The organism is Rhizobium sp. BK289 (genome assembly GCF_014193575.1).
Lineage (GTDB): Bacteria > Pseudomonadota > Alphaproteobacteria > Rhizobiales > Rhizobiaceae > Rhizobium > Rhizobium tropici_C.
In genome coordinates this window covers 1-359,058 of the sequence record NZ_JACHZO010000008.1, presented here as the reverse complement: position 1 = coordinate 359,058, position 359,058 = coordinate 1, and the positions used below count along the sequence as shown (strand labels likewise).

At 60.7% G+C, this 359,058-nt stretch carries 344 protein-coding genes, 3 tRNA genes, 1 pseudogene and 1 riboswitch; of the genes and pseudogenes, 142 read left to right on the top strand and 206 right to left on the bottom strand.

Annotated elements, in window-relative coordinates:
* Positions 1-137 precede the first annotated feature (137 nt).
* Positions 138-869, bottom strand: a complete 732-nt coding sequence (locus FHT84_RS18275) for a L,D-transpeptidase (protein ID WP_112340300.1) — start codon at positions 867-869, stop codon at positions 138-140.
* A 162-nt stretch (positions 870-1,031) separates the two neighbouring features.
* A complete protein-coding gene (locus FHT84_RS18270; protein WP_169644769.1) occupies positions 1,032-1,835 on the bottom strand; it encodes a L,D-transpeptidase in 804 nt (267 codons plus the stop codon).
* A gap of 173 nt (positions 1,836-2,008) precedes the next feature.
* Here FHT84_RS18270 and FHT84_RS18265 point away from each other — a divergent pair, with 173 nt between their 5' ends.
* Positions 2,009-3,367, top strand: coding sequence for a methylmalonyl-CoA mutase family protein (locus FHT84_RS18265; protein WP_183763321.1), 1,359 nt, complete (start codon positions 2,009-2,011; stop codon positions 3,365-3,367).
* Between the two features lie 240 nt (positions 3,368-3,607).
* Complete coding sequence (gene scpA / locus FHT84_RS18260) at positions 3,608-5,752, top strand: methylmalonyl-CoA mutase (protein WP_113251060.1); 2,145 nt, start codon at positions 3,608-3,610, stop codon at positions 5,750-5,752.
* On the opposite strand, the gene FHT84_RS18255 is transcribed toward scpA, so the two are convergent.
* The 4 genes from FHT84_RS18255 to FHT84_RS18240 form a co-directional block, all read right to left on the bottom strand.
* Positions 5,749-6,735 carry an alpha/beta fold hydrolase gene (locus FHT84_RS18255; RefSeq protein WP_113251061.1) on the bottom strand — a complete coding sequence of 329 codons (987 nt, stop codon included), beginning with the start codon at positions 6,733-6,735 and terminating at the stop codon, positions 5,749-5,751. The genes scpA and FHT84_RS18255 overlap by 4 nt on opposite strands.
* A gap of 88 nt (positions 6,736-6,823) precedes the next feature.
* Positions 6,824-8,461 (bottom strand): cisplatin damage response ATP-dependent DNA ligase, encoded by a 1,638-nt coding sequence (locus tag FHT84_RS18250; protein WP_183763319.1) that lies wholly within the window; start codon positions 8,459-8,461, stop codon positions 6,824-6,826.
* Positions 8,461-9,471 (bottom strand): ligase-associated DNA damage response exonuclease, encoded by a 1,011-nt coding sequence (locus FHT84_RS18245; protein WP_183763317.1) that lies wholly within the window; start codon positions 9,469-9,471, stop codon positions 8,461-8,463. The genes FHT84_RS18250 and FHT84_RS18245 overlap by 1 nt, the downstream gene beginning before the upstream one ends.
* 28 nt (positions 9,472-9,499) lie before the next feature.
* The gene (locus FHT84_RS18240; RefSeq protein ID WP_113251064.1) at positions 9,500-10,270 is read right to left on the bottom strand and encodes a carbon-nitrogen hydrolase family protein; all 771 of its coding nucleotides are present in this window, start codon (positions 10,268-10,270) and stop codon (positions 9,500-9,502) included.
* 205 nt (positions 10,271-10,475) lie between these two features.
* Here FHT84_RS18240 and FHT84_RS18235 point away from each other — a divergent pair, with 205 nt between their 5' ends.
* The gene (locus FHT84_RS18235) at positions 10,476-11,846 is read left to right on the top strand and encodes a TIGR03808 family TAT-translocated repetitive protein (protein ID WP_113251065.1); all 1,371 of its coding nucleotides are present in this window, start codon (positions 10,476-10,478) and stop codon (positions 11,844-11,846) included.
* On the opposite strand, the gene FHT84_RS18230 is transcribed toward FHT84_RS18235, so the two are convergent.
* From FHT84_RS18230 to FHT84_RS18200, 7 genes are all read right to left on the bottom strand, one after another.
* Positions 11,843-12,631, bottom strand: coding sequence for a crotonase/enoyl-CoA hydratase family protein (locus FHT84_RS18230; protein ID WP_113251066.1), 789 nt, complete (start codon positions 12,629-12,631; stop codon positions 11,843-11,845). The genes FHT84_RS18235 and FHT84_RS18230 overlap by 4 nt on opposite strands.
* Entirely contained in the window at positions 12,628-13,497 is an 870-nt protein-coding gene (locus FHT84_RS18225) for a hydroxymethylglutaryl-CoA lyase (RefSeq protein ID WP_112340291.1), read from the bottom strand. The genes FHT84_RS18230 and FHT84_RS18225 overlap by 4 nt, the downstream gene beginning before the upstream one ends.
* Positions 13,494-15,482, bottom strand: coding sequence for an acetyl/propionyl/methylcrotonyl-CoA carboxylase subunit alpha (locus FHT84_RS18220; RefSeq protein WP_112340290.1), 1,989 nt, complete (start codon positions 15,480-15,482; stop codon positions 13,494-13,496). Before FHT84_RS18220 ends, FHT84_RS18225 begins: the two co-directional genes overlap by 4 nt.
* Positions 15,483-15,491: 9 nt before the next feature.
* Positions 15,492-15,875, bottom strand: coding sequence for a RidA family protein (locus FHT84_RS18215; RefSeq protein WP_112340289.1), 384 nt, complete (start codon positions 15,873-15,875; stop codon positions 15,492-15,494).
* 10 nt (positions 15,876-15,885) lie between these two features.
* Positions 15,886-17,493, bottom strand: coding sequence for a carboxyl transferase domain-containing protein (locus tag FHT84_RS18210; RefSeq protein WP_112340288.1), 1,608 nt, complete (start codon positions 17,491-17,493; stop codon positions 15,886-15,888).
* Positions 17,494-17,528: 35 nt separating this feature from the next.
* The gene (locus FHT84_RS18205; protein WP_112340287.1) at positions 17,529-18,692 is read right to left on the bottom strand and encodes an isovaleryl-CoA dehydrogenase; all 1,164 of its coding nucleotides are present in this window, start codon (positions 18,690-18,692) and stop codon (positions 17,529-17,531) included.
* Between the two features lie 86 nt (positions 18,693-18,778).
* Entirely contained in the window at positions 18,779-22,261 is a 3,483-nt protein-coding gene (locus FHT84_RS18200; RefSeq protein ID WP_113251067.1) for an indolepyruvate ferredoxin oxidoreductase family protein, read from the bottom strand.
* Positions 22,262-22,601: 340 nt separating this feature from the next.
* Between FHT84_RS18200 and FHT84_RS18195 the strand changes: the two genes are divergently transcribed.
* Entirely contained in the window at positions 22,602-23,261 is a 660-nt protein-coding gene (locus FHT84_RS18195) for a glutathione S-transferase family protein (protein WP_112340285.1), read from the top strand.
* 6 nt (positions 23,262-23,267) lie between these two features.
* On the opposite strand, the gene FHT84_RS18190 is transcribed toward FHT84_RS18195, so the two are convergent.
* Entirely contained in the window at positions 23,268-24,164 is an 897-nt protein-coding gene (locus FHT84_RS18190) for a LysR substrate-binding domain-containing protein (protein ID WP_112340284.1), read from the bottom strand.
* A gap of 151 nt (positions 24,165-24,315) precedes the next feature.
* Here FHT84_RS18190 and FHT84_RS18185 point away from each other — a divergent pair, with 151 nt between their 5' ends.
* Together FHT84_RS18185 and FHT84_RS18180 are read left to right on the top strand one after the other, a co-directional pair.
* On the top strand, positions 24,316-24,501 hold the full coding sequence (locus tag FHT84_RS18185; protein WP_112340283.1) for a hypothetical protein: 186 nt from the start codon (positions 24,316-24,318) through the stop codon (positions 24,499-24,501).
* 27 nt (positions 24,502-24,528) lie between these two features.
* Positions 24,529-24,885: an MmcQ/YjbR family DNA-binding protein gene (locus FHT84_RS18180; RefSeq protein ID WP_112340282.1), complete on the top strand. Its 357-nt coding sequence runs from the start codon at positions 24,529-24,531 to the stop codon at positions 24,883-24,885.
* 6 nt (positions 24,886-24,891) lie between these two features.
* On the opposite strand, the gene FHT84_RS18175 is transcribed toward FHT84_RS18180, so the two are convergent.
* Entirely contained in the window at positions 24,892-25,512 is a 621-nt protein-coding gene (locus FHT84_RS18175) for a glutathione S-transferase N-terminal domain-containing protein (RefSeq protein WP_112340281.1), read from the bottom strand.
* 154 nt (positions 25,513-25,666) lie between these two features.
* Positions 25,667-26,023 (bottom strand): DUF4406 domain-containing protein, encoded by a 357-nt coding sequence (locus FHT84_RS18170; protein ID WP_112340280.1) that lies wholly within the window; start codon positions 26,021-26,023, stop codon positions 25,667-25,669.
* Between the two features lie 126 nt (positions 26,024-26,149).
* Here FHT84_RS18170 and FHT84_RS18165 point away from each other — a divergent pair, with 126 nt between their 5' ends.
* A complete protein-coding gene (locus FHT84_RS18165) occupies positions 26,150-26,905 on the top strand; it encodes a DeoR/GlpR family DNA-binding transcription regulator (RefSeq protein WP_112340356.1) in 756 nt (251 codons plus the stop codon).
* Positions 26,906-27,044: 139 nt separating this feature from the next.
* Positions 27,045-27,533 carry a DUF2127 domain-containing protein gene (locus tag FHT84_RS18160; protein WP_112340279.1) on the top strand — a complete coding sequence of 163 codons (489 nt, stop codon included), beginning with the start codon at positions 27,045-27,047 and terminating at the stop codon, positions 27,531-27,533.
* Between the two features lie 109 nt (positions 27,534-27,642).
* Here FHT84_RS18160 and FHT84_RS18155 read toward each other — a convergent pair whose 3' ends face one another.
* Together FHT84_RS18155 and FHT84_RS18150 are read right to left on the bottom strand one after the other, a co-directional pair.
* A complete protein-coding gene (locus FHT84_RS18155) occupies positions 27,643-28,650 on the bottom strand; it encodes an asparaginase (protein ID WP_112340278.1) in 1,008 nt (335 codons plus the stop codon).
* 99 nt (positions 28,651-28,749) lie between these two features.
* On the bottom strand, positions 28,750-29,376 hold the full coding sequence (locus FHT84_RS18150) for a MarR family transcriptional regulator (protein WP_112340277.1): 627 nt from the start codon (positions 29,374-29,376) through the stop codon (positions 28,750-28,752).
* A 99-nt stretch (positions 29,377-29,475) separates the two neighbouring features.
* On the opposite strand from FHT84_RS18150, the gene FHT84_RS18145 reads away from it, so the two are divergent.
* Positions 29,476-30,900: an MFS transporter gene (locus FHT84_RS18145; protein ID WP_112340276.1), complete on the top strand. Its 1,425-nt coding sequence runs from the start codon at positions 29,476-29,478 to the stop codon at positions 30,898-30,900.
* On the opposite strand, the gene FHT84_RS18140 is transcribed toward FHT84_RS18145, so the two are convergent.
* The 4 genes from FHT84_RS18140 to FHT84_RS18125 all read right to left on the bottom strand — a co-directional run bounded on the left by FHT84_RS18140 (position 30,881) and on the right by FHT84_RS18125 (position 35,000).
* Positions 30,881-31,879, bottom strand: a complete 999-nt coding sequence (locus tag FHT84_RS18140) for an NAD(P)H-quinone oxidoreductase (protein ID WP_113251069.1) — start codon at positions 31,877-31,879, stop codon at positions 30,881-30,883. The genes FHT84_RS18145 and FHT84_RS18140 overlap by 20 nt on opposite strands.
* 79 nt (positions 31,880-31,958) lie before the next feature.
* Positions 31,959-33,764, bottom strand: a complete 1,806-nt coding sequence (locus tag FHT84_RS18135) for an EAL domain-containing protein (protein WP_112340274.1) — start codon at positions 33,762-33,764, stop codon at positions 31,959-31,961.
* Between the two features lie 210 nt (positions 33,765-33,974).
* Complete coding sequence (locus FHT84_RS18130; RefSeq protein ID WP_112340273.1) at positions 33,975-34,226, bottom strand: type II toxin-antitoxin system ParD family antitoxin; 252 nt, start codon at positions 34,224-34,226, stop codon at positions 33,975-33,977.
* A gap of 225 nt (positions 34,227-34,451) precedes the next feature.
* Positions 34,452-35,000 (bottom strand): HdeD family acid-resistance protein, encoded by a 549-nt coding sequence (locus FHT84_RS18125; RefSeq protein WP_112340272.1) that lies wholly within the window; start codon positions 34,998-35,000, stop codon positions 34,452-34,454.
* A 154-nt stretch (positions 35,001-35,154) separates the two neighbouring features.
* On the opposite strand from FHT84_RS18125, the gene betI reads away from it, so the two are divergent.
* From betI to betA, 4 genes are all read left to right on the top strand, one after another.
* Positions 35,155-35,742, top strand: a complete 588-nt coding sequence (gene betI / locus FHT84_RS18120) for a transcriptional regulator BetI (RefSeq protein ID WP_112340271.1) — start codon at positions 35,155-35,157, stop codon at positions 35,740-35,742.
* Positions 35,743-35,746: 4 nt separating this feature from the next.
* Positions 35,747-36,388 carry a glutathione S-transferase family protein gene (locus FHT84_RS18115; RefSeq protein ID WP_112340270.1) on the top strand — a complete coding sequence of 214 codons (642 nt, stop codon included), beginning with the start codon at positions 35,747-35,749 and terminating at the stop codon, positions 36,386-36,388.
* Positions 36,388-37,851: a betaine-aldehyde dehydrogenase gene (gene betB / locus FHT84_RS18110; RefSeq protein WP_113251070.1), complete on the top strand. Its 1,464-nt coding sequence runs from the start codon at positions 36,388-36,390 to the stop codon at positions 37,849-37,851. Before FHT84_RS18115 ends, betB begins: the two co-directional genes overlap by 1 nt.
* A 167-nt stretch (positions 37,852-38,018) precedes the next feature.
* The gene (betA, locus tag FHT84_RS18105) at positions 38,019-39,668 is read left to right on the top strand and encodes a choline dehydrogenase (protein ID WP_113250054.1); all 1,650 of its coding nucleotides are present in this window, start codon (positions 38,019-38,021) and stop codon (positions 39,666-39,668) included.
* 12 nt (positions 39,669-39,680) lie between these two features.
* Here the strand turns inward: betA and FHT84_RS18100 are convergent, their stop codons facing one another.
* Together FHT84_RS18100 and FHT84_RS18095 are read right to left on the bottom strand one after the other, a co-directional pair.
* Positions 39,681-39,980 (bottom strand): type II toxin-antitoxin system RelE/ParE family toxin, encoded by a 300-nt coding sequence (locus FHT84_RS18100; protein ID WP_113250055.1) that lies wholly within the window; start codon positions 39,978-39,980, stop codon positions 39,681-39,683.
* Positions 39,977-40,249 carry a YlcI/YnfO family protein gene (locus tag FHT84_RS18095; RefSeq protein WP_112340266.1) on the bottom strand — a complete coding sequence of 91 codons (273 nt, stop codon included), beginning with the start codon at positions 40,247-40,249 and terminating at the stop codon, positions 39,977-39,979. Before FHT84_RS18095 ends, FHT84_RS18100 begins: the two co-directional genes overlap by 4 nt.
* 192 nt (positions 40,250-40,441) lie before the next feature.
* Here FHT84_RS18095 and FHT84_RS18090 point away from each other — a divergent pair, with 192 nt between their 5' ends.
* Positions 40,442-41,803: a chloride channel protein gene (locus FHT84_RS18090; RefSeq protein ID WP_113250075.1), complete on the top strand. Its 1,362-nt coding sequence runs from the start codon at positions 40,442-40,444 to the stop codon at positions 41,801-41,803.
* Positions 41,804-41,832: 29 nt separating this feature from the next.
* Here FHT84_RS18090 and FHT84_RS18085 read toward each other — a convergent pair whose 3' ends face one another.
* Complete coding sequence (locus tag FHT84_RS18085; RefSeq protein ID WP_112340265.1) at positions 41,833-42,279, bottom strand: Rrf2 family transcriptional regulator; 447 nt, start codon at positions 42,277-42,279, stop codon at positions 41,833-41,835.
* Between the two features lie 490 nt (positions 42,280-42,769).
* Between FHT84_RS18085 and FHT84_RS18080 the strand changes: the two genes are divergently transcribed.
* The 3 genes from FHT84_RS18080 to cysN all read left to right on the top strand — a co-directional run bounded on the left by FHT84_RS18080 (position 42,770) and on the right by cysN (position 46,093).
* Complete coding sequence (locus tag FHT84_RS18080; RefSeq protein ID WP_112340264.1) at positions 42,770-43,507, top strand: phosphoadenylyl-sulfate reductase; 738 nt, start codon at positions 42,770-42,772, stop codon at positions 43,505-43,507.
* 128 nt (positions 43,508-43,635) lie between these two features.
* Positions 43,636-44,589 carry a sulfate adenylyltransferase subunit CysD gene (gene cysD / locus FHT84_RS18075; RefSeq protein WP_112340263.1) on the top strand — a complete coding sequence of 318 codons (954 nt, stop codon included), beginning with the start codon at positions 43,636-43,638 and terminating at the stop codon, positions 44,587-44,589.
* Position 44,590: 1 nt separating this feature from the next.
* Complete coding sequence (gene cysN, locus FHT84_RS18070) at positions 44,591-46,093, top strand: sulfate adenylyltransferase subunit CysN (RefSeq protein WP_112340262.1); 1,503 nt, start codon at positions 44,591-44,593, stop codon at positions 46,091-46,093.
* Between the two features lie 146 nt (positions 46,094-46,239).
* Here the strand turns inward: cysN and hisC are convergent, their stop codons facing one another.
* Together hisC and FHT84_RS18060 are read right to left on the bottom strand one after the other, a co-directional pair.
* Positions 46,240-47,298, bottom strand: a complete 1,059-nt coding sequence (hisC, locus tag FHT84_RS18065) for a histidinol-phosphate transaminase (RefSeq protein ID WP_112340261.1) — start codon at positions 47,296-47,298, stop codon at positions 46,240-46,242.
* Between the two features lie 171 nt (positions 47,299-47,469).
* A complete protein-coding gene (locus FHT84_RS18060) occupies positions 47,470-48,393 on the bottom strand; it encodes a LysR family transcriptional regulator (RefSeq protein ID WP_112340260.1) in 924 nt (307 codons plus the stop codon).
* 180 nt (positions 48,394-48,573) lie between these two features.
* On the opposite strand from FHT84_RS18060, the gene FHT84_RS18055 reads away from it, so the two are divergent.
* The 4 genes from FHT84_RS18055 to FHT84_RS18040 all read left to right on the top strand — a co-directional run bounded on the left by FHT84_RS18055 (position 48,574) and on the right by FHT84_RS18040 (position 53,678).
* On the top strand, positions 48,574-50,136 hold the full coding sequence (locus tag FHT84_RS18055) for an MFS transporter (protein ID WP_145646016.1): 1,563 nt from the start codon (positions 48,574-48,576) through the stop codon (positions 50,134-50,136).
* Positions 50,137-50,360: 224 nt separating this feature from the next.
* Positions 50,361-50,726: a hypothetical protein gene (locus FHT84_RS18050; protein WP_245430240.1), complete on the top strand. Its 366-nt coding sequence runs from the start codon at positions 50,361-50,363 to the stop codon at positions 50,724-50,726.
* 426 nt (positions 50,727-51,152) lie between these two features.
* Entirely contained in the window at positions 51,153-52,214 is a 1,062-nt protein-coding gene (locus tag FHT84_RS18045; protein WP_112340259.1) for a porin, read from the top strand.
* Between the two features lie 405 nt (positions 52,215-52,619).
* Complete coding sequence (locus FHT84_RS18040) at positions 52,620-53,678, top strand: 3-deoxy-7-phosphoheptulonate synthase (protein WP_112340258.1); 1,059 nt, start codon at positions 52,620-52,622, stop codon at positions 53,676-53,678.
* A gap of 6 nt (positions 53,679-53,684) precedes the next feature.
* Here FHT84_RS18040 and FHT84_RS18035 read toward each other — a convergent pair whose 3' ends face one another.
* The 6 genes from FHT84_RS18035 to FHT84_RS18010 form a co-directional block, all read right to left on the bottom strand.
* Complete coding sequence (locus tag FHT84_RS18035; RefSeq protein ID WP_112340257.1) at positions 53,685-54,098, bottom strand: DUF6314 family protein; 414 nt, start codon at positions 54,096-54,098, stop codon at positions 53,685-53,687.
* Positions 54,098-54,625, bottom strand: a complete 528-nt coding sequence (msrA, locus tag FHT84_RS18030; RefSeq protein WP_112340256.1) for a peptide-methionine (S)-S-oxide reductase MsrA — start codon at positions 54,623-54,625, stop codon at positions 54,098-54,100. The genes FHT84_RS18035 and msrA overlap by 1 nt, the downstream gene beginning before the upstream one ends.
* Positions 54,622-55,071 (bottom strand): peptide-methionine (R)-S-oxide reductase MsrB, encoded by a 450-nt coding sequence (msrB, locus tag FHT84_RS18025; protein ID WP_069613810.1) that lies wholly within the window; start codon positions 55,069-55,071, stop codon positions 54,622-54,624. Before msrB ends, msrA begins: the two co-directional genes overlap by 4 nt.
* A gap of 178 nt (positions 55,072-55,249) precedes the next feature.
* Entirely contained in the window at positions 55,250-55,747 is a 498-nt protein-coding gene (locus tag FHT84_RS18020; RefSeq protein WP_112340255.1) for a GAF domain-containing protein, read from the bottom strand.
* Positions 55,748-55,782: 35 nt separating this feature from the next.
* Complete coding sequence (locus FHT84_RS18015) at positions 55,783-56,493, bottom strand: pentapeptide repeat-containing protein (RefSeq protein ID WP_245430239.1); 711 nt, start codon at positions 56,491-56,493, stop codon at positions 55,783-55,785.
* 441 nt (positions 56,494-56,934) lie between these two features.
* Positions 56,935-57,011: transfer RNA gene (locus FHT84_RS18010), tRNA-Pro, on the bottom strand.
* A 303-nt stretch (positions 57,012-57,314) separates the two neighbouring features.
* Between FHT84_RS18010 and FHT84_RS18005 the strand changes: the two genes are divergently transcribed.
* Positions 57,315-57,734 (top strand): hypothetical protein, encoded by a 420-nt coding sequence (locus tag FHT84_RS18005; protein ID WP_112340253.1) that lies wholly within the window; start codon positions 57,315-57,317, stop codon positions 57,732-57,734.
* A 171-nt stretch (positions 57,735-57,905) separates the two neighbouring features.
* On the opposite strand, the gene FHT84_RS18000 is transcribed toward FHT84_RS18005, so the two are convergent.
* The 3 genes from FHT84_RS18000 to FHT84_RS17990 all read right to left on the bottom strand — a co-directional run bounded on the left by FHT84_RS18000 (position 57,906) and on the right by FHT84_RS17990 (position 61,466).
* Complete coding sequence (locus FHT84_RS18000; RefSeq protein ID WP_112340353.1) at positions 57,906-59,570, bottom strand: hypothetical protein; 1,665 nt, start codon at positions 59,568-59,570, stop codon at positions 57,906-57,908.
* A gap of 38 nt (positions 59,571-59,608) precedes the next feature.
* Positions 59,609-60,682: a glycosyltransferase gene (locus FHT84_RS17995; RefSeq protein ID WP_112340252.1), complete on the bottom strand. Its 1,074-nt coding sequence runs from the start codon at positions 60,680-60,682 to the stop codon at positions 59,609-59,611.
* A gap of 190 nt (positions 60,683-60,872) precedes the next feature.
* Positions 60,873-61,466 (bottom strand): hypothetical protein, encoded by a 594-nt coding sequence (locus FHT84_RS17990; protein WP_112340251.1) that lies wholly within the window; start codon positions 61,464-61,466, stop codon positions 60,873-60,875.
* Between the two features lie 138 nt (positions 61,467-61,604).
* Here FHT84_RS17990 and FHT84_RS17985 point away from each other — a divergent pair, with 138 nt between their 5' ends.
* From FHT84_RS17985 to FHT84_RS17975, 3 genes are all read left to right on the top strand, one after another.
* Positions 61,605-61,907, top strand: coding sequence for a hypothetical protein (locus FHT84_RS17985; protein ID WP_113250057.1), 303 nt, complete (start codon positions 61,605-61,607; stop codon positions 61,905-61,907).
* 73 nt (positions 61,908-61,980) lie between these two features.
* On the top strand, positions 61,981-62,739 hold the full coding sequence (locus tag FHT84_RS17980; RefSeq protein ID WP_112340249.1) for a DUF4393 domain-containing protein: 759 nt from the start codon (positions 61,981-61,983) through the stop codon (positions 62,737-62,739).
* Positions 62,740-62,982: 243 nt separating this feature from the next.
* Positions 62,983-64,146, top strand: a complete 1,164-nt coding sequence (locus FHT84_RS17975) for an integrase core domain-containing protein (protein ID WP_113250058.1) — start codon at positions 62,983-62,985, stop codon at positions 64,144-64,146.
* A gap of 38 nt (positions 64,147-64,184) precedes the next feature.
* Here the strand turns inward: FHT84_RS17975 and FHT84_RS17970 are convergent.
* A tRNA-Gln gene (locus FHT84_RS17970) sits at positions 64,185-64,259 on the bottom strand.
* A 158-nt stretch (positions 64,260-64,417) separates the two neighbouring features.
* Here FHT84_RS17970 and FHT84_RS17965 point away from each other — a divergent pair.
* Together FHT84_RS17965 and FHT84_RS17960 are read left to right on the top strand one after the other, a co-directional pair.
* Positions 64,418-64,720, top strand: coding sequence for a cupin domain-containing protein (locus FHT84_RS17965; protein WP_112341239.1), 303 nt, complete (start codon positions 64,418-64,420; stop codon positions 64,718-64,720).
* Positions 64,717-65,625, top strand: coding sequence for an MBL fold metallo-hydrolase (locus FHT84_RS17960; RefSeq protein WP_112341238.1), 909 nt, complete (start codon positions 64,717-64,719; stop codon positions 65,623-65,625). Before FHT84_RS17965 ends, FHT84_RS17960 begins: the two co-directional genes overlap by 4 nt.
* Positions 65,626-65,925: 300 nt before the next feature.
* Here FHT84_RS17960 and FHT84_RS17955 read toward each other — a convergent pair whose 3' ends face one another.
* A complete protein-coding gene (locus tag FHT84_RS17955; protein ID WP_113250059.1) occupies positions 65,926-66,858 on the bottom strand; it encodes a DUF1499 domain-containing protein in 933 nt (310 codons plus the stop codon).
* Positions 66,859-67,099: 241 nt separating this feature from the next.
* Between FHT84_RS17955 and FHT84_RS17950 the strand changes: the two genes are divergently transcribed.
* Both FHT84_RS17950 and FHT84_RS17945 read left to right on the top strand, forming a co-directional pair.
* Positions 67,100-67,516 (top strand): hypothetical protein, encoded by a 417-nt coding sequence (locus FHT84_RS17950; RefSeq protein WP_183763329.1) that lies wholly within the window; start codon positions 67,100-67,102, stop codon positions 67,514-67,516.
* Between the two features lie 91 nt (positions 67,517-67,607).
* Positions 67,608-67,883 carry a hypothetical protein gene (locus FHT84_RS17945; protein WP_112341236.1) on the top strand — a complete coding sequence of 92 codons (276 nt, stop codon included), beginning with the start codon at positions 67,608-67,610 and terminating at the stop codon, positions 67,881-67,883.
* An 11-nt stretch (positions 67,884-67,894) separates the two neighbouring features.
* Here the strand turns inward: FHT84_RS17945 and ppdK are convergent, their stop codons facing one another.
* From ppdK to FHT84_RS17910, 7 genes are all read right to left on the bottom strand, one after another.
* Positions 67,895-70,561 carry a pyruvate, phosphate dikinase gene (gene ppdK, locus FHT84_RS17940; RefSeq protein ID WP_113250061.1) on the bottom strand — a complete coding sequence of 889 codons (2,667 nt, stop codon included), beginning with the start codon at positions 70,559-70,561 and terminating at the stop codon, positions 67,895-67,897.
* A gap of 168 nt (positions 70,562-70,729) precedes the next feature.
* Positions 70,730-72,055: a hemolysin family protein gene (locus FHT84_RS17935; protein WP_113250062.1), complete on the bottom strand. Its 1,326-nt coding sequence runs from the start codon at positions 72,053-72,055 to the stop codon at positions 70,730-70,732.
* 139 nt (positions 72,056-72,194) lie between these two features.
* Entirely contained in the window at positions 72,195-75,656 is a 3,462-nt protein-coding gene (locus tag FHT84_RS17930; protein ID WP_113250063.1) for a chromosome segregation SMC family protein, read from the bottom strand.
* Positions 75,657-75,842: 186 nt separating this feature from the next.
* Positions 75,843-76,532, bottom strand: a complete 690-nt coding sequence (locus FHT84_RS17925; RefSeq protein ID WP_112341232.1) for a DsbA family protein — start codon at positions 76,530-76,532, stop codon at positions 75,843-75,845.
* A gap of 161 nt (positions 76,533-76,693) precedes the next feature.
* Complete coding sequence (locus tag FHT84_RS17920; protein WP_112341231.1) at positions 76,694-76,999, bottom strand: type II toxin-antitoxin system RelE/ParE family toxin; 306 nt, start codon at positions 76,997-76,999, stop codon at positions 76,694-76,696.
* The gene (locus FHT84_RS17915) at positions 76,989-77,264 is read right to left on the bottom strand and encodes a type II toxin-antitoxin system ParD family antitoxin (RefSeq protein ID WP_112341230.1); all 276 of its coding nucleotides are present in this window, start codon (positions 77,262-77,264) and stop codon (positions 76,989-76,991) included. Before FHT84_RS17915 ends, FHT84_RS17920 begins: the two co-directional genes overlap by 11 nt.
* A gap of 73 nt (positions 77,265-77,337) precedes the next feature.
* On the bottom strand, positions 77,338-77,832 hold the full coding sequence (locus FHT84_RS17910) for a DUF721 domain-containing protein (RefSeq protein ID WP_113250064.1): 495 nt from the start codon (positions 77,830-77,832) through the stop codon (positions 77,338-77,340).
* 95 nt (positions 77,833-77,927) lie between these two features.
* Here FHT84_RS17910 and mutY point away from each other — a divergent pair, with 95 nt between their 5' ends.
* The 3 genes from mutY to FHT84_RS17895 are packed head-to-tail and all read left to right on the top strand — an operon-like array spanning position 77,928 to position 80,022.
* Positions 77,928-79,016 (top strand): A/G-specific adenine glycosylase, encoded by a 1,089-nt coding sequence (mutY, locus tag FHT84_RS17905; RefSeq protein WP_113250065.1) that lies wholly within the window; start codon positions 77,928-77,930, stop codon positions 79,014-79,016.
* A 21-nt stretch (positions 79,017-79,037) separates the two neighbouring features.
* A complete protein-coding gene (locus FHT84_RS17900; protein ID WP_112341227.1) occupies positions 79,038-79,652 on the top strand; it encodes an HAD family phosphatase in 615 nt (204 codons plus the stop codon).
* Between the two features lie 4 nt (positions 79,653-79,656).
* A complete protein-coding gene (locus FHT84_RS17895) occupies positions 79,657-80,022 on the top strand; it encodes a nuclear transport factor 2 family protein (RefSeq protein WP_112341226.1) in 366 nt (121 codons plus the stop codon).
* 131 nt (positions 80,023-80,153) lie between these two features.
* Here the strand turns inward: FHT84_RS17895 and FHT84_RS17890 are convergent, their stop codons facing one another.
* From FHT84_RS17890 to FHT84_RS17880, 3 genes are all read right to left on the bottom strand, one after another.
* Positions 80,154-81,284 (bottom strand): site-specific DNA-methyltransferase, encoded by a 1,131-nt coding sequence (locus FHT84_RS17890; RefSeq protein WP_112341225.1) that lies wholly within the window; start codon positions 81,282-81,284, stop codon positions 80,154-80,156.
* A 157-nt stretch (positions 81,285-81,441) separates the two neighbouring features.
* Positions 81,442-81,789 carry an antibiotic biosynthesis monooxygenase gene (locus FHT84_RS17885; protein ID WP_112341224.1) on the bottom strand — a complete coding sequence of 116 codons (348 nt, stop codon included), beginning with the start codon at positions 81,787-81,789 and terminating at the stop codon, positions 81,442-81,444.
* Positions 81,786-82,115 carry an NIPSNAP family protein gene (locus tag FHT84_RS17880; RefSeq protein ID WP_112341223.1) on the bottom strand — a complete coding sequence of 110 codons (330 nt, stop codon included), beginning with the start codon at positions 82,113-82,115 and terminating at the stop codon, positions 81,786-81,788. The genes FHT84_RS17885 and FHT84_RS17880 overlap by 4 nt, the downstream gene beginning before the upstream one ends.
* A 72-nt stretch (positions 82,116-82,187) precedes the next feature.
* Between FHT84_RS17880 and FHT84_RS17875 the strand changes: the two genes are divergently transcribed.
* Entirely contained in the window at positions 82,188-82,928 is a 741-nt protein-coding gene (locus FHT84_RS17875) for a helix-turn-helix transcriptional regulator (protein ID WP_112341222.1), read from the top strand.
* On the opposite strand, the gene FHT84_RS17870 is transcribed toward FHT84_RS17875, so the two are convergent.
* From FHT84_RS17870 to FHT84_RS17860, 3 genes are all read right to left on the bottom strand, one after another.
* A complete protein-coding gene (locus tag FHT84_RS17870; RefSeq protein WP_112341221.1) occupies positions 82,925-83,350 on the bottom strand; it encodes a DUF1284 domain-containing protein in 426 nt (141 codons plus the stop codon). The genes FHT84_RS17875 and FHT84_RS17870 overlap by 4 nt on opposite strands.
* Entirely contained in the window at positions 83,347-83,937 is a 591-nt protein-coding gene (locus FHT84_RS17865; protein WP_113250066.1) for a biotin transporter BioY, read from the bottom strand. The genes FHT84_RS17870 and FHT84_RS17865 overlap by 4 nt, the downstream gene beginning before the upstream one ends.
* 263 nt (positions 83,938-84,200) lie before the next feature.
* A complete protein-coding gene (locus FHT84_RS17860) occupies positions 84,201-84,869 on the bottom strand; it encodes a GntR family transcriptional regulator (RefSeq protein ID WP_112341219.1) in 669 nt (222 codons plus the stop codon).
* Positions 84,870-85,129: 260 nt separating this feature from the next.
* On the opposite strand from FHT84_RS17860, the gene FHT84_RS17855 reads away from it, so the two are divergent.
* The gene (locus FHT84_RS17855; RefSeq protein WP_112341218.1) at positions 85,130-85,822 is read left to right on the top strand and encodes an HAD family hydrolase; all 693 of its coding nucleotides are present in this window, start codon (positions 85,130-85,132) and stop codon (positions 85,820-85,822) included.
* A 117-nt stretch (positions 85,823-85,939) separates the two neighbouring features.
* On the opposite strand, the gene FHT84_RS17850 is transcribed toward FHT84_RS17855, so the two are convergent.
* A complete protein-coding gene (locus FHT84_RS17850) occupies positions 85,940-86,560 on the bottom strand; it encodes a hypothetical protein (protein ID WP_112341217.1) in 621 nt (206 codons plus the stop codon).
* A gap of 314 nt (positions 86,561-86,874) precedes the next feature.
* Between FHT84_RS17850 and thrC the strand changes: the two genes are divergently transcribed.
* The 4 genes from thrC to FHT84_RS17830 are packed head-to-tail and all read left to right on the top strand — an operon-like array spanning position 86,875 to position 93,165.
* Positions 86,875-88,272 (top strand): threonine synthase, encoded by a 1,398-nt coding sequence (thrC, locus tag FHT84_RS17845; RefSeq protein WP_112341216.1) that lies wholly within the window; start codon positions 86,875-86,877, stop codon positions 88,270-88,272.
* Between the two features lie 20 nt (positions 88,273-88,292).
* The gene (locus FHT84_RS17840) at positions 88,293-89,591 is read left to right on the top strand and encodes a pitrilysin family protein (RefSeq protein WP_112341215.1); all 1,299 of its coding nucleotides are present in this window, start codon (positions 88,293-88,295) and stop codon (positions 89,589-89,591) included.
* 50 nt (positions 89,592-89,641) lie between these two features.
* Positions 89,642-90,256, top strand: a complete 615-nt coding sequence (locus FHT84_RS17835) for a GNAT family protein (protein WP_112341214.1) — start codon at positions 89,642-89,644, stop codon at positions 90,254-90,256.
* A 26-nt stretch (positions 90,257-90,282) separates the two neighbouring features.
* Positions 90,283-93,165 carry an EAL domain-containing protein gene (locus tag FHT84_RS17830; RefSeq protein WP_246698558.1) on the top strand — a complete coding sequence of 961 codons (2,883 nt, stop codon included), beginning with the start codon at positions 90,283-90,285 and terminating at the stop codon, positions 93,163-93,165.
* A 39-nt stretch (positions 93,166-93,204) separates the two neighbouring features.
* Here the strand turns inward: FHT84_RS17830 and FHT84_RS17825 are convergent, their stop codons facing one another.
* The 3 genes from FHT84_RS17825 to FHT84_RS17815 all read right to left on the bottom strand — a co-directional run bounded on the left by FHT84_RS17825 (position 93,205) and on the right by FHT84_RS17815 (position 95,290).
* Positions 93,205-94,260, bottom strand: a complete 1,056-nt coding sequence (locus tag FHT84_RS17825; protein ID WP_112341212.1) for a putative zinc-binding metallopeptidase — start codon at positions 94,258-94,260, stop codon at positions 93,205-93,207.
* Between the two features lie 137 nt (positions 94,261-94,397).
* Positions 94,398-94,589 (bottom strand): CsbD family protein, encoded by a 192-nt coding sequence (locus FHT84_RS17820; protein WP_112341211.1) that lies wholly within the window; start codon positions 94,587-94,589, stop codon positions 94,398-94,400.
* Positions 94,590-94,684: 95 nt separating this feature from the next.
* Positions 94,685-95,290: a YqgE/AlgH family protein gene (locus FHT84_RS17815; RefSeq protein ID WP_112341210.1), complete on the bottom strand. Its 606-nt coding sequence runs from the start codon at positions 95,288-95,290 to the stop codon at positions 94,685-94,687.
* 233 nt (positions 95,291-95,523) lie between these two features.
* On the opposite strand from FHT84_RS17815, the gene FHT84_RS17810 reads away from it, so the two are divergent.
* Positions 95,524-96,258 carry a protein-disulfide reductase DsbD domain-containing protein gene (locus FHT84_RS17810; RefSeq protein WP_245430285.1) on the top strand — a complete coding sequence of 245 codons (735 nt, stop codon included), beginning with the start codon at positions 95,524-95,526 and terminating at the stop codon, positions 96,256-96,258.
* A 144-nt stretch (positions 96,259-96,402) separates the two neighbouring features.
* Complete coding sequence (locus tag FHT84_RS17805) at positions 96,403-96,888, top strand: peroxiredoxin (RefSeq protein WP_112341209.1); 486 nt, start codon at positions 96,403-96,405, stop codon at positions 96,886-96,888.
* 46 nt (positions 96,889-96,934) lie between these two features.
* Here FHT84_RS17805 and FHT84_RS17800 read toward each other — a convergent pair whose 3' ends face one another.
* Positions 96,935-97,243: a type II toxin-antitoxin system RelE/ParE family toxin gene (locus FHT84_RS17800; RefSeq protein ID WP_112341208.1), complete on the bottom strand. Its 309-nt coding sequence runs from the start codon at positions 97,241-97,243 to the stop codon at positions 96,935-96,937.
* On the bottom strand, positions 97,244-97,489 hold the full coding sequence (locus tag FHT84_RS17795) for a type II toxin-antitoxin system ParD family antitoxin (protein ID WP_112341207.1): 246 nt from the start codon (positions 97,487-97,489) through the stop codon (positions 97,244-97,246).
* A gap of 178 nt (positions 97,490-97,667) precedes the next feature.
* Between FHT84_RS17795 and FHT84_RS31685 the strand changes: the two genes are divergently transcribed.
* The 6 genes from FHT84_RS31685 (at position 97,668) to FHT84_RS17770 (ending at position 101,692) form a co-directional block, all read left to right on the top strand.
* The gene (locus FHT84_RS31685; protein ID WP_281023982.1) at positions 97,668-97,796 is read left to right on the top strand and encodes a hypothetical protein; all 129 of its coding nucleotides are present in this window, start codon (positions 97,668-97,670) and stop codon (positions 97,794-97,796) included.
* A complete protein-coding gene (locus FHT84_RS17790; protein ID WP_112341206.1) occupies positions 97,793-98,575 on the top strand; it encodes an ABC transporter ATP-binding protein in 783 nt (260 codons plus the stop codon). Before FHT84_RS31685 ends, FHT84_RS17790 begins: the two co-directional genes overlap by 4 nt.
* The gene (locus FHT84_RS17785) at positions 98,572-99,444 is read left to right on the top strand and encodes a metal ABC transporter permease (RefSeq protein WP_112341205.1); all 873 of its coding nucleotides are present in this window, start codon (positions 98,572-98,574) and stop codon (positions 99,442-99,444) included. The genes FHT84_RS17790 and FHT84_RS17785 overlap by 4 nt, the downstream gene beginning before the upstream one ends.
* Positions 99,445-99,463: 19 nt before the next feature.
* Complete coding sequence (locus FHT84_RS17780) at positions 99,464-100,366, top strand: zinc ABC transporter substrate-binding protein (RefSeq protein ID WP_113250068.1); 903 nt, start codon at positions 99,464-99,466, stop codon at positions 100,364-100,366.
* A gap of 148 nt (positions 100,367-100,514) precedes the next feature.
* Positions 100,515-101,009: a MarR family transcriptional regulator gene (locus FHT84_RS17775; RefSeq protein ID WP_112341203.1), complete on the top strand. Its 495-nt coding sequence runs from the start codon at positions 100,515-100,517 to the stop codon at positions 101,007-101,009.
* Positions 101,006-101,692 carry a GNAT family N-acetyltransferase gene (locus FHT84_RS17770; protein WP_112341202.1) on the top strand — a complete coding sequence of 229 codons (687 nt, stop codon included), beginning with the start codon at positions 101,006-101,008 and terminating at the stop codon, positions 101,690-101,692. Before FHT84_RS17775 ends, FHT84_RS17770 begins: the two co-directional genes overlap by 4 nt.
* Positions 101,693-101,726: 34 nt before the next feature.
* On the opposite strand, the gene FHT84_RS17765 is transcribed toward FHT84_RS17770, so the two are convergent.
* Both FHT84_RS17765 and FHT84_RS17760 read right to left on the bottom strand, forming a co-directional pair.
* On the bottom strand, positions 101,727-102,035 hold the full coding sequence (locus tag FHT84_RS17765) for a Dabb family protein (protein ID WP_112341201.1): 309 nt from the start codon (positions 102,033-102,035) through the stop codon (positions 101,727-101,729).
* Between the two features lie 125 nt (positions 102,036-102,160).
* Positions 102,161-103,060, bottom strand: coding sequence for a LysR family transcriptional regulator ArgP (locus FHT84_RS17760; RefSeq protein ID WP_113250069.1), 900 nt, complete (start codon positions 103,058-103,060; stop codon positions 102,161-102,163).
* Positions 103,061-103,223: 163 nt separating this feature from the next.
* On the opposite strand from FHT84_RS17760, the gene FHT84_RS17755 reads away from it, so the two are divergent.
* The 3 genes from FHT84_RS17755 to FHT84_RS17745 all read left to right on the top strand — a co-directional run bounded on the left by FHT84_RS17755 (position 103,224) and on the right by FHT84_RS17745 (position 105,665).
* Positions 103,224-103,832 (top strand): LysE/ArgO family amino acid transporter, encoded by a 609-nt coding sequence (locus tag FHT84_RS17755; protein WP_112341199.1) that lies wholly within the window; start codon positions 103,224-103,226, stop codon positions 103,830-103,832.
* A gap of 81 nt (positions 103,833-103,913) precedes the next feature.
* Positions 103,914-104,804 carry a dihydrodipicolinate synthase family protein gene (locus FHT84_RS17750; RefSeq protein WP_113250076.1) on the top strand — a complete coding sequence of 297 codons (891 nt, stop codon included), beginning with the start codon at positions 103,914-103,916 and terminating at the stop codon, positions 104,802-104,804.
* Between the two features lie 195 nt (positions 104,805-104,999).
* A complete protein-coding gene (locus FHT84_RS17745) occupies positions 105,000-105,665 on the top strand; it encodes a YiiX/YebB-like N1pC/P60 family cysteine hydrolase (RefSeq protein WP_112341198.1) in 666 nt (221 codons plus the stop codon).
* Positions 105,666-105,751: 86 nt separating this feature from the next.
* On the opposite strand, the gene rnhA is transcribed toward FHT84_RS17745, so the two are convergent.
* The 5 genes from rnhA to FHT84_RS17720 all read right to left on the bottom strand — a co-directional run bounded on the left by rnhA (position 105,752) and on the right by FHT84_RS17720 (position 109,530).
* A complete protein-coding gene (rnhA, locus tag FHT84_RS17740) occupies positions 105,752-106,192 on the bottom strand; it encodes a ribonuclease HI (RefSeq protein ID WP_112341197.1) in 441 nt (146 codons plus the stop codon).
* Positions 106,189-107,154: a homoserine kinase gene (locus FHT84_RS17735; protein WP_113250070.1), complete on the bottom strand. Its 966-nt coding sequence runs from the start codon at positions 107,152-107,154 to the stop codon at positions 106,189-106,191. The genes rnhA and FHT84_RS17735 overlap by 4 nt, the downstream gene beginning before the upstream one ends.
* 33 nt (positions 107,155-107,187) lie before the next feature.
* Positions 107,188-108,195: a 4-hydroxy-3-methylbut-2-enyl diphosphate reductase gene (gene ispH / locus FHT84_RS17730; protein WP_112341249.1), complete on the bottom strand. Its 1,008-nt coding sequence runs from the start codon at positions 108,193-108,195 to the stop codon at positions 107,188-107,190.
* 161 nt (positions 108,196-108,356) lie between these two features.
* Entirely contained in the window at positions 108,357-109,118 is a 762-nt protein-coding gene (locus tag FHT84_RS17725) for an SURF1 family protein (protein ID WP_181592299.1), read from the bottom strand.
* A complete protein-coding gene (locus FHT84_RS17720; RefSeq protein ID WP_112341195.1) occupies positions 109,111-109,530 on the bottom strand; it encodes a DUF983 domain-containing protein in 420 nt (139 codons plus the stop codon). Before FHT84_RS17720 ends, FHT84_RS17725 begins: the two co-directional genes overlap by 8 nt.
* Before the next feature lie 149 nt (positions 109,531-109,679).
* On the opposite strand from FHT84_RS17720, the gene FHT84_RS17715 reads away from it, so the two are divergent.
* The 3 genes from FHT84_RS17715 (at position 109,680) to FHT84_RS17705 (ending at position 111,879) form a co-directional block, all read left to right on the top strand.
* A complete protein-coding gene (locus FHT84_RS17715; RefSeq protein ID WP_112341194.1) occupies positions 109,680-110,330 on the top strand; it encodes a chloramphenicol phosphotransferase in 651 nt (216 codons plus the stop codon).
* A gap of 215 nt (positions 110,331-110,545) precedes the next feature.
* Entirely contained in the window at positions 110,546-111,412 is an 867-nt protein-coding gene (locus FHT84_RS17710) for an rRNA adenine N-6-methyltransferase family protein (protein ID WP_246698554.1), read from the top strand.
* 107 nt (positions 111,413-111,519) lie between these two features.
* Entirely contained in the window at positions 111,520-111,879 is a 360-nt protein-coding gene (locus FHT84_RS17705; protein WP_112341192.1) for a VOC family protein, read from the top strand.
* Between the two features lie 154 nt (positions 111,880-112,033).
* Here FHT84_RS17705 and FHT84_RS17700 read toward each other — a convergent pair whose 3' ends face one another.
* The 6 genes from FHT84_RS17700 to coxB all read right to left on the bottom strand — a co-directional run bounded on the left by FHT84_RS17700 (position 112,034) and on the right by coxB (position 117,349).
* Complete coding sequence (locus tag FHT84_RS17700; RefSeq protein ID WP_183763311.1) at positions 112,034-112,912, bottom strand: cytochrome c oxidase subunit 3; 879 nt, start codon at positions 112,910-112,912, stop codon at positions 112,034-112,036.
* Between the two features lie 61 nt (positions 112,913-112,973).
* Positions 112,974-113,585, bottom strand: a complete 612-nt coding sequence (locus tag FHT84_RS17695; protein WP_112341190.1) for a cytochrome c oxidase assembly protein — start codon at positions 113,583-113,585, stop codon at positions 112,974-112,976.
* A 9-nt stretch (positions 113,586-113,594) separates the two neighbouring features.
* The gene (locus FHT84_RS17690) at positions 113,595-113,735 is read right to left on the bottom strand and encodes a hypothetical protein (protein WP_169644670.1); all 141 of its coding nucleotides are present in this window, start codon (positions 113,733-113,735) and stop codon (positions 113,595-113,597) included.
* Positions 113,732-114,691 carry a heme o synthase gene (locus FHT84_RS17685; protein ID WP_112341189.1) on the bottom strand — a complete coding sequence of 320 codons (960 nt, stop codon included), beginning with the start codon at positions 114,689-114,691 and terminating at the stop codon, positions 113,732-113,734. The genes FHT84_RS17690 and FHT84_RS17685 overlap by 4 nt, the downstream gene beginning before the upstream one ends.
* A 58-nt stretch (positions 114,692-114,749) precedes the next feature.
* Positions 114,750-116,444, bottom strand: a complete 1,695-nt coding sequence (gene ctaD, locus FHT84_RS17680; protein ID WP_112341188.1) for a cytochrome c oxidase subunit I — start codon at positions 116,442-116,444, stop codon at positions 114,750-114,752.
* A 14-nt stretch (positions 116,445-116,458) separates the two neighbouring features.
* A complete protein-coding gene (coxB, locus tag FHT84_RS17675; protein WP_112341187.1) occupies positions 116,459-117,349 on the bottom strand; it encodes a cytochrome c oxidase subunit II in 891 nt (296 codons plus the stop codon).
* 336 nt (positions 117,350-117,685) lie between these two features.
* On the opposite strand from coxB, the gene FHT84_RS17670 reads away from it, so the two are divergent.
* Both FHT84_RS17670 and tldD read left to right on the top strand, forming a co-directional pair.
* Entirely contained in the window at positions 117,686-118,309 is a 624-nt protein-coding gene (locus FHT84_RS17670; RefSeq protein ID WP_112341186.1) for an invasion associated locus B family protein, read from the top strand.
* Positions 118,310-118,371: 62 nt separating this feature from the next.
* Positions 118,372-119,787 (top strand): metalloprotease TldD, encoded by a 1,416-nt coding sequence (gene tldD, locus FHT84_RS17665; RefSeq protein ID WP_183763309.1) that lies wholly within the window; start codon positions 118,372-118,374, stop codon positions 119,785-119,787.
* A gap of 25 nt (positions 119,788-119,812) precedes the next feature.
* On the opposite strand, the gene FHT84_RS17660 is transcribed toward tldD, so the two are convergent.
* Positions 119,813-120,118, bottom strand: coding sequence for a pyrophosphatase (locus tag FHT84_RS17660; protein WP_183763306.1), 306 nt, complete (start codon positions 120,116-120,118; stop codon positions 119,813-119,815).
* A gap of 107 nt (positions 120,119-120,225) precedes the next feature.
* Complete coding sequence (locus FHT84_RS17655) at positions 120,226-121,524, bottom strand: D-alanyl-D-alanine carboxypeptidase (RefSeq protein WP_112341183.1); 1,299 nt, start codon at positions 121,522-121,524, stop codon at positions 120,226-120,228.
* Between the two features lie 227 nt (positions 121,525-121,751).
* Between FHT84_RS17655 and FHT84_RS17650 the strand changes: the two genes are divergently transcribed.
* Entirely contained in the window at positions 121,752-122,816 is a 1,065-nt protein-coding gene (locus tag FHT84_RS17650; protein WP_113250073.1) for a polysaccharide deacetylase family protein, read from the top strand.
* Here the strand turns inward: FHT84_RS17650 and pdxH are convergent.
* Positions 122,813-123,433, bottom strand: coding sequence for a pyridoxamine 5'-phosphate oxidase (gene pdxH, locus FHT84_RS17645; protein ID WP_112341181.1), 621 nt, complete (start codon positions 123,431-123,433; stop codon positions 122,813-122,815). The genes FHT84_RS17650 and pdxH overlap by 4 nt on opposite strands.
* A gap of 65 nt (positions 123,434-123,498) precedes the next feature.
* Here pdxH and FHT84_RS17640 point away from each other — a divergent pair, with 65 nt between their 5' ends.
* The 4 genes from FHT84_RS17640 (at position 123,499) to FHT84_RS17625 (ending at position 126,995) form a co-directional block, all read left to right on the top strand.
* Positions 123,499-123,957, top strand: a complete 459-nt coding sequence (locus FHT84_RS17640) for an RT0821/Lpp0805 family surface protein (protein WP_112341180.1) — start codon at positions 123,499-123,501, stop codon at positions 123,955-123,957.
* Between the two features lie 316 nt (positions 123,958-124,273).
* The gene (locus tag FHT84_RS17635; protein ID WP_183763303.1) at positions 124,274-125,440 is read left to right on the top strand and encodes a DnaJ domain-containing protein; all 1,167 of its coding nucleotides are present in this window, start codon (positions 124,274-124,276) and stop codon (positions 125,438-125,440) included.
* Between the two features lie 122 nt (positions 125,441-125,562).
* Positions 125,563-126,381: an enoyl-ACP reductase FabI gene (fabI, locus tag FHT84_RS17630; RefSeq protein WP_112341178.1), complete on the top strand. Its 819-nt coding sequence runs from the start codon at positions 125,563-125,565 to the stop codon at positions 126,379-126,381.
* Between the two features lie 17 nt (positions 126,382-126,398).
* Positions 126,399-126,995 carry a histidine phosphatase family protein gene (locus FHT84_RS17625; RefSeq protein WP_112341177.1) on the top strand — a complete coding sequence of 199 codons (597 nt, stop codon included), beginning with the start codon at positions 126,399-126,401 and terminating at the stop codon, positions 126,993-126,995.
* A gap of 112 nt (positions 126,996-127,107) precedes the next feature.
* Here FHT84_RS17625 and FHT84_RS17620 read toward each other — a convergent pair whose 3' ends face one another.
* Positions 127,108-127,368, bottom strand: a complete 261-nt coding sequence (locus FHT84_RS17620; protein WP_112341176.1) for a DUF1344 domain-containing protein — start codon at positions 127,366-127,368, stop codon at positions 127,108-127,110.
* A 414-nt stretch (positions 127,369-127,782) separates the two neighbouring features.
* Between FHT84_RS17620 and aroC the strand changes: the two genes are divergently transcribed.
* Together aroC and ribB are read left to right on the top strand one after the other, a co-directional pair.
* Complete coding sequence (gene aroC, locus FHT84_RS17615) at positions 127,783-128,880, top strand: chorismate synthase (RefSeq protein ID WP_183763300.1); 1,098 nt, start codon at positions 127,783-127,785, stop codon at positions 128,878-128,880.
* Positions 128,881-128,890: 10 nt separating this feature from the next.
* The gene (gene ribB, locus FHT84_RS17610) at positions 128,891-129,994 is read left to right on the top strand and encodes a 3,4-dihydroxy-2-butanone-4-phosphate synthase (RefSeq protein WP_112341174.1); all 1,104 of its coding nucleotides are present in this window, start codon (positions 128,891-128,893) and stop codon (positions 129,992-129,994) included.
* Positions 129,995-130,110: 116 nt separating this feature from the next.
* On the opposite strand, the gene FHT84_RS17605 is transcribed toward ribB, so the two are convergent.
* Positions 130,111-130,641, bottom strand: a complete 531-nt coding sequence (locus tag FHT84_RS17605) for a GNAT family protein (protein ID WP_112341173.1) — start codon at positions 130,639-130,641, stop codon at positions 130,111-130,113.
* A gap of 42 nt (positions 130,642-130,683) precedes the next feature.
* On the opposite strand from FHT84_RS17605, the gene FHT84_RS17600 reads away from it, so the two are divergent.
* A complete protein-coding gene (locus tag FHT84_RS17600) occupies positions 130,684-130,833 on the top strand; it encodes a hypothetical protein (protein ID WP_181592298.1) in 150 nt (49 codons plus the stop codon).
* Positions 130,834-130,963: 130 nt separating this feature from the next.
* On the opposite strand, the gene FHT84_RS17595 is transcribed toward FHT84_RS17600, so the two are convergent.
* Positions 130,964-132,016, bottom strand: a complete 1,053-nt coding sequence (locus FHT84_RS17595) for a dipeptidase (protein WP_112341172.1) — start codon at positions 132,014-132,016, stop codon at positions 130,964-130,966.
* Positions 132,017-132,101: 85 nt separating this feature from the next.
* Entirely contained in the window at positions 132,102-133,292 is a 1,191-nt protein-coding gene (locus FHT84_RS17590) for a winged helix-turn-helix domain-containing protein (protein ID WP_112341247.1), read from the bottom strand.
* A 107-nt stretch (positions 133,293-133,399) separates the two neighbouring features.
* Between FHT84_RS17590 and FHT84_RS17585 the strand changes: the two genes are divergently transcribed.
* The 3 genes from FHT84_RS17585 to FHT84_RS17575 are packed head-to-tail and all read left to right on the top strand — an operon-like array spanning position 133,400 to position 135,265.
* The gene (locus FHT84_RS17585; protein WP_112341171.1) at positions 133,400-134,077 is read left to right on the top strand and encodes an energy-coupling factor ABC transporter ATP-binding protein; all 678 of its coding nucleotides are present in this window, start codon (positions 133,400-133,402) and stop codon (positions 134,075-134,077) included.
* A complete protein-coding gene (locus FHT84_RS17580) occupies positions 134,077-134,679 on the top strand; it encodes an energy-coupling factor transporter transmembrane protein EcfT (RefSeq protein WP_112341170.1) in 603 nt (200 codons plus the stop codon). The genes FHT84_RS17585 and FHT84_RS17580 overlap by 1 nt, the downstream gene beginning before the upstream one ends.
* Positions 134,680-134,707: 28 nt before the next feature.
* Entirely contained in the window at positions 134,708-135,265 is a 558-nt protein-coding gene (locus FHT84_RS17575) for a biotin transporter BioY (RefSeq protein WP_183763297.1), read from the top strand.
* Positions 135,266-135,324: 59 nt separating this feature from the next.
* Here FHT84_RS17575 and FHT84_RS17570 read toward each other — a convergent pair whose 3' ends face one another.
* The gene (locus FHT84_RS17570; RefSeq protein WP_112341168.1) at positions 135,325-135,726 is read right to left on the bottom strand and encodes a thioesterase family protein; all 402 of its coding nucleotides are present in this window, start codon (positions 135,724-135,726) and stop codon (positions 135,325-135,327) included.
* Between the two features lie 167 nt (positions 135,727-135,893).
* Between FHT84_RS17570 and FHT84_RS17565 the strand changes: the two genes are divergently transcribed.
* From FHT84_RS17565 to dxs, 4 genes are all read left to right on the top strand, one after another.
* Positions 135,894-136,835 carry a histone deacetylase family protein gene (locus FHT84_RS17565; RefSeq protein ID WP_112341167.1) on the top strand — a complete coding sequence of 314 codons (942 nt, stop codon included), beginning with the start codon at positions 135,894-135,896 and terminating at the stop codon, positions 136,833-136,835.
* A 2-nt stretch (positions 136,836-136,837) separates the two neighbouring features.
* On the top strand, positions 136,838-137,089 hold the full coding sequence (locus FHT84_RS17560) for an exodeoxyribonuclease VII small subunit (RefSeq protein WP_015339025.1): 252 nt from the start codon (positions 136,838-136,840) through the stop codon (positions 137,087-137,089).
* Positions 137,090-137,160: 71 nt separating this feature from the next.
* On the top strand, positions 137,161-138,084 hold the full coding sequence (locus tag FHT84_RS17555; RefSeq protein ID WP_112341166.1) for a pirin family protein: 924 nt from the start codon (positions 137,161-137,163) through the stop codon (positions 138,082-138,084).
* Positions 138,085-138,209: 125 nt separating this feature from the next.
* Entirely contained in the window at positions 138,210-140,126 is a 1,917-nt protein-coding gene (dxs, locus tag FHT84_RS17550; RefSeq protein ID WP_112341165.1) for a 1-deoxy-D-xylulose-5-phosphate synthase, read from the top strand.
* Positions 140,127-140,164: 38 nt separating this feature from the next.
* Here the strand turns inward: dxs and FHT84_RS17545 are convergent, their stop codons facing one another.
* The 3 genes from FHT84_RS17545 to FHT84_RS17535 all read right to left on the bottom strand — a co-directional run bounded on the left by FHT84_RS17545 (position 140,165) and on the right by FHT84_RS17535 (position 144,714).
* Positions 140,165-141,202, bottom strand: coding sequence for a sensor domain-containing diguanylate cyclase (locus FHT84_RS17545; RefSeq protein WP_112341164.1), 1,038 nt, complete (start codon positions 141,200-141,202; stop codon positions 140,165-140,167).
* Positions 141,203-141,490: 288 nt separating this feature from the next.
* Complete coding sequence (locus FHT84_RS17540; RefSeq protein ID WP_112341163.1) at positions 141,491-143,449, bottom strand: methyl-accepting chemotaxis protein; 1,959 nt, start codon at positions 143,447-143,449, stop codon at positions 141,491-141,493.
* Between the two features lie 263 nt (positions 143,450-143,712).
* Positions 143,713-144,714, bottom strand: coding sequence for a DUF4424 domain-containing protein (locus tag FHT84_RS17535; RefSeq protein WP_183763294.1), 1,002 nt, complete (start codon positions 144,712-144,714; stop codon positions 143,713-143,715).
* Positions 144,715-144,825: 111 nt separating this feature from the next.
* On the opposite strand from FHT84_RS17535, the gene FHT84_RS17530 reads away from it, so the two are divergent.
* Positions 144,826-145,566 (top strand): TlyA family RNA methyltransferase, encoded by a 741-nt coding sequence (locus tag FHT84_RS17530; protein WP_112341161.1) that lies wholly within the window; start codon positions 144,826-144,828, stop codon positions 145,564-145,566.
* A complete protein-coding gene (locus FHT84_RS17525; RefSeq protein WP_113251058.1) occupies positions 145,563-146,813 on the top strand; it encodes a class I SAM-dependent RNA methyltransferase in 1,251 nt (416 codons plus the stop codon). The genes FHT84_RS17530 and FHT84_RS17525 overlap by 4 nt, the downstream gene beginning before the upstream one ends.
* Positions 146,814-146,980: 167 nt before the next feature.
* Here the strand turns inward: FHT84_RS17525 and FHT84_RS17520 are convergent, their stop codons facing one another.
* Entirely contained in the window at positions 146,981-147,733 is a 753-nt protein-coding gene (locus FHT84_RS17520; RefSeq protein ID WP_112341159.1) for a crotonase/enoyl-CoA hydratase family protein, read from the bottom strand.
* Positions 147,734-147,742: 9 nt separating this feature from the next.
* Positions 147,743-149,521 (bottom strand): acyl-CoA dehydrogenase, encoded by a 1,779-nt coding sequence (locus FHT84_RS17515; RefSeq protein WP_112341158.1) that lies wholly within the window; start codon positions 149,519-149,521, stop codon positions 147,743-147,745.
* Positions 149,522-149,806: 285 nt separating this feature from the next.
* Between FHT84_RS17515 and FHT84_RS17510 the strand changes: the two genes are divergently transcribed.
* Complete coding sequence (locus tag FHT84_RS17510) at positions 149,807-150,808, top strand: transporter (protein ID WP_112341157.1); 1,002 nt, start codon at positions 149,807-149,809, stop codon at positions 150,806-150,808.
* A 67-nt stretch (positions 150,809-150,875) separates the two neighbouring features.
* Here the strand turns inward: FHT84_RS17510 and FHT84_RS17505 are convergent, their stop codons facing one another.
* Positions 150,876-151,346 carry a BA14K family protein gene (locus FHT84_RS17505; protein WP_112341246.1) on the bottom strand — a complete coding sequence of 157 codons (471 nt, stop codon included), beginning with the start codon at positions 151,344-151,346 and terminating at the stop codon, positions 150,876-150,878.
* Between the two features lie 245 nt (positions 151,347-151,591).
* Between FHT84_RS17505 and FHT84_RS17500 the strand changes: the two genes are divergently transcribed.
* Positions 151,592-152,602, top strand: a complete 1,011-nt coding sequence (locus FHT84_RS17500; RefSeq protein ID WP_112341156.1) for a GH25 family lysozyme — start codon at positions 151,592-151,594, stop codon at positions 152,600-152,602.
* A 109-nt stretch (positions 152,603-152,711) separates the two neighbouring features.
* Here the strand turns inward: FHT84_RS17500 and FHT84_RS17495 are convergent, their stop codons facing one another.
* From FHT84_RS17495 to FHT84_RS17485, 3 genes are all read right to left on the bottom strand, one after another.
* Entirely contained in the window at positions 152,712-153,800 is a 1,089-nt protein-coding gene (locus tag FHT84_RS17495) for a hybrid-cluster NAD(P)-dependent oxidoreductase (RefSeq protein WP_112341155.1), read from the bottom strand.
* 2 nt (positions 153,801-153,802) lie between these two features.
* The gene (locus FHT84_RS17490; protein WP_112341154.1) at positions 153,803-155,047 is read right to left on the bottom strand and encodes an aromatic ring-hydroxylating dioxygenase subunit alpha; all 1,245 of its coding nucleotides are present in this window, start codon (positions 155,045-155,047) and stop codon (positions 153,803-153,805) included.
* A gap of 96 nt (positions 155,048-155,143) precedes the next feature.
* Positions 155,144-155,348, bottom strand: a riboswitch (cobalamin riboswitch).
* A gap of 218 nt (positions 155,349-155,566) precedes the next feature.
* A complete protein-coding gene (locus FHT84_RS17485) occupies positions 155,567-155,968 on the bottom strand; it encodes an ACT domain-containing protein (RefSeq protein ID WP_112341153.1) in 402 nt (133 codons plus the stop codon).
* 101 nt (positions 155,969-156,069) lie between these two features.
* Here FHT84_RS17485 and FHT84_RS17480 point away from each other — a divergent pair, with 101 nt between their 5' ends.
* Genes FHT84_RS17480 through FHT84_RS17470 form a run of 3 tightly spaced genes read left to right on the top strand, consistent with a single transcriptional unit; the run spans position 156,070 to position 159,185 of the window.
* Positions 156,070-156,687 carry a DUF6656 family protein gene (locus FHT84_RS17480; RefSeq protein ID WP_112341152.1) on the top strand — a complete coding sequence of 206 codons (618 nt, stop codon included), beginning with the start codon at positions 156,070-156,072 and terminating at the stop codon, positions 156,685-156,687.
* 59 nt (positions 156,688-156,746) lie between these two features.
* The gene (locus tag FHT84_RS17475) at positions 156,747-157,721 is read left to right on the top strand and encodes an L-threonylcarbamoyladenylate synthase (protein WP_112341151.1); all 975 of its coding nucleotides are present in this window, start codon (positions 156,747-156,749) and stop codon (positions 157,719-157,721) included.
* Positions 157,722-157,754: 33 nt separating this feature from the next.
* Positions 157,755-159,185 (top strand): FAD-binding oxidoreductase, encoded by a 1,431-nt coding sequence (locus FHT84_RS17470; protein ID WP_183763291.1) that lies wholly within the window; start codon positions 157,755-157,757, stop codon positions 159,183-159,185.
* Positions 159,186-159,188: 3 nt separating this feature from the next.
* Here FHT84_RS17470 and phnF read toward each other — a convergent pair whose 3' ends face one another.
* A complete protein-coding gene (gene phnF / locus FHT84_RS17465) occupies positions 159,189-159,923 on the bottom strand; it encodes a phosphonate metabolism transcriptional regulator PhnF (RefSeq protein ID WP_169644643.1) in 735 nt (244 codons plus the stop codon).
* A gap of 72 nt (positions 159,924-159,995) precedes the next feature.
* Between phnF and FHT84_RS17460 the strand changes: the two genes are divergently transcribed.
* Positions 159,996-160,547, top strand: a complete 552-nt coding sequence (locus tag FHT84_RS17460) for an MOSC domain-containing protein (RefSeq protein WP_112341148.1) — start codon at positions 159,996-159,998, stop codon at positions 160,545-160,547.
* A gap of 298 nt (positions 160,548-160,845) precedes the next feature.
* On the opposite strand, the gene FHT84_RS17455 is transcribed toward FHT84_RS17460, so the two are convergent.
* Both FHT84_RS17455 and FHT84_RS17450 read right to left on the bottom strand, forming a co-directional pair.
* Entirely contained in the window at positions 160,846-163,824 is a 2,979-nt protein-coding gene (locus FHT84_RS17455) for a DNA translocase FtsK (RefSeq protein WP_183763288.1), read from the bottom strand.
* A 221-nt stretch (positions 163,825-164,045) separates the two neighbouring features.
* Entirely contained in the window at positions 164,046-166,553 is a 2,508-nt protein-coding gene (locus FHT84_RS17450; RefSeq protein ID WP_183763285.1) for a DUF1217 domain-containing protein, read from the bottom strand.
* Between the two features lie 318 nt (positions 166,554-166,871).
* Here FHT84_RS17450 and FHT84_RS17445 point away from each other — a divergent pair, with 318 nt between their 5' ends.
* On the top strand, positions 166,872-167,438 hold the full coding sequence (locus FHT84_RS17445) for a DUF6101 family protein (protein WP_112341146.1): 567 nt from the start codon (positions 166,872-166,874) through the stop codon (positions 167,436-167,438).
* Between the two features lie 121 nt (positions 167,439-167,559).
* Here FHT84_RS17445 and ubiA read toward each other — a convergent pair whose 3' ends face one another.
* Positions 167,560-168,522, bottom strand: coding sequence for a 4-hydroxybenzoate octaprenyltransferase (gene ubiA / locus FHT84_RS17440; protein ID WP_183763282.1), 963 nt, complete (start codon positions 168,520-168,522; stop codon positions 167,560-167,562).
* 177 nt (positions 168,523-168,699) lie between these two features.
* Positions 168,700-169,482, bottom strand: a complete 783-nt coding sequence (locus FHT84_RS17435) for a MipA/OmpV family protein (RefSeq protein ID WP_285166310.1) — start codon at positions 169,480-169,482, stop codon at positions 168,700-168,702.
* 297 nt (positions 169,483-169,779) lie between these two features.
* On the opposite strand from FHT84_RS17435, the gene FHT84_RS17430 reads away from it, so the two are divergent.
* Entirely contained in the window at positions 169,780-170,214 is a 435-nt protein-coding gene (locus tag FHT84_RS17430) for an Ig-like domain-containing protein (RefSeq protein ID WP_183763275.1), read from the top strand.
* Between the two features lie 100 nt (positions 170,215-170,314).
* Here FHT84_RS17430 and FHT84_RS17425 read toward each other — a convergent pair whose 3' ends face one another.
* Entirely contained in the window at positions 170,315-171,574 is a 1,260-nt protein-coding gene (locus FHT84_RS17425; protein ID WP_169644637.1) for a cyclopropane-fatty-acyl-phospholipid synthase family protein, read from the bottom strand.
* A 144-nt stretch (positions 171,575-171,718) separates the two neighbouring features.
* Entirely contained in the window at positions 171,719-174,028 is a 2,310-nt protein-coding gene (locus FHT84_RS17420; RefSeq protein WP_112341140.1) for a Tex family protein, read from the bottom strand.
* Between the two features lie 245 nt (positions 174,029-174,273).
* Between FHT84_RS17420 and purD the strand changes: the two genes are divergently transcribed.
* The 3 genes from purD to FHT84_RS17405 all read left to right on the top strand — a co-directional run bounded on the left by purD (position 174,274) and on the right by FHT84_RS17405 (position 178,264).
* Positions 174,274-175,542 (top strand): phosphoribosylamine--glycine ligase, encoded by a 1,269-nt coding sequence (gene purD, locus FHT84_RS17415; protein WP_183763272.1) that lies wholly within the window; start codon positions 174,274-174,276, stop codon positions 175,540-175,542.
* Positions 175,543-175,654: 112 nt separating this feature from the next.
* Positions 175,655-176,074, top strand: a complete 420-nt coding sequence (locus FHT84_RS17410) for a plant virulence effector HPE1-like domain-containing protein (RefSeq protein ID WP_183763267.1) — start codon at positions 175,655-175,657, stop codon at positions 176,072-176,074.
* 375 nt (positions 176,075-176,449) lie between these two features.
* Positions 176,450-178,264 (top strand): methyl-accepting chemotaxis protein, encoded by a 1,815-nt coding sequence (locus FHT84_RS17405; protein WP_183763264.1) that lies wholly within the window; start codon positions 176,450-176,452, stop codon positions 178,262-178,264.
* 75 nt (positions 178,265-178,339) lie between these two features.
* Here FHT84_RS17405 and FHT84_RS17400 read toward each other — a convergent pair whose 3' ends face one another.
* The 13 genes from FHT84_RS17400 to FHT84_RS17340 form a co-directional block, all read right to left on the bottom strand.
* Complete coding sequence (locus tag FHT84_RS17400) at positions 178,340-178,834, bottom strand: DUF523 domain-containing protein (protein ID WP_112341136.1); 495 nt, start codon at positions 178,832-178,834, stop codon at positions 178,340-178,342.
* A gap of 14 nt (positions 178,835-178,848) precedes the next feature.
* A complete protein-coding gene (gene glyS, locus FHT84_RS17395; RefSeq protein WP_183763261.1) occupies positions 178,849-181,074 on the bottom strand; it encodes a glycine--tRNA ligase subunit beta in 2,226 nt (741 codons plus the stop codon).
* A gap of 1 nt (position 181,075) precedes the next feature.
* Positions 181,076-181,531 (bottom strand): DUF559 domain-containing protein, encoded by a 456-nt coding sequence (locus FHT84_RS17390; protein ID WP_183763259.1) that lies wholly within the window; start codon positions 181,529-181,531, stop codon positions 181,076-181,078.
* Positions 181,532-181,713: 182 nt separating this feature from the next.
* Positions 181,714-183,654 (bottom strand): DUF2207 domain-containing protein, encoded by a 1,941-nt coding sequence (locus tag FHT84_RS17385; protein WP_183763256.1) that lies wholly within the window; start codon positions 183,652-183,654, stop codon positions 181,714-181,716.
* Between the two features lie 93 nt (positions 183,655-183,747).
* Positions 183,748-185,004: a 3-phosphoshikimate 1-carboxyvinyltransferase gene (locus FHT84_RS17380; protein ID WP_183763254.1), complete on the bottom strand. Its 1,257-nt coding sequence runs from the start codon at positions 185,002-185,004 to the stop codon at positions 183,748-183,750.
* A gap of 87 nt (positions 185,005-185,091) precedes the next feature.
* Positions 185,092-185,643 carry a LemA family protein gene (locus FHT84_RS17375; protein ID WP_183763251.1) on the bottom strand — a complete coding sequence of 184 codons (552 nt, stop codon included), beginning with the start codon at positions 185,641-185,643 and terminating at the stop codon, positions 185,092-185,094.
* 128 nt (positions 185,644-185,771) lie between these two features.
* Complete coding sequence (locus FHT84_RS17370) at positions 185,772-186,731, bottom strand: glycine--tRNA ligase subunit alpha (protein WP_112335445.1); 960 nt, start codon at positions 186,729-186,731, stop codon at positions 185,772-185,774.
* 120 nt (positions 186,732-186,851) lie between these two features.
* Positions 186,852-187,253: a PIN domain-containing protein gene (locus tag FHT84_RS17365; RefSeq protein ID WP_112341130.1), complete on the bottom strand. Its 402-nt coding sequence runs from the start codon at positions 187,251-187,253 to the stop codon at positions 186,852-186,854.
* Positions 187,253-187,483, bottom strand: a complete 231-nt coding sequence (locus FHT84_RS17360) for an AbrB/MazE/SpoVT family DNA-binding domain-containing protein (protein ID WP_112341129.1) — start codon at positions 187,481-187,483, stop codon at positions 187,253-187,255. The genes FHT84_RS17365 and FHT84_RS17360 overlap by 1 nt, the downstream gene beginning before the upstream one ends.
* 63 nt (positions 187,484-187,546) lie before the next feature.
* On the bottom strand, positions 187,547-187,738 hold the full coding sequence (locus tag FHT84_RS17355) for a hypothetical protein (protein ID WP_095434098.1): 192 nt from the start codon (positions 187,736-187,738) through the stop codon (positions 187,547-187,549).
* 16 nt (positions 187,739-187,754) lie between these two features.
* Entirely contained in the window at positions 187,755-188,615 is an 861-nt protein-coding gene (locus FHT84_RS17350; protein ID WP_112341128.1) for a S49 family peptidase, read from the bottom strand.
* Between the two features lie 108 nt (positions 188,616-188,723).
* A complete protein-coding gene (locus FHT84_RS17345) occupies positions 188,724-189,500 on the bottom strand; it encodes a methyltransferase (protein ID WP_183763246.1) in 777 nt (258 codons plus the stop codon).
* Positions 189,501-189,508: 8 nt separating this feature from the next.
* Positions 189,509-189,739, bottom strand: coding sequence for a DUF2007 domain-containing protein (locus FHT84_RS17340; RefSeq protein ID WP_112341126.1), 231 nt, complete (start codon positions 189,737-189,739; stop codon positions 189,509-189,511).
* 108 nt (positions 189,740-189,847) lie between these two features.
* On the opposite strand from FHT84_RS17340, the gene FHT84_RS17335 reads away from it, so the two are divergent.
* From FHT84_RS17335 to moaB, 4 genes are all read left to right on the top strand, one after another.
* Positions 189,848-190,864 carry a polyprenyl synthetase family protein gene (locus FHT84_RS17335; RefSeq protein ID WP_112341125.1) on the top strand — a complete coding sequence of 339 codons (1,017 nt, stop codon included), beginning with the start codon at positions 189,848-189,850 and terminating at the stop codon, positions 190,862-190,864.
* A 124-nt stretch (positions 190,865-190,988) separates the two neighbouring features.
* Positions 190,989-192,848 (top strand): tetratricopeptide repeat protein, encoded by a 1,860-nt coding sequence (locus FHT84_RS17330; RefSeq protein ID WP_112341124.1) that lies wholly within the window; start codon positions 190,989-190,991, stop codon positions 192,846-192,848.
* An 8-nt stretch (positions 192,849-192,856) separates the two neighbouring features.
* Positions 192,857-193,771: a 4-(cytidine 5'-diphospho)-2-C-methyl-D-erythritol kinase gene (locus FHT84_RS17325; RefSeq protein ID WP_112341123.1), complete on the top strand. Its 915-nt coding sequence runs from the start codon at positions 192,857-192,859 to the stop codon at positions 193,769-193,771.
* Positions 193,771-194,325 carry a molybdenum cofactor biosynthesis protein B gene (gene moaB, locus FHT84_RS17320; RefSeq protein ID WP_112341122.1) on the top strand — a complete coding sequence of 185 codons (555 nt, stop codon included), beginning with the start codon at positions 193,771-193,773 and terminating at the stop codon, positions 194,323-194,325. Before FHT84_RS17325 ends, moaB begins: the two co-directional genes overlap by 1 nt.
* Before the next feature lie 21 nt (positions 194,326-194,346).
* Here the strand turns inward: moaB and FHT84_RS17315 are convergent, their stop codons facing one another.
* Complete coding sequence (locus tag FHT84_RS17315; protein WP_112341121.1) at positions 194,347-194,661, bottom strand: hypothetical protein; 315 nt, start codon at positions 194,659-194,661, stop codon at positions 194,347-194,349.
* 178 nt (positions 194,662-194,839) lie between these two features.
* Positions 194,840-195,358 (bottom strand): glycosyl transferase, encoded by a 519-nt coding sequence (locus tag FHT84_RS17310; RefSeq protein WP_112341120.1) that lies wholly within the window; start codon positions 195,356-195,358, stop codon positions 194,840-194,842.
* Between the two features lie 240 nt (positions 195,359-195,598).
* Here FHT84_RS17310 and FHT84_RS17305 point away from each other — a divergent pair, with 240 nt between their 5' ends.
* On the top strand, positions 195,599-196,756 hold the full coding sequence (locus tag FHT84_RS17305; RefSeq protein WP_112341119.1) for a PA0069 family radical SAM protein: 1,158 nt from the start codon (positions 195,599-195,601) through the stop codon (positions 196,754-196,756).
* Between the two features lie 104 nt (positions 196,757-196,860).
* On the top strand, positions 196,861-197,520 hold the full coding sequence (locus tag FHT84_RS17300; RefSeq protein ID WP_112341118.1) for a ribonuclease HII: 660 nt from the start codon (positions 196,861-196,863) through the stop codon (positions 197,518-197,520).
* A 4-nt stretch (positions 197,521-197,524) separates the two neighbouring features.
* Here FHT84_RS17300 and FHT84_RS17295 read toward each other — a convergent pair whose 3' ends face one another.
* From FHT84_RS17295 to apbC, 10 genes are all read right to left on the bottom strand, one after another.
* On the bottom strand, positions 197,525-198,289 hold the full coding sequence (locus tag FHT84_RS17295) for a phosphotransferase (protein WP_112341117.1): 765 nt from the start codon (positions 198,287-198,289) through the stop codon (positions 197,525-197,527).
* Between the two features lie 303 nt (positions 198,290-198,592).
* Complete coding sequence (locus tag FHT84_RS17290; protein WP_112341116.1) at positions 198,593-199,084, bottom strand: F0F1 ATP synthase subunit B; 492 nt, start codon at positions 199,082-199,084, stop codon at positions 198,593-198,595.
* A gap of 3 nt (positions 199,085-199,087) precedes the next feature.
* Positions 199,088-199,681, bottom strand: a complete 594-nt coding sequence (locus FHT84_RS17285; RefSeq protein WP_112341115.1) for a F0F1 ATP synthase subunit B — start codon at positions 199,679-199,681, stop codon at positions 199,088-199,090.
* 78 nt (positions 199,682-199,759) lie between these two features.
* Positions 199,760-199,987: a F0F1 ATP synthase subunit C gene (locus FHT84_RS17280; RefSeq protein WP_015338972.1), complete on the bottom strand. Its 228-nt coding sequence runs from the start codon at positions 199,985-199,987 to the stop codon at positions 199,760-199,762.
* Positions 199,988-200,053: 66 nt separating this feature from the next.
* Entirely contained in the window at positions 200,054-200,806 is a 753-nt protein-coding gene (locus FHT84_RS17275) for a F0F1 ATP synthase subunit A (RefSeq protein ID WP_112341244.1), read from the bottom strand.
* A 78-nt stretch (positions 200,807-200,884) separates the two neighbouring features.
* Positions 200,885-201,229 carry an AtpZ/AtpI family protein gene (locus tag FHT84_RS17270; RefSeq protein ID WP_112341243.1) on the bottom strand — a complete coding sequence of 115 codons (345 nt, stop codon included), beginning with the start codon at positions 201,227-201,229 and terminating at the stop codon, positions 200,885-200,887.
* Between the two features lie 309 nt (positions 201,230-201,538).
* Positions 201,539-202,717 (bottom strand): cell wall hydrolase, encoded by a 1,179-nt coding sequence (locus FHT84_RS17265; protein WP_112341114.1) that lies wholly within the window; start codon positions 202,715-202,717, stop codon positions 201,539-201,541.
* A gap of 192 nt (positions 202,718-202,909) precedes the next feature.
* Positions 202,910-204,811, bottom strand: coding sequence for a potassium transporter Kup (locus FHT84_RS17260; RefSeq protein ID WP_112341113.1), 1,902 nt, complete (start codon positions 204,809-204,811; stop codon positions 202,910-202,912).
* A 17-nt stretch (positions 204,812-204,828) separates the two neighbouring features.
* Positions 204,829-205,806 (bottom strand): magnesium transporter CorA family protein, encoded by a 978-nt coding sequence (locus FHT84_RS17255; protein WP_112341112.1) that lies wholly within the window; start codon positions 205,804-205,806, stop codon positions 204,829-204,831.
* Positions 205,807-206,220: 414 nt separating this feature from the next.
* Complete coding sequence (apbC, locus tag FHT84_RS17250; RefSeq protein ID WP_112341111.1) at positions 206,221-207,369, bottom strand: iron-sulfur cluster carrier protein ApbC; 1,149 nt, start codon at positions 207,367-207,369, stop codon at positions 206,221-206,223.
* Positions 207,370-207,881: 512 nt separating this feature from the next.
* Here apbC and FHT84_RS17245 point away from each other — a divergent pair.
* Positions 207,882-208,046 carry a hypothetical protein gene (locus FHT84_RS17245; RefSeq protein WP_162737087.1) on the top strand — a complete coding sequence of 55 codons (165 nt, stop codon included), beginning with the start codon at positions 207,882-207,884 and terminating at the stop codon, positions 208,044-208,046.
* Here FHT84_RS17245 and FHT84_RS17240 read toward each other — a convergent pair.
* Together FHT84_RS17240 and FHT84_RS17235 are read right to left on the bottom strand one after the other, a co-directional pair.
* Positions 208,023-208,760 carry a LuxR family transcriptional regulator gene (locus FHT84_RS17240; RefSeq protein ID WP_183763327.1) on the bottom strand — a complete coding sequence of 246 codons (738 nt, stop codon included), beginning with the start codon at positions 208,758-208,760 and terminating at the stop codon, positions 208,023-208,025. The two genes, FHT84_RS17245 and FHT84_RS17240, sit on opposite strands and share 24 nt — an antisense overlap.
* A 324-nt stretch (positions 208,761-209,084) precedes the next feature.
* Complete coding sequence (locus FHT84_RS17235; RefSeq protein ID WP_112341110.1) at positions 209,085-209,894, bottom strand: IclR family transcriptional regulator; 810 nt, start codon at positions 209,892-209,894, stop codon at positions 209,085-209,087.
* A gap of 127 nt (positions 209,895-210,021) precedes the next feature.
* Here FHT84_RS17235 and FHT84_RS17230 point away from each other — a divergent pair, with 127 nt between their 5' ends.
* The 5 genes from FHT84_RS17230 to FHT84_RS17210 all read left to right on the top strand — a co-directional run bounded on the left by FHT84_RS17230 (position 210,022) and on the right by FHT84_RS17210 (position 214,247).
* Positions 210,022-210,792, top strand: a complete 771-nt coding sequence (locus FHT84_RS17230) for an SDR family oxidoreductase (protein ID WP_112341109.1) — start codon at positions 210,022-210,024, stop codon at positions 210,790-210,792.
* 23 nt (positions 210,793-210,815) lie between these two features.
* Positions 210,816-211,748 carry a 2-dehydro-3-deoxygalactonokinase gene (locus tag FHT84_RS17225; protein ID WP_112341108.1) on the top strand — a complete coding sequence of 311 codons (933 nt, stop codon included), beginning with the start codon at positions 210,816-210,818 and terminating at the stop codon, positions 211,746-211,748.
* A complete protein-coding gene (locus FHT84_RS17220) occupies positions 211,748-212,383 on the top strand; it encodes a 2-dehydro-3-deoxy-6-phosphogalactonate aldolase (RefSeq protein WP_183763243.1) in 636 nt (211 codons plus the stop codon). Before FHT84_RS17225 ends, FHT84_RS17220 begins: the two co-directional genes overlap by 1 nt.
* Positions 212,384-212,385: 2 nt before the next feature.
* Positions 212,386-213,273: an SMP-30/gluconolactonase/LRE family protein gene (locus FHT84_RS17215; RefSeq protein ID WP_112341106.1), complete on the top strand. Its 888-nt coding sequence runs from the start codon at positions 212,386-212,388 to the stop codon at positions 213,271-213,273.
* Between the two features lie 353 nt (positions 213,274-213,626).
* On the top strand, positions 213,627-214,247 hold the full coding sequence (locus FHT84_RS17210; protein ID WP_112341105.1) for a PRC-barrel domain-containing protein: 621 nt from the start codon (positions 213,627-213,629) through the stop codon (positions 214,245-214,247).
* Positions 214,248-214,464: 217 nt separating this feature from the next.
* Here FHT84_RS17210 and FHT84_RS17205 read toward each other — a convergent pair whose 3' ends face one another.
* Positions 214,465-215,820: an EAL domain-containing protein gene (locus FHT84_RS17205; RefSeq protein WP_112341104.1), complete on the bottom strand. Its 1,356-nt coding sequence runs from the start codon at positions 215,818-215,820 to the stop codon at positions 214,465-214,467.
* Between the two features lie 126 nt (positions 215,821-215,946).
* Positions 215,947-217,680, bottom strand: a complete 1,734-nt coding sequence (locus FHT84_RS17200) for a response regulator (protein ID WP_183763240.1) — start codon at positions 217,678-217,680, stop codon at positions 215,947-215,949.
* A 342-nt stretch (positions 217,681-218,022) separates the two neighbouring features.
* Here FHT84_RS17200 and mutL point away from each other — a divergent pair, with 342 nt between their 5' ends.
* Together mutL and FHT84_RS17190 are read left to right on the top strand one after the other, a co-directional pair.
* On the top strand, positions 218,023-219,855 hold the full coding sequence (gene mutL, locus FHT84_RS17195) for a DNA mismatch repair endonuclease MutL (RefSeq protein WP_183763324.1): 1,833 nt from the start codon (positions 218,023-218,025) through the stop codon (positions 219,853-219,855).
* A gap of 207 nt (positions 219,856-220,062) precedes the next feature.
* Positions 220,063-220,293 (top strand): DUF2093 domain-containing protein, encoded by a 231-nt coding sequence (locus FHT84_RS17190; RefSeq protein ID WP_069612411.1) that lies wholly within the window; start codon positions 220,063-220,065, stop codon positions 220,291-220,293.
* A 26-nt stretch (positions 220,294-220,319) separates the two neighbouring features.
* On the opposite strand, the gene lpxK is transcribed toward FHT84_RS17190, so the two are convergent.
* The 6 genes from lpxK to FHT84_RS17160 form a co-directional block, all read right to left on the bottom strand.
* The gene (gene lpxK / locus FHT84_RS17185; protein ID WP_183763237.1) at positions 220,320-221,366 is read right to left on the bottom strand and encodes a tetraacyldisaccharide 4'-kinase; all 1,047 of its coding nucleotides are present in this window, start codon (positions 221,364-221,366) and stop codon (positions 220,320-220,322) included.
* Between the two features lie 83 nt (positions 221,367-221,449).
* On the bottom strand, positions 221,450-222,181 hold the full coding sequence (locus tag FHT84_RS17180) for an HAD family hydrolase (RefSeq protein WP_112341101.1): 732 nt from the start codon (positions 222,179-222,181) through the stop codon (positions 221,450-221,452).
* 12 nt (positions 222,182-222,193) lie between these two features.
* A complete protein-coding gene (waaA, locus tag FHT84_RS17175; RefSeq protein WP_112341100.1) occupies positions 222,194-223,513 on the bottom strand; it encodes a lipid IV(A) 3-deoxy-D-manno-octulosonic acid transferase in 1,320 nt (439 codons plus the stop codon).
* Positions 223,514-223,690: 177 nt separating this feature from the next.
* Entirely contained in the window at positions 223,691-223,936 is a 246-nt protein-coding gene (locus FHT84_RS17170; protein ID WP_112341099.1) for a DUF4170 domain-containing protein, read from the bottom strand.
* 61 nt (positions 223,937-223,997) lie between these two features.
* Entirely contained in the window at positions 223,998-224,807 is an 810-nt protein-coding gene (locus tag FHT84_RS17165) for a 3'(2'),5'-bisphosphate nucleotidase CysQ (protein WP_112341098.1), read from the bottom strand.
* A gap of 26 nt (positions 224,808-224,833) precedes the next feature.
* A complete protein-coding gene (locus FHT84_RS17160; protein ID WP_112341097.1) occupies positions 224,834-226,186 on the bottom strand; it encodes a TldD/PmbA family protein in 1,353 nt (450 codons plus the stop codon).
* Between the two features lie 150 nt (positions 226,187-226,336).
* Here FHT84_RS17160 and FHT84_RS17155 point away from each other — a divergent pair, with 150 nt between their 5' ends.
* Positions 226,337-228,157, top strand: coding sequence for a monovalent cation:proton antiporter-2 (CPA2) family protein (locus tag FHT84_RS17155; protein ID WP_113251697.1), 1,821 nt, complete (start codon positions 226,337-226,339; stop codon positions 228,155-228,157).
* A 56-nt stretch (positions 228,158-228,213) separates the two neighbouring features.
* Here FHT84_RS17155 and FHT84_RS17150 read toward each other — a convergent pair whose 3' ends face one another.
* Genes FHT84_RS17150 through FHT84_RS17140 form a run of 3 tightly spaced genes read right to left on the bottom strand, consistent with a single transcriptional unit; the run spans position 228,214 to position 231,606 of the window.
* Positions 228,214-229,080 (bottom strand): patatin-like phospholipase family protein, encoded by an 867-nt coding sequence (locus tag FHT84_RS17150; protein WP_112341096.1) that lies wholly within the window; start codon positions 229,078-229,080, stop codon positions 228,214-228,216.
* 18 nt (positions 229,081-229,098) lie between these two features.
* Positions 229,099-229,665 carry a 16S rRNA (guanine(966)-N(2))-methyltransferase RsmD gene (gene rsmD, locus FHT84_RS17145; RefSeq protein WP_113251701.1) on the bottom strand — a complete coding sequence of 189 codons (567 nt, stop codon included), beginning with the start codon at positions 229,663-229,665 and terminating at the stop codon, positions 229,099-229,101.
* 6 nt (positions 229,666-229,671) lie between these two features.
* Positions 229,672-231,606: a pseudouridine synthase gene (locus FHT84_RS17140; protein ID WP_169644597.1), complete on the bottom strand. Its 1,935-nt coding sequence runs from the start codon at positions 231,604-231,606 to the stop codon at positions 229,672-229,674.
* A gap of 72 nt (positions 231,607-231,678) precedes the next feature.
* Between FHT84_RS17140 and FHT84_RS17135 the strand changes: the two genes are divergently transcribed.
* Entirely contained in the window at positions 231,679-232,137 is a 459-nt protein-coding gene (locus tag FHT84_RS17135) for a nucleoside deaminase (RefSeq protein WP_112341093.1), read from the top strand.
* Positions 232,138-232,174: 37 nt separating this feature from the next.
* Here the strand turns inward: FHT84_RS17135 and FHT84_RS17130 are convergent, their stop codons facing one another.
* The 6 genes from FHT84_RS17130 to FHT84_RS17105 form a co-directional block, all read right to left on the bottom strand.
* A complete protein-coding gene (locus FHT84_RS17130) occupies positions 232,175-232,804 on the bottom strand; it encodes a hypothetical protein (RefSeq protein ID WP_113251695.1) in 630 nt (209 codons plus the stop codon).
* A gap of 134 nt (positions 232,805-232,938) precedes the next feature.
* Positions 232,939-235,821, bottom strand: coding sequence for an isoleucine--tRNA ligase (ileS, locus tag FHT84_RS17125; protein ID WP_113251694.1), 2,883 nt, complete (start codon positions 235,819-235,821; stop codon positions 232,939-232,941).
* Between the two features lie 299 nt (positions 235,822-236,120).
* Positions 236,121-237,596 (bottom strand): sodium:solute symporter family protein, encoded by a 1,476-nt coding sequence (locus FHT84_RS17120; RefSeq protein ID WP_113251693.1) that lies wholly within the window; start codon positions 237,594-237,596, stop codon positions 236,121-236,123.
* The gene (locus FHT84_RS17115; RefSeq protein ID WP_034488324.1) at positions 237,586-237,783 is read right to left on the bottom strand and encodes a DUF3311 domain-containing protein; all 198 of its coding nucleotides are present in this window, start codon (positions 237,781-237,783) and stop codon (positions 237,586-237,588) included. Before FHT84_RS17115 ends, FHT84_RS17120 begins: the two co-directional genes overlap by 11 nt.
* Before the next feature lie 133 nt (positions 237,784-237,916).
* The gene (locus FHT84_RS17110) at positions 237,917-238,900 is read right to left on the bottom strand and encodes a bifunctional riboflavin kinase/FAD synthetase (RefSeq protein ID WP_145644324.1); all 984 of its coding nucleotides are present in this window, start codon (positions 238,898-238,900) and stop codon (positions 237,917-237,919) included.
* Between the two features lie 15 nt (positions 238,901-238,915).
* Positions 238,916-239,764 carry a TIGR01459 family HAD-type hydrolase gene (locus FHT84_RS17105; RefSeq protein ID WP_112341088.1) on the bottom strand — a complete coding sequence of 283 codons (849 nt, stop codon included), beginning with the start codon at positions 239,762-239,764 and terminating at the stop codon, positions 238,916-238,918.
* Positions 239,765-240,188: 424 nt separating this feature from the next.
* Between FHT84_RS17105 and groES the strand changes: the two genes are divergently transcribed.
* The 3 genes from groES (at position 240,189) to FHT84_RS17090 (ending at position 243,228) form a co-directional block, all read left to right on the top strand.
* Complete coding sequence (groES, locus tag FHT84_RS17100) at positions 240,189-240,485, top strand: co-chaperone GroES (RefSeq protein WP_004109735.1); 297 nt, start codon at positions 240,189-240,191, stop codon at positions 240,483-240,485.
* A gap of 74 nt (positions 240,486-240,559) precedes the next feature.
* Positions 240,560-242,200 carry a chaperonin GroEL gene (groL, locus tag FHT84_RS17095; RefSeq protein WP_145644325.1) on the top strand — a complete coding sequence of 547 codons (1,641 nt, stop codon included), beginning with the start codon at positions 240,560-240,562 and terminating at the stop codon, positions 242,198-242,200.
* Positions 242,201-242,781: 581 nt separating this feature from the next.
* Positions 242,782-243,228, top strand: a complete 447-nt coding sequence (locus tag FHT84_RS17090) for a hypothetical protein (RefSeq protein WP_210260522.1) — start codon at positions 242,782-242,784, stop codon at positions 243,226-243,228.
* Between the two features lie 308 nt (positions 243,229-243,536).
* Here FHT84_RS17090 and FHT84_RS17085 read toward each other — a convergent pair whose 3' ends face one another.
* Positions 243,537-244,244, bottom strand: a complete 708-nt coding sequence (locus FHT84_RS17085) for a glutathione binding-like protein (RefSeq protein WP_112344403.1) — start codon at positions 244,242-244,244, stop codon at positions 243,537-243,539.
* Between the two features lie 213 nt (positions 244,245-244,457).
* Here FHT84_RS17085 and FHT84_RS17080 point away from each other — a divergent pair, with 213 nt between their 5' ends.
* Positions 244,458-244,901 carry a DoxX family protein gene (locus FHT84_RS17080; protein ID WP_112344402.1) on the top strand — a complete coding sequence of 148 codons (444 nt, stop codon included), beginning with the start codon at positions 244,458-244,460 and terminating at the stop codon, positions 244,899-244,901.
* 76 nt (positions 244,902-244,977) lie between these two features.
* On the opposite strand, the gene hisG is transcribed toward FHT84_RS17080, so the two are convergent.
* Genes hisG through hisS form a run of 3 tightly spaced genes read right to left on the bottom strand, consistent with a single transcriptional unit; the run spans position 244,978 to position 248,344 of the window.
* On the bottom strand, positions 244,978-245,673 hold the full coding sequence (gene hisG, locus FHT84_RS17075) for an ATP phosphoribosyltransferase (protein WP_112344401.1): 696 nt from the start codon (positions 245,671-245,673) through the stop codon (positions 244,978-244,980).
* The gene (locus tag FHT84_RS17070) at positions 245,673-246,791 is read right to left on the bottom strand and encodes an ATP phosphoribosyltransferase regulatory subunit (RefSeq protein WP_112344400.1); all 1,119 of its coding nucleotides are present in this window, start codon (positions 246,789-246,791) and stop codon (positions 245,673-245,675) included. The genes hisG and FHT84_RS17070 overlap by 1 nt, the downstream gene beginning before the upstream one ends.
* On the bottom strand, positions 246,791-248,344 hold the full coding sequence (gene hisS / locus FHT84_RS17065) for a histidine--tRNA ligase (RefSeq protein ID WP_113250969.1): 1,554 nt from the start codon (positions 248,342-248,344) through the stop codon (positions 246,791-246,793). The genes FHT84_RS17070 and hisS overlap by 1 nt, the downstream gene beginning before the upstream one ends.
* 126 nt (positions 248,345-248,470) lie before the next feature.
* Here hisS and FHT84_RS17060 point away from each other — a divergent pair, with 126 nt between their 5' ends.
* The 3 genes from FHT84_RS17060 to FHT84_RS17050 all read left to right on the top strand — a co-directional run bounded on the left by FHT84_RS17060 (position 248,471) and on the right by FHT84_RS17050 (position 249,888).
* Entirely contained in the window at positions 248,471-248,998 is a 528-nt protein-coding gene (locus FHT84_RS17060; RefSeq protein WP_113250970.1) for a 2'-5' RNA ligase family protein, read from the top strand.
* Between the two features lie 69 nt (positions 248,999-249,067).
* Positions 249,068-249,445, top strand: a complete 378-nt coding sequence (locus FHT84_RS17055; RefSeq protein WP_112344422.1) for a hypothetical protein — start codon at positions 249,068-249,070, stop codon at positions 249,443-249,445.
* A 74-nt stretch (positions 249,446-249,519) separates the two neighbouring features.
* A complete protein-coding gene (locus FHT84_RS17050) occupies positions 249,520-249,888 on the top strand; it encodes a DUF305 domain-containing protein (protein ID WP_112344397.1) in 369 nt (122 codons plus the stop codon).
* Between the two features lie 40 nt (positions 249,889-249,928).
* Here FHT84_RS17050 and FHT84_RS17045 read toward each other — a convergent pair whose 3' ends face one another.
* Entirely contained in the window at positions 249,929-250,810 is an 882-nt protein-coding gene (locus FHT84_RS17045; RefSeq protein ID WP_245430450.1) for a LysR family transcriptional regulator, read from the bottom strand.
* A 78-nt stretch (positions 250,811-250,888) separates the two neighbouring features.
* Between FHT84_RS17045 and FHT84_RS17040 the strand changes: the two genes are divergently transcribed.
* Entirely contained in the window at positions 250,889-251,191 is a 303-nt protein-coding gene (locus FHT84_RS17040) for a YciI family protein (protein WP_245430449.1), read from the top strand.
* Positions 251,192-251,210: 19 nt separating this feature from the next.
* Here FHT84_RS17040 and FHT84_RS17035 read toward each other — a convergent pair whose 3' ends face one another.
* Positions 251,211-252,110: a LysR family transcriptional regulator gene (locus FHT84_RS17035; protein WP_112344394.1), complete on the bottom strand. Its 900-nt coding sequence runs from the start codon at positions 252,108-252,110 to the stop codon at positions 251,211-251,213.
* A gap of 111 nt (positions 252,111-252,221) precedes the next feature.
* Here FHT84_RS17035 and FHT84_RS17030 point away from each other — a divergent pair, with 111 nt between their 5' ends.
* Entirely contained in the window at positions 252,222-253,247 is a 1,026-nt protein-coding gene (locus tag FHT84_RS17030) for an NAD(P)-dependent alcohol dehydrogenase (protein WP_112344421.1), read from the top strand.
* Between the two features lie 50 nt (positions 253,248-253,297).
* Here FHT84_RS17030 and FHT84_RS17025 read toward each other — a convergent pair whose 3' ends face one another.
* Positions 253,298-254,347 carry an aldo/keto reductase gene (locus FHT84_RS17025; protein ID WP_112344393.1) on the bottom strand — a complete coding sequence of 350 codons (1,050 nt, stop codon included), beginning with the start codon at positions 254,345-254,347 and terminating at the stop codon, positions 253,298-253,300.
* 301 nt (positions 254,348-254,648) lie between these two features.
* Here FHT84_RS17025 and FHT84_RS17020 point away from each other — a divergent pair, with 301 nt between their 5' ends.
* On the top strand, positions 254,649-255,353 hold the full coding sequence (locus FHT84_RS17020) for an HAD family hydrolase (protein ID WP_113250998.1): 705 nt from the start codon (positions 254,649-254,651) through the stop codon (positions 255,351-255,353).
* A gap of 3 nt (positions 255,354-255,356) precedes the next feature.
* Here the strand turns inward: FHT84_RS17020 and FHT84_RS17015 are convergent, their stop codons facing one another.
* Both FHT84_RS17015 and FHT84_RS17010 read right to left on the bottom strand, forming a co-directional pair.
* Entirely contained in the window at positions 255,357-255,851 is a 495-nt protein-coding gene (locus FHT84_RS17015) for a hypothetical protein (RefSeq protein WP_246698555.1), read from the bottom strand.
* Between the two features lie 23 nt (positions 255,852-255,874).
* A complete protein-coding gene (locus FHT84_RS17010; RefSeq protein WP_112344392.1) occupies positions 255,875-256,504 on the bottom strand; it encodes a DNA-3-methyladenine glycosylase I in 630 nt (209 codons plus the stop codon).
* Positions 256,505-256,803: 299 nt separating this feature from the next.
* Here FHT84_RS17010 and FHT84_RS17005 point away from each other — a divergent pair, with 299 nt between their 5' ends.
* The 4 genes from FHT84_RS17005 to FHT84_RS16990 all read left to right on the top strand — a co-directional run bounded on the left by FHT84_RS17005 (position 256,804) and on the right by FHT84_RS16990 (position 259,916).
* Entirely contained in the window at positions 256,804-257,586 is a 783-nt protein-coding gene (locus FHT84_RS17005; protein ID WP_112344391.1) for a L,D-transpeptidase, read from the top strand.
* Between the two features lie 216 nt (positions 257,587-257,802).
* The gene (locus tag FHT84_RS17000; protein WP_112344390.1) at positions 257,803-258,504 is read left to right on the top strand and encodes a L,D-transpeptidase; all 702 of its coding nucleotides are present in this window, start codon (positions 257,803-257,805) and stop codon (positions 258,502-258,504) included.
* Between the two features lie 315 nt (positions 258,505-258,819).
* Positions 258,820-259,491, top strand: coding sequence for a porin family protein (locus FHT84_RS16995; RefSeq protein WP_183763233.1), 672 nt, complete (start codon positions 258,820-258,822; stop codon positions 259,489-259,491).
* 77 nt (positions 259,492-259,568) lie between these two features.
* Positions 259,569-259,916: a hypothetical protein gene (locus FHT84_RS16990; protein ID WP_112344388.1), complete on the top strand. Its 348-nt coding sequence runs from the start codon at positions 259,569-259,571 to the stop codon at positions 259,914-259,916.
* Positions 259,917-259,964: 48 nt separating this feature from the next.
* Here the strand turns inward: FHT84_RS16990 and glcF are convergent, their stop codons facing one another.
* The 3 genes from glcF to FHT84_RS16975 form a co-directional block, all read right to left on the bottom strand.
* Positions 259,965-261,284, bottom strand: coding sequence for a glycolate oxidase subunit GlcF (glcF, locus tag FHT84_RS16985; RefSeq protein WP_112344387.1), 1,320 nt, complete (start codon positions 261,282-261,284; stop codon positions 259,965-259,967).
* A gap of 228 nt (positions 261,285-261,512) precedes the next feature.
* A complete protein-coding gene (locus FHT84_RS16980) occupies positions 261,513-262,712 on the bottom strand; it encodes an FAD-binding protein (RefSeq protein ID WP_112344386.1) in 1,200 nt (399 codons plus the stop codon).
* Positions 262,709-264,148: an FAD-linked oxidase C-terminal domain-containing protein gene (locus FHT84_RS16975; RefSeq protein ID WP_112344385.1), complete on the bottom strand. Its 1,440-nt coding sequence runs from the start codon at positions 264,146-264,148 to the stop codon at positions 262,709-262,711. The genes FHT84_RS16980 and FHT84_RS16975 overlap by 4 nt, the downstream gene beginning before the upstream one ends.
* A 120-nt stretch (positions 264,149-264,268) precedes the next feature.
* Between FHT84_RS16975 and FHT84_RS16970 the strand changes: the two genes are divergently transcribed.
* Together FHT84_RS16970 and FHT84_RS16965 are read left to right on the top strand one after the other, a co-directional pair.
* The gene (locus tag FHT84_RS16970; protein WP_112344384.1) at positions 264,269-265,165 is read left to right on the top strand and encodes a LysR family transcriptional regulator; all 897 of its coding nucleotides are present in this window, start codon (positions 264,269-264,271) and stop codon (positions 265,163-265,165) included.
* Between the two features lie 22 nt (positions 265,166-265,187).
* On the top strand, positions 265,188-265,778 hold the full coding sequence (locus tag FHT84_RS16965; protein WP_113250971.1) for an O-acetyl-ADP-ribose deacetylase: 591 nt from the start codon (positions 265,188-265,190) through the stop codon (positions 265,776-265,778).
* Between the two features lie 74 nt (positions 265,779-265,852).
* On the opposite strand, the gene FHT84_RS16960 is transcribed toward FHT84_RS16965, so the two are convergent.
* Complete coding sequence (locus FHT84_RS16960; protein WP_112344382.1) at positions 265,853-267,016, bottom strand: adenosylhomocysteinase; 1,164 nt, start codon at positions 267,014-267,016, stop codon at positions 265,853-265,855.
* 125 nt (positions 267,017-267,141) lie between these two features.
* The gene (locus tag FHT84_RS16955) at positions 267,142-268,047 is read right to left on the bottom strand and encodes a LysR substrate-binding domain-containing protein (protein ID WP_112344381.1); all 906 of its coding nucleotides are present in this window, start codon (positions 268,045-268,047) and stop codon (positions 267,142-267,144) included.
* A 263-nt stretch (positions 268,048-268,310) separates the two neighbouring features.
* Here FHT84_RS16955 and FHT84_RS16950 point away from each other — a divergent pair, with 263 nt between their 5' ends.
* The 3 genes from FHT84_RS16950 to FHT84_RS16940 all read left to right on the top strand — a co-directional run bounded on the left by FHT84_RS16950 (position 268,311) and on the right by FHT84_RS16940 (position 271,246).
* Positions 268,311-268,808: an NUDIX hydrolase gene (locus FHT84_RS16950; protein ID WP_181592416.1), complete on the top strand. Its 498-nt coding sequence runs from the start codon at positions 268,311-268,313 to the stop codon at positions 268,806-268,808.
* A gap of 96 nt (positions 268,809-268,904) precedes the next feature.
* Complete coding sequence (locus tag FHT84_RS16945; RefSeq protein WP_112344379.1) at positions 268,905-270,440, top strand: inorganic phosphate transporter; 1,536 nt, start codon at positions 268,905-268,907, stop codon at positions 270,438-270,440.
* Between the two features lie 68 nt (positions 270,441-270,508).
* Positions 270,509-271,246, top strand: a complete 738-nt coding sequence (locus tag FHT84_RS16940) for a 16S rRNA (uracil(1498)-N(3))-methyltransferase (protein ID WP_112344378.1) — start codon at positions 270,509-270,511, stop codon at positions 271,244-271,246.
* Positions 271,247-271,250: 4 nt separating this feature from the next.
* On the opposite strand, the gene FHT84_RS16935 is transcribed toward FHT84_RS16940, so the two are convergent.
* Entirely contained in the window at positions 271,251-271,865 is a 615-nt protein-coding gene (locus FHT84_RS16935; protein WP_112344377.1) for a LysE family translocator, read from the bottom strand.
* A 243-nt stretch (positions 271,866-272,108) separates the two neighbouring features.
* On the opposite strand from FHT84_RS16935, the gene FHT84_RS16930 reads away from it, so the two are divergent.
* From FHT84_RS16930 to FHT84_RS16920, 3 genes are all read left to right on the top strand, one after another.
* Positions 272,109-273,482 carry a glutamate--cysteine ligase gene (locus FHT84_RS16930; RefSeq protein ID WP_113250972.1) on the top strand — a complete coding sequence of 458 codons (1,374 nt, stop codon included), beginning with the start codon at positions 272,109-272,111 and terminating at the stop codon, positions 273,480-273,482.
* A gap of 135 nt (positions 273,483-273,617) precedes the next feature.
* On the top strand, positions 273,618-274,487 hold the full coding sequence (locus FHT84_RS16925; protein WP_183763230.1) for a DUF937 domain-containing protein: 870 nt from the start codon (positions 273,618-273,620) through the stop codon (positions 274,485-274,487).
* 124 nt (positions 274,488-274,611) lie between these two features.
* Positions 274,612-275,490, top strand: coding sequence for an aldo/keto reductase family oxidoreductase (locus FHT84_RS16920; protein WP_112344374.1), 879 nt, complete (start codon positions 274,612-274,614; stop codon positions 275,488-275,490).
* A 9-nt stretch (positions 275,491-275,499) separates the two neighbouring features.
* Here the strand turns inward: FHT84_RS16920 and FHT84_RS16915 are convergent, their stop codons facing one another.
* The 3 genes from FHT84_RS16915 to FHT84_RS16905 all read right to left on the bottom strand — a co-directional run bounded on the left by FHT84_RS16915 (position 275,500) and on the right by FHT84_RS16905 (position 278,313).
* Positions 275,500-277,098, bottom strand: coding sequence for an ABC-F family ATP-binding cassette domain-containing protein (locus tag FHT84_RS16915; RefSeq protein ID WP_183763225.1), 1,599 nt, complete (start codon positions 277,096-277,098; stop codon positions 275,500-275,502).
* 150 nt (positions 277,099-277,248) lie between these two features.
* Positions 277,249-277,830: a dienelactone hydrolase family protein gene (locus FHT84_RS16910; RefSeq protein WP_113250973.1), complete on the bottom strand. Its 582-nt coding sequence runs from the start codon at positions 277,828-277,830 to the stop codon at positions 277,249-277,251.
* Between the two features lie 186 nt (positions 277,831-278,016).
* Entirely contained in the window at positions 278,017-278,313 is a 297-nt protein-coding gene (locus tag FHT84_RS16905) for a DUF1127 domain-containing protein (RefSeq protein WP_113251000.1), read from the bottom strand.
* A gap of 200 nt (positions 278,314-278,513) precedes the next feature.
* Between FHT84_RS16905 and FHT84_RS16900 the strand changes: the two genes are divergently transcribed.
* Positions 278,514-279,467, top strand: coding sequence for a LysR substrate-binding domain-containing protein (locus FHT84_RS16900; RefSeq protein ID WP_112344372.1), 954 nt, complete (start codon positions 278,514-278,516; stop codon positions 279,465-279,467).
* Positions 279,468-279,503: 36 nt separating this feature from the next.
* Here the strand turns inward: FHT84_RS16900 and FHT84_RS16895 are convergent, their stop codons facing one another.
* The 5 genes from FHT84_RS16895 to guaB all read right to left on the bottom strand — a co-directional run bounded on the left by FHT84_RS16895 (position 279,504) and on the right by guaB (position 284,016).
* A complete protein-coding gene (locus FHT84_RS16895; RefSeq protein WP_112344371.1) occupies positions 279,504-280,136 on the bottom strand; it encodes a TetR/AcrR family transcriptional regulator in 633 nt (210 codons plus the stop codon).
* 206 nt (positions 280,137-280,342) lie between these two features.
* Positions 280,343-281,224, bottom strand: coding sequence for a dienelactone hydrolase family protein (locus tag FHT84_RS16890; protein ID WP_112344370.1), 882 nt, complete (start codon positions 281,222-281,224; stop codon positions 280,343-280,345).
* A 144-nt stretch (positions 281,225-281,368) separates the two neighbouring features.
* Entirely contained in the window at positions 281,369-281,791 is a 423-nt protein-coding gene (locus FHT84_RS16885) for an MAPEG family protein (protein ID WP_112344369.1), read from the bottom strand.
* A 42-nt stretch (positions 281,792-281,833) separates the two neighbouring features.
* Complete coding sequence (locus FHT84_RS16880; protein ID WP_112344368.1) at positions 281,834-282,406, bottom strand: hypothetical protein; 573 nt, start codon at positions 282,404-282,406, stop codon at positions 281,834-281,836.
* A gap of 125 nt (positions 282,407-282,531) precedes the next feature.
* Positions 282,532-284,016, bottom strand: a complete 1,485-nt coding sequence (gene guaB / locus FHT84_RS16875; RefSeq protein WP_112344367.1) for an IMP dehydrogenase — start codon at positions 284,014-284,016, stop codon at positions 282,532-282,534.
* Positions 284,017-284,383: 367 nt separating this feature from the next.
* On the opposite strand from guaB, the gene FHT84_RS16870 reads away from it, so the two are divergent.
* Positions 284,384-284,755: an NIPSNAP family protein gene (locus FHT84_RS16870; RefSeq protein WP_112344366.1), complete on the top strand. Its 372-nt coding sequence runs from the start codon at positions 284,384-284,386 to the stop codon at positions 284,753-284,755.
* A gap of 15 nt (positions 284,756-284,770) precedes the next feature.
* Positions 284,771-285,436: a glycerol-3-phosphate 1-O-acyltransferase PlsY gene (plsY, locus tag FHT84_RS16865; protein ID WP_112344365.1), complete on the top strand. Its 666-nt coding sequence runs from the start codon at positions 284,771-284,773 to the stop codon at positions 285,434-285,436.
* A 53-nt stretch (positions 285,437-285,489) separates the two neighbouring features.
* Here the strand turns inward: plsY and FHT84_RS16860 are convergent.
* Together FHT84_RS16860 and FHT84_RS16855 are read right to left on the bottom strand one after the other, a co-directional pair.
* Positions 285,490-285,762: pseudogene (locus tag FHT84_RS16860) on the bottom strand (MBL fold metallo-hydrolase); the annotation flags it as partial.
* 42 nt (positions 285,763-285,804) lie between these two features.
* Positions 285,805-287,247 (bottom strand): MFS transporter, encoded by a 1,443-nt coding sequence (locus FHT84_RS16855; protein WP_112344416.1) that lies wholly within the window; start codon positions 287,245-287,247, stop codon positions 285,805-285,807.
* A gap of 130 nt (positions 287,248-287,377) precedes the next feature.
* On the opposite strand from FHT84_RS16855, the gene FHT84_RS16850 reads away from it, so the two are divergent.
* Positions 287,378-288,307, top strand: coding sequence for a LysR family transcriptional regulator (locus FHT84_RS16850; protein ID WP_112344415.1), 930 nt, complete (start codon positions 287,378-287,380; stop codon positions 288,305-288,307).
* A 175-nt stretch (positions 288,308-288,482) separates the two neighbouring features.
* Here the strand turns inward: FHT84_RS16850 and FHT84_RS16845 are convergent, their stop codons facing one another.
* Positions 288,483-289,355 (bottom strand): MBL fold metallo-hydrolase, encoded by an 873-nt coding sequence (locus FHT84_RS16845; protein WP_112344364.1) that lies wholly within the window; start codon positions 289,353-289,355, stop codon positions 288,483-288,485.
* 444 nt (positions 289,356-289,799) lie between these two features.
* Between FHT84_RS16845 and FHT84_RS16840 the strand changes: the two genes are divergently transcribed.
* Positions 289,800-291,230, top strand: coding sequence for an MFS transporter (locus FHT84_RS16840; RefSeq protein WP_113250974.1), 1,431 nt, complete (start codon positions 289,800-289,802; stop codon positions 291,228-291,230).
* A gap of 80 nt (positions 291,231-291,310) precedes the next feature.
* Here FHT84_RS16840 and FHT84_RS16835 read toward each other — a convergent pair whose 3' ends face one another.
* From FHT84_RS16835 to FHT84_RS16815, 5 genes are all read right to left on the bottom strand, one after another.
* Positions 291,311-292,048, bottom strand: coding sequence for an RlmE family RNA methyltransferase (locus FHT84_RS16835; RefSeq protein ID WP_112344362.1), 738 nt, complete (start codon positions 292,046-292,048; stop codon positions 291,311-291,313).
* Positions 292,045-293,625 (bottom strand): Ppx/GppA phosphatase family protein, encoded by a 1,581-nt coding sequence (locus FHT84_RS16830; protein WP_112344361.1) that lies wholly within the window; start codon positions 293,623-293,625, stop codon positions 292,045-292,047. The genes FHT84_RS16835 and FHT84_RS16830 overlap by 4 nt, the downstream gene beginning before the upstream one ends.
* Positions 293,626-293,769: 144 nt before the next feature.
* Positions 293,770-294,573, bottom strand: coding sequence for an anti-sigma factor (locus tag FHT84_RS16825; RefSeq protein WP_245430447.1), 804 nt, complete (start codon positions 294,571-294,573; stop codon positions 293,770-293,772).
* A complete protein-coding gene (locus FHT84_RS16820) occupies positions 294,566-295,210 on the bottom strand; it encodes an RNA polymerase sigma factor (RefSeq protein WP_112344413.1) in 645 nt (214 codons plus the stop codon). The genes FHT84_RS16825 and FHT84_RS16820 overlap by 8 nt, the downstream gene beginning before the upstream one ends.
* Positions 295,211-295,272: 62 nt before the next feature.
* The gene (locus FHT84_RS16815) at positions 295,273-295,815 is read right to left on the bottom strand and encodes a tetratricopeptide repeat protein (RefSeq protein WP_112344360.1); all 543 of its coding nucleotides are present in this window, start codon (positions 295,813-295,815) and stop codon (positions 295,273-295,275) included.
* Between the two features lie 198 nt (positions 295,816-296,013).
* On the opposite strand from FHT84_RS16815, the gene FHT84_RS16810 reads away from it, so the two are divergent.
* From FHT84_RS16810 to FHT84_RS16800, 3 genes are all read left to right on the top strand, one after another.
* Positions 296,014-297,066, top strand: coding sequence for a type III polyketide synthase (locus tag FHT84_RS16810; RefSeq protein ID WP_112344359.1), 1,053 nt, complete (start codon positions 296,014-296,016; stop codon positions 297,064-297,066).
* Positions 297,066-297,563, top strand: coding sequence for an isoprenylcysteine carboxylmethyltransferase family protein (locus FHT84_RS16805; protein WP_112344358.1), 498 nt, complete (start codon positions 297,066-297,068; stop codon positions 297,561-297,563). Before FHT84_RS16810 ends, FHT84_RS16805 begins: the two co-directional genes overlap by 1 nt.
* A gap of 131 nt (positions 297,564-297,694) precedes the next feature.
* Positions 297,695-298,942: an FAD-binding oxidoreductase gene (locus tag FHT84_RS16800; protein ID WP_112344357.1), complete on the top strand. Its 1,248-nt coding sequence runs from the start codon at positions 297,695-297,697 to the stop codon at positions 298,940-298,942.
* 9 nt (positions 298,943-298,951) lie between these two features.
* Here FHT84_RS16800 and FHT84_RS16795 read toward each other — a convergent pair whose 3' ends face one another.
* From FHT84_RS16795 to FHT84_RS16745, 11 genes are all read right to left on the bottom strand, one after another.
* The gene (locus FHT84_RS16795; RefSeq protein WP_113250975.1) at positions 298,952-299,479 is read right to left on the bottom strand and encodes a gluconokinase; all 528 of its coding nucleotides are present in this window, start codon (positions 299,477-299,479) and stop codon (positions 298,952-298,954) included.
* Between the two features lie 74 nt (positions 299,480-299,553).
* Complete coding sequence (locus FHT84_RS16790) at positions 299,554-300,507, bottom strand: peptide ABC transporter ATP-binding protein (protein WP_112344355.1); 954 nt, start codon at positions 300,505-300,507, stop codon at positions 299,554-299,556.
* Positions 300,504-301,520 (bottom strand): ABC transporter ATP-binding protein, encoded by a 1,017-nt coding sequence (locus FHT84_RS16785; RefSeq protein WP_112344354.1) that lies wholly within the window; start codon positions 301,518-301,520, stop codon positions 300,504-300,506. The genes FHT84_RS16790 and FHT84_RS16785 overlap by 4 nt, the downstream gene beginning before the upstream one ends.
* Complete coding sequence (locus FHT84_RS16780) at positions 301,520-302,428, bottom strand: ABC transporter permease subunit (protein WP_112344353.1); 909 nt, start codon at positions 302,426-302,428, stop codon at positions 301,520-301,522. Before FHT84_RS16780 ends, FHT84_RS16785 begins: the two co-directional genes overlap by 1 nt.
* Positions 302,429-302,438: 10 nt before the next feature.
* Complete coding sequence (locus FHT84_RS16775) at positions 302,439-303,443, bottom strand: ABC transporter permease subunit (RefSeq protein WP_112344352.1); 1,005 nt, start codon at positions 303,441-303,443, stop codon at positions 302,439-302,441.
* An 89-nt stretch (positions 303,444-303,532) separates the two neighbouring features.
* Positions 303,533-305,128 (bottom strand): ABC transporter substrate-binding protein, encoded by a 1,596-nt coding sequence (locus FHT84_RS16770; protein WP_113250976.1) that lies wholly within the window; start codon positions 305,126-305,128, stop codon positions 303,533-303,535.
* Between the two features lie 339 nt (positions 305,129-305,467).
* A complete protein-coding gene (gene rirA / locus FHT84_RS16765; RefSeq protein WP_112344350.1) occupies positions 305,468-305,956 on the bottom strand; it encodes an iron-responsive transcriptional regulator RirA in 489 nt (162 codons plus the stop codon).
* 117 nt (positions 305,957-306,073) lie between these two features.
* The gene (locus FHT84_RS16760; protein ID WP_162737040.1) at positions 306,074-307,159 is read right to left on the bottom strand and encodes a M48 family metallopeptidase; all 1,086 of its coding nucleotides are present in this window, start codon (positions 307,157-307,159) and stop codon (positions 306,074-306,076) included.
* Positions 307,149-308,210, bottom strand: a complete 1,062-nt coding sequence (locus tag FHT84_RS16755; RefSeq protein WP_112344349.1) for a DUF898 family protein — start codon at positions 308,208-308,210, stop codon at positions 307,149-307,151. Before FHT84_RS16755 ends, FHT84_RS16760 begins: the two co-directional genes overlap by 11 nt.
* A 227-nt stretch (positions 308,211-308,437) precedes the next feature.
* On the bottom strand, positions 308,438-308,785 hold the full coding sequence (locus FHT84_RS16750; RefSeq protein WP_112344411.1) for a VOC family protein: 348 nt from the start codon (positions 308,783-308,785) through the stop codon (positions 308,438-308,440).
* Positions 308,786-308,928: 143 nt separating this feature from the next.
* Positions 308,929-310,425: a CoA-acylating methylmalonate-semialdehyde dehydrogenase gene (locus tag FHT84_RS16745; protein WP_112344348.1), complete on the bottom strand. Its 1,497-nt coding sequence runs from the start codon at positions 310,423-310,425 to the stop codon at positions 308,929-308,931.
* A 125-nt stretch (positions 310,426-310,550) separates the two neighbouring features.
* On the opposite strand from FHT84_RS16745, the gene FHT84_RS16740 reads away from it, so the two are divergent.
* Complete coding sequence (locus FHT84_RS16740; protein WP_112344347.1) at positions 310,551-311,432, top strand: LysR family transcriptional regulator; 882 nt, start codon at positions 310,551-310,553, stop codon at positions 311,430-311,432.
* Positions 311,433-311,444: 12 nt separating this feature from the next.
* Here FHT84_RS16740 and FHT84_RS16735 read toward each other — a convergent pair whose 3' ends face one another.
* On the bottom strand, positions 311,445-311,654 hold the full coding sequence (locus FHT84_RS16735; RefSeq protein ID WP_113250977.1) for a hypothetical protein: 210 nt from the start codon (positions 311,652-311,654) through the stop codon (positions 311,445-311,447).
* Between the two features lie 194 nt (positions 311,655-311,848).
* Between FHT84_RS16735 and FHT84_RS16730 the strand changes: the two genes are divergently transcribed.
* Complete coding sequence (locus tag FHT84_RS16730; protein WP_169643943.1) at positions 311,849-311,995, top strand: hypothetical protein; 147 nt, start codon at positions 311,849-311,851, stop codon at positions 311,993-311,995.
* A 47-nt stretch (positions 311,996-312,042) separates the two neighbouring features.
* Here FHT84_RS16730 and FHT84_RS16725 read toward each other — a convergent pair.
* Positions 312,043-312,119, bottom strand: a tRNA-His gene (locus FHT84_RS16725).
* A gap of 221 nt (positions 312,120-312,340) precedes the next feature.
* The gene (locus FHT84_RS16720) at positions 312,341-312,787 is read right to left on the bottom strand and encodes a phasin (RefSeq protein WP_112344345.1); all 447 of its coding nucleotides are present in this window, start codon (positions 312,785-312,787) and stop codon (positions 312,341-312,343) included.
* Positions 312,788-313,010: 223 nt separating this feature from the next.
* Between FHT84_RS16720 and FHT84_RS16715 the strand changes: the two genes are divergently transcribed.
* Positions 313,011-316,664, top strand: a complete 3,654-nt coding sequence (locus FHT84_RS16715; RefSeq protein ID WP_112344344.1) for an ATP-binding protein — start codon at positions 313,011-313,013, stop codon at positions 316,662-316,664.
* A gap of 20 nt (positions 316,665-316,684) precedes the next feature.
* Here FHT84_RS16715 and FHT84_RS16710 read toward each other — a convergent pair whose 3' ends face one another.
* From FHT84_RS16710 to FHT84_RS16700, 3 genes are all read right to left on the bottom strand, one after another.
* Positions 316,685-317,086, bottom strand: a complete 402-nt coding sequence (locus FHT84_RS16710) for a GFA family protein (RefSeq protein WP_112344343.1) — start codon at positions 317,084-317,086, stop codon at positions 316,685-316,687.
* Positions 317,087-317,212: 126 nt separating this feature from the next.
* On the bottom strand, positions 317,213-318,616 hold the full coding sequence (gene chrA, locus FHT84_RS16705) for a chromate efflux transporter (protein WP_112344342.1): 1,404 nt from the start codon (positions 318,614-318,616) through the stop codon (positions 317,213-317,215).
* A gap of 6 nt (positions 318,617-318,622) precedes the next feature.
* On the bottom strand, positions 318,623-319,435 hold the full coding sequence (locus FHT84_RS16700) for a sulfurtransferase/chromate resistance protein (protein WP_112344341.1): 813 nt from the start codon (positions 319,433-319,435) through the stop codon (positions 318,623-318,625).
* A 336-nt stretch (positions 319,436-319,771) separates the two neighbouring features.
* Here FHT84_RS16700 and FHT84_RS16695 point away from each other — a divergent pair, with 336 nt between their 5' ends.
* Positions 319,772-320,794: a class I SAM-dependent methyltransferase gene (locus tag FHT84_RS16695; RefSeq protein WP_112344340.1), complete on the top strand. Its 1,023-nt coding sequence runs from the start codon at positions 319,772-319,774 to the stop codon at positions 320,792-320,794.
* 86 nt (positions 320,795-320,880) lie between these two features.
* On the opposite strand, the gene FHT84_RS16690 is transcribed toward FHT84_RS16695, so the two are convergent.
* Positions 320,881-322,800, bottom strand: coding sequence for a DEAD/DEAH box helicase (locus FHT84_RS16690; protein ID WP_112344410.1), 1,920 nt, complete (start codon positions 322,798-322,800; stop codon positions 320,881-320,883).
* A gap of 354 nt (positions 322,801-323,154) precedes the next feature.
* Positions 323,155-325,107: an acetoacetate--CoA ligase gene (locus tag FHT84_RS16685; protein ID WP_112344339.1), complete on the bottom strand. Its 1,953-nt coding sequence runs from the start codon at positions 325,105-325,107 to the stop codon at positions 323,155-323,157.
* A gap of 166 nt (positions 325,108-325,273) precedes the next feature.
* Between FHT84_RS16685 and FHT84_RS16680 the strand changes: the two genes are divergently transcribed.
* The gene (locus FHT84_RS16680) at positions 325,274-327,178 is read left to right on the top strand and encodes an AsmA-like C-terminal region-containing protein (RefSeq protein ID WP_112344409.1); all 1,905 of its coding nucleotides are present in this window, start codon (positions 325,274-325,276) and stop codon (positions 327,176-327,178) included.
* Positions 327,179-327,206: 28 nt separating this feature from the next.
* On the opposite strand, the gene FHT84_RS16675 is transcribed toward FHT84_RS16680, so the two are convergent.
* The 5 genes from FHT84_RS16675 to FHT84_RS16655 all read right to left on the bottom strand — a co-directional run bounded on the left by FHT84_RS16675 (position 327,207) and on the right by FHT84_RS16655 (position 332,359).
* The gene (locus FHT84_RS16675) at positions 327,207-328,022 is read right to left on the bottom strand and encodes an ABC transporter permease subunit (RefSeq protein ID WP_112344338.1); all 816 of its coding nucleotides are present in this window, start codon (positions 328,020-328,022) and stop codon (positions 327,207-327,209) included.
* A 3-nt stretch (positions 328,023-328,025) separates the two neighbouring features.
* Positions 328,026-328,937 carry an ABC transporter permease subunit gene (locus FHT84_RS16670; protein WP_112344337.1) on the bottom strand — a complete coding sequence of 304 codons (912 nt, stop codon included), beginning with the start codon at positions 328,935-328,937 and terminating at the stop codon, positions 328,026-328,028.
* A gap of 2 nt (positions 328,938-328,939) precedes the next feature.
* The gene (locus tag FHT84_RS16665) at positions 328,940-330,082 is read right to left on the bottom strand and encodes an ABC transporter ATP-binding protein (protein WP_112344336.1); all 1,143 of its coding nucleotides are present in this window, start codon (positions 330,080-330,082) and stop codon (positions 328,940-328,942) included.
* Between the two features lie 122 nt (positions 330,083-330,204).
* Entirely contained in the window at positions 330,205-331,293 is a 1,089-nt protein-coding gene (locus FHT84_RS16660) for a polyamine ABC transporter substrate-binding protein (RefSeq protein ID WP_245430451.1), read from the bottom strand.
* 193 nt (positions 331,294-331,486) lie between these two features.
* Positions 331,487-332,359 carry a LysR family transcriptional regulator gene (locus tag FHT84_RS16655; protein ID WP_113250979.1) on the bottom strand — a complete coding sequence of 291 codons (873 nt, stop codon included), beginning with the start codon at positions 332,357-332,359 and terminating at the stop codon, positions 331,487-331,489.
* 87 nt (positions 332,360-332,446) lie between these two features.
* Here FHT84_RS16655 and FHT84_RS16650 point away from each other — a divergent pair, with 87 nt between their 5' ends.
* Positions 332,447-332,704 (top strand): hypothetical protein, encoded by a 258-nt coding sequence (locus FHT84_RS16650; protein WP_112344333.1) that lies wholly within the window; start codon positions 332,447-332,449, stop codon positions 332,702-332,704.
* Here FHT84_RS16650 and FHT84_RS16645 read toward each other — a convergent pair.
* From FHT84_RS16645 to FHT84_RS16630, 4 genes are all read right to left on the bottom strand, one after another.
* Complete coding sequence (locus tag FHT84_RS16645) at positions 332,680-335,217, bottom strand: methyl-accepting chemotaxis protein (RefSeq protein WP_183763222.1); 2,538 nt, start codon at positions 335,215-335,217, stop codon at positions 332,680-332,682. The two genes, FHT84_RS16650 and FHT84_RS16645, sit on opposite strands and share 25 nt — an antisense overlap.
* 328 nt (positions 335,218-335,545) lie before the next feature.
* Positions 335,546-335,689 (bottom strand): hypothetical protein, encoded by a 144-nt coding sequence (locus FHT84_RS16640; RefSeq protein ID WP_183763219.1) that lies wholly within the window; start codon positions 335,687-335,689, stop codon positions 335,546-335,548.
* A gap of 153 nt (positions 335,690-335,842) precedes the next feature.
* Positions 335,843-336,355 carry an ankyrin repeat domain-containing protein gene (locus FHT84_RS16635; RefSeq protein WP_112344331.1) on the bottom strand — a complete coding sequence of 171 codons (513 nt, stop codon included), beginning with the start codon at positions 336,353-336,355 and terminating at the stop codon, positions 335,843-335,845.
* 72 nt (positions 336,356-336,427) lie between these two features.
* The gene (locus tag FHT84_RS16630; RefSeq protein WP_183763216.1) at positions 336,428-337,609 is read right to left on the bottom strand and encodes an NAD(P)/FAD-dependent oxidoreductase; all 1,182 of its coding nucleotides are present in this window, start codon (positions 337,607-337,609) and stop codon (positions 336,428-336,430) included.
* Positions 337,610-337,746: 137 nt separating this feature from the next.
* Here FHT84_RS16630 and FHT84_RS16625 point away from each other — a divergent pair, with 137 nt between their 5' ends.
* From FHT84_RS16625 to edd, 5 genes are all read left to right on the top strand, one after another.
* Positions 337,747-339,183, top strand: coding sequence for a glutamine synthetase family protein (locus FHT84_RS16625; protein ID WP_112344329.1), 1,437 nt, complete (start codon positions 337,747-337,749; stop codon positions 339,181-339,183).
* Between the two features lie 11 nt (positions 339,184-339,194).
* Complete coding sequence (locus FHT84_RS16620; RefSeq protein ID WP_183763213.1) at positions 339,195-340,493, top strand: FAD-binding oxidoreductase; 1,299 nt, start codon at positions 339,195-339,197, stop codon at positions 340,491-340,493.
* A gap of 131 nt (positions 340,494-340,624) precedes the next feature.
* Positions 340,625-342,100 (top strand): glucose-6-phosphate dehydrogenase, encoded by a 1,476-nt coding sequence (gene zwf, locus FHT84_RS16615; protein WP_112344327.1) that lies wholly within the window; start codon positions 340,625-340,627, stop codon positions 342,098-342,100.
* A gap of 15 nt (positions 342,101-342,115) precedes the next feature.
* Complete coding sequence (gene pgl, locus FHT84_RS16610; RefSeq protein ID WP_112344326.1) at positions 342,116-342,814, top strand: 6-phosphogluconolactonase; 699 nt, start codon at positions 342,116-342,118, stop codon at positions 342,812-342,814.
* A gap of 169 nt (positions 342,815-342,983) precedes the next feature.
* Positions 342,984-344,807, top strand: coding sequence for a phosphogluconate dehydratase (gene edd / locus FHT84_RS16605; RefSeq protein WP_183763211.1), 1,824 nt, complete (start codon positions 342,984-342,986; stop codon positions 344,805-344,807).
* Between the two features lie 41 nt (positions 344,808-344,848).
* Here edd and FHT84_RS16600 read toward each other — a convergent pair whose 3' ends face one another.
* A complete protein-coding gene (locus FHT84_RS16600) occupies positions 344,849-345,769 on the bottom strand; it encodes a DUF3313 domain-containing protein (RefSeq protein WP_183763209.1) in 921 nt (306 codons plus the stop codon).
* Positions 345,770-345,973: 204 nt separating this feature from the next.
* Here FHT84_RS16600 and FHT84_RS16595 point away from each other — a divergent pair, with 204 nt between their 5' ends.
* Positions 345,974-346,570, top strand: coding sequence for a TetR/AcrR family transcriptional regulator (locus tag FHT84_RS16595; RefSeq protein WP_112344323.1), 597 nt, complete (start codon positions 345,974-345,976; stop codon positions 346,568-346,570).
* Positions 346,571-346,617: 47 nt separating this feature from the next.
* Here the strand turns inward: FHT84_RS16595 and FHT84_RS16590 are convergent, their stop codons facing one another.
* The 6 genes from FHT84_RS16590 to FHT84_RS16565 all read right to left on the bottom strand — a co-directional run bounded on the left by FHT84_RS16590 (position 346,618) and on the right by FHT84_RS16565 (position 353,720).
* Positions 346,618-346,971 carry a hypothetical protein gene (locus FHT84_RS16590; RefSeq protein ID WP_112344408.1) on the bottom strand — a complete coding sequence of 118 codons (354 nt, stop codon included), beginning with the start codon at positions 346,969-346,971 and terminating at the stop codon, positions 346,618-346,620.
* 294 nt (positions 346,972-347,265) lie between these two features.
* Complete coding sequence (ugpC, locus tag FHT84_RS16585; RefSeq protein WP_112344322.1) at positions 347,266-348,354, bottom strand: sn-glycerol-3-phosphate ABC transporter ATP-binding protein UgpC; 1,089 nt, start codon at positions 348,352-348,354, stop codon at positions 347,266-347,268.
* A 21-nt stretch (positions 348,355-348,375) separates the two neighbouring features.
* Positions 348,376-350,028: an alpha-glucosidase gene (locus FHT84_RS16580; RefSeq protein ID WP_113250984.1), complete on the bottom strand. Its 1,653-nt coding sequence runs from the start codon at positions 350,026-350,028 to the stop codon at positions 348,376-348,378.
* Positions 350,029-350,062: 34 nt separating this feature from the next.
* Complete coding sequence (locus tag FHT84_RS16575) at positions 350,063-351,217, bottom strand: carbohydrate ABC transporter permease (RefSeq protein WP_112344320.1); 1,155 nt, start codon at positions 351,215-351,217, stop codon at positions 350,063-350,065.
* 1 nt (position 351,218) lies between these two features.
* Positions 351,219-352,235, bottom strand: coding sequence for a sugar ABC transporter permease (locus FHT84_RS16570; protein WP_183763207.1), 1,017 nt, complete (start codon positions 352,233-352,235; stop codon positions 351,219-351,221).
* 123 nt (positions 352,236-352,358) lie between these two features.
* Entirely contained in the window at positions 352,359-353,720 is a 1,362-nt protein-coding gene (locus tag FHT84_RS16565; protein WP_112344407.1) for an ABC transporter substrate-binding protein, read from the bottom strand.
* A 306-nt stretch (positions 353,721-354,026) separates the two neighbouring features.
* Between FHT84_RS16565 and FHT84_RS16560 the strand changes: the two genes are divergently transcribed.
* On the top strand, positions 354,027-355,058 hold the full coding sequence (locus FHT84_RS16560; protein WP_113251003.1) for a substrate-binding domain-containing protein: 1,032 nt from the start codon (positions 354,027-354,029) through the stop codon (positions 355,056-355,058).
* Between the two features lie 85 nt (positions 355,059-355,143).
* Here the strand turns inward: FHT84_RS16560 and folD are convergent, their stop codons facing one another.
* Positions 355,144-356,043, bottom strand: coding sequence for a bifunctional methylenetetrahydrofolate dehydrogenase/methenyltetrahydrofolate cyclohydrolase FolD (gene folD, locus FHT84_RS16555; RefSeq protein ID WP_183787576.1), 900 nt, complete (start codon positions 356,041-356,043; stop codon positions 355,144-355,146).
* Between the two features lie 116 nt (positions 356,044-356,159).
* The gene (locus tag FHT84_RS16550; RefSeq protein ID WP_246698692.1) at positions 356,160-357,773 is read right to left on the bottom strand and encodes a succinoglycan biosynthesis transport protein; all 1,614 of its coding nucleotides are present in this window, start codon (positions 357,771-357,773) and stop codon (positions 356,160-356,162) included.
* 497 nt (positions 357,774-358,270) lie between these two features.
* Between FHT84_RS16550 and FHT84_RS16545 the strand changes: the two genes are divergently transcribed.
* The coding region (locus FHT84_RS16545; RefSeq protein ID WP_183787575.1) for an IS110 family transposase at positions 358,271-359,058 on the top strand (788 nt) is incomplete at its 3' end.

The window sequence follows — 359,058 nt, the reverse complement described above, 5'->3', positions numbered from 1 at the left end:
GGGCCACCCCAGCGGTTCAAGCAGGAGGTCTCTCAACTACCGTGTAGAACTCGTCCAGTCCTCCACCGTAGGTGGAGGTTTATTTATCGATATAATCAAAGGGGCGCCGAATAGGCGCCCGTTTCAATGATATTCAATCAGGCCGTCACGAGGATCGGCGCGCGCTCCGGCACACGATCGTATAGATCGATGACATCCTGGTTCAGCAAGCGGACACAGCCGGAGGATACGGCCTTGCCTATGGAGCGCCAGTCGGGATTGCCGTGCAGGCGGTAAAGCGAATCCTGCTTGTCTTCGAAAATGTAAAGCGCACGCGCGCCGAGCGGATTCTTCAGACCCGGATCCATGCCGCCATTGGCGATGGAATACTTCACAAGCTCCGGCTGACGGGCGACCATTTCGTCCGGCGGGTTCCAGCGCGGCCACTTCTTGCGCCACTGAATGACGCCTCGGCCCTGCCAGGCAAAGCCCTCGCGGCCGACGCCGATGCCATAGCGCATTGCCGTGCCGCCCTGTTCGGTGACGTAAAGCATACGCTCCGTCGTATTGACGACTACGCTACCCGGCGCTTCCCCGGTCGGATCCACGACGCGCTGACGATAAAATCGCCGGTCGATCTGCTCGTAGGGAACCGCGGGGATATGGAAACCGCCATCATCCATGGCTGCATAGATGACGGCCGGATCGGGCTGCTCGCCATCATAGCTGGAGAACCAGGTGCGGAACGGCCTTGGCGAGCCGGTATATTGCACCGGGCTGACGACCGGGCCGTTATCGATGGTGGAGGCGCAGCCGGCGAGCGTCGAAACGGCGCCGATGCCAGCAAGGGCGAGAAAATTACGTCGGGATAGTGATGAAGGCAGACTCATGTCGACAGCATCGTTCCTATTGAAGGGGAGCCAAGAATCCGCAGCACGCGAGCTGATTCGGCTTCCCGAGAGGTTCGCAGAGACAGGAGCAAAACTAAAGAGCGTAGCCGGAGCCCGCTATCGCACTTATGCAACATCACGAAAATTTGTGGTAAATTATCCCTACAGAACGACGATTTCCGTCTTATCAGGCACCCGGTTGTAGAGATCAATCACGTCCTGATTGAGCATGCGGACACAACCCGAGGACGCTGCCTTGCCGATCGATTGCCAATCCGGCGTGCCGTGAACGCGATAAAGCGTGTCCCGCCCATTCTGATAGATATAAAGCGCCCGCGCGCCGAGCGGGTTGGTCGGCCCGGGATTCATGCCGCCGCGCTCCGCCGCCAGCGACTTCATCTGCGGGTCGCGCGCAACCATCTCGGCCGGCGGCGTCCAGCGTGGCCACTTCTGCTTCCACTGGATCATGCCCCTGCCATGCCAGGCATATCCCGCAGCGCCGAGGCCAACACCATAGCGCATGGCCCTGCCGCCCGGCTCGACGAAATAGAGGAAGTGGTTTCGCGTATCGACGACGATGGTGCCGGGCCGCTCATTGGTCTGGTAGTCGACCTCCTGCCGCAGGAAGCGCGGATCGATGCGCTTGTAGGGCACGGCCGGCAGCATGAAATCATCTTCGTTTCGCTGGGCATACATGGCCTGATGCACCGGATTGAAAGTCGGCAGGCCGTAGGTCTGATGGAACTGGGTGCGGAAGAGATCACGCGCCTGCGGCACGGGTTGCACCGGCAGACGCTGCACCTTCTGCGGGTCGATGCCTTCGGGGCGATAGAAGATCGGCGCTGTCTCCTGTGCGAACCGGTCCGGATCTGTCGCACCGGTATCGGGAATGATGCTGCAGGCGGACAATGCCGCCAGAGCGGCAGAGGCGAGCAGGTGACGGGAGGCGGGCAGCAGATCGGCCATCATCGGAAACCAGTTGGGACATATTGGGTCGGCCGCATGATGACTGTTGCGGCTGGAGCGAAGCTGGCGTCATCGTCGAGATATTATCCGGGGCGAGATATTGTCCGGATCGGCCAAACTTCTGTTTTCCCTTGCGCCGTCATGGGTTAGACCATTGCAGGACGGAGGATCGCATGAATATCGACAGTCTCGACCCGGCCATTTTCGATCAGACCGACCGCAAGGGTTGGCTGAAGCTGGTGGAACGGGCGCTGAAAGGCCAGGATTTCGAAGAGACGCTGGTGTCGCGGACCGATGACGGCATTGCCATCGAGCCGCTTTATCAGCGGCGGACCGATGGCACGCCGCTTTCCCGCCAGCAGGCCGATATGCCCTGGACGGTGATCCAGCGCATGGATGATCCAGGCACCGAGCGGGCGCTGGCGCAGCTTGATGACGATCTCGCCAATGGCGCAACCGGCATCTGTCTCGTCTCCAAAACATCCGCTTCCGCCTTCGGCACCGGCATCGACGTGCAAGGCCCAGGCTTTTCCCGCTCACCAGCGGCGATATGGGACAAAGCCGCTGTCCTGCGCTTCGACGGCTTCTCCTCCGGCGCACTCGACGCCCTGGTTTCAGCGACTGCAAATCCGGCTGCCAGAACATTGCATCTCGGTTTCGATGCCTTTTCCTACGATGGAGGACAGGCTTCCTTTGCAAAGGATATCAAGCGCTTCGCCGAGCGCGGCCTCCGTGGCACGATAGTCAACGCCGACGGTCGCGTGGTTCACAATGCCGGCGGCACCGAAGCACAGGAACTGGCTGTCATGGCTGCAAGCCTCGTCGGCCATTTGCGACTGCTAGAGGAGGCGGGCCTTTCGCTGGAGGCAGCGCTTGCGGCAACCAGCCTCTGCCTTTCCGCCGATCAGAACCAGTTCACGACGATGGCAAAGACACGCGCGGCGCGGCTGATCTTCACCCGGATCGCCAAGGCCTGTGGCGTCCCCAATCCGCAGCCGGCGCATCTCTTCGCCGAGACGAGCTATCGCATGCTCACCCACCGCGATCCCGAGACGAATATCCTGCGCAATACGATTGCGGTCTTTTCAGCCGGCGTCGGCGGTGCTGACGAAATCTCCGTCCTGCCGCACAGCCTGACGCACGGCATTCCCGATCCGCTGGCGCGGCGCCTGGCGCGCAACACGCAGACGATCCTCATGGCCGAGAGCCATCTCGATCATGTCGTCGATCCTGCCGTCGGAGCCGGCGGCATCGAGGCATTGACCGATGCACTGGCCGAGCGGGCATGGGATATTTTCACCGATATCGAAAGCAAAGGTGGATTGGCGAAGGTGATCACCAGCGGCGAGCTTGCGGCGATGATTACCGAGGCGCGAGCCGATCGCATCGCCAAGCCGATCGTGGGAACGACGCTGTTTGCGATGAAAACGGAGCGGCCGGTGGTTGTTTTGGGGGCGTCGGGGCCGGTTGCTGGCGGGATGGGGTTGATGCCGGTACGGCTGGATGAGGGGGTGTCATATGGCGACTGCTGAATTCGCGGAGAATGCCCACCCCTCTCTGTCACTTCGTGACATCTCCCCCACAAGGGGGGAGATCGTTTCGTGCCAGCATTTGACCCCAGCGGGAATGCCAACCCGCGCTGCCGCAGGTGCGGTATCTGTTTGGGGCAGAAAGGCCCCGCAAGTTTCTAATCTCCCCCCTTGTGGGGGAGATGTCGCGAAAGCGACAGAGGGGGGTATCAGACTTTCGACGTCCACGGAGGCTTCGAACCCATGACCAAGATTCCCGACTTCGCCACCATCCCCTGGATCAAACCGCAGGCAACCGCGCCGACAACCAACGCCCCAGCCTGGGAAACCCCTGAAGGCATCGCCGTCAAACGCGCCTACGGTGAAAGCGACCTCACCGGCCTGAACTTCCTTGAGACCTATCCCGGCGCGGCACCCTTCGTGCGCGGCCCCTACCCGACGATGTATGTCCAGCAGCCCTGGACCATCCGGCAATATGCCGGCTTCTCGACGGCCGAGGAATCCAATGCCTTCTATCGCCGCAATCTCGCCGCCGGCCAGAAGGGCCTCTCCGTCGCCTTCGATCTTGCTACTCATCGCGGCTATGACAGCGATCACCCGAGGGTATCAGGCGATGTCGGCATGGCGGGCGTCGCAATCGATTCCATCCTCGACATGCGCCAGCTCTTCGACGGCATTCCCCTCGATGAAATGAGCGTGTCGATGACCATGAACGGCGCAGTGCTGCCGATCATGGCGCTCTATATCGTCGCGGCCGAGGAACAGGGCGTCTCCGAGGACAAGCTATCAGGCACGATCCAGAACGATATCCTCAAGGAATTCATGGTCCGCAACACCTATATCTATCCGCCACAGCCCTCCATGCGGATCGTTTCGGACATTTTCAGCTATACCAGCCAGCGAATGCCGAAGTTCAACTCGATCTCGATCTCCGGCTACCATATGCAGGAGGCAGGCGCGACGGCGGATCTGGAGCTCGCCTACACGATCGCCGACGGCATCGAATATGCGCGGGCCGGCGTCGCAGCCGGGCTCGATATCGACAGTTTCGCCCCTCGCCTCTCCTTCTTCTGGGCCGTCGGCATGAATTTCTTCATGGAAGTCGCCAAGATGCGCGCGGGACGGCTGATCTGGGCGGCGCTGATGCAGAAGAATTTTGCGCCGAAGGACCAGAAATCCCTGGCGCTCAGGACCCACAGCCAGACCTCCGGCTGGTCGCTGACGGCACAGGACCCGATGAACAATATCATCCGCACCATGGTCGAGGCGATGGCAGCAACGCAGGGGCATACGCAATCGCTCCATACCAATTCCTTCGACGAGGCGCTGGCCCTGCCGACCGACCATTCCGCCCGCATCGCCCGTAACACGCAGATCCTGCTGCAGAAGGAATCGGGCACGACAGGGATCATCGACCCCTGGGGCGGCTCGGCCTATGTCGAAAGGCTGACTCATGATCTTGCCGCGCGCGCCCTTGCCCATATCGAGGAGGTGGAGGCGCTCGGCGGCATGGCGAAGGCGATCGAGAAGGGCATTCCGAAGCTCAGGATCGAGGAAGCGGCCGCCCGCACGCAGGCACGCATCGACAGCGGTCATCAGACCGTCGTCGGCGTCAATTTTTCCAAGCCGGAGCAGGATATCGAAGTCGATGTGCTGAAGGTCGAGAATTCCGAGGTGCGGGCACGCCAGCTTTCCAAGCTGCAGCAGCTGAAGGGCACCCGCGAGACGGCTGCCGTCGAAACAGCCCTGGATGCCTTAACGGATGCCGCGCGAAACGGCACTGGCAATCTGCTCGATTTTGCCGTCAAGGCGGCAAGAGCGAGAGCCACCGTCGGTGAAATCTCGCTGGCGCTTGAAAAAGCCTATGGCCGTCATGTCGCAGAGATCAGGACCATTTCCGGCGTTTACCGCAAGGAGGTCGGCTCCGAAGATCCCGTCTTCAATGCGGCCGTGGCCAAAGTCGAGGCGTTCCGTAGGGCGCGGGGCGAGAAGCCGCGCATCCTGATCGCCAAGATGGGCCAGGATGGGCACGATCGCGGCCAGAAGGTCATTGCCACGGCCTTTGCCGATCTCGGCTTCGATGTCGTCGTCGGCGCGATGTTCCAGACTCCGGAGGAAGTGGCCGACGTCGCCGTGCGCGAGGGGGTCGACATCGTCGGCGCATCGTCGCTTGCCGCCGGTCATCTGACGCTGGTGCCGGAATTGAAAACTGCGCTCGCGCGCCGCCATGCGGGCAAGGTGCTCATCGCCGTCGGCGGCGTCATTCCGCCACAGGATTTCGCAGCCCTCGAAGCGGCCGGCGCAGACGCGATCTTTCCGCCCGGAACCGTGATCGCGGAGGCGGCAGCGGCGCTGATAGAGAAACTGATGGCGTCAGCGGTTATTTAGACAGCGACACTCCTGAAGAATTCGATGCTCTGCTCGATTTCGCCCGGCAGAGCCGAATTATGGCTGCCCGGCACCGTTGCCATCTCCATCTTTACGCCGGCGGCCGTCGCCCGCTTCGAAAGCAGCGCCAGACGTGAGTCGAAATGGGCTTCCTCGGTGCCATGGAACAGCTTGATCGGGCTCTTGAAGCTGTGCGCATAGCAGAGTGGCGAGCGCATCTGGAATTCGCGCGGGTTCTTGGTGTTGAAGCGGATATCCTGCGGATAGCGGCCGAAGAAGGCATAGGCATCCGGGTTGCCTGATATCGGCGCGACCGCGCGAAAGCGCTTTGTCGACATGGCGGTCAGCATGGCCAGCGTGCCGCCGATACTGTGTCCGGCCAGGAACAGGCGATGTGGATCGACGCCCGGCAGGTGCCGCAGCCGGTTGGAGGCCGCCAGCACATCGGCAACTTCGTCGTAAAAGCCCGAGAAATTGCCCCTCTGCCCGTTCTCCCCGCGCATGGACGGGATCATGACGACATAGCCGGCATCGATATACGGCTTCATCAGCTGCCAGTGCCCTTGGCCGATGGCGTTACCGCCATGCAGGAAAAGCACGGCCGGCTTCGGCTTTGCCGAGCGCGTGTAGCGGGAGACCCAGGCGACGAGTTCCAGCTCGTCACCAACGCCGCTGCGATAGAAAAGCCGATCGGCGGTCGATGGCGTGGCCAGCGGCTCGTAGATATCGGGAGCCGGCCCCTTGCTTAACAGGTCGGTCCGGAACAGATGGCGCTCCTTGGCATAATCGCCGGCAAGCTGCGGCGGCGCATCGGACGCCTTTTCATCGCTGCGGGCAATCTCGCCCTTGGTCTCGGCCGGCTTGCTTCCGGTCGTGCTGTCATCGGCCGCTCTGACGATAGGGGGTGCGAAAAGGGTGGAAGCGATGCCGGCCAGAACCGCACGGCGATTGAGACGGAATAGGTGGTCGTCAGACGTGGTCATAGCTCTGTCCAAATATCCCGGCGCAGCCCAAATCTGCACGGGTCGAAAGGCAAGGCCAACTCACATTGTGGTGAGGAATCGCCCTGCCCTATTCATCGACAACAGGAGCCTTGGCGTCAATCATCGCGATCAAAGTTTCCAGCCTGTCCGCCTCGTAGGGCGGCTTGTCGGGCCGTAGCCTTGCAATGCGGGGAAAACGCATGGCGACGCCCGATTTGTGCCGGCTGGAGCGGTTGATGCCTTCAAAGGCCACTTCGAGCACGAAGCCGAAATCGCGATCGGCGCGCACGGCCCGCACCGGGCCGAAACGATCGACAGTATTGTTGCGCACGAACTTATCGAGCACCTCCAGCTCGGCATCGGTGAAGCCGAAATAGGCCTTGCCGACAGGCACGAGCTGCTCGCCCTCCGACGTCGTCGCCCAGACGCCGAAGGTGAAATCGGAGTAGTAACTGGAGCGCTTGCCATGGCCGCGCTGCGCGTACATCAAAACGGCATCGACATTATAAGGATCCCGCTTCCACTTGAACCAAGGCCCCTTGGCCCGGCCGGCGAGATAGGAACTGTCCTTGCGCTTGATCATTACGCCCTCGATCACCGGATCGGGCGGCGCGGTGCGCAATCGGTCGAGCTCCTCCCAGGAGGAGAAATCGACGAGCGGCGACAGATCGAAACGATCATGCGGTGCCGCGTCGATGATGTCAGTCAGCCGCTCGCGCCGATCGAGGAAGCCGCGGGCACGCACATCCTCGGCGCCATCGAACAGAAGATCGTAAGCACGGATGAAGGCCGGAAACTCCTCCAGCATCTTTGCGGTGACGGTCTTGCGGTTGAGGCGCTGCTGCAAGTCGGAAAAGCTGCGTGTCGGGCTATTGGAGCGAACGGTGCCGCCGACCAGCAGCTCGCCATCCATGACGCCCTCGAAATTCATGGCGTCCACAACGTCGGGAAAGGCGCCGGATATGTCGTCGCCGGAGCGCGAATAGAGCTTGCTCGTCTCCCCGGAGCGTGAAAGCTGGACGCGGATGCCATCCCATTTCCATTCGGCGGCGAAATCCCGCGAGTCGAGCCCATCGAGATCGCCAGGTTCCACCGGGTTGGCCAGCATGACGGAATGGAAGATCGCCGGCGTCGCCAGGATCGGCTTCTCAGCCTCCCCCGCAAGCCAGCGAAACAGGTTTTCATAGGGCGGCTGCAGGCCGTGCCACAGCGTTTCGATCTCGGTGACGTCCTTGCTGCCAAGCTCGGCGAGCGCCTGCTTGGCGAGGCGTGCCGAAACGCCGATGCGCAGCGCACCGGTCGCGAGCTTCAGGAAGGCGAAACGGCCCGACGTATCCAGCCGGTCCAGTAGATCGCGGACGAAACTGCGCACCTCGGTCCGCCCCAGCGCGTTCATGCTGCGAACGACGTCGCCGAGCTTCGGCTGCTCGCCGGCAGGGCGCTCTATATCGCTCTCCCTATCCCAGACCAGCGAGATCGTCTCGGCAAGATCGCCGACATAATCGTAGGAATAGCGGAACAGCACCTCGTCCATGCGCTCGAGAACGAGCTCGCGCAGCATTGCGGGCTTGACATTGCGCACTTCGAGCGTGCCGGCGATGGCGGCCAGACCATAGCCGCGGTCCGGATCGGGCGTGTCGCGAAAATAATCGGTCAACAGCTTCAGCTTGCCGTTGCGGCTCGGCGTCAGCACCAGGCGGTCGAGAAGGTCGGCAAAGGCTTTCATCAATCGCCCTCGTCTTCATAGCCGATGAGATGCAGCGGCTTGGCGGCGATGCCCTGCAGCTCGCACCAGCGCACGAGCGCCTCTTCGCGGCCGTGGGTGACCCAGACCTCGCTCGGCTTCAAGTCGGAGATCGTCTCGGTCAGTTCGGGCCAGTCGCAATGATCGGAGATCACAAGCGGCAGCTCGACGCCGAGCTGCTTGGCGCGCTGGCGCACCATCATCCAGCCGGAGGCGAATGCCGGCAGCGGGTCATGGAGCCGCCTCGCCCAGCGATCCTGGAAAGCGGAGGGTGGGCCGACGACGACGGCGCCATGGAAGATCGACTGATCCCGGCTTTCTATGGTGGCCGGTTTGAGTTCGCCGAGTTCGATGCCCTGGCTGACATAGTAGTCGCACAGCGTTTCGAGCGCACCGTGAATATAGATCGGCTTGTCATAGCCGGCATCGCGCAGCAGACGGGTGACGCGCTGTGCCTTGCCGAGCGCATAGGCACCGATCAGATGCGTTCGTTCGGGGAATTGGCAAAGCGAGGCCAGAAACTTCCGCGTCTCGGCCATGGGATCGGGATGGTGGAAGACCGGCAGCCCGAATGTCGCCTCGGTGATGAAGACGTCACAGGGAACCGGCACATAGGCTGCACAGGTCGGATCCGGCCGGCGCTTGTAATCCCCCGAAACGACGATGCGCAGCCCATCCTTCTCCACCGCGATCTGCGCGGAGCCGAGCACATGGCCGGCAGGATGGAACTGCACCTTGACGCCGTTGATCGTCACCTCCTCGCCGAAGCCGATCGCCTGTTCCGAGCCGGCAAAACCGTCGCCATAGCGAATACGCATGATATCGAGCGTCTGCCGAGTGGCGAGCACATGCGCGTGGCCGGAGCGGGCGTGATCCGAATGGCCATGCGTGACGAGTGCGCGACCGACCGGCTGCACGGGATCGATATAGAAGCCGCCAATCGGACAGAACAGGCCCTCTGGCGCCGGATAAAGCAGTTGATCGGGTCTCATGACTATGAGGATAGCGCGATTTGCACGATTAGGTAGCGACGACGGCAGCTTTTTGATCGAATCCGCGTGTCGGTTGCCGATCCGGAAGGTCGAAAACCAGGACATCCTCGCAATAGGGCTTCGCCTTCGCCACGACGACACCGTTCGGATCGACGATGGCGCTGCTGCCATAGCTCACCCAGCCGTCGTCGTTGCTGCCGACCACATCCGACGCCATCACCCAGCAGCCCGTATGCCTGGCACATATCTGCAGGCCCGAAATGCCCGGCTTGTGCCACAGCTCGGCTTTGTGAGGTCGGAGCATGAGATTGATGGGGTTGCAGATGATCCCCGCTCCCTTTCTGGCCAGTCGCGCCGCGGTATAGGGATATCTGAGATCGGCGCAGATATTGATGCCGAAGCGCCAATGCCCTTCCTCCCACACGGGGAAATCCTTTCCGGGGGTGCAGCCCTTTTCAAGCGGATGCGCCTTGGCATAGACCCCGATCGTCCGGCCCGACTTGGCGACGATGGCGCTATTGTAGATCGCATCGCCTCTCCTCTCGAAAAGGCCAACAATCGCCGTCGTCCCCCCGGCAGCGAAGCGGGCGACAAGAGCGTTCAGATACGGATCATCCAGAGAAAGCGCGCGGCGTTTGGCAACGGATTTATCATAGCTATGCCCCTGCAGATAACATTCGGGAAAAAGGGCGAGATCGATGCCCTGCTCTTCCGCCCAGGCCAGATCGCGCGCCAAAACCTCGGCCGCCTGCTCGACGGCGTCGAAGAGTGCCAGACGTTGAAAGGCCGCGATCCGCATGCCGCAGGGGTAACATGCGCGGCGAGTCGCCCCTAGCGCGAATGGATCGGACGCAGGGCATCGTCCGTGCCGGACCGGTAAATAAAATAGAAAAACGACGGGGCCTAGCCGGCCGAAAACATTTGAAGAGCGGCCTCTGTATCAAAACGACACAGACAGGCCTGGCATGATTTCTGCTTCATCGGCATAATTCCCGGAGCTCACAATGATCCAACGCCGCGCCTTCATCGCTTCCCTCGCCGCTTCGGCAGCGGCTGGCCTGCTTGCGCCCCGCGTTGTTGCCGCGTCGCTGGCCAAGATGACGGGTGCCGAGCTGCGGGGGCCGATCGATGCCATTGCGCTGAAGACGACGCCGGGAACCAGCGACGTCATGAGCGGCAAGCTGCAGGCGATGATCGACAATGCGGCGCGCAACAACATGCCGCTTTTCCTGCCACCAGGCACCTACAACATCTCCAACCTGACACTCCCTAATAATACGTGCATCAGAGGTGTTCCCGGCGCTTCGCGGCTGGTCTATAGCGGCGACGGCCATTTGATGAATGCGGACAAGGCCAGACGCATCGAGCTTTCCGGCCTTGTGCTCGATGGCGGCAATCGCTGGCTTGCCGATTATGCAGGCGGCCTCCTGCAATTTACCGGTGTCGACGAGGTGCTGATCGACAATTGCGAAGTTACCGGCAGCCGCAAGCATGCGCTGCAGCTCGAACGCTGCGGCGGCCGGATCGAGCGCAGCCGCATCTCCGGAGCGGCGGAAGCCGGGATCTATTCCGTCCAGTCGGCCGGTTTGACGGTGACAGGCAATCGCGTCGAGGATTGCGGCAATGGCGGCATCCTGATCCATCGCTGGGAAAAGGCCGAGGATGGCAGCAGCGTCACCGGCAACCGCATTGCCCGCATTCGCGCCAATGGCGGCGGCACCGGCCAGAACGGCAACGGCATCAATGTTTTCCGCGCCGATGGCGTGACGGTTTCGGGTAACCAGATCGCGGATTGCGCCTTCACCGCCGTCCGCGCCAACTCGGCATCGAATGTGCAGATCTCGAACAATCAGTGCCTGCGCTCAGGCGAGACGGCCATCTACTGCGAATTCGAGTTCATTGGCGCCACGATCGACAACAACCTGATCGATGGCGCCGCCAACGGCATTTCGGTCACCAATTTCGATAGGGGCGGCAGGCTCGCCTCGGTGACGGGCAATGTCATCCGCAACCTCTCGCTCACCGCACCCTACGCGCAAGATGGCGGCTTTGGCATCGGCATCTCGGCCGAAGCCGATACGCTTGTTGCCGATAATGTCATCGAGAATGCACCGCTCTGGGGCTTGAGGCTCGGCTGGGGTCAATATCTCCGCGACGTCGTCGCGACAGGCAATATCGTCCGACATGCCGGCATCGGCTGCGTGGTCTCGGTCGCCGACGGCGCCGGCTCCGCGGTGATTGCTGGCAATCTCTTTCAGGAGATGCAGCACGCCGCGATCATGGGCTTCCGCTGGGACAAGCCGGCATCGAGCGAGCTGATCAAGGGAAGCATGCAGTTTCCGCAGCTGACCATCGAAAACAACAAACTCGTTTAGGCCGACCGCCAGTTCGGCTGCCGCTTTTCGAAGAAGGCGGTGACGCCCTCCTTCGCCTCCTCGGTCTCCCAGGCATCGGCCAATTGCTCGACGACGTGATCGATCATGCCGTCGGTGATCGGCCTGCCGACGGAGCGAGCCAGGGCCTTGGCGCGGGCGGCCGCCTGCGGCGACGCCGCCAGGAAATGGCGGACCTCCGCTTCCACGGCTTCATCCAGCGCCTCTTCCGCCACGACCCGCGACAAGAGGCCGGCGGCATGCGCCTGCCAGGCATCGATGATCTTGCCGGAGAGGAAGAGCGGACGGGCATTCGTCTCGCCGATCCGGGCGATGATATAAGGGCTGATGGTGGCGGGAATGATGCCAAGGCGCACCTCAGTCAGGCCGAAGCGGGCGGTCGATGCCGATATCACCATGTCGCAGACACTGAGGATGCCGATGCCGCCACCGAAGGCATTGCCATGGACACGGGCGACCAGTGGCTTGGGCAGCTCGTTCAGTGCCTTGAACAACGTGGCAAGCCGCCGCGCCTCGACCATGCGTCCGGCGCGCGTTGTGTCGAATTGGTCGCGCATCCAGCCGAGGTCGCCGCCTGCGCAGAAGCTCGCACCCTCGCCGGTGAGCACGACGACCCTCACCGCCTTGTCGCGGGCGAGATCGTGCGTTGCCGCCGTCAAGGCATCGATCATTTCAGCCGACAGGGCGTTGTGCTTTTCGGCGCGCGCCAACGTGAGATGGGCAACACCGCGGTCATCGGTAGTGATGCGGATCGTTTGCGATGTCATGAGGTGCTCCTGAGGCTGCGGGCAAAGGCGGCGGCGCGGGCAAGTTTTTCATCGTCGAGGCCGGTCTCGAAGCCGTGCAGCGCCAGATAGTGGTGAACCGCCACGGTATCGACATTGCCCTTCGCGCCGGGGGCGAAGGGGCAGCCGCCAAGACCGCCGGCGGCAGCGTCGAACACCCGCAGACCCCGGTCGAGAGCGACACCGATATTGTCCAATGCCCGGCCTGACGTATCGTGAAAATGGCCGGCCAGCATGGCGGCGGGGAGTTCGGCAAGAACGGCCTCCAGCATTCTGTCCACGGCCTCCGGTTCGCCTCTGCCGATCGTGTCGCCAAGGCTGATCTCATGGCAGCCGAGCGCCTGCAATTGCCGGGCAACGCTCACGACGTTTTGCGGCGGCACGGCGCCCTCATAGGGGCATTCGGCGACGCAACTGACATAGCCCCGCAACGGAATGCCGCGATCCCTGCTGGCTGCCGCGACCGGCCGGAAGCGTTCGATGCTTTCGGCGATCGAGCAATTGATATTGCGCATGGAGAAGGCTTCGGATGCTGAGGCGAAGATCGCCACCTCATCGGCACCGGCGGCAAGTGCTGCCTCAAAACCCTGCATGTTGGGTGCCAGCGCTGCGTAGCGGACACCGGAATGCCGCTTTATCCCGGCCATGACCGCGGCGGCATCGGCAAGCTGCGGCACCCATTTCGGACTGACGAAGCTGGTGACCTCGATGCGCTCGAAACCGCAATCGGAGAGCAGATCCACCAGCTCGATCTTGCGCGCGGTATCGACCGGCTTTTTCTCATTCTGCAGGCCGTCGCGCGGCGCCATTTCGACGATGGTGACCTGATTGGAAAGCTTCTCGGTCATGCCGCGTCCTCCGGTCGAAGCGAGAGAAGCACGGCGCTTTCGCTGGTCTGATCCCCCTCGCCGACATGCAGGCTTTCGACAATGCCGTCGCGCGCCGCCGAAAGCGTCAGCTCCATCTTCATGGCTTCCATGATGATCAGCGCCTGCCCCTTCGCCACCGCGTCGCCCTCGCGCACGCGGACGATCTTGACGAGACCGGGCATCGGCGCAATGACGCGATCATCGCCGCTAGCAGCCTCCTCCGCGCCGTCAAGCGGATCGAGCCGGTGGAAATGATGGGTGTGCCCGTCGAGGAACAATGTCAGGCCCGCCGATGTTGCGAAGATATCGACATGGGTCTGCCGGCCGTCGATTTCGACACGCCGGGCAACATCATCGTCTTCGAAGAGACGGACGAGAATGGAGCGATCTTCGAAGGCGACACTGAAAAACATCCGACCCTTTGCAGTCACCCGGCAATTCTTATGGCTGCCGGCAAAGTGCAGCGTAACTGGACGGCTTGCTTCGCCCCAAAGCTGCCAGGCGCCGAGCGAATGCCAGGGATCGTTGCCAGCGGTTTCAGCAAAGCCGCCCGCCTCGACAACGGCGGCGATGGCAAGGGCTGCGTCATCGGGCTGCTGCGTCGCGGTCAGCGCTTCCGCGTTTCGGTCGATCAGTCCGGTATCCGGACGGCCGGCGGCGAAATCCGACTGGCGGCTGAGCCGTATGAGAAAATCCAGATTGGTCGTGGTCCCGGCGACCTGCGCCTGCTCCAATCCGCGCGTGAGCTTCGCCAAAGCAGCGGCGCGATCCGGGGCGTGCACCGTCAGCTTTGCGATCAGCGGATCGTAGTGCGGAGTGATGCTGTCGCCCTCGCGCACGCCCGCGTCGATGCGGACATCGCCTTCGGGAAAGCGAAGGCGGGAAAGCGTGCCGGTTGCCGGCAGGAAGCCGCGCGAGGGGTCTTCGGCATAGATACGGGCTTCGACAGCCCAACCGTTTATGGTGAGCTCACCTTGCGTTTTCGGCAGCGGCTCGCCGCTCGCCACGCGCAATTGCCACTCCACCAGATCGACGCCGGCGATCGCCTCGGTGACGGGGTGTTCGACCTGCAGGCGGGTATTCATTTCCATAAAGAAGAAGCGATCCGGCGACAGACCGTCGGAAACATCGGCGATGAATTCGACGGTACCGGCGCCGCGATAATCGATGGCGCGGGCGGCGCGAACCGCCGCTTCGCCCATGGCGCTACGCATCTCCTCTGTCATGCCGGGCGCCGGCGCCTCCTCGATCACCTTCTGGTGCCGGCGCTGCAGCGAACAATCGCGCTCGAAGAGGTGCACGACATTGCCCTGGCTGTCGCCGAACACCTGGATCTCGATATGGCGCGGCTTGACGAGATATTTTTCGATGAGCACGGCATCGTCGCCGAAAGCGGATTTCGCCTCGCGCTTTGCCGCCTGCAGCGAGGCGTCGAAATCCTCCAGCCGGTCGACGCGGCGCATGCCCTTGCCGCCGCCGCCCGCCCGCGCCTTGATGAGAATGGGAAAGCGGATGTTATCAGCTTGCTCGGTAAGAAAGCCGGGATCCTGCCTATCGCCATGATAGCCGGGAACGACGGGCACGCCGGCCCGCTCCATCAGCGCCTTGGCCGCATCCTTGAGCCCCATGGCTCGGATCGAGGCCGGCGACGGACCGATGAAGACGAGACCAGCGGCCTCGACCGCCCCGGCGAAATCGGCATTTTCCGAGAGAAAGCCGTAACCAGGATGGATGGCCTCTGCGCCGGCCCGCTTTGAGGCGGCAATGATCTTCTCTTTCGAAAGATAGCTTTCGCTCGCAGCCGCCGGGCCGATATGAACGCCCTCGTCGGCCAGCGCCACGTGCAGCGCATCCCGATCGGCGTCGGAAAAGACGGCGACCGTGCGGATGCCCAGGCGCCTTGCGGTGTGGATGACCCGACAGGCGATTTCCCCGCGATTGGCGATCAGTATCTTCGAAAACATCGGCTGACCCTATTGCGCGGCAATGACTTCGACTTCAAGCAGCCAGGCCTTGTCGAAAATGCCGGCAATCACGACAGTCATCGCCGGCGCGAGCGAGCCGAGATATTCGCTGCGGATCTCGCGGTTCTCCATCGTGTGATGACGGTCGGCGAGAAAAGTCGTGACCTTGACGATGTCGTCCTTCGTCATGCCGGCCGCCTTCAATTGAGCGTCGATATTGTGCCAGACCTGGCGGGCCTGCGCCTGAAAGCCTTCCGGCAGGGTGTCGTCGACATCGGTCGGAATCTGGCCGCTGATGAAAAGCAATCGCTCGAAATTCTCCAGCTTCACGGCCTGTGCGTAGCCGCCGCGGGGCTGCGGCGCATTCTTGGCATTGATGGCATCGCGTTTCATCTCCATCTCCTCACATCCTGAACAGACCGAAGCGTGTGTCTTCGATCGGCGCGTTAAGTGCTGCTGAAAGCGAAAGAGCCAGCACATCGCGGCTCTTGCGCGGATCGATAATGCCATCGTCCCAGAGGCGGGCCGATGCATAGAGCGGGTGGCTCTGGGTCTCGAACATCCTGAGTGTCGGCGCCTTGAAGGCGGCCTCTTCCTCTTTCGTCCAGGGCTTGCCGGCACGGGCCAGCGCCTCGCCGCGTACGGTGGAGAGCACGCCCGCCGCCTGTTCCCCGCCCATGACCGATATGCGGCTGTTGGGCCAGGTCCAGAGGAAGCGCGGTGAATAGGCGCGACCGGCCATGCCGTAATTGCCAGCACCGAAGGAGCCGCCGATCAGCATGGTGATCTTCGGAACCTTGGTCGTAGCCACGGCCGTCACCAGCTTGGCGCCGTTCTTGGCGATGCCCTCGGTTTCGTATTTGCGGCCGACCATGAACCCGGTGATGTTCTGCAGGAAGACCAGCGGGATCTTGCGCTGCGAGCAAAGCTCGACGAAATGCGCGCCCTTCAGCGCCGACTCCGAGAAGAGAACGCCGTTGTTGGCTATGATGCCGACTGGGATGCCATGGATGTGAGCGAAGCCGCAGACCAGCGTCGTACCGTAGCGCGCCTTGAACTCATCGAGGCAGGAGCCGTCCACCATACGGGCGATGACCTCGCGTACGTCATATGGCGTGCGCAGGTCGGAGGGGACGATGCCGAGAATATCCTCGGGATCGTAGAGTGGTGCCTCGGGCGTCCGAAGCTCGACACTCTCGGGTTTGCGGCGGTTGAGATTGGCGACCGCCTGCCGGGCCAGCGCAAGCGCATGGGCGTCGTCACGCGCCAGATAATCGGCAACCCCGGAAAGGCGCGTATGCACATCGCCGCCACCGAGATCTTCGGCCGAGACCACTTCCCCGGTCGCCGCCTTGACCAGCGGCGGACCGGCGAGAAAGATCGTACCCTGCTTCTCGACGATGATGGCTTCATCCGACATGGCCGGTACATAGGCGCCACCCGCGGTGCAGGACCCCATGACGACGGCGATTTGCGGAATGCCCGCCGCTGACATATTGGCCTGATTGTAGAAGATGCGGCCGAAATGATCGCGATCGGGAAACACCTCGTCCTGGTTCGGCAGGTTGGCGCCGCCGGAATCGACGAGGTAGATGCAGGGCAGATTGTTCTCGGCCGCGATCTCCTGCGCACGCAGATGCTTCTTCACCGTGATGGGATAATAGGTACCACCTTTGACCGTGGCATCGTTGCAGACGATCATGCAATCGCGGCCGGAAACGCGGCCTATACCGGCGATCAGGCCGGCACCCGGCGCCTCGCCGCCATAGAGACCATGAGCGGCAGTCGTCCCGATTTCCAGAAACGGCGTGGCGGGATCGATCAGGCCGGCGACGCGATCGCGCGGCAGCATCTTGCCACGGCTGACATGGCGCTCGCGCGCCTGCGCCCCTCCGCCTTCCGCCGCCTGCGACGCCGCAGCCTCAGCGACGCCGATCGCCTCCAGCATGGCGGCGCGATTGTCGCGGAAGCGATCCGTATGCGTCGATATCTCTGACTTCAGGACGGTCATGCGGCCTCGCGGATCGAGTAAAATGGAATTCGAAATCAGGCCGTTTCGCCGAACAACTCGCGGCCGATCAGCATGCGCCGGATTTCGGATGTACCGGCGCCGATCTCATAGAGCTTGGCGTCGCGCAGCAGCCGTCCGGCGGGATAATCATTGGTATAGCCATTGCCGCCGAGCGCCTGGATGCATTCGAGCGCCAGCGCCGTCGCCTTTTCAGCGGAGTAGAGAATGCAGCCTGCGGCATCCTTGCGGGTCGTCTCGCCGCGATCGCAGGCGGCGGCCACCGCATAGACATAGGCGCGCGCGGCATTCATCGTCACATACATGTCGGCGAGCTTGCCCTGCATCAGCTGGAATTCGCCGATCGATTGGCCGAACTGCTTGCGCTCATGCATGTAGGGCAGCACCACATCCATGCAGGCGGCCATGATGCCGATGGGACCGCCCGAGAGCACGACGCGCTCGTAATCGAGACCCGACATCAGCACGCGCACGCCGCCATCCACCTGACCTAGAACATTCTCCTCCGGCACTTCACAATCGAGGAAGATCAGCTCCGAGGTGTTTGAACCGCGCATGCCGAGCTTGTCGAGCTTCTGGCCCACGGAGAATCCGGGGAAGCCTTTCTCGACGATGAAGGCGGTGATCCCTCGCGGGCCGGCATCCGGCGAGGTCTTGGCGTAGACGACGAGAACATCCGCATCCGGACCGTTGGTGATCCACATCTTGCTGCCGTTCAGCACATAGCGGCGGCCGCGCCTTTCGGCACGCAACTTCATGGAGACGACATCGGAGCCGGCGTCGGGCTCCGACATCGCCAATGCACCGATATGCTCGCCTGAAATCAGCTTCGGCAGGTAGTGCTCCTTCTGCGCCGTCGTGCCGTTGCGATGGATCTGGTTGACGCAGAGGTTGGAATGGGCGCCGTAGCTCAGGCCGACGGAGGCGGAAGCGCGGCTGATTTCCTCCATCGCCACCGTATGGGCGAGATAACCGAGGCCCGCTCCGCCAAAGGCTTCGTCGACGGTGATCCCAAGCAGGCCGAGATCACCCATCTCCCGCCACAGATGCATCGGGAAACTGTTGTTGCGGTCGATCTCATCGGCAAATGGTGCGATACGGTTGGCAGCAAAACGGCGCACCTGTTCGCGCAACGCCTCGATGTCCTCGCCAAGCGCAAAGTTCAATCCCCCTGCAAACATCCGGCTTCTCCTCCCGATCGTCCCGAACGCGCGATCCTTACGAACCTATATCTCTTCATACCCGCTTCAAGTTTCGGCCGGCGCCGTCATGCAGCATCGGCAGGCATAGGCTGTTTGCCCTGCTTCTCCTGCGGCGACTCATAGGCCTTCAGCTTGTCAGCGATTTTCACGGTGATCCTGCGGGCGGCCTCCTCCTTGACCGGTCCGAAGCCCCTTATCTCATCAAAGAGCGAGAGGATGGCAAGGGCCTCGGCCTCGTTGTCGTGGCGCAGACCGGCGAGCACCCGCTCGGCAACCCCTTCATATTCAGCAATCAGGCGACGCTCCAGCCGGCGTTCCGCCATATAGCCGAAGGGATCGAAGGGCGTGCCGCGCAGACGCTTCATCGGCGCAAGCGCCCGCAGCACCGGTAGGATCCATGCGCCGAACTCCCGCTTCTTCGGCCGGCCGTTCGGATCCTTGCCGCCAAGGATGGGCGGCGCGAGATTGAGGGCCAGCTTGAAGTCGCCTTCCATCTCCTCGCGCAGATGCGCCTCGAAAGCGGGATCCGTCAGCAGGCGGGCGACCTCGTATTCATCCTTGTAGGCCAGAACGCGTGCATAGGTGACGGCAACGGCAAAGGGCACCTTATCCGAAAGCCGCTCTTTTGCGGCCAGCGCATTGGCGCGGGCGACAAAAGCGGCATAGCGTTCGGCAAGGGCTGCATTCTGATAGGCCGTCAGGTGAGCCTTGCGATGCTTGATGAGCTCGTCGAGGCTCATCTCCGCCAGGGTCCTGCCCTTCTCCGGCTCGGCCATCATGGCATGCACGGCCTGCGGATCGTGCGCCAGAAGCCGTCCCCACTGGAAGGCGGAAAGGCTGGCCTTGACCGCGACGCCGTTCAGTTCGATCGCCTTTTCGATCGCCTCGAGCGACAGCGGCAGTAGGCCGCGCTGCCAGGCAAAGCCGGTCAGCAGGATATTGGTCGATATGGCATCGCCGGTCACCTCGGTCGCGACGTGGTTGAAATCGAGGAAGACGGACTTCTCGCTGACGGTCTTTGCGATGGTGTGCTGTATCGAGCCGGTCTTGAAATCGAAATCGCGGTTGCGGACGAAATCGGCGACCGGCATGAGCCCAGTGTTGACGATGGCTGTCGTGCGCCCCGGCGAGCAGAGCGTGATCGCATCCTTGGAGGCACCCACCACCTCGTCCGCGGCAAACAGGAGATCCGCGCCGCCATTGACGATGCGCGAGGAGGTGACATCGGCCTGATTATGGCCAATGCGCAGATGGCTCATGACCGCGCCGCCCTTCTGGGCAAGGCCGGCCATGTCGAGGATCATCGGCACCTTGCCGTCCAGATGCGCAGCCATGCCGAGGATAGCGCCGATGGTCAGGATGCCCGTGCCGCCGACGCCGGCAATCGCAATATTCCAGGGCCGATCGCCAATGACGGGAATTTCGGGCATCGGCACATCGACATCGGCATGATCAAGTGCTTTGCGCTTGCGGCGCTTGCCGCCATGAACCGTCACGAAGGACGGGCAGAAGCCTTTTACGCAGGAGAAATCCTTGTTGCAGCTCGACTGGTTGATCTGGCGCTTGCGGCCGAATTCGGTTTCCAGCGGCTCGACGGAGATGCAGTTGGACTGCACAGAGCAATCGCCGCAGCCCTCGCAGACAGCCGGATTGATGAAGACGCGCTTCGCCGGGTCTTCCATCAGCCCGCGGCTGCGGCGACGGCGCTTTTCGGCCGCGCAGGTCTGGACATAGACGATCGCCGAACACCCCTCGGTCTCGCGCAGCGTCAGCATTACCTGATCGATATGGTCGCGATGCAGCACCTTGACGCCGGGCGCGAGTTCCGAAGCGCGATAGGCGGCGGGATTGTCCGAAAGCAGATAGATCGGCTTGACGCCCTCGTCATGCAGCTGCTTCGTCACCAGCTGCGGCGTCAGATAGCCGTCGATCGGCTGGCCGCCGGTCATGGCGACGGCATCATTGTAGAGCAGCTTGTAGGTGACGTTGACCTTGGAGGCGACGGACTGGCGGATGGCGAGAATGCCGGAGTGAAAATAGGTGCCGTCGCCGAGATTGACGAACATGTGCTTTTCATCGGTGTAACGCGCAATCGCTGTCCATGGCACGCCTTCACCGCCCATCTGGGTGAAGGTCTCGGTGTTGCGGTCCATCCAGGTGACCATGTAGTGGCAGCCGATGCCGGCAATGGCGCGGCTGCCTTCAGGGACGCGGGTCGACGTATTGTGCGGACAGCCGGAGCAGAAGAAGGGTGTGCGGTTCAGCGGCGCGACATGGCTGCGGCTGATCTGGCCGCGCTCGGCAAGATAGGCAAGCTTGGCGGCGATGCGGTCATGCAGGCCCTGATCGAGATCGAGCTTGACGATGCGCCCTGCGATCGCTCGCGCCACTGCGCCCACCGTCAATGCCGCCGATAGGCTGAGATAGGGCTTGTCGTGCTCATCGAACTTGCCGACGATGCGCGGACGGACATCGGCACGCCAGTTGAAGAGTTGCTGCTTGATCTGGTTTTCGATGATCTCGCGGCGCTCCTCGACGACAAGAACCTCGTCGAGCCCTTCCGAGAAATGTCTGACAGCCTCGGGCTCCAGAGGCCAGGGCATACGCACTTTCAAGATACGCAGGCCGATCGCGGCCATTTCCTGAGGGCCGATCTCCAGCTCGCGCAGCGCCTGCAGCACATCCTCATAGGCCTTGCCGGACGAGATGATGCCGAGGCGGGCGTTCGGCACATCATGCGTGATTTCATCGACGCGATTGGCACGGGCAAAGGCGATGGCCGCATAGGCCTTATAAGTCTGCAGCCGATCGTCCTGCACCAGCGGCGGATCGGGCCAGCGTAAATTCAAACCACCGGGCGGCATTTCGAAATCGGTCGGCAGGACGAATTGCCGCCTTTCCCCCGAGAGATCGATGGCAGCCGTCGTTTCTATGGTGTCGGCGATGAACTTCATGCCGACCCAGCAGCCGGAATAACGCGACATGGCGATGCCGAGCAGGCCGTATTCGAGGAATTCGTGGATGGACGATGGATAGATGACCGGGATGACCGCAGACATGAAATCATGGTCGGTCTGGTGCGGCATGGTGGAGGATTTGGCGGAATGATCGTCGCCGGCGAAACAGAGGACGCCGCCATGCTTGGAGGTGCCAGCGGCATTGCCGTGCTTCAGCACATCACCGGAGCGGTCGACGCCGGGGCCTTTACCATACCAGATGCCGAGCACACCATCCTTGCGGGCGCCGGGCGAAAGGCCGACCTGCTGTGAGCCCCAGACGGCCGTCGCGGCAAGATCCTCGTTGATCCCGGGCTGGAAGGTGACGTCGTGGGCGTCGAGATAAGTCTTGGCTTTCAAGAGCTGCTGGTCGTAACCGCCGAGCGGCGAGCCGCGATAGCCTGAAATGAAGGCTGCCGTATTGAGGCCGGCAGCGCGGTCGCGCCGCATCTGCGTCATGGGCAGGCGTACCAGCGTCTGCAGGCCGGTCATGAAGACGCGGCCTTCCTCTGCGGTATATTTGTCGTCTAGCGATACACTGGTCGCAAGCATCTGCTCTCCTCCCGAGATCGCAGTCATCGAATGCGCATGTTTAATTTCGCCGGAAGCCTCCTACCGCTTCCGATGAAAATCATGCTGGAATTCTAGCATGCGCCGACGCTAATTTCCGAACGAAGGCGAAGCATCAACAGCATGATTTGCAAAGAATTGGGGGACTTGTCTGATATTTTCGTGCTTGTCCTATGCCAGCCATCAGCCCTCGGAGGACGAGGCGGCCCAGCTATCTATACACCATTCCATCACAAGCTTTCATCGAGATATCAGCGGCAAGGCCTTCCGCTCCTCCCAAGCGACCAATAATGTCGCGCCGACTCGAATCTGGGAGACCCATATGCTGACGATCTACGGTGTCTATCGCTCGCGCGCTTCGCGCAACTATTGGATGGCTAATGAGCTCGGCGTCGAGTTCAAATCCGTGCCTGTCATCCAGGCGAGCCGGCTGCCCAACCCGCTTGCCGCCGATGCGCCGATCAATACGATGTCGCCGGAGTTCCTGGCCGTCAATCCGATGGGCATGATCCCCTGCATCAAGGACGGCGATCTCGTCCTGCATGAATCGCTCGCCATCAACCTTTACCTCGCGCGCAAGTATGGCGGTCCGCTGGCCGGCAAAACGATCGAGGAAGAAGGGCAGATGTCGATGTGGACCATGTGGGCGGCAACCGAAGTCGAGCCCTACAGCGTCGCGCTCGTCCGCATCTATGACAATGCCCAGGAAAACAGCGAGGCCGGCAAGACGGGGATCGCAGTCGCCTGCCGCTCACTGAAGAAACCGCTCGACGTGCTGGAAAAGCACCTGCAAAACCAGGACTATCTCGTCGGCAATCGCTTCACCGCCGCCGATCTCAATCTCGCGGAAGTACTGCGCTACGCCCAGACCGAACAGGAATTGTTCGATGCGCGTCCGAAGATGAAAGCCTGGATCGAGCGTTGCCAGTCGCGCGATGCTTACAAGGCCATGCAGGCGACGCGCGCTCAGGAGCCGATCTGATAGCTTCTATCGGAAGAGACGCATGCTCTCTTCCATCTCTTCGCGAATCCAGGCCTTGAAGGCGGTCACCTTCTTAGGTTCGCGCACGCCTTCGGCGGTGACGAAATAATGGCCGAAGCCCGTCTTTACACGGATGCCGAAGGGATCGACGAGGCATTTCTGCTGAAGGGCATAGGCAGCCAGCGTCTGCCAGGCGAGCATCACCCCCTGCCCCGCTATAGCCGCATCCAGACAGAGCGACGCGTCATTGAAGATGTGCCGCTCTTCCATGCAATGGCCTGAAAGCCCGGCTTTGCGCAGCCAGACCTCCCAGCCGAACATCGCGTGTCCGTCGATCACGGCGGGGACTTTCAGGAGATCGGCCGGTTCCCGCAGCGTGGCGGCGATCTGCGGCGTAACCACCGGGAACACTTCCTGCGCCAGCAGCAGCTCGGCTTTGACATCGGGCCATTGCCCACTGCCGACGCGAATGCCGATATCGACATCCGACGTCGCCGGATTGATGAGCCGCGTGGTGGCATCGATGCGCAGGCGGATATCCGGGTGGCGGCTGGCGAAGCGGTCGAGCCGATAAACCAACCAACGGGCTGCAAAAACCGGCGCGACCGAAATCGTGAGGATATTTTCATCCTTGTGCTGCGCAAGCGCGACTGCGGCCGCAAGCGCCTGAAAGCCCTCGCCAAGCCTCGTCAATACCGCCAGCCCCGATGCCGTGGCCGTCATGCCTTTTGGAGTTCGCTCGAATAGTGGCCGCCCGAGCTGCGCCTCCGCCTTGATGACCTGCTGACTAACCGCGCCGACCGTTACGCCAAGTTCGTCGGCGGCCGCCTGCAGCGAACCGAGCCGCCCGACCGCCTCAAGAGCGCGCAAGCCATTCAGATGAACGTTGTTGAGATTTCTCATTATAGAATATCTATATCAGCATCTCGGCATTCTCAATTGCGCAAAGCGGGAATACGCGCGATTATTGCAATATGAAATTGAAAAGTGCCGCTACCCCGCCGGCCGATGCTCCTTGGGTTGCATCGATGCGGGGATCCAAGGAGGCAATCACATGTCGATCTTGAAGCTTTTCTTCAATCATCTACAGGAAGAGGATCGCGAACAGGAAAACGATCCGCTGCAGCACCCAATGCTCGCGAGCATGTCGCTGGAAGAACTGGCCGACCTGCCGCTCATGCCGGAAAATCTCGGGCGGCCTATAGACAAACGGTGCGTTCAGCCGGAAGAATGCGCCTGACAGAGACCTGCTCTATATCCGTAAAACATGACATCGGTCATCGATATGGACGTCATCGCCCAACGATTGCAGCGGCTTATCGCGCAAGCCCGGCTGCCGGCGGTTGAACCCGGCCTGCATTACGGCCTACCGGCTTTCAAGGTCGGCGGCAAGGCATTCGTGACGGTGAAGAATAACGAGACCATCGTGCTGTCGCTGCCGCTCGACCGCAAGGAGCAGCTGATGGAAATGGCGCCGGAGATCTATTTCCAGACCGATCACTATGTCGGCTGGCCATCCCTGCCGCTGCGCATTGGTGCGATCGATGACGAGGAACTAGAGCTACGCTTGATCGAGGCGTGGCGATACCGCGCCCCGAAAAAACTTCTGGCAACGTTCGGCTGATCCACATCAGCCCTGTTCGACGGCAAGCGCCTTCTGAACGGCCGGGCGCTCGAGCATGCGCTGATAATGCGCGCTGACCTTGGGGAACTGTTTGATATCGACACCGTCTCCCGGCAGCCACTTCTCCATGGTGAAGAGATAGCCGTCTGCGACGGTATATTGCTCTCCCATTACCCAAGAGCCTTTCAGCATCTTGTCCTCGATCAAGGCGAAGCTTTCGGTCATGGTCTGCGGCACCTTGGCCTTCATTGCCTCGATGGCAGCGGGATCGTCGGTCCAGCGGTAGCCGCGTCCCTTGTGTGAATGGTTCACGTGAACGGTGGTCGCGATATAGCTGTTGAAGGATTGCATCTGCGCGAATTCGAAGGGATCGTCGAGCGGTGCCAGCTTGGCGGCCGGTGCGATCTGGGCGATATAGGCCATGATCGCGATATTCTCGGTGATGACGCCTCTGTCGGTCACCAGGGCCGGAACGCGACCTTTGGGATTGATGGCCAGATAGTCCGGCTGGCGCTGATCGCCATTGGCGAGGTTGAGGCGACGGTGCTCATATGCGAGACCAGATTCTTCCAGGGCGATGAGACTGGCGAGCGCGCAGCTTCCGGGCGCAAAATAGAATGTCAGCATGTTCCGTTCCTCGATTGAATTCCGCGAGGAAGCTAAAGCGAACCCGGCCGATACGGAAGTGGGTGATGCTGATGGGCGCCACAAAAGGTTTTGATCGATCGGCCATGCACGCCCATCCCCATGGGCTGGCTCAATGGGGATGGGCGGCTCGCGTTCAGGCGCAGCCGGGCACGTCTTCCAGCCTGTGCCAGACGGGAATGCCGCGCTCGCGGGCGATACGGACATCATTGTCGGCGCCCTTGGAGTCGCCGGGCAATCTCAGCACACCCTCGCAAAGCTGCAGCAGGCGGCCAGCTGTCGGGTGGAAGATCTCTTCATAGAGATCGTCCCCGACGCGCTTGCCGCCGGCGGCGTGCCAGACCGGCAGCGCAACCCACTCGCCGATCATGGGAAGATGGCCTGCCTTGAACAGAGCATAGGACGGCTCCTCTAGGCGCTTGAGGTTTTCTGCCATCTTTTTCGGATCATCGCCGGTGCCGGAGCGATACGGGCCTGCAATCAGGATCAACATGTCATGTCTCCATTCTGAACACCTGCTTCCTGCAGGAATTTGCACGAATATGCGCATATTTCCTTGAATGTCGAATCGATTCTGATAAATTCGTGATCATTCGTGATATATCGTGCAGAGATGGACATGCTGACCAGCCAACGCAAAGCCCTCATCCTCGACAGATTGCGCTGGGACGGCCAAGTGATCGCCAAGGTTCTGGCCGATGAACTCGATCTGTCCGAAGACACGATCCGCCGGGATCTGCGAGAGATGGCAGCGGAGAAGCTGCTGAAGCGCGTGCATGGCGGCGCACTGCCGCTGTCACCTGAGCTACCCGATTTCACCGCTCGGCAGACAGTCTCCTCCGATGCGAAGCGACGGCTCGGCACCTATGCGGCCAAGATGATCCAGCCGGGCCAGACGGTGTTTCTCGATGGCGGCACCACCAATGCCGAGATCGCTCGTCAGCTCCCGAAGGATCTTGCCGCCACCATCGTCACCCACAGCCCGACGATCGCTGGCGAACTGGAGCATCATCCCGCCGCCGAGGTGATCCTCATTGGCGGCAAGCTCTACAAGCATTCGATGGTGGCGACGGGTGCGGCCGCCATGGCGATGATCGCCTCCATAAGGGCTGACATCTTCTTTCTGGGGGTCACAGCTATCCATCCCGCCCGCGGCTTTTCGACCGGCGATTTCGAGGAGGCGGCTATCAAGCGGCATATCGCCCATTGCTCGGCCGAAACCTATGTACTGGCGACGGGCGAAAAGCTTGATGCGGCCTCCCCATACCAGATCCTGCCGATGAAGGATGTGTCAGGCCTCGTTGTGCCGTCCGATATTGCGGAAGAAAGCCTGGCACCCTATCGGGAGACCGAGCTTGCACTCTTGCTGGCCTGACGTCGGTTGCGAGTCCGCTTTACGCAATTTGCATTATCATCATCATACGGCCGAAGATTGATCCTATGCCGCTCACACATCGGCCTGCCTTGCCGTTGTTGCCGATCAAGCCTGCATCACCATGCCCAAGAGATCGCCCGTGAACGAACGCCGCATTCATCAGCTCTTCGAAATCAGTGTTCTCCTGAAGGGCGCGCATGCCTTGATCGAATGCATCGGCGGCATCGTGCTTGCGCTCGTCAGCACCGAGTCCATCCTTCGCCTGGCAAACAGGATCACGCAGCCCGAGCTGCTCAACGATCCCAAGGACTTTATCGCGACACACTTGCTCGCGTGGGCGCAGGATTTCTCGGTCGGCACAAAGGACTTCTATGCCTATTATCTGCTCAGCCACGGGCTGGTGAAGGTGCTGCTCGTCATCGGGCTGCTCAAGGGCAAGATGTGGGCCTATCCGGCTTCACTGGTCGCCCTGGGGCTTTTCATCGTCTACCAGCTCTACCGCTTCACCGAAACGCACGGGATCGGGCTTGTCATTCTCACCGTCTTCGACCTGGTGGTGATGATCCTGATCTGGAAGGAATACAGGATCGTCCGGCAGCATGCGCCCGCCCGGCAGACGATCGGCTGAACCGAAGAACGGAGGCTAGAGCAATTCCAGGAAAAGTGCGCAGCGGTTTTCCGTCCGGAATTGCGTGAAAACAAAGAGATAGAGCGGTTCGGGGATTCCGTGAACCGCTCTAGGCAGTCAATGCAGCTGCCGGCATGATATTGCCGACATGGATGCCGTTCCAGTTCCTGAAAGACCTGTCGGCCATCGCCATGAGGCCGGCATGTACTGCGTCGTCTTTCTCGAAGAAACGGGCCAGCACCGCCGCGACCATGACCTCCGCGGCACGAGTCGTGCCATCGTCGCATTTGAGCGCGATGGCAATACCCTGCTCGGGGATCGCGGCACAAAACACGCCTTCGGCGCCGGTCTTGGCGAAAATACGGCCGGGAGCGATCTGCATGAGTTTGGTGCAGGCGCGATCGGTGCCGGCGACGTAAAACGGTTCGGCCATGCAGGCCTCCAACAGCCGGCGGGACGCCTTGGCGCGCAGCGGCTCCAGGCCGGCGCCCGTCGCCATCCTGGCAAAGCCATGTGCCAGTCCCTTTAGCGGCACCGCATAGGTCGGGATCGAGCAGCCGTCCGTGCCGCAATTGTCATGGGCAAGAACGGTGCCGGTCAGGCTCCGCATGGTGTCGCGGATCTGCTGCTGCAGCGGGTGATCGTAGCCGACATAGCCCCTGGGATCGATATCCTGATGGCAGCAGGCGCAGACGAAGCCGGCGTGTTTGCCGGAGCAATTGTTATGCAGCGCCGTCGGCTTGTCGATGGTGCGGGCCTGATGGATGAGGGTCTTCTGGTCGAAGGACCAATGGGCGCCGCATTCGAGCGTGCCGACATCGCGACCGGCTCGCGCCAGCATCGAGGCGGCGAGCGCCACATGCTCGTCCTCGCCATTGTGGGATGAGCAGGCGAGTGCCAATTCCTTGTCACCAAAGCCATAGGCATCCGCGGCACCGCTTTCGACCAACGGAAGCGCCTGCATCGCCTTGCAGGCAGAACGCGGAAAGACGCCGCTTTCGATATCGCCGAGCGAGAAGACCAGCTTTCCATCGCCATCGACGACAACGACCGAGCCACGGTGATGGCTTTCGACCTGGTTGCCACGGGTGACATCGACGCAGACGGGATTGGACATGATGGAAGCTGCCTTTAATTTGCCAGACGGGCAGTGATAGCCGCTGCACCATTGATTGCCAATCGCCGATGCCGGCGGCCAGCATCAAAAAGCGATCTCTCAGGCCGCGTCGCGGATCCTGTAGGCGCAACGCCGGGCGCCGAGCAGAATATGCTCCTCCCGTTCGACATCAGCGCCGAGCACCATGCGAAAAGTCTCCAGCTCGGATCGGCAGAAGCCGGCACAGGCAGATGCGGCCGCGCAGATGGGGCAATGGTTCTCCACCAGCACCAGCGAACCGTCCTCGTCCTGCCAGTGATCGGCCATATAGCCTTCCCGCGTGCGGATAGCTACGAGGCTTGCGACGCGCGACGGCAGATTGGCCGCCATATCGATCTCGCTGCGGTAGCGCCGAAGCGTTTCCGTTTCGCGGGCGGAGATGACGGTGTCGACGGCGCCCTGTCCCAACTGGCTGGCCATGGTCGCAAGCAACGTGGCGGTCAGATCCGCGTGGCCATCGGGAAATCGCTTGTTGCCGTCAGCCGTCAGATGCCAGAGCTGGCGCGGTCTGCCCCTGCCGGCTGCCGCCTCCGCCACCGGCTCGACCAGTCCCTCCTCCGCCATCTTCGTTAGCTGCTGACGGGCCGCCTCCGACGATATGCCGAGCGCATCGCCGATGGCGGCTGCCAGCTGCGGCCCGTCGGTTTTCAACAGGATCAGAATTCGATTGGCGGGTGACTGACGCATTTTTCCAAGTTTTCTCTTGTTTTAATCTGGCGAGGATGTAATTTCCAAATTATAACTTGGAAAATAATCAACCGCTAGGGAAATACCGAGGATCGCCCGATGTCCAGCATCGAAACCACTGTTCCCCTCAAATCAGCCTCCATCTTCACGCTGTTCTCGCCAAGACTTCTGCCTGCGACACTGATGCTGGGCGGGGGCGTCACGCTTTATGCCGTTGAATCCTACATCACCGCCACGATCGCCCCCTCGATCGTGCGCGACATCGGCGGCCTCGAATTATTCTCATGGATGACGACGCTTTTCGTCGCCGCAGGCGTGCTTGGCTCCATCACGGTTGCGACCAGGCCGAAGGGAATAGGCTTGCGCGCCGTCTATGTTGCAGCGGCACTCGCCTTTGGCGTCGGCAGCCTCGCTTGCGCTATCGCGCCCACCATGCCCGTGCTGCTGATCGGGCGCGCCGTTCAGGGCTACGGCTCCGGCATGTTGTCCGGACTTGCCTATGCTTTCATCCGCTTCATCTATCCGGAACCCCTGTGGCGCAGGGCCTCGACGCTCTACGCCGCCATCTGGGGCGTAGCGACGGTACTTGGACCGACGCTCGGCGGCCTCTTCGCCGCGGGGAGCGCCTGGCGGGAGGCCTTTCTCATCCTCGTGCCGGTGGCTGTCCTCATGGCGCTCTCGGGGCGCTGGCTGCTGCCCGATGTCGCGGACGATCGGATCGACACCAGAACGCCGCTGATCCAGATCATACTTCTGCTTGCCGCAGTTTTATTCGTCAGCATTGCCGGCACGATCGAACATGGATCCTACAAGGCCACGCTGATTGCGGTTTCGGTCGCTCTTGTTGCAACGATGGTGCTGATCGAGCGCAAGAGCGAGGTGCGCCTCCTGCCCTATGGGGCAGTCATGCTCAGCAACCCCATCGCGCGGCTCTATCTGACGATATTCACGATGATGCTGGTGCTGACGAGCGACATCTATATCCCCTACTTCCTGCAGACGCTCCATGGCGTAACGCCGCTGGTCTCGGGCTATCTCGTGGCGCTGGTGGCGCTCGGCTGGACCATTGCGGCCTTCTTCAGCAACTCCTTCTCGGGGAGGCCAGCGGCGGTCGCCATCATTGCCGGCTGCCTTCTGGAAACCGCAGCCACGGCATCGCTGATCCCATTCCTGGCGACCACAATGCCTTTCTCCGAACTCACGGAATTCACGCCGGCCGTGATCGCCATGTTCCTGATGGGCTTCGGCGTCGGCTTGGGATGGGCGCATCTCGTGACCAGAATCATCGGCATCGCTCGCAGGACCGAACAGGACAAGGCCTCGGCGGCGATCTCGATGACGCAGTCGCTGGGCGGCGCATTCGGTGCCGCGCTCGCGGGCGTCATTGTCAATGGCGCAGGCCTGACCCATCCGGGTGGCATTGCCGGCGGCCTCTCTGCCGCAACATGGCTCTATACGCTGATGGCCATACCTGGCCTCGTCGCCATCGCCCTGTCGCTGACGATCAAGCCAGCTTCAGCATGATCTTGCCGATGTGGTCGCTGCTTTCCATCAAGCGATGCGCCTCGACCACGTCGTCGAAAGAGAAGGTCCGATAAATGACCGGGGCGACGGTGCCTTCGTCCAGCAGCGGCCAGACCTGGGAGAGAAGGTCGTCGCGGATGGCACGCTTTTCCTCGGCCGTGCGCGGACGCATGGTCGAACCGGTCACGGTCAACCGCTTGACCATGATCGGCGCAAGGTTGGCCTTCTCCGCCACCGCACCGCCAAGGAAGGCAATAATGGAAAGGCAGCCGTCACGGGCAAGCGAAGCGAGGTTCTTTTCCAGATAGGCGGCGCCGATCATGTCGAGGATGATATCGACGCCATGTTCCGTCTCGGCCCTGATGACCTCGGCGAAATCCTCTTCTCTATAATTGATCGCCAGCTTGGCGCCGAGCTTCTCGCAGGCCTCGCATTTTTCCTTAGAACCGGCCGTGGTGTAGACCGTCGCGCCGAAGGCGCGGGCAAGCTGGATTGCCGTCGTGCCGATGCCGCTGGAGCCACCATGGATCAGCACGCTTTCACCTTCCGTCAGGCCGGCCATCTGGAAGAGATTGGCCCAGACCGTGAAGAACGTCTCAGGCAAAGCCGCTGCACGCACGGCGTCATAGCCATTCGGGAAACGAAGCGCCTGGCCGGCGGGCAGGACGCAATATTCGGCATAGCCGCCGCCATTGGCGACGCCGCAGACCTTGTTGCCGATGGCAAACTCCGTCACGCCCGGCGCGACGTCGACCACTTCGCCTGATATTTCGAGACCCAGGATGGGGCTTGCATCCTTCGGCGGCGGATAAATGCCCTGCCGTTGCGCCACATCCGGGCGGTTTACACCGGCAGCCTCGACACGGACGAGGATCTCGCCCGGTTTCAGGACCGGCAAAGGCCGGCGGCCGATGGTCATGACCTCCGGTCCGCCAAAGGATGGCAAATCCACGAAACGCATTTCAGATGGCAAGGGCATGGCGCTATCTCCTCTCCCAGCAAAGCAGTGGAGATAGTTTAGCGCAGAGCGCTTGAAAAGGAGCTGTCATGGGAGGGCGTCAATTCGTCTCGGCCAGACCGAGAAATGCGATGCCGATATCGCTTTCCTTTGCCTTCGTCTTGATGCCGGCAATGGAGGTGCTGACGCGGTTGATATTGTCGATCACCAGTCCCTCGGGCAATTGCAGGATACCGATGGAGCAACGCATCAGCGGGAATTCCGCCTTGGCGCCGCTGCGGTCATGCCCGCGAATGCGGCCGGCCGCCCGATCCTCGGCCGAGTAAAGATCGAGGACGTCGGCATGAAAATCGACAAGAAGCCGATCCAGAACCTCGCGCAGCTCCTGCATGCTCCAGCCGGTGACGCCGATGAAGAAATCGTCGCCGCCGACATGACCGAGGAAATGGCGCTCGGCAAAGAAATAGCGGCGCATCAGTGCCGCGAACAAGGAAATGGCATGGTCGCCGAGATGGAAGCCGTAGGCATCGTTGAACGGCTTGAAATTGTCGAAGTCGCAATAGCAGAAATGCCTGATCTCATCGCCATCGCGGCCGGCGCTCTGCATGAAATCGTGGATCGCCCGGTTACCCGGCAGGCCGGTCAGCGGGTTCTGATCCTGAGCGATCTTCAGCTGCTTCTCGTTGATGACCTTGATGAGCGAGGCGGCCGAGACGATACCGGCATAATGCGTGCCTTCGGTGACGATCAGGCAATCGCTGCTTTCCATGTTGGCGAAGATCGCCATCAGCGTATCGGCATCGGAATCGAGGCCGACGATCGGCGCCATTTCGACGAAATGCGAGATCGAACGCTCATAGACCTTGTTCTTCAAGAGATCGCGGCCGAAGGGCTGATAGATATATTCCTTCAGCTGATATTCATGGATGATGCCGCGCGGCTCGTCATTGGCATTCACGACCGGAAAATAGGCCCGGCGCGGATTGCGGCGAAAAAGCTCGAAGACGCTGTCGATGCTGTCGCTCTCGCGGATGGTCGGCAGCACTTCGATCTGCTTGCGGATGAGGATTTCATCGAGCGACTGACTGTTGCGGGCGACCTTACCGAGCTCCTGCAGATGCGGAAAGCTTGGCTTGAGCTCGTTGACGAGCACTGTCGGGCGGGCAATGAACCAGCCCTGGACGAGATCGACACCGAATTCGCGGCAGGTCAGGAATTCCGCCTCGGTCTCGATACCCTCGGCGATAACGCGCGTGCCGAGCACATGGGCGATATTGACGAGATGCCGGAGAATATGGCGCTTGCGGGCGCTGCGGTCGATTCCGACAATGAAGTGCCGGTCGATCTTCAGATAGTCGATCGGGTAATCGGATAGGAGCTTCATTTCGCCGTGGCCGACACCGAAATCGTCGATCGCCAGCTTGAAGCCGGCATTTCGCATCCGGGCGACCAGATCGCGAAACCCGGGTACGATGGTGTTGTCGAAGCGCTCGGAGAATTCGAAGCAGACGGACGAAGGCGCGATCCCGGCCTTCCGCATGTGCTGCAGCAGGCCATCCATCAATGCTGCACCTTGCGGGATCAACCGGACATCCAGATTGAGAAAAAGGGTAGCGGCAGCGATATTGGGCAAAGTGGCGAACTTCGCCAGCGCCCGGCTGGTGACCATCTGCTCCAAACCGAGAAGCTGGCCAGTGCGCTCGGCCTCGTCGAGGATATCGACCGGGCTCGCAAAACCGATGCGTTCCTGTCCGCGCATGAGGGACTCGTAACCGAAAACGGCGCCGGTGCCCGCCTCGACGATCGGCTGAAATGCATTCTCGATAACGAGCTTGGCGAGAGTGACAATCTGGTCGCTGGCATATCGGCGCAATACGCCCGGCTCGACCGCGGCAGTCAGTGACATGCCCATCTCCACTTGCGGATTCTGTTCTAATTTATTTAAGTAAAACTTTGGATTTACCGCGTTTTCGCCCCAAGATGCGCCATAAGCGTCAACGAAACCTTTCCCGCATGTGAAAGTTTCATGAATGGTAAAGCAATGTTAACCATTCGTCAGGACGGGAGGCAGACGGTGCGCCGGCACGCGCCGCTGCTATCGCCAGCAGCTTGTGAACTAATTGTGCGTGTGCCGTTCCGCGTCGTAATCGGCAAACATATCGGCGACGCAACGGCTGCCTTTTGCCGTGTCTCCGCCATCGTTGGCCGCATGCGGCACGTCGCAAATGTCATCGCGTTTGCGGGCTGCATCCCACATGCGCAAAGCTTCCCGCACGACTTCACTGCTTGAGGCATAGGTGCCGGTATCGACCGCTGCACGGATGCCGGCAGCCTGAAGCGGGGAGATGGAAACCGTTACCATTGGCATGATATTCCTCCCTTGACGTTGTTATGCGGAAACTTGGCTGAAAGCATGTTCCGCGGCCTCGACAGTGCCTTCAGGGCATGTCCCGGACATGCGTGTTTCCAAATGAAGGTACCGCCGTCACAATAACTCAACGCCGCTCCGCCTTATTAGCGGAGGGACAAAGAGTAGCGCCGCTCACGCTCCTTGTCAAAAAGTAGCAGTTCGTTACCCCTTTTGGAAGATCGCCTACCGCCTGAGCACAAGACCGAAGGCCACCAGCGTCCAGCCTTGGAAGATCAGATCGAGGGCCAGGAAAAGGCCGAGGATCCAGAGGCTGTTGACCGGCCAGCCGACCGCGATGGCGATGCCGGCGGCGGCGGTCGCAAGGCCGCTGATGACGATCCAGACCCAGCCGCGCTCCGGCTTCAGCTTGCGGCCGACCCAGACACGAAACGTTCCGGCAATGAGCAGCGCGATGGCGAGGAACAGCGTCAAAGCTTCCGAGGCCAACAGCGGATTGGCGAAAGCAAGCACGCCGGCAATCGTATAGAGCAGGCCGCTGAGAACCCAGAACAGGATGTGCTCCCAGCCCCGCACCTGAAAGGCATGGGCCAGATGCACAATGCCGCCGATCAGCATCAGCATGCCGACATAATAGACCGAGGCGACGGTGGCCAGGAACAGATTGCCGAGCGCGATGCCGCCACAGATCAGAAGCAATATGCCGAGCCCGACAAACCAGCCCCATTTGTTACGCATTGCGGATGACGGGACTTCATCAAGAATATCGACCATGACTGCACCTCCTCCTAAGAGGAAGTATGGCACAGAAATGCTTGGCGGAAAGAGGTTGCGGATTTTTTGCCATGGAACGCTTTTCGTGTAATTTTTTTATTGATTGATCAGTCAATCAAAAATACACTCTAGTTCCCAGACTGGAGTTTGACGCATGCCGAAAGTCGGAATGGAACCCGTGCGCCGCAAGGCGCTGGTGGATGCCGCGATGCGCGTGATCGGCGATCACGGCTCGCTGACCGTCACCATGTCCGAAATCGCCAAGCAGGCCGGCGTTTCTCCTGCCCTTGCGCATCACTATTTCGGCAGCAAGGAACAGCTGCTGATCGAGACCGTCCGCGTGCATCTACAGCGGCTGCGCGACGGCGTCGTGACGGCGCTGCAAGCCGCGAAAACGCCGCGCGAAAAGCTCTCGGCCGTCATCCGCGTCAGCTTCCAGGCCGACCAGTTCGCGCCGGAAACGATCGCTGCATGGCTCGCCTTCTATGCCGAGGCGCAGCGCTCGGAAGAGACGCGGCGCTTTCTCGTCATCTACGCACGCCGCCTGCATTCGAATCTGGTCGCCAATCTCAAGGCTCTGTGCCCGGCCGGCGACGCTGGGCGGATCGCCGAGGGCGCGGCTGCCATGATCGACGGGCTCTATATCCGCCAAGGCCTTCGCTCCGCGCCGATCAGCACCGAGGCCTCGATCGCGCTGACGGAAGATTACCTGACGACCCATCTCAACGCGTTGAAAGGCTGAAGCCATGCTGACCGTTTGGGGCCGCAAATCGTCATCGAATGTGCAGGCGCTGATGTGGTGCATCGGCGAACTCGGTCTTGCCTATGAGCGCATCGATGCGGGCTTCACCTATGGCGTCAACGACACTCCTGAATTCCTGGCGATGAACCCGAACGGCACCGTTCCGGTGCTGCGCGACGGCGACGACGAGCCGCTCTGGGAAACCGGCGCCATCCTGCGCTATCTCGCCACGCAATATGGCGAGGATGCCTTTTGGCCGAAGAATGCGCGCCATCGCGCCCAGATCGACAAATGGGCCGAATGGGCCAAGATCAACATCGCCTTGAATTTCACCGGCCCGGTATTCTGGCGTGCGGTGCGGACTGCCCCTGCCCTGCGCGATGAGAAGGTGATCGCTACGGCTATAACTGCCCTCGGTGCGAAGCTTGACATCGCCGAGTCGCAGTTCGGACGGCATCGCTTCCTAGCCGGCGATAATCTGACGCTGGCCGACATACAGTTCGGCCATGCGCTCCATCGCTATTTCGACATAGACATCCAGCGCCCCGCCCATCCACGGCTGCAGCGCTATTACGAAAACCTCACCGAGCGGCCTGCTTTTCAAGAGCATGTCATGGTGTCCTACGAAGAATTGAGGGTTCTATAATGCGCGCACAACCGAAAGCCTCGCATTTCATCGACGGGGAATATGTCGAGGACACCGACGGCACTCTTATCGAAAGCATCTATCCGGCGACCGGCGAGGTGATCGCCCGTTTGCACGCGGCAACGCCTGCCATCGTCGAAAAGGCGATCGCCAGTGCCAAGCGTGCGCAGCCGGAATGGGCGGCCATGAGCCCAACGGCGCGCGGCCGCATCCTGAAGCGAGCGGCCGAGATCATGCGCGAACGTAACCGCGAGCTTTCGGAACTGGAAACGCTGGATACAGGCAAGCCGATCCAGGAAACCATCGTGGCCGACCCGACCTCCGGGGCCGACAGCTTCGAATTCTTCGGCGGCATCGCGGCGGCCGGTCTCAACGGCTCCTACATCCCGCTCGGCGGTGATTTCGCCTATACCAAGCGCGTGCCGCTCGGCGTCTGCGTCGGCATCGGCGCATGGAACTATCCGCAGCAGATCGCCTGCTGGAAGGGTGCACCGGCCCTCGTCGCCGGCAACGCCATGGTGTTTAAGCCTTCGGAAAACACGCCGCTCGGCGCGCTGAAGATCGCCGAAATCCTTATTGAGGCAGGCCTGCCGAAGGGTCTCTACAACATCATCCAGGGCGACCGCGAAACCGGGCCGCTGCTGATCAACCATCCGGATGTGGCGAAGGTATCGCTGACCGGCTCGGTGCCGACCGGCCGCAAGGTGGCGGCTTCGGCGGCCGGCACCCTCAAGCATGTCACCATGGAACTCGGTGGCAAGTCGCCGCTGATCGTCTTCGACGACGCCGATATCGATAGCGCGGTCGGCGGGGCCATGCTCGGCAATTTCTATTCGACCGGCCAGGTCTGCTCGAACGGCACGCGCGTCTTCGTCAACAGCAAGATCAAGCCCGAATTCCTGAAGCGCCTGAAGGCCCGCACAGACGCCATGCTCATCGGCGACCCGATGGACGAGGCAACGCAGATCGGCCCGATGGTCTCCTGGGCGCAGCGTGAGAAGGTACTGTCCTACATCGAAAAGGGCAAGGCTGAGGGCGCAACGCTCGTAACTGGCGGCGGCATCCCGAACAATGTCTCCGGCGAAGGCTACTATATCCAGCCTACCGTGTTTGCCGACGTCACCGACGAGATGACGATCGCCCGCGAGGAGATTTTCGGGCCGGTCATGTGCGTTCTCGATTTCGATGACGAGGCCGAGGTGATTACCCGCGCCAATGCCACCGAATTCGGCCTTTCCGGCGGCGTCTTCACCGCCGACCTTACCCGCGCCCACCGCGTCGTCGATCAGCTCGAAGCCGGCACGCTCTGGATCAACACCTACAATCTCTGCCCGGTCGAAATCCCCTTCGGCGGCTCCAAGCAATCCGGCTTCGGCCGCGAGAACTCGCTGGCGGCGCTGGAGCATTATTCAGAACTGAAGACCGTCTATGTCGGCATGGGGCCGGTACAGGCGCCTTATTGATCCACCTCCCCTTTGAGGGGGAGGTCGCCGCAAAGCGGCGGGTGGGGGTGACCAGCCGCAACGCGTATAGCAGCAATCGCCCCACCCCGGCCTGCGGTCGACCCTCCCCCTCAAGGGAGGGTGTAGACCCTTCGATTTACGCCCCTTTCCACCTGGAGCACATCGTCATGCAAGCAGATTTCGTCGTCGTTGGCTCGGGTTCGGCCGGCTCCGCCATGGCTTACCGCCTGTCGGAGGACGGCAAGCATTCGGTCATCGTTCTGGAATTTGGCGGCAGCGATTTCGGCCCATTCATCCAGATGCCGGCGGCCCTTGCCTGGCCGATGAGCATGGACCGTTACAATTGGGGCTATCTTTCCGAGCCTGAACCGCAGCTCAACAACCGACGCATCACCGCGCCGCGCGGCAAGGTGATCGGCGGTTCCTCCTCGATCAACGGCATGGTCTATGTGCGCGGCCATGCGGAAGACTTCAACCGCTGGGAGGCGCTCGGTGCGCAGGGCTGGGCCTATGCCGACGTACTGCCCTACTTCAAGCGGATGGAGCATTCGCATGGCGGTGAAGAGGGCTGGCGTGGCAAGGATGGTCCGTTGCATGTGCGCCGGGGCGATGCCCGCAACCCGCTGTTCCACGCCTTCATCGAGGCCGGCAAGCAGGCGGGCTTCGAGGCGACGGAGGATTATAACGGCAGCAAGCAGGAAGGCTTCGGCCTGATGGAGCAGACGACATGGATGGGCCGACGCTGGTCTGCGGCGACAGCCTATCTCAAGCCTGCGCTGAAGCGGCCGAACGTAAACCTCATCCGCTGCTTCGCCCGCAAGGTCATTATCGAAAACGGCCGCGCGACCGGCGTCGAAGTCGAGCGGGACGGCAAGATCGAGATCATTAAGGCAAACCGCGAGGTCATCATCTCCGCCTCCTCGTTCAATTCTCCGAAGCTGCTGATGCTGTCCGGCATCGGGCCTGGGCAACATCTGCGCGACATGGGGATCGAGGTGAAGGCCGACCGGCCGGGCGTCGGCGCCAACCTGCAGGACCATATGGAGTTCTATTTCCAGCAGACGAGCCTGAAGCCGGTATCGCTCTATTCCTGGCTGCCCTGGTACATGCAGGGGATCGTCGGCGCGCAATGGCTGTTCTTCAAGAAGGGCCTCGGCACCTCCAACCAGTTCGAAGCCTGCGCCTTCCTGCGCTCCGCACCCGGCGTCAAACAGCCCGATATCCAGTACCACTTCCTTCCCGTCGCCATCAGCTATGACGGCAAGGCGGCCGCCAAGAGCCATGGCTTCCAGGTGCATGTCGGCTACAACCTCTCGAAATCGCGCGGCAACGTCACGCTGCGCTCCCCCGATCCGAAGGCGGATCCCGTTATCCGCTTCAACTACATGAGCCATCCGGAAGACTGGGAGAAATTCCGCCACTGCGTGCGCCTTACCCGCGAAATCTTCGGGCAGAAAGCTTTCGACGAATATCGGGGACCGGAAATCCAGCCCGGACCGAACGTTCAGACCGATGATGAGATCGACGCCTTCCTGCGCGAACATCTGGAAAGCGCCTATCATCCCTGCGGCACCTGCAAGATGGGTTCGAAAGACGATCCGATGGCGGTGGTCGATCCCGACACGCGCGTCATCGGCGTCGACGGCCTGCGTGTCGCCGACAGCTCGATCTTCCCGCATGTCACCTACGGCAACCTGAACGGTCCTTCGATCATGACAGGCGAAAAGGCGGCCGACCACATCCTTGGCAAGCCGAGGCTGGCACGCTCGAACCAAGAGCCCTGGATCAATCCGCGATGGGAGACGAGCGATCGGTAGGATGGGCGCGCATCAGTGGTAATCCTCCTCTCGCTGATGCCTGATCGCTAGTATCGTCACCGTCTCGCTATCCTCGATTTCGAATAGAGCGACATAACCTGACGAGCCGAAAGGAATGACGAGTTCGCGGAGAAATGCGTCGTCCGCCGACGCTTTGCGGCAACTGAACGGAAAATTCTCCAGAAACTCCGTTGCCTTGGCGATCGCCTGATAGGCTTTTTCCGCAAGCTCGATGTCTCTTACCAAGAGATAGTCATAGAGTCGTTCGAGATCATCGAGCGCGCCTTGGGTGTAACGCACTACAAAGGTCATTTTCGTCCGGACGCTTTTGCAGCTTCAAGTTTGCGCTTCAGCATTCCCAGCACGTCGTCAGCGCTATGATACACGCCTGTTTTCCTCGCATCCTCCCGCGCAGCAAGGCCGCGAGCGATGAATTCGGCCCTCGTTCGGCGGTGTTCAATCTGCGCACGCAGCGAACTTTCCACAAATGCTGACAATGACTCACCCTCTCGCAGCACGCTTTCAGCAGCGGCGCGCAAGGCGGGATCAACCCTCAAGGGGGGTATGGAAGCGGATTTCATTCATCGGCTCCTTTGCATTGCAATTGCGATACATTCTATTCGATGGCTCGAAACGGTCAACACGTGGATTAAGCCTTGGCCGCAAAAGGAAATTCTGTAAGAAAGATCGATATCGCAATTCTCCCCACGAGGTGAGCGGCCCGGAAAATGCCTCCAAAGGGCATGCCGGCCAGCATAACGGTCACACGTCCCATGCCCCCTATCTACCGCAAGTCCAAGCTGCTCCGCCGTTCCCGTGTTTTCTGGGGGTCTTTCAATCTCTGGCGACCGCGTTTGGTGTTCTGGACAGGTGCCCTGGCGATCGGCGTCATCAGCGTCGGCTTCGCCAAGCTTGCCGATCTGGCGCAGCGGGCTTTTACCGGCGTGACGCAATCCGGCGAATGGATGTGGCTGCTGCCGCTCCTGCTGACGCCACTCGGCTTCGTGCTATCTGCCTATCTCGCAGCGACGCTGTTTCCCAATTCGCAGGGGAGCGGCATCCCGCAGGCGATTGCCGCGCGACATCTGCATCATGAAGAGGATCGCACCAAGCTGTTGTCGCTGCGGCTCGCCTTCGGCAAGATCGTGCTGACCATATTGGGCCTTTTGAGTGGCGCCTCGATCGGCCGCGAGGGGCCGACGGTGCAGGTCGGCGCCTCCTTCATGCTGGCCGTTGCCCGCTTCGGCGGCATGGCGCAGGCCAAGGGGCTGATCCTCGCCGGCTCTGCTGCGGGCATCGCGGCCGCCTTCAACACGCCGCTTGCGGGTATCGTCTTTGCCATCGAGGAGATGAGCCGCACCTACGAGTCCCGCGCCAATGGCCTGGTATTGACGGCCGTCATCCTCTCCGGCCTTGCCGCACTCGGCCTTTCCGGCAGCTACAATTATTTCGGCACGGCCGACGCCGCGCCGACGATGCTTCGGGACTGGATCGTCATGCTGATCTGCGGTGTCGGCGGCGGCGCGCTTGGCGCCACTTTCAGCGGGTTGGCGCTCTATGCCGGCATCCGTATCCGCCGCTGGGCACAACCGCAGCCGTTGAAACGCATGCTGATCCTGGCCGGTCTCTGCGGTCTTGTCGTTGCCGCCGTCGGGGTGCTCTCCGGCGGCCAAACCTTCGGCACCGGTTACGAGCAAGCCCGCGGAGCGGTGGAAGGACATGCCCTGCCCCTGCTCTTCTTCGTCGAGAAGCTACTGGCAAGCTTCCTTTCTATGATTTCAGGCATTCCCGGCGGCATCTTTGCCCCATCGCTTGCTGTCGGCGCTGGTTTCGGCAGCACAGTCGGCACGCTGGTCGGCGGCAGCATCGCACTCGCTGCGATCCTCGGCATGGCCGGTTATTTCGCCGGCGTGGTGCAGGCGCCGATGACGGCCTTCGTCATCATCCTGGAAATGACGGGCGATCATCAGGCCGTCATCCCGATCATGGCGGTATCGATGATCGGCTATGTGACGTCCCGGCTGCTCTCGCGCGAGCCGCTTTATCACGGCCTGTCGCGCGTCTTCATCGCAGCGGCCATCCGCGCCCGGCGGGCCATGGAGAAGGAAGGCAGCGAGGAGCATGCCGCCGGTTGAGGCCCAGGGCCTGCCATTCCGATTCTTGATTAGGCCATCAACCTCGTGACCTCAGCCCCATCGGGCTGAGCAATGGCATCGGCGATCGTCGTCGAGAACAACACCTTGCGGGTCGCATCCGCCACCCGGGCGAAGACATGGCGGATTTCGCAGTTTTGCTCACCGTCGCAATCGTCGCAGCGGCGATAGGCTGTCAATGACAGACAGGGCAGCGGCGCCAGAGGCCCATCGATGACCCGCAGGATTTCGCCGAAGGTGATTTCGTCTGCCGGCTTGCGCAGGAGATAACCGCCCTGCTTGCCACGACGGCTTATGACGATACCCTGATGCTTCAGGTCGAGAAGGATCTGTTCGAGGAACTTCTTCGGAATCTTCTGCTGGGCGGCGATGTCGGAAATCATCATCGGCTCGCCCGCCTCGGATTGGGCCAAGGCAGACAGCGCCCGCAGCGCATATTTTGCTTTCTGAGTAATCATTTCGAACCGCTTCACACACACATGCGATACGTCCGGTCGAGCGATTCGCCCGGTCCGCTACAGAACTCCTCAGCCCTCGTCCCCGGGGCAATTTCGAAGCACTCACACCCTTGGCGCACGGCCAGGAAACGTTAGCAACCCAGACTTGTTGTCATTCTTTGTCGCTATGCCAATAGTTTAGCGCAAAATCCACCGCAGCGCATCATTTTGGGCATCACTTCCGATTTCCATTTGACAAGCTATGTGTAACTCTACTATTTCTATAGACATTAAAGCAAGCACTTAAACATGGCTCGCCATATCAAGTGCTTCCGAAGGGCCGCTTCCCGCGGCAAATCGCCTTGGTTAACAGCCGGGGCGGTCGCTTTTCCTTATCGGTGCTGCTTCATGGAGATATTTACTCTCCAGCCGCTCCCTTTCGAAATCTATTTTTCTGTCCGCAAACGTCACGAGCTGCGATACTCCTGCCAATATCAGGACAGGATCCCCCATGACTGCCATTACATCCATTGAAGACGCCGCGACGCTCAACAGCCAACTCGCATCGCTCGATCTTGCTGGCCGTCTGTCTCTCGTGGCCGGCCTCGGAGGTCGCACCGTGTTCACGACGTCGCTCGGGATCGAGGATCAGGTGATCACGGCGGAGATCGGCAATCACCGTCTGCCGATCGAAGTGGCGACCCTGCAGACAGGTCGTCTCTTCCCGGAAACGCTCGCCCTGATCGGCGAGACCGAAAGCCAATACGATATCAACATCGTCCGTTACGAGCCGGAACAGGCCGATATCGATGCCTATGCGGAAAAATACGGTCTGAACGGTTTCTATGAGAGCGTCGAAGCCAGGCACGCCTGTTGCGGCGTGCGCAAGCTGAAGCCGCTTGCGCGGGCACTCTCGGGCGCCACCATCTGGATCACCGGCCTGCGCCGCGGCCAGTCCGCCAACCGCGCCGATACGCCCTTCGCCGAATTCGACCCCGAGCGCAACCTGATCAAGATCAACCCGCTCGCAGACTGGGACATCGATGCCATCCGCGCCTATGTCGCCGATAACAGCGTTCCGGTGAACCCGCTGCATGCCCGCGGCTATCCCTCGATCGGCTGTGAGCCCTGCACGCGGGCGATCAAGCCGGGCGAGCCCGAGCGGGCCGGCCGCTGGTGGTGGGAAAACGACGAAAAGCGCGAATGCGGTCTGCACGTTCATGAAGAGATCACAGCCGCCGCACAGTAAAATACCCGCCGGCTCCCGGCTTTCGATCCAAGGCGCGTTTCCTACGCCGCCGATATCTAGGGAGCCAAAGCATCCATTCTTTCCGGTCCATATTCCGGCCGGCACATTTGAAAGTTCTGGAGTCATCAATGCCCGATAGCCGTCCGGATACGGAAATCTCCAATCCGCAAAGCGTCAAGCCGCCCCTCGATCCGCATCTGAAGGCACTCGAAAACGAGGCGATTCATATCTTCCGCGAAGTTGCCGCCGAATTCGAGCGTCCTGTCATGCTCTATTCGATCGGCAAGGATTCGTCGGTACTGCTGCATCTGGCGCGCAAGGCCTTCTATCCCGGCCGCGTCCCCTTCCCGCTCCTGCATGTGAACACCGGCTGGAAATTTGCCGAGATGATCACCTTCCGCGACGAGATCGTGAAGAAGTATGATCTCGACCTGATCGAGCACATCAATCCACGCGGCAAGGCGGAGAATATCACGCCCTTCACCTATGGCTCGGCCCGCTATACCGACATCATGAAGACCGAAGCGCTGCGCCATGCGCTCGATGCCGGCCAGTTCGACGCCGCTTTCGGCGGCGCTCGACGCGACGAGGAAGCCTCGCGTGCCAAGGAGCGCATCTATTCCTTCCGCACGCCGGACCATCGCTGGGATCCGCGCAACCAGCGCCCGGAACTCTGGAACATCTATAACGGCCAGATCCGCAAGGGCGAAAGCGTTCGCGTCTTTCCGCTTTCCAACTGGACCGAAGTGGATATCTGGCGCTACATCCAGGCCGAGGAAATCCCGATCGTGCCGCTCTATTTCGCGGCCAAGCGCCCGGTTGTCGAGCGCGATGGCATGATGATCATGGCCGCGGACCCGCGGCTGGAATTGCTGCCGGGCGAAACCAAGCGCGAGGAAGTGATCCGCTTCCGCACCCTCGGCTGCTTCCCGTTGACCGGGGCCATCCGCTCCACCGCCACGACCCTTGAAGACATCATTGCAGAGCTGGAAATCGCCACGGTTTCCGAACGTCAGGGACGCGCTATCGACCGCGACCAGTCCGGCTCCATGGAAAAGAAGAAGCGTGAAGGATATTTCTGAGATGACCGCAAACGCCAACGTCGTCACGATGCCTGTTGTGGGGCCCGCTGTTGGGTCTGCCGCCGAACCGGCCAAGGCTCTCCGCGATTCGCGCCCGCTTCGCCTGATCACCTGCGGCAGTGTCGATGACGGCAAGTCCACGCTGATCGGCCGTCTCCTCTGGGATACCAAAGCGGTCAAGGAAGACCAAGCCGCCACGCTGCAGCGCGATTCCACCGGCAAGCAGAATGACCTCGGCCTGCCCGACTTCGCACTGCTGCTCGACGGTCTGCAGGCCGAGCGCGAACAGGGCATCACCATCGATGTCGCCTATCGCTATTTCTCGACGGACAAGCGCTCGTTCATCGTCGCCGACACGCCCGGTCACGAGCAGTACACCCGCAACATGGCAACCGGTGCCTCTACCGCCGATCTCGCCGTGTTGCTGGTCGATGCGCGCATGGGCATCCTCGAGCAGACCCGCCGCCACGCCACAATCGCGTCGCTGCTCGGCATCAAGCAGTTCGTGCTCGCAGTCAACAAGATCGACCTGACGAACTACGACCGTGCCGGCTTCGAGAAGATCTCCAACGACTTCCGCGAATTCGCCCTTTCGCTCGGCGTCAAGCAGATCACGGCCATCCCGATGTCGGCGCTGAAGGGTGAAAACGTCGTCTATTCCGGCCAGGCTGCCATGCCGTGGTATACCGGCCCGACGCTGGTCGAAACGCTGGAACTGGCGACCGTTCGCTCCGCGCAGACGGTCGGCTTCCGTCTTTCGGTGCAACGCGTCTCCCGCCCCGGCGAAAGCTTCCGCGGCTATCAGGGTACGGTTGCCGGCGGCTCGGTGAAGCCGGGGGACAGCGTCATGATCCTGCCGTCGGGCATGGTGGCCAATGTCTCGAAGATCGTCACCTTCGATCTCGTGCGCAATGCCGCGGTCGCAGGCGACGCCATCACGCTCGTCCTCGACCGCCAGGTGGACGTGTCGCGCGGCGACATGATCGTCGCCATCGACAGCCAGCCGCAGACGGGCCTTTCCTTCGATGCCCAGATCGTCGCGCTGCAGCCGGAAGGCATCGAACCCGGCAAGCGCTACTGGTTGAAGAGCGGCAGCCGCCGCCAGCGTGTTCAGGTACAGCCGATCGCGCAGCTTGAGCTGAAGACCGGCGCCTGGGCTCCGGCGCAGGCGCTGTGGATGAATGCTATCGGCAAGGTTCGCCTGACCTTCGACGAGAGTGCCATCTTCGATCCCTATGAGCAAAACCGCTCGACCGGCTCCTTCATCCTGATCGATCCGGAAAGCAACAACACGGTTGCGGGCGGCATGATCACCGGCAAGCGTTCCGATGTCGGCGGCATCCACAAGGATGGCCAGCGCGTTCTCCTGTCGCTGCCGGCCGATCTTGCCGAGCAGATCATGGCAAGCGAACTCTTCGCCAACCGCCGCGATGAAACGGATGTGCGCCGCGTCACCGCCGCACAGGCAGCGGAAATTTGGGCAAACGCGGCAAGCGACATCTGATCGCTATCGCATGTGATGACAGAAGGCGGCGGGCTTGGCTCCGCCGCCTTTTTCATTTGCCGCTTTGCGGTGACAGCACGACTGCGGTTGAGGCAGCTCCTGGTCTTTTTAAGGCCCTGAAGCAAATTCTTCCGAGACAGCCAGTGTTACTGCAATATTTCACCGAGAACCGCTACCAGCCGATCGCACTCATCATCCGTACCGATGGTAATACGCAGGAAATCGTCGATACGCTCGCCGGAAAACCGTCGTACCAGAATGTTCCTGCTCCGCAGCTCTGCCGCCAGTTCCGCGCCTGAACGGCTCGGATGCCGTGCGAACAGAAAATTCGTGGAGGACGGGAGGACGTGGAAGCCGAGTTCCTTGAGCCCGACGGCCAGGCGCTCACGGCTGGCAATGATCAAGGCGCGATGACGCTCGAACCAGTCCCGGTCTTTCCAGGCGGCTACAGCACCTGCCTGCGCAAGCTGATCGAGGGGGTAGGAATTGAAGCTGTCCTTCACCCTTTCCAAGGCCTCGATCAGCGGCCTTTGCCCGACGGCGAAGCCCACTCGCAAGCCGGCAAGCCCGCGGGACTTCGACAGGGTCTGGATCACCAAGAGGTTTGGGTATGTCCGGACAAGCGGGACGGCGCTCTCGCCGCCGAAATCGACATAGGCTTCATCGATGACGACGACCTGATCGGGATGATTCCTAAGAAGATTTTCGATATCGACTAGAGGCAGGCCAATCCCTGTCGGCGCATTGGGATTGGGCAGAATGATTGCGCCGCAGGGCTGGCGATAATCGTCAATGCGGACGCACATTTCGGCATCGACCGGAACCCGCCGGAACTCGATTCCGTAAAGGCGGCAATAGGTCGGATAGAAGCTGTAGCTGATGTCGGGGAAAAGCAGTGGCTCCTCATGATTCAGCAGTGCCTGGAACGTATGGGCCAGAACCTCGTCCGATCCGTTGCCGACGAAGACCTCGTCCTTGTCGATCCCGAAGCTTTCGGCGATCACGCTGCGCAACTCCCGCGCCGTCGGATCGGGATAGAGCCGAAGCCTGTCGGACGTCGCCTTCGAAATTGCCTCCAGCGCAAGCGGAGAAGGCCCGTAAGGGCTTTCATTGGTGTTCAGCTTGATCATGCCGCCCATCGTCGGCTGCTCGCCGGCGACATAGGGGGTCAGGGTGTGAACAATGGGGCTCCAGAAACGGCTCATCGTGATTTCCAAATTTGGCGGCCGCCAATCCTTAAATCGGCGCGGCAAATTAAAACGTAGATGTCTACCGTTGCAAAATCGAATGCCGCCGACAACCGTTTCGACGGCAATTCGGGGAAATATACCGCCTGGCCAGCATGCAGGCTTCAAACCGGCTGCCGGGCCTCTTTTTCAAACAGCAGCCGTGGCCGGCAAAACATCGCAGCTTTTCGCGAAAAGCCGCTCGCTCAGGAAATCGACGAAAACCCGAACCTTGGGCGACATATGGCGATTGGACGGCCAGAGCAGATGGAAATGGCCGGGTTCATCGATGAAATCGTCGAGAACCGTTTTGAGCTTTCCTTCCGCAAGCGTGCTGCGCACGAGGAAATCGGGCATGCAGCCGATGCCGAGGCCGGCGATCGTCGCGCCGCGCACAGCCTCCATATTGTTGCAGGAAAAGGCCGTTCGCATGCGCAACTCCGGCTCGCCTTCCGGCATGGTCAGCGGCCAATCCTGCAGCTTGCCGCTGTTGGGGAAGCGAAACCTGACGGCCAGATGCTCGTTGAGCGCGCGCGGACAATCGGGAATGCCGAAGCGTTCAAGATAGCTGGGCGCGGCACAGAGCAGCATCTGAAACGGCCGCAATGTCCGCGAGATCAGCCGCGAGTCGGGCAGCTGGCCGCTGCGGATCGCGACATCGACCCCTTCCTCGATCATGTCGACGATGCGGTCGTTGAAATCGATGTCGAGTTCTACATCCTGGTAGCGGGCGACGAATTCCGGCACAACGGGCAGCAGGAAATGATAGCTGACGATCGGCACGCTGACGCGCAGCCGTCCGCGCGGAACGGCAATAGCTTGAGCGAGCGATGCCTGCGCATCGTCGAGATCGTCGAGCACGCGCCGGCAGCGCTCATGAAAGAGACGCCCCTCCTCGGTCAGCCGGATGCTGCGGGTAGAGCGCTGCAGCAGCCGAACGCCGAGCTGGCGCTCCAGATTGCTGACCGCCTTGCCGACGGCCGATGCAGAAAGGCCGAGCACACGCCCGGCGGCCGCGAAGCTGCCGAGATCCGCCGTGCGAACGAAGGCCGTCAATCCGCTCAAGCGATCCATAGGTATATCCTCATTCGAGAGTTTTATTCCGGTATATATGGAGCTATAGCGGTATTATCATTCGATTGCAGCAAAACTATCCTCTTTGGGTCATTTCAGGTTCGTGGGCGGCCTTTCCGGCCAGCATCACTCCCAGCATAGCCCGCGGCCTTCTCCTTGCTCGAACCCAATGGTAATCCGATGATTTCATCTCAGACAAAGGTCGCAAGCGCGACCGAGAAATTCTTCGTGCTCGTCGCCGTCTGCTGCGCCGCAGCGGCAATGCCGCTCACATTCACCGGCCCGGCCGTCGCCCTCCCCGCCATCAGCCGAACGCTCGGCGGCAGCCCGATTGCGCTTAACTGGGTCACCAATGCCTTCATGCTGACCTTCGGCAGCTGCCTGATGGCATCAGGCGCGCTGGCGGACAGTTTTGGCCGGCGCCGCATCTTCCTGACCGGCGTCGCCTGCTTCGCGCTGTTCTCAGCCGGACTGGCGCTCGCCGGTAACATCGTCTGGTTCGACATATTGCGGGCATTGCAGGGCCTTGGTGCCGCCGCCGCTTTTTCCGGCGGCATGGCCTCGCTCGCCCAGGAATTCGACGGGACGGCGCGCATGCGGGCCTTCAGCATCGTCGGCTCCAGCTTTGGCGTCGGGCTGGCTTTCGGGCCGATCGCCTCCGGCTTGATGATCGATGCCTTCGGCTGGTCATCGATCTTCGTTCTCGTGGTTGCCCTGGCATTGCTCGCCCTCGGACTTGGCGCCTATTTTCTGCGCGAATCACGTGATCCGGATGCGGCGGGACTGGATTGGCCCGGTGCGCTGAGCTTCACCCTTGCCTTGACGCTGTTCACCTATGGTGTCCTGCGCGCACCCGAAACCGGCTGGAGCGATCCGCTCGTCATCGGCCTGCTGATTGGTGCGGCGTTGCTTTTCCTGGCCTTCGGTATCATCGAGCGCATCGTGAAGCGGCCCATGCTGGATCTCAGCCTGTTTCGCTATCCGCGCTTCGTCGGCGTGCAGCTGCTGGCGGCGGCACCCGCCTATGCCTTCGTCGTGCTGCTGATCCTTTTGCCCGTGCGGTTCGTCGGCATCGAAGGCATGAGCGAGATCGCAGCAGGCCGGATGATGGTCGCGCTATCAGCGCCGCTGCTCATCCTGCCGATCGTCGCCGGGCTTCTGACCCGCTGGTTCAGCCCGGCAACGATCTGCGGCACCGGCCTTGTCATCTCGGCCTCAGGTCTGTTCTGGCTCAGCCATGTCACGGCGGGTTCGGCTCCTTCCGCGCTCATCGGTCCGCTGCTTGCGATCGGCGTCGGCATCAGCCTGCCTTGGGGCCTGATGGATGGACTTGCCGTCAGCGTCGTTCCCAAGGAGCGTGCCGGCATGGCAACCGGCATCTTCAGCACCACCCGCGTCGCCGGCGAAGGCGTGGCACTCGCGGTCGTCAGCGCCGTTCTGTCCGCTCTTATCCAATCGAAACTCGGGGCCTCGGCAGCAGAGCATGCTTCGGCCGCGGCGCAACAGCTCGTCACCGGCAATCTGGCGGCGGCGGCCTCGAATGTGCCGGCGATCGGGCATGACGTCCTCATTCAAGACTATGGCCACGCCTTCAGCGCACTGCTCTGGCTGCTGACGGCCATCACCCTCATCACTGCAATCGTCGTCTTTTCTTTCCTCGGCCGGACGTCATCGGCCGTCAGCACTGAAGACACGGATCAATTGCAAGAGGACGAAGAGATGCTTCGCGCATCGAAAGGGTAAGGCAGCATCAGCAACCGGCCCGGGGCTTCGGTCCCGGCGATCCGGCCGGCGATCGCGGCACAGCAAGGCGGCAAATCAAAGGCCGACAAGGATCGAACACCATGGAGCGACGCAACATTATGTTTCGTCGCCACATAAAATGTGCGCGCCGAATCGGCACTCGGACAATCGGCCGAACGGCACGAGACTGGCGTTCATATACGCTGCTGCTATATGATATCCCCATGATATCAGACCGGTTTTTGAAAACTATTGCCTGGACCTACATAGCGGCGCTCATCGGCGTAACGCTTGCGCATTTCAATTGGCAGGCCGCATTTGGCAATCCGTTCGATATCTTTCGTGCCGGCGCTCTCTGCATAGCGGGCATGCTTGCCCGCCTCGCCTACCCGCAATCCCCCTCCTTCACATGCCTTCTGATGATCGGCAGCGTGCTTGCGCTTTCCGTGTCGCATTTCGTGGCAGACGGCAACTATGGCTCGACATTCGATATCATCGTCGGGATGACCAGCGGGCTCTGGGGCATCATGATCGGCTCTGCACTCAGCAGGCTGATCGTTTCCGCCTCGAAGCGGCCTGCATCCTCCTGAAACAACCAACGGTTCTTTCGACGGAGCACTTTCTGCTGCTGGTCGAGTATAATTGCCGCGGCCAAAACGCAAAATGGCCACTAGCCGCTGCCGTCCGATCTCATCTCATAGTATCCGCAAGAAGACTGAAATCACGATGGCGGCCATTTCGTACCTCGAAATGATTATTACGCAGCCAATATTATGCGTTACTTACTATCTGCATTTGCAAATGTGGCTTTCCTGCAACTGAAATTTAAAAACCACGGAAAAGGCATTTTGAGAAAAATATATCATATAACTTTATAGGAATTCGTCTCTAATAAGGACCAGAAGCGGGTGGGGCCCGTTTCTCCCGAGTCGGGGTTTTTAAACAGGGATAGGGAAAGGCACGTCGATTTTTCGGCGCGATAGCCTATGCCCAATCTATATTGGATTGGAGTTTTTATGAACATCAAGAGCCTTCTTCTCGGCTCCGCTGCTGCTCTGGCAGCAGTTTCTGGCGCTCACGCGGCTGACGCTATCGTTGCTGCTGAGCCGGAACCGCTCGAATATGTCCGCATCTGCGACGCATATGGCGCTGGCTACTTCTTCATTCCGGGCACGGAAACCTGCCTCAAGATCGGCGGCTATGTCCGTACCGAAGGCAAGTGGTACGATGCCTACAACCCGACCAGCCGGAACGGCACGCTGTGGCACACGCGCGCTCATCTGAGCCTCGACACTGCGACCGACACCGAATACGGCCCGCTGAAGACCAACACGGTCATCCGTTGGGACTGGCAGGAAGGCGGCGCGACCACCACGAAGCTGCTGTTCGCAAACATCAGCCTCGGCGGCTTCCTCGTCGGTAAGGCTGACTCCCAGTACAACTCGTACATCGGTTACGCCGGCAACGTCATCAACGACGACGTGGTCAATGACGGTCCGTACGAACTCAACCAGTTGACCTACAACTACGACGCGGGCAACGGCTTCACGGCTGTGATCTCGGTTGAAGACACGAACTCCGGTTCGGGCGCTACGGGCGTCAACGGCGAAGACAGCTCCGACCACTATGCTCCGGACGTCGTTGCCGGTGCTGGTTACAAGGCTGGCAACTTCGGCTTCAAGATCGTCGGCGGTTATGACTCGATCGTCGAAGAAGGCGCCATCAAGGCTCGCGTCGATGCCGACTTCGGCGTCCTCAAGGCCTTCGTGATGGGCGGCTGGAACACCGACGGCGACAAGCTGAACAAGTACGCAAACGCCAACGGCGGCGGCGCTGCCAAGGGTATCGGCTGGGGCGACTGGGCTGTCTGGGGCGGCGTCACCGTTCCGATCAACGAAAAGCTGCAGGCTAACGCTCAGGTTGCCTACACCGACTCGAAGATCTTCGCGGCAACCGCAAACGTCCGCTGGAACCCGGTCAAGAACCTCCAGATCACCCCGGAAGTTTCCTACACCAACTGGGACTCCATCAATCAGGACCAGTGGGCTGGTGTCCTGCGCTTCCAGCGTAGCTTCTAATACCACTTTACTGAGATCTGATCTGACTTGACCCCTGATCGGATGGGGACCGGTCCGACTTCCAGCGAAGTCGGGCCGGTCTTCCCGAGAAGGGGTCGATTCATTTGCGGATGGCGTGCGTCGGCCGCCATGCGCGGGCGCATCGATTGCCGAGCGAATAACCGCGCTGCCAATTGCCCGGATTTCCCTATCATCAACGCATCGACATCCAGCATTTTTTGTCGTAGAGACATCCCATGTCGTTCGCCCATGCATATGCCTCGCGATTTTATTCGTACCGCTGCTCTCAGCGGAGGCGGGCCTGTGCGTAGTTAGAAAAGACACGACAGCAAAGACCCGAACAGCCGCTAGTCTACCTGGCGGCTTTTTTGTCGCTACGGTATGACCCTTAAAGGAACCGATACCGTGTTGAATTCCACTGATGACTTGCGCATTGTCGAGATCACGGCGCTGACGCCGCCCTCTCGGATCATTGACGAAATCCCCCGCGACGAGGCGGTGACGGCGACCGTCACCGGGGCGCGCAACGCCGTCCACAACATCCTGCGCGACGAAGACGACCGGCTGATCGTCGTCATCGGCCCCTGCTCCATTCATGATCCGGTCGCAGCGCTCGATTATGCCGCGCGGCTGAAGGAACAACGGGATCGCTTTGCCGATGATCTCGAAATCATCATGCGCGTCTATTTCGAGAAGCCGCGCACCACAGTGGGATGGAAGGGCCTGATCAACGACCCGCATCTCGACGGCAGCTACCGCATCGAGGAAGGGCTGCGCATCGCCCGCAAGCTGCTGTTCGACGTCAATGAGATCGGCCTGCCGGCAGGCTGCGAATATCTCGATACGATCACGCCGCAATATATTTCCGACCTGGTGAGTTGGGGTGCGATCGGCGCAAGGACGACGGAAAGCCAGGTGCACCGGCAGCTGGCATCAGGCCTCTCCTGCCCCGTCGGCTTCAAGAACGGCACGAATGGTGATGTGCGAATCGCGCTCGACGCGATCGTCGCGGCATCGCAACCGCATCACTTCCCGGCGGTGACCAAGGAAGGCCTGGCGGCGATCGCCTCGACGCGCGGCAATGAGGATTGCCACATCATCCTGCGTGGCGGCAAAGAGCCCAATTATGACGCAGCCAGCGTGCAGTCGACGGCGGAGCAATCCCTCAAGGTCGGGCTCGAGCCGCGCATCATCATCGATGCAAGCCATGCCAACAGCAGCAAGAACCCGGAAAACCAGCCGCTCGTCGTCACGTCAGTCGCGGAACAGGTCGCAGCCGGCGACCGGCGGATCAAAGGCATGATGATGGAGAGCAATCTCGTTGCCGGCCGCCAGGACCTCGTGCCGGGCAAGCCCCTGGTCTATGGCCAGAGCATCACCGATGGCTGCATCGACTGGCCGAGTTCGGTGCGCACGCTGGAAGATCTGGCAAAGGCCGTTCAGGCACGGCGACGGGTACGTTAACTCGGCTCAAACACGGCAATAGTGTGCGAGGCTCAGATAGTTTTTTCTGGGCCCGCGCACATGCCACATCTCCGCCCAGGCATCGGATGTCCGAAAGAAGAAACGGCCTCGATAAAGATCGGGACCGCAAAGATGAATGACGCGTTGTGACGCACCCTCACCGAGGCGAATGAATTCCGAAAGATTGGGAAAACGCACGACGAGATCGTCGTGCGCGTCATCGAGCCGATAGGTGCGGCTGCTTCTCAGCGTCGCGTGCTCGCTTCGCGTATCGCCATGTTCCTCGAACTGGACAGGCGTCACGAACGCCTGCCCCTCGAATGTAATCACGGAGCGATTGAAGCGGTCGATGATCCGCCGCTTCACCTCCCATGTGCCGAGATAGAGGTTCAGCCGGCCGATGCCGGCCGATCCTTCCATCAGGAGGCCGCGCGCTGCGCTGCGTCAGCCTGCCGGCGCGGCAACTTCCAGCCCGGCCGGACGAAATGGCACGTATAGCCGTTCGGATAGCGCTCCAGATAATCCTGGTGCTCCGGCTCTGCCTGCCAGAAATCGCCGGCCGGCGCGACCTCGGTGACGACCTTGCCAGGCCACAGGCCGGAAGCGTCGACATCGGCGATCGTATCGAGCGCGACCTGCTTCTGTTCTTCGCTGGTGTAGAAGATCGCCGAGCGATAGCTCAAGCCGACATCGTTGCCCTGGCGGTTGCGCGTGGACGGATCGTGGATCTGGAAGAAGAATTCCAGCAGATCGCGATAGCTGATCTTCTGCGGATCGAAGATGATCTCGATCGCCTCGGCATGGGTGCCGTGGTTGCGGTAGGTGGCATTAGGAACATCGCCGCCGCTATAGCCGACGCGCGTCGAGATGACGCCATTGTAACGGCGGATAAGATCCTGCATGCCCCAGAAGCAACCGCCGGCGAGAACTGCACGTTCCGTTGTCATCTTACATCCTCCACTTGATCGATATAGGCACCATAGCCCTCTGCCTCCATGCGGTCACGCGGCACGAAGCGGAGGGAAGCCGAATTGATGCAGTAGCGCAGGCCGCCGCGGTCGATCGGTCCATCCGGGAAAACATGACCCAGATGGCTGTCACCATTGGCCGAGCGCACTTCGACGCGCACCATGCCATGCGACATGTCGGTCAATTCGCTGACATTGGCGGGTTCGATCGGCTTGGTAAAGCTCGGCCAGCCGCAGCCGGAATCGAACTTGTCCGCAGAGGCAAAAAGCGGCTCGCCGGAGACGATATCGACATAGATACCCGGCTGCTTGTTATAGAGATATTCACCGGAGCCGGGACGTTCCGTGCCGCTCTGCTGCGTCACGCGATATTGTTCAGGGGTAAGCTTGGCGATGGCCTCTGCCGTCTTGCTGTATTTGCCCATTGTTGTTCTCCATGTCCCTCGGCACGCATTCCGAGCTGGGCCGGGTCCTCTAGGGGACGCGAGAAGGCCGGATGAAGCTCGATCAGCGCTAAGGGAGTGTTTGCAGAGCCAATATAGGCATCGCATGAGCGATTTGCCATATCGATCACGACGGCGTGACGTTCGGCCTTTCCCGGCCTCAGCCATTCCCCTTGCATGAAGCGACATAAATTGCAGCCAGCGCCTCGATGCCGGCCTGATCGTCACTGTCGAAACGGCCTGGAAGCGGGCTGTCGAGGTCGATGACGCCGAAGACTTTTCCATGGCGGAAGAGCGGCACGACCAGCTCCGATCGCGAGGCCGCATCGCAGGCGATGTGACCGGGAAAGGCGTGCACATCCTCGACGAGGATCGACTGCGCCCTTTCGAGCGCCGTCCCGCAGACGCCGCGGCCGACCGCAATGCGCACGCAAGCCGGCTTGCCCTGGAACGGCCCGAGCACCAGCTCGTCTTCCCGCTGCAGAAAATAAAATCCCGCCCAGTTGAGATCCGGCAGCATCTGGAAGATCAGCGCGGAAGTATTGGCGGCGTTGGCGATCGGATCCTGCTCGCCATCCAGCAAAGCCTTCAGCTGATCGGCAAGCTCGCGATAGAATTCGGTCTTGCTGTCGTTTCGGATCGCTTTTTCCACGAACATGAACTGGCCTTTCGAAGATGCCGTTTGGAGAAATGTCAGTCCTTCTCGTCCGGCGGGCAAGGCCAGCTGGACGGCGCCTTCAGCCATGAGGGCAATATGGTCGTATTGTTCCCGCAGGCCAGATTGATCTGCGCCTGCTGCAAGCCGCTTGCCTTCGACAGATCGAGCCCCTCAACGCGGGTGAGATACATGAAGGCTCCGCTGAAGGAGGTCGCGCCATCAATCACGGCGCCGTTCAGCGTCGCCCGGGATAGATTGGCGAAAGAGAAATTCGCGCCCGTCAGCACAGCCTTGTCGAAATCGGCGCGTCCGAGCTCGGCCTTCTGAAAATCGGCATTGTTGAGCTGCGCACCGGCAAATTCGGCTCGCTGCAATTCGGCATTGGCAAAGGAAGCGCCACTGGCGGAGGCGTTGGTGAAATCGGAGCGATAGGCTTCGATCTTCGCGAAGTTCGCGCCGTCGGCCTTGGCATTCTTCAGCCAGGCGCGCACCAGCGTCGCCTTTTCGAGATTGGCGGAAGTCAGGTTGGCATCGCTCAGATCGGTGCTGTCGAAATGGGCGCCCGCGAGATTGGCGCCATGCAGATCGCTGCTCGGCAGCATGATGTTGGTCTTGCTGCAGCCGCTCCAATCAAGGCCCGGTGCTGCGACATTCCCGCAATCGGCGGCACGCAGCGAATTGGTGCTGGGGCCGAGGAGAAACACCGCGCTCAGCGCCAATACGCCGAGGCCCGTAGCTATCCCCATTCTCCGCCCCATGGCGCCCGAGCCCACGGCACGGCGCCTTTGCTTACCTGCAAATTTCTCCCCGGCCACTCGGGCCGCCCCGTCAACAAGATCCATTCCGTCACTCCGCTTCAGCACCGCCAGCCGAACTCTTGCCCGAGTCGGATGCACGTCCCTCTTCCTTGTATATAGTGCTTCGGGCGACAAAAAGAGCCGGTTTTACAAAAGCAGGCCTGATGCGTGGATTGATGTTAGCCGCAATGCAGACGGAGGCGCATGTCCAGGCTCCAAGCCAGCCGTGCGGCGGCTGAAGATGATCTCAGGCAAGCCGATCTCCAGGCCGCATGTCGCGGAACAGAAGGAGCAAGTCTATATCAGACGATAGCCACGCGGCCTTCGGGCAAGATTTCAGATTACATTTTTGTGGGAGATTTTTTCGGGAGGAAGATCAGTGTTTTAAGCTGGTCGGAGTGGAGTGATTCGAACACTCGACCCCCACGTCCCGAACGTGGTGCGCTACCAGACTGCGCTACACTCCGTGACCAGCGGCGCTTCTATAGACCAGCCATTTTTGATGCACAAGCACCAATCTCAAAAAACCTTTTGATTTTTGACGAAAAAATTACAGCTGCGTCTGCCTAGAAAATCGGCAGGAAACGAGGCACGGAATTGCCGGCGTGCAAAAGACGCAACAGATCAAGTAAAATCCCGCTTGTACACGCGGATGGGAATTTTCTTTTGCCGGCTTTGGCGCTAAAGCCCTAAGCGGGACAGGTGGAAAATGCCGTGGGACAGCGGCCTTTCCGCAACCTTATGCGTGACAGAAGCTCAAGGACGACACGATGAATATCCGCATGATCACCGCGGCTGGACTGTTGCTGGCGCTCGCCGGTTGCAGCACCACGACGACGACAACGACGGCAGCCCTTCCGCTGCTTGCGAAGAACCCCGTTCAGGATCGCTGGCAGGGCCAATCCGCAGGCCGCTTCTTCGCGGCCTATGGCCCGCCGATCTCCGACCGCGACGAAGGCGGCAACCGCGTCTACACCTGGCGCGGCGGCTACAAGAACGTGACTATCGTCAACAAGGATGGCAAGAAGGCCGGCAAGCGCTCCCTCAGCTGCAAGGCCGATATCGTCACCAACCAGAGCTACGAGATCCGCTCGGTCAAGATTCTCGGCGACCAGCCGGGTGTCAACGGCTCGTCCTATTGCACCGAGCTTCTGGCTCCGCCGGAAAAGGCAGAAGCAGCGGAAAGCTGAGGCTGCCGCATAACTCCTTGAACCGGAATCGATTTAAGGGACAATTATGCAGCATTTCAAAGTATTACAGCGATCTCGGCGCGTCTTGAAACGCGCGGTGCTGTAAAGCTTCATCACGAGACGATGCCAGCGGGCGGCCCTGAGAGGGCCGCCCGTCTGCGTTTTGAGGCTTTATCCGTGTGCTGCGGCAAGCTCGGCGCAGCTTTTGCGCGGTGGTGCATCTGCCACCGGCGTGAAGGCCCTATCGATGGCATAGAGTTTCGCAAAGGGCGTTTCGGCGGCGAGCTTCACGCCTTGCGGCACGGCACCGCCGAAGCGATCCCTAACATCCGCATTGACGAGCAGAATGAAATCGAAATGCTGCCGCCAATCGCCGAGATAGGGCGCGATGGCGCTGACGGCCCTGACTTCATCGGGGCAATCCAGCAGGCCTATGGAGAATAGATTGCCTTCCGGTACGGCGATGCCGCTCCAGGGCGGCAAGACCGTCAACGGCTGCTTGCCTTTAGCAGTGAAGACCGTCGGCACGAAGGCATGGGCGTAGGGGACGGCAAGCGTCGGCAGATGCCGGAACGTATCCTGATTCCAGGCGAAGTAGCGATGATCCGCAAAACCGTGCCCATCCGGCTGCCGCATGACCGGCAGGACCGCCGCGCCTTCCGGCACCGACGCCAGCACAGCCCGAACGGCGGCCGCATCTGCATCCCCCTGCCACCAGTTGAAGCCGATCCAGGCGGTTCGGCCGAGCACGACCGTCGAGAGCACGAGCATGACGATCAAAGCCTGGCGGCGCGGCAGACGCGGCAAGGGGCAGATCATCACCATGGCCGCAAGCGCCGTCATGATCGGGAAGCGCCAGCTGATCCAGCCGGTGCCGAGCATGTGGCGCGGCGCGATGCAGGACAGAAGCAGCAGGCCGGCGGCGGCGATCGCCATGCCAACATGAATAGTCAGACGGCGCGTGCGCATCGCATAGGTGCAGAGGAGGATCAGCGGTATCAGGAGCAGCATGTCGGCCAGCAGCGCATAGCTCCACAGCGCGGACATCAGGTTGGCCAGGATCAGCACGAGTGAATCGTTCCAGGAGGCATCCAGGCCGCCGCCGCCATCCGGCAAGACGGGCTGGTAGAGAAACAGGCAGATCGCCGGCAGCGTGCAGGCGAGCATCGCGATCAGAAGCCTGCCCCCCAGGCGCAGGAATGTACCGGGTGATCTCAAGGCCGCCGCCGTCGGCGAGAATTCGAGACCGCAGACGAGCGCCATGTAGAAGCCCAGCGAAAAGATATGCATGACCGTCAGCAGCAGGCCGGCGAACAGGCGCCAAACGAACAGCACGGCCGGATTGCGCGATTGCAGGGCGTGGTCGGCGTTTGCGAAAAGCAGCGCCATGCCGAGTCCGATCTGGAAATTGATGAAGCCGCCGATCAGCGTCGCGCACCAGGCGAAATATAATATGCCGATCTGCCAATAATAGCCGCCGCCATGCAGGCGCCGGTGCAGGGCGATCGCGCCGAGCGGCGGCAGAACGATCGCCAGGAAAAGAAGGCTGCGCGCCAGCAGCGAAACGCCGATCAGCGGCCCCAGCCAATAGGCGGCGAGATCGATGCCGACATTGGTGAAGGTCCTGTTCCAATCGAGCGCATAGATCTGATGAAATGGCGGCGTGTCGATGCCGCCGGCGAGCAGCCACATGCGAGCATAATGATTGGGATAATCGAGGATCGGCGGGAATTTGAAAACGGTGACGAAAATCGCGACCAGAATCAGAAAGGCTGAAATCGCCAGACCCGGCCTCTGCCTGACGATGGCGGCATCCGTATCGGCTGTTTCGCGCATGGTCGCGGAAACAGCCGCATTTTCCGGTGGCTGCGGCATCAGCGGACCGCCCTCACCTGCTCCGCATTGTCAGCCATCTCGCCGGAGCCGCTCAAGGCACGGTCAAGCGCGCGCCGCTTGCCCGCTGCGTCCAGATCGGAGAAGTCGCTGGGGATTTCAAGCGAGCGGCCACCCTGCAGCAGGCTTTCGATCATGAACATTGGGCGCCGCTTGTTTTCCTGCACCAGGCGGCCGACATATTCGCCGATGATACCGATACAGATGAGCTGGATGGCGCTGAAGGCCGTGATTGCCGCCATGATGCTCGACCAGCCGACGATCGTCTCGCCGGCGAACCAGCGGATAAGCGTATAGACGAGCAGCAGGGCCGCGCAGCCGGCGCTGGCAAGGCCGAGCCAGGTGCTGATGCGCAGGGGTACGGTGGAGAAGCTGGTGATGGCGTCGAGCGCGAAATTGATCATCTTGCGCAGCGGATATTTGGTCGTGCCGGCAAAGCGCGCATCGCGCTCATAGGGCAGTGCCACCTGCTTGCCGCCGATCCAGCTTACCATGCCGCGGATGAAGCGATCCCGCTCCGGCATCGCGAGCAGAATATCGACGACGCGGCGGCGCATCAGCCTGAAATCACCGACATCGCGCGGGATCGCCACCGAGGCGAGCCGCGACAGCAGCCGATAAAAGAGCGAAGCCGAAGCGAGCTTGAACCAGCTCTCCCCCTGCCGGCGCACACGCTGGCCATAGACGACATCCGCGTCGCGATCCATGATCGGCATCATCATCAGCAACAGTTCCGGCGGATCCTGCAGATCGGCATCGATCAACAGCACCCGCTCGCCGCGCGAGGCGGCAAGACCGGCGGTCGCCGCAAGCTGATGACCGTGATTGCGCATCAGGCGCACGCCCAGCACCTGCGGCGTCTCAGCCGCGGCCGAGGCAATCACCTCCCAGGTGCCGTCGGTCGATCCGTCATCCACCAGGATGATCTCAAAGGCCTCACCGGCAATCCCCCGCGCCGTCGCCACCGCCCGTCGGCAAAATTCCCCGAGCCCCTCCTCCTCATTGTGGCAGGGGGCAACGATGGAAAGCAGCAGTTCCTGGGAAGCGTGGTTCATGATCGCCTGTATCGAGATGATGGCGAACAAGATGGAGGAAAAAGGTCAAACAATATTTAAGTGTTGGAATAACAATCGCCGCGGCAGAGTTTTCTCAGACAATACTTGGAGGAAGCCAGTCACTTAACGGCACAATGCCCGCCAGGGGAGATCGGCGGGCGTTTACATACCTCAAACAGATAAACAGTCATCATCTTCCGTGATTTTTGTCCGGATTGGGTGGTCTCTTTGCTAGATCATCAATACCTTGATCGACCTGTTCGCATGACAATTTAACAGAAGAAATCACAAAATCAACTTGATCATTGGTTTGTTGAATAGAATCTTTTATGTATTTTCTCAACGCGTCCGACTGCTTAACGTTAATATTATCTAACTTTACTGTATCTATGAAATCTTTTCGCTTATTCGCTAAATTGGGATTTTCGGTTTTCATCTGATCAAGCGCAGAGCTAATATTATAGCAATACATCCCCTTATTTTTGTTTAAGATAGGGCCAACAATTAATGCATATAGCTTTGCCTTCTCGGCATCCATGTCTGCCTTAGGGGAGTTATTTTTCTCCATATAAGATAATACCTCGGACAACGCCCAATTCTTCAACTCTGTCGTAGATTTGTCATTTGATAATATTTCGCTAGCATATCGAAAGCGTTCGAAGTCATCTTTACCTGTCTCAAGGAAGTGAGAAAAAAATATCGTCAAGAACGGGATAAGTATGAGTGATATCAGTGGAATAACTCTGTTCACGCGTTGACCCTTGTTATCTTGGCTATTTTCCATGGCATCCTTCGTTCGATTTACGCGCGTCTGCAAGGGTATCGCCGCTCACATTTTCAAAGCAAATGGTTCATGCTTTAGACTGTAATTTTGCTTCATCGAATCACCTCCATCTGCGATTTTGGATGATGGCGCGAGCAAATGGCGGCTATCAAACGACTTTTATGCGACGGGCTTGACTCGCCCGGCAACGAGAACAAAATAGGAACTTATTCTATCCTCAGGAGTGCCCCTATACCAACGGCCCAGCGCATCGAAATAACATCCGGCCAAGAAGACTTCGTACAAGCCATTCTCGATGCTCACGGCGGGGATGCCCTGGCTGCGCTGCGCAGTGTGATCGCCGATGCCGCCTTCCTTCATGATCAGCTTGAGACAGCCTCCCTGCTCATAGGTAACGGCCTAGTGCGTGGCTGGAAACCGAAGTTCCAGCGGGAGGCATGAACATGATCTCGCCGGTGAAGATAGACGGGCTTATTGCTACAGTAGCTTCATCCGCGAATCAGGATAGACGGCGATGGCAGAAGAGATAGACCTTGCGACAGCGATAGCCATTGAAGTTGCTAAGCAAATCCCAGTTAGAGATACCTACGACGACCTAGCAAAGCCCGCCGCCCGGCAAATTGGAATGCTTGCGGAAGATATCGCGAAAACCATTCGGCTTGTCTTTGCGCCGTTTCAGATCGCGGCGGCGCTACAAGATAAGCTCCGCCCTTTCCTCGACAAGTCTGTTGGTCGCGTTGCGGAAGATAACCGGCTTCCTCCTCCCCCGCAGATCTTAGGGCCGATCCTTGAAGGCATACGGTATGAACCAGAGGACAGCCCGATATCTGAAATGTTCTCGCAGCTTTTAAGCACGAGCATGGATCAGACGCGCGCTCATGATGCGCACCCCGCCTTTTCGCAGATCATAAAGCAGCTATCGCCGGACGAAGCGGCCTTGCTCAATGCCATGTGGGCGCTTCAGAAGAGGGAGGGGCGTTCTTTCCGCCAGCAATTCACTCAAGACTACGACCGGAAATCGAACCGCTTTGGTCCCGTCGCGATGGAGATTGATGAGATACCGCGCGACGGTCTCGTCTTCCCGGAGAATATCGAGTTTTACGGGCAACACTTGTATGCACTGGGTGTCACCGCATTCTATGACGCCACAAATCAAGAGCCGATCTTTGACAAAGATGAGCACGGCAACAGCATTCAGACGGGCATTCGTATGTTTAAGGAACTGCGGTTCACTGATGTGGGGCGGAAATTCATGATGGCTGTAAGCCCGTAGCAAGTCCGATGCGAGTGCGGCAACAAGGAAAGCAACCGCGTGCTGATGGGACGCCCAGCCGCTGATCCGGAATTATGCACCGAAAAAGTGTTCCGTTTTCGAATTCTCTGATGTGCTAACCGCTTGATTTCATTGCGCAATATGTCCTTCCCGAGAGAAGGGTGACAGTTCATACCGGAGACATGGGTTACACTTTTGGCCTTTGCGAGGAGAGCGAAGGTGCCTTGGCAGGAGTGTAACCGCATGGACGAGCGTCTCAAATTCGTTGCGCGGGTTCTGGATGGCGAGAAGATCGCGGCGCTATGCCGCGAGTTCGGCATCTCCCGCAAGACCGGCCACAAGATCATCAGCCGCTATAATGCCTGCGGGCTGGAAGGACTGACGGATCGCTCGCGGCGTCCCTACCGGCACGCCAATCAGCTTCCTTTCCAAATCGAGAAGCTGATTGTGCGTGCCAAGCAGGAGAAGCCGAACTGGGGCGCACCGAAGATCAGGGAACGACTGGCGCGGCTTTATCCGGACGTGCAAACGCCGGCGATCTCGACCGTGCATGCGGTGCTCGACCGCAACGGGCTGGTCCAGCACCGCAAGCGACGGCGCAACAGGGCGGAAGGCACGCCGCTCTCCCAACCCCGCCAGGCCAACGACCTGTGGTGCGCCGATTACAAGGGCGAGTTCATGCTCGCCGACAAGCGCTACTGCTATCCCTTGACGATCACCGACTTCGCTAGCCGCTATCTCCTGGCTTGCGAAGCGCTGCACACGACGAAGGAAGTTTACGCCTTCACCGTGTTCGAGAGCGTCTTCAAGGAGTTCGGCCTGCCCGGAGCGATCAGAACCGACAATGGCGTCCCCTTCGCCAGTCCCAACGGCTTGTTCAATCTGTCGCGACTGGCGGTCTGGTGGCTCCGGCTCGGTATCGACATCGAACGCATCAAGCCAGGCAATCCGCAGCAGAACGGCCGCCACGAACGCATGCATCTCACACTCAAGCTGGAAACCACCAAGCCGGCCGGCGCCAATTTCCTGCAGCAGCAGGCCCGCTTTGACGACTTCGTCGAAGAATTTAACACCGAGCGGCCACACCAGGCCCTCAATATGGCTTGCCCGGCAGAGCGCTACCACGCTTCATCACGACCTTATCACGGCCTGCCGGAGCTCGACTATCCGTTCCACGACCAGACCGTGACCGTCACAACATGCGGCCGCATCTGTTACAAACGAAAGAAGATCAATTTCAGTCTGGTTTTTGCCGGACAGGCCGTTGGAATCAAACAGGTCGAAGACCATATCTGGCTCGCAAGCTTCATGGATTACGATCTGGGATATTTCGATGACGAGACATGCAGGCTCGAACCACTGCCGAACCCCTTCGGCCCAAAGGTGTTACCTATGTCTCAGGAATAAACCGTAACCTATGTGTCCAGAACGGACCCATAATTGCTTGGCTGGGGCGCCAGGATTCGAACCTGGGAATGCCGGTACCAAAAACCGGTGCCTTACCGCTTGGCGACGCCCCAACAGAGGAAATGGCTGTCATACCAGCCAAATCGGCGTCTGATTAGCAAAGGTCGCATCGCGCTACAATGACTAAGTGATGCGCGGACGCATATTTCTGTGTGCTTTTCGGGCGGCTATGGTAGGTCTTGCTGCACTGCATTGTGCATGAGGAGATCCGATGAGCCAGTTTCGCGCCCGTCCACCGGCCGTGCCCACCGTGCTTCTCGATGATGCCGTCTGCCGCATCACGCGTTGGGATTTCGAGCCCGGCGCCGATACCGGCCATCATGTTCATGGTCTCGGTTATGTCGTGGTGCCGATGACGGATTGCCAGTTTCTGCTGGAGGAGCCCGGCGGCATCAGGCGTGTCGATATCGCCAAGGGCGCCGCCTATCGACGCGAGGCCGGCGTCGAACACAATGTCGTCAATGCCGGCTCCGAGCCGATGTCATTCATCGAAATCGAATACAAGCAATCATGAGCACGCCTGACTTCGACCTTGCATTCGAACCCGCCTATGGCCGCGCCGTACCAGTCGCGCCCGGCATCGAGCGGATGACGGTCAACAATCCCAGCGCCTTCACGTTTCACGGCACCAACAGCTATATCGTCGGCAGCTCATCGGTCGCGGTCATCGATCCCGGTCCGGAGAATGACGAACATTTCGCTGCCCTGATGGCGGCGCTCAAAGGGCGCGAGGTCACGCATATCTTCGTCAGCCATACCCACCGCGATCACTCGCCGCTGGCGAAAAGGCTGAAGGAGGCGACGGGAGCGCTGACTGTCGGCGAAGGGCCGCATCGGGCCGCGCGGCCGCTCCATCAGGGCGAGGTCAATCCTTTTGCCGAAAGCTCCGACATGGAGTTTCAGCCGGATATCGTGCTTGGTGATGGCGAAAGCGTCTCCGGAGACGGTTGGACGATGACGGCACTGCTAACGCCGGGGCATACGGCCAATCACGCCTGCTTCGCGCTCGAGGGCACGGGCATCGTCTTCTCGGCCGACCACGTCATGGCCTGGGCGACCTCGATCGTGGCGCCGCCTGACGGCTCCATGGCGGATTACATGGCTTCGCTGGAGCGGCTTCTTGCCCGGGAAGACCGGCTGTTTCTGCCCGGACACGGCGGGCCGGTGAAGGAGCCAGCCTCCTTCATGCGAGGATTGCGGACCCACCGGCGGATGCGCGAGCGCGCCGTGCTGGAACGCATCAAGGCCGGGGACCGGCTGATCCCCGACATGGTGAAGGCCATCTATCGCGATACGGACCCGCGCCTACATGGAGCTGCCGCCCTTTCGGTGCTGGCGCATCTGGAAGATCTGGTCGAGAAAGGCCAGGTGGAAACCGATGGACCGCCGGCGCTTTTCGGGGCCTATCGCCCGGCTTGAGCTGAGACGGGTGACTATCGGCGATTTCAGAAGTTTGATGGCAGGCACGGTCCCCTCTCCCGTCGGGGAGAGGGGTATCGCATATGAGCGGAGATTGCCGCTGTCCCCCTTCTCCCCAGCGGGAGAAGGTGCCGCCAGGCGGATGAGGGGGTGCCCGCCAAGACCATCAAAATCCATGAATTCAAATAGATAACCCCCTCATCCGACCCTTCGGTCCACCTTCTCCCCAAGGGGAGAAGGAGCTTACGGCGCCGACATGCCGCACATACGATTGCCCGCCCCAAGAAGGGCTGGCGAGGCTCAGCTTCCGGCGATGCCGAGCAACTCGGCATCCAGCGCCTTCAGATAGCCATCAGCCAGGTCGGCGCTGACGCCGAGATCGCTCTGGCCGTAGCGGGAGGCGACCCGGATATCGACCAGCGTGGTTTCCGCCTCCTCGCGGATGCGGATCAACATGTCGCATGGCAGGCCGAAGATGCGGGTGCGGGTTTCTCCCTGCAGGACGACGTCGGTATTCTGGCGGATGAGTTCCGCCACACCATCACGGAAGGGACGCGGCGTCGGCACCGGGACGATATCGGGCACGTCGCCCGCCGCACTGTCATTCTGCGCGGGATTGACGGTCTGCGGGCGGGTGCGGCGCTTCGGCTTCGCATTGCCGTTCGGGTCGGCCACGTCGGCGCCATCCGCCTTGACGATGGTAATGTGACGGTCACGAGCGACCTTGCGCACCGCTTCCAGCACGCGGTCGGAAGCCCCCTCGTAGCGCCGGCTGATCAAAGCAGGATAGGCATCGAACTGCGCCTCACGCTCCTGCTGCGTCACCAGATGGCGCGGCGGCAGCCACAGCTGCCTGGCGTCCGGCGCTGCCAGCCATTCCGGCGGCTCGTTGAGATCGGTCGAAATCTCGTAGATCGGCGGCCGGCTCCAATAGCGCTCGGCGCCGAAGCCGAAAATGGCAAGCGGCAAGGCGGCATAGACGAGCGCCTTGACGGCGGAGACGCCGCCGATGGCGGCGTTCTGCCAAAGCTGGGCAAGGCCGACCAGCGCCAGCAACACCGATAGCACGGCGCAGCCGGCCGAAATCAGCAGCAGCAGCACGAAATAAGGCGTTTCCAGAGGCCCGAAACGATAGCCGATCAGCGTCACCCCGCAGAGCACCAGGGCAAATGAAGCGATCAAACGCGCGGCGCGGGCGGCATGTGAAACGGGACGGTCGAAGCGGATGGTCATCAAGGGCTCGTCGGCGCGTCGGATCGGAAGGCGGATGCACCGAATCCCGGAAAGCGACTTATGTTTAGATCAAGAAACGGCGAAAATAAATCGAATGTCACGACATCAACGCCCCATGTTTCGTCAAGGCAGAAACCAGTAACGCCTAGACCAAAAACGTGAGCGCTTGCTTAAATTCCCAAAAAAGGCCATTCTTCAGCGTTTTATCGAGGCTGTGAAAGGACTTGGTGAGATGGAACCGATAGTTTCTCAAGACGCCGCCGCCAAACCGTTGCCGGCAGCGGCCATTGCCCGGGGCGACGCGGCCGATCCGATCCTGCCGCTGGAACTCCTGGAACTGGAGCTTTCGCTCGAAGGCTTTTCCGGCGGAGAGCCTGGCTTCTGCGAAGCCGTGCGAAACGCCGCTTCGGCGGCGCGCGGCGACTTCCTGTTCGACCTTCCGGCCGCGGGCTTGATCCCCGATTGCCGCAGGCTGGCGGTCATCCGCATTCCCGAAGGCGATGCGACGATGCGCACTCTCTTTGCCGCGCTCGACGAAGACGGCACGGAAATCCGGTTGCTGCAACCGGATAGTGAAACCGAGCACCTTTTGCAGTTTGCCGATGCCTTCGTCGATGTGCTGCGGCGATTGCCGGCAAAGCCGAAGGAAGCCGCATAGGCGATCCCGCCTACGGTCCGATGTGCCTTTCGCGCCATGCCGCGCGGCGCTATAGTTCGTGTCTGCACATCAGCATTCAGGACACAAAGTCATGCGTATAGCCGCTTCCCTCCTTTCCTTCCTCACCATCACCCTCGTGCTTTCCTCCTGCCAGACGGCCGAGGAAATCCGGGCGGCCGACGAGGCGAGGTGCAGCGGCTACGGCTTCAGGCGTGGGTCGGAGAATTTTGCCAACTGCCTGATGAACCAGGATCTTAGCCGGCGAGCAGATCAAAGAGCCTTCATGGAAAGCAATGATGATTTCTTCTGGGGGCCGACGATCGTGGTCGGTGGCCCGGTATATCACCGTGGCTACTGGCGCCGCTGACCTTAAGGAAATCAAGCTCGCCCTTTGATCGCCGCCTGCGCCGCCGCAAGCCGCGCGATCGGCACGCGGAACGGTGAGCAGGATACGTAGTCCAACCCAATATCCTCGCAGAAGTGGATGGACGCGGGATCGCCACCATGCTCACCGCAAATGCCGAGCTTCATGTCGTTGCGGGTACGGCGGCCACGCTCCGACGCGATGCGAATGAGCTCGCCGACCCCGTCGAAATCGAGCGATATGAAAGGATCATGCTCGATGATGCCCTTGCGCTGGTATGTCGGGATGAAGGCGGCGGCGTCATCGCGCGACATGCCGAATGTCGTCTGCGTCAGGTCGTTCGTGCCGAAGGAGAAGAACTCGGCCGCTTCGGCGATGATATGGGCACGCAAGGCTGCGCGCGGCAGCTCGATCATCGTGCCGACGAGATAGTCGATCTTCATCTTCGCTTCGGTCATGACGGCACGCGCCACCTCATCGATGCAGGCCTTGACGTAATCAAGCTCCGAGCGCAAGCCGACCAGCGGCACCATGATTTCCGGCACGACGGCAGCCCCCGTCTCGCGCGCGGCCAGAACCGCCGCCTCGAAAATTGCGCGTGCCTGCATTTCGACGATCTCCGGATAGGAAATCGCCAAGCGGCAGCCACGATGGCCGAGCATGGGATTAAACTCGTGCAGCGCATCGACCCGCTGGCGCAGCGCGGCTGACTCCATGCCCATGATCCCGGCCACTTCGACGATCTCCTCATCCGTTTTCGGCAGGAATTCGTGCAGCGGCGGATCGAGCAGGCGGATGGTCACCGGCAGGCCATGCATGATGGTGAAGAGGCCGGTGAAATCAAGGCGTTGCATCGGCATGAGCTTGGCAAGGGCGGCCCGGCGCCCCTTTTCGTCTTCGGCGAGGATCATCTCGCGCATGACATGGATGCGATCGCCCTCGAAGAACATGTGCTCAGTACGGCAAAGGCCGATGCCCTCGGCGCCGAAGGAACGGGCGGCGCGCGCATCGGCAGGTGTGTCGGCATTGGTGCGCACCGTCATACGCCGCGAGCGGTCCGCCCAGGCCATGATTCGCCCGAAATCGCCCGACAGTTCCGGCTGGATCATCGGCACTTCGCCCTTCAGGACCTGACCGGTGGATCCATCGATCGTGACGATATCGCCCTTCTTCAAGGTGACGCCGATGCCGATCAGCTTCTCATTGCGCATATCGATGCGCATGGTGCCGGCGCCGACGACGCAGGGAATGCCCATGCCGCGGGCAACCACCGCCGCATGGCTGGTCATGCCGCCGCGTGTGGTCAGGATCGCCTCGGCGGCATGCATGCCGTGAATGTCTTCCGGGCTCGTTTCGATGCGCACGAGGATGGCTTTGCGGCCCTCCTCTTCAGCGATAATTGCCTCTTCTGCGGTGAAGACGATCTCGCCGGTGGCAGCACCAGGCGATGCAGGGAGACCGGAGCCGATAACCTCGCGGTGGACGCGCGGGTCGATCGTCGGGTGCAGCAGCTGGTCCAGCGTCGTCGGCTCGATGCGGGAAACCGCTTCGTCTTCCGAGATCAGCCCTTCATCGACCATGTCGACGGCGATCTTCATCGCCGCCTTGGTAGTTCGCTTGGCATTTCGGGTCTGCAGCATCCAGAGCTTGCCGCGCTCGATGGTGAATTCCAGATCCTGGACCTCGCGGTAGTGCGATTCCAGCTGCGCGCAGATGCTCCGAAACTCGGCAAAGGCCTCAGGCATCAGCTTTTCCATCGACGGCTTGTCATAGCCCGACGCGATGCGGGCGACTTCCGTGATGCTCTGGGGCGTGCGGATGCCGGCAACGACATCCTCTCCTTGCGCATTGACAAGGAATTCGCCATAAAGCTCCTTCTCGCCGGTCGACGGATTGCGGGTGAAGGCGACGCCGGTAGCGGAAGAATTGCCGAGATTGCCGAACACCATCGCCTGAATGTTGACGGCGGTTCCCCAACCCTCGGGAATATTGTGCAATTGCCGGTAGGTGACGGCGCGGGCGTTCATCCAGCTGGCAAAGACCGCGCCGACGGCACCCCAGAGCTGCACTTCCGGCTCCTGCGGGAAGGCTTCGCCCAATTCTTCCTCGATGACTGTCTTGTAGATCGAGACGACATGCTGCCATTCGACGGCGGTAAGGTCAGTATCGAACTCGTGGCCGAACCGCGCCTTCTCATCCTCCAGAATCTCTTCGAAGACCTCGTTGTCCAGGCCCATGACAACATCGGCATACATCTGGATGAAGCGGCGATAGCTGTCCCAGGCGAAGCGGGCGTCACCGGCATCATGGCCGAGCGCCTGCACCGTGGCATCGTTGAGGCCGAGATTGAGGACGGTGTCCATCATGCCCGGCATGGATGCACGGCCGCCCGAACGCACGGAAACCAGCAACGGCCGCACGGTATCGCCGAACTTGCGCCCGGTAATGGCCTCCATCCGCTGCAAGCCCTGCATGACCTGCGGCTTCAGCTCTTCGGGGATGTTACGGCCATTCTTGTAGTAGAAAGCGCAGACGTCGCTGACGATCGTCAGCCCCGGCGGAACTGGCAGGCCGAGATTGCACATTTCAGCAAGGTTAGCGCCCTTGCCGCCGAGCCGTTCAAAATCACCGGCGCCCCCCTCGGCCTTGCCGCCGCCGAATGTATAGACCCACTTCGTCATCGTCTCCGTCCAACTCCTCCGGTTGAACTTAATTCATTGAGCCACAAATGAAAATCGACAAATGCGGCAAAATGTTGCGCTGCACAATAAATATGATCCGGAACCTCCCGATTTCAATCGATTGATCGAAAACCGGGAGCCTCCGGATCACTTCAGCGCTCCTAACGGCTAAGCCTGCGGCTCACGCTGTGCCAGAATCTTGTCGATCCGCATGCCGTCGAGATCGACGATCTCGAAATGCCAGCCGCCGAAGGTAAAGCTTTCGCCCACTTCGGGCAGATGGCCGAGCTGGTAGAGGGCGAAGCCCGCAAGCGTATGGAAATTGACGTCCTCTTCGCCGAAGCGCAGCCCCAGCCGCGCAAAGGCGTCGTAGACCGGCATCATGCCTTCCATCAGCAACGATCCATCGGCTCGCTCGATGACGTCGGGCGTGTCATTGTCCATATCAGGCAGATCGCCGGCGATCGCCTCCAGCAGATCCGTCTGCGTGACGATGCCTTCCAGACTGCCATACTCGTCGATGACCATGGCGAGGCGGACGGGGGCGCGCTTGAAGTTTTCAAGCACCTTGAAGACGGCTGTGGACTCGTGAACGACCAGCGGCTGGCGGATGACGGCCATCGGGTTCAGCGGTTCGCCGTTCAGAAGCTGGTCAAGCAGATCCTTCTTCAGGATCATGCCGATCGGCTCATCGATCGATCCGCGTCCGACGAGAAGCTGCTCGAACCGGCTTTCGCGAATGGTTTTCTGCATTTCCTCCGGCGGGTCGTCGGCATCGATCCATTCGACCTCCAGCCGCGGCGTCATGATATCGGAGACATCGCGGTCGCCGATATTGAAGACGCGCTCGACCAGATCCTGCTGCGCTTGTTCCAGCAGGCCGGCCTCCTGGCTTTCGGCGATCAGGAGCTTGATCTCGGCCGGCGAATGCAGCGAGCCCTCGCCCGCCCCCGGGCGCAGCCCGAAGAGGCGAAGGACGAGATTGCCGAGGCCGTTAAGCACGGTGATGGCCGGGCGCAACAGGAAGAGGAACAGGCCGAGCGGCCGCACGACACCGAGCGCAGTGCCCTCGCTGCGCTGCAAGGCCAGGCTCTTCGGCGCAAGCTCGCCAAGGACGATATGAAGCGCGGTGATGATGATGAAGGAAATGGCGACGGCGATCGCATGCGATCCAGCTGCGGCCCATGTTCCGGGAAGAAAATCGAGCAGAGGCTCCAGCAGATGAGCAAGAGCGGGTTCGCCGACCCAACCAAGGGCGAGCGACGAAATGGTGATGCCGAGCTGTGTCGCCGCCAGATTGGCATCGAGATTATCGACTGCCTTCTGCAGCGCCTTGGCGTTCATGCGCCCTTCGGCAACGAGTTCCGTCACACGGCTGCGGCGGACGGAAACCAGAGAGAACTCGGCGGCAACGAAAAAGCCGTTGGCGGCGACGAGCAGCAATACGGCAAGTATTCCGAGGATGTCGAAAATACCGCCAGTCGAACCAGACATACTTCCCTTCCGGGCGGATCAGCGCCCATGTTGTTGATCGAAAAACGAAACTAGCACGCTTTCATGACGCACGGCAGCCGACGCAGCAATTTCTTGTCGAAACGGGAACAGTTTTCTCAATCCTGACGGGGGACAGTGCTCAAGCGATTTCGCGCAGCCGTTCGGCGGTCTGCAGATCGACGGACACGAGCTGGGAGACGCCCTGCTCCGCCATGGTCACGCCGAAGAGCCGGTTCATGCGGGCCATGGTGATCGGATTATGGGTGATGACCACGAAGCGAGTCTCTGTGGAGGCCGCCATCTCGTCCATGAGGTTGCAGTAGCGCTCGACATTGTGGTCATCGAGCGGCGCGTCCACTTCGTCCAGAACGCAGATCGGCGCGGGATTGGTGAGGAACACGGCGAAGATCAGCGCCATGGCCGTCAGTGCCTGCTCGCCGCCGGAAAGCAGGGTCATGGTCTGCGGCTTCTTGCCCGGCGGGCGGGCGAGAATTTCGAGGCCCGCCTCCAGCGGATCGTCCGACTCGATGAGCTGCAGCTCGGCGGTGCCGCCGCCGAAAAGATGGGTGAACAGGCGCTGAAACTGCGCATTGACGATATCGAAGGCGACGATCAGACGTTCTCGGCCCTCGCGGTTGAGGCTCTGGATCGCGCCGCGCAGCTTCCGGATGGCGTCGATGACATCATCGCGCTCCTTGATCAGTGCCTGCAGCCGCTCCGTCAGCTCTTTGCTCTCCTCCTCGGCGCGCAGATTGACGGCACCAAGGCGCTCGCGTTCGATCTTGAGCCGTTCCAGCTCGCGTTCGACCTCGCGGAGGTCGGGTATGGTCTGCACTGCCGAAACGCCGGTCAGGCGCATGGCCTCGTGCGGCTCGACATTGAGCGCCTGACGAATGCGCAGTTCGCTCTCCTGCCGGCGTTCACGAGCAGACACCAGCCGCTCCTCGACGCGGCCGCGCTTTTCCCGGCTTTCTGCCAGTTGCGAGAGGGCCGTCGTCGCATGGCGATCGGCCTCGCGCTGAACGACCTCCGCTTCGGCGAGACGGTCGGCGGCCTGTCGGCGTGCCTCCTCGGCCTTCTGCAGCTCATTCATCAAGGCGCGGCGCTTGTCGTCGAATTCATCGGGGGCGAGATCAAGTTCGGCCGCCTCTTCGCGCGCTTCCTCTTCACGGTCGCGCAGCGTCTGAATGTGTTCCTCGGCACTGGCAGCGCGCTGGCGCCAGGTATCGCGCTCCTGGCGGATCGCGAGGATACGACGTTGCCGCGCCTCGTTTTCCCGGTTCAGGCCTTCATGGCGAGCACGCGCTTCCGCAAGGGCGCCGCGATCCGTCGCGACCTCCGCCTGCTGGTTGCGCAGCTTCAGATCGATAGCGTCGAGATCCGGTGCGTCTTCCAGTTCGATGCGAGCATTTTCATCCTGCATGGCCACGTCTTCCAGCTGCTCCCGCAACCGGCTGACCGCCTCGGCGATGACGTCGCGGCGGCGAATGAGATCGCCGGAGGCTCGCTCGGCGGCAGCGAGCGCTTCACGCGCTTCGGCCAGATGCCGGGCCGCAAGCCGGCTGGCGTCCCGGGCGGTCGCCAGCTGTCCCTCTTCGGCCTGGATTGCCTCGGCTGCGGCCGACAGACGCTTTTCGGCCTCGGCAAGCACATCACGCGCAAGCTCGGATTCCGCTTCCAGCTCGGAGAGACGGTTCTTCTGCGCCAGCCGCAACGCAGCGGCACTCGGTGCATCGGCGCCGGTCACATGGCCATCCCAGCGGAAAACCGCACCGTCCTTGGTGACCAGCCGCTGTCCCGGCTTCAGGTCCGGCATGAGCCGCAAGGCATCTTCGGCCGAAACGATGCCGATCTGGCGCAGGCGCCGCGTCAGTGCCGCCGGCGCGCCGACATGGGTGATCAGGGGCGCGACGCCTTCCGGCAGAGCCGGATCGGTGGCGCCGCTGCCATTATCGGACCAATAGACTGGGGCCTCGGAATCGAGCGAGGATTCCAGGTCATCCCCGAGCGCTGCGCCCAGTGCCGTCTCAAAACCGCGGTCGACGCGCAGCTCTTCGGCAACCGGCGAAAAGGCGCCGGACGTATCACCCGCCGCCAGCATCTTGGAAATGGTCCGCGCCTCGGTTTCGAGCGCATTCAGACGCGCCCGCGCCTGCTCGACAGGGCCACGCGACAGCGCCTCGGTTTCACGCGCCTTGGCAAGAACAGCTTCAACGCGCTGGATCTCGCTTTCCGCATCCGCAACGACGTTTTCTGCCGCCTCGACCATATCGCGTTTTTCGCTGGGGTCGGGGAGATCAGCCATCTTTTCGTCAATGGCGGCAAGCTCGCCGTTCGCTTCGTCAGCCTGGCGCTCAAGCCGCATCTTGCGATCGGCCAGATCGCGGATGGCGCGCTCCAGCTGGTTACGGGCGGCCGCGGCTTCGGCGCGTTCCGCGGTCAGAGCGGTAAAGATGCGCTCGCTGTCGGCGAGCTTGGCGGCCGCCTCTTCGAAAGCGACGCGCGTTTCCTCGGCAAGCCTGCCGGAATCAGCGAGAATATCGGCGAGATCGGCCTCTTCGGCATCGAGCTTTGCCAGGATCGCGGCATTATCAGAGACAAGCCGCTGCTCGCGGCTGATATCCTCAGCCAATTGTGCCAGGCGACGGATCAATTCGTCGCGCCGCCGCAGGATGCGGTTGACATCCTCTTCCAGCTGCGAGCGGGCGATCTGCAGGCGCTGAAGAGCAGCGGCGGCCTTCGCCTCATCGTCGCGCAGTTCCGGCAGCTTGAAGCTGGCGATGCCCTGCGCCTTTGCCGCCTCCATCTGGATCTGCGCCTTTTCGGCGACGAGCGCGGTTGCCTGGTTGAGCGCGCTTTCGGCCTCGGCTTCGGCTTCCTTGGCCTGCACCCAGCGGATATGCAGCAGCATGGCTTCGCGGGCGCGAATATCGGCCGAGAGCATCTTGAAGCGGTTGGCCTGCCGCGCCTGACGCTTCAGGCTTTCGATCTGGCTTTCGAGCTGCGACGTCACATCGTCAAGCCGCTCGAGGTTGCTTTCGGCAGCGCGCAGGCGCAGCTCGGCTTCATGCCGGCGCGAATGCAGGCCGGAAATGCCCGCCGCCTCTTCGAGCAGCTGGCGTCTCGCCTGGGGCTTTGCCTGAATCAGCTCGCCGATACGGCCCTGCCCAACCATGGACGGCGAGCGGGCGCCGGTGGAGGCATCGGCAAACAGCAGCTGCACATCCTTGGCGCGCGCTTCCTTGCCGTTGATGCGATAGACGGAGCCCTGCTCACGCTCGATGCGGCGCGTCACCTGGATTTCGTCGCTATCGTTGAAGCCGGCGGGGGCGGTGCGATCGCTATTGTCGAGGTAGAGACCCACTTCGGCGGTGTTGCGGGCCGGGCGGTTGCCGGAGCCGGAGAAGATCACGTCATCCATGCCGGAAGCGCGCATGTTCTTGTAGGAATTCTCGCCCATCACCCAGCGCAGCGCTTCGACAAGATTGGACTTGCCGCAGCCGTTGGGGCCGACGACGCCGGTCAGGCCGCGCTCGATGACGAATTCTGCCGGTTCGACGAAGGATTTGAAGCCGACAAGTCTCAGTCTGTTGAATTTCATGGACTGATCTCCACCCTCCTCACGAAGAGGAGGGTCGGACCTAAGGTCCGGAGTGGAGTGATCATGCGTTCACCCCAGAAATCACCCCCACCCGCGCGTTCCGCGCGACCTCCCTCCTCAAGGGGGAGGTAATAGAAAGCAGGCGCGCGACCTCGGCCGCCCGCCTGTGATCGAAAAAGGCGCGGATCAGAGCAGGCTGTCGATAAGCTTCGACATGGCACCAACAGACATGTCCCCTGCGTAGCGCTTGCCATTGATCAGGAAGGTCGGCGTGGCATTGACGCCGAAATCCTTGGCTGCGCGTTCCCGTACTGAGTTGACATCATCCAGAAGCTTCTGGTTCGTCAAGCATTTCGTGAAGCTATCCTCAGTAAAACCAGCGAGTTTCGACATCTGCAGCAGTGCAGCGCGGCCATCGACGTCAGGCGAGGCCCAGGCGATCTGCTGCTTGAACAGCATTTCGACCATCGGCATGTACTGTTCCTGCGGGGCGCAGCGGGCCAGCATGAAGGCTGCGGCAGCGCGCGGATCGAACGGGAATTCGCGGATGATGAAGCGAACCTTGCCCGTATCGACGTATTTCTGCTTGATCGTGTCGAAGGTCGTGACGGCAAAATGCGCGCAGTGCGGGCAGGTCAGCGACATATATTCGACGATCTTGACGGGCGCATCTTCCTTGCCGAGTGCGATCTCCGGCAGCGGGCCGGGTTTCAGCACTTCGTTCATGTCGACATTGCCATCCGAAGGCGGCACTTCATCTTCTGCAGTTGCGGCGGATGCGGTGCCTGCAACGGCAGAAAACGCCACGGAGAGGGCTGCAACGGCAGAGCCGCCCAGCAGGTGGCGTTTGGTCAAGAGCATGTCGGACATCGGCATAGAGTCACCCGTCGTTGAAAGAGGTCTTCGAATGTTTCATGCGATATAACGGCAGCTTGCCGCTAACAAGGCACGGTTGGCCAACTTTCTTCAAAGAATTGTGACCTGGGAAAGACAAAAAGCTGAAATTGCCTTCGGAATCGATGCGGATGTATGAGAATTCAGTGTTCGTCGAGCAAGATCGATGGGATATTTTGCCCAGCATAAAAGAGACGTAGAATAACGACCTGCTCGTTCTTTATGTGATAAGCGGCGGTAACCCGCCGCTCAAATACCATAATACGAACACCTGGACCTAAACCCTCGCGTTGAGGCCCTCGGGCCGCCATTGTCTTAAGTGTTTCGCACTGCTCCCGAAGCCTTCGGATAAATGACAACGCGCGGCTCGGACTATCTTTCGCAATGAACTCATAGATGCCAATAACGTCTTCTTCGGCAAGAGCACTGAAAGAGACCTTATATGTCACGACCGGCGGCTTTCATTCGCTCGGCATGAATTCTTTCAACTTTATCAAAAACCTCATCCGCATCTCTGCCAGGTCTCGGGTCATCGAGCGCCTCCCGGATCTTTGCACGCATTAGTTGATTGATGACTTCTTCTTCACGGTCCAATGCCCTCAAAGCAGCGCGTAGAACTTCACTGGCGGAATCGTAAGCGCCCGATTCCAGCCGGGCATCCACACTACGCTGCTGGTTACCCAGTGTAACCGTGATCGGCTTGCTTCTTCGCATATCCAGCTCCTCGTAGACATTTCGCCTTGAGTATGACAGTGTCATTACCAGAAAGGCAAGCCCGGATTATCCCCTATCGCCGCTTCCAGGCCATCGCCGTGCCCAGGCGCTGAACGGCAGCTCTGATCTTCTCATCCTCGATGCCGTCCATCATGTCAGCCAGCTTGCGGGCCGCCTCGCCCTTCAGCGGCGGCGGTGTGCGCGAACGCTTGGATGCGACTGAGACCGGCTTCTGCACGATGCGGATCTGATTGACGGCATAGAAGCCGAAGAAGCTGTTGATGCGCTGGATGAGTTCGCCTTGCGCATGGGTCAGGAAGAGCGCGCGGGCGCCTTCGCAGGCGATCGTCAAGACACCTGGCTGAAACCGGTCATCTATGCCGGGGCCTGTTCGCTTTGCCCAGGCGATCTTTTCCGGCCGCGTGCAGTCGGCAAAATCCTCGCCGGCGATCTCGTCCCAACAGCCAAGCAGCGTCGTGTTGATGCCCGCGCGCTTTGCCAGCACCGGATCGACGATGCCGTTGGTCAGCTCGGAAATCTGCTTTTCGCCTTTTCGGGGATAACTCATTTCAACCGGGTCTCTACACAGGCTTTATGCGTCAGGCACCTTGATCGCCCGACGCAGCTTGGCCAAGTATAGAGCACTTCCCCTCGACGCGGCAAATCATGACCACGACTTTAGAATCCCCCACGGCCGCATCGCTGCTTGCCTGGTACGACCGACACCACCGTGACCTGCCCTGGCGGGTCTCGCCGCCGATGGCCGCGCGCGGCGTCAAGCCGGACCCCTATCGCATCTGGTTGTCGGAAGTGATGCTGCAGCAGACGACCGTGCCGGCGGTCAAAGCCTATTTCGCGAAGTTCCTCGAGCGCTGGCCGACGGTTGATGATCTCGCAGCCGCCGCGAACGACGACGTGATGGCCGCCTGGGCCGGGCTCGGCTACTACGCGCGCGCCCGCAACCTGAAGAAATGTGCCGAAGCCGTTTCCGCCGATCATGGTGGCCGCTTTCCCGATACCGAGGATGGCTTGCGCGCGCTTCCCGGCATCGGCGACTACACCGCTGCCGCCGTCGCCGCGATCGCGTTCAATCGCCAGGCAGCCGTGATGGACGGCAATGTCGAGCGGGTAATTTCCCGTCTCTACGCGATTTCGGCGCCGCTGCCGGGCGCCAAGCCGATGATGAAGCAGAAGGTAGCGCTGCTGACGCCCGCCGACCGGCCGGGCGATTTTGCTCAGGCGATGATGGATCTCGGCGCGACGATTTGCACGCCCAAACGCCCGGTCTGTTCGCTCTGTCCCTTCAACGGCGCTTGTCAGGCGCTGGCCGGGCATGATCCCGAACGTTTCCCGGTCAAGGCGGCCAAGAAGGAAAAGCCGGTGCGCCAGGGCGCGGCCTTCGTCGCCGTCAATGACGAGGGTGAGATCTTCCTGCGCCGTCGCATTGAAAGCGGGTTGCTCGGAGGGATGACCGAGGTTCCGACAACGGGATGGACGGCGCGGATCGACGGCGAGACCGGCATCGGGGCCGCCCCCTTCCCCGCCGATTGGCAGCCCGCGGGCATGGTGACACATGTCTTCACGCATTTCGAACTGAGATTGTCGATCTGGCGTGCCAAGTCGGTGTCGCAGAGTGACAACCATGACGGATGGTGGGCGCCGGTTACAAATCTTGAAGACCAGGCACTGCCAACAGTCATGAAAAAAGCGATCGCGCAGGCTATTCCCAATGCGTTCGCAAAAAGCCTTTAAATCAGATGCAGGAATTCATTTATGACGACGGAAATACGGCATATCGTTTTCGATATCGGCAAGGTTCTCATCCACTATGATCCAAACCTTCCCTACAGCCGGATCATTCCGGACGATGCCGAGCGCGAATGGTTTTTCGCCAATCTCTGCACTCATGAATGGAACCTCGAGCAGGATCGCGGCCGCACCTGGGCAGACGCCGAGGCCCTGCTGATCGCCGATCATCCCGAACGGGAAGAACAAATCCGCAGCTTCCGTAAATATTGGCATGAGATGGTTCCGCATGCCTATGACGACAGCGTTTCCATTCTGGAACAGTTGATCGCGGAAGGTCGCGACGTCACCATGCTGACCAATTTTGCCTCCGACACCTTTCGCGAGGCGCAGGAGCGCTATCCCTTCCTCAAGAAGCCGCGCGGCGTGACGGTTTCCGGCGATATAGGCCTGATCAAGCCGGATGTCGCGATCTATGATACCCACGCCAAGAGCTTCGGTCTCGACCCGGCCTCAACGATCTTCATCGATGATTCCTATCCGAACGTCGAAGGTGCGCGGGCTGCCGGCTGGCATGCAGTTCACTTCACCGGTGCCGAGAAGCTGCATAGCGATCTCGCCGCCCATGGCATAAAGGTTTGAGCCGATGATCTTTGACCCTGCAGAACGTATCGATCTGTTCCATGACGCAATCAATCGCCTCGACTATGAGGCGATCGAGAATTTCTTCGCAGAGGATGCCACCTATGTTTCGAACGGCGTCGGCAGCCTCGCCGGCCGCGCTGCGATCATGGAAGCCTTCCGCGGCTATTTCGATACTTATCCGGACCAGACCGCGTCCAATTCCCTGGTGGAGACGTTGACGCCGCTTTCGGGCCGTGCGGTCTGGTCGGTTCGCGCCACCAACAGCAAGACGGGCAAGCCGCTGATCCGCGAGGGCGAGGAAACGATCACCTTCGATGAGGACGGCCGCGTCGTGCGCGTCGATGTCACGGATTACCAGGACTTCTAAAATCTGAAGCTAAAGACGCGCAAGGCCTTGCCGGATAGATCGTCCGGCAAGGCCCTGCGCATTTCACCTTCTTCCCTGACTGGAGGTACACGGCGGAAGAAGGCGGATATGTTTGCCGGAGATGGCTGAGGCTACTCCACCTTCGCCAGGTCACTGCGGATGATGGCTCTGAGTTCGTCGATCGGACGCAGGGAACGGCCGTCGTCGAAATGCCAGAACATCCACCCGTTGCAGGCATCAAGGCCCTGGACCTTCGCGCCGAGGCGATGAATGGAACCGGCCTCACCGCCGGAAGCAACCGTGCCGTCGGCCCGCACGATGGCGCTATAGCGGCGCTTCGCATCGGTCAGCACCTGGCCGGGCTTGACGAGGCCGCTTTCGATGAGCGTATTGAAGGCAACCCGCACTTCCGCCTTCTTGCCGGTCATGACGGTCAGTTCCGCCTTGCCGAGCGGCTCGACGGCGGCGATACGGGCGCTGGCCGCATCGATATAATCCTGCTCGCGCTCGATGCCGACGAAGTGGCGGCCGAGGCGCTTGGCAACGGCGCCGGTCGTGCCCGATCCGAAGAAGGGATCGAGAATGATGTCGCCGGGCTTAGACGAGGCCATGATGACCCGGGCAAGCAGCGCTTCCGGCTTCTGTGTCGGATGAACCTTCTTGCCGTCGTCACCCTTCAGCCGCTCGTTGCCGCTGCAGATCGGAAACAGCCAGTCGGAGCGCATCTGCACGTCGTCGTTGGCGGCCTTCATTGCGTCGTAATTGAAGGTATAACCCTTCGCCTTGGCGTTCGGGCTTGCCCAGATCATCGTCTCATGCGCGTTCTGGAAGCGGCGGCCCTTGAAATTCGGCATCGGATTGGTCTTGCGCCAGACGATGTCGTTGAGGATCCAGAAGTTCAGATCCTGCAATGTCGCGCCGACGCGGAAGATATTGTGATAGGAGCCGATGACCCAGATCGTGCCCGTCGGCTTCAACACGCGGCGGCAGGCGAGCAGCCAGGCGCGGGTGAAGGCGTCATAAGCTTCGAAGGAGGCGAACTGGTCCCACTCGTCATCGACGGCGTCGACCAGCGACTGGTCCGGACGATGCAGCGTGCCGCCAAGCTGGAGATTGTACGGCGGGTCGGCGAAGATGACGTCGACGGATTGATTGGGCAGTGCCTCAAGAGCGGCCACGCAATCGCCCTTGATGATCGTGTCGATCCAGGACCCCGGAACGGCTGAAGTCCTGAGGTCGGCAAGCGGGAAAACTGACGCCATGTGATACTCGCTGTTACACTTACTCGGTGCTCTTAACTGAGTGTTATGGTTACCTAACTTGGTTACCAAAGGCTAAAGCGGCGTCATATTTTCTGCATTCCCGACGAAACCGCCGGGTATGCAGGCCTTGTCGAAAGGCGCTATCGCGTTGAAAGCCCTAAATATCGTGGACTGCGTGACTGTCGTCGGGTGCTTCTGCTCGTTCCGTCATACCGTAATCGCGAAGCACCTGCGCGACACGCAAGCGATAATCGGCAAAGACCGTCTTGCGCCCCGCTTTCTGGGCGGCGCGATGGGCCTCGCGGTTTCGCCATTCACGAACGGCCGCCTCGTCGCGCCAGAAGGACAGCGACAGGATCTTACCCGGTTGAGTGAGGCTTTCGAAGCGCTCGATGGAGACGAAGCCTTCGATGGTTTCGAGTTCGGAGCGCAGCCTTGCCGCGATGTCGAGGTAGTGCTGACGTTCGTCGGGATGGGGAACGACTTCGAAAATAACTGCGATCATGGCGATATCCTCGGAGCATGCGGCAGCGAGACATTCTTCACGAAAATGCGGTCTTCCTGCAAGATGAAGCGCTCGCGTCGGGCAAAATCGAAATTTGCCTGCGCCAGCGGATCGGTGGCGAGGCTCTTGCGATAGGCCTCGTAGGCGGCGAGATTTTCGATGTTGTAGATGCCGTAGGCGGTCGTCAGTGACCCCTCATGCGGGGCGAAATAGCCGATCAGGTCCGCGCCGTTGCGCGGGATGACCTGGCCCCAGGCTTTGCCATACTCTGCGAAGGCGTCCTGCTTGAACGGATCGATCTGATAGCGGATGAAACAAGTGATCATTGGCTTTCTCCTTTGCTGATGGCACTGTTCTCGCACATTGCAGGACGGAGATGGTTCGGTTACGATCGAAGTATGAAGGAAGGTCCAGACATAGCACAGATCGGCTCGCTGATCGGCGATCCCGCGCGAGCGAATATACTGACGGCGCTGATGGGCGGCCGGGCGTTGACGGCAACGGAACTGGCGGCGGCTGCCGGCGTGACGTTGCAGACCGCCAGCGCCCATCTTTCCAAGCTCGAAGCGGGCGGCCTGCTGGCACAGCGCAAGCAGGGCCGTCATCGCTATTTCACGCTAGCGGATGATCGGGTCGGCAAGCTGCTCGAGGGCATCATGGGTTTTGCAGCCAGCCGCGGCCATTTGCGCCATCGTCCCGGCCCGAAGGAGCCGGCGCTGCGCAAGGCGCGCATCTGCTACGACCATCTGGCCGGCGACTACGGCGTACGCATGCTCGACAGCCTGATCGAGGCAGGGTCGATCTTCGCCGTGGGCGAAGGTCTGAGCCTGACAGCCATCGGCGAGAAGCATTTGGGATCGATCGGCATCGACGTTTCCGGATTGCGCTCAAGCCGCCGCCCGCTTTGCCGATCCTGCCTGGACTGGAGCGAGCGGCGCGCGCATCTCGCCGGCAGCCTTGGGAAGGCGCTGCTTTCGAATTTCCTGGACAAGGGATGGGCGCGGCGCACCGAAAACAGCCGCTCGATCTTCTTCACGCCCGAGGGCGAGCGCCGCTTTCTGGCGCTCTTTCCACTTGAGTTGAGCGATGGCGCCCGGCAGCCAGAGGCCTCGCAGCCAGGGCTGACTAACACGCCTTAGGCTGCCTTGATCAGGACACCGCTGAAATTGCTTGCAGCAATGCGGCTGCAGAGCTCACCCCATTCACAGCCGATGCAGGCATGGCGGATTTCACCGCTGGCGAAATTGCGACGGAGCTTAGAAAGCAGGACGGCATCAGGCACCAGCACCGCGCCTATACCGATCTCTTCGCCTAACAAGGCCGCGACATCGGCAAGGGCAGCCGTATCCCGCTCGACGACGGAAGCCTTGAAGCAGTGCGGCTCCTCCCCGTTCAGGAGCGGAGCGCAGATGTCATCGGGGCCGGAGACGAGTTTGATCTCCTCCCCTTCCGACAGCCGCTCGGCGATGCGGCGATAATTGTCGGTGAAGGCCGAGGTATAGCCTTCACCGACGAAGGTCAGCATGCAGAGCAGATGGTGGGCGCGAAGCCTGACGGTCAATTCAGACGCGCCTTGCCGCTATAGACCTGGATGGTCTTCAGCACCGTCGCTGCAAGCGCGGACTTGAGAACGGCGCCGAGGACAAAGGGCGCGACGCCAAGCAGCCAGCCTTTTTCCGCACCGATCAGCGTTGCAAGCCATGCGCCGCCGATCGCGAGGCAGAGAATGTTGGCCGAGAGATGCGCAAGGAAGCTACGCACGACGCGATTGCCGCTCCAACCTCGCTCGGCAAGCCAGCCGACGAGGGCGGCAATGATCGGGAAGGATGCGAGATAACCCGCCGTCGGACCCATGAAGGACGCAATGCCGCCTGCCCCGCCGGCGAGCACCGGAAAGCCGATCGCAGCTTCGCCCAGCCACGCGAGAACGGTGACCGCACCAAGACGCCAGCCATAAAGCGCACCGATCATGGTAATCGCGAATGTCTGCATGGTGATCGGCACCGGCACCATCGGCACTGCGATTTGCGATGCCAAAGCCAGGATCAACGTTCCGGCGAGAACGAACACAGCCTTGGTAACAAGCGAACGCTGACCAAGGCGAAGCGGATCGAAAGCGACTTCATCTTGATGCTGCAACAGGGACATAGGCTCTCCTTTCAAAATTATAGATAATTTTTAGTCTCATCTATTTTATGAGAGAGATCGCGAAATCAGGCAAGTGGCAGCGACACCAAATTCCGGTAAAGCTCGGGAGTGCGTTGAAAAATAAGGCGAATAAAAATCAGAAAGCACAGGGGACCACAGCCGGGCGTCGAACGAAATGCAGCGATGCCAGGATGGCGGACATTCTCTGTGAGAGTCGTCGTCCAAGAAGCTTCGACCCTCCGCCTTAAAATTATCTATAATTTTCAGCCAACGATTGCGAAAGCTTCGCGCGTCGATCCGGAAGGCGTGCGGACCGGCGCGCGGCCGATCCACTGCACATGCTTCTGGAGGATTGCGGCAGCCTCGTCGGCCCGCCCCTGGCGAAGCACGGCTAGAATGGCGCGATGGTCGTGATCGGTGCGTTTTTCCCAGCCGGATTGCCAGGCTGAGAAGAGAAAGCGAGCGCTGGCGGCATGCAGGTCATCGATGGCAGCCAGCAGGCGCGCCATGCCGCAGGGTGCCAGGATCAGCCGGTGGAAGCGGCGATTGGCCTCCTCCCAGGCGTGGACATCGCCGGCGGCATCGCCGTCACGCGTCGCCTGCTCGGCCTCGTCCAAAATGGCAGGCGTCAGATGCGGGGCCGCATGCCTGAGTGCAAGGCCTTCAAGGGCCGCCCGCATCTCCGCGACCTCGCGGACTTCCTTGAGATCGAAGGAGGCGACGCGCACGCCGCGACGCGGAAGGCTGATCGCCAGTCCTTGCGCCTCGAGCCGCCGGAACGCTTCGCGCACGGGCACATGACTGGTGCCGAACTCCTCGGCGATGTGATCCTGCCGCAGGCGGGCATCGGGCGCGATCTCACCGCGGATGATGCGGTCGGCAAGCACCCGGCTGATGCGGCTGGCAATGGTGTCGTCGCGCTCCTTGGCCATGGCCGATCCTTAAAGGCGGGTCAATCCGATGTCGAGGGCCGATGTCGAGTGCCGATGTCGAGCGACAAGAAATCGTCATCACCTCTTTTGCGCATTTCGACCCTTTCGCTCACTGCAGCGCAGCCATGCCCGCCAATTGGTTGAGCTTTGCGGGCAGATCGTGTAAAGCCCGACCGTCATTTTCCAGAGCATGCTCCGAACCATCGACGGCCTTCCCTGAAGCATGCCGAATCCAGCCCATATCAAAGGCAGTACCTCTCATGAGCAACGGCTTCGACCTCATCATCTTCGACTGCGACGGCGTTCTGGTCGATTCGGAAATCATCGCGGCACAAGTCGAATCCAAACTGCTGACCGATGCGGGCTATCCGATCAGCACCGAGGAAATGGGCGAGCGCTTCGCCGGCATGACCTGGCGCAACATCCTGTTCGAAGTCGAGCGCGAGGCCAGCATCCCCCTCTCCGCTTCGCTGCTCGACAAATCGGAAAAGCTGCTCGACCTGGCGCTTGCCAGCGACGTTCAGCCTATCCCTGGCGTTCCGCTGGCGCTGTCGCGCCTGCCGATGCCGCGCTGCATCTGCTCGAATTCCAGCTCCGAACGGCTTGAGATGATGCTGACGAAGGTCGGCTACTTCAAGCTGTTTGCTCCTAATATCTTTTCCGCCAAGGATCTCGGCGCCGACCGCGTCAAGCCCAAGCCGGACATCTTCCTGCATGGCGCCAAGCAGATGAATGTCAGCCCGGCCAATACGATCGTCGTCGAGGATTCGGTTCACGGCGTTCAGGCGGCGCGTGCCGCCGGCATGCGCGTCATCGGCTTCACCGGCGCATCGCACACCTATCCGTCTCACGCCGATCGGCTGACCGACGCCGGCGCCGAAACCGTCGTCAGCCGCATGGCCGACTTGCCGGGCGTCGTCATGGCGCTCGCCGAATGGGACGGCGTGCTCTGAGGCAATAGGCAATAAATGTTGCGGCTATAGTGCCGGCGGCAGCAAGGACAAGGTGATCTTTTCCTACTGCCTACTGCCTACTGCCTACTGCCTACTGCCTACCGCTTGACTCCAACCTTAGTGACGCTTCTTGCGCGCTGGCTTCTCGCCCTTTGCCGGCTTCTGCGGGCCTTGATCGAAACCGATCTGGACGATGGTGAAGCCGCCGGAACCGCCGGCAACCTGGATATCGTCGTCGGTGAAGAGGAACTGCGCCGTGGTTTCGCCCGGCGGAATCTCCGCAGTATACATGATGGTCTTGCTATAGAGCGCATTGTCATTGTCCATGACGGCGACATGGATCGGCAAGGTGACCTTGCCGGAGCTGCCCATCGGCCCGGCAACCAGGCGCCCTTGCGCGACGACATGAATGCCGAGGCTGGCGCCGTCGCTGGTGCACTGGCGGGTCGCCTGCGCCAGCGAAGCCTGATAGACTAGCTGGTTCGGATCGTCCTTGGCGCCCTTGGCGTAGGTGCGATAGACCGAATCCTCGTCGCGGATGACGGCCTGCGGGCATTTGCCGGCAACATAGGTCTGACCACCGGTCGGAGCCGCCGTCGCGGCACTCGCTTGCGGTGCCACCGTGACGTCCGTTGCCGGCTGTTTTTCACTATTGCCGCCAATACCGAGAGTGCTGCAACCCGTCAGCAATGTCAGAAGCGAAGCGGAGAAAAGACGACGCGAAACCTTGCCAAACACTATTATTCCACCCTCTCCATATATTTCACATTATCGGCCTGCAGCCTGTCAAACGGGCCTTTTATGACACTTGGCGATGGTCTATACCAGCGACGCAGCGAAAAATCGATTGGGTAGACACCGTTTTGGCTCACTTTTCGAGATCGACACATTGCCATAGACAGCCGCCGCATGGCGCCGTTCTCACGCGCCTTGCGCAAACGCGAAAACCACGCGGCTGATCCGACGCAAAAAGACAGGCCGCCGTCGCTTCGTTCCATTACCCTCTCAATCGATCACTCAGGCAATTTTGCGACCAAAGGAATTCTAAGACCGTGGATTACATCTCAACGCGGGGAGAAGCCCCTGCCCTTGGCTTCTGTGACGCTCTTCTGGCCGGCCTTGCCCGTGACGGCGGGCTTTACGTTCCCCGTGAGTGGCCTGTCCTGACGAAGAAGGAAATCCGCGCCTTTCGCGGCAAGAGCTATCAGGAGGTCGCTTTCGCGGTCCTCTCGCCCTTCACCAACGGCGAGATCCCCGCCGACGTCTTTCGCGGCATGATCGACGATGCCTACGCCACTTTCCGGCATCCCGCGGTGGCGCCGCTCGTCCAGACCGGGCCAAACAGCTTCGTCATGGAACTCTTCCACGGCACCACACTCGCCTTCAAGGATGTCGCCATGCAGCTGCTGGCGCGGCTGATGGATTACGCGCTGGAGAAGCGGGGCCAGCGGGCGACCATCGTCGGCGCCACCTCGGGCGATACCGGTGGTGCGGCGATCGACGCCTTTGCCGGGCGCGAGCGTACCGACATCTTCATCCTCTTTCCGCATGGGAAGGTCTCGCCGGTGCAGCAGCGGCAGATGACCACCTCGACGGCGGCGAATGTGCATGCATTGGCGATCAAGGGCAATTTCGACGATTGCCAGAACCTCGTCAAAGCCATGTTCAACGACGCCGCCTTCCGCGACAAGGTCAAGCTTTCCGGCGTCAATTCCATCAACTGGGCGCGAATCATGGCGCAGGTGGTCTATTATTTCACCACCGCGGTCGCTCTTGGCGGCCCGGACAGGAAGATTTCCTTCACCGTGCCGACAGGCAATTTCGGCGATATTTTCGCCGGCTATGTCGCTAAGCGCATGGGCCTTCCAATCGAGCGCCTGGTCATCGCCACCAACGAGAACGATATCCTGGCACGCACGCTGAAGACAGGCCGCTACGAGATGCGTTCCGTCAAGGCAACCACCTCTCCGTCGATGGATATCCAGATTTCCTCCAACTTCGAACGGCTGCTGTTCGAAGCCAACGGCCGCGATGCATCCAAGGTGCGCGCCGCCATGGAGAGCCTGAAGCAGTCGAACGGCTTTTCGATCAGCGAAGAGGTCCTGAAGTTCATCAAGAAGGACTTCCGCGCCGGTCGCGCCAGCGAGAAGCAGGTGGCCGAAACGATCCGCAAAACCCTTGCCGACACGGGCTATCTGCTCGATCCGCATACGGCGATCGGAGCCTTCGTCGCCGCGAAGAACGAGCGTCCCAGCAGCCCGATGGTAACGCTCGCCACCGCGCATCCTGCAAAATTCCCCGCCGCAGTAAAATCCGCATCCGGTATTGACCCGGCGCTTCCGACGTGGCTTGCTGGTCTGATGACCAGGGAGGAGCGTTTCGACATTCTCGATCCGGAACTTAAAGCCGTTGAAGGCTTTATCGGCAAGCACGCCCGGGCCGGGGAGTAACAGACGCGGAAAGACAAGCGATGACAGTGGAGTGCACCCGGCTTGCGTCCGGGCTGACAGTAGCAACCCAATCGATGCCACACCTTGAAAGCGTGGCACTCGGCGTTTGGATCAAATCGGGCTCGCGTAACGAGACGGAAGCAGAACACGGTATCGCGCATCTGCTCGAGCACATGGCGTTCAAGGGCACGGGACGGCGCTCCGCCCGGCAGATCGCCGAGGAAATCGAGAATGTCGGTGGCGAAGTCAACGCTGCCACTTCGACCGAAACCACATCCTATTATGCCCGCGTTTTAAAGGATCACGTGCCGCTGGCCGTCGATATCCTTGCCGATATCCTGACGGAGTCCGCCTTCGACGAGGAAGAGCTGGCGCGCGAAAAGCAAGTCATCCTGCAGGAAATCAATGCGGCGAACGACACGCCCGACGATGTCGTCTTCGACAAGTTTTCCGAAGTCGCCTATCGCGGCCAGACACTCGGGCGCGCCATTCTCGGCACGCCGGAGACGGTCGTCTCCTTCTCGCCGGAACAGATCCGCCATTACCTCGGCCGCAACTATACGACCGATCGCATGTTCGTCGTGGCGGCCGGCGCTGTGGATCATGAAAGCTTCGTACGTCAGGTCGAGGAACGCTTCTCCAGCCTGCCGACGAAACCGTCCGCTCCGCCCGTTATCGAGCCTGCCCGCTATATCGGCGGCAATATCCGGGAAACGCGTGACCTGATGGATGCGCAGATCCTGCTCGGCTTCGAGGGACGCGCCTATCACACCCGCGATTTCTATTGTTCGCAAATCCTCGCCAACATCCTCGGCGGCGGCATGTCCTCGCGCCTGTTCCAGGAAGTGCGCGAATTCCGCGGCCTCTGTTATTCGGTCTATGCCTTTCATTGGGGCTTCTCCGACACGGGCATCTTCGGCATCCATGCCGCGACCGGCGGCGAGAACCTGCCGGAACTGCTGCCCGTCATCATCGACGAGCTGCACAAGTCGTCTCATGATATCCAGCAGCAGGAAATCGAGCGCGCCCGCGCCCAGATCCGGGCTCAGCTGCTGATGGGCCAGGAAAGCCCGGCCGCCCGCGCCGGTCAGGTCGCCCGGCAGATGATGCTTTACGGCCGCCCCATCCCGAACCAGGAGATGCTGGAACGCCTGGAAGGCATCACCATCGATCGTTTGACGGATCTTGCCGGCCGTCTGTTCTTCGATACAGTACCGACGCTTTCGGCGATCGGGCCGCTGGAGCAGCTCGCGCCGATGGAAGACATCGTCACGTCACTGTCGTCACCGGCCCCTGCTTCCAAAAGCGCAAGCGGCTAAGGGCATGCCGCGAGCCTATGGGTTCAATTCTCGGGGGAGTGCTTGGCGGCATGCAAAAATCTGTCTTTCGGTTTCTCTCACGTCATTCGGACGCGGTTGAACTCGAAAACGATACATATTTGCTGCGCCTGCCGCGCTACTCCGATTTCAACCAATGGCATAGGCTCCGGGCGGAGAGCCGCCGCTTCCTGGAACCCTGGGAGCCGACCTGGCGGCATGACGAGCTGACGGAGGGCGCCTATCGGGCCCGCATCATCCGCGGCAAGCAGGAATATAGTTCCGGCCAGGCGATACCGCTGTTCATCTTCCTGCGGGAAAACATGACCCTGGTTGGCGGGATTACGATCGGCTATATTCGCCGCGGTGCCGCGCAGAGCTGCATGATCGGATATTGGATGGGCGAGCGTTATTCCGGTCAGGGCCATATGTTCGCCGCACTTCAATTGGTTATACCCTATATCTTTTCCGGACTTGAGTTGCACCGAATTGAAGCAGCCTGTATTCCGGACAATGAGCGTAGCATGCGGCTTTTGCAAAAAGCCGGTTTCCAGCGGGAAGGTCATTTGCGCGGTTATCTTAAAATCAACGGTCAGTGGCGCGACCATGTGATGTTTTCAAGGTTGGCATCCGACGCCAACCCGAACCGAAACCTCGACAAGCGATGATCGCCGGATTCACGCAGACGGGAACGATGGCCCGGCGGCTATGTGCTGTTATCGCGACGCTTGCGGCCACCGTGATGCTGTTGATCGCCGGAATGGCGCATGCGGCAGAGCCCGTAAAAATTTCGCGCGACGATACCGCTCTCGATCTGACGGCGACGACGGAGATCTACAGAAATCAAGGTGAAGCCTTCCAGGTTTCGACGGCGGCCGGCGCCGATGGCATCCGGCGCCGCATCGAGGTCCGCTCCTCCTCGCCGAACCACCAGGGCGACTGGGCGGTCTTCGCGCTCGCCAATGTCTCCGAAGAGCAGTTGGAGCGCGTCATCGTTGCTCCGCATTTCCGCCTGGTGAATTCGAAGGTCTTCTGGCCCGATCTCGGCTCGCAGCGCATCGTCGCGATCACGCCGAGCGAAGGTTTCGCGCTCGACCGACAGCCGAGCGACGAGGCCGATGTCTTCCGCATCACGCTGAACCCTGGTGCCGTCGTCACCTTCGTTGCCGAGCTTTCGTCGCCGAACCTGCCGCAGCTCTATCTCTGGGAACCGAACGCCTACAAGGATACAGTCAACGCCTTCACGCTCTATCGCGGCATCGTGCTCGGCATTGCCGGCCTGCTGGCGGTGTTCCTGACCATCCTTTTCGTGGTCAAGGGCACGTCGATGCTGCCGGCGACGGCGGCTCTCGCCTGGGCCGTGCTCGGCTATATCTGCGTGGATTTCGGCTTCCTCGGCAAGCTCATCACCATAACCTCCGGCGACCAGCGAATATGGCGCGCCTGTGCGGAGGTGGCGCTTGCATCGAGCCTGGTGATCTTCCTGTTCACCTATCTCAATCTCAATCGCTGGCATGCCCATCTCGGCTACGTGACGCTCGCCTGGGTTCTCGGCCTCGCCCTGCTCTTCGGCGTGGCGATCTACGATCCATCGATCGCGGCCGGCATTGCACGGCTGTCGCTGGCGCTGACCGCAACGGCGGGTCTGCTGCTCATCATCTATCTCGGCTTCAGCCGCTATGATCGTGCCATCCTGCTCGTGCCCGCCTGGGCGCTGATCCTCGTCTGGCTGTTCGGAGCCTGGATGACGGTCATGGGCAAGCTCGACAACGACATCATCCAGCCTGCGCTCGGCGGCGGCCTCGTCCTCATCGTTCTGCTGATCGGCTTCACAGTCATGCAGCACGCCTTTGCCGGCGGCGCCTTCCAGCAGGGCCTGTTCTCGGATCTGGAACGGCAATCCCTGGCGCTGACGGGCTCCGGCGATACAGTATGGGACTGGGACGTCGCCCGTGACCGCGTCGTGACGACGCCCGATATCTCGATGAAGCTCGGCCTTTCGCCCGGCACCATGCATGGCGCGGCGCGCAACTGGCTGCCGCGGCTGCATCCCGACGATCGCGATCGGTTCCGCGCCACACTCGACGTGCTTCTGGAACATCGGCGCGGCCGGCTGAACCATGAATTCCGAATTCGTGCCGAAGACGGGCATTTCCACTGGCTGTCAATCCGCGCCCGGCCTGTGCTGGGGTCGAACGGCGAGATCATCCGCTGCGTCGGCACGATCGTCGACATTACCGAACAGAAGAATTCAGTCGAACGGCTGCTGCACGATGCCGTCCACGATAATCTCACCGGATTGCCGAACCGCCAGATCTTTCTCGACCGCCTGCAGGCCGTTCTGACGCTGGCTTCCGATGGAAATCAATTGCGGCCGACGGTCATGGTCATCGACATCGATCGCTACAAGCTCGTCAACGATACGCTGGGCTTTGCCGCAGGCGACAATATCCTGATCGCGCTGACCCGTCGCCTTCGCCGCCTGATGAAGCCGCAGGATACGCTGGCGCGTCTTTCCGGTGACCAGTTCGGCCTCATCCTCGTTTCCGAACGCGATCCAGCCAAGGTCGCCGACTTTGCCGACGCGATCAGCAAGGCGATCATGGTGCCGATCAATTTCGCCAATCGTGAAATCATCCTGACGGCATCGGTCGGGCTGACGTCGTGGGTCGACCAGCAGGAAAATGCGGCCGGCATGCTGAGCGATGCGGAACTCGCCATGTATCGCGCCAAGCGCGCCGGCGGCAATCGCGTCGAGCCTTTCCAGCCGGCTTTCCGCAGCTTCGGCACCGACCGGCTGCAGCTCGAAACCGATCTGCGCCGCGCCGTCGAGCGCAAGGAACTTTCGCTGGTCTATCAGCCGATCGTCCGCCTGGAAGATGCCGAGGTCGCAGGCTTCGAGGCGCTGATGCGCTGGGAGCATCCCAAGCGCGGCAATATTCCGCCAACGGAATTCATTCCGATCGCGGAGGCTTCCGACATCATCGGCCCGCTCGGCATGTTCGCGCTCGAACAGGCGACCAACGACCTGAAGGCATGGCAGCGACAGACCGGCGACCTGCCGCTGTTCGTCTCCATCAACCTTTCCAGCGTGCAGCTGCTCAACAACGAGCTTTACGACGATATCCGTGCCCTGCTTGCCAAAACCCATTGCGACCCAAACCGTATCAAGCTGGAGCTGACGGAATCGCAGGTGATGGAGAATCCGGAACAGGCGCGGCTCGTGCTCGACAAGCTGCGCGACGCAGGCATCGGTCTGGCGCTCGACGATTTCGGCACGGGCTATTCGTCGCTCGCCTATCTCACCCGCTTCCCCTTCGACACGATCAAGCTCGACAAGGCGATGGTCCGCGACGACAGCGACAAGAAGGCTGTTCTTCTGCGTTCGGTTATTTCCATGGCGCGCGAACTCAACATGCGCGTGGTCGCCGAAGGCATCGAATCCGAAGAGGATGCGCTGGAACTGGCCAAGATCGGCTGCACCTACGGCCAGAGCTTCATCTTCGGCCCGCCGATGGGATCGGATTCGGTGCTCCGTCTGTTGAAGGAACGGTTTCCGCTGACGAAACGCGCCTAGTCCCTCCCCCTACTCGGCGCCGATGGATCGCAGCGCCGCTCAGGCACTGGCGATCAGTTCCCTTACATAGTCGAGCTTCGCAACCACCGGCGGCGAGAGGATGAAGGGATAGGAATCCGGCTGTCCCATGCTGCGCTGGATGGAATTGATCGCCACGCTCAACGGGATCCAGGCATTGACGAGCTGTTCGGCGCTTTCAGCCTCATAGGGATTGAAATCCACCTCCGCGGCCATGTCGTGATAGCGATAGGGGTCGATCGCCAGTCCGAAGGAACGCGCCGTTTCCAGCGTATCGACGATATGCAGATAATGGGCGAAGCACTCGGCAAAATCCTCCCACGGATGCGCACTAGCATAGGCGCTGATGAAACTCTCCTGCCAGTTCGCGGGAGGGCCATTGTCGTAATGGGCCTGAAGCGCCGCACCATAATCGGCGCGCTCATCGCCGAAGACAGCGCGGAAGCCGTCGAACCGTCCGCGGTCGCGAACAAGCTTGTTCCAGATGAAATGACCCGTCTCGTGGCGGAAGTGACCGAGCAAGGTGCGATAGGGCTCGTTCATGGAGGCGCGCGTCTGCTCTCGCGTGACATCATCCGCCTCGGCGGCGCGAATGGCGATCAACCCTTCCTCGTGGCCAGTCATGGCCGGGACGACGGTACCGCCCTGCACTTCATCCTCGAGGAAATCGAAAACCAGGCCACCATCCGGATCCTGCTGCCGATCGGGATGCGGCAAATTCCAGCGGAGCAAGGAATAGAACAGATGCCTCTGCGCCTGACCGATACGCCGCCAGCGATCTATACCCTGCTGCGTATCGGTATTCGGTACCAGCCGATTATGACGGCAAGCGACGCAAAAGGGCTGCGGATCGCCAGTATCGACGAGCCAGTTGCAGATGTCGAGCTCGGCATTGGCGCAGAAGCGCACAGGCCTCTCAGGCTCGGAAACAGGATGCCATGTCACATCGTCGACGGCGTCGAGTGCATAGATCGCCAGGCGATCGGGAACGAAGCCGAGCTGATGGCCGCAGCGGACGCACTGCCTATTGTCGAAATGGACGGGCTGGCCGCAATGGTCGCAGGTGAAAAGCCGCATGCTCCCCTCGGAAATGCAAGATTGGCGAGAACAAAGAGCCTGCCACGTTTCCGTAACAGGCTCTTCCTCCCAACATCGCTGCTACGACGTCAATTCAGACGGAACAGCGAGCACGGATTGGAATATACAACAGCCGGTCACATCCGGTCGACCGCGCCTTTGACCTTGTCCTTGGCCTTGCCAACGGCGGTCTGCATCTTGCCCTTGGCTTCCTGCGTAGCGCCCTTGGCGCGCATGTCCTTGTTGTTGGTCGCCTTGCCGGTCATCTGCTTGGCCTTGCCGGCGATTTCGTTCACCTTACCGGATACCTTGTCGGTCGTGCTGCTCATGTCTGACGCCTCCCTGGCTGGCACGGCGGAATTGCCGTTGCGCTGCCGGGGAAACGTCACATCGGCTATTTCGTTCCGAAACAACGCAAATCAGCTCAACTGTGGCCAGCGTGCGGCGACAGCATTGCGGCGTTGATGCCCATGAGGGCCAAGGCCCGATCATATTTGTTATCGAGGCTGCGGTCGAAGATCAGTTCTTCGTTCGCCGGGCAGTTCAGCCAGCCATTATTGCCGATCTCCGCCTCGAGCTGACCGGCACCCCAGCCGGCATAACCGAGCAGCATCGTCGCACGTTTCGGACCGCTTCCCTTGGAAATAGCCCGGACGATATCGAGCGTCGCCGTCAGGCTTATATCGTCACTGACCGGAATGCTGCTGTCGCTGATGTAATCGTCGGAATGCAAGACGAAGCCGCGCCCGCTTTCAACCGGACCGCCGGTCTGGATGGGAAAATCCCGTGCGCCTTGCGGAAGCACGATGGCATCGTCGTCCTTGATCATTTCGAGATGCAAGAGGACATCGGTGAATGTCAGCTTCTGGGCCCGATTGATGACGAAACCCATGGCACCTGCGTCGGAATGGGCACAGATATAAACCACCGTCCGGTGAAAGTTCCGATCCTCCATGCCCGGCATGGCGATCAGGAACTGACCGTCGAGAAAACCTCTTTCGCGTCTATTCTTCAGCGTCGATAGGGACATCGTGCCTCCTGACCGCAGTCTCCAACTGCACCGCCTTTAATCAAGATGGGGCAATGTCATAAATCAATCAACTGAAAATGATCATTTCCCTCTTCCGTCATGCTGGCCCCCGGCAATTCGATCCGTTAAATCCTTGTTTCATGATTGGAATAAGCACTCCGATACGCCTCTCGGCATTGTTCGCCGCCTCTCTATTCACCGCCGCAACGGCCCATGCCGCCATGAGCGAATGGATGGACAATCAAGGTGGACGCATGCGCCTGATAGCGCTTGCGCCTGGCGCGGAAGGACATATCCGCGCCGCCCTGCAGATCGAACCGGCGCCCGGCTGGATCACCTATTGGCGCGAACCGGGCCAGGGCGGAATTCCGCCTCAGGTGACGCCGGCACCCGATAGCGGCGTGACGCTGGAAAAGGCCGGCTATCCTGTGCCGAAGCAGATCACGGTCGGCAATATCAAGGAGATCGGCTATGATGCGCCGGTGATCTTGCCGCTCGATTTTCGCGTGACCGGCAAGACGCCGGCGGAACTCAAGCTGACCGCTTTCGTAGGCCTGTGCAAGGAGATCTGCATCCCCTTCCAAGCTGATTATTCGTTGCCGCTGCCGGCCGGCGAGCAGCCGACGACACATGAACTCGCCCTGCTGGATGCTGCCAGAGCACTGCTGCCGGAAGCCCCTTCATCCCATTTCGCTGTTCAGAGCCACAAAATCTCCGCCGATGCCAAGACGCTTTCGCTGCAGCTGGCATTGCCGGAGGCAACCGGCGATGCGCCAACGATCTATGTGACGGGACCATCGGGCTATGTGTTCTTCCAGCAAATGAACGCAAAACGGGATGGGAGCACCTTCTCGACCGATATTGAGATCGGCAAGCTGCCGAAGAATTATGATCCGAAAGGCAAGAGCTGGGGCATTCTGATCGTCGACGGCGATCGGGCGATGGAAACCAGCCTTGTGCTTGAATAGGCCGGACCTGGAGTATTTGTATCTATGCATCCGGGCGGAAAACCGCTGCGCACTTTTCCTGGAATTGCTCTATAGTTTCCTGCACCCGCTTCAAACCATCGGCGGCGCAGCAGCGCCCCGAATTCACGACCCGAGGAGAGAACCATGTCTATCGCCATCGGCGACACGCTGCCTGCCGCCACCTTCAAGGAAAAGACCGCCGACGGCCCGGTCGAGATCACCACCGAGCAGCTGTTTGCCGGCAAGCGCGTCGTGCTCTTTGCCGTTCCCGGCGCGTTTACGCCCACCTGCTCGCTCAATCATCTGCCGGGCTTTCTCGAGAACCGCGACGCGATTCTCGCCAAGGGCGTCGATGACATCGCCGTGGTCGCCATCAATGACTGGCATGTCATGGGCGCCTGGGCACAATCATCGGGCGGCCTGGGCAAGATTCATTTCCTTGCCGATTGGGACGGTTCCTTCACCAAGGCGCTCGGCCTCGATGTCGACCTCTCCGCCGGCGGCCTCGGCATCCGCTCGAAGCGTTATTCCATGCTGGTGGAAGACGGCGTAGTGAAGACACTGAACATCGAGGAAAGTCCCGGCCAGGCAACGGTTTCGGGTGCGGCTGCGATGATCGAGCAGCTTTAAGATCATTCAGATGGAAAATGCAGAGCGCCTCAGAGGCGCTCTTTCTTTATTTGTCCTCGTGGAAATGGGCATCGAAATCGCGATGTCCTTCGAGCACATTCACAACCTCGAAAACATCATCGATATAGCGGAAGAAGATCACATATCCGCGAAATGCAAAGCTACGCATGTCGTTTCTCAACTCCGGCCGCAGGCGGCCCATGTGACCTGGCAAAGCGGCGAGATTTGCGCACTTGCGGCGTAATTGCCCAGTAAATTCCAAAGCGACTTTTGGGCTGCCGCTTTGACGCGTTATAAATACAAGAATATCCAGGATGTTATCCTGGGCTGTGGCTGTATAACGAAGCCGAGGCACTCAACGGCTTTCTTTTGGCAGTTCGGCCGCCTTGGCTTCCAAAGCGGCGCCAAGCTCCTCGTCAGATACATCGCCTCCGCGATCGATCGATGCCTCCAGAGTACGCCGTAGCGCTGCTATTTTCGCCTCCCGCTCCTCTACGAGCCGGAGACCTTCGCGCACAACTTCACTGGCGGAGCTGTAACGCCCCTCTTCCACTGTTTTCTCAACGAATTTTTCCCAGCGTTCACCGATAGAAACATTCATAAGCATCTCTCCCGTAACGTCAGGCCAGTGAATGACAGATAATGCTCTATCTATAGCATTATTGACGCAGGCCGCCAATTACCGGTGCTCGGCCACTGCCAATCTACTCTCCGCCTCTTTTTCGCCGTATTTCATCGGCTACAACATGTAATGTTATTACATAATTGAAAGCGCCGGAATGCCTTTTGACCGTGATCCTTTCGCAGCGTCCCTCATGGGGCGCTCGGCCTTGATGCGCCTTGCCTATGTGGCGATCGGCATTGCGGTGCTCTGGGCCGCCATCGGTTGGGCGGTGGCGCTGGCATGAACGATCTGATCCGCCTCAGCAATCTCACCGTCACCTATGAGCGCCATCCGGCCGTCCACCACATCTCGGGCGGCTTTGCCGCCGGCAGCCTGACGGCGATTGCCGGGCCGAACGGGGCCGGCAAGTCGACGCTGCTGAAAGCGATCGTCGGCGAATTGCGGCCGGCGGAAGGCTCGGTCGATCGCGGCCCGCTGACGCGCAACGACTTCGGCTATCTGCCGCAAGCGGCCGATATGAACCGCCTCTTCCCGATCTCGGTCGCCGATACTGTCATGCTCGGCGCCTGGAAGAATGCCGGTGCTTTCGGCCGATTTTCACGCAAAGATGCCGAACGGGCGCGCGATGCGCTCGGCATCGTCGGTCTGTCAGGCTTCGAAAGCCGACATATCGGCTCGCTTTCAGCCGGGCAGTTCCAGCGGGTACTGTTTGCGCGGCTGCTGCTGCAGGATGCCCGTGTCATTCTCCTGGATGAACCTTTCACCGCGATCGACCAGCGCACGACACGCGATCTTCTCGACCTCGTGCTGAGATGGAACCGGGAGGGACGCACGGTCATCGCTGTGCTGCACGATTTCGAGCAGGTGCAAAGCTATTTCCCCGAAACGCTGCTGATCGCCCGCGAACTCGTAGGATGGGGCAGGACGGAAGATGTCATGAGCCCAACGAACCTCATCAAGGCGCGCGCCATGGCCGAAAGCTGGGACGAGGAGGCCGAAGCATGCCTGCCGGAAGAGGAGCATGACAGTGGCGAACTCGCGAAGCGGGAGCCGGCCGAATGACCGTCTACGACATCTTCCTCGCGCCCTTCGCGGATTACGGCTTCATGCGGCGCGCGCTGATTGCCTGCGTCTGCCTCGGCCTCGGCTCCGGGCCTATCGGCGTTTTCCTGATGCTCAGGCGCATGAGCCTGATGGGCGATGCGATGAGCCACGCCGTCCTGCCTGGTGCTGCTATCGGCTATCTCATTGCCGGCTCGCTGTCGCTGACGGCCATGGGGCTTGGCGGGCTCGTGGCCGGCCTTTCGGTGGCGCTGCTCTCCGGCCTCGTCAGCCGCACGACCGTGCTGCAGGAGGATGCGAGTTTTGCCAGCTTCTATCTGACCTCGCTGGCGCTGGGCGTTCTCATCGTATCGCTGCGCGGCTCCAATATCGATCTTCTGCATGTGCTCTTCGGCACCATTCTTGCAATCGATGCGCCTGCCCTCTACCAGATCGGCGCGATCACCACAGTGACGCTGTTGGCGCTCGCCGTCATCTACCGGCCGCTTGTGATGGAATGCTTCGATCCCGGTTTCCTGCGTGCGGTCGGCGGACGCGGACCGCTCTATCACTTCCTGTTCCTGCTGTTGGTCGTGCTTAATCTCGTGGCAAGCTTCCAGGCGCTCGGCACGCTGATGGCCGTCGGGCTGATGATGCTGCCGGCCGCCGTGGCGCAGCTCTGGTCGCGCAGCCTGCCTGCCATGATGGCGATCGCAACGGGCACGGCGATGGCTTCAGGCTATCTCGGCCTTATTGCCTCCTACCATCTCGAATTTGCTTCAGGCCCCACGATCATCATCACCGCCAGCCTGATCTACGGCTTCTCCATTCTCTTCGCACCCTCGGGCCTTGCCCGGCGGTTCTTCCCCCGTCCCCATCTCCGGGGCTAATCCGAACAAGGAGACTCGCATGAACAAACAGAGACTGCTTCTCTCTGCGGCTGCAACAGCCTTCGTCGCCTTCGGCGTCGCTGCACCCGCTTCTGCCGAAACGCTCAATGTCGTGGCGTCCTTCACCGTGCTCGCCGATGTCGTCAAGCATGTCGGCGGTGACCACGTGAAGGTATCGAGCCTCGTCGGCGCGAACGGCGACCCCCATGAATTCGAGCCGTCTCCGGCCGATGCCAAGACGCTGAACGCTGCCAAGGTCGTCTTCGTCAGCGGCGAAGGCCTGGAAGGCTGGATGGACCGGCTGATCAGCGCATCCGGCTACAAGGGAACGCCTGTTGTCGCTTCCGAAGGCATCAACACCCGCACCATGGTGGATGACGGTAAGACCGTCACCGATCCGCATGTCTGGAACAGCCCGATCAATGTGAAGATCTGGGTCGCCAATATCGAAAAGGCTCTTTCCGCCGCCGATCCGGCCGACGCCGCCGATTTCAAGGCCAATGCCGAGCGCTACACGAAGGTTCTGACTGAGCTTGACACCTATGCGCACAGCAAGTTTGACAAGATTCCGGACGATCGCCGCAAAGTGCTGACGAGCCATGATGCCTTCGGCTACTTCGGCCGCGAATATAAGGTGAACTTCCTTGCTCCGATTGGCTTTTCGACAGAGACGGAAGCCTCGGCTGCCAAGGTCGCCCAGCTGATCGAGCAGATCAAGACCGAGCATGTGAAGACTTACTTCTTCGAAAACTCAAACGACCCGCGCCTCGTCAAGCAGGTTGCCAAGGCAACCGGCGCCGAACCCGGCGGTGAGCTCTATGTCGAATCGCTGTCAAAGGCCAACGGGCCAGCTTCGACTTATGAAAAAATGTTCCGTTATAACGTTGATCAACTCGCTGCAGCGATGGCGAAGTCGAGCTGAAGCAGCCGAACAAGCATGGCCGCGGGCATATGCCCGCGGCTTCTCCCATACCTCAATATCCAACCCAAGCATGCTGCAGCACTCATGACTTGACGGCAATTGCATAACAATTTATATAACTAGTTATGAAATTGAGTTGAGGATCGCCATGGTCGAGGATATCGTGAAATCGCTGGGATTCCTTTGTCTCGGCAGCCGCTTTCGTCGCATCGGCGAACGACTTCAGGCAGACACCCAGCAGATTATGGAGGAGCTTGGCGTTTCGCTACAATCTGCCCAATATCCCTTCCTGGCCGCAATCGATCGGGCTGGTCCGCTTACCATCGGTGAACTTGCGCAAGCTGTCGGCATCACCCAGCCGGGAGCCACGCGCACCATCTCTCAGCTTTTGGAATTGGGTTATGTCGACATGCAGGCCTCGCCCGAAGACCAGCGCCGAAGATTGGTCTCGCTGACCCCGCAAGGACAGGAACTCGTCGATTATTCGAAACGATTCGTCTGGCCGCGTATCGAACAGGCGGTAACGGAGCTCTGCGGCGAGAGTTCCAGGCCGATCCTGCAACAACTCGCCGCAATCGAGGACGGGCTTGCCGAAGCGCCGCTTGCCCGTCGGGGCAATCCCGACAAGGAGCAGAAACCATGAGCCATATTCTCGACCGGCCGGCCTGGAGCGCGCTTCGTACCGCCCACGCGACCTTGGCCGAAGGCAGCGAGCATGCCCTCCGCTATCCACCTTCCATCGTGCCTTTCGCCGCGCCTGCCGATGATACGTCGGAAAGCCTGGAGGCTTTGCAGAGTCTGCCGGCAGCCGGCGAGATCATGGCGCTCGTGGAAGCCAACCCTCTCCCACTCCCCCAGGGCTTGACGATCGTCTCCGAAAGCAAGTTGGTGCAGATGATCGCGGAACGGCCCTATCAGCGGATTTCCGACAGCCGGATCGAAGCGCTGACGGAAGCCGATGCAACGGAGATGCTTGCCCTGGCCACGCTGACCGAACCCGGCCCGTTTACGCTGCGCGCCCAAAGTCTCGGCCCATTTTGGGGTGTGAAGATCGATGGCCGCCTCGTTGCCATGGCCGGCCAGCGCATGCGCCAGCCTGGCTTTACCGAACTCAGCGGCCTTTGCACCCATCCAGATTTTCAGGGACGGGGCCTCGGCACCCTGCTCTTCCGCTTCGTTGCCGGCGAAATCTCGGCGAGAGACGAAACCGTCTACCTGCACGCCCGTGCCACGAACACGCCTGCGATCTCGCTTTACAGGGCAATGGGCTTCCGCTTGCGCTCCGAGATGAACCTCCGGGTCGTCGCGCCCAGGCGGCCGGCATGAGCATGGTCGAAGCCTGCGCCTGCCGCCCGTTCCATTAAAGATTGAAATCGAAGATCATCAGGCCGGCCAGGCCGCCATCCGTGGACGAAACGATCCGTTCGCCGACAGCGACGTGATCAGGATGCACTAGATAGGCATCGCGCGCTTCGGCACTTTCAAAAGTGACGACAAATCCATCGGCGAAGCCGCCATGCAGGCCCTCGGGCGAGACGTTTGGCCCATATTTCACGTCGACAATACCCGGAATGACCTTCTGCAAGGCGGCGACGGATTCGAAGAGCGCCCTCTTCTCCTCCTGTGTCAGGGCGGATTTGAGTCTAAGAAAAACGCAATGCAGGATCATAAGTCAGTCTCCCTGGAAATCGGGAGCAGCATAGAGGTAAAGGGCAGCGGGGCAAGGCGCCGATTCGCGAACATTCCGTTCCAGGCAGCGGAGCCAATTGTAAACTGCTCAGCTCGAAGCACAGCTCACGCCGACAGATGGTATTTGGCTGTTGCGATGATCTCACGCGTTAATTCGGCAAGCCGATCGGCCGCGAGGCGGCTCACCTGCCAATATAATGGGATGTTCAGCGGGGTATCGGGAATCAGCTCGACCAAGCGCCCGGCCTGCAGATGTTCCCGTACGAGCTGGATGGGATTCATGCCCCATCCCATGCCTGAGAGGCTGGCATCGACGAAGCCCTGTGTCGACGGCAGCCAGTGGCTCGGATAGGTAAAATCCTTTCCGAATGTCTGGCGTATCCACTGGCTTTGAAGCCTGTCCTTCTGGTTAAAGGTCAAGGCCGGCGCATTCACGATCGCTTCCGGGGTCACGCCCGCTTTAAAATACCGGGCCATGAAATCGGGGCTTGCAGTCGCATGATAGCGGAGCGCACCGAGGGATGTGCGCCGGCATCCCTGGATCGGCTTTTCCAGGCTGGTGACGGCCGCGATCACCCGCCCGCGCTGCAGCCATTCGGCGGTATGATCCTGGTCATCGATGGCGATATTCAGCAGATAGGGAGAGCGCTTGGCAAAGCCGGATATGGCCTCTACGAACCACGTCCCGAGGCTATCGGCATTCGTGGCAATGCGAAGCATTACCTTTTGCTGGGGCTCGCCCGGATCGGCGAGGGCCGGCAGGCGCCCGAACAGCTCGTCTTCGAGCATGCCGACATTCTCCATATGGCGGCAGAGCCATTCGCCCTTTTCCGTCGCGGTGCACGGGTTGCTCCTGGCGATCAGAACCACGCCGAGGCGCTCCTCAAGCTGTTTCACCCGCTGCGAGACGGCCGACGGCGTTACGTTCAGAATGCCCGCAGCCTTTTCGAAGCTGCCGGTCTGCACGACCATTGAGACGGCACGGAGAGCTGAATAGTCGAGCATAGCTTAGTTTTTCTTAATCCGGGTTAGCAACATTAATTAGCCTAAACCCACATATGGCGATACTGAAAGGCTCATTCATTTCGGAGCATTTCGCTAAAACTTTTCTTTTTTGCGCAATTCCGGACGAAAACCGCTTCGCACTTTTACCGGAATTGCTTCGAGCATGAATTTTTCGATTTACCTGACAGGCCTCACGATGGGCCTCAGCCTGATTGTCGCGATCGGTGCGCAAAACGCCTTCGTCCTGCGCCAGGGCCTTCGCAACGAACATGTATTCGCCGTCTGCCTCGCCTGCGCCCTCTCCGATGCCGCGCTCATCGTGCTCGGGGTGACGAGCTTTCGCCAGATCGCCGCCCTGCTTCCCTGGCTCGATCCGGTCATGCGCTATGCGGGAGCGGCCTTCCTCATCTGGTATGGGGCAAGGAGCCTCTATTCCGCCTTGCGTTCGTCGGCGGTGCTGGCCGCCGGAGAAGCGAAATCAGCGAGCTTCCGGCAGACGCTCGCCATGTGCCTGGCGCTCACCTGGCTCAACCCGCATGTCTATCTCGATACCGTCGCGCTGCTTGGCACGATCTCGACCCGGTTTCCGGGAAACGAGGCTTCATTTGCGGCGGGTGCCATGACGGGTTCCTTCCTGTTCTTCTTTTCGCTTGGCTTTGGCGCGAGATGGCTGAGACCGATCTTTGCGAAGCCCGCATCCTGGCGCATTCTGGAAACGCTCATTGCTTTTACCATGTGGATGATTGCCACCAAGTTGTTGAGCGGGATATGACTTGCGCGGCGTATTCATGGGCAAACAGCCTGTTTTCGATCGCCGCGGTTGTCCGGAGCTCAAGGAAGGATGAAGACGATCATGACGCTCTTTACTGGTCTTTCGGCCTTCCCCATTACCCCGGCCGATGCTTCCGGACACGTTGATATTGCAGTGCTCACACGCCTGCTTGAACGCATCCATCTGGCCGGCGCCGATTCCATTGGATTGCTCGGCAGCACCGGCGGCTACGCCTTTCTGTCACGCGACGAGCGGCGGCGCGCCGTTGAGGCCGCGATGACAGGTGTCGGCGGCAAGATCCCCGTCATCGTCGGCGTCGGAGCGCTGCGAACCGACGAGGCTCAGGCATTGGCGCGCGACGCCAGGGCTGCCGGCGCGGACGGGCTATTGCTTGCCCCCATGTCCTATACTCCACTCACGGAGGAAGAGGTCTACCAGCATTTCGCAGCCGTCGCGGAGGCCGGCGAGCTGCCGCTCTGCATCTATAACAATCCCGGCACGACGAGATTTACCTTCAGCCACGCGCTGATTGCCCGGCTGGCAAAGGTGGCGAACATCGTGGCGGTGAAGATGCCATTGCCGCCGGAGAGCGATTTCAAGGGAGAGATGGGACTTCTGCGCCAGGAAACGCCAAAGGATTTCTCCATCGGCTATAGCGGCGATTGGGGAGCCGCGGCCGGGCTACTGGCGGGTTGTGACGCCTGGTACAGCGTGATCGCCGGTCTCCTGCCCGCCGAAGCGCTGGCCCTCACACGGGCTGCCCAAGCCGGCGACACCGCCGAAACGGAACGGCTCGATCAAAAATTCCAGCCGCTATGGAGCCTGTTCAAGGAGTTCGGCAGCTTCCGTGTCATGTACGCGATTGCCGAAGCGCTCGACCTTTGCCGGATTGATCCACCGCGCCCGATCCTGCCGCTCTCCGTAACCGAAAGGCCGCGTGTAAGAAGCGCGCTCGATCACATCCTGAGGTGATCGCGCCTTGTACGGCGCGGCAAGTCCTGCCTTATCCCTGCCTTCGGGAAGTATCCGCTCGATGACTCCCGCTGGAATTGCCGCCACATCGTCATCTGTTTTGTTGCCCAGCCTTCCAGATGCCATCTTTCAGCGCGAAAAGTGTTTTCAAGAAGATAAATTGATCAAGAACTTTCAATTGGTTCCGGGGATGGCATGAAGAAACTGATAGCCGCCGCGATCCTATTGGCCTGCCTTGTTGCAGGAACACTCTATGCCACTGCTGGTGGCGATTATCCTCCGCTTAACGATGGTGACCTGATTTTTCAGACATCGACCAGCAACCAATCAAGCGCCATCATATTCGCGACCAGCTCCACCTTTTCGCATATGGGCATCATCAAGAATGATCACGGGACCATCACTGTCATAGAGGCCGCAGAGAAGGTCAAGGAAACGCCGCTAGAAACCTGGGTCAATCGCGGCTTGCTGAAGCGGGTTACGATCTATCGCGATCAGCGTCTCACACCTGAAACGGCGCGACAGCTCATATCGCATTCCCGCACATTCTACGGCAAACCCTACGATCTTTTCTTCTCCTTCAACAACGATGCGATCTATTGCAGCGAGCTGCCCTATCTCGCTTACAAAGCGGTAGGTCTGGAGATTGGCAAGGTGCAAAAAATATCGGAGCTAAACATCGACAATATCCTTGTCAGAAAGCTCGTTCAGTCACGCTGGAAGCGCGACAGCGAATGCACGGAACGCGGCTACGATTTCGACCAGTGCTATCGATACATCCTCAACCAGAGCCTCGTGACTCCCGTCAGCATCGCCAACGATCCAAATCTCAAGATGATCTACTCGAACTATCCGCTCTGATCGTGCGGCGCAAAGCATCGATAAGAGTCCGAAACCGGAATAGCCTTTGGTGAAAAGTCTGTGCCGAGAACGAAGGATCTTCGCTCTTACCTCCGCTTGAAAGGCTCCATGCCCTTGCGCGCCAACTCGTCGGCCCGCTCGTTCTCCGGGTGTCCCGCATGCCCCTTGACCCAGTGCAGCGTCACCTGGTGCCTGTTATAGGCCTCGTCCAGCGCCTGCCACAGCTCGGCATTCTTCACCGGCTTCTTGTCGGCGGTCTTCCAGCCGTTCTTCTTCCAGCCGAAGATCCATTTGGTGATGCCGTCCTTGACGTAGACGCTGTCGGTATAGAGATCGACTTCGCAGGGGCTTTTCAGAGCGCCAAGCGCCGAGATCGCCGCCATCAGCTCCATGCGGTTGTTGGTCGTATCTGCTTCGCCGCCGGAGAGTTCCTTTTCCACCTCGCCATAGCGAAGCACCGCCCCCCAGCCGCCGGGACCGGGGTTGCCCGAGCAGGCGCCGTCGGTAAAAATATCGACGTGCTTCATGCCTTCAGCCCATATTCGGCCGCAGAGGCGATCTGGCGATGGAAGCGCAGCTTGCGCAGATATTCGATCGGGTCTTTCTTGGTGACCATGGCGCCTGCCGGCGTCGTCAGCCAGTCGTAAAGCCGCGTCAGGAAGAAGCGCAGCGCCGAGCCACGGGCAAGCGTCGGCAGAGCGGCGATTTCAGCCTCGCTCAGCGGTCGCACGCTCTGATAACCCTCTAGCAGCGCCATGCCCTTGGTGATGTTATAGGCATGGTCCTTTTCGAAGCACCAGGCATTGAGGCAGATCGAGACGTCGTAGGCGAGCTGATCGTTGCAGGCGAAATAGAAATCGATCAGACCGGAGAGTTTGTCCCCGAGGAAGAAGACATTGTCCGGAAAGAGATCGGCATGGATGACGCCTTCCGGCAGATTCTTCGGCCAATGCTTTGCGAGGAAATCGAGTTCGCCGCAGATTTCGTCCTGCAGGCCGGTTTCGACTTCGTCGGCGCGTGCTTCGGATTTCTCCCAGAGCGCTTGCCAGCCCTCAAGCGACAGCGCGTTCGTGCGGCGGATGGCGAAGCCTTCACCGGCAATATGCATGGCGGCCAGCGCCTTGCCGACCTCGCGGCAGTGATGCGCCTCGGGCTTGCGCAGCCACATGCCCTCGAGGAAGGAGATCAGGGCGGCAGGGCGGCCGGAGAGATGACCGAGCAAGGCGCCGTCACGGCGCGGCAAAGGCAGTGGACAGGATAGGCCGCGGCTCGCCAGATGCTGCATCAGCCCCAGGAAGAACGGCAGATCGCCCTTGTCGACGCGCTTCTCGTAAAGCGTCAGAATCAGCGGATCGCGGCTCGTATGTAAGAGGAAGTTCGAGTTCTCGACGCCTTCGGCAATGCCCTTATAAGAGAGCAATTCGCCGACATCATATTCGGTCAGGAACCACTTCAAATCGTCTTCGGTAATATCGGTATAAACGGCCACGAAACAGTCCCGAACTTGAGCGCCTTAGGTCGGCTATTCGCCGTTGACGAAAGCCATGTCTGCTGTCGTCAGCTCTATACTGCGAAGCTCGCGATTGACGAGGAAATTCTCGGTTTCCTTCACAGTTTCGGCAAGTTCCACCACAGCATTATAGCGGGCGCGGAAGGCTTCGATGATCTCGTTGACGATGACTTCTGGCGCAGATGCACCAGCCGACAAACCGACCGTCTTGATATCGCCGATATCGTCCCAATCGATCTCGGCGGCGCGCTGCACGAGGACGGATTTCTTCGCCCCTGCCCTCAGCGCCACTTCCACGAGGCGCTTGGAATTCGACGAGTTCGGCGCACCGACGACGATGAAGAGATCGCAGCCCGGCGCCGCCTCCTTCACGACTTCCTGGCGGTTGGTCGTGGCGTAGCAGATCGAGTCTGCCGCTGGTGCAGTAAGATTTGGGAAGCGCTCCTGCAGCCGCGCGATGACGCCGGCGGTATCGTCAACAGAGAGCGTCGTCTGCGTGACGAAGCCGAGATTGTCCGGATCATCAGGCTGGTAGACGTCGGCGTCCTCCACGGTTTCGATCAGCGACACGGCACCCTCAGGCAGCTGGCCCATGGTGCCGATCACTTCCGGATGGCCGGCATGGCCGATCAGGACGACATGGCGGCCGAGGCGATTATGGCGCATGGCCTGCTTGTGCACCTTGGAGACCAGCGGACAGGTGGCATCGAGATAGAAGAGATTGCGCGCATCGGCATCCGCCGGCACGGATTTCGGCACGCCATGCGCCGAGAAGACGACGGGCTGGGCGCGATGCTCGGCCGGGATTTCATCCAGCTCCTCGACGAAGATGGCACCCTTGGCCTCCAGCCCTTCGACGACATAGCGATTGTGCACGATCTCATGGCGGACATAGACGGGTGCGCCATAGGCCTTCAGCGCCAGAACGACGATCTGGATAGCGCGATCGACGCCGGCGCAGAAGCCGCGCGGCCCGCAAAGCCGGATGGTCAGGTCAGGTTTGGAAATGGCTATGTTCATATCTCTTCCGAAATGCGACAGTGGCTTGAGCCATAGATAGGGCTGCCCTGCCGCCTGCTCCATTCAGTCCGCATGATCTTATCCAAAAACCGCTGCGCACTTTTTGGGATCATGCTCTAGCGGAATATTCCATCGAAATGAAGCTATTCTATTGCATGTCTCTATTGTGAGGGCGCGTCCGGATGGCGTTTACGCCACCAGGATATGGCGACGATCGCTGCCAGCGCCACCGCCAAGCCATACCAGGTCACCGCATATTGCAGGTGATTGTTCGGCAGATCGATGATCGTGACGCCGCCGATCGGCAAGCCCCCTGGATTGGGCGTCTTGTCGGCATCGATGAAGAAGGGCAGCACCTTGTCCTTCGGCAGGCCGACACTGGCAGCCATGACATCCAGATCTTTCCAGTAGAAAATATTCTTGGCGAGATCATTGTCCGGCATGCCGCCGGGCCGCTCGGCGAGTTTGGCGCGGGCAAGGCCGATGATCGTCTGTTCGCCAGTCACTTCACCCTGCTTGCGCTTTTCGGGCTCTTTTGCCTCGGAGGGCACGAAGCCTCGATTGACAAAGAGGTAGCGGCCATCGACCAGCTGCAATGGCGTATAGACATGAAAGCCGGGATCGCCGTCATGGGTGGCGAGGAAATGCCGCTCCTTGTCGTTGAGGTAGTGGCCGGTGGCGGTCACCACGCGATACTCAATGTCGCCGCCGGAGGCCGCCATAGTTTCGATCGCCGACAAGGGTACGGCCGGCGCATCCTTGCGGGCGGCGATATCGGCCAACAGGCCTTCCTTCCACTGCAGCCTCTCGACCTGCCATGTACCAAGGCCCAGCAGAATGACGAGCGCGACGAGCAGAAGCAGCGCCTTGGCGATTTGCCATAAGGGATTGGCACGGCGCACAGGCACTGCAGACTCAGTCACGGTGGACGCGCCCTTCGGCGGCGTTGTTGCGATATTGCAGGGCAATCAGAATGCCCTTGCACCAGCGCAGGGACAGAAGCGACAGAATGATCGTCAACGGCGCGAACAGCACTATGTAGACCCAGATCGGCGGCGCATAATTGATCTGCATCCACAAGACCGAACCGATGATGATGAAACCGACAATCAGGATGACGAAGACAGCCGGACCATCACCGGCATCGGCGAAGGCATAGTCGAGATCACAGGCGGCACAGCGCGGTTTCAGCGACAATAAGCCATCGAAGAGCTTGCCTTGGCCGCAACGCGGGCAACATCCCTGTATGCCAACCTTGAAGGGATCGACGGGCGCGAAGAGAGCGCTGTCGCTATGGGATACCCCGTCCGGCGTCTTGTCTTGCTCTGAGTTCAAAGTTCTGTCTCTGTCAGTCTGCCATTGCGGGCGAACACATGGATTTCGCCCCTTAGCACCATCAGTAACCGCGATGCGCGTATCCGTCCAATCGAAAAGCTCGGATATCACCGCCATCCGCCTGTAAAGCATACAAAAGGATTGGATTTATGGCATTCAGCGAAGCCTTGCAGCCAGGCCAGATCGTCATTCTGAACGGTGCGCCGCGATCCGGAAAAAGCAGCATCGTCGAGGTGATTCAGGCTGAATTCGAAGGCGTATGGGTCAATCTCGGTGTCGACGCTTATGTGCGACATGTGACGCCCCCGCGCTATCGCCCGGGCATCGGCTTGCGCCCCGGCGGTGAGCGGCCCGATCTCGAACCGCTGGTCCAGCGCCTTTATGCCGCACTCTATGCCTCGATCGCCGCACATAGCCGCATGGGGCTGAATGTCGTCGCCGAATTCGGCCATCACGATGCCTATTCGCAGCCGCTCGGCATTCTTGCCGATTGCGCCCGATGGCTGGCAGGATTGCCTGCTCTGTTCGTTGGCGTGCGCTGCCCGCTCGATGTCGTGATGCAGCGGCGGCTGGCGGAAGGACCGGAAAGACAGGGCACTTACGTCGCTGTCGGAGCGGATATGCCCATCCCCGCGCCGGTCATCGCCTGGCAGGAACAGGTGCACCTGCCCGGGATCTACGATCTGGAGGTCGATACGTCCATGAGCAGCCCGAAGGCATGCGCCGAGCAAATCCGGCAGTTGCTTGCTAGAGATCTGCCTCATCCGACGGCATTCGAGAAGATTGCCTCAAGAGAGTGAGGATACCAAAACAAAGGGCGGATTCTGAGCGCCCGCCCCTGACCTAACGTGGAATCCAAGTAAATGCCGCTACCGAACCCCTTGTGACATGAGCGTTTCAGGCGGTTTATCTTGTTGGAAGTATCTTCGTGGGGCATTCTGCGTGCGTCGCAGAACTGTCGCTTTGACTAGGAATTTCGCGACGGGAAAATTATTCTTTGGAGTTGGTTCTGCCGATGACACCGGACGAATTGAAGATCGTGCGTCGAGCTTATGCGAAGCAGATCACGGCGGCTGTTAGAATTGTCGATGAGCGTATCGAAAGAGCGTTTGCCGAAGTGCCGCGAGAAGATTTTCTTGGTTCTGGCCCCTGGCCGATCTTCCGAATGCGGAAAGCCTATGTTCAGACCCCGACCGCCGATCCTGTCTACCTTTATACGGATGAGATCGTTGGCATCGTCCCGGAGCGCCACATCAACAACGGGCAGCCGTCACTTCATGCCTTCCTGCTTTCGCAAGCCGCGCCGCGAGCAGGTGAGCATATCGTGCATGTTGGGGCTGGCACCGGCTATTATTCCGCGATCATGGGGAACCTCGTTGCTGCCTCTGGCAAGGTGACGGCGATCGAGTTCGATCCGGAGCTTGCTACGCAGGCGAAAGCAAATCTTACTCCCTGTCGGAACGTTTCCGTGGTCCAGGGAGATGGAAGCTCCGTGGCTTTCGATGCAGCCGATGTGATCTATGTGAACGCGGGAGCAACGCGACCGGCAGATATCTGGCTGGACCGGCTCAATGATGGCGGAAGGCTCATCCTCCCGCTGACGACCGACCTTGGATTCACCAGCAGCAATTGGAACAACATGCACCTCCGAGGAGCGGTGTTCCTCGTGACGCGCAGGGGTGGGGAATTCCATGCGCAATGGATTTCGCCGGTGGCCATCTTCCCGTGTGAAGGAATGCGCGACGCGGAATCGGAAAAAGCACTTGCGGTGGCATTCGAGACCGGGGAGCACAAGAGAGTGACGCGGCTGTACCGTAATGATGACCTACCAACTGAACAATGTTGGGTTCGCGGTTCCGGCTGGTGCCTAGCCTATGCTTAGAAAGTAATCTGGCAAACATCCCGTCGCAGGTTTCGGGGATTTTTGCGACAGCCCATATCACTTTATTCCGCTCGAGAGCACGCCATGTCGCGAAGAAGGCAGCCACAATGATCAAAATTGGCTCGATCGTGATCCATTGCTGTGAATTTGAGCGCATGGTCGCGTTCTGGCAGGAAGCCTTGCATTACGTCGCGCGCGAGCCTGTGAGCGATGACTGGGTTGTGCTTCATGATCCTGAAGGCCACGGCCCGAATGTTTCCTTTCAGGCTCGCGACCGAAGCGGCTGGCGGAGAAGCTGGCTGCACTTGGACCTTTATACCGATCGCCAGCAGGAGGAAGTCAATCGTTTGCTGACGATCGGAGCGAAACAGTACCCGTGGCGCTATCCGGAAAATGCCGACTATGTGGTTTTGCAAGACCCTGACGGCAATCTTTTCTGTGTCGTGCAAAAGCCGCAAATCTCCTAAGTTTTGCGACAAAATCGGAACCGCTGATTTTCAGAGGGAAATCTGTCGCAAAACCCGCTCGCAAAATAAGAGTTTCGCGACAGAAAGCATTCCACATTTCAGTTAGGGGCTGGCGCTGAGCGCCCGCCTTTTGTTTTCCAGAGATCGATACCGATCAGCCAGCCGCGACCGGCGCGCCCCAGCTGCCCCAGATATAGATGCAGAAGAACAGGAACAGCCAGACCACGTCGACGAAGTGCCAGTACCAGGCGGCCGCTTCGAAGCCGAAATGCTGTTTCGGCGTGAAATCACCCCTGATGGCGCGGACCAGGCAGACGATCAGGAAGATCGTGCCGACCAACACGTGGAAACCGTGGAAGCCGGTCGCCATGAAGAAGGTCGCGCCATAGATCGAATTTTTGAATTCGAACGGCGCATGGGCATATTCATAGGCCTGCACGCAGGAGAACAGCGCGCCGAGAAGGACCGTCAGCGTCAGGCCCTGGAGCAGCCCCCTGCGGTCGCCATGCAGCAGCGCATGGTGTGCCCAAGTGACCGTCGTGCCCGACAGCAGCAGGATGATGGTGTTGTAGATCGGCAGGTGCCAAGGATCGAGAACCTCGATGCCTTTCGGCGGGAACTGGCCGCCGAGGAAGGCCGTGCGCGATGCCTGGATCGCCTCGTTCGGGAACAGGCTGACATCGAAATAGGCCCAGAACCAGGCGACGAAGAACATCACCTCGGAGGCGATGAACATGATCATGCCGTAGCGCAGATGCAGCGACACGACGCGGGTGTGCGCGCCCTCATGCGCCTCCTTGATCGTATCGGCCCACCAGCCGTACATGACATAGAGGATTACGGCGAGGCCAATGAAGAACAGCCAGGGCTGCGCCCAATTGATCCCCAACAGATGCATCGCGCCGCCATTGAGATAGCGCATGAAGCAGACACCGCCGAAGGTGATCACAAAGGCTCCGATGGCCGCGGTAATCGGCCATGCGCTGGGCTCGATAATGTGATAATCGTGTTTTCTCTGATGCACTTCGGCCATATCAGCAATCCCCGAATAACTTTTCCCATATTGCTCCCGGTCAAACCGAAAGCACTCTCCATCAAAGTTTCTTTTCCACCGGCTTTACAGCGCCGTCATTGGATGCGACGGGCTTTGCGCCCTCCCGCGGGTAATAGGTATAGGACAGTGTCAGCGCGTTGATCGTCTTGGTTTCCACAGCCCTGGCGATCTCGGGATCAACGTAGAAAACCACCGACATCTCACGCTTTTCCCCAGGTGCTAAATCCGTCTCATTGAAGCAGAAGCACTGGACCTTGTTGAAATAGACCCCGGCTTCCAGCGGCGAGACGTTGAAGATCGCCTGCCCGCGCTCCATCTTGTCCGACTTGTTCTCGATCTCGAACTTGACTTCGACCGTTTCGCCGATTTTCGGACTGATCGACTTCTGCAGCGGCTTGAAATTCCAGGGCAGACCGGGTGCGACATTCGCGTCGAAGGAAACCTGGATCTGCCTGTCGAGAATGAGGTTGGACACCTGCTCGACGCGCTGCGTCGTGCCGTTATAACCCGTCACCTGGCAGAACATGCGATAGAGCGGCACGGCAGCGGCGCACATGGCGCTCATGCCGACGACGAAGCTCAGGCACATGGCAACGATCATGCCGTTGTTACGGCCGCCGCTTCTCGTGCTCTTTGTGACCTCCCCCTCCATCACGCCTCCTCAAACGTGTCCGGAGCCGACCTTGATGATGGTGATCGCGTAGAACAGGATCACCAGGCCAGCAAGCACCAGGCCAAGCGCTATATTGCGCCCGCGCCGCGATTTCCTCTGCGCTTCCGTGAGCTTGACCAGATCGATCATAGCCAGCCTCCAACGCCGCCCGATATCAGCACGGCAACGAGCCGGTCGATCAGCAATGCGGAAAAGATCGCGAAGAGATAAAAGATGGAAAAGCCGAAAAGTTTCTTTGCCGGCACCATCTTCACGTCGCCGTCGGCCATGCGCCAGACGGCGATGGAACAGTGCACGAAGATCGCCCCCAGCAGCGCGGCGACGACGCCATAACCCAGGCTCGCAAAGCCCATGAAGGCAGGGACGACGCCGACAATGGCAGTCAGAACGGCATAGACAACGATCTGATTTTTCGTTGTCGGAATGCCGGCGACATTCGGCAGCATCGGCACGCCGACGGCCTCGTAGTCACCCATCTTGAACAAGGCCAGCGCCCAGAAATGCGCCGGCGTCCACAGGAAGATGATGAGGAAGAGCACGATGCTCTCGATCGTCACGCTGCCGGTCACGCAGGCCCAGCCGATGACAGGCGGAAAGGCGCCGGCCGCGCCGCCGATGACGATGTTTTGCGGCGTCGAACGCTTCAACCACATCGTGTAGATGACGGCATAGAAGAAGATAGTGAAGGCCAGGATGCCAGCGGAAAGCCAATTGATGGCCAAGCCGAGGATCGTCACTGAGAAGCCTGACAATACGAGGCCGTAGGCCAGCGCTTCCGACGGTTTGATGCGGCCGGCAGGTATCGGCCGACGCGCGGTGCGGCTCATCACGGCGTCGATATCCGCATCATACCACATGTTCAAGGCGCCCGAGGCGCCCGCACCGACGGCGATGCAGAGAATGGCGATGAAGCCGAGCACCGGATTGATATGACCGGGAGCCAGCACCAGACCGGTGAAGGCGGTGAAGACGACCAGCGACATGACGCGTGGCTTCAAGAGCTCGAAATAATCGCGCGCACTCGCTTCCGACAGGCCGGTATCGCCTTGCTTTGCGAGCGCGTCGTGATTGTCGATGAGCGTCATTCTTTGTTCCAATTGTCAGTTGAGCCGGACGCCGTTTATCACGGCGTCCGGAAACAGGCTACTTGATGCGCGGCAGCTCTTCCCACTGGTGGTGGGGCGGCGGCGACGAAAGCTGCCACTCGAGCGTGGTTGCGCCCTCGCCCCATGGATTATCGCCTGCAACGCGCTTCTTCGAGAATGCATCTATAACGCCCCAGAAGAAGAAGCAAAGGCCTACGGCTGCGACATAGGAGCCGATGGAGGAGACGAAATTCCAGCCGGCATAGGCGTCCGGGTAGTCGATGTAGCGGCGCGGCATGCCGGCACGACCCAGGAAATGCTGCGGGAAGAACACCATGTTCACGCCGACGAAGGTGATCCAGAAATGCCAGTTGCCGATCCGCTCATTGTACATGTAGCCGGTCATCTTCGGGAACCAGTAGTACCAGGCGGCGAAGATAGCGAAGACGGCACCGAGCGACAGAACGTAGTGGAAGTGTGCCACCACGAAGTAGGTCGCATGCAGTTCGCGGTCGAGGCCGGCATTGGCGAGCTGAACGCCAGTGACGCCGCCGAGCGTGAACAGGAAGATGAAGCCAAGTGCCCAGATCATCGGCGTGCGGAACTGGATGGAGCCGCCCCACATCGTCGCGATCCACGAGAAGACCTTGACGCCTGTGGGCACGGCGATGACCATCGTCGCGAAGACGAAGTAGCGCTGCGTGTCGAGCGAGAGGCCGGTCACATACATGTGGTGGGCCCAGACGACGAAGCCGACGGCGCCGATCGCGACCATGGCGTAGGCCATGCCGAGATAGCCGAAAATCGGCTTGCGCGAGAAGGTGGAGATGATGTGGCTGATCATGCCGAAGCCGGGCAGGATCAGGATGTAGACTTCCGGATGGCCGAAGAACCAGAAGAGGTGCTGGTAGAGCAGCGGGTCGCCGCCGCCTTCCGGCGCGAAGAAGGTCGTGCCGAAGTTGCGGTCCGTCAGCAGCATGGTGATGGCGCCGGCCAGAACCGGCAGCGACAGCAACAGCAGGAAGGCGGTGATCAGCACCGACCAGGCAAACAGCGGCATCTTGTGCAGCGTCATGCCCGGAGCGCGCATGTTGAGAATGGTCGTGATGAAGTTGATCGCGCCGAGGATCGAGGAGGCACCGGCGATATGCAGCGCGAAGATGACCAGATCGATCGCCGGGCCTGGGTGTCCGACCGTACCTGATAGGGGCGCGTACATCGTCCAGCCGCCGCCCGCGCCATAGGCGCCTGCGGGGCCTTCGACGAACATCGAGAGGATGAGCAGCAGGAAGGCCGGGACGAGAAGCCAGAACGAAATATTGTTGAGGCGCGGGAAGGCCATGTCAGGCGCGCCGATCATGATCGGCACCATCCAGTTGGCGAAGCCGCCGATCATTGCCGGCATGACCATGAAGAAGATCATGATCAGCGCGTGAGCGGTGACGAAGACGTTGTACATCTGCTTGCCGCCATCGATGGCGGCATCGCCCGAAAAGCCGTAGACCATCGACGCCAGACCGCTGAAGATCTGGATGCCCGGCTCCTGCAATTCCATGCGGATGGCAACGGAAAGGAGGAAGCCGATCACGCCCGCGAAAATCGCGAAGATCAGATAGAGCGTGCCGATGTCCTTGTGATTCGTCGAATACAGCCAACGCTCGGCGAAGGTCTGTTTGTGCGCGTGATGATCGTCATGCGCGTGCGCGTCCTGAAGAGCGTGCGAGTGATCGTCGTGTGCCTTGGATCCAGCCATTGTTCCTACCCCTCCTACTTGGCCGTGTTTTCGGCGACCTTGACGGTCGTCGGTTGGTCGACGGCGGCCATCAGAGCCTTGTTCGCCTTGCTCAGATCAGTTGCGGCTGAGGCCAGCCACTGCTTGTACTGATCGTCGGAGACGACGCGGATGGCGATCGGCATGAAAGAGTGATCCTTGCCGCAAAGCTCGGAACACTGACCATAATAAAGGCCTTCTCGATCGGCCTTGAACCATGTTTCGTTCAGGCGACCGGGAATGGCGTCGATCCTGACGCCGAAGGAAGGCATTGCGAAGGAATGAATGACATCGGCCGGCGCTGCCGTGACGAGGACGCGGACGTTCTTGCCGACGGGCACAACCATTTCGTTGTCGACGGCGAGAAGGCGTGGATATCTGGACTTGTCGTCCTTGCCGGCGGCGGTGCGATCCTGCTCCTTCAGCATGAAGGAATCGAAAGCGACCGGCGTCGCGCCGGTGTTCTCATACTCATAATTCCACTGCCACTGCGTCGCCGTCGCCTTGACGGTCACGTCAGTCTGCTCGGGGAATGTCAGCTGATCGGTGAGAAGATTGAAGGAGGGAATGGCCAGAAAGAGAAGGACGAGGACCGGGCCGATGGTCCAGATGACCTCGATCAGGGTGTTGTGGCTCGTCTTGGACGGAACCGGGTTCCTGGAAGCCCGGAACTTCACCATAACCACCACCAGGAGGACGAGAACCAGCAGCGTGATCGGAATGATAAACCAAAGCGTGTATGCCTCAAACCAGCGGATTTGATGCATGTTGCCGGTCGCCGCCTGCTGCATACCGGTTTCCCAGGGTCTCGGCTGATCGGCATAACTGCCTGTCGCAAAAAGCAGACAGATCATAGCCGTCAGAGCCGCGTAAGCTCTTTTAATCACGATGTCTCTCCCTCCAGCGTTTGATCCCAGATCTTCCTCAAACGCAGTATCCCTACAATCCATTGCGCTTCAAACCACAGTTTGGGATGCTCCGCAACAACTCAAGAGATTTGTTAGTGCGGCATTTTTGCGCGAATATCCCCCATGCCTGCCCCGGACATGGCAAGCATTTCATCATCATACGAAAAATTGCATGATGGTCCATGGCGCCGCCGGGACAAAATGGGGTAGACGTCGTATTTCCGCCGTAGTCGGTTGGAATCCAGCAGCCGGGGCTTTTCATTTGCCGGCCTGGGCTTCAACAATAGCGGCACTGATTCGAATCTAGAGGTTTCCATGGGCTTTCGTTCCCTCGCCCGGCTTTTGCTTGTCACCAGCAGCGTTGCTGCTGCAGCCGCGGTACCCGCATGGGCGCAGCAGGCGCAACAGACTCAGCCGCCGGCGCAGCAGACCCAACAATTGCAGCCCCAACAGCAGGGCCAGCCGCAACCGCATACGCAGCAGGTTCCCACGAGCCAGGTTCCGCAACCTCCGGGTACGGTACGCTCCAGCCACGGCGCATGGTCCGTCGTCTGCGACAAGCCGGCCGGCGCCTCGACCGAGCAATGCGCGCTGATGCAGAATGTCATCGCCGAGGACCGCCCGGAAATCGGTCTTTCCGTCGTCGTGCTGAAGACGGCCGATCGCAAGTCGAAGATCCTGCGCGTGCTTGCGCCGCTCGGCGTGCTGCTGCCGAACGGTCTCGGCCTCAATATCGACGGCAAGGATATCGGCCGCGCTTATTTCGTGCGCTGCTTCTCCGATGGCTGCTATGCCGAGGTCGTGCTCGAGGACGAGTTGCTGAAGACGCTGCGCAGCGGCGCGACGGCAACCTTCATCGTCTTCCAGTCGCCGGAGGAAGGCATCGGCATTCCTGTGGACTTGAAGGGCTTTGCGGACGGCTACGACGCGCTTCCCTGACGCGATGGGCTTGCTCTTGCGCGATGCGAAGCCTACATCGGCTCTGAACGGAGCACTGATCCATGAATACCGATCTCCTTACCCTTTTCGATGCCGATGAAGCCAAGCTGCGCGGCATCGTCGCCGAGGCGCTGTCTGGCGCCGATGACGGCGAGCTCTTCGTCGAGCATGTCCAGGCAGAATCGCTGACATTCGACAATGGCCGGATGAAGGGCGGCAGCTTCAACACGGAACAGGGCTTCGGCCTTCGCGCCGTTGCCGGCGAAGCCGTCGGCTATGCCCATGCGGGCGATCTTTCCGAAGCCGCCTTGAAACGCGCCGCCGATGCCGTGCGCGCGGTCACTTCGGGTTATGCCGGCTCCTATGCGGCCGCACCACAGCGCACCAATAAGGTGCTCTACGGCGACGAGAACCCGATCGGCACGCCAAGCTTCGAGGAAAAGGCCAAGCTCCTGCAGCGGATCGACAGCTATCTGCGCGACAAGGACGACAAGGTGCGCCAGGTGACGGCATCCATCGCCGCGAGCTGGCAGGTGGTCGACATCCTTCGCGCCGATGGCCATCGCGTGCGCGATGTCAGGCCGATGACGCGCATCAACATTTCCGTGATCGTGGGTGACGGCGACCGGCAGGAATCCGGCTCCTTCGGCACCGGCGGGCGCATCGGCTTCGGCGATTTCGTCACACAGGACAATTGGCATCACGGCGCTGATGAGGCGCTTCGCCAGGCACTCGTCAATCTCGAGGCGATCGAGGCGCCGGCGGGCACGATGGACGTCGTGCTGGGCTCCGGCTGGCCGGGCGTCATGCTGCACGAAGCCGTCGGCCACGGGCTGGAAGGCGATTTCAATCGCAAGAAGACGTCGGCATTCGCGGGGCTGCTGGGCCAGATAGTGGCCGCTCCCGGCGTCACCGTCGTCGATGACGGCACGATCGAGAACCGCCGCGGCTCGATCACCATCGACGACGAGGGCACGCCTTCGGCCTACAACGTGCTGATCGAAAACGGCAAGCTCGTCGGCTACATGCAGGACCGGCAGAATGCGCGGCTGATGGGCATGAAGGCAACCGGCAACGGCCGCCGCCAGGGCTATGCCCATACGCCGATGCCACGCATGACCAACACCTATATGCTTGGCGGCGACAAGACGCCGGACGAGATCATCGCCTCGGTGAAGAAGGGCATCTACGCCGTCTCCTTCGGCGGCGGCCAGGTGGATATCACGTCGGGTAAATTCGTCTTCGGCTGCACGGAGGCCTACCTCATCGAGGATGGCAAGATCGGCGCGCCGATCAAGGGCGCCATGCTGATCGGCAACGGGCCGGATGCCATGAAGCGCGTTTCGATGATCGGCAACGACACGAAACTCGATACCGGCATCGGCAACTGCGGCAAGGCGGGCCAATGGGTGCCTGTCGGCGTCGGTCAGCCACATCTGCGGATGGACCAGATCACCGTCGGTGGCACAAAGGCTTAAACCGCCTTCCCTATTCGTACGGGTCTTATTCGTGCGGGCGGAAGCGCCATTTTCGCTCGACCGCGGCGTTGAGATCGAGGCCGTTGCGGTGTGCGAAGAGAAGGATGTGGCCGAGCACGTCCGCCGTCTCGTCGGCCAATGCCGTTGCCAGCTCGGACTCGCTCATGCCCTTGCGGCGCCCCCGGCCGGTGATCTTGTTCCAGATCTGAATCAGCTCGCCCATTTCCTCCTGGAGTTTCAGGACGAACCAGTCGTCGTCGCGGTCCAGGCCGTTATCGGCGGCATAGGTTGCCGAAGCCGCTTCGAATTGCTTCATCAGATCTGACAGCATCGATATCGTTCCTCTTATGTTCTCAACAGACATGAACGATTCCTACAAAAAAGTCGAGCCGGCAGAGTTTGCCCCGCCGGCTCGACTTTATCGAATTGGAACTATGCTCAGCCCTTGCTCGGCAGCAGCATGCAATCGAAATCCTTGCGCTTCAGAGCGGAACAAGCGGAATTCGCATCGTCGCGGCTCGCAAAACCGACGAATCGGGCGCGATAGACCGTGTTGCCGCCCTTGCCGACAGCTTCGGTGTAGGGTGACGCGTTGGCAAGCGCATTGCCGGCCCTGGACTTGGCCTCGGACAGCAGATCCTTGGCGGCCTGCGCGGTCGGCGTCGCGGCGATCTGCACCTGCCAGCTGCCCGTCGCCGCCGGCTTGTTGGCAACGAGGATCTCATCCATCGCAGCCGGGCGATCCATCGGTACGGTGACGTTCGAGGCCGCGGCAAATGCCATCGGGACGACCTCGACGCGCTTGCGCGCCGGCGCCGGCGTCGTCGTCGCGGTGGTCTGGGCGTCGACATCCACGGCAACATCGTCGGAGACGGAAGCCACTTCGACCTGCTGCGGAACCTTGCCGCCGCCGACACTTGCAAACAGGCGCGATGACGGAACAGGGGTTGCCTTCGGGATATAGCGATCCAGCAGCGATGCCATCAGCGCATCGCGGCCGCGCGCCGTGGCGCCGCCCATGACAACGCCGATCACGCGGCGATTGCCCTGACGCACTGCGCTGACGAGATTGAAGCCGGAGGCATTGGTATAGCCGGTCTTGATGCCGTCCATGCCTTCATAGCGATACATCAGATTGTTGTGACCGCGAACGCTACGGCCGCGATAGCTGAAGCTCGACTGCGAGAAGAGCCGGTATTCCTGCGGGTAGTTGTTGATGAGCGCGACGGCGAGCGTCGACATATCGCGGGCCGTCGTCCACTGCTGCATGTTCGGGAGGCCGGAAGCATTGAGGAAGGTGGTGCGGCGCATGCCGATTTCCCGCGCCTTTTGCGTCATCAGCCGGGCGAAGCCGCTTTCGCTGCCGCCGAGGGCCTCCGCCATGGCGGTTGCCGCGTCATTGGCGGACTTGATGATCATGCCGTCGACTGCTTCGCGTACGGTCACTGTGCTACCGGGCTTGAGGCCCAGCTTGGTCGGCGGCTTGGCGGCGGCAAAACGCGATACCGGTATTCTCGTACTCCAGCTGAGCTTGCCGCGATGGATCGCCTCGAAGGTCATGTACAAGGTCATCATCTTGGTCAGCGATGCCGGATGGTTGAGGTCATCGGCATTGCTTGATGCCAGTACCTTGCCGGTCTTCGCATCCATGATGAAATAGGCGCTGCCGGCAAAGCTCGCCGCAGGAGCGCTCAGCAGCAAGACGGCCGCAGACAGAGCCATCAAAAGTCTTTTCATAATTGTCCCCAACCGAAAGAATGCCAACACACCGCATCAATCCCTGTATGATTTTGCGACAAAAAGCCTGATACCGGTGCGATATTGAGGCAACAGCCTCGATAGTTCTTCAATTTTGCCGTTCCTGGTAAAATAACCATTAACGCATTGGAAATTATGGCAAAGATTCAGTAAGGTTTAACGGGGATGCGCTAGAGCGTTGACGTTGGTCAACGGGGTCGATCCGCATGGAACAGGGCATCAAGGTCCGCCTCAAGCGCAGGATGATTTCCAGCGGGCTGGAAGCTGCCGCAATTCTGAAGGGTGCCGGCCTGATGCGCGACGTTGCCGGCCTCGGCGCCATCTTCACTCTTCATCATGTCCGCCCTGCCCTTTCCCGCCGCTTTACGCCCAATGCACATCTCGAGGTCTCACCTGATTTTCTCGACCGAGCGATCGCGCGGCTGAAAAAGGATGGCTATGAATTCATCGCTCTTGACGCTCTTCCGGCGCGACTGGCGAATGCCGCCGGCAAGCCGCCCTTTGTCGCCTTCACGCTCGACGACGGCAATCGGGACAACCTCGATCACGCCCTGCCGGTCCTTTCCCGTCACGGTGCGCCCTTCACCGTCTTCGTTGCCCAGGGGCTCTCGGAGCGGAGCCACAGCATATGGTGGGAAACGCTCGCCGAGCTGCTCGGCCGGCTGGATCGGCTGACATTCGATTTCGGCTCCGGCGACGAATTCCTGCCGCTGGGCAAGGAAAGCCATAAGCATGCGGCATTTGCCCGCTTCGCCGCCTTCGTTCACGGCCACGATGAAAGCGAAGCCGTCGGCCGGATCGACGCGCTTGCCCGCCGTCACGGTCTGGAACCGCTCGACATTGTCCGCGCATCGATCATGGATCGGGGCGAGTTGACGCAGCTCGCTCGCCATCCCCTCGCCTCGCTCGGCGCGCATACGGTAAGCCATCGCGCGCTGTCGCGGCTGCCGGAGGCGGAGGCAGCGGCGGAAATGGCGCTTTCGGCCGATTATGTCGCCGATATCACCGGACGGCGGCCGATCTCGATCGCCTATCCTTACGGCACGCTTGAAGCCGTATCGCCACGCGAGGGCAGGCTCGCGGCAGAACTGGGCTTTTCCGTCGGCGTCACGACGCGCCCGGGCACGATCATGCCGGCGAACGGCACGGAGGCCACGCTCCTGCCGCGGCTATCGCTGAACGGCCATTACCAGAAGCCCCGCTATGCATCGGCACTTGCCTCCGGCATTCCCATGCGATTGATGGGGCCTGAGAAACGGCATGGATCTTAAGGATACATCCGCACCTTCTGCCAGGCGCCTTCCGGCACCTCGCGGCGAAACTCGATGCGATCGTGCAGGCGGAACTGCCGGTCATGCCAGAACTCGATCGACAGCGGCCGGATGCGGAAACCGGACCAATAGGGCGGGCGCGGAATGTCGCCGATAGCATAGCGGGCGGTATATTCGGCAACCGCCTTTTCCAATGCAAAGCGGCCCTCGAGCGGGCGGGACTGCTTCGAAGCCCAGGCGCCGATGCGGCTGCCCCGCGCCCTGGTCTTGAAATACTCATCCGCTTCCTGGTCGCTCACCACTTCAACCACGCCGCGCAGGCGCACCTGGCGGCGCAGCGATTTCCAGTGGAAACACATGGCCGCTTTCTTGTGGTAAAGAATTTCTTGACCTTTCTGGCTTTCGAAGTTCGTATAAAAGACGAATCCGTCGCTATCAAAACCCTTCAGAAGAACCATGCGGACATTTGGCAATCCATCCTTATCCACCGTTGCCAAGGCGACCGCGTTCGGATCGTTCGGCTCCGTGGTCTCCGCTTCGCGCAGCCAGGCCGCGAAAAGAGCGAAAGGTTCGTTCTGCTCGGTGAAGTCACCGCTTGTTAACTCGTTTTCCGACATATTAGTTCAAATACTCCGCAATTCCCAATAACCGCCGGCCCCTCTGGCTAGCCAAAAACGTTCGGGTGGAAGTCATAGCAAAGTCGACCGTTCATACAAAGCGCAAGCTTGCAAAAGGCGTGACGATGGCTGTCGTCCTTGTCTCCCTTTTCACCCTTGGCGGCTGCGTTGGCGGCGGCATGGACTACCTGAGCTCGGCCAAGGTCGATCGCAGCGTATCGACCGGCACGGTGCCGACGGCGCCTGTGACCACCGACAGCATTTCCGACGAAACCACGGTGCGCAACGCAGTCACTTCCGCGGATCTTCACAAGCTCAACGGCCAGTCCATTCCCTGGGCTAACGCTTCCACGGGCAGCGCCGGCGTCATCGACACGATCGTCGAAAGCAATGCATCCGGCGTGGTTTGCCGGCAGTTCCGCACCAGCCGCCATTCCTACCAGGGCATCGCCAACTTTTCCGGCAGGACCTGCCTCGTTGGTCAGGGCGAATGGCAGCTGCTGAGTTTCCAGCAAGCCGGCTGATCGCTTTACCCTCTTTTTCCGCGTGTCGTTTTCCGCGTGCCATCGACCTGGCCGAACGGCAGGATGATCGATGCGCCATGCCATTACGGCTTCTCGGCATTCGTCGTTAGCGATCGGCTAACCATGTGCGGAAATGGAAGCCGATGGTTTCCGCCCGGCGTAACGCCTGATTAGCAACTCTTCCCGCAGGATCGGTTCATACGCGCATCGGCCGTGCCTCCCCCAACGGGAAGCAAGGGGATGAAGCGCGATCAATTGGTTTTTGCTTGGGATGCTGCGACGGAGCCTGGCATACCCATGAATAATGGCGGGAAAGATGCGCGATCCTTACAAGGTGTTGGGCGTGAAACAGGATGCTGGAGCCGACGAAATCAAGGCTGCCTGGCGCAAACTGGCAAAGTCCGCGCATCCGGATCACAATCTGGGCGATCCAACGGCGTCGGAGCGTTTCGCCGAAATCGGCCGCGCCTATGAGACGCTGAAGGATCCGCAGAAGCGCAGCCGTTACGATCAGATCGCGCGCATGGCGGAAGCCAAGGGCCAGAGCCAGGAACAGACGATCATGCAGCAGCGCCAGGCGGCGCGCGAGGCTGCCGATCGTGCGAAGGCCGCGCGCGCCAATGCCGAGAAGATCATGGAGGAGCTTGCCCGGGCGAATGCGCGCAAGGCAGCCGCCTCCGCGGCATCGGCTCAGCACAATGCGGCAGGCGAGACACCTGAAGATATGGTCGAGCGCATATTCGGGGTAAAGTCGGGCCGCGCGCAGCAACAGGATCAAGCCGCAGCCACCGAGACCGCAGCGCAGCACGCCGGAAAGCAGCAGGAGGCCTACGCGACCGCCGCTGAAGAAATACACACGGAGGAGGAACTGCTGGCGACGGGAACCTCTCCCGCCGGTCCACGCTCCACCTTCGGCATCCTCGGTTCGCTCGTGCGCCGCTTTACCGGCGGCAATGTCCAGGAGAAGCCGCCGGAAAAGACGCCCGAGGTTGCCGCCGAAGCCACCGTGACGCTCGACGACATGTTGAAGAGCCGGTGGATCACCGTTCCGCTGTCAGATGGCCGTGAAGCACGCTTCCAGGCGACGACGGATATCGCCAACGGCCAGGTGCTGCATCTGAAGGGCCAGGGGTTGAAACTGCAGGGCATGCTGCGCGGCGACGTTGCCATCACCGTCCATTTGTCGACCGACGGGCGCTTCACGCTCGACGGCAGCGATGTGCGCACGATATTGCCCGTCACCATCGAGAACGCCGTCCTCGGCTGCGAGGCTACCGTCGAGGGGCTGAACGGACCGGTCAAGCTGACGGTGCCGGCCTGGTCCGGTTCGGATCAGATCGTTCGCATTCCCGGCGAGGGATTGCCCGATGGCAATGGCGGGAAAGGTGATCTCGTCGTCGAATTGCGGCTGATGCTTTGGGAAAAACCAGATGATAAGGTTACTGATCTGATGCGTAGCATGCGTGAAGGGCTTTTCCTGTGAAATTTTAGTGACAACAGCACCCTTTGTTACGATCCCTAACAGTTGATGATCTTTACGATGCTTGAACAGGGGAACGGCCTATGCCATAGGCAGGGTCATTCGAAAGTTCAAGGGAGCAGAATATGGCTCAATCCACTGGCCTCATGGCAGGCAAGCGCGGCGTCATCCTCGGCGTCGCAAACAACCGTTCGATAGCGTGGGGTATTGCCAAAGCCTGTTCGGATGCCGGAGCCGAAATCGCATTGACGTGGCAGGGCGACGCCCTCAAGAAGCGCGTCGAGCCGCTTGCTCAGGAACTCGGCGCCTTCATGGCGGGCCATTGCGACGTCACCGAGCCGGCAACGATCGATGGCGTCATCGACACGCTTGAAGCGAAATGGGGCAAGATCGATTTCGTCGTGCACGCCATCGCCTTCTCCGACAAGGATGAGCTGACCGGCCGCTACCTCGATACCAGCCGCGACAACTTCACGAAGACGATGGACATCTCCGTCTATTCCTTCACGGCGGTTGCGCAGCGCGCCGAGCGAATCATGAATGACGGCGGCTCCATGATCACCCTCACCTATTACGGTGCGGAAAAAGTCATGCCGCATTACAACGTCATGGGTGTCGCCAAGGCGGCTCTGGAAGCAAGCGTACGCTACCTCGCCGTCGATCTCGGCGGCCGCGGCATCCGCGTCAACGCGATTTCGGCCGGCCCGATCAAGACGCTCGCAGCTTCGGGTATCGGCGATTTCCGCTACATCCTGAAGTGGAACGAATACAATGCGCCGCTGAAGCGGACCGTTACGATTGACGAGGTCGGCAACTCCGCCCTCTATCTGCTGTCCGATCTGTCGACGGCCGTCACGGGCGAAATCCACCACGTCGATTCCGGCTACCATACGGTCGGCATGAAGGCCGTGGACGCGCCTGACATTTCCGTCGCGAAGGACTGAAAACAGGAAATCTGACCGTGTCGCCCATCCTCTATGTGATACGTCACGGTCAGACCGACTGGAATGCCGAACGCCGCCTGCAGGGGCAAAGGGACATCGATCTCAATGCCATCGGCCGCGAGCAGGCACGGCAGAACGGCATTGATCTTGCCGAAATCCTCGCCTTCGAAAACCGGCCCTTCGACTTCATCGCCAGCCCCCTGCGCCGCACGCGCGAGACCATGGAGATCGCGAGGGACGCCATGGGCCTGCCGCCCAAGGACTACAGCACCGACGACAGGCTGGTCGAGCTGTCGTTCGGGGCGTGGGAAGGCTTCACCCTCAAGGAACTGAAGGCGACTGAGCCCGATCGTCTTGCCGAGCGCAAGGCGAACAAATGGGATTTCATCCCGCCCGGCGATGATGCTGAAAGCTACGAAATCCTCTCCTGGCGCGTCGGCTCGTGGCTGACATCCGTCGACCGGCCAACCGTCTGCGTCACGCATGGCGGCGTCATCCGCACATTGTTTCGCCTGATCGGCGATGTCGAAAAGGAAGAGGCCGCCGAAATCCCGATTCATCAGGACCAGATCCTGAAGGTCGATCCGCATATGAAAATCATCGGCTGGATGTAAAGCGGTTCCGTATCGAGAACAGGGATGGCGAGGATCTGCGAAACCGTGGCGGAACGACCTTTCCCGAGCTCGAATAACTTCCCAGCCGCCGGCCGCCCGGCGGCACCAGCATTTACTGAACGATATCGAGATCGTTGACGACGCGCTTGCCATCGACTTCCGTGTAGAAAACGACGACCTTCACGCCGGCCTGCAGGCCATTGAAATCGAAATCCTCCGGCACCTGATAGTTCTTGCCGTCATCCAGGGTGATGCTGAAGTTCTTCGCATCGACTTTCTTGATCGTTGCCTCGACATCGGCGCTTTCGGCAAAGCCTGCGACGGGCGCAAGCAGGCTTGCCGTGGCCAAAAGCGTCGCTACAAAAAAGCGCATGGTCGTTCACCCTTCAGGTCGATTTGATTGTGATTTCTTATGCGGTGTAGAAAACACGCCGAATATGGCGGAAGTTGCCCCCAATAGTGGCTTCGCTCGCCCAATTGGTGAATGCGCCGTCACAATCCACAGTGCGGATTAATCTTTGTTTACCATACCGCTGCCCGCGGAAGACGGCGTCGAGCGGCGCTTGCGTGGCGGCGAAAAGAAAGATTTTGTCTGGCCAGCTTTTTGGCCCCCGAATGAGCAAGGCAGAACCGGCCTCGATCATCCGGCATTGGAATCAAATAAGTAGAGCACGGAGCCGCCCGAAAACCGCTTACACTTTTCGGCATCATGCTCTATGAGTGTGCCGCAATTGCAAGAGAGAAAAGGCGGTCTGTTCATCGGGCTGCAGCAAACCGGTCGTTTCCAATGTCGCACAATACATTCGGTCATCTTTTCCGCGTCACCACCTGGGGCGAAAGCCATGGTCCGGCGCTCGGCTGTGTCGTCGATGGCTGCCCTCCCGGCCTCCGCTTCAAGCTCGAAGACATCCAGGCCTGGCTCGACAAGCGTAAACCGGGGCAATCGCGCTTCGTCACGCAGCGGCGCGAGGACGATCTCGTCAAGGTTCTCTCGGGCGTGATGATGGATGAGGACGGCGAGACGATGATCTCGACCGGCACCCCGATCTCGATGCTGATCGAGAACACCGACCAGCGTTCGAAGGATTATGGCGAGATCGCCAGGCGCTACCGTCCTGGCCATGCCGACTATACCTATGACGTCAAATACGGCATCCGCGACTATCGCGGCGGCGGGCGCTCGTCTGCGCGCGAGACAGCCGCACGCGTCGCGGCCGGCGGTATTGCCCGCCTCGTCGTGCCCGGCGTGACCATCCGCGGGGCACTGGTGCAGATCGGCAAGCACAAGATCAACCGCGCCAACTGGGATTGGGCTCAAGTTGACCAGAACCCCTTCTTCGCCCCGGATCCTGAGATCGTGCCGGTGTGGGAAGACTATCTCGACGGCATCCGCAAGGCCGGCTCCTCGATCGGCGCCGTAGTCGAAGTCGTGGCCGAAGGCGTGCCAGCCGGTCTCGGCGCTCCGATCTACGGGAAGCTCGACCAGGATATCGCCTCGCTGCTGATGTCGATCAACGCCGTCAAGGGCGTCGAAATCGGCGAAGGGTTTGCGTCCGCCGAGCTGACCGGAGAGGAAAATGCCGACGAGATGCGCATGGGCAATGACGGCAAACGCATCTTCCTGTCAAATCACGCCGGCGGCATTTTGGGCGGTATTTCCACCGGCGAACCGATCGTTGCGCGCTTCGCCATCAAGCCGACCTCCTCGATCCTGACCGAGCGTCAGTCGATCGATGCCGACGGCAACAATGTCGATGTGCGCACCAAGGGCCGCCACGATCCGTGCGTCGGCATTCGCGCCGTGCCGATCGGCGAGGCAATGGTTGCCTGCGCCGTTGCCGATCATTATCTGAGGGATCGCGGCCAGACGGGCCGGCAGAGGTAGGAAATTCGAAATGTCTTACGACCAGAAGCGTGTTGTCGATGCCATCCGGGCTTTCGAAGCCGGCGAGATCGTCGTCGTCATGGACGATAACGACCGCGAAAACGAAGGCGACCTGATCGTCGCCGCTGTTCATTGCACGCCGGACAAGATGGCCTTCATCGTCCGGCACACATCCGGCATCGTCTGCACGCCGATGCCGCGCGAGGAAGCCAAACGGCTGAACCTCAACGCCATGGTGGCGGAAAACGACTCCGCCCATACCACGGCCTTCACCGTCTCCGTCGATTTCAAGCACGGCACGACGACAGGCATTTCCGCCGACGACCGGACGCTGACCGTGCGCAACCTCGCCAACCCGAATGTCGGCCCGGCGGATTTCGTCCGTCCCGGCCACATCTTTCCGCTGGTTGCCCGCGAAGGCGGCGTGTTGATGCGCTCCGGTCATACGGAAGCCGCCGTCGATCTCTGCAAGCTTGCCGGCCTGCCGCCGATCGGCGTCATCTGCGAACTCGTCAATGACGACGGCACGGTGACGCGCGGCCAGCAGGTGGTCGAATTCGCCGAGCAGCACGGGCTGAAGCTCGTCTCCGTCGCCGACCTCATCGCCTATCGCCAGCGCAAGGAAACACTGATCGAGCTCGGCACCAGCTTCGATATCGAAACGCCATTCGGCAAGGCACGCGCCCATACCTATTCGCTGCCCTGGGACCCGATGCAGCATCTCGCCGTCGTCTTCGGCGATATCCGCGACGGCGTCGATATCCCGGTGCGCCTGCATCCCGAAAGCGTCGCCGAGGATCTGTTCGGCAAACGCCGTCCGGTCGATTTCTACATGAAGAAGATCGCCGAGGAAGGCCGCGGCATCATCGTCTACCTGCGCGAAGGTTCCGTCGGTGTCGGTCATTTCGACAATGGCCGCAAGGCGCGCCAGGCTGAACGCGAAAGCCATGCCGAGGCACAGGTGCGCGACAGCGAATGGCTGGAAATCGGGCTGGGCGCACAGATCCTGAAGGATCTCGGTGTCAGCTCGATCAAGCTGCTCACCAGCCGCGAACGGCACTATGTCGGTCTCGAAGGCTTCGGCATCAAGATCGCCACGACGGAAATCTGCTGATTCCACCCTCCCCTCGAGGGGGAGGGTCGGAGCGAAGCTCCGGGGTGGGGTGATGCCCCACACGATCACCCCCACCCACCGCTGCGCGGCGACCTCCCCCCTCCAGGGGGAGGTACCTAAAACTCGCGATCCAGCAGGCCCATCATGATGTCGTCGTGCCAGCTGCCATTGACGTAAGCGGTCTCCCGCTCCCTTCCTTCAACGACGAAGCCGCATTTTTCATAGGCTCGGATGGCGCGCTTGTTGTAGGCGAGCACGCGTATTCCGATGCGATGCAGCTTCATCTCGCCAAAGGCGTGATCCAGCAGAAGCGCAATCGCTTCCGTGCCAAAGCCTTTGCCAAGCAACGCCGGATCATAAATCCCGATTGCCATCGTCGCGCGCCGGTCCTGGCGATTGACGTTGTCCAATCTGATCACGCCGGCAAAGGCGCCGTCGATTTCGATGACCCATGCGTGAAGGTGATCGGCAATACCTTGAACCCATCGCGCCGCGCCCTCCCGGGTGACGGGCTTGATGTCCTCCTTGTTGACGCCATACATCTCCGCGATCTCTGCATTCGTACCCAAAGCGAAGCGCACTTCGGCGTCGTCGGCACACGGCGGGCGGAGCCTGACATTTCTGCCCTCGAGAATTGGTGACGACAACGAACCCTCCGTTTTCAGGTGCTCCTCCGACTATTCGCCCCCATGAGCATGCCCTCCACCAGAGGTGGCGGTCTGAAACGCGCTGCATCCGAACTAATAGAAGTGGTTTTGCTGCAGCTTGCAAGTGTTGAGCGGCACTATGTCGGCCTCGAAAGCTTCGGCATCAAGATCGCCACAACGGAAATCTGCTGATTTCCACCCTCCCCTCGATGGGGAGGGTCGGAGCGTAGCTCCGGGGTGGGGTGATGCTCCACACGATCACCCCCACCCGCCGCTACGCGGCGACCTCCCCCCCTCAAGGGGGAGGTGACAAAGCCTGGGATCAATTCCGCCACGTGCGGCCGAATACGCGAAGCCAATTATCATAGGCGAATTTTCGCAAAGCCTGTTCATCGAATCCGCTCTTGCTCATGGCCTCTATGAGGCGTGGCAGGCCACTTGCATCTCCGATCTCACGAGGCATGACCGCTCCGTCAAAATCTGATCCGAGCGCGACCCCATCCGCGCCGATGCGGGCGCTGAGATGGTCAATCTGGCGGATGACCGCTTCGAGCGGGGTGTCCTCGTCAAGATTGGCATCCGCGCGGATATCGTTGACGGCAAGATTCAGCCCGACGACGCCGCCTGTATCTCGAATGGCGTCCAATTGCCGATCGGTCAGGTTCCTGGTCGACGGACATATGGCATGGGCGCAGGTATGCGTGGCGACGAGCGGAGCGGTGCTCAATGCGGCGACATCCCAAAATCCGCGCTCATTCAGATGGGAAACATCGATCATGATCCCCAGCTCGTTACATCTTCTAACCAGATCCTTTCCCAAATCGGTGAGGCCGGGTCCGGTATCGGGCGATCTCGGATAGGTGAATGGAACGCCATAGCCGAAGATATTCGGACGGCTCCACACAATACCCAGGGACCGAAGGCCGGCATCATAGAGGCTATCCAGATAGGCGAGATCGGGGCCGATTGCGTCGGCGCCTTCCATATGGAGCACAATGGCAAAGGCGCCGTCATATCGAGCCGCCTCGATCTGGCTGACGCTCGTTGCCAGACGGATTCTATCACCCGAGCGCCCGATCAGCTTCCTTATGGCCGAAAGCTGCCCGTCGATTTGCCGGTGGGCATGGTCCGGAGGCAGGGCCTCGGCATAGCGGACTTCGTAGCCATCATGGGTGATCGTCAGATCGTCCACCGGCTTATGTTCCGGCGCGGCATACATCGCGAATAATCCGCCGGCCAAGCCGCCTTCGAGTGCTCGCGGAAGATCGAGATGCCCGGCCTCGGACCGAACCAGAAAATCGCGGCCGTCAGGTCTATAATCCAGCATGAACTGGACCGCGTCGTTATGCCCATCGAAAATCCGAATAGTGTCCATGCGATCGCAGTTCCCATAGATCAGAGGCCGCTTCGCTCTCCCGTCAACGCAATCCGCAGGCGATTTCCCGAACAAGGAATATCGGTCATTCTCGCCAGCCGTCGAGAAACACAACCTTCTCGACACCGGTGAAACGGGCAACGCGCTCCAGCTCTGCTTCCAGCTTCTCCAGCCGGCCGGAAGATGCTTTGACACCCGGTTCCAGCCACAGGCGTTTGACATCCAGTGTTCCCGCCTTGCGGTCGGCCTTCATGTCAATCCGTCCGATCAGACGGTCTCCTTCCAGGAGCGGAAAGACATAGTAGCCATATTCGCGCTTCGGCTCGGGCACGAAAATCTCGATGCGGTAGAAGAAGCCGAAGAGGCGTTCGGTGCGGTTGCGATCGCGTAGCGTGGGATCGAAGGGGCTGAGAACGCGGATGCGCGCCGGCGCTTCGGCGTGACTATCGAGCGTGTCATGAAAGTCGAGGAAAGCTAAGGAGGGTCGAGGCTTGCCGCCACCGGCAGGCTCGATCAGCACATCGGTCAATTCGTCGCGATGGGTCTCGACCCAGCTCTTGGCCTCCTGCGGCGTCACCAGATCCCAGAAAGCGGCGATTTCGCCCGAGGTGGCAAAGCCGAGGCGCTGCAGCGCGCTGCGGCAAGCCCAATCGACAAATTCGTCATGCTCCACTTCCGGCTCATGGAAATGGGCCGGCAGGACGCGTTCGACGAGATCGTAGACCTTCTGGAAATTGGTGCGGCCGGCAATGGCGAACTTGCCGGTGCGCCAGAAATATTCGAGCGCCGTCTTGTTCGGGTGCCAGTTCCACCAGCCGCCGGAGACGTGATCCTCCGCCTTGACCTCGCGGGCGGTAATGGCGCCGTTCTTCAGCACGCGCTCGTAGGTTTCCTCGAAAGCCGCCTCGAACCCCTCTCCGCGCCATTTGCGCCAGCGCGCAATGATCGCCTCCTCTTCACGGCGAAAGCGGTGCTTCCAATAGACGAAGAAGGCGCTCGGCAGGATCGAGGCATCATGCGTCCAGTTCTCGAAAAGCGCGCCATCCTTTTCCAGAAGCTCCGTCAGATGTTCGCGCCGATAGGTCTGGTTGCGCGAAAACAGGATCTGATGATGGGCGCGCTCGACGGTTGCGATGCTGTCCACCTGCACGAAGCCGATGTCATGGATGAGCTGCAGCAGCCCCGCCTTTGTCAAGGCGCGGTTGGGCGGATTGGCAAGCCCCTGTTTGGCAAGAAACACGCGGCGGGCATCACGATTCGAAAGCAGATTCGTCATAAGCGGATCATAGGCATAAATTCCCATGCTTTCAAAGAGGCCCTGATTTGATAAATCGAAGCGATGCGCTATAGCTCCGCGATCACACTGTTGAACAGGGAAAGCGCTTGGATATCCGCTTCGACAACGCCGGCGTCGATTATGGCACGCGCACTGCGCTGTTTCCTTTGAATCTCACGCTTCAGGAGCGCCGCATCGGGGTGATCGGCCTCAACGGCTCCGGCAAGACGACCTTCGCGCGGCTGATCAACGGGCTCGTCAAGCCGACGACGGGACGCGTCTTGGTCGATGGGCTCGACACGGTCGGCAACGCCAGCGAGGTGCTTGGAAAAGTCGGCTATATCTTCCAGTCGCCGCAGAACCAGATCATCCTGCCCATCGTGCGCGACGATATCGCCTATGGGCTGAAGGCGCGCGGATATGACAAGACGCAAATCGAGGCGGCGGTCGAGGGTATTCTTGGCCGCTTTGGCGTCGGCCATCTCGGCGCGCGGCGGGCGCATGAGCTTTCCGGTGGCGAGCTGCAGATGGCCGCGCTCTGCTCTGTACTCGTGACCGGACCCGATATCCTCATTCTCGACGAACCGACCAACCAGCTCGATCTCAAGAACCGGGCGCTCGTGCGGAAGACCATGATGGAGCTGCCGGAAAGCATCATCGTCATCAGCCACGATCTGCCCCTGCTCGAGGATTTCGAGCGGGTGCTTTTGTTCGACCAGGGCCGGCTCGTCGCCGACGCTCCGGCAGAGGAGGCGATCGCTCGCTACAGGGGGATGGCAGGCTGATGCAGACGCTGCATGTCGATGTCGATACATGGTTGCACCGGCTTTCGCCGCGCGTAAAGCTCCTCACGTTGACTGCATTCGGCGTATTGCTTTTCCTGACGCAGTCCGTCGCGGTGCTTGCCTGTGCAAATCTTGTCGGCGCCGGCCTCTATTTCCGCAGTGGCCTGCCGATCCGAGACGCATTGAAGCGGCTGCGGCCGATCCTGATCTCGATTGCCGTGCTCGCCGTCTTCGCCGCACTCGTCGGCCCGCTGCACGCCGCCATCGTCACCGCCCTGCGATTGACCGCGCTCGCATTGTTTGCCGCCACGGTGACGGCGACGACATCGATGGCTGCTTTCATCGACGAGATCACGGCGCTTGCCATGCCGCTCCAAAAGTTCGGCCTGCTGAAGGCCGCCGATATTGGATTGGCGATCGGCCTCGTCATCCGGTTCGTCCCCGAGATCCTCGATCGCTACCGTGCGATCCGCGAGGCGCATCAGGCGCGCGGGATCAAGGTTCGCCTGGCGACCACGCTCGCGCCGCTGATCATCCTGACGCTGCGCGATGCGGACAATATCGCCGCCGCGATTGACGCGCGCGGCATTCGGCGTCAATGAACATAGATCTTTTTCGGAAGGAGCCGCCATGAACACCCGCGATCTCGTCCTCTCGGCACTTTTTGCCGCCATCATCGTGGCGCTCGGGCTCTTGCCGCTCATCCCGATCGGCATCATTCCGGTTCCGATCACGGCACAATCGCTCGGCGTCATGCTAGCCGGCGTCGTGCTCGGCGCCAAGCGCGGGGCGATCGCGGTGCTGCTGGTGGTCGTCCTTGTCAGCATCGGCCTGCCGGTGCTGTCGGGCGGTCGCGGTGGCCTTGCCGTCTTCGCCGGCCCGACGGCCGGCTTCTTCGTCGGCTGGATCTTCGCGGCCTTCGTCACCGGCTATTTCTCGGAGAGGCTGGTAAAGCCGGAACAGAGCGGCCTCGTTCAGGGCGTCGGCTTCTTCATCGCTGCCGTCATCGGCGGCGTGGTCGTGCTCTATGCGTTCGGCATCGCCTGGCTGACGATCAATATCGGTTTCAGCAAGGCGTTTCTCGGGTCCTTGGGCTTTGTGCCGGGAGATGTCATCAAGGCCGTCGTCGCGGCTCTCGTCGGCCGTGCCGTCATGGTCGGCTATCCGCTTCTGCCGCAGCGGAGCTAGGGCACGTCGCCTAAAAATGCGCGGCGGTTTTACGGCAGCGACGTGCGTCTCAGCGTGACTTACGTCAGGTATTTATAGAGCCAGTCGCGCGTGTCTTCCGGCAGCGGCGCCGGATCGTGTTCATCGCCACGGACCGCGAGCCAGAGAATTTCCACTTCCGCCGCCAGTTCGTTGCCGGTTTCGACCATGATCATGAAGCCGATCGACTTGCCGCCGATCTTGTTGACGCTGATCGAAAAGCGGGCAAGATCGTCATAGTGCAAGGCCCGGTGCAGCGAACAGGATGCCTTCCTGGCGATGTAGAGCGGTTCGTCCTCGACCAGCGGCCGGGTGCGCCAGAAATTCGAGAGCGCCGTTTCTGCCTGAGAGATATAGGAGGCGACAAACATCTGGCCGTGCCGGTCGACATCGCGCGGCGGCACCCTTACCTCGACGACATCGGATCGTTCTGCTCTCGCCATCACGCAATAACCCTGGCCGACGCCATACTCGCCTTAATGAAAGCTTAACACCGCGCCTCGATAAGTAAACGGCGCCACGCCAAAGTGGTTAAGATGGATTGTTGACATTGTAGTGACATGGTCCATGTCCTGTAATAGGCGTCACACCTCATTTATAGATTGGCCCCATGAGCACACGTCTTTACGAACACCCGATCTTCCTGGAACATATTGTTCCGCCTGGCCACCCGGAGCGGCCGGATCGGCTGCGCTCGCTGAATATCGCGCTGGAGCATCCGAATTTCGAGCGACTGGACCGGCGGAAAGCGCCTGCCGCACACGAGGATGCAGTCCTGCTTGCGCATCCCGAGGAGCATCTGGAGTTCGTGCTGCGTTCGATGCCGGACAGAGGCGACGACGGCGAGATCAACCAGCTCGAAGCCGATACCTATGCCAGCCCGAAGACGTTGCAGGCAATCATGCACGGCGTCGGCGGAGCCATGGCGGCGGTCGACGACGTCTTTTCCGGTGCGGCCGACAATGTCTTCGTCGCGGCCCGTCCGCCGGGGCACCATGCCGAGAAGACCAAGGCCATGGGCTTCTGCTTCTTCAACAATGCCGCAATCGCCGCCCGCCATGCGCAAAAGGCCCACGGCGCCGAGCGCGTCGCCATCGTCGACTGGGACGTGCACCACGGCAATGGCACTCAGGATATTTTCTGGGACGATCCGTCCGTGCTCTTCTGTTCCACCCACCAGATGCCGCTCTATCCAGGCACCGGCAAGAAGGATGAAAGTGGCACCCACAATACCATCGTCAATGCGCCGCTCTCTCCCAATACCGGCGGCGATCATTTCCGAGAGGCCTTCAAGTCGCGCATCCTGCCGGCGCTCGCCGACTTCAGCCCCGATCTCATCATCATCTCGGCCGGCTTCGACGCCCATCACCGCGATCCCCTGGCGCAATTGAACCTAACGGGCGAGGATTTCGACTGGGCGACCGGGCGGCTGCTCGAAGTTGCAGACCGCAGCGCCAAGAACCGGGTCGTCAGCCTGCTCGAAGGCGGCTATGATCTGGAAGGTCTCGCCGAGTCGGCGGGGATGCATATTCTACGCATGATGAAAGGTTGACGATGAGCGAGAACGCCAAGGCAGATGTTTCGGGCTATTCCTTCGAGAAGGCTGTGGCGGAGCTTGAAAGCATCGTTGCCCGGCTTGAGCGCGGCGATGTGGCGCTGGACGAATCCATCTCGATCTACGAGCGCGGCGAAGCGCTGAAGAAGCACTGCGAAGCGTTGCTTTCAGCGGCGGAAAACCGCATCGAGAAGATCCGGCTCGACCGCGCCGGCAAGCCACAGGGTACGGAAGCGCTGGACGGCGCATAGGATCAAAACGGGAAATTTGAGTTTGGCACGCATTCCCGATAGGTTGAGCCCCAACCGAAAGGAGAGCCTTCATGTCATTCTTCCCAGGCAACGATCCTCAGGCCGGCGATGCCTTCGCCTGCGATGCGATCGAGAACCTTATCATTCCGCGCACCAGCGACCTTGGCGGCTTCTCCGTGCGGCGCGCGCTTCCGAGCAGCCGGCGCCGGTTGGTAGGACCGTTCATCTTCTTCGACCGCATGGGACCTGCGATTTTACGGCCGGGCCAGGCGCTCGATGTGCGCCCACATCCGCATATCGGCCTTTCCACGGTCACCTATCTCTTCGACGGCGAGATCCGCCATATGGACAGCCTCGGCACGGCCAAGGTGATCCGTCCCGGCGACGTGAACCTGATGACGGCCGGGCGCGGTATCGTGCATTCCGAGCGCACGCCGGAGAACCTGCGCGATCACCCTTTCGCCATGTCCGGCCTGCAGACCTGGCTGGCGCTCCCCGACGACAAGGAGGAGATCGATCCCTCCTTTGCCCACACCGAGAAGGACGAGCTGCCTGTGATCGCCGATGGCGGCGTGACCGGGCGCGTTGTCATCGGCGAATTCGAGGGTCTGAAATCGTCGGTGAAATCCTTCTCCGACACGCTCTATGTCGATCTGCAGCTTCAGCCCAATACGACGTTTCCTTTTGGGTCAGCGCATGAGGAGCGGGCCCTCTATATTCTCTCCGGTTCGCTCATCGTCGCGGGCGACCGTTTCGAGCAGGATCAGCTCCTCGTCTTCCGTCCCGGCGATGCGATAACGCTGGAGGCAGGCGAAAAAGGCTGTCATCTCATGCTTTTTGGCGGTGCAGCGCTCAATTCGAAGCGCTATATCTGGTGGAATTTCGTCTCGTCCTCAAAGGAGCGCATCGAAAAGGCCAAGGAAGAATGGCGCACAGGCCGCTTCGATATCGTGCCGGGCGACGAGGAAGAGTTCATTCCCCTGCCGGAAGGCTAACGGGTTCATAACACTCCCACATGTTTCTTGTTCGGGAGCACCTTGAATTCGGCGCCTTTTGTCGCAATCTGTTTTGACGTAAAGGCGGACCACCGCCCAAGAATAGCAAGAAAGAGGCATCAGCCTTGACACAAATGCCACAGACGCCCCTGCTGGACCGGGTCCAATATCCTTCCGACCTGCGAAAGCTGGAGGACCGGGAATTGCCGCAACTCGCCCGCGAAGTCCGCGATGAGATGATCGATGCGGTGTCGCGTACCGGCGGACATCTCGGCGCCGGCCTCGGTGTCGTCGAATTGACCATCGCGATCCACAGCGTCTTCAACACGCCCGACGACCGGCTGATTTTCGATGTCGGGCATCAGTGTTATCCGCACAAGATCCTGACCGGCCGGCGGGACCGCATTCGCACGCTTCGCCAGGAAAACGGTCTTTCCGGCTTCACGCGCCGGGCTGAAAGCGAGTACGATCCCTTCGGCGCCGCGCATTCCTCGACATCCATTTCCGCCGGCCTCGGCATGGCGGTTGCCGCCGAGCTCGATAATACCGACCGCCGTGTGATCGCCGTCATCGGTGACGGCGCCATGTCGGCCGGCATGGCCTATGAGGCGCTGAACAATGCCGGTGCGCTCGATGCACGGCTGATCGTCATCCTCAACGACAACGACATGTCGATCGCCCCGCCGACGGGGGCCATGAGCGCCTATCTCGCGCGCCTCGCCTCCGGCCGCACCTATATGGGCTTCCGGGATTTCGGCAAGAAACTGACCGCCTATCTCGGCAAGAAGGTCGACCGCGCCATCACGCGGGCAGTCGAGCACGCACGGGGCTATGTGACCGGTGGCACCATGTTCGAGGAGATGGGCTTCTATCATATCGGCCCGATCGACGGTCACTCCTTCGAGCATCTGCTGCCCGTGCTGCGCAATGTGCGCGACAATGCGCAAGGCCCGGTGCTGATCCATGTCGTGACGCAAAAGGGCAAGGGTTATCCGCCGGCCGAGGCAGCTGCCGACAAATATCACGGCGTCAACAAGTTCGACGTCATTACCGGCGCGCAGACGAAGGTGAAGCCGAATGCGCCGAGCTACACAAGCGTCTTTGCGGACGCTTTGGTCCAGGAGGCAACCCTCGACGACAAAATCGTCGGTATCACCGCCGCCATGCCAAACGGCACCGGCCTCGACAAGCTGCAGGAATTCTTCCCCAAGCGCTGTTTCGACGTCGGCATTGCCGAGCAGCATGCCGTGACTTTCGCCGCGGGCCTTGCTGCCGAAGGCTACAAGCCCTTTGCCGCTCTTTATTCCACCTTCCTGCAGCGTGCCTATGACCAGGTGGTGCATGACGTGGCGATCCAGGGCCTGCCCGTCCGTTTCCCGATCGACCGCGCCGGCTTCGTCGGCGCCGATGGACCGACGCATGCCGGGTCCTTCGATACCGCCTTTCTTGCCACCCTGCCCGGCTTCGTCGTCATGGCCGCCGCCGACGAGGCGGAACTCAAGCATATGGTGCGCACGGCCGCCGCCTATGATCTCGGCCCGATTTCCTTCCGCTATCCGCGCGGTGAAGGCGTCGGCGTCGAGCTGCCGGAACGGGGCCAGATCCTCGAAATCGGCAAGGGGCGCGTCGTCAAGCAGGGTTCGAAAGTCGCGCTGCTGTCCTTCGGCACGCGCTTGGCCGACAGCCTTGCCGCAGCCGAGGATCTCGATGCCGCCGGCCTGTCGACGACGGTCGCCGATGCGCGCTTCGCCAAGCCGCTCGATCACGACCTCATCCGACAACTCGTGGCTCACCATGAAATGCTGATCACCGTCGAGGAAGGTTCGGTCGGCGGCTTCGGCAGCCAGGTCATGCAGTTCCTCGCCAATGAGGGCCTGCTCGACAATGGCCTGAAGATCCGCTCGCTCGTCATGCCGGATATGTGGATGGATCAGGCAAAGCCTGAAGCCATGAATGCCAGAGCCGGTCTCGACCGTGCCGGCATCGTGCAGACAGTATTCCGCACGCTCGGCCACGGCCGCATCGTCGAAGCCGCTGGATAAACGCAAACATCAGGCGGCCCCGGGGCTGCCTGATGTCGTCAACCATCGAGCCCGTTGAAGATCGCCACGCGGTCTCGACCGGCGGCCTTGGCCTGATAGAGCGCGGAATCGACATTTCTCAACAGCAAGGCACGTGTCGCGCCATCATCCGGCGCCAGTGCTGCGCCGATGCTCAATCGTGCGGAGACGGATACGCCCTCTACCGCGAATGGCGCTCGGAATGCAGCCAACAAACGCTCGGACAGGGAGACAAGCGCGCTCCTGTCGGTCGGGTCCGGCACGAAGATGGCGAATTCGTCGCCTCCCATACGAACGACGATGTCATCGGTGCGGATGACAGAGCGGATGCGGGATGCCGCCTCACAGAGAACTTCGTCGCCGACATTATGACCGAAGCGGTCATTGATGGATTTGAAGCCGTCCATGTCGAGATAGAGAACGCCGAAGTGGCGGCCAGCAGCAATGGCTGAACTCAATGCGCTATCAACCAGGTTTTCCAGTGCCGACCTGTTGAAGAAACGGGTCAGCGGATCGGTCATGGCAGCCGCCCGCAAGCTGTTCTCGGCGATTCCCATCAGCAGGTTTGACTTCTGCAGCCGCAGAAGCGCACTGGCAATCTGTGCAAACCGCATGAGACTCTCTTCTTCGCCTGGAGAGAACCGCCTCGGCTTCTGATCGAGAACGCAGAAGGCACCCACGGGCAAGCCGTTCTCCAGTCGCACCGGAGCGCCGGCATAAAAGCGGAAATAGGGATCATCGAGAACGAAGGGGGCAGCCTTCAGCTCCGGTTCCTCCATAAGATCTGGAAGGACCAGCAGTTCGTCGTCAAACACCACCCGCGTACAAATCGACATGTCGCGCGAGCATTCGGCAATCTTCAAACCCGCCTGCCCTGCGATGCGCTGCCAGTCCTCATCGATGATATTGATGGCTGCATAGGGCGTTTCGAACACACTCCTCGCCAGTTCGGCAAGGATCGCAAGCTCGGGTGTCGGGCTGTTGTGAATCGCATTCAGGGACCGTACGGCCAAAAGCCTCTGTGTTTCATTGGCCGGAACTCGGACCAGCTGTCCCATTCGAATCTCCCTCTGCGATCAGCGTGCGACTTACGGAATTAGCGGTTCTTCGCTCAGGGCAACCCTGCCGCCGATAAAATATCTAACAAATCTCGACCGAAAGGATGACTCACCAGCGCGCGAGAACGATCCCACGGCTCAAACAACCTATCCCCGAAAGGGAGACGCATTGCCCCAGCAAAACTGGGCAAGTTGTGGCAATGGAATAGTATCATCCATGAAAAACGAAACGGCCCGCCGCAAAGCGGCGGGCCGAGAACGTTAACGGCAGCGATTCGCAGAGATCGATCAGAATTCTTCCCAATCGTCCTGGGGCGCGGCAGCGGCAGCGGTTGCCTTGCCGGCAAAGGCCTTGGCGACCGTGCGCCCGAGAGCGCGGGCCGGAGACACCGCCGGCTTCGAACGCGCCGTTGCCGCGACGGGTCGGGCAAGCGTTGGCTGCGCGGGCGCCGCCTGAATGGAGTTGCCAAGGCGGAACTGCTGCAGCAGCTCGTTGAGCGCCGCGGCTTCGCGGGCGAGCGCATGGCTTGCGGCCGTCTGTTCTTCGACCATGGCCGCATTCTTCTGCGTGCCCTGATCCATGTTGTTGACGGCCGTGTTGATCTCCTGCAGACCGGTCGACTGTTCGCGGGTCGCCGTGACGATCGCGCCGACATGGCGGTTGATCTCCTGCACTTCGGAGACGATCAACTGGAGGGCCTTGCCGGTTTCGCCGACCAGCGAGACGCCGGTATTGACCTGATCGCTTGAAGTCGTGATCAGCGCCTTGATCTCCTTGGCGGCGTTGGCGGAGCGCTGGGCGAGCTCACGCACTTCCTGGGCAACGACCGCAAAGCCCTTGCCGGCCTCGCCAGCGCGGGCCGCCTCGACACCAGCGTTCAGCGCCAGCAGGTTGGTCTGGAAGGCGATGTCGTCGATGACGCTGATGATGTTGCTGATCTCGCCCGAGGATTTTTCGATCTGCTGCATGGCCGAGACGGCGTTGCGAACCACTTCGCCCGACCGTTCCGCACCCTGGCGGGCGCGCTCGACGAGATGGCCGACATCTTCGGCACGCTTGGCGGAGTCGCGGACCGTTATGGTGACCTGCTCCAGTGCGGCCGCCGTTTCCTCGACGGCAGCGGCCTGCTGTTCGGTGCGCTGCGCCAGATCATCGGCTGCAGAGCGGATCTCGTCGGCGCCGGCATTGATGGCGGAAGCATTGCGGCCGACGGACTGCAGAGCGGCTTCCAGCTTTTCCACCGCATTGTTGAAGTCGTTACGGACACTGTCGAACTGCGGCGCAAAGCTGTTGCGCAGGCGGGTCGCGACATTGCCGGAAGACAGGGCGGAGAGCCCATCCGCGAGCGCTTCCATGGCAAAGCGGATCTCGCCCTCCTCACGCGCCTTCTGTTCGTCATTCATCTGACGCTCGCGCTCGGCATCGCCACGCATGCGCTCGGTCTCGCCGGCGAGGCGCAGCTTCTCGATCCCCGCCTGCTTGAAGACCAGGACGGCATCGGCCATGCGGCCGACTTCGTCGCCACGGCCGACGGCCGGGACTTCGACATCATGCTCGCCATTCGCCAGTCGGCCCATCGCAGCGGTCATGCCGACGATCGGGCGCACGATGAGGCGCGACAGCAGCCAAGCGAGAACGGCGGCGGCGAGCGATACGAAGATGCCGCCGACGATAAGCGTCATGCGCAGATCGCCATTGGCGTCATCCTGCATGGCTGCCAGATCGCTCGCCTTGGCGCGGGCGGCCTGCTTGATCTTGGCGGCGGCGTCGCGGAAACTATCGAGCTGGCCCTTGGTTTCGTTCTGCCCGAGCTTGACGATCTGGTCGAGCGGCATCTCGGTTTCCTTGCGTGCCTTGGCCTGCGGCTCTGCCAGCTGATGGAAATAGACATCAGCGGCTTTCTGCATATTGTCGATCGCCTGCAACAGATCGGGGGAATCTGCCGCAATCTGCTTGGCGCTGGCGATGCTCTTCAGCATCCGCTCGCGATTGTTGAAGATATCGCCATAGGTGCTTTCGCTATGCAGCAGCAGGAAGCCGCGCAGATTGACGGCCTGTTCCAGCATCGCCTGCAGGGAGTCGTCGATCAGGCTGACGAGTTGCTGCGACTTGGTCTGCTCGGCGGCGGCACCGGCCGACGCTTCTTCCTTGGAATAGACGAATGCGGAAACGCAGGCGAAGATGGCGATCAATGCCGTGAACGTGATGGCAAGCTTGCCATTCAGCGAGAGTTTTTTCGCAAACATGGGCGAGCGCCTCCTGAGCGCCGGTCCTGGCGAGCCTCGTTAGGCCGCGATTGGGAGGAAACGCGACCGATGCTCGAAGAATTCAGGGAGGGGCATGATTGGGACGCAGACGCGCGAAGCCTTCATGGCAGGCGATGATCTCAAAACGATCACCGTAATCACAGGCATCAGTAGAGGCTCGGGCTTTAAATTTATTTAACTCCGCGCAACCGCACTGAGATGCCGCCGAACCACGGTGCGTTTCGTCTTCCGGCCGCTCTAATTCACCGCACGGCAGCGAGAATGAGAATATCCAGATCGTGTTCGGGATAGAAATCCTGCGCCGTCATCTGGAAGGTGGTCGCGCCGGTCTTTTTCACATCCTTGCCGCAGAAGCTGATGTAGTTGTCGGGACTGCCCTTATCGACCGTCAGCTCGAAATGCTTGATCGGACCGGACCAGTTGGCGCCCGTCGTCAGCACATAGGAGATCCAGCTTTCGGTATAGCCGCGCCCGCCCTTATCGACTGCGGCGGCAAGCTTGGTCGCCGTCTTCAGGAAAGGCTCATCGAGACAATACTTGGCGCGATAGGCCTGCAGCTGCTGCTTCTGATAGTCTTCCTCGCCGGCGAAGGTGATCGCCACGGTGCCGCCGACGCTGGGCTTGTAGCGATGTTCAACCGCGATCTTCACCTTGGCCGGAAACCTCGTGCGCCACCAATAGGTGGTGTGCAGCGTCCACATCGGCGTTGGGTGGTGCTTCATGCCCTGACCGTCAGCGTCGTATTCGTCATCGGCGATCAGGCCGCGGGCCGTCCAATCGTCGAGCACGTCGGCTGGCAGCTTGGCGACAGCATCTGCCGCCGCCTTGCTCAGCGGCAGCAGCGGGACACCGCGAGCGTTCAGCTCATCCGTCATGTCGACCCCGGCGACCGATACGCGCTGCTGTAAGGTCGGCGTGATGGCTTTGCCATCCTGCGTCACGGTGAAACCCAGGAAATTGTCGGAATCGACATTCCCTGCATCGACCATACTGTCTATATCGCCTTTGATATCGGGCATCGGAAAAGCGACGACGCTTTCGACATCCTTGTCGGAGGTATTTTCGAAGATGTAATCGACGCGGACCTGTTCCGCCGAAATGAACAGCTTTTCCTGCGCCATGCTGATATCTCCAGTGCGGACATAGGCGAGACCACCCGTCCTCAACTCGGCCATCGTGTCATTTGCCATAGCCGGAACGGCGAACATCGCCATTAGCGCCGCATAGCCACCGATCTTCCGCATGATGCCCTCGCCCGTTGATTGCAGCGATTATGGCCGGTTGCGATCCGTCGTCAACGCCGATATCAACATAAAGGGCTTGCAACATGGCCCATTGCCCGGCATGGACAGCCCATGTCCGAACCGCAACGCCTCGACCAGCTCCTCGTCACCCTTTCGCTCTTCGCCAGCCGCTCTCGCGCTCGCGATGCGATCCAGCGCGGCACGGTGACCGTGAACGGCAGGATCGTCACGAAGCCCGGCGCGCTGTTCACCGAAGACGCACAGATCAGCATTGATGATCCCGCGCAGGATTACGTCTCACGTGCGGCCTTGAAGCTGGTGGCGGCACTCGACCATTTCGGCCTCGATCCGCAAGGGCAGCATTGTCTCGATGTCGGCGCATCGACCGGAGGCTTTACCGAGGTGCTGCTGCAGCGTGGTGCTTCCCATGTCACGGCGATCGATGTCGGTCACGACCAGATGCATCCGCGCATAGTCGCCGATCCGCGCGTGACCAATATCGAGGGTTTGAACGCGCGCAATCTGACCGCCGAGGACATAGGCGAGCCCTTCTCCTTCGTCGTTTCCGATGTCTCGTTCATTTCGCTCAAGCTGGCGCTGGCGCCGGCCCTTGCGCTTGCCGAACCGGGCGCGCGGGCGGTACTGCTCGTAAAACCGCAATTCGAGGCGGGCCGCGATGCGATCGGTAAGGCCGGCCTCTTGAAGGACCCCACCTCCGCTCCGGCGGTGGCGGCCGAACTCGAGCGCTGGTTCACCGAAGACATGGGCTGGCAAAGCCTCGGCCTCATCGCCTCGCCCATCGCTGGCGGTGACGGCAATCAGGAATTTCTTCTCGCAGGGATCAAGCCATGAGCACCGAAACCGTTACCATCCAGAAGCTCGGCGCCCAGGGCGACGGCATCGCGCAGGGCGCCGATGGCCCGATCTACGTACCCTTCACGCTGCCGGGCGAAAGTGTCGCCATCGCGCGGGTGAAGAGCCAGGGCACGCTGATGTCGATCACGGCGGCCTCGCCGGATCGCCAGGAGCCGCACTGTCGGCACTTCGGCCCGCATGGCGTCAACGGGACCTGTGGCGGATGTACCCTGCAGCATTATGCCGACGCCCCCTATCGCGCCTTCAAGCGCCAGCTCGTCGTCGATGCCCTGCGGTCGAAGGGTCTGACACCTGAAGTGGACGATATCGTCGCCGCGCATCCGGGCGAACGGCGCCGGGTCGTCTTCGCCGCGCGTAAGACTGAAAAGGATATGCTGATCGGCTTCAACCAGGCTGAAAGCCATCATATCGTCGCCATCGAGGAATGTCCCATCGCTTCGGCCGGCATCATGGCCCGTCTGCCGGCGATCAAGACGATCGCCGCCGCAATCGCCATTAACGCCGAAGCCTTCCGCATTTCCGTCTTGGAGACACAGACCGGCCTCGATCTCGCCGTCGACGGCATCAAATCGCTTTCGGACAAGCAGCGCCGCAGCACGATCGAAACGGTGCTGTCGCTTCGCGGCATCGCGCGCCTTTCGCTGAACGGCGAGATCCTGGTGGAACCGGTGAAGCCGATCATCGATTTCGGCGGCGTGCCGGTCGCACCGCCGCCGGGCGCCTTCACGCAGGCGACCAAGCAGGCCGAGGATGCCATGGCCGAGCTGGTCTCAACCCATGTCGGCAAGGCCAAGCGCATCGCCGATCTCTTCGCCGGCAGCGGCACCTTCTCGCTTCGCCTGGCGCGGATCGGGCGGGTGCATGCGGTGGAAGGTGAAGAAAAGCCGCTCGCCGCATTGGATCACGCCGCGCGCAACACGCAGGGGCTGAAGCCTGTCACCGTGGAACGCCGCGATCTCTTCCGCCGACCCTTGATGGCGCAGGAACTGAAGGTCTACGACGCCGTCGTCTTCGACCCGCCGCGCGCCGGCGCGGAATTCCAGTGCAAGGAGTTGGCCCGCTCGCAGGTCAAGAAGATCGTCGCCGTCTCCTGCAATCCGCTGACGCTTGCCCGCGACCTCGCCATTCTGGTCGAGGGAGGTTACCGCATTACGCGGGTGACGCCGATCGACCAGTTCCTGTGGACCTCGCATGTCGAAGTGGTTGCGGCGCTGGAGAAGTAGCTCTCTTCGCCAGAAGTCGGGTGGCCGACCCTCGTGGTTCGAGGCTACGCCCTTCGGGCTTCGCACCTCACCATGAGGGCGGAGTCGCTCACGATCGAGATGCGCCAGAGATTAGCCCTCATGCGGAGGCCCGAAGGGCCGTCTCGAAGCACGAGAGCGGGTGAGCTTCACCGCTTCATGAAGGCTTCGAAAGCCGCGCGGGCTTCGGCGCTTTTCAGCTGGGCGGCGAAATGCTCGGCTTCTTTCTGGATTCGGTCGAGAACAGAATCCGGTGACCCGCGCATCAGGTCGCGGGCGATCCGAAGCGCCTCTGGCGGCTTGGTGGCGAGTTTTGCGGCCAGCGACAGCGTTTCGGCCTCCACCGCGTCCGCCGACGTTACCTTCCAGATCAGTCCGGCTTCCCTGGCGTCAGCGGCGGAAAAGCCTTCACCAAGGGCGAGCAGGGCGAAGGCGCGCTGATGCCCCATGACGCGCGGAGCAAGCAGGCTCGAAGCCGCTTCGGGGACCAGCGCGAGATCGACGAAGGGTGTCTTGAACAGACTGCGGTCGGAGGCAACAGTCAGATCGCAATGCAGATGGATCGTGGTGCCGATGCCGATCGCGAGGCCATCGACGCCGGAGACGACCGGCTTCTTCGTGCTCGCCAGCGCGACGAGAAAATCAATCACTTCGCGCCCCATATTGCCGCTCATGGCGAAGGCGAGGAAATCGGCCAGATCGTTGCCGGCGGAAAAACAGCCTTCCGTGCCGAGGAAGGCATGAACGCGGATATCCGCCGCGTCCTCCGCTGCTGTTAGCGCAGCGGTCATCGTCCGATACATTTCGCGGGTGATGGCATTCTTCTTTTCCGGTCGGTTGAACCGGATGACCTGGACCTGCGGCGCGGTCTCGGGGCGTTCGATGAGGATATGGTCGGTCATCATATATCCTTAGGCAAGCGCGATGCGAGCAGCTTCAAGGCTGCCGGCTCCGGCAACGACGCGATCGGCAAGGGCGGTGGTTTCAGCCAAAAGGTTCTCGGCGGCGAAGCGGCAAAGCGCGATGCGCTTGCCACCCTCGCCGTCGCCCGCATCGACGAGGCCGCCCTTGGCGAGATAGGATCCGGTCAGCACCAGTCCGAAGAGCCGCTGGTAAGGCGTGGCGCCCGCAAGGGCCTCAGCAATGGCGCCCTCGGCCTGCTTCGACAACAGCCAATCGCTCGCCTTTTCGAGATCGGCAATGGCCGCCCGCAGCCGCGGCGCAGTCTCCCCGAAACCGTCGAGATTGGACTTGGCGACCATATCGGCGATATCACGCAGTTCTGCGATGAAGCCGCGCACGTGATCACCATTGGCGATCGTCAGCTTGCGCGTTACCAGATCGATGGCCTGGATGCCGTTGGTGCCCTCGTAGATCGGCGCGATGCGCGCGTCGCGCAGCAGGCGCGCCGCACCGGTCTCTTCGATGAAGCCCATTCCGCCATGAACCTGGATGCCGAGCGAGGCGACATCGACGCCGGCATCGGTGGAGAAGGATTTGGCGATCGGCGTCAGCAGCGCGGCGCGCTCCTGCCAGAAACGGGCCTTCTGCGGATCGCGATGCGACATGTCGATCGCCTCGGCACAGGCGTAGCAGATGGCGCGCGCCCCTTGAGTCAGGGCTTTCATCGTCAGCAGCATGCGTGCGACATCGGGATGCTCGATGATCGGGCTCATGCCAGACGATGCCGTGCCGGGCGCGCGGCCCTGCGTACGCTCCCGGGCATAGGCAATAGCCTTTTGGGTCGCAGCCTCGGCAATCGCGACACCCTGGATGCCGACAGCGAGACGCGCGTTGTTCATCATCGTGAACATGCAGGCGAGGCCTTTATTTTCCTCGCCGACGAGCCAGGCGACGGCGCCCTTTTCCGACCCGTATTTTCCATCGCCATAGATCATCGTGCAGGTCGGCGAACCGTGGATGCCGAGCTTGTGTTCGAGCGAATGGGCGAAATAATCGTTGCGCGCGCCGAGCGAGCCATTGTCGTTGACAAGGAATTTCGGCACGAGGAACAGCGAAATGCCGCGCGTGCCGGCGGGCGCATCGGGAAGACGGGCGAGAACGAAATGAACGATATTCTCCGCCGCCTCGTGATCGCCCCAGGTGATGAAGATCTTCTGGCCGAAAAGGCGATAGGTGCCGTCGTCGCGGCGTTCGGCGCGGGTGCGCAGCGCCCCGACATCGGAGCCGGCATGCGGCTCGGTCAGGTTCATCGTGCCGGACCATTGTCCGGATACGAGCTTTTCCAGGTATTTTCTCTTGAGGTCGTCGCTGCCATGGGCAATCAGCGCCTCGACCGCGCCCATGGTCAGCGTCGGGGCGAGACCGAATGCCATGGAAGCGGAGTTCCACATTTCCAGCGTCGCGACATTCAGCATATGCGGCAGGCCCTGCCCGCCGAATTCCTCGGGCGCGGTCAAGCCGTTCCAGCCACCGGCGATCCAGTCGCGATAGAGCTTCTCCCAGCCATCCGGGAGCACCACCTTGCCATCGACCAGTTTCGCCCCCTGCTTGTCGCCAATCTCGGCAAGCGGCTCCATCTCCTCGCCGGCAAAACGACCGGCTTCCGACAGGATGGCATCGACGACATCGGCGCTCAAATCGCCAAGAATGCCCTCGTCCATCGCGCGCTCCATGCCCGCGATATGCTTTAGCGTGAACGCGATTTCTTCGACTGGCGCCTTGTACATGCTGCCTCCTCCGCATTGGTGCCGGCAATGACCCGCCTCACCCGGATCATCGCTCGTCTGTGGTCATAGCTAGTTTATTTTTACGTAAACGTCAATTTAAGTGAGGTGGCAAAGATGTTGATTCCACCGCCTCGCGAACCTTCAGCTCCCATACGTCTTGCGCGCGCCGCACGGCTGTGACATCGCCGCCCGCAGCCGCGATTATTCCACCAGCGCGCGGACTTGCATAAACAATCGTCATGAACGAAGACTAAGGCAACTGTTCAGAAACCGAATGATACAGCCATGAACACGATCACGTCAGTCAACACGATACCCGGCTTCATCTGGGCCTATCGTCTCCGCCCGGGCGAAGCCAAGCCGGAGCGGTTGCCCGACGATACCGATCGTTCAACGCTCTTTAGCGGCGACGGCTTCCTATGGCTGCATCTCAATCTTGTCGATGCGCGCGTTCCGGCTTTTCTGGAGGATGCGCCGGGCCTGAACGAAGCCGCACGCATCGCGCTGACAAGCCACGAGACACATGCAGCAGTCACCGTCGACGAACAGATGCTCTTCGGCACGCTGGTCGATTTTCAACGCGACTTTGCGAGGGATACCCATGATATCGGCTGGCTGCATTTTGCCGTGACCGATCGCATGCTCATCACCAGCCGGCTGCAGCCGCTTCGTAGCCTGGATCGGGCGCGAATGCTGATCGACAAGAATGCCACGAAGTTTTCCCGTCCCCTCGATATTTTCGAGCTGCTGGTCGTCGAATTCCAGCGCACCCTGATTTCGGTCGTCATCGAGATCGGCGAAGAGCTCAACCTCATCGAAGACTTCGTCCATGGAAATACGTCACGCGACGAACGCGCGCGGCTGCCGCCCGTGCGGCGGACGATCGTACGGCTCCATCGGCATCTGCGCACGGTGCTGTCGCTGATGCGCCATGCGGCCGCCTCCGACGATGAGGAAATGCCGCTCGGTTTCGAGGACGTCGCCGCGCGCTTGACGGGCCGGCTCGAGGCAGTCGAACACGATGTCTATGCATTGCAGGAGCGAGCCAGGCTGCTGCATGAAGAAATCGATTCGAAGCTTGGGTCCGAGATCAACCGACATCTCTACATCCTGTCGATCATGACCGCATTTCTGCTGCCGCCGACGCTGGTGACCGGCTTCTTCGGCATGAACACCTCAAACCTGCCGCTTTCCGGCGGCGTGGGTGGTACGGAATATGCCGTCGGCTTCATCGTCGCCTCCATGCTGCTGGCATGGTGGCTGCTCAAGCGGGTCAACATTCTCTAGGGCTGAGACATGGAAAAGCCGCCCGGAAGGGACCGGACGGCTGGTATCGGCAATCTGGAACCGCCGCTTAGAAATACGGCGAATAGCACTGGCGGCGCGGACCGTAGTTCGGCTGGAACGTATTATCGTAAGCACGGTAGGAGCGATAACGCGACTCGCACCAAGCAACGTGACGCGGATTGATCCCGGCGCTCGGAGCCGGAGCCGGCGCATAGTAACGCGGCTGGCTGGCGATCGCGCCGCCGATCAGCGCGCCTGCGCCGAAGGCTGCCAGCGGGAACCAATAGCCGTCGTGGTAGCGATAGCCATGGCGATAGCCGCCGCGATAGCCGCGGTAGCCGCCATACCAGCCGCGGCGATAGTAACCGTCATGGCGCCACTGCACCTGTTCGACATTACCGGGCGCGGCCTGGGTGGGCGCGGACTGTTTTACGATCGGTGCGGCGGGCATCTGCATGGCGAAAGACGGTGTGAAGCTCGTCAGAGCGACGGCGGCCGTTAAGGCGACAGTCGCGATTTTTGCACGGAAACCAAGCATTTTCATCTCCATTCCCTGGTTCGACTTGTACTCAAGCCTGTAGCGTTTCATGTCGGGAATGCTTCCCGAGCAAGGTTTCGCCGCCTGCTTCGTCGCATATCCGAATAGATGGCAAGAAACGCGGCAGCGCGTTATTTAGTTCCTCAAATCCCTACCGATTTAAGGAGTTACGAGGGGCTCCACGATGAATTTATAGTGATCGCTTTCTTAACCCAAGATTAACCAGCAATCCTTACTATTATTTCATGAAAGGATACCGAAAGAGTAACCTCCTCATTTACGGCTTGCTGACGATCCTGACCCTGATGGGGCCGGTCTCCAAGCCTTCGGCCGGTGAAAGCCAGCCCTGGGGCGATCCCAAAAACGCCCTGATCGTCGATGCTTACGAGCTGAACACCATCGACTGGAACGCGTTTCTACAGGACAAACGGATAGCCGGCTTCATCTCCAAGGCCTCAGACGGGTTGCCCGAAAGCTTCAGCTGCACCGGGGACCACGGCGGCGATACGGTGGCCCATTGTAGGACGATGTGGCGCAAATATGCTGTCAGCCGCGAGCTGTTCCAGACGCGGCGCATGCTGGCAAAGGCGAATGGCCTGTTGTGGGGCGCCTATCATCTGGGGCGACCCGGCAATCCGATCAATCAGGCCAATCATTTTCTCGATTATGCCGATCCGCAGCCCGATGAGTTGATGGTGCTCGATATCGACGGCATGGACACGACACAGTTCATGTCACTCGACGATGCGCAGATCTACGTCGCCCACATCAAGGTCAGAACCGGCCGCTACCCCATTCTCTACGTCAATCACAACACGGCGCGATACATAGCCGACCACCGCGGCACCTATCCGCTGCTGTCGCGGCTGCCCTTGTGGTATGCGCGCTACAAGCCGGATTTGAAAGGCACATTCCCGCTCGGCAACTGGGACAATTATGCCATCTGGCAGTTCGCTTCTTCGGACAATTGCTCGGAGAAGAGCTGTCCCTATCGCGTGCCGGGCACGCTCACCGACATCGATGTCAATGTCGTGCCGATGACGAAGGTTCAGCTCGCCAAGGTCTGGCCCCAGGGCGATCTCCTGCCGGCCAAGCCGCTGCCCGCGCCGGACCTGACGATCGCGCTTGCACGGATGTGCAACGGGCCGCGGCAGACGCTCGTTTCGCTCGTGGCCGATATCGACCCGGTCGTCACGGCGTCAACGCCGCAATCGACGCCGGTCGAGATCAACGAGCTGAACTATCAGGATTTCTAGAGCGTGATGCCGAAAAGTGTGGGCGGTTTTCGGACAACATCACGCTCTACTTCTTTGCTTCTAGAGCGGATTCAAATTTTAGGTCGAATAGACCTAAAATCGTCCGGCTCTAGGCCTCGACCTGGACGTCCGTCTTCGGACGCGAACAGCAGGCGAGGATATAGCCCTCGTCGATCTCGTCATCGAGGATGCCGCCATTGTGGCTCATCTCGACTTCGCCCGAAAGCTTCAACACCCGGCATGTGCCGCAGAGCCCCGATTCGCAGGCCGCACCGATGCGCACGCCGGCACCGCGCGCCGCCTGAAGCACGGTCTGTCCCGCCGCGCAGACGACATCCTTGCCAGCCATGGTGAAGCGAATCGTCGTCGCGGCCTCGCCCGATGCATCATCGGAAACCTCCGCAAGCGGTGTCGCCGCATTGGCCGGCTGGAAGCTTTCCTGATGGTAGCGCGACATGTCGAAGCCATGGGCTTCCAGCATGGAGCGCACGGCATCCATGAAGACTTCCGGGCCGCAGCAGAAGATCGTCCGATCCATAAAATCGGGCGCCAGCAGGCCGATCTTCGCCTTGTCGATGCGTCCCTTCAATCCCGACCAGAGATCGGTGCGGCCGCAGCCCTCGACGATGAAGCCGAGATTGAGGTTCGGCATGAAGCGCGCGAGATATTCGAGCTCGGACCGGAAGATGATATCGGCCGGGCCGCGCGAGCAGTTGACGAAGGTGATATCAGACAGCGGCGCGGTATCGGACATGTAGCGGGTCATCGACATCATCGGCGTGATGCCGGAGCCGGCGGAGATGAAGAGGTATTTCTCGCCGGGATGACGGATATGACTGAAATCGCCGAGCGGGCCGAACGCCTTGATGCGCATGCCGGGCTTCAGGTTCTCGAACATCCAGCGCGTGCCGATGCTGTCCTTCTGCGCCTTCACCGTCACGGCGACCGAGAAGGGCCGCGACGGCGTCGACGACAGCGTATAGGTGCGCATGACCGGCTCCGGAGCCGTGGGCAGCTCCAGCGTCACGAACTGGCCCGGCAGATAGCGGAACCAGTTATCCTTGTCGGAGCGGAACGTGAAGGTCATCACTTCGGGCGCTTCGGGCGTTGCCGAGAGGCATTCGAGCACATGCTGCCTGTCATTCCAGGGCTGCATCTGATCGAGGTGACGATGCGGAAGGGAGACGGTCATGTTCATGCTCAGGCAACCGCCGACAGCTTGGACTGGTCACCCTGCAGCCGGTTGATCATGAACGTCGTGTACCATTCGACGAATTGCATGACGCCGCCTTCGTGGATTTCCGAATAGGGGCCAGGCTCATAGGCCGGCGAGCGGATACCGAAGGCGTTTTCCTCGACGATGCGGCGATCCTGATCGTTGGTTTCGGTCCAGACGTGGGTCAATTCCTCGAGATTGTAGTCGACGCCCTCGACGGCATCCTTGTGGACGAGCCACTTCGTGGTGACGGCGGTTTCCTCGGCACTGATCGGCAGGACACGGAAGGAAATCGCATGGTCGCCGAGCATGTGGTTCCACGTGGTCGGGTAGTGGAACAGCAGCATCGTGCCGATGCCATTGATCGTCACATCCGGTGAAAGCGGCCGCCTGACGGCATTCTGGCCGGACATGGTGTAGCTCTCGGCTCCTTCGATCAGCGGCATGCGCGCGGCGCGAAACTGGCCATCCGGCGAAATCTTGAACTCGCTCGGCAGTCCGGCAGCTTCGCAGCGCTGCCAGTGCTCGGTGATGACAGGATCGCTCATCGCGCCCTGCACGCCGGTCACGGTCGGCGCTTCCGGGAAGGTGCGGCAAAGTTCGGGGTGGTTGGCCGCGCAATGATAGCATTCGCGGTTATTTTCCCAGACGAGCTTCCAGTTGCCCTTTTCGATGATGGTACTCTGGAAGGCGACCTTGGCTTCGCTGATGCGGTGTGGGGCCATGTAGGGCTCGATCGTGGCGCGAACCGGTGCGAAATCCGGAGCGTTCTGCGCCAGGCAGATGAAGATGTAGCCACCGACACTTTCGCAGTGAACCGGCTTCAGCGAATACTGGCTCTTGTCGAAATCCTCGGCCATCTGACGGGCAAAGAGCAGCGAGCCGTCGAGCTCGTAGGTCCACTGGTGATAAGGGCAGACGAGCTTCGCCGAGGAGCCGCGCTCGGTGGTGCAGACACGCGAGCCGCGATGGCGACAGCTGTTGTGGAAGGCGCGGATGACCTGATCGCGGCCACGGACGATGACGACGGGATAATCGCCGATCTGGACGGTGAAGTAGTTGCCCGCGCGCGGCACTTCGCAATCATGACCGATGAACAGCCAGTCGCGATAGTAGATCGTCTCCATATCGAGTTTGAAGTAATCCGGGTCGGTATAGAATGGTTGCTCCAGGCTGAAACCTGTCCGGTGGTTCTTCAATTGCCGCAGAACTTTGCTGCCGATATCCATTTGCCTATCCTTCGCAGTACCAGGAAACGGGCGAAGGACATGCATGGCTGGTTGAAGACAGCCGAAAGCAATGTCCCGGCCGCCCGCCGCGGTCAGTAAACCATATGTGCCCAAGGCTGGTTTCCGGGCTCTGGAGCGGCCCTGTTTCCAGAGCCCCATGGCACCTTCCCAGGTCGATCGACCCAGTGGCTTTATTCGCCATGCCTCACTCCACCACCGTTGCGGGGGCAGCGCCGGATTTTGACCGGCTTCCCAATTCTCCGTCTCCCTAGCAGACGGCACCTTGAGATTGATGTCATCATATCGCTCGGCCCGAGCGCCCGCTGTGCTGCAATGCGACATCGGCTTCGAAATTGACGACAGGCGAAACGGGACGCCGGGACGGTTCCAGAAAGAAGCGATATAGAAAAATAATTCAATCGCTTATACGGCCGCACCAAAATGCGGGCATGCGGTCAATCCGCCCCTAACTGATGACGCTTTATCCTGAATGCGACAGGGCTGTTATCGACGGGTCGCCTAGGTGGCGGCAAGCGCCAGCAGCGCGGTCATGGCGCGATCCGCGTCGGCGGCCGGAACGAAGATGTGATCGTGGTAATAGGCCGCGACGACATTGGCGCTAACGCCTTCATTTCCAAGGGCCGTGGCAAAGGCTGCGGTGAGTCCGACCGCCTCCAGGGACGAATGCACTTCGAGCGTGATCATGCGCATGGCGGGAGCGGCTGGAAATCCCGCCATGCGGGCCGTCTCCAGCGGAAGGATCAGCGTCACACCCTCCTTTTCCCGGAACAGCCCGATCGGATCCAGATGCAAATGATCCGCCAGTGTCGATGCCGGCACACTGCAATAGACGAATTCGCCCTCGGCGAGATTCGGTTTCATCTCGGACAGAAGCTGCTTGAGATCGATTATTCCAGGCATGTTCTCTGTCTCCTCAAGGTTCGGCGTCTCAAAACGGTTAAGCCCGGCTCAAGCTATTCCCTCTACAATGCCGTCCAGAGACATCTAAAGCGAGATCCGGCATGGCCAAACTCAGATATTTCGACGCTGGGAAGCCCGCCGAGCCCGAACCGGCGCCACCGGTATCGACGACGGGGTACAGCGAATTCCTGCGCACCGGCCGCATCAACCGCAACAGGCCGCATTGGCTGGCGGAAGAGCGGGAATACCTCACCCATGAACAGGTGGCTGAGCGTACGGCACAGAAGCTAAGGAATGCCGGCGAAAAGACCCATGACCGGCTCAACAACTTCCATAAGTCCATCCGCTTTCCGAAGCTTATCTTTCATCATACGCTGAAAGACACGCCGCATCTCGGCTATTGCCATGTCACGGCGGCGCGGACGCAGTTCGCACGATATGAGGAAGTGAACTGGGCTTTCTATATCGCCAACTTCTTTGCCCGCATCGGCCAGGAAGAGAACTTCTTCGAAGACATCAGCCTGAAATATTCGCGGATGTATTTCGCCGTCGCCATCCATCCGGACAGGCAAGCCGAAGACAAGAAGCTGACGATCAACCGCGACATCCGCGGCAATGGCGTGCTTTTTCATACCCACGATCCGCAGATCGCCATCCGCAATGTTCTTCTCCTCGGCGCCCGCAACGAGCAGCTTCGCGACATCATTCGCCAGCTTTGACGATTGATCCGAAAACTCGAAGAGCATAAGAAACGGCCTGAACTGCAAGCAGGCAGGCCATGGCACGACACATAGATATTCTCGAACATCCGCAAACGGCGATAGAAGTGGCGACGGCGACCCTTGCCGAGGGGCTGCCGATCGGACTGCCGACGGAGACGGTCTACGGCCTTGCCGCCGATGCCACCAATCCTGCCGCGATTACCCGGATCTACGAGACGAAGGGCCGTCCGCGCTTCAATCCGCTGATCTGCCACATGAGTGATCTCGCCATGGCCGAACGCTATGCGGTCTTCGATCCTATCTCCCGTAAATTGGCGGAAGCCTTCTGGCCCGGCCCGCTGACGCTGGTGCTGCCGCTGAGATCCGACAGCGGCATCCATCCGCTGGCGACCGCCGGCCTCGACACGGTCGGCATCCGCGTACCGCAGGGCTTTGCCGGCGAGCTGATCCGCGCCTTCGACCGGCCGCTTGCGGCGCCGAGCGCCAATACTTCGGGCAAGATCAGCGCCACAAGCGCCGATCATGTTAGTGACGACCTCGGGGAGCGGATCACGCTCATCCTCGACGCCGGAGCGTCAGCTGTCGGCGTGGAGTCGACCATCGTCAAGGTCGAGGATGGCGAGATGCGCCTCCTGCGGCCGGGTGGCCTCGCGGCAAGCGAGATCGAACGGGTGGCCGGCAAGGCGCTGAAGCGCAAGAAAAAGGCTTCGGCTGCCATTGAGGCACCCGGCATGCTAGCCTCGCATTATGCGCCGGGAGCGGCGGTGCGGCTCGACGCGACGGAGGTTTCCGCAAGCGAGGTGCTGATCCGCTTCGGGACGCCTGATATTCCTGGCACCGAAAAGGCTATTGCCGTGCTGGATCTGAGCGCCAACGGCGATCTCTCGGAAGCCGCCGCGAATCTTTTCGATTTCATGAAGCGCGCCGATGCTACGGGAGCCGCGACCATTGCTTTTTCGCATATTCCTGACGAGGGCCTCGGCGAGGCCATCAACGACCGGCTGCGCCGTGCGGCCGCGCCCAGAGAATAAATCCGCCCGACACCATCAGGCAAAGGACACGCCATGAGCAGCTCCGCCCCCTCTTCCGACCTTCTCGACCGCTTCACCGCCATCGTCGGCGAAAAACATGCCGTGCGGGACCCTGCGGAAATCGCGCCACATCTCGTAGAAAATCGCGGGCTCTATCACGGTGCCTCGCCGATGCTGCTGAAGCCCGGCTCGGTGGAAGAGGTTTCGGCCATCCTCAAGCTTGCCAGCGAAACCGGCGCGGCCATCGTTCCGCAGACCGGCAATACCGGCCTTGTCGGGGGCCAGACGCCGCGCGAGGGCGGCTCGGACATCATCCTGTCGCTGGAACGCATGAACCGCGTGCGCGATATCGATCCGGTCGGAAATACCATGATCGTCGACGGCGGCTGCGTTCTCGCCGATGTTCATAAGGCTGCGGCCGAGCACGGCCGCATGTTTCCGCTTTCGCTCGGTTCCGAAGGCTCCTGCCGCATCGCCGGCAATCTTTCCACCAATGCCGGGGGCACGGCCGTTCTCGCCTATGGCAATATGCGCCAGCTCTGCCTCGGCCTCGAAGTCGTGCTGCCCACGGGCGAGATCTGGAACGGCCTGCGCCGTTTGAAGAAGGACAATACCGGCTACGATCTGCGCGATCTCTTCATCGGCGCGGAAGGCACGCTCGGGGTCATCACCGGCGCAGTGCTAAAACTCTTTCCGCAGCCGCTCGGCCATCAGGTGGCCTTTGCCGGCCTGCAATCGGTCGATGACGCGCTGACTTTATTCAAGAATGCCTCCAGCCTCTGCGGCACGGCGCTGACCGGCTTCGAGCTGATGCCGCGCATCGGCGTCGAATTCACCACGCGACATATTCCGGGCGTGCGCGATCCGCTGGAGACGACCCATCCCTGGTATGTGCTGATCGACATCTCCACCTCGGATTCGGCCGAAACGGCCGAGCGGATGATGACGACGCTGCTGGAAAAGGGCTACGAAGACGGTCTGGTGCAGGATGCGACCATCGCCAGCTCCGAAGCGCAGCAGAAGGCCATCTGGCATATGCGCGAGAGCATGTCGGACGCCCAGAAGCCGGAGGGCGGCTCGATCAAGCACGATGTTTCCGTGCCGGTCGCGCAAATCCCCCAATTCATGGCGGAAGCCGAAAAGGCCGTTGTCGCCGCCATGCCCGGCGCGCGCGTCTGCGCCTTCGGCCACATGGGCGACGGCAATATCCACTACAACATCTCGCAACCCGTCGGCGCCGACAAGGCCGAGTTCATCGGCCGCTGGCGCGAGATCAACAAGATCGTGCACGGGCTTGTTCTGCAGCATGGCGGTTCGATCTCCGCCGAGCACGGCATCGGCCAGCTGAAGCGCGACGAACTGGCTTCGATCCGCTCCGATATCGAGATCGACCTGATGCGGCGGATCAAAACGGCCTTCGACCCGGCAGGCATCATGAATCCGGGCAAGGTCCTCAATATCTGAGGTTTAGACCGTGACGACGACCCGCTCGGAAGCGAAGCAGCCGATCTGGCAGGAAATGACGGTACCATCGGCATCAATATCCTCGCCGGCATAGGCCAGCACTGGTGTCAGGCGCGATTGCTGCAGCAGGCGTGCTTCGGCTTCAGTCGGCATGCGCGCCGTGATGTCGGTGGAGCGCCGCCAATAATCCGTCACGCCATAATCTCTCAGGGCTGCCGTGAACGAGCCCATTGCGGCGAACTTCTCCGCTAGACCGGGGAAGCGCTTTGCCGAGCAGCTGCGCATGACGACCGAGACGGGAAGTGCATCGGCATAGGCGACCAGGCACATGTCCAGCACGGCCTCGCCCGGCTGCAAATTCAGCCTTGCGGCGATATCGGCGGATGCCGGCCCCTCCTTCGCCGAGAAAACCTTGCGCGTGAGGTTCGCATCCGTCGCAGTCAGATCCTTGCTGAACCGCACCTTGTCGCCCAATTGGAAACGGACGGGCATGTCGGCGCGGACATAGGCGCCGCTGCCGCGCGCCACTCGCAGCAAGCCCTCCCCTTCCAGTTCTGCGATCGCACGCCGCATCGTCACCCTGGAGACGCCGAATTGTTCGGACAGGGTCCGCTCGCTCGGCAGGCGACTGCCTGGAGCATGACTGCCCTTGTCGATAGCGCGTCGGAGTTCCGCGGCAACGCTCACCCAGCCTCCAGCAACTTTTGCGCCTTCGCCCTGTCGATTTTTCTCGTCCATCACAATACTGTCGCCTTGAAATTGGTATATACCAATTTATAAAGATCCAGATCATTTATGGAAGGGTTCGGCATGGGCGACAAGCGCATATATGTGACTTCGGTCAGCAGCAGCGGCGTGCACGAGTTCAGCAAGCAGACCAAACATTACATTCAACTACTGACCGGGCTCGGCGTGGAGGGCGACGCGCATATGGGGGTGACGGTGAAGCATCGCTCACGCGTCGCGATCGATCCGACCCAACCCAACCTGCGCCAGGTGCACCTCATTCAGGAAGAGCTGTTCGACGAGCTTACTGAAAAGGGTTTTTCCGTTTCGCCGGGTGACATGGGCGAGAACATTGCGACCCGAGGGATCGACCTGCTCTCGCTGCCCCAGGGGACACGCCTGCATATCGGCGCGGAAGCGATCGTCGAGGTCACGGGCCTGCGCAACCCCTGCAAGCAGATCGACAATTTCCGGAAGGGCTTGCTGCACGCGGTGCTCGACAAGGATGCCGACGGCGGTCTGGTCCGCAAGGCGGGGATCATGAGTATTGTCGTACAGGGCGGCCGGGTGCAGCGCAATGATGCGATCCGCGTCGAGCTGCCGCCACTGCCGCATGTGAAGCTTGAGCGCGTTTGATATCGAGATCGATGTGATGCGTTCTGTGCAGGGAGAAGTCAGCTTTGAATATGCCGAGCGTCCGAGACCCCCTCTGTCACTTCGTGACATCTCCCCCACAAGGGGGGAGATCGTTGGGAGTTTGACGGCCGCGCTCGTTAAAAACAGAACTTCGATTTCAACAGACGCGATATCAGCTTGAGGCGAAAGAGTGCTGTGGGCCGGTAATCTCCCCCCTTGTGGGGGAGATGTCCCGATAGGGACAGAGGGGGTGCGCACTCTCCGCGACGACCGCGGCCAGCGTCGCCCCCCAGCTGGATCAATCGAAATCCTCATTGCCCGAATTGCCGCCGCCATTGCGGTTGCCGGAGATGATCTCGCGTTTGCCGACATGGTTGGCGGGGCCGACCAGACCGTCCTTTTCCATGCGCTCGACAAGAGATGCAGCGCGGTTGTAGCCGATGCCGAGGCGGCGCTGGATGTAGGAGGTCGAGCACTTCTTGTCGCGCATGACCACCTTGATCGCCTGCTCGTAGAGATCGTCGCCGTCTTCCGAGGCAATCGCACCCTTGTCGAAGACGGCCGTATCTTCTTCCTCGTCTTCTTCATCCTCGTCGGCGGTGACCGTGTCGAGATATTCCGGACGGCCCTGCAGTTTCAGGTGCGCCACGACCTTCTCGACTTCCTCATCCGAAACGAAGGGGCCGTGGACACGGGAGATACGGCCGCCGCCGGCCATGTGCAGCATGTCGCCCTGGCCGAGGAGCTGTTCGGCACCCTGCTCGCCGAGGATCGTGCGGCTGTCGATCTTCGACGTCACCTGGAAGGAGATGCGCGTCGGGAAGTTCGCCTTGATCGTGCCGGTGATGACGTCGACGGACGGACGCTGCGTCGCCATGATCAGATGGATACCTGCGGCACGCGCCATCTGTGCCAGACGCTGGATCGCACCTTCGATCTCCTTGCCAGCGACCATCATCAGATCGGCCATTTCGTCGACGATGACGACGATGTAAGGCATCGGCGTCAGGTCCATTTCCTGTTGCTCCTCGATCGGGGCACCAGTGCCCTTGTCGAAGCCGGTCTGGACCATGACGTGGATCGTCTCGCCCTTTTCCTTGGCGGAGGCAACGCGGCTGTTGTAGCCGTCGATATTGCGCACGCCGAGACGCGACATCTTCTTGTAGCGATCCTCCATTTCGCGCACCGCCCACTTCAGCGCCATGACGGCCTTCTTGGGATCGGTGACGACGGGGGTCAGGAGGTGCGGAATGCCGTCATAGACGGAGAGTTCGAGCATCTTCGGATCGACCATGATCAGACGGCACTGCTCCGGCGTCATGCGATAGAGCAGCGACAGGATCATCGTATTGATCGCGACGGATTTACCCGAGCCGGTGGTGCCGGCCACGAGCAGATGCGGCATCTTCGCAAGTTCGGCGATGACCGGCTCGCCGCCGATCGTCTTGCCGAGGCCGAGCGCCAGCTTGTAACCGCTCTTCTCGAAATCGGGCGAATCGATCATCTCGCGGAAATAGACCGTCTCGCGATTGACGTTCGGCAGTTCGATGCCGATGACATTGCGGCCGGGAACGACGGCGACGCGGGCCGAGAGGGCCGACATCGAACGAGCGATATCGTCGGCGAGATTGATGACGCGCGAGGATTTGACGCCGGGCGCCGGTTCGAATTCATAGAGAGTGACGACCGGGCCGGGACGGACATGGATGATCTCGCCCTTGACGCCGAAATCCTCCAGCACGCTTTCCAGCAAGCCGGCATTCTGCTCCAGCGTTTCCTGCGTCATGATCACGCCGGAACGGGCAACGGGTTCCTGCAGCAATTCACGCGGCGGCAGTTCGTATTCGCCGTCCATAGTACGGGCGATCGGGCGCCATTCGGGCGGCGTCAGGGAGACGGGCCGGCGCGGCGAGATCGGCGACGGTGGAGCATCGATCAAACGCTGAGCAGCGGCCTCGACCGCTGGAATGGTGGATACAGCCTTGGCGACCGGTTCAACGGCAGCCGGAGCGGCGACTTTCGCCGGCATTGGTGCCACAACCATGACCGGAGCGGGGCGAGTTTCGACGGCAGGAGCGCTTTCAGCGCCATAAACGGTGGTGACAAAGGCAGGCGGGACGAATGTCTCGGCCGGCTCCGCCACAATCTGCTGCTCGGCTGGAGGAGCTTCAGCGACGACCGGCGTTTCTTCGATGGCGGGAGCCAAAACGACGGCTTCCAATGCGGCGAGTTCATCCAGGGCGGGGTTGCTCAAATGCGCCGCCGCCTGGCTGGAAGCGGGTTCGGCGGGTGCCGCAACTTCGACCGCCGGAGCCGACATGACGACAGGCTGCGCCTCGACGGCGACAGTCGGGCGACGGCACTCGACGACGCGGAACTTGGCGATGATCGATTCAGCATCGACTTCCGGCTTGGACGGCGTCGCCGGCTGCTTCGGCTCACCCTTGAGGGCGGAGACGAACTCACCGTCGAACGGCATCGCATCCCAGAAAGCGAAATCGGAAAGATGGGCAAGACGCGACTCGACCACAGGCGCGGCTAGGGACTCGGGAACACTCGACTGAACAGGGGAAGCATCCAGCGCGATCGCGGGAGCTTTCGAAAATGCGGTAGCGATAACGGTCATCTCCAATGCGTCCGGCTCGGTTGCCGGGGAATTCTGAATTACTGTCGGCATGTAGTTTTGCACCGCAAAGGGCATGTCCTCCAGCGGCGGCAGATGGAATTCGTCCGTCCGCGCGGACGGAACGATGGTTGCGGGCGGGGTTGCGGCCGCCTCGACAACCGGCGGCTCCATCACGCGCATGGTAGCGTGCGCGGAGACCTGTTGCCGAACCTCGGCCTTCGGCTCGACCGGCGGGCGACGGCTGATGATTTCGTTTTCGCGCGTGCGGGTGAAGCGCACGTTGGGACCCATCAGGAACGCGTTTTGCCAATCCGGTGATGCGAGGTCTTCCGCGGAGATTCCCTGCGGCAGAACCGGCATTTCCTGCTCGCTCGTAGCGGCGGCTGCCTTGAGCGCTTCCACGACCGGCGGCGGCGCGGCGGCGGTGCGCCTCCTTACCTCTTCGGCAAGGCGCTTTTCCTCGGCGCGGCGCTGCTCTTCAGCCTTGCGCTTGGCTTCGCGGGCGTTGCGAATCTTCTCTTCCAGGAAGGCACGGCGAGCAGCGATCTGCTCGGCCCGGCGTGCCTCTTCGGCCGCCTGCTCCGGGTCGAGATCGCCCTCCGGCTGGACGCCTTGAGACGCATTGGAAAGTGTCGTTCGGGAAAGACGCATGAGACCTGCAACCCAGTCATTGATATTGCCGTTGGCTTCCCAAATCGAATAGGGCAAGGATGGTTAATAAGTTCCTTCCTGCCGTTGTGGAAAGCAGCCATCCTGCACCCGTCGAACGGACCTGCGCATCCCAGAAAATCCTACGGAAACAAGCGCATGGCGGCCCCTTCCCCGCACGGAACGGGGAAGGGAAGACCGGTTAAATTTTTTGCTGGAGCCTGCTATCGCGATGAGGACAGTTGCGCGATGGAAAACAGCGTGTCGGCGCTGATGCCGGAGCCGGAAGAGGAGCCCGTGAGAATCGAAAGTGCCGGCGATGTCGAGGAGGTCGTCTTGTTCTCAAGGTCGTACATCGCGGAGAATCGCTGCAGCAGCTTGGTGACCTTGTCGGGATCCTGCAGGTCGGTAACGTCGATGAATTTGCTCAGCATCTTGGCCTGGGTATCGACATCCATGTTGGAGATCGAACTCGGCAAGTTGTAGGTCGTGGTAATGACTTCATAAAGCGCCGGATCGCCCATGATGTCGTAAACCGAATTGATATCCGACGCCTTGCGCTGGAAGTAGAGGGCCAGGCGCACGCCGGCATTGGTCTCGCCTTGCTGATCTTCCAGCGTTTGATGCAGGAAGAGATCATTGGTCGCCGCAAGAGCGCCCTGGTTTTGCGCCGCGCCGAGCTTGCTGTCCGTCAGGTTGCCGTCGGTGCCGAAATTGAAGGCCTCGACGATGCTCTTGAATTTGGCGCCGTCATTCGTGTTGATGAAGCTTTTCGGATCGGACGGATCGGAAGCAAACGCCTTCTTCAACGTCGCCGTATCGACGGTCTTGGGATCGATGCCGTTGGCGGTCAGGATGAAATTGGTCAGTTTGCTGTCGGCCAGCAGATCCGTGACACTGGTGATCTTGACGATATTGGTCGCAAAATAGGTGCCGGCGTCCTTGGCATCGCTGGTCGCCTTGGTCAGCTCGGCACCCGTCAGGCCGGTCCTAGTCCGGCTGGAATAATCGGAGATATAGCTGTTGATCTGCGTCTGCGACAGAGACTGGACGGGCGCCTTCAGATTACCCTTGCTGTCGAAGTTGAAGGCCTTGGCAAGCTCGGTAAAGCGCGGATCCTTCAGCGAGTTGACATAGCTCTTCGGATCGTAGGGATCGCTTTCGAGGATCTTCGTCAGCTGCGACTTCGTGACTTCGTCCTCGCCGATGCCATAAGCCCGCAGCGCCATCTCGTAGAGTTCCGGCGCACTGTCGTTGGAGGAATCGCTGTCGGCCGTGTTGCTCGTGAAGAAATCCTTGATGGTCTTCACGTCGGCGATGCGGTTCTTGTAGTTGTTGACGGCATCCGTCGTCAGCGCCGACTGCGACGACTTGTAGGTGCTCATATAGGCCTTGGATGCCGCGTCGATCTCATCCTGTGACTGCGCGGTCTGGCCGGAAGCGAGGGTGCCGTCCGATTGGAAATTGAACTGCGAAACGACATCGGTCAGGCCGAAGATGGCGGCGGTCGACGGATCGGCGAAAGCATTCTTGAAGACGACCGCCGGCGTTGTCGGATCGATGTTGTAGGCCTGCTTGATGTAATCGAAGAGGCGCGTATCCGAGGTCAGTTGGTCGACGGAGGTGATCGAACCGATGTGGTTCTTGTAGTAGAGGTCATTGTCGGCCGCACCGACGCTCGTGACGAAGGAGGGCACGGTGGAATTATAGGCGCTCATCACATCGGCCTGCTGGCCGAGGGTCTGGGGTCCTCCCGGATAGTTTGCGGCATAGGCCGCCGTTGTGGCACTGATCTGACCCGCGGTCTGCGCCTGCGAGCCGGAGGCGACCGTTCCATCGCTCTCAAAGTTGAACTGGGCCATGACATCCGTCAGCCCGTTCGAACTCGCCGTCCCTGCATCCTTGGCCGAAGCGTTGAACTGATCGGCCGTGATGTAGGCGGGGATATTGAATGCCGTCTTGACGTATTGGAACAGCTGCAGATTGGACGTCAGCTGATCGACCGAGGTGATCTTGCCGATATTGGCCTCGTAATAGGCCGTATCACTGTCCGCGGTCGATGTCTTGACCGTGCCGTCGGCGTTGAAATTGAATTCCGCGACCATCGCCTTGTCGGCGGCGCTGCCATTCTGATTGACATAGCTGTTGGGGTCGCTGGGATCGCTCGTCAGCATCTGCTTCAGAATCGAGTTCGAGGCATAGGTCGGATCGATGCCATAGGCCTGCAGGACATAATTGCGCAGGCGGGCATTGCCGAGGAGATCATCGACCGTCTTAACGGCGCTGATATTCTGGCTGTAATAGCTCGTCTCGGTCGCCGCGGCCGTTTCCTCATTCGTAAACGACTGCTGATAAAGGCCGATGAGATCGTCTTCCTGCGTGCCGGTCTGTGCCGTATTCGTGCTGCCCGTGCCGAAATTGAACGCGGCCGCCATTTCCTTGTAGCGCGGATCGGTCAGCTTATTGGCGAAACTGCTGGAGTCGCTGAGGTCGCTCGTCAGCACCTGTTTCATAAACGCCTTGGCATAGGTCATGTCCGAAAGCCCGTAGGCTTCCATCGCGTAACTGTATAGCTGGTAGTCATTCAGGAAGTCATCGACATCGGTTACTTTGCCGATATTGGCGTTGTAATAGTCGATCAAACGCTTGTTTTGCGACTGTGATGCCACCTGGTTGAGCGAGGTCGCCATATCTCTGGTTGCGATCGTATAACCAAGATAAGTGGAAATCATCAGCAGAATCCCAATAGATCTCTAATATAGAGGACGAATCTAGCTGCCATTATTGCATGTAAACCTTACCTGAGACTTACACGACCTCGCCTTATGCGTGTACTATATTGGCGCACTTCCCTGCCGTGTGTTCATCTTATGGAAACCCTGATGGATTCGATTTTGCTAACCATTTGAGGACGCAAAGTTTTCTTAACCTCGATTTTTAAGCTGTCTGGAAGGGACGGCGCCTAATCTGCCCAACAACGAGAGGACAGAAGTTCTCCGAGAGAAGACCGGAACAACCGGCTCTCAGGTAAAGCAAGGGTAGAGAAATCGATGACAAATACCGTCCTGAAGCCCGATTGGGCTGGAACCACACTGCGGCTTGATCCGGCGCGCTTCCCGCAACAGGTCAGCTATGCCATGCAAGGTGCCGCGGGTGATGTCACCATTACGATCGACGAGCGTGGCGCGGTGCTGCGCAAGATCCTGCCGTCCAGTGGCCTGCCGCTGTCCGTCGCCCTGCCGAAACGTGCCTTCAAGGGTGTCGCCGCCCGCGCCATCGACCATGGCGACGGCGAAGTCACCGTGACACTGGAGCTGCATCATTCCGATCCGGATCTCTGCATCCCCCTTCTCGTCGCTCACGACTTGAGCGATATCGCCGCCGACTGGCGCTCCTGGTCGGAAGCCTTCCGCATTCCGATGCTGATGATCGAAGCTGACGGGGTTGCCCGCCCGCTCGAAGAACATCTCGGCGGCGTCCGCTCGCAGGACAGCCAGCCGCGCCGGCGCCACTCCTATTTCGCCGATCGCCGCCCGCGCTTCCTCGTGCGCCGCACGACGGGCAAGCTCGGCGTCAAGATGAAGATCGAAGGCCGCGAGATCATCGCAAGGCATTGAGCCGCACAGGCTCGAAATCAAGTCGTTCAGAAAGACCGGCCGTGGGACGAACAATCCCGCGGCCGAAGCTTTTATGGTGTCAGCAAAATGTTGCTGGCCACTTCAGCTCGGAACTGCCCTCTCAGGGAATCAGCAACAGGAACGACAGGAAGAGACCGGCAAAGATGATCAGGCCGACGCGATTGTTCGATTTGAACAGGGCAAGGCATTGCTCGCCATCTTTGATGTCAAGCACGGCAATCTGGTAGGCCAACATGCCGCCAGCTACAAACAGGCCGAGATAGGCAAGCCAGTTCGTTCCGGCCAGCGCGAAGGACACCAGCATCAGCAGCAGGGTCGCGCCATAAAGGCCGACGAGCCACAGACGCGTCTGGTCGCCGAAGAGCCGGGCCGTCGAGCGTACACCGATGAGTTCGTCATCTTCCTTGTCCTGATGTGCGTAGATCGTGTCATAGCCGATCGTCCACAGGATGGAGGCGACGTACAACACCATCGGAGCGCAGGACAGGCTGCCGAAGAGGCCGGCCCAGCCCATCAGGGCACCCCAGGAAAAGGCAAGGCCGAGGAAGAATTGCGGCCAGTCGGTGAAGCGCTTGGCGAAAGGATAGAGCGCGACAATCGCAAGCGACAACACGCCGAGAATGACGGCAAACCAATTGAACTGCAGCAGCACCAGCAGGCCGACCACGGCCTGCAGTGCGATGAAGACCTTGGCCTGCGTGCGGGTCACGCGGCCGGAAGGCAGCGGGCGCGAGCGCGTGCGCGCGACCGACATGTCGATCTCGTGATCGACCAGATCATTATAGGCGCAGCCGGCGCCGCGCATGGCGACAGCGCCGATGAAATAGAGGAGCAGGTGATAGATCATCACGAAGCCCGGCGAGCCCTGCCCGACGACGACGGAGGCATTGGCGGCGAGTCCGACCGACCAGAAGCACGGCCACATCAGGAGCTGCCAGCCGATTGGCCTGTCCCAGCGCGCAAGCTGGGCATAGGGCCACAGCCACGGAGGCAGGACGCGATAGACCCAGTTGCCGGATGGCGCGTCGGCAACGCGCCCATTGATGTCGCCTGTCTTTTGCATAGAAGAGTAGTAGTGACATCCGGCGCCGGAGGTCAAGCGGCGGCGCGTTAGAGTCGGATGATTTTAGGTCGCAGCGGTATAAAATCCGAATCCGCACTAGAATCAAAGAATTAGAGCATGATACCGTCCGAAAGCCGCTCGAACACTTTTGGCATCATGCTCTCACCTGCGTATTTCTCAATGCGTGGTGAAATTGAACTTGTAGCTGGCCGAGAGGCCGATCAGCAGCTGGTTGCGGTCGCCCCGCTCGCGCACGAGGCTGCTGTCGGCAGCCGGGCCGGTAAGGCGCGTGTATTCCAGGAAGGTGCTGGTGGTCCAGTTTTCCGATGCCTTCCAGGTCAAGGCGCCGCCGACGCCGACGGACTTCACCCCGCCGCCCGGCTTGTAGCCGCTGAGGCCGGACGCAGCCGATTCGCGCGCATTGACGCCGTAATAGGTATCAAAATAGTCGTTGGTGGCCATCGTCACGCGCGGACCACCCGACAGGCGCAATTCTGGCGTAATATCGGTGAAGGCATCGATGGCCGTATCGGCGACGAGGCCGCTGTGCGAGCGAATGCCCTGGCGGACTTCGATGCGGGCGCGCAGCCAGTCCGTGGGATAGGCTTCGGCGAAACCGCCGGCTTCAGCGCCCCATTTCACCTTCTTCAGCCCCCTCAACTCGCGCCCATCGCTGCTGTCGCGGCTCGGCACGAACTTGCCAACGATACCGATGCGGAAGGCATCGCTCTCGATCAGGGCGAAGGACGGATTGTCATTGCGCGAGGAGAAACGCGGCCCGGGACCCTGCCGGCCGATCGAGACCAACGGCGACCACTGCAGCTTATTGTGCTTGCCGCCTTCGAACTTTGGCGCGGAGAAACCGGCTGCACCGACGCTTAGATACCAGTCCCCTGACCAGAAATGCTGGCCATCGCCTGCGGAGGCAGCGCCGGCATAGGCGACGGAGAGGCCGAAAATGAAAAGAAAACGCGACTTTGCAACCACACTGCAACTCCATGATACGCATTACAGGGGCTATGAACGCAGCCCCGGAGTTGCCGCAAATTATTCGGATCGCGTTACCGCTCTCTTAACCACAAGGCGCTGAATCCGCGAAGAATGTCAAAATCAGCTTGAAGCGCCGGATCCCTTGAGATGCGCCAATCTGTCGCGGTGATTTAATTATCGCATGAGCTACTCAATCATAGGTAATGGCCGGCATTTCCTTTGGTGCTCGCCATTTTGCAGCCCCCGATTTTCAAAGAAGAGCAACCAATGAAGACCATATCCCTGATTTCCTTAGGTCTGTCCCTCAGCGCCGCCATAGCGCTATCCGGCTGCGTCAGTGCCCCGATCGGCGGGGCGAAACAAACTGAGACGAAGGGAAGCATCCGGGCAGGCAAGAGAACCCAGGTCATGTCGGTTTCGTTTCTGAAACCTGACTGCACATTCTCGTCCTATCCCTATACTGCGATCGTCAAGCCGAGCAGTCACGGCAAGGTGGAGATCACTCACGGATCCGTAAAGGCGCATTTCCCGAGCGATGAACCCATGCATATGTGCAATGGCAAATCGGCGGAAGGCACCATCGTCTACTATACGCCCGATGCCGGCTTTGCCGGCGCCGATCAATTCACGATCCGGATGACGGGGCTGAATGCAGCAAATGGCGTTGCCGAGCACACTTTGAAGATTCACGTTGTCAAATAAGTTCAGAGCGTGCCGTACCGGCTGAAGCCTGGAATAAGAAACGCCGGCGCATCTTGTCATGTCGCCGGCGTAAGTGCCACCTTGGTTTCAGACCCTCAGCTCAGAACGTAACCTTCTCCAAAGGCGCACGCCCAGCCTCGAATTCCTTCAGTTTCGCCTCGCGCTCCGCGATGTAATTGCGGTTGTCCGGCACGGCGAACTGGTTCTTGGTGATCTGGAGCTGCATGATGAAGAGCTCATCCCAGCGGAAGCCCATTTCCGAGCCGGCCAGATAGAACTCCCACATGCGGAAAAACTTTTCGTCATAGAGCGCGACGGCATCGGCCTTGCGCGCAACAAAGCGGTTGCGCCAATGCCTCAGCGTATAGGCATAGTGCATCGGCAGGGTCTCGACGTCTCGCGTGAGCAAGCCGGCCTTTTCCAGCGGCGGCGTGGTCTCGCCGATCGACGGGATGTAGCCGCCCGGGAAAATATACTTTTCGATGAAGGCGTTGGTGGCAAAACTCGGCTTCGGGCGTGCGATGGAGTGCAGCAGCATGACGCCATTATCATCAAGCAGCTCCGAAACCTTGCCGAAGAACTTGCCGTAGTCGCCGATGCCGACATGCTCGAACATGCCGACCGAGACGATACGGTCGAATTTCTTGCCGGTCATGTAGCGATAGTCCTGCAGCTCGAAGCGGACGCGATCGGAGAGGCCACGCTTGGCCGCCCTTTCGCGTGATACTTTCAGCTGCTCTTCGCTGAGCGTGATGCCTGTCACGTCGAGGCCCGGATAGGCCTCGGCGAGATACATGGCCATGCCGCCCCAGCCGGAACCAATCTCCAGCACCTTCTGGCCGGGCTCGACCAGAAGCTTGGCGGCGATATGGCGCTTCTTGGCGACCTGCGCTTCATCCAGGCTGATGCCGGGCGGATTGAAATAGGCGCAGGAATATTGCCAATCCTCATCGAGGAAGAGATCGAAGAGCTTCGCCGACAGATCGTAGTGATGCGCAACATTGTGCTTGTTGCGATTGATCGGCGAGCGGCTCTTGATCTGCTGCCAGGCGATGCGGCCGACCAGCAGCGCCGCCATACGGAAATCGAAGACCTCATTGGTGGTGTTCTGCTTCACCAGCGACAGGAACTCGTAAATGTCCCCCTGCTCGAGGATGAAGCGGCCTTCCATATACATTTCGCCGAGCTTGAGCGTCGGATCGCGTGCGACGGCATCTTCAGCCTGCTGATCGGCAAACCGGACGGCCACCGTCTCGCCAGTTCCGTCGCCGACCATATGGGTCTCGCCGGATGCGAGCGTAAGCCTGAGTGAACCTTTGCGGATGATTTTCTGGACGAGAGGAAAAAGGGTCGACGCCATGGACGCCTCGAATGTTATGACATGACATTAAGGCAACTTTAACGCCTCCCAGCATTGTGGCAAGCTTACCTTTTCGCAGTCATTGGCACTCCGGCAACAACTCTGCCAGAGTGTGACATTCTTGCACAGAGTTCCGCTAAGTCCTTATTTTCGTTTGAAAGCGTCGGCCAAAGCGGCGCCGAAACTGCCCTGTTGTTCGGCCTTCGGACGAGCATTTCCCCTCGCCCCCGCGTTGCGCGCGCCGCCCTGCTCGCGCGACTCCCGCCCGGACGAAGCCGCCACAGTACCGCCATCTTTGCGCATGGAGAGACCGATTCGCTTGCGTTTGACATCGACTTCCACGACCGTGACCTTGACGACATCGCCGGCCTTCACGACCTCATGCGGGTCCTTGACGAAGCGGTCGGCCAGCTGCGAGACATGCACCAGACCGTCCTGATGGACGCCTATATCGACGAAAGCTCCGAAAGCGGCGACGTTGGTCACGGTGCCTTCCAGCAGCATTCCCGGCTTGAGGTCGCTGATCTCGTTGACGCCCTCGGCAAAGGTTGCGGTCTTGAAGCTCGGACGCGGGTCTCGGCCTGGCTTTTCCAGTTCGGCGATGATGTCGCGCACGGTCGGCAGGCCGAATTTGTCGTCGATGAATTGCCTGGGGTCGATGGCCTTCAGCGTTGCCGTATCGCCCATCAGCGTGCGGAGATCACGGCCGCAGGCAGCGACGATCTTCTTGGCCACACCATAGGCTTCCGGGTGCACCGAGGAAGCGTCGAGCGGCTCCTTGCCGTTGGGAATGCGCAGGAAGCCGGCGCATTGCTCGAAGGTGCGCTGGCCGAGACGGGCGACCTTCAGAAGATCACGGCGCGTCTCGAACGGACCCTCGCCGTCGCGATGCTTGACGATGGCATCGGCGATCGACGGCCCGAGGCCGGAGACCCGGGAAAGCAGCGGTGCCGAGGCCGTGTTGAGATCGACGCCCACAGCATTCACCGCATCTTCGACAACGGCATCCAGCGAGCGGGACAGCTTCTGCTGGTCGACATCGTGCTGGTACTGGCCGACGCCGATCGACTTCGGCTCGATCTTCACCAACTCGGCCAACGGATCCTGCAGGCGGCGGGCGATGGAGACGGCGCCACGCAGCGAGACGTCAAGCCCGGGGAATTCAAGCGCAGCCGTTTCCGAGGCAGAGTAAACCGATGCACCGGCTTCGGAGACGATGACCTTGGTCGGCTTCGGCGCCGGCAGTTCGGCCAGCATGTCGGCCACCAGCTTTTCGGTTTCGCGGCTGCCGGTGCCGTTGCCGATCGCGATCAGCTCGACCTTGTGCTTACGGATGAGCGAGGCAAGTGCGGCCTGTGTGCCGCGCACGTCGTTCTTCGGCGGAAAGGGATATACGGTCGCCGTTTCCAGGAGCTTGCCCGTACCGTCGACCACGGCGACCTTGACGCCCGTGCGGATGCCCGGATCGAGGCCCATGGTGGCGCGCGAGCCGGCAGGCGCTGCCAGCAGGAGATCCTTCAGATTGCGGGCGAAGACATGGATCGCCTCCTCCTCCGCCCTCTCCCGCAACTCGCGCATCAGGTCGAGCGAGAGCGACATGGAGAGCTTTACGCGCCATGTCCAGCTTGCGACCTCCGTCAGCCAGCGGTCGCCGGGCCGGCTTGCGCCGATATCATAGGCCGCAGTGATCATGCGTTCGACCGGCTTGTTGGGCGAGACGGCGTCGGTATCGACTTCGATATTCAGTGTCAGGACTTCTTCGTTCCAGCCGCGCAGCATGGCGAGCGCGCGATGACCGGGCGCAGTCGCCCAGCGTTCCTGATGCGCAAAATAATCCGAGAATTTGGCGCCTGCCTCCTGCTTGCCGTCGACGACGGTAGCCTTCAGCGTCGCATTGGCCTTCATGTAATTGCGCAGCTTGCCAAGCAGATCGGCATTTTCGGCAATACCTTCGGCGATGATATCGCGCGCACCCTCCAGCGCCGTTTTCACGTCAGGCACATCGGCCGTGATGAAGCCTTGGGCCAGCATCGTGGGCTCCTTGGAGCGATCGGCAAGGATGGTGTCGGCCAGGGGGCCGAGGCCACGCTCCCTGGCAATTTCGGCGCGGGTACGGCGCTTCGGCTTATAGGGCAGATAAAGGTCTTCCAGCTCGGACTTGGTGGCGACCGTGGCGATCTTGCCCATCAGCTCGTCGGTCATCTTGCCCTGGCCGGCGATGGATTCAATGATGGCGGCGCGGCGTGCTTCCAGCTCGCGAAGATAGACGAGACGCTCCGATAACGTGCGAAGCTGCGTATCGTCGAGACCGCCGGTCACTTCCTTGCGATAGCGCGCGATGAAGGGCACCGTTGCGCCTTCGTCCAAGAGCTCGATAGCGGCCTTAGCCTGATCTGGACGGGAGTTGATCTCGGCGGCAATGGTTGCAGCAAGGGAACGGATATCAGCGGCCATGTGTCTCTCTGAACTGAACGAGCGTAAAGGGACCATAAGCATGATCCCGTGGACATAAGAAGCGGTTTTCGCCGCGGAACACGCCAATCCGGGCACGGAGATGACGTGGAGGGCGAAGCAGCATCCGCTTTAGCGAGATAAAAAGGCATGGCAATGTTGCCGGCCGTGCCTCCACAGGATTTGCCGCTTGACCTTTGGCTCAAGCCCCCTTAACCGCGCAAAAGGACGCAACGAAAGGGCAAGCCATGAGAGTTCTGTTGATCGGATCGGGCGGACGCGAGCATGCGTTGGCCTGGAAACTGGCGCAATCGCCTCTCATGACGGAATTCTATGCCGCGCCCGGCAATCCCGGTATCGCCGAACATGCGACGCTCGCCGCGCTCGATGTCGACGATCATGAGGCCGTCGTTGCCTTCTGCAGGGAAAAAGCCATCGATTTCGTCGTGGTCGGCCCGGAAGCGCCTTTGGTCGCCGGCATCGCCGATGCGCTACGCGCCGCCGGTATCGCCGTCTTCGGCCCGTCCGCAGCTGCGGCCCAGCTCGAGGGATCCAAGGGTTTCACCAAGGATATCTGCGCTCGCTACGATATTCCCACGGGCGCCTACCAGCGCTTCAACAATGCCCCGAAGGCGAAAGCCTATGTCCGCGCGCAAGGGGCGCCGATCGTCGTGAAGGCGGACGGCCTTGCGGCCGGCAAGGGCGTCACTGTCGCCATGACCATCGACGAGGCGTTAGCGGCGATCGACGATTGCTTCGAGGGCGCCTTCGGCGAGGCCGGGGCGGAGGTGGTGATCGAAGCCTATCTGGATGGCGAAGAGGCGAGCTTCTTCTGCCTTTGCGACGGCAAGCATGTGCTGGCGCTGGCGACAGCGCAGGACCATAAGCGCGTCGGCGATGGCGACACCGGCCCGAACACCGGCGGCATGGGCGCCTATTCCCCTGCCCCCGTCATGACGCCAGACATGGTCGAGCGCACCATGAAGGAAATCATCGAGCCGACGATGCGCGGCATGGCGGAAAGCGGCCATCCCTTCAGCGGCGTCTTCTTCGCCGGACTGATGATCACCGCCAAGGGGCCGGAACTCATCGAATATAACGTCCGTTTCGGCGATCCCGAATGCCAGGTGCTGATGATGCGGCTGAAGAGCGACCTGCTGCCGCTGCTTTATGCCTGCGCCAACGGCACGCTGGATCAGGTGACGGCCGAATGGAGCGAGGATCCGGCGCTGACCGTCGTCATGGCCTCGAAGGGCTATCCCGGCTCCTATGCCAAGAACACGCCGATTGCGGCGCTGCCGGCCGAAGGCGAAGGCGAAAAGGTGTTTCATGCCGGTACAGGTCTGAAGGACGGCACGCTGGTCGCAACCGGCGGCCGCGTGCTGAACATTACGGCGACAGGCAAGACGGTGCGCGAAGCAAAAGAGCGGGCCTATGCCCTGGCTGGCAAGGTGAAGTGGGACAACGGCTTCTATCGCAACGATATCGGCTGGCGTGCCGTCGAGCGCGAGACGTAAACGCCGCCGCGGTTCTGCAAGCGCAAGTCCATTAAATTTTTACCTAATCTCCTGACGGGATGGAAACAAAGGCACGCTAGTCTCTTCGTCACTATAGACGGAGTGGATTGTTATGCGTCTCTTGTTTCTGACCTTGGCATGCGCATTGGCAGGCGGCTCCGCCATGGCCTCGTCCATTCAGTCTATCGACGGCACACTACAGAGCGGCGACAGCAGCATCGTCGACAAGAGCTGCGCCGACTGCCCTCCCCTCAAGCCCAAAGTGGCCGAAAAGGAGTATAAGGTGCCGACATTGGCGCCCGGCACGCAATCGGTCGTGATCCGCAGCATAGACGGCGAAAAGAAGGTCGTGCGGACAGAGGCCTGGATGGGCGGATCCCCCGTCATGTTCGTCAGCAAGCCGACACCGGAAGCCCTGGCCGCCACCGCCGAGCCCGTCGACGGGATCGACCTGGCCGTAAAGACCGCAGCCCTGCCGGATACCGCAGCTCCCAAACCCCTCGACCTCTCTGGCTTCCAGCTGCGTCAATAGCTGCAGAAGCCATTCGTTGCGACGGCATTTGCCGATCATTGCCCGGCCACAGGAGCAGCGGCTTATTACATACTTATGAGATACATCGGAAAATATTCGGTTTTTCTAAATTACAGAAGCTGAATTCGAAGTAACCGAAGTCATTCGTAAGGCAGTATAAGTATTATTGGCGACAATTTAGCATATCTCCAGTTTCAACTCGCGACGAATACAACCATTCCCCTAAAATTAAAGATTTTTTAGACATAAACAGCGATTTTACTGCCACCGGACAGCAGCATGTCATTCGAGCGGCAGCAAACGTATTGAGTATCTCTCAGGCGATCGCACAGGCGGTAGGAAACCGCACCGGTATTCACCCCTGTGGGAGGCACCATGAAGAATCTCAAGATTTCGCATCAACTCTTTGCCCTGCTCGGCGTCCTGATGGCCGCCTTCGCCGTGGCGACCTATTTCCAGATCCGGTCACAGGCCGAGTCCATTTACGACGACCGGTTCGACATGCTGCGCACGCAGGTCGAATCCGGCATCTCGGTTCTGAACCAGTATTATCAGCGCGAAAAATCCGGTGAGATGACGCATGAGGCCGCCCAGGCGGAGGCCTTCAAAGTCCTCTCGCATGTCAGCTTCGAACCCGCGGGCTATTTCTTCGGCTTCGACTATAACGCTGTCATGCGCATCCATCCAAATCCGGTCAATGTCGGCAAGGACATGTCCGGCCAAGTCGACAGGAATGGCACTCATTTCAGCAAGGAAATGGTCGAAAAGGGTATCAAGGGCGGCGGCCGTACCATCTATTACTGGGGCAAGCCCGGCCATTCCGACGACCAGCTTTTCCTGAAGGGCAGCTATTCGGCTGCCTTCGCTCCCTGGCAGATCGTGGTCGGCTGCGGCGTCTACATGGACGACCTGGATGCGCAGATCAACGCAACGATGTGGCGCGCCCTGCTCATCTGCGGTCTCGTCTTCGTCATCGGCGTCGGTGCGGCCATCTATTTCATCCGCGGCATCACAAAGCCGCTCGCCGATGTCCACGCCGCGCTGAAGGCCGTGGCCGACGAAGATCTGAAGATGGCCATTCCGCATATCGAGATGCGCAACGAAATCGGCTTGATGGCGAAAGCGACCCAGGCGCTGCAGGAAAAGGTTCGCGAGCGCCATTTGCTGGCCGACCGTCAGGCCGCGCAGGAACTCGAGATCAGCAATGAGCGCGAACAGAACCTGCGCCAGCAGCAGGACGAGGCGCATGAACAGGCACGCGTTGTCTCGATCATCGGCCGGGCACTTGAAGACCTCGCTCAGGGGAACCTGACGATACGCTGCGGCGATCTCGGCGCCGGCTATGCCGGCCTTCGCAATAATTTCAACGAGGCGCTGTCGCATCTCGAAGCCGCGATGGGCCGCGTCAACGCCAAGGGCAACGACATCGGCCTCAGTAAGGAAGAAATCCGTCGCGCCTCCAACGAGCTGTCGCAGCGCACCGAGCGCCAGGCTGCCAGCCTGGAAGAGACTTCCGCCGCGCTCGACGAACTCACCGTCGCCGTCCGTCAAACGGCGGAAGGCGCCGATGAGGCTAGCAAGCGGGTCCATGCCGTCAGCACCGAAGCATCGCGCAGCGATGCCGTGGTTGCCCAGGCAATCGAAGCGATGAGCGGCATCGAGAAGTCCTCGGCCGAAATCGGCAAGATCATCGGCGTCATCGATGAGATCGCCTTCCAGACCAACCTCCTGGCGCTCAATGCCGGTGTCGAGGCGGCTCGTGCCGGCGAATCCGGCAAGGGTTTTGCCGTCGTCGCCCAGGAAGTGCGTGAACTCGCCCAGCGCTCCGCGGCAGCCGCCAAGGAGATCAAGGACCAGATCGCCCGCTCTTCCGGCCAGGTCGACCAGGGCGTCCGCCTTGTCGGCGAGGCCGGCGAAGCGCTGAAGCGCATCTCCGACCAGATCAAGGCCGCCAACGAGATCGTCTCGAAGATCGCCCACAGTGCCTCCGAGCAGGATACGACGCTGCGCTCGATCTCCTCTTCGATGAACCAGCTCGACGCTGCGACCCAGCAGAACGCCGCCATGGCCGAAGAGACCACCGCATCGGCCGAGACGCTCGCGGCCGATACGGAAGATCTGCTCGCGCTCATCCGCGGCTTCCGCGTCAACGAAGGCCGCGCGGTCATGGATCATCGCCGCGCCGCCTGATCAGTACAGTTGCAAAAATGGGAAACCGCCGGGCTCGCGTCCGGCGGTTTTCTTTAGAGCAAAGCTTTTACTGCGTCAGTCTGTGCCCTTCAGGCGCTCAACCAGCAGGTCGATCTCGCGATCGGAATAGACCTCTATACCGGCCTGCTTGAGCAGCGCCGCCGTGACGCCGAGGCCGCTCTGCTTGCCGCCGGAAAATGTACCATCATAGATAAAACCCGAACCACAGGATGGGCTGCCGTCGATCAGAAGAGCGTAACGACAGCCGGTTTCCTTGGCGAGCGCCAGCGCATTTTCCGCCGCCTGGCGAAACTCCGCCGTGACATCACCGCCGGTGATCTCCATCACGCGCGCCGAGCCGGCAAGCACGTCCTCGCCGGTCGCACCGCCTGCAATTTCGGCCGGCGGCCTTGGCACCGCCATGCCGGCAGACATTTCCGGACAGATCGTCACCAACAGCCCCTCCTCGCGCCAGCGATCGATCGCCGGATGGACAAGCGGCTTGGAACGGCCGTCATAGCGGACGGCATGGCCCATGAGGCAGGCGCTGACGAGGATCTTTCCGGTCATCGCGCCCCCATGTCTTATCCCGCGATCTTCGAGAAGTCCGCGACCGTGCCGGTCGCCTGACGGATCAGGCGCAGCAGCGCCAGGCGATTGGCGCGGATGGCGGCATCTTCATCATTGACGAGCACGTCTTCGAAGAAGCGGTCGACGGGTGCGCGCAGCTTGGAAAGGGCTGCCATGGCCGAGCGGAAATCCTCCTTGGCGATCGCGCCGGAGGCCTCGGCAGAGGCGGCCTTCACGGCAGCAAAGAGATCCTTTTCGGCATCGAGTTTCAGCAAGGCTTCCGAAACGCCATCGGCAACGACGGTGCCCTTCTTCTCTTCGGCGGCCAGAAGCTGGGTGGCGCGCTTGGTGCCGGCCAAGAGGTTTTTGCCGTCCTCGGAGGTGATGAAGGCGGTCAGCGCCTCAACGCGGCGGGCGACCATCAGCAGATCGTCGGCCTCCGGCGTCAGCACGGCGTCGATGAGGTCATGACGGGCGCCGAGATCGCGGAGATAGACCTTCAGGCGGTCATGGAAGAAGGCGAGCAGATCGGCATCCCTGGTGGTCGCCAATAGCGGCAGGCGCACACCGCGCTCCAATAGGATACGGACAACACCGAGGGCGGCACGGCGCAGTGCATAAGGATCTTTCGAGCCCGTCGGCTTCTCGTCGATCGCCCAGAAGCCGACGAGCGTATCCAGCTTGTCGGCAAGCGCAACCGTGATCGCAACCTTGTCCTCGGGTACGCGGTCGGACGGGCCTTGCGGCTTGTAGTGGTCTTCGATCGCCGTCGCGACAGAAGCATTCTCGCCCTGCAGCGAGGCATATTTTCGGCCCATGACGCCCTGCAGCTCGGGGAACTCGCCGACGGCTTCGGTGCGCAGATCGGCCTTGGCGAGCACGACGGCACGGTCGACCAGGGCAGCATCGGCGCCGGTGATCTTGGCGAGGTCAGCGGCCAGCGCACGGATGCGGGCGACGCGCTCGCCCTGGCTGCCGAGCTTGGCATGGAAGGTGACGTTGAGCGCATCAAGCTTCGCCATGCGCTGATCGAGCGGCTTCTTCAGATCGAGACCGAACTTCCTGGCGGAGGCTTCCAGCGTTTCGAGATCGGGCAGGTCGCCCTGGTCGCGCTTCCAGAAGTGCAGCGCGTCGGACAGACGGGCGCGCACGACCTTGCCGTTGCCGTGGATGATTTCCTTGCCGCCATCCGTCGCCTGGATATTGGCGACGAGAATGAAGCGGTTGGACAGCGCACCCTCCCCTTGAGGGGCGGCGGCACGCAGCGCCGGGGTGTGGTGATTTTGTTGGGACGCGAGATCACCCCCACCCGCAGCTTCGTTGCGACCTTCCCCCTCAAGGGGGAGGTGAGAGCCTTGCGGCCGCGTGACGAAACATTTCTGGTTGGTCTTGATGGTCAGGCGGATGATCTCGGATGGGATCGAGAGATAATCCTCCTCGAAGGAGCCCATCAGCACCTGCGGCCATTCGACAAGGCCGGAAACTTCCTCCAGCAGGCTTTCATCCTCAACCAGTTCGAGACCATTGGCAAAGGCGACATCGCGGGCATCATGCAGGATGATGTCCTTGCGGCGCTCGGCATCGAGAACGACATAGGCCTTTTCCAGGCTCGAGGCATAATCCTCGAAACGCTTGACCGTGATCGGGCCTGGCGCATGGAAGCGATGGCCATAGGTCACGTTCGAGGCGACGATGCCGTCGATCTCGAAGGGGATGACCGTGGTTTCTTCATGCTCGGTGCCGAAGGTGCAGACGATCGACTGCAGCGGGCGCACCCAGCGCAGCGAACCGGGCTTCACCGAGGCCTTGCCCCAGCGCATCGACTTCGGCCAGGGGAAATTTCTGATGATGTCGGGCATGACCGCGGCGACGATTTCCTCGGCAGCACGGCCGGGCTTGGAAATGATCGCCACGTAGAAATCACCCTTCTTCGGGTCGCTCTGGACCTGGGCTTCCGAAACTGAAGAAAGGCCAGCACCGCGCAGAAAACCTTCGATCGCCTTTTCGTTGGCATCGGTGCGCGGCCCCTTGCGCTCCTCGCGCACATCGGCCGAGCGCGCCGTCAGGCCGCGAATATCGAGCGTGAGGCGCCGCGGCGTCCAATATTCCCTGGCACCTTCGTAGGAAAGACCTGCTTCGATGAGGGCGTCGGTCACCAGCTTCTTCAGGTCGCCGGCGGCCTTGCGCTGCATACGGGCGGGAATTTCCTCGGAGCGGAGTTCGAGAAGGAGATCGGGCATGTCAAGGTTCCTCACCCTCCCCTTGAGAGAGAGGGTCGGCACGGCGTGCCGGAGTGGGGTGAAAACGGTCGGCCTCTGCTAGCAAAATTTGGCGCTGCTGCACAATGGCAAATATCGTATCCAGGACAGCCTCGACCTCACCCATGACCTCGGCATTCCAGAATCGGACGACATGATAGCCTTGGCTTTCAAGAAATGCCGTGCGCTCGGCATCATAACGCCTTGCCGCATCTGCCTGATGCTGGCTGCCATCAAGCTCGATGATCAGACCGATCTGATGACAGGCGAAATCAGCGAAATAACGCCCGATCGGAACCTGCCGGCGAAAATGCGTCCCTTCGATCGGGATGCGCCAAAGATGCTTCCAGAGCTTGGCTTCCGCATCGGTCGAACCGGCGCGCAGGCGGCGGCTGTTGGCGATTTTGAAGCGATCGAGCTTGGAGGGCTTTTGGGGCATCGAAGATCTCCGTATTGCTGAGACAGCGAAGTTGATGCGTCGGGAAGTACACCCTCCCCTTGAGGGGGAGGGTCGGCACAAAGTGCCGGGGTGGGGTGATCGCGGCAACCTCCGCAGCCAACCAATTGTCACCCCACCCGCCGCTTCGCGGCGACCTCCCCCCTCAAGGGGGAGGTGATCAGCTACCACCCTCCTCCGCCTCCGCCGCCACCGCCGCCACCGGAGAACCCTCCGCCTCCGCCCCCACCACTATCGCCGAAGGCGGAGGACGAGCTCGATACCGGTGCCGGGATCGTCGAGGCTATGGTCGATGCCATGGAAGAAGAGAAGTCGCCGATCGTTCCGCCGATATTGCCGGGGTTGAAGTTGCCGGAATACCAGATCGGCGCATAGGCCGCCGCCGCGGCACCCGCAGCCGTCGCGAGCCAGGCCTCGAAAGCACTGGACCAGGGCTTTTCGACGCCGAGTGCGACGGCATAGGGCAGCAGCTTTTCGAAGTGCTGCGGCGACATCTGCGGCGCGCCCTGCATGTTCATTCGGTCACGTTCGGCCAGCGTCAGATATTGCCTGAGACCGGCGATGCCATCCATCATCTTGCGTCCGAGCGGCGTCGGCGCGCCCATCAGAAAATAGAAGACGACATTGAGTGCGAAAATGCCGACGATGCCGGCGACCAGCGGCAGCAGGCCCGCTTCCCATAACGGCACGACGGCGGCGGCAAAGCCGCTGACGGCAGTCGATACCAAGACGAAGCCGAAGAAGGCAAAGACCAGGACGGAAATGATGCGCTGGGCAAGGCTGGCATTATGCCTGCGGAACCTGCGGCCGATCGAGCTGGCGAACAGCGTCACGAAGATCGACAGGAAGCCAGGCACGATGATGAGCGGCAGCGCATTCTCGTGCAGGCGGCCGAAGAGGACGATGGACGCCAGGATGAGGATCGAGAGCACTATGCCGGCAATGACGTAGAGCACGTTTGCCTTGTAATATTCGCCGCGATGGTCGCGCTCGATGGCGCCGCGGAATTTCGAGCCGAGCCGCTGCACCGCTTCGCCGTTTTCCCTGTCGATGACAAGCGGCGAGAATGGTCCGACAGCCTGCATGATCACCTTGTCGCCGCCGCCGAGATCTCTGCCTGCCTTGCCGGTTGGACGGATGACCACTTTTTTCTGCAGGTCGTCGAGGATCACATAGCCGCGCACGGCAAGATCGATCGCCGTTGCCGAGAATGCCGTCCAGCCGGAGCTGGCGAAGCCCTTGTTGTCGATGTAATTGACCAGCGCCGGCGAGATGCCTTCGGGCGGGTCCCAGCGCGGGACCATGACGCCGGGCGGAGGATCGCGGCCGACGGCGATCCAGCTGCGCATATAGTAGACAAACAGCAGGATCAGCCCGCCGATGGCAATGGTCGTATCGAGATGATCGCGAAGGAACCAGCCCCATTGCTGGCTGGCGCTCGGCGGCGCGATTACTCCCTTTCCCAGCTTGATGGCGATCGTCAGGCCTTCGGCCATGGCGAGCGGTCTGGTCGTGACGAAGGTGACTATATTGCCCTGCGTGCTGGCGCTCGCGTTCTTGCCGTTGGCGCCGAGCGGTCCGGTGAAGAAGGCTAGCTGCTGCGGCTCTACGCCATCGGGCAATGTCACGGTCGCCTTGGCATTGACGATCGGGAACAGCCAGCCATTGCCTGTCACGTTCCAATAAAGCTCATCATGATCGCTGAAATAGCGCATCTGACGATTGGTGTCGTAGGTGAGGCGGAATGTGTGGGGGCCTGGGTTGAGGCTTCTGTCGGCGTTACCGATATAGATGCGCTCGCCGCCCTTGATGCGCTCGCTGTGCCAATCCTCCGGCTGTCCATCGCGCTCGATGGAGACGACCTTGAAATCCACCTCGATTTCGCGGCCGTTGGCATCGGTCATAACAAGCGGGAAATCCCGGAAGATGCCGCGGCGGATATCACGCCCCTCTGCATTTACGGAGATCGTCTCGACCACCCGCATGGAGCCGTCATGATGCAAGGCGATTGCCTGATCGAAACTGGTGATGAGCTCGGCCGCCGTTACCGCCGTTGCGCAAAGCAGCAGGCACAGAGCCAGGAAGAACCCGCAAAGCCGTGTCATCACTCCCCCAAAAGGATGGCCGCGACGCCGTTACCGGCGCCGCTTCACGTCAGGAACATGCCTGCGCTCAGCCTCCCTTGGGATGGCGGAGCGTCAGTCTTCGTAAGCGACTCCGAGAGACGCCAGCACGTTCCAGTAGGACGGGAAGGTCTTGGCGACGCAATCGGGGTCGAGAATGGTGATGCCGCCGATCTTCAGGCCGGCGAGCGCAAAGCTCATGGCGATGCGGTGATCGGCGAAGCTGTCGATCTCGGCCGGCAGCACTTTGCCGGCAAGGCTCGGATCGGATGCGACGATGAGATCGTCCCCCTCTTCCGTGCCGAGGTTCGGCACGATGCGCGACAGGCCGCTCGACAGCGCGCGGATGCGGTCGCATTCCTTGACGCGGAGATTTTCGATGCCGACGAAGCGCACCGGCGTTTCGTTGAAGGCAGCGAGAACGGCGAGCGTCGGAATGGCATCCTGCATCTGCGAGCCATCAATGACGGCCGGAAGATGCGGAAACTTCGAGATCAGGTCATAGGCCTTCGCATCCGGCTGCGAGAACTGTTCCGCCGGCGTACCGAGATCGATCTTGCCGCCGCTCAGCACTTCGGCCGCCCAGAGATAGGTTGCGGCAGAGGCATCGGGCTCGATCACGAAGTCGGCGGCATGATAGCCGGTGGGCTCGACGCGCCAGGCAACCGGGCTCACACGCTCCACCTTGGCGCCGAAAGCGCGCATGGCCGCGACCGTGAGATCGATATAGCCGAGCGCGCCGATATGTTCGCCGAGCAACTCGACATCGACGGCGCGGTCGCCGCCGGCGGCCATCATCAGGAGCGCCGAAACATACTGGCTGGACAGGCCGCCATCGATCTGCACGCGGCTTGCCTCGAAACGGCCGGTGCCGTTGACGGTCACGGGCGGGCAGCCGGTTTCAGCCGAGGCATCGACGCCCAGCGAGCGCAGTGCATCGACGAGCGGGCCGATCGGCCGCTTGCGCATATGCGCGTCGCCGTCGACGATGACCTTGCCGTCGACGAGCGCGGCCGCGGCCGTCAGGAAGCGCGTCGCCGTGCCGGCATTGCCGAGGAAAAGCGGGGCAGCCGGCGCTTTGAGCTTGCCGCTGCCGGTCACGATGAAGGTCGTGTCGTCGGGCTCATCGATGACAACGTCCATGGCGCGAAGTGCTTCGGCCATATAGCGGGTATCGTCGCTCTTCAGCGCGCCGGTCAGTCGGCTCGTGCCCTTGGCAAGGCCTGCCAGCAGCAGTGCGCGGTTGGTGATCGACTTCGATCCCGGCGGCATGGCGCGCCCGGTCAAGGGCTTGCCCGGCGGGATAATCGTGAGTTTGGCTCTACCCATCATCATTCTCTTTGGTCAGTCAGGAAGCCAGCCGATGGCCAGCGGTCGGCATCCTTTACCGCCTGATATGAAAAACCGATAGCGGAAATCTCAGAACTTTACCGTGGGAACGGCGCGGTCCGCCTCGTTGGTGATCTCGAAATAGGCCTTCTTGGTAAATCCGAAGGGGCCGGCGATGAGATTGTTCGGGAAGGTCTCGACCTTGACGTTCAGATCGCGCGCCGCACCGTTGTAATAACGGCGCGACATCTGGATTTCGCCCTCGACGCCTTCCAGCGAGCGCTGCAATTCGAGAAAGTTCGTGTTGGCCTTGAGGTCGGGATAGGCTTCGGCAAGCGCAATCACGCGGCCGAGTGCCTGCGACAACAAGCCCTCCACCTGGCCTCGGGCGGCGACATCTCCAGACGGCACGGCCTGCGCCTTGTTGCGCAGTTCGACAACCTCTTCCAAGGTCTGGCGTTCATGGCCGGCATAGCCTTTGACCGTCTCGACCAGATTAGGAATGAGGTCCGCGCGCCGCTTCAACTGCACGTCGATGCCCGACCAAGCCTCCTCAGCCACCTGACGTGCACGGACTAGCCCGTTATAGGCGAAGATGACGTAGAGCGCGACCAGCACTATGATCGCAAGAAGAACAAGCATCTGAAATCCCCCGTGGCGACTGCAACCCAAGGGACACTAGGCAGATTTCATGCCGATGTCACCCGGCTTTAACGGCGGCGCAGAGCCAAGATAGGCTGTGGCGATGCCCAATCCTTGGGAAGCTCGCCTCAGGCGGCCTGCTGGTTCCAATTGATGCCGCCGGCATCGGTCAGCAGGAAAGCTTCGCCGCAAGCCTTTGCCAGCGTGCGCACGCGCAGGATGTAGCTCTGGCGTTCCGTAACCGAGATAACGCCGCGGGCGTCGAGCAGGTTGAAGACGTGACTCGCCTTGATGCACTGGTCATATGCCGGGAAGACGCACTTGTGCAGGCGATGGTTTTCGCTGTCGCCCGGCGCGCCGGCTGCCAGCAATGCCTGGCATTCCTTCTCGGCATCGATGAAATGGCGGTGCAGCATCTCGGTATTGGCATATTCGAAATTATGCCGCGAATATTCCTGTTCGGCCTGCAGAAAGACATCGCCATAGGTGATCTTGTCTTCGCCTTCGAGGCCGTTGAAGTTCAGGTCATAGACGCTGTCGACGCCCTGGACATAGGTGGCAAGGCGCTCCAGTCCGTAGGTCAGCTCACCGGCGACCGGTGCGCATTCGATGCCGCAGACCTGCTGGAAATAGGTGAACTGCGAGACTTCCATGCCGTCGCACCAGCATTCCCAGCCGAGGCCCCATGCGCCGAGCGTCGGACTTTCCCAATCGTCCTCAACGAAGCGGATATCGTGCAGCAGCGGATCGAGGCCGATCGCCTTCAGCGAGCCGAGATAGAGCTCCTGCAGGTTCGGCGGATTGGGCTTCAGGATGACCTGATACTGATAATAGTGCTGCAGGCGGTTCGGGTTCTCGCCGTAGCGGCCATCGGACGGGCGGCGGGACGGCTGGACATAGGCAGCCCGCCACGGCTTCGGGCCGAGCGAACGCAGCGTGGTCGCCGGATGGAACGTGCCGGCGCCGACCTCCATGTCGTAAGGCTGCAGAACCGCGCAACCCTTGTCGGCCCAGTAATTGTGCAGCGTCAGGATCAGCGCCTGAAAGGAGCGCTTCGGATTCATATGATCGGGCACGTTGGCAGTCATGGGAACTGATTTCTTCCGCTAGCGAATGGTTTGGCGGACAGGTGCCACGACGTGGCGAACGGGTCAAGTTTTTACTCTACAGAATGCAGCGACATTACTCGCACTTAACCCGAGGAGCCGTCAAAATGGATTGACGATGGTCAACTGCTTCTCGACTATCAGACCGGCGTGCAGATCTTCCGAATAAAACCGCTCGCAGCCAGCCTCGATCGCTGCCGCCATCATAGTCGCATCATAGAAAGAAAGCTGATAGCGCTGAGCAAGGTGCAGCCCTGCCAACGTGATTTTCTCACTTACAGGAACGATGGTTGCCGACAAAGCGATGAGGGCATCAATTGCCTCGCGAATATCAGCCCACGACATATTGAGCTTCTTACGTCCGACATTGGCAAACTCATTCAATGCCTGTGCGCTGATAGCGAATGGCTTGGCCAGAAGCGCTTGTGCCTTTTCCGCCCTGCCCTCTTCGGTGAAAGCGTAGAGAAGAACATTCGTGTCGAGAAAATCCAAAACGAGACGCATCAGCGAGAATTGGCGTCTTCGCGATCAAACTTCCAATCCTCCGGAAGTTTGAGCTTGAACGATCTGATTTTTTCCAAGGCTTTCTGCCGCCTGTCGTCACGTTCGATCTCGAAGGCGTTTCCCGTGGCGACACGTACAACGATATCGTCGCCTTCCTTCAAATCGAGCGCATCGACAACCGCTGAAGGAATGCGGATGGCTAAACTATTCCCCCATTTTGCGACCTGCATGAAACACTCCAATGATATACATCAGAAAAGTATATCAAAATCTCACGAACGAAGCAATTCGGCTTACTCATCCTCGCGCTTCACATGATACTCGCCGGTTTTCGGGTCCTTGACCAAGGTTCCCATCGCGCCGGTACGGCGTTCCGTTTCAGCGCGGCGGGATTTTTCGGCGAGCCGCTGGGCATCGCGCACGAAACGCCGATAAAGCAGCCAGAGGCCGCCGACGGCGACGACAAAGAAGATGATCTGGGGCATTACCCAGCGCTCCCGATTACAATCCGTACCGGCCCCACAATGCCTTTTCCTCTGCCGCTTCTGCAAGTCCGGATGCAAGCCCCGCGCCAAGACCGTCCATGCTCCCAAGCGAAATGCCCGGAGCCTTGCGGCCGAAAAGGCTGCGCGGCGCGGTAATCAGCATCGGCTTGACCTTGTCGCCGAAGCGCTTCCTCAATTCCTGGCGCATGTCGCCGAGGCCGTCGATCAAGCCAAGCTCCAGCCCGCGACTGCCGGTCCAGAACAGGCCGGAGAACACCGTTTCGTCCGCCGAGAGCTTTCCTGTGCGGCGTTCAAGCACCATGTCGATGAAGACTTTATGGATTTCGAGCTGCAGGCTCTTCAGATATTCGATGTCCTTTTCCTTCTCCGGCTGGAAAGGATCGAGGATCACCTTGTTCGCGCCGGCGGTGTAGACGCGACGCTCGACGCCGATTTTCTTCAACAGATCCGGAAAACCAAAACCGCCGGAAACGACGCCGATCGAACCGACGATCGAGGTGGCGTCGGCGATGATCTCGTCGCCTGCGAGCGCAATCATATAGCCGCCGGACGCAGCCACATCCTCGACGAAGACCAGGACCCTCTTGTTTTTCTCGGCGGCAAGATCGCGAATGCGGTTGTAGATCATCCGCGATTGCACCGGAGAGCCACCTGGCGAGTTGACGATGATGGCGACTGCCGGCGCCGTCTTCATATCGAAGGCTTTTTCAAGTGCCTGCGACACACCCGCGAGATTCAGCGATTGCCGCAGCGGTCCGCCACCTGAAGAGATGACGCCGCTCAGGCGGACAACGGGGACGATCACCCCCTCCTTGCGGAAGCGCTTCGGAAGCATGCGTCTCAAGAACCCAACCATTCGTCATCCCTGAATCATGATGTTTGCTGCCCGTGATGTATGCATGGAAACGGCAAACGCAACATTGCGGATCGTATTTCGTGGCTCGATGCTCAAGCGAAGGATAGACTATCGCCGTGGATAGGCGGCGCGGCCATTGTTCAGATCGTCGACGAAATCGGAAAATTTATGCGTTCCCTCGCCGTGCATAATCAGCGGCGCTCGCAGTGCAAGCCTTGCCCTCGAACCCTTGATCGCCGTCACCAGGATACGCACGGCATTCTCGCCTTGGCGCGGATGGATCGGCGTGATCTCGATGCCGCCGAAGCGGCGCCCGCAGGCGGCGATGATCTCGCCGATGGATTCCGGCCGCGCGATGAGCGAGAGCTGGCCGCCGGGGATCATGATCGCGCCTGCCGTGCGGATCCATTTCTCGAACAGGCCATCCGTCATGGCATGTGCCTCAGCCTTCAAAGCATCGGGCGTGAGCCTGTCGCTGGCGTCGTTGAAGGGTGGGTTCATGATGACATGATGGAAGCTGTCGTCGATCAGGCCCGCCGCATTGCGATCCTTGCCGGTCAAGGTCACATCGGCTTCGATGACGGAGACGCGGCTGGCAAAACGGGCATTTTCCTGCAGCGCAAGGCTCTTGCGGGCGAACTCGGCCATGTCGGGAGAGCGCTCGAACAATACGACCTCCGCATGATCGAGCCGAGACGCGACGGCCATTCCGGCGGCCCCCGCCCCCGCGCCGAGATCGGCTACCCTGATCGTGCGGTCATCGGCCACGAGCGCGGCCAGCAGCATGGCATCCATGCCGGAGCGGTGCCCCCTGCCCTTCGGCTGGACGATATGAAAAGCGCCGCGATGAAAGGCGTCGATGGTTTCCACGGAGCTGCCGGTCATGGCGGACCTCAAGCCCGCGCCGGGCGCAGCTCGTCGCCGAGACCGGCATCGATCAGGATGCGCCGTGCCTGATCCGCGCGCTCTTCCTCCACCAGAAATCGGCGCGGCAGCATGCCGAGAGATCCCTCCAGGATGCTCATCGCCTGATCCGCCACCAGACAATGAATTCCGGCATCCTTCATCAGGCTCTCCGCAAAGGAGAGAACGACCGGGTCGTTGGTGCGGATCAGCTCGTGCATAAGCCCTAGAATTCCTGTCAAATTTACGCGACGAGACAATTCGCCTCTTGCCGCCTCTTTCGCCCCTTCTTATTGTGCTTTGCAGAAAATGAACAGGAGTCCGGATCGTTGGGCGTCGTGATACCGCTGGAAGAAAGCAAGAATAAACTGGCATCCATCAAGCCATTGGTGGATCTGACCAAGGCGGACATGGAACGCGTCAATCAGCTCATCCTGTCCAAGGCCGGCTCCGATGTGCAGATGATCCCCGAAGTTGCCGAGCATCTCATCTCCTCCGGCGGCAAGCGCCTGCGCCCGATGTTGACGATCGCGTCTGCCGCACTTTACGGCTATCAGGGCGATAATCACATCAAGCTCGCAACATCGGTCGAATTCCTGCATACGGCGACGCTGCTGCATGACGACGTGGTCGATGAAAGCGATCTGCGCCGCGGCAAATCCACCGCCCGCATGATCTGGGGCAACCAGGCGAGCGTTCTGGTCGGCGACTTCCTGCTCGGCCAGGCTTTCCGCATGATGGTGGAAGTCGGCTCGCTCGATGCTCTCGACGTCTTGTCCTCCGCTGCCTGCGTCATCGCCGAAGGCGAGGTGCTGCAGCTTTCCGTTTCCAAGAACATGGAAACGACGGAAGACGATTATCTCTCGGTCATCCGCGCCAAGACTGCAGCGCTCTTTGCCGCCGCAGCCGAAGTTGGCCCGATCGTTGCCAATGCCGGCAAGGCGGAGCGCAATGCGCTGAAATCCTACGGCACCAATCTCGGCCTCGCTTTCCAACTCGTCGACGACGCGCTTGATTACGGCGGCAAGGCTGCCGATCTCGGCAAGAATGTCGGCGACGATTTCCGCGAGGGCAAGATCACGCTGCCGGTGATTCTGGCCTATCGCCGCGGTACCGAGAAAGAACGCGCCTTCTGGCGTGATGCCATCGAAACCGGCGATAACAGCGACGAGAATCTCGAAAAGGCCCTCGGCCTGATCACGAAATACGGCGCGCTGGCCGACACGATTGCCCGTGCCGTGCACTACGGCACCATCGCGCGCGACGCTCTGGCGCCTCTGCCGGAAACGCCTTGGAAATCGGCACTTCTCGAAGTGATCGATTTCTGCATCGAACGCGTTAATTGATAGCGGCGACCCGAATTTCTTGCAGGGCCGCTTCAAAAAAGCCATCCTGTTGTGAATCAGTTGACACGAATGCGTTGTGCCGCCGGCGACTTCGCCGGCCATTCCCTTGATGAAAGGCTTTCTAATGCGGCAGAGACTTGCCATCCGTTTCCTTTCGGGCGTAGCCTTGGCGGCAATCCTTTCGGTGTCCGCCCTGACTGGCGCGCGCGCGGAGGATAAGCCGGCAGCAACAGCGCCGGAGGCCAGCGCTCCGGTTGCTTTCGATCCCGATAGCGTCGATACCTTCGCAGGCGCGTTTCTCGCTGCCCGCACGGCCGATGTCGATCACGACTACGACACAGCCATCACGCTTTATAAAAAGGCGCTGATGATCGACCCCAGCAATTCCGAAATCCGCCAGCGTCTGATGATCTCGCTGCTGCTCAACGGCAATCTGGAAGAAGGCGTCAAATACGCCAACGAGCTGAAAAGCGATCCCTCTGTCGAGCGCGTGACCACGATCGTGCGCGGCATGGATGCCATCCGTCGCCACGAATACCGCACCGCGCAGGAAATCCTCAAATATAACGGTCCGAACGATCTCGACCGGATGATGACCAACCTGCTTTCCGCCTGGGCCCGGGCCGGATCTGGCCGCGGCAAGGAAGCGATCTCGATGATCGACAAGATGAAGGGCCCGGACTGGTTCAACATCTTCAAGAACTATCATGCCGGAGCCATCGCGCTGACATTGGGTGACCTCAAATCGGCACGCTCGCATCTCAACGATGCGATCCTCGACAAGACGGGCGGTGCAACGGCTCCCGATACCTTCATGCGCGCGGTCATGGCGCTTGCACGGCTCGAAGCCAAGGCCGGCGACAAGCAGAAGGCGCTGGATGCGATCTCGGTCGGCGACAACCTCGTCAGCAACTACGCACCGCTGAATGCGCTGCGCGACAGCATCGCCAAGGGCGACACGCCGGACCAACAGGTCACCAATGCGAGCCAGGGCGCGGCCGCCGTGCTCTTCACCATCGGCGCCGCACTGAACCGCGACGGCGCCGAAGACGTGGTCTCGCTCTACCTGCAGATTGCCAATTCGCTCGATCCCAAGGCCGCCGATACGCTGGTTCTTCTCGGCGGACTTGCCGAAAAGCAGGAGCAGACCGATCGCGCCATCACCTTCTACAAGAAGGTGCCTGATGATTCGCCGATGGCCCGCATTTCCGAGCTGCAGCTCGGTCTTGCGCTTGCCCAGTCCGGCAAGGTCGACGATGCTCGCAAACACCTGAAAGCGTTGATCGATTCCGATCCCAACGATGTTCGCAGCTATCTTGCCTATGGCAGCGTCCTTTCCGACGCCAAGGATTTTCAGGCCATGGCCGAGAACTACGACAAGGCCGTACAGATCATCGGCCCGGTGCCGAAGCGTAGCGATTGGGCCGTGTTCTTCCAGCGCGGCATCGCTTATGAGCGGCTGAAGAAGTGGCCGGAAGCCGAGCCGAACTTCAAGAAGGCGCTCGAACTGAACCCGGATCAGCCACAGGTGCTGAACTATCTCGGCTATTCCTGGGTCGACATGAACATGAACCTCGACCAGGGCCTGGACATGATCAAGAAGGCCGTCGACCTGAAGCCGGATGACGGCTACATCGTCGACTCGCTCGGCTGGGCCTATTTCCGCCTGAACCGCTTCGACGAAGCGGTGAACGAGCTGGAACGGGCGGCACAGCTGAAGGCCGGCGATCCGACGATCAACGACCACCTGGGCGACGCCTATTGGCGTGTGAACCGCAAGCTCGAAGCCGTCTACCAGTGGAACCGCGCACTCGCCTCGAAGCCGGAAGAAGCCGATATTCCGAAGATCAAGGAAAAGGTCGAGAAGGGCCTGCCCGTGCTCGATAACGATCCGAAGACCGTCGACAAGAGCAAGCTACCCGATCCCGCGCCTGCGCCTTCGCCCGACACGAACGCTCCGGCGCCGGTCGACAAGAAGTCCTAAGACTTCCCATGAATACGGTCTTGGCAGCGGGCGATTTCGACCTCATGGAGGAAGCGCCCGCGAAGATCAATCTTGCGCTGCATGTGACCGGCCGCCGCGCCGACGGCTATCACCTGCTCGACATGCTCGTCAGTTTTGCCCGCCATGGTGATCGCGTCGCATTCCGCGCAAGCGCGCAGGATGAGTTCAGCCTTTCCGGGCGCTTCGGCCCACTACTGTCGGCAGATGCCGAGGCTGGCGACAATCTCGTGTTCAAGGCGCGCGATCTGCTGCGGCAGGCCGCACAGGCGGCGGGCTTCGATGCACCCGCCGTTCATATCCATCTTGAAAAGAACCTGCCGATCGCATCGGGCATCGGCGGCGGCTCGGCGGATGCGGCGGCGACATTGCGTGGACTGATGCGGTTATGGCAGCTCACGCTACCTGACGAGAAGGTCACGGCCATCGCCTTGAAGCTTGGCGCCGATGTGCCGATGTGCCTTGCCAGCCAACCGCTGGTGGCGCGCGGGATCGGCGAGGCGATAGGCTTGCTGCCGGCATTCCCCTCCTTTCCGATAGTTCTCGGCAATCCACTCGTCGGCGTCTCCACGCCGGATGTATTTCGCCATCTCACCCGCAAGGACAATCCGCCGCTGCTGTTTCCAACACAGATGCCGCGCGGCTCCAGCGAGTGGATCAAGGTGATCAGGAACCTGCGCAACGATCTCGAACCGCCGGCGCGCTCGATCTGCGGTGAGATTTCGGTGCTTTCCGGTCTGATCGAAAGCCAGCAGCCGATGGTGACCCGGATGTCCGGCTCCGGGGCCACCTGCTTCGGGATTTTCGAAAGTGCCGAACAGGCGAAGGCTGCTGCATCCTCGCTTCACAGGCAGAAGCCGGACTGGTATTTCCAGGTGACGGAAACGATTGCGGGAGAGGCATGATGGCAGGTTCAGTCAGCGAAAGATCCTTCATTCCCGTCGGCATCGCCGTGCTGACCGTTTCCGATACGCGAACGCTCGCAGACGACAAGTCCGGCGATACGCTTGTCGCGCGCATTGCCGAAGCAGGCCACAGGCTGGCGGCCCGCGCCATCGTTCCTGACGACAAGGAGCGCATCCGCATGCAGGTAGAAGCCTGGACGAAAGACGATGCGGTCGACGTGGTGATCACTACCGGCGGCACCGGCTTCACCGGCCGCGATGTCACGCCCGAAGCGCTGGAGCCGCTGTTCGAGAAACGTATGGACGGCTTCTCCGAGGTCTTCCATCGTATCTCCTACGACAAGATCGGCACGGCGACGATCCAGTCGCGGGCGACCGGCGGCGTCGCCAATGCCACCTTCATCTTCGTGCTGCCGGGATCGCCCGGCGCCTGCAAGGATGCCTGGGACGGCATTTTGAAGGCGCAGCTCGATTATCGCCATATGCCCTGCAATTTCGTGGAGATCATGCCGCGCCTCGATGAGCATCTGAAGCGCGGCGCCGTCTCCAAGTAGATCTGCTCATCGCGGACATTCCTATGCCTTCGGCCCTGGCAGGGCAGGAATTGATTCCCAATTATCGCCGCTGAGAATGATGCAGCTGCGCCCCGAGGCGTCGGTGATCAACAGCGTCCAGCTACCGCTCTCAGCGGCGTAGATCTCCACGATCGTATTGGGATCGAGCTTGCCGACCGCCGAAAGTTTTTCGGAAAGGTTGTCGCCAAGAAAGGCGACGATATCGAAGCGCTGGGCGCAAACCAGCATCGCCTGGGAACCTGCAACGCCGGGAAAAAGGATCGCACTTGACATGAGAGCCATGGACAAGAGGCGGTAAAGCATCGTGCGTTTCATGACGCACCTCCCTTCGCCGGTATCCCGGCGGACAAGGAGTGTGCCGCTGACCTGCTCCGCCGCATATCGGCATCTTCATGGTCGGCCGCCCGACGCGACACGCGTAAGGTGCCGCCACAGGAAAATTATCGCAGGTATTTGCAGCTTTTCAAATGAAATCTGGCTCGAAACCCACGTGCTATCGTGCCGCCCGCGCCACCCACGAGGGTATGAGCTCGCTTGAAAGGCTGCGGCCTTTGCGGCCTTTAGCGAATTCGGCCAGCCGCATGCCGGTTCTGGCAGCCGCGATGGCCTGAGCCTTCGACAAAAGCAATCCCAGTTCCAAAGGCTGCGTGCCCTTGCGAATGCGCTGAAGGAGGGGCCGGCGATAACCGCGCGACGCAGTGAAGCGTGCCGGGGCTTTGTTCAGGGAGACATATTCCGCGATCTCGTCGATCCAGCCCGCCTGCGGCCGGGCACCCGGCTCGACCAGCAGCAGCCAGTCACCGCGCGCCGAACGCAATATGTCCTTGATATCCCACTGCGAATAAAAACGGCATCCGGCGGCATCCGCCACTCGCGAAGTGCCGTCCCTGGAGCCGTGATCGAGCACGACGACATCGCAGACCAGCCCTTCGACCGCGCCTGCCACCAATGTCGCCAATGTCTGCGCCAGCTCGGGTTCGTGATCCTGGCATTCCATGATGACCGTCAACATTGCCCATTTATAAAGCGGCGCATAATTTATTGCCAGCACCTAACCCCCGGGCCGGAACGTTTAAGAAAACCCTGATGCACCACCTCGAAACCATGACACCTCCTTCACCAGCGCCTCGAACGCGTGAAGCGGAAGATGGTGATTCCGGATTTTTGTTCTTGCAATGTTCTCATTTGTCGGATAGGAATTTAATCATCTTAGACGCGGCATGCGATGGCATGAGCCGCCCTGGAGCTACCGATGAACGAGCAGTCCCTTGCAGGGCAGGCCGCATTCGCGCCTGCCAATACGGCAGACGTTGCCAACGCTTTGATCACCGAGGCCGGTCTCAGGGTCGACGCGGAGCGCCGGCGCGGACGCGGCGCCGGATTGAACCCGAGCGGCCGGTTCGAGCCGCAGCAGCGTGAGACCGTCGACGACGGCTGGCAGACATGGGAAGAGCTTCCACCCTTCAAGACCGAAGTACAGGTGGAAAAGCCGCGCACCGCGATCACGCGCAACGAATCCCCCGATATTTCCTTCGATCGTTCCATCAATCCCTATCGCGGTTGCGAGCATGGCTGCATCTACTGCTTCGCGCGGCCGACGCATGCCTATATGGGGCTGTCGGCGGGGCTGGATTTCGAATCGAAGCTGTTTGCCAAGCCGGATGCAGCCAAGCTTCTGGAGCGTGAATTGGCAAAGCCCGGCTACAAGCCCCGCGTCATTGCCATCGGCACCAATACTGACCCTTATCAACCGATCGAGAAGGAATGGCGGATCATGCGGCAGATCCTCGAAGTGCTGAATCGGGCAAACCACCCGGTTGCCATCGTCACCAAGTCGGCGCTGGTCATGCGCGATATCGATATTCTGAAGGACATGGCCGCCAAGAACCTGGTGCGGGTGGGAGTATCGGTGACGACGCTCGACCGGAAGCTCGCGCGCACCATGGAGCCGCGGGCAGCGACACCGCCGCGGCGGCTGGAAGCGATCCAGGCTCTGAACGAGGCCGGCATCCGCACCGCGATCATGGTGGCGCCGATCATTCCAGCGCTCAACGATCACGAAATCGAACGCATCCTCGACGCGGGCAAAGCGGCCGGCGCGCAGGAGGCAAGCTATGTCATTTTGCGGCTGCCGCTGGAAGTGAGCCCGCTCTTTCGCGACTGGCTGCTGCAGCATTATCCGGATCGCTATCGCCATGTGATGTCGCTGATCCGCTCGATGCGCGGCGGCAAGGATTATGATGCCGAATTCGGCAAGCGCATGAAGGGCGCTGGCCCCTATGCCTGGCAAATCAGCCGCCGCTTCGAAATGGCAACGCGCCGGCTCGAACTCACGCGTCGCAATATCGCGTTGCGCGATGACCTGTTCGTGCCGCCTGACGGCAGCGGTGTTCAGCTATCGTTGCTCTGATATTCCTTGCGGGTTTTCCCTGTACCCGCTGGAAAAGCCCCCGGTTCGCCGCCCTGATCCACCGGGGGCTTGCAGGAGATCGGGTGGTGTGCGAGCTTCGCCGCATGTTACGCAGCACACCACCCGATTCTCCAATGTTATTCGAGGACATCCCGCTCGTCCCGACCTTCGAGCTGGAATTGATCGCTCGGCGTGCCGGACATTGGCCCGTTGCCGGAGCAGACGAAGTGGGCAGAGGCCCGCTTGCAGGGCCGGTCGTAGCTGCCGCCGTCATCCTCGATCCCGAGCGCATTCCGAATGGGCTGAACGATTCCAAGCAGTTGACAGCCGCCAGGCGCGAGGAACTGTTCGTCGAGATCCTCGCGACGGCGACGATCTCCATCGCCTCATCCAGCGCGACCCGTATCGACACGACCGATATCCGCAAGGCAAGCCTGGATGCGATGCGACGCGCCATTTGCGGGCTGGCGGTGCCGGCAAGCTACGTGCTGACCGATGGGCTCGATGTGCCGGCTGGGCTCGCCTGCCCCGGGAAAGCCGTGGTCAAGGGAGACGCGCGCTCCTTCTCCATCGCCGCCGCATCGATTGTCGCCAAAGTGACCCGCGACCGGATGATGGCCCGCGCAGGCGTCGTCTTTCCTGCCTATGGCTTTGCCGCCCATGCCGGCTATGGCACGCCGCAGCATCGCGCCGGCATCGAGCAACACGGCCCCTGCTCGCTGCATCGCATGAGCTTCCGCCCACTCAAGAAGGAAGCCGTCTGAGGTCTCAATTCCTCAGTCCTGCGACGATCTCCGGCGACCATTTCGTGATATAGGCAATGTCTTCCCTATAGATGCGATCATGACCATCCTGCAGGTTCCGGCGATATCTCTCAATGCCGCGTGCAGCTTCCCGTTCCATGAAGGCGAGTAGCGCTTCGAGCCGTTCGATAATGCCCGCCGGAAGCGAACTACGCTCGGAAACCGGTAGCCCGTAGGCGTCGACGAAGAGGCGCGCACGCTGGATCTGGGTGGCAAGGCTATCCAATCCCTCCACCGCCACGCTTGAGGACAATGGCGCCCAGCGATAAACGGCATAGGCCAGGTCCCAAATCCGCGGACCGGGATGGGCGGCTTCGAAATCGATAATCCCGATCACCTCGCCGTCGTTCAAAACGACATTATAGGGTGCGAAATCGCCGTGGCAGATGACCTCGGACGGCAGACGGGGTGGCAGCTGCCACGGCCAAGCCACAGTAAGATCGCGCAAGACCAGCGCCGAACTATGATGATAGCGGCGCAGCAATCGCGCGGCCGATTGCAGGATCTGCTTCGAGCGCATCTCGGCACAGTCGCCGAGATCGCCCGTGGCACCAGGCAGATAGGTCACTCTCTCCCAGACGTCGTCAAATCCGTCCGGCTTCGGGGCGGCATCAAAGCCATGCAGCGGCAGGGAAGCCAATAGCGCATGGACGCCGGGTGTCCAAGGGCGAACGGGCCGCACGATAAGATCGTCCTGGCGAAACGGCTCTTCGTCCATTGTGGGCTGCATCTGTCCTCCCCCTCATTTCCTGATCTTGCCGTTCGTTGCGGCAACGATCAATCTGCGAGAAATCGGATGGCCACGATTAACGGGGATTTGACCGCATTGCTTCAGCACCCCGTGGTTCGAGGCTCCGGTCCCTTCGGCGGCTCAAGAGCCTGCGGCATCCCATCATAAGGGGCTGCTCTCCTGCGCAAAACTGCACGTTGAACCGGGCTCATGCGACGGGAAGCCGCTCTGTGATAGCATGTCCTCCCACCAACAAAAAACCCCGCCGAAGCGGGGTTTTCCAAATTCGATATTCCGAACGCGTCAGTTCAGCCGCGTCTTCACTTCCTTGACGGCATCGTTGAAGAGACCGGACTGGATGCTTCCATCGGCCTTCTTCGCAAGCACCGATTCAGCAGCGGCGATCGCCAGGTCGACGGCGGCGGAACGAACCGCCTTCATCGCATCGGCTTCAGCCTGCTTGATCTTCTGCTCGGAGAGTGCCGTGCGGTTGGCGACGAATTCCTCCGTCTTCTTGCGGGCTTCCGTCGTCAGCATATCGGCTTCGCGCTCGGCTGCGGCGACGATATTCGCGGCTTCAGCTTCTGCTTCCTTGCGCTTGCGCTGATATTCGGCCAGCAGATGCTGGGCCTCTTCACGCAGGCGCTTGGCTTCAGCGAGTTCGTTGCGGATCTGGTCGGCGCGGTCGTCCAGAGACTTCGCCATCATGCCCGGAACCTTCAGGTAAACGATCAGGCCGAGGAAGATGAGAAGGCTGACAAACGCGAAGAAAGTGTTGTCGAAAGCGAATTCCATGGATCAGCCCTCCTGCTTGGCGGCAGCTGCTGCAACCGCGGAGGCGACATCGGCCTTGCCGGCGACATTGCCAACCAGCTGCTCGACGACGGCACCAGCCGTCTCCTCGGCAATCGCACCGACATCGCCGAAGGCTTTCGCCTTGATTTCAGCAATGCGGCCTTCTGCGGCCTTGAGCTTCTCAGCCAGGCTCGCCTCGATCGCCTTGCGATCCTCTTCGGCCTTGGCCTTGGCGGCATCGCGGGCAGTGGCGCCGATGGAATTCGCCTTGGCGCGCGCAGCGGCCAATTCGCTTTCATAGGTCGCAACGGCGGCATCGGCTTCAGCCTTCAGACGCGAGGCCTCTTCGATATCCTGGGCGATCCGGTCGTGCCGGCTTTCCAGAATGCTGCCGACGCGCGGAATAACGATCTTCTGCATGGCCACGTAGAAGATGACGAAGGTGATCACCAGCCAAAACAGCTGTGACGGATACGTCGTATGGTCAAACGGCGGGAATACGCCGCCGTGATGGCCTTCATTCGGCGCACCCGTTTCCGTGTGCACCGCTCCGGCGGCCGGCGGTGCTTCTTCAGCATATGCCGGGGTCACAAACATGCTCACCTCCAGGTGGTCTGCAAATACAAAGAATCACGGCTCGCTGCCCGCGAACCGTGATCTATGACGCCGCTGATATCAGACGGCGAAGAGCAGGAGGAGAGCGACGAGCAGCGAGAAGATGCCCAGAGCTTCCGTAACGGCGAAGCCGAATACCAGACGGCCGAACTGGCTGTCAGCAGCCGACGGGTTGCGCAGTGCGCCGGACAGGTAGCTGCCGAAGATATTGCCGAGGCCGAGAGCCGTGCCGGCCATACCAAAGCAAGCCAAACCTGCGCCGATGAACTTTGCTGCTTCCGCGTCCATGTTGAACTCCTTTGAAATGGTTGTGCGGTGAATGACTGACGCCGTTAGACGCCAATGTCTTTATCCTTAGTGGCCGCCCGGATGGATTGCGTCGTTGAGGTACATGCAAGTCAGCACCGCAAAGACGTAAGCCTGAAGGAAGGCGACAAGGAACTCGAGACCGGTGAGGGCGACGGTCATGATAAGAGGAAGAACAGCTCCGCCGATACCAAGCGCGCCGAGTGCTCCGAGCGAGGCGACGAAGCCTGCGAACACCTTGAGCGTGATATGACCTGCCAGCATGTTGGCGAAAAGACGAACGGAGAGCGAAACCGGACGGGACAGGAAGGAGATGATCTCGATCGCCACCACCAGCGGCAAGAGAACTCCCGGAACACCCTCAGGAACGAAGATCTTGAAGAAGCCGAAGCCGTGCTTGATCAAGCCATAGAAAATAACGGTGAAGATGACGAGCAGTGCGAGCGCCAGCGTCACGATGATCTGGCTGGTGACGGTGTAGAAGTAAGGAACGAGGCCGAGCAGGTTCGCCGTCAGGACGAACATGAAGAGAGAGAAGACCAGCGGGAAGAACTTCATTCCCTTTGTCCCCGCCCCTTCTTTCAACATCGAGGCGATGAACTCATAGGCCATTTCCGCCACCGACTGCGAGCGCGTCGGGATGACGCCGCGCGGCGCACTGGCGAAATAAAGGAAACCCGCGGAGAGCACTGCGGAAGCAACCATGAACAGGGAGGCGTTGGTGAACGAAAAATCAATTCCGCCGATATCGATCGGGATAATCTTGAAGATCAGGAACTGATGGGTAGGATCGTTTGCCACCGCTTGTTCTCTTTCATTTTTCCGCTCCACCGAGCGGATGCTTCTCATCTGGAAACAGCGCCGCAGCGTTGCTTCCGCTCATTTCTTATCGTGCCCACCCTCGCCCGGCACCGGTGTCGCCACCTTGCCCGCAGAGCGCAGCACATTCAGCACGCCGGCACAGAATCCGAGAAGCAGAAAAATAATCATGCCCCACGGCGTCGTACCGATAAAACGGTCGAAGACATAGCCCAGAACGACACCAACGATGATCGCAGCTATGAACTCACTGGAAAGCTTCATCGCCTGAGCATAACCCTTACGGCTCTCCTCAGCGCGAACCTCCTCGCGTTCACCCTCTCTCACCGCAGCGCGCTTGTTCGCCAATTCGGCTCCCAACTGCGCTCGCCGCTGTTCCAGACCCTCGTCGCGGTCATCCGTCATGATAACGTCCTCCCCATTTCGCTGCGCGTAATCCCTATCCCCGGTCAACGCGTAAACGAACGGCAGGTTTCGCCACCTTTCGGCCCGTTTTGAAGTCGCGCGCAACATAGTTTTAGGAAAAAGCATAGTCAAGGCGTAGACGACATCTGTCCAGCCATAAATTAGCCCAATTAAATCATGAGTTTAGAGTGAAAGAGCCATATTGACCGAAAACTGAGCGGAAGAATCCTCTTCAGCCCATGCTTTTCTGTGGCCTTTTTGCCAGCCACCACGGCACTCCTCAGGGCCAATCCGCAAACTTCGAACGCCTCAGCTCCAGCCGCCGCCATATGTGCGGTAAAAGATATGCATGCCGATGCGGCCGACCTTCACCATCTCGGCCGCCCATCTCGGCCGAACGTAGACGGCATGGTAGTGAGTGGCCGAGCCGACTTCCGGCAGCCAGATCTTGCCAGCCGTCACGGCCATCGCGACCTGACGGGCGATGCGCCAGTGTTCCGGCGAATTGACCCGATCCTTGACGTTGTCGCAGGCGAAGGAGAACTGGCAGGCATTGGTCCAATCCTCATTCTGATAGACGACGCCGCAGATGGTTTTGGGATAGGCGGGATTGCGGACGCGATTGAGGATGACCTGGGCGACGGCCGCCTGCCCCTTCACGGACTCGCCGCGCGCCTCGAAATAGATGCCGGTCGCAAGGCACTGCTGCTCATCCGACGAGAAGACCGAGGGCGGCAGGACATTGGCTGCCCATAGATGATCCTTCGGTCCGATCTGCGGCACGAAACGGCCCTCGCCGTCCTGATCCTTGGCAAGAATGGAATCGAAAGGCGAGACACGGGCATAGTCCGGCGCCGGCGATGCATAGGCAGCCGCCAGGACATCGGCATTCCGATTGGTGATGAGGTTTGCCAGATAGGCCGGCACGCTATCGTCCGGCTTCGGCGGCTGCTTCTTGTAGAAGGCAGTGGCGATCTGGATTTCCTTGCCGTCGAGCTTCGGCTTCAGGAAGGCGGTGCGCTCACCGGTATCGGATTCCGGCCGAAACAGCATGCTTTGCCGATCCAATACCGAGCCCGCGGAAAAATCCTTCGGCGGCTGCATCGGCGCTATGGCAACGACGCGGCCTTTCTTGTCCTGGCGGTTGATCCGCTCCTCATCCGGTCTGGGATCGCTGCCTTTTTGTTCCGACTGGAATGCGACCCGCCGCCCGTCCGGCAGCACCAGGCCGCCATCGCCCACCGCGGCCGCCGTCTTGGCATCGCCGAAGGCAAGTTCCGCCTGATGGGTGGAGCCGGCCGGCGATGCGGTCATCACCATGCGCCAATTCGCCCCCTCCCTGTCGATACCCGCAAGCAGACCCGCGAGATCGCCATAGGCGGCTGGAGATGGGAAGATCAGCCAGGCACAGAGCCCGAAGACGGCCGGCGAAGTCCAGTTTTTCGGCAAAAAACTCAATTTTCGGCTGACATAACGCGAGCGAGACAACACCGGACTCCAAACGGCACTCGAAACCAGGAGCCGAATAATCTCCCATTAACCTTGATGGATGGTTAATTCAGGCAAATCTGTGATCGTGAATCCGGCAGACTTCCCAGCACAAGAGAAACTTCCGAGCACAAGAGAAAAGGCCCTGCGGACATCCACCGGGCCTTTGAAGGGAAAGCTATGGCATTCGCGTCAGATGATGACGTGCGAGCCCAGTTCCACCACGCGGTTGGCGGGCAGGCGGAAGTAGTCTGAAGGATCGGTCGCGGCGTTGGCAAGCGCGATGTAAAGCCGGTCCTGCCAGTGCGGCATGCCCGATTTGGCATCCGGCACGAGCTTGCGGCGACCGAGGTAGAAGGAGGTCGACATGATGTCGAATTTCAAACCGGTCTTGCGCAAGGTCGCGAGCGCCTGGGAGACGTTCTGCGATTCCATGAAGCCGAAGCGCAGCTCGACGCGCGAGAAGCGATCGGAAACCTTTTCGACCGAATAGCGGTCCTCCTGGAGGACACGCGGCTTGTTGGTGGTGCGGATCGTCAGGATCACGTTCTTGTCGTGCAGGACGTGATTGTGCTTCAGATTATGCAGCAGCGCGGCCGGTGCGGATTCCGGATCGCTGGTCAGGAAGATCGCGGTACCAGGCACGTGGGCGGGCGAATGGTCGCTCTTGCGCTCGATCGAGCTCACGAAGGATGACAGCGGGATATCGGTGTGCCGCGTCTTTTCCATCAGGATCGCCGTGCCACGGCGCCAGGTCCACATGATGACGGTGAACGCGGTTGCGATCAGCACCGGAACGTAGCCGCCATCATGAATCTTGATCAGATTGGCGCCGAGGAAGACGAATTCCAGCAACAGCAGCGGCGTCAGCACGGCAACGGCCATGGGCAGCGTCCAGTTCCAGCGAACACGAACGAATTCGAAGGCCATGATCGAGGTGACGACCATCGCACCGGTAACCGAGATACCATAGGCCGTGGCAAGGGCGTCCGAAGTCTTGAAGGCCAGGACCAGGAAGATGACGCCGAAGAACAGGACGGTGTTGACCGACGGCAGGAAGATCTGGCCGGTATTGGTCTCGGAGGTGAACAGGATTTCCATGCGCGGCAGGAAGCCGAGATGGATGGCCTGGCGCGTGAGCGAGAAGGCGCCCGTGATGACGGCCTGGCTGGCGATGATTGTCGCCATGGTGGCGAGAATGACCACCGGCAGGATCGCCCAATGCGGATACATCAGGAAGAACGGATCGGACATGGCCATGGGCTCACGCAGCACGAGAGCGCCCTGGCCGAAGTAATTCAACGTCAGCGACGGGAACACCAGTACGAACCAGGCCCACTGGATCGGACGGCGGCCGAAATGGCCGAGGTCGGCATAGAGGGCCTCCGCACCGGTGACCGTGAGGAACACCGCGCCGAGCACCACGACGCCAAGGAAACCTTCCCGCATGAGGAAGTTCACCGCATACCAGGGATTGAGCGCTGCCAGGATGCTGTAATCATCGGAAATATGCATGATGCCGACAAGGCCCATGACGATGAACCAGAGAGCCGTGATCGGGCCGAAGAAACGGGCGACGGCACCGGTGCCGTGCGACTGGATCGCAAAAAGCAGCGCCAGGATGGCAACCGATATGGGGACGATATAGTCTGACAGCTGCGGGGTGACCAGCTTCAGGCCTTCGACGGCCGAAAGAACCGAAAGCGCCGGGGTGATCATCGCATCACCGAGGAAGAGCGCGGCACCCAGCAGGCCGAGGAGCATCAGAATGGCGGTATGGCCGTTAGCCGTCTTCATCAACAGCGCCAGCAGCGACAGCGTGCCGCCTTCACCGTCATTGTCTGCGCGAAGCAGAAAAAGAACATATTTGATCGTGACGATGATCGTCAGCGTCCAGAACATCAGCGAGACGACGCTGATGACTTCGCCGCGCGTCAAACCGTCAGCGGCTACCGGCTTCAGTGCTTCGCGAAAGGCATAGAGGGGGCTCGTGCCGATATCGCCATAAACCACGCCGACCGAACCGAGGGCGAGGTATGCGAGCTTACGAGCGTTCATTTTCCCGTCGGGAGAATGATGGTTTTCGTTAGACATTCAGGATCACTAGACTCTCAGAGCCAGCCTTTCCAGCGAAAAAAGAAAAACGGAACGATGGCGGAAACCACCATCAACAACAACGATGCCGGGTAGCCGTAGGCGAAATGCAGCTCGGGCATATGCTCGAAATTCATGCCGTAAACGGACGCCACAAGCGTCGGCGGCAGGAACACCACGGAAGCGATCGAAAAGATCTTGATGATGGCATTCTGCTCGATATTGATCAGCCCGAGCGACGCATCCAGCAGGAAGGTGATGTTTCCCGCGACGAAGGATGCATGCTCCGACAGTGACTGGACATCCCGCGAGACGTTGCGACACAGTTCCCTGGCCTCGCGGTCCTGCTGCATGGTGGGGATGGTATGAAGGAAGGTCAGCAGCCGGGACAGCGAACTCAGACTGTCGCGTACCTTACTGAGCGTACGGTGATAGCCTGCGATGTCCTTGAGCTTTTCTTCCAGATAGTTCGCCGGGCGGCGGATCTTCTTTACGCGATCGCCGAACACGTGCACCGACAATATATCGATACCGGAGACGGTCTGTTCAAGCACCTCGGCTGTACGGTCGACGATGGTTTCGAGAAGTTTGGCTAGGAGCGCGACACCGGTGCGCCGCTCCTGCGGAATGCGCTGCAGCGCCGCGATGAACAACGCGAAGGATTTGGGCTGCGCATAGCGGATGGTGACAAGCCGATGTCCCGTCAGAATGAAGGCGACATCGGTCAGCATCGGCAGATTGGTATCGGCCTTCCACAACAGGGAAGCGGTCAGAAAGACCGAGCCGTTCTCGACGTAAAGCCGGCTGGAAGGCTCTATATCCTTCATGTCCTCGCGCGTCGGCACTTCGAACCCAAGCAGGCGCTCGATATTGGCCTCTTCCTCGCGCGTGGGATCGACCATGTCGATCCAGGTGGCATTGTCAGGCAATCGGTCGGCGGCCGAGAGATCGGGGAGCTGAAGCGGTTTGGAATCTGAGCAATAGGCAGTTATCAACTGCTTGCTCCCGCGGCAGCGGGAACGGCACTCAAGTCGAGGCACTTTGCGCGCACTCGCCGCGATCCCACCAATGGCCAATGAAAAAAGCTCATAAAACCCCGGTCGTATCCCGCCGGTCCGGCCGGGAATCCGTGTCCATGTTCCATTGCGCTGCTGTACCAATCCTTCGTCCGTCCTGGCGGAGGCGCCTGCTCGGACGAAATGAAACCACCATGCGGCGGAGGGCGGTCATCGGAAATGCTCGACCAGTTCCACGCCGGCGGCGCATATGCAGCAAAGCTCGCAAAGAATCAAGTCACAACCTCTTCATTGCGCGATTTCACCGCAGTTTCGATGATCTTGCGAAGTCATAGCACAGGATGCCGACAAGACAATGCGTCGCTATACAGAAAGCAGACAGGTCTCTGTAAATTATTCGAATACGATCGATGGCGCAGCGCGCTGTGGTGTGCCTTCCACTTGCCTCCAAACCTTGGCGGCAATCTCGCGATAAATATTCGCGACGATCCCATTCGGTTCGGCGGCGACGAGCGGCGTGCCGGCATCGGAGGTTTCACGAATGCCCATGGTCAGCGGTACTTCGCCGAGGAAAGGCACGCCGATGCGCTCGGCCTCCTTGCGCGCGCCGCCATGGCCGAAAATATCATAGCGGGCGCCGGTGTCCGGCGCGATGAAATAGCTCATGTTCTCGACGATGCCGAGGACCGGAACCTCGACCTTGCGGAACATGTTCAGGCCCTTGCGTGCATCGATCAAGGCGAGATCCTGTGGCGTCGAAACGATGACGGCGCCGGCAAGCGGCACTTGCTGCGCCATGGTCAGCTGCACGTCACCCGTGCCGGGCGGCATGTCCACCACCAGGACGTCGAGTTCGCCCCAGGCGACTTCGCGCAGCATCTGCAGGAGCGCGGATTGCACCATCGGCCCGCGCCAGATCATGGCGGTTTCTTCCTCCACGAGGAACCCCATCGACATGACCTTGAGGCCATAATTCTCCATGGGATTGATGATGCGGCCGTCGATCTGGGTGGGGCGCCCAGAAATCTTCAGGAGGCGCGGCATCGAAGGGCCATAGATATCGGCATCCAGAATGCCGACGCGCAGGCCGTTGGCCAGCAGGCCCAAGGCGAGATTGACCGCCGTCGTCGATTTGCCGACGCCGCCCTTGCCCGAAGCAACCGCGATGATGGCCTTCACTCCGGGCACGCCGATCTTGGCGGCGCGAGGCGGTTGTTGCTGACCATGCGGATGGGAGTGGCCATGCGGGGCAGCTTGCGCCGGTGCCGGCCGGGCGACGGGTGCACCGGCCTTCTTGTCGGCGGTCAAAGCGACCAGGGCGCCCTTCACTCCGGGCATTTCCTTGATGACGCGCTCGGCCGCGAGCCGCATCGGCTCGAGATCCTTGGCGCGCTCGGCAGGAACAGTAATGGAGAAATAGACCTTGCCGTCGGAAATGAAGACATCCGACACCATACCGAGTTCGACGATATTGTGCTCCAGGTCCGGGCCGCGAACCGTCTTCAACGTTTCCAGCACCTGTTCCTTGGTGATATCTGCCATTCCATCCTCACTGCACGATCTTCATCCGGAGCGCAGCATCTGCCCGCACTTCCTGAAATCTTTCTGGTTTAGATAGTAGAGCGGCGGGACTTCGCCAAACGAAATTCAAGGCGCTGCCGATAAAAAGCGCCTTCGTTGCGGCCGGCAGGTCCGCCGGGTCCATCTATGACCCCACCAGCCGCAACGGTCTCCCAACACGGACAGACGTTCGCCGGTCGGCATAGAGCAATCGCTTGGAAGGAATAGGGCAAGGTGGGAAAAATCGCCTCATCGGCGGCTTCGATCTTTGTGAGCGTGCCAAATAGGCAACAACCGCCGCCGACACCCTTTGCCTGGGAAGCTATGGCAACAGCATCGGCGACGGTCGTTTGATCCGCGCCCGTTTCATCGGCGCTGTTATCAAAGTCCCCTCTGGACCTCTGCCATTTAACAAGCAGGAAGCATGCCAGTTTTCGCGGAGTTAAAAAAATCGCACTATTTCAGTGGCTTGGCGAGGAACTGATGGACTTGACATGACCGATGCGCCGATGTTCCTCGTCATATTTTATTCGCAACGCACAAAATTCATTCAGGAACTGCCCGAATTGCGGTCAATAGGCCGCGTCCTGCCCGCACTTAAAACTGACGGCGGCATCTCCGCGAACGCACAAGGATTACTTGATCAGACCGACACGTAGGGCCTTGGCAACGGCCTGCGTGCGGTTGACAGTGTCGAGCTTCTTGGTAGCCCGGTTGAGGTAATGATTGACCGTATGTTCGGATAGAGACAGGATTTCGGCTATTTCCGCACTCGTCTTTCCCGCCGCCGTCCAAATCAGGCAGTCGATCTCACGATCGGTAAGGGCGTCAACGACGCGAACGTCGAGATTGCGGATCTCAGCGAGCCGATCGAAGACATGGATGGCAATGTAGGAAAGATCCTTGATCTCCTCGGATGAAAAGAGATCGCGATCACCCGCCAGGGAGACTGCACCCCGAAGACCGGAGGCATCGTGGGTCGGCAGGTAAAGGAAACGCGTCATGCGAAAACGCTCGAACAAGGTGACGACGAGCTGCGATTTGCCGGCATCGCGATCGGGGCCCGCCACCACCTCATAGACAAAGGGAAGTGTGGAGTTGCGCAAGCGCATCAATGCGGGGCTGGTCGGCAGCAGCCCTTCCTGATCGTAAATCGACAGTAGTTCAGCCGGCCAATTGTTGATCACCGAATTGCTCTGAAGTTCGAAAGAGGTAATCGGCGGTAAATTGAGTACCATGAAAGCACGGCAGCGATAGGCCTCGGTCAGCCCCTTCATGAAACGGAACACATCAAACTGAGTCTTCAGCCTGCCGATTTCCTCGATATAATCCTCGCCACGAGGGGGTGTTCCCGCCTGTACCAATGCCGCCATCATCAGTCTTCTTTAGTAAAAGAGGAAAAAAATACGGAATTTCCGTATCTTGCCCCCCAGCGATTAACGCACCGGCGCCGATATCTGGCACCCGCCGAAATATAAGTTTTCGAAATTCGTGGCAGCTTCAACGATCGTTACTATGTCGTCCGGTCATAATCTGGCCAAATCCTCGATGACTCCAGCAATCATTCACGGATAATGGCAGCTCTTACGCATATCTCAACAGTAAAATTCAAGATTAACGGGCAATTTGGCTAAAGTCCGGCATTGCCAGCATTAAAATTGATAAGACCGTAACGGCCGGGCCGAGAATTTGCGGAACTAGCGTTTCGGGCCCATGCGATTGCGCATATCCATCATGATCGAATCAGCTGCCGCCACAACGAGGGGCGCCCATGCCTGCAAGCTCTGCGGCGTGACGCGATAGGCCGGTCCGGTGACCGAGATACCGGCCAGCATATGACCATCATCCGAGCGGATCGGCGCGGCAACGCAGCATATGCCCCTTTCGTGTTCCTCGAGATCGAACGCATAGCCGCGCCGCCTGACCTCGGAAATATCCGAGAGCAGCTCTCCGGCATTGCGAAGCGTCTGCTCCGTATAGGGATGAAATCCGATACCGGCGATCCGGATTGCAAGATCGGCATCGTCGAGCGCGGAAAGCGCCGCCTTGCCGACGCCGGTACAATAGGCCGGCGAGGCATTGCCGATCTGCGAATACATGCGAATGGACTGCCGTCCCTCCACCTTGTCGAGATAGATGACCTCCGCCCCATGCAGAACGCCGAGATGCACAGTTTCGCAGGTGACGTCGTGCAGGCGTTGCAAATGCGGCTCGGCAACAGAGCGAAATTCGTTGCGCGCCCAGCTGCGCGAGGCAAGCGTCAAAAGTCTGAGACCGATGAGATATCGACCGCCGCGATCGACCTCCAGAAGCCCCTCCTCGACGAGATGCGACAATTGGCGATGCAGCGTGCCGCGCGGCTGATCTGACAGCGAAAGAATATCGGTAAAGCGCATGGGGCCATCGGCAAGCGCAACGAGATCGAGCAGCGCGACGAGTTTCCCAAGCGTTCCGGTTTCCCGGTCGCGGCGGCCATTCGCTTTCACGCCTTCTGTATTCAGATCCATGCCCTTCCATTTATCGCTGGCACTGCAGCGTTATCCTTGACACGATGGAAGGGTAATCCGATAATTCCATATAGTCAAATTTTGTTCCACTATATGGAACATGATAATCCATCTCGGAGGAGAGATCTTGGTTGAAACGCACGCGCAATTTCCCGATCTGAAGGATCGAACCGTACTCGTCACCGGCGGCGGCTCCGGCATCGGTGCGGCACTTGTAGAGGGTTTCGCCAAGCAAAGTGCGAAGGTTGCCTTCATCGACGTTGCGGAGGAACCGAGCAGGGCGCTGGCTGCCAAGCTTTCGACGGAATCCGCCCATCCTGTCATCTTCTATCATGCCGACCTGCGCGATGTCGGCGCTATCAAAAGCACGGTCGCGGCGGTCGAATCCGATCTCGGCCCAATCCGCGTCCTCGTCAACAACGCAGCCTGGGACGATCGGCACGATATCGACACAACGACCGAGGAATATTGGGACAACAACCAGGCGATCAACCTTAAACAGGTCTTCTTCGTCTCGCAGGCGGCGGTCCCCGGCATGCGGGCCGCCGGCGGCGGCGCAATCATCAATTTTTCCTCGATCGTCTTCAAGACCAGTCCGCCGCAGCTGTCTTCCTACGCCGCAGCGAAGTCCGGCATCCTCGGGCTGACCAAGAGCTTTGCCGGGCGCTTCGGCCCTGAGAACGTTCGGGTCAATGCCGTCCTGCCCGGAATGGTCGTGACCAAGCGGCAGCTCGACCTCTGGCTGACGGAAGAGGGAATGGCGGAGACGATCGATCGGCAATGCCTCAAGCGCGTGCTGAGCGCCGACGATCTGGTGGGACCGGTGCTTTTCCTGGCGTCCGACTGCTCGGGCGGCATGACCGGACAAGCCATCACCGTCGATGGCGGCATCTACTAACGAAAGACTTTGGAGCATTTCTCATGACCAAGCCCGCATATGTCGCGGTGGACTGGGGTACCAGCAGTTTCCGTCTGTGGCTGATCGGCGACGACGGAAGCATTCTGGCAGAGCGCCGGAGCGGCGAAGGCATGACCACGGCGGCCCAGGCGGGCTTTGCCAAGGTCCTGCAGGTCCACTTGGACGCAGTGTCCGCACCGGACACCATACCCGTCCTCGTCTGCGGCATGGCCGGAGCGCGCCAAGGCTGGGTGGAGGCCGGATATATCGACACGCCGGCATCGCTTGCCGCGATCCTCACCGGCGCCGTTTCCGTGCCCGGGCAATCCCGCGACATCCGCATCCTGCCGGGCCTTGCGCAGCGCAGCCGGCAGGCACCCGACGTCATGCGCGGCGAGGAAACGCAGCTGCTCGGCACGATCGCCGCCGATGTGAGGGGCGAACAGCTCGTCTGCATGCCGGGAACGCATTCGAAATGGGTGCGCGTGCTTGATGGCCAGGTGACGGGCTTCTCCACCTTCATGACCGGCGAGCTCTTCGACGTCATTACCAAGCATAGCATACTGTCGCATGCCGTTGCCGGCGCGGCGGATCAGCCTGCCGATACAAAGGCATTCGAGACGGCCCTCAGGACGGCGTTCGACAAACCTGCCCTTGCGACCAACCTGTTGTTCACCGCGCGTTCGGGCCAGCTTTTGCACGGACTGACCGCAACCGGTGCGCAGGCGCTGATATCAGGAACCCTGATCGGAGCGGAAATTGCCGGTGCGCTTGCGTCAGCCGCGCAGAACGCGGCGATTACGCTTGTCGCTTCCGGCCGCCTGCAGGCTCTCTATGAGGATGCGTTCCGCGCCCTATCTCTCACCTACAAGACCATCGACGCCGACGCCGCCGTCCGTCGCGGCCTTTCCGCCGCAGCCGAAGCGATATGGTTCAAAAAAGAAAGCAAAAGCTGATGACCACCCGCATCCCCTTCCCGCCCATGAAACGTCCGCTCATTGCCATTCTTCGCGGCATCAAGCCGGAAGAAACGGCCGATATCGTCGGTGCGTTGATCGAGACCGGTTTCGGGGCAATCGAAATTCCGCTGAATTCGCCGGAGCCTTTCCGGTCCATCGAAACCGCGGCCAAGATGGCGCCCGCCGGTTGCCTTATCGGCGCGGGCACGGTGCTGACGGTCGAGGATGTCGACCGATTGGACAGCGCCGGCGGCAAGCTGCTCGTCACGCCGAATGTCGAGCCTGTGGTCATCAGCCGTGCCCGCGACAAGGGCATGGTAACGATGCCCGGCGTATTCACCGCAACGGAGGCACTTTCCGCCGCCCGCGCCGGTGCCACCGGCCTTAAATTCTTCCCTGCCGGCGTGCTGGGTGCCTCCGGTATCACCGCCATCCGCGCGGTCCTGCCGCCGGAACTCGTCATCGCCGCGGTCGGCGGCGTTTCGGACAAGAATTTTGCCGATTACACCAAGGCAGGCATTCTGGCTTTCGGTCTCGGCACCAGCCTTTACAAGCCTGGAATGACCGCGGCAGAGGTTGCCGAACGCGCCAAGGCCACCATCTATGCCTATGATGCAGCCATAGGAGCCTGACTATGACCGATATCCATGATTTTCAGGGCAATATTCTCTGCAACACGTCCTCCGTCCTGGGGGAAGGCCCGACTTACGACCCCGACACGGACACCGTCTGGTGGTTCAATATTCTCGGCAAGGAACTGCACGAATTGCACCTGCCGACGGGCAAGAAACAGGTTCACCAGCTGCCGATGATGGCAAGCGTGCTGGCCCGCGTCGATGCGGAACGGCAGATGATCGCCACGGAACAGGGCCTCTTCCTTCGCAACATCGCGACCGGCGAGCTGAGTTTTTATGCGGCCATCGAGGCCGACAAGCCGGAGAACCGCTCCAATGACGGGCGCACGCATATTTCCGGGTCGCTCTGGATCGGCACCATGGGCAAGCGCGCGGAGATGCAGGCGGGCGCCATCTATCATGTCGCCGGCGGCAAGGTCACCAAGATCTTCGATCAGATCAGCATTCCGAACTCCATCTGCTTTTCGCCCGACGGCACGATCGGCTATTTCACCGACACGCGTGTCAGCCAGCTCATGCGTGTTCTCGTCGACCCGGAGACGGGGCTTCCGACGGGCGAGCCGATCGTCATGGTCGACAGCATGGAAGATCCGGGCGGGCTCGACGGCTCGGTCTGTGACGCCGATGGCTATATCTGGAACGCGCGCTGGGGCTCCGGTTTCGTCGATAAATACAGCCCGGACGGCCTGCGCATCGAACGTTATCGCGTTCCCGCCATGCAACCTTCCTGCCCGGCCTTTATCGGCAAGAATGCCGACCGGCTGGCAGTGACGACCGCCTGGGAAGGATTGGACGACGAAGCCCGTTCCATGCAACCCCAGGCCGGCGCGCTCCTGGAACTCGGCCCGACCGTGAAGGGCGTCTTCGACCCGAAATACAAACTGTGATTGAAATCCCTCTTCAGGCGCTCCGTACTTGAAGAGGGATTTGCTTTGACGATCGACACCCTATCAGCTTCCACTGGTTTGCAAAAAATCTGAATCCGTATCGATCTCTTTTCTAGTTCAGCCAGTCCCTCAGGTTGTTTTTTGAAACGGCAACCTATTGTTTTCATGTTCGGTTCCCTTCATTTTCAACTTGCAGCCACCGACTTCTGCAACTTTTGACGGAACCAAAACCTCAGTGAACCATTTGCCTTTATAACCGACACGATGAATGTCGGTAAACGGAGGTTCCACTCGCGCTGGTAAGCATGCGCATCCGATAAAGCATGCCCATCAGAATGAAAGGTAGGTTCACGATGACTGGGAAACTCTTCACTTCTGTCGCTGCAGGCGCAATCTTTGCCACCGCCTCGGTGCTTTCGCCGATGGCGTACGCTCAGGCGCAGCAACCGTCGAACGGCGGTACCGGCAACGCGCCGGTGACGCAATCGGCCCCTGCAACGCCGGACGCCGCAAAGCCGGATAGTTCGACGCCGGAGACCAAGGCTCAGGCGCCCGCTCCGACTGGCACTCAACAGGCCAGCGGCTACCTGACCACACAGTCGGCTGATCAGATCAGTGCCAAGACCTATATGGGCCAGTCGGTCTATAATGGTCAGAACGAAAGCATCGGTAGCATCAACGACCTGATCCTGCAGAAGCAGGGCGGTGTTGTCGCCGCGATCGTCGGCGTCGGCGGCTTCCTTGGCATCGGCCAGAAGAACGTCGCCGTACCGTTCGACAAGATCAATGCGACGCAGAATCCGCAGGACGGCACGGTCAAGCTCACGACGACCGAAACGGCCGACTCGCTGAAGGCCGCGCCGGAATTCAAGACGCTGGCAATGCAGGCTTCCGACAAGGCGGCAAGCTCGGCGGGTACGTCGACAATGCCGGCGACGGACAACACTACGACTTCGTCGACCACCAACAAATAATGCTCAAATAAAATAACGGTCAGGCGAAATGCAGAAGCGGCGGCCCTTCCCCGGCCGCCGCTTTCTTTGTTTTCCGGAACGAAAAGCCGCTGCGCACCTTTCGTGAACTTGGCTTCAAGCATACCGCGCAAAAGTGTGCAGCGGTTTTGCGACAATGACATGCCCAAGATCAAAGGCCTGAAGCGCGGGAAGTGAATCTGAAAGATCGCGTTGCGCTTCAGGCGATCTCGCGTTCGTTGCTGAGTTCCAAATAGTGGCTTTGCAGATAACGCAGGGTCGCGGCGCTGTCGGCCGGCTTGCCGAAATAATAGCCCTGCCCCATGGCACAGCCCAGCGCCTTCAGTTTCGCCGCTTCTGCATATTCCTCGATGCCTTCCGCCACCACGCGCAGTTCGAGCCCCTCACACATGGCCAGCACCGCCTTGATGATATGTTCGGACACCCGATCCGAATTCATGCGAGAGACGAAGGCGCGGTCTATCTTAACCTTGTCGAAGATGAATTCGCGCAAGCGCCCGAGGCTGGATTGACCGGTGCCGAAGTCATCGAGCGAGATGCGCGCACCCGCGGCGCGGAGATCGGCTATGATGCGTTGCGCCGTGTCGGCCGAACTCATGACCGCCGTTTCGGTGATTTCAAGCTCGAGGCGATGTGGATCGAGGCCGGCGCGCGCAAGGATGGCAAGGATGCTGCTGCTGGTCCCGGGATCCATCAATTGCGCCGAAGACAAATTGAAGGACAGGAAAAGCTCGCGCGGCCAGGAAAGCGCCGCCTCTGCCGCCTTCCGCAGAAGCGTTTCGGACAAGGCATCGATGAAGCCGCGCTCCTCGGCGAGCGGCACGAAGACAGCCGGGGAGACGAAGCCGAGGTCCCGATCGTTCCAGCGAGCGAGTGCCTCGAAGCCGACAACCATGTTGTTGGCGAGTGAAACGATTGGCTGGAAATGCACATCGATGGCATCCGAAATGATGGCATTGCGCAGCGCCTGCTCAAGCTGGGTCGCGCGCTTCATTTCCTGAGCGATTTCTCTGGAATAGACGGTGATCTGCCCGCGGCCGCGACGCTTGGAACGGTAAAGCGCAGTTTCCGCATTCTTCAGGAGGTCGTCGAATTCCTCTCCGGCGAAAGGATGGATGGCGAAGCCGAAAGAGGCGGAAAGCCTGACATTGCGATCGCCGAGATCATAGGGTGCCGAAAGCACCTCGCGGATCATCTGCCCGAACTTCTCGGCTCCGACGCGCTCGAAAACCAAGGGAAGAACAAAGGCGAATTCGTCGCCGTCATGGCGCGTCACCGTCGCTCCATCGGGAATGCAGGCCTTGAGGCGATGCGCGACCTGGCAGAGAATTTCGTCGCCGGCTTCGACCCCAAACAGGTCGTTGATCGGCTTGAAGGCATCCAGATTGACGATGCCGATGGTGAAGGGTGCCGGATCGCTGGCCCGCTCGAGCGAAATCGAGCGCGTGCGTTCGCGCATACGATGTCGATTGCCCAATCCGGTGAGCGGATCGGTATAAGCGATTGCCTGTGGCTCCTGACTGACTGGCCCTGGCAGCGTTTCAGCCGATTTCATATGCGGTCCCGACGTTTTCTCCACCCTCTAAAAAGCATGACGGCGAAGTCTTAACAAAGAATAGCGGGAGGACGGTGATTCAATGCCGGCGATAAGTTGTCGTCACCGACGATCTCCTTGTAACATCTATCTATTTTGCGCCTTGTGGAGACTGCGCATATACTTCTGGAACACCATCTCGATGATGTCGGGACTGACCGGTTTCAGGATGACATCGTCCATGCCGGCATTCCCACACTCCTTGCGGTCGCGCTCGAAGGCCTGCGTCAGCACACCGACGATCGGCGTATGGGAGCCGGCCCCATTCTCCGCATTGCGGATCAGCCTTGCGGCCTCGAAGCCATTCAGGCCGGGCAGCGAAATATCCATCAGGATCAGCTCCGGGCGATGCTCCTGCCACAACCGCACCGCCTCGTCGCCGCTTGCAGCGATCACATAGCTATATCCCAAACCTTCCAGGATCTGAGAGAAGACGATCTGATTGATGTCGTTATCTTCGGCGACGAGGATCTGTGCGCGACGATCGTCACCGGCCGTGCGACGCCATTCCGGCAAGAGCCCCGCTTCCGTAACATCCCCGGGCTCGCCGCGGATATTGCGGTTGACATGGCGAGCGATCAGAAAGGCAAGTTCCGTGGCAAGCTGCGAACCATCCAACGACAGAGCGGCAAGGTTCTGCCGTTCGGCCAGCTCGATGCCGCGCTTGCCCAGCTGGTTGTCGACGATGACCAGATCGATCTTGACGCCGTGCGCACTCGCCACGTCCAGAAACGCCGCCTCTTCGTTCTCATTATGAACGACGCAAGCCTCGAAACCGTATTTCTCGAGTGTCTTCAACGCCGCCGTTTCTGCAGCAAAGTCAGGCGTAACGACGAGAACCTTGCGGCCGCTGAAACTTTCCGGAACGAAGGTCTCCATGGCGGCAGGACGGCGCGAAATGGTCTGCAACGCGGCCATGGGGACATAGGCACGCCGATAGGAGCGGTCGCTGTTTTCCCGGATATGCGAGGCAAGCGCGAATTCGTCGAAATCGCCACCATCCTTGGGCAGATCCTGCATGGTGCAGACAAGGAAATAGCGGCCGGATTTGCCGATACGCTGCTTGCGCGTCACGATATCGCGCTCGATGCCGTCGCGGGCAATCTGGCGCTGCCGCGAGATCGACATCTCGCCGGTCTCGATCACATGCCGGTCGCTCTCGTGGAAGCGATTGGCAAGATCCGTGGAAAAGAGATCGATGCTCTTGCGACCCCGCACCTCATCGGCCGCCGTCTGGTATTTTTCGCAGAACGCCCTGTTGACCGCGACATAGACGAGGTTTTCGTCCTTGACGAATACCGGGAATGGCAGGTTATCGAGAATATCCTCGGTCAGCTGCACGCGCTCCATGTCGACGCGCCATTGCTCTTCGCGCTTCTTGACGTCGGAGACGTCGGAGATGATGCAGAAGCCGATGCCGGAAGACAGCCGCCGCTTGCTGATGCGCACCCAACGGTCATCGGTGAAATGCTCCGTCGTCTCGAAGCGTTCCCGCCAGTGCGAGGCAATGCGCTGCGATATCCAGCTATCGCGGTTGGCGGCCGTCTTGGCCTGATTTGCCAGAGGCCGCATGCCCGTGTCGAAGACGGCACCGAGAAAGTCGCGCAATCGCGTCGACGGCCGCAGGTATTCCGGTTGGATCGGGAAGAAATTCAGAACCTGGCGGCTGGCGAACAGCAGCAGATCGTTCTTGTCATAGGCAAAGAACGCGCTGGAAAGACCGTCACAGAAAGCATCGAAGAACATCGCCTGCAGATTGCCGCCAAAGGACGCATCCGCAGTCGCCTTTGCCAGGGCTGCCTTGTCAATCTCGGCAGTCATTCGTCCGATTCCTACGCTCAACCAGTTTTACAGCAGGGCAAACCGACGGGTGGCCTGCTCGATAAAGGGATGTTTGAAAAGTTGCATGCTGGCCTGTGTACTTGAAGCAGATGGCGCCTGGCTCATGAAAGTTGACGGCCACCAACCTGCCATCAAGAGCCGTCGGCACGCACGAAGCGCGCCACCTGTAGTCATTTCAAGCTTCTCTCCTACAACCTGTCATCATTCCCTTAAGCATTGATTAAATTTCTTAACAAAGCCCCAGAGGCGGAAACGGTGAAAGAAGGCGGGCCGATCGCCTTTCCTCTTTCCACGCCGCCGCGAATCCACGACAATGACGCCATGGCCATCAAGCAACTCTCCGAAACATTGATCAACCAGATCGCCGCCGGTGAAGTGATCGAACGCCCGGCAAGTGCTGCCAAGGAGCTGATCGAAAACGCTCTGGACGCTGGCGCCACGCGCATCGAGATCGCGACTGCCGGCGGCGGCAAGGCGCTGCTGCGTGTGACGGACAACGGCTCCGGCATGGAAGAGGCGGATCTGGAACTTGCTGTCCGCCGTCATTGCACCTCGAAGATATCCGAAACGCTCGACGATATCCGCACCCTCGGTTTCCGCGGCGAAGCCCTGCCTTCCATCGGTTCCGTGGCGAAGCTTTCGATCGCGAGCCGCAGGATGGGTGCAACTGGCGGCGCGGAGATCGCGGTTGCCGGCGGCAAGGTTCTGTATCTGCGCCCGGCGGCCGCCAATCCCGGCACGATCGTCGAGGTGCGCGATCTGTTCTTTGCGACGCCGGCGCGCCTGAAATTCCTGAAAACCGAGAAGGCGGAGGCGGCCGCGATCACCGAGGTCGTCAAGCGCATGGCGATTGCCTTTCCGCGCGTCCGTTTCGTGCTGTCGGGCAGCGACCGCTCGACGCTGGAATTTCCGGCGACCGGCGATGATCATCTCGCCCGCATGGCGCAGGTACTCGGCGCCGAATTCAAGGACAATGCCATCGCGCTCGACGCCGAGCGCGAGGATGTAAGCCTGACCGGATTTGCCGGCGTGCCGACCTTCAACCGCGGCAACTCCGCCCATCAATATGCCTTCGTCAACGGCCGGCCGGTGCAGGACAAGCTGATCCTTTCGGCGATCCGCGGCGCCTATGCCGAAACCATCCCCGCCGGACGCTATCCCATCGCCGTGCTTTCGCTGACGCTCGATCCGGCGCTGGTCGACGTCAACGTGCATCCGGCGAAATCCGACGTGCGCTTCCGCGATCCGGGGCTGGTGCGCGGCCTGATCGTCGGTGCCGTTCGAGAAGCTCTGGCGCGCGAGGGCGACCGCGCGGCTACGACCGGCGCGGACGGCATGCTGCGCGCCTTCACCGCCGGTCGTTCCGGCTTCCAGCCGGGTTGGCGACCCTCGCCAGCTCCGGCCCCTTGGGCGGCCGAAACGTCACCGTCCCGTCCCTACGAAAGAGCGGCGGCAACGGCAGGCTACGGATTTGCCGAAAGACCGCAGGCCGCCTTCGAGGGACTTGCCATGCCCACCGCGCGCGCCGAAGTGGCGCCCCCGGTGGAACCAATGCGAACCGAGGAGCCGGCGCGCTTTCCGCTGGGTGCCGCCCGCGCGCAGCTGCACGAGAACTATATCGTCGCCCAGACGGAGAACGGGCTTGTGATCGTCGATCAGCATGCAGCTCATGAGCGGCTGGTGTTCGAGGCCATGCGCAAGGCCTTGCATTCGAAGCGGCTGTCCTCGCAGGTGCTGCTCATTCCCGAAATCGTCGACTTGCCCGAGGAGGATTGCGACCGGCTGATGGTGTTTGCCGAGGAACTCGGCGAGCTGGGGCTCGCCATCGAACGCTTCGGGCCAGGAGCAGTCGCCGTAAGGGAAACGCCGGCCATGCTGGGCGAGGTCGACGCACAGGGCCTGGTCCGGCAGTTGGCCGATGAGATCGCCGAATGGGATACCGCCTCTGGCCTTGCCGCCAAGCTGGAATATGTGGCCGCGACCATGGCCTGCCACGGTTCGGTGCGCTCGGGCCGGCGCTTGCGACCGGAAGAAATGAATGCGCTTTTACGGCAAATGGAGGCCACGCCCGGGTCCGGGCAGTGCAATCACGGACGGCCGACCTATATCGAGCTGAAGCTTTCGGACATCGAGCGGCTCTTCGGGCGCAGCTGACGGCAGCCGTTTCGAAAGGAACTTTCCGGGGAATGCTCTGGAAAAGTCTCCCCCGCTGCATAATTTTATCGTTATGTCGAAGTCGATTTGGGGATAGAATTATGCAGCAGATTTAAAGTGCTGCAGCGACCTTTACGCGTCATATTTGACGGGCGGCGCTGTAGTGCGGTATGGCAAACAGATGACAGAGATCAAGGACGGCGTCAGATGAATCTTTTCGAAGGACATGGAAACCGCGAGGCGAAAGTTCGCTATCTCGACGGCGATTTCCAAATCCTGATGCCTGGCTCCTATGTCGTCTGCGCCATGACCGGCAAACATATCGCGCTCGATGAACTGCGCTATTGGAGCGTTGCCCGCCAGGAGCCCTATGCCGACGTCATCACCTCGCTCGAAGCCGAAAAGCGCGCCGGCGCGCTGCCCAATCAGAAGCGCTGATTTCTCGCTGAGCAGCTGATCTAGTTTTAAGCCGTTTTGCCGCGCTTTTCCCGCAGTCGACGCTCGCGGGCGGCTGCAATGGCCCTGTCGATAATCAGAGCCGGCGCCTGCGGATCGGCAAAGACCATGTCGATCTCGACTACCCTGCAGCGCTGCAGCAATTCGTCGGCGCGCCCATGATGGCCGATCAGGCGCACATAGTCCTTCGATGTCGTGACGATTTCCAACCCTTCGCGCGAGGCTATGTCGAGCATGTCGGAGACATCGTCTTCACCGGGATGTTCATGATCGCCGAAGCTGCGCGCGATTACGATGTCGGCCCCCAGCGTCTCGACCGTGCGGAAGAACTTGGCCGGATCGGCAATGCCGGCGAAGGCAAGCACCTTGCGGCCGCGCAAATCCTCCTGCCCACGCACCCTGACGCTTGCGGAAAAGAAGGGCTTCCCTGCCCTCGCCGCCAGGCGAACGATGCGATCGGCGGCAGTGCCCTCACCCACCTTCAAGAGAGCGGATGCATAAAGAAGCTGTGTGCGCAGCGGCGCACGCACAGGGCCGCCTGGAACGAGATGGCCGTTGCCGATGCCTCTGCCGGCATCGATCACGACCAGCGCGTAGTCGATCGCAAGCTGCGCGCTTTGGAAACCATCATCCATGATGATGAGGTCGGCGCCCTCCCGCACCAACCTTTCCGCGCCATCGGCCCGGCGACGGGCAATGACCGTCAGCGCCTCACGGGCAAGCAGCAGCGGCTCGTCGCCAACGGCCGTGGCATGATGATGCGAGGGATCGACGATCGTGGTGACGTCGAGCGAACCGCCATAGCCGCGGCTGAGGAACCCTGGCTTCAGCCCCTTGGCTTTGGCAGCCTGGGCAAGCGCAAGCGCCGTCGGCGTCTTGCCGGCGCCGCCGACCGTGAAATTACCGACGCAGATAACAGGCACCGGCACGGAGGCGCGTTTGCCATTCACCATGCGATGCCCGGCGATACGGCCATACAGGAAGGAAAAGGGTGAGAGCCCCCAAGCACGCCAATCCGGCTTTCGCCACCAGAAAGGTGGGGCTTCCGATACCATGCGTCTAATCCAGCCCTATTCTTGTGCCTGCGACGAACCGCAAGAAAAGGCAGATTGCGTGAAAAAGCAAGCCATTGCCACGATCAGGCCGATTGCGCCGCGGGCATGAGCAGGCCTTCCAGCTCGGTAATGTCGTTGAGGCAATAGTCCGATGCCCCCGTCAGCGTCTCGCGCGAGCCGGTGCCCGTCAGCACGCCGACGGTCAGGCCGACGCCGGCGTTGCGGCCCATATGAAGGTCGTGATTGTTGTCGCCGACGACGGCGACCTGTGCCGGCGAAAGACCGGTTGCCGCATAGAAGCCGAGCACCATGCCCGGCTCCGGTTTGGTGCCGAAGCCGCTGTCATAGCCGGCGATGTAATCGAGATAATCGATGAAGCCGAAGCGGCGCGCCGTCTGGCGGATGGAGCGCTCATTGTCGCTGGAGGCAACGCCGAGCTTGTAACCGCGCTCATGCAGCCGCCGGAAAAAGGCCGAAAGATCGGTGACGGGCGAGGAGAAATCGGCCGCATGCGCAAAAAGCGCATCGAGTTTCTCCACCAATTCCGCGACATCCACTTTCGAGCCGGCGGCCACCAGCCCCTCCGAAATCTGTCGGGTATTACCTGCCGCAAGCAGGCTGTCCGGAACGATGTGGCCGGTGATCGGATCCATGCCGCAGGCGGAGAGAAGATGATCGGCGAGAATGGGATCGTCCTGAGCGGCAATCCTGGCGAGCTCGCGATTGACCGGCAGCCAGCTCTGATCATAATCGAGCAGCGTGCCGTCCTTGTCGAAAAGAATGCCCGCAATCGCTCCTAGCTTGACCGCCGTCATGCCCTTGCCTTCTTAACCGTTCGCCATCGTCTTCGGCATCAGTCGCGCCTTCACTGAAAGCGGATTGATATAGGGCTCCAGCCCTTTCACCGTTGCTGCCAGTGCACCACGCATTTCATGCACGGCTGCGAAGCCGGCATCGATCATGCTGCGTCGCGCCGTGTCGTTGGTGAGCAAATAATGCACGCCGCGCGCCAGCATCTCGGTATCGCGTACCATACGGGCGCTGCCGCGGCGGGCGAGCAACTGATAGGAGTCGCGGAAATTCTGGACATGGCCGCCCGTCAGGATCGCGCAGCCGAGCATGGCCGGCTCGAGCGGATTCTGGCCACCCTCGTTGAACAGCGATTTGCCCATGAAGGCCACTTCCGTCATCCGCAGGTAAAGCCCCATCTCGCCGATCGTATCGCCAAGGAAGACGTCGACATCCGGCGAGAGAATATCGTTGCGGGTGCGACGCGCCACCTTCAGGCCCTGTTCAACGAGCATAGCCTCGATCGCGTCGCAGCGCTCCGGATGACGCGGCACGATGATGGTGAGCTGGCCGTTGTGCTCCTTCAGCATCTTATGGACGGATGCCGCGGCACTTTCCTCACCGTCGAAAGTAGAGACCGCAGCCCATGTCTTGCGGTCGCCGACCTGCTTCATGTAGCCGGCAAGCGTCGGCGCATCGTAGGACGGCGCGTCCGTGTCCACCTTGAGATTGCCCGACCTGATCACCTGCACGGCACCGAGATCACGGAAGCGTTCTGCGTCGAGATCCGACTGGGCCACGACCAGGGCCAAGTTTTCGAACAGCGCCTCGGCAAGCGTAGGATGGCGGCTCCAGCGGGCAAAGGAGCGATCCGACATGCGGGCATTGACGAGGATCTGCGGAATGCGTCTGCGGCCGAGCTCCGTGATGGTCGTCGGCCAGATCTCGGATTCGGCGAAAATAGCGCAATCGGGCTGCCAGTATTCGAGGAAGCGCTTGATGGCAGGCTTGAGATCGAGCGGCACGTATTGATGAATGACCTCTTCACCTAGGCGCTGATGTGCGACCTTGGCCGAAGTGATCGTGCCCGTCGTCAGGATGACGTGAATGTCGCGGCGACGGATTTCACGGATCAGCGGAATGACGGCAGATGTCTCGCCGACACTTGCCGCGTGGAACCAGATCAACGGCCCTTGTGGACGATTGGCGCTCGCATAACCGGAACGCTCCAGTTTGCGGGAACCCTCCTCCTTGCCCTTCGCCGCGCGAACGGCAAGATAAGGCCCGATGAACGGATAAACCGCGATCCCGCCAAAACGATAGGCGCTCAAGGCAAGACGCGCCCTGAGGCTACTCATTTCGATCGCCTCCTATCCCAGCTGATCATCATCTATGCCAAATCCCGATTGTCAGACGGCCGAATAAGCAGCCGAATTTTCGTTCTTATTGTGTCAAGGATACTGCTTCATGGCCGGATTTAAAGCGAGAACGCCTCACCGACTGGAGATATCAAATGCAATTTCGCTGATGCGGCCTCAGGATGCCGCTTTTTCCTGAGGATCGAGCAAGCGATGCAGATGGACGATGAAATAACGCATATGAGCGTTGTCGACAGTCTGCTGCGCCTTGGATTTCCATGCCGTCAGCGCACTCGCATAGTCGGGATACATGCCGACGATATCGAGCTCGTTGAGATTGCGGAATTGAACGTCTTCGAGGTTTTCCAGTTCACCGCCGAAGACTAGGTGCAGGAGCTGCTTCTTGCCGCTGGTATCAGTCATTTTCGTCTCTTTCTACTATCGTCCCCCTCCGCTCTTCATCTGAGGGATTTTGCCCGAAAGGTCAACCGTCTCGTCGGTGCGAGAGCTGACGGAGAAACTCCGGCAATTGCGATGCCGATGCCCCGCAAAGTTCGTCATGCGATACCTCGGCGCGATTGTAGCGCAGGACGTTGCCCGAGAGATCCACGAGAGCGCCACCGGCCCGCTGCAGAATGAGATCGGCGGCCGCCAGATCCCAGTCATGCGAGTTGCGCTTGACGATGGTTCCTTCGAGGCGGCCGTCCGCCACCATGGCGAGGCGATAGGCAAGCGAGGGAACGTGCTTCACCCGCTCGACCGTCTTGCGGAAATCCGGATCGACGCCCTTCAGCATATCCTCGCCGGTCGCCAGACGATGGACTTCGTCACCGATCCTCTCGGAAACGTGGATCGGCTCGCCGTTCTTCAAAGCCGGCCCATCGGCGGTTGCCACGAACAGCTCGTCCAGCGCCGGCGCATAAAGAACGCCGGCGACGGGCCGGCCATCGGTGACGACGGCAACGCTGACACACCAAAGATCCAAGCCTGAGAGAAAGCCGCGGGTTCCGTCGATCGGATCGACGACGAAAACGGTCGCGTGCTTCAGCCGCGCGGCATCGTCATCGGTTTCCTCGGAAAGCCAGCCATAATCCGGCCGCGCCGAGCGCAGGGTGGCGGCGAGGCTCTCATTGGCGGCAAAATCGGCAGCGCTGACCGGGGACTGGCCGTTGTTCTTCCACCAGACCTCCGGCGATTGCCGGAAGAAACCGAGAGCGATCTTGCCCGCCTCGAGCGCTGCACCCACGAGCAGGTCCACATCGCTCAAACGGCCGGCCTTCTGGCTATCGATCATTCACAAATTCCAATCTCCGCTCTTTTTCAGCGGCCAGCCAGCGTCATGCCTTCGATCGCAAGCGTCGGAGCGGCGACACCGAAATCGCGATCGATATCGCTCGCCGGCGTCACACGCATGAACATGTCCTTCAAATTGGAGGCGATCGTCACCTCCGAAACGGGGAAGGTCAATTCGCCGTTCTCGATCCAGAAGCCTGTCGCGCCTCGGCTGTATTCGCCTGTTATCATGTTGACGCCCTGGCCGATCAGCTCGGTCACATAGAAGCCCGTTCCGACACTGCGGATCAGTTCTTCCGGCGAAATATCGCCCGGTTCCAGCGCCAGGTTGGTGGACGCGGGCGATACGGATGTGCCGCCGCGCACGCCGCGACCGTTGGTCTTAAGGCCGCCGCCGATTTCCCGCGCCGTCGCCGTGGACAGGAACCAGGACTGCAGCACGCCGTCCTCGATCATGACGAGCCGCTTGCCGGACACACCCTCGCCGTCGAAGGGACGCGAGGATGGGCCACGCACGATCAGCGGATCGTCCGTGATCGAGAGGCCTGATTTCAGCACCTGCTGGCCCATCTTGTCGCGCAGGAAGCTGGTCTTGCGGGCGACGGAAGCACCGTTGATCGCGCCGGCAATGTGGCCGACGAAGCCGCGGGCGACGCGCGGATCGAAAACGACGGTGACGTTCTTGCCCGTCGGAACCTGGCGCGGATTGAGCCGCTTGACGACGCGTTCGCCAGCGCGGCGGCCGATTTCCTCGGCCGCATCCAGCTCCGCAAAATAGAGGCGGCTGTCGAAATCATAGTCGCGCTCCATGCCGGTGCCTTCGCCGGCAATGACGCTGACGGAGCGCCCGAAGCGCGAGCCCATATAGTGGCCAGAAAAGCCATGCGAGGTGACGAGCACGAGCCCGCCCATGCCGGCCGAAGCGCCGGCGCCGGAGGAGTTGGTGACGCCGGGAACGGCAAGTGCGGCCGCTTCGGTCGCAAGGGCCGCTTCACGCAGCTGCCCGGTGGAAACCTCGGTCGAGTCGAACAGTTCGAGATCAAGGTAGCTCTTGGCGAGATCCGCCTCATCGGCGAGGCAGGCAAAGGGATCTTCCGGCGAAACCTTGGCCATGGCGACCGCGCGTTCGGCGAGAGCGTCGAGATCGAAGCCGGGATTGGCGGAAACGCTGGCCACGCGATTGCCGACGAAGACCCTCAGCGAGAAATCGTCGCTCTCGGAAGACTCCGTGCCCTCGACCTTGCCGAGGCGGACGCTGACGGAATGGGCTCTCGATCGCACCACGACGGCATCAGCGGCATCCGCACCGGCTTTCCGGGCAAGATCGATCAACTGGCTGGCGCGGGAAAGCAGAGTGGCGGAATCGATTTCAGAGGTCATGACTTGGCCTTTCCTTCGCGTTCCATTTATTGTGCACTACATGAAGCATCAAGGGCGGCAAAGCCGATTCTTGTTCTAATCCCTTCACGCATGGTCGTTTATCACGACCATGTGTCGCAACACCGCCTGCCCCATAGAAAGAAACAGACGATGTCCGCCGCCAATAGCCTCTTCACCGAAACCCTGATGCTGCTCGGAGGCGCCGTCGTTACTGCGCCGATCTTCAAAAAACTCGGATTGGGGACAGTGCTTGGCTATCTGGCTGCCGGTGTGGTGATCGGCCCTGTCCTGCACGGCATCGGCGACAGTGAAGCCGTGCTTGCCGTGGCAGAGCTGGGCGTCGTCTTTCTGTTGTTCATCATCGGCCTGGAATTGAAACCCTCGCGCCTTTGGCAGATGCGGCGGGATATTTTCGGTCTCGGCTCGGCGCAGGTGATTTTGAGCGGTCTCGCCCTGATGCTCGCCGCCTTTTTCGGCGGCATTGCCGGATGGAAGGGCAGCATCATTATCGGCTTCGGCTTGGCGCTCTCCTCGACCGCCTTTGCCATGCAGATCCTGGAACAGCAGGGTGACGTCAATACGAAATACGGGCAGCGTTCCTTCTCCATGCTGCTGCTGCAGGATCTTGCCATCGTGCCGCTGCTGGCGCTCATCACCGTCCTCGACGGGCCGAAGGAAACAACCAATCCGCTCCCGGATCTTGCGATCGCCATCGGGGCGGTAGCGGCCATGGTCATCGCCGGCCGCTATCTGCTGACGCCGCTCTTCCAGGTGATCGCGCGCACCGGCGCACGCGAAGCGATGATTGCCGCCGCTCTCCTCGTCGTCATGGGATCGGCGACGCTGATGCAGCTTGCCGGCCTCTCGATGGCAATGGGCGCCTTTCTCTCCGGCGTGATGCTCGCGGAATCCTCTTATCGTCACGAGCTGGAAGCGGATATCGAGCCCTTCCGCGGCGTGCTGCTCGCTATCTTCTTCATCGCCGTCGGCCTGTCGCTGAAACTTGAGGTCATCCTCGATAACTGGATGCTGATCCTGCTCGCCGTGCCGGTCATGATGATCATCAAGGCGATCGTGATCTATGCGCTCTGCCGCGTGACGGGCTCGCCGCACAATGATGCCGTCCGCATCGCCGGCCTGCTGCCGCAAGGCGGTGAATTCGGCTTCGTGCTCTTCAGCGCCGCCAGCGCCAGCGGCGGTCTCTTCTCGGCCAATACGGCCTCGATGCTGATCGCCATCGTCACGCTGTCGATGGCGCTGACCCCGCTCACGGCGGCGCTTTCGAATTGGCTGATGAAAGGCGACACGCAGGAGGAACTGGACGAGGATTTCGAAGGCGCCGGTTCCGACGTGCTGATGATCGGCTTTTCGCGTTTCGGCCAGATTGCCGCGCAGATACTGCTTGCCGGCGGCCGCGACGTGACGGTGATCGATTTTTCCGCCGATCGCATCCGCCAAGCATCGAGCTTCGGCTTCCGCATCTATTTCGGCGACGGAACCCGCAAGGACGTGCTGCGCTCCGCAGGCATCGACCGCGCCAAGATCGTCGTCGTCAGCACGCATCAGCGCGAGATTACCAACAAGATCGTCGAGCTCGTACAGACGGATTACCCGCATGCGCGCCTATTCGTCCGCTCCTATGACCGTATTCACTCGATCGAGCTGCGGCACAAGGGCGTGGATTACGAGCTGCGCGAGACACTGGAATCCGGCCTGCTCTTCGGCCGCCGTACCCTGGAAGCGCTCGGCGTCAGCGAAACGGAAGCCTATGAGATCGGCGAGGATATTCGTAAGCGCGACGAACAACGGCTGGTGCTGCAGGTCAGCGAAGGACTGCAGGCAGGCACCGATATGCTCTATTCCCGCCCGGTCAAGCCGGAGCCGCTGGTGAAACCGAAGCGCTCGGCCGACACCTACAGCGATGCCGACGATCTCGTCGCCTTGCCGCAGGAGGAGCCGGAGCGGGTTTAGACACCTTCGCCTCTCGATTTCTGGCTCAAGCCGCATCCCGCGCTTCTGCCTGAATGCTAGCTCTTCGCCGTCATCACCCGGTCGAGCGCGAATTTCAGCTCGTCCTTGACGCCGGCCGACATGGCGAGGATATCGCGTGCCTTCAGGAAGTCGAGGACGCCGGTGCGGCCGACGGTGGGGCGCAGGAAGATCTGCGGTGCCTGCAGACGCAGCTTCAAGGCAATGTTGGACTGCATGGTGAGCTGGCCTGCGCCGAACAGGCTTTCGATGCGGTTCGGAATATGCCGGCCGCCGCCCTCCGGGCCGCCGACGACGTCGATGCCGATGATGATATCGGCAAGTCCGGCGAGATGCTCGTAAGGAACCGGGTTCATGATGCCGCCGTCGATCATCACGCGGTCCCCGAGCTTGACCGGCATGAACACGGCGGGAATGGCGGCAGAGGCGGCAAGCACGGGGAAGAGTTCGCCCTTCTCGATGACGACCTCCGCCTGGTCGTAATAATCGGTCGTGATCACCTTCAGCGGGACATGCAGCTCGGAAAAGCTTTCCGGAATGGCCGGCGGCAGAAAGGTGCGCAGAATGCGTTCGAGATTGAACTGACCGAAGCGGATGCTGCGCATGCTGACCGGCCGCAGGCTCCAGATCTTGTTGAGAACGGCCGGGCGATTGCCGACGGTTGCCAGGGTATAATCGCGGATCTCAGCACCGCTCATGCCGACGGCCATGGCCGCGCCCATGATCGAGCCGATGGAGGAGCCTGCTATGGCGACGGGGCGGATACCAAGCTCGTCCAGCGCCTCGATGATATGAATATGGGCGAGACCCCGCGCACCGCCGCAGCCGAAGGCGACTGCGACGCTCGGCGTACCGGAAGCGGCAACCGGGTAATCGCTGCCGACGAAATCAGCATAATCGCCCATGTCTTTCTCCTTCCCCCGTTACGCCATCCTCGGCTGATAACGGAAGAAATGCATCTTGCTGTCGCCGAAGGTCCGTTCCTCCAGAAACAGGAAATCCGACGGCGCGGCAACTGTGACATCGGCGCGCTCCTCGAGGATCGCCAGAGCGCCCGGCACCAGCCAGCCACCGGCGGCGGCCGCCGCGAAAGCCTTCTCGCCCAGCCCCTTGCCGTATGGCGGGTCGGCGAAGAGAAAATCGAAGGGTTCGAGATTGCCGACGCTGCCGAGATCGGTCGCGTCGCGGCGCAGCATGCGCGTGCGGCCGTGCAGGCCTAGAGCATCGATATTTTCCCAGAGAAGGCCCCTGCCTTCGACGCTGCTTTCCACGAAGAGCACATGGCGGCAGCCGCGCGAGGCTGCCTCCAGCCCGACGGCACCGGTGCCGGCAAAGACGTCCATCATCCGGGTGCCGTCGATGGCTTCCGGATAGGCGTGGCTCAGGATGTTGAACAGGCTTTCGCGCGTGCGATCCGCCGTCGGACGAATATCGTTCGACTTCGGCGTTGCAAGCGAGCGCCCGCGAAACTCACCGCCGACGATCCTCACCACGCGTCAGCCCCTGCCGCCCTTGGGGCCGCCCCTGCCGGGGCCACCTCGACCGGAGCCACCGCGCGGACCGCCCGAGGGACGGCCTGCGCCACCCGGCTTGCCGCCAAAGCCGCGCGAACCACCGGGCTTACCACCCGGCTTGCCGCCAAAGGATTTGCCGCCGGGCTTCTTGCCGAAGGGCTTGCCGGCCGGCCGATCGCCGAAGGAACGCTCGCCCTGGGGGCGCTCGCCGAAGGGCCGTTCACCACGCGGCGGACGATCCGACCGCTGCTCGCCGCCGAAAGACCTGCCGCGCGGACGTTCGTCTCCCTCGGCACGCGGACGCCGGTCGCCACGGGGCTTGTCGCCGAAAGGCCGGTCGCCGCGCGCAGGCCGATCTCCGAAGGACCGTTCGGAGCGGGCTTCACCCTGGAAGGATTTCGCACGAGGACGGTCGCCACCCTCCGACCGAGAACCGCGTTCGCCGCGCGGACGATCGCTAAATGCCCGATCGCCGCGGGGACGATCACCAAACGGACGGTCCCCACGGGCCGGGCGATCACCCTGCGGGCGGTCGCCACGCGAGCGCTTGCGATCAAAGCCCTCATCATCGCCGCGCGACTTGCGCGGAGCTTCCTCGCTCGAACGGATCCATTCGCCATCGCCCTCGTCGACGCGATTGATGCGGACGCGCGGGCCTTCGTCCGCACGGTCGAAGCCGCTGCGCTGCGGGCGTTCAGTCTCGCCGCGCTTTGCAGCAGTCCTTGCATTCTTGGCCGCCTTCGCTGCCGCCTTTTCGCCGAGCGGGCGGGCACCTGGCGCCATCCAGACATTGGCGCTGCGACGCGGGCCGAGCGGCTGGCGCTTCGCCCTATCATCATCCTTGTGACCGCCTTCGCGGCGATCGTCACGCTTGGCATCGCGCTTGGTATCGAGGCGGCTGAGCGCACGCTCGCGCTTGTCCTCGGGACGCTCGCGGCGCGGGCGCTCTTCCTTGGCCGTGCGGGCCGGGGTCGTCCGAGCCGATTGGGCATCCGTCTCTTCGGCATCGGCAACGGCCGGTGCGTTGTACAGCGGGGCATCGAAATTCGCCTTGGCCTCCTCGACCAGGCGCGGACCCAGCTGATCGCGCAGCGTGCGGCCGCGCACCTCGAGCACATGGCCTTCCGGCAATTCGCCGAGCTGGAACGGGCCGTAGGAGATGCGGATCAGGCGGTTGACCTCAAGGCCGAGCGCACCGAGCACGTTCTTGATTTCGCGGTTCTTGCCCTCACGCAGTCCCATGGTGATCCAGACGTTGGAGCCTTGCGTGCGGTCGAGCGTCGCGTCGATCGAACCGTAGAGCACGCCATCGACGGCGATGCCTTCCTTCAGCTTGTCGAGCGCTTCCTGATCGATCTCGCCATGCGCGCGGACGCGATAGCGGCGCAGCCAGCCGGTGGTCGGCAGCTCCAGAACGCGGGCCAGACCACCGTCATTGGTCAAAAGCAGCAAACCTTCGGTGTTGATATCGAGGCGGCCGATCGACAGGACGCGCGGCAGCTCTTCCGGCAGGTTGTCGAAAACGGTCGGGCGCCCTTCCGGATCGGCATTGGTGGTCACCAGGCCGGCGGGCTTGTGATAGAGCCACAGGCGCGTGCGCTCGATGCCGCGGATCGGCACGCCGTCGACCTCGATCTTGTCGGCAAGGGTCACGTTGACAACGGGCGTATCCAGCGGCACGCCGTTCAGCCGAACGCGGCCGTCCAGGATCATGCGCTCGATATCGCGGCGCGAAGCCACGCCGGCGCGTGCCATCACCTTGGAAATGCGCTCGGCCTTTCCATCGCCTGCCACGGTTTCATCTGCGGCCTTGACGGCTGCTGCCTTCGCAGGCTTCGCGCCATCGCGTTTCATCGTCTTCTTGTCGCCAGCAAAGGGTTTAGACCCAGGCCGCTTGGGCTTGTCATTCATCGTCATTTGTTGTTTGCCTGAATTTTTAACGCGTGTTCCTATCAGGTCACGCCCTTGCGGTTAAGTGGAAAAACTTGAATGGCGGCTACAAATCAATTCATGGAGCTTGCTTTGGCCGAAGCGCACCGCGCCGGAGAGCGTGGCGAAGTGCCGATCGGCGCCGTTGTCGTGCTTGACGGCAAGGTCATCGCCACAGCCGGCAACCGCACCCGCGAGCTCAACGACGTCACCGCCCACGCCGAAATCGCTGCCATCCGCCTGGCCTGCGAGGAGCTGGGCCAGGAACGTCTTGCGGGCGCAGATCTCTACGTCACGCTGGAACCCTGCACCATGTGCGCCGCGGCCATCTCGTTCGCGCGCATCCGTCGTCTTTACTATGGCGCCGAGGATCCGAAAGGCGGGGGCGTCGACAATGGCGTGCGCTTCTATCGCCAGCCGACCTGCCATCATGCGCCGGAGGTCTATTCCGGCCTCGGCGAAACCGCATCCGCAGATATCCTCAGAGGCTTCTTTCAAGCGAAACGCTCCGAAGACTGAAAAACGGCAGTTTTGACGCTGCCGCTTTGAAAACTTCTTATTGGAAGGGCTTCCACCAGCTGCTGTTGTTGGTCTGCTGCGCAGCCTCAGCATCCTTCTTGCGCTTCTTTTCCTTCTTGGATTCCGGCGTGCCGAGATCGTTGAGGGCAGCCTGGTCGGCGACCTGGCGATATTGCTGCGGCGGGTCGATCAGATAGCGGCGCTGGTCGATATACGTGCCGGCCTGATCCTGTCGTGTGGCGCGATAGGCAGCCGTCTGCTGCGCTTCCGTCATGCGATTTCTGCTGCTGTCGGCCTGGGCGAGCGGCGAACGATAGTTGACGTCGTTCTTCTTTTCGTCGGCTTCTTCGGCGAGGCGTTTGCGCGCCTCTTCCGGCGATTCGAGCCAGGCCGGATTATCCTTGCTCGCCAAAGACTGCTGCGGCGGGGTCAGGGTGCCCTTGTCGCCACCAACAACCAGACCAGGACGGTTCGGATATTTCACGCCCTTGTCCTTCGGCGTCGCCGCCGAAACGGAGGCGATATCGCCAAGGTCGTCCAGGAGCTGCGCGCCGGCGGTCTTGTCGGTGCCATAAGTCGGGCTGCTCAGGCAACCGGACATCGCGCCACAGCCAACCACAAGTGCCGCCAAGCTGACGCCGACACGAACCTTATGCATCGCTCTCATGAAAACCCTTCCCAGCCATGCCGGAATAAACGTAACAGGACCCCATTGAACGGCAACTGCCGTAAAAATCGGGCCATTTTCAGGCAGCTTTTACCGGATGAACGCCGCAAAGGCAATTCATCCGGCAACTTTCTTCAGTTGACAGCCATCAGTTCGCGCAGTGCCGCGGCATCGCGAGCCGAGACATCGGGATATTCCGGATCGGAGCCGACATCGGTGGTGATGCGCCAGGAACGGGCACATTTACGGCCTTCGGCAAGCTTCGGAACGACGCTGACCCTGGGCGTGTCCTCGAGGCGGAACGCATCGGCCGGACCTTCGCCACCAAGGACGGTGATGCCCGAGGTGATGCAGATCTCGGAGAAATCCTGCCCTTCGAGCACCTTCAGCAGCTCCGGATCGGCGATGTAGACCACCGGGGCGGCTTCCAGCGAGGAGCCGATACGCTTGTCCTTGCGCTCGATTTCCAGCGCGCCGGTGACGACGCTGCGCACGGCGCGGATCTTCTTCCACTTCTCGGCCAGCGCCTCGTTCTTCCATTCGGCAGGAACGGTCACGAACTGCTCGAGATGAACCGAGACCGCCGACGGATTGCGTGACAGCCATGCCTCTTCCGTGGTGAAGGGCAGCATCGGCGCCAGCCACGTCACCATGCAGTCGAAGATCGCTCGGATAACGGCGAGAGCGGCACGGCGGCGCAAGCTCGACGGAGCATCGCAGTAAAGCGCATCCTTGCGAACGTCGAAGTAGAAGGCCGACAGCTCGACATTGGCGAAATCGATCAAGGCGCGGGCAATGCGCTTGAAATCGAAGGCATCGTAGCTTTCGCGCACCAGCTCGTCGAGCTCGGCGAGACGGTGCAGCATCAGCTGTTCCAGCTCCGGCATGTCGGCATAGGCGATCACCTCGCCCTTGTCGTGTGCCAGCGTGCCCAGCATCCAGCGGATGGTGTTGCGCAGCTTGCGATAGGCATCGACATTGGTCTGGATGATGGCCTTGCCGACGCGCAGATCTTCCGAATAGTCCGACGTCATGACCCAGAGGCGGAGGATGTCGGCGCCCGCATCCTTCATCACCTCTTGCGGCGACGTGACGTTACCCTTGGACTTCGACATCTTTTCGCCCTTCTCGTCCATGGTGAAGCCATGGGTGAGGACGGCGTCATATGGCGCGCGGCCACGCGTCGCAGCACTTTCGAGCAGCGACGAATGGAACCAGCCGCGATGCTGGTCGGAGCCTTCGAGATAGAGGTCGGCCGGCCACTTCAGATCTGGACGGTCCTCCAGCGTGAAGGTGTGGGTCGAACCGGAATCGAACCAGACATCAAGGATGTCCATGACCTGCGTCCAGGGCTCGTTGGCCTTTTCGCCAAGGAAGCGCTCACGGGCGCCTTCCGCGAACCAGGCATCGGCACCCTCCTGCTCGAAAGCCTCGAGGATGCGGGCGTTCACACGATCGTCTTGCAGGATGTTGCCCTGTTCGTCGACGAAGATCGCGATCGGCACGCCCCAGGCGCGCTGGCGCGAGAGGACCCAATCCGGACGCTGCTCGATCATGGCGCGCAGGCGGTTCTGGCCGGCAGCCGGCACGAAGCGGGTATCGTCGATCGCCTTCAGGGCGCGCGAGCGTAGCGTCGAACCATCCGCGAAGTCCTTGTCCATGTAGACGAACCATTGCGGCGTGTTGCGGAAGATGACCGGCTTCTTCGAGCGCCAGGAATGCGGATAGGAATGCTTCAGCCTCCCGCGTGCAAACAGCGTGTTCGTCTCGATCAGCGCCTTGATGACGAGATCGTTGGCATTGCCCTTCTTGCCGTTGTCGTCCATGACACGGCCGCCCTCGAAGCCGGGGGCATCGGCGGTGTAGAAACCGCCGTCATCGACCGGGAACGGGATGGCGGAGGAAATGCCGCGCTTTTCGAGATCGCGGGCATGCGACATCCAGGCGTCAAAGTCCTCGCGGCCGTGGCTGGGCGCCGTATGCACGAAGCCCGTACCGGCATCGTCGGTGACGTGATCGCCATCGAGAAGCGGCACCTTGAAGCCGTAACCGAGGGTTGCTAGCGGATGCGCACAGGTGAGCGCGGCGAGATCGGCAGCGGTGACATCGCCAAGGCGCTTGTACTGCAGCTTTGCCTTGACGAAGGATTCCTCGGCAAGCTTGTCGGCGAAGATCAGCTTCTCGCCCGGACGCGGACCGAAATCATTGGCGGCTTCCGTGACCTCATAGAGGCCGTAGGACACGCGCGAGGAATAGGCGATCGCGCGATTGCCGGGGATCGTCCAAGGGGTGGTCGTCCAGATGACGACGAAGGCGTCGGCAAGATGCGCCGGACCTTCGGCCACCGGGAACTTGACCCAGATCATGTCGCTCTCGACATCGGCATATTCGACTTCGGCTTCGGCGAGCGCCGTGCGCTCGACCACCGACCACATGACCGGCTTGGAGCCACGGTAAAGCTGACCCGTGCGGGCGATCTTCAGAAGTTCGCCGGCGATGCGGGATTCCGCGTGGAAATTCATGGTCAGATAGGGATTGTCGAAATCGCCCGTGATGCCGAGGCGCTTGAACTCCTCGGACTGGATCTTGATCCAGCCGGCGGCAAAGTCGCGGCATTCCTGGCGAAACTCGTTCACCGGAACCTCGTCCTTGTTCTTACCCTTCTCGCGGTACTTTTCCTCGATCTTCCACTCGATCGGCAGACCGTGGCAATCCCAGCCCGGAACGTAGTTGCTGTCATAGCCGCGCATCTGGAACGAGCGGGTGATGACGTCCTTCAGGATCTTGTTCAGCGCATGGCCGATATGGATGTGACCATTGGCATAGGGAGGGCCGTCATGCAGGACGAACTTCTCGCGGCCGGCGGCGGAGGCGCGCAGCTTCTTATAAAGGTTCATCTCCTCCCAGCGCTTCACCAGCTCCGGCTCTTTCTGCGGCAGCCCTGCGCGCATCGGAAAATCGGTTTCCGGCAGGTAAAGGGTCTTGGAATAATCCATCTTTTCAGCGGTATCGGTCATAGTCGTGACAATTGCCTCGGTGTCTCGGGCGTCTTGCGCCTGAACTGGCGCAGCCATATGGGGATTTTTCGGCGGCGGAAAGCGTCTCGGGAACGAGACGCCAAAAACCCGGACCCTCCGGCAGCTTACAGCGCGCGGAAGGCCGGGCCAATAATTCGTATCGAGTAGCTCAGCCGAAATTGGGTCATGATCGCCGGTTCATAGGCGTTTTTTCCAAGGAAAGGAAGAGGAAACAATGCCGGCGACACATAGAAAGGCCGCGGACGTTCCCGCCCGCGGCCATTAGGGCATTGTTGCGATCAGGCCCGTGCTGCTGCCCGTGCCGGTACGACCGCGTTGACGATGACGGCCACGACGATATTGGCGAGAAGCGCCAGCAGCCCCGTATAGACGGTGAAGCCGGTTTCGCCGAGCGGGACCATATGCAGCGGTTTCCAGCCGGCATCCCAGACGAGGTAGGTGCCGCCGAAGAAGCCGACGAACCAGCCGGCGAGCAGGCTGGGTGCACGGAACCACTTGGTATAGAGACCGAAGACCAGGGCCGGCAGCGTCTGTAATATCCAGATGCCGCCGAGCAGCTGCAGATCGAGCGCGAATTGCGTCGGCAGGAAAATGATGACGAGAAGCGCGCCGACCTTGACGACCAGCGAGGTCATCTTGGCAACCTTCGCCTCACCGGCATCGGAAACCTGCGGATCAATGTAAGCCTTCCAGAAGTTGCGGGTGAAGAGGTTGGCAGCGCCGATGCTCATCACGGCCGCAGGCACCAACGCCCCGATAGCGATGGCCGCGAAGGCAAAGCCCGCAAACCAGCTCGAGAATAGCGTCTGGAACAGCGCGGGCACCACGTCATTGGCGCTGTCGAGTTTCAGTTGCGCGGCATGCCCCATATAGCCGAGCAGGGCCAAGAGACCGAGCAGCAGCGTATAGGCCGGCAACAACACGGCATTCTTGCGGATGGTGTTGCCGCTGTTGGAGGCGAAGATGCCGGTCAGCGTATGCGGGTACATGAAGGCGGCTAGCGCCGAGCCGAGCGCCAAAGTCGCATAAGCGACGTACTGGTTACCGCCGAGCAGCAGGCTGCCCGCCCCCTTGGCTTTGAAATCCGCATCGGCCGCCGCAAAGACATTCGCATAGCCACCGAGTTTCGCCGGAATGAGCGCGATCGCCGCGATCACCACGATGTAGATCATGATGTCCTTGACGAAGGCGATCAGCGCCGGGGCGCGAAGGCCGGCCGAATAGGTATAGAGCGCCAGGATGATGAAGGCGACGGCAAGCGGCAGCTCGCCATGGAGCCCCAACGCCTTGAAGACCGCTGTCATGCCGACGAGCTGCAGGGCGATATAGGGCATGGTCGCGATGACGCCCGTCAGAGCGACCGCCAATTCGAGCGCCCGCGAACCATATTGCCCGTGCACCACATCGCCGGCGGTGACATAGCCGTAGTCCTTGGCGCGCCGCCACAGAAGCGGCATGACCATGAAGACGAACGGATAGACGACGATCGTATAGGGCAGTGCGAAGAAGCCATAGGCGCCAACTGTGTAGACCAGCGCCGGAACTGCGATGACCGTATAAGCAGTGTAAAAGTCGCCACCGACGAGGAACCAGGTGATCCAGGTGCCGAAGGTGCGGCCGCCAAGGCCCCATTCGTCGATATGGGCAAGGGTCTTCGGCCGGCGCCAACGCGCCGCAACAAAGCCCATGACGGTCACGAGCGCCAGAAAGAAGATGAAGACGGCGAGTGCTGTCGGATCGATATCAGTCGTCATGGCGCATGCTCCGGTAGGCGATCCACGTCAGGATTGCTGTGATCGGCACCCAGGCCAGCTGGTACCAGTAGAAGAAGGGGAAACCGAACAGCACCGGATCGTGGCTGTTGTAGAAGGGAACCCAAAGCAAGCCTATGTAGGGAATGACGAGCAGCCAGCAGGCCGCCGTCCCGAAACGTTTGTCCATCTCGTGCGCCTTTCGGAAAAATGGGTGCCGCGACTCGCACCCAGCTATATGAGCATTGCAGCATCTTCCTACCCGCTCAAGGCAAAAACATACTGCACTGCCACGATCTCCGCGCGCAGCATGCCCAATAAAATCAGTCGAAGGCGATGACGCGATCGAGATCGCTCAGCGGCTGAACGCCGGCGAGCAGCGCCCGCGCCTCTTCCTCATCCTTGCGGATCTGTGCGACCAGCGGATCGAGGCCGTCGAACTTCAGTTCGGGACGGAGATAGCCGAAAAAGGAGACGGAGCAGACCTGGCCGTAGAGGTCGCCGCTAAAATCGAAGACGAAGGTCTCAAGCAGCGGCGCGCCATTGTCCGTTACCGTCGGGCGGCGTCCGTAGCTGGCAACGGCGTCACGAATGACGCCATCGGCTGTGCGGAAGCGTACGGCATAGATGCCAGATTTCAGCGATATTTCCGATGGAAGCCGCATGTTTGCCGTGGGGAAGCCGAGCGTGCGGCCCAGCTTCTCGCCGCCGATGACAGGCGCCTCGACAGTGAAGCGGTATCCAAGCAGACCGGCAGCCTGGGCAACATCGCCTTCGGCCAGGAGCGAACGGATGCGGCTGGACGAAATGACCTCGGTATTCTCATCGCGGAAAGCGTCGATAAGTGTCACGCCGAAGCCATTGTGACTGCCAGCATTCATGAGAAAAGCCGGACCGCCCTGGCGATCATGGCCGAAATGGAAATCGAAACCGGTGACGACTTCGGAAGCATGCAGCCAGTCGATCAGGATCGAATGGACGAATTCATCCGCCGAACGCTGCGAGAAGGTTCTATCGAAGGGATATTCGATGACGGCGTTGAAACCGAGGGCTTCCAGGAGACGCGCTCTCAACGGTGCTGGTGTCAGCCGAAAGACCGGCTGTTCGGGCTTGAATATGGTGCGCGGATGCGGCTCGAAGGTCAGCACGAGGGCTGGAATGCCGCGTTCCCTGGCGATCTCCAATGCGCGTGTAAGCACGGACTGATGGCCACGATGTACGCCATCGAAATTGCCGATGGCGACGACACCGCCCTTCAAGGTATCGGGAAGCGGCTCCCGGGTCTCGTTGCGATGGAAAACGGTCATCGTCTACCACTCTCCTCAGACAAGGCGCGGCATCCACCACCTCGGCGAAGCCTGCTCGCGCGCCAGGAAGGCGCCAAGAGCGGCCTCATCCGTGTGGCCCTCGACGACATATTCGCGGGCGTGGATGCCATGGCTGATATAAAGAAGATCGAGGCCGTAATCGAGCGCGCCGCGCACGTCGGTCGGCATGCCGTCGCCGATCGCCACCACGCGCGACAGCGGAAATTCGCTCTTCACCTCGCGTGCCGCGGCGATCGCTGCATCGTAGATCGGCCGATGCGGCTTGCCGGCGATGCGCGTCTGGCCGCCGAGCCGCTCGTAATAGGCGGCCATGGCGCCGGCGCAAGGGATCATCCGGTGGCCGCGTTCGACCACGAGATCCGGATTGGCGCAGATCAGCGGCACGTTGCGGGCCGACCAGGCCGTCAGCATCTCGGTGTAATCGTCAGGTGTTTCGGTTTCGTCATCGAAAAAGCCGGTGCAGACGATGCTTTCCGCCTCGCCGGCCTCGACGCGCTGAACGTCCAAGCCTTCCAGGATGCCGATATCGCGCTCCGGACCGAGCAGGAACACCTTCTTCGGTCCCTCGGCGATCAGCTTGCGGGTGACATCGCCCGATGTGATGATGCGATCGTAAACGCTGTCAGGAACACCGATCGCCCGCAGCTGCTCGACGACCTTCGGAGCGACGCGCGGAGAGTTGGTGATGAGGACGACAGCAAGGCCTTTGCCGCGGGCCGCTTCGAGCGCGATGGAGGCCTCCTTGTAAGCCGTGACGCCGTTATGGAGTACGCCCCAGACATCGCAGAGCGCAACATCATAAAGTCCGCCGATGTCGCGAAAGCTCTCGATCCGTTTGCCCATGCCGTCCTCGCATCAAATAAATCACGGGCTGACATCGCAAACCGGCCGGCAAATTACAAGAGCGGCATGCAAGGTTTTTGCGGCGCACAAGGCCTGAGAAGAAGACATGCGCAAGGTCGGCGAGCGGCAAGATTGCGCAGCGGAAGCAATGATATGACGCTCTGGAAAAGGCACGACCTGAGCCTTCTTCACGGGGGCAAAATGAGAGAACATTTGCAACGACGTGCTACGCGGCACCGCCTTGGGCGTTAATCATCCTCGAAACAAGGCGATACGCGCCGCAAAAAATTCACAGTGCTGTCCTTGACTCGTCCGGAAGCCACCCCTAAATCACCGTCGCTAGCACTCTCCGAGGATGAGTGCTAACAAAATCCATACGGATCTCCGCTGATCCGTGAATGTCATTTGATCGAGGGATTAGACAATGGCAAGCACCAATTTCCGCCCCCTTCATGACCGCGTCGTCGTTCGTCGCGTCGAGTCGGAAGAAAAGACCAAGGGTGGCATCATCATTCCCGACACCGCCAAGGAAAAGCCGCAGGAAGGCGAAATCGTCGCCGTCGGTTCCGGTGCTCGCGATGAATCCGGCAAAGTCGTAGCACTCGACGTCAAGGTTGGCGATCGCGTTCTGTTCGGCAAGTGGTCCGGCACCGAAGTCAAGCTCAACGGCGAAGACCTTCTGATCATGAAGGAAGCCGACATCATGGGCATCATCGGCTAATCTGGCCGGTTCCCTTTTCCGATAAAGCTGACGGGCCTTAAAACCCGGACAACGCGAATTCAGGAGTTCAAACAATGGCAGCTAAAGAAGTAAAATTCGGCCGCGGCGCCCGCGAAAAGATGCTTCGTGGCGTCGACATCCTCGCTGACGCAGTGAAGGTCACGCTCGGCCCGAAGGGTCGTAACGTCGTTATCGACAAGTCCTTCGGCGCACCGCGCATCACCAAGGACGGCGTTTCCGTCGCCAAGGAAATCGAACTGGAAGACAAGTTCGAGAACATGGGCGCCCAGATGGTCCGCGAAGTCGCTTCGAAGACCAATGACGTCGCCGGTGACGGTACCACCACTGCAACCGTTCTCGCCCAGGCTATCGTTCGCGAAGGTGCCAAGGCTGTTGCAGCCGGCATGAACCCGATGGACCTGAAGCGCGGTATCGACCTCGCCGTTGCAGAAGTCGTCAAGGATCTCCAGGCCAAGGCCAAGAAGATCAACACCTCGGAAGAAGTTGCCCAGGTCGGCACGATCTCCGCAAACGGCGAAAAGCAGATCGGTCTCGATATTGCTGAAGCCATGCAGAAGGTCGGCAACGAAGGCGTCATCACGGTTGAAGAAGCCAAGACCGCCGAGACCGAACTCGAAGTCGTCGAAGGCATGCAGTTCGACCGCGGCTACCTCAGCCCTTACTTCGTGACCAACCCGGAAAAGATGATCGCCGACCTCGAAGACGCGTTCATCCTCCTGCACGAGAAGAAGCTCTCGAACCTGCAGGCCATGCTTCCGGTTCTCGAAGCCGTCGTTCAGACCGGCAAGCCGCTCCTCATCATCGCTGAAGACGTCGAAGGCGAAGCGCTTGCGACCCTCGTTGTCAACAAGCTGCGCGGTGGCCTCAAGATCGCTGCCGTCAAGGCTCCGGGCTTCGGCGATCGCCGCAAGGCCATGCTGGAAGACATCGCCATCCTGACGGGCGGCACTGTCATCTCCGAAGACCTCGGCATCAAGCTCGAGTCGGTCACCCTCGACATGCTCGGCCGTTCCAAGAAGGTTTCGATCTCCAAGGAAAACACGACGATCGTCGACGGCGCTGGCGCCAAGTCCGACATCGAAGGCCGCGTTGCCCAGATCAAGGCTCAGATCGAAGAAACCACCTCCGACTACGACCGCGAGAAGCTGCAGGAACGTCTTGCCAAGCTCGCTGGCGGCGTTGCCGTCATCCGCGTCGGCGGCTCGACCGAAGTCGAAGTGAAGGAAAAGAAGGACCGCATCGACGACGCTCTCAACGCGACGCGCGCTGCTGTTCAGGAAGGCATCGTCCCGGGCGGCGGTATCGCTCTCCTGCGTTCTTCCACGAAGATCACCGCCAAGGGTGAAAACCAGGATCAGGAAGCCGGCGTCAACATCGTTCGCCGTGCCCTGCAGTCGCTGGTTCGCCAGATCGCTGAAAACGCTGGTGACGAAGCTTCGATCGTTGTCGGCAAGGTTCTCGACAAGAACGAAGACAACTACGGCTACAACGCCCAGACGTCTGAGTTCGGCGACATGATCGCCATGGGCATCGTCGACCCGGTCAAGGTTGTTCGCACGGCTCTGCAGAACGCAGCTTCGGTTGCTTCGCTGCTGATCACCACCGAAGCCATGATTGCTGAACTGCCGAAGAAGGATGCCCCTGCCGGCATGCCGGGCGGCATGGGCGGCATGGGCGGCATGGACATGATGTGATAGGTCAGCGGCCTAATCGCAGGAATGTCCATAAGGCTTCGCCCATGCACTTTAGTGCTTCAGGCCGCCAAACGGCCTGAAGTGGCGGCATGGACATGATGTGATAGGCCAGCGGCCTTTTGCGACTGTTCAATCCGACATCCGGAATTGACGAAGGGCGGCTTTCGAGCCGCCCTTTTCATTTGTATGCCTATGGTTTCGGCACGAGACCGGCAAGTTTCGCGCAGCGCAAATTTATGCAAATTGCCCCATTGCCGTTTTTGAAAAAGCTCCTATAAATCCCAGCGCAGCGATTTTAGAGGGTTAGCTGCAATGCACGCAAATTTTACTTATTTTCGGCACGCTTAATCAGCGACCGCGCATGATCATGATCTTGAGAATTGATAGGCGTCCGGTTTTTTTACTTGAAATGACTTCATAGACGGGACCAGCAACCCGGAAGAAGCATGGCGAAAATGGAATCGATGGAGCCGAATGTCAGCTTTTTCGTGGAGCGCGGCGTGCGGGAAGGTTTCCAACCGGAAGATGCATTGGAATTTGGATGAAGCGCAGGAGGATCATGCGCTTAAGTGGGGATCATCTTGTTCAAGATTGCCAAGGCCAATTTTGCCGCACCGTTTGCCCCGGGTTCGCTGGAGTTTGACGGTCATAATCCTGACCTGCTCGCGCAATTCTGCGTTTCCGAGGGCTGGACGGGCGATCTGTCGAGCGGCATCATCAAGCTCGGGCAATGGAGCACGATGCTGCATGGCCTGAGCTCTTCGGAATGCGGTCTCCTCAGCCTGATGCACTGCTACAACGCGCATGATCGCGTGCGTATCCTCGATCTGTTCGAACAGGCGGCAACCACCAATTCCTCTTTCTGCTATTCCACCACGACGCTTGGCGCCGGCGGCTATCGCCAGCCGATCTTTTGCGTCGGCGAATCCGTGGCTGCGGACGAGCAACACACCGGCAGCATGGTCGGCGTCTTTCTGTTTCCACGCTTCAAGCCGGAGCCGGGCAGCCAATTGGCGGCGCGGCAGTAGAAACGACTGAGACGACGGTCGGGTGAATTCACCTTTGCCGCTGCATGTGCCCGGTCCCTCACTCCAGCCCTCTTCCCGCTTGCGGCAGAGCAATCGCATATGGACAGGTTAGCCCCCCATCCGTCCTTTCACAGTTTCGCTTCGCTCAACTGTTCGAGTCCACCTTCTCCCCGCCCCTTCGATAAACTCAGGACGGGGCGAAGGGGTTTGACAGGATCGGCCCCCTCGCCCCGCTTGCGCTGAAGTGAGGGCCAGTCACATGGGCGCCGATGTAGAAGCACATGCCTGATCTGCTGACGGATCGGGATTCAATCCCGCTTCGGGATATTGAGCCCTCGCTGACTTGCCGGCCGCGCAAGGGCACGGTCGAGCCAGCTCATGACCGCAGGGAAGCTTTCGAACTCGAGGACTTCACGGCCGCCATAAAAGACATCGACACCGCGGACCCATGGGAAGGTGGTGATGTCGGCAATGGTATATTCATCGCCCATGATCCACTGGCGCCCCTGCAGACGGCCCTCCAGCACGCTCAACAGGCGCTTGGCCTCGTCGCGGTAACGCTCGACCGGATAGGGGTTGTTGGCGACCTTTTCGGCCGCGAATTTGAAGAAATGACCGAACTGGCCGAACATCGGACCGACGCCGGCCATCTGGAAGAAGACCCATTCCATGGTCTCGTAACGCCCGGCTGCATCGCTCGGGATAAGTTTACCGGTCTTTTCTGCAAGATAGACCAGGATCGCGCCCGATTCGAACAGACCGATCGGCTTGCCATCGGGGCCATCGGGATCGATGATCGCGGGAATGCGGCCGTTCGGATTCAGCGAAACGAATTCCGGCGACTTCTGATCATTGGTGCCGAAAGAAACCAGATGCGGCTCATAGGGCAGACCAAGTTCCTCGAGCGCGATCGAAACTTTCACGCCGTTCGGCGTCGGCAGCGAATAGAGCTGGATGATATCGGGATTGCTGGCGGGCCAGCGCTTCGTAATCGGAAACGAGGAGAGATCGGCCATGGGATTTCCTTCCAAAGATCATGATTTCGCGAACAAATTTGCGCCACCATATCCGATATGGAGCCGATGGGAAGAGCGTGCAGCAAGCACCATTGTTCAATGATTGTGAACTAATTGTGTGCAGTTGTTTATCTTTTCAAGCGCCCGAAAATCACGAATATCTGCTTCAGAAATTGTCGCCACCCGATCCGAACGAATTTACTGGAGATCGTCATGTCCAATACCAACAACATCATCATTCTCGTGGCGCGCATTCTGCTCGCCTTCATGTTCATCTTTGCCGGCTTCGGCAAGCTGTCCGATCCGTCCGGTACCGCCGGCATGATCGCCGGCGCCGGCCTGCCCGCTTCGACGCTGCTGACCTATGTCGCCGGCGCCTTCGAATTCATCACCGGCGTCTGCGTCCTCATCGGCTTCCAGGTCCGCATCGTCGGCTGGCTGCTTGCTGCTTTCTGTGTCTTCACCGGCGTCGTCTTTCACCTGCCGACCGTCAACGTTCCGGATTTCCCGGCCGCGGCCAATGGTTGGATCAACGGCCTGAACTTCGTCAACTTCCTGAAGAACGTCACCCTGGCCGGCGCCTACATCATGCTCGCCACCAACGGCGCAGGTGTTTACTCGGTCGACGCACGCCGCGGTGCCTACGCAACCGCCTGATTGCCACAGACTTCCCGAGACAAAAGGCCCGCCGGAATTCCGGCGGGCCTTTTTTCGTGAATGGGAAACTCAAAGATCAGAGCGCGCTACGCACGGCCGAAATGATGCGCTCGACCATCGCATTGCCCTCGTGGCTCTCTTTGCGGGCGCGCACGAGGCAAGCCTCGGAACGTAGGATGATGCCATCCGACAGGACCTTCAGATGGTTCGCCCGAAGCGTTGAGCCGGTGGAGGTGATGTCGACAATGATATCGGCCGAGCCGGCAGCAGGTGCCCCCTCTGTCGCACCGAGGCTTTCGACGATACGGTAGAGCTGGATGCCGTGCTGGCTGGAGAAGAATTGCTGCGTCAGCCGCCAGTATTTCGTCGCAACTGTCAGCCTGCGGCCGTGACGGGCGCGAAAATCGGCTGCAACATCGCCGAGATCGGCCATGGTGTCGACATCGAGCCAGATATCCGGCACCGCAACGACGACATCGGCATGGCCAAATCCAAGTCTTGCGCAGAACTCGACGCGGCGATCGGCCTCCGCCATGCCTTCACGTACGAGATCTTCGCCGGTAATGCCAAAATCGACACTGCCATTGCCGATCTCGCGCGAGATTTCAGAAGCCGACAGGAAGGCGATCTCAACGCCTTCCAAGCCTTCGACGCGGCCACGGTAGGAGCGATCATTGCCGACGGCGACGATGCGCATGCCGGCACGCTCGAAAACAGCCGAGCAATCGTCCTTCATCCGGCCCTTGGAAGGAAGTGCTATCGTGATGGTCATCAGGCCGCCCTCGCAGTTTCGATGCGGTCGAGCCAGAGCGCGAAGCCGACAGCCGGAATGTGACCCTTGGCACCGAGCAGGGTCATCAGCCGGTCGAAGCGGCCGCCACCGGCGAGCACGGCGCTCGAACCTTCCACCGTCACTTCGAAAACGAGACCGGTATAGTAATCAAGTGGGCGACCGAAGGCGGCGCGATAGTCGATCTTCGCGGTATCGACGCCGGCATCGGCCAATGCTTTGACGCGGGCATCGAAATTCTTCAAAGCCGGGCCTAGCTCCAGCTCTGCCGCATCGGCGAAGCCGGCCAGCGCGGCGGAAGCATCTGCCAGCGGCACGCTTAGCGACAAGAACTCCTCCAGTACACGGAAGGCGGCATCATCGAGCCGCGTTTCCGACAGGACCAGCTTCTCACGAAGGCGGCGAGCGATTTCCCGCGGCGAGCGGCTGGCATTGGTGGAATAGCCGGTCGCCTGCATGGTGGCGTCGATATGCCTGACCAGCCCCTGCTCGTCGCCGCGGTTGAGGAAATCGAGCACATGCGCATCGAGCCCGGTGACCGGCTGCGGGCTTGCGAGATGCGCCAGCAGGGTTTCGAGCTGCATCATGTTGCCGAAGGCATGGATCAGCCGCTTTTGCCAGCCTGTAGGCAGGCCGAGCGCCTGGACCACGGCCTCGAACACGGCCTGATCGCCCAAGGTCACCGAAAGCGGCTTGCCGGGGACCAGGCGGCTTAGGATACCGATAGCGTCGCCAACGGCACGGGCGTCGGCCCTTGCCGTATCGTTATCGCCCAAATCCTCGATGCCGGCCTGATAAAACTCATGGCCGCCTTCGCGGCGCTGACGAAAAATCTCGCCGAGATAGGAATAACGCTTCGGCGTGCCGGTAGCGGTTTCGATATGCCGCAGACAGACGGGGATCGTGAACTCCGGGCGCAGGCAAAGGCTGGCACCGGTTTCGCTTTCGGTCATGAAGATGCGCCGGCGAAGATCTTCGCCGGCCATATCGAGAAAAGGTTCGGCTGGCTGGATGATGGGCGTATCCACCCTCTCCGTTCCGCGAACGGAGAATTCGTCCAGCAGATCGCCGGCAAAATCCGGGAGGTTGATCAGGGGCATCAGCCCGCCCTCTTCCGGTCTTCCGCCTGCGCCGCCAAGATAGCCTTGACCTTCTCGATCAACTCGGCTTCCGGCACGGTTTCCTGCGCGACACGGGCCTCCCGCCAGCTGGCATTGTCCTCGATCTCGCCGGAAAGGCGCTTGCCCTCGATCAGATCCTTGATCTGGACGACGCCTTGGGCGCGTTCGTCGCCACCCTGGATGATGGCGATCGGGCAGCCGCGGCGATCGGCATATTTCAGCTGATTGCCGAACTTCTTCCAGTTGCCCTGGAACATCTCGGCGCGGATGCCGGCAGCACGCAGCAGCTGCGTGAAGCGCTGGTAGCGTCCCATTGCATCGACATCGCCATCCATGACGGTGACGAGCACGGGCTCGATCACCTCTTCCGTGCCGAGTTTGCCGAGGTTCTTCAGCGCCGTCATCAAGCGGGAGACGCCGATGGAGAAGCCCGTCGCGGGAACCGGCTGGCCCATGAAGCGCGAGACGAGCCCATCATAACGGCCACCGCCGCCGACCGAGCCGAAGACGACCTTCTCGCCCTTCTCGTTGATTACCGGAAATGTCAGCTCGGCCTCGAAAACAGGGCCCGTATAGTACTCGAGCCCTCGCACGCAGGAGGGATCGATCTTGATACGGTCTGCATCATAACCGGCCGCACGTATCATCGGCTCCAGCTGTTCGGTAAGCAGGTGGACGGCATCATCATATGGCAAATGAGACATTCCGCCGAACTCATCTGGAACGCCACCAGTCTTGAGCGTAACCTGATCAAGTACCTGTTGAAGGCTTGGAACAGTTGAAGACGTCACCACAGCAAGGACGGCTTGGATCTGCCAATCCGCAAGGCCGGCACCTTTGGTGAAGTCGCCGGACTCGTCCTTGCGGCCGAGGCCGAGCAGCAGCGCCACGCCTTCCGGACCGAACTTGTCGAGTTTGTCGATGGCGCGCAGCACGTTGAGCCGCTGGGCGGCCTTGTCATCGCCGCCGAGGCCGATCGCCTCAAGTACGCCGTCGAGAACCTTGCGGTTGTTGACGCGGATCACATAGTCGCCGCGCTTGATACCCAACGCCTCCAGCGTATCAGCCATCATCATGCACATCTCGGCGTCTGCCTGCACGCCCGGCGCGCCGACGGTATCGGCGTCGAACTGCATGAACTGGCGGAAACGGCCCGGACCCGGCTTTTCGTTGCGGAAGACGTAGCCGGCGCGATAGGTGCGATACGGAAGCTGGATCTCGTTGAAATTCTCGGCGACATGACGGGCAAGCGGCGCCGTCAGGTCGTAACGCAGCGACATCCATTGCTCGTCGTCATCCTGAAGCGAGAACACGCCCTCGTTCGGCCGATCGCTGTCGGGCAGGAACTTGCCAAGCGCATCGGTATATTCGAACAGCGGCGTTTCGACAGGATCGAAACCATAATGCTCATAAACGGCCCGGATCTTTGCGGTCATCTCGTTGACGGCGCGAATGTCGCTGGCCGAACGATCGACAAAGCCACGCGGCAGGCGGGCCTTGAGCTTCTGCGGTTTCTTTTGTTTGTCGCTCATCTCTAGGGTAATCCGGTACGGGAACAGTCGCGGTTAACTAGCGGATTGGGCTGAGTGCGGCAAGGATTGTTATATGTTAGCGGCCGACAAAACCGAGAAAAGCCGGGGAAGGCAGCATAGGGAACCATGCCACACGCAATCGTTTTCAAATGCACGGATAACAGCGCCGCTCCGGTTCTCAATCTCTGGCGGGAGGCGAGCCGGTTCGAAAGCATTCCATCGATGCAGGCACTGAACTACCCGCCGCATCTGACATTTGCGGTCTATGAGGACCTTGCCGTGTCCTTGCTTGTCACGGCGGCTCAGAAGGCCTTCGCAAACGTGCCACCGTTATCGGTCGAATTTTCCGGGATCGGCCATTTTCCAAACGAGATGCTGGTGCTCTGGGCGCGTCCGGCGGACGATCGAGTTCTAAGAGAGATACATCGCGCCATTCACGACGAGATAGACCCAGCCTTTTGTCATGAGCATTCCCGCCCGGATCGCTGGCAGCCGCATTGCACCATCGCGATGAAAATCCCCGCAAGCGCGGCTGAAGAGGCGCTGACATGGGCGGCGGCAAAGGAGGCTCGGTTCACACTGAGCTTCGATGCGGCGGATTGCATCAGCTTTCCACCCGTCGAAATCATAAGGCAAGTCAAACTGCTGCCTTGATCGGCTTTCAATGTCCAGACGATGCAATTTGCGCTTGCCTTCGCGGCGGCTGCAGCTAGGTTCGTGTTCATGCGCTTACTTGCGATCCTGACGATGATGATTGCCTGGCTGTTCTACTGTGCCATGCCGGCGCTGGCGAACTGTCCTAGCTGCGATTCCGTCACCGCGATGCCCGCCGCATCGACCATGAGCATGCACGGTGGCATGGCCGATATGCCTGGCATGGCCGCCCATGGCGACATGCCGCAGCATCGAGAAAAGAAGCCGGAGAACCCTTGCGCCGGCGGCATGGCGCATGTGGCGTCCTGTGCCGCCTGTCTGGCTCTGACTCCGACACTTGCGATCGAAAATACCAAGAACGCATTCTCGTATCCGGCGCCGTCTTCCGGCCAGCGCCTTGCCGATTCACGTCCGCAGCCGACGCCGCCGCCACCCCGTTTCGCCTGACGATCATCTGCATTCCTTTCACGAGCGGCTGTCCGCTCAAATCCAGATACCGTCCAGAAACGGAAAGGACACTTATGTCTACCTCAAAATCGCTGATCCTCGCCGGCGCGTTCGCCTTCGCCTTTAGCCTTCCTGCCTTTGCCGACGACATGTCGGGCATGGACATGAGCAAGCCCATGGGCGACCAGGGCGCCTCCAGCAAGGCGTTCAACGATGCCATGGGCAAGATGCACAAGGACATGATGCTCAACTACAGCGGCGATGCCGACACGGATTTCGTCCGCGGCATGATCCCGCATCACCAGGGTGCGATCGACATGGCAAAGATCGAGCTGAAATACGGCAAGGATCCCGAGCTGCGCAAACTGGCTGAGGGCGTCATCACTGCACAGGAAGCCGAGATCAAGGAAATGAAAGCCTGGCTGAAGAAGCACGGCAAGTGAACCATACGGTAAATGGGAGGCGGCATTCGTGCCGTCTCTCTCACTGCTCCCTATGCAATTTGAAGACGCTATCCAGCCAATCGGAAACGGCGCGGATGCGAACGAGCTGACGAAGCTCGGCATGAATAAGCAGCCACATCTCGCGCGCCGGCGGATTTCTGTCGCCGCTTTCGACGCGGCAAAGACCTCCCGCATTCTCGGCCATGATTTTCGGCAGGAGCGCACGCCCTAATCCTGCAACCGCAGCCTGGAGCAGAGCTTCGGCATCATTGACCGCAAGCGGGCTTGAACAGCCTGACTTTTCCGCCTGCGTAGTGATCCAGCGGGCATGCGGCAAATGCGCCATCGCCTCTTCATAGATGATCCAAGGCAAATCTTCCGCATGCCTCTCCTTCCCGGTAGCGACATAGATGGCATAATCCAGCGTCGCGATTCGCCTGGCGACGACTTTGCCGTTTGTCATATCGGCAGGTCTTGCGAGGCGCAGTGCCATGTCCGCCTCACGTCGGGTCAGATTGAGATTTCTGGGATCGCCGATGAGTTCCAATTGCAGGCCGGAATGCTGCGCCAGCAGGCTGGGCAGCGAGGGGACCAGCAGCCGACTGATGAATGACGGCGCTGCGGTAAGCCGGACCTTGCCGAGCGCCATGGGATCTGCCGCATCCAACGCGCTCGACAGCGCCATGACTTCGGCCTCCATCGCCTCGGCCTTCGCCACCGCGATCTCGCCTGTCGATGTCGGCGACAAGGTGCCGCCGGTATTGCGCGCAAACAGGGTCGTGCCTAGGCGTTTCTCCAGAATGCGCAGTCGGCGACCGACCGTCGTCGCATCCGTGCCAAGCGCTCTTCCGGCAGCGGCAAAGGATCCACCTCGCGCGAGCGCCAGAACGTGACGCAGGTCATCCCAATCGATATCGTGCAATTTTGCAGCTCCTAACAGCAAACTTACCGCGTGTAACAGCATTATTGCAGCCATAGACTGGAAATATCCAGCAAGGAGATGACGATGACCCTGTTCGCAGTTCTGTTTGAGGACGATCAACAAAACGCCGCCGCGATCCGCAAGGAGTATCTGCCACGGCACTTCGCTTTTCTGAAGGCGAATGCCGCCTCCATCAGAACGGCCGGACCGCTCAGTCGGGAGAGTGACGCTTTTGCCGGCGGCCTGTGGCTTGTGGAAGCGGAGACCACCGATGCTGTCGACCGTCTGGTAAAGGAAGATCCATTCTGGTTGGCAGGCCTGCGCAAATCCGTGCAGGTCTTCAGTTGGAACCAGGTATTTGCGGAGGGCGCGCTCCTCTAACCGGAGCATCGTCACATCCTCAGCCCATGATCGCAGGCAGACGCGCGGCGAGCAGGTCGATGACCACGCGCATCTTCAGCGAAAGCTGCGGCACCTGCGGCCAGACGGCATAGACGTTGACGGGTCGGCTGGAAACATTGAGTACCGGCATAAGCTTGCCTGCGTGCACATAATCCCGCACCAGCCAGCAGGGGAGCCAAGCAATACCCATTCCGGCGGCAGCCGCATCCGCAATGACCTCCAGGTCATCAAGGCGCAATCGCGTCTGCGGAAAATAGTCGACGGCCGTTCCATCGCCCTGCAGGAAGGTCCATCTCTTGGCCTCCCCCGATCTCGCATAGACGACAAGATCGTGGCTATCGAGGTCGGCAATGATCTGCGGCGTACCTCTTGCAGCAAGATAATCCGGCGAGGCGCATAGCGTCATGCGATGGAGGGCGATCTTGCGCGCGGCGAGGCCGGCTTCGTCCCGCAACACGCCGTTGCGAATGGCGAGATCGAAGCCCTCGTCGAAGAGATCGACCACGCGATCACTGAAGGAAAGATCCAGTTCAAGCTTGGGGTGAATGCGTGCCAACTCCAGCAGCAGCGGTGCAGCGCAGCGGCGACCGAAAAGGACAGGCATCGAGATACGAAGACGTCCGGTAACCTCACGCTTACCCGATTCCAGCATGGCTTCGCCGGACTGTATCTCGTCCAGCGCCCGGCGGCAGCGCTCGTAAAAGGCTTGCCCTTCGTCGGTGAGGCTCTGCATGCGGGTGGTGCGGTGAAACAGGCGCACATTCAGGCGCCGTTCCAGTTTGGCGATGGTCTTGCCGATCGCCGAGCGAGACAGGTTCATGCGGGTCGCCGCGGCCGAAAAACCGCCAGCTTCGACCGCCTCCACGAATTCGGGAATGCCGTTGAGCATGTCATTCATGATGATTGCTTCCTTTGGGGAACCAGTACGCGGAAATAATATCGCCACTGGCGATCAGAAAGCAACGATATGCTTCCGTTCATTGCTTCCAATTTCTCTCAGGAGATCATGATGACCAAGACCATGAAGCGCTGGACCCTCGATACTGTCGCCGTCGGCGCTCCCTTGAACCTCACGGAAACGGCGATTCCCACACCTGCGCGCGGCGAAGTGCTGGTGCGGGTGAAGGCCGTTTCTCTGAACTATCGCGACAAGCTCGTTCGCGAGATCGGCATGGGCCTGCCGCTCCAATTTCCTTTCGTGCCGGCTTCCGATATGGCAGGCGTCGTCGAAGCGGTGGGAGACGGCGTGACCAGATTTGCCGTTGGCGACCGGGTCATTTCGACCTTCCATCCCGGCTGGATCGATGGCAAGCCGCTCGGTGACGCCCGTACACCGCCCTACAAGACGCTGGGTGGCTTCTATCCCGGCGTGCTCTCCGAATATGTTGCCATGTCGGAGGACTGGCTCGTATCATCGCCGCAAAGCCTCGATTATGCCGAGGCAAGCACGCTGCCCTGCGCCGGCCTGACGGCTTGGTTCGCGCTGGTGGAGCGCGGCAAGATCAAGCCCGGCGACACGGTGCTGGTGCAGGGAACGGGCGGCGTGGCGCTGTTCGGCCTGCAGATTGCCACTGCCCAGGGCGCCGAGGTCTTCGTAACCTCGTCGGGGCAGGAAAAACTCGGGCGGGCCAAGGCGCTTGGAGCCCATTACGGCATCGATCGGAACAAGAGCGATTGGGTGGAAGAGGTCTATCGCCTCACCAACGATCGCGGCATCGACCATATCATCGAAATCGCCGGCGGACCGAACCTCGGTCAGTCGCTGAAGGCGGTTGCGCCGCAGGGCCGGATTTCCGTCATCGGCGTCCTCGAAGGCTTCGACATTTCCGGTCCTGTGGCACCGCTGCTGCTGAAGTCTCCCACCGTGCAGGGCATCAGCGTCGGCCACCGCCGCTCGCTCGAGGATTTCGTGCGTGCGGTCGACAGCATCGGCCTGAAGCCCGTCATCGACCACCGCTATGGGCTCGGCGAGGCGCCAGCCGCCTTCGATCATCTCGATCGCGGCCCCTTCGGCAAGATCGTCATAGAGCTATGATAGCAGCCGGGCCGCTGCCAAAAGCGGCGGCCCGGCCTCTGCAAAAGATATCAGGCCTTCGGCTCGAAGGGCTGCGGCACGCGCTGCGCGCTCTGGCGGGCCAGCATCCAGCCGGGATATTCGGCCGGAAGTGCGCTGACGTCATCGAGCCTCGCGATATCCTCGGCATCGAGCTTCAGCCTGACGGCCGCCAAGTTCTGATCGAGCTGGTCGAGACGCTTGGCACCGATGATGATGCTGGTAACGAAAGGCTTCGCCAGGATCCAGGCAAGCGCCACGGTAGCGACGCTGGTGCCATGCTTTTCCGCCACTTCGCGCATGGCGGCAACGCAGGCCCAGGCGCGGTCCTTGTCGACGGGCGGGAAGTCGAAACTGGCACGCCGCCCCTCGCCATTGCCGGGAGCGCCTGGACCATACTTGCCCGAGAGCAGACCGCCGGCAAGCGGCGACCAGACCATCAGCCCAAGCTTTTCCTCGGCCATGACAGGCACGATTTCACGCTCAAGATCGCGGCCGGCGATGGAATAATAGGCCTGCACCGTTTCGAAGCGGGCGAAGCCACGGCGTTCGGAAATGCCGAGCGCCTTGGCGATGCGCCAGGCCTGCCAGTTGGAAACGCCGACATAACGCACAAGACCGCGCGAAACGAGATCATCCATCGTCCGCAGCGTCTCGTCGATCGGTGTTACGATATCCGTACCATGGATCTGATAGAGATCGATATGATCGGTCTGAAGACGATCCAGGCTGGCCTGCACCGAGTCCATGATATGGCCGCGCGAGGCGCCGCGATCGTTCGGCTTATCGCCCATGACGCCATAGACCTTGGTGGCGATGACGACATCCTTGCGAGGAACGCCGAGGTTCTTCAGGGCTTGTCCAAGCAGCTTTTCGGAATTGCCGAAGGAATAGACGTCGGCGGTGTCGATGAAATTGACGCCGGCGGCGAGCGAGCCTTCGACGATCTTGTCGGCCAGCGCCTGGTCGACATCTGCGATCGAGCCCCAGGGAGTGTTGGGATTGGCTTCACCGAAGGTCATCGTACCCAGGCAAAGTTCGGAAACGAACAGCCCGGTATTGCCGAGTTGATTGTAACGCATGGAGAAATTCCCTTGTGGTCAGCCGGAAGATGCTTCCGGCCGGTGAATGCATATCTTTTGGCTATGATTGGCCTCGGCATGGCAGCCGCTATCGGCGCTGCCCTGGAGAGGTCACGAGACAGTCATCGACGCCCGGCTCTGGCTCCGCGGCAATCGAGACAACAACCACATAATGCACTGGAAACCATTTTCAACGCGAGACCTCCCGCCGATCACGATGCGGTTACCGGCACGCGCTCTTGCTTCCGGTCCGCTGCGGGATAGACTCATCCATCATACAATGCGCAGAACGGACATACCGATGACGCAACGTCCCCTAACCACGATCGGCTTCGATGCCGACGACACGCTGTGGCAGAACGAACAGTTCTACCGGCTGACGGAGCTGCAATTTACCGATCTTCTCGCCGATCACGCCGCAAGCGACGTCATTTCCGCGCGGCTATTGGAGGCTGAAAAGCGCAACCTCAGACATTACGGCTTCGGCATCAAAGGCTTCACCCTCTCGATGATCGAGACGGCGATCGAGATCACCGAAGGCAAAGTGCCCTCGACCATCATCGCCCAGATCCTCGACATCGGCCGCGATCTTCTCGCCCATCCCGTCGAGACCCTGCCATATGTGCGTCAGACGCTGGAGGACCTGTCGGGCAAATACCTGCTGGTGCTGATCACCAAGGGCGATCTCTTCGATCAGGAGCGCAAGCTCGCCCAATCCGGTCTCGGCGACCTCTTCGATGCGGTCGAGATCGTCTCGGACAAGAACGCCTCCACCTACCGCCGGATTTTTTCCAAGGTGGGCGACGGGCCCGAACGGGCGATGATGATCGGCAATTCCCTGAAATCGGATATCGTGCCGGCGCTTGCAGCCGGAAGCTACGGCGTCTTCGTACCGCACGAGCTTACATGGTCCTTCGAGCATGTGGAGGAACCGACCGAAGCGCCGCGTTTCCGCAAGATAGCCCATCTCGGCGAGCTACACGGCGTGATCGAAGCGTTGCAGTAATCCCTACTGTCCCTGTTTCGAGCGCGGCGGAAACAGCATCGGTCCCTGATCCTTCTGCTGATCGGCGGGCGCCTGCTGCGCGGCGGGCGGATTGGGATCGATGAGGATCTCGTAAGGCGCACCGAGGCCACGCCGACGAGTGACGCGCGAATAATAGGGCTTGATCAGCCAGGTCGTATCCTCGTTGACGGTGACATCGGCCGTATTGCCATCCTCGTCCGTACCGAAGAAAGATTCATCCTCGCTCGACGACAGATCGAAGATCGCCATATAGGCATATTTGCTTTTCGAGCTGAAGGTGATCCGCACATGCTGGCCCTTCTTCAGCGGCAGTATATAGACCTTGCCCTTGCCGAACTTCGTCCAGCCCGTCAGCTTTTCGAGGACCGCGGGAAGGCTGATCTTCTCCACTTTTTCGCCGCGGTCGAGCTGCGGCAGCTGCTGGGCGGCATCCTCGGCATGAGCCGCTGCGGAACCAAACAGCGCAAGCGCCGCCATGGAAAGGCCAAGAAGCGCCGCCCTCATGGCCGCACCAATGCGCATCGCATCGCCTCCACCTCTTTCCGGCAGTAGCAGCCCTCGATGTGGTCGTTGACCAGGCCCATGGCCTGCATGAAGGCATAAACCGTGGTCGGGCCGACGAAGGTCCAGCCGCGCTTCTTCAGATCCTTCGAAATCCGCACGGAAGCAGCCGTCGTCGGATTGGCGCGAAGATGCGCAAGATCGAAGACTTCGGGCCGCTCGGCAGCGGTCGGCTCGTGGCTCCAGAAATAGCGGGCGAGCGATCCGAATTCATCGCGCAGCTCGATGGCGCGATTGGCATTGTTGATGGTGGAGACGATCTTGCCGCGATGGCGGATGATGCCGGCATCGGCAAGGCAGCGCTCGATATCCGCTTCGCCGAACTTGGCGACCTTCTCGAAATCGAAGCCGGCAAAAGCGGCGCGGAAATTCTCGCGCTTGCGCAGGATCGTCAGCCAGGACAGACCCGACTGGAAGCCTTCGAGGCAGATCTTCTCGAAGAGCCTGATGTCATTGACGACCGGACGGCCCCATTCCTCGTCGTGATAGCGCTGATATTCCGGCAGATTACCGTGCCAGAAGCAGCGGTCCTTGCCATCTTCGCCGGTGATGATGCCCGTGTCGGCCATTTTCGCGATTCGTCCCTATTTCAGCGCGCGCTACCGGAAACCGGTATGCAAATATCGGATAAAACCAGATCAATCAAACGCTTAAAATCGTAAGCACATTTCGACGATCGCGCATTCCGATTCCAGATTTACCACTTGCAAACCATCTTTCCAAACCAGGCGGTAACCCTGATAAAGCTTTATCGGCTTCGCGGCATTTTGATGAATAGATGTTTACCATTCGCTCGCGTGCAAGTGGCACCATGGTTTCGACCGGGTGCCTTCGCGCCCATCTTCGGCCCATGTAGAGAGTTTGTCCGATGATGAAACATGCCGTCCTGTTTGCCGCGGGCGCCTTAAGCCTGCTTGCCTCAACCGCCTTTGCCGACGATCGCTATCAATCGCGCCCGCCCGTCATCGTCAGTCCCGATCTGACCGCCCCCTGGGTGATGCAGCTTGGCGGCGGCAATGTGCAGCCGGTCGTCTATCCCCGCCCGATGGCGCGCCGCGCCGCCGATCCCAGAATGGAGCAGCCGGCCAATCCGCAGGTGCGCCAGGTCGTGCAGCCGCGCGGGCTGTTCGCGCGCCCGGTCGTTCAGCAGGTTGCCATGGCCCGCCCGCGGTACCCGGCAATCCGTGGCCAGATCGACCCGCAATTCCTGCCGCAGATCGTCGACTATCAGACCAAGGAAAGACCCGGCAGCATCGTCATCGATACCAACAACCGCTTCCTCTACCTGGTGATGGATGGCGGCAAGGCACGCCGCTATGGCGTCGGCGTCGGCAAGCCCGGCTTCGAGTGGGCCGGCGCTCATACCGTCACTCGCAAGCAGGAATGGCCGGATTGGACGCCGCCAGCCGAAATGATCTCCCGCGAAGCGGCCAAGGGCCACTATCTGCCGGCGCATATGGAGGGTGGCGAAGCCAATCCGCTCGGCGCCCGCGCCATGTATCTCGGCTCCACGCTTTATCGCATCCACGGCACCAACGCGCCCTGGACCATTGGCAGCGCCGTTTCCTCCGGCTGCATCCGCCTGCGCAACGAAGACGTCATCGACCTCTACAACCGCGTTAAGGTCGGCACTCGCGTCATCGTGATGTGATCGAGAACAGCCTTTTGGACCTGCGCGGCGATACTGCTTATCGAAAGCTCAGTATTCGCCGCGCCTGAAAGGCCTCCACTATAGTTCAGACTATAGTCTGATCCGCGATAGAAGAGAGGGAGGTTCTTCCAGGCCTTTCTGCCTATCGGGTATTTTGATCTTGATCCCTTCGTCGGTTCCGGTAGTTTCCTACCGACTTCAACGAGGGAATTCCATATGAGAGCAGCACTATCGGTCGTGGCGACAGGCGTCGTTGCGGCGTGTCTTCTTGCAGCATCGAACGCAGCAGCCTTTACCGCTTCCACGCCCTATGCGGCAGCACCGACCACGCGCGGCGATGTGGTCCGGGTCGCCGTGGAACCGCAAGGCCAGGTCAAACCGCAATTCCAGCGGCGCATGGTGCGGCTTGCGACGAACGAAGCGCCAGGCACCGTCATCGTCGACACCAACAACAAGTATCTCTACCTCGTCGAAGGCAATAATCGCGCAAGGCGCTATGGCATCGGCGTCGGCCGCGATGGCTTCGGCTGGTCGGGCGTCGTCAAGGTCGGCCGCAAGGCGGAATGGCCGGGCTGGACGCCGCCGCCGGAGATGATCGTTCGTGAAGCCAAGAAGGGCCGCAAGCTGCCGGCCTATCAGGAAGGCGGCGAGGACAATCCGCTCGGCGCGCGCGCCATGTATCTCTATCGCAACGGCAATGACACCGCCTTCCGCATCCACGGCACCAACCAGCCTTGGAGCATCGGCCTCAACATGTCCTCAGGCTGCATCCGCATGATGAACAAGGACGTGATCGATCTTTACGAACGCGTCCCCGTCGGCACCAAGGTCATCGTGGTCGGCCCCGGCAACAAGCAGGGCGAAGTCAGCTATCAGGATCGCGGCGTCGATGTGCTGCGGACCCTGTTCGGCGGCTAAGGGGAGCGATATCTCCTCGCCCCAATTCGAACATCAGTTTACGGGCGTTCTAGACCGTGGCATGACATCGATCATGCGGATCGAGGACGCCCGTTTCTCGGAGGATGCGCCATTCCGCGCCAAGTGACACGAATGCCGGTGTTGCATCAGTGTTACAGCCTCAAATTTATCGTCCCGACCCGCCGCAAAACGGCTTATTCCCTTCAGTTTACCGTCAGTTTTCCCGCCTAAGCCGGGCCTGCGCCCCTATGACTGCAATAGAAGTGTCACGGAAGCGCGCTTAGATGGCAGCACTTTGGCATTCGGGGATTTCATATGCATCGTGCAGTTCGCATTACGCAGCCGGCGCTTGCCGCACTTGCTATTTCAGCATTCATATTCGCCGCCAATTCTGCCTCTGCAGAGATGCAATTTTCCGCCTATGGCGGCGTGCAGGGTGCAACCGGCAGCAACGTGACCACATCGGACGGGGCCGATTTCGACCCGAACTGGTCGGGCAAATCCTTCAAGATGCCTCCCTATTTCGGCTTCCGCGGCATCTGGTGGCTTGATGAGCTCGACAAACCGAACTGGGGCGTGTCGCTGGATTACTCGCATGCCAAGGTCTATGGCGATCTCGGCAACACGCCCGGCTGGTCGCACTTCGAGTTCACCGACGGCTTGAACATGCTGACACTGAACGCGCTCTACCGCTTCCAGGACCCTGCCCGCAACTGGACGCCCTATGTCGGCCTCGGCGCTGGTATCAACGTGCCGCATGTGGAAGTCACCCGCGCCTCCGGCCGCACCTTCGACTACGAATTCGGCGGCGCTTCTCTGCAGGCACAGGCCGGCGTCAGCTACCAGATCTCCAAGCACTGGTCGACCTTCGTCGAATACAAGGGTAACTATAACTTCGTGAACGATGTTTCGATCGACAGCGGCAACACGCTGAAGACCAAGGTCTTCACCCACGCGCTCAACTTCGGCGTCTCGTTCAACTTCTGAAGCCGGATCGGCCAAACTTCGCGATCGATCCCCCAAACCGGTTCAGGCGCGGGGGATTATGTGCTATATTCCAGCACATGAGCTTTTCCTATTACAGATGCGACTGGATCCATCCGGAAAGCGAGGAGCCGGTCATCGTTTATTACGAGGTCGACATCACCGGCGATGTTCCCCGGCTTATCGACGTGTTTGCCGATGGTCGCCGGCAATGCATGTCGGTTGTCGATTTTACTGCAGTGGGACATGAAATGCGGCGGATCACCAGCCTCGTCGAAGGCTCGTTTTACGATGGTATTGTCGGCCTGGTGGATGGCATTTTCTTCGAGGAAGGGCAGGACCGCATCAGCATGACGCGAATTGCCGCCGATCGGTTCGAAGTCGAATGGCAGGCTCATCGCCTGCCCACGCCGGACAAGCTGCATTAATACGCAATTCCGGACGGAAAACCGCTCTGCACTTTTCCTGCAATTGCTCTAAGCAGCGGCCGGCTGCAGGCCCTTCAGCTTCGCGGGCATCTCGCCACCATAGGCCCAGTCCAGCAGCTCCACCGTATGCAGGATGGGAATGCCCGTTCCCGTCGCGATCTGCGTGATGCAGCCGATATTGCCTGTGGCTATGATATCGGCCTTCGTCGCCTCGATGTTCCTGACCTTGCGCGCCTTCAACTCTGCCGAAATTTCCGGCTGCATGATGTTGTAGGTGCCGGCCGAGCCGCAACAGAGATGTCCCTCTGCCGGATCGCGCACTGTGAATCCGGCCGCCTTCAATAGCAGTTTCGGCGCCATCGTGATCTTCTGCCCATGCTGCATGGAGCAGGCGGAATGATAGGCGACCGCGATGCCGCGCGGCATATGCGAGGGAAGATCGAGACTTGCCAGATATTCGGTGATGTCCTTGGCAAGCGCCGAGACCCTTGCCGCCTTGTCGGCATAGGCGGGATCGAGGCGCAGCATATGCCCATAGTCCTTGATCGTCGTGCCGCAGCCCGACGCGGTGATGATGATGGCGTCGAGCCCTCCGGCCTCGATCTCGCGCAGCCACACATCGACATTGGCGCGGGCGGCGCCAAGCGCCTGTTCCTCGCGCCCCATATGATGAACCAGCGAGCCGCAGCAGACCTCCCCCTCCGGCACGACGACCTCGACACCGAGGCGCGTCAGCAGGCGGATCGCCGCAGCATTGATTTCGGGATCGAGCACCGGCTGAGCGCAGCCCGTCAGGATCGCCACACGACCGCGCCGCTCCGCCTGTGGCTCGTAGAGTGCGGGTTTGGCAAAGGTAGATGGTGCCGGGATGCTGCGGGGCGCAAGATCGAGCATGGCGGCGAAAGGCTTAAGCGCCGGAACGCGCCTCAACAGACCCTTGAATGGCCGGCCGAGGTTTGCGAGCCGCAGGGCCAGCCGGAAACGGCTGGGATAGGGCAGCACGGCTGCCAGCACATTGCGGGTCAGCCGATCCATCAGCGGTCGCCGGTAAGTATTTTCGATATGGGCCCGGGCGTGATCGACCAGATGCATGTAGTCGACGCCGGAAGGACAGGTGGTCGTGCAGGCAAGGCAGGACAGGCAGCGATCGATGTGCGTTACCACCTCGGCATCGGCGGCCCGGCCGTTTTCCAGCATGTCCTTAATGAGATAAATGCGGCCGCGCGGGCTATCGAGCTCATTGCCGAGCGTCACATAGGTGGGACAGGTGGCGGTGCAGAAGCCGCAATGCACGCATTTGCGAAGGATCGCCTCTGATTCGGCCACATGCGGATCGGCAAGCTGTTCGGGCGTGAAATTGGTTTGCATCAGGCTTCCCCTACTTTCGCGCCAAAGGATGGGCGATTGCTAGCTCCTTCGTACAAAGCCCCCTCATCCGCCCTGTCGGGCACCTTCTCCCCGAGGGGAGAAGGAGTTGGCGACACCGCAACTCCTTTATCGTCGACGGTGAAAAGCCACGCAGAATTGGGTTGTCCCCTCGCCCCCACGGGGAGAGGGCTAGGGTGAGGGGGTAACCAGCCAAAGACTCCATCCGCATCAACCCATCTTCCCCGGATTGAAAATTCCCGCCGGATCGAACTTTTCCTTCACGCGCGCAGACAGCAGCGCCACGGCTTCGGATTGCGGCTGGAACGCCGCTGTCGTCGCGCGGTGGGCCGGGGTGGCGCGCATCAAGGTTGCGTGCCCACCGCCGAGCGCGTGAATATAGCGCCTGAGCATATCGCCCTCCGGCTCCGCTTCCATGCGCATCCAGACAAGACCGCCCTGCCAATCGTAATAGGCATCGACGCCCTCCTCCAGGCGAAGGGCCGCGACAAGCTGGTGGCCGATGCTGGGGGCGACGGATGCCCGCCAGATCGGGCGCATCGTGCCATCGGCATAGGGTTTCACATCGCGGATCTCTCGCCAGAGCCTGCGGCTGACGTCCTCTTCGAGACGTTTGACGGGGCCGAGCCGGCCCATCGCTGCGGCCAGCTTTTCGGCCCTCACCGTGACGGAACCGGGAAGGCCCTCAATGCGCAGCACTGTCGCCTCCCCTTGCGGCATCGTGCCGTCGATGAAGGACCAGGCGACGGTCAGCGGCAGATGGGCGGCACCCGATACTTCGAGCGGCAGGGCCATGGCCGCCGCCATGGCATTGGCGGCCTCCGCATCGTTGAGGCCGGAGACAACGATCGTTTCCTCCGTCTTCGGCTTCGGCGGCACCCGGAAGGTCACCTCGGTCAATAGGCCGAGCGTACCGTGCGAGCCGGCCATCAGCTTGGCAAGATCAAGACCGGTGACATTCTTCATCACCCGCCCGCCGGCCTTGACGATCTCACCCCTGCCGTTGACGAAGCGGACGCCGAGCAGGCTGTCGCGCGCGGCACCGCTGACGAAACGGCGCGGGCCGGAGACATTGGCCGCGAAAATGCCGCCGATCGTCGGCTCGCCTTCGGTCGCCATCAGTGGCCTATGATCCATAGGCTCGAAGGCCATCATCTGGCCGGCCTCTGCAAGAGCGGCCTCGACCTCCGCGACCGGCGTGCCCGCACGCGCGGTCATGACCATCTCACCCGGATTATAGGCGACGGTGCCGGCAAGATCGCGCGACGACAGAACCGCTTCGGAGGCGACCGCGTTGCCGAAGCCGGACCGCGTGTTGCCGCCGACGATCGCGAGAGCCGCGCCACGCTCCGCATGATCGCTGATGATGGAGGCGGCTTCCTCCTCCGTTCTCGGATGAAACTCGGTCATGCGGCGTTGCGTCCGTCGAGCGGGAAGACCTTGGAAGGATTGAGGATCCAGTCGGGATCAAAAGCCGCACGGACCGACATCATCTGAGCGAGATCGACATCGGCATATTGGTGCCGCATCAGGTCGCGCTTCTCGATGCCGACGCCATGTTCACCGGTGAGGCAGCCGCCGGCATCGACGCAGAGCCGCAGGATGTCGTTGCCGGCCGCTTCCGCCTTGGCCGCCTCTTCGGGGTCATTGGCATTGAAGAGGATCAGCGGATGCATGTTGCCATCGCCGGCATGGAAGACATTGGCGACGCGCAGACCGTAGCCGTCGACGATCTCACCCGTCTTTTTCAGCACATAAGAGAGCTGACTGAGCGGCACGGTTCCGTCCATGCAGATATAATCGGCGATGCGTCCTGTGGCGCCGAAAGCGGATTTGCGGCCTTTCCAGATCAGGGCCGCCTCCGTCGCCGACTGGCATTCGCGGACCGTCTTGACCTGATGGGTCCGGGCGATAGCGACGATGCTCGCAAGCATGTCATCCATTTCCGCCTCCGACCCCTCCACCTCAACGATCAGCAAGGCCCCTACATCGAGGGGATAGCCGGCTTTGGCGAAGGCTTCGCAGATCTCGATCGCCGGCTTGTCCATGAACTCGATCGCGACTGGCACGATGCCGGCGGCGATGACATCGGCGACACAGGCGCCTGCTTCTTCGGAACTGTCGAAACCGAAGAGCACCGGCCGGGCACCTTCCGGCTTGGCGATGAGCCTGACCGTCGCCTCGGTGACGATGCCGAGCTGGCCTTCGGAGCCGCAGACGAGGCCGAGCAGATCGTAGCCCGCCGCATCCAGCGCCTTGCCGCCGAGATCGATGACGGTGCCGTCGGTCAACACCAGCTTGACGCCAAGCAGATTGTTGGTCGTGACGCCATATTTCAGGCAGTGGGCGCCGCCGGAATTCATACCGATATTGCCGCCGATGGTGCAGGCAAGCTGCGAGCTCGGGTCGGGCGCGTAGAAGAAGCCATCGGCCGAGACGCTTTCGGAGACGTGCAGGTTCGTCACGCCTGCCTGCACGGTCGCCGCGCGATTGGCATAATCGATATCGAGGATGCGGTTCATCTTGGAGAGCCCGAGAACGACGGCATCCTCCTGCGGGATGGCGCCGCCGGAAAGTGAGGTGCCAGCGCCGCGCGGAACGACGGGAATGCCATAGCGATGGCAATATTTCATCACGGCCGACACTTCAGCGGTCGAACGCGGCAAGGCGACGGCGAGCGGCAGGCGGCGATAGGACACGAACGCATCGGTTTCGAAGGGTACGAGTTCGCGCGGCTCGTGGATCAGGCATTCCGGCGCGAGAAGGTCGGTGAGATCGGCGACGATAGCGCTGCGGCGAGCCAGAACATCCGCACGCGGCTCCAGAAATGAAATGGCCTCAGCCATACCGTCCTCCTTCTGCATCCGATGTCGGACGCAGCCCCTTTTAGCGCATTACAGCCTTAGCGCTTTCCCAGGTTTGGAGCAAATGATAAGCATTTATTCCAAAACGGGAAATAATCGTGCATGACCAATTTAGGAGATCTCGAAATCTTCGCCAGCGTCGTCGCAACGGGCAGCATGTCGCTGACCGGCCGCGCGCTCGGTTTTTCGCCCGCCGTCATTTCCAAGCGCATCAAGCGGCTCGAAGACAGGCTCGGCACCCGACTTCTGCAGCGCACGACGCGGCAGATTTCGCTGACGGAGGCCGGCCAGGGTTTCTACGACCGCGTGCTCGCCATTCTTGCCGGCCTGGAAGAGGCGGAAGCCTATATTGCCGGCCGCTCCTCGCAGATGCACGGCACGCTGAAGATCTCCGCCCCGACATCCTTCGGACGATTGCATATCGCGCCGCATCTGAAATCCTTCATGCAGGCCCATCCGGACCTCGCAATCAATCTGGTGCTGAGCGACGAGTTCGTCGATATCGTCGGCGGAGGCTTCGATCTTGCCATCCGTATCGCCGAGCTCACCGATTCCAGCCTCGTCGCCCGCAGGCTCGCGCCGGTGCGCCGAGTGCTCTGCGCGTCACCTGCCTATATTGATGCGCATGGCATGCCCGAGGATATCGAGGATTTGCGCCGTCACACCTGCCTCCCCGCGCACAATCACGATCCCTGGCGGCTCGACGGTCCGCAGGGCAGCCTGACGTTCCGGCCGGAGGGCAGGCTGATCACCAATTCCAGCGAGGTTATCCGCGAAGCGGTCATCGCCGGCCTCGGCATCGCCCTGCGCTCGACCTGGGATATCGGCCCGGAGCTGCGCAACGGCCGACTCGTTCAGGTCCTGCCGGCCTATGAAGGCTCGCACAATGTCACGCTTTCGGCCGTTTACCCCAGCCGACAGTTCCTGCCGGCAAAAGTACGCGTTTTTATCGATTTTCTCGCGGAACTTTATGGCCCCCTTCCCTATTGGGAGCGATGAGAACCCTATCGAGGAGATCGTCGTGTCCGCGCCCGAGATCATTCGTTCCGATGTTGCCTCTGCCGCAACACGCTTCACCGTGGCTCTCGGCGATATCACCAAGCTTCCGGTCGATGCCATCGTCAATGCGGCCAACAGCAGCCTGCTCGGCGGCGGCGGTGTCGATGGCGCGATCCATCGCGCCGCCGGACCGGACCTGCTCGCCGAATGCCGGACGCTGAATGGCTGCAGAATCGGACAAGCGAAGATCACCATGGGATATCGCTTGCCGGCAAGGCATGTGATCCACACCGTCGGCCCTGTCTGGAATGGTGGCGATCATGACGAGGAGGCGCTGCTCGCCGGCTGTTATCGCAGCAGTCTCGGCCTTGCCCGGGAACGCGGGCTCAAAACCATTGCCTTCCCGGCGATCTCCACGGGCGTCTATCGCTTTCCCGCCGAGCCTGCAGCGGAAATCGCAATCCGCACCACCCTTGCCGAAAGCCAGGATGGCGCCTTCGAGGAGATCGTCTTCTGCTGCTTCGGTGACGACATGGCGGCGCTCTACGACCGATTGCTGCCGCAAGCGCTTGATGGAGCTGATGCTCAGCGCAATTCCAGGACAAGTGCGTAGCGGTTTTCCGTCCGGAATTGCGAGACAACAAAGAGATAGAGCGGTTCAGAGATTCCGTGAAAAGCTGAACCGTTCTAGCGCGCCAGATCGAGATAGGCGGAGGCGACCAAGGCGTCGATATCGGCCGGAACGGGAATGACGCAGGCTTCGCCGCCGAGGCCGCCCTTGGCGACCCGCTCCAGGCAACGGGCCTGCAGCGTAAATCCGAGATCCATGGATTCGATGGTATTGCCCAACGGACGCGGCCCGGCCAGATTGGCCATGTGGCCACCGCCGAGAATATGGAAGGTGCGGCCGTCACGCATACGCACCGTCTCGATCTGCTCGGCTTCGTAGCGGTCGGTACCGGCGACGTCCGGGCTGTTGCGGAAGCCTTCGGCATCGATCTCATGCGGGAAGTGACCGCCATTCATCAGGATCGCGCCGTCCCTGATCAAAGGCAGATCAGTTGCGGCGATGATATCTGGATAGCCGGTAACGGTGATCAGGATATCGGCGGAGCGGATCGCTACCTCGCGCAATGGCGTCGAGAAGCCATCGAGATGTGCCTCAAGCGTCGTAACCGGATCGATATCGACAACGCTGACCGTGGAAAAGGCGTTGCGAAAACACGCCGCCGTGCCCTTGCCGCAGGCGCCATAGCCGAAGACGGTGACGCGCTTGCCATTGGTGGAGCGATTGGTGAAACGCAGATAGCTCTCGAACAGGCTCTGGCCGACGGCATGCTTGTTTTCGGCGAATTGCTTGATCGGGCTGTCATTGATGACCAGGATCGGCATGTCGAGCCTGTCGCGCATCGGGATGAGCCGGGTACGGCCGGATGTGGTTTCCTCCGTGCCGCCGAGCAGATTGGCATAGGGCGTGTCGGCTGCTCGAGCGAAGAGATCGCCGCCATTGTCGAGCAGCAGATCGGGCTTTTCCGCCAGGATCGCATCAAGGCTTGCGCCGTGCTCCTCGGGATCGCGGGTCTGCGTCGCGAAGACCTTGATGCCCTGAGCACGAAGATAGTCGACCGTTTCCGGCTGCGTGCTGTTGAGATTGCCGGTGCAGACGAGATCAGCACCTCCGGCGCGCAGCGTCATCAGCAACGCGACCGTCTTCGGCTCGAGATGGATGCCGGTGCCGATGGTCAGGCCGGCAAAGGGCCGGGTGTCGCGAAATTCCGCCGCCGTGGCCGCCAGCAGCCGGCAACTGCGCGCCACCCAGTCGATACGGGAAAGAGAAGAGGATTGATCCATGTTGCGCTCCTGCCGGCTGGTTCCATATGCGATCTGGCATGGCTGGAGGTTGGCTGTCGATGGACATTGCAATGCATCGCATGGCAGAAAATCTGCCATATGGATCCGATCGGGCAGGTGCCTCGCTAAACCCCTTCGGCCCCTGCCCTGCTCAACCAATCGGCGAGCCGGATGAGAGCCGGATCCTTCACATCGCTGCTGCGGATGCTGAGGCTGTAGCCGGCCGGCCTTCGAATGAAGCCGTAGGGCGCCATCAATGTGCCCCGATCGATATCCTCACCGACCGCCGTGCGCGGCGCGATGGCAATACCAAGCCCGGAACGTGCGGCTCCGATCGCGAGCAGCAGATCCTCGAATTCGCGATTGCCGGCAAAGCGGAGGGGAGCGTGACCGCTTTCGGCAAACCAATCCTGCCATAAGCTCGGGGCGGAACGGCTTGCGAGCGCGACAGCCCCGGCGAGCGCTGAGACATCGGCTGAAAGACCAAGGCCATCGGCGAGCGCCGGCGTCGCGACCGGCCCGAATTCATCCTCCATGAAGCGGATCGCGGTGATATCACGCGTCGGCCGGTATTCACCGCCCATGATGACGGCTTCGAGATCCGGCCGCTTGGCCAAAGGCTCCACCGCTGCCATCGGCACGATGTCTACATCGATATCCTGAAGCGCTGCCTGCAGGCCGGCGACGCGCGGCATCAGCCACCAGACCGCGAAGGCCGAGGGGACCCCAAGTCGGATGGACCGCCTGCCTTCGATCGATAGGTCTGCCGCAGCCCGCGCCAGGATGCCAAGGGCGACACCGACCGAATCAGCGAAAGTCCTGCCCTTCGCCGTCAGCACCAGCCTCCCATTTTCCCGGTGGAACAAGGCCATGCCGAAATGGGCTTCCAGCAGATTCAACTGCTGTCTGACGGCGCCGCGCACGACCCCAAGCTCGTCGGCTGCCTTCAGAATGCTGCCTCGCCGCGCCACCGCGTCGAAAGCGCGCAATGCATTCAAAGGTGGCAAGCGTCGGGGTAGGCGTTCTGACATGACAAGAATTTATCTTTTTTCCCAGTATGATAGCGACGGTGTTCAAGCAACTGCGCCATCTGCGGCATAAAAATGCTGTTCAATGTCGTTTTCAGCACAACAGCTGGCGAATATCAGAAAACAGACCTTTTGTTTTTTATCTACGCAGTACTGAATAAATATGTGGGGAAATACCATATAGCATTATATGCATCGCAATTTTTTTCCTCCCGATGTTATTATGCAACCTGAGCTTCACTCCAGCCCAAAAGGTGATCCGACAATTGGCCTTTCTCAACCGTATAGCGAATGACGTGCAGCTTATGTTTCGGCGCCCGCCGCGACAACAATATGCTGCGCTTTGCTATCGATTGAAGAAGAAAACGGGTGATCTCGAAGTGTTGCTGCTGACCAGCCGCGATACCGGCCGCTGGGTCATTCCCAAGGGCTGGCCCATGCCGGGCAAGCTTTCCCATGAGGTCGCCGCCCGCGAAGCCTATGAAGAGGCCGGCGTACGCGGCACTGTGGAAACGGAACCGCTCGGCTCGTTCGGTTACGACAAGATGCTGAGGGACGGCATTCAGGTGCCATGCCGCGTGCAGGTCTATGCGCTCGAAGTCAACGAGCTCGCCAAGCAATTCAAGGAAAAAGGCGAGCGCTCCCTGGAGTGGGTCTCCTGCGACGTGGCCGCCGAACGCGTTCGCGAACCGGAACTGCGCGATCTCATCGTCGCCTTCGCACGGCGGATGACGGCGGCTTCCGCCGCAACCCAGGCGAAATAAGCCACATTAGTCACAAAAAACTGTGCCAGTGTGTATGGCGGATATTGCGTGCCCCGTCACGCCGCGCAATACGAGAGTTTTGACCCAGAGAATTGCATGCCCGACCGACCGGCCACACCCATAAAAAGGACGCTCGACAAGGACCTCGACAAGTTCACCTATGTCGAGGACGCGACCCATCACGTCGCGAGGCGCCTCGTGGCGCCGGGCATCGGCCTGATCTTCCTCGGCCTCGCCATGGTCTTCGCCGGCATCTACGTGCTCGACCAGCCGAGCGCGACGCTGATCCTTGCCGCCGTCGGCCTTGCCGGCTACATGGCCATGAACATCGGCGCGAAGGACGTTGCCAACAATGTCGGAGCGGCGGTCGGCGCGCGCGCGATCACCATGACGCAGGCGCTGGTCATGGCGGCCATTTTCGAAATCCTCGGCGCGACGATTGCCGGCGGCCCCGTCATCAACACCATCTCCGCGCATATCGTCGACACCAATCGTATCATCAGTATCGGCAAGCTTGCCTGGCTGATGATGGCCGCACTTCTCGCCGCGGCACTCTGGATCAATTTCGCAACCTGGCTGAAGGCGCCCGTTTCGACCACGCATACGATTGTCGGGGCCGTGGTCGGCGCGGGAGCCGCAGCGGTCGGCCCGGAACTGGTGAACTGGAACCTTCTCGCGGCGATCTCCGCCGGCTGGGTCGTGACACCTTTCCTTGGCGGCGCCATCGCTGCCAGCATCCTGTTCTTCATCGAGAGCTTCATCGTCTATCGCGACGACAAGATCGCCGCTGCCAGATACTGGATCCCCATCCTGATCGGTCTGATGGCCGGCGCTTTCTCGGGCTATCTCGTGGTTCAGCTCGAGCCCAAGGGCACGATACCCAATATCCTCAACCTTGCGATCGGCATCATTGTCGGCATGGGCGCCTGGCTGGCGGCGCGGCCGCTCGTGGCGGCACAATCCCTCGGGCTTGAAAACAAGAACAGCTCGCTGCGCAAGCTTTTCCGCCTGCCGCTGATCTGCTCGGCGGCGCTGATGTCCTTTGCGCACGGCGCCAACGACGTCGCCAATGCCATCGGACCGCTGTCGGCGATCGTGCGCGATATCGGCCTCGGCGGCTCGCTCGGCGTGGTTGCCGAGACGACCACGCAGAAGGCGCCCTTCTGGGTCGTGATGATCGGCGGCTGCGGCATTTCCGTCGGCGTGCTGCTTTACGGCCCGCGACTCATCCGCCTGCTCGGCGAGCAGATCACCAAACTCAATCCGATGCGGGCCTATTGCGTTGCCGTATCCGCAGCGCTCACCGTCATCGTCGCGGCCTGGTTCGGTTTCCCGGTGAGTTCGACCCACATTACCGTCGGCGCCGTTTTCGGCGTCGGCTTCTTTCGCGAGTGGTACACCGTCCGCTCCAGGAGGCGATTTGACTATATGCGCAAGAAGGCCGAAGCCGCGGGCATTCCCTGGCTTGAACCGGAAATCACGGATGAGCGCAATCCGGACGAGATCCATCGGCGGCGTCTGGTGCGCCGTTCGCATTTCATGACCATCGTCGCGGCCTGGGCGATCACCGTGCCGGTCGCAGCCCTGCTTGCCGCCACCGTATATTGGGTTATGGTCGCGCTCTTCATTTAGGACGGTTCTGCTCACCGGATCTGCGAACCGCTCGATCTCATTGTTCCAAGCAATTCCGGGGGTAATTCATGCGCGCCAATTTCCGCATGCAGCGGCTGTTCATGACCGCAGACATCAAGGCAGGCATCGCCATCGAGACCGATCAGGATCAGTTCAATTATCTCGCCAACGTGCTGCGCATGGAGGATGGCGCCGAACTGCTTCTATTCAACGGCCGCGACGGTGAGTGGAAAGCAAGCATCTCCTTCCCAACCCGCAAACGCATCCTGCTGACGCCCGCCGAGCAAACGAGACCGCAGCCCGCTCCCTCCGACCTGCACTATCTCTTCGCGCCGCTGAAGGTCGGACGGCTCGATTATCTCGTGCAGAAGGCGGTGGAAATGGGTGCAGGCCTGCTGCAGCCGGTCATGACGCAGCACGTGCAGGGCAAGATCACCAATCTGGACAAGGTCAAGGCCAATGTCATCGAAGCCGCGGAGCAATGCGGCATTCTCGGCATCCCGGACGTGGCCGAGCCGGTAAAGCTTGCCGACCTGCTTGCCCGCTGGCCGCACGAGCGTCGCATCATCTATTGCGACGAAGGCGATGCCGGCCAAAATCCGCTGCCGCTGCTGACACAGGTGAAGGAGAAGCATCTGGCGCTGCTGGTTGGCCCCGAAGGCGGCTTTTCGGAAGAGGAGCGTGCTCTTCTGCGCAGCCTCGATTTCGTCACGGCCATTCCCCTGGGGCCGCGCATTTTGCGCGCCGATACGGCCGCCGTTGCCGCCATGGCGGTCATCCAGGCTGTCATAGGCGACTGGGACTGAGCCTTCACTCCAAAACAGCGACGATGGTCGCAACGACCAGCAGGACCGCCAGCGAGATGTTGACGATCCGCGAGGTCCTCGGATTTTGGAGAAAGCGGGACAGCGAAGCGCCGACAAGAAGCCACACCATGTGGATTGCGACGATCATTCCCGTGAGCAGCACGATCTTGACGGCGGCGTCGAGCAATCTCTGATCATGAAACAGGCTGACCCCGGCAAAGACGGCAGCAATCGCCAGATAGGCCTTGGGATTGGCAACCGCCAGCAGGAAGCCGCCGGAGAAGGCCGGAGCCGCAGCCCGATCGTCGCGGCGCGACAGCGGCGGCGCGGTGGCGATCTTGAAGGCGAGATACAGGATATAGACGGCCGAGACCGCCGTCAGCAGGAAGGCACCATGCGGCACCGACAGCAGGATCGCAACGACGCCGGCGGCCACGGCCAGCAAGACCGCCACAGTGCCCGCGATTAGGCCGGAGACATAACCGAGCGAGCGCCGGAAGCCATAGGCCGCTCCCATCGCAGTGGCGCTGATCGTCGAAGGGCCTGGGCTTCCCATGATGACCAGCGAGGCCAGAAGCAAAGTCAATATGGGATAGTAAAGCGCGTTCGGGCCGTTCATCGATATGCTCCGCTTGATGTCAATCGAAGCAAAACTATCCGTGCTCACGGCGAAACGTCTTGAACGCTTGTGCAAATAGGACGGCGGCTGGCACGGCTGTGATGCACTGGCGAGACACAAAATCCTATTTTTTTGAACGACCCTTGAAAGAAATTCACTTGCACCGTACGTCAATCCGCGTCAATCACCCTCCTATTGACCTGCGGCTTGCGCGGGTTCTTCTCCGAGATCTAAGGTAATACCATGGCGCGCGATACCACCGACCAGACTCCGCTCTCCTCGGTCTCGGAAATGACGGCCTATCTGGCTGCCGGCAGCAAGCCGAAGGAGAAATTCCGCATCGGCACGGAACACGAGAAATTCGTGTTCTTCCGCGCCGACAACAGCCCTGTGCCCTATTTCGGCGAGGCCAGTATCTCCGCGCTCTTGAAGGGGCTGCAGGCAAAGTGCGGCTGGGATCCGATCATGGACGGTGACAACATCATCGGGCTCGGTGAACCCTCGGGCATGGGCGCGATCTCGATCGAACCGGGCGGGCAGTTCGAACTCTCCGGCGCGCCGCTCGAAACCATTCACCAGACCTGCAAAGAATCGAATGCCCATCTAGCGACGGTGCGCGAAATCGCCGAGCCGATGGGCATCCGCTTCCTCGGCATCGGCGGCAGCCCGAAATGGACGCTCGCCGAAACGCCGCGCATGCCGAAATCGCGCTACGAGATCATGACACGCTACATGCCGAAGGTCGGCACCATGGGTCTCGACATGATGTACCGCACCTGCACCATCCAGGTGAACCTCGACTTCTCCTCGGAAGCGGATATGCGCCGCAAGATGCGCGTCTCGATGAAGCTGCAGTCGCTGGCAACGGCGCTTTTCGCCTCCTCGCCCTTCACCGATGGCAAGCCGAACGGGCTTTCCTCCTGGCGCGGCGAAATCTGGAAAGATACAGACAACCGCCGCGGCGGCCTGCTCGATTTCACCTTCCGCGACGATTTCGGCTTTGAAGACTATGTGAAGTGGGCGCTCGACGTTCCCATGTATTTCGTCGTTCGCGACGGCCGCTACCACGACTGTACGCATGTCACTTTCCGCCAGTTCATGGACGGTGCGCTGAAGGGCGAGATCGCCGATTGGCAACCGACGATGGGCGACTGGACAAACCATCTCTCGACGCTGTTCCCCGATGTCCGCCTCAAGCGCTTCCTCGAAATGCGCGGCGCGGATGGCGGCCCCTGGCGCCGCATCTGTGCGCTGCCGGCCTTCTGGGTCGGCCTGCTCTATGACGACGAGGCACTGGCGGCCGCCGACGAGCTGACCAGGGACTGGAACTTCCAAGAGGTCAACGCGCTGCGGAACGTGGTGCCGACACAGGGCCTGAAGGCGGCGATCAAAGGCCATGGCCTGCTCGACGTGGCACGCGAAGTGGTCGGCATTTCCCGCCTCGGCCTGAAGAATCGCAATCGCCTGAACGGCGACGGGCAGGATGAAACCGTCTTCCTTTCGCCGCTCGATGAGGTGCTCGCCAAGAAGGGCACGCTCGCCGACGATCTGCTGATGCTCTACAACGGCCGCTGGAACCAGTCGGTCGAACCGATCTTCGAGGAATATCAGTACTGATAGCCGGTCGGCTGCTGTCATCGTCTCGGTGAGAGGACGGCAGAAACCGGTATGCGCTCTCTTTTTTCCGCTATACTATCGGAATCAAGCGCCGCCTGATTCCGAAGCGGCCTCATAGCGGGGAAAGGGACTTCGATGCTGCCACTCTTCGACATGATGATGCAGGCACAGAACGGCGCCGCCACGGAGGCCATGGCCAAGCAGTTCAATCTGGCGCAGGAGCAGGCGACGAAAGCGATGGCCGCGGTGATGCCGGCCTTTTCCTCCGGCTTCAAGCGCAGCGCCACCGATCCCTACAATTTCGTCGGCGTCATGCGGGATATCTCGTCCGGCAATTATGCCAAATATTTCGAGGACATGACCAAGGCCTTTACGCCCGAGGGCATTGCCGACGGCAATGCGGTGCTCGGAAGGCTGTTCGGCTCGAAGGAGGTTTCCCGCGCGGTCGCTGCCCAGGCTGCGCAGATGACCGGCATAGGCCAGGAGATCTACAAGCGCATGCTGCCGGCCATGGCGGATACGCTGATGGGCGGTCTCTTCAAGGAAACCAGCGGCCAGATCCCGCAGATGGCCAATCCCTTCCTCAACACCGATATGGGCGAAATGATGCAGGGCTGGCTGCAGAGCATCGGCTTTGCGCCCAAGCAGCAGCCGACGCCGCAGGCAAGCATCTTCGATAACCCCTTCACCCAGGCGATGGAGCTGATGTTCGGCGCCGATTCGGTCAAGCGCGAGAAGCCGGCGCCGACCAATCCGTTTCTCGACAATCCCTTTGCCAAGGCTTTCCAGGACATGATGAAGAACTTCCCGATGCCGGCGGAGCCGCCGAAGGAAGAGCCAAAGGCCAAGCCTGCCGCCGGCGTTGACATGGCCGCTTATACCGAAATGTTCAACGCCATGTTCGACAGCGGCCTGGAAGTGCAGAAGAGCTATCAGAAGAACATGGAAGCGATCTTCGACAGCTATTTGAACACGCAGGACAAGCCGGCATCCAAACAGGAGTGACGGCGGGTCGCCACTTCCGACCCCATCGATTGTTCGCAATTCCGCACAGCCCGTGCGCATTGCGCCCGCTTATCACACACCGAAGCTGAGCCTATTTCTGCTTTCATCTTGAAAGGAGATAGCCATGTCCAGTATCGATCAATCCGGCAGCTTTACCCTTGGGGACCGCAAGGTCAAACGGCTTGGCTACGGCGCCATGCAGCTTGCAGGCCCCGGCGTCTTCGGCCCGCCAAAGGATCATGACACTGCGCTCGCGGTTCTGCGCGAAGCCATCGCCGCCGGCATCAACCATATCGATACCAGCGATTTCTACGGTCCGCATGTGACCAATCAGCTGATCCGGGAAGCGCTCCATCCCTATCGCGGCGATCTCGTCATCGTCACCAAGATCGGCGCGCGGCGCGGCGCGGATGCCTCCTGGCTGCCGGCTTTTTCCCGGGAAGAACTGACACAGGCGGTGCATGACAATTTGCGCAACCTGGGACTGGACGTGCTCGATGTCGTCAATATCCGCATCATGTTCGATGTACATGGTCCGGCCGAAGGGTCGATCGAAGCACCCCTGACAATCCTGGCCGATCTCAAGCGGCAGGGCCTGGTGCGTCACATCGGGCTCAGCAACGTCACAGCCAACCAGATCGCCGAGGGTCGCCGGATCACCGAGATCGTCTGCGTCCAGAACCAATATAATCTCGCCCATCGCGCGGACGATGCCCTGATCGACACGCTTGCCCGCGAAGGCACCGCCTATGTGCCCTTCTTCCCGCTCGGCGGATTTTCGCCGCTTCAGTCCTCGGCGCTCTCCGATGTCGCCGCGCGTCTGGAGGCGACGCCGATGCAGGTGGCGCTCGCCTGGCTCTTGCAGCGCGCACCGAATATTCTGCTCATTCCGGGCACATCGTCGCTTGCTCACCTCAGGCAGAACATCGCGGCGGCCGAGCTGAAGCTGCCGGAAGATGCGATCGCCGAACTCGATCGCATCGCCGGCGCCAACCACGCCTGACGCGCCCCCTCACCGATCCGAGACGGTTCGAGCAGGCAGCTCGAGCCGTCTCTCTATTCCGATATTCTCGAGAAACACCTCATCGTGGCTGACGACCAGAAGCGCGCCGTCATAGGCTCGCAACCCGGCCTCGACCGCCGCGATGGAATCGATATCCAGATGGTTGGTCGGCTCATCGAGGATCAGCAGAGATGGCGGCACCGAGCCGCCGAGCACGCAGGCAAGCCCGGCGCGCAAAAGCTGGCCGCCGCTGAGGCTGGAGACGATCTGCAGCGCGGCATCGGCCCGAAACATGAAGCGCGCCAAAGCCGCCCGGCAGGCATTCTCGTCAGCCTCCGGGTTGATCCTTCGGAAATTATCGCGAATCGACGGCGATGGATCGAGAAGGCTGACCCTTTGGTCCAGCAGAGCGGAGTGGACGACCCGCACCGTGCCGCTCCACGGTTCCAGCGCACCTGATATCAAGGCCAGCAACGTCGTCTTACCCGAGCCGTTCGGCCCGGTGACGGCAACGCGTTCCGGCCCGGTAATAGCGAAATCGAAATCGCGCAGAATCGGCCGTTCCGGCTCATAACCGGCGGTGATGCCCTCCATCTTGAGGACGATCCTGTTTGACGGCAGCTCAGATGTCGGCAGTTTCACGGTCAGGGGCTGCAGGATCTCGATCTTCCCGCGCGCGGCAGCGGCATCCCGCAGAGCCTGGGCGCGGCGGCGTTCGGCGAGGCGCTTATTCTCCGCGCTTGTCATCTCGGCCCGCTCCTTCAAGCCGCCGAGCATGATGCGCGGAATACCGCCCTTGGCCGCCATCTTCCGGCCGACCTTGTCCCGCCTTGCCTGCCGTTCGACGGCGGTCTGGGCGCTTCTCTCCACTTCGGCGACACGCTTCTCCGCTTCGGCGAAATCATGTTCGGCGGCGGAGAGCTCCAGCGCCTTGCGTTCGCGATACTGGCTCCAATTGCCGCCATAGCGCGATGCACCGAGCGATGTCAGTTCGACGATCGCATCCATAGTGTCGAGCAATTCGCGATCGTGGCTGATGACGATGGCGCCTGCCCTCCAGCCGGCAAGCAGATCGATGACAGCTGCGCGACCGTCCCTATCGAGATTGTTGGTGGGTTCGTCGAGGATCAGGAAATCGGGATCGTCGACGATGAGGGCAGCAAGTCCGCAGCGCGTGCGCTGTCCTCCCGACAGTGTCACGAGAGGTGTTTCCGGGGTGACGTCGAGGCCGACACGATCAAGAGCTGCGGCGATGCGCGCCTCGAGCGTCCAGTCAGCCGAGGCGAGCTCTTCATTCGTCGCCTCACCGGCTTCCGCCCGCTTCAGGACGGCAAGGGCTTCGCTCGCACTGAAGAGATCGGCAACGGTTTCGTCCGCCTCCACCTGCACGTTCTGGCGCAAAATCCCCAATCGACCGCTGAAGAAGATGCTGCCGGATTGCGGCTGCAGCTCGCCGGAGACGAGCTTGATCAGCGTCGTCTTGCCGACGCCGTTGCGTCCGACAAGGCCGGTGCGTTCGGCACCGAAGCTGAGATCGAGATGGGAAAGGAGCGGCCGGCCGTCAGGCGTGGACCACGAAAGATTGGATAGAACGATGGATATGGGCATGAGCAAGAATGTCCTCGATGGCAAGGCTGAACGGCATTGCGGTCGAGATGGAATCCATTGCTGCACACATCCTGTTGGTATTGCGGATGCCCATAAACTAGGCGACCGGCAGCTTCAGTTCAAGGCCGGCGCGCAAAGTCAGGAGCAAGTTCAACCCTTGGCGTCGATGGCATCAAGGAAATCGATGACACGCTTCCAGGTGAGATCGGCGGCCTGGGCGTTATAATCTGGCAGGCTGGCATCGGTGTAGAGGTGGCCGCCCCCACCCGGATACGGGAAGATCTCCGCCGCGACGCCGGACTTGGTGACGGCCTGCCGCCAGCTTGCAACCTCTTCCTCTGGTTCGAACGGATCGGGATCGGCCAGATGAAGCTGTAACGGTAGGCCCTTGCGGGCATTGTCGGCGATGGAGGCAATGCCATGCAGGAAAAGGATGCCGGCGGTCTTCTCCCGCTTCGGCCAGAGGCTTGCAGCGACGGCGGCGCCCATCGAGAAACCTGCAAGCACGGTCGAGGCGGGTAAACCGGCCAGCGCCCATTCTGCGCGCTCGCAGATCGTCGGCCAGCCGATCTCCTCCTTGAACTCAAAGCCCTCATCGATCGATCGGGCGATCAGCCCATCATAGAGATCCGGCGCGAAAGCCTTGTGCCCCGCGGCCTGCACGCGCTCCACCGCCTCATGCTCAAGCGAGCGCAAGCCGTAGACAGAGTGGAAGAAGATCACCGTTGCCATCGCCGAATCCCTGCTGTCGGATCACATGAACATAAGACAGTTGCCACCGGAGGCAACTTGCCCGGGTATGATCCATTGCGAAAGGACGGTCATAAACGAAAAAACCCGGTGTTGGCCTTGGGCCGAACACCGGGAAAGAGGCAGGGCTTATTGGCTATCACCCTGCGGGGAAACTTTTGTCCGATATCAGCCGCGAAAGCTGAAGGCGGAGGGGCGCGTGCAGCGACGCGCGGAATTGGTCAGATGGCTGGACGGATCCTCGAAGAAGGTCGAGGTGGTCAGCGCAGCGTCGAGATCCTGCCTTGTCAGGCCGATGTCCCACAGCTGAGCATCGTTCAGCTCATTGAGATAGTGGATTTCCCGACGATTTCGGATTGCGCGCCAGATGGATGCCACATTGACAAAAGCAAGCATCATGCGTGCCGTCAGTGACAGCGATGGCGTTGCAGGGCCGAGGTCAAGGGTCCGATCTATCGTGCGCATTTCCATGGTCCTTTCCTTGGGGCACACGCCGGCAGAGCCCCTTTCCGATGATCCGGAAAAGGGGCGCAGGCCGGGAGGAGTTCGACAAGAGTTCTGTTCGATTGGTATGCTGAATTGCATTCAGAAGATGCCAAAGCCCTATTGATCAGTCCAACGAATGTTTCTAATGATAACTATCAAACTCCTTTATAGGTGAACTCATGTCCGCGCCGCTTGATATCGATCAGTTGCAGACCTTCATCGCCATCGTGGATTCCGGCAGTTTCACCAAGGCGGCCGACCGGGTGTTCAAGACGCAATCGGCCGTTTCCATGCAGATGCGACGGCTGGAAGAGCGCGTCGGCAAGCAGCTTTTCATCAAGGACGGGCGCGGCAACCGCCTGACGGCCGAGGGCGAAAAGCTGCTGAACTACGCCCGCCGCATCATTCGCCTGAACAATGAGGCGATGGCCGCTTTCGACGACAATCGTCTCGAAGGCACGCTGCGCATCGGCACGCCGGACGATTACGCCGACCGCTATATGCCGGAGATCATCGGCCGCTTCGCCAAGACGCATCCGAATGTCGAGCTCTATATCGTCTGCGAACCTTCGGTCGATCTCGCCGAGCGCATGCATCGCGGTGAACTCGACATCGCACTGGTTACCCATAATCCGCGCGAACGCATGTCCGATGTGGTTCGAACGGAGCCGCTCTGCTGGGTCGGCTCGGCCAATCACCCGCTGCGCGACGATGCGCCCATTCCGCTCGCCGTCGGGCGGCGCGACTGCCAGTGGCGCCAGCTTGCCTGCTCGGCTCTCGATGCCGGCGGCCGCGACTATCAGATCCTGTTCACCAGCTGGTCCTGCACCGTCGTTGCCGCAGCCGTGCTCGCCGGGATGGCGGTTTCGGTCATGCCGGAATCGGCGCTCAGGACTGGCATGAAGGTGCTGACTCAGGCTGATGGCTTCCCGCCGCTGCCGCCAGTGCAGATCGGCATCATGAAACGTCCTGGGCTTTCCGTTTCATTGATGAACGCGATCACCGCCCATATCTCGGCCTGCCTGGACAACATCACGCCAGCTGCGGTCGACGATGACCTCGATGGCGAGGTGAAGACCTATACGCGCTTCTATCCGCGGCTGCGCGCCGGGCATATTCTGCCGGGTTGGTGATCTCAGCGCTCACCAACCAATCACTTTCGGTCACGATTACAGTGCCGGCTCCGCCAGCAAAGTAGTGCGGATCACCTGTTTCCATTCATGGAGCATGCGCACGGCCATCTCATTGTCGCTCATGATGGCAAAGCGGACGGATGCGCCGATCAGATGGCTGAAGAGCTGAGTGCGCGCCGTCAAGTCGATGCGGCTTTCGGCCGGCAGGAAAGGCAGAATACTCTCAAGGAAAATTTCGGCGACACGATTGCTGTGCGCGATGTTGAGCTTCAGGATATCCCTGTCGATATCCGTGCCGAGCCAGACGCCGAGATATGCGGGATCGCTGCGGAATTCGTGGTAGTACCAATCGATCATGCCGCAGACGAGGTCGATGGCATGATCCAGCGATGTTACGGTCGCAAAGGCTTCCCCGACCTTTTGCTGGATCAGCCGGGAGTGCCGATCAAGCAGCGCTCCGACGATCGCGGCCTTATCCGGAAAATATTGGTAGACTGAACCGATCGGAATTCCCGCGACCGCGGCAAGTTCGGTCATCTTCATCGCACTGACGCCCTTTTCGGCGATCAGCCTGGCTGCGACCGACAGGATGGCGTCGACGCGTTGAATGCTTCGCTCCTGCTGCGGCCTTTTGCGGAACGTGACGCGGTCAGGCCTGTCCGGATTCATTCTTTCCCCGTTTCATTTTCATACTCAACGACGCTGGACACGGCAGAGGCTATGACACCAGACGCGTTCAATGCGCGTAAACGGGAAAAGTCCAATTTTAATCATCACTTAGGTGCCATCGCTATTATGAAAATCGAGGCCGGAACATGGTTTCGACCTCGGTAATCCGCGGATGGCTGGCAAGCCGCTATCAATGACTTGCGTCGTTACGATACATATTTCTTCAGAAAATCGACCGTCCTGCCCCAAGCGAGATCGGCCGCCTTCCTGTCGTAGCGCGCGGCCGAAGTGTCATTGTTGAAGGCATGGTTGACGCCGTCATAGACGAAGATCTCGAAGGTCTTGCCGCCCGCCTGCAGCTCCTTGCGATAGGCATCGATACCGGCATTGATGCGATCGTCGAGGCCGGCATAATGCAAGAGCAGAGCGGCCCTGATCTTGGGCACATCGCTTGCCGGCGGCTGTGCGCCGTAATAGGCGACGCCTGCCTTCAGCTCAGGCGAGATTGTCGCGAAACGATTGACGAGACCACCGCCCCAGCAGAAGCCGACAGCGCCGACCTTGCCATTGGCGCCATCGGCCTTGGCGAGATAGGCGAGACTCGCTTCGGCATTGGCGGCCGTCAGCGTTGGATCGAGATTGGTGAACATGTCGCGTGCCTTGTCTTCATCCTCCGGCGTGCCGCCGAGCGGAGAGAGGAAATCCGGCGCCAGCGCCACGAAACCTTCCAGCGCCACACGGCGGGCCACATCGCGGATATGCGGATTGAGACCGCGATTCTCATGGATGACGATGACGCCACCGAGCTTGCCGGCCGCATCTTTCGGACGAACGAGATAGCCTTTCATTTCGCCCTTGCTGCCGGCAAAAGTCACATCCTTCGCCTCCAGCCTGCCGTCATTGGCGGCAATGACCTCGGCGCTCGCCTTGTTGGCGGCAAGCAGCGGCGCAATCGCGGCGGCGGTCCCGGCAGAACCCGCAAGCTTGGTCAGCTTTTCCATGAAACCCCGACGATCGAGCGTCAGATGCGTGTACTCGTCATAGGCGTTGATCATCGCCTGCGTCACGACCGGCTTTTCCGTGCTCATAGTCCTCTTCTCCCTGTTTCCCCGGCAGCCGACGCGAAGCGGCCAGCCACTCGTTGACAAGATAGGTCAGCGGATGGCGACGTGAGGGTAAGGTAAAACACAAATGCGTTATCGCAGGTTGTTACCGCGACGACACGCGCGGTGTCAGGAGAAGGCAAGCCAGATAGCGAGCCAGACCCACATGCCGACGAGCGCCGCAAAGCCAAGAGCAAAGAGCGGGCTGCGATAACGCAGGTCGTTGCTGGTCACATGCACGAAGGCATGAGCGTAGCGCGTGGCGACGAAGATCCAGGCGAGGATCACGGCCGGCAAATTATCGGCCTGAGTGGTGTAAAGGAGGATGCAGCAGACGTGGAAGAGCAAGGGAAGCTCGAACTGATTGGCGAGACTGTTTCGCACCACCAGACTTTCGGCCGGCTCATTGGCGGAATGGTTCTCACGAAAGTTCACAGGCTGTATCCGGCCGGCCTTGACGAGAACGCGACGACGCCATCCGAGGAGAGCATAGAGGATGAAGACCAATACCGCATGCGCCACCATGGGCCAAAACATTTCATAGCCGGTCACGCCGCCAACTCCTTTGGAATTTCCGAAAGCCGATAGGGACAATCAGGACGGCCGCGTGCCGTCCGGCGACAGGTAACGAAAAATCGCGAAGCGGGCCAGTAGAATAACCGTCACCACCAGCGTCAGGAATTTCAGCCTGACGAGAACAGGCAGTACGCTTGCAAGAAGCGCCACAGTCTCGTCCGATGGCATCGCAGGGGGATAAAGCAGGAGGCCGGCGATATTCTCGGCATAGTCGACGGCCGCATAAAAGATCGGCAGATAGAAAATGACAGTGGCCGCGCCTGGTGGAATCGGTCGGCCGAAAAAGAAACCGCTGGGGCCGATCAGCCGCAGCAGGCAGAACAAAAGGCCGCCCAGTACCAGTGGAAAGATCAGCTCCGGCCCGAGATACATGGAATGCAGGATGGCGGCCGGATCGGGATGATCCCTGAGATAGCGCAGCATGGCGATGACATCGTCGCGCTCATAACCGCCGACGCGTGCGTCGAGCATCTGCTGGCCGGCTGCGGCATCGCTGAATGCCCTGACGAAGCCGGCATAGATCCAGGCGAAGAGTGCCAGCGAAAGAGCCGCGAGGACCGCCGCCAGGCCCTCTACAGCGCCGCGTGTCATATGTGACACGCAAAGGTCGCTGCAGCACTTTTAATCTGCTGCATAATTTTATCCTTAAATCGATCACGATTTAAGGAATTATGCAGTAAAGACCTGGCATCATCCCGAGCGCGATCTGCCATCAATCAGCCGCCTGCGCCCGGATAGTTCGGGCTTTCGCGGGTGATCGTGACATCGTGGGCGTGGCTTTCGCGCAAGCCCGCGCCGGAGATGCGCACGAAGGTGGCGCGTTCCTGGAAATCCTTGAGATCGGCGCCGCCAACATAGCCCATGGCTGCCTTGAGGCCGCCTGCAAGCTGATGCAGCACACCAGAGACCGGCCCCTTATAGGGAACCTGGCCTTCGATGCCTTCCGGCACGAGCTTCAGCGTGTCGCGAACCTCGGCCTGGAAATAGCGGTCTGCCGAGCCGCGCGCCATGGCGCCGACGGAGCCCATGCCGCGATAGGCCTTGAAGGAACGGCCCTGGTAGAGATAGACCTCGCCCGGGCTTTCATCCGTGCCAGCGAGCAGCGAGCCGATCATCGCGGCGGAAGCGCCGGCGGCGATCGCCTTTGCGAGGTCGCCGGAGAACTTGATGCCGCCATCGGCGATCACGGGGATGTTCTGATCCTGCGCGGCCTGAACGGCCGACATGATGGCGGCAAGCTGCGGCACGCCGACGCCGGCGACGATACGGGTCGTGCAGATGGAGCCGGGACCGATACCGACCTTGACGGCATCCGCGCCGGCATCGATCAGCGCGCGCGTGCCGTCATAGGTGGCGACATTGCCGGCCATGATGCGGACGGAGTTGGAAAGCTTCTTGACGCGGGTAACGGCATCGAGAACGCGCTGCGAATGACCATGTGCGGTATCGACGACCAGAAGGTCGACGCCGGCATCGATCAGGCGTTCGGCGCGCTCATAACCATCGTCGCCGACGCTGATCGCGGCAGCGGCGCGCAGGCGGCCCTGCGCATCCTTCGAAGCGTTCGGGTTGAGCTGCGACTTTTCGATGTCCTTGACGGTGATCAAACCGACCAGACGGCTGTCAGCGTCAACGACAAGCAGCTTTTCGATGCGGTGCTTGTGCAGCAGGCGCTTGGCTTCCTGCTGCTGAACGCTTTCCGTGACCGTGACCAGATTTTCGCGGGTCATCAGCTCGTAGATCTTCTGCGAGGGGTCGGAAGCGAAGCGGACGTCGCGGTTGGTGAGGATGCCCACCAGGCGATGCGACTTTTCGACGACCGGGATGCCGGAAATACCATGCGCCTTCATCAGGCTCAGCGCTTCGGCAAGCGTTGCGTCCGGGCCGATGGTGACCGGATTGATCACCATGCCGCTTTCGAACTTCTTGACCTGGCGGACCTCTTCGGCCTGCTGCACCGGCGTCAGGTTGCGGTGGATAACACCCATGCCGCCGGCCTGAGCCATGGCGATCGCCAGACGGCTTTCCGTCACCGTGTCCATGGCGGCAGAGAGGATCGGCAGGTTAAGCTCGATGTCCTGGGCGATGCGGGTGGCGATATTCGTCTGGCCGGGCATGACCTCGGAGTGTCCCGGCTGCAGGAGCACGTCGTCGAATGTGAGGGCATCCAACCCGGTTGACGTTTCAATAATGCGTGCCATGGCCAATTCCTTCGTCTGTGAAAACAGGAAAGCCCGGAACGAATCGTCTACCGGGCGATCTTGCAAGTGTTGCTTGGAAGTTGGCGAGGGCTGGTAACACGTCTATGACAGGAAGGGAATAGCAAAAAGCGCGGGGCAGATATGCCAAGCCGTGGCTTCAATGCGGGATTCGGCTGCGGTGTTCAGAGATTTCCATGCGGGCGTTGTCAAACACAGGCGAAAGTCCTCGTCATCGTCGGTCGCTTTCGGCGGGAGCAGCAATTGCGAGCAGTCTATTCCGGAAGAGTGCGCCATGACATAAGGTATCACGGTCGATTGGACGCAGGATTCCTGGTGCCTGCTTGTGACCTAAAGAAATGATCTTTCAATGCTCAAAAGCCCGGTTACGTGCGAAGTTCGCTACCGCATCGATCATCGCAGAATTTCGGAATTCGAAGCTTACAGCCGGATTTGGATTGAGCTCATCGAACGCCATGGCGGAACACATCACGGCTATTTCCTACCCCGGGACAAGCCGGCAGAGGCCGGAGTGAGCTTCCCGGGCATAAGTGAAGAAGGCCCCGGCGACATAGCGGTCGCACTATTCACATTTCCGGATGAGACAACCTACCTGCAATACCGCGAGCGTGTTGCAGCCGATCCGGACGGAATTGCCGCAAACGAACGCTTCGGAAAGAATCCGCCATTCATCAGCTACGAGCGAACTTTCCTGCGGCCGGTGCTACCGGCAAAGACTTAGACAGAGGTGACACTCATGGATTTCTGGATAGCAAGCGTTGCAGGATTAGCGATCGCCTATCTCTTGGGCTCCATACCCACGGGCTATCTGGCAGGGAGACTGCTCAAGGGCGTTGATATTCGGGAACTCGGCTCCAAGTCCACCGGCGCAACGAACGTATTGCGGACCCTTGGGAAATGGCCGGCCTTGGTGGTGCTCCTGGTCGATGTGCTGAAAGGTGCCGCGGCAATCGTCTTTGCCCGTTGGTTCTATCCCTGGCTCTATACGCTGCCGACCATGCTTGGTCCGCAGAGCCAGCAAAGCTTGGTTCCATGGGCTGTTTGTTTGGCAGGACTTGCCGCATTGCTGGGGCATAGCCGCCCGATATGGCTGAATTTTAGAGGCGGCAAATCCGTCGCAACGGGACTTGGCCTGTTGCTGGCGATAGCCTGGCCGGTGGGATTGGGTGCAGTGACGGTTTTTGGCGTTGCGTTGGCTATTTTTCGGATTGTTTCTCTGGGATCAATCCTGGCAGCCTTGACTGCGATTGCCCTGGTCTGCTGCCTGGAGCAGCCATTGCCCTATCGGTTGCTGGTGATCGCCGGCAGCCTTTACGTGATAGTGCGCCATCGCACGAACATTCAGCGACTGCTTGTAGGAACGGAACCTCGTCTCGGGCGAAGTGCTGTGGTCCAAAACTGAAACGGGATCGCAGATCCAGCATGTGCGATCCGGTTCGCCATGATTGACTCATCTCAAACGTCGAACTGATAGCTTTTCGGAATATAGCGAAAACCTTCCGGCTGCTTCTCCACGAAGCCGACGGCGGGGAAAGGCATGTGGAAGCCGAGGAAGGGGATGCGGTCGGCGGCGATCATGTCGAAGATGCGGCGGCGTGTCTTTGCCGCCTGCGACTTGTCCAGATCAAAACGCACGTCCCAGTCCGGGCGGCCGAGCGACAGGACATAATGGTTGGCGGTGTCGCCGGTCATGACGAGCTGCCCGCCGCCGGATTCCAGATGGAAAACGGACGCTTCGACCAGGATTTTCGAAACAACTAAACTCTTGATCTATCCAGACGATCTCCTTCGTCCATGTAGCGCGTCGAACAGAACAAGGCTCAGGGTGACGGCGGCCAAATTGTAAAGCGTCGCGACTGCGAATGCCGCCCCGTAGCCACCGGCGGCCGGTACCGCTGAATTTGCCTCCACGCCGCTCTCGTCAATAATACCGAACAAGATGATGCCGACAATCGTCAGTCCGAACGCCGAACCCGTTGTCTGTATGGTGCTGAAGATGCCAGACGCCATTCCGACCTCCGAATCGGCAATGGTGCTCAGAACCATGTTGAGCAAAAGCGGAATGACAATTCCCTGCCCAAGCCCCTGCAGTATCACCGAGATAGTCAGGGTCGATGCCTCCCGACCAAGAAAGCCGTCAGCAACTGCGATTAGCAAGCCCAAACTGAAGATAGCCATGCCAAAGATTGGCGTCTGATGCCCCATCCTCTTGGCCAAGAAGGCCGACATCAGGGAGCCTGCGAAGAAAGCGATGGTGGAGGGCAGAAACAGCATCGCCGCCTGTAAAGGAGTCCTGCCGAGGCCGACCTGTAAAAAGATCGTCAGCGACAGCGAGAAAGAGCTGATCGCAGAGAAAAACAGAAACGATGCCAGCATACCGAAGGCAAAGCCGTCGTTCTTGAACAGCAACGGATCAATAATCGGGACACCTCCCCGCTGCGTCAAGCGGTTTTCATACACGATAAAGGTTGCGAACAAAGGCACAGATGACAACAGACCGATGATCGTCCACCAAGGCCAATGCTGCTCTCGCCCTATCATCGCTGGCAGGAGGATTGCCGTGAGGGCAGAGGCACCCAGGAATGCCCCGAACACATCAAGCCTCGCCGATACAGCTTCTCTGGTTTCAACGATGAACCACTTCCCGGCAATGATGGCGTAGGCGGCGACCGGCAGATTGACAAAAAAGATCAGGCGCCAGCCAAGGCCGCCAATATCGAGCGCCATCAAGCCACCGCCGAGCACTTGCGAGGCTACGCCGGCAGCACCCTGTACACTCCCCATTACGCCGAACGCCCAGCGGCGCTTCTCTCCGTCGAACAGCAATCGCAGCGACGCATAGACCTGCGGCATCAGCAGCGCCGCGCCAATGCCCTGCAATGCCCGCGCGGCGATCAGGTTCCAGGGTGATGAAGCGAGGCCACACAGTAAGGAGGCCCCCGCAAAGATGGCCATGCCATAAAGGAACAGCCGCCGTCGGCCGTAGAGATCGCCCAACCGGGCGCCATTGAGCAGCATCGCGCCATAGGAGACGCTGTAGGCCACCATGATCATCTGCAACTCGGCGTTCGAGGCGTGCAAGTCCCGTTGAATATTCGGGAGCGCCACGTTGACGATGAAGAGATCGAGGATGGTGACAAAGTTTCCTGTCAGCAACACTGCAAGCGATGAATTGGCTCCCGCCCAGCGAGGCTCTTTTCTTACCAACTTCATTTGTATCTCCGGCTGAAAGGGAAGCAGGGTTGCGCCTTCCCGTAGGAGAAACGATATCTGGTCTTGAATATTGATCAATAACGGGAAAAAGACTTTCATTAACGACAATATGTCTTTAATGGGTGTCGCTATGGATAGCTTCAGCAGTCTTGCTGCCTTCGTTCACGCTGCCGAGCAACGCAGCTATGTGGCGGCGGCTCGCGTCGCCGGCCTTTCGCCATCGGCCATCGGCAAGGCCATTGCACGCCTCGAAGCCAGGCTTGGCGTCAGGCTGTTCAACAGGACAACGCGCAACATCAGCCTGACAGAGGAAGGTTCAGCGTTCTACGAGCGCTGCAAGCGTATCATCGATGACCTCGAAGATGCGGAGACTAGCCTTATAGAAAGCCGGAAGCGCCCAAAAGGGCGCCTGCGCATCAGTGTCCCGCACATCGTCGGTCATCACCTCTTGATGCCCCTGCTGCCGGCCTTCGTCGCACGGTATCCCGAGATCGAGCTGGATATCGACTTTGAAGACCACGTCACCGACCTGGTGAGTGAAGGGGTGGATGTCGCTGTTCGTAGCGGCGAACTTGCCGATACCCGCTTGATTGCCCGACATCTCGGGGAGCAGCATTTTGTTGTTTGCGGAAGCCCTGCCTATTTCGATCGCCACATTCTTCCGACGACGCCGGCCGACCTTGCTTTACATGCGTGCATCCATTTTAAATATCCCACAAGCGGCCGGCTGGCGCCCTGGGCCTTTGCTCCTTCAAGCGAAAAGCTGATCTTGCCCAGGAGCCTGATCTTTAACAATACAGACGCGAGCTTACGGGCGGCGTTGGACGGCTTGGGGATCGCTCACCTGCCCATCTATGTCGCGGCGGCTCACATCCGCGCAAGATTGCTTGTTCCCGTGCTCACCTCACATATGGTCCCGTTTGGCTCTTTGTCGCTCGTCTGGCCGTCCAATCGCCAACTGTCCCCAAAGGTCCGGGCATTTGTGGACTTCGTGGCCGAGCATCTCGCAGCACGACCGAATGCTTTCGAAGCAGCGGCGGAGCTGAAGCGAAACTCCTAAGGTCAGCGATAAGCTATCCATAATTAGACGTCGGGAACGATTCTGTCGCGAACTTGCTCTCGAAAACTCGATTTGAGCCACCGACTTTCGCGGCAGAAGCCATCCGCATTTTTGTCGCTGATCAGCCTTGCGATCTCACTTTGAAAACAGACCTCAATCTTCCTTGAGTTCGCCCTCAAACGTCGAACTGATAGCTTTTCGGAATATAGCGAAAACCTTCCGGCTGCTTCTCCACGAAGCCGACGGCGGGGAAAGGCATGTGGAAGCCGAGGAAGGGGATGCGGTCGGCGGCGATCATGTCGAAGATGCGGCGGCGTGTCTTTGCCGCCTGCGGCTTGTCCAGATCAAAACGCACGTCCCAGTCCGGGCGGCCGAGCGACAGGACATAGTGGTTGGCGGTGTCGCCGGTCATGACGAGCTGCCTGCCGTCGGATTCCAGATGGAAAACGAGATGGCCGGGCGTGTGGCCGGGCGCCAGCATGGCGGTCATGCCGCTGACGATCTGGTCGCCATCCCTAAGGAAGGTCATCTTCTCGGCGAAGGGCACGACATTGGCAAGCACAGCCTTATGCCCGCCTTCCGCCGGCGTTCCCTCGCGCGCCTTGTCGGTCCAGAACCCATACTCGATCTCGCCGGCAACGTAGCGAGCGTTTGGAAAGGCCGGGCCATCCTCCTCCATCAATCCGTTGATATGATCGCCGTGCAGATGCGTCAGCGCAACGACGGTAACCTGTTCCGGCCTGTAGCCGACGGCCTTCAGCCCCTCGCGAAAGCGACCGAGGCCACGCGCGCGTCCAGCCGCACCAAAGCCGGTATCGACGACGATCACGTCGGAGCCGGTATCGATGATGGCGGGCGCATAGCTGTTCACAAGCTTTTCCGTCGGCAGGAAATTCTGCTCCAGCAGCTTGCGAACCGTATCGGGCGTCTGGTTTGTGCCGAAAGTCTCCCAGGGATTGTCCATGATGCTGGCGCCGTCCTTGACGACAGTGATGGTACAGGATCCCAATTTGAACTGATGCGTGTCTGGGGGCGGGACGGCAGTCATGATTTTCACTCCTTCTGCTGATGCGCGGCGTAAGCCACGCCTATCGCCGCCGCCGGCAGCAACGGTTCGGGAGATCATTCTGTCCGGCCAAAATTTTCGTCATGACAAGACAATCCAATTCCGCTAATACACCGACGACGTTTTATGCGTTTAGCATTTACATGCTCTCAGCATATGTCAAATCCTGCGTTCCGCGGCATGCGACGGCGGCTATCACGAAGACGTGACCCCAAGCATTCATGGAGCAATATCCGGGATTGGCAGCAGCCTCGCATAGGACTACAGAGCGGCTGATCGCACTACAGCACCGCGCGTCGCATGTGAGGCGCCAGGCGCTGTAGCACCTTCAATCTGCTGCATAATTCCTTAAATCGATTCCGATTTTAAGGAATTATGCAGTGGGCGACAGCCTTCCCGAAGACAGACCCATCAAGGCAGATGCCTATGAATCGCATCGTTCCATTGATCCTCGCCGTCGCACTCTTCATGGAACAGATGGATTCCACCGTCATCGCGACAGCGCTGCCGGCCATCGCCAACGATCTCCATGTCGGGCCGATCACGCTGAAGCTGGCGCTGACCTCCTACATGGTGTCGCTCGCCGTGTTCATCCCGATCAGCGGCTGGATGGCGGATCGCTTCGGCGCGAAAAACATCTTCCGCATCGCAATCTGCGTCTTTGTCATCGGTTCCATCATGTGCGCCTTTTCGGGCGGCCTGCTCGAATTCGTCTTCGCCCGCTTCCTGCAGGGCGTCGGCGGGTCGATGATGACGCCGGTCGGGCGCCTCGTGCTGGTGCGCACCACGCAGAAAAGCGACCTGGTTTCCGCCATGGCACTGCTTTCGATTCCCGCGCTCGTCGGCCCGCTTGCCGGCCCGCCGCTTGGCGGCTTCATCACCACCTATGCCTCCTGGCACTGGATCTTCCTGATCAACGTGCCCGTCGGCGTCCTCGGCGTGATCTTGGCTTCAATCTTCCTGCCTGAGGTGAAAGCGACCAAGCCGCCGAAGCTCGATGTCATCGGCTTCCTTTTGACATCCTTCGCCGCATCCGGCGTCGTCTTCGGCATGTCCGTCATCAGCCTGCCGGCGCTGCCGCCTTATATCGGCATCTCCGCCATCGTCATCGGCTTTGTCTGCGGCGTTCTTTATGTCGGCCATGCCCGCCGCCACCCGGCACCGATCCTCGACCTGTCGCTGCTGAAGAATATCACCTTCCGCGCCTCGGTCACCGGCGGCACGCTGTTTCGCATCTGCATCGGCGCCATGCCCTTCCTGACACCCTTGATGCTGCAGCTCGGCTTCGGCCTCAATCCATTCCAATCCGGCCTAATCACTTTTGCCGGCGCGATCGGCGCGATTTCGACGAAGTTCATCGCACGCCGGGTCTTTACCGCTGTCGGCTTCAAGACGGCGCTGCTTTCGGCCGCTGCGATCACGACTATCACCACGATCTGCACCGGCTTTTTCCAGCCCTGGACGTCGCACCTCATCATCATCGGCATCTTGCTGATCGGCGGCTTCTCGCGCTCGTTCTTCTTCACCGGCGTCAATGCGCTTGCCTTTGCCGATATCAGCGACAGGCAGGCGAGCCAGGCAACATCGATGAGCTCCGTCATGCAGCAGATCAGCCTGGCGCTTGGCGTCGCCGTCGCCGCCATGATCCTGGAGGCCTCCACCTTCTTCAGCGGCACGCAACTGCAGGTGCGCGATTTCCATATCGCCTTCTTCTGCATCTCGGTGCTGACCGTGCTTGCAACCATCCCCTTCATCCGGATGGATCGCAGCGCCGGCGCCATGGTTTCCGGCCACAAGGCCGGCCTGAAGCGCGTCGCAACGCTGCAGCCGCAGGTGGAACAGACGGCCGCAAAGTGATGATGCGGCCCTTATCGTGCTTCAGCCAAGCGGCAGCGCAGCGAGGGTTTCGTCAGTTTAGCGATTGAGGATAGTCGGATCTAGCGATCGGCGACGGATTCCTCTTCTTCCCTCTCACCTTCCGGCTTGCGTCCCTTGAAGCCTTTCGCTAGCAGGAACATTTCCACCGACTCGGCTCTGGATGCGCCGGGCTTCACATGGATGACCTGACGGAAATTCTGCTTGAGGAAAGTCAGCAGATCGCGCTCCGTGCCGCCCTGGAAGGTCTTGGCAAGGAAATGTCCGCCTTCGGCCAGCACCTCGACGGCGAAATGCGCCGCCACTTCGCAGAGATGCATGGTCCGCAGATGGTCGGTGCGGTGATGGCCCGTCGTCGGCGCCGCCATATCGGATATCACGAGATCCGGCGTGCCGCCGACGGCATCGATCAGCCTTTGCGGCGCCGTCGAATCAAGGAAATCGAGCTGCAGGATGCTGACGCCGGGGATCGGCGCCATCTCAAGAAAATCAATGGCGGCGACGCGGATATCCTCTTCGGTCGATGCGGTCACCTTGGCCGCGATCTGCGACCAGCTGCCGGGTGCCGCACCCAGGTCGATGATGCGGCGCGCACCTTTCAGGATCTGATGCTTCTCGTCGATCTCCAGCAGCTTGAAAGCGGCGCGGGCGCGATAGCCTTCAAGCTGGGCGCGCTGCACATAGGGATCGTTGATATGGCGCTGCAGCCATTGCCGCGAGGAGGCCTTCAGTTTCTTCTTCTTGACGCGCTGGCCGAGCTTGCGGCCCGTCCGGTTGCCGGCGATAGTTGGCTTGGTCACGTCTGCGGCCCCTTCATATCCCTCGGTCGATGACCTCGGCGCGAGCGGCCTCGCCGCCACACGCCGTCGTCTGCCATCATGTCGGTCAGCAGTCCCTCGCGCAGGCCGCGGTCGGCAACGCGCATGCGCGGGCTCGGCCAGCGGCGGCGGATCGCCTCCAGAATGGCACAGCCGGCGAGGACCAGATCGGCGCGATCCGGCCCGATGCAGGGATTGGCGGCGCGGCCGGCAAAATCCCAGGACAAGAGCTTCGCCTGCATCGCGCTCACTTCGTCATCCGAAAGCCAGACGCCGTCGACCCGGCGACGATCGTAGCGCGGCAGATCGAGATGAACGCCGGCAAGCGTCGTCACCGTGCCGGAAGTCCCGATCAGATGGAAGTCGCCGCTGTCGCGTGCGGCACCCTGCACCGGCGGACAATCGAAACGCTCGAGCATACGCTGGACTTCGCACACCATCGTCTCGAACAGCTCCGGCGTCACGTCGCGTCCACCATGTCGCTCGGAGAGCGTCACGACGCCGACGGGCAGCGAAGTCCAATGAGTGATGTGATTGGCAAGCCGGCTGGAGCGATTCTCGCCGATGCGGATGACGGCAATCTCGGAAGAGCCGCCGCCGATATCGAACAGCACGACGGAGCGCGCCTCGGGTCCCACAAGCGACGAGCAGCCCGAGACGGCAAGCCGCGCCTCGGTCTCGCGGTCGATGATTTCGAGCTGCAATCCGGTCTCTTCGGTCACGCGCGCAAGGAATGCCTCGCCATTGTCAGCAGCGCGGCAGGCTTCGGTCGCGATCAACCTCATGCGGCGGATTTCGCGGGCCTTCAGCTTGGCCGCGCAGATGCGCAGCGCCTCCACAGCCCGATCCATGGCATCGCTCGAAAGGCGTCCGCTGGCGCCGAGCCCTTCCCCGAGGCGCACGATTCGGGAGAACGCGTCGACCACCCGGAACTGCCCCGGACGGGTCGGCTGCGCGATCAGCAGGCGGCAATTGTTGGTGCCGAGATCGAGGGCGGCATAGAGATCGAGCGGCCGGGAATCAGCCTCGGTAAAATGATGCTGCCCCTGGCCTTCGCGCCGCGGCGGCGATTGCCGGCTCTGGCGATGATCGTCATGGGCCGGAGCGTGGGCGTTTGCCGGCATGTTCGCGGGAGCGACGATCTGCGCCGTCTTCTCATGCGCCAATGGCCGGCCCTGCAGGCCGCGCTTGCTGCGGTGCTTGCGGCGATTCTTGCCGCTCTTGTGCGATGAGGGATGGCCGTGATCCGCTGCCGCACGGTGTTCCGGCGCGGATGAAAACTGCTGTTGTGTTTGGGAAGCGGATTGCGCGCCACCATGGGCTGCGCCGCGCGCACGGCGCCGACGCTTGCGTTTTCTGGCCGGCGAGCCGGCGTCATCCTCTGCTGGGCGTTGCGCCGCCTGGCTGGACTTGCCTGCCTGGCTGGCTTTCGCAGAATGAGCGTTCGGGCGGCCATGGCTGCGCTTACGCTTCGCACGCCGGGAGGATTTACCCTTCCTGCGCTCTGCTACCGACGCCCCGTCTGCCTGCGGCGCTAGGCCGCTGTCGGGGTCACTCACGTATCTTTTCCACCGCGCCGCGCAAGGCCCTAGGGCATGCTGCAGGCGCTCGTTCGATTTTCGTTGGGCAGAGAATACCAGCAGGATGGGTTTTCGCCAAATTCTTTTTGAATCGCGCCAATTTAGCCGCGCGCGGAACAGCTCTCAGGCGACCAGGTGTGCCCGGACATCAGCCGCAAGTTGCTGCATGCGATCGATCGGCGCATGGCCGATCAGCATGAAGGCATGGCTGGGGCTCGACCAGTAGACGACATTCATGCCCTTGCGATTTTCCATGTCCGGCGCGGCCGCACCCCTGGCGGATTGGACGATGCAAAGCGCCATGGGGCCGCTTTCCGGATCGAGATAGGCGATTTGGGCCAGCGGCTTGCTGTCGTAATTCAGGATTTGGGCGCGCTTGAATTCGACGCCCGGCATCGCCACGGCTTCCGGCGCCAAAGACAAGCCCAGCTTGGCACCGACCTCATTCAATTGCGCGACCTGTTGCATACGGTCGCCGGCCGGGGCGCTGAGCGTATCCGCCGTATAGAGCGAAAGATATTCCGCGACCACGGCACGCCACTCGGTCTCTTCATCCGGCTTCGAAAGCCGATGGCCAAGGCCGATCACGGCGCGGTCGACGGCAATGGCGGCGACGAAGCTCGCGGCAACCGCGGCCAGGAAACCACGGCGACCGATGCCGGAAGCCCGCGCCTTGCTCTCCTTTGCTGGAGGAATAGCCGCAAGCATGGCCTCCAGCTTCGCAGCCGGTGCCTCGGCAAGCATTGGCTCGAACGCTGCCCTGAAGGGCAGCGTGCTGCGGGACAGGAAGTCGAAACGCTCGGCAACACGCTCGTCGTCGGCGATCAATCGTTCGATCCGCTCGCGCTCGGCGGCATCCAGCTCGCCATCGATGAAGGCGGTGAGCTGCTCGTCCGAGGGCATCTGTCCTTTATCCAATTCACTCATTTCCATTCCCCAGTCGCCCACCTCCGGAAGATTTTCCGTCAGCCACCATCCCCATGCCATCAGCGAGTTTTGCCCGCGCCGCCGCCAGCCGGCTCATGACCGTTCCGATCGGCACCTCCAGAATCTCGGCCACTTCACGATAGGAAAGCCCCTCGACATAGGCGAGAAATACCGCGGTGCGCTGCGCCTCCGGCAATGCCTGCACGCGCTGCAATACCTGCCCAGCCAAAATATGCGTTTCGGTTTCCTGCGCGCCGTCGAAAACCAACGTTTCGTCGGCATCGACGAAGCCTTGCCCCATTCGCACACGGCGCGAGCGGACCTCGTTCAGCCATATCGAATGGAGGATGGCGAACAGCCAGCGATCGAGCCGTGTGCCCGATGTGAACTGAGCGGCCCGCTCCAGAGCCCTGACGCAGGTCGCCTGAACGAGATCGTCGGCCACGTCCCGCTGACGCGACAGCACTACGCCATAGCGCCATAGCCGCGTCAAATGCTGGGACAGGCCCGTCCTGATATCCTCTTCGCTCGCTATGACATCCTCCGCCGCATTCGCATGTCCGGAAGCCGCCGACCTTTTCGGCGGCCTCGCAACTGTCGGACTATAAGCAGAAATTGCGCTACGAGCGACCGGCATCACTCCCATATTTCTCGCAAAGCTCCCTGCTTACCGTCTTCATCGTTGACCCAGGCCCGCCGTTACAGGCTGGACGGATTCAGGATCGCGGCATGAAGATCGCGATATTCCTCGCAGCTCGTATTGCCGCAGAGCGTCTTGATCGTGCTCAGTTGGTCCTTGGCGAGATCCATCTGGCCCTTGATGACGTAGGCTTCACCGAGATACTCGCGAACCAGCGTGTACTTCGGGTCCATGGCGACGGACTTCTGGTAGTAGGAAATGCCCTCGTCCGTGCGTCCGAGCTTACGGGTGGCATAGCCGCGATAGTTCAGCGCCTCGGCCGTATTCGGGTTCTTCATCGTGTCCAGAACCGCCAGGGCTTCTTCGTAGCGATGATCCTTCTTGGCCAGCGAATAGGCATAGTCGGCGCGGTTTTCATCGGTGACGTTGGCGCTCTGCTGCTTGACGCATTTCTTCGCCTTCTGATCGTAGATCTCACCCTTCTTGCAGGTCGGCGTCGTGCTGGAATCGTCGCCGGCCGCAAAAACCGGAACGGCGAAAGCGCCGAGGGTCAGGCCTGCACCGAGGGCGATGGAAGCCAGGCGAAATGCTTTGGTCGTCATGAACTGTCTCCTTGGCAAAATGAACGTTGCGAGGAGAGAACACACCGTCCGGACATTTTATTCGGAGGGCGCGCGAATTTTTTTCTGATCATCCCTGGGGCCGAGCGCCGTCACTCTTTCGTGACTGTTCCGGCATCGAATAGACCGTCGCCATTGCGTGTTTCCACCACATGCCCCTCAAGGGCACAGGAGAAACCCGTGACCGATAGCATCAAACTTCTAAGCCTCGCCGTAGCAACACCCGACAACATCATCCCTCAAACGGAAGCCGCCGAGACGGCGAGCCGTCTGTTCTCGGATCGCTTTCAGGATTTCAAATATCTCGCCCGCGTGTTTGAGAGCACCGGCATTCGCCAGCGCCATCTGGCGCGGCCGCTTTCCTGGTTCGAACAGCCGCATGGCTGGCAGGACCGCATGGCCGCCTATGCGGAGGTGGCCTCCGAACTTTTCCGCCGGACAGCGACTGCGGCGCTGCAACGCGCCGGCCTTGAAGCCAGGGAGGTCGACTGCGTCGTCACGGCCTCGTCCACCGGGCTTGCAACGCCGAGCCTTGAGGCTCGGCTCGCCGGCGAGATGGGCTTCCGCGGCGATATCGAACGCGTGCCGATCTTCGGGCTCGGTTGCGCAGCCGGCGTATCCGGCCTTGCCGTCGCGACGAAGATGGCAAGAAGTCGGCCGGGCGCCGTCGTGCTCTTCATCGCGATCGAACTCTGCTCGCTCGCCTTCCGCCTGGACGAGCTGACGCGGCCCAACATCATTGCCACGGCGCTGTTCGGCGATGGAGCGGCGGCCTGCGTGCTGCGGGCCGGCGAAAGCGGCATCGCGGAGATCGAATCGACGGGCGAACATCTCTTTCCCGACAGCCTCGGCATCATGGGCTGGAAGATCGACGATACCGGCTTCGGCATCGTGCTGGAGCAATCGCTGCCGGTCTTTGCCGAAACACATCTGAGGGGTGCGGTTGCCGGCATTCTGGAGCGATCGCGGCTTTTGATCTCGGATATCGACCGCTTCATCTGCCATCCCGGCGGAGCCAAGGTGCTGATAGCGCTCGAAAAGGCGCTCGGCCTCCAAGAGGGATCGCTCGATATCGAGCGCGAGGTGATCGGCGACTATGGCAATATGTCCTCCCCCACCGTGCTCTTCGTGCTGGAGCGCATGATCGCGGCCGGACTTCCGTCCCGCTCGGCATTGCTCGCCATGGGTCCCGGCTTCTCGGCAAGCTGCATCACCTTGAAGAGGGCCGCCTGATGCTGTGGCTATCGATCGCGCTTCTGACCTTCGTGACGCTGCAGCGTCTGGCGGAACTCATCTATGCAAGGCACAATACCGCCGCCCTGCTTGCCCGCGGCGCCAGGGAATATGCCTCGGAACACTATCCCTTCATGGTGGCGCTGCATGCGGCCTGGCTGATCGGGCTTTGGTTGTTCGCCATCGGCCGGCCAATCGATCCCGGCTGGTTCCTGCTCTTCATGCTGTTGCAGGGACTGCGTATCTGGGTGCTGGCGACGTTGAAGGGACGATGGACGACGCGCATCATCATATTGCCGGGCGCCGCTCTCGTGACCAGCGGACCCTATCGCTTCCTCAGCCATCCGAACTATGCGATCGTCATCGGCGAGATCGCAGTACTGCCCCTCGCCTTCGGTTTGCCTGTCTTTGCCGCAATCTTTTCGCTGCTGAACGGCATCATTCTCGCCATCCGCATCCGCGCCGAAAACGCCTGCCTGAAACAGAGTGCGGCCTGACCCGCATTTTTCAATTGCGCCGCTGAAATTTGGCAGGCATTTTCGATGCTTAGATCGCGCGCCGGGCACTGGCATTCACTGCCTTTGAAGGTCGCGCGGCAATGCAATAGGCATGCGGATAGCAGGATAAGATGACAAAGGACGCAATCGTTCTCGGTGCGGGCATCGTCGGTGTTTCGACGGCAATCCATCTGCAGCGGCGGGGACGGCAAGTCGTCCTCGTCGACCGCCAGCCGCCGGGCCAGGGAACATCCTTCGGCAATGCCGGCCTCATCCAGCGCGAGGGCGTGGTGCCCTACGGCTTTCCGCAGCAATTCGGCCTGCTGCTGCGCTATGCTTTCAACAATCGCATCGACGCCCATTATCATCTGCGCGCCCTGCCGGCGCAGATCGCCTTCCTCGCCCGCTATTGGTGGAATTCCAATACGAAACGCCATGAGATGATTTCGCGCGCCTACGCGCCGCTGATCGAACATTCCGTCAGCGAGCATAACGATCTCATCGAAGCCTCGCATGCAGAGGAGCTCATTCGCAAGAACGGCTGGGTGGAACTGTTCCGTTCGAACGAGAAGCGTGACGCGGAATTTGCCGAGGCCGAGCGCCTAAACCGCGAATTCGGGATCGGCTACGACGCTTTGAGCGGTCCGGAGGTCGCAGCAGCGGAGCCGCATCTGAGGGGCAGCTTTGCCGGCGCCCTGCGCTGGCGCGATCCCTGGTCAGTGCTCGACCCGCACGGGCTGACAGCAGCCTATCGGCGATATTTCGAAAGCATTGGCGGCCGCGTGACGACCGGGGATGCCGTCTCGCTCGGAATGGCCGGCTCAGGCTGGCGAATGGTGACGGCGGAAGGATCGATCGAGGCGGAGGATGTCGTCGTCGCACTCGGCCCGTGGGCCGATATCGTGACGAAACGCTTCGGCTATGCCTTCCCGCTCGGCGTCAAGCGCGGCTACCACATGCATTACGCCACCGAGGGCAACGCCGTCCTCAACAACTGGACACTCGATGCCGAGCGCGGCTATCTGCTGGCGCCGATGAGCCGCGGCATCCGGTTGACAACCGGTGCCGAATTCGCCCTGCGCGATGCACCCAAGACACCGGTCCAGCTCGATCGCGCCGAGGCCGTCGCGCGTGCCACCTTCCCGCTTGGCGAACGACTGGACCCGGAACCCTGGATGGGCGCCCGCCCCTGTACGCCCGACATGATGCCGATTATCGGCAAGGCCCCGCGCCACAATGGTCTGTGGTTCGCCTTCGGCCACGCGCATCACGGACTAACGCTCGGGCCGGTGACGGGCCGCGTGCTCGCCGAACTCATCACCGGCGAGAAGCCCTTCATCGATATTTCCGCCTATGCGCCGGACCGATTTGCCCCTTGAGCCTTTGGCTTAGAGGATTGTCCGGAGGCTTTTGACGGAAGCTTCGACAATGCCTTCGATCGTATCGTCGATATCGACAGTCACGACACCGGCTTCGCCGGTCGGCACTTCCAGCGTCTGCAGCTGGCTTTCGAGCAATGACGTCGGCATGAAATGCCCCTTGCGCTCGCCCATGCGCTTCGTCAGCAGCTCCTTCGAGCCTGCGAGATAGATGAAATAGAGATGGCCGCCGGCAGACGCCCGCAGGCGTTCGCGATAGACGCGCTTCAGCGCCGAGCAGGTAACGACAACGCCTTCGCCTTTCGCAAGGCTTGCCGATATTTCCTGGCCGATCTTTTCCAGCCAGGGCCAGCGATCCTCATCGGTCAGCGGAATGCCCTTGCTCATCTTCTCGACATTGGCGGCCGGATGCAGCGCATCGCCTTCGATGAAATGGATGCCAAGCTTGGCCGCGACACCCTCGCCGATCGAGGATTTGCCGCTGCCGCTGACACCCATGACGATGATGGCAAGGGGAATGTCTTGATTATCGCGCATAAGGCCTGTCCGGAATGATTGACTTGAACCGGGCACGACCGGTCTCGCCAGCCGTGCCCGACTCACAACTTGGATCAATCCAGCGGAAAGAAACAGGAAAATTTATGCGTTCCCTCGCCCGCCAGTTCCGGTTCGACCTGCCGGCATTTGTCCTGGGCACGCCAGCAACGCGGGTTGAAGTGGCATCCCTTCGGCGGATTGAGCGGCGACGGCAGCTCGCCCTGCAGGCGGATGCGGTTCTTCTCGCGCTCCGGATCGGCGATCGGCGTCGCCGACAGAAGGGCTGCGGTGTAGGGATGGCGCGGCCTGTTGAAGACTTCTTCCGCCGTGCCGGTTTCGACCGGGCGGCCGAGATACATCACCATCACGTCGTCGGCGATATGGCGCACGACGGAGAGGCCATGCGAGATGAAGAGATAGGCAAGCCCCATCTCCTTCTGCAGGTCCATCAAAAGGTTCAGAACCTGCGCCTGGATCGACAGATCGAGCGCTGAGACCGGTTCGTCGAGCACAAGCACCTTCGGCCGCAGCATGAGGGCGCGTGCAATGGCGATACGCTGGCGCTGGCCGCCGGAGAACATATGCGGGTAGCGATCGTAGTGCTCGGGCCGAAGGCCGACGCGCGCCATCATTTCCTCCGCCTTGCGGCGGCGGGTGGCGGCATCGTCGTCGGTGTTGATCTTCAGTGGCTCCTCCAGGATGGAGCCGACCTTCTGGCGCGGATTGAGCGAGCCATAAGGGTTCTGGAATACGATCTGCACGGCACTGCGCAGGCTACGGTCGCCGAGCTTGGCGGGCTTGCCGTCGATCAGCAGCTCACCAGCCGTCGGATTTTCGATCATCGTCACCAGCCGGGCAAGCGTCGACTTGCCGCAGCCGGATTCGCCCACGACCGCAAGCGTGCGCCCCGACTGCAGGCTGAAGCTGACGCCGTTCAATGCCTTGACGGTCGCCTCCGGTTTGAAGCTGCCGCGCTTGACGGTGTAGAACCGGGCGAGATCGCGCCCTTCGAGAACAGCGCCGGTCATGCGGCACCTCCTGCTTTTTGCGTGGGGGCAATGCCGGGATGGCCGAGCGGCTTGCCATGTTCCAGCGGATAGTTGCAAAGGGTCAGGCCGAGTTCGGCGCCCTGACGCTTGACGCCCTTGTCGCATTCCGGCGTTGCGAAGGAGCAACGGGGCGCAAAGAGACAGCCTCTGGGACGATCATGCTGGCCAGGAACCACACCGGCAATCGACGGCAGGCGCTCGCCGACTTCGGCACGCTCCGGCAGAGCCGATAGAAGGGCTGCCGTATAGGGATGATGCGGATCGCGGAACAGCTCCTTGACGGGCTGCTCCTCGACCTTTTGGCCGGCATACTGCACCTGCACGCGCTCTGCCGTTTCGGCAACGACGCCCATGTCATGGGTGATGAGCACGAGCGCCATGCCCTGCTCCCGCTGCAGGCGCACGAGCAGATCGAGGATCTGCGCCTGGATCGTCACGTCAAGCGCGGTCGTGGGCTCATCGGCGATCAAAAGCTTCGGATTGCAGGCAAGCGCCATGGCGATCATGACGCGCTGGCTCATGCCGCCGGACATCTGATGCGGGAAGTTCGACAGCCGATCCTCGGGCGCGGGAATGCCGACCAGATTCAGAAGCTCGATCGCGCGCTCGCGACGCGCCTTGCGGTCGAGCCCCATGTGGATGCGCAAGGTCTCGCCGAGTTGGAAGCCGACCGTGAAGCACGGATTGAGGCTCGACATGGGCTCCTGGAAGATCATCGCCATGTCCTTGCCGATGATCTTGCGGCGCTGGCGCGAGGAGATGCCGCGCAGATCCTTGCCATCGAACATCATGCGGTCGGCGGTGATCTTCGCCGTCCAGGGCAGAAGCCCCATCATGGCGAGCATGGAGACCGACTTCCCGGAACCGGATTCACCGACGATCGACAGGATTTCTCCCTTGTCGCAGGTGAGCGAAACGCCATCGACCGCCCGGAACAGGCCCGACGATGTCTGGAATTCAACGGAGAGGTTTTCAATATCGAGGAGTGCCATTACGACCTCTTCAGCTTCGGGTCGAACGCATCGCGCAGGCCGTCGCCCATCAGATTGATGGCGAGCACCGTGATCAGGATGCAGAGACCGGGGAAAGTAACGAGCCAAGGGTTGCTCTGGAAGAATTCACGCGAATCCGCGAGCATCGTGCCCCATTCCGGCGTCGGCGGCTGCGCGCCCTGGCCTAGGAAGCCGAGGGCTGCGGCATCGAGAATGGCGGCCGAGAAGGCGAGCGTCGCCTGCACGATCAGGGGACCAAGGCAATTCGGCAGGATCGTCTTGAACATCAGCCGCAGCGGACCGGCGCCGGCAACACGTGAAGCGATGACATATTCCTTGTCGCGCTCGGACATGACGGATGCCCGCGTGAGACGAACGAAATGTGGCTGGTTGACGATGGAGATCGCAATCATCGCATTGGTCAGGCCTGGGCCGAGGATTGCCACCAGCACCAGGGCAAGCAGCAATGACGGGATGGCAAGAATGATGTCCATGATACGCATGATGATCGTATCGGTGCGGCCACGAACATAGCCGGCGACAAGGCCGATCAGGATGCCGGCGATGGCCGAAAGTGAAGCGACGACCAAGCCGATGAACAGCGAGAACCGCGTGCCGTAGATGAGGCGCGACAGAAGATCGCGACCATTGGCATCGGTGCCGAGCAGGAAGCTGCTGTTGCTGCCTTCCGCCCAGGCTGGCGGCAGGCGCTGCATGTCGCTGCCGTAAGCGGCATCGGGATTGTGAGGCGCCACGAGGCCGGCAAAGATTGCCAGAAACAGGACGAAGAGGAAGATCGCGAGGCCGATGACGGCGCCCTTGTTGCGAGAGAAGTAATACCAGAACTCCGCAAGAGCGGAAGGACGGTCGGATTTGACACTAACCGTTTTGACGCTAACCGTGCTCATGGGGCCGCTCCTAGTGACGAATGCGTGGATTGACGAAGCCGTAGAGCAGGTCGACAGCAAGATTGACGAGCATGACGATGCCGGCGATCAGCAACAGGCCACCCTGCACGACCGGATAGTCGCGCTTGAAGACGGCGTCGATCATCCATTTGCCGATGCCCGGCCAGGAGAAGATGCTTTCCGTGAGGATAGCGCCGCCGAGCAGCACGCCGACCTGCAGGCCGATCGTGGTGACGACGGGGATCATCGCATTGCGCAACGCATGTACTGAAACGACGCGCAGCGGCGACAGACCCTTGGAACGGGCCGTGCGCACATAATCCTCGCCCAGCACCTCCAGCATGGCGGAGCGCGTCTGGCGCGCGATGACGGCGAGCGGAATGGTGCCGAGCACGATGGTCGGCAGGATCAGCGAATTCAAAGCGGACCAGAAGGCGCCCTTCTGACCGGACAGAAGGCTGTCGATCAGCATGAAGCCGGTAATCGGCTTGAAGAAATAGATGAGGCCGATGCGGCCGGAAACCGGTGTCCAATGCAGATAGCCGTTGAAGACGATGATCAGCAGCAGGCCCCACCAGAAGATCGGCATGGAATAGCCGACAAGAGCCACGCCCATGACGCTTTGATCGAACCATGTGCCGCGTTTGACGGCGGCGAAGACGCCGGCCGGAATGCCAAGACAGATCGCGAGGATCATGGCGCAGATCGACAGTTCGAGCGTTGCCGGGAAGAAGGTCAGGAAGTCGGTCAGTACGTCGCGCTTGGTGGTGATCGAGGTACCGAGGTCGCCATGCAGGGCGTTCCAGATATATCGGCCGTACTGAACGATCATCGGCTGGTCGTAGCCGAGATCGTGGGATATCTGCGCATGGCGTTCCGGCGACATAACGCGTTCGCCCGACAGCAGCATGACAGGATCGCCGGGAAGCAGGCGGATGAAGGAGAAGGCGACGATCGATACGCCGAGGAATGTCGGGATCAGCACCGCTAGCCGGCTGAGAAGAAATCGCAACATGGCAGATGTCCAAATTTTTCCGGCGGTCAGACAGGGTGTCTGACCGCCGGGTCGCCCGGTCTTAGCCGGGCATTCTCACAGATTTTTCGTTATTCGGCGATATCGACGCCGTCGAAGCGATGAACGCCGACCGGATCCTGGAAGTAGCCGGAGACATTCTTCGTCATCGGGATGAACTCTTCCGAATGGTCGATGGTCATCCAGGGAGCTTCGCGCTTGAAGACGACCTGAGCCTGTTCGTAGAGCTTGGTGCGCTCCTTCACGTCGGCGGTCTGCTTGGCCTTCTTCACGAGATCGTCGAATTCCTTGTTGCACCACTGCGCGCGGTTGTTGCCGCCGACAGCATCGCAGCCGAGCAGCGTGTCAAGGAAGTTGTCCGGATCGCCATTGTCACCGGTCCAGCCGAGGATGGCCGCGCCATCGCGGTCCTTGGCGGAGGAGAGCTTCAGGTACTGAGCCCAGTCATAGGTGACGATCTCGACCTTGACGCCGATCTTGGCGAGGTCTGCCTGCATGAGTTCGGCGGCACGGCGCGCGTTCAGCATGTACGGACGCGAAACCGGCATTGCCCAGATCTTCATGCTGAGATCCTTGACGCCAGCCTTTTCAAGCAGCTTCTTGGCTTCTTCCGGATTGTAGGCGTCGTCCTTCACGTCCTTGTTGTAGGACCACATGGTCGGCGGGATCGGGTTGGTCGCAACCTTGCCGGAGCCCTGGAAGACGGCGTCGACGATGGCCTGCTTGTTGACGGCCATGTTGATCGCCTTGCGAACTTCGACCTTGTCGAACGGCGCAACGAGCGTGTTGTAGGCGAGGTAGGAAACGTTCAGGCCGGCCTGTTCGAGAACCTTGAGGTTCTTGTGAGCCTTCAGGTCCTTGATGTCGGCTGCGTTCGGGTAAGGCATGAGGTTACATTCGCCGGACTTCAGCTTCTGCGCGCGGACGGATGCATCCGGCGTGATCGCGAAGACGAGATCGTCGATCTTTTCCTTGCCCTTGAAGTAGGTCTCGTTTGCCTTGTAGCGGATGACGGCATCCGGCTGGTAGGCGACGAAGGTGAACGCGCCGGTGCCGAGCGGCTGCTGGTTCATCTGCTCCATCTTCTTGTCGGCCTGCAGCTTGTCTGCATATTCCTTCGACAGGATCGAGGCGAAGTCCATGGCGAGGTCGGCAAGGAACGGCGCTTCCGGACGGTTCAGGACGAACTTGACGGTGAGGTCATCGACCTTGTCGATCGACTTGATGAGCTTCGGGAAGCCCATGCCGTCGGCATATTCATAGGAACCGCCGGCAACATACTTGGCCCACGGATTGTCCGTACCGAGCTGACGGCCGATCGAGAAAATGACGTCGTCGGCATTGAGATCACGCGTCGGGGTGAAGAAATCGGTCGTCTGGAACTTCACGCCCTTGCGAAGCTTGAAGGTGTATTCCTTGCCGTCGGGGGAAACGGTCCAGCTTTCGGCGAGGCCGGGTTCGATCTCGGTGCTGCCGTGCTTGAATTCGACGAGACGGCTATAAACCGCACGCGAGGAAGCATCAAATGTGGTGCCGGCGGTATAGATGCCGGGATCGAAACCTTCCGGCGAACCTTCCGAGCAATAGACAAGCGTTTTCGACCAGGCGGACGTCGCCATGACAGAAGTCAAGGCTGTCACTGCCAGCAGGACAGAAATCTTTTTCATGATATCGTTTCCCAGGTTTGTTATTCTTCTGAAGCCGTGGACACCACCAGAGGTTCCCATCCGGATCGCGCCGATGGAACTTTATTTTAAGTTTGAAAGCAACAAGCGCCGCCTAAAATTTTTCCAATTTGCAGAGTTTGGAAATTTTTGGACGAAAATGCCTTTGAATTGGTAATATTCTGGCAAAATTTTGCACGGTTTTAGCATATTCAGAATGATTTGATGTTTTCCGTCCGCACTTCGCTAACCGTTTATTGCCCGTATAGGAGGCAATATAAACGAAAATCCGCAGCTACCGGCGGCAGCTGCGGACAAAATCAATCGAACTCGGACGAGTGATCAGGCAGCCGGCGCCGAGATCGCAGGCTTCTTGGCGATCGCCTTGTGATCCGCATCGGTCAGGCCGAGAAGGAAGTTGATCTGCGGCCGGGCCTTGACCAGATCATCGATGGAATATTCGGTCAAAACATCGAAGAAGGCGTTCAGCGCCTTGCGCAGTGCGGAATTGAGACCGCAGCTATCGACCAGCGGACATTCCACCACGCCATCTTCGAAACATTCCGCCATGGCGAAACTGTCTTCGGTAACGCGAACCACGTCGAAAAGGCTGATATCGGTCGCGGGCTTGCCAAGACGCACGCCACCATTGCGGCCACGCACGGTTTCGACAAGACCCGCCTTCGTCAGCGGCTGCAGGATCTTGAAGAGAAACAGCTCGGACACGCTATAGGCCCTGGCAATCTCCGGGATGCGGCTCAGATGGCCTTCATTGGCGGCACAATACATCAGCATGCGCACCGCGTAATTGGTCTGTTTCGTCAAACGCATGCCGATCTCCTGGAATCAAGGCTGCTTAGGGGCTGGACCCGTATATAGTGGCTTTCTTAGTTTTGAACAATTCCAAAATATGAAATTCATATTCACGTTATTCGAAACCTGAGCTCCTCACCCGTTCGGCTTCGCCCCCTTCTCCTTCAGCTCCCTGGCGTAATCAAGGATTGCCTGCTTGCGCTCGGGTGTCCCCGGATGGGTTGAGAGCATGCTGGTGTTGCCATGATCGCCAAGTTTCGTTTCGAGGATATCGAAGAAGCGTGAGAGGGCCGTCGGATCCATGCCCGCCGCCTGCATCAGCTCCACAGAGCGGCGATCGGCCTGAGCCTCGGCCTCGCGAGAATAGGAAAGCGCAAGCAGGCCGCCCCCTTGGGTCAATAGATCCTGAATGCCGGAGCCTACGTCGCCGGCTATCAACAGCACGAGACCTGCAACACCCGCCGCGCGGTAAAGCTGGCGCAGGCTGTGCTTATATTCGACGTGACCGATCTCATGGCCGAGTACGGCAGTCATCACTTCCTTGTCGCCGCCGGCGAGTTCGACCAGTTGATCGGTCAGAACGAGGTTTCCGTCCGGCAGCGCGAAGGCGTTCGGACCGATGAGGCCGCCATCGCGGAAATTCAGATGGTAGCGGCTGGCACCACCTTCCGCGTTTGCGGCTATCGTGGCGAAATCATCGCGAATTTCCGTCTGCTGTGCCGCCGGCAGCTTGCTGGGGCCGAAGGTCACCTGGTCCAATGTCTTCAGCGTCCCTGCCGACATCATCTCCGGCATCACGGGCGGCGTCATCAGCACCGCAACCTCCACCAGGACCGGCAGGGCATAGCGATAAATGACCGAAGCAAGGATGATCGTCGCAAAAGCAAAGGCGACCAGCCGCGGCCGAACGCTCTCAAGCCCATGAATGAAACCACTGCGTCCCTCGCCTCGGCTCCACAGGTAAGCATCGACGGCATCATTATCACGGGTTTCAAAAACCGATTCATTCCCGAACGTGATGCGACGCGGAATGGAGCCGACACGCTGGCTCACTTCGATATCCGACCGGATACCCCAGGCAAGCCGCTTATCTTCCGTATCCTCTTCAGATGAGATCACAATGAGCGACCCGCCGATATCCATCAGCCGGGACGGAACCTCCCGGCTGGAATGCGGCGGATGCCAAACGCCCGTCGCGATCGTCTTCGGATCAGAAGCCAAAGTCGAATCCATCAACATCGAGATATTCCGCGCTGATCGCGCTTCCGGTCGAGCGGATCTGGTCGAACACGACGCCGATTTCGCCATCGACACTGATCGCTGTGTGCTCCGCCAAGAAGCGCTGCATCTGCACCGCAGCCCATGGGCGCATCAAGCCCAGCGTTATAAGCGTCAGCACCGTATTGACAATCACGACCCAAATATATTGCCGGCGACCAAGATTGCTGCGGAGCTGATGGCGGCCATCAATCGTAGCCGCCGACCAGACGATGTTGCGGATCGACGCCCGATAGTAGAGGCCGGCAAATATATATGCGAGCAGGCCAGCGGCAGCTCCCACATGAGCCGAACTGAGGCCGGCACCGGCTGAATTTGCCACAAGGCCGTGGAGACCAATGGCGGCAACAAAGCCGAGCACTAAGCCTCCGCCGATGGCAATTGCGATCATGCCTCCGAAAGCCCTATAGAGCGCACCCAGTGGCGGCTCGGTCGAGAACGGTCGATCACCATAGCGCAGATTATCGAAGATATATTTGTAGAACCAGCGGCTTGCGATCGGAGACAATAGCCCGAGCGATATCACCGTTATAAGAGCGCCCAAAAAGATCGCCTTGAATGCACCGCCATAGGTCCCGACGAAATCGAAGCGCACATTGCGATAGCTCGTCACGCGCGCGTTGAAGCGAAGGCCACGCATGAGAAACCATGGAAATATCACCAGCATGACAGGCCAGATTGCCAAGACTGCCAACGGCGCCACATGTGAAAATATGTTCAGCACGATCAAAAGGCCGAAAACGATCAACCGTCCAATCAGTATCTGCTTGCCCCTGGCGTGATATTCGAAACTATGTCCCAGCAGGACCGTGTTCCCATAGAAATACCGGTTCCGGCGTACCTTCGCCCAGGCCGAATAAATACCCAGCGTAACAATCGTCAGCAGAATATTGACGATCCAGATGCCGAAATATTCGGAGGCGTTGCCCGTAAAGGAAGCCCTCTGGAAAAAGGGCCTTCCGTCCAACGGATAGCTTTGCTCAACAACTGCCATACAGTAGTCCCCACCCCACAAGAGGACGAGCGTTCCCCGGAAGCATGCCATATGAACACGATCAGCCCGGAGGTGTGTTGCGCCACACACAACTCGCCTTACCGTTGCACTTGAAAGCAGGAAATCGAGCGCCGATCAATGGAAAAATATCAGCCGGCGGCATTCGGCCCGCGAAAGAGCAACCAGCTCAGGCAGATGCAACCTGAATGACATGCCGACTTGGATGCTCAGGGCGTCGCAACCCAGACCGCCATTTCGCAGCCGCCCGGCTCGCGAAAATGGAATCGGCGGCCGCCTGGGAAATCAAAGGCGGGCCGGGTGATGACGCCACCGGCGAATTCGACGGCGCGCTGGGCCGCTTCCAGATCGGTGGCGCGCACGACGGGCAAGGGCGTGCCGGCGGCCTCCCCCGCGTCCCCGTCTATGCCGGCATCTATACCGGCCGCCTCGATGACATGATAGGTCGGCCCATAGCTGACAAAACTCCAATCGAAGGCTTCCTCGAAGAAGCGCCGGGTTTTCAGGCCGTCTTTCGATGGAAATTCGAGATAGTCGATCTGATAGGTCACAGGCACAGTGCGGCCCTCCAATTGTTCTCGTTTTGTTCTAGACCAAAACGATGACACAGACAAGATCACTCTATCGAAAACGGGTGCAACAAAAAACCGCCGCCCGAAACGTGCCGGGCGGCGGCCGATAATACCAATGGTGGCGATACTTACTTCATCGTCGGCATGACGAATTCGGCGCCATCCTTGATGCCGGACGGCCAGCGGGCGGTGATCGTCTTCGTGCGCGTCCAGAACTTGATCGAGTCCGTGCCGTGCTGGTTGAGATCGCCGAAGCTCGAGGCCTTCCAGCCGCCAAAGGAGTGATAGGCGAGCGGAACCGGGATCGGAACGTTGACGCCGATCATGCCTATGTTGATGCGCGAGGCGAAATCGCGGGCCGCATCACCGTCGCGGGTATAGATGGCGACGCCGTTGCCGTATTCGTGCTTCATCGGCAGGTCGAGCGCTTCTTCGTAATTCTTGGCGCGGACGACCGAGAGAACCGGTCCGAAGATCTCGGTCTTGTAGATGTCCATCTCGGGCTTGACATGGTCGAACAGCGTGCCGCCGACGAAATAGCCATCTTCATAGCCCTGCAGCTTGAAGCCGCGGCCGTCGACGACCAGCTTGGCGCCTTCTTCGACGCCGCGATCGATCAGGCCGTTGACGCGGTTATAGGCATCCTTGGTGACGAGCGGGCCCATGTCGGCCTTGTCATCGGTATAAGGGCCGATGCGCAGGGATTCGATCTTCGGCACCAGCTTCTCGACGAGACGGTTGGCCGTGTCTTCGCCGACCGGAACCGCAACCGATACCGCCATGCAGCGCTCGCCGGCCGAACCGTAGCCGGCGCCCATCAGGGCGTTGACGGCCTGGTCCATATCGGCGTCAGGCATGATGATCATGTGGTTCTTGGCGCCGCCGAAGCACTGGGCGCGCTTGCCGTTCATGGCGGCGGTGCCATAGACGTAGCGGGCGATCGGCGTGGAGCCGACGAAGGAAACGGCAGCGATATCCGGATCTGTCAGGATGGCGTCTACCGCGGCCTTGTCACCATTGACGACGTTGAGGATGCCTGCCGGCAGGCCGGCTTCGATCATCAGTTCGGCCAGGCGGAGCGGCACGGACGGATCGCGCTCGGACGGCTTCAGGATGAAGGCATTGCCGCAGGCGATCGCTGGCGCAAACATCCACATCGGGATCATCGCCGGGAAGTTGAACGGCGTGATGCCCGCGCCGACGCCGACCGGCTGGCGGATGGAGTACATGTCGATCGCCGGGCCGGCGCCTTCGGTAAACTCACCCTTCTGCAGATGCGGGATGCCGCAGACGAATTCGCAGACTTCCAGGCCGCGAACAATATCGCCCTTGGAATCTTCGACCGTCTTGCCGTGCTCCTTGGAAAGAAGCGTGGCGAGCTCATCCATGTTCTTGTTCAGCAGCTCGACGAATTTGAAGAAGACGCGTGCGCGGCGCTGCGGATTGGTAGCCGCCCATTTGGGCTGCGCGGCCTTGGCATTCTCAACCGCGGCGCGGATTTCCTCGACACTGGCGAGCGCGACGGTCGCCTGCATTTCGCCGGTTGCCGGGTTGCAGACCTTGCTGATGCGCCCGCTCGTGCCGGCGACATGCTTGCCGCCGATGAAATGACCGATCTCACGCATGGATGTGCCTCCTCGTTTTCTTCGATGCTGACAGGATCGCACTTCAATTTGCACAAATCAATGAGCTGATATAAGCAACCGTTGTGCAAAAATTAAAGCCCTCGATGTGCAAATTGGATATGTGAATGGATTGGGATGATGTCCGCATGTTTCTCGCCGTCGCGCGAACCGGGCAGATTCTGGCGGCTTCGAAACGGCTGGGTGTCAACCACGCGACCCTCTCCCGCCGTGTGACGACGCTGGAGGAGCGGCTGAAGACGCGGTTGCTGGTGCGGCGTACCAATGGCTGTGACCTGACGGCGGAAGGCGAGATTTTTCTGCACGCGGCGGAGCGCATGGAAACGGAGATGCTGCGCGCGCAGGCAAGCGTCGGCCATCTCGACAGCGCCATAACAGGGACGGTGCGGATCGGCGCGCCCGACGGTTTCGGCGTCTCATTTCTCGCGCCGCGTCTCGGGCGGCTGATCGCCCGGTATCCGGAGCTGCGTATCCAGCTCGTGCCCGTTCCCCGCTCCTTTTCGCTGTCGCAGCGCGAGGCCGATATCGCGATCACGCTGGAGCGCCCCGAGCAGGGCCGGCTGGTCTCGTCCAAGCTCACGGACTACACGCTCGGTCTCTACGCCTCGAAAGCCTATCTGGCCCAGGCGGGACTACCCGACAGCGTCGAGGCGCTGAAGCTGCATCCCCGCATCGGCTATGTCGAGGATCTGATCTTCACGGCGTCACTGAATTTCTCCGGCGAAATCATGCGCAGCTGGGATGCCTCCTTCGAGATCTCCACCGCCATCGGCCAGACGGAAGCGGTTCGCTCCGGCGCCGGCATCGGCATCCTGCACGATTATATCGCCAGGCAGTTTCCCGAGCTCAACCGTATCCTGCCCGATGTCTCCATCAAGCGGGCCTACTGGACGACCTATCATGAAAGTGCCCGCGACCTCGTGCGCGTGCGCACCGTCGTGGATTTCCTGCAGGAACTGGTGAGCGAAGAGCGGCGGATCTTCTTGTAACGCCCGCACGCGTTACGGCAGCAAGCTGTTCCACCAGCATGGAGGATGCGGCGGAGCCTCGGCTGCGGCATGCTTCGGCGGCTCTTCGTTCTCGTCGGGATTGGGAACGGGAATCTCGTCCGGCAGCCTGTCGGGCTCCGGCTCTTCGACCGGCGGCTCCGGCGTCCATCCGGGGCCGGGCATCGGCGGCTTTTCGGGGATCGGCTCGTTCGGCACCGACATCGGCCTGATCCTTTCGTCTCGTTGCTGATAAGGACAGAACGATGGGAGGCCGGCGGGGTTCCAAGATTAATGTCGTGATATCGGCAAGCGCATCGCCATCCACCAGCACACACCGGCATTATCCGAAATCGCCGGTGCTGGACAACGCGCTCTCAAAGCCTAGTATTTCAGACCTGAGCCAGGGAGCTACGATGATGAGCGACAAGAAGCAGCAGAAACTGAGCGAGAAGGAGCGCAAGGAACAGGACGATTACCTGGAGGAAGCGCTGGAGGAGACTTTTCCCGCGAGCGATCCGATATCGCCCGGTCACGTCTCGAAGAAGCCTGAAGATAAGAAATAGGCTCTGTGGCTGACGGGTCAGCTGTACAAGATGAACAGAGGAGAGAATGGTACGGTTGAGTGGGGTCGAACCACTGACCTCAGGTGCCACAAACCTGCGCTCTAACCAACTGAGCTACAACCGCACATGCCCGCGTCGCCGCGAACGGGGGTGACATACGAGGACTTTAAAATTATTTCAAGTCCTATCTCCCCGCAATATAAAAAAGCTTTGCAGATATCCCAATGATGAAGCCCGGCGGAATACCGGGCAAGCCGGCTTATGCCGGAAATAAAAAGCCCCGCCCCAGGCTTGCACCTGGGAACGGGACGTTCGCGCCTTGGGAGGCTTATTGTCGGAAAATGATCAGGCCTTGAAGGAGGCCATTGCCTTTTCAGCGGCGTCCTTAGCGGGCTTTGCCAGCTTCTCGGCAACCTTCTTGGTGGTGTCCTGGATGGACTTGGCCTGCTCGACGGTGACTTCGGCCTGCTTGCGGATGAAGGCGGTCTGAAGTTCGAAGAGTTCGGCAACGGACTTGACGCGAAGCAGGGCTTCCATGTGAGCCAGCGAGCTTTCGGCATTGGTACGCAGAACGTCGATCGCCTTGAGGCCGATTTCCACGGAACCGGACTGCGCGGTCTGCACGGTTGCCTCAACCGTCTTGCCTGCTTCCTCGGTCGCAGCCTTCAGCTTCGCGAAGGCTTCCTTGGACTGGGCAGCGCCCTTTTCAGCGAAGTCGCGGAAGGTTTCGGAGAACTTGGACGGATCGAATGCCGCCGTTGAAAAAACGTCGTCTTTCTTTACAGTAGCCATGATTACGCTCCTAAAAGGGTCCTCTCTGAGGTGCCCGTCGTGAACTTGTGTGAGGCCTATATAATATAAAAAATTGTGCAGTGCAATATATTTTGTGCGGCGCACAAGGCGTTAACCTTTCCGGCCGAAAAATGGGCCCTTCGCTGGACCGAAAAGCGGCGCGCCGTTATTAATAAACCATTAAAGCAAGAGAGGCGATTACGCCCGCAAAACAGGTTGGAAAATGCCCGCAATTCAATATCCGTTCATTGACATTGCCGTGCATCCCCGCGTCCGGGAACGTTTCGCACGCGGCGAAGCCATGGTCATGTTCTCGACCGGCATGGACCGCGTGCTCTGGGCCAATGGTGCCGGCGCCAACCTCTTCGGCTATGACGTCATCTATGATTTTGTCGAACAAGGACCGAAGCCCGGCGACGTCTCGTTCCGTCAGATCGAGGCAACGGCGCGCGGCCTCGGTGCGGTCGGCGACCAGCGCACATTCCTGATCCGCATGGCCTCGGGCTTCCAGCGGGCTGTTGTCAATGCGGCCGTCGAGCTCATCCGCATCCAGGCCGGCGAAGAGGCGGTCCTGTTTTCTTCTCCGGTCTCATCGAAGCCGCTCGCATCGGCCGAATGCGCCAGGCGCATGATCGACGGGTTCGACGATCCCGATACCCACATGGCGGTCATCGGCCGCGACGGCGATATCATTGCCGCTTCCGCCGGCTTCGGCGCACTCGGCGTGACGCCGCAGACGGCACGGATGCTGACGACCATGGCTGGCGCCCAGCCCGACCGGCTGATCAAGCGGCCGATCTCGACCGGTCATGGCTATTTGCCTGCCGCGATCGGCAAGCTGTCGGAAATTCCAGCCTTGCATCTGCTATTTGTCGTCGAGGCCGCGATGGGCCGCCTCGATCCGGCGGAGGACCGCACCGAAAAGGCAGGCTCCACCGTATCTGCCGTGGTTGAACCGCAGACGGAAGGGGTACGCGAGGAGCTCGAGGCGGCGGCGGATGAGACTGCAAAGCCTGTCGAGGACGTGCCTTTCGGCGATGTCATCGAGGCCGTGGCCGATATCGAGGAACTGGACGAGCCGTCGGAATATCGCTCCGACGAGCAGCAAGAAGCGCCGCCGTATTCGGAAAGCACGGACAAGGATATGCATGCGCCGGTGCTGGCGAATGGCGCCGACGCGGCGGAGGACGAAGCCGCCCTTCATAACGGGACGCCGCAGGAACAGGCGGCAACCAGCGACGAAGAGCCGGCCAAGGATGCTCCGGCGGAAACGCGTGTTGAACAGCCTTCATCGGAAAGTTCGTCCGCCGAGAATCATCCTGTCGAAGGCTTTACCTTCCAGCGCAATGGGCGCGCCACACGTTTCGTGTGGAAGATCGATGCGGCTGGCCGGTTCAGCGAGGTTTCCCGCGAATTCGCCGACGCGGTCGGTCCCCATGCGGCCCAGATTGCGGGCGAGGCCTTCGCCGATGTCGCCCAGCGCTTCAATCTCGATCCGGACCGCAAGATTGCGGAATTGCTCGCGCGGCGCGATACATGGTCTGGCCGGACGATCTACTGGCCGGTAGAAGGCACGAGCCTGATGGTGCCGGTCGATCTGGCGGCGCTACCGACCTATACCCGCAGCCGCGAATTCGACGGTTTCCGCGGCTTCGGCGTCGTACGCTTGGCGGACGCGATCGACGATCCGATGAAACGCGGCATGGATCTCGGCCATCAGGATGACAAGGATGCGGCACGTGCCACCGATCCTTTAGCGGAAGTCGAGGTGGTTTCCGAGGAGCAACCGGCTTCCGCGCCCGAGGCTCCGGTCGCGACGGAAGAGGCGGAGAGCCTGGCGCAGGATACGGCGGAAGATGCTGCCGCCGAGCACCACGAACCGCCTGCCCTGCGGATTTCCGAAACTCCGAACCGGCGTGAATCGGACAAGGTGGTTCGCCTGCACGAGCGCCGGACCTTGACGCAGGCCGGCCTTTCGCTCAGCGAGCAGGCCGCCTTCCGGGAGATCGCGCGACAGCTGGAGCCCTTTGGCAAGCGCACGGAACCGCCTACGGAGCAGCCGCACGACGAACGGCACGAAGACGATGCCGATATCGCCCCGCAGCCGAATGCGGCCGACGAGATCCTGTCGGATATGGAGGAGCCGACTGAGGGAAGCGACCACGTCCAGGACGGGCAGACAACGGCTCCAGAGGCTGGGGAGGATGCATCCAATCCGCTCGAGAAGCTGGCCGAAACCACGGATGGCGACAGCCTTGGGACCGTCGACGGCGCTCAGGCCGAAAATCCGGCCGCTTCCGCCGAGCCGGAGGAGGATTTCGATCCGCTTGACGTCCTGAACACCGCCATTCCGCCGCGCGTGAAGATGCGCACGGGCCTGTCTTCCGAGATCGTCGATCAGTTGCCGCTCGCGATCCTTATCCATGCCGGCGATCGCCTGATCCACGGCAATCCGGAATTCCTGCGGCTGACCGGCTACGAGAACCTAGACGATCTCGAGCAGATCGGCGGGCTGGACGCGCTGCTGCAGCGCAACGACCTGGAAGGCAAGACCGAACAGCCCGGTACGATGATGGTCGTGCGCGCCGACGATGCACTGGTGCCGGTTACGGCACGCTTGCAGTCGATCCGCTGGGAAGATGGTACGGCATTGATGCTGGCGCTGATGCCAGTGGAAAGAAGCGAGCCGCCGGCACCGCCGCCGCAGTCCATTCCCGAAGAGGCACGCCACGAGCGCATCGTCGAGAAAGTCGCGAAGTTGCAGGTGGAGATCGAGGAGCTGCGCTCGACGCTGGAGACGGCAACGGACGGCGTGATCATTATCGGCCAGGAGGGCGAGATCCGCTCGATGAATCGGTCGGCAAGCGCCCTCTTCAATTATGACGATCAGGAAACGCGCGGCAAACCCTTCGTTATGCTGTTTGCCCATGAGAGCCAGAAGGCTGTGCTCGATTATCTCGGCGGTCTTTCGGGCCATGGCGTCGCCAGCGTACTCAATGACGGCCGCGAAGTGATCGGCCGCGAGGCCTCCGGCGGCTTCGTGCCGCTGTTCATGACCATGGGGCGCCTCAACTCCTCGAACGGCTACTGCGCCGTCATCCGCGACATCACGCAATGGAAGCGCACGGAAGAGGAACTGCGCAACGCCAAGCGTGCCGCCGAAACCGCCAATGCCCACAAGACGGATTTCCTGGCGCGCGTCAGCCATGAAATCCGCACGCCGCTCAATGCCATCATCGGCTTTTCCGACATGATGGCCGGCGAACGCTTCGGGCCGATCGGTCACTCGCGCTATATCGAATATGCGACCGATATCGGCCGTTCCGGCCGCCATGTGCTCGACATCGTCAACGATCTTCTCGATATCTCCAAGATCGAGGCGGGCGAGATGGACCTGGATTTCGCCTCCGTCGGCCTTAACGAGGCGATCACCGAAGCGGTGTCGCTCGTGCAGCCGCAAGCCAATAGCCAGCGCGTCATCATCCGCACGGCGTTGTCGCAATCGGTGCCGAATGTCGTTGCCGACCTGCGCTCGATCAAGCAGATCGCGCTCAACATCCTTTCCAACGCCATCCGCTTCACGCCGTCTGGCGGTCAGATCGTGGTGTCGACCGCCTATGAAGGCAATGGCAGTGTCGTGATGCGGATCAGGGATACCGGTGTCGGCATGACGCGCTCGGAGCTCGAGCAGGCCATGAAGCCGTTCCGGCAGGTCTCCACCAATGCCCGCAAGCGCGGCGACGGCACGGGCCTCGGCCTGCCGCTGACCAAGGCCATGGTCGATGCCAATCGGGCGACCTTCGCGATCAACTCAGCTCCGAACGAGGGCACGCTGGTCGAGATCACCTTCCCATCGCCGAGGGTGTTGGCGAACTGAGAGAGATCGCCTACCCCCTATCAGAACCAGAGATCGCGCACGCATCGCCCGTCGGAAGGCAAGTCTTCAAACGTGTCGAGCCCATCGAAATGATCGATCGGCAGGTCGGCGACGAGATCCGGCGGCGCCAGCCGCACGTTGACGGCCATGCGCCGGCGACCATCCTTTTGCAGCCGCAGGCCGCGCCAGCTCACGACGCAGGCGCAGGATGGGCAGAACAATATTTCGAGGGATGGCTTGTCTTTGCCGACGCGGGTGTAGGAGGCGGTCCGGCCAGTGACGGAGACCCGCTCTCCTTCGTAATCATAGGCCCACAGCGTGCCGTAGCGCCGGCAGAGCGTGCAGTTGCAGGCCGTAATCGAGCCTGGATCGCCTTCGAGCCTCCAGCCCGTCTTGCCGCAATGACATGAGCCGATCAGCATGGGCACGCCACTCCATTCACTCCCTGGTCGAAGGCTGCATTCTGCCTCAGTCGCGAGATCCCTGCAAATTACCGGGAGGAGACGAATCTCCACTCCGGGCCACTAGCGCGGTGAGTGTCTCTGCCGTCAGGAAACGAAGACAGTCCAGCCGACGCCCAAAGCGGCGGATGCCAATAAGGTCGATATCACTGACATCTTCAAGCGAAAGATGGCCATCGCTGCCAACAGGGTCAGCATGAGCGAGGGCGGTGAAAGCGACGTCAGGACGGGCACGTCCATCGTCCATGAACCATAGGTGAAACTTGCTGTCTCACGGAACAGCACATGGAGCCCGAACCAAATCGCGAGATTGAGGATGACGCCCACTACCGCCGCCGTTATCGCCGACATGGCGCCGGTCAGCGCGACATTCCCACGCATCTTCTCGATGAATGGCGCGCCCGCGAAAATCCAAAGGAAGCTCGGCAGGAAGGTGACCCATGTCGTCAGCAAGGCGGCAAAGGTTGCTGCCGCGAGAGGGTTGAGGGTACCGGGACTGCGATAACCCGCCAGGAACCCAACGAACTGCGTGACCATGATCAGCGGTCCAGGGGTCGTTTCCGCCATTCCCAGTCCGTCCAGCATCTCGCCCGGCCGCAGCCAGCCCAACTGCTGCACGGCCTCCTGCGCGACATAGGCCAGCACGGCGTAGGCGCCGCCGAAGGTTACGACTGCCATTTCGCTGAAGAATATGCCGATCTTGGAAAAAACGTTATCGGGACCGAGGGTTAGCAGGAGGGCCGCAACCGGAATGAGCCAGGCGACCGCCAATGCACCTGACGTCTTCAGAGACCATGCGAGGTTCGGTCGAGCGTGCAAGGGGATCTCCTCGCCAAGAACGGAGTCGCTATCCTCGAGGATCGTCCCGGAGCCCGACTTGTGTCCGCCACCTATCCTGAAAGCAGCGATCCCTCCGCGAGAGGCGAGATAGCCGATAAGTCCGGCCCCAACGATGATGAGCGGAAACGGAACGTGCAGAAAGAAGATCGCCACGAAAGCTACGGCGGCCAATGCAACCATAACGTTGTTTTTGAGGGCTCGGCTGCCGATGCGGAAGACGGCCTGGATTACGACCGCCAGCACGGCGCATTTGAGCCCGAAGAACATCCCCTCGATGAAGGTCAGGTTCCCGAACAGGACGTAGACATAACTGAGCGCGAGGATCGCCAGGAAGCCCGGCAGCACGAATAGAATACCCGCGATCATGCCGCCCAGGGTCCTGTTCAGCAGCCAGCCTATATAGATGGCAAGCTGATGCGCTTCCGGACCCGGCAGCAACATGCAGTAGTTCAGGGCATGAAGGAACCTATGCTCTCCTACCCATTTCTTTTCATCGACGACGATGCGGTGCATGACGGCGATCTGCCCAGCCGGTCCGCCGAAACTTAGGGCGGCTACACGGGTCCAGACCTTTATGGCTTCGCTGAGGGGAACGATATCCTGTTCAGCCGCGCTTGGTCGCGCGGCCGTGTTCTTTATGAGGTCCGTCATGGTCTCTTATGCCTTCCTCGGGTTGGGCCAATTGTGCGTCTCTTCCGTCGCGTCGCGGCACCAACGATAGAAGGCGTCATACAATGTCATGCCGGCCTCCAGTTGCTCCAAGTCGTCGTTGAACATCCGCGAAAGCCCGAGCGAGGCTGCAAGCAGTCCGGGTGCTTCAGGCGCCAATTCGGGCCGAGATGTGTCCGCGGCACGAACGATGGTCGCAAGGTGAAGAAGAGGCTCGGTGCCGAGGCCGAACTCTTCGACCATGACATCGAAGGTGCACAACTCGCCGCGATGGCTCCAGAAGACATCCTCGATGTCGAAGGGTACCGCCTTGAAGCGATCAGCGACAGCCGTAACTTCGACCGCCGGAACGAACAGGAAGATCGCTGAGGGATCGACGAAGCGCCGGATCAGCCATGGGCAAGCAATGCGATCGATCTTCGGCCGCGCCCTTGTTACCCATACGGTCCGCCCTTTGTCATCGCGAGGGGGCAGTTTCTCTTCGGGGATCAGCGCGCCTCTTGCGCTCCGCCATGCCTCGAAACCGCCTTCAAGAACCTCCGCTTCCTTTCCGAAGATCCGGAGATAAGCGGCAACCCCGTGACCGAGTTTCTGTCCTTTCTGGCAGAGGACGATGGCTGGCCCAGCCAATTCGCTCGCCCAGTCGGTGACCGTCCGATAGTCGCGACGAATCGAGCCGGGAATGAGACGGGGATCGGCAGCGAAATCCTCGTCGGTGCGGACGTCGATGATCGTCGGCAGGTTGGGCGTGCCGATAATACGGTTCAGCTTGTCAGGTGTAATTTCCAGAAATGACGGCATAGCGCGTCCTCCGTTGGCTCGGTTTCACGGACGCGATTCTTCAGCCGTAGCCTCGTGGGGTGATCGCAACCCCATAATTAATTTTCTGCTCGACATTATCCAAATGTCAAGCCGGATAACCGCTTGCTGCCGCTGTTTTCCGAACCATGGACGATGTTCATAGGCCTGCCAGTGATGCTGGGGCCGCATGAATGACTTCGGCCGTGCCGCCAGAATATCTGATGTGTCTCGGCAGTATTAGCGACGACAAACTTAAACTCAGTCGCCTTTTGTGAGATAACTCATCATTGCGACCGACTATTCCGGTCGGTCATTGGGCACATAAGGGGGGATCCAATGTCAACGACGGCAGTAGAAGCAGACGTGGGCGAAGTTTCACCTAATCTGGTGGTCGATGCGATGTTTGCGTGCCGAAAGACGGCTGCCATCGTAGCCGCCATAGAACTCGATCTTTTTACTCTGATCGGTGACGGCAGCAATGCGGCATCCTTGGCGGCCGCAACAAATGCAGCTGAAAGAGGCGTGCGCATTCTGTGCGACTATCTCGTTGTGAACGGCTTTCTCACGAAAACAGGCAATCAATACGCTCTGACACCATCCAGCCGAGCCTTCCTCGACCGGCATTCGCCGGCCTATATGGGCGCGGCCATCGAGTTCCTGGCCGCACCGGAAATCCTCAGGCAGATCCTGGGCGATCCGGCTTCTTATGTCCGCAATGGCGGGTCCATTGGATTGGCAAACATGTCTCCGGACAATCCGGTGTGGGTGAAATTTGCTCGCGGCATGGGCTCGTTCATAGGCGGCAGCGCGATCGGCCTCGCCGCCGAAATGGCCAACTTGCCCATACAGCCAAGGAAGATACTTGATATTGCCGCAGGGCACGGACTTTTCGGGATCGAGATGGCGAAGGCTTTTCCTTCGGCCGAGATCGTTGCAGTCGATTGGGGCTCCGTTCTGGAATTGGCCAAACAAAACGCGCAGCAATTTGGCGTTGCCGAACGCTACAAGCTCGTTCCGGGCAGCGCATTCGAAGTCGACTGGGGCACGGACTATGATCTTATCCTGCTGCCGAACTTCCTTCATCACTTCGACCTGGAAACCTGCGCCGGATTGCTCAGGAAGAGCCGGGCTACCCTGAGCGCCGAGGGCAAGGTGGTTGCGGTGGACTTCGTGCCGAACGACGATCTCATATCGCCGCCCTTCCCAGCCGCTTTCTCATGGGAGATGCTGGCGAGTACGCCAAGAGGCGAGGCCTACACGCAGAAGGACCTGGCCGAGATGGCTAGGCGCGCCGGTTTTCATAATGTGAGGATAAAGCCGCTACCACCATCGCCGGCAAGCCTGATCTTCTTCGAGTAGCAGGCCGGAACACCGGTCTCCTCTTGCCGGGAGATGTGGAGACAGCGCCAAGGGGGTGGCCGCCCCCTTGAACACGGAGATAGAAATTAATTTCCCTGCGCCCGCTCGGCCTTGCGCTTGGCCCTTGAATTCGGTTTGCCTGCTGGCGGGCCGTCGTTCTTGGCGAAGCCCGGCTTGCCGGGCTTTTTCGCCCAGGGCTTCTTGTCGGAGCGCTCGGAAACGCCGCCCTCGCCTGCATGCGCCCGCTCCGGTTTGCGGTCGGACTTCCATTTCGGCTTCGGGCCGTCATTCGAACGCGGTCCCTTGTCGGCGAAGGGCTTCTTCTTTGCGAAGCCGCCTTCCCGCTTGGCCTGCTGGAAATCCGGCATGCCGGCAAGCGGCTTGACGCGGATACCGCGCTCCAGCGTCTTGTCCGGGCCGATGGCCGCGAGGAAGCGCTCGAAACTCTCCTGAGAGAGCTCGACGAAAGTCTCCTCGGGCTGCATCTTGATGGCACCGATGTCGCGCTTGGTCAGGTTGCCGTTGCGGCAGAGCATGGGAATCAGCCAGCGCGGCTCGGCATTCTGCTTGCGTCCGACAGAGAGCGATACCCAGGCTCCATCGGTGAAATCGTTGCGTCCCGCAGACGAGCCCTCATCGCGAGGCGTGACCGGAAAGTCATCCCGACGCGGCTTTCTGCGCTCGCCTTCTGCCGGCACGTCCTGCAATTCCTCGGGCGCGGAGTGACCGGCGCGGTATTGCCGCAGGAACGCGGCGGCGACCTGCTCGGCGCCATGGCGCTGCAGCAGCTGCTGCACGATCGACTGCTCGTCTTCGGCAAGCGCAGCAGTAAAGACGGGATCGGCGAGAAGACGCTCGTCGTCACGCTGGCTCACCTCGTCGGCCGACGGCGGCTTTGCCCAGGTGGCGCGGATGCGGGCGGCTTCCAGCAGGCGTTCGGTGCGACGACGGGCACTCAGCGGCACGATCATGGCGCTGACGCCCTTGTTGCCGGCGCGGCCGGTGCGGCCGCTGCGATGCAGCAGCGTTTCCGGATTGGTCGGCAGATCGGCATGAATGACCAGTTCCAGCCCCGGCAGATCGATACCGCGGGCCGCGACGTCCGTTGCGATACAGACGCGGGCGCGGCCGTCGCGCATGGCCTGCAGGGCGTGCGTGCGCTCGTTCTGGCTGAGCTCACCCGACAGGGCTACGACCGAAAAGCCGCGATTGTTGAACCGCGCCGTCAGATGATTGACGGCAGCGCGCGTCGAGCAGAAGACGATGGCGTTGCGCGCCTCATAGTAGCGCAGCACGTTGATGATGGCGTTTTCCCTGTCGCTCGGTACCACGGTCAGCGCGCGATAGTCGATATCGACATGCTGCTTGGCCTCGGAGGCGGTGGCGATGCGGACGGCATCGCGCTGGTAGTTTTCGGCAAGCTTGGCGATCGAGCGCGGCACGGTTGCGGAAAACATCAGGGTGCGGCGCTCGGAGGGTGCTGCTTCCAGAATGAACTCCAGATCTTCGCGGAAACCGAGATCGAGCATCTCGTCGGCTTCATCAAGCACGACGGCCTTCAGTTCGGAGATATCGAGCGAATTGCGGCGAATATGATCGCAGAGACGCCCCGGCGTGCCTACGACGATATGGGCACCGCGTTCCAATGTCCGCCGCTCCGTACGCATGTCCATGCCGCCGACGCAGGAGGCGATCGTCGCCCCCGTCAGGCCGTAGAGCCATTCCAGCTCGCGCTGGACCTGCAGCGCCAGTTCGCGGGTCGGCGCGATCGCCAGCGCCAACGGAGCGCCGGCGCGGCCGAAGCGTTCGGCACCGTCGAGCAGGCCGGGCGCCAACGCCAGACCAAAGGCAACCGTCTTGCCTGAACCGGTCTGAGCCGAGACAAGGGCATCCTTGCCGGCGAGGCCGGGATCGAGCATCGCCTTCTGTACCGGCGTCAGCGTTTCATAACCACGCTTCGACAAAGCCTCGGCAATCGCAGGAGCGATGCCTTCGAAATCAGTCATCATCTGTCTTTCGGAATTCTTCGCACACCCTCAGGCGGCGATCATCGTGGTTCGCACGTCGCGAACCTCTTCTTCAGGCCTGCACATACTTGTTCGGCAGGCCGATGTACAGAGCAGAGGCGCTTTCCTGCACGGTGAAACGAAAAAAAGGCAGCGAACCGCGCTGCCTTTGAAGTTGATGCTGTCTAAAGCAAGCTCGAGTCGGTGAACTTCATGTCTCGGGAGCCAGGGCGGCTCCAATCCGCTCCAGCTCATGCGAACGGTCTCAAGTTGGCCTTTACCTTTGACCAAGCTTTCTTAACACGGGGTTACCAGCGGAGGGTCATCGTTTGCCCCTCAATTTTAGGGACGAGCTCAGCTTTTGAGTTCTTCCAGCCCGGCAAAGAGATCCAGCGCTTCCGGATTGGCGAGCGCCTCCTTGTTCTTGACCGGGCGGCCATGCACCACCTCGCGCACGGCAAGCTCGACGATCTTGCCGGATTTCGTGCGCGGAATATCGGCAACGGCGATGATCTTGGCCGGCACATGACGCGGCGAAGCGCCGGTGCGGATGCGGGTCTTCATCGCCTTGACGAGATCCTCCGTCAGCGACACGCCCGCAGCAAGCCGTACGAAGAGCACGACACGGACATCGTCGTCCCAATCCTGGCCGATGCACAGCGCTTCCAGAACTTCGGGGATCTGCTCGACCTGATTGTAGATCTCGGCGGTGCCGATGCGCACGCCGCCGGGATTGAGTGTCGCATCCGAGCGGCCATGGATGATGAGGCCGCCATGAACGGTCCATTCGGCGAAATCGCCGTGGTACCAGATATTGTCGAAACGCTCGAAATAGGCGGCGCGATATTTGGCGCGCTCCGGATCGTTCCAGAACATGACCGGCATGGAGGGGAAGGCCTTCGTGCAGACGAGTTCGCCCTTTTCGCCACGCACCGGCTTGCCTTCGTCGTTCCAGACATCGACGGCGAGGCCAAGCCCCGGCCCTTGGATCTCGCCGCGCCAGACGGGCTGCAGGGGATTGCCGAGCACGAAACAGGAGACGATATCCGTGCCACCGGAAATCGAGGCCAGCTGGATATCGTCCTTGATCCCCTCATAGACGAAGGTGAAGCCCTCGGGCGATAGCGGCGAGCCGGTAGAGGTCATCAATCGCAGGCTCGAAAGGTCATGCGACGTCTTCGGCGTAAGGCCGCTCTTGTGAACTGCGTCGATATATTTGGCCGAGGTACCGAAGACTGCGAATTTTTCTTCCTGCGCGTAGTCGAACAGGACGTTACCGTCGGGCGCGAAGGGCGATCCGTCGTAGAGGCAGAGCGTCGCGCCGGCGGCAAGGCCGGTCGCCAGCCAGTTCCACATCATCCAGCCGCAGGTGGTGAAGTAGAAGACCTTCTCGCCCGGCACGACGCCGCAATGCAGGCGGTGTTCCTTGATCAGCTGCAGCAGTGCGCCGCCGGTGGAATGCACGATGCACTTCGGAACGCCCGTGGTGCCGGAGGAAAACAGGATGAACAGCGGGTGGGAGAACGCTACAGGCACAAATTCGACGGCCTTCACCTCGAAGGGCGCGACCATATCCTCAAGAGTTTGCGCATTCGGCGTAGCCGCGACTATCGCGGCGGCATTGCCGGCGTAGGGCACAATGACGGTGGGCGCTTTCAGGCGCTGCGCGATGGCGCTGACCTTCGTAGTGACGTCCTGCAGCTTGCCGCCATACCAATAGCCGCTGCAGGCGATGAAGAGCTTCGGCTCGATCTGGCCGAAACGATCCATGACGCCCTGCTCGCCGAAATCCGGAGAACAGGAAGACCAGATCGCGCCGATCGAGGCGGCGGCCAGCATGCAGGCAATGGTCTCCGGCATGTTCGGCATCATCGCCGCCACACGGTCGCCCTTGCCGATGCCCAGGGCACGATAGGCCTGCTGCAGGCGCGATACCATCGCGGCCAACCGGTCCCATGACCAGCGATCACGCACCTTGTCCTCGCCCCAGAATACCAGCGCATCACCCTCGCCGCTCCTCGACAGCAGGTTTTCGGCGAAATTCAGCTCGGCATCGGGAAAGAAGCGCGCCTCGAGCATGATGTCGCCGTCGATCAGCGCCCTCTCTCCCCGCTTGCCCTTCAAACCGCAGAAATCCCAGACTTCGGTCCAGAATTTTTCTCGTTCGGCAATGGACCAGGCGTGAAGCCCGGCGAAATCCGACATCGAAAGGCCAAAACGCCGGTTGCATTGTTCCATGAAGGCAAACATCGGGCTCTGGCTGCGGAACTCTTCCGACGGCGTCCAAAGCGGCTGCTGATCCTGCATATTTCTCCCTCCCGCTTTTCGCTTGATATAGCGATGCTGCAGCGCATTATAAAATCATGGTGCTGCGGGTATTGCCAGTGTGTGATGTTTGCATCCGGCAAACATTTCCTATATCCGGCAAACGCAGGCAGATTATCCCTTTCAGTTCGCGAGTCTCCACGGGATCATGAGAGCTTCGAAAAACAATAAATGGTGGTTTACGATGCGATCGGCTTCGCGCTGGCTGCCTGCCGTTGCCCGCACAACCGGCATCATTCTTCTCACGATTCTCATTGTGTTCGCTGTCTTCAGAGCGACTGCGCCTTTCCTGATTTCCAGCGGGCTGGTGCGCTCCGGTATCGAGAAGGCACTGTCGGAATGGACGGGATATCGCGCCCAGATCGACGGCGATCCGACGCTGGAATTCTGGCCGACGGCGCGCGTCACGCTCAATGGCGTGACCATCCGCGAGCCGACGCGGAACGGCAAGGTTCTCGGCCATGTCGACAGTCTTTCCGCTGATTTCTCGCTCTGGTCGGCCATTCGCGGCCATGCACGCTTTCATGAGTTTCATTTCCTGCGCCCGATCCTCTATATCCGCCGTGACGATAACGGCCTGATCGACTGGACGAATGAAGGCCGTCTTTCCAAGGCCATCGCCCAGGCGGAAGCGTCTTCCGGCCAGGGCATATCGATGCGCAAGGACCAGGATGCAGCCATCGGCATGCTGACCATCGAGGATGGCAGCGTCGAGATGACCGATGAACGCAGCGGCAATATCTACCGGCTGAATGGCGTCAATGCCGATATTTCATGGCCGCGGCTCTCGCAGGCGATGGCTGCCGTCATTCTCGCGCGCTTCAACGGCCAGGACATCAAGCTCAATTTCGATTCCGCTCAGCCTCTGCTGTTCTTCGCCGGCAAGAGCGTCGACGCGAAGACGAGCCTTGCCTCATCGCTGATCAGCGGAACCTATTCCGGCGTCACCAGCCTGTCTGACTTTTCAGCCTTTGCGGGCAATCTGGAGCTCAGCGTTCCGAATGTGCCCTCGTTCCTGGCCTGGAGCGGACAGCACCTGCCAGCGGCCGATGCCCTCAAGAATGTTTCGCTCAGCGCCGATATTGCGGCGATCGAGAAGGGCCTGCGCTTCAATAATCTCAGTTTCAAGGTCAATGATTCCACGGCGTCCGGCATCATGGATCTGAATTATACGACGGCAGGCAAGCCGAAGATCTCCGGCACGCTCGCCTTCGACCAGATGAATCTCAATCCGTTCCTCGCCGCCTTCTCCATGCGTCTTGCCGCCGAGACCGCCATCGATGCGCTGCTCAACGGCAATCCGCTGCAGCGGCTCGACCTCGATCTGCGCCTATCGTCGAACAAGGCGGCACTCGGTCCCTTCCAGTTTGAAAATATCGGCGCCAGCCTGCTTGTGGCGGGCGGCAAGGCGAAATTCGATATCGGCGACAGCGGCTTCGAGAGCGGTTCGCTGACCGCTCACCTTGAGGTCGCCCCCGGCGATTTCGACGGCGGCGGCAAATTGCAGATTTCAATCAGAAATGCAGATTTCGGCGGTCTCTTCACCCGGCTGAAGCTGATAGGCCCGCTGCCGATGCCGACGTCGGGGTCGCTGGATCTGTCGCTCGGCACCTCCAAACCGATCTGGGTCGCAACCCTCAGCGATGTCGCCGGCACGCTGCATTTCAGTTCGACGGCAGGCACGTTCCGCGAGTTCGACATTTCCGGCTTCCGGACGCTTGCAGCTGAAAAAACCTTCTTCCGGATGAGCGACATCGCCAATGCATCCTTCGACTTCGACAGCATCAATGTCGACGCAAGTTTTGCGAAGGGATCCGCCGAAGTGAAGAATGCCTCGATCGCCGGACGCAACGAAACGATCACGTTCAACGGCGTCGTTCCCTTCCGCACCAATGGCCTTGCTCTTTCCGGCGCGATCGAGGCGACATCGCCCTCCGATGCGGACGAGTTGCCGATGCTGCCTTTCTTCATCGGAGGCAGCTGGCCAAACCCGGTCGTTTCTCCGGTCGCGACGCTGCTGCAGAAGCCGGTACAGCCGCTGCAGCAGCAATAATCTCCGGGATTATTTCGGCCGTCGCGCCTCAGGCCGCGGCGGCTGCCTGCTCGTCTCTCTGGCGCTGCACTTCGCGGCGCTTGGTGACGATGGAAGCGCAGATGACGCCGACGGCGACGACACCGATGAGGATCGTGCAGATGGCGTTGATCTCCGGCGTCACGCCGAGCTTGACCTGGCTGTAGATCAGCATCGGCAGCGTTTTCGCGCCTGCACCCGAAGCAAAGGTCGCAATCACCAGATCATCGAGCGACAGCGTCAGGGCCAGTACCCAGCCGGAAAAGACGGCCGGCGCGATGATCGGCAGCGTCACCTCGAAGAAGGTGCGCACGGGCGGCGCGCCGAGATCCATCGCCGCCTCCTCGATCGAGCGATCGAAGGTCAGCAGGCGGGACTGAACGACGACGGCGACGAAGCACATGGTCAGCGTCGTATGCGCCATGACGATCGTCCAGAAGCCGCGATCGACACCAGAGGTAACGAAGAGCAGCAGCAGCGACAGGCCGGTGATGACATCAGGCATGACCAGCGGCGCATAGATCATGCCCGAAAACAGGATGCGCCCGCGGAACCGCGTGTAGCGCACAAGCGTAATTGCCGCGAAGGTGCCGAGCACCGTGGCAATGGTCGCCGACAGGAGCGCGATGCGCACCGTCAGCCAGGCGGCATTCAGCATGGTGTCGTTGCTGAAGAGGTGCACGTACCATTGCGTCGAGAAACCGCCCCAGACCGTGACCAGCCTGGAACTGTTGAAGGAATAGATCACCAGCAGCAGGATCGGCAGGTAAAGGAAAGCCAGGCCGAGCGTGACGGAGACGATGTTGAAGCGGGACCAGCGGGTCATGAATTATCTCCCCTTCTCGTCGGCCTTGGCCTGGAAATGCTGGAAGAAGACGATGGGGATGACCAGCACCAGAAGCAGGATGGTCGCCACCGCCGAGGCCAGCGGCCAGTCGGTGTTGCTGTAGAACTCCGTCCAGAGCACCTTGCCGATCATCAGGGTTTCGGAGCCACCGAGCAGGTCGGGAATGACGAACTCGCCGACAGCGGGGATGAAGACCAGCATGCAGCCGGCGATAACACCAGGAAGCGAGAGCGGAAAGGTGACGCGCCAGAAAGCGCCGATCGCCGTGCAGCCGAGATCCTGCGCCGCCTCTATCAGCGTGCCGTCCATCTTTTCCAGCGCCGAATAGAGTGGCAGCACCATGAAGGGCAGATAGGAATAGACCATGCCGATATAGACGGCGGTATTGGTGTTCAGGATGACAAGCGGCTGGTGGATGATGCCGAGCCCCATCAATAGCTGGTTCAAGAGACCCGTGGTGCTGAGGATCGACATCCATGAATAGACGCGGATCAGGAAGCTCGTCCAGAAGGGCAGGATAACCAGCATCAGCAAAGTCGGCCGGATCGTGCGCGGCGCCTGCGCCATGCCGTAGGCGATAGGATAGGCAATGATGAGGGTCAGGAGCGTCGAGATGCCGGCGATCTGCAGGCTCTGAATGTAGGCGCTCATGTAAAGGGGATCGCCGGTCAGCCATGTGTAATTGTCGAACGACATGGTCTGCAGCTTGTCCCACCAGTCGCCGAAGCTGTCGCTCCAGGCGAAGGATGGATCATAGGGCGGGACCGACAGCGCCTTGGTCGACAGCGAGATGCGGAAGACGATGAGGAACGGCGCAAGGAAAAAGACCAGCAACCAGGCATAGGGAACGATGATCACGAGGCGCTGATAGATTAGGGAACCGAGCGCTCTCATGATCAATCCTTCAGCAAGACGCCGGCATTTTCGTCGAAGGAGACCCAAACGTTCTGGTCGTAGGCGAAGGGCTCCTCCACCGCGCGCACGGCGTTCAGCGACGAGGCCTTGACCACCTGCCCCCCCTTCAGCTTGACGTGGAAAACGGTCATGTCGCCGAGATAGGCGATATCCCATATCTCGCCTTCGGCGGCATTGACCGAGGCATTGGCCGGCGGGCGTGGTGTTACCCGAAGCTTTTCCGGGCGGATGGCGAGGCTCGCGCGGCTTCCCGCCGACTGTGCGCCGCCGGAAGCGGTGCGCACCGTGAAGCCGGAATCGACCGATATCTCGACGATGCCCGACTGCGCCGAGGTGACGTTGCCGTCGAGGATGTTCACGTCACCGATGAAGTCGGCGACGAAGCGGCAATTGGGCGCCTCGTAGATCTCGGCCGGCGTTGCCACCTGTACCACCTTGCCGTGGCTCATGACCGCGATGCGGTCCGCCATGGTCATCGCCTCTTCCTGATCGTGGGTGACGACGACGAAGGTCAACCCCAGGCTCTGCTGCAGATCCATGAGTTCGAACTGGGTTTCTTCGCGCAGCTTCTTGTCGAGCGCGCCGAGTGGTTCGTCGAGCAGCAGCACCTTCGGCCGTTTGGCAAGCGAGCGCGCCAAAGCCACGCGCTGGCGCTGGCCGCCGGAAAGCTGGTTGGGCTTGCGCCTGGCGAATTGCTCCAGCTTGACGAGCTTCAGCATTTGCGCGACGCGATCGTCGATCTCCGCTTTCGGCATGCCGTCCTGGCGCAGGCCGAAGGCGATATTCTTTTCCACCGACATATGCGGAAACAGCGCATAGGACTGGAACATCATGTTGACGGGGCGGCGATAGGGCGGCGTGCCGGCAAGATCCTGGCCGTCGAGCACGATTTCGCCCGTCGTCGGCTGCTCGAAGCCGGCGAGCATGCGCAAAAGCGTGGACTTGCCGCAACCCGAAGCACCCAGAAGAGCGAAGAATTCGCGATTGTAGATATTCAGGGAGAGATTATCGACGGCGGTGAAATCACCGAACTTCTTCGTCACGTTCTTGAAGGAAATGTAAGGCTTGGCCGAAGGGTCGGTCCAAGGAGCAAAGGAACGCCGGATATTACCGAGTGACTTCATTATCTATCCCCAAATGGATATCGGGCGAGCTTTCGTGGTGCCAGCTCTTCCCCATCCCGGCACGCTCGCGATTTTTGCTTTATAAGGAAAGGCCCGGACGTTGCCGTCCGGGCCGCTTCGATTTATTGGCCAGTGGTGACCTTTGTCCACAAGCGCGTTCCCAAGCGCTGCGTTTTCGAGTCCCACGGGGTCAGTGTGAACAGCTTCTCGCGGACCGCATCGGTCGGATAGACGGCCGGATCCTCCAGCACGTCCTTGCTCACGAATTCCTGCGACGCCTTGTTGCCGTTGGCATAGGTAGTGAAGTTGCTCGCTTTGGCGATGACTTCCGGCTTCATGATGTAATTGAGGAAGATGTGCGCCTCTTCGACATGCGGTGCATCGGCGGGGATCGCCATGACGTCGAACCACATCTGCGCACCCTTCTTTGGGATCGAATAGCTGATATTCACGCCGTTCTTGGCCTCAGCAGCTCGGTTGCGGGCCTGCAGCACGTCGCCGGAATAGCCGAAAGCAAGGCAGATATCGCCGTTGGCGAGCGCATTGATGTATTCGGAAGAGTGGAACTTGCGCACGAACGGCCGGATCGACGTCAAAAGCTCTTCGGCCTTCTTGAAGTCTTCCTGCTTGGTTGAGTTCGGATCGAGACCCAGATAGCGCAGAGCCGCCGGAATGGCGTCGGTTGGCGAATCCAGCATGTAGATGCCGCAATCCTTGAACTTGGCGGCAAGCTTGGGATCGAAAATCACGTCGATATCAGGCGCCTCGTCGGTGCCGAGGATCTGCTTCACCTTGTCGACATTGTAGCCGACGCCAGTGGTGCCCCACATATAGTCGATGGCGTACTGGTTGCCGGGGTCATAGGTGGCGATGCGCTTCTGCACCGTATCCCACATGTTGGAGATGTTCGGCAGCTTGGATTTGTCGAGCTTCTGGAAGACGCCGGCCTTGATCTGGCGTTGCAGGAAGTAAGCCGTAGGCACGACAATATCGTAGCCGGTCTTGCCCGCAAGCAGCTTGGTCTCCAGGGTCTCGTTCTGGTCGAAGGTATCGTAGACGACCTTGATGCCGGTTTCCTTGGTGAAATCCGCCAGGATCGAATTATCGATGTAATCCGACCAGTTGTAGATATTGACGACCTTGTCTTCTGCCTGAGCGACCGTTGCCAGCGAAACGACAGCGAATGCCGTCGCTGCAAGCCGTGCGAACATGGACTTCATAGTCTCTCCTGTTTTGTTCAAGGGCATCCAGACGACACCCAACCCTCTGTTTTTCCCGTTAGACTAGAAAGGAAATCTGAAGGCGACAAGGGGAAAAGCGTGGGCTCACACTCTTTCGCATCTTTGCCATCCATCGTCCGCAAGACACGCTCGCCCACGGGAAAGCAGATATCGCGGCGATGCGTTACGCATAGGTCGGGCGCTTGCCCGCAAAAAGCTCGGCATGGCTTTTCAAGAGCTTGGCCATGCGGTCGACCACGGTGCGGATTTCCCTTCGGTGCCGGTCGGCATTGTTCATGACGATCCATTGCCGGTGGCGGAGAGACGGGATTTCCTCGCCGACTCGTTCCAGCCTCGGCTCCTGATCGCCGACAAAGCAGGGCAGAACCGCGATACCGGATCCGGCGAGCACGAGATCATGAAGCGAGCGCGGCCGGCTGACCGTGAAGGCGATCTCCTCCCGCCTGTTTTGATAGGGCCAGCGCAGATAGGCCGATACCGCCTCCTCCTCCGCTACCGCGATCCAGCGCTGCGGACCGGCAAAGCGCATGTTGCGGGCCTGATAGGCGGCATAGGCGACGTCACCGATCTTGATGGCTGCGAGATTGGTTTCCTCCGGCTCGAAGGCGCGGATGCCGATATCGCTCTCGCGATGGGCAAGGCTGGCCCGACGCTCGCCGAGATGCAGATCGATGCGGAATCCGTCCCGCTCCGAACAGATCGTCGGCATGTTCTGGCTGAGCAGCCAGCCGACCCATGTGCCGGCGGCGATGCGGACGACGGACATGCCCTGCCCGTCGCGCCGCCAGCCGTCAACCTTGCGGGCGGCAGCTTCCATTTCCAGCAGCTGATCGAACAGGGCCTGGCCGTCACCGGTCAGCGTGTAGCCGGCCTGGCTGCGCTCGAAGAGGGGCCGACCGATGCGCCCCTCCAGCTCCAGCATCCGCCGACCGATCGTTGCCGGGCTCAGGCCGCTCGAAGCGACCGCTCCGGTCAGTCCACCGCCGCGGGCGACATCGAGAAAGAGCTGATAGGAATCCCATGTAGCGTTTTTCATAATTGAAAAACATAGGGTGAAAACGGCTGTTTATAAAGCAAATTCTCATGAGTAGTTAAGGCGATGCCCAAACCATGGAGACGTCTCATGCTGGAAAGCATCGCTTTGGCCAAGGCCATCGAAATACAAAGCCAGGCGCGTGAAGAGCAATGGCGCCAGAAGGAGGATCTCTTCTACCTCGACTACGGGCGCGAAACGCCGCGCCCCTTCCTCTGGATCGAACGGATGATCGCCGTCTTAAGCGCCCATCGCAAGCCGATAGAAAAGGCGGACCGGCCGGAAATTGGCCGATCCGCCTGTGATGGCAACGGTTGCGGCGGTCAGGCTGCTTGCTCTCGAATATAGCCGACGCTGTATCCGGCTTCGATCTTGAACTGCTGGATCAGGTGCAACAGGGCGTCGGCTTCGGAGGCGAGCTCGCGGCTTGCTGCCGTAGTTTCCTCCACCATGCCGGCATTCTGCTGCGTCATCTGGTCCATGTGATTGACCGAGGAATTGACCTCCTGCAGCGCGCTTGCCTGATCGTGGCTGGCATGGGCGATCATCTCCACATGCTGGCTGATCGTCACGATCTGGCTGCTGATCTGCGCCAGCACCGAGCCGGCCTCCTGCACGAACTGCGAACCGGAGGCGACCTCCTCGGTCGACTTGTTGATCAGCCCCTTGATTTCCTTGGCGGCAGCGGCCGAGCGCTGTGCCAGCTCGCGCACCTCCATGGCGACCACGGCGAAACCTTTACCGGCGTCGCCGGCGCGGGCGGCTTCGATGCCGGCATTGAGCGCCAGAAGATTGGTCTGGAAGGCGATCTCATCGATGACGCCGATGATCTGCTCGATCCGGCGGGAAGCGTCTTCGATGCGCGACATCGCATCGATGGCGTTGCCGACGACGATGGAGCTGTCATCGGCGCTGCGCTTGGCCTCGCGCACGATCGCATCCGCATCCTTGGCGCGTTCGGCGGAGGAGCGGACCGTGTTGGTGATTTGGTCGACGGCGGCGGCGGTCTGCTCCAGCGAAGCCGCCTGCTGCTCTGTACGCTTCGACAGGTCCTCGGCGGAGGCGGCCATCTGGGCGCCGTTGCTCTGGATCATCTCGACATTGCTGCGGACCTGGCTCAGCGTCTGCTGCAGGCGCGACAGCGAACTGTTGAAATCCTGGCGCAGTTGCTCGAGACGACCGATGAAAGGCCTGTCGATCGTCGCGGAGATGTCACCCTGGGCAAGACGTTCCAGGCCGGCCGCAAGCTCGCTGACGGCATGGTCGATCTGGCGGTCGAGTTCGCGCTTTTCAGCGTCGTTGCGCTGGCGCTCATGTTCCGCGGCGGCGCGCTCCTCGTCGCTCTGCTCCTCGATGCGGATCTTCGAGATGGCGTTGTCTTTGAAGATGCCAAGCGCGCGGGCCATGTCGCCGATTTCGTCACGGCGCTGTTCGCCGGAGATCGCAGTCTCCAGCATGCCGTCGGCGATGCGGCGCATGGCGGCGGTGATCTGGCCGATCGGGCGTTGCAGTGTCAGGACGAGCGCGATGCCACCAGCAACCGAGAGGATGATGCCAAGGGCGGTTGCCAGAATGGAGATGTAATTCGCCTGACTGCGCTCGGTGCCCGCGCTCTGCTTCTGCGTTTCGGCGAAGGCGGTGAGCTGGCCCCAAACCTGATCGAGCTGCTGGCGGGCGCTGGCATATTCGGTGATGCGCTGCGTGATGATGTCGACCAGCTTGCCGCCGGCTTCATCCATCGACTTGATCGCCGGACGGATGGCCGAGTCAATGTCGCTGGCGAAATCCATGCTCTTGGCGCTCTGGTTCAGCGTATCGATATCACCGCCGAGCTTGGAGATTTCCTGGCGCAGGCGGACGAGATTGTCCTTGTTCGTATTCGCGTCGAAATCCGCCAGAACGAGCTGCAGCGAATAGACCGAATCCTCGAGGCGTCGCGTGTCCTGAAGGACCGAATTGGTCTGCGCGACGCGGGCGTCGAGGGAGACGAAGGTCGTGGTTGCCTGGCGCATCATCTGCGTTGCCGCCAGCTGCGTGTAGGTCGAGGTCTGACGGAAACGTGACAGCAGCCGGCTGATGGCTGCGATAGTATCGTCTGTCGGCACGTCGGTGCTTTCCGTGAAGGCGGCAAGATCCTTGATCGTGCTCACCAGCGACTGAACCACGCTCTTCTGGTTCTGCGGCAATGCAAGATCGATGGAACGTTGTGCCTTGTTCAGATCCGACAGCCGGTCTTTCAGGAGCTTGACCTTGTCGGCCGGCGTCGCCGCCTTGTTGAAATCTTCCGCAACGGAGGCCAGCATATCGCCACCCTTCAGCAGACGGTCGGCGGAACGCAGTGTGGAGGTCGCGTCCGCCTGATCCTGGCGCATCCGATCTTCCAGCTGCTGGCTGTTGAAATTGACGTTGAAGCGGGCACTGATCAATGCCCTCTGGGCGTCATCGATCGTCTTACGAAGCGAGACCTCCTGCTCATGCAATGTCCATAGCCGGCCTACGAGATTTGCCATATCGGCGGTCTTGGCGGTGGCGTCAGTCAGATTGTCACGCCCATCCGCATCCGCACCGAGCTGGCCGAGAGTGGCATTCAGCACGCCCTGCTGCGACTTGATATCCTGGTAGAGTTTGTCGCGCTGCTGCGTATTGGTGATGCGCAGGAAGTCGTCCATGGAGCCGTAGAGGTTCTTGAAGCCGGTCAGCGACTGCAAGACGCTGTTGGAAATCTCCATGCGTCCCTGGAGCAGTCCCGACGCGTAAAGCCCGGTGAGGCCAACGGCGGAAATGCTGATGACGAACGGCAGGACGAATATGAGGACCTTCGTCTTGATCTTGAAACGCGACAATATCTTATCAATGAACATAGTGGCTCAGACCTCTCACATGCCGCTCCCCCGTCGACGCCACCTCGGCGCTGACCGGATGTATAACCATCGTTCTTGAAATATCCGCAGGCGGGGCTACCGAGTATAATCTCGGGAAGCAATCATTGCTTCGGCTCTATCATGCAGTAGAGCGCCCCATGAAATCGTCGGGAATTGTCGGTCTGATTAATTAATTTTCAGATAAGGACGTTGTGTGGGCTCGCAACATACAATCAAACGCTGAGAAGCGGACGGCAAAGCCTATATTTGTACGCGAGCAAGGGCCGTCGTTCCGGCGACGGCCAAGAATAATGAAGCGGCTAAGGGCTCAGAAGCCGCGTGCCGCGAGATAAGCGATGCAGACGGCTGTGACGCCGGTCGTCAACATCAGAAGCCTTGCCGCCAGGAGCTTGGCACTGTCTTGGGTCTGAGCGATTGCAATGGCGCAAGCACGGCGCTTTGTTCTGTTCATGAGCATATTCCCATTTTCGCACTGACACGATAACCGGCAAAAGGCCGTTCCCGCAACAGGCAATATACAAAATAGAAATATAGGAAAAGAAAACGTCAAAACCAGAGGTTAGGTGCCAGGCGGCGCGACCATCACATTGGCGGAGACCGCGCGCTACCTCAGCAATGCCGCGATGGCGGGATCGGTCGTAATTTCGGCGGCAGTCTTGCCGGAGGCAGACTTGATGGTCTTGTCGGCGCCATCCTTCAACAATGCCTTGACGACGGCCGGATCATCCTGCTGGCTCGCCATGTGCAAAGGCGTCCAACCATCATAGTCGCCGCGCGCGTTGACGTCGGCACCCTTGGAAACCAGAAGATCGATCATGTCGGCGGGGCCGTAATAGGCGGCGGTATGCAGCGGATACCAGCCCTCCGTCGTCTTCATGTCCAGCTTGGCGCCGCAGGCCAGCATCTTCTTGACGACATCGCCTTTCTTGTCGCGGATCGCAATGGCGAAATTCGTATCGCCGCCCGCATCCCGGCCGTTCGGATCCAGCTTCTTGCATTGGGTGGAAGCAGCGCTCGCATCGGACGCGGTGACGGCAAGCATGCCAAGCGACATCGTCATGGCCGCAACGATGCCTGAAAGAACTGCACCGCGGAATGTCAGGGTTTTAATCGTCATGATTGTCTCCATCGAGTATCTTCGCGCTGGAGATGCTCTTTGCCCGTTCCAGGACCAGTTGGCAAGGTCAATTCAAGCAGCCTCGCCGGCGACATGGCCGGAAGCCCAAGCCCATTGGAAATTATAGCCGCCGAGCCAGCCCGTGACGTCGACGCATTCACCGATGAAGAAGAGACCGGGGACGGTTTTCACCTGCATCGTCCGCGAATCGAGGCAGTCCGTATCGATGCCGCCAAGCGTCACTTCCGCTGTGCGGTAGCCTTCGGAGCCCGACGGCTTGACCGACCAGGATTGGATTGCCGATGCGAGTTGCTGCAGGCGCTTGTCGGACTGATCGGCCATATTGCCTGATATGCCTTCGTTCTCGACGAAATGCTGTGCCAGCCGTTTCGGCAGGATTTCGGCAAGGGCCGTCTGCGCGGATTGCCGACCATTCACCTGCTTGGCCTTCTTGAGAAGCTCGAACAGGTCGATATCAGGCTCGATCACGACGGAGATATCCTCACCCTCCCGCCAATAGGAGGAAATCTGCAGGATGGCGGGGCCGCTGAGGCCGCGATGGGTGAAGAGAAGAGCCTCGCGGAATGCCGTCTTGCCGTGGCGGATCTCGGCGGGGACAGCGATACCCGACAGCGGCGCCAGGTGCTGAAGCAATTGCGGATCGAGCGTCAGCGGCACGAGGCCCGGCCGGGTCTCGACAATAGGCAAGTCGAATTGCTCGGCGAGGCGATAGGCAAAGCCGGTAGCCCCCATCTTGGGGATCGACTTGCCGCCCGTCGCCACGACCAGCGAGGTTGCTTCGAAAATGCCTTCGGAGGTGCTGATGCGATAGCCGCCATCACTTTGTTCGATGCCGCCGACCTCGGTTCGCAACCGAAGTTGCGCCCCGGCTGCGCGCATCTCGTCGGTCAGCATGCGGATAATGTCCTTGGCGCTGTTGTCGCAGAAGAGCTGGCCGAGCGTTTTCTCGTGCCACGCAATGCCATGGCGTTCGACGATGGCGATGAAATCCTGCGGTGTGAAACGGGCGAGCGCCGATTTGGCGAAATGCTGATTAGCGGATAGGAAGTTCTTCGGACCGGCATGGATATTGGTGAAATTGCAGCGGCCGCCGCCGGAAATGCGGATTTTTTCGCCGGGTGCGGCGGCATGATCGAGCACGACGACGGAGCGCCCGCGCTGGCCGGCCCGGACAGCGCACATCATGCCTGCCGCGCCCGCACCGAGGACGATTACATCATATCTGGCGACCACGCTTCAGCCCTTCATATCTTCGCCGCGCTCTCTCATCTTTTTCCATCATACGGCGAAAGTCCGAGCGGTTTTCCCCCTCGCCAATTGGCAAACTGCAGTTATGATGCGATCACCGATCAACCCAAATACGGTGTTTTATGCCCGCGAGAAAGACCCCGCTGAAAGCTTCCGTGCCTGTCTCGAAAACCCCTACGGTTCCTCCCAGTCTGAGATCGGCACGCGGCGTGGCAAACTGGAAAGAGGCAGCCCAATGGCTGCGGGCGCGCGGGATCGAAGACATAGAATGCATCACGCCGGACCTTGCCGGCGTACCGCGCGGCAAGATGATGCCGACGTCGAAATTCACCTCCAATACATCGCTGGCGCTGCCCTCCGCGATCTATCGGCATACGATTTCCGGCGAATATCCGGAAGAGACCGAAAGCTTCCGCTACGAGCCGCGCGACAGCGATCTGAAGCTGGTGCCCGACCTTTCGACGCTTTCGGTCGTGCCCTGGGAGAGCGATCCGACGGCGCAGGTTATCTGCGATATCGTCAACTCCGAGGGACAGGAAGTCTCCTACACGCCGCGCAACGTCTTGAAGCGCATCATGGGACTCTATCGCGACCGTGGCTGGAAGCCGGTGGTAGCACCCGAGATCGAATTCTATCTCGTCGCCAAGAACGACGATCCGGACTATCCGCTGCATCCGCCGAAAGGCCGTTCGGGCCGCTCGATCCTCGGCGGCCAGGGCTATTCGATCGCCGGCATCAACGAGTTCGACGAGCTGATCGACGACATCTATCACTTCTCGGAAAAGCAGGGTCTCGAGATCGATACACTGATCCATGAAGAGGGTCCGGCGCAGCTCGAGATCAACCTGCGCCATGGCGATCCGATCGAGCTGGCCGACCAAGTCTTCCTGTTTAAGCGCACGATCCGCGAGGCGGCGCTGAAGCATGGCATCTATGCGACCTTCATGGCCAAGCCGATGCAGAGCCAGCCCGGCTCGGCAATGCATATCCATCAGTCGGTCGTGGATATCGAGACCGGCAAGAATGTCTTCACCAATCCGGACGGCAGCCCGTCACGGGAATTCTTTCACTTCATCGGCGGCATGCAGCGCTTCGTGCCGAATGCGCTCGCCATGCTCGCGCCCTATGTGAATTCCTATCGCCGGCTGGCGCCGAACATGTCCTGCCCGGTCAACAATGCCTGGGGCTACGACAATCGCACCACGGCCTTCCGCGTACCGGTTTCCGATCCACAGGCGCGGCGCGTGGAAAACCGGCTGCCGAGTTCGGATGCCAATCCCTATCTGGCACTCGCCGCCTCGCTCGCCTCCGGCCTGCTCGGAATCATGAAGCAGGTTGAGCCGACGGCGCCGACCGAGGATTCCGCGAATGAAGGCTCCATCGATCTGCCGCGCGGCCTGCTTGAGGCCATTGCCTTGATGGAGGACGAACCGGCTTTCGAGGAGGTCCTCGGCAAGGATTTCATCGACATCTATGCCGGCGTCAAACGCGGTGAGTTCGAGACCTTCATGCAGGTGATCAGCCCGTGGGAGCGGGAATTCCTTCTGCTTAACGTGTGAGGGAGATCGCCATGACATTGCAGGAAACATGGCAGAGCCCGATTGCGCCGGGCCTTTCCTTCTACCAGGCGACTGTCGGCCCGCGTGCGAGCTATCCAAGGCTCGACGGTTCGCGCCGGGCCGACGTCGCAATCGTCGGCGGCGGCTATACCGGCCTGCAGGCCGCGTATAACCTCGCCAAGGGTGGCGCTGAGGTTGTCTTGATCGACGCCAACCGCTTCGGCGACGGCGCCTCCGGCCGCAATGGCGGCCAGCTCGGCACCGGCCAGCGCTGGTGGCCGGAGGAGATGGAAGAGAAGATCGGCTATGAGCGCTCCAAGGCCCTCTTCGACCTTGCCGAGGATGCCAAGCGGCATCTTCTCGATTTCGCATCCGAGCATGGCATCGATATCGATTTCCTGCCCGGCCAGATGAATGTCACGCATAAGCGCGGCTACAAGCACGATTACATGGACAGTGCGGAAATCGCGGCGACCCGCTACAGCTATCCGCACATGACGTTCATGGATCAGGCCGAAACTCAGGAACGGCTGGGTTCGCAATTCTATCTCTATGGCGTCCGGGACATGGGCACGGGCCATATCCACCCGCTGAAGCTTCTCATCGGCCTTGCCCGCGTCGCGGCCGAAGCCGGCGCTTCGCTCTTTGAAATGACGAAAGCGAAAGGTTTTCGGCAATCCGGCGGCAAGACCATTGTCGAGACGGATAGCGGCGAGATCACCGCCGACCGGGTGCTGATCGCCTGCAACGGCTATATCGGCAATCTCGAGCCGGTGACGGCGAGCCACGTCATGCCGATCCGCTCCTTCATCGGCGCAACGCAACCGCTGGACCGCTTTCCGCAGGTTCTTCCCGGCAACGAGGCCGTCGCCGATTCGCGATTCGTCGTGCGCTATTTCCGCAAATCCAGGGATGGACGCCTGCTGTTCGGCGGGCGCGAGGCTTACACATCAGACAATCCGCGCGACATAACGCAGCACATCCGCCGGCAGATTACGGAAATCTATCCAGCTCTCGGCGATATCAAGATCGATTATGCCTGGGGCGGCTCGGTCGGCATCACCATGCCGCGCCAACCGTTCGTGCGCGACGTCATGCCGGGTGTCACCTCGATCGGTGGTTATTCCGGCCATGGGGTTATGCTGTCAAATTATTGCGGTAAACTCTATGCGAAAACGGTACTCGGGAATGCGGATGAACTTCACCTCTTCAAGGAGCTGAACATTCCGCCCTTCCCCGGCGGTGCGCGCATGCGGGCGCCTCTGCTGTTCCTGGCGCTCACGTGGTTTGCGTTGCGCGACAGGTTTTAAAAACCGGAAGATGATTTCTTCCGCCGGCAATCCGCTCTAAAAAGCGCATCTGAATTTTGCGATGCACACTGGCCTTTTTAAATCGATTAGATTAAAAGGGGCCTCAACCAAGACCGATTGAGAGATAGCTCATGAGCAGCCAAATCATTCCTGTTGAACCATTTGATTATGTCGTTTTCGGCGGCAGTGGCGACCTTGCGGAGCGCAAGCTCCTTCCCGCCCTTTATCATCGCCAGATCGAAGGCCAGTTTTCCGAGCCGACTCGCATTATCGGCGCTTCGCGCAGCGCTCTTTCCAACGAAGAATATCGCAAATTCGCCGACGCCGCCCTCAAGGAACATCTGAAGAAGGGCGAATATGACGACGCCGAGGTCAAGAAGTTCCTGGCTCGCCTGTTCTACGTACCCGTCGACGCGCGCAGCGACGCCGGCTGGGATCAGCTCAAGAAGATCCTGGACGAAGGCAAGGAGCGCGTGCGCGCCTTCTATCTCGCCGTCGCTCCGGGCATCTTCGGCGACATCTCGCAGAAGATCCACGATCACAAGCTGATTACCAAGCAGACCCGTATCGTCGTCGAAAAGCCGATCGGCCGCGACCTCGCTTCCGCCCTGCAGCTGAACGACACGATCGGCAAGGTCTTCAAGGAAGAGCAGATCTTCCGCATCGACCACTATCTCGGCAAGGAAACCGTGCAGAACCTGATGGCGCTGCGCTTTGCCAATGCGCTCTACGAGCCGCTCTGGAACGCCAATCATATCGACCACGTGCAGATCACCGTCGCTGAATCGGTCGGTCTCGAAGGCCGCGCCGGCTATTACGACACGGCCGGTGCCCTGCGCGACATGGTGCAGAACCACATCCTGCAGCTCCTCTGCTTGACCGCGATGGAAATCCCCTCCTCGATGGATTCGGAAGCTGTTCGCGACGAGAAGCTGAAGGTGCTGCGCGCGCTGAAGCCGATTGACGCTTCCAACGTCGAGCAGGCGACGGTTCGCGGCCAATATCGCGCCGGCGCTTCGGCAGGCGGCCCGGTCAAGGGCTATCTCGACGAGCTGGAAGGCGGCGTCTCCAACACCGAAACCTTCGTCGCCATCAAGGCCGAGATCGGCAACTGGCGCTGGGCTGGCGTTCCCTTCTACATCCGCACCGGCAAGCGCCTTGCCGGCCGCATGTCGGAGATCGTCATCACCTTCAAGCACATTCCGCACACCATCTTCGACCAGGCCGCCGGCCGCATCGTCGCCAATCAGCTCATCATCCGCCTGCAGCCGGATGAAGGCGTCAAGCAGTCGCTGATGATCAAGGACCCGGGTCCTGGCGGCATGCGCCTGCGCAACGTCTCGCTCGACATGAGCTTCGCCTCTGCCTTTAACGTCCGCAATCCGGATGCCTACGAGCGCCTGCTGATGGACGTCATCCGTTCCAACCAGACGCTGTTCATGCGCCGCGACGAAGTGGAAGCCGCGTGGAAGTGGGTGGACCCGATCCTCAAGGGTTGGGAACAAGCCGGCCAGCAGGTACAGGGCTATACGGCCGGCACTTGGGGCCCGAGCCAGGCCATCGCGCTCATCGAGCGTGACGGCCGCACCTGGCACGACGATATCTAAACCGGGACGACAACGATGACAGCCAACATGCATGCTTTTGCCAATGGTGCCGAACTCGCCGGCAAGCTCGCGGACAAGGTGGCCGAGACCCTTTCGGCTGCGATTACCGCCCGCGGCTCCGCAAGCATCGCGGTCTCCGGCGGCTCGACGCCGAAGGCCTTCTTCCAGGCGCTGTCATCGCGCTCGATCGACTGGCCCAAGGTGACGGTCGCCCTCGTCGATGAGCGGTTCGTGCCGGCGGACAATCCGCGCTCGAACCACCTGCTCGTTCAGGAAAACCTGCTGAAGGACAAGGCGGCGGCCGCCAATTTCCTTCCGCTCTATCAGGCCGCGGCTTCCGTCGAGGAGGCTGCGGTCATTGCCACCGAAAAGACCAATTCTATCGGCCATCCCTTCGATATTGCCATCCTCGGCATGGGCAATGACGGCCACACGGCCTCTTTCTTTCCGGGTGGCAGCAATCTCAAGACCGCACTCGATCCGAACACCCCGCGCGGCATCATCACGATGGAAGCGGAAGGTGCGGGCGAGCCGCGGCTGACGTTCACTTTCTCCAGCCTTCAGGATGCCCGATTGCTGGTGCTCCATATCGAGGGAGAAGGAAAGAAGGACGTTTTGGCAAAGGCCGAAGCGCCGGGCGAAGAAACCGAGATGCCGATCCGCGCCATGCTGCGCCGGGCGGCTTCCCCGGTCGAGATTTATTGGGCTCCCTGACACGGTCGCAAGGCCTCGTCATCGAACCCTGAATGACACAGCAACCTATGCTGCGCCATGTGCCCTTGCGGGTGCAGCGGCAGAGCATTGACTTTTGGATCCCGCGCCGCGCCCTTTACCGAAACAGATCTCACGGGCATCGCGCAGAACAGACGGAGGCAGATCGACCATGGCCGCTGACGCCCGCATATCAGCGATTACCGCACGTATCGTCGAGCGCTCAAAGCCGACGCGCGAGCGCTATCTGGACCGCCTGCGCAGCGCCGCAAGCAAAGGAGCGCAACGCTCCGTGCTTGGCTGTGCCAACCTTGCGCATGGCTTCGCCATCTGTTCCCCCTCCGAGAAGGACGCACTGGCGGGAGACCAGGTGCCCAATCTCGGGATCATCACCTCCTACAACGACATGCTCTCGGCGCATCAGCCGTTCGAGACCTATCCTGCGATCATCCGCGAGGCGGCGGCCGAAGCGGGCGGCATCGCCCAGGTTGCCGGCGGCGTGCCAGCCATGTGCGACGGCGTCACGCAGGGCCAGCCAGGCATGGAACTCTCGCTCTTCTCGCGCGATCTGATTGCCATGTCGGCCGCCGTCGGCCTGTCGCACAATATGTTCGATGCGGCCGTCTTCCTCGGCGTCTGCGACAAGATCGTGCCCGGCCTCGTCATCGCCGCCCTCTCCTTCGGCCATCTCCCTGCCGTCTTCATCCCAGCCGGACCGATGACTTCGGGCCTGCCCAACGACGAGAAGTCGCGCGTGCGCCAGCTCTATGCCGAAGGCAAGGTCGGCCGCGCCGAACTGCTGGAGGCGGAATCGAAGTCCTATCACGGTCCCGGCACCTGCACTTTCTACGGCACGGCGAATTCGAACCAGATGCTGATGGAGATCATGGGCTTCCATATGCCGGGTGCCTCCTTCGTCAACCCCGGCACGCCGCTGCGCGAAGCCCTGACGCGCGAGGCGACCAAGCGCGCGCTCGCAATCACCGCCATGGGCAATGAGTTCACGCCGGCCGGCGAGATGATCGACGAGCGTTCGATCGTCAACGGCGTCGTCGGTCTGCATGCGACCGGCGGCTCGACAAACCACACGATGCATATCGTCGCCATGGCGCGTGCGGCGGGCATCGTGCTCACCTGGCAGGATATTTCCGAGCTTTCCGACATCATTCCACTGCTTGCCCGCGTCTATCCGAACGGGCTTGCCGACGTGAACCATTTCCATGCCGCCGGCGGCATGGGCTTCCTCATCAAGGAACTCCTGAAGAAGGGGTTGCTGCATGACGACGTGCGCACCGTCTACGGCCAGGGCCTCGGCGGCTACTCCATCGACGTCAAGCTCGGCGCCGACGGCAATGTGGTGCGCGAGCCTGCCCCGGATAAAAGCCACGACCCGAAGGTCCTGGCAAGCATCGACAAGCCCTTCCAGAGCAATGGCGGCCTGAAGATGCTGCGCGGCAATATCGGCAAGGCGGTCATCAAGATTTCCGCCGTCAAGCCGGAACGCCACATCATCGAAGCGCCGGCCGTTATCTTCCACGACCAGCTCGAGATGCAGCAGGCCTTCAAGGATGGCAAGCTGAACCGCGATTTCGTTGCCGTCGTCCGCTTCCAGGGACCGAAAGCCAACGGTATGCCTGAGCTGCACAAGCTGACGCCGGCGCTCGGCGTGCTGCAGGATCGCGGCTTCCGCGTAGCGCTCTTGACCGACGGCCGCATGTCGGGTGCATCGGGCAAGGTCCCGGCCGCCATTCATGTGACGCCGGAGGCCGTCGACGGCGGTCCGATTGCCCGCATCCGGGAAGGCGACATCATCCGCATCGATGCGATCGCCGGCACGCTGGAAGTGCTGGTCGATGCCGCCGACATGGCGGAGCGCGAGCCGGTCGTAGCCGATCTTTCGGAGAATGAATTCGGCATGGGCCGGGAGCTCTTCGCGCCGTTCCGCCACGCCGCGGGACCGGCGGATCAGGGCGCGAGCGTCCTGTTCCGCCACTGAGATCGTCCGCCGGATTTCGGCAGGACGGCATCGAAAGCTGATCAAGGAGCCTTCGATGCCATTGTTTCCGGATGCGCCGGAGCCTTGTCCGTCCAGGCAGGCGGAAGGCCGAGGCGTGCTCCGACGAAGCCCGTCACACCAGGGGACTTCCCGAATGCCTTGCAGGCCTCATATTTGGGTGCGCGGCCGACGAGGGTTGCCAGTTTTGCTCTGGATGGGAAGGAGGGCGTCGCTCCGAACGGCGTCTTGCCCTTGACCAGCATCTTGCTGAAATCGCCGCCGAATTTGGCGGCGAGGCTATAGGCATCCCCTTCCCTGGCGATGGTGCCTGAATCAAAGAATGCGTTTGCACCACGCCCCCAGATCATGACTGCCTTCTGCACGCCCTGTGGGTTGAAAGCTTCCGCCTCGAGCGAGAGGCTGCCCATGCCGATTGGAATGCGGGGGACGGGCACGGGTACACCCGGGAGCAATACGCTCTTGCCCACGGAGGCAACTTTCGAGACGCCGACGGCGGTCGCATTGGTTGCCCTGACCTGTGTCACGACGGCGCGAATGGTCAGATCCGCCGGCTCGGACAGACCGACGACGACGAAGCGTTCGCTCAATCCGGAGCAAAGCGCCCTGTTAACGGCATTGGTGACGAGATCGCGCTGTTTAGGTGTAAAGGCCGCGCTTTCGGCGCGCATCGAAAAGGCTGTGGGAATGATCTTCACGGTCTTCGCCGCAAGAACGTCGTCCCTGCTTACCCGAAGAAGCGAGTGCGCGACCAGCCCGTCCGATCGGGTCAGGCCGTCATAGGACCGCAGGGATCCCGCCCGATCCAGCGGCGCGGCGGCGCAGCCCCCGAGCACGCTCAACAGCAGAGCCATCGAGCAAATATCGCGCCTCCGATGGCTTTCGGCGGCATATGGATCATAGGTCTTACTTCCATCGTCATTTGAGATTGCATTGGCTGGCATTGATGTTTGTGCTCCTGCACCCGGTTATGAACATTCAGCATCAGCATTAATATCGCACTTGGTGTAAAAATTAATGTTGGCTACTTTGCGGCAATCTGCGAGCGAAGCGAATGAATCCTTCACCAGAAATTGAGAGTATGAGAATGGGGTCGCGGGGCGTGCCGATAATTTGAGTGGCATTGCGACTCATGCCAAAATGATCGGATGCAAGATGCACCCTCAAAGCCGGAAGGCCTGCGCGAATGCAAGCGCCGCCTGACCTTTCAACGGATAGCGGACGTCGGAATGAAATCCTTTCTGGCGAAAGGCTATCAGGAAACCACGATCGAGGAGATTGCGGCAGCGGCCGGCATTTCCCGCCGGACCTTCTTTTATTACTTCAAAAGCAAGGACGATATTCTTCTGGCACACCAGCGCCGTTATATGGACGCGCTACGGACTAGCATCATGGAGAATGCGTCAGCCGGGCGACCGCTCGAGGTTGTCCATCAGGCAACGCTGGGACTTGCGGCCCGCCTCGAGGCGGAAGCACCTCGGCTTCTTGAGACGGCCAGGCTTTTGCGGCAAAGCGAAACCCTGCGCGCCCGCTCACGGGGTAACTCGCTGCAGCTCGAACAAATCGCCTATCAAGCCCTGTGCGAATTGTTTCCGACGAGGGATCGCGACGGTCTGCAGCTGGTTTCAATGATCGCAGTGAGCCCGCTCCGCCTCTCGGTCAACAAATGGCTGCAGGAAAACGGCAGGCTGCCGCTGATTGCGTATCTTGAGGATGCCCTACGGAAATGGCGGACCGAAATCTGATCGGTCAGCCGTATGGATCGGGCTGGCCTGCTTCCTATGGTCGCTGATCAGGCCCTGATGTCGAGCACGCGGTTCTTGTGGGCGGGATGCGTACTGTAGACGAAGATCTTGTTCATTTCCTTCTCCGTGAGGAGCCGCAGGAAACGGACTTCCACCGTATTGTTGGGGAATACCTTCATGAGGACGCAACCGATCTTGGAGATGCGGGCGTCGGGAATGTCCAGATAGAATTGCTTCGGCAGATTATACTGCGTCAGGATCGCAAGCACCGCGCTGCTCTGCGAGATGCGGATAATATCGCATCGACGGGACGCAAGGTTCATCACGCCCTTTTCGGTGTATTCGAGCCGCGCCGCGTTCATCGTGTCTTCCATGCGGAACCGCACTTCGCGGTCATACATGAAGGATTCTTCTTTGTTGAGAAAATGCTGACCTGAATTAGTTCTGCCGAACGCGGCCATCTTGGTAGATCCCTGAAGTATATTATGATGGGGAGACTACCAGCTGGTATTTAACAGAAGGTTTGAACGCGCCAGCCCAAGTTGAATTTTGTTGTGCATCTGAGATGCAATTTCAGGAAAAAGTGCAGAGCGGTTTTCCGTTCGGAATTGCGTAGAAACAAAGGCCGTAGCGTTTCCGCGATTCGAAGAGAAGCGGAAACGCTCCAGCTTGAGCCGGCGTCGTCCCATGAGCGCCTACTTGCGATAGGAATGGCCCTCGGCGTCGAAGAGATGCAGCTTCTGCCGGTCGGCGGCAAAGCGCATCTTCTGGCCGCGGTGGATATCGGCGATACCGGGAATTTTCACGATGATCGGCTCGCCATCGACCAGGCCTTCGATATAGAGCTGCGTCACTTCGCCAAGCGCCTCGACGATGGAGACCTCGCCTTCGAAGAGATAGTCGTCACCGGTCGCAAGACGAAGATCTTCCGGGCGCACGCCGAAGCTCGCAGTCCTGCCTTTTTCGGAGGCTGCCGTCGGCACGTCGAGCGTCACCGACTTGCCGCCGGTCAGCGTCACGGTCGTCGTCGCACCGGTTTCGGTCACAGTAGCGGGGATGATGTTCATGGCCGGCGAGCCGATGAACTTGGCGACGAACAGGTTGGCCGGGCGCTCGTAGAGTTCGAGGGGAGCTCCGACCTGTTCCACGCGGCCGGCCGACAGCACGACGATACGGTCGGCAAGCGTCATGGCTTCCACCTGGTCGTGGGTGACGTAGATCATCGTCGTCTCGGGCATGGAATCGCTGAGTTTGGCAATCTCGATACGGGTCGCGACGCGCAGGGCGGCATCGAGATTCGACAGCGGTTCGTCGAAGAGGAAGACCTTGGGGTTGCGGCAGATGGCGCGGCCGATGGCGACACGCTGCCGCTGACCACCCGAAAGCGCCTTGGGCAGGCGTTCCAGATATTGGGTGAGCTGCAGACTTGCTGCGGCAGCACGCACGCGGCGGTCGATCTCCTGCTTGCTTTCGCCGGCGATGCGCATGCCGAAGGCCATGTTGTCGTAGACCGTCATATGCGGGTAGAGCGCGTAGGACTGGAAGACCATGGCGATGCCGCGCCGTGACGGCGGTACCTCGTTCACCTTCTGCCCGGCAATCATCATGTCGCCCGAGGTGATGCTTTCCAGCCCGGCGATCATGCGCAGCAAGGTGGATTTGCCGCAGCCGGACGGACCGACGAAGACGATGAATTCGCCCTCGTTGATCTCCAGATCGATGCCGTGCAGCACATGCACGCTGCCGTAGGATTTCTTGATATCCTTCAGAACAAGTCCCGTCATTATGCTCCCTCCTCCCAAAGGTCAGGCAAGATGCGCGAAGTAAGCGCCCCAGGCCGGAATATCGATCTTGTTGCCGTAGTTGTTGCTGGCGAAGCCGTGTCCCGTCAACGCCTGCCAGTTCCCATCAGGCAGGACCACCATCGCTTCGACCGGGCTCATGTTGAAGGCACAAAGAATGGTCTCGCCAGCGTAAGCGCGGCTGTAGATGAGTACGTCGCCCTGCGGCTCCGAAAACGCGATCTCGCCCTTGGCGAAGGCCGGATGCTGTTTGCGAAAGGCGAGGAAGCGGCGGTACTGCTCCAACACCGAAGTTTCGTCACCCTGCTGGACGCTGACAGCGCGCAGGATATGTTCGACCGGCACCGGCAGCCAGGGCTTGACGGTGGAAAAGCCGCCCTGCGTAACCTGGCTGTCCCAGACCATCGGCGTGCGGCAGCCATCGCGGCCCTTGAACTCCGGCCAGAACTGGATGCCGTAGGGATCCTGCAGATCCTGATAGGCGAGATCGGCTTCCGTGAGCGCCAGTTCCTCGCCCTGATAGAGGCAGACCGAACCGCGCAGCGTCAGCAGCAGCGCCGCATAAAGCTTGGCGAAGGCATCGCGGTCGGCGACCAGATTGCCCCAGCGGCTGACATGGCGCACGACATCATGATTGGAGAAGGCCCAGCAGGCCCAGCCTTCGGGAGCGGCGGCGGCGAAATCCTTCATGACTTCTTCGACGCGATCCGGCGACAGGGCGTCCGGCGCGAGGAATTCGAAGGCGTAGCACATGTGCATCTTGTCGCCGCCGGAGGTGTATTCGCCGACGATCTCGAGACCGCGCTGGCTGTCACCCACTTCGCCGACGGCGGCGATCGCCGGATATTCGTCAAGCACCGCGCGGAAACGCTTCAGGAATTCCAGGTTCTCGGGCCGGTTCTTGTCGTAGAGATGCTCCTGGAAATTATAGGGATTGACCGCCGGGGCAGTGGAGGCGTTGCGGCGCGCGGGCTCCAGCGCCGGGTTGTCGCGCAGCTCCTTGTCGTGGAAGTAGAAGTTGATCGTATCGAGGCGGAAGCCATCGACGCCGCGGTCGAGCCAGAAACGCACGACATCCAGCAAGCGCTCCTGCACTTCGGGATTATGCAGGTTCATATCCGGCTGCGAGGTCAGGAAGTTGTGCAGGTAGTATTGCATGCGGGTCGGATCCCACGCCCAGGCCGAGCCGCCGAAGATCGACAGCCAGTTGCTGGGCGGCGTGCCATCCGGCTTGGCATCGGCCCAGACATACCAGTCAGCCTTGGGATTATTCTTGCTCGAACGGCTTTCGACGAACCACGGATGACGATCCGAGCTGTGCGACAGCACCAGATCGATCATCACCTTGATGCCGAGACGATGGGCCTCCGTCACCATCGCATCGAAATCGGCGAGCGAGCCGAAGATCGGATCGACGTCCTCGTAATCGGAGACGTCATAGCCGAAATCGCGCATCGGCGAGGTGAAGAACGGCGAAATCCAGATTGCATCGACACCGAGCGCTGCGACATGCGGCAGACGGACGGCGATACCCTTGAGATCGCCGATGCCGTCGCCGTTGGAGTCCTGATAGGAACGCGGATAGATCTGATAGATCACGGCGCCGCGCCACCAGTCCTTGTCAACTTCCGAATCCGATTGAGGAGCAATGCTCATGCTGAATGGGTCCTGTGTGAGTCTGTGTTTTGGATCAGCCCCCCTTCACCGACCCGGCGAGCAGACCGCGCACGAGATAGCGCTGCAAACCGAAGAAGACGAGGAGCGGAATAAGGATGGTGACGAAGGCCGACGCCGTCAGGATTTCCCAGTTGCCGCCGCGCGAGCCGAGCAGCGCGTTGAGGGCGGCGGTCAGGACCAGGTGGTCCTTATCGGTGCCGAGGAACACCATGGCGATCAGAAGGTCATTCCAGACCCAGAGGAACTGGAAGATCGCGAAGGAGGCCAGCGCCGGGAAGGATAGCGGCAGGATGATCTTGACGAAGATATCGAAATCGCTTGCGCCGTCGACGCGGGCGGATTCGATGATCTCCTTCGGCAGGCCGGCAATGTAATTGCGCAGGAGATAGATGGCGAGCGGCAGACCGAAGGCCGTATGCGCCAGCCAAATGCCGGGATAGGTCTTCGACGGCACGCCGAACAACTGGCCGATCTCGTTATAGATGCGCAAAAGCGGGATCAGCGACATCTGCAGCGGCACGACGATGAGGCCGACGACGAGCGCGATCAGGATCGCGCGGCCCGGAAACTCCATCCAGGCAAGCGCATAGGCGGCGAAGGCGGCGATCAGGATCGGGATGACGGTCGCGGGGATCGTCACCGTCAGCGAATTGATGAAGGACTGGCCGATACCCTCCCCGCCGAGCACGTTGCGATAGTTGTCGAGCGTGAATTGCGGCGGTGTGGCAACAGTCAAGTAGACCCGCTTGGCGCGCGCATCGGCTTCAAACGGGCCACTCTTCTGATAGCGGTAGCTGCCGTCGGCATCGATGGTCAGCGTTTCGCCGTTCTCCAGTTGAGCAGGCGAGCCAGCCTTGTAGGCTGCCGGCTCCTGCACGCGCAGACCGAAGGACTGGATCTTGCCGCCGCCTTCCACATTGAGCCTACCTGCGATGACGAAATTCGCGCCGTCCGGCTTTGCCTTGTCCGGACCGTCGAGACGTGCGGCCGTCGTGCGCGAGGAGCCGGCAAACGCCGTCCACCAACCGGACGCGACGATCTGGTCCCTGTCGCGCAGTGCGGTCACGAAGATGCCGAGCGTCGGCAAAAGCCAGATGATGACGATGAGCAGCACCGCGGCATGAACGAAGATGCGGGCGGGACCGATACGACCGAGATTTCCAACCATGTCAGCGCCCCTTCGTCTCAGCGTTTGCGCGGCGGATGTTCCAGATCATGATCGGCGTGACCGCAACCATGATGACGAGCGCGATGACGGCGCTTCGGCCGCTGTCGCCGCCGCCGCGGAACATCCAATTGAACATCAGGTTGGCAAGCACCATCGTGTTCCACTGACCATTGGTCATCGTGAGAACGATATCGAAAACCTTGAGGACGAGGATGGTGATGGTGGTCCAGACGGTGGCGATCGTGCCCCAGACCTGCGGCACCATGATCTTCCAGAAGATCTGCCAGCCATTGGCGCCGTCGATGACGGCGGCTTCGATGGTTTCTTCGGGAATGCCGCGCAATGCAGCCGAGAGGATGACCATGGCAAAACCGGTCTGAATCCAGATCAGCATCACCATCAGGAAGAAATTGTTCCAGAACGGAATGGTGATCCAGACTTCCGGCGTACCGCCGAAAAGCTGGACGACGGCGTTCAGAAGACCGATCTGCGTATCGGTGCCGCCGCGATATTCGTAGATGAATTTCCAGATGACCGAGGCGCCGACGAAGGAAATCGCCATTGGCATGAAGATGACCGCCTTGGCGATATTGCCCCACCAGATGCGGTCGGTCATGACGGCGATGACCAGGCCGAAGAGGGTGCAGGCGGCCGGCACGACGGCGAGCCAGAGGATGTTGTTGAAAATCGACTGGCGGAATTCGGTGTCGTTGAGCGCCCACAGGTAATTGGCACCGCCGACGAACTTATTGCCGTCCGGTCCATAGAAGGACAGGATGAAGGTCGCCACGACAGGATAGACGAGATAGACGACCAGCAGGAACAACGCCGGGCCTAAAAACAGCCAGGGGCGGATCAGACCGCGGCGTCGAAGGTTGACGGCTGCCTGATGGACGTCGTCTCCCTCCCTTGCCGGAAAGATCAAGTCCAAGAGCTTGTTGGAGAACCAGAAATAAGCGGCGCAAATGGCAACGCCGAATATCATGGCGCCAATCGCCGATACGATCTGCGAAAACATCCATTCCCTCCCCGAATTTACCTGCTTGAGTCCACCAGCCCGGCATCGGCCGCGCATAAGGGCGCGCCGTTGGATATTATTTGGCGCCGCCGGCTTTGACCGGCGGCGCTGGACTATGATGTCTTACTTGATGGCATCCCAGGACTTCTGAACCCCGTCGGTAACATCCTGAGCGGACTTGCCGCCGACGAAGTCCACCATGCCGGTCCAGAACGAACCGGCGCCGATCTTGCCCGGCATCAAGTCGGAACCGTCGAAGCGGAAGGTGGTCGCCGAGGTCAGGGTCTCGCCTTCCTTGCGCAGCGTGTCGTTGGCATAAGCTGCGGTATTGACGGCCTTGTATGGCGTCAGGAAGCCGGACTGCGCCATCCAGACCTCCTGGGCGATCGGCGTCTGCAGGAACTGGATGAAGGCACGGGCAGCCTTCGAATCCTTGGTGATGGCCGCCAGCGTGCCAGCGCCGAGAACCGGCTTGCCGAGTTCAGGATGCGCGGCGAAGGGCGGGAAGTAGAAGAAGTCCGCATCCTGGCCAAGCTTGGTGCCTTCCGGGAAGAAGGATGGGATGAAGGATGCCTGCTTGTGCATGTAGCACTTCGGCGGGACGGTGAAGAGGCCCTTCGGGCTGTCGCGGAAGTCCGTCGAGGCGACGGCCGCGACGCCACCGGCGACATATTTCGCGTTCTTGGCGAACTTCCCGAACTCCTCGACCACCGAGACGACCTTCGGATCGTTGAACTTCAACGTATTGTCGACCCAATGATCATAGTCCTGCGGCGTGTTCATGCGCAGCATCAGGTCTTCGACCCAGTCGGTCGCCGGCCAGCCGGTCGCACCGCCAGAACCGAGGCCGATGCACCAGGGCGTGCCGCCATCCTTGACGATCTGGTCGGAAAGCTTGAGCAGGTCCTCCATCGTCGTCGGAACCTTGTAACCGGCTTCTTCGAAGTTCTCCGGCACATACCAGACCAATGACTTCAGGTCGGCCTTGTAAGGGAAGGCATAGAAGGCATCCTTGCCGTCCTTGCCCTTATAGGTGCCGTAGCCGACCCAGCTGTCGCCGGCGCCGTAGTTCGTCTTGACCCAGCTCGCGAGATCATCGCCGAGTGGTGTCAGATAACCCTTGCTGGCAAGATTGGCGAGAAGGCCTGGCTGCGGGAGGATAGCGACGTTCGGCGGCGAACCGGCCTGCGTGTCGATGACGATCTGCTGCTCGTAATTTTCCGAGGACGAATACTTGGCATTCACGCCGGTCGCTTCGGTGAAGTAGTTGAGGACGCTCGTGAAGAGAGCTTCGTCTTCGCCGCGCCAGGGGCCGAAGATGGTCAGAGTCTCGCCCCTCAGGTCGGCATGCGCCGATTTAAACTCGTCGTAGCTTTTCCAGTTGAACTTGGAGTCCTGGCCGGGCTGGAATTTCAGATCGGCCGCCATCGCCGTACCGGCCGCCAAGGCGGCTAGAGCGACGGTCATCAAAAACATCTTTTTCATGCGGTTGTCCTCCCAAATAACGAAACCCATGAGCCGAGGCACAATTTGTGCCATCGCGCCCATTCCTCAAAGCGCTTTGGCTACCTCTCTCATCCATTGAGCGCAGGGAAAAGTCAAGCTCTTTTCAAATTTCGGCTAATATTCACAGACTATCTCGCGTTGCAGCATAAAATAGGCAGAGATATTTTGCTATTTATCTTGTCTCGAACGCATCGCCTGCTACATATTAAAAGCGCTTTGGATGCCAGCGATATTCGGGAGGTGTGCTGGCAACTGAGCAGTCGGGAATTGGAGGAGCCGAAATTCGTGAATCTCAAGCAGCTATCGCAAATGCTCGGGCTGTCGCAGACGACAGTCAGCCGGGCATTGAACGGATATCCGGAGGTTAATCGCGAGACTCGCGAGCGTGTTCTCAAAGCGGTTCGGGAAACCGGCTATCGGCCCAATAAGGCAGCGCAAAGACTTGCGACCGGCAAGGCGGGCTCGATCGGCTTGGTCATGCCGACATCGCCCGGCAACTCCTCGGACGTGCATTTCTCAGAGTTCCTGACCGGTCTCGGCGAGGAGGCCCTGCGGCACGACTTCCATTTCGTGCTGACGCCTGCGGATCCGAATGACGAAGTCGGCGCGTTGCGACGGCTGGCGGCCAGCGGCAATGTCGACGCGCTCTTCGTCAATTACATGCGCGGCCACGATCCACGTCTGGAAATGCTGAAGACGCTGTCCATGCCTTTTCTCGTGCACGGACGCTCGATCGGCTCCGAGCCGGACTATCCCTTTCTCGACCTCGACAATGAAGCCGCCTTCTACGACGCCACGAAACTGTTGCTGCAGCTTGGACATCGGCGCTTCGCCCTGTTGAACGGCCCGATCTATTTTGATTTCGCCATTCGCCGGAAAAACGGTATGGAAGCTGCCCTTGCAGAGCGCGGCCTTATGCTCGACGAGGCCTGCACCAGCCACACACCGATGACCGACGAACAGGGCCTGCTCGCCATGGAGCGCATCCTGCAGATGGAAAAGGAAAGGCGTCCGACTGCGGTGCTCTGCTCCAGTACCGTTCTGGCGCTCGGCGCCGTTCGCGCCATCAATCAGGCGAGGCTCAAGCTGGGTGAGGATATTTCGATCATCGCCCATGACGACGTGCTGACGCTTTTGAAGCCGGAAAGCTTCACCGTGCCGCTGACGACGACCCGCTCGTCGCTGCGCGCGGCGGGCGTGCGCATAGCCGAACGGCTGATCGGCGAAATCAAGCATACGGAGACGTTTCCGGCGCAGGAATTGTGGAAGGCCGAACTGATCGTGCGCGCCTCGACCGGCGTTGCGCCGGCCGACTGACACCTGGCTTCAAGCGTGTCGCGATCTTTCAGATTCACGCCGTGGTCGTTATCGCAAATCGCGGCACACTTTGCGCGGCTTGCTCTCAAAACTTCGGCGGCTTCTTACCCGCGGCGCGATGGGCAGCGATGACGGTATTGGCCATCAGCATGGCGATCGTCATCGGTCCGACACCGCCCGGAACCGGCGTGATGGCGGCAGCGACTTCGGAGGCTTCACCATAGGCGACATCCCCCACCAGCCGGCTCTTGCCCTCGCCCCGCTCCGGGGCCGCGATCCGGTTGATGCCGACATCGATGACGGTGGCGCCGGGCTTGATCCAGTCGGCCTTGACCATCTCCGGACGGCCGACGGCCGCCACCAGAATATCGGCACCCCTCGCGACCGAAGCCAGATCCTTCGTGCGCGAATGCGCCGTCGTGACCGTCGCATTGGCAGAAAGCAGCAATTGCGCCATCGGCTTGCCGAACAGGTTGGAGCGGCCGATGACGACGGCATTGAGACCCGACAGGTCCTCGCCGTGGATCGAACGCACCAGCAGCATGGCGCCGGCCGGCGTGCACGAGATCAGCCCGGTTTCGAGATCACCGGTCGCAAGCTTGCCGGCATTGACCACATGCAGGCCATCGACATCCTTTTCCGGCTTGATCGACTGGATGATCGCATCGGAGTTCAGATGCTTCGGCAGCGGCAGCTGCACGAGAATGCCGTGGATGGACGGATCGTCGTTCAGCGAGGCCACGAGCCTTGCCAGTTCTTCCTGCGTCGTCTCGGCCGGCAGCGTGTACTGGACCGACTTGAAGCCGCATTCCCTAGCCATCTTGCTCTTGGAGTTCACATAGGCGTGGCTGGCCGGATCGTCGCCGACGATGACGACGGCAAGCCCGGTCTTCACACCGGCCTCCGCTTCAAGCCCAGCCGCCGCAGCCTTCACGGCCTCGATCACCGAAGCGGCCGCTTGTTTCCCGTCGATCACTGTCGTCACGCTCGTCTCCCGATCATGAATTCGCTGGCAATCTACAGACCATCGGCCCGGCATAATTGCCTGCTAACGCCCTATGGTGTCTGAAAGCGGTAATTGCAAGGGAAAACGATGGGAGATCAGCCGCGGTCCTGATTCCTGCGCACCGCGTAGGTCTCGACCTTGGCACGCAGGGATGCAAGTTCCTGCTGAATGCGGCCCCACTCGTCCGCAAGGTCGAGCCGGCCTGCGATTTCGGGGGTAGCCGGCAGCGGCTCAGCCGCGATAGCGGGCAAAGGCGGAAGCGATGTGTCGCTATCCTGATGGAAAGAAGGAAGGGCTGGCATGACGCTATCGTCAGCCACATGGCCTTCCGCGGCTTCGGCACCGCTCAGCCACTTGCGCAGGAACACCGCGCCAAGTGCCATGCCGAGGGCGGCCAGGAAACCGATTGCCTGATTGCTCGCGAGATGATCATCCAGCGGGAGAGCCGATGCGACGGCGTGCGAGATCAGCGTCAGCGGCTGTTTGGCTTCCGGCACCGACAGAGCGGCATTCTGCTGATCGGCCTCAAAGCGGCTCTGCGCGACGGCCACGGCTTCCTGCAATTGCCCAAGGCGGATGACGTCGACATCGATGCTCTTCTGGCTGAGGCCCGTCATCTCAGCCGAAAGAGCCGTCTGCTTTTCGAGGGCCGCCTTCACATCGGCGTCGCTGCTGACGACGAGCCGCTGCAGTTGGCTGCGGATGTCGGCGGCAAGATCATCGACCGTCGCCTGCTGCGCAAGCAAGCGGGGATGGCGTGGACCAAGCTGCGTCGAAAGCTGTGAAAGCTGGGTCCTGGCGGCACTATAGCGGCTGCGCAGATCATCGAGGCCGGCGGATGCGACATCGCCCGACAAGGCGCCACTCAGCACGGAGGCCGGCGTGGCCGACCTGACCGATGCAAGGCGAGATTTGGCCGCGCGCAAGGCCAGCCCGGCTGCCTTTATTTCGCCGTCCAACAGCTGACGCTGCTGCTGGAGCGCCAACGCCGCCGCGATCTTGTCCTCGCCATAATGCGTCTTGAACTCGGCCAGGGCCGCCGATGCGCGATCGAATTCCTTGCGGCTGCGGTCGGCTGCCGTCTCGACCTCGAGCGACGTGCCAGCGGCCTTTGCGACGGCGGCATCATAGAGGGTGGCGACAGCGAGGCGATTGGCAATATCGGCCGATCTGGTGGGATCGCCGCTGGTCACGGTCAAGCGCAGCAGACCCGTCTGGCCATCGATGCCGACAGCGATGCCCTTGCGGAGAGCCGCCTGGGCGCGCGAGGGCGCATCGGATGCGTTGCCGTTGCCGGACAGGAGCTCGACGGCAATGCCGAGAGCACCCGCCCGGCTGCCGGTAAATTCCGGATCGCGATCGAGCTTCATCCTGGCGACGACATCGGACAGCACGGACGGTGCGACAGCACGTTTCGCTGCGACGTCCAGCAACGTCCGGCGGCCGCTGCCCTCGCCTTCCGCATGCAGAACTGCCTGCGACATATAGAGCGGCGGCGGTGCGAGCAGCGTCGGGACAGCCGCGCCCGCCAAGGCGGTTGCAATGATGAAACCGAGAGAGCGGACACCGAGAGACCAGCGACCGATGCGCGGCCTATGCTCGGCCAGATCGGGGATCGCAGTCTGCGGAGAGAGTTCCGGCATGCCTTCGAGCAGGTCGGGCACGAATTCCAGCAGATCGGGCACGGGCTCCGATGCTGGCTCCCGCATTTGTTGGGGCTCCGCGCGGCGGAACGGCGGAATGCTTTGGGGGTACCCGGCAGGCCGATGGTCCGGCGACCCCGCCTCCACCGATCCCCTTCGTCCCGAGACCGGATAAGGATGGCCATCCAGCGCCCTGCGCAGGATGGCGCGCAGCTCCGCATCGCGCGGATCGTCGGAATTAGCCGCTTGCAGATGGGCTGTACGGCGCAAGCTATCGTCGCCCCGAGAAGGAGAAACATGCCGGCCCGATCCGCGCGATACCTCGAAGGTTTCCGCATCGTCTCGGTAGAATCCGGGCCTGGCTTTGCTTTCAAACATGGCGGGCTATCTCGCGCACGTGGTCGGAGACCAATGCAATGGTTAACCCACTCTAAACTTTCATGCCAAAGAAAGAGTTAACGCCGCGTCCGCGAATAGGCGAGCGCTCGGCATTATGGGATGGCCCGCCCTTTCACCCAGCATCGAGTACAATGCTGATATCGGGAAAGGGAAAGGACCAACCAATGTCTATTGCTATTCTTGGAATTGATTTGGGCAAGAACTCCTGCAGCGTGGTCGGCGTCGATGCGGCGGGAGCTGTGGTCGTTCGTCGAACAATGCGTCGACAGACGCTGATCGACTATGTTGTGAAGCTTCCTGCTTGTGTGGTTGCGATGGAAGCATGCTGCGGCGCGCATCATCTCGGTCGGCGGTTTGCGGAACAGGGTCACGAGATCCGTTTGATGTCGCCGGAATACGTTCGTCCGTATATCAAGGCTCAGAAGAACGATGACCGCGATGCCGAGGGGATCGCTGAAGCCGCCTCACGGCCGACAATGCGCTTCGTTGATCTCAAGAGCCAGGAGCAATTAGATATTCAGACGTTACATCGGGTACGTTCACGCCTTGTCGCGGAAAGAACAAACCTTCTCAACCAGATGCGGGCGATCCTACTTGAGCGTGGGCTAATTTTCCCTGCCGGCAGGCTGAAGTTTGAGCATGAGCTTGATCAAATGCTTTCCGAGCGCAATGAGACACTGTCGCCGCGCATGCAAGATCTCATCGGCGGCCTACGTGCAGAATGGAAGGAGCTCGACAAAAAAATTGGAGCACTGAATCGCGAGTTCGTTCAGTTGGCTCGGAATGACGCTGCCGCGCATCGTTTAACCTTGATCCCAGGTATAGGCGTTCTCAACGCCACAGCCCTAATCGCCGCGGTAGGCGATGCTAGCAGCTTTGCTAAAGCGCGAGATCTCGGCTCCTGGCTTGGATTGGTGCCGAGACAATACAGCACCGGCGGTAAACCTCGCCT

Coding starts and splice junctions, on each gene's coding strand:
- groL (WP_145644325.1), top strand. CDS start 240,560: ATGGCAGCTAAAGAAGTAAAATTCGGCCGCGGCGCCCGCGAAAAGATG.
- FHT84_RS17020 (WP_113250998.1), top strand. CDS start 254,649: ATGACGCAACGTCCCCTAACCACGATCGGCTTCGATGCCGACGACACG.
- FHT84_RS17685 (WP_112341189.1), bottom strand. CDS start 114,691: ATGACGCTCATCGACAATCACGACGCGCTCGCAAAGCAAGGCGATACC.
- FHT84_RS17050 (WP_112344397.1), top strand. CDS start 249,520: ATGTCTACCTCAAAATCGCTGATCCTCGCCGGCGCGTTCGCCTTCGCC.
- FHT84_RS17910 (WP_113250064.1), bottom strand. CDS start 77,832: ATGAGTTATCCCCGAAAAGGCGAAAAGCAGATTTCCGAGCTGACCAAC.
- FHT84_RS16905 (WP_113251000.1), bottom strand. CDS start 278,313: ATGCGCACGATAGATCGGACCCTTGACCTCGGCCCTGCAACGCCATCG.
- FHT84_RS18015 (WP_245430239.1), bottom strand. CDS start 56,493: ATGGGGATAGCTACGGGCCTCGGCGTATTGGCGCTGAGCGCGGTGTTT.
- FHT84_RS17655 (WP_112341183.1), bottom strand. CDS start 121,524: ATGAAAAGACTTTTGATGGCTCTGTCTGCGGCCGTCTTGCTGCTGAGC.
- FHT84_RS17495 (WP_112341155.1), bottom strand. CDS start 153,800: ATGAACATGACCGTCTCCCTTCCGCATCGTCACCTCGATCAGATGCAG.
- FHT84_RS16680 (WP_112344409.1), top strand. CDS start 325,274: ATGAGAGCTTCGAAAAACAATAAATGGTGGTTTACGATGCGATCGGCT.
- FHT84_RS17295 (WP_112341117.1), bottom strand. CDS start 198,289: ATGCAGCCCACAATGGACGAAGAGCCGTTTCGCCAGGACGATCTTATC.
- FHT84_RS16940 (WP_112344378.1), top strand. CDS start 270,509: ATGCGCGCCAATTTCCGCATGCAGCGGCTGTTCATGACCGCAGACATC.
- FHT84_RS17140 (WP_169644597.1), bottom strand. CDS start 231,606: ATGACGATGAATGACAAGCCCAAGCGGCCTGGGTCTAAACCCTTTGCT.
- FHT84_RS17085 (WP_112344403.1), bottom strand. CDS start 244,244: ATGGCCGATCTCTCCTCGTTTCCGATTACGAAGCGCTGGCCCGCCAGC.
- FHT84_RS17540 (WP_112341163.1), bottom strand. CDS start 143,449: ATGTTTGCGAAAAAACTCTCGCTGAATGGCAAGCTTGCCATCACGTTC.
- FHT84_RS17225 (WP_112341108.1), top strand. CDS start 210,816: ATGACCAAGCCCGCATATGTCGCGGTGGACTGGGGTACCAGCAGTTTC.
- FHT84_RS18155 (WP_112340278.1), bottom strand. CDS start 28,650: ATGTCCAATCCCGTCTGCGTCGATGTCACCCGTGGCAACCAGGTCGAA.
- hisS (WP_113250969.1), bottom strand. CDS start 248,344: ATGAGCGACAAACAAAAGAAACCGCAGAAGCTCAAGGCCCGCCTGCCG.
- FHT84_RS16925 (WP_183763230.1), top strand. CDS start 273,618: ATGCTGCCACTCTTCGACATGATGATGCAGGCACAGAACGGCGCCGCC.
- FHT84_RS17830 (WP_246698558.1), top strand. CDS start 90,283: ATGGCCCGGCGGCTATGTGCTGTTATCGCGACGCTTGCGGCCACCGTG.
- FHT84_RS17105 (WP_112341088.1), bottom strand. CDS start 239,764: ATGGGCAAACGGATCGAGAGCTTTCGCGACATCGGCGGACTTTATGAT.
- FHT84_RS18140 (WP_113251069.1), bottom strand. CDS start 31,879: ATGCCCTTGCCATCTGAAATGCGTTTCGTGGATTTGCCATCCTTTGGC.
- FHT84_RS17710 (WP_246698554.1), top strand. CDS start 110,546: ATGACACCGGACGAATTGAAGATCGTGCGTCGAGCTTATGCGAAGCAG.
- FHT84_RS16660 (WP_245430451.1), bottom strand. CDS start 331,293: ATGTTCGCACGGCTTGCAGCGACGGCATTCGCTGTCGTTTCGCTGGCA.
- FHT84_RS17235 (WP_112341110.1), bottom strand. CDS start 209,894: ATGGATCTGAATACAGAAGGCGTGAAAGCGAATGGCCGCCGCGACCGG.
- FHT84_RS16890 (WP_112344370.1), bottom strand. CDS start 281,224: ATGAGCACGGAAAAGCCGGTCGTGACGCAGGCGATGATCAACGCCTAT.
- plsY (WP_112344365.1), top strand. CDS start 284,771: ATGGATTTCTGGATAGCAAGCGTTGCAGGATTAGCGATCGCCTATCTC.
- cysN (WP_112340262.1), top strand. CDS start 44,591: ATGACCGCAAACGCCAACGTCGTCACGATGCCTGTTGTGGGGCCCGCT.
- FHT84_RS17925 (WP_112341232.1), bottom strand. CDS start 76,532: ATGCCGATGTCCGACATGCTCTTGACCAAACGCCACCTGCTGGGCGGC.
- msrB (WP_069613810.1), bottom strand. CDS start 55,071: ATGGGCAAATACAGCAAGACGGCAGAGGCCATCGCCAAGCTTACCCCT.
- FHT84_RS17580 (WP_112341170.1), top strand. CDS start 134,077: ATGCAGACGCTGCATGTCGATGTCGATACATGGTTGCACCGGCTTTCG.
- FHT84_RS16650 (WP_112344333.1), top strand. CDS start 332,447: ATGCTGGAAAGCATCGCTTTGGCCAAGGCCATCGAAATACAAAGCCAG.
- FHT84_RS16815 (WP_112344360.1), bottom strand. CDS start 295,815: ATGACGACCAAAGCATTTCGCCTGGCTTCCATCGCCCTCGGTGCAGGC.
- FHT84_RS16645 (WP_183763222.1), bottom strand. CDS start 335,217: ATGTTCATTGATAAGATATTGTCGCGTTTCAAGATCAAGACGAAGGTC.
- FHT84_RS17260 (WP_112341113.1), bottom strand. CDS start 204,811: ATGTCTAACGAAAACCATCATTCTCCCGACGGGAAAATGAACGCTCGT.
- FHT84_RS17340 (WP_112341126.1), bottom strand. CDS start 189,739: ATGCACGAGCTGATCCGCACCAACGACCCGGTCGTTCTCTCCTTTGCG.
- FHT84_RS18135 (WP_112340274.1), bottom strand. CDS start 33,764: ATGTCACTGACTGCCGCGGTCGAGCCGGGCGTATTGCGCCGATATGCC.
- FHT84_RS17535 (WP_183763294.1), bottom strand. CDS start 144,714: ATGCGGAAGATCGGTGGCTATGCGGCGCTAATGGCGATGTTCGCCGTT.
- FHT84_RS17955 (WP_113250059.1), bottom strand. CDS start 66,858: ATGACCATCCGCTTCGACCGTCCCGTTTCACATGCCGCCCGCGCCGCG.
- FHT84_RS17930 (WP_113250063.1), bottom strand. CDS start 75,656: ATGAAATTCAACAGACTGAGACTTGTCGGCTTCAAATCCTTCGTCGAA.
- hisG (WP_112344401.1), bottom strand. CDS start 245,673: ATGACCATCACGATAGCACTTCCTTCCAAGGGCCGGATGAAGGACGAT.
- FHT84_RS17785 (WP_112341205.1), top strand. CDS start 98,572: ATGACCGTCTACGACATCTTCCTCGCGCCCTTCGCGGATTACGGCTTC.
- FHT84_RS16840 (WP_113250974.1), top strand. CDS start 289,800: ATGAATCGCATCGTTCCATTGATCCTCGCCGTCGCACTCTTCATGGAA.
- FHT84_RS16825 (WP_245430447.1), bottom strand. CDS start 294,573: ATGAGTGAATTGGATAAAGGACAGATGCCCTCGGACGAGCAGCTCACC.
- FHT84_RS17695 (WP_112341190.1), bottom strand. CDS start 113,585: ATGGAGGGGGAGGTCACAAAGAGCACGAGAAGCGGCGGCCGTAACAAC.
- msrA (WP_112340256.1), bottom strand. CDS start 54,625: ATGACAACGGAACGTGCAGTTCTCGCCGGCGGTTGCTTCTGGGGCATG.
- FHT84_RS16675 (WP_112344338.1), bottom strand. CDS start 328,022: ATGACCCGCTGGTCCCGCTTCAACATCGTCTCCGTCACGCTCGGCCTG.
- FHT84_RS16665 (WP_112344336.1), bottom strand. CDS start 330,082: ATGAAGTCACTCGGTAATATCCGGCGTTCCTTTGCTCCTTGGACCGAC.
- FHT84_RS17285 (WP_112341115.1), bottom strand. CDS start 199,681: ATGTTTGTGACCCCGGCATATGCTGAAGAAGCACCGCCGGCCGCCGGA.
- FHT84_RS17240 (WP_183763327.1), bottom strand. CDS start 208,760: ATGGCGGCATTGGTACAGGCGGGAACACCCCCTCGTGGCGAGGATTAT.
- FHT84_RS18020 (WP_112340255.1), bottom strand. CDS start 55,747: ATGTTCGTGGAAAAAGCGATCCGAAACGACAGCAAGACCGAATTCTAT.
- FHT84_RS17355 (WP_095434098.1), bottom strand. CDS start 187,738: ATGCCCCAGATCATCTTCTTTGTCGTCGCCGTCGGCGGCCTCTGGCTG.
- FHT84_RS17290 (WP_112341116.1), bottom strand. CDS start 199,084: ATGGAATTCGCTTTCGACAACACTTTCTTCGCGTTTGTCAGCCTTCTC.
- zwf (WP_112344327.1), top strand. CDS start 340,625: ATGAGCAGCCAAATCATTCCTGTTGAACCATTTGATTATGTCGTTTTC.
- FHT84_RS17590 (WP_112341247.1), bottom strand. CDS start 133,292: ATGACGAATCTGCTTTCGAATCGTGATGCCCGCCGCGTGTTTCTTGCC.
- FHT84_RS17010 (WP_112344392.1), bottom strand. CDS start 256,504: ATGGCCGACACGGGCATCATCACCGGCGAAGATGGCAAGGACCGCTGC.
- FHT84_RS17575 (WP_183763297.1), top strand. CDS start 134,708: ATGAACACCCGCGATCTCGTCCTCTCGGCACTTTTTGCCGCCATCATC.
- FHT84_RS17530 (WP_112341161.1), top strand. CDS start 144,826: ATGTCCGAACCGCAACGCCTCGACCAGCTCCTCGTCACCCTTTCGCTC.
- FHT84_RS17165 (WP_112341098.1), bottom strand. CDS start 224,807: ATGATCGATAGCCAGAAGGCCGGCCGTTTGAGCGATGTGGACCTGCTC.
- FHT84_RS16655 (WP_113250979.1), bottom strand. CDS start 332,359: ATGAAAAACGCTACATGGGATTCCTATCAGCTCTTTCTCGATGTCGCC.
- apbC (WP_112341111.1), bottom strand. CDS start 207,369: ATGGCAGATATCACCAAGGAACAGGTGCTGGAAACGTTGAAGACGGTT.
- FHT84_RS18250 (WP_183763319.1), bottom strand. CDS start 8,461: ATGAAAGCCTTTGCCGACCTTCTCGACCGCCTGGTGCTGACGCCGAGC.
- FHT84_RS17520 (WP_112341159.1), bottom strand. CDS start 147,733: ATGACCGACCATATCCTCATCGAACGCCCCGAGACCGCGCCGCAGGTC.
- betA (WP_113250054.1), top strand. CDS start 38,019: ATGCAAGCAGATTTCGTCGTCGTTGGCTCGGGTTCGGCCGGCTCCGCC.
- phnF (WP_169644643.1), bottom strand. CDS start 159,923: ATGGACGAGAAAAATCGACAGGGCGAAGGCGCAAAAGTTGCTGGAGGC.
- FHT84_RS16880 (WP_112344368.1), bottom strand. CDS start 282,406: ATGACACGCGGCGCTGTAGAGGGCCTGGCGGCGGTCCTCGCGGCTCTT.
- FHT84_RS16715 (WP_112344344.1), top strand. CDS start 313,011: ATGCCCGCAATTCAATATCCGTTCATTGACATTGCCGTGCATCCCCGC.
- FHT84_RS16755 (WP_112344349.1), bottom strand. CDS start 308,210: ATGGCAGTTGTTGAGCAAAGCTATCCGTTGGACGGAAGGCCCTTTTTC.
- FHT84_RS17480 (WP_112341152.1), top strand. CDS start 156,070: ATGGCCAAACTCAGATATTTCGACGCTGGGAAGCCCGCCGAGCCCGAA.
- FHT84_RS18215 (WP_112340289.1), bottom strand. CDS start 15,875: ATGAAACGCGATGCCATCAATGCCAAGAATGCGCCGCAGCCCCGCGGC.
- waaA (WP_112341100.1), bottom strand. CDS start 223,513: ATGAGTAGCCTCAGGGCGCGTCTTGCCTTGAGCGCCTATCGTTTTGGC.
- FHT84_RS17960 (WP_112341238.1), top strand. CDS start 64,717: ATGAGCACGCCTGACTTCGACCTTGCATTCGAACCCGCCTATGGCCGC.
- FHT84_RS18190 (WP_112340284.1), bottom strand. CDS start 24,164: ATGAGAAATCTCAACAACGTTCATCTGAATGGCTTGCGCGCTCTTGAG.
- FHT84_RS16975 (WP_112344385.1), bottom strand. CDS start 264,148: ATGGCTGAGGCCATTTCATTTCTGGAGCCGCGTGCGGATGTTCTGGCT.
- FHT84_RS16640 (WP_183763219.1), bottom strand. CDS start 335,689: ATGAACAGAACAAAGCGCCGTGCTTGCGCCATTGCAATCGCTCAGACC.
- FHT84_RS17430 (WP_183763275.1), top strand. CDS start 169,780: ATGAAGACCATATCCCTGATTTCCTTAGGTCTGTCCCTCAGCGCCGCC.
- FHT84_RS17890 (WP_112341225.1), bottom strand. CDS start 81,284: ATGGCGTCAGTTTTCCCGCTTGCCGACCTCAGGACTTCAGCCGTTCCG.
- FHT84_RS17450 (WP_183763285.1), bottom strand. CDS start 166,553: ATGATTTCCACTTATCTTGGTTATACGATCGCAACCAGAGATATGGCG.
- FHT84_RS17040 (WP_245430449.1), top strand. CDS start 250,889: ATGACGATGACCCTGTTCGCAGTTCTGTTTGAGGACGATCAACAAAAC.
- FHT84_RS16915 (WP_183763225.1), bottom strand. CDS start 277,098: ATGCCCATATCCATCGTTCTATCCAATCTTTCGTGGTCCACGCCTGAC.
- FHT84_RS16720 (WP_112344345.1), bottom strand. CDS start 312,787: ATGGCTACTGTAAAGAAAGACGACGTTTTTTCAACGGCGGCATTCGAT.
- FHT84_RS16735 (WP_113250977.1), bottom strand. CDS start 311,654: ATGTCGGTGCCGAACGAGCCGATCCCCGAAAAGCCGCCGATGCCCGGC.
- FHT84_RS17805 (WP_112341209.1), top strand. CDS start 96,403: ATGTCTATCGCCATCGGCGACACGCTGCCTGCCGCCACCTTCAAGGAA.
- FHT84_RS17875 (WP_112341222.1), top strand. CDS start 82,188: ATGAAGGAAGGTCCAGACATAGCACAGATCGGCTCGCTGATCGGCGAT.
- cysD (WP_112340263.1), top strand. CDS start 43,636: ATGCCCGATAGCCGTCCGGATACGGAAATCTCCAATCCGCAAAGCGTC.
- FHT84_RS17130 (WP_113251695.1), bottom strand. CDS start 232,804: ATGAGAGCGATGCATAAGGTTCGTGTCGGCGTCAGCTTGGCGGCACTT.
- glcF (WP_112344387.1), bottom strand. CDS start 261,284: ATGCAAACCAATTTCACGCCCGAACAGCTTGCCGATCCGCATGTGGCC.
- FHT84_RS17765 (WP_112341201.1), bottom strand. CDS start 102,035: ATGATCCTGCATTGCGTTTTTCTTAGACTCAAATCCGCCCTGACACAG.
- FHT84_RS16670 (WP_112344337.1), bottom strand. CDS start 328,937: ATGAGAGCGCTCGGTTCCCTAATCTATCAGCGCCTCGTGATCATCGTT.
- fabI (WP_112341178.1), top strand. CDS start 125,563: ATGGCTCAATCCACTGGCCTCATGGCAGGCAAGCGCGGCGTCATCCTC.
- FHT84_RS17525 (WP_113251058.1), top strand. CDS start 145,563: ATGAGCACCGAAACCGTTACCATCCAGAAGCTCGGCGCCCAGGGCGAC.
- FHT84_RS17425 (WP_169644637.1), bottom strand. CDS start 171,574: ATGGCGTCGACCCTTTTTCCTCTCGTCCAGAAAATCATCCGCAAAGGT.
- FHT84_RS17000 (WP_112344390.1), top strand. CDS start 257,803: ATGAGAGCAGCACTATCGGTCGTGGCGACAGGCGTCGTTGCGGCGTGT.
- FHT84_RS16990 (WP_112344388.1), top strand. CDS start 259,569: ATGAGCTTTTCCTATTACAGATGCGACTGGATCCATCCGGAAAGCGAG.
- FHT84_RS16955 (WP_112344381.1), bottom strand. CDS start 268,047: ATGTCAGAACGCCTACCCCGACGCTTGCCACCTTTGAATGCATTGCGC.
- glyS (WP_183763261.1), bottom strand. CDS start 181,074: ATGCCCGATCTCCTTCTCGAACTCCGCTCCGAGGAAATTCCCGCCCGT.
- FHT84_RS17220 (WP_183763243.1), top strand. CDS start 211,748: ATGACCACCCGCATCCCCTTCCCGCCCATGAAACGTCCGCTCATTGCC.
- FHT84_RS17670 (WP_112341186.1), top strand. CDS start 117,686: ATGGGCTTTCGTTCCCTCGCCCGGCTTTTGCTTGTCACCAGCAGCGTT.
- FHT84_RS18210 (WP_112340288.1), bottom strand. CDS start 17,493: ATGACCGTCCTGAAGTCAGAGATATCGACGCATACGGATCGCTTCCGC.
- FHT84_RS16695 (WP_112344340.1), top strand. CDS start 319,772: ATGTCAACGACGGCAGTAGAAGCAGACGTGGGCGAAGTTTCACCTAAT.
- FHT84_RS17865 (WP_113250066.1), bottom strand. CDS start 83,937: ATGTCCCTGTTGCAGCATCAAGATGAAGTCGCTTTCGATCCGCTTCGC.
- FHT84_RS18230 (WP_113251066.1), bottom strand. CDS start 12,631: ATGACATCGCAAACGATCCGCATCACTACCGATGACCGCGGTGTTGCC.
- FHT84_RS17915 (WP_112341230.1), bottom strand. CDS start 77,264: ATGCGAAGAAGCAAGCCGATCACGGTTACACTGGGTAACCAGCAGCGT.
- FHT84_RS17270 (WP_112341243.1), bottom strand. CDS start 201,229: ATGACGGATGACCGCGACGAGGGTCTGGAACAGCGGCGAGCGCAGTTG.
- tldD (WP_183763309.1), top strand. CDS start 118,372: ATGAATACCGATCTCCTTACCCTTTTCGATGCCGATGAAGCCAAGCTG.
- FHT84_RS17700 (WP_183763311.1), bottom strand. CDS start 112,912: ATGGCCGAAGTGCATCAGAGAAAACACGATTATCACATTATCGAGCCC.
- FHT84_RS16575 (WP_112344320.1), bottom strand. CDS start 351,217: ATGGTTGGAAATCTCGGTCGTATCGGTCCCGCCCGCATCTTCGTTCAT.
- FHT84_RS16785 (WP_112344354.1), bottom strand. CDS start 301,520: ATGGCACTCCTCGATATTGAAAACCTCTCCGTTGAATTCCAGACATCG.
- FHT84_RS18085 (WP_112340265.1), bottom strand. CDS start 42,279: ATGATTACTCAGAAAGCAAAATATGCGCTGCGGGCGCTGTCTGCCTTG.
- FHT84_RS17975 (WP_113250058.1), top strand. CDS start 62,983: ATGGACGAGCGTCTCAAATTCGTTGCGCGGGTTCTGGATGGCGAGAAG.
- FHT84_RS17190 (WP_069612411.1), top strand. CDS start 220,063: ATGAATCTTTTCGAAGGACATGGAAACCGCGAGGCGAAAGTTCGCTAT.
- FHT84_RS17345 (WP_183763246.1), bottom strand. CDS start 189,500: ATGACCGGCAGCTCCGTGGAAACCATCGACGCCTTTCATCGCGGCGCT.
- FHT84_RS18205 (WP_112340287.1), bottom strand. CDS start 18,692: ATGTTTGCAGGGGGATTGAACTTTGCGCTTGGCGAGGACATCGAGGCG.
- FHT84_RS16710 (WP_112344343.1), bottom strand. CDS start 317,086: ATGCTGATCGGCTCATGTCATTGCGGCAAGACGGGCTGGAGGCTCGAA.
- FHT84_RS18045 (WP_112340259.1), top strand. CDS start 51,153: ATGAACATCAAGAGCCTTCTTCTCGGCTCCGCTGCTGCTCTGGCAGCA.
- FHT84_RS17060 (WP_113250970.1), top strand. CDS start 248,471: ATGCCACACGCAATCGTTTTCAAATGCACGGATAACAGCGCCGCTCCG.
- FHT84_RS16775 (WP_112344352.1), bottom strand. CDS start 303,443: ATGTTGCGATTTCTTCTCAGCCGGCTAGCGGTGCTGATCCCGACATTC.
- FHT84_RS17825 (WP_112341212.1), bottom strand. CDS start 94,260: ATGCGGCTTTTCACCTGCGACCATTGCGGCCAGCCCGTCCATTTCGAC.
- FHT84_RS16945 (WP_112344379.1), top strand. CDS start 268,905: ATGCCCGACCGACCGGCCACACCCATAAAAAGGACGCTCGACAAGGAC.
- FHT84_RS18000 (WP_112340353.1), bottom strand. CDS start 59,570: ATGCGCGAAACAGCCGATACGGATGCCGCCATCGTCAGGCAGAGGCCG.
- FHT84_RS17885 (WP_112341224.1), bottom strand. CDS start 81,789: ATGATCGCAGTTATTTTCGAAGTCGTTCCCCATCCCGACGAACGTCAG.
- FHT84_RS16900 (WP_112344372.1), top strand. CDS start 278,514: ATGTCCGCGCCGCTTGATATCGATCAGTTGCAGACCTTCATCGCCATC.
- FHT84_RS17015 (WP_246698555.1), bottom strand. CDS start 255,851: ATGGCGGCGCTTGCGCTGTTTGGTTCCGCAGCGGCTCATGCCGAGGAT.
- FHT84_RS17330 (WP_112341124.1), top strand. CDS start 190,989: ATGCGGCAGAGACTTGCCATCCGTTTCCTTTCGGGCGTAGCCTTGGCG.
- FHT84_RS17780 (WP_113250068.1), top strand. CDS start 99,464: ATGAACAAACAGAGACTGCTTCTCTCTGCGGCTGCAACAGCCTTCGTC.
- FHT84_RS18090 (WP_113250075.1), top strand. CDS start 40,442: ATGCCCCCTATCTACCGCAAGTCCAAGCTGCTCCGCCGTTCCCGTGTT.
- FHT84_RS16850 (WP_112344415.1), top strand. CDS start 287,378: ATGGATAGCTTCAGCAGTCTTGCTGCCTTCGTTCACGCTGCCGAGCAA.
- purD (WP_183763272.1), top strand. CDS start 174,274: ATGAGAGTTCTGTTGATCGGATCGGGCGGACGCGAGCATGCGTTGGCC.
- rirA (WP_112344350.1), bottom strand. CDS start 305,956: ATGCGTTTGACGAAACAGACCAATTACGCGGTGCGCATGCTGATGTAT.
- betI (WP_112340271.1), top strand. CDS start 35,155: ATGCCGAAAGTCGGAATGGAACCCGTGCGCCGCAAGGCGCTGGTGGAT.
- FHT84_RS17485 (WP_112341153.1), bottom strand. CDS start 155,968: ATGCCTGGAATAATCGATCTCAAGCAGCTTCTGTCCGAGATGAAACCG.
- edd (WP_183763211.1), top strand. CDS start 342,984: ATGGCCGCTGACGCCCGCATATCAGCGATTACCGCACGTATCGTCGAG.
- lpxK (WP_183763237.1), bottom strand. CDS start 221,366: ATGGTATCGGAAGCCCCACCTTTCTGGTGGCGAAAGCCGGATTGGCGT.
- FHT84_RS17620 (WP_112341176.1), bottom strand. CDS start 127,368: ATGCGCTTTTTTGTAGCGACGCTTTTGGCCACGGCAAGCCTGCTTGCG.
- FHT84_RS17570 (WP_112341168.1), bottom strand. CDS start 135,726: ATGGCGAGAGCAGAACGATCCGATGTCGTCGAGGTAAGGGTGCCGCCG.
- FHT84_RS17030 (WP_112344421.1), top strand. CDS start 252,222: ATGACCAAGACCATGAAGCGCTGGACCCTCGATACTGTCGCCGTCGGC.
- FHT84_RS17980 (WP_112340249.1), top strand. CDS start 61,981: ATGGCAGAAGAGATAGACCTTGCGACAGCGATAGCCATTGAAGTTGCT.
- FHT84_RS17705 (WP_112341192.1), top strand. CDS start 111,520: ATGATCAAAATTGGCTCGATCGTGATCCATTGCTGTGAATTTGAGCGC.
- FHT84_RS16820 (WP_112344413.1), bottom strand. CDS start 295,210: ATGCCGGTCGCTCGTAGCGCAATTTCTGCTTATAGTCCGACAGTTGCG.
- FHT84_RS16960 (WP_112344382.1), bottom strand. CDS start 267,016: ATGGATCAATCCTCTTCTCTTTCCCGTATCGACTGGGTGGCGCGCAGT.
- FHT84_RS17155 (WP_113251697.1), top strand. CDS start 226,337: ATGTCCGCCGCCAATAGCCTCTTCACCGAAACCCTGATGCTGCTCGGA.
- FHT84_RS18080 (WP_112340264.1), top strand. CDS start 42,770: ATGACTGCCATTACATCCATTGAAGACGCCGCGACGCTCAACAGCCAA.
- FHT84_RS17150 (WP_112341096.1), bottom strand. CDS start 229,080: ATGGGCGATTATGCTGATTTCGTCGGCAGCGATTACCCGGTTGCCGCT.
- FHT84_RS18255 (WP_113251061.1), bottom strand. CDS start 6,735: ATGACCACGTCTGACGACCACCTATTCCGTCTCAATCGCCGTGCGGTT.
- FHT84_RS16895 (WP_112344371.1), bottom strand. CDS start 280,136: ATGAATCCGGACAGGCCTGACCGCGTCACGTTCCGCAAAAGGCCGCAG.
- FHT84_RS17455 (WP_183763288.1), bottom strand. CDS start 163,824: ATGCGTCTTTCCCGAACGACACTTTCCAATGCGTCTCAAGGCGTCCAG.
- FHT84_RS18225 (WP_112340291.1), bottom strand. CDS start 13,497: ATGACCGAGAAGCTTTCCAATCAGGTCACCATCGTCGAAATGGCGCCG.
- FHT84_RS18240 (WP_113251064.1), bottom strand. CDS start 10,270: ATGCGGATCGCGGCCTTTCAACGTCTGGCACTCTTCGACGCCGTCGAG.
- FHT84_RS17055 (WP_112344422.1), top strand. CDS start 249,068: ATGCGCTTACTTGCGATCCTGACGATGATGATTGCCTGGCTGTTCTAC.
- FHT84_RS17365 (WP_112341130.1), bottom strand. CDS start 187,253: ATGCGTCTCGTTTTGGATTTTCTCGACACGAATGTTCTTCTCTACGCT.
- FHT84_RS18220 (WP_112340290.1), bottom strand. CDS start 15,482: ATGTTTTCGAAGATACTGATCGCCAATCGCGGGGAAATCGCCTGTCGG.
- FHT84_RS18035 (WP_112340257.1), bottom strand. CDS start 54,098: ATGGAAGGATCGGCCGGCATCGGCCGGCTGAACCTCTATCTCGGCACA.
- FHT84_RS16770 (WP_113250976.1), bottom strand. CDS start 305,128: ATGAAAAAGATTTCTGTCCTGCTGGCAGTGACAGCCTTGACTTCTGTC.
- ugpC (WP_112344322.1), bottom strand. CDS start 348,354: ATGACGGGACTTGTTCTGAAGGATATCAAGAAATCCTACGGCAGCGTG.
- FHT84_RS17310 (WP_112341120.1), bottom strand. CDS start 195,358: ATGTTGACGGTCATCATGGAATGCCAGGATCACGAACCCGAGCTGGCG.
- chrA (WP_112344342.1), bottom strand. CDS start 318,616: ATGACGGACCTCATAAAGAACACGGCCGCGCGACCAAGCGCGGCTGAA.
- FHT84_RS17840 (WP_112341215.1), top strand. CDS start 88,293: ATGACAGTGGAGTGCACCCGGCTTGCGTCCGGGCTGACAGTAGCAACC.
- FHT84_RS17855 (WP_112341218.1), top strand. CDS start 85,130: ATGAGCAACGGCTTCGACCTCATCATCTTCGACTGCGACGGCGTTCTG.
- ppdK (WP_113250061.1), bottom strand. CDS start 70,561: ATGACGAAGTGGGTCTATACATTCGGCGGCGGCAAGGCCGAGGGGGGC.
- FHT84_RS17595 (WP_112341172.1), bottom strand. CDS start 132,016: ATGGACACTATTCGGATTTTCGATGGGCATAACGACGCGGTCCAGTTC.
- FHT84_RS16870 (WP_112344366.1), top strand. CDS start 284,384: ATGCTCAAAAGCCCGGTTACGTGCGAAGTTCGCTACCGCATCGATCAT.
- FHT84_RS16935 (WP_112344377.1), bottom strand. CDS start 271,865: ATGAACGGCCCGAACGCGCTTTACTATCCCATATTGACTTTGCTTCTG.
- FHT84_RS18150 (WP_112340277.1), bottom strand. CDS start 29,376: ATGCGTCAGTCACCCGCCAATCGAATTCTGATCCTGTTGAAAACCGAC.
- FHT84_RS17985 (WP_113250057.1), top strand. CDS start 61,605: ATGGCGGCTATCAAACGACTTTTATGCGACGGGCTTGACTCGCCCGGC.
- ctaD (WP_112341188.1), bottom strand. CDS start 116,444: ATGGCTGGATCCAAGGCACACGACGATCACTCGCACGCTCTTCAGGAC.
- FHT84_RS17815 (WP_112341210.1), bottom strand. CDS start 95,290: ATGTCCCTATCGACGCTGAAGAATAGACGCGAAAGAGGTTTTCTCGAC.
- FHT84_RS17895 (WP_112341226.1), top strand. CDS start 79,657: ATGATCTTTGACCCTGCAGAACGTATCGATCTGTTCCATGACGCAATC.
- FHT84_RS17370 (WP_112335445.1), bottom strand. CDS start 186,731: ATGACTGCCAACGTGCCCGATCATATGAATCCGAAGCGCTCCTTTCAG.
- FHT84_RS17410 (WP_183763267.1), top strand. CDS start 175,655: ATGCGTCTCTTGTTTCTGACCTTGGCATGCGCATTGGCAGGCGGCTCC.
- FHT84_RS16635 (WP_112344331.1), bottom strand. CDS start 336,355: ATGACGATTAAAACCCTGACATTCCGCGGTGCAGTTCTTTCAGGCATC.
- FHT84_RS17650 (WP_113250073.1), top strand. CDS start 121,752: ATGGAACAGGGCATCAAGGTCCGCCTCAAGCGCAGGATGATTTCCAGC.
- FHT84_RS16795 (WP_113250975.1), bottom strand. CDS start 299,479: ATGCGCGATAATCAAGACATTCCCCTTGCCATCATCGTCATGGGTGTC.
- FHT84_RS17995 (WP_112340252.1), bottom strand. CDS start 60,682: ATGAACCACGCTTCCCAGGAACTGCTGCTTTCCATCGTTGCCCCCTGC.
- FHT84_RS18265 (WP_183763321.1), top strand. CDS start 2,009: ATGAATATCGACAGTCTCGACCCGGCCATTTTCGATCAGACCGACCGC.
- FHT84_RS16580 (WP_113250984.1), bottom strand. CDS start 350,028: ATGAGCATTGCTCCTCAATCGGATTCGGAAGTTGACAAGGACTGGTGG.
- FHT84_RS18165 (WP_112340356.1), top strand. CDS start 26,150: ATGCTGACCAGCCAACGCAAAGCCCTCATCCTCGACAGATTGCGCTGG.
- FHT84_RS17600 (WP_181592298.1), top strand. CDS start 130,684: ATGAGCATGCCCTCCACCAGAGGTGGCGGTCTGAAACGCGCTGCATCC.
- pgl (WP_112344326.1), top strand. CDS start 342,116: ATGACAGCCAACATGCATGCTTTTGCCAATGGTGCCGAACTCGCCGGC.
- FHT84_RS16920 (WP_112344374.1), top strand. CDS start 274,612: ATGTCCAGTATCGATCAATCCGGCAGCTTTACCCTTGGGGACCGCAAG.
- mutL (WP_183763324.1), top strand. CDS start 218,023: ATGGCCATCAAGCAACTCTCCGAAACATTGATCAACCAGATCGCCGCC.
- FHT84_RS18195 (WP_112340285.1), top strand. CDS start 22,602: ATGCTGACGATCTACGGTGTCTATCGCTCGCGCGCTTCGCGCAACTAT.
- aroC (WP_183763300.1), top strand. CDS start 127,783: ATGTCGCACAATACATTCGGTCATCTTTTCCGCGTCACCACCTGGGGC.
- FHT84_RS17795 (WP_112341207.1), bottom strand. CDS start 97,489: ATGAATGTTTCTATCGGTGAACGCTGGGAAAAATTCGTTGAGAAAACA.
- FHT84_RS18185 (WP_112340283.1), top strand. CDS start 24,316: ATGTCGATCTTGAAGCTTTTCTTCAATCATCTACAGGAAGAGGATCGC.
- FHT84_RS18115 (WP_112340270.1), top strand. CDS start 35,747: ATGCTGACCGTTTGGGGCCGCAAATCGTCATCGAATGTGCAGGCGCTG.
- FHT84_RS17545 (WP_112341164.1), bottom strand. CDS start 141,202: ATGGGACAGCTGGTCCGAGTTCCGGCCAATGAAACACAGAGGCTTTTG.
- FHT84_RS18145 (WP_112340276.1), top strand. CDS start 29,476: ATGTCCAGCATCGAAACCACTGTTCCCCTCAAATCAGCCTCCATCTTC.
- FHT84_RS16745 (WP_112344348.1), bottom strand. CDS start 310,425: ATGCGTGAGATCGGTCATTTCATCGGCGGCAAGCATGTCGCCGGCACG.
- FHT84_RS17745 (WP_112341198.1), top strand. CDS start 105,000: ATGAAGAAACTGATAGCCGCCGCGATCCTATTGGCCTGCCTTGTTGCA.
- ispH (WP_112341249.1), bottom strand. CDS start 108,195: ATGAACATAGCCATTTCCAAACCTGACCTGACCATCCGGCTTTGCGGG.
- FHT84_RS18005 (WP_112340253.1), top strand. CDS start 57,315: ATGAATATCCGCATGATCACCGCGGCTGGACTGTTGCTGGCGCTCGCC.
- FHT84_RS17515 (WP_112341158.1), bottom strand. CDS start 149,521: ATGTACAAGGCGCCAGTCGAAGAAATCGCGTTCACGCTAAAGCATATC.
- FHT84_RS17760 (WP_113250069.1), bottom strand. CDS start 103,060: ATGCTCGACTATTCAGCTCTCCGTGCCGTCTCAATGGTCGTGCAGACC.
- FHT84_RS16855 (WP_112344416.1), bottom strand. CDS start 287,247: ATGAAGTTGGTAAGAAAAGAGCCTCGCTGGGCGGGAGCCAATTCATCG.
- FHT84_RS17490 (WP_112341154.1), bottom strand. CDS start 155,047: ATGGATATCGGCAGCAAAGTTCTGCGGCAATTGAAGAACCACCGGACA.
- guaB (WP_112344367.1), bottom strand. CDS start 284,016: ATGGCACGCATTATTGAAACGTCAACCGGGTTGGATGCCCTCACATTC.
- FHT84_RS16550 (WP_246698692.1), bottom strand. CDS start 357,773: ATGCGGGAGCCAGCATCGGAGCCCGTGCCCGATCTGCTGGAATTCGTG.
- FHT84_RS16590 (WP_112344408.1), bottom strand. CDS start 346,971: ATGTATGACCGCGAAGTGCGGTTCCGCATGGAAGACACGATGAACGCG.
- FHT84_RS17110 (WP_145644324.1), bottom strand. CDS start 238,900: ATGACCGTTTTCCATCGCAACGAGACCCGGGAGCCGCTTCCCGATACC.
- FHT84_RS17460 (WP_112341148.1), top strand. CDS start 159,996: ATGGGCGACAAGCGCATATATGTGACTTCGGTCAGCAGCAGCGGCGTG.
- FHT84_RS17360 (WP_112341129.1), bottom strand. CDS start 187,483: ATGCAGGTCGCAAAATGGGGGAATAGTTTAGCCATCCGCATTCCTTCA.
- FHT84_RS18055 (WP_145646016.1), top strand. CDS start 48,574: ATGATTTCATCTCAGACAAAGGTCGCAAGCGCGACCGAGAAATTCTTC.
- hisC (WP_112340261.1), bottom strand. CDS start 47,298: ATGAGCCGTTTCTGGAGCCCCATTGTTCACACCCTGACCCCCTATGTC.
- FHT84_RS17900 (WP_112341227.1), top strand. CDS start 79,038: ATGACGACGGAAATACGGCATATCGTTTTCGATATCGGCAAGGTTCTC.
- FHT84_RS17005 (WP_112344391.1), top strand. CDS start 256,804: ATGATGAAACATGCCGTCCTGTTTGCCGCGGGCGCCTTAAGCCTGCTT.
- FHT84_RS18235 (WP_113251065.1), top strand. CDS start 10,476: ATGATCCAACGCCGCGCCTTCATCGCTTCCCTCGCCGCTTCGGCAGCG.
- FHT84_RS16800 (WP_112344357.1), top strand. CDS start 297,695: ATGACAAAGGACGCAATCGTTCTCGGTGCGGGCATCGTCGGTGTTTCG.
- FHT84_RS16805 (WP_112344358.1), top strand. CDS start 297,066: ATGCTGTGGCTATCGATCGCGCTTCTGACCTTCGTGACGCTGCAGCGT.
- FHT84_RS17555 (WP_112341166.1), top strand. CDS start 137,161: ATGTCATTCTTCCCAGGCAACGATCCTCAGGCCGGCGATGCCTTCGCC.
- ileS (WP_113251694.1), bottom strand. CDS start 235,821: ATGACCGATACCGCTGAAAAGATGGATTATTCCAAGACCCTTTACCTG.
- FHT84_RS16690 (WP_112344410.1), bottom strand. CDS start 322,800: ATGACTGATTTCGAAGGCATCGCTCCTGCGATTGCCGAGGCTTTGTCG.
- FHT84_RS17210 (WP_112341105.1), top strand. CDS start 213,627: ATGACTGGGAAACTCTTCACTTCTGTCGCTGCAGGCGCAATCTTTGCC.
- FHT84_RS17315 (WP_112341121.1), bottom strand. CDS start 194,661: ATGAAACGCACGATGCTTTACCGCCTCTTGTCCATGGCTCTCATGTCA.
- FHT84_RS17180 (WP_112341101.1), bottom strand. CDS start 222,181: ATGACGGCGGTCAAGCTAGGAGCGATTGCGGGCATTCTTTTCGACAAG.
- FHT84_RS17120 (WP_113251693.1), bottom strand. CDS start 237,596: ATGACGACTGATATCGATCCGACAGCACTCGCCGTCTTCATCTTCTTT.
- FHT84_RS16685 (WP_112344339.1), bottom strand. CDS start 325,107: ATGCAGGATCAGCAGCCGCTTTGGACGCCGTCGGAAGAGTTCCGCAGC.
- FHT84_RS17775 (WP_112341203.1), top strand. CDS start 100,515: ATGGTCGAGGATATCGTGAAATCGCTGGGATTCCTTTGTCTCGGCAGC.
- FHT84_RS17380 (WP_183763254.1), bottom strand. CDS start 185,004: ATGATGGGTAGAGCCAAACTCACGATTATCCCGCCGGGCAAGCCCTTG.
- FHT84_RS18200 (WP_113251067.1), bottom strand. CDS start 22,261: ATGCTTGCGACCAGTGTATCGCTAGACGACAAATATACCGCAGAGGAA.
- FHT84_RS17375 (WP_183763251.1), bottom strand. CDS start 185,643: ATGCTTGTTCTTCTTGCGATCATAGTGCTGGTCGCGCTCTACGTCATC.
- FHT84_RS17400 (WP_112341136.1), bottom strand. CDS start 178,834: ATGACCGGAAAGATCCTCGTCAGCGCCTGCCTCATGGGCCATGCCGTC.
- FHT84_RS17945 (WP_112341236.1), top strand. CDS start 67,608: ATGCGTATAGCCGCTTCCCTCCTTTCCTTCCTCACCATCACCCTCGTG.
- FHT84_RS18050 (WP_245430240.1), top strand. CDS start 50,361: ATGATATCAGACCGGTTTTTGAAAACTATTGCCTGGACCTACATAGCG.
- FHT84_RS17170 (WP_112341099.1), bottom strand. CDS start 223,936: ATGACTGATACCAGCGGCAAGAAGCAGCTCCTGCACCTAGTCTTCGGC.
- FHT84_RS17750 (WP_113250076.1), top strand. CDS start 103,914: ATGACGCTCTTTACTGGTCTTTCGGCCTTCCCCATTACCCCGGCCGAT.
- scpA (WP_113251060.1), top strand. CDS start 3,608: ATGACCAAGATTCCCGACTTCGCCACCATCCCCTGGATCAAACCGCAG.
- FHT84_RS17935 (WP_113250062.1), bottom strand. CDS start 72,055: ATGTCTGGTTCGACTGGCGGTATTTTCGACATCCTCGGAATACTTGCC.
- FHT84_RS18175 (WP_112340281.1), bottom strand. CDS start 25,512: ATGCTGACATTCTATTTTGCGCCCGGAAGCTGCGCGCTCGCCAGTCTC.
- FHT84_RS17035 (WP_112344394.1), bottom strand. CDS start 252,110: ATGAATGACATGCTCAACGGCATTCCCGAATTCGTGGAGGCGGTCGAA.
- FHT84_RS18245 (WP_183763317.1), bottom strand. CDS start 9,471: ATGAGACCCGATCAACTGCTTTATCCGGCGCCAGAGGGCCTGTTCTGT.
- groES (WP_004109735.1), top strand. CDS start 240,189: ATGGCAAGCACCAATTTCCGCCCCCTTCATGACCGCGTCGTCGTTCGT.
- FHT84_RS18060 (WP_112340260.1), bottom strand. CDS start 48,393: ATGGATCGCTTGAGCGGATTGACGGCCTTCGTTCGCACGGCGGATCTC.
- FHT84_RS18095 (WP_112340266.1), bottom strand. CDS start 40,249: ATGAAATCCGCTTCCATACCCCCCTTGAGGGTTGATCCCGCCTTGCGC.
- FHT84_RS16740 (WP_112344347.1), top strand. CDS start 310,551: ATGGATTGGGATGATGTCCGCATGTTTCTCGCCGTCGCGCGAACCGGG.
- FHT84_RS16565 (WP_112344407.1), bottom strand. CDS start 353,720: ATGAAAAAGATGTTTTTGATGACCGTCGCTCTAGCCGCCTTGGCGGCC.
- FHT84_RS17135 (WP_112341093.1), top strand. CDS start 231,679: ATGGCGGCTACAAATCAATTCATGGAGCTTGCTTTGGCCGAAGCGCAC.
- FHT84_RS17080 (WP_112344402.1), top strand. CDS start 244,458: ATGTCCAATACCAACAACATCATCATTCTCGTGGCGCGCATTCTGCTC.
- ubiA (WP_183763282.1), bottom strand. CDS start 168,522: ATGCAAAAGACAGGCGACATCAATGGGCGCGTTGCCGACGCGCCATCC.
- FHT84_RS17325 (WP_112341123.1), top strand. CDS start 192,857: ATGAATACGGTCTTGGCAGCGGGCGATTTCGACCTCATGGAGGAAGCG.
- FHT84_RS16970 (WP_112344384.1), top strand. CDS start 264,269: ATGACCAATTTAGGAGATCTCGAAATCTTCGCCAGCGTCGTCGCAACG.
- FHT84_RS17420 (WP_112341140.1), bottom strand. CDS start 174,028: ATGGCCGCTGATATCCGTTCCCTTGCTGCAACCATTGCCGCCGAGATC.
- FHT84_RS18180 (WP_112340282.1), top strand. CDS start 24,529: ATGACATCGGTCATCGATATGGACGTCATCGCCCAACGATTGCAGCGG.
- FHT84_RS31685 (WP_281023982.1), top strand. CDS start 97,668: ATGCCTTTTGACCGTGATCCTTTCGCAGCGTCCCTCATGGGGCGCTCG.
- FHT84_RS17835 (WP_112341214.1), top strand. CDS start 89,642: ATGCAAAAATCTGTCTTTCGGTTTCTCTCACGTCATTCGGACGCGGTT.
- FHT84_RS17475 (WP_112341151.1), top strand. CDS start 156,747: ATGGCACGACACATAGATATTCTCGAACATCCGCAAACGGCGATAGAA.
- FHT84_RS17115 (WP_034488324.1), bottom strand. CDS start 237,783: ATGGACAAACGTTTCGGGACGGCGGCCTGCTGGCTGCTCGTCATTCCC.
- FHT84_RS17505 (WP_112341246.1), bottom strand. CDS start 151,346: ATGCTTGGTTTCCGTGCAAAAATCGCGACTGTCGCCTTAACGGCCGCC.
- FHT84_RS16910 (WP_113250973.1), bottom strand. CDS start 277,830: ATGGCAACGGTGATCTTCTTCCACTCTGTCTACGGCTTGCGCTCGCTT.
- FHT84_RS17350 (WP_112341128.1), bottom strand. CDS start 188,615: ATGGTTGGGTTCTTGAGACGCATGCTTCCGAAGCGCTTCCGCAAGGAG.
- FHT84_RS17445 (WP_112341146.1), top strand. CDS start 166,872: ATGACAAATACCGTCCTGAAGCCCGATTGGGCTGGAACCACACTGCGG.
- FHT84_RS18125 (WP_112340272.1), bottom strand. CDS start 35,000: ATGGTCGATATTCTTGATGAAGTCCCGTCATCCGCAATGCGTAACAAA.
- FHT84_RS17965 (WP_112341239.1), top strand. CDS start 64,418: ATGAGCCAGTTTCGCGCCCGTCCACCGGCCGTGCCCACCGTGCTTCTC.
- FHT84_RS17820 (WP_112341211.1), bottom strand. CDS start 94,589: ATGAGCAGCACGACCGACAAGGTATCCGGTAAGGTGAACGAAATCGCC.
- FHT84_RS17560 (WP_015339025.1), top strand. CDS start 136,838: ATGAGCGAGAACGCCAAGGCAGATGTTTCGGGCTATTCCTTCGAGAAG.
- FHT84_RS17215 (WP_112341106.1), top strand. CDS start 212,386: ATGACCGATATCCATGATTTTCAGGGCAATATTCTCTGCAACACGTCC.
- rnhA (WP_112341197.1), bottom strand. CDS start 106,192: ATGAAGCACGTCGATATTTTTACCGACGGCGCCTGCTCGGGCAACCCC.
- pdxH (WP_112341181.1), bottom strand. CDS start 123,433: ATGTCGGAAAACGAGTTAACAAGCGGTGACTTCACCGAGCAGAACGAA.
- FHT84_RS18275 (WP_112340300.1), bottom strand. CDS start 869: ATGAGTCTGCCTTCATCACTATCCCGACGTAATTTTCTCGCCCTTGCT.
- FHT84_RS17305 (WP_112341119.1), top strand. CDS start 195,599: ATGAACGAGCAGTCCCTTGCAGGGCAGGCCGCATTCGCGCCTGCCAAT.
- FHT84_RS17715 (WP_112341194.1), top strand. CDS start 109,680: ATGGCATTCAGCGAAGCCTTGCAGCCAGGCCAGATCGTCATTCTGAAC.
- FHT84_RS16780 (WP_112344353.1), bottom strand. CDS start 302,428: ATGAGCACGGTTAGCGTCAAAACGGTTAGTGTCAAATCCGACCGTCCT.
- FHT84_RS18130 (WP_112340273.1), bottom strand. CDS start 34,226: ATGCCAATGGTAACGGTTTCCATCTCCCCGCTTCAGGCTGCCGGCATC.
- FHT84_RS17635 (WP_183763303.1), top strand. CDS start 124,274: ATGCGCGATCCTTACAAGGTGTTGGGCGTGAAACAGGATGCTGGAGCC.
- FHT84_RS17405 (WP_183763264.1), top strand. CDS start 176,450: ATGAAGAATCTCAAGATTTCGCATCAACTCTTTGCCCTGCTCGGCGTC.
- FHT84_RS17990 (WP_112340251.1), bottom strand. CDS start 61,466: ATGGAAAATAGCCAAGATAACAAGGGTCAACGCGTGAACAGAGTTATT.
- moaB (WP_112341122.1), top strand. CDS start 193,771: ATGGCAGGTTCAGTCAGCGAAAGATCCTTCATTCCCGTCGGCATCGCC.
- FHT84_RS16570 (WP_183763207.1), bottom strand. CDS start 352,235: ATGTTTTCGCAGATCGTATCGGCGATTGGCGCCATGATATTCGGCGTT.
- FHT84_RS17160 (WP_112341097.1), bottom strand. CDS start 226,186: ATGACCTCTGAAATCGATTCCGCCACTCTGCTTTCCCGCGCCAGCCAG.
- FHT84_RS17810 (WP_245430285.1), top strand. CDS start 95,524: ATGGACAATCAAGGTGGACGCATGCGCCTGATAGCGCTTGCGCCTGGC.
- FHT84_RS16995 (WP_183763233.1), top strand. CDS start 258,820: ATGCATCGTGCAGTTCGCATTACGCAGCCGGCGCTTGCCGCACTTGCT.
- FHT84_RS16700 (WP_112344341.1), bottom strand. CDS start 319,435: ATGCCGTCATTTCTGGAAATTACACCTGACAAGCTGAACCGTATTATC.
- FHT84_RS17245 (WP_162737087.1), top strand. CDS start 207,882: ATGACCGATGCGCCGATGTTCCTCGTCATATTTTATTCGCAACGCACA.
- FHT84_RS16930 (WP_113250972.1), top strand. CDS start 272,109: ATGGCGCGCGATACCACCGACCAGACTCCGCTCTCCTCGGTCTCGGAA.
- FHT84_RS17300 (WP_112341118.1), top strand. CDS start 196,861: ATGTTACGCAGCACACCACCCGATTCTCCAATGTTATTCGAGGACATC.
- FHT84_RS16845 (WP_112344364.1), bottom strand. CDS start 289,355: ATGACTGCCGTCCCGCCCCCAGACACGCATCAGTTCAAATTGGGATCC.
- FHT84_RS17690 (WP_169644670.1), bottom strand. CDS start 113,735: ATGATCGATCTGGTCAAGCTCACGGAAGCGCAGAGGAAATCGCGGCGC.
- FHT84_RS17565 (WP_112341167.1), top strand. CDS start 135,894: ATGAGCACACGTCTTTACGAACACCCGATCTTCCTGGAACATATTGTT.
- FHT84_RS16730 (WP_169643943.1), top strand. CDS start 311,849: ATGAGCGACAAGAAGCAGCAGAAACTGAGCGAGAAGGAGCGCAAGGAA.
- FHT84_RS16600 (WP_183763209.1), bottom strand. CDS start 345,769: ATGCCAGCCAATGCAATCTCAAATGACGATGGAAGTAAGACCTATGAT.
- FHT84_RS18170 (WP_112340280.1), bottom strand. CDS start 26,023: ATGTTGATCCTGATTGCAGGCCCGTATCGCTCCGGCACCGGCGATGAT.
- ribB (WP_112341174.1), top strand. CDS start 128,891: ATGTCTTACGACCAGAAGCGTGTTGTCGATGCCATCCGGGCTTTCGAA.
- FHT84_RS17205 (WP_112341104.1), bottom strand. CDS start 215,820: ATGAAATCGGCTGAAACGCTGCCAGGGCCAGTCAGTCAGGAGCCACAG.
- FHT84_RS16625 (WP_112344329.1), top strand. CDS start 337,747: ATGCCCGCGAGAAAGACCCCGCTGAAAGCTTCCGTGCCTGTCTCGAAA.
- FHT84_RS17510 (WP_112341157.1), top strand. CDS start 149,807: ATGAACACGATCACGTCAGTCAACACGATACCCGGCTTCATCTGGGCC.
- FHT84_RS17025 (WP_112344393.1), bottom strand. CDS start 254,347: ATGCGTTACAATCAACTCGGCAATACCGGGCTGTTCGTTTCCGAACTT.
- FHT84_RS17770 (WP_112341202.1), top strand. CDS start 101,006: ATGAGCCATATTCTCGACCGGCCGGCCTGGAGCGCGCTTCGTACCGCC.
- FHT84_RS17280 (WP_015338972.1), bottom strand. CDS start 199,987: ATGGACGCGGAAGCAGCAAAGTTCATCGGCGCAGGTTTGGCTTGCTTT.
- FHT84_RS17070 (WP_112344400.1), bottom strand. CDS start 246,791: ATGCCCCTGATCAACCTCCCGGATTTTGCCGGCGATCTGCTGGACGAA.
- betB (WP_113251070.1), top strand. CDS start 36,388: ATGCGCGCACAACCGAAAGCCTCGCATTTCATCGACGGGGAATATGTC.
- FHT84_RS17860 (WP_112341219.1), bottom strand. CDS start 84,869: ATGGCCAAGGAGCGCGACGACACCATTGCCAGCCGCATCAGCCGGGTG.
- FHT84_RS17200 (WP_183763240.1), bottom strand. CDS start 217,680: ATGACTGCCGAGATTGACAAGGCAGCCCTGGCAAAGGCGACTGCGGAT.
- FHT84_RS16620 (WP_183763213.1), top strand. CDS start 339,195: ATGACATTGCAGGAAACATGGCAGAGCCCGATTGCGCCGGGCCTTTCC.
- FHT84_RS16980 (WP_112344386.1), bottom strand. CDS start 262,712: ATGACCGAGTTTCATCCGAGAACGGAGGAGGAAGCCGCCTCCATCATC.
- FHT84_RS18100 (WP_113250055.1), bottom strand. CDS start 39,980: ATGACCTTTGTAGTGCGTTACACCCAAGGCGCGCTCGATGATCTCGAA.
- FHT84_RS18270 (WP_169644769.1), bottom strand. CDS start 1,835: ATGGCCGATCTGCTGCCCGCCTCCCGTCACCTGCTCGCCTCTGCCGCT.
- FHT84_RS16790 (WP_112344355.1), bottom strand. CDS start 300,507: ATGACCGGCGCTGTTCTCGAAGGGCGCGATCTCGCCCGGTTCTACACC.
- FHT84_RS17385 (WP_183763256.1), bottom strand. CDS start 183,654: ATGACACGGCTTTGCGGGTTCTTCCTGGCTCTGTGCCTGCTGCTTTGC.
- FHT84_RS17390 (WP_183763259.1), bottom strand. CDS start 181,531: ATGCCCCAAAAGCCCTCCAAGCTCGATCGCTTCAAAATCGCCAACAGC.
- FHT84_RS17755 (WP_112341199.1), top strand. CDS start 103,224: ATGAATTTTTCGATTTACCTGACAGGCCTCACGATGGGCCTCAGCCTG.
- FHT84_RS17790 (WP_112341206.1), top strand. CDS start 97,793: ATGAACGATCTGATCCGCCTCAGCAATCTCACCGTCACCTATGAGCGC.
- FHT84_RS16595 (WP_112344323.1), top strand. CDS start 345,974: ATGCAAGATGCACCCTCAAAGCCGGAAGGCCTGCGCGAATGCAAGCGC.
- FHT84_RS17660 (WP_183763306.1), bottom strand. CDS start 120,118: ATGCTGTCAGATCTGATGAAGCAATTCGAAGCGGCTTCGGCAACCTAT.
- FHT84_RS17880 (WP_112341223.1), bottom strand. CDS start 82,115: ATGATCACTTGTTTCATCCGCTATCAGATCGATCCGTTCAAGCAGGAC.
- FHT84_RS17470 (WP_183763291.1), top strand. CDS start 157,755: ATGAGCAGCTCCGCCCCCTCTTCCGACCTTCTCGACCGCTTCACCGCC.
- FHT84_RS17500 (WP_112341156.1), top strand. CDS start 151,592: ATGAAAGGATACCGAAAGAGTAACCTCCTCATTTACGGCTTGCTGACG.